The organism is Sorangium sp. So ce385, assembly GCF_051474135.1.
Taxonomy (GTDB): domain Bacteria; phylum Myxococcota_A; class Polyangia; order Polyangiales; family Polyangiaceae; genus Sorangium; species Sorangium cellulosum_D.
In genome coordinates, this window is sequence record NZ_CP150337.1 from 10,151,264 (window position 1) to 10,612,636 (window position 461,373).

The 461,373-nt window shown below is 72.3% G+C and carries 344 protein-coding genes, 2 tRNA genes, 1 other RNA gene and 5 pseudogenes (1 of these 352 running past the window's edge); 179 read left to right on the forward strand and 173 right to left on the reverse strand.

Annotated elements, in window-relative coordinates:
- The first annotated feature begins 61 nt into the window (after positions 1 to 61).
- From WME83_RS37055 to WME83_RS37080, 6 genes are all read left to right on the forward strand, one after another.
- A complete protein-coding gene (locus tag WME83_RS37055) occupies positions 62 to 400 on the forward strand; it encodes a response regulator transcription factor (protein ID WP_437314423.1) in 339 nt (112 codons plus the stop codon).
- An 84-nt stretch (positions 401 to 484) separates the two neighbouring features.
- Positions 485 to 1,984 (forward strand): sigma 54-interacting transcriptional regulator, encoded by a 1,500-nt coding sequence (locus WME83_RS37060; protein WP_437314424.1) that lies wholly within the window; start codon positions 485 to 487, stop codon positions 1,982 to 1,984.
- 122 nt (positions 1,985 to 2,106) lie between these two features.
- Entirely contained in the window at positions 2,107 to 3,711 is a 1,605-nt protein-coding gene (locus WME83_RS37065; protein WP_437314425.1) for an adenylosuccinate synthetase, read from the forward strand.
- Complete coding sequence (locus tag WME83_RS37070) at positions 3,711 to 4,388, forward strand: DUF7002 family protein (protein ID WP_437314426.1); 678 nt, start codon at positions 3,711 to 3,713, stop codon at positions 4,386 to 4,388. The genes WME83_RS37065 and WME83_RS37070 overlap by 1 nt, the downstream gene beginning before the upstream one ends.
- A gap of 237 nt (positions 4,389 to 4,625) precedes the next feature.
- Positions 4,626 to 6,203 (forward strand): DUF6119 family protein, encoded by a 1,578-nt coding sequence (locus WME83_RS37075; RefSeq protein WP_437314427.1) that lies wholly within the window; start codon positions 4,626 to 4,628, stop codon positions 6,201 to 6,203.
- A gap of 275 nt (positions 6,204 to 6,478) precedes the next feature.
- Positions 6,479 to 7,336, forward strand: a complete 858-nt coding sequence (locus WME83_RS37080) for an ATP-dependent Clp protease adaptor ClpS (protein WP_437314428.1) — start codon at positions 6,479 to 6,481, stop codon at positions 7,334 to 7,336.
- 570 nt (positions 7,337 to 7,906) lie between these two features.
- Here the strand turns inward: WME83_RS37080 and istB (WME83_RS37085) are convergent.
- Together istB (WME83_RS37085) and istA (WME83_RS37090) are read right to left on the reverse strand one after the other, a co-directional pair.
- Positions 7,907 to 8,683, reverse strand: coding sequence for an IS21-like element helper ATPase IstB (gene istB, locus WME83_RS37085; protein WP_437313106.1), 777 nt, complete (start codon positions 8,681 to 8,683; stop codon positions 7,907 to 7,909).
- Complete coding sequence (gene istA, locus WME83_RS37090; protein ID WP_437313105.1) at positions 8,670 to 10,277, reverse strand: IS21 family transposase; 1,608 nt, start codon at positions 10,275 to 10,277, stop codon at positions 8,670 to 8,672. Before istA (WME83_RS37090) ends, istB (WME83_RS37085) begins: the two co-directional genes overlap by 14 nt.
- A 1,925-nt stretch (positions 10,278 to 12,202) precedes the next feature.
- Here istA (WME83_RS37090) and WME83_RS37095 point away from each other — a divergent pair.
- The 3 genes from WME83_RS37095 (at position 12,203) to WME83_RS37105 (ending at position 16,986) form a co-directional block, all read left to right on the forward strand.
- Positions 12,203 to 12,811, forward strand: a complete 609-nt coding sequence (locus tag WME83_RS37095; protein WP_437314429.1) for a hypothetical protein — start codon at positions 12,203 to 12,205, stop codon at positions 12,809 to 12,811.
- Between the two features lie 452 nt (positions 12,812 to 13,263).
- Entirely contained in the window at positions 13,264 to 14,775 is a 1,512-nt protein-coding gene (locus tag WME83_RS37100; protein WP_437314430.1) for a hypothetical protein, read from the forward strand.
- Between the two features lie 336 nt (positions 14,776 to 15,111).
- Positions 15,112 to 16,986, forward strand: coding sequence for a hypothetical protein (locus WME83_RS37105; protein WP_437314431.1), 1,875 nt, complete (start codon positions 15,112 to 15,114; stop codon positions 16,984 to 16,986).
- A 118-nt stretch (positions 16,987 to 17,104) separates the two neighbouring features.
- Here the strand turns inward: WME83_RS37105 and WME83_RS37110 are convergent, their stop codons facing one another.
- A complete protein-coding gene (locus tag WME83_RS37110) occupies positions 17,105 to 19,567 on the reverse strand; it encodes a PAS domain-containing protein (RefSeq protein ID WP_437314432.1) in 2,463 nt (820 codons plus the stop codon).
- A 318-nt stretch (positions 19,568 to 19,885) separates the two neighbouring features.
- Positions 19,886 to 20,692 (reverse strand): DUF899 domain-containing protein, encoded by an 807-nt coding sequence (locus tag WME83_RS37115; RefSeq protein WP_437314433.1) that lies wholly within the window; start codon positions 20,690 to 20,692, stop codon positions 19,886 to 19,888.
- Between the two features lie 82 nt (positions 20,693 to 20,774).
- Here WME83_RS37115 and WME83_RS37120 point away from each other — a divergent pair, with 82 nt between their 5' ends.
- The 4 genes from WME83_RS37120 (at position 20,775) to WME83_RS37135 (ending at position 25,302) form a co-directional block, all read left to right on the forward strand.
- The gene (locus tag WME83_RS37120) at positions 20,775 to 21,995 is read left to right on the forward strand and encodes a helix-turn-helix domain-containing protein (RefSeq protein WP_437314434.1); all 1,221 of its coding nucleotides are present in this window, start codon (positions 20,775 to 20,777) and stop codon (positions 21,993 to 21,995) included.
- A gap of 9 nt (positions 21,996 to 22,004) precedes the next feature.
- Positions 22,005 to 22,691, forward strand: a complete 687-nt coding sequence (locus tag WME83_RS37125) for a Vgb family protein (protein ID WP_437314435.1) — start codon at positions 22,005 to 22,007, stop codon at positions 22,689 to 22,691.
- Between the two features lie 268 nt (positions 22,692 to 22,959).
- Complete coding sequence (locus WME83_RS37130; RefSeq protein ID WP_437314436.1) at positions 22,960 to 24,012, forward strand: M20/M25/M40 family metallo-hydrolase; 1,053 nt, start codon at positions 22,960 to 22,962, stop codon at positions 24,010 to 24,012.
- A gap of 36 nt (positions 24,013 to 24,048) precedes the next feature.
- A complete protein-coding gene (locus WME83_RS37135) occupies positions 24,049 to 25,302 on the forward strand; it encodes a PAS domain-containing protein (protein WP_437314437.1) in 1,254 nt (417 codons plus the stop codon).
- Between the two features lie 71 nt (positions 25,303 to 25,373).
- Here WME83_RS37135 and WME83_RS37140 read toward each other — a convergent pair whose 3' ends face one another.
- Together WME83_RS37140 and WME83_RS37145 are read right to left on the reverse strand one after the other, a co-directional pair.
- On the reverse strand, positions 25,374 to 25,901 hold the full coding sequence (locus tag WME83_RS37140; protein ID WP_437314438.1) for a hypothetical protein: 528 nt from the start codon (positions 25,899 to 25,901) through the stop codon (positions 25,374 to 25,376).
- Between the two features lie 108 nt (positions 25,902 to 26,009).
- On the reverse strand, positions 26,010 to 26,912 hold the full coding sequence (locus WME83_RS37145; RefSeq protein ID WP_437314439.1) for a hypothetical protein: 903 nt from the start codon (positions 26,910 to 26,912) through the stop codon (positions 26,010 to 26,012).
- A gap of 221 nt (positions 26,913 to 27,133) precedes the next feature.
- Between WME83_RS37145 and WME83_RS37150 the strand changes: the two genes are divergently transcribed.
- Complete coding sequence (locus WME83_RS37150) at positions 27,134 to 28,405, forward strand: DUF418 domain-containing protein (RefSeq protein ID WP_437314440.1); 1,272 nt, start codon at positions 27,134 to 27,136, stop codon at positions 28,403 to 28,405.
- An 84-nt stretch (positions 28,406 to 28,489) separates the two neighbouring features.
- Here WME83_RS37150 and WME83_RS37155 read toward each other — a convergent pair whose 3' ends face one another.
- The 4 genes from WME83_RS37155 to WME83_RS37170 all read right to left on the reverse strand — a co-directional run bounded on the left by WME83_RS37155 (position 28,490) and on the right by WME83_RS37170 (position 34,266).
- Positions 28,490 to 29,188 (reverse strand): DUF4230 domain-containing protein, encoded by a 699-nt coding sequence (locus tag WME83_RS37155; RefSeq protein WP_437314441.1) that lies wholly within the window; start codon positions 29,186 to 29,188, stop codon positions 28,490 to 28,492.
- A 194-nt stretch (positions 29,189 to 29,382) separates the two neighbouring features.
- Positions 29,383 to 30,726, reverse strand: coding sequence for a hypothetical protein (locus WME83_RS37160; protein ID WP_437314442.1), 1,344 nt, complete (start codon positions 30,724 to 30,726; stop codon positions 29,383 to 29,385).
- Positions 30,727 to 30,827: 101 nt separating this feature from the next.
- Positions 30,828 to 33,161 carry a transglycosylase SLT domain-containing protein gene (locus tag WME83_RS37165; protein WP_437314443.1) on the reverse strand — a complete coding sequence of 778 codons (2,334 nt, stop codon included), beginning with the start codon at positions 33,159 to 33,161 and terminating at the stop codon, positions 30,828 to 30,830.
- Between the two features lie 121 nt (positions 33,162 to 33,282).
- The gene (locus tag WME83_RS37170) at positions 33,283 to 34,266 is read right to left on the reverse strand and encodes a hypothetical protein (protein ID WP_437314444.1); all 984 of its coding nucleotides are present in this window, start codon (positions 34,264 to 34,266) and stop codon (positions 33,283 to 33,285) included.
- A 316-nt stretch (positions 34,267 to 34,582) separates the two neighbouring features.
- Here WME83_RS37170 and WME83_RS37175 point away from each other — a divergent pair, with 316 nt between their 5' ends.
- A complete protein-coding gene (locus WME83_RS37175) occupies positions 34,583 to 35,671 on the forward strand; it encodes a hypothetical protein (RefSeq protein ID WP_437314445.1) in 1,089 nt (362 codons plus the stop codon).
- Between the two features lie 45 nt (positions 35,672 to 35,716).
- Here the strand turns inward: WME83_RS37175 and WME83_RS37180 are convergent, their stop codons facing one another.
- The gene (locus WME83_RS37180; RefSeq protein ID WP_437314446.1) at positions 35,717 to 37,165 is read right to left on the reverse strand and encodes an MXAN_5187 C-terminal domain-containing protein; all 1,449 of its coding nucleotides are present in this window, start codon (positions 37,163 to 37,165) and stop codon (positions 35,717 to 35,719) included.
- Between the two features lie 81 nt (positions 37,166 to 37,246).
- Here WME83_RS37180 and WME83_RS37185 point away from each other — a divergent pair, with 81 nt between their 5' ends.
- From WME83_RS37185 to WME83_RS37195, 3 genes are all read left to right on the forward strand, one after another.
- Positions 37,247 to 38,338, forward strand: a complete 1,092-nt coding sequence (locus WME83_RS37185; protein ID WP_437314447.1) for a histone deacetylase family protein — start codon at positions 37,247 to 37,249, stop codon at positions 38,336 to 38,338.
- Positions 38,339 to 38,526: 188 nt separating this feature from the next.
- Positions 38,527 to 38,602: transfer RNA gene (locus tag WME83_RS37190), tRNA-His, on the forward strand.
- A gap of 689 nt (positions 38,603 to 39,291) precedes the next feature.
- Positions 39,292 to 40,674, forward strand: a complete 1,383-nt coding sequence (locus WME83_RS37195; protein WP_437314448.1) for a hypothetical protein — start codon at positions 39,292 to 39,294, stop codon at positions 40,672 to 40,674.
- A gap of 82 nt (positions 40,675 to 40,756) precedes the next feature.
- Here the strand turns inward: WME83_RS37195 and WME83_RS37200 are convergent, their stop codons facing one another.
- Positions 40,757 to 41,026, reverse strand: a complete 270-nt coding sequence (locus WME83_RS37200; RefSeq protein ID WP_020739319.1) for a hypothetical protein — start codon at positions 41,024 to 41,026, stop codon at positions 40,757 to 40,759.
- A gap of 425 nt (positions 41,027 to 41,451) precedes the next feature.
- On the opposite strand from WME83_RS37200, the gene WME83_RS37205 reads away from it, so the two are divergent.
- Both WME83_RS37205 and WME83_RS37210 read left to right on the forward strand, forming a co-directional pair.
- Positions 41,452 to 41,955: a response regulator gene (locus WME83_RS37205; RefSeq protein WP_020739320.1), complete on the forward strand. Its 504-nt coding sequence runs from the start codon at positions 41,452 to 41,454 to the stop codon at positions 41,953 to 41,955.
- A gap of 68 nt (positions 41,956 to 42,023) precedes the next feature.
- Positions 42,024 to 42,545 carry a YqaA family protein gene (locus WME83_RS37210; protein ID WP_437314449.1) on the forward strand — a complete coding sequence of 174 codons (522 nt, stop codon included), beginning with the start codon at positions 42,024 to 42,026 and terminating at the stop codon, positions 42,543 to 42,545.
- Between the two features lie 18 nt (positions 42,546 to 42,563).
- On the opposite strand, the gene WME83_RS37215 is transcribed toward WME83_RS37210, so the two are convergent.
- The gene (locus WME83_RS37215; RefSeq protein WP_437314450.1) at positions 42,564 to 43,202 is read right to left on the reverse strand and encodes a hypothetical protein; all 639 of its coding nucleotides are present in this window, start codon (positions 43,200 to 43,202) and stop codon (positions 42,564 to 42,566) included.
- Between the two features lie 323 nt (positions 43,203 to 43,525).
- Between WME83_RS37215 and WME83_RS37220 the strand changes: the two genes are divergently transcribed.
- From WME83_RS37220 to WME83_RS37235, 4 genes are all read left to right on the forward strand, one after another.
- On the forward strand, positions 43,526 to 44,437 hold the full coding sequence (locus tag WME83_RS37220) for a hypothetical protein (protein ID WP_437314451.1): 912 nt from the start codon (positions 43,526 to 43,528) through the stop codon (positions 44,435 to 44,437).
- Between the two features lie 6 nt (positions 44,438 to 44,443).
- On the forward strand, positions 44,444 to 45,322 hold the full coding sequence (locus WME83_RS37225; RefSeq protein WP_437314452.1) for a protein kinase domain-containing protein: 879 nt from the start codon (positions 44,444 to 44,446) through the stop codon (positions 45,320 to 45,322).
- 144 nt (positions 45,323 to 45,466) lie between these two features.
- Entirely contained in the window at positions 45,467 to 46,657 is a 1,191-nt protein-coding gene (locus tag WME83_RS37230) for a cystathionine gamma-synthase (RefSeq protein ID WP_437314453.1), read from the forward strand.
- 143 nt (positions 46,658 to 46,800) lie between these two features.
- Positions 46,801 to 47,373 (forward strand): hypothetical protein, encoded by a 573-nt coding sequence (locus WME83_RS37235; protein ID WP_437314454.1) that lies wholly within the window; start codon positions 46,801 to 46,803, stop codon positions 47,371 to 47,373.
- Between the two features lie 103 nt (positions 47,374 to 47,476).
- Here the strand turns inward: WME83_RS37235 and WME83_RS37240 are convergent, their stop codons facing one another.
- Positions 47,477 to 48,340, reverse strand: coding sequence for a Stp1/IreP family PP2C-type Ser/Thr phosphatase (locus tag WME83_RS37240; protein ID WP_236644138.1), 864 nt, complete (start codon positions 48,338 to 48,340; stop codon positions 47,477 to 47,479).
- A 490-nt stretch (positions 48,341 to 48,830) separates the two neighbouring features.
- Positions 48,831 to 49,388, reverse strand: coding sequence for a ribosome recycling factor (gene frr / locus WME83_RS37245; protein WP_437314455.1), 558 nt, complete (start codon positions 49,386 to 49,388; stop codon positions 48,831 to 48,833).
- A 347-nt stretch (positions 49,389 to 49,735) separates the two neighbouring features.
- Here frr and WME83_RS37250 point away from each other — a divergent pair, with 347 nt between their 5' ends.
- The 5 genes from WME83_RS37250 to WME83_RS37270 all read left to right on the forward strand — a co-directional run bounded on the left by WME83_RS37250 (position 49,736) and on the right by WME83_RS37270 (position 55,685).
- Complete coding sequence (locus tag WME83_RS37250; protein WP_437314456.1) at positions 49,736 to 51,211, forward strand: sigma-54-dependent transcriptional regulator; 1,476 nt, start codon at positions 49,736 to 49,738, stop codon at positions 51,209 to 51,211.
- Positions 51,212 to 51,298: 87 nt separating this feature from the next.
- Positions 51,299 to 51,775 carry a peroxiredoxin gene (locus tag WME83_RS37255; RefSeq protein WP_437314457.1) on the forward strand — a complete coding sequence of 159 codons (477 nt, stop codon included), beginning with the start codon at positions 51,299 to 51,301 and terminating at the stop codon, positions 51,773 to 51,775.
- 42 nt (positions 51,776 to 51,817) lie between these two features.
- Positions 51,818 to 52,480, forward strand: a complete 663-nt coding sequence (locus WME83_RS37260; protein ID WP_437314458.1) for a DNA-3-methyladenine glycosylase — start codon at positions 51,818 to 51,820, stop codon at positions 52,478 to 52,480.
- A gap of 68 nt (positions 52,481 to 52,548) precedes the next feature.
- Entirely contained in the window at positions 52,549 to 53,748 is a 1,200-nt protein-coding gene (locus WME83_RS37265; protein WP_437314459.1) for a hypothetical protein, read from the forward strand.
- Between the two features lie 86 nt (positions 53,749 to 53,834).
- A complete protein-coding gene (locus tag WME83_RS37270; RefSeq protein ID WP_437314460.1) occupies positions 53,835 to 55,685 on the forward strand; it encodes a DUF885 domain-containing protein in 1,851 nt (616 codons plus the stop codon).
- Positions 55,686 to 55,840: 155 nt separating this feature from the next.
- Here WME83_RS37270 and WME83_RS37275 read toward each other — a convergent pair whose 3' ends face one another.
- The 4 genes from WME83_RS37275 to WME83_RS37290 all read right to left on the reverse strand — a co-directional run bounded on the left by WME83_RS37275 (position 55,841) and on the right by WME83_RS37290 (position 61,698).
- Positions 55,841 to 57,433 carry a peptide chain release factor 3 gene (locus WME83_RS37275; protein ID WP_437322088.1) on the reverse strand — a complete coding sequence of 531 codons (1,593 nt, stop codon included), beginning with the start codon at positions 57,431 to 57,433 and terminating at the stop codon, positions 55,841 to 55,843.
- 294 nt (positions 57,434 to 57,727) lie between these two features.
- Complete coding sequence (locus WME83_RS37280; protein ID WP_437314461.1) at positions 57,728 to 58,201, reverse strand: hypothetical protein; 474 nt, start codon at positions 58,199 to 58,201, stop codon at positions 57,728 to 57,730.
- Between the two features lie 282 nt (positions 58,202 to 58,483).
- Entirely contained in the window at positions 58,484 to 60,349 is a 1,866-nt protein-coding gene (locus WME83_RS37285; RefSeq protein ID WP_437314462.1) for an NAD(P)/FAD-dependent oxidoreductase, read from the reverse strand.
- A gap of 11 nt (positions 60,350 to 60,360) precedes the next feature.
- Positions 60,361 to 61,698: a wax ester/triacylglycerol synthase domain-containing protein gene (locus tag WME83_RS37290; RefSeq protein ID WP_437314463.1), complete on the reverse strand. Its 1,338-nt coding sequence runs from the start codon at positions 61,696 to 61,698 to the stop codon at positions 60,361 to 60,363.
- 188 nt (positions 61,699 to 61,886) lie between these two features.
- Here WME83_RS37290 and WME83_RS37295 point away from each other — a divergent pair, with 188 nt between their 5' ends.
- Positions 61,887 to 62,825 carry a LysR family transcriptional regulator gene (locus tag WME83_RS37295; RefSeq protein WP_437314464.1) on the forward strand — a complete coding sequence of 313 codons (939 nt, stop codon included), beginning with the start codon at positions 61,887 to 61,889 and terminating at the stop codon, positions 62,823 to 62,825.
- Positions 62,826 to 62,863: 38 nt separating this feature from the next.
- On the opposite strand, the gene WME83_RS37300 is transcribed toward WME83_RS37295, so the two are convergent.
- The 5 genes from WME83_RS37300 to pilM form a co-directional block, all read right to left on the reverse strand.
- Positions 62,864 to 65,122: a type IV pilus secretin PilQ gene (locus WME83_RS37300; protein ID WP_437314465.1), complete on the reverse strand. Its 2,259-nt coding sequence runs from the start codon at positions 65,120 to 65,122 to the stop codon at positions 62,864 to 62,866.
- Positions 65,123 to 65,273: 151 nt separating this feature from the next.
- The gene (locus WME83_RS37305; RefSeq protein WP_437314466.1) at positions 65,274 to 65,918 is read right to left on the reverse strand and encodes a pilus assembly protein PilP; all 645 of its coding nucleotides are present in this window, start codon (positions 65,916 to 65,918) and stop codon (positions 65,274 to 65,276) included.
- The gene (locus WME83_RS37310; RefSeq protein ID WP_437314467.1) at positions 65,915 to 66,553 is read right to left on the reverse strand and encodes a type 4a pilus biogenesis protein PilO; all 639 of its coding nucleotides are present in this window, start codon (positions 66,551 to 66,553) and stop codon (positions 65,915 to 65,917) included. Before WME83_RS37310 ends, WME83_RS37305 begins: the two co-directional genes overlap by 4 nt.
- Positions 66,553 to 67,197 (reverse strand): PilN domain-containing protein, encoded by a 645-nt coding sequence (locus WME83_RS37315; protein WP_437314468.1) that lies wholly within the window; start codon positions 67,195 to 67,197, stop codon positions 66,553 to 66,555. The genes WME83_RS37310 and WME83_RS37315 overlap by 1 nt, the downstream gene beginning before the upstream one ends.
- Positions 67,194 to 68,255, reverse strand: a complete 1,062-nt coding sequence (gene pilM, locus WME83_RS37320) for a type IV pilus assembly protein PilM (RefSeq protein WP_061628342.1) — start codon at positions 68,253 to 68,255, stop codon at positions 67,194 to 67,196. Before pilM ends, WME83_RS37315 begins: the two co-directional genes overlap by 4 nt.
- Positions 68,256 to 68,548: 293 nt before the next feature.
- Here pilM and WME83_RS37325 point away from each other — a divergent pair, with 293 nt between their 5' ends.
- Together WME83_RS37325 and WME83_RS37330 are read left to right on the forward strand one after the other, a co-directional pair.
- Complete coding sequence (locus WME83_RS37325; protein WP_437314469.1) at positions 68,549 to 69,718, forward strand: DUF882 domain-containing protein; 1,170 nt, start codon at positions 68,549 to 68,551, stop codon at positions 69,716 to 69,718.
- Between the two features lie 107 nt (positions 69,719 to 69,825).
- Positions 69,826 to 70,821 (forward strand): sigma-70 family RNA polymerase sigma factor, encoded by a 996-nt coding sequence (locus WME83_RS37330; RefSeq protein ID WP_437314470.1) that lies wholly within the window; start codon positions 69,826 to 69,828, stop codon positions 70,819 to 70,821.
- Positions 70,822 to 70,883: 62 nt separating this feature from the next.
- Here the strand turns inward: WME83_RS37330 and WME83_RS37335 are convergent, their stop codons facing one another.
- Positions 70,884 to 73,730, reverse strand: coding sequence for a hypothetical protein (locus tag WME83_RS37335; protein WP_437314471.1), 2,847 nt, complete (start codon positions 73,728 to 73,730; stop codon positions 70,884 to 70,886).
- Positions 73,727 to 75,109 (reverse strand): 3-keto-5-aminohexanoate cleavage protein, encoded by a 1,383-nt coding sequence (locus tag WME83_RS37340; RefSeq protein WP_437314472.1) that lies wholly within the window; start codon positions 75,107 to 75,109, stop codon positions 73,727 to 73,729. The genes WME83_RS37335 and WME83_RS37340 overlap by 4 nt, the downstream gene beginning before the upstream one ends.
- A gap of 58 nt (positions 75,110 to 75,167) precedes the next feature.
- Here WME83_RS37340 and uppS point away from each other — a divergent pair, with 58 nt between their 5' ends.
- The 3 genes from uppS to WME83_RS37355 all read left to right on the forward strand — a co-directional run bounded on the left by uppS (position 75,168) and on the right by WME83_RS37355 (position 78,342).
- Positions 75,168 to 76,001 (forward strand): polyprenyl diphosphate synthase, encoded by an 834-nt coding sequence (gene uppS / locus WME83_RS37345; protein ID WP_437314473.1) that lies wholly within the window; start codon positions 75,168 to 75,170, stop codon positions 75,999 to 76,001.
- A 3-nt stretch (positions 76,002 to 76,004) separates the two neighbouring features.
- A complete protein-coding gene (locus WME83_RS37350) occupies positions 76,005 to 76,826 on the forward strand; it encodes a phosphatidate cytidylyltransferase (protein WP_437314474.1) in 822 nt (273 codons plus the stop codon).
- Between the two features lie 190 nt (positions 76,827 to 77,016).
- Positions 77,017 to 78,342: a Glu/Leu/Phe/Val family dehydrogenase gene (locus WME83_RS37355; protein WP_437314475.1), complete on the forward strand. Its 1,326-nt coding sequence runs from the start codon at positions 77,017 to 77,019 to the stop codon at positions 78,340 to 78,342.
- A 185-nt stretch (positions 78,343 to 78,527) separates the two neighbouring features.
- On the opposite strand, the gene trpS is transcribed toward WME83_RS37355, so the two are convergent.
- Positions 78,528 to 79,622, reverse strand: coding sequence for a tryptophan--tRNA ligase (trpS, locus tag WME83_RS37360; RefSeq protein ID WP_437314476.1), 1,095 nt, complete (start codon positions 79,620 to 79,622; stop codon positions 78,528 to 78,530).
- 35 nt (positions 79,623 to 79,657) lie between these two features.
- On the opposite strand from trpS, the gene WME83_RS37365 reads away from it, so the two are divergent.
- Genes WME83_RS37365 through WME83_RS37375 form a run of 3 tightly spaced genes read left to right on the forward strand, consistent with a single transcriptional unit; the run spans position 79,658 to position 83,516 of the window.
- The gene (locus tag WME83_RS37365; protein WP_437314477.1) at positions 79,658 to 79,780 is read left to right on the forward strand and encodes a hypothetical protein; all 123 of its coding nucleotides are present in this window, start codon (positions 79,658 to 79,660) and stop codon (positions 79,778 to 79,780) included.
- Positions 79,774 to 81,507 (forward strand): ABC transporter ATP-binding protein, encoded by a 1,734-nt coding sequence (locus tag WME83_RS37370; protein WP_437314478.1) that lies wholly within the window; start codon positions 79,774 to 79,776, stop codon positions 81,505 to 81,507. Before WME83_RS37365 ends, WME83_RS37370 begins: the two co-directional genes overlap by 7 nt.
- Positions 81,504 to 83,516, forward strand: coding sequence for an ABC transporter ATP-binding protein (locus tag WME83_RS37375; protein ID WP_437314479.1), 2,013 nt, complete (start codon positions 81,504 to 81,506; stop codon positions 83,514 to 83,516). The genes WME83_RS37370 and WME83_RS37375 overlap by 4 nt, the downstream gene beginning before the upstream one ends.
- A gap of 73 nt (positions 83,517 to 83,589) precedes the next feature.
- Here the strand turns inward: WME83_RS37375 and ygfZ are convergent, their stop codons facing one another.
- The 3 genes from ygfZ to WME83_RS37390 all read right to left on the reverse strand — a co-directional run bounded on the left by ygfZ (position 83,590) and on the right by WME83_RS37390 (position 85,911).
- Entirely contained in the window at positions 83,590 to 84,594 is a 1,005-nt protein-coding gene (ygfZ, locus tag WME83_RS37380) for a CAF17-like 4Fe-4S cluster assembly/insertion protein YgfZ (protein ID WP_437314480.1), read from the reverse strand.
- A 76-nt stretch (positions 84,595 to 84,670) separates the two neighbouring features.
- Entirely contained in the window at positions 84,671 to 85,222 is a 552-nt protein-coding gene (locus WME83_RS37385; RefSeq protein ID WP_437314481.1) for a hypothetical protein, read from the reverse strand.
- A 110-nt stretch (positions 85,223 to 85,332) separates the two neighbouring features.
- A complete protein-coding gene (locus WME83_RS37390; RefSeq protein WP_020739354.1) occupies positions 85,333 to 85,911 on the reverse strand; it encodes a hypothetical protein in 579 nt (192 codons plus the stop codon).
- Positions 85,912 to 86,118: 207 nt separating this feature from the next.
- On the opposite strand from WME83_RS37390, the gene egtD reads away from it, so the two are divergent.
- The 4 genes from egtD (at position 86,119) to WME83_RS37410 (ending at position 89,983) form a co-directional block, all read left to right on the forward strand.
- Complete coding sequence (egtD, locus tag WME83_RS37395; protein WP_437314482.1) at positions 86,119 to 87,108, forward strand: L-histidine N(alpha)-methyltransferase; 990 nt, start codon at positions 86,119 to 86,121, stop codon at positions 87,106 to 87,108.
- Positions 87,109 to 87,244: 136 nt separating this feature from the next.
- Positions 87,245 to 88,579 carry a vitamin K epoxide reductase family protein gene (locus WME83_RS37400; protein WP_437314483.1) on the forward strand — a complete coding sequence of 445 codons (1,335 nt, stop codon included), beginning with the start codon at positions 87,245 to 87,247 and terminating at the stop codon, positions 88,577 to 88,579.
- A gap of 7 nt (positions 88,580 to 88,586) precedes the next feature.
- Entirely contained in the window at positions 88,587 to 89,285 is a 699-nt protein-coding gene (locus WME83_RS37405; RefSeq protein ID WP_437314484.1) for a hypothetical protein, read from the forward strand.
- Between the two features lie 26 nt (positions 89,286 to 89,311).
- Positions 89,312 to 89,983, forward strand: a complete 672-nt coding sequence (locus WME83_RS37410) for a TlpA family protein disulfide reductase (protein ID WP_437314485.1) — start codon at positions 89,312 to 89,314, stop codon at positions 89,981 to 89,983.
- A gap of 98 nt (positions 89,984 to 90,081) precedes the next feature.
- Here the strand turns inward: WME83_RS37410 and WME83_RS37415 are convergent, their stop codons facing one another.
- Together WME83_RS37415 and WME83_RS37420 are read right to left on the reverse strand one after the other, a co-directional pair.
- Positions 90,082 to 90,651 (reverse strand): methylated-DNA--[protein]-cysteine S-methyltransferase, encoded by a 570-nt coding sequence (locus WME83_RS37415; protein ID WP_437314486.1) that lies wholly within the window; start codon positions 90,649 to 90,651, stop codon positions 90,082 to 90,084.
- Positions 90,632 to 92,146 (reverse strand): AlkA N-terminal domain-containing protein, encoded by a 1,515-nt coding sequence (locus WME83_RS37420; RefSeq protein ID WP_437314487.1) that lies wholly within the window; start codon positions 92,144 to 92,146, stop codon positions 90,632 to 90,634. Before WME83_RS37420 ends, WME83_RS37415 begins: the two co-directional genes overlap by 20 nt.
- 111 nt (positions 92,147 to 92,257) lie before the next feature.
- Between WME83_RS37420 and WME83_RS37425 the strand changes: the two genes are divergently transcribed.
- Positions 92,258 to 93,304 carry a Leu/Phe/Val dehydrogenase gene (locus tag WME83_RS37425; protein WP_437314488.1) on the forward strand — a complete coding sequence of 349 codons (1,047 nt, stop codon included), beginning with the start codon at positions 92,258 to 92,260 and terminating at the stop codon, positions 93,302 to 93,304.
- 55 nt (positions 93,305 to 93,359) lie between these two features.
- Here WME83_RS37425 and WME83_RS37430 read toward each other — a convergent pair whose 3' ends face one another.
- Positions 93,360 to 95,099 carry a carbon starvation CstA family protein gene (locus tag WME83_RS37430; RefSeq protein WP_437314489.1) on the reverse strand — a complete coding sequence of 580 codons (1,740 nt, stop codon included), beginning with the start codon at positions 95,097 to 95,099 and terminating at the stop codon, positions 93,360 to 93,362.
- 123 nt (positions 95,100 to 95,222) lie between these two features.
- Complete coding sequence (locus WME83_RS37435) at positions 95,223 to 96,179, reverse strand: zinc-dependent alcohol dehydrogenase family protein (protein ID WP_437314490.1); 957 nt, start codon at positions 96,177 to 96,179, stop codon at positions 95,223 to 95,225.
- A gap of 478 nt (positions 96,180 to 96,657) precedes the next feature.
- On the opposite strand from WME83_RS37435, the gene WME83_RS37440 reads away from it, so the two are divergent.
- Complete coding sequence (locus WME83_RS37440) at positions 96,658 to 97,227, forward strand: manganese efflux pump MntP (protein WP_437314491.1); 570 nt, start codon at positions 96,658 to 96,660, stop codon at positions 97,225 to 97,227.
- 57 nt (positions 97,228 to 97,284) lie between these two features.
- Here the strand turns inward: WME83_RS37440 and WME83_RS37445 are convergent, their stop codons facing one another.
- Entirely contained in the window at positions 97,285 to 97,842 is a 558-nt protein-coding gene (locus WME83_RS37445) for a DJ-1 family glyoxalase III (RefSeq protein ID WP_437314492.1), read from the reverse strand.
- A 244-nt stretch (positions 97,843 to 98,086) separates the two neighbouring features.
- Between WME83_RS37445 and WME83_RS37450 the strand changes: the two genes are divergently transcribed.
- Entirely contained in the window at positions 98,087 to 100,630 is a 2,544-nt protein-coding gene (locus WME83_RS37450) for an SUMF1/EgtB/PvdO family nonheme iron enzyme (RefSeq protein WP_437314493.1), read from the forward strand.
- Between the two features lie 24 nt (positions 100,631 to 100,654).
- Here WME83_RS37450 and WME83_RS37455 read toward each other — a convergent pair whose 3' ends face one another.
- On the reverse strand, positions 100,655 to 101,080 hold the full coding sequence (locus WME83_RS37455; RefSeq protein WP_437314494.1) for a tetratricopeptide repeat protein: 426 nt from the start codon (positions 101,078 to 101,080) through the stop codon (positions 100,655 to 100,657).
- 532 nt (positions 101,081 to 101,612) lie between these two features.
- Here WME83_RS37455 and WME83_RS37460 point away from each other — a divergent pair.
- Together WME83_RS37460 and WME83_RS37465 are read left to right on the forward strand one after the other, a co-directional pair.
- The gene (locus WME83_RS37460; RefSeq protein ID WP_437314495.1) at positions 101,613 to 101,759 is read left to right on the forward strand and encodes a hypothetical protein; all 147 of its coding nucleotides are present in this window, start codon (positions 101,613 to 101,615) and stop codon (positions 101,757 to 101,759) included.
- 141 nt (positions 101,760 to 101,900) lie between these two features.
- Positions 101,901 to 103,517 (forward strand): hypothetical protein, encoded by a 1,617-nt coding sequence (locus tag WME83_RS37465; RefSeq protein WP_437314496.1) that lies wholly within the window; start codon positions 101,901 to 101,903, stop codon positions 103,515 to 103,517.
- A 25-nt stretch (positions 103,518 to 103,542) separates the two neighbouring features.
- Here WME83_RS37465 and WME83_RS37470 read toward each other — a convergent pair whose 3' ends face one another.
- On the reverse strand, positions 103,543 to 104,823 hold the full coding sequence (locus tag WME83_RS37470) for an MFS transporter (protein WP_437314497.1): 1,281 nt from the start codon (positions 104,821 to 104,823) through the stop codon (positions 103,543 to 103,545).
- A gap of 516 nt (positions 104,824 to 105,339) precedes the next feature.
- On the opposite strand from WME83_RS37470, the gene WME83_RS37475 reads away from it, so the two are divergent.
- Complete coding sequence (locus tag WME83_RS37475; RefSeq protein WP_437314498.1) at positions 105,340 to 106,236, forward strand: hypothetical protein; 897 nt, start codon at positions 105,340 to 105,342, stop codon at positions 106,234 to 106,236.
- A 12-nt stretch (positions 106,237 to 106,248) separates the two neighbouring features.
- Here WME83_RS37475 and WME83_RS37480 read toward each other — a convergent pair whose 3' ends face one another.
- The gene (locus WME83_RS37480) at positions 106,249 to 106,893 is read right to left on the reverse strand and encodes a YkgJ family cysteine cluster protein (RefSeq protein ID WP_437314499.1); all 645 of its coding nucleotides are present in this window, start codon (positions 106,891 to 106,893) and stop codon (positions 106,249 to 106,251) included.
- Positions 106,894 to 106,972: 79 nt separating this feature from the next.
- Here WME83_RS37480 and WME83_RS37485 point away from each other — a divergent pair, with 79 nt between their 5' ends.
- Complete coding sequence (locus WME83_RS37485) at positions 106,973 to 107,737, forward strand: glutamine amidotransferase (RefSeq protein ID WP_437314500.1); 765 nt, start codon at positions 106,973 to 106,975, stop codon at positions 107,735 to 107,737.
- 24 nt (positions 107,738 to 107,761) lie between these two features.
- Here the strand turns inward: WME83_RS37485 and WME83_RS37490 are convergent, their stop codons facing one another.
- On the reverse strand, positions 107,762 to 108,523 hold the full coding sequence (locus WME83_RS37490) for a TetR/AcrR family transcriptional regulator (RefSeq protein ID WP_437314501.1): 762 nt from the start codon (positions 108,521 to 108,523) through the stop codon (positions 107,762 to 107,764).
- Between the two features lie 320 nt (positions 108,524 to 108,843).
- On the opposite strand from WME83_RS37490, the gene WME83_RS37495 reads away from it, so the two are divergent.
- Positions 108,844 to 112,452: a BadF/BadG/BcrA/BcrD ATPase family protein gene (locus WME83_RS37495; protein ID WP_437314502.1), complete on the forward strand. Its 3,609-nt coding sequence runs from the start codon at positions 108,844 to 108,846 to the stop codon at positions 112,450 to 112,452.
- Between the two features lie 74 nt (positions 112,453 to 112,526).
- On the forward strand, positions 112,527 to 114,455 hold the full coding sequence (locus tag WME83_RS37500; protein WP_437314503.1) for a 2-hydroxyglutaryl-CoA dehydratase: 1,929 nt from the start codon (positions 112,527 to 112,529) through the stop codon (positions 114,453 to 114,455).
- A gap of 207 nt (positions 114,456 to 114,662) precedes the next feature.
- Here WME83_RS37500 and WME83_RS37505 read toward each other — a convergent pair whose 3' ends face one another.
- A complete protein-coding gene (locus tag WME83_RS37505; protein ID WP_437314504.1) occupies positions 114,663 to 115,370 on the reverse strand; it encodes an alpha/beta hydrolase in 708 nt (235 codons plus the stop codon).
- 145 nt (positions 115,371 to 115,515) lie between these two features.
- Complete coding sequence (locus WME83_RS37510) at positions 115,516 to 115,902, reverse strand: hypothetical protein (protein WP_437314505.1); 387 nt, start codon at positions 115,900 to 115,902, stop codon at positions 115,516 to 115,518.
- 330 nt (positions 115,903 to 116,232) lie between these two features.
- Here WME83_RS37510 and WME83_RS37515 point away from each other — a divergent pair, with 330 nt between their 5' ends.
- Positions 116,233 to 117,510, forward strand: coding sequence for an aminotransferase class I/II-fold pyridoxal phosphate-dependent enzyme (locus tag WME83_RS37515; RefSeq protein WP_437314506.1), 1,278 nt, complete (start codon positions 116,233 to 116,235; stop codon positions 117,508 to 117,510).
- Positions 117,511 to 117,602: 92 nt separating this feature from the next.
- A complete protein-coding gene (locus tag WME83_RS37520; protein ID WP_437314507.1) occupies positions 117,603 to 118,424 on the forward strand; it encodes an SHOCT domain-containing protein in 822 nt (273 codons plus the stop codon).
- A gap of 429 nt (positions 118,425 to 118,853) precedes the next feature.
- Here the strand turns inward: WME83_RS37520 and WME83_RS37525 are convergent, their stop codons facing one another.
- From WME83_RS37525 to WME83_RS37550, 6 genes are all read right to left on the reverse strand, one after another.
- On the reverse strand, positions 118,854 to 119,240 hold the full coding sequence (locus tag WME83_RS37525) for a VOC family protein (protein WP_437314508.1): 387 nt from the start codon (positions 119,238 to 119,240) through the stop codon (positions 118,854 to 118,856).
- A gap of 44 nt (positions 119,241 to 119,284) precedes the next feature.
- Positions 119,285 to 119,854, reverse strand: a complete 570-nt coding sequence (locus WME83_RS37530) for a TlpA family protein disulfide reductase (protein ID WP_437314509.1) — start codon at positions 119,852 to 119,854, stop codon at positions 119,285 to 119,287.
- Positions 119,851 to 120,573 (reverse strand): hypothetical protein, encoded by a 723-nt coding sequence (locus WME83_RS37535; protein WP_437314510.1) that lies wholly within the window; start codon positions 120,571 to 120,573, stop codon positions 119,851 to 119,853. The genes WME83_RS37530 and WME83_RS37535 overlap by 4 nt, the downstream gene beginning before the upstream one ends.
- 7 nt (positions 120,574 to 120,580) lie before the next feature.
- The gene (locus WME83_RS37540; RefSeq protein ID WP_437314511.1) at positions 120,581 to 120,790 is read right to left on the reverse strand and encodes a hypothetical protein; all 210 of its coding nucleotides are present in this window, start codon (positions 120,788 to 120,790) and stop codon (positions 120,581 to 120,583) included.
- Positions 120,791 to 121,000: 210 nt separating this feature from the next.
- Positions 121,001 to 122,029: a PAS domain-containing protein gene (locus WME83_RS37545; RefSeq protein ID WP_437314512.1), complete on the reverse strand. Its 1,029-nt coding sequence runs from the start codon at positions 122,027 to 122,029 to the stop codon at positions 121,001 to 121,003.
- Positions 122,026 to 122,985: a DUF4388 domain-containing protein gene (locus WME83_RS37550; RefSeq protein ID WP_437314513.1), complete on the reverse strand. Its 960-nt coding sequence runs from the start codon at positions 122,983 to 122,985 to the stop codon at positions 122,026 to 122,028. The genes WME83_RS37545 and WME83_RS37550 overlap by 4 nt, the downstream gene beginning before the upstream one ends.
- A gap of 439 nt (positions 122,986 to 123,424) precedes the next feature.
- On the opposite strand from WME83_RS37550, the gene WME83_RS37555 reads away from it, so the two are divergent.
- Complete coding sequence (locus WME83_RS37555; protein WP_437314514.1) at positions 123,425 to 125,128, forward strand: hypothetical protein; 1,704 nt, start codon at positions 123,425 to 123,427, stop codon at positions 125,126 to 125,128.
- A 191-nt stretch (positions 125,129 to 125,319) separates the two neighbouring features.
- On the opposite strand, the gene WME83_RS37560 is transcribed toward WME83_RS37555, so the two are convergent.
- The 5 genes from WME83_RS37560 to WME83_RS37580 all read right to left on the reverse strand — a co-directional run bounded on the left by WME83_RS37560 (position 125,320) and on the right by WME83_RS37580 (position 133,363).
- On the reverse strand, positions 125,320 to 126,609 hold the full coding sequence (locus WME83_RS37560) for an aspartate kinase (protein WP_437314515.1): 1,290 nt from the start codon (positions 126,607 to 126,609) through the stop codon (positions 125,320 to 125,322).
- A 106-nt stretch (positions 126,610 to 126,715) separates the two neighbouring features.
- Positions 126,716 to 129,361, reverse strand: a complete 2,646-nt coding sequence (locus tag WME83_RS37565; protein ID WP_437314516.1) for a tetratricopeptide repeat protein — start codon at positions 129,359 to 129,361, stop codon at positions 126,716 to 126,718.
- Between the two features lie 353 nt (positions 129,362 to 129,714).
- Complete coding sequence (locus tag WME83_RS37570) at positions 129,715 to 130,320, reverse strand: MlaC/ttg2D family ABC transporter substrate-binding protein (RefSeq protein WP_437314517.1); 606 nt, start codon at positions 130,318 to 130,320, stop codon at positions 129,715 to 129,717.
- Positions 130,321 to 130,679: 359 nt separating this feature from the next.
- A complete protein-coding gene (locus WME83_RS37575) occupies positions 130,680 to 132,146 on the reverse strand; it encodes a sensor histidine kinase (protein ID WP_437314518.1) in 1,467 nt (488 codons plus the stop codon).
- Positions 132,146 to 133,363 (reverse strand): type II secretion system F family protein, encoded by a 1,218-nt coding sequence (locus WME83_RS37580; RefSeq protein ID WP_437314519.1) that lies wholly within the window; start codon positions 133,361 to 133,363, stop codon positions 132,146 to 132,148. The genes WME83_RS37575 and WME83_RS37580 overlap by 1 nt, the downstream gene beginning before the upstream one ends.
- A gap of 734 nt (positions 133,364 to 134,097) precedes the next feature.
- Here WME83_RS37580 and WME83_RS37585 point away from each other — a divergent pair.
- On the forward strand, positions 134,098 to 134,304 hold the full coding sequence (locus WME83_RS37585) for a hypothetical protein (protein WP_437314520.1): 207 nt from the start codon (positions 134,098 to 134,100) through the stop codon (positions 134,302 to 134,304).
- Here the strand turns inward: WME83_RS37585 and WME83_RS37590 are convergent.
- A complete protein-coding gene (locus tag WME83_RS37590; protein WP_437314521.1) occupies positions 134,277 to 135,152 on the reverse strand; it encodes a protein-L-isoaspartate O-methyltransferase family protein in 876 nt (291 codons plus the stop codon). The genes WME83_RS37585 and WME83_RS37590 overlap by 28 nt on opposite strands.
- A gap of 131 nt (positions 135,153 to 135,283) precedes the next feature.
- Here WME83_RS37590 and WME83_RS37595 point away from each other — a divergent pair, with 131 nt between their 5' ends.
- The 3 genes from WME83_RS37595 to WME83_RS37605 all read left to right on the forward strand — a co-directional run bounded on the left by WME83_RS37595 (position 135,284) and on the right by WME83_RS37605 (position 139,013).
- Positions 135,284 to 136,423 (forward strand): serine hydrolase domain-containing protein, encoded by a 1,140-nt coding sequence (locus tag WME83_RS37595; RefSeq protein WP_437314522.1) that lies wholly within the window; start codon positions 135,284 to 135,286, stop codon positions 136,421 to 136,423.
- Between the two features lie 75 nt (positions 136,424 to 136,498).
- On the forward strand, positions 136,499 to 138,481 hold the full coding sequence (locus WME83_RS37600) for an AarF/UbiB family protein (RefSeq protein ID WP_437314523.1): 1,983 nt from the start codon (positions 136,499 to 136,501) through the stop codon (positions 138,479 to 138,481).
- A gap of 10 nt (positions 138,482 to 138,491) precedes the next feature.
- Positions 138,492 to 139,013: a hypothetical protein gene (locus tag WME83_RS37605; protein ID WP_437314524.1), complete on the forward strand. Its 522-nt coding sequence runs from the start codon at positions 138,492 to 138,494 to the stop codon at positions 139,011 to 139,013.
- Between the two features lie 51 nt (positions 139,014 to 139,064).
- Here WME83_RS37605 and WME83_RS37610 read toward each other — a convergent pair whose 3' ends face one another.
- Positions 139,065 to 141,683, reverse strand: coding sequence for a protein kinase domain-containing protein (locus WME83_RS37610; protein ID WP_437314525.1), 2,619 nt, complete (start codon positions 141,681 to 141,683; stop codon positions 139,065 to 139,067).
- Positions 141,684 to 141,841: 158 nt separating this feature from the next.
- On the opposite strand from WME83_RS37610, the gene WME83_RS37615 reads away from it, so the two are divergent.
- The 5 genes from WME83_RS37615 (at position 141,842) to WME83_RS37635 (ending at position 147,522) form a co-directional block, all read left to right on the forward strand.
- Positions 141,842 to 142,537 (forward strand): TIGR00266 family protein, encoded by a 696-nt coding sequence (locus tag WME83_RS37615; protein WP_437314526.1) that lies wholly within the window; start codon positions 141,842 to 141,844, stop codon positions 142,535 to 142,537.
- Between the two features lie 19 nt (positions 142,538 to 142,556).
- Entirely contained in the window at positions 142,557 to 143,225 is a 669-nt protein-coding gene (locus WME83_RS37620) for a TIGR00266 family protein (RefSeq protein WP_437314527.1), read from the forward strand.
- Between the two features lie 16 nt (positions 143,226 to 143,241).
- Complete coding sequence (locus tag WME83_RS37625) at positions 143,242 to 143,928, forward strand: TIGR00266 family protein (RefSeq protein ID WP_437314528.1); 687 nt, start codon at positions 143,242 to 143,244, stop codon at positions 143,926 to 143,928.
- 452 nt (positions 143,929 to 144,380) lie between these two features.
- Positions 144,381 to 145,898: an FHA domain-containing protein gene (locus WME83_RS37630; protein WP_437314529.1), complete on the forward strand. Its 1,518-nt coding sequence runs from the start codon at positions 144,381 to 144,383 to the stop codon at positions 145,896 to 145,898.
- A 49-nt stretch (positions 145,899 to 145,947) separates the two neighbouring features.
- Positions 145,948 to 147,522 carry a GDSL-type esterase/lipase family protein gene (locus tag WME83_RS37635; RefSeq protein ID WP_437314530.1) on the forward strand — a complete coding sequence of 525 codons (1,575 nt, stop codon included), beginning with the start codon at positions 145,948 to 145,950 and terminating at the stop codon, positions 147,520 to 147,522.
- A gap of 3 nt (positions 147,523 to 147,525) precedes the next feature.
- Here the strand turns inward: WME83_RS37635 and WME83_RS37640 are convergent, their stop codons facing one another.
- Positions 147,526 to 149,214 (reverse strand): NTP/NDP exchange transporter, encoded by a 1,689-nt coding sequence (locus WME83_RS37640; protein WP_437314531.1) that lies wholly within the window; start codon positions 149,212 to 149,214, stop codon positions 147,526 to 147,528.
- A gap of 230 nt (positions 149,215 to 149,444) precedes the next feature.
- Here WME83_RS37640 and WME83_RS37645 point away from each other — a divergent pair, with 230 nt between their 5' ends.
- On the forward strand, positions 149,445 to 151,019 hold the full coding sequence (locus WME83_RS37645; RefSeq protein WP_437314532.1) for a hypothetical protein: 1,575 nt from the start codon (positions 149,445 to 149,447) through the stop codon (positions 151,017 to 151,019).
- Positions 151,020 to 151,041: 22 nt separating this feature from the next.
- Here the strand turns inward: WME83_RS37645 and WME83_RS37650 are convergent, their stop codons facing one another.
- Together WME83_RS37650 and WME83_RS37655 are read right to left on the reverse strand one after the other, a co-directional pair.
- The gene (locus WME83_RS37650; protein WP_437314533.1) at positions 151,042 to 152,817 is read right to left on the reverse strand and encodes a hypothetical protein; all 1,776 of its coding nucleotides are present in this window, start codon (positions 152,815 to 152,817) and stop codon (positions 151,042 to 151,044) included.
- 167 nt (positions 152,818 to 152,984) lie between these two features.
- Positions 152,985 to 154,067: an esterase/lipase family protein gene (locus WME83_RS37655; protein WP_437314534.1), complete on the reverse strand. Its 1,083-nt coding sequence runs from the start codon at positions 154,065 to 154,067 to the stop codon at positions 152,985 to 152,987.
- Between the two features lie 342 nt (positions 154,068 to 154,409).
- Between WME83_RS37655 and WME83_RS37660 the strand changes: the two genes are divergently transcribed.
- Positions 154,410 to 155,186 (forward strand): hypothetical protein, encoded by a 777-nt coding sequence (locus tag WME83_RS37660; protein WP_437314535.1) that lies wholly within the window; start codon positions 154,410 to 154,412, stop codon positions 155,184 to 155,186.
- Positions 155,187 to 155,386: 200 nt separating this feature from the next.
- Here WME83_RS37660 and WME83_RS37665 read toward each other — a convergent pair whose 3' ends face one another.
- Positions 155,387 to 155,677 carry an oxidative damage protection protein gene (locus WME83_RS37665; protein ID WP_020739407.1) on the reverse strand — a complete coding sequence of 97 codons (291 nt, stop codon included), beginning with the start codon at positions 155,675 to 155,677 and terminating at the stop codon, positions 155,387 to 155,389.
- A 518-nt stretch (positions 155,678 to 156,195) separates the two neighbouring features.
- On the opposite strand from WME83_RS37665, the gene ssrA reads away from it, so the two are divergent.
- The 5 genes from ssrA (at position 156,196) to WME83_RS37690 (ending at position 160,975) form a co-directional block, all read left to right on the forward strand.
- Positions 156,196 to 156,540, forward strand: a transfer-messenger RNA (tmRNA) gene (ssrA, locus tag WME83_RS37670).
- A 472-nt stretch (positions 156,541 to 157,012) separates the two neighbouring features.
- Entirely contained in the window at positions 157,013 to 157,606 is a 594-nt protein-coding gene (locus WME83_RS37675; RefSeq protein WP_437314536.1) for a macro domain-containing protein, read from the forward strand.
- 674 nt (positions 157,607 to 158,280) lie between these two features.
- Positions 158,281 to 158,688 (forward strand): hypothetical protein, encoded by a 408-nt coding sequence (locus WME83_RS37680; RefSeq protein WP_437314537.1) that lies wholly within the window; start codon positions 158,281 to 158,283, stop codon positions 158,686 to 158,688.
- Between the two features lie 119 nt (positions 158,689 to 158,807).
- A complete protein-coding gene (locus tag WME83_RS37685; RefSeq protein ID WP_437314538.1) occupies positions 158,808 to 160,163 on the forward strand; it encodes a DDE-type integrase/transposase/recombinase in 1,356 nt (451 codons plus the stop codon).
- The gene (locus WME83_RS37690) at positions 160,160 to 160,975 is read left to right on the forward strand and encodes an ExeA family protein (RefSeq protein WP_437314539.1); all 816 of its coding nucleotides are present in this window, start codon (positions 160,160 to 160,162) and stop codon (positions 160,973 to 160,975) included. The genes WME83_RS37685 and WME83_RS37690 overlap by 4 nt, the downstream gene beginning before the upstream one ends.
- Before the next feature lie 346 nt (positions 160,976 to 161,321).
- Here the strand turns inward: WME83_RS37690 and WME83_RS37695 are convergent, their stop codons facing one another.
- Both WME83_RS37695 and istA (WME83_RS37700) read right to left on the reverse strand, forming a co-directional pair.
- Complete coding sequence (locus tag WME83_RS37695) at positions 161,322 to 162,083, reverse strand: ATP-binding protein (protein ID WP_437314540.1); 762 nt, start codon at positions 162,081 to 162,083, stop codon at positions 161,322 to 161,324.
- Positions 162,080 to 163,567, reverse strand: coding sequence for an IS21 family transposase (istA, locus tag WME83_RS37700; RefSeq protein WP_437314541.1), 1,488 nt, complete (start codon positions 163,565 to 163,567; stop codon positions 162,080 to 162,082). The genes WME83_RS37695 and istA (WME83_RS37700) overlap by 4 nt, the downstream gene beginning before the upstream one ends.
- 774 nt (positions 163,568 to 164,341) lie before the next feature.
- On the opposite strand from istA (WME83_RS37700), the gene WME83_RS37705 reads away from it, so the two are divergent.
- Complete coding sequence (locus tag WME83_RS37705; protein ID WP_437314542.1) at positions 164,342 to 164,596, forward strand: hypothetical protein; 255 nt, start codon at positions 164,342 to 164,344, stop codon at positions 164,594 to 164,596.
- A 242-nt stretch (positions 164,597 to 164,838) separates the two neighbouring features.
- Here the strand turns inward: WME83_RS37705 and WME83_RS37710 are convergent, their stop codons facing one another.
- Positions 164,839 to 165,543, reverse strand: a complete 705-nt coding sequence (locus WME83_RS37710; protein WP_437314543.1) for a hypothetical protein — start codon at positions 165,541 to 165,543, stop codon at positions 164,839 to 164,841.
- Positions 165,544 to 166,045: 502 nt separating this feature from the next.
- Between WME83_RS37710 and WME83_RS37715 the strand changes: the two genes are divergently transcribed.
- Both WME83_RS37715 and WME83_RS37720 read left to right on the forward strand, forming a co-directional pair.
- Positions 166,046 to 166,642, forward strand: a complete 597-nt coding sequence (locus WME83_RS37715) for an RNA polymerase sigma factor (protein ID WP_437314544.1) — start codon at positions 166,046 to 166,048, stop codon at positions 166,640 to 166,642.
- Positions 166,643 to 168,172: 1,530 nt separating this feature from the next.
- Complete coding sequence (locus WME83_RS37720) at positions 168,173 to 168,904, forward strand: toll/interleukin-1 receptor domain-containing protein (protein ID WP_437314545.1); 732 nt, start codon at positions 168,173 to 168,175, stop codon at positions 168,902 to 168,904.
- A gap of 492 nt (positions 168,905 to 169,396) precedes the next feature.
- Here WME83_RS37720 and tnpC read toward each other — a convergent pair whose 3' ends face one another.
- From tnpC to WME83_RS37765, 9 genes and pseudogenes are all read right to left on the reverse strand, one after another.
- On the reverse strand, positions 169,397 to 171,049 hold the full coding sequence (gene tnpC, locus WME83_RS37725) for an IS66 family transposase (RefSeq protein WP_437314546.1): 1,653 nt from the start codon (positions 171,047 to 171,049) through the stop codon (positions 169,397 to 169,399).
- Entirely contained in the window at positions 171,046 to 171,468 is a 423-nt protein-coding gene (tnpB, locus tag WME83_RS37730; RefSeq protein WP_437314547.1) for an IS66 family insertion sequence element accessory protein TnpB, read from the reverse strand. Before tnpB ends, tnpC begins: the two co-directional genes overlap by 4 nt.
- Positions 171,462 to 171,800, reverse strand: a complete 339-nt coding sequence (gene tnpA, locus WME83_RS37735; RefSeq protein WP_437314548.1) for an IS66 family insertion sequence element accessory protein TnpA — start codon at positions 171,798 to 171,800, stop codon at positions 171,462 to 171,464. Before tnpA ends, tnpB begins: the two co-directional genes overlap by 7 nt.
- Before the next feature lie 302 nt (positions 171,801 to 172,102).
- Positions 172,103 to 172,861, reverse strand: coding sequence for an IS21-like element helper ATPase IstB (gene istB, locus WME83_RS37740; RefSeq protein WP_437314549.1), 759 nt, complete (start codon positions 172,859 to 172,861; stop codon positions 172,103 to 172,105).
- Between the two features lie 13 nt (positions 172,862 to 172,874).
- Positions 172,875 to 174,407 (reverse strand): annotated as a pseudogene (gene istA / locus WME83_RS37745) (IS21 family transposase); the annotation flags it as partial.
- A 251-nt stretch (positions 174,408 to 174,658) separates the two neighbouring features.
- Positions 174,659 to 174,817, reverse strand: a pseudogene (locus WME83_RS37750) (IS21 family transposase); the annotation flags it as partial.
- Positions 174,818 to 176,696: 1,879 nt separating this feature from the next.
- Complete coding sequence (locus WME83_RS37755) at positions 176,697 to 178,109, reverse strand: hypothetical protein (protein ID WP_437314550.1); 1,413 nt, start codon at positions 178,107 to 178,109, stop codon at positions 176,697 to 176,699.
- Positions 178,110 to 178,323: 214 nt separating this feature from the next.
- Positions 178,324 to 178,938, reverse strand: coding sequence for a TetR/AcrR family transcriptional regulator (locus WME83_RS37760; protein ID WP_437314551.1), 615 nt, complete (start codon positions 178,936 to 178,938; stop codon positions 178,324 to 178,326).
- A 286-nt stretch (positions 178,939 to 179,224) separates the two neighbouring features.
- Positions 179,225 to 179,890 (reverse strand): hypothetical protein, encoded by a 666-nt coding sequence (locus WME83_RS37765; protein ID WP_437314552.1) that lies wholly within the window; start codon positions 179,888 to 179,890, stop codon positions 179,225 to 179,227.
- Between the two features lie 352 nt (positions 179,891 to 180,242).
- Here WME83_RS37765 and WME83_RS37770 point away from each other — a divergent pair, with 352 nt between their 5' ends.
- The 3 genes from WME83_RS37770 to WME83_RS37780 all read left to right on the forward strand — a co-directional run bounded on the left by WME83_RS37770 (position 180,243) and on the right by WME83_RS37780 (position 183,800).
- Positions 180,243 to 181,061 (forward strand): GNAT family N-acetyltransferase, encoded by an 819-nt coding sequence (locus tag WME83_RS37770; protein WP_437314553.1) that lies wholly within the window; start codon positions 180,243 to 180,245, stop codon positions 181,059 to 181,061.
- Positions 181,062 to 181,328: 267 nt separating this feature from the next.
- On the forward strand, positions 181,329 to 182,627 hold the full coding sequence (locus WME83_RS37775) for a hypothetical protein (protein ID WP_437314554.1): 1,299 nt from the start codon (positions 181,329 to 181,331) through the stop codon (positions 182,625 to 182,627).
- A 129-nt stretch (positions 182,628 to 182,756) separates the two neighbouring features.
- Positions 182,757 to 183,800: an AraC family transcriptional regulator gene (locus tag WME83_RS37780; protein WP_437314555.1), complete on the forward strand. Its 1,044-nt coding sequence runs from the start codon at positions 182,757 to 182,759 to the stop codon at positions 183,798 to 183,800.
- Positions 183,801 to 183,815: 15 nt separating this feature from the next.
- Here WME83_RS37780 and WME83_RS37785 read toward each other — a convergent pair whose 3' ends face one another.
- From WME83_RS37785 to WME83_RS37815, 7 genes and pseudogenes are all read right to left on the reverse strand, one after another.
- Positions 183,816 to 184,376, reverse strand: coding sequence for a DUF6817 domain-containing protein (locus WME83_RS37785; protein WP_437314556.1), 561 nt, complete (start codon positions 184,374 to 184,376; stop codon positions 183,816 to 183,818).
- Positions 184,377 to 184,427: 51 nt separating this feature from the next.
- Positions 184,428 to 185,633, reverse strand: a complete 1,206-nt coding sequence (locus WME83_RS37790) for a cytochrome P450 (RefSeq protein WP_437314557.1) — start codon at positions 185,631 to 185,633, stop codon at positions 184,428 to 184,430.
- Positions 185,634 to 185,668: 35 nt separating this feature from the next.
- Complete coding sequence (locus WME83_RS37795) at positions 185,669 to 186,946, reverse strand: MFS transporter (RefSeq protein ID WP_437314558.1); 1,278 nt, start codon at positions 186,944 to 186,946, stop codon at positions 185,669 to 185,671.
- On the reverse strand, positions 186,943 to 188,004 hold the full coding sequence (locus tag WME83_RS37800) for an aspartyl/asparaginyl beta-hydroxylase domain-containing protein (protein WP_437314559.1): 1,062 nt from the start codon (positions 188,002 to 188,004) through the stop codon (positions 186,943 to 186,945). Before WME83_RS37800 ends, WME83_RS37795 begins: the two co-directional genes overlap by 4 nt.
- Complete coding sequence (locus tag WME83_RS37805; protein ID WP_437314560.1) at positions 188,001 to 189,173, reverse strand: cytochrome P450; 1,173 nt, start codon at positions 189,171 to 189,173, stop codon at positions 188,001 to 188,003. The genes WME83_RS37800 and WME83_RS37805 overlap by 4 nt, the downstream gene beginning before the upstream one ends.
- Positions 189,174 to 189,980: 807 nt before the next feature.
- Positions 189,981 to 190,085, reverse strand: coding sequence for an FAD-linked oxidase C-terminal domain-containing protein (locus WME83_RS37810; RefSeq protein WP_437322089.1), 105 nt, complete (start codon positions 190,083 to 190,085; stop codon positions 189,981 to 189,983).
- 56 nt (positions 190,086 to 190,141) lie between these two features.
- A pseudogene (locus tag WME83_RS37815) lies at positions 190,142 to 190,258 on the reverse strand (FAD-linked oxidase C-terminal domain-containing protein); the annotation flags it as partial.
- A gap of 385 nt (positions 190,259 to 190,643) precedes the next feature.
- Between WME83_RS37815 and WME83_RS37820 the strand changes: the two are divergent.
- Positions 190,644 to 190,718: transfer RNA gene (locus tag WME83_RS37820), tRNA-Gly, on the forward strand.
- Positions 190,719 to 190,782: 64 nt separating this feature from the next.
- Here the strand turns inward: WME83_RS37820 and WME83_RS37825 are convergent.
- The 3 genes from WME83_RS37825 to WME83_RS37835 are packed head-to-tail and all read right to left on the reverse strand — an operon-like array spanning position 190,783 to position 193,458.
- Positions 190,783 to 191,802: a DUF2891 domain-containing protein gene (locus WME83_RS37825; protein ID WP_437314561.1), complete on the reverse strand. Its 1,020-nt coding sequence runs from the start codon at positions 191,800 to 191,802 to the stop codon at positions 190,783 to 190,785.
- Positions 191,803 to 191,812: 10 nt separating this feature from the next.
- Entirely contained in the window at positions 191,813 to 192,769 is a 957-nt protein-coding gene (locus WME83_RS37830; protein WP_437314562.1) for a DUF979 domain-containing protein, read from the reverse strand.
- Complete coding sequence (locus tag WME83_RS37835; RefSeq protein WP_437314563.1) at positions 192,766 to 193,458, reverse strand: DUF969 domain-containing protein; 693 nt, start codon at positions 193,456 to 193,458, stop codon at positions 192,766 to 192,768. Before WME83_RS37835 ends, WME83_RS37830 begins: the two co-directional genes overlap by 4 nt.
- Before the next feature lie 207 nt (positions 193,459 to 193,665).
- Here WME83_RS37835 and WME83_RS37840 point away from each other — a divergent pair, with 207 nt between their 5' ends.
- Positions 193,666 to 194,121 carry a GNAT family N-acetyltransferase gene (locus WME83_RS37840; RefSeq protein WP_437314564.1) on the forward strand — a complete coding sequence of 152 codons (456 nt, stop codon included), beginning with the start codon at positions 193,666 to 193,668 and terminating at the stop codon, positions 194,119 to 194,121.
- 66 nt (positions 194,122 to 194,187) lie between these two features.
- Here WME83_RS37840 and WME83_RS37845 read toward each other — a convergent pair whose 3' ends face one another.
- The 3 genes from WME83_RS37845 to WME83_RS37855 are packed head-to-tail and all read right to left on the reverse strand — an operon-like array spanning position 194,188 to position 197,554.
- Positions 194,188 to 196,449: a molybdopterin cofactor-binding domain-containing protein gene (locus tag WME83_RS37845; RefSeq protein WP_437314565.1), complete on the reverse strand. Its 2,262-nt coding sequence runs from the start codon at positions 196,447 to 196,449 to the stop codon at positions 194,188 to 194,190.
- Positions 196,450 to 196,451: 2 nt separating this feature from the next.
- Positions 196,452 to 196,910: a (2Fe-2S)-binding protein gene (locus tag WME83_RS37850; protein WP_129578666.1), complete on the reverse strand. Its 459-nt coding sequence runs from the start codon at positions 196,908 to 196,910 to the stop codon at positions 196,452 to 196,454.
- On the reverse strand, positions 196,907 to 197,554 hold the full coding sequence (locus tag WME83_RS37855) for an Isoquinoline 1-oxidoreductase subunit (RefSeq protein ID WP_437314566.1): 648 nt from the start codon (positions 197,552 to 197,554) through the stop codon (positions 196,907 to 196,909). Before WME83_RS37855 ends, WME83_RS37850 begins: the two co-directional genes overlap by 4 nt.
- 973 nt (positions 197,555 to 198,527) lie before the next feature.
- On the opposite strand from WME83_RS37855, the gene WME83_RS37860 reads away from it, so the two are divergent.
- The 7 genes from WME83_RS37860 (at position 198,528) to WME83_RS37890 (ending at position 209,302) form a co-directional block, all read left to right on the forward strand.
- The gene (locus WME83_RS37860; protein WP_437314567.1) at positions 198,528 to 199,886 is read left to right on the forward strand and encodes a serine/threonine-protein kinase; all 1,359 of its coding nucleotides are present in this window, start codon (positions 198,528 to 198,530) and stop codon (positions 199,884 to 199,886) included.
- A 12-nt stretch (positions 199,887 to 199,898) separates the two neighbouring features.
- A complete protein-coding gene (locus WME83_RS37865; protein WP_437314568.1) occupies positions 199,899 to 200,834 on the forward strand; it encodes a PEGA domain-containing protein in 936 nt (311 codons plus the stop codon).
- Positions 200,831 to 201,550: a hypothetical protein gene (locus WME83_RS37870; RefSeq protein ID WP_437314569.1), complete on the forward strand. Its 720-nt coding sequence runs from the start codon at positions 200,831 to 200,833 to the stop codon at positions 201,548 to 201,550. Before WME83_RS37865 ends, WME83_RS37870 begins: the two co-directional genes overlap by 4 nt.
- Before the next feature lie 136 nt (positions 201,551 to 201,686).
- Complete coding sequence (hrpA, locus tag WME83_RS37875) at positions 201,687 to 205,457, forward strand: ATP-dependent RNA helicase HrpA (RefSeq protein ID WP_437314570.1); 3,771 nt, start codon at positions 201,687 to 201,689, stop codon at positions 205,455 to 205,457.
- 126 nt (positions 205,458 to 205,583) lie between these two features.
- Entirely contained in the window at positions 205,584 to 206,615 is a 1,032-nt protein-coding gene (locus WME83_RS37880; protein WP_437314571.1) for a hypothetical protein, read from the forward strand.
- On the forward strand, positions 206,609 to 208,060 hold the full coding sequence (locus WME83_RS37885; RefSeq protein WP_437314572.1) for a serine/threonine-protein kinase: 1,452 nt from the start codon (positions 206,609 to 206,611) through the stop codon (positions 208,058 to 208,060). Before WME83_RS37880 ends, WME83_RS37885 begins: the two co-directional genes overlap by 7 nt.
- Before the next feature lie 558 nt (positions 208,061 to 208,618).
- Positions 208,619 to 209,302 carry a hypothetical protein gene (locus tag WME83_RS37890; protein WP_437314573.1) on the forward strand — a complete coding sequence of 228 codons (684 nt, stop codon included), beginning with the start codon at positions 208,619 to 208,621 and terminating at the stop codon, positions 209,300 to 209,302.
- A 247-nt stretch (positions 209,303 to 209,549) separates the two neighbouring features.
- Here the strand turns inward: WME83_RS37890 and WME83_RS37895 are convergent, their stop codons facing one another.
- Complete coding sequence (locus WME83_RS37895; protein ID WP_437314574.1) at positions 209,550 to 210,416, reverse strand: LysR family transcriptional regulator; 867 nt, start codon at positions 210,414 to 210,416, stop codon at positions 209,550 to 209,552.
- Between the two features lie 97 nt (positions 210,417 to 210,513).
- On the opposite strand from WME83_RS37895, the gene WME83_RS37900 reads away from it, so the two are divergent.
- Together WME83_RS37900 and WME83_RS37905 are read left to right on the forward strand one after the other, a co-directional pair.
- Positions 210,514 to 211,428, forward strand: coding sequence for an MBL fold metallo-hydrolase (locus WME83_RS37900; RefSeq protein WP_437314575.1), 915 nt, complete (start codon positions 210,514 to 210,516; stop codon positions 211,426 to 211,428).
- A 391-nt stretch (positions 211,429 to 211,819) separates the two neighbouring features.
- Positions 211,820 to 212,839, forward strand: a complete 1,020-nt coding sequence (locus WME83_RS37905) for a saccharopine dehydrogenase NADP-binding domain-containing protein (RefSeq protein WP_437314576.1) — start codon at positions 211,820 to 211,822, stop codon at positions 212,837 to 212,839.
- Between the two features lie 366 nt (positions 212,840 to 213,205).
- On the opposite strand, the pseudogene WME83_RS37910 reads toward WME83_RS37905, so the two are convergent.
- Positions 213,206 to 213,508 (reverse strand): annotated as a pseudogene (locus tag WME83_RS37910) (hypothetical protein); the annotation flags it as partial.
- A 27-nt stretch (positions 213,509 to 213,535) separates the two neighbouring features.
- Between WME83_RS37910 and WME83_RS37915 the strand changes: the two are divergent.
- Positions 213,536 to 214,582 (forward strand): Vgb family protein, encoded by a 1,047-nt coding sequence (locus tag WME83_RS37915; protein WP_437314577.1) that lies wholly within the window; start codon positions 213,536 to 213,538, stop codon positions 214,580 to 214,582.
- A gap of 98 nt (positions 214,583 to 214,680) precedes the next feature.
- Here the strand turns inward: WME83_RS37915 and WME83_RS37920 are convergent, their stop codons facing one another.
- Entirely contained in the window at positions 214,681 to 215,418 is a 738-nt protein-coding gene (locus tag WME83_RS37920; RefSeq protein WP_437314578.1) for an enoyl-CoA hydratase/isomerase family protein, read from the reverse strand.
- A gap of 127 nt (positions 215,419 to 215,545) precedes the next feature.
- Positions 215,546 to 216,157 carry a Dps family protein gene (locus WME83_RS37925; protein ID WP_437314579.1) on the reverse strand — a complete coding sequence of 204 codons (612 nt, stop codon included), beginning with the start codon at positions 216,155 to 216,157 and terminating at the stop codon, positions 215,546 to 215,548.
- 357 nt (positions 216,158 to 216,514) lie between these two features.
- On the opposite strand from WME83_RS37925, the gene WME83_RS37930 reads away from it, so the two are divergent.
- Positions 216,515 to 220,369, forward strand: coding sequence for a serine/threonine-protein kinase (locus WME83_RS37930; RefSeq protein ID WP_437314580.1), 3,855 nt, complete (start codon positions 216,515 to 216,517; stop codon positions 220,367 to 220,369).
- Positions 220,370 to 220,572: 203 nt separating this feature from the next.
- Positions 220,573 to 222,084: a formylglycine-generating enzyme family protein gene (locus WME83_RS37935; RefSeq protein WP_437314581.1), complete on the forward strand. Its 1,512-nt coding sequence runs from the start codon at positions 220,573 to 220,575 to the stop codon at positions 222,082 to 222,084.
- 86 nt (positions 222,085 to 222,170) lie between these two features.
- Here the strand turns inward: WME83_RS37935 and WME83_RS37940 are convergent, their stop codons facing one another.
- The gene (locus WME83_RS37940) at positions 222,171 to 223,466 is read right to left on the reverse strand and encodes a hypothetical protein (RefSeq protein WP_437314582.1); all 1,296 of its coding nucleotides are present in this window, start codon (positions 223,464 to 223,466) and stop codon (positions 222,171 to 222,173) included.
- Positions 223,467 to 224,024: 558 nt separating this feature from the next.
- Between WME83_RS37940 and WME83_RS37945 the strand changes: the two genes are divergently transcribed.
- Positions 224,025 to 225,248, forward strand: coding sequence for a hydroxymethylglutaryl-CoA synthase family protein (locus tag WME83_RS37945; protein WP_437314583.1), 1,224 nt, complete (start codon positions 224,025 to 224,027; stop codon positions 225,246 to 225,248).
- A 67-nt stretch (positions 225,249 to 225,315) separates the two neighbouring features.
- Here the strand turns inward: WME83_RS37945 and WME83_RS37950 are convergent, their stop codons facing one another.
- Complete coding sequence (locus WME83_RS37950) at positions 225,316 to 225,738, reverse strand: hypothetical protein (protein WP_437314584.1); 423 nt, start codon at positions 225,736 to 225,738, stop codon at positions 225,316 to 225,318.
- A 500-nt stretch (positions 225,739 to 226,238) separates the two neighbouring features.
- Between WME83_RS37950 and WME83_RS37955 the strand changes: the two genes are divergently transcribed.
- Positions 226,239 to 229,883, forward strand: coding sequence for a DNRLRE domain-containing protein (locus WME83_RS37955; protein WP_437314585.1), 3,645 nt, complete (start codon positions 226,239 to 226,241; stop codon positions 229,881 to 229,883).
- Positions 229,884 to 229,911: 28 nt separating this feature from the next.
- On the opposite strand, the gene WME83_RS37960 is transcribed toward WME83_RS37955, so the two are convergent.
- From WME83_RS37960 to WME83_RS37985, 6 genes are all read right to left on the reverse strand, one after another.
- Entirely contained in the window at positions 229,912 to 231,381 is a 1,470-nt protein-coding gene (locus WME83_RS37960; RefSeq protein WP_437314586.1) for an NCS1 family nucleobase:cation symporter-1, read from the reverse strand.
- 84 nt (positions 231,382 to 231,465) lie between these two features.
- Positions 231,466 to 232,854: an NAD-dependent dihydropyrimidine dehydrogenase subunit PreA gene (preA, locus tag WME83_RS37965; protein ID WP_437314587.1), complete on the reverse strand. Its 1,389-nt coding sequence runs from the start codon at positions 232,852 to 232,854 to the stop codon at positions 231,466 to 231,468.
- A gap of 3 nt (positions 232,855 to 232,857) precedes the next feature.
- Positions 232,858 to 234,267: an FAD-dependent oxidoreductase gene (locus WME83_RS37970; protein WP_437314588.1), complete on the reverse strand. Its 1,410-nt coding sequence runs from the start codon at positions 234,265 to 234,267 to the stop codon at positions 232,858 to 232,860.
- 31 nt (positions 234,268 to 234,298) lie between these two features.
- The gene (gene hydA, locus WME83_RS37975; RefSeq protein ID WP_437314589.1) at positions 234,299 to 235,702 is read right to left on the reverse strand and encodes a dihydropyrimidinase; all 1,404 of its coding nucleotides are present in this window, start codon (positions 235,700 to 235,702) and stop codon (positions 234,299 to 234,301) included.
- A gap of 184 nt (positions 235,703 to 235,886) precedes the next feature.
- The gene (locus WME83_RS37980; RefSeq protein WP_437314590.1) at positions 235,887 to 236,759 is read right to left on the reverse strand and encodes a nitrilase-related carbon-nitrogen hydrolase; all 873 of its coding nucleotides are present in this window, start codon (positions 236,757 to 236,759) and stop codon (positions 235,887 to 235,889) included.
- Complete coding sequence (locus WME83_RS37985; protein WP_437314591.1) at positions 236,759 to 238,207, reverse strand: CoA-acylating methylmalonate-semialdehyde dehydrogenase; 1,449 nt, start codon at positions 238,205 to 238,207, stop codon at positions 236,759 to 236,761. The genes WME83_RS37980 and WME83_RS37985 overlap by 1 nt, the downstream gene beginning before the upstream one ends.
- Before the next feature lie 599 nt (positions 238,208 to 238,806).
- Here WME83_RS37985 and WME83_RS37990 point away from each other — a divergent pair.
- Positions 238,807 to 239,235: a hypothetical protein gene (locus WME83_RS37990; protein WP_148314236.1), complete on the forward strand. Its 429-nt coding sequence runs from the start codon at positions 238,807 to 238,809 to the stop codon at positions 239,233 to 239,235.
- Between the two features lie 89 nt (positions 239,236 to 239,324).
- On the forward strand, positions 239,325 to 241,646 hold the full coding sequence (locus WME83_RS37995; protein WP_437314592.1) for an Rv1355c family protein: 2,322 nt from the start codon (positions 239,325 to 239,327) through the stop codon (positions 241,644 to 241,646).
- 27 nt (positions 241,647 to 241,673) lie between these two features.
- Here WME83_RS37995 and WME83_RS38000 read toward each other — a convergent pair whose 3' ends face one another.
- Both WME83_RS38000 and WME83_RS38005 read right to left on the reverse strand, forming a co-directional pair.
- Positions 241,674 to 242,054, reverse strand: a complete 381-nt coding sequence (locus WME83_RS38000; protein ID WP_020739469.1) for an STAS/SEC14 domain-containing protein — start codon at positions 242,052 to 242,054, stop codon at positions 241,674 to 241,676.
- Between the two features lie 120 nt (positions 242,055 to 242,174).
- On the reverse strand, positions 242,175 to 244,322 hold the full coding sequence (locus WME83_RS38005) for a hypothetical protein (RefSeq protein WP_437314593.1): 2,148 nt from the start codon (positions 244,320 to 244,322) through the stop codon (positions 242,175 to 242,177).
- Between the two features lie 390 nt (positions 244,323 to 244,712).
- On the opposite strand from WME83_RS38005, the gene WME83_RS38010 reads away from it, so the two are divergent.
- Complete coding sequence (locus WME83_RS38010) at positions 244,713 to 245,498, forward strand: TerC family protein (protein ID WP_437314594.1); 786 nt, start codon at positions 244,713 to 244,715, stop codon at positions 245,496 to 245,498.
- Between the two features lie 214 nt (positions 245,499 to 245,712).
- Complete coding sequence (locus WME83_RS38015; protein WP_437314595.1) at positions 245,713 to 246,126, forward strand: response regulator; 414 nt, start codon at positions 245,713 to 245,715, stop codon at positions 246,124 to 246,126.
- 75 nt (positions 246,127 to 246,201) lie between these two features.
- Here WME83_RS38015 and WME83_RS38020 read toward each other — a convergent pair whose 3' ends face one another.
- The 3 genes from WME83_RS38020 to WME83_RS38030 form a co-directional block, all read right to left on the reverse strand.
- Positions 246,202 to 248,316 carry an alpha/beta fold hydrolase gene (locus WME83_RS38020; RefSeq protein ID WP_437314596.1) on the reverse strand — a complete coding sequence of 705 codons (2,115 nt, stop codon included), beginning with the start codon at positions 248,314 to 248,316 and terminating at the stop codon, positions 246,202 to 246,204.
- A 189-nt stretch (positions 248,317 to 248,505) separates the two neighbouring features.
- Positions 248,506 to 249,264 (reverse strand): ferritin-like domain-containing protein, encoded by a 759-nt coding sequence (locus WME83_RS38025; protein ID WP_437314597.1) that lies wholly within the window; start codon positions 249,262 to 249,264, stop codon positions 248,506 to 248,508.
- Positions 249,261 to 250,460, reverse strand: a complete 1,200-nt coding sequence (locus WME83_RS38030; protein WP_437314598.1) for a hypothetical protein — start codon at positions 250,458 to 250,460, stop codon at positions 249,261 to 249,263. The genes WME83_RS38025 and WME83_RS38030 overlap by 4 nt, the downstream gene beginning before the upstream one ends.
- Before the next feature lie 179 nt (positions 250,461 to 250,639).
- Between WME83_RS38030 and WME83_RS38035 the strand changes: the two genes are divergently transcribed.
- The 6 genes from WME83_RS38035 (at position 250,640) to WME83_RS38060 (ending at position 257,904) form a co-directional block, all read left to right on the forward strand.
- Positions 250,640 to 252,166 (forward strand): deoxyribodipyrimidine photolyase, encoded by a 1,527-nt coding sequence (locus WME83_RS38035; RefSeq protein ID WP_437314599.1) that lies wholly within the window; start codon positions 250,640 to 250,642, stop codon positions 252,164 to 252,166.
- A 306-nt stretch (positions 252,167 to 252,472) separates the two neighbouring features.
- Positions 252,473 to 253,147, forward strand: coding sequence for a VTT domain-containing protein (locus WME83_RS38040; RefSeq protein ID WP_437314600.1), 675 nt, complete (start codon positions 252,473 to 252,475; stop codon positions 253,145 to 253,147).
- A 105-nt stretch (positions 253,148 to 253,252) separates the two neighbouring features.
- Positions 253,253 to 254,857: a serine/threonine-protein kinase gene (locus WME83_RS38045; protein ID WP_437314601.1), complete on the forward strand. Its 1,605-nt coding sequence runs from the start codon at positions 253,253 to 253,255 to the stop codon at positions 254,855 to 254,857.
- Positions 254,848 to 255,858 (forward strand): tetratricopeptide repeat protein, encoded by a 1,011-nt coding sequence (locus WME83_RS38050; protein WP_437314602.1) that lies wholly within the window; start codon positions 254,848 to 254,850, stop codon positions 255,856 to 255,858. Before WME83_RS38045 ends, WME83_RS38050 begins: the two co-directional genes overlap by 10 nt.
- A gap of 250 nt (positions 255,859 to 256,108) precedes the next feature.
- Positions 256,109 to 256,534 (forward strand): YciI family protein, encoded by a 426-nt coding sequence (locus WME83_RS38055; protein ID WP_437314603.1) that lies wholly within the window; start codon positions 256,109 to 256,111, stop codon positions 256,532 to 256,534.
- Between the two features lie 74 nt (positions 256,535 to 256,608).
- On the forward strand, positions 256,609 to 257,904 hold the full coding sequence (locus WME83_RS38060) for an RNA polymerase sigma factor (RefSeq protein WP_437314604.1): 1,296 nt from the start codon (positions 256,609 to 256,611) through the stop codon (positions 257,902 to 257,904).
- 13 nt (positions 257,905 to 257,917) lie between these two features.
- Here the strand turns inward: WME83_RS38060 and WME83_RS38065 are convergent, their stop codons facing one another.
- Entirely contained in the window at positions 257,918 to 258,745 is an 828-nt protein-coding gene (locus WME83_RS38065; RefSeq protein ID WP_437314605.1) for a Uma2 family endonuclease, read from the reverse strand.
- Between the two features lie 103 nt (positions 258,746 to 258,848).
- Positions 258,849 to 260,180 (reverse strand): aminotransferase family protein, encoded by a 1,332-nt coding sequence (locus WME83_RS38070; RefSeq protein WP_437314606.1) that lies wholly within the window; start codon positions 260,178 to 260,180, stop codon positions 258,849 to 258,851.
- A 198-nt stretch (positions 260,181 to 260,378) separates the two neighbouring features.
- On the opposite strand from WME83_RS38070, the gene WME83_RS38075 reads away from it, so the two are divergent.
- Entirely contained in the window at positions 260,379 to 261,164 is a 786-nt protein-coding gene (locus WME83_RS38075; protein ID WP_437314607.1) for a DUF481 domain-containing protein, read from the forward strand.
- 113 nt (positions 261,165 to 261,277) lie between these two features.
- On the opposite strand, the gene WME83_RS38080 is transcribed toward WME83_RS38075, so the two are convergent.
- A complete protein-coding gene (locus tag WME83_RS38080; RefSeq protein ID WP_437314608.1) occupies positions 261,278 to 261,598 on the reverse strand; it encodes a hypothetical protein in 321 nt (106 codons plus the stop codon).
- 153 nt (positions 261,599 to 261,751) lie between these two features.
- Here WME83_RS38080 and WME83_RS38085 point away from each other — a divergent pair, with 153 nt between their 5' ends.
- Both WME83_RS38085 and WME83_RS38090 read left to right on the forward strand, forming a co-directional pair.
- Entirely contained in the window at positions 261,752 to 262,240 is a 489-nt protein-coding gene (locus tag WME83_RS38085; protein ID WP_437314609.1) for a VOC family protein, read from the forward strand.
- A 10-nt stretch (positions 262,241 to 262,250) separates the two neighbouring features.
- Positions 262,251 to 262,601 carry an ArsR/SmtB family transcription factor gene (locus WME83_RS38090; RefSeq protein ID WP_437314610.1) on the forward strand — a complete coding sequence of 117 codons (351 nt, stop codon included), beginning with the start codon at positions 262,251 to 262,253 and terminating at the stop codon, positions 262,599 to 262,601.
- 16 nt (positions 262,602 to 262,617) lie between these two features.
- Here the strand turns inward: WME83_RS38090 and WME83_RS38095 are convergent, their stop codons facing one another.
- Positions 262,618 to 263,091 carry a MarR family winged helix-turn-helix transcriptional regulator gene (locus WME83_RS38095; RefSeq protein ID WP_437314611.1) on the reverse strand — a complete coding sequence of 158 codons (474 nt, stop codon included), beginning with the start codon at positions 263,089 to 263,091 and terminating at the stop codon, positions 262,618 to 262,620.
- Positions 263,092 to 263,481: 390 nt separating this feature from the next.
- On the opposite strand from WME83_RS38095, the gene WME83_RS38100 reads away from it, so the two are divergent.
- Positions 263,482 to 263,892: a Nif11-like leader peptide family RiPP precursor gene (locus tag WME83_RS38100; RefSeq protein WP_437314612.1), complete on the forward strand. Its 411-nt coding sequence runs from the start codon at positions 263,482 to 263,484 to the stop codon at positions 263,890 to 263,892.
- Positions 263,893 to 263,923: 31 nt separating this feature from the next.
- The gene (locus WME83_RS38105; protein ID WP_437314613.1) at positions 263,924 to 265,240 is read left to right on the forward strand and encodes a cytochrome P450; all 1,317 of its coding nucleotides are present in this window, start codon (positions 263,924 to 263,926) and stop codon (positions 265,238 to 265,240) included.
- A 56-nt stretch (positions 265,241 to 265,296) separates the two neighbouring features.
- On the opposite strand, the gene WME83_RS38110 is transcribed toward WME83_RS38105, so the two are convergent.
- The 3 genes from WME83_RS38110 to WME83_RS38120 all read right to left on the reverse strand — a co-directional run bounded on the left by WME83_RS38110 (position 265,297) and on the right by WME83_RS38120 (position 268,964).
- Positions 265,297 to 266,730 carry a cytochrome P450 gene (locus WME83_RS38110; protein ID WP_437314614.1) on the reverse strand — a complete coding sequence of 478 codons (1,434 nt, stop codon included), beginning with the start codon at positions 266,728 to 266,730 and terminating at the stop codon, positions 265,297 to 265,299.
- A gap of 116 nt (positions 266,731 to 266,846) precedes the next feature.
- Positions 266,847 to 268,046 (reverse strand): threonine--tRNA ligase, encoded by a 1,200-nt coding sequence (gene thrS, locus WME83_RS38115; RefSeq protein ID WP_437314615.1) that lies wholly within the window; start codon positions 268,044 to 268,046, stop codon positions 266,847 to 266,849.
- Positions 268,047 to 268,358: 312 nt separating this feature from the next.
- On the reverse strand, positions 268,359 to 268,964 hold the full coding sequence (locus tag WME83_RS38120) for a hypothetical protein (protein WP_437314616.1): 606 nt from the start codon (positions 268,962 to 268,964) through the stop codon (positions 268,359 to 268,361).
- Between the two features lie 320 nt (positions 268,965 to 269,284).
- Between WME83_RS38120 and WME83_RS38125 the strand changes: the two genes are divergently transcribed.
- Positions 269,285 to 270,250, forward strand: a complete 966-nt coding sequence (locus tag WME83_RS38125; protein ID WP_437314617.1) for a tetratricopeptide repeat protein — start codon at positions 269,285 to 269,287, stop codon at positions 270,248 to 270,250.
- 16 nt (positions 270,251 to 270,266) lie between these two features.
- On the opposite strand, the gene WME83_RS38130 is transcribed toward WME83_RS38125, so the two are convergent.
- Entirely contained in the window at positions 270,267 to 270,599 is a 333-nt protein-coding gene (locus WME83_RS38130; protein WP_020739491.1) for a transcriptional regulator, read from the reverse strand.
- Between the two features lie 334 nt (positions 270,600 to 270,933).
- On the opposite strand from WME83_RS38130, the gene WME83_RS38135 reads away from it, so the two are divergent.
- Together WME83_RS38135 and WME83_RS38140 are read left to right on the forward strand one after the other, a co-directional pair.
- Positions 270,934 to 273,492 carry an alpha/beta fold hydrolase gene (locus WME83_RS38135; protein WP_437314618.1) on the forward strand — a complete coding sequence of 853 codons (2,559 nt, stop codon included), beginning with the start codon at positions 270,934 to 270,936 and terminating at the stop codon, positions 273,490 to 273,492.
- Positions 273,493 to 273,830: 338 nt separating this feature from the next.
- Entirely contained in the window at positions 273,831 to 275,690 is a 1,860-nt protein-coding gene (locus WME83_RS38140; RefSeq protein WP_437314619.1) for a hypothetical protein, read from the forward strand.
- A gap of 60 nt (positions 275,691 to 275,750) precedes the next feature.
- Here WME83_RS38140 and WME83_RS38145 read toward each other — a convergent pair whose 3' ends face one another.
- Positions 275,751 to 276,533, reverse strand: coding sequence for a class I SAM-dependent methyltransferase (locus tag WME83_RS38145; protein ID WP_437314620.1), 783 nt, complete (start codon positions 276,531 to 276,533; stop codon positions 275,751 to 275,753).
- Between the two features lie 91 nt (positions 276,534 to 276,624).
- Here WME83_RS38145 and WME83_RS38150 point away from each other — a divergent pair, with 91 nt between their 5' ends.
- Complete coding sequence (locus tag WME83_RS38150; RefSeq protein ID WP_437314621.1) at positions 276,625 to 277,464, forward strand: AraC family transcriptional regulator; 840 nt, start codon at positions 276,625 to 276,627, stop codon at positions 277,462 to 277,464.
- A gap of 85 nt (positions 277,465 to 277,549) precedes the next feature.
- Here the strand turns inward: WME83_RS38150 and WME83_RS38155 are convergent, their stop codons facing one another.
- Positions 277,550 to 278,431, reverse strand: a complete 882-nt coding sequence (locus WME83_RS38155; RefSeq protein ID WP_437314622.1) for an OmpA family protein — start codon at positions 278,429 to 278,431, stop codon at positions 277,550 to 277,552.
- Positions 278,432 to 278,721: 290 nt separating this feature from the next.
- Between WME83_RS38155 and WME83_RS38160 the strand changes: the two genes are divergently transcribed.
- Positions 278,722 to 279,738: an isocitrate/isopropylmalate dehydrogenase family protein gene (locus WME83_RS38160; protein WP_437314623.1), complete on the forward strand. Its 1,017-nt coding sequence runs from the start codon at positions 278,722 to 278,724 to the stop codon at positions 279,736 to 279,738.
- 25 nt (positions 279,739 to 279,763) lie between these two features.
- Positions 279,764 to 280,600 carry a hypothetical protein gene (locus WME83_RS38165; protein ID WP_437314624.1) on the forward strand — a complete coding sequence of 279 codons (837 nt, stop codon included), beginning with the start codon at positions 279,764 to 279,766 and terminating at the stop codon, positions 280,598 to 280,600.
- 28 nt (positions 280,601 to 280,628) lie between these two features.
- On the opposite strand, the gene WME83_RS38170 is transcribed toward WME83_RS38165, so the two are convergent.
- The 4 genes from WME83_RS38170 to WME83_RS38185 all read right to left on the reverse strand — a co-directional run bounded on the left by WME83_RS38170 (position 280,629) and on the right by WME83_RS38185 (position 283,200).
- Positions 280,629 to 281,372 carry a hypothetical protein gene (locus WME83_RS38170; protein WP_437314625.1) on the reverse strand — a complete coding sequence of 248 codons (744 nt, stop codon included), beginning with the start codon at positions 281,370 to 281,372 and terminating at the stop codon, positions 280,629 to 280,631.
- The gene (locus tag WME83_RS38175; protein ID WP_437314626.1) at positions 281,369 to 282,229 is read right to left on the reverse strand and encodes a Smr/MutS family protein; all 861 of its coding nucleotides are present in this window, start codon (positions 282,227 to 282,229) and stop codon (positions 281,369 to 281,371) included. The genes WME83_RS38170 and WME83_RS38175 overlap by 4 nt, the downstream gene beginning before the upstream one ends.
- Complete coding sequence (locus WME83_RS38180; RefSeq protein WP_437314627.1) at positions 282,141 to 282,518, reverse strand: hypothetical protein; 378 nt, start codon at positions 282,516 to 282,518, stop codon at positions 282,141 to 282,143. The genes WME83_RS38175 and WME83_RS38180 overlap by 89 nt, the downstream gene beginning before the upstream one ends.
- A gap of 292 nt (positions 282,519 to 282,810) precedes the next feature.
- A complete protein-coding gene (locus WME83_RS38185; RefSeq protein WP_437314628.1) occupies positions 282,811 to 283,200 on the reverse strand; it encodes a hypothetical protein in 390 nt (129 codons plus the stop codon).
- Between the two features lie 302 nt (positions 283,201 to 283,502).
- On the opposite strand from WME83_RS38185, the gene WME83_RS38190 reads away from it, so the two are divergent.
- Both WME83_RS38190 and WME83_RS38195 read left to right on the forward strand, forming a co-directional pair.
- Positions 283,503 to 283,769 carry a hypothetical protein gene (locus WME83_RS38190; protein ID WP_437314629.1) on the forward strand — a complete coding sequence of 89 codons (267 nt, stop codon included), beginning with the start codon at positions 283,503 to 283,505 and terminating at the stop codon, positions 283,767 to 283,769.
- Between the two features lie 126 nt (positions 283,770 to 283,895).
- Positions 283,896 to 284,876 (forward strand): hypothetical protein, encoded by a 981-nt coding sequence (locus tag WME83_RS38195; protein ID WP_437314630.1) that lies wholly within the window; start codon positions 283,896 to 283,898, stop codon positions 284,874 to 284,876.
- Between the two features lie 519 nt (positions 284,877 to 285,395).
- On the opposite strand, the gene WME83_RS38200 is transcribed toward WME83_RS38195, so the two are convergent.
- On the reverse strand, positions 285,396 to 285,944 hold the full coding sequence (locus WME83_RS38200) for an NUDIX hydrolase (RefSeq protein WP_437314631.1): 549 nt from the start codon (positions 285,942 to 285,944) through the stop codon (positions 285,396 to 285,398).
- 12 nt (positions 285,945 to 285,956) lie between these two features.
- Complete coding sequence (locus WME83_RS38205; protein WP_437322090.1) at positions 285,957 to 287,369, reverse strand: YcbK family protein; 1,413 nt, start codon at positions 287,367 to 287,369, stop codon at positions 285,957 to 285,959.
- 833 nt (positions 287,370 to 288,202) lie between these two features.
- On the opposite strand from WME83_RS38205, the gene WME83_RS38210 reads away from it, so the two are divergent.
- From WME83_RS38210 to WME83_RS38225, 4 genes are all read left to right on the forward strand, one after another.
- Positions 288,203 to 288,958, forward strand: coding sequence for a hypothetical protein (locus WME83_RS38210; RefSeq protein WP_437314632.1), 756 nt, complete (start codon positions 288,203 to 288,205; stop codon positions 288,956 to 288,958).
- The gene (locus WME83_RS38215; RefSeq protein ID WP_437314633.1) at positions 288,955 to 289,425 is read left to right on the forward strand and encodes a hypothetical protein; all 471 of its coding nucleotides are present in this window, start codon (positions 288,955 to 288,957) and stop codon (positions 289,423 to 289,425) included. Before WME83_RS38210 ends, WME83_RS38215 begins: the two co-directional genes overlap by 4 nt.
- Before the next feature lie 2 nt (positions 289,426 to 289,427).
- Positions 289,428 to 289,877 carry a D-aminoacyl-tRNA deacylase gene (gene dtd, locus WME83_RS38220; RefSeq protein WP_437314634.1) on the forward strand — a complete coding sequence of 150 codons (450 nt, stop codon included), beginning with the start codon at positions 289,428 to 289,430 and terminating at the stop codon, positions 289,875 to 289,877.
- Between the two features lie 71 nt (positions 289,878 to 289,948).
- The gene (locus tag WME83_RS38225; RefSeq protein ID WP_437314635.1) at positions 289,949 to 290,929 is read left to right on the forward strand and encodes a ketopantoate reductase family protein; all 981 of its coding nucleotides are present in this window, start codon (positions 289,949 to 289,951) and stop codon (positions 290,927 to 290,929) included.
- Positions 290,930 to 290,986: 57 nt separating this feature from the next.
- Here the strand turns inward: WME83_RS38225 and pdxA are convergent, their stop codons facing one another.
- The 3 genes from pdxA to WME83_RS38240 all read right to left on the reverse strand — a co-directional run bounded on the left by pdxA (position 290,987) and on the right by WME83_RS38240 (position 294,588).
- Positions 290,987 to 292,093 carry a 4-hydroxythreonine-4-phosphate dehydrogenase PdxA gene (pdxA, locus tag WME83_RS38230; RefSeq protein WP_437314636.1) on the reverse strand — a complete coding sequence of 369 codons (1,107 nt, stop codon included), beginning with the start codon at positions 292,091 to 292,093 and terminating at the stop codon, positions 290,987 to 290,989.
- Positions 292,090 to 293,034 (reverse strand): winged helix-turn-helix domain-containing protein, encoded by a 945-nt coding sequence (locus WME83_RS38235; protein ID WP_437314637.1) that lies wholly within the window; start codon positions 293,032 to 293,034, stop codon positions 292,090 to 292,092. The genes pdxA and WME83_RS38235 overlap by 4 nt, the downstream gene beginning before the upstream one ends.
- Positions 293,035 to 293,142: 108 nt before the next feature.
- A complete protein-coding gene (locus WME83_RS38240; RefSeq protein WP_437314638.1) occupies positions 293,143 to 294,588 on the reverse strand; it encodes a TldD/PmbA family protein in 1,446 nt (481 codons plus the stop codon).
- 559 nt (positions 294,589 to 295,147) lie between these two features.
- On the opposite strand from WME83_RS38240, the gene WME83_RS38245 reads away from it, so the two are divergent.
- Together WME83_RS38245 and WME83_RS38250 are read left to right on the forward strand one after the other, a co-directional pair.
- Positions 295,148 to 297,913, forward strand: a complete 2,766-nt coding sequence (locus tag WME83_RS38245) for a tetratricopeptide repeat protein (protein ID WP_437314639.1) — start codon at positions 295,148 to 295,150, stop codon at positions 297,911 to 297,913.
- A gap of 89 nt (positions 297,914 to 298,002) precedes the next feature.
- Positions 298,003 to 298,827, forward strand: a complete 825-nt coding sequence (locus tag WME83_RS38250; protein ID WP_437314640.1) for a hypothetical protein — start codon at positions 298,003 to 298,005, stop codon at positions 298,825 to 298,827.
- Here WME83_RS38250 and WME83_RS38255 read toward each other — a convergent pair.
- The gene (locus WME83_RS38255; RefSeq protein WP_437314641.1) at positions 298,815 to 299,780 is read right to left on the reverse strand and encodes a uroporphyrinogen-III synthase; all 966 of its coding nucleotides are present in this window, start codon (positions 299,778 to 299,780) and stop codon (positions 298,815 to 298,817) included. The two genes, WME83_RS38250 and WME83_RS38255, sit on opposite strands and share 13 nt — an antisense overlap.
- An 82-nt stretch (positions 299,781 to 299,862) precedes the next feature.
- On the opposite strand from WME83_RS38255, the gene WME83_RS38260 reads away from it, so the two are divergent.
- Positions 299,863 to 300,156 (forward strand): hypothetical protein, encoded by a 294-nt coding sequence (locus tag WME83_RS38260; protein WP_437314642.1) that lies wholly within the window; start codon positions 299,863 to 299,865, stop codon positions 300,154 to 300,156.
- 66 nt (positions 300,157 to 300,222) lie between these two features.
- On the opposite strand, the gene WME83_RS38265 is transcribed toward WME83_RS38260, so the two are convergent.
- The 3 genes from WME83_RS38265 to WME83_RS38275 form a co-directional block, all read right to left on the reverse strand.
- Complete coding sequence (locus WME83_RS38265) at positions 300,223 to 300,777, reverse strand: TerB family tellurite resistance protein (RefSeq protein ID WP_437314643.1); 555 nt, start codon at positions 300,775 to 300,777, stop codon at positions 300,223 to 300,225.
- 82 nt (positions 300,778 to 300,859) lie between these two features.
- The gene (locus WME83_RS38270; protein WP_437314644.1) at positions 300,860 to 304,021 is read right to left on the reverse strand and encodes an MXAN_5808 family serine peptidase; all 3,162 of its coding nucleotides are present in this window, start codon (positions 304,019 to 304,021) and stop codon (positions 300,860 to 300,862) included.
- Positions 304,022 to 304,106: 85 nt separating this feature from the next.
- Complete coding sequence (locus tag WME83_RS38275; protein ID WP_129578729.1) at positions 304,107 to 304,319, reverse strand: twin-arginine translocase TatA/TatE family subunit; 213 nt, start codon at positions 304,317 to 304,319, stop codon at positions 304,107 to 304,109.
- Positions 304,320 to 304,669: 350 nt separating this feature from the next.
- Between WME83_RS38275 and WME83_RS38280 the strand changes: the two genes are divergently transcribed.
- The 3 genes from WME83_RS38280 to WME83_RS38290 all read left to right on the forward strand — a co-directional run bounded on the left by WME83_RS38280 (position 304,670) and on the right by WME83_RS38290 (position 307,970).
- Entirely contained in the window at positions 304,670 to 305,314 is a 645-nt protein-coding gene (locus WME83_RS38280) for a hypothetical protein (protein WP_437314645.1), read from the forward strand.
- A gap of 137 nt (positions 305,315 to 305,451) precedes the next feature.
- Positions 305,452 to 306,096, forward strand: coding sequence for a DUF2760 domain-containing protein (locus WME83_RS38285; protein ID WP_437314646.1), 645 nt, complete (start codon positions 305,452 to 305,454; stop codon positions 306,094 to 306,096).
- A complete protein-coding gene (locus WME83_RS38290) occupies positions 306,093 to 307,970 on the forward strand; it encodes an Hsp70 family protein (RefSeq protein WP_437314647.1) in 1,878 nt (625 codons plus the stop codon). Before WME83_RS38285 ends, WME83_RS38290 begins: the two co-directional genes overlap by 4 nt.
- Positions 307,971 to 308,029: 59 nt before the next feature.
- Here WME83_RS38290 and WME83_RS38295 read toward each other — a convergent pair whose 3' ends face one another.
- Positions 308,030 to 308,494, reverse strand: coding sequence for a hypothetical protein (locus tag WME83_RS38295; protein ID WP_437314648.1), 465 nt, complete (start codon positions 308,492 to 308,494; stop codon positions 308,030 to 308,032).
- An 801-nt stretch (positions 308,495 to 309,295) separates the two neighbouring features.
- Here WME83_RS38295 and WME83_RS38300 point away from each other — a divergent pair.
- Positions 309,296 to 310,627 carry an amidohydrolase family protein gene (locus tag WME83_RS38300; protein WP_437314649.1) on the forward strand — a complete coding sequence of 444 codons (1,332 nt, stop codon included), beginning with the start codon at positions 309,296 to 309,298 and terminating at the stop codon, positions 310,625 to 310,627.
- 91 nt (positions 310,628 to 310,718) lie between these two features.
- Here WME83_RS38300 and WME83_RS38305 read toward each other — a convergent pair whose 3' ends face one another.
- From WME83_RS38305 to WME83_RS38315, 3 genes are all read right to left on the reverse strand, one after another.
- Entirely contained in the window at positions 310,719 to 313,160 is a 2,442-nt protein-coding gene (locus WME83_RS38305; RefSeq protein WP_437314650.1) for a GH36-type glycosyl hydrolase domain-containing protein, read from the reverse strand.
- Between the two features lie 373 nt (positions 313,161 to 313,533).
- A complete protein-coding gene (locus tag WME83_RS38310; protein ID WP_437314651.1) occupies positions 313,534 to 314,268 on the reverse strand; it encodes a hypothetical protein in 735 nt (244 codons plus the stop codon).
- Positions 314,269 to 314,741: 473 nt separating this feature from the next.
- A complete protein-coding gene (locus WME83_RS38315; RefSeq protein ID WP_437314652.1) occupies positions 314,742 to 315,254 on the reverse strand; it encodes an OmpA family protein in 513 nt (170 codons plus the stop codon).
- 194 nt (positions 315,255 to 315,448) lie between these two features.
- Here WME83_RS38315 and WME83_RS38320 point away from each other — a divergent pair, with 194 nt between their 5' ends.
- From WME83_RS38320 to WME83_RS38330, 3 genes are all read left to right on the forward strand, one after another.
- Positions 315,449 to 318,403 (forward strand): Hsp70 family protein, encoded by a 2,955-nt coding sequence (locus WME83_RS38320; RefSeq protein WP_437314653.1) that lies wholly within the window; start codon positions 315,449 to 315,451, stop codon positions 318,401 to 318,403.
- A gap of 272 nt (positions 318,404 to 318,675) precedes the next feature.
- The gene (locus WME83_RS38325) at positions 318,676 to 320,679 is read left to right on the forward strand and encodes a DUF4365 domain-containing protein (RefSeq protein WP_437314654.1); all 2,004 of its coding nucleotides are present in this window, start codon (positions 318,676 to 318,678) and stop codon (positions 320,677 to 320,679) included.
- Positions 320,676 to 321,578 carry a nucleotidyl transferase AbiEii/AbiGii toxin family protein gene (locus WME83_RS38330; protein ID WP_437314655.1) on the forward strand — a complete coding sequence of 301 codons (903 nt, stop codon included), beginning with the start codon at positions 320,676 to 320,678 and terminating at the stop codon, positions 321,576 to 321,578. Before WME83_RS38325 ends, WME83_RS38330 begins: the two co-directional genes overlap by 4 nt.
- Positions 321,579 to 321,913: 335 nt before the next feature.
- On the opposite strand, the gene WME83_RS38335 is transcribed toward WME83_RS38330, so the two are convergent.
- Entirely contained in the window at positions 321,914 to 322,630 is a 717-nt protein-coding gene (locus WME83_RS38335; RefSeq protein WP_437314656.1) for a hypothetical protein, read from the reverse strand.
- Positions 322,631 to 323,060: 430 nt separating this feature from the next.
- On the opposite strand from WME83_RS38335, the gene WME83_RS38340 reads away from it, so the two are divergent.
- The 6 genes from WME83_RS38340 to WME83_RS38365 all read left to right on the forward strand — a co-directional run bounded on the left by WME83_RS38340 (position 323,061) and on the right by WME83_RS38365 (position 330,510).
- The gene (locus WME83_RS38340) at positions 323,061 to 326,120 is read left to right on the forward strand and encodes a beta-propeller domain-containing protein (protein ID WP_437314657.1); all 3,060 of its coding nucleotides are present in this window, start codon (positions 323,061 to 323,063) and stop codon (positions 326,118 to 326,120) included.
- Between the two features lie 302 nt (positions 326,121 to 326,422).
- On the forward strand, positions 326,423 to 326,938 hold the full coding sequence (locus WME83_RS38345) for a hypothetical protein (RefSeq protein WP_437314658.1): 516 nt from the start codon (positions 326,423 to 326,425) through the stop codon (positions 326,936 to 326,938).
- A gap of 186 nt (positions 326,939 to 327,124) precedes the next feature.
- A complete protein-coding gene (gene grxD / locus WME83_RS38350; protein ID WP_437314659.1) occupies positions 327,125 to 328,051 on the forward strand; it encodes a Grx4 family monothiol glutaredoxin in 927 nt (308 codons plus the stop codon).
- A 129-nt stretch (positions 328,052 to 328,180) separates the two neighbouring features.
- Positions 328,181 to 329,548: a sigma 54-interacting transcriptional regulator gene (locus WME83_RS38355; RefSeq protein WP_437314660.1), complete on the forward strand. Its 1,368-nt coding sequence runs from the start codon at positions 328,181 to 328,183 to the stop codon at positions 329,546 to 329,548.
- A complete protein-coding gene (gene rraA / locus WME83_RS38360) occupies positions 329,545 to 330,036 on the forward strand; it encodes a ribonuclease E activity regulator RraA (RefSeq protein ID WP_437314661.1) in 492 nt (163 codons plus the stop codon). Before WME83_RS38355 ends, rraA begins: the two co-directional genes overlap by 4 nt.
- Before the next feature lie 225 nt (positions 330,037 to 330,261).
- A complete protein-coding gene (locus tag WME83_RS38365) occupies positions 330,262 to 330,510 on the forward strand; it encodes a hypothetical protein (RefSeq protein ID WP_437314662.1) in 249 nt (82 codons plus the stop codon).
- A gap of 138 nt (positions 330,511 to 330,648) precedes the next feature.
- Here the strand turns inward: WME83_RS38365 and WME83_RS38370 are convergent, their stop codons facing one another.
- Positions 330,649 to 332,505, reverse strand: a complete 1,857-nt coding sequence (locus WME83_RS38370) for a hypothetical protein (RefSeq protein ID WP_437314663.1) — start codon at positions 332,503 to 332,505, stop codon at positions 330,649 to 330,651.
- 102 nt (positions 332,506 to 332,607) lie between these two features.
- On the opposite strand from WME83_RS38370, the gene WME83_RS38375 reads away from it, so the two are divergent.
- Together WME83_RS38375 and WME83_RS38380 are read left to right on the forward strand one after the other, a co-directional pair.
- Positions 332,608 to 333,675, forward strand: a complete 1,068-nt coding sequence (locus WME83_RS38375) for a hypothetical protein (protein ID WP_437314664.1) — start codon at positions 332,608 to 332,610, stop codon at positions 333,673 to 333,675.
- A gap of 127 nt (positions 333,676 to 333,802) precedes the next feature.
- Positions 333,803 to 335,773: a hypothetical protein gene (locus tag WME83_RS38380; protein ID WP_437314665.1), complete on the forward strand. Its 1,971-nt coding sequence runs from the start codon at positions 333,803 to 333,805 to the stop codon at positions 335,771 to 335,773.
- A 57-nt stretch (positions 335,774 to 335,830) separates the two neighbouring features.
- Here WME83_RS38380 and WME83_RS38385 read toward each other — a convergent pair whose 3' ends face one another.
- Entirely contained in the window at positions 335,831 to 338,083 is a 2,253-nt protein-coding gene (locus tag WME83_RS38385; protein ID WP_437314666.1) for a hypothetical protein, read from the reverse strand.
- Between the two features lie 665 nt (positions 338,084 to 338,748).
- Between WME83_RS38385 and WME83_RS38390 the strand changes: the two genes are divergently transcribed.
- Positions 338,749 to 341,049 (forward strand): CapA family protein, encoded by a 2,301-nt coding sequence (locus WME83_RS38390; protein WP_437314667.1) that lies wholly within the window; start codon positions 338,749 to 338,751, stop codon positions 341,047 to 341,049.
- A 164-nt stretch (positions 341,050 to 341,213) separates the two neighbouring features.
- Positions 341,214 to 342,134 carry a M23 family metallopeptidase gene (locus WME83_RS38395; RefSeq protein ID WP_437314668.1) on the forward strand — a complete coding sequence of 307 codons (921 nt, stop codon included), beginning with the start codon at positions 341,214 to 341,216 and terminating at the stop codon, positions 342,132 to 342,134.
- 18 nt (positions 342,135 to 342,152) lie between these two features.
- Here the strand turns inward: WME83_RS38395 and WME83_RS38400 are convergent, their stop codons facing one another.
- From WME83_RS38400 to WME83_RS38415, 4 genes are all read right to left on the reverse strand, one after another.
- Positions 342,153 to 343,097, reverse strand: coding sequence for an RluA family pseudouridine synthase (locus WME83_RS38400; protein ID WP_020739540.1), 945 nt, complete (start codon positions 343,095 to 343,097; stop codon positions 342,153 to 342,155).
- A 5-nt stretch (positions 343,098 to 343,102) separates the two neighbouring features.
- A complete protein-coding gene (locus tag WME83_RS38405; protein ID WP_437314669.1) occupies positions 343,103 to 344,554 on the reverse strand; it encodes a hypothetical protein in 1,452 nt (483 codons plus the stop codon).
- Positions 344,555 to 344,615: 61 nt separating this feature from the next.
- Positions 344,616 to 346,190 (reverse strand): hypothetical protein, encoded by a 1,575-nt coding sequence (locus WME83_RS38410; protein ID WP_437314670.1) that lies wholly within the window; start codon positions 346,188 to 346,190, stop codon positions 344,616 to 344,618.
- Positions 346,191 to 346,453: 263 nt separating this feature from the next.
- The gene (locus tag WME83_RS38415; protein WP_437314671.1) at positions 346,454 to 347,791 is read right to left on the reverse strand and encodes a Stp1/IreP family PP2C-type Ser/Thr phosphatase; all 1,338 of its coding nucleotides are present in this window, start codon (positions 347,789 to 347,791) and stop codon (positions 346,454 to 346,456) included.
- 249 nt (positions 347,792 to 348,040) lie between these two features.
- Between WME83_RS38415 and WME83_RS38420 the strand changes: the two genes are divergently transcribed.
- From WME83_RS38420 to WME83_RS38435, 4 genes are all read left to right on the forward strand, one after another.
- Entirely contained in the window at positions 348,041 to 348,793 is a 753-nt protein-coding gene (locus tag WME83_RS38420; protein ID WP_437314672.1) for a hypothetical protein, read from the forward strand.
- Between the two features lie 97 nt (positions 348,794 to 348,890).
- A complete protein-coding gene (locus WME83_RS38425; RefSeq protein ID WP_437314673.1) occupies positions 348,891 to 350,081 on the forward strand; it encodes a tetratricopeptide repeat protein in 1,191 nt (396 codons plus the stop codon).
- Positions 350,082 to 350,349: 268 nt separating this feature from the next.
- Entirely contained in the window at positions 350,350 to 350,553 is a 204-nt protein-coding gene (locus WME83_RS38430; RefSeq protein ID WP_437314674.1) for a mersacidin/lichenicidin family type 2 lantibiotic, read from the forward strand.
- A gap of 105 nt (positions 350,554 to 350,658) precedes the next feature.
- On the forward strand, positions 350,659 to 353,919 hold the full coding sequence (locus tag WME83_RS38435) for a type 2 lanthipeptide synthetase LanM family protein (RefSeq protein ID WP_437314675.1): 3,261 nt from the start codon (positions 350,659 to 350,661) through the stop codon (positions 353,917 to 353,919).
- Between the two features lie 76 nt (positions 353,920 to 353,995).
- Here WME83_RS38435 and WME83_RS38440 read toward each other — a convergent pair whose 3' ends face one another.
- The 6 genes from WME83_RS38440 to WME83_RS38465 form a co-directional block, all read right to left on the reverse strand.
- Positions 353,996 to 354,496: a hypothetical protein gene (locus tag WME83_RS38440; protein ID WP_437314676.1), complete on the reverse strand. Its 501-nt coding sequence runs from the start codon at positions 354,494 to 354,496 to the stop codon at positions 353,996 to 353,998.
- A 79-nt stretch (positions 354,497 to 354,575) separates the two neighbouring features.
- The gene (locus tag WME83_RS38445; protein ID WP_437314677.1) at positions 354,576 to 355,709 is read right to left on the reverse strand and encodes a hypothetical protein; all 1,134 of its coding nucleotides are present in this window, start codon (positions 355,707 to 355,709) and stop codon (positions 354,576 to 354,578) included.
- The gene (locus tag WME83_RS38450; RefSeq protein WP_437314678.1) at positions 355,710 to 357,005 is read right to left on the reverse strand and encodes a tetratricopeptide repeat protein; all 1,296 of its coding nucleotides are present in this window, start codon (positions 357,003 to 357,005) and stop codon (positions 355,710 to 355,712) included. It abuts the gene before it with no gap.
- Positions 357,002 to 357,607: an RNA polymerase sigma factor gene (locus WME83_RS38455; protein WP_437314679.1), complete on the reverse strand. Its 606-nt coding sequence runs from the start codon at positions 357,605 to 357,607 to the stop codon at positions 357,002 to 357,004. Before WME83_RS38455 ends, WME83_RS38450 begins: the two co-directional genes overlap by 4 nt.
- 120 nt (positions 357,608 to 357,727) lie before the next feature.
- Complete coding sequence (locus WME83_RS38460; RefSeq protein ID WP_437314680.1) at positions 357,728 to 358,567, reverse strand: JAB domain-containing protein; 840 nt, start codon at positions 358,565 to 358,567, stop codon at positions 357,728 to 357,730.
- A 674-nt stretch (positions 358,568 to 359,241) separates the two neighbouring features.
- On the reverse strand, positions 359,242 to 359,448 hold the full coding sequence (locus WME83_RS38465) for a hypothetical protein (RefSeq protein ID WP_437322151.1): 207 nt from the start codon (positions 359,446 to 359,448) through the stop codon (positions 359,242 to 359,244).
- Positions 359,449 to 360,236: 788 nt separating this feature from the next.
- On the opposite strand from WME83_RS38465, the gene WME83_RS38470 reads away from it, so the two are divergent.
- From WME83_RS38470 to WME83_RS38505, 8 genes are read left to right on the forward strand one after another with little or no spacing between them, the layout of a single operon-like run.
- Entirely contained in the window at positions 360,237 to 361,841 is a 1,605-nt protein-coding gene (locus WME83_RS38470; protein ID WP_437322091.1) for an asparagine synthetase B family protein, read from the forward strand.
- A gap of 26 nt (positions 361,842 to 361,867) precedes the next feature.
- Complete coding sequence (locus tag WME83_RS38475) at positions 361,868 to 363,442, forward strand: amino acid adenylation domain-containing protein (protein ID WP_437314681.1); 1,575 nt, start codon at positions 361,868 to 361,870, stop codon at positions 363,440 to 363,442.
- Positions 363,439 to 365,229 (forward strand): acyl-CoA dehydrogenase family protein, encoded by a 1,791-nt coding sequence (locus tag WME83_RS38480; protein WP_437314682.1) that lies wholly within the window; start codon positions 363,439 to 363,441, stop codon positions 365,227 to 365,229. Before WME83_RS38475 ends, WME83_RS38480 begins: the two co-directional genes overlap by 4 nt.
- Positions 365,226 to 374,456, forward strand: coding sequence for an amino acid adenylation domain-containing protein (locus WME83_RS38485; protein WP_437314683.1), 9,231 nt, complete (start codon positions 365,226 to 365,228; stop codon positions 374,454 to 374,456). The genes WME83_RS38480 and WME83_RS38485 overlap by 4 nt, the downstream gene beginning before the upstream one ends.
- A 10-nt stretch (positions 374,457 to 374,466) precedes the next feature.
- Complete coding sequence (locus WME83_RS38490; RefSeq protein WP_437314684.1) at positions 374,467 to 375,684, forward strand: MFS transporter; 1,218 nt, start codon at positions 374,467 to 374,469, stop codon at positions 375,682 to 375,684.
- Positions 375,685 to 375,686: 2 nt separating this feature from the next.
- A complete protein-coding gene (locus WME83_RS38495) occupies positions 375,687 to 375,857 on the forward strand; it encodes a hypothetical protein (protein WP_437314685.1) in 171 nt (56 codons plus the stop codon).
- Entirely contained in the window at positions 375,854 to 378,841 is a 2,988-nt protein-coding gene (locus tag WME83_RS38500; protein WP_437314686.1) for a type I polyketide synthase, read from the forward strand. The genes WME83_RS38495 and WME83_RS38500 overlap by 4 nt, the downstream gene beginning before the upstream one ends.
- Positions 378,838 to 379,665 carry a thioesterase II family protein gene (locus WME83_RS38505; RefSeq protein WP_437314687.1) on the forward strand — a complete coding sequence of 276 codons (828 nt, stop codon included), beginning with the start codon at positions 378,838 to 378,840 and terminating at the stop codon, positions 379,663 to 379,665. Before WME83_RS38500 ends, WME83_RS38505 begins: the two co-directional genes overlap by 4 nt.
- 157 nt (positions 379,666 to 379,822) lie before the next feature.
- Here WME83_RS38505 and WME83_RS38510 read toward each other — a convergent pair whose 3' ends face one another.
- The 13 genes and pseudogenes from WME83_RS38510 to WME83_RS38570 all read right to left on the reverse strand — a co-directional run bounded on the left by WME83_RS38510 (position 379,823) and on the right by WME83_RS38570 (position 393,812).
- Positions 379,823 to 380,059 carry a hypothetical protein gene (locus tag WME83_RS38510; protein WP_437314688.1) on the reverse strand — a complete coding sequence of 79 codons (237 nt, stop codon included), beginning with the start codon at positions 380,057 to 380,059 and terminating at the stop codon, positions 379,823 to 379,825.
- A 280-nt stretch (positions 380,060 to 380,339) separates the two neighbouring features.
- On the reverse strand, positions 380,340 to 380,636 hold the full coding sequence (locus WME83_RS38515) for a hypothetical protein (protein ID WP_437313608.1): 297 nt from the start codon (positions 380,634 to 380,636) through the stop codon (positions 380,340 to 380,342).
- Between the two features lie 16 nt (positions 380,637 to 380,652).
- Positions 380,653 to 381,750 (reverse strand): IS630 family transposase, encoded by a 1,098-nt coding sequence (locus WME83_RS38520; protein ID WP_437313607.1) that lies wholly within the window; start codon positions 381,748 to 381,750, stop codon positions 380,653 to 380,655.
- A 184-nt stretch (positions 381,751 to 381,934) separates the two neighbouring features.
- Positions 381,935 to 382,369, reverse strand: coding sequence for a JAB domain-containing protein (locus WME83_RS38525; RefSeq protein ID WP_437314689.1), 435 nt, complete (start codon positions 382,367 to 382,369; stop codon positions 381,935 to 381,937).
- 155 nt (positions 382,370 to 382,524) lie between these two features.
- A pseudogene (locus tag WME83_RS38530) lies at positions 382,525 to 382,764 on the reverse strand (UPF0758 domain-containing protein); the annotation flags it as partial.
- Positions 382,765 to 383,129: 365 nt separating this feature from the next.
- A complete protein-coding gene (locus tag WME83_RS38535) occupies positions 383,130 to 383,651 on the reverse strand; it encodes a hypothetical protein (protein ID WP_437314690.1) in 522 nt (173 codons plus the stop codon).
- 1 nt (position 383,652) lies between these two features.
- On the reverse strand, positions 383,653 to 384,693 hold the full coding sequence (locus tag WME83_RS38540; RefSeq protein ID WP_437314691.1) for a hypothetical protein: 1,041 nt from the start codon (positions 384,691 to 384,693) through the stop codon (positions 383,653 to 383,655).
- Positions 384,690 to 386,909, reverse strand: a complete 2,220-nt coding sequence (locus tag WME83_RS38545; RefSeq protein WP_437314692.1) for a hypothetical protein — start codon at positions 386,907 to 386,909, stop codon at positions 384,690 to 384,692. The genes WME83_RS38540 and WME83_RS38545 overlap by 4 nt, the downstream gene beginning before the upstream one ends.
- Complete coding sequence (locus tag WME83_RS38550) at positions 386,906 to 388,312, reverse strand: hypothetical protein (RefSeq protein WP_437314693.1); 1,407 nt, start codon at positions 388,310 to 388,312, stop codon at positions 386,906 to 386,908. The genes WME83_RS38545 and WME83_RS38550 overlap by 4 nt, the downstream gene beginning before the upstream one ends.
- A gap of 562 nt (positions 388,313 to 388,874) precedes the next feature.
- A complete protein-coding gene (locus WME83_RS38555; RefSeq protein WP_437314694.1) occupies positions 388,875 to 389,849 on the reverse strand; it encodes a hypothetical protein in 975 nt (324 codons plus the stop codon).
- 639 nt (positions 389,850 to 390,488) lie between these two features.
- Positions 390,489 to 391,217: a competence/damage-inducible protein A gene (locus WME83_RS38560; protein WP_437314695.1), complete on the reverse strand. Its 729-nt coding sequence runs from the start codon at positions 391,215 to 391,217 to the stop codon at positions 390,489 to 390,491.
- A 16-nt stretch (positions 391,218 to 391,233) separates the two neighbouring features.
- Positions 391,234 to 391,629: an exodeoxyribonuclease VII small subunit gene (gene xseB, locus WME83_RS38565; RefSeq protein WP_437314696.1), complete on the reverse strand. Its 396-nt coding sequence runs from the start codon at positions 391,627 to 391,629 to the stop codon at positions 391,234 to 391,236.
- Positions 391,626 to 393,812 (reverse strand): HEAT repeat domain-containing protein, encoded by a 2,187-nt coding sequence (locus tag WME83_RS38570; protein WP_437314697.1) that lies wholly within the window; start codon positions 393,810 to 393,812, stop codon positions 391,626 to 391,628. The genes xseB and WME83_RS38570 overlap by 4 nt, the downstream gene beginning before the upstream one ends.
- Before the next feature lie 228 nt (positions 393,813 to 394,040).
- On the opposite strand from WME83_RS38570, the gene WME83_RS38575 reads away from it, so the two are divergent.
- The 3 genes from WME83_RS38575 to WME83_RS38585 all read left to right on the forward strand — a co-directional run bounded on the left by WME83_RS38575 (position 394,041) and on the right by WME83_RS38585 (position 398,860).
- Positions 394,041 to 395,867, forward strand: a complete 1,827-nt coding sequence (locus WME83_RS38575; protein WP_437314698.1) for a radical SAM protein — start codon at positions 394,041 to 394,043, stop codon at positions 395,865 to 395,867.
- Positions 395,868 to 396,143: 276 nt separating this feature from the next.
- The gene (locus WME83_RS38580) at positions 396,144 to 398,012 is read left to right on the forward strand and encodes a protein kinase domain-containing protein (protein WP_437314699.1); all 1,869 of its coding nucleotides are present in this window, start codon (positions 396,144 to 396,146) and stop codon (positions 398,010 to 398,012) included.
- Positions 398,013 to 398,539: 527 nt separating this feature from the next.
- The gene (locus WME83_RS38585) at positions 398,540 to 398,860 is read left to right on the forward strand and encodes a hypothetical protein (protein ID WP_437314700.1); all 321 of its coding nucleotides are present in this window, start codon (positions 398,540 to 398,542) and stop codon (positions 398,858 to 398,860) included.
- On the opposite strand, the gene WME83_RS38590 is transcribed toward WME83_RS38585, so the two are convergent.
- A complete protein-coding gene (locus WME83_RS38590; RefSeq protein ID WP_437314701.1) occupies positions 398,827 to 399,297 on the reverse strand; it encodes a GNAT family N-acetyltransferase in 471 nt (156 codons plus the stop codon). The genes WME83_RS38585 and WME83_RS38590 overlap by 34 nt on opposite strands.
- Before the next feature lie 378 nt (positions 399,298 to 399,675).
- On the opposite strand from WME83_RS38590, the gene WME83_RS38595 reads away from it, so the two are divergent.
- The 3 genes from WME83_RS38595 to WME83_RS38605 are packed head-to-tail and all read left to right on the forward strand — an operon-like array spanning position 399,676 to position 403,078.
- A complete protein-coding gene (locus WME83_RS38595) occupies positions 399,676 to 400,539 on the forward strand; it encodes a lysophospholipid acyltransferase family protein (protein WP_437314702.1) in 864 nt (287 codons plus the stop codon).
- On the forward strand, positions 400,536 to 401,471 hold the full coding sequence (locus WME83_RS38600; RefSeq protein ID WP_437314703.1) for an SDR family oxidoreductase: 936 nt from the start codon (positions 400,536 to 400,538) through the stop codon (positions 401,469 to 401,471). Before WME83_RS38595 ends, WME83_RS38600 begins: the two co-directional genes overlap by 4 nt.
- 41 nt (positions 401,472 to 401,512) lie before the next feature.
- Positions 401,513 to 403,078 (forward strand): dipeptidyl-peptidase 3 family protein, encoded by a 1,566-nt coding sequence (locus WME83_RS38605; RefSeq protein ID WP_437314704.1) that lies wholly within the window; start codon positions 401,513 to 401,515, stop codon positions 403,076 to 403,078.
- A gap of 18 nt (positions 403,079 to 403,096) precedes the next feature.
- Here the strand turns inward: WME83_RS38605 and WME83_RS38610 are convergent, their stop codons facing one another.
- The gene (locus tag WME83_RS38610; RefSeq protein WP_437314705.1) at positions 403,097 to 404,809 is read right to left on the reverse strand and encodes a hypothetical protein; all 1,713 of its coding nucleotides are present in this window, start codon (positions 404,807 to 404,809) and stop codon (positions 403,097 to 403,099) included.
- Complete coding sequence (locus tag WME83_RS38615; protein WP_437314706.1) at positions 404,806 to 406,059, reverse strand: hypothetical protein; 1,254 nt, start codon at positions 406,057 to 406,059, stop codon at positions 404,806 to 404,808. Before WME83_RS38615 ends, WME83_RS38610 begins: the two co-directional genes overlap by 4 nt.
- Positions 406,060 to 406,306: 247 nt before the next feature.
- On the opposite strand from WME83_RS38615, the gene WME83_RS38620 reads away from it, so the two are divergent.
- The 10 genes from WME83_RS38620 to WME83_RS38665 all read left to right on the forward strand — a co-directional run bounded on the left by WME83_RS38620 (position 406,307) and on the right by WME83_RS38665 (position 417,719).
- Entirely contained in the window at positions 406,307 to 407,659 is a 1,353-nt protein-coding gene (locus WME83_RS38620) for a serine/threonine-protein kinase (RefSeq protein ID WP_437314707.1), read from the forward strand.
- Between the two features lie 96 nt (positions 407,660 to 407,755).
- The gene (locus WME83_RS38625; protein WP_437314708.1) at positions 407,756 to 408,742 is read left to right on the forward strand and encodes an AAA family ATPase; all 987 of its coding nucleotides are present in this window, start codon (positions 407,756 to 407,758) and stop codon (positions 408,740 to 408,742) included.
- Entirely contained in the window at positions 408,739 to 409,647 is a 909-nt protein-coding gene (locus WME83_RS38630) for a DUF58 domain-containing protein (protein WP_020739577.1), read from the forward strand. Before WME83_RS38625 ends, WME83_RS38630 begins: the two co-directional genes overlap by 4 nt.
- On the forward strand, positions 409,644 to 410,909 hold the full coding sequence (locus WME83_RS38635) for a hypothetical protein (protein WP_437314709.1): 1,266 nt from the start codon (positions 409,644 to 409,646) through the stop codon (positions 410,907 to 410,909). Before WME83_RS38630 ends, WME83_RS38635 begins: the two co-directional genes overlap by 4 nt.
- Positions 410,906 to 412,051: a vWA domain-containing protein gene (locus tag WME83_RS38640; protein ID WP_437314710.1), complete on the forward strand. Its 1,146-nt coding sequence runs from the start codon at positions 410,906 to 410,908 to the stop codon at positions 412,049 to 412,051. The genes WME83_RS38635 and WME83_RS38640 overlap by 4 nt, the downstream gene beginning before the upstream one ends.
- Entirely contained in the window at positions 412,048 to 413,196 is a 1,149-nt protein-coding gene (locus WME83_RS38645) for a vWA domain-containing protein (protein ID WP_437314711.1), read from the forward strand. Before WME83_RS38640 ends, WME83_RS38645 begins: the two co-directional genes overlap by 4 nt.
- Entirely contained in the window at positions 413,183 to 414,241 is a 1,059-nt protein-coding gene (locus WME83_RS38650) for a tetratricopeptide repeat protein (RefSeq protein WP_437314712.1), read from the forward strand. Before WME83_RS38645 ends, WME83_RS38650 begins: the two co-directional genes overlap by 14 nt.
- Entirely contained in the window at positions 414,238 to 416,232 is a 1,995-nt protein-coding gene (locus tag WME83_RS38655) for a BatD family protein (RefSeq protein ID WP_437314713.1), read from the forward strand. The genes WME83_RS38650 and WME83_RS38655 overlap by 4 nt, the downstream gene beginning before the upstream one ends.
- A 48-nt stretch (positions 416,233 to 416,280) precedes the next feature.
- Positions 416,281 to 417,108, forward strand: coding sequence for a hypothetical protein (locus tag WME83_RS38660; protein ID WP_437314714.1), 828 nt, complete (start codon positions 416,281 to 416,283; stop codon positions 417,106 to 417,108).
- Between the two features lie 77 nt (positions 417,109 to 417,185).
- Positions 417,186 to 417,719 carry a hypothetical protein gene (locus tag WME83_RS38665; RefSeq protein ID WP_020739589.1) on the forward strand — a complete coding sequence of 178 codons (534 nt, stop codon included), beginning with the start codon at positions 417,186 to 417,188 and terminating at the stop codon, positions 417,717 to 417,719.
- Positions 417,720 to 417,903: 184 nt separating this feature from the next.
- Here the strand turns inward: WME83_RS38665 and WME83_RS38670 are convergent, their stop codons facing one another.
- On the reverse strand, positions 417,904 to 418,467 hold the full coding sequence (locus WME83_RS38670; RefSeq protein ID WP_437314715.1) for an ExbD/TolR family protein: 564 nt from the start codon (positions 418,465 to 418,467) through the stop codon (positions 417,904 to 417,906).
- A gap of 576 nt (positions 418,468 to 419,043) precedes the next feature.
- Here WME83_RS38670 and WME83_RS38675 point away from each other — a divergent pair.
- Together WME83_RS38675 and WME83_RS38680 are read left to right on the forward strand one after the other, a co-directional pair.
- A complete protein-coding gene (locus WME83_RS38675; RefSeq protein WP_165374388.1) occupies positions 419,044 to 419,202 on the forward strand; it encodes a hypothetical protein in 159 nt (52 codons plus the stop codon).
- On the forward strand, positions 419,199 to 420,068 hold the full coding sequence (locus WME83_RS38680; protein ID WP_437314716.1) for a helix-turn-helix domain-containing protein: 870 nt from the start codon (positions 419,199 to 419,201) through the stop codon (positions 420,066 to 420,068). The genes WME83_RS38675 and WME83_RS38680 overlap by 4 nt, the downstream gene beginning before the upstream one ends.
- A 122-nt stretch (positions 420,069 to 420,190) precedes the next feature.
- Here the strand turns inward: WME83_RS38680 and WME83_RS38685 are convergent, their stop codons facing one another.
- The 5 genes from WME83_RS38685 to WME83_RS38705 all read right to left on the reverse strand — a co-directional run bounded on the left by WME83_RS38685 (position 420,191) and on the right by WME83_RS38705 (position 427,737).
- Complete coding sequence (locus tag WME83_RS38685) at positions 420,191 to 420,676, reverse strand: hypothetical protein (protein ID WP_437314717.1); 486 nt, start codon at positions 420,674 to 420,676, stop codon at positions 420,191 to 420,193.
- 422 nt (positions 420,677 to 421,098) lie between these two features.
- Positions 421,099 to 423,321 carry an SDR family oxidoreductase gene (locus WME83_RS38690; protein ID WP_437314718.1) on the reverse strand — a complete coding sequence of 741 codons (2,223 nt, stop codon included), beginning with the start codon at positions 423,319 to 423,321 and terminating at the stop codon, positions 421,099 to 421,101.
- Positions 423,318 to 424,439 carry a UDP-galactopyranose mutase gene (gene glf / locus WME83_RS38695; RefSeq protein ID WP_437314719.1) on the reverse strand — a complete coding sequence of 374 codons (1,122 nt, stop codon included), beginning with the start codon at positions 424,437 to 424,439 and terminating at the stop codon, positions 423,318 to 423,320. The genes WME83_RS38690 and glf overlap by 4 nt, the downstream gene beginning before the upstream one ends.
- 3 nt (positions 424,440 to 424,442) lie before the next feature.
- Complete coding sequence (locus WME83_RS38700; RefSeq protein WP_437314720.1) at positions 424,443 to 425,582, reverse strand: glycosyltransferase; 1,140 nt, start codon at positions 425,580 to 425,582, stop codon at positions 424,443 to 424,445.
- Between the two features lie 241 nt (positions 425,583 to 425,823).
- Positions 425,824 to 427,737, reverse strand: a complete 1,914-nt coding sequence (locus tag WME83_RS38705) for a glycoside hydrolase family 2 protein (protein WP_437314721.1) — start codon at positions 427,735 to 427,737, stop codon at positions 425,824 to 425,826.
- Positions 427,738 to 428,196: 459 nt separating this feature from the next.
- Here WME83_RS38705 and clsB point away from each other — a divergent pair, with 459 nt between their 5' ends.
- The 3 genes from clsB (at position 428,197) to WME83_RS38720 (ending at position 431,499) form a co-directional block, all read left to right on the forward strand.
- Complete coding sequence (gene clsB, locus WME83_RS38710; RefSeq protein ID WP_437314722.1) at positions 428,197 to 429,345, forward strand: cardiolipin synthase ClsB; 1,149 nt, start codon at positions 428,197 to 428,199, stop codon at positions 429,343 to 429,345.
- 118 nt (positions 429,346 to 429,463) lie between these two features.
- A complete protein-coding gene (locus tag WME83_RS38715) occupies positions 429,464 to 430,303 on the forward strand; it encodes an AAA family ATPase (RefSeq protein WP_020739599.1) in 840 nt (279 codons plus the stop codon).
- A 2-nt stretch (positions 430,304 to 430,305) separates the two neighbouring features.
- Positions 430,306 to 431,499 (forward strand): vWA domain-containing protein, encoded by a 1,194-nt coding sequence (locus WME83_RS38720; protein ID WP_437314723.1) that lies wholly within the window; start codon positions 430,306 to 430,308, stop codon positions 431,497 to 431,499.
- 65 nt (positions 431,500 to 431,564) lie between these two features.
- Here the strand turns inward: WME83_RS38720 and WME83_RS38725 are convergent, their stop codons facing one another.
- The 3 genes from WME83_RS38725 to WME83_RS38735 form a co-directional block, all read right to left on the reverse strand.
- Positions 431,565 to 432,440 (reverse strand): Uma2 family endonuclease, encoded by an 876-nt coding sequence (locus WME83_RS38725; RefSeq protein ID WP_437322092.1) that lies wholly within the window; start codon positions 432,438 to 432,440, stop codon positions 431,565 to 431,567.
- 91 nt (positions 432,441 to 432,531) lie between these two features.
- Entirely contained in the window at positions 432,532 to 433,221 is a 690-nt protein-coding gene (locus tag WME83_RS38730; RefSeq protein ID WP_437314724.1) for a sensor histidine kinase, read from the reverse strand.
- A 108-nt stretch (positions 433,222 to 433,329) separates the two neighbouring features.
- A complete protein-coding gene (locus tag WME83_RS38735; protein ID WP_437314725.1) occupies positions 433,330 to 436,320 on the reverse strand; it encodes a TIGR03960 family B12-binding radical SAM protein in 2,991 nt (996 codons plus the stop codon).
- A gap of 148 nt (positions 436,321 to 436,468) precedes the next feature.
- On the opposite strand from WME83_RS38735, the gene WME83_RS38740 reads away from it, so the two are divergent.
- The 5 genes from WME83_RS38740 (at position 436,469) to WME83_RS38760 (ending at position 444,014) form a co-directional block, all read left to right on the forward strand.
- The gene (locus WME83_RS38740; protein WP_020739604.1) at positions 436,469 to 436,810 is read left to right on the forward strand and encodes a hypothetical protein; all 342 of its coding nucleotides are present in this window, start codon (positions 436,469 to 436,471) and stop codon (positions 436,808 to 436,810) included.
- Between the two features lie 280 nt (positions 436,811 to 437,090).
- Complete coding sequence (locus WME83_RS38745) at positions 437,091 to 438,149, forward strand: YihY/virulence factor BrkB family protein (RefSeq protein WP_437314726.1); 1,059 nt, start codon at positions 437,091 to 437,093, stop codon at positions 438,147 to 438,149.
- A 220-nt stretch (positions 438,150 to 438,369) separates the two neighbouring features.
- Positions 438,370 to 440,319, forward strand: a complete 1,950-nt coding sequence (locus tag WME83_RS38750; RefSeq protein WP_437314727.1) for an ATP-binding protein — start codon at positions 438,370 to 438,372, stop codon at positions 440,317 to 440,319.
- A complete protein-coding gene (locus tag WME83_RS38755; RefSeq protein ID WP_437314728.1) occupies positions 440,316 to 442,547 on the forward strand; it encodes an ATP-binding protein in 2,232 nt (743 codons plus the stop codon). Before WME83_RS38750 ends, WME83_RS38755 begins: the two co-directional genes overlap by 4 nt.
- Positions 442,548 to 443,069: 522 nt before the next feature.
- Complete coding sequence (locus WME83_RS38760) at positions 443,070 to 444,014, forward strand: IS1 family transposase (protein WP_437314729.1); 945 nt, start codon at positions 443,070 to 443,072, stop codon at positions 444,012 to 444,014.
- Between the two features lie 193 nt (positions 444,015 to 444,207).
- On the opposite strand, the gene WME83_RS38765 is transcribed toward WME83_RS38760, so the two are convergent.
- Entirely contained in the window at positions 444,208 to 444,648 is a 441-nt protein-coding gene (locus WME83_RS38765) for a hypothetical protein (RefSeq protein ID WP_437314730.1), read from the reverse strand.
- A gap of 255 nt (positions 444,649 to 444,903) precedes the next feature.
- Positions 444,904 to 445,077, reverse strand: coding sequence for a hypothetical protein (locus tag WME83_RS38770; RefSeq protein WP_437314731.1), 174 nt, complete (start codon positions 445,075 to 445,077; stop codon positions 444,904 to 444,906).
- Between the two features lie 181 nt (positions 445,078 to 445,258).
- On the opposite strand from WME83_RS38770, the gene WME83_RS38775 reads away from it, so the two are divergent.
- Together WME83_RS38775 and WME83_RS38780 are read left to right on the forward strand one after the other, a co-directional pair.
- A complete protein-coding gene (locus WME83_RS38775; protein WP_437314732.1) occupies positions 445,259 to 446,296 on the forward strand; it encodes an RNA polymerase subunit sigma-70 in 1,038 nt (345 codons plus the stop codon).
- Between the two features lie 173 nt (positions 446,297 to 446,469).
- Positions 446,470 to 447,096 carry a glutathione S-transferase family protein gene (locus WME83_RS38780; RefSeq protein ID WP_437314733.1) on the forward strand — a complete coding sequence of 209 codons (627 nt, stop codon included), beginning with the start codon at positions 446,470 to 446,472 and terminating at the stop codon, positions 447,094 to 447,096.
- Between the two features lie 93 nt (positions 447,097 to 447,189).
- Here the strand turns inward: WME83_RS38780 and WME83_RS38785 are convergent, their stop codons facing one another.
- The 6 genes from WME83_RS38785 to WME83_RS38810 form a co-directional block, all read right to left on the reverse strand.
- Positions 447,190 to 447,561, reverse strand: a complete 372-nt coding sequence (locus tag WME83_RS38785) for a hypothetical protein (protein ID WP_437314734.1) — start codon at positions 447,559 to 447,561, stop codon at positions 447,190 to 447,192.
- A gap of 628 nt (positions 447,562 to 448,189) precedes the next feature.
- A complete protein-coding gene (locus WME83_RS38790) occupies positions 448,190 to 450,451 on the reverse strand; it encodes a DUF3160 domain-containing protein (RefSeq protein ID WP_437314735.1) in 2,262 nt (753 codons plus the stop codon).
- 100 nt (positions 450,452 to 450,551) lie between these two features.
- On the reverse strand, positions 450,552 to 451,679 hold the full coding sequence (locus WME83_RS38795; protein ID WP_437314736.1) for a PAS domain S-box protein: 1,128 nt from the start codon (positions 451,677 to 451,679) through the stop codon (positions 450,552 to 450,554).
- Positions 451,655 to 452,062, reverse strand: a complete 408-nt coding sequence (locus tag WME83_RS38800) for a DUF7793 family protein (protein ID WP_437314737.1) — start codon at positions 452,060 to 452,062, stop codon at positions 451,655 to 451,657. The genes WME83_RS38795 and WME83_RS38800 overlap by 25 nt, the downstream gene beginning before the upstream one ends.
- Positions 452,063 to 452,305: 243 nt before the next feature.
- Complete coding sequence (locus WME83_RS38805) at positions 452,306 to 456,295, reverse strand: type I polyketide synthase (RefSeq protein WP_437314738.1); 3,990 nt, start codon at positions 456,293 to 456,295, stop codon at positions 452,306 to 452,308.
- Positions 456,292 to 461,373, reverse strand: partial view of an SDR family NAD(P)-dependent oxidoreductase gene (locus WME83_RS38810; protein WP_437314739.1) — the 3' portion only. 10,434 nt of this gene lie beyond the right edge of the window; 5,082 of the gene's 15,516 nt are visible here — the last part of the coding sequence; its start codon lies off the right edge, out of view — the gene reads right to left on this strand; its stop codon occupies positions 456,292 to 456,294. The genes WME83_RS38805 and WME83_RS38810 overlap by 4 nt, the downstream gene beginning before the upstream one ends.

A 461,373-nucleotide genomic window follows, 5' to 3' on the forward strand; every position in this document is an offset into this window, starting at 1 on the left:
CAGTAGCGCCGTGAGAGCGGCACCGGCGGGTCGAGCGTCCGGTGTCGGGGAGCGACCAGCCATGCGATCGATGAAGTCCCAGCGGACCCTCCTCACCGAGCGTCACGGCGACCTCGGTGACCTCCGGGCGCGCAGCGTCGAGCTATGCGCCTCCCAGCACGCGCCCGCGGAACGACGGACGAGCCCGGTGCTCACCCCTCGCCAGCGCGACGTGGCCGCGTTGCTCGTCGGAACAGGCCTGTCGTACAAGCAGATCGCCGCCCGGCTCGAGCTGAGCGAGGGGACCGTCCGGACGCATACGGAGCGAATTTATCGGGCTCTCGGCGTTCACTCGCGCCCTGAGCTTACCGTCGCCCTCCTGGCGCCGGGCCGGGGCTATCCGCCGGCACCGCTAGCCTGACCGAAACCGTCGTACAGTCGGCTCGGCAGGGCAGTTCAGCTCCTCTCCGATACGGTAGGCTCGCTCTCGATCCGCAGGAGGAACATGGCGCACACGATCAGCCTCGACCTCGAGCCAGAGGTCGAGCAGCGAATCAAGCAGTTGGCCAATGTGGACGAAGATGTGCTCATCACCGGCCCTAGCGGCTCGGGCAAAAGCGCAGTGGCCCGGCGGATTCACGAGCTCAGCGCCCGCCGGCGCGGGCAGTTCATCGCCCAGAACTGCGGCGCGATCCCCGGGGAGCTGGCAGAGAGCACCCTCTTCGGCCACGAGCGCGGGGCGTTCACGACCGCGCACACGGCCGCAGCCGGCATCGTCGACGCGGCGAACCAGGGGACGCTCTTCCTCGACGAGATCGGGGAGCTCCCGCTCGCCGTCCAGGCCAAGCTGCTCACCCTGCTCCAGGATCGCGTGTATCGCCCACTGGGCAGCGTCAAGGATCGGTCCGCGAACTTCCGGCTCATCGCCGCGACGAACCGGGATCTGCTCGAGCGGTGCAACCAGGGGCTCTTTCGCGATGATCTCTATCACCGGATCAATGTCCTCCCGCTCACGCTGCGCCCCTTGCGCGACGCTCCTGAGCGGGTGCAGCGGATCGCGGCCGAGGAGGTGAAGCGCTTGAACATGCCCGAGGCGCTCGGGGCCCAGGTGCTGCCCGCGGTGAAGCGCCTCACCCTCCACCCGGCTGCGTGGCCGGGCAACATCCGCGAGCTCCTCACCTTCGTGCGGCGCTGCGTCCTCGGCGTGGAGGCGGAGGAGCACCGGATCCGCGGGGAGTGGGCGCGCTGGCGGAGGTCCGATAGCGCGGAGCGCCTCACCGCGCTCGCGCCGAGCGTCAGCCCGTCGCTGGCCGACCGAGAGCGCTACGCGGGGATGATTCACGAGCTCGCAGGGCGCGGGGCTCGCCCGAAGGCAGCGGTCTCCCGGAAAGGCTCCCTTGAGCTCGCGTCCCGCCTCCTCGACGTCTTCCCCGAGCCGCTCCCCATGGACGATGTCCAGGCCGTGCTTGGGGCCCGTGACCGGCGCACGCTCACCGCCAACGTGGATCTGCTCGTGAAGCACGGGCTGGTCCAGGTCTCCGCTGGCGGTGTCGTGGCGTCGTGGCCGCCGGCGACGTCGGCGATCATCGGGCTCCGTCAGGGCGAGTGGATCCCCGCCGGGCCTGGGGAGATCCTCTCCCTTGCCCGTGGCGATCGGATCCGCATCGAGATCACCTCGAAGCTCGCCGGGACGCTCGGCGTCATGCTCGTCACCCACGGGCCGGGAGGCTCGTCGGTGGCGGAGGTGATCGTCGAAGGGAAGAAGCTGCCCGCGTCGAAGACGACGGCAATTGAGATCGAGCTCGACGGCGCAGGGGGACTCGAGCAGATCCTGCTGCACGTCGGGCCACCCGGGCACCGCGGCGGGCGCCTGGTCGAACCTACGCTCACCGCGGGCATCATGCCCGATTCCGCGGCGCTGGAGCGAGGCCGCCGGATGGCGCTCGAACGGTGGCACGAAGGATGGCTAGCTGAGCATCTCGTATTCCACACGCAGGGCAAGTGAGCCGCAAGTGGAGACTTGGCATCCAGCGCCCTGGCGGCGATCACCAGCAGCTCTTGTTCTTACCTTCCCCAGCAGCGGCATCAGATGAGACTCGCATACAACCTGTCTTTCGGAGGCGCGCGATGGTAAATCGAGTGATCCTTCTCTCGGGCCCTGTAGCGTCCGGCAAAACGACGCTCAGCGACGCACTGGTAAACCGCTATCAGTTCAAGCGGCTAAAAACTCGCGATCTCATCCAAACGATGGCGAGAACAGCGGCGGAACGAGGGGCTCTGCAAGAGGCGGGAGAGCGGCTGGACCGGGAGACTGGCGGGCATTGGGTTGCCGAGGCGCTGACCAGGGCGGTTTCGCAGTTTGAGGAGAACGTCACGGTAATCGTGGACGCGGTGCGCACTGATGCTCAAGTCGACGCGATCCGAAGAGCGTTCGGCCTCCGTACCACTCACGTGCACCTCACGGCTTCCGACGGAATTCTCGCACAGCGCTACAAGGAACGGGATTGTGCCGTGAAAGAGTTCGCGTCATACGACGATGTACGCGCCAATGCGACAGAGATCGGGGTTGATAATCTCAAAGAGATCGCGGATATTGTGATCAATACTGCGCGGAGCTCTTCTGACGACGTCTTCGTTCGCGTCGCGAGCCACCTTGGACTCTACGGCCGAGGCGTCGAGCAGGTCGTCGACGTTCTCGTGGGCGGCCAGTACGGGAGCGAGGGCAAGGGACACATTGCGTCGTACCTCGCGCCTGAGTACGATCTTCTCGTCCGGGTAGGCGGGCCGAATGCGGGGCACACCGTGTACGAGGAGCCAGAGCCCTATACTTTTCACCTCCTCCCTTCGGGCACCCGGCGCTGCGAGGCGAAGCTCGTGCTCGGTCCTGGCGCTACGCTCGACCTGGACACGCTGCACAAGGAGATCGCGGACTGCAAGGTATCACAGGGCCGGCTCTTCATCGATCCGCAGGCCATGATCATCGAGGCAGCAGACATCGCGTTCGAGGCGGAGAAGTTAGCAGGTTCGATTGGCTCGACGGGACGAGGTGTAGGAGCGGCGACATCGCGCAAGATTCTGCGGACGGCGGCTGCCCCCCCGGTTCGACGCGCTCTCGATGTGCCGGAGCTTGCACCTTATGTTCGGCCGACGCGAGAGATCCTGGACGACGCGTTCTCTTCGGCCAGTCGAATTTTGCTCGAAGGAACCCAGGGAACGGGCCTGAGCCTACATCACGGCCAGTATCCATTCGTCACCTCGCGTGATACAACGGTGAGCGGATGCCTCGCCGAGGCCGGCATTGCCCCGAGCCGGGTACGCAGGACGATCATGGTGTGCCGAACCTATCCCATCCGGGTACAGAACCCGAACGGCGGGACATCCGGGACGCTGACAGGCGAGCTCGAATGGGACGAGATCGCGAGACGCTCTGGGATCAACGCCGAGGAACTGCGCAAGGCAGAGAAGACCTCGACGACGAAGCGTAACCGACGCGTGGGCGAGTTCGACTGGGCTCTTTTGCGACGCGCGGCGAGCCTTAACGGGCCGACCGACGTCGCGCTCACCTTCGTCGATTACATCAACATCAAAAACAAGGACGCCCGCCGCTTCGAGCAACTCACACCGGAGACCATCCGCTTCATCGACGAAGTCGAGCACGTGACATCAGCCCCCGTCTCGCTGATCACGACCAGATTCCACTTGCGCAGTATCATCGACCGGAGGAGGTGGTGATGGGAATAACCTGCGAGGTCCTTGCGATACATTACCCTCGCCTCTATCACATGGCTGAGGCAGGAAGCTGGCCTGGGATCATGCGCCACGGGCTGCTGAGCACAAGTGCGCTCCTGGACCTCTTCGAGGTTCGTGGACCGGACCGAGACGCCATCGAGTCCACACACCGGCCCGAGTCGCTCACGATCACACACCCGTTACACGGGACGGCGGTCATACGAGACCAGAAGCCCATGAGCGACAAAGCGCTCCGGCGCGCCCTTGGGGGTAGCCTCTCACCCGCCGAGTGGTACCGGCTTCTGAATGGAATGGTTTTTTTCTGGCTGACCGAGGAGAGGCTTAGGCGCCTGCTCGAAGCCGTAGAATATCGTGACAAACGACAGACAGTTCTCACGATCGATACGGCGCGGCTCCTCGAGCGTCACGGGCATCGCGTGCGGCTCTCGCCGATGAACAGCGGAAATACGAGGCCCTATCCCCACCCTCGCGGACGCGACACCTTTCTGCCGCTCTCGGAGTACCCCTTCGAATCAAGAAGGAAGCGCGGCCGCGAGCCTGCCGTCGAGCTCACCGTGGAATACTCGGTCCCGGACATTCGCGACGTCGTCTTGCACGTCGAGGAGACTGGCGGCGGACGCCCCCCGTCGGTGTTGTCGATGGCTGCGGTTAAGAAGTAGCTCGCGGGCAAGCCGCTGGGAACGTCCGTCGTGCCGGAGCTGCACGAGTGGGATGCGATGCACCCCTCTTTGTCCCGGGATGCGATCGTCACCGTCCCCGGATCGCTAAACACCTTCATCAACACCCACGTGAAGCACAAACATGAAAATAATCTACTTTGGCACACGCTGCCCACCACCACCAATGCAGCGGACGAAGCACGTGGCTCCCGAGGCCGGACGGCAAGGATCAGCGCCATGAAAACGAAGGTCCGCCCATTGAACATCAGACTTCTCAAGCCGAGCGTCGCCACCGCCAAAGACGCATTTCGGAACCCGACGTCGCTGACCAAACACCCCCTCAAGAAGAACATCGGCTTCAAAGGATCCCTATTCGTCCCCGCCGTTCCTTCACACAAGCCGCCCGCCTGGGTCGACCTGCTCAACGAAGGCGTCGTGTCACCCCTCTCCCTCGTCAACGCATTCTCGTCGGCGGTGCTGATCGTGGAGACCAGCGGCAGGTTCTTCGCGATAAGCTTCGGATATGGGAGCAACCTGCTGCGCCAGGAGCTCATCGAGCGAGATTTCGGTCTAAAGGTGGCCCTCAACGCAGTCGCCCCCGACGCGCTTCGCAGTGTCGACATGCACACCATGGAAGACTTGACGTTGCACACGAGACGTCAAGCGAGCACGGGCTCCCGTTTGTCGACCTTCGGACTGGACGTCACGCGGGATCTCATGCGATCCGTCACCGGTCTGCCGAGAGACCCGACGATCGGCAGGCAGGTCACAGGCGGCGACGCCATCGCTCTCAACGCCGAGATCGAGTTCACCGGCCTCGGCGCCAAGTGCGACCGGCTGCTTCATGAGTATGGCAAGAAGGACTACCTCAAAGAGTTCGCATTCGTCGACCACGTTCGGAAGATTCGCGACTCCAACCTAGGAGACGAGCTCGACCAGCTATTGATCCAGGATTTACGCGCTGGCACCTCGAAGAGCGCTTACCTCGCCGCTCCGAAGCCCATCGAATGGGATCGGTTCGCCGCCTTCAATTACTCCACCGAGGGCCACGCGGACGATCACCCCGACTTGGAGCTCGCGCACTACCTCGACACGATAGACATAGGCGCGCTCTCCATCAACAAACTGCGGAAAGATCGCATAGGAATAAAGTATGCCGACGCCGATGTCACCCGAGAGAAATGGTCCGTGTATGACGCGCTGGTGTACGAGACGACACACAAGGGGAATCTTTACGCGCTATCGGCCGGAGAGTGGTACGTCATCGAGCAAAGCTACGCGCGCCAGATAGAGAGCGATATCAAGCAAATTCCCGCTTCCGGGCTGAAGCTTCCCCCAGCGAATCCGAACGAGGTGGAGAATGACTACAACAAGCGCGTCTCCGCCACGATGAAGGACATCGCGCTCCTCGATCGGGGGAACAAGAGAGTGACTGGCGCCAACGCTCCGATTGAATGCTGCGACCTTCTCACGCTCAGTGGACAGCTCGTGCACGTGAAGAGGAAGACCCGGTCCTCGACGCTCAGTCACCTGTTCTCGCAAGGCGTCGCCTCGGCCGAGGCGCTCTTCTGGGACGATAGGTACCGCAAGGAGATCGTCTCGCTGCTGATAGGCCACCCCGCCCATGCCGCCCTGCTCGCAGCTCCCACGTTCAACGCCGCGTCGTTCGAGGTCGTATACGCCGTGATCACCAAGCGCACGGCCACCTGGCCCGCATCTCTCCCGTTCCTGAGCCAGCTCAACCTCGCAAACGCAGCAAGGATCTTGCGGCGGATGAGCTACAAGGTTTCGTTACTAAGAATTGACGTACCGTGACCCTAGAGCGGTTTTCAGTCGATTCTGCTACAGCCCGAGCTCGGCCGCACGAGATCGTGTCACAGGACCTGCCCAAGGTCTGCCCCATAGGCCCGTACAGCCTCGACCTGCGCCAGCGAATCGTCGATGCCTGCGCCAACGGCGAAAGGAGCATCCGGGAACTATAGCGCGCGGCCGAGTTGGCCGACCTCGGGCCGTGTGACGGATCGCGGACCCCGTTCCTCACGACGCGAACTGGAGGCAACCCTGCTCTCGGCGTAGGATGCGCAGCACGCATGCGCACCCTCCTCGTGGGGCTCTTGGTCCTCGCCCTGGCGACCGGGCTCGCCATCCTCCACCACCGGCGGAAGCGGCGCTCACGCGCGCTTCCGCGCGGCGCTCGCCTGGATACCACGGTGGTCATGCACACGGCCGGCGCCGACGCCATGCGGCGCGGGCAGCGGGTCGTGCTGCCGGAGCACGTCGTGCTCGCTGCCCTCTGCGATCGCCGGGTGGCAGCGCTGGTCGAGTCTGCCGGCGCGATCGCCGCGTTCCTGCGGCACGAGCTGGATCAACACCTCCCGGCGCCGAGCGAGACGCCCGCAGACAGCGCCGCGATCGCGCTCTCGCCAGCGGCGGCTGCGATCGTGGAGCGCGCCAGAGCGAGGGCGGCGGGGTGGCGGGCCCCGTCGCCGATCGATCTGGTGGTCGCGGCACAGTCGGCGGGGGAGGGCTGCTTCGCCGCCGCGTTGCTCACGAGGGCGTGTCGCGACCTCGACCAAGCGAGCCGCGAGCCGCCCCGCTTCCCGAAGCGCAGCGGCCCCGCAGGAGAGAGGGTCGAGGTCCTGCTCTGGAACGACGATTCGACCAAGATGGAAGCCGTGCAGCGCTTGCTCGTCGACTGCTTCGGAAAGGACGAGGTGGAGGCGACGCACTTTATGCTGACCGTGCACTTCGCGGGCTCCGCCGCCGCGGGCGCGTATCCGCCGGACGCCGCAGCCGCGCTCGTGGCGCGCGCCACGGAGGTTGCGCGCGAGCGCGGCATGCCGATCCGCATCACGCTCGGGCCGGCGGCAGAGGAGATGGGCTTCACATGGGCGACCGAGCCCGCCGTGGCGGAGGAGGCGCGCGGCGGCGAGCCGCGCGCGCCGTAGAGGATGGCCGGCACCGTCGCCGGCTGAGCCGCCGACATGAGCCCGTGCGCGAAGGCCTCAGCGTCGGCGCGCGCAACGAGCTCACACGACGAATGTTGCGTGGCACGAGTCGACACGGCCGCTCCGCGCTCACCCAGACGGACATTGACATTCCCGAGTTCGCTGGCGTCCATCTCGACACCACGGCGGTGCGGTCTGCTAGGGTGCCATGTAGCGCGACGCTGTCACCAGGAACCCTACGGCTCGCGCCCGTACAGGTATCACGCGGCTAGGATCAGCGTCCGGTCATCCTCGTACATCGCCAGCTCGGGCGTGCGCGCCTTGTCGCCAGCACAGTCGGTCCCGCAGGTGTCCACGCCCCCGCAAGCCGCGGCACCGTCGCGACGAGGACGCTGAGGGCTGCATGCGCCTGCTCGGCGTCTCGAAGGCTGTCATAGCTCGGCCTCATGGATCGCGCCTGGGTCGGCCAAGCGGATCCTGTGATCGCGAGCGCCGCCAGCACCGCGATCAGGACCCGGGCGATCGACGCTTGGGGTCGGCCAAGCGGATCCTGCCACCCGCTCGACGTGCTCATGTCTTGCTCTCCTTCGATGCCTCCGCCGCCCGGCGTCGCCGGCCCGGGGGAGGGTTGCGGTACGAATCGCCCTCGAGGACGAGGACGTGGGCGTCGTGGAGCAGCCGGTCCATGGCAGCGCTGGCGAGCAGCGGGTCGCCGAACAGTCCACCGAACTCCTCCACGGCGCGATTGGACGTCAGGATCATCGCCCCGCGCTGGTAACGCAGCCGGATGACCTCGTAGACATCGGCCGCCTCTTCGACCGTCAGCGAGCGGAGACCGAGGTCGTCGACGATGAGCAGGTCGACCCCCACGAGTCGCGCTAGCCGGCGGTCGTGGCTGCCGTCGGCGCGGCCGGCGCGCAGCTGCTTGAGCATGTCGCCGGCGCCCGCGTACAGCACCTGGTAGCCCGCGCGACAGGCGCGGTGACCGAGCGCCTGAGCGATGTGCGACTTGCCGACCCCCGCCTGGCCGACCAGCAGCACGTTCTGCCGGCGTTCGACGAAGGAGCAGGTCGCCAGGTCGATCACCTTCGCCTTCGGCACCCTCGGATTGAACTGGAAGTCGAAGTCCTCCAGCGTCTTGAGGCTGTCGAAGCCCGCTCGGCGGATGCGCTGATCGAACTGCCGCCCGTCACGGCGATCGACCTCGTCGCACAGCAGCCGCACGAGGAACTCCTCGTGCGAGAGCTGCTCGTCGACGGCTTGCCGCACGCGTACCTCCAGCGACTGCAGTACGCCCGACAGCCGCAGCTTCTTGAGCACCGGCACGAGCTCGTCAGTGAGGCCCATGGTCCCCTCCTGTCGACGACAGCCGCGAGGCCGCGAGCAGCCGGAGGTCGCGCGCGAACCGCGGAGGCGCCTCCGCCCACGCCGCCGGCGCAGCGCTCTGCGGGCTCGGCTCGAAGTCGAGACCGCGCCGGAGGATGTCGCGAACACCCTGGTAGCTGAGGTTGCCGTAATGGCTCGCTCGGCGACACGCGGCCTGCGCGCGCTCCTTGGGGAACTTCTCCAGGTGCGTGACGATCGCCTGCACCTTGCGCAGCTGCGAGAGCACGTCGTCGGCGTCGAACACCTCGCGGACGAACCTGCCCACGTCCTGGCCCATCTGGTCGGCGCGCTGCTCCCAGTAGGCGCGGCTCCGGTGCCGCAGCGCCGCGCGCTCCTCGGGCAGGTGCCGATCGAGCGTGCTGCGCAGGCCGGCGCCGCGCCGATCGTGCCGTGCCACGGCCTCGTCGTCGGCATACACCACCACGCTCGACGGCGTCGCGCGCAGCCACACCTCGCGTTCCACCAGCCGCCAGGGCACCGAGTACAGCCTTCCTCCGAGCTCGACGTGGCAGTCGCGATGCACCCGCGCCCGCTTCCAGGTCACCAGCTCGTACGGGCGCAGCGGCAGCGGCTGAAGCCGGCTCTTCTCCTCGGCCTCGAACACCTCGAGCGGCCTTCGCTTCGTGGTGCCGTGCTGCCGTGTGCCCGCGATCTCGACGATCCATCGACCGAGCGCCGCGCGTACCTCGCCCACGTCCTGCCCCTCGCGACCCGCCAGGGCGTTGCGCTTGACGTACTTCACACTCGCCTCGACCTTGCCCTTCTTCTGCGGCGCTCGCGGCGGCGTCGGGTCCACGGTGAAGCCGTAGTGCCTCGCGAGCTCGCGGTAGCTGCGGCTCAACCCCGAGTCCTCGTCCACGCCGAACGCGGCCCGCACCACCGCCGCCTTGAGGTTATCCGGTACCATCGTCGACGGCACCCCGCCGAAGGCGCGGAACGCTTCCTCGTGCAGCCGCAGCCATGTCTCGGTCTTCTGGTCGAACACGATCTGCGCGAACAGATGCCGGCTGTAGCCGAGCACCATCACGAACACCCACGCCCTGCGCAGGCTCTTGGTCTCAGGGTCCCACAGCCGCCCCGCGTACCCGAAGTCGACCTGCGCGACGTGCCCGGGATCGGTCTCCACAACGATGGCGATGTCCTGGGGCCTGATCCCTTGCTCCCTCTGGAGCGTCGCGACCATGCGCTTGACCGCGGAGCGGCTGCCGCTGAAGTCGCGCTCTTCGAGCCGCAGCCGGTCGTAGATCGCTGCCGGCTTGAGCCCTTCCTCGACGCGCGCCGCGATGTACGCTCGCCACCGCTCCACGCTCGACTGCTGCTGCGGCGCCACCTTCGGCGGCACGTGCTTCTTTACCGCTTCCTTCAGCTCCTCGAGCGCGGGGATCTCCTCCGCGCTGCCTTCGAGCAGGCCAGCCTGCGACAGCGCCGTGCGATACCGCCTCTCGGTGTTGGGCCCCATCCCCAGCAGCCGCGCTACTTCCCGGCAGTCCTCGCCCCTGCGGTGCAGGCGCACGAGCTCCTGCAGCCTGTGCATCTCCGTCCTCCTCGCGCTCATCCCGGCCTCCTCGAAGCCGGGAGCCATGCCCGGCCCTATCAGGCTCGGGTGTACATGCCTCATCGCTGTCTGACGCCCGAGAACCGGCACTTCCGCCGTCTCAGCCGTGATCCACTTGGCCGACCCGGTCGCGATCCGCTTGGCCGACCCGGTCGCGATCCGCTTGGCCGACCCGGCTACGATCCACTTCGCCGATCCCGCTCCTACGATCGCCGTCTCCGACAGTGCGTGTGACGCATTCCGGAAACTCGACCCAATTTCTCTCCCTCCGAGGGCCCTCCCTGCGGTCAGGCGCCTACCTATCGCGATCCGCTTGGCCGACCCGACACCGATCCACTTGGCCGGCCCGAGGCCGATCCGTTTCGCCATCCCGGTCGCGATCCAATAGGCCGGTCCCTGACACGAAGGCCGCGCGTGGCGGCGCCGGATCTTATCGCCCCCTCCGCTCACGCTCGCGTGCGAGGTCGAGGACCCCGGCCGCAGCCTCGCCCAGCGGTGACGTCGGCCCTCCGAGCAGCCGCCCGATCGCCTCGTGCGCTACGCGCGCCGTCTCTACATCGCCAGCCACAATAGCCGCCCGCAGCCCCTCCCCGAGCTGCACAAGCAGCGTCGCCCTCACCGACGCCCCCCTCGCCCCCTCCCCAACCCGCTCTCCCCCCGCCCCACTCCCCCCGATCGAATCGCCACGCGCCCCCTCCGAATCGTCACAGCCCCCATCCACCCGCGTCGATCCGTCGCCACCCCCCTCCGATTTCCCCAACAATTTCCCCGCTTCGCCCCCATTCCCCCGCCCCAGACCGCCTTTTAAATCCACCGCGTCTGCCATTTCGCCACGGGGCCAAGTGTTTGATTTTACTGCATATTATCGCTTCGTCATGCTCCGCGCCACCCCCTTCGCTGGCTACTCCGCTGGCTTTTCCCCCGAGCTCAGGGATCGCCTCGGCGAGGGAAGCTAGCTCGCCAAGCCCCAGCTCTGCAAACGTCCTGGCCGCCTGGCGACACCTCTGGCCCATGATGGAGCCCCGGCGCCCGGTCCGGTCGGCAACCCGGGGTCTCGCTCCGGCCGCTCGCGAGGGCGACGGTGATGAAGGCAGAGCGCGTGTCGTGGGCGCGCACCAGCTGGCGCTCGTCGGAGTCCTCGAAGAGCTCCGGGCGACCGATGCCGGCGAGCTGGAGGTGAGCGCGGAACCGCTCGGCCGCGCGCTCGACGCTGAAGCGCTCGCCGTCTTCGTCGACGAACAGCGGCGCGGAGGGGCGCCGGGGTGCCGCGGAGGGCGAGCCGGGCGCGCAGCGCCTGCGGCACGCCGGGCGACAGCGCTCACGCGCGGGGTCGGTTGTCTTGCTCTTCTCGAGGCGCAGCGCGCCGCGCTCGAGGTCGGCGTCCTGCACCTGCAAACGACCTCGACCGCCGTGACGACGTCGCAGAGCGCCCTCCCCTCGCCCACCGCAGCACGCTCCAGCAGCGCGACAGTCGCGTCGCGCGTGACGTTGCGCGAGGCGCGCAGGCGCACAGGCAGGTCGGCGACGAGCTCCTTGCGCTGCTCGGCTTCCTTCGCGGGCAGCTTGGGACGGAGAGGGAAGCTCTCGCGGTCCTTGTCGCCGACGAGGACGCGTACGTAGAGCCGACCAGCGTCGTTGCGGAAGAGCGAGCCCGTGGGCCTGCGGGGCAAGACGACCTCTTCCACGCGGACGATCCGGTCTGTCACGCGTATCTTCGCGCGCCCGCGGTCGAGAGCCCAAACGTCACCGCCAAGGAGCGTGACGCGGTCGCGAATGCAGCTGACGGCCCCTGGAACCAGCACGAAAAGGTTGTCGCATAGGGAAGCGCGCGCCGGCCTTGGGAGGACGCGTCGGAGCGAGGTCCCGCGCCAAAACACGGACACTTGCAGCCGCCTGCGGGCCCCAACCCCTGCTACGCTGCCGGCGTGCCCAGGCGCACGACCGCTGAGATCGCCTCTATCAACATCGCTGCCCTTGCCAGTGCCGCACGACGCGGCGAGGTCGACACCGATGTCGAGATCGACATCACCGACGCGCGCCTCGTGCTGGCCGGAACGGTCGCCCTACCGCTTGAGACGACCCGCCTGGCCGCGGGCCGCCTCCGACTCTGGGTGCGTTGCCCCGGGTGCTCCGCACGGGCTGCCGTGCTTTATCTCGACGCGCCAGGCCTGCGCTGCCGCCGCTGCGCCGGGCTCGTCTACCGTTCGCCACGACATCGTCCCGAGGAGCGTGTCCTCGAGCAGGCGCTCGCACGCCGGACGCGGGCGCGGGCCGCGCTCGGCGCCGGGCCGGACCCGCGGGAGCCGATCCCGCAACCACCGCCGGGCGTGAGCTTCTCGACATGGGTGCGCCGTCTCGACAGGCTCCATGAAGCCGATGCCGCGGTACAAGCCGCGATCGGCGCGCTCGTCGATCGGATCGGCGCCCGCGCGGGAACGCTCGCTCAGGAGGCCGGCCTCGGTGCGCCGCCGGTAGCGCCTGCACCTGAAGTGCCTTTGAAGAAGGGCCGGCGACCTCGCGAAACCACGCCCTGAGGGGCCCAAGACCGCTTCTCCATTTCGCTAATCATCGAGGCCCGCGATACAAGTCGGCCGGACGTGCACGGCTCGCTCATCATTGAAGCATAGGACCGGGGGCTCATTTCTGATCCTGTGATGCAGATCCGCGTTTCCGACGAACCGCGCGTGTGCCCTGGGCCGGCGAGCCGACGCTGACCGTCCCACTCACGGACGTGCCAGCTGGCGCTGCCGCTACCCACCAAGCTTCGTTTTTCCAGCAGATCTGCGCTGATGACAGCATGCTCAGCAAGACACGTGCCTCGCTGCCCGCGGCTGAAGGTCGGCCGGCGACTGCGCTCTGCACGGCGGGCGAGAAATCGTCCGCAGGGTCTAAAGGAACACGGGACGGCGCGGAATAGGCCTGGAGACGAGCCGGCGCATGACGTGCCGGCCCGACGGAAGACGCCTCTTTCCTGGAGACACCCAACATGAAAAAAGCCATTCTCTTCGCCTTTGCCCCGCTGCTCGCGGCGTGTGACGCGGAACCGACGACGAGCGCTGAGCTCGATCTCCGAGATCGCGAGGAGGCAACGCTCCAGTCGGCGGCCCTCGTCGATCCGATCGTCGCGCGCGGAGCGTTCGCCACGGAGGCCGATCGCGAGCGCTTCGAGGCCGACGTGCTGCCCTCGGCGCGGGCGTTCCTCGCGTACTGGGCGGAGGCAGGGCTGAGCGTACCACACGCGCCAGCGCGGCTCTTCGTCTCTCCGCCGCGCGGGACGAGCGCGACGGAGGCCCTGCCGCAGCTCTACGGCGAGAGCATCTTCGACGACCTGCGCGCGCTCGAGGCGGAGGTCGCGAGCGCGCCCTCGAACCGGGCAGCGATCGAGCGGATCGATGCGTTCACGTGCGAGCGGCCCCCCTTGCATCGCAACTTCCTCGAAAACGTGGAGGAGCACGCGGACAACCCCGACGTCGGCCCGGCAGACATCGCGCGGGCGCTGCGCCAGGACCACGAAGAGCTCCTGGGACCCGATGGAACCTTCTCGTTTAGCACCGACAACGGCGAGTTCGAGCTGCCGCTGCGCAGGAACTGCTCCTACGTCCTGCTCGGACACGCCACGCAGCCCACGCGCGCACACCCTTACCTGGAGAAGGACCTCGTGAATCACGAGCTGGGCCATGCGCTGCACTACGGCCTCTGGCTCGCCTCCGGTCCGCTCGGCGAGCGCCTCAGCACCGCCGCGAATGAGGCCATCGCCGACATCCTCGCGCACGTGTTCGACGGTGATCCCTGCCATGGCAAGGTGCTGGACGAAGGGGGCACGCCCGTCGACTGCCGCCGGAGGATGGACGTCTACGAGCAGTCCGTCTCCGACGCGTTCTGGGGCTTCGGTCGCGCCGATCACGAGACGGGCCAGTCGCTCCGACAGCTGATCTGGACCCTGCGGGAAGAGGTGCCGGCGGACGTGCTCCGCGTTGCCATCGTCGATGGGATCGCCGCGGTGCAGGTCGCGCTGAATCGGATCGACGCGGAGCCGCTCGCCAACGTTCCCCTGTTCGACGACGAGATCCTGGCCACGCGCTACCGCTTCGTGCGCGAGTATGAGGCGGCGAGCGCGTTCTTCCACGCCGTGTGCGCGCGCCTCGGGGATTCGCCGTCGGTCTGCGGCGAGCACGCCCAGCGCATCGGCGATCCGCGCGTCGCGATGCGCGAAGCGTGGCTGGCGAACGCGCCGACATCGATCGGTCGTAGCGGCGTCACCCTGGCGGATGGCCGCCGCGTGACGTTCGAGCTGGAGGGCGCGCTCATCCGGCAGATGACGGTCACGCTGGCGGACGGCGAGCAGCGGAGCTACCCGGGCGATCCCGATCTCGGGCTTCCTCAAGCGGAGCGTGAGCCTACGAGCGGTCGCATCACGCTGTGGTTCTCGGAGCCGGGCTCCACGGCGCCCGGCGCGCAGGTGGGGTGGACCTCCGACGGGGAGCTGATCGCCCGCTGAAGCACGACGAGGCCGCACGCGGAGGCGTCACCGATCGCTCATGCAGCGGAAGCGGTGATGGACGAGCTCACAGCAGAACGCGTCCGAAGGTTGTGGTGCGATAGTAAATGTCGCGCTTCGATGGATCGAAACTCCGCGACGACACCCCTCCGATGTCCAGGCGAGCGAGTCGAGGACGCCTCGGCAAATCATCTGAAGGATCGCGCCCCATGGCGGCATCAACGATGTAGTCGCACATGAGTGAAAACACTGTCGTGTATTGGGGTTTGAATATTTCATCCGCAGCGCCAGTGCTTCCTCCCGTGGTACCACCCACTCGCAATGGTTGAATATTCTATGAACCAAGCGCGCTTGATTTCCCTTGCGGCCCTGCTCTTGCCTGGGCTCGCGTTGAGCGGGGCATGCTCCAGTGAGCCGCCCAACAACCCGAAGGAATCCGTGTTGGATCCCGGTGGCGATGAGACGCCCGCCGACCCTGGCGATGAGACGCCCGCCGACCCTGGCGATGAGACGCCCGCCGACACGTCGCCGGACTGGCAGATGTTCACCTGTCAGGCTTCAAAGTCGCCCATGTTCAAGAGCCGCGACGTGTTGAACATGCGGATCTCGGCGGATTTTACGAAGCTGAACAGTGCCCCCACAAAAGAGGAATCGGGCTCACAGGCCGTGATCGAGCTGAGCGACCAGAGCGGCGCGGCGCCGATCACCGCGAACATCATCGCCCGGGGAGTTTCGCGCTTCCATTGCGGCTTTCGCCCGTTCTCGCTCAAATTCGAGGAGAAGCAGAAAGACAACATTTTCGCGCACCTCGGCAAGTCGGTGAAGTTCGTCACGCACTGCGGAGACAGGGAAGGCTTGTCGCCCACGCTCAAGGCAGATTCCATCGAGACCTACGAACAGCGCCTGCTGATGGAGGACACTGTATATCAAGTGCTCGATCAGCTGCAGGTGCCCTCGCTCAAGACGCGGCTCGTACGGCTCACCTACCACGACGCGCCGACCGGCAAGGAGGAGACGCACCTCGCGTTCGTGCGCGAGCCCGAGGACGAGATGGCCGAGCGCTGCGGCATGGTGGAAGAGGAAGACCTGTCCGGGGTCGATGCCTCGCAGCTCAAGGTGGACCAGCATGGTCTAGTGCTGTTGAACCTGCTGAACGATTTCGTGATCCAGTACGACGGGATCGACGGGAAGAACCTGGTCAGAATGGTCGACGTCGATCGCAAGGCGATCTTTCACGCTCCCTACGACTTCGACCTGGTCGGCGTGTCCCGGCCAGATTACGTGGCCAACGAGGGGCGCACGCTCGAACAGAACCGAGACGCGTTCGCGGACTGGCTGCGGCGCAACCAGAGCCCCACGATGTTCGACCAGATCGAGTTGATGCTGGCTCGAGCCGACCAGATGCAACGCGCCGTCGATCAGTCGACCATGAACGAGGAGAACCGTGAGGTCTTCTCCCGCTGGCTCTCGCTATACCTGGGTCTCCTCCGGGACTTTCTCGCGTGCGAGGGCCACACGGGCGACCCGTCGCGGCCCCTGTGCCACGTGGAAGACGATCACGGCAATGGCCCCGATTCGGCCAGCGTGGTCGATCCCGGCGAATGGAGCGCGCGCATCGAGCCGCCCGGCGACGTGGACATGTTCGCCGTCGAGCTGCAGGCGAACACGCTCTACTCCCTCGGTGGCCGCGCGCCTCTCGAGCTCTTCGATGCCGAGCAGAACCTCGTGGCATCGGCCTCGGGCCGGGCCGTCTCGTTCAAGCCGAGCCAGACGGGCACCTACTACCTCCGCGCTTCGCTGGGGGAACAGTTGGTCTCGTCGCCGCTGCTCCCGAGGCCCGATGAGCTCGATCGTTACATCTCCCTCTACGCGGACGATCACGGGGCGTCCCTGGAGACGGCGACCACGCTGGAGGCCGGCGAGGCCGTCGAGGGCAAGTGGGAGCTGGCCAAGGGAGAAGACGAGGATTGGTTCCTGCTGACCGCAGGCGCATCGACCAACCTCCACGTCGTGCTGCGGGATACGGACACTGGCCGCATCGAAGTGAGCCGGCGCGATGCGCCGGCCGAAGAGCTCCCCCTCGAGGAGTATCTCCTGGAAGGTGACAATGACGTGTCGAGGCTCTTCGAGCAGCCTGGCGAGTACGTCGTCCGGGTCATCCAGATGCTCGGCCTCCGAGCCAATGGTTCCTACACCCTGACGCAGCAATAGCCCGGAGCTCCTGGCGTCGGCACGCCGGAACCCGTGCCGGCGCAGTGGCCGTGGAAGGGTTCCCAGCCCTGGGGGCACGCGTCCGGTGCCCCACATGCTGTCCTGGGGCTCCTCCGCGCTATGTAGGCCAGGTGAACCGGAACGTGGCGCCCTGGCCGGGCGTGGACTCGACCCACACCCGACCGCCCCGCGTCTCGATGATCTTCTTGACCACCGAGAGGCCGATGCCGGCCCCCTCGACCTTGTCGCGGGCCTCCAGCGTCTGAAAGATGCCCCAGATGCGCTCGTGGTACTCGGGCGCGATGCCCGGGCCGTTGTCGGTGACGAAGAACTCGAACGCATCGCCCGCCGGCTGAAAGCCGAGCCGGACGAGCGGATCGGGGCGCGCCAGCGCCGAGAACTTGATGGCGTTGCCGAGCAGGTTCATGAACACCTGCTGGAGCGGCACCCGCTCGGCCATCAGCGTGGGCAGCCCCGGCTGCACCGCGATCTGGACGTGCTCCGGCGGCGCGAGGAGATCCAGCACCTCCCTGACCATCGCCGCCGTGTCCACCGGCGCGGCCGCCTCGCGCACCCGCCCCGCGCGGGAGTAGGCCAGGATCCCGTCAATCAGCGCCTCCATGCGGTGGACGCGCCCGAGCAGCAAGTTGATGTGCTCCTGCGAGCCGGGCGAGAGGTGCTCGCCCACGTCCTCCTGGAGCCACTGCGCCAGGCTCGCGATGCCTCGGAGCGGCGCCTTCAGGTCGTGCGACGTGACGTACGCGAAGCGGTCGAGCTCGCGGTTCGACTGCTCCAGCGCCTGCGTGAGGCGCGTGAGCTCCACGGCCCGCTGCTCCGCCTGCTGGCGCGCGCGCACCATGTCGGTGACCTCGATCGCGTGGGTCATCACGCCGAAGGCGCTGCCGTCCTCCCCGATCAGCGGCTGATAGACGAAGTTGAAGTACGCCTCCTCCGTGCGCCCGAAGCGCTCGACCCGCACGAGGGCCTCGTTGCCGACGTACGGCTCGCGCGTGGCGAGCACCTGATCGTACAGCGCGGGAAAGCCCTGGTCGACGAGATCCGGGAACGCCTCCCGCACCGTCCTGCCGAGCAGCGGGCGCTCCCCGGTCACGTGCGCGTAAAGGGGGTTGGCGGCCTCGATGACGTGCGTCGGCCCGCGTGTCACCATGATCGCCGCGGGCGCCTGCTGGAACACGTCGTTCAGCCGGTTGCGCTCGTGCTCGAGCTGCTGCTGGAGCCGGTGCTGCTCGGTGATGTCGCGCGCGGTGAGCACCACGCCGATCTGCCGCCCTCCCTCGCCGTAGACCGGCACCGCGCTGCCCTGCATGCGGCGCGGCGGCGCGCCGGGGCTGCGCGCGATCCACGTCTCGTCGATCACCCGCTCGCCCCGCCGCGCCCGCGCCGCGGGGAGCTGCTCGGCCGGGTACGGCGCGCCGTCCAGCCGCTCCAGCGGGAGCCGCTCCTGCTGCTCGGCGAACGTCGCCCCGGCGCGGAGCTCGGGATAGAGGGCGCGCGCCATGTCGTTGAGGAAGCTGACCCGACCCTCGCTGTCGAAGGTCACCACCGCGTCTGCGATCTGCCCCAGCATGGCCGCCCGCTCCGCCGCGAGCTCCTCGACGCGCTTGCGGGCGAGCACCTGCTCCGTGGTCTCCACCGCGTGGGCCATGATGCCGAAGACGCTCCCGCTCGCGTCCTTCAGCGGCTGGTACACGAAGTCGAGGTAGACCTCGTCCAGCATGCCGTCGCCGCGGCGATCGAGCTTCACGAGCGCTTCGTGGGCCACGAACGGCTTGCCGCTGCGCCGCACCGAGTCGACGAGCGCCAAGAACCCTTGGTCGACGACCTCGGGCAGCGCCTCCCGCAGCGGCTTGCCCATCAGGTCGCGCCGGCCCACGAGCTCGAGGTAGCGCGGGTTGGCCACGGTGAACGTGTGCTCCGGCCCCTCGATCACGGCGATCATCGCCGGGACCTGCATGAACACCTCATAGAGGCGCTCCCGCTCCGCCTTGGCCTCCGCCAGCGCGCGGTCGCGCTCGATCCGCGTCCGCACCTCCTGGGTGACGTCGAAGACCGTCACGAAGACGCCGCCCACCGCGCCCGACTCGTCGCGGACAGGGTTGTAGCAGAGCGTGAGGTAATGCTCCTCGACTCGGCCATGGGGGGCGAGCGGGTACATCGTCTCCTCGAAGGAGATCGTCTCCCCCTGGAAGACGCGCGGGTAGATGCCCTCGTTGATGTGCCAGACCTCGGGCCAGCACTCCCGGTTCGCCTGTCCGAGCCCCGCCGGGTGCTTGGCGCCCATGAGCAGCCGGTACGCGTCGTTATAGATTTGCACGAGCTCCGGCCCCCAGAGCACGATCATCGGAAAGCTCGAGCTGAGGACGATGCTCACCGTGGTCTTCAGGCTCTGCGGCCAGCGCTCGACAGGGCCGAGCGGCGTCGCGCCCCAGTCCTTCGCCCGGCAAAGCACGCTGAGCTCGCTCGCGCCGGGAAAGACATCGTCGATGACGGGGCGGCGGCCTCCGCCGACGGCCACGGAGCTCTCGACGGGAGCGAAATGCGTGCAAGAGGTTGGCTTCATCCCTGGACGTCCGTCCGGCCAGACGAGCAAACGCCTCCGACGGCGTCAAGTCCATCAGACCGCGGGACCCCGCGCGCGGCGGGCTCATCAGACATAGCGCCCGACCGCGTCGAGCAGCGCGCCTAGGTCGATGGCCCTCTTCCGTCTCGCGGCTTTACCGGAGGCTCGCGCGATGCTTCGGAATGAGCAACCACGATCGCCAGAACCGCGTGCGCGAATAACGCTCCTCGCCGTCCATTCAGCGCGTCGCGGAGGGAAGAGCGCGCCAGCCTCCAGGCCTCACGCCCTCCCGTTGCACCGTCGACGGCGACGCCCGATTCACCCGCAGCACGGCGCGCCGACGCTCTTCGCCGGCATGTCGTACTCGTCGTGGCGGCGCCACCAGACGCCCGTCTCGTTGCGCCCCTTGGGGGCGCGGTCGAGCCACTGGTACGCGCCCCACAGCCCGTCCAGGCCGCGCGCATACGCGGAATAGGTGTGGTAAATGGCGCCGTCCTCCAGCACGAACGCGCTCATGCCGGGCCTGTCGCGATGGAACGTGGCCGTGTCGGTCCCGCACATGGCCGCGATCTTGGACTCCGCCGCGTCGCCGCCGCCCTCCTGGCCCGGGCGCCACACAAACGCAGTCTCGCGCCGGTAGTTGTAGTCGACGCCCCCTTTGCGCTGTTGCTCCTCGGTGAACCAGACATTGAAGTCGGCGTTGAAGTCGCTCGCAGACGACGATGCCCAGGGAAAGGTCCAGCCCATTCGTCGCTTGTACGCCTGCAGCTTCGCGAGCGGCGCCCGCGAGACCGCCCAGAGCATCACGTCGTGGTTGGCCAGGTGAACCGCGAACCCGTTGAACCCGTCCGCGATCATCGAGCAGGAAGGGCAGCCCGCCGCGTAGTCGGGCCCGAACATGAAGTGGTACACGAGGAGCTGCGAGCGCCCTCGGAAGAGGTCCGCCAGCGAGGCCGCCCCCTCGTCGGTCTCGAGCCGGTAATCCTTGTCCACCCGGACCCATGGCAGCGCCTGGCGCCGCCGCGACAGCTCGTCGCTCCGCCGCGTCAGCTCCTTCTCCGCCTCCAGCAGCTCGAGCCGCGCCGCCAGCCAGTCTTCGCGTGTCCCGATCGTGTGTGCCGTCATCGTCTTCACTCCTTGAATCGGTCGTGAGGTAGTTTAGGATCGGGCGCCGGACGGCGGGAGTTACAAGTGTGGCGGGATTCGGATGGACTCACTGATCACGGCCGCAGCGCGCGCGCTCGCGGCGGGAGATCCCCTCGGCGCGCTGAACCGGGTCGCCTTGCGCGACGACGCGCCCGCGCTCGCGCTGCGCGGCATCGCGATGGCGCAGCTCGGCGATTTCGCGCGCGCGAAGGCTCTCCTGCGGAGGGCGGCGCGCGCCTTCGGCGCGAAGGAGGCCGTGGCCCGCGCGCGGTGCGCGGTCGCCGAGGCCGAGATCGCGCTCGCGTCGCGCGACCTGGACTGGCCCGCGAAGCTGCTCGACGCGGCGCGGATGACGCTCGACGCGCACGGCGACCGGGTGAACGCCGCGCACGCGCGGGTCCTCGAGATCCGGCGCCTGCTGCTGATCGGACGCCTCGACGAGGCCGAGGGCAGGCTCGCCGAGCTCGACCCGGCGCCCCTGCCGCCCGCGCTCAAGGCCGCCCACGAGCTGGTCGTCGCCGGCATCGCGATGCGGCGCCTCCGGACGAAGCCGGCGCGCGCTGCGCTCGCCCGGGCCGCGCGCGCCGCGCGCCAGGCGGACGTCCCCGCGCTGACGGCGGAGGTCGAGAGCGCGTCCCTCACCCTGACCACGCCGGCAGCACGCCTGATCGCGCGCGGCGAGGCGCGCCCCCTGCTGCTCGAGGAGGTGGAGGCATTGCTGGCGTCGGAGGCGCTGGTCGTGGATGCCTGTCGCCACGTCGTGCGCGACGCGCGCACGGCGGTCTCGCTCGCGCGACGCCCGGTCCTGTTCGCGCTCGCACGCGCGCTGGCGGAGGCGTGGCCCGGAGATGTGCCGAGGGACACGCTGGTGGCGACGGCCTTCGAGGCGAAGCGCGCCGACGACTCGCATCGTGCGCGGCTCCGGGTCGAGATCGGGCGGCTCCGCGCGACGCTGCGGACGATGGCCAGCGTGAGCGCGACGCGGCGGGGCTTCGCGCTGGCGCCGCGCCTCGCCCGCGAGGTCGTCGTGCTGGCGCGGCCCGTCGAGGAGCAGCACGCGGCGGTGCTCGCCTTCCTCGCCGACGGCGAGTCCTGGTCGAGCTCGGCCCTGGCGCTCGCCCTCGGCACGAGCCAGCGCACGGTGCAGCGGGCCCTCGACGCCCTCGCGGCAGCGGGCAAGGTACAGTCCTTCGGTCACGGGCGGGCACGGCGGTGGATGACCCCGCTGGGGCCGGGGTTCACGGCGATCTTGTTGCTCCCCGCCCCGCTGCCGAACGACTAGCGTGAACGCATGACTCGATCGGCAGCCAAGGTCCTCCGAGAATACGGCCCTTTTCCGGGTGGCGACCACGTGCACGGCGTCACCTTCGACGGCCAGCATGTCTGGTTTGCGTCCGGCGACAAGCTGAACGCCGTCGATCCCGAGAGCGGAGAGGCGGTGCGTTCGATCGATGTCGCCGCGCACGCCGGAACTGCCTTCGACGGCCGGCACCTGTTTCAGATCGCCGAGGGCCGCATCCAGAAGATCGACCCGAAGACCGGCCGTGTGCTCGCGACGATCCCGGCGCCTGGCGGCGGCGGTGACTCGGGGCTCGCCTGGGCGGAAGGGACGCTCTGGGTGGGTCAGCATCGCGGCCGCAAGATCCATCAGATCGACCCCGAGACAGGCGCGGTCCTCCGCACCATCGAGTCGAACCGCGTGGTCACCGGGGTCACGTGGATCGACGGCGAGCTCTGGCACGGCACCTGGGAAGGGGATGAGAGCGAATTGCGGCACATCGATCCCCGGACCGGAGAGGTGCTGGAGCGGCTCGAGATGCCGCCCGGCATGGGCGTCACGGGCCTCGAATGCGACGGCGGCGACCGGTTCTTCTGCGGCGGCGGCAAGAGCGGCACGATCAGAGCCGTCCGCCGGCCCAGGCGCGCTTCCGCGACAGGCAGCAGCGCCAAGACCTCCGTCAAGCCCACGGGCAAGTAGCCGAAACGGCGCGCGCCTCCTGGCCGGGGCTCAGGCTCGGACAGCCCGGGCAGCGTACGCTCACCGTTGATTTTTTTCGCGCGGAACACCTCCGTCGCGCGCCGCCATGGCGATGAGCCAGCGCGCGCACGCGACTCTTGCGTGCGCGCGACGTGTGCTGCACGGTCTGCGGCCAGCGGGTCGATGCTGAGGGGCTCGGTCGCTGGCGCGCACGTCGCGCCTCCGCCGAGGCGCCAGCCCGCATCGTTGCTTCGGATCGGAGGTCGACGTGGAGCTACTCGAGAATTTGCTGTGGCTGTGCAAGATCCCCTCGCCGACGGGTGAGGAACGCTTGCTGGCCGACGAGCTGGGTCAACGTCTCGCAGCGCTATCCCTGGCCTCACCGCTGCGCCGCTACGGGAACTCTCTGGTAGCACCGCTCACGCGCGGGTCGGGGGGCCCCAAGGTGCTCCTCGTCGGGCAGCTCGACGTGGCGAACGCGGGGAATCGAGGCGAGGCGCGGACAGAGAACGGCCGCGTGCTCGGCGCTGGAGCCGCCGAGAAGAGCGGCCTCTGCCTGATGATCGATCTGGCCGAGCGCAGGCCGCCGGTGCGCGCCGATATCACCCTCGTCGTTCACGCTGGCGGAGGGCGCGGCTTCGACGGGAGCGAGCTCAGGCTGGTGATGGCGAAGGACGCCGAGCTGCGGAGCGCCGACTTCGCCCTGGTGCTCAAGCCGACGGACAACAAGCTTCAGCTCGGCGCGGGAGGCTCCACGCACGCGACGCTGGCATTCGCGGGCCGCACGGGGCACAGCGGGTTGCCCGGGGCCGGCGTGAATGCGATTCACAAGCTCGCGCGCGTGCTCTCTCGCCTGGCCGCGTTCGAGCCGGTACCCGACGTCGTGGACGGCCTCACGTGGTACGAAATGATGAACGCCACCTCCGCGCACGGAGGCGGAGCCGGCAGCGTCGTGCCGGATCACCTGGAAGTGAATGTGCACCACACGTTCGGTCCGAGCACGGACTCCCATGCCTCGCAAGATCGGCTGATCGCGCTCGTGGACCGGGTGGGGGCCGTCCGGTTCGAGGAGCTCTCCGAGCCGGCGCCGCCGAACCGGAGCCACGCGCTCATCGCCGCCCTCGAACAGAGCGGCGTTCAAGGCGTCGAGGCCCGTCAAACGTGGACCGAGGTGGCGAGCTTCACGGCGCTCCAGATCCCGGCGGCGAATTTCGGACCGGGCATGGAGCGGACGATGCACGCTCAGAACGAAGTGACCGAGCTCTCGGAGCTCGGGCGGGCGCAAACCATCCTTGACCGCTGGTTCGCCACCATGGCGTGACGCGCCGTAAGCGCGAAGTGGAAGAATCGAATGAGCATGGATCTCCATGGGCCCGGCCCGCACGTCAGCGTCGACCCTCTGCCGCTCCTCTGCGCGCTCCCGGTAGGCGCCGCCGTTTTCGATGCCAAGGGCGCGCTCCGGTGCGTCAATCCCCGCCTGGAGCAGATCCTCGCGGACGGCGCGCTCCCTGCCTGGCCGGTGCCCCTCGCGCACGCGATGGCCGTCTTGCCCGCGTCGTCCGAGGGGCTCGCCGGTGAGGCGCAGGAGGTGCTCGCCGGCATCCGCGCGGTCCTCGGAGGCGAGCGCGAGCAGGCCGGCATCGAGCTCCGGGGCGGCGCGCCGGGCGCGCCGTCCTGCGAGATCTCGGTCACGCCCCTGCGCGTCGATGGCGCGCGCGGCGCGCTCGTCTGCGTCCGCAACCCGACCGCGCCGAGCAGCAAAGCAGAGCCCGTGCCCCTCGAGAGCTTCCTCGACACCGTGATCGACCACGTGCCGGTCTCGGTCTTCGTCAAGGAGGTGGCAGAATTCCGACTCATCCGGATGAACCGCCACTACGAAAAGGTCCTCGGCGTGCCCCGGAGCGAGGCGCTCGGCAAGAACGTCTTCGAGCTCTTCCCGCATCGCCTCGAGGAGGCCGAGCGGCTCGATCGCATGGATCGGACCGTGCTCGACAAGGGCGAGATCGTGGACATCCCCGAGGCGCACATCGTCGTGCCGGGCGTGGAGGACCGGTGGCTTCACATGGTGAAGGTGCCCCTCAAGGACGAGGACGGCGTGTGTCGCTATCTCCTGGCCATGGTCGCCGACATCACCGAGAGGAAGCGCGCCGAGGAGGCGATGCAGAAAGAGCTCGAGTGGATCGCGACGCAGCGGGAGCTCCTCGCCGTCATCCAGGAGCTGTCCACGCCGGTCATCCCGGTCCACGAGGGCGTCCTCGTGGTGCCCCTCGTGGGCACCATCGATTCCACGCGCGGGGCCCAGCTCCTGGAGACGCTCCTCCAGGGGATCGAGCGCCACCGGGCCGAGACGGTGCTCATCGACATCACGGGCGTGCCGGTCCTCGACGCCGACGTGGCTGCCCGCCTCCTCCAGGCCACGCGGGCCGCAGCGCTCCTGGGCGCCACATGCGTCCTCGTCGGGGCTTCACCCGACGTCGCCCGCACGCTGGTCGCGCAGGGGATCGATCTGGGCGACCTCCTGACGCGGCGCGATCTCCAGGCCGGCATTCGTTACGCCCTCGCGCGCCAGGGCAAGGCCATCGTCGCGCGGGGGCGCGAGCCGCGCGGATGAAGCGACGCGATAACGACCCTTCATCCATGCATTGCCCGCTGGCTCGCGCCGCGCAGAGCCGCCGCGGCGCGCTACTTCACGTTCAGCGTGGCGCTGGCCGAGCGACAGACGGGCTCGCAGCCAGGGCCGTTGGGGCGCGACTCGACGTAGGATGGGGAGAAGTCTGCCTCGGCCAGGGACGCGCCGTCGCGCGAGATCTCGACGGTGACCTGCCCGGGAGCGGAGCTCATCTGGATCTCGGAGAACCCGTGCGCGCTCGGCGGCAACGCGCAGCCGGACTCGCCGATGAGCAGGCTCGGGCCGCTGCACGCGAGCGCCCGGCCCGCCGCGCAGTCCGGCAGCGGCAGCTTTCCTTCGCAGGTGGTGGTCTCGCCGTCGGCGGTGATCACGAAGCGATACGCACCGGCAGGCCAGGGCGCTTCGGACGCGAGCCGGATGGTAAAGCCGTTGACGCACCCGATCTGGGTGCAGTCCCGGGCCGGGGGCGGCTCGCCGGCGGCGGAGGGAGCGTCGGGAGACGGGGTCTCTGCTGCACACGCAGCGATGATCCCCAGAACGATCAAGACCAGGGGCGATGCGCTGGCGCTCCTCATCCTCATGGTCCGAGCAACGCGCTCGTCGCCCAGCAGCTTACACCCGGAAGGCGATCGCCACGAGCCCTGCGCGCATGCAGCGGTCGCGCGCGAGCGCTCCGACGGGCGGACGGGCTAATGGGGCACGTCGGTCGGCGCGCACGTCGAGACGCCCGCGCCGATGACCGGGGTCAGGAGCACGGGCATCACGAGCTCCGGCGGGGCCTGGGAGTCAGGGTCCAGGCGATAAACGAAGGACGAGAGCGCGTCCTCGTCGTTGGTCACGAAGAACCAGAAGTCGCCCCCCCACGTCGCGAACGCCCAGCTGGAGCCGATGGTCACGCCGGGCAGCGCTCTCTCCGAGAGCGTGGCGCCGGTGAGCTTGTCGAACTCGCTGACGGACGACACCCCCGCCGGCTGCTTGACGAACCCGAAGAGACGGCCGTCGCCCGTGCCCGTCAGGTCCGCGTTGGCGCCCGCGCCCTGGCCGAGCGGGAGGACCGCGTGCGACCGCCTGTCGAAGACGCCGAGCGTCCGGGCGGGGTTCTCCCCGTCCGTGTCATTGAAGAAGACCGCGTCTCGCACATAAAGGGTCTCCTGGTCGGGGCCGTCGTCGGCGGCGAACGCCATGCCGAAATTGCGGAACGGTGCCCCGTCTTCCACCTTGTAGGGCGTGACTTCGCAGCGACCCGTGGCGATGTCGACCCGGCTCACCGACCCGTTCCAGTCGACGATCCAGGCGACGCCGTTCCGGTCGACGGCCATCGAGAACGGGCCGCCATCGCCGCACCCCAGCCTGCCGATGCGATGGAGCTCCAGGTTGGCGGGATGGAACGAAAAGAGCTCCTGGTAGGGCGAGACGAGATAGATGTGGTGCGTCACATCCGAGCACGGGCCGGCGGAGCTTCCCGGCGGCGGATCCCAGCCGCTCTCGTCGCGAGCGCTCCCCCCGTCGCCGACATGCCCGATTGCGCCGAACGGGCCAGCTTCCCCCGCGCTCCCGTCCTCCCCGTGGCTCCCATCGACGGGGTGGTCCAAGGTGGTGCCTTGCGCACACGCGGCGAGCGAGACGACGAGGGTGCCTACGGAAATCAGAGGCCGGACGGTACGCAGCATGGTCGCCCCCTGGGACGAGGTTCGCGGGTGCGAATGGGTGGCGACACGCGCGGGGCGCCATTTAGAAAAATGAACCTTCGAAGCCATCCGCTACGGCTGCAATCGCGGAGTTCTGTCCACCTCGGCCTGATCATCCGGCGACGATGACGGCGACCAGGCGGGCCGACGCCGAGCCGGCGAGGGCGAAGGCGACAGGGGCGGCGCCGACAGCCGCTGCCGAGCGCATTCCGGCGCTCGACGTGCTGCGTGGCTTCGCGCTCTACGGAGTGCTCCTCGCCAACGCGGTGCCATGGTTCAGCGGGCGCGCCTTCATGACGCGCGACCAGCTCATCGCGCAGCGGGGCCCGGCCGACGAGGTGTTCCTCGTCCTGCTCAACGTCTTCGTCGACGGAAAGGCGATGACGCTGCTGACCTTCCTGTTCGGTCTCGGGTTCGCGCTGCAGCTCCAGCGCGCCGAGGCAGACGGGCGCAGCGTGCTCCCGACACACTTCCGGAGGCTCGCGGCGCTGGCGCTCATCGGTGTCTGCCATGTGCTGCTGCTCTGGTGGGGGGATATCCTGTGGGGGTACGCGATCGCAGGCGTGGGCCTCGCGCTCTTCCGACGCGTGCGGGGCGCGAAGCTCCTCGCGTGGGCGGCGGCGCTCACGCTCGTGCCGCAGCTCGTCGCCTCGATCCCTGCCGTCTCGGCGATCATCGCGCACGTCACGCCAGAGCCGCCCGACCTCGCGGCGTTCAAGGCGCAGGTGTTCGCGGCGATCACCGGGCATGACCGCGGCGCGCTCGTCGAGATCCACGTGAAGCAGGCTTACTACCACGTGGGGCGGATCTGGCTGTGGTACGTCGCGTGGGTCCTCGGGCGGTACCTCGTCGGCTATTGGGCCGGAACGACCAGGCTGCTCCAGGACGCCGGCGAGCGCCTCCCCTTCTTCCGCAAGCTCCTCGCCTGGGGCCTCGCGCTGGGCATCGCGGGCTCCTCGCTCATGGCCGGGCGCCGCGTCCTCCAGCGCCACGGCGTCGCCGTCCCGGAGTCCGTCGGGGTCGCGCTCGTCATCCCCTCCGAGCTCGGGGCGATGGCGCTCGCGAGCGCGTACGCGGCCGCCGTCGTCCTGCTGATGCAGAAGCCCGCCTGGCGCCGCGCCTTGATGCGCATCGCCCCGGTCGGGCAGATGGCCCTGACGAGCTACCTCCTTCAGAGCCTCATCTGCACATTCCTCTTCTATGGCTGGGGTCTCGGGCTGGCCGGACGGCTCCGCCCGGTCCACATCGCCCCGATCACGGTCGCCGTCTTCGTGCTGGAGGTGCTGCTCGCGCGCGCATGGCTGTCGCGCTTCCGCTTCGGGCCGGCGGAGTGGCTCTGGCGGTCGTTGACGTACGGTCGCCTTCAGCCGCTCCGCATCACCGCAGCTTCGAGGTGAAGGTGGTTCACGCTCGCTGCGTGGGCTCCGCCCGCTGCCGTCGGGCCGAAGCTCCGGTCCAGCCCGAACGCCCGCCGCGCCGCGTCAGTCTCCGCCGACGCCGACCTCGCGCCAGCGGATCTCCACCCGCTTCGCGCCGAGCTGGGTCGCGAGCGCCGTGATCTGCCGCTCGGCCTGCGCCCTCGCGCGCGCCATCACGTTCCCCTCGAGCGCGGCCTTCTCGATCGCCTCGGTCGCCTCCTTGCGCGCCCGCGACTCGAGCTGCTCGTTCCGCCGCGCGAGCAGGCTCGTCTTGCGCGTGTAGACGTACGTCGCATCCTCGTCGAGCCGCGTCGAGAAGACCTCGGGCGCCGGCAGCGTGAGCCGCGCGACCCCGGTCTCCGCATCCATCGCGATGTCGCCCTCGCCGAGCCGCGCGAGATCGACGCCGATGGTGACGTGCCCCACCGCGACGAGCAGGAGGGCGTCGGTGGCCTGCACCAGGCCGAACAGGCGGCTCTGCCGGTCGGCCAGATCCACGACCTTCTCGACGTGGACCTCGGTGGTCTCGAGCCGCGAAAGGTCGCGGATCGCGATGAGGAGCGCGGGGGTCGGCCGCGCGACGATGGTGCTCGCGGGCGCGGGCGCGCGGAGGCGCGGCGCCACGACGAGCGCGCCGAACCCGACCGACGCGAGCAGCCCGACCGCGAGCAGCGCGATCCGCGCGGCGCGGCCGGCCTGCGCGCGGGGGCGCGGCGCGTGCGCTGCGACCGAAGCGTAGGGGTCCTGGAGCGGGCCTTCCATCGGGGGTACCTCGGAGGACCGCAGGCGCGCAGGCGCCCGCGGCAGCTCGGCTGGGCACAGCCTAGAAGAGCCGCGCGTCCTTCGGGAGAGAGTTCTGAGAACCGGAAGGCCGGAAGGCGAGAAGAATCGACCCGGCCCGCTGGCCCGACGAGCGGCGCGCCCCTCCGGAGCAGCCGCGCGCGGCCGGCGTCACGTCACGCGGCCGGCGTCGCGCACCGCGGCGCGTCCAGGCGCGGCCGCGCCGCCGAGGACGACAGCGCCTGCTCGAGCATCCCGTCGTCCACGTCGCCCTCGGCCGCCTGCTCGATGGCGAGCCGCACGTCGCGGTTCGCGCAGCCCTCGGCCGCGATCCGCAGCCGCTCCACCGTCTGGGTATCGCGCGACGACGAGAGCGCGAGCGCGGCGCCGATGCGGAGCTCGGCCGGCGCGCCGCCGTCCTCGAGCACCGCGAACGCCTGCTCCCGCGTGAGCTTCGCCGTGCGGTAATCGGCGCCGGCCTCGCTCACGAGCCGGCGCAGCGCCGCCCGCCAGGCCGGCGCGGTCAGGCCTCGGCGCTCGAGGAGCGCGCCCGCCCGCCCCACCTCGCGCGCGCCGCGCCCGCTCCGCTCGCGCAACAGCTCGAGCAGGTGCTCGCGGCGCCGCTCGGCGAGCACCATGCTGAGCCCCGTCTCGCTGGGATCGCGCAGCAGCTGCGGCGGCACGAGCGTCAGCGGCAGCCCCTCGCCCCCCGTGAGCACGAGCTCGACCCCGAGCGCGGTCTCGTCGACCCGCTCGATGGATCCGAACGAGACGAAGCGCTCGCCGGCCTCGTCCCGGAGCGAGAGCCCGTCGCTGCCCGCCACGAGCACGCGGCGCGCCGAGCCCTCCCGGAGCAGCGCCGCGAGCACCCACGCCGCGGCGCCCGTGATGACGCCCAGCGAGAGCGCCAGGTCGAAATCGAGCACCGACCAGCAGATCAGCGACACGAGCGTCGCCACGCCGACGAACAGCCGGCGCCGGAGCGGCCGCGGCGCGTCGTCGTAGAGCCGGGCGCTCCACGTGCCCCGCGCCCGCCCGGCGGCGATCGCGCCGAGCAGCCGCTCCGCGTCGACCGGGTCGTCGACGCGCACGCGGATGACGTCGCCGTCGTCGGTCCTCAGGGCGACCTCGCCGCCGGAGCTCGAGAGCCCCGCGCGCGTGAGCGAGAGCAGCGGGAACGACCGGCGATCGCCGGGGCGCTCGATCCACAGCGCGTTGCTCACCCGGACGACCGCCGCGCCGGACGAGCCCACCGCCGCGCAGAGCCACGCGATCGGCGTGTACAGGAGGCACGCGAGGCAGAGCAGCGCGAGCAGCGACCCGAGCAGCACGAACGGCATCAGGAGCACCATCGCGAGCCGGCCGGCGATGGGCTCGACGAGCGAGGCCACCGAGAAGACGACCAGCAGCCACGCGAGCGCCGAGGTGAGCAGCCGGCCGACGAAGCGCGCGTCCGCGTAGGGCTGGATGAGCACCCCGCAGCGCTTGAACACGCCGTCGCTGCCAGCGGTTCCTGCCACCCCATCACGGTGAGCGCACCCGGCCTCGAGTTCAAGCGCACAGCGCAATTTCAGCGCAGGAAGAACTCCGACGCCGCCGCGGCGCGGCCGCCCTCACGCCCTCAGTACGCGTCGGCCGGGGCGCGCGCGTCCGCGGGGAGCGTCAGCGGGAGCATCTCCACGGCCGCGTCCCCGCCGTCCAGCCACTGATACCGCGCCAGGTTCGCGAGGACGCGCCCCACATAGGTGCGCGTCTCGTCGTAGGGGATCCGCGCCACCCACACGTCGGTGTCCCGGTCGATCTTCCCCTCGAGCCAGTGCGACACGGCCTTGGGGCCGGCGTTGTACGCCGCGGTCGCGAGCGGCAGGCTCCCGTCGAACGTCCGCAGCAGCTTGCCGATGTAGAAGCCGCCGAGGCGCAGGTTGAGCGGCGCGCTCTTGAGCTGCCCGAGCTCGAACCCGAGCGAGAGCTCGCTCGCCGCCTTCCGCGCGGTCGCCGGCATGAGCTGCATCAGCCCGACCGCGCTCGCGGGGCTCACCACGACGGGATCGAACGCGCTCTCCTGCCGCATGAGCGCGTGGACCAGGCCCTTCGGCAGCCCGTGCTGCGCCTCGAGCGCGCGCACCTCGCCGGCGTACGGCTCCGGATAGACGCACTCCCACGTCCAGCGATCGGCCTCCGACGGCGCGCGCTGGAGCGCCGCGGCGGAAACCGCCTGCGTGCCCACGCGGTAACGGCGCTTCGCCGGCGAGAGCATGCCGTACATCCTGCAGAGCGCCTCGCTCTCCTGCCCCTCGTAGGCCGCCGTCGCCTCGCGCTCGTTCTCGGCGAGGTAGCTCTCCGCGTCGCCGTCGAGCCCCATCGACGCGAGCAGCGCCGCGGCCGGCGGCAGCTTCACCTCCACCGGCCGCGCGTCCCGGAGCGACGCCGGGACGAGCAGCGGCGGCATGGGCGCGCCCACCGCCGCGAGGCGCGAGCGCGCGAGCAGCGCGCCCCACGAGAGCGGCTGCTCCTTCATCACCTCCGTCCAGAGCCGCACCGCGCCGTCGCGATCGCCGCCGCGCAGCGCCGCGAGCCCCGCGAGCTCGCGCAGCCGCGCCGCGTCGGCCGGGCGCGCGCCGCGCGCGAGCTGCTCCAGCGGCTTCCGCGCGCGGGCCGCGCCGCTCGTCGAGAGCATCGCGAGCGACCGCTCGTAGAGCGCGTCGTCGCGCCGCTCGCTCCGCGGGTAGGCGTCGATGAACCGGCCGTACTGCGCGACCGCCTCCGCGTAGCGGCCGACCTGCATGAGGAGCCGCGCCGCGAGCAGGCTCGAGAGCTCGCCCCAGCGGGTCCTCCGGAACTTGCGCGCGACCGCGAGGTGCCGCTCGATCGCCTCGGCCTCGCGGTGGAGCCGGGAGAGCGAGCGCGCGGCGAGGTGCAGCTGCTCCGCCTGGCGCGCCGACGGCGAGGCCGCGACCTTGAGGAACGCCTCGGCCGCGCCCGCGTAGTCGCGCGCCTGGTACAGCGCCGTGGCCCTGCGGTGGTGGAGCTCCGACGCGGGCACGCCCGAGAGCTTGTCGAGCTCGGCGATCGCCTCGGCCGCGCTGCCCCCGGCGACCATGGCGTCGACCTTCTGGAGCCGGTCCTCCGGCGAGAGCGGCCCCGGCATCTCGGCGAGGAGCGCCGCGGCCTCGCGCCCGTCGGGCGACGACGGCGCGCTCTTCACGATCCACCGGAGGTCGGCGAGCGCGAGCGCCGCCGCCGCGGCCTTAACGCCGCCCTTGTCCCCCGATCGCTCGGCGGCGTCGCGCACGCCGAGCTGGACCCTCGCCCGCGCGAGCCGCGCCGCGGCCTCGTCGCGCGACCGCCGCGCGCGCTGCGCCGCGACCACCGCCCGATCGGCGAGCGCGCGGGCCTTCTGGAGATCGCCGCCCTTCATCGAGGCGATCGCCGCGCGCGCGAGGCCGGGCGCGCTGCCCGTGCCCTCGAAGTACGCCGCCGCCGCGAGGAACGGCCCCACCTCGAACGCCGCCTCCGCGCGGTAGCGCGAGACCTCGCGGGCGAGCAGCGGCAGCTCCTGCTCGAGGCCGTGGAGCAGCTCCACGGCCTTGCCGTGATCGCCGAGCTCGAACGCGACGCGCGCCCGCGCGTACTTCATCGCCGGCATCGCCCGCTGCTCCGTCGGCAGGGCGTCGAGCCGCTCCGCCGCCTCGGCCCAGCGCTCGAGCCGCACGGCCTCGACCCACGCGCCGAGGGCCAGGGGCGGCGCGAGCGGCGGGACGGCGGCGGCGGCCGCGGCCGCCGCGGCGAGCGGCGCGTCCAAGGGCGCGGCGCGCGCGGTGCTCTGCGACGGCGGCGGCCCGGACGCGTGGGGCTCGGCGCACGCGGCGAGCGAGGCGCCGAGGAGGCACGCGGCGGCCAGCCCGCGGCGCGCTCCCCGCGCAGACGGCTTCGGTGGCGACGGAGCCCGTTTCATAGCCGACCCGGCGCGGTGGACGACCCGAACGCAGCGCGCCGTGAGGACCGGGCTCCGCGGGCCGAAGGCCCCCGCGCGCAGGCCGCTCGAACCGCAGCGCTCGCGCTGCCGACCCCTTTAGCTAGCAAGCTTCCGCGCCAGGTCGCAAACAAAGTGTCGGGGCCGACGCGATCCACCGCTTTCCGATCTCGACGTCCTCCTCGAACAGGAAGGCCGCGACCTCGTCGAGCGAGCCGGCGCGGTTCGGCGGCGCACCGAGGCGGAGCGCCGCGGCCTTGCCGAACGCGGCGACCACCGGGTGCGGCGAGCTCGCGAGCCGCAGGAGCTCGGGAACGAGCTCCGTGGCCCCGAGCACAGCCGCGAGGATCGCCGCGAGCGGCCGCGGGTCGGCGGGGCAGTCGTAGCTCCACGACAGCGCCGAGCGCAGCACCGCGACCGTCTCGGGCGCGGCCGCGCGCGCCGCCGCGGTGCGGTAGCCGCCGCCCGGGAGCGCGAGCTGCGCGGCGCCGTGGCTGGTCGCGCAGACGCCGTCCGCCGCCTGCAGCAGCGCCGCGGCGATCGGCTCGGTCACGCCGTCGCCGAGCACGGTCTGACCCTCGATGTCGCCGGCGACGGGCCGCGCCGCCTCCTGCGCGTAGCCCTCGAGGTTGGCGAGGAGCCGCTCGAGGTCCACCGCGCCCGCGGCGCGGCCGGCGAGCACGTCGCGCGCGGTGTGCACCGTCACGAGGCTCGACACGACGGCCGGCGTCCCGCCGCGCATCGTGTGCGAGACGTCGACGCTCACCCGCTTCACGGCGGGCCACCGCAGCACGCGCGGCTCGGTGTCCGGGTCGACGAGGACGCCCCAGGGCACGACGGCCATCGTCACCTCGCGCGCGCCGCGCTGGGCGCGGAGGCGGTGCTCGGCGCGGGCCAGCGCGAGCACGCCGAGCGCGCTCCCCATCGCCATGAGCCCCAGCGAGAGCGTGTGGCTCCCGGCGCTCCACATCGCCGCGGAGGCCCCCGCGAGCCCCGCCGTCCCCGCCGCGGCGAGCGCGCCGGTCGAGCCGGGCTCCGGGTGGAGCCACACGTAGCGGAAATCCGGCGGAGGCAGCTTGCGCAGCACGGTACGACCCCGGACAACGACTCTAGGCCGCCGCGCCACCGCGCGCCACCGGATGCGCGGGCGGCGCCGCGCGCATCCGGCGGCGCGGAGGCGCCGGCGCGCGCGGGATTGCTGGACGAGCGAAGGAATCCGCGCGTGGCGCATGCCACGGCGCGTCGAAGGCGCGCGTCGCGCCGATCGCAGCCCTGCGCCGACCTCCGCGCGCCGACCTCCGCGCGGCCCGCGCCGCCGCGCGTGCGGCGGACGGCCGGCGCGGGCGGCGCAGGTGGGCGCTGCGGCGTTCCGCGCGCGCGGCGCGGTGGTAGCTTCGCGGGCGGTGCTGCTCTCCCGCGTCCGCCTCGCCCACGTCGGTCCGTTCGATGATCTCTCGCTCTCCTTCGAGGACGCCGACGGCGCGCCGCGCCGGCTCGTGGTCCTCTTCGGCGGCGACGGCGTGGGCAAGACCTCGATCCTGTCGGCGATCGCGTCGACGCGGCCCGGGTACGCGGTCGCACAGCTGAAATCGCGCGGCGACGACGGCTCGCCCCCGCTCGTGGTCACCGACTGGATGCTCGGGACGGATGATCCGGCGCGCGCGCACCCGCTGCGCGTCGCGAGCCCGAACGCGCGCCTCGACGAGCCCGAGGACGCGGCGCTGCTGCGGCGGCGGGAGCAGGCGCTCTTCGAGCGGCGCGCGGCCGAGGGGGGCTTCGTCCTCGTGGCGCTCTCGGGCGCGCGCTGGTTCTCCCGCACCGCGATCGTGCTGACGACGCCCGAGCGCAGCATCCTCCGCTACGACGTGCGCGCCGCCGCGAGCTTCGACGACGCGACGCGCACCGATCTCGCGCGCGAGACGAAGCAGGTGCTCTCGTTCGTGCCGGTCGCGGCCGCGATCGCGCGCGACCGCGCGAAGAACAAGCCCGAGGCGCGGCCGGACGCGCGCGCGGACGCGCAGGCAGCGCGGCTCGGCGCGCTCGAGCGCGCGCTCGGGGAGGTGCTCGAGGCGCTGCTCGAGGGCCACGACGCGACGTACGTGGGCGTCGATCCGCTGCGGCTCGAGCCGATCTTCGAGCGCGCGGACGGCCAGCGCGTCGACTTCGACGATCTCGGGCGGAGCGCGCGGCACACCATCGCGTTCGGCGCGCTGGCGCTCCGCGCGCTCGCGTCCGCCCACCCGACCGGCGATCCGCGGCTCGCCGAGGGGGTGGTCCTGATCGACGACATCGAGGCGCAGCAGCCGGCGCACCGGCAGCGCTCGCTCGCCGCTCGCCTGCGCGCGGCGCTCCCCAACGTGCAGTGGATCGTCACGACGTCGTCGCCGGCGTTCGCGCTCGGCTGCGACCTCTCCGACGTGATCGCCCTCCGCCGCGAGCCCTCGTCGGGGCGCGTCGAGCCGCACGAGGGCCCGGACGCCGTGCTGCACTGAGGGGCCGCGGCGCGCCGCTCGGCCCCCGGGCGCGCGCGCCGCGCGTCAGGCGAGCGGCACGGCGAGGAGCACGACCTCCTTGCCGCGCACCTCGATCTTGTAGCGCATCGGCTTGCCGTGCTTCCGCCCGAGCTCCTGCTCGCTCGCCTTGAGGCGGGCGACGAACGCGTCGCGGGTGATGTGATCCACCGGGTCGCCGAGCGACCGCTTCGCCGCGATGTACTCGGCGAAGATGCGCGCGTAGTAGGCGTCCTCCGGCTCCTCGAGGAGCGCCTTGGCGTCGGCCGGGATCTCGCCGGGGGACAGCGCGGCCATCCGCTCGTCGACCTCGAGGGCGTCCCGGAACGACGCCGACGTGGGCGCGCGCGACGGGCGCCCCTCGGCGTCGGTCTCGTCCTCCTGCACGCCGAGCAGCTGGTTCAGGAGCGAGTTCAGCCGGAACACGAGCCCGCCGAGCTCGGCGTGCTCGATCCCGAACCGGAGGTCGGTCCGGCCGTTCATGATCGCGAGCAGGCCGTCCTCGATCTCGGACACCGGCTGCGAGATGTACGCGTCCAGGAAGTAGGCGGCGATCACGACGAGCACGAGCCCGAGCGCGGTGACGCCGAGCATCGGCCAGAGCAGCGAGCTCGCGAGCCCCGGCGTCCGGATCTGCGCGATGCTGAGGAGCACCGCCCGCCGCCCGTCGCCGTAGCCTTCGAGCGCGTGCCCGACGGCGCCGTACTCGCCGGACAGCCCGCCGATGTCGACCGCCCTCCCGGAGCTCAGCGCGTGGAGCGCGCTGTCCTTCGCCGGCGACGCCGTGAGCGCCGCGACGAGCTGCGGGGGGGTGTCGCGCGACTTCGCGACGACGTCGAGCCCGTCGCCCGACTGCATCGCGACCACGAGGAGCCGCCCGCTCGTGCGCTCGCTCGCGTTGGTCAGCCGCTCGTCGTTCAGCGCGGTGCCCACCGCGACGGCGCCGATGATCTGCCCGGCGTCGCTGCGGATCGGCGCGTAGGACGCGAGCAGCTGCTCGTTGCGCGCCCGGCTCACCCACACGTCCGAGCCGGTCACCCCCTGCTCGATGGCGCGCTTCAGCGACGGGTAGACGGCGCCGAGGTTGTCCCCGCGCATGAGCGCGGAGCCGTTCCGTCCGAGCACCACGCCCTTCGTGTCCACCAGGACCACGAGGGAGGGCGGGGTCCTGCCGAGCTCGGGCGAGGCGGCGACCGCCTCCCGGATCGCGTTGGCGGCGCTGGTGGCCGCCTCGGCGCGGGCCGGGGCGGTGCCGGCGTTGAACGGCTCGCGCAGCTTCGGGTCGCTCGCGTGGGAGGCGAGCCACCGCTCCAGCACGAGGCCGTCCACCTGGAGCTGCGCCATGGCGGCCGCGAGCGCGCGCGACGCCTCGCCGGGCCGCCCCATCTCCGCGAGGGAGGCGCGCGTGAGGGCGTACGAGAGCCCTCCGACCATGAGGACAATCACGGCGAAGACTGCGATGATCTTTCCGCGCATCCTGCGTCTCCACTCCTTCTTTCGGGGGCTCAGGGCAAGCTACCATCCGCTGCGGCGCTGCTACAACTCTCCACCCAGCTCATGGTGCACTTGAATCACCCGCACTCCGAAGCCCCGCGCCTCTACGTCGTCGACGACGCGCTGTTCGAGCAACACCGCGCGCGCGGCGCGCACCCCGAGCGCCCGGAGCGGCTCGAGGCCGCCCGCCGCGCGATCGAGCGCTGCGCCGCGGCGGGCCTCTCGATCGAGCGCGTCGCGGCGCGCGACGCCACCGAGGACGAGCTCGCCCGGGTCCACGCGCCCCGGTACCTCGAGTCGCTGGATCGGGTCAGCGGGCACTACGCGGCGCTCGATCCCGACACGTACGTCGTCCCGCGCTCGGTCGACGCGGCGAGGCGGGGCGCCGGCGCCGCGGTGGCGCTGGTCGAGGCGGTGCTCGCCGGCCCCGGTCGGCTCGGCGTCGCGCTGCTGCGCCCGCCCGGCCACCACGCGACGCGCGAGGCGGGCATGGGCTTCTGCCTCCTGAACAACGTCGCCGTGGCGGCGAGGGCCGCGCTGAGCAGCGGGCTGTCGCGGGTGGCGGTGATCGACTTCGACGTGCACCACGGCAACGGCACGCAGGACATCTTCTGGGACGACCCGCGGGTGCTGTTCTGCTCGCTGCACCAGTGGCCGTTCTACCCGGGCACCGGCTCCGCCGAGGAGATCGGCGGCGGCGAGGGCGCCGGCTACACGGTGAACGTGCCGCTCTCCGACGGGGCGACGGACCCGGTCTACGAGGCGGCGTTCGACGAGCTCGTCCTGCCGGTGCTCGACGAGTACGCGCCCGAGCTCATCCTGGTCTCGGCGGGGTTCGACGCCCACGAGCGCGATCCGCTCGCGGCGATGAAGCTGTCGCGCTCGGCCTACGCGGCGATGGGCCGCCGGCTCGCGGCGATGGCGGCCGCGAAGGCGGGGGGGCGGCTCGCCGTCTTCCTGGAGGGCGGCTACGACCTGGCCGCGATCGAGAGCTCGCTCGCCGCCGCGCTGATCGCCGCCTCCGGCCGCGAGGCGGACGAGCCGGCGGGCGCGTCGGGGCCGCCGCCCGCGCAGCGCGCGCCGATCTCGACGCGCCACCGCGCGGACCTCGACCGCGCCCGCCGGGTGGCGCTGCGCCGGTGGGCGACGCTCTGAGGGCGGCGGCCCGCGGGACCGCCCGGCACGGGCGGCGCGGGCCGCCGGCGCGCCGGGGGGAGGCCGGGAGTAAGCCCGGAGCAGCCCGAAACAAAAAAAGAGCGACGCGCCGTGCGTTTACCCGATTGCACTCTGCGCGGAGCTGAGTATTCTGCCAGGCCTTCGCAGCCCCCGGGCCGCGAAGAACGGTGGGTATAGCTCAGTTGGTAGAGCACTGGATTGTGGCTCCAGTTGTCGCGGGTTCGAATCCCGTTACTCACCCCAGGTAGGACAAGCCCGAGGCCGCCCAGCAAGCGACGGGCGCCCCGGAGGCCGATCGCCCCACGACGGAGCAGCAGACCGCCGAGGCGGGCCTGCCGGGCTCCTCGCCCGAGCGCCGCGGCATCGTTCGCGGCGCCTCCCGAACGACGAGGCGCGGCGCCCGGCGAGCGACCGCCGGACGAGCGCGGCGCCTCCAGCAAAGCCCGCGCAGCGGCTCGCCCGGCGACCCGCCGGCCCCCGACGCGGCATGCCCGCGGGAACGACACGCGCGATCTCCGCGCGCTGCCTTCTTCCTCCTACCCGGAGCCGCGGCCCACCCTCTCTCGGCTGCCCCACGCGAGCGCGATGCGCGCCCCGGTCCGAGCGCGCGACGCGCTCCACGCCGTCGCCCTCGATGAGCGCGTTCGCGCATCCCCTCATGAGCGCGCTCGCACGTCGTCTCATCGGCGCGTCGAGCGCCACCTCATGAGCGCGCTCGCACGTCACGTCACGAGCGCGTCGTGCGGCATTTCATGAGCGCGTCGCGCGGGGCTCCGCACATCGCTCGATTCAATAAGTGCTCTTCGCGAGCCCCGGAGACATCGATTCATGGATATCCATCCATCGCGGTGAGCCTTTATCCCAGCTCCCGGAGACAGCAAGTCTCGCCGCTGTAACCGGTTCGCCACAGTGCCCGCATAGCGTCCGCGCGCATGAAAACAACGCTCCCTCGGAGCCGCGCGCTGGCCGCGCGGCTCATCTCCGCCGTTTTTCTCGCGATCGGCGCGTCCGGGCTCGCGGCGTGCGCCGCCCCGGCGGACGACGTCGCGGATCCTGCCGAGCTGCCGGCCCCCGGCGCCGTCGATGTCGTCCAGCCCCTCAAGATGTCCGAGCGCGCCCGCGTGCCCGAGAAGGAGCCGGGGTTCGTCGCCGCGGAGCTCGGGGAGCGCGAGCTCGTCATCACCCACGACGGCAGCCTGCCGCCGTTCGCCGCGGGCGACGTGCTCGGCGGCACGCAGGGAGGCGGCTACCTCGCCCGCGTCGTGCGCGTCCGCGCGCTCGACGCGGCGCGGGTCGCGCTCGAGACGACGCCCGCCGACCTCACGGAGTTCATCACCGAAGGGCACGTCCACGTCCACTACGACGCGCGCGAGTACGCGCAGGCCATCGACGATCACCTCGCGCGCGCCCGCGAGCTCGGCCTGGAGGGCGACGAGCCGATCGCGCGCCAGGCGGAGGCCCTGAAGATCGCGTCCGGCGCCTCCTTGAAGCTCTTCGAGCTCTCCTCGGCCTCTCTCCCGGCCTCGTGCGGGGTCACCGCGCACGGGACGGCGGCGCTCGACGTCACGGCCGAGCTCTCGCCGGTGCTCGACCTCGAGGTCCACGTCGGCCCGCGCGGCGGGATCAACCCGGTCCCGGAGCTGAAGCAGCTCCGCTTCGTCGCCTCGGGCAGGCTCGACGTGAGCGCCACGCTCCAGGGCGCCGGCACGGTCACGGGGAGCTGCTCGGTCGATCTCCTCGAGCTCGCCGGGGGCGTCCCGAGCATACCGCTGCCGACGCTGACGTTCTGGGTGGGGCCCGTGCCCATCGTCGTCACGACGAACGTCGTGCCGAGGGCGACGGCCGACGTGGGGCTGTCGTTCACGGCCGCCGAGGTGACGGCCGAGGCGCAGACGACCGCCGAGATCGAGGCCGGGGTCGACTACAAGAACGGGAAGTGGCGCACGATCTGGGAGCCCTCGTGCTCGGCCTCGGGGACGGCCTCGATCGGGGCGCCCGGCGCGATCACGGCGTCCGGCAAGGTGAGCGCCGGCGCGGAGCTCCGGTCGCGCCTGTACGGCATCCTCGGCCCGAACGTGGGAGTCCAGGCGTACGCGCGCGTCAGCGCGGAGACCGGGCCGCCCTACTGCTCGTACGACGCGCGGGTCGACGGCGGCGTGCGCGCCTACGCCGAGGCGGAAGCCGGCGTGTCGGTCGGCCCGCTGAACCTGACGTTCAAGCGCCTCGATCTCGTCGATCTCGATCTCCTGCGCTTCGACGCGCCGCTCGCCTCGGGCAAGCTCCGCGACGCGCCCGAGTGCGACGCGGAGCCGTGATCGCGCCGGCCGTCATCGCGCCGGCCTCCCGGCCGGGAGGCGCGGCGCGCCCCGCCTCCCGCGGCCCGCGCGCCCGCCGGGCTCAGGGGTCCGCGCACGCCACGTAATCGCACGACGCCTCGTTCACGCACTCCTCGGTTCGCTCCACGAGGCCCTCTCCCTCGATGCCGAGGCACGCGGTCTCACAGCTCGTCTTGCTCGGCGGCGGGTCCCCTTGCTCTTCCGCGCAGAGGATGCGGTGCTTGCAGAGCTCACTGCACGCGTGCAAGTTGTCTTCGTCCTTGCACCCCGCGGCAAAGAGGCCGAGAGCGGCGATGACGAGGGGGATCGATCGGAGTCCTGCGTTCTTCATGGGCAGCTCATCTCGGTTGTGGGGCTCTCCCCGGCGAGCGACCCGCTGCCGACCGGCAGACCGGGTCAGCGCACGAGAAGGCGAGCGCGCGATCCGGCCGGATCGCGGCGCGTTGCAAACGGCCTGCAGGCCTCACCATGAGGCCGCGCCTCGGCGCCCAGCATAGACGAATCCCAGGCCGCCGCCCACGGCGCGGCCGCCCGCGGCACGACCCCGCGCGCCGGAGCCACGCCCGCGGCGCGCTGTCTCCCGCTGCGCGGCGCGCTGTCTCCCGCTGCGCGCCGCTGTCTCCTGCGCGCCGCGCGCCGAGCTCGACGCGCAGGAGACGACGCGCCGGCCGAGCGCGCCGCCGCGCTGGCTCGATGCGCAGGGCGTGGTACATTGTGTCATGGGCGTCCCGACGCGCCCTCCACGATCCACGCCGAATGCCCTCCAAGGAATCCGATACCCTGCTCGGGGCCGATCCAGCCCAGCGGCCGGATCGTGAGAAGCCCGAGTCCACGCGGCTTCCTCTCGTGCTCGTCGTCGACGAGGACAGGGGCCTCTGGCAGCCGCTCGGCGCCCTCCTCTCGGAGCGATATCGCCTCGTCGTGTGCGCCTCGGCCCTGGACGGGGTCGCCGCGTTCACCGAGGACACCTGCGCCGTGATCATCGATGTGCGGATGTCGGGGCAGGACGGCTTCTGGGTCTGCGACCAGATCCGCAAGGTGCAGCCCGAAGTGCCCGTGATCTTCTATTCGGCGGTTCAGGACGAGCAGGACTCGTTCGAGGTCATCAACGCGCACCGGCCGTTCGCGTACGTCGACAAGCACGGCGACGCGCAGCGGCTCCTCGACGCCCTCGAGAAGGCGACGCGGATCTTCCAGAGCACGCTCCGCAGCAGGCGGATCATCGAGCGGCTCCAGCGCCGCCGGCAGGAGGCGGTCTGAGCCAGCAAGCGAGCGAGGCGCGCCCGCGCGAGGACCGGCGAGATCTGTGGCGCACGCTGGTCCAGCTGGTGCTCAGCCTGGCCGCGCTCTTCGGCCTCATCGCGCTGGCGGCGCACCTCGCGCGCGACCAGCTCGACGCGCTCGGCCGCGGGTTCGTGGAGCGCTTCGGCCTCGCCGGCATGTTCGTCGGGACCTACCTCGCCGACGCGTTCTCGTTCCCGATCCCGCCGCAGTTCTACATGCTGACGGCGATCACCTCGGGCGGCTCGCAGGTCGCGCCCATGATCGCGATCTCGGCGGCCTCGCTCCTCGCCGGCTGCACGGGATACCGGCTCGCAGCCCACCTCGCGCGCTTCCGCATCTTCGCGGCGCGCCTCGAGCGGACGCGGCCCAAGATCGATCGGCTGTTCGACCGTTACGGGTACTGGGCCATCGCCATCGGGAGCGTCTCGCCGGTCCCCTTCTCGATGCTCTGCTACCTGTCGGGGCTGTACCGGATCCCGCCGCGGTACTTCTTCACCATGGTGCTGTTCCGGGTGCCTCGCCTCCTCATCTTCTACGCGCTCATCCGGATGGGATGGAGCCAGTGAAGCCGGAGGCGTGAGCCCCTACCTGGGGCTGTCCGCCTCCTCGGACGGGTTCACCCGGACGCGCTCCAGGATCTGGTCGACCATGCCGAGATCGATCCCGGAGCGCTCCACGACGTTCCTGGAGAACAGCCGAGTCGCCTCCTTCGCGAGCTCCTCGTCCGGGAGGAACGGCCGCGCGGGCGACCGCGGCGCCGGCAGGCCGATCTCCTTCTCGAGCTCGGAGATCGCCCGGATCATCTCCTGGTAGCAGGCGGAGGCGATCTGCACGGAGAACGGGAACACCTGGACATTGCCGCGGCCGGCGCGCACGGCGTGCAGCGTCGCGGCGGCCTGCTCGGCGAACTGCCGACTCCCGAACGCGTTGGCCATCTGCGCGTACATCGCGATGGACTCCTGGTCCGCCGCGAGGTCCTCCTCCCGCGTGCGCGGCGCCCCGGACGCGGGCGCCGACGACCACCGGACGATCATCCGCGCGTAGTCGTCGAGCGCGCGCCGCTGGAGGGCCAGCCGCTCCAGGAGCGCCTCCCGCCGCTGTCGCTGGAGCTCCGCCTTCTCCTCGTGCTCGGCCCGGCGCCCCGCGCTGAGATCTGCCGATCTGCGCGCGACGTAAGCGCCGATAAAGAGGGCGACGCCGTTGCTAACAGCGATGAAGAGCATCTCCAAAATCTTGGGATCCATGCCGTTCTCAAGACTTCTATCACGTTCGCGATGAGCGCAGAGATATGCCGCATGACGCGGAGAAAAGTTGGCCGCCGCCCTCCCCCCGTGCAGGTGCGTGGCCATCCCACAGGCCGCCGCACGCGCGGCGTCGGCGACGCCCGCCGGCGAGCTCGCCGCGCGATCGCGCCCCGCTCCGCCGCGGCGCGCTCCGCGGGCACGCGCCGCGCGTCGTCGGCGCCGCGCCGCGCGGATCGCCGACGACGCGCGGCGCGGCGCGACGCCGGCGGCGATGCGCGCGACCGGCGTGATACGATGTTCGCATGACCGGCTCACTCGACGCAGGCGCGGGCCCGCACCTCGCCGGGCTGGAGGGCCCGCTGCGCGAGGCGCTGGAGAGGAGCCTCGCCGACCGGCTCGCTCGCTGCCCCGGGGCGGAGCTCAACCTGGACAACGCGTTCTGGGGCGCCCCCGAGCCCCGCGACCTCGGCGAGGCGCTCACCCGGTTCGGGCCGTCGTGCGTCAACGTGGTGGCGCGCATCTTCGAGCGCATCCGCGATATCGACCCTACGCTCGGGCTGTGGGCGCAGATCAGGTATCTGCGCAACGTGTGGGTCGGCGGGAGCGCGGGATTCAAAGCGGTCTACGCCGAGCCGGCGGCGATGCGCGAGCGCCTCGACGGCCAGCTCGCCGGGGCGGGCGGCCGCCGCATGGCGCGCGACACGATCCTCGGCGGGATCGAGCACCAGCGAGGCCCGCTGCTCGGCGCCCTCGCCGCGAGCATGGGCTCGCTGCTCCGGGGCGGCGAGCCGCTCGACGCGGACAGCTGGCGCGAGGTGCACCGGCCCGATGAGGAGGCGGTGCACATCTGCGTGGGCAAGCGCGAGCCGCGGCTGCCGGAGCTCGACGACATCCACCTCGACTGGAGGTCGCCGGTCGTGGGCGTCGACGAGGCGACCCGCCGCTGCCGGTACGGCCTCTTCATCAGCGTGGTCCACTGGGCGCAGGCGCGGTTCGGGCTGGGCAACCCGGTGTTCCCCTTCCAGCGCATCGACGATCGGGTCGCCGCCCTCTCCGGCCGGGGCGACGCGCCTGCGCGCTGGGCCGATTTCGTGGCGCGCTGGCGCGAGGCGCGGTGGGCGCTCGCGGTGCGCGGCAAGGGCGGCGCGGAGGAGGCGCTGCGGTGGCTCCGCGAGTGCGACGAGGCGGCCCCGGCGCCGGGAGGGGGCGGCTGAGGGCCCATGCCCTACCCCGCTCCCGACGGCACCGAGCTGGTCGAGCACCTCGGCGCGGGCGCCACCTTCGACGTGGCGCTGGTCCGGCTCGGAGTCCCCTCGCGCGGGCCTACGCTCGGCCCCTCGCTCGTATTCGTATGCAAGCGCCTCGCCCCCGGCGCCCTCCACGCGCACGCCGGGCGCGCCGCCATCGTCCGCGAGGCGAAGGCGCTCTCCCTCGCCCGGCACCCGGCCCTGCCCGCGCTCGCGCGCGTCGGCGCCGATCGCCATGGCCCCTTCCTCCTCGAGAGCCGGCGCGAGGGCGCCTCGCTCCGCGACGTGCTCGACGGATGGCGCGGCCGCGGCCGTCCGCCGCCCGCGTCGCTCGTCGCCCACGTCGTCCGCACCGCCATCGAGACCCTCGCCGAGCTCCAGGAGCTCGAGGACGCCGCGGGCCCGATCGGCTTCGTCCACGGCGATCTCGGCCCCGATCACGTGCTGCTCGGTCCGCTCGGCGACATCGGCCTCGTCGACCTCGGCGCCGCGCGGTTCCGCGGCATGGATCCCGATCTCGAGACCGCCGACCGTGGCACCCTCCCGTTCGTCGCCCCCGAGATCGCCCGCGGCGAATCGCCGCCGACCGCGCGCGGCGACGTCTATGCCATGACCGCGACCCTCGTCGCCTTCGCCACCGGCGCGCCGCTCACGCGCGCGCGCGAGCAGGCCGCGATGCTGGTCGAGATCGGCGAGTCGGGCCTCCGCCTCGACGCGCTCGCCGCCGCGGGCGCGCTCTCGCCGGGGCAGCGCCGGGCGCTCGCCCGCGCCCTCGACCGCGATCCGGAGCGGCGCGTCGAGAGCGCGCGGGCGCTGCTCGACGCCTTCGACGCGGCCTCCCCGCGCGGCTAGCGACGCGGCCTCTCCGCGCGCCGGCGACGCGGTTTCCCCGCGCGGATGGCGCAGGCCGAGGAGCGCGGGCGGCTCGCGCGCGCCCGGCCCTCGCGGGCGCCAAAACCGTGGACGCACGCGGCCCGTGGGATAAGTCTCGACCGCATGAAGCCCCACCTAGGTCACGACAGGCTCGCCCTCGACACGCTCGCCATCCACGCCGGCCAGCCGCCGGATCCGACGAGCGGCGCGGTGATGACGCCGATCGTCCTCGCGAGCACCTTCGCCCAGGAGCGGCCGGGCCAGCACAAGGGGTTCGAGTACTCGCGCAGCGGCAACCCCACCCGCAAGGCGCTCGAGGCGTGCGTCGCCGCGCTCGAGGGCGGTCGCCACGGCTTCGCCTTCGGCAGCGGCTCCGCGGCGACCGCCACGCTGCTCCACACGCTCCGGCCCGGAGATCACGTGCTCTCGGGCGACGACGTCTACGGCGGCACCTTCCGGCTCTTCGACAAGGTCATGCGGCCGATGGGGATCGCCTCGACCTCGGTCGACATGAGCGACCTCGACGTCGTCCGCAAGGCCCTCACCCCGGCCACGCGGATGATCTGGATCGAGACCCCGACGAACCCGATGCTCAAGATCTTCGACATCGCCGGGATCGCGGAGATCGCGCGCGCGCACGGGGCGCTGCTCGTCGTCGACAACACGTTCGCCACGCCGGCGCTCCAGCGGCCGCTCGACCTCGGCGCCCACGTCGTGGCGCACTCGACCACGAAGTACCTGAACGGGCACTCGGACGTGGTCGGCGGCGCGCTCATCACCTCGGAGGACGCGCTCGCCGAGCGGGTCGCGTTCCTGCAGAACGCGATCGGCGCCGTGCCGAGCCCGTTCGATTGCTACCTCGTGCTCCGCGGGATCAAGACCCTCGGCGTGCGCATGCGCCAGCAGTGCGCGTCGGCCGCGCTCATCGCCGGCAAGCTCGCCGAGCACCCCGCCGTCCAGGCCGTGAACTACCCCGGCCTGCCCACGCACGCCGGCCACGCGCTCGCCGCGCGGCAGATGCGCGCGCCCGGCGCGATGATCTCGTTCGTCGTGCGCGGCGGCCTCCCCGTCGCCTCGCGGTTCCTCGAGCGGCTCGCGATCTTCTCCTGCGCCGAGAGCCTCGGCGGCGTCGAGTCGCTCGCCGAGCACCCCGCCATCATGACCCACGCCTCCGTGCCCGCGGCGGCGCGGGAGGCGCTCGGCATCGCCGACGGCCTCCTCCGGCTCTCGGTGGGCCTGGAGGGCAGCGACGACCTCTGGAACGACGTCGCGCAGGCGCTGGAGGACGCGCAGGCGCTGGCGCCCCGCGGGTGATCGCGCGCGCGGGGCGCGGGGGCGCGGCCGCCCGCGCTCGCCGCGCCGTCACGCAGGGCGCGGCCGCCGTTTGATCGAGGGCCCTCGAGTACGATAGAAGCGAGGAGCGGCCTCGGGGCCGCCACCCACCACCGGAGCTTGCCATGAGTCTCGCCCGCCTCGGCTTCGTGCCCGTGCTCGGCCTTCTACCCCTGCTCGGCTTCGGCTGCAGCGACCCGGCGCCGCCCACCCCGCGCGGCGCCTACTCCCTGAACTTCGTCAAACCGGGCGCCAGCTGCAACGTGGGGAACCACCTGGAGGTCCTCGGCGAGGTGAGCGCGGCCCGGCGGCTCCGCATGGTCGCCGACGGCGAGGAGGGCGCCACGGTCGACTGCACCGTGACCGGCTCGGGCTCCTTCGACGTCTCGGCGACGCTGGAGCTCAAGAACAGCACCGCCGCCACGTCGGTCCGCATCAAGATCGTGGACATCAGCCCCACGGCGACGAAGGAGATGCCCGCCAGCGGCAGCATCATCTTCTCGTCGGCGAAGACGAGCGGCACCGCCTTCGTCTCCACGTCCGACGAACAGTGTCAGTTCTGGTTCGACGCGGACAGCGAGCAGGGGGTCGACGCGGGCAAGATCTGGGTCGTCTTCGAGTGCCCGTCCGTGACCGACGGCCAGTACACCTGCGAGATCACGCGGGGCGCCCTCGCCCTCGACAGCTGCGGGAGCTGAGCCGACCGCAGGCGCGGGGGGCTGAGCGCGCGCCCCCCGCGCGTCGGCGCTCCTCGGAGCGCGAGGCCGGGACCGCGCGGGCGCAGGCCGCGCCCCTCGCGCGTCAGCTCTTCTCGGAGCGCGAGGCCGACGCCGCCGGGACCGTCGACCGCTCGCCCATGTTGACCTGCTGCGAGTCGGCGGGCGGGCCGATCGTCGCGCTGTTCGGGAGCTCGGCCTCGTCCTGCTCGTCGATCCGGATCACGAGCGCCGTGATGTTGTCCTCGCCGCCGTTCTCGTTGGCCTTGGCGATGAGGCGGCGGCACATCTCCGGCACCTCCTCGGTCGAGCTCACGATCTGGAGGATCTGATCGTCCGAGAGCATCCCGCTCAGGCCGTCCGAGCAGAGCAGGTAGACGTCGCCGGGCTGCGGCTCGTCGCTGATCAGGTCCACGGCGACGCTGTCGTTCATCCCGAGCGCGCGGGTGATGACGTTGCGCGGGAGCTCGGCCCGCTGCTCCTCGGTGAGCTCGGGCATCGCCATGATGTAGTCGTTGAAGAGCGAGTGATCGCGTGTGAGCTGGCTGATCGAGCCCTTGCGGACGCGGTAGGCGCGGCTGTCGCCGACGTGCCCGACGTAGATGCGGTTCTTCTTCTTCGAGAAGAGCGCCCCCACGACCGTCGTGCCCATCCCGGCGCAGTCGCGCGACCGGATGCTGCGCTCGAAGATCTGGCGGTTGGCGACCCGGATGCCCGCCTGGAGCCGGTTCTCCTCCTCCGACAGGCTGGTGTCGAAGTGGAATGGCCAGGTGGCGTCCTCCCGCGACGTGGACCGGAAGAAGTCCGCGATGGACTCGGTCGCCAGCCTGCTCGCTACGTCCCCCGCGCGGTGGCCCCCCATGCCGTCCGCGACGATGAACAGGTCATACTCCGACAGGACGGCGTAGCTGTCCTCGTTGTGGTCGCGTTGGAGACCAACGTCCGTCATTCCTGAAGCGATCGCTCGCATAACCTCGGGAATCCTTGAGACGGCTCCGGGCCTTTGGCTTCGAGCACCAACCGTTTCATGCTACCGAAAACCTGTCAAGCAGGGCCTCTCGCACCGTAATGGGCGTCTTCAGACGTCCACTCGCCGACCTTCCTGATCCTACCGACTCGGACCGGGGGGACCGCAAGCCTCTTTTTCATTGAACGCTTCATTGTCGGCCCGGGCGTCGGCCCGGCGCCGGCGCGGGCTCACCCCGGGCCCCGCGCCGGCAGGACTGCGACGCACCTCCCGGCCGTCCTCCACGAGGCGCACGAGGCGCACGAGGCGCACGAGGCGCGCGCGGCGCCACCGCTCACGCCGGGCGGCGCCAGGCGACCGCAGACCACGCGCCCCCTCGCCCCCCGCCCCGGGCCCATCCCGCGCTGGCCAGGGACGCCGGATCGCGCGGCCCGACCTTCGCGCTCGGCCGCCGGCGCCGCGGCGGCCCCGCTCACACGTCCAGGATGTCTTTTTCCTTGGTCGCGATCACCGTGTCGACCTGCCTCGTCCCCTCGGCCACCACGTCCTCGACCTTCTTCTTCGACCGGTCGGCCTCGTCGCCGCTGACCTCGCCGTCCTTCTCGAGGGTGTCGATCATCTCGTTGGCGTCTCGACGATGCTTCCGGATGGCAACTTTACAGTCCTCTCCGTTCTTCTTGGTGAGCTTCACCATCTCGCGGCGCCGCTCCTCGGTCAGCGGCGGGATCGGGAGCCGGATGAGATCCGCGTCCACCTGGGGGTTCAAGCCGAGATCGCTCTCCCGGATCGCCTTCTCGATCGCCTTCACCTGGTTCTTCTCCCAGGGCTTGATGGTGATGAGCCGGGGCTCCGGCACGGACACCGTGGCCATCTGCGCGATCGGCGTCGGCACGCCGTAGTAATCGACGCGGATGCCGTCGAGCATGGCCGCGTTGGCGCGCCCGGTGCGCACCTTCGCCAGGTCTCGCCGGAGAGCTTCGATGGCCTTGTCGATCCCTTCGCGCAGCTCCTTGATGATGTCCTCGAGCATGATCCGGCTTCCTCCGTGTGGGGCTCGCACAGCCCGCCCTCTTCGCGGGCGGGCGCGGAGCTTACCGCGTATTTCTGGGCCGGCGGAGAAATCGATCCGCCCCGGCGCCGCCGGCGTCGCGGCCGGACGAACGCTCGCCTCCGTCGGGGCGTGGGCGCCGCGACAGCGGGCGGCAGGACGCCCCCTCTCGGGACGGCGGACGGCAGGACGCCGCCGGCGGGCCGCGGAACGCCGCCGGCGGATCGCGGCAGTCCGCGCGGCAAGGGCCGCGCCGGCGGCCGGGCGGCGCCACCTCCACTGTCACGGTCGCGCCGAGCTGTAGTAACTCTGGGAGGCAGGGCGACCCGATGCGCGATCTGGACTGGAACAGCTTCGACGTCCTCGTCGTCGACGACGAGCAGGACAACCTCGATGCGTTCCGGTTCGCCTTCCGGAAGTCGTTCAAGCTCCATTACGCGCTGGGCGGCGCCGAGGCCCTCTCGCTCCTCGAGCGGCTCGATCCTGCGGTGATCGTCGCGGACCAGCGGATGCCGGGGATGAGCGGTATCGAGTTCCTCAAGCAGGCGAAGGAGCGGCGGCCGGACGCCGCGGGCGTGCTGCTCACCGCGTACGCGGACATGACCGTGCTCATCGACGCGGTCAACTCGGGGGCGGTCGACCGCTACGTCCAGAAGCCGTGGAACTCGAAGGAGCTCGCCGTCGTCCTCCGGCAGGCGATCGCCGGCGTCGCGACCGTCCGGGAGAACCGGCGGCTGCGGGAGCAGCTCGCCCACTACGCCGGCTACCTCGAGCGCGAGCAGCGCGACCCGATCGATTTCGGGGAGATCGCCGGCGAGAGCGAGGCCATGCGCGAGGTCGCCGCCCGGATCGGCGAGGTGGCGAAGGCGGCGACGCACGTGCTGATCGAGGGCGAGGAGGGGGCGGAGAAGGAGGTCGTCGCCCGGGCGATCCACGTGGGCTCCCCGCGCGAGGAGCAGCCGTTCGTCAAGGTGACGTGCGCCGCGTTCCGGGGCGAGGCGCTCGAGCGCGAGCTGTTCGGCTGGCGGCGGGGCGCCTTCGACGGCGCGTTCACCGAGCGAGCCGGCCGGCTCGAGCTCGCCCACCGGGGGACGATCTACCTCGACGAGCCGGCGCCGCTCACGCCCTCGCTCCAGGCGCGGCTGCTCCGCGTGCTCACCGACGGCGAGGTCGAGCGGCTCGGGTCGACCGAGACCACCCGCGTCGACGTGCGCGTCGCGCTGTCGCTCACGCCCGGCATCGAGGAGGCGTGGGCGCGCGCGGGCGTCTTGCCCGAGCTCGTCTCCCGGCTCTCGGTGTTCCCGCTGCGGCTGCCGCCGCTCCGGGAGCGGCGCGAGGACATCCGCGCCCTCGCCGAGCACTTCCTGCGCAAATACGCGCGCCGCAACGCGCGCGCGGCCACGTCGCTCTCGGACGAGGCGATCGCGAAGCTCACGGCCTACGCGTGGCCGGGGAACACGCGCGAGCTGGAGAACGTGGTCGAGCGCGCCGCCATCCTCTCCCGCGGCGACGTGATCCTGCCCGAGCACCTCGCGTTCACCGCGCGCCCCCAGCCGGCCGAGCCGCCCGCCCGGCCGCCGAAGGCCGCGGAGCCGGAGGCGGACGCGGCCGCAAAGCCGCTCGCCGCGCCGGCGTCGTCGCGGCCGAAGCTCGACCTGAGCTCGCAGCTCGACGACATCGAGCGGCGGGAGCTCCTCGCCGCCCTCGAGCGCTGCGGCGGGAACAAGGCCGAGGTCGCGCGCCAGTTCGGCATGCAGCGCACGACCCTCTATTACAGGCTGAAGCGGCTCGGCATCGACACGTGACGTCCTCCTGAAGCTCGCGCGGCTCGCGGCCGGCGCCGCCCCCTCGCCTGTCGACGCGGGCGGCGACTTGCGGCAGATTGCGGCGGCATGCTGAAGGTCGGTGAGCTCGCGCCGGAGATCGACAAGCTGGCCACGGACGGCCAGCGCTTCGTGCTGTCCCGGCAGGGCGGGCTCTGCACGGTCGTGTTCTTCTTCCCGAAGGCGTTCACGCCCGGATGCACCGTGGAGACCCGGCAGTTCCGCGACAACCACGCCGAGCTCGCGCTCGCCGGGGCGAGCCTCGTCGGCATCAGCACCGATGATCACCGGACCCAGTGCCGGTTCGCCGAGTCGCACAAGGTCCCTTTCCCGATGATCGCCGACGACGACCGCAGCGTGTGCCGCGCCTACGGCGTCCTCTGGCCGCTCATCGGCGTCGCCCGGCGGGTCACCTACGTCATCGCGCCCGACCTGCGCGTCGCGGCGGTGTTCCATCACGAGCTCCAGGCCACGAAGCACCGCGACGACGTGCTCGCGTTCGTCGACGAGCGCTTCCGGGCGGCGCGCCCGGGCAACCCTTCCTGACGGCGCGCTCGCCCGCGCGTCGGACGTCCGCCGGAGAGCCGAGTGCCCACCACGCGCCCCACGCCCGAGCCGCCCGCCCCCCGCGACCGAGCCGCCGCGCTCCTCGAAGGAGCGTCGCCGCTGCCCCGCGACTTCTACGCGCGACCCCCGCTCGTCGTCGCGCGGGCGTGCATCGGCAAGGTGCTCGTCCACAGGACGCCGGAGGGCATCGCCGCCGGCCGCATCGTCGAGACCGAGGCCTACCGCGGTCCGGAAGATCTCGCCGCGCACAGCGCCGGAGGGCGGCGGACAGTGCGGACGGAGGTCATGTTCGGCCCGGCGGGCTACGCGTACCTGTTCATGCTCTACGGCATGCACTGGGCGTTCAACATCGTCGTGGCCTCGGAGGGGGAGCCGCACGTGGTGCTCGTCCGCGCCCTCGAGCCCGTGCTCGGGCTCCCGCTCATGAGCCGCCGGCGGGGCGTCGCGCCCGGGCGGGTCGAGCTGACCAACGGCCCGGGGAAGCTCTGCAAGGCGCTGGGGCTCGATCGCTCCGCCTACGGGATGGATGTGTGCGGCGCCCAGCTCTCGCTGCTCCCCGGCGCGGCTGGGCCCATCGGTAGGTCAGCTCGCATCAACGTGGACTACGCAGGTGCGTGGGCCAAGAAACCGTGGCGCTTCTACGAGCGCGGGAATCGCTATGTGTCGGTTCCGCCTCGGCATTGAGCGGGCGTGAGGGCGCGAGCCGCTCGAAGCGCTCGCCCCCGGGCCCAGGATCGCGCGAGAATGGCGGCATGGGATTCTGGCCTTTCGGGAGCCGCGAGCCTGCCAACGTCGAGAGCGCTTCGCAGGTCGTCACGGCGACCACGCGCCGCGAGACCCTCCGGGGAAAGTTAACGCTCTATTTCAAGGACCCGCAGACGCAGAGCGCCGCGAGCAAGGCCGCGGAGCGATGCGCCCAGACCGCCGGAGACCTGCTGCGCGAGATCGGCGAGCAGGAGCCGCTCCTCGGCAGGGAGGCCGAGCTCGCCGCGTCGATCGCCGCCCGCGCGCCGCGCGGCGTCCCGGCGCTGCGCGCGATCGAGCTCGCGTCGCTGCACGTCGTGACCGACCGCACCACGCAGTCGCGGCGCAACCGGCTGACCCCGGTGCCGCCGCTCGCCGCGGATCCGCTGCGGAGCGCCGGCACGCGCGCGCCGTCGAGCCGGCCGCCGCCGGGCGGCCTGCACGCCGGCGCGCCGCCGCCGCCGCCGAGCAGCCGCGGCGTCGGGCAGCTGCCGAGCCCGCCGCCGGCCCTCGGCCACGGCTCGCCGTCGAGCATCCCCCCGTCCAGCGTGCGCTCGCCGCCGAGCTCGGGCGCTTACCGCCTCCGCGGCGCGGGCGTCGGCAACGGGCGCGGGTCGAGCCCGGGGCTCGTCGGCTCGCCGCCCACGGTCATCGCCGCCGCGCTCGCGCCGCTCCTGCGCGACGCGTCGACGCGGCTGCTCCTCGGGTGCCTGCGCGCGCACGAACTCATCATCGTGCGCCGCGTCGCGATCGATCCGGGCGCGGCGGAGCAGATGGCGGCGCTCCTGCCGGTCTCGGAGGCGCCGCCGGGCGAGCTCGAGGCGAGCCGGGCCGCCGAGCTCTCCCGGTGGCACGCGGTGCTCGGCTCGCCCGTGATCAGCCAGCTGCGCACCGAGTCGTGCACGATCAGCGCGCAGAAGGCCCGGATGGCGCTGAGCACCGCGGCCATCCCGCCGGGCCTGGTCGGCGAGCTCGTCGACGCGCTCTGCCGCACCGCCTTCCCGGGCCTCGCGCTGTCGAGCGCGCACATCGATCGCTATGTGGAGCACGACCTGAGCGAGCTGGCGGCCGAGAGCGTGGCGCGCATCCTCCGGCACCCGAACTCGAAGCAGCTGCGGCTCGCGCTCGGCCTGCTGCTCGACGCGGTGCAGACCGACATGGAGGCCATCTCCAGCCTCGCGAAGGCGTCGCTCGGCAGCGCGCCGTGAGGCCGGCGCTCCTCCCCCCCGGCGCGCGTTCCCTTCGCCGCCAGCTTTCGCTAGTTTCTTCGCGGGCTTTCGCTAAGAAGGCCGAGGTGCGACCCCATGCTCCGTCCGATGCTCCCTCCGCCGCCCGTCGGCCGCTCCGCGGCGGCCTCCTGCTGCTCGTCGCGCTGCTCTGCGCGTGCGGGTCGGCCGAGCCCGCGGCGCCCGCGCAGCCCGGGGCGAAGGAGCCGGTCGTGAGCGCGGCCGACGCGCGGCCCGGCGCCGGCGACGCGGCGGCCGAGCAGGCGCTCGCGGCGCTGTCGGCGCGCGTGCTCGAGGAGTACCTCCGCGACGAGCCGGTCCGCGCCACCGAGGCGGGGGACCACCGGTACGACGGCGCGTGGCCCGACATCACCGAGCAGGGCGAGGCGGCGCGCCGGCGCACGATCGAGCGCGCGCTGACGGAGCTCACGGCGCTGCCGCTCGATCGGCTCGGCCTCCAGAGCCGCGTCGACGCGGCGATGATCGACAACCAGCTGCGCTCCTGGCTGTTCGCGATCGACGAGCTCCGCGAGGCGACGTGGAACCCGATGATCGCCACCGGCCTCATCGGCGACGGGCTCGACCCGCTGATCACGCGGAGCTTCGCGCCGCTCGAGGAGCGCATGCGGAGCCTCCGGGGCCGCCTCTCGGGCATCCCCGCGCTCGTCCGGAGCGCGCAGCAGCGCCTCACGGGGGCGCCGCCGCGCATCCACACCGAGACGGCGATCGCCCAGAACCAGGGGCTCATCGCGCTCTGCAAGGCCGAGCTCCCGGCGCTGTCCGCGTCCGTCCCCGCCCAGAAGGCCGAGCTCGAGGCGGCGGCGAAGGCCGCGGCGGCGGCGCTCGAGGGCTTCCAGGCGTTCCTCGAGAAGGACCTGCTCCCGCGGAGCAACGGCGACTTCCGGCTGGGCCGCGCGCGCTTCGAGAAGAAGCTCCGCTTCGCGCTGGACGACGCGTCCGTCGACATCGACGGCGTGGTGACGAGCGCCCGCGCGCTGCTCGCGGCGACGCACGCCGAGATGCTCGAGACCTCGCGGGAGCTCTGGCCGGAGCTCTTCGGGAAGCAGCCGTTCCCGAGGGTCGAGGCGCCGGACGAGAAGATGGCGGCGATCCGGAAGGTCCTCGACGCGATCGCGGCCGATCGCCCCACGAACGCCACCATCGTGAAGGCGTCGGAGAAGCTGCTCGCCGAGGCGACCGACTTCGTCCGCAAGCGCGACCTCGTGCGCGTCCCGGAGGAGCCCTGCCGGGTGATCGAGATGCCGGAGTACCGCCGCGGGGTCGCGATCGCCTACTGCGACGCGTCCGGGCCGCTCGAGGCGAAGCAGGAGACGGTCTTCGCGATCGCGCCGACGCCGAAGGACTGGCCGAAGGCGCGGGTCGACTCGTTCTACCGCGAGTACAACATGAGCATGCTCGCCGACCTCACCATCCACGAGGCGATGCCGGGCCACTTCCTGCAGCTCATGCACAACAACGCGTTCCCCTCGAAGTTCCGCGCGGTCTTCTCGAGCGGCCCGTTCGTCGAGGGGTGGGCGGTCTACACCGAGTGGCTGATGGCCCACCACGGCTTCGGCGGCCCGAAGGTGCGGATGCAGCGCCAGAAGATGGTGCTGCGCATGGCGGCGAACGCCGTCATCGACCACGGGGTGCACGCGGGCGCGATGGACGAGAAGGAGGCGATCGCGCTCATGACGCGGGACGCGTTCCAGGAGGAGGGCGAGGCCGTCGGCAAGTGGCGGCGCGCCCGGCTCACGAGCGCGCAGCTCACGACGTACTTCCACGGCTTCACCGAGATGATGCGCCTGCGCGCCGAGCACCAGGGCAAGCCGGGCTTCACCGAGCGCGCCTACCACGACCGGCTGCTCAGCCACGGCTCGCCCTCGGTGCGTCACCTCCGCGCGTTGCTCGCGGAGTAGGTCAGCCGTAGGTCAGCCGGCGCGGCGCAGCAGAGCGGCGCGCCCGCACAGGAGACGGGCCCAGATCGGCGTTTTCGGCGCGCAGGCGCACTCCAGTGCGCTGAGCACCGAAAACGTCGAGGTGGGCCCGTATCCGAAGCGGGCGCGTCGCTCTGCTACACCGGGTTGATCGAGCCGCCGAGCTCGACGAAGCGCGTCTTGGGGAACGCCTTCGCGCAGGCCTCGAGCTGCCAGTCGCCCTTGAAGAGCACGACCGCGTTGCCGTGCACGTCGAGGGCGCCGTAGCCGTAGAGGTTCGACTCGAGCTCGGCGAGGGGCACCGGCTCGCCCTCGACCCAGCGCGCCAGGCTGAACGAGAGCCGCTCGATCCGGGCGTCGACGCCGTACTCGGCCGCGAGCCGGTGCTTCACGACGTCGAACTGGAGCTCGCCCACGACCCCGAGGATCGCCTCGCCCTCGCGCCCCTCGGGCGGCCGGAAGAGCTGCACCGAGCCCTCCTGCGCGAGTTGCTCGAGCCCCTTCTTGAGCTGCTTGCGCTTCATCGGATCGATCATGACGACGCGGGCGAACTGCTCCGGCGGGAACTGCGGCAGCGCGGCGTACTTCACGGGCGAGCCGCTGCAGAGGGTGTCGCCGATGAGGAACAAGCCCGGGTCGAAGACGCCGATGATGTCGCCCGCGAAGCCGTCCTCCACGAGCGTGCGCTCCTGGGCCATGAACTGCACCGGGTTGGTGAGCCGGATGTCGCGGTCGAGGCGCACGTGGTGCACCTTCATCCCGCGCTCGTAGCGGCCGGAGCAGACGCGGAGGAACGCGATCCGGTCGCGGTGGGCCCGGTCCATGTTCGCCTGGATCTTGAAGACGAAGGCGGTGAAGCGCTCGTCGTCGGGGGCGATGGGGCCCTTGTCGCTGCCGCGCGGCGCGGGCGGGGGCATGAGCTCGATGAAGGCGTCGAGGAACTGCGGCAGGCCGAAGTTGGTGATGGCGCTGCCGAAGAACATCGGCGTGACCTCGCCGCGGGCGAGCTTGTCGCGGTCGAGCGCGTCGCCGGCGGCGTCGATGAGCTCGATGTCCTCGCGCAGCTGGCGCGCGCCCTCCTCGTCGAGCGCCTCGATGAGCTCGGGCGCGTCGAGCGAGACGACCTCCATGGGGGCGATCTCGGCGCCGTGGGCGACGAGCTCGAAGAGGAACACCTGCTTGCGCTCGCGGTGATAGACGCCGCGGAACTTGCCGCCGGCCGAGATCGGCCAGGTGACCGGGTAGACGCCGATGCCGAGGACCTCCTCGACCTCGCCGATGAGCTCGAACGGGTCGCGGCCGGGGCGGTCGAGCTTGTTGACGAAGGTGAAGATCGGCATCTGCCGGAGCTTGCAGACGCGGAAGAGCTTCTTCGTCTGCGCCTCGACGCCCTTGGCGCAGTCGAGGATCATGATGGCCGCGTCGGTCGCCATGAGCGCGCGGTAGGTGTCCTCGCTGAAGTCGGCGTGGCCGGGGGTGTCGACAAGGCTGAGGAGGCGGCCCTTGTACGGGAACTGGAGGACGCTGGTCGAGATGGAGATGCCGCGCTCGCGCTCCATCTCCATCCAGTCGCTGACCGCGTGGGCCCGCGCTTTCTTCGCCTTCACGGCGCCGGCGAGCTGGATCGCGCCTCCGTACAGCAGGAGCTTCTCGGTGAGCGTGGTCTTGCCAGCGTCGGGGTGGGAGATGATCGCGAACGTCTTTCGACGGGCGATCTCGCGGGTGAGCATTGGGTCGGGCACGGCGGCGCGGCAGGATAGGAGCGGCGGGGGCGGCGTCAACCCACGGCGGCCACGGAGCCAGGGCGGGCTGGGGGGCTCGCGGGCGGGCGGGCGGGGGTCCCCCCACGAACTCGGGCCTTTTGGGAGGCTATGGCCGGATGGACGGAGGGACGCGGTCCGGGAGGTGGGCGCTGCGATGCGGGCCGGCCCTCGGATTCGTGGGGCCCACCCCCGCCCGCCCGCCCGCGAGCCCCCCAGCCCGCCCCGGCTCTTCCAAGGGGGGGTGGGGGGTCCTTATTTTTCTTATTTCGAGGCGCGGAGGGAGAGGGTGACGGTGACGCCCACGGGGTCGGCGCTGGGGGTGCCGATGGGGCGGTTCTTGAGGAACTGACGGATGCAGCGCTGAGCATCGGGGGTCACGCCGCGAGCGTCGAGGATCTCCACACCCTCGGCACGGCCACGCACGCGGACCAGGAACTGGAGCTTGATGGTGCCCGTCACGCCGGAGAGACCGCCGTTGTCGGCAACACACTTCGCGAGGTCGGAGGAGACCTTCTCGAGACGCTTGGCCACGTTCGGGACGTCGCCGTTCATGAACTCGGGCTCCTTGATCTCCACGAGCGGAGGAGGGGCCGAGACGACAGAGGCGTCGGGGGCGCCGCCGTCGACGGGGCCGCCGTCGGGCGGCGGGGCGCCGGCGTCGTCCGGAGGAGGCTCGGGCTGCGGGGGCGGCGGGAGCCAGCCGGCATCCGCCTCGCCAGGCTCGAGACACCGCACGAAACCATGGTGCGGATCCTCCAGCGCGCCGTGCGGACACCGCGGACCGGCATCCGCCTCAGACGCCGCGGTGACCCACCCCTGCGACGGAGCCTGCGGCGACGCGGGCTGCGCGCCGCCCTCGGTAGCCGCGCCGACACACGCGCCGATGGCGCTGATCGAGAGCGCCACCGAGACCGTCCACTGACCCAAACGCCCACCTGCCGCTCGCCACCGCATCGGCCGCTGTGATACTGCGGAACGGGCGCCTGTACATCGGAAACGGCGCTTTTTTGTCCCCCGTCAGAGGGCGACGTGCGCGAGCGAGCCCGCCGAGGCGTCCCAGAGCGACCGCGCCCGGGAGAGGACCGCCGCGTGCACCTCGGTCCCCACCGCAGGGCCGGTCACCGAGACCTCGCCGCCCGAGCCGAGATCCACCCGCTCGACCCCGGCGTCCGGAAACTCGGCGCGCAAATCCTTCGTCATCCGCTCGCCGATGCGCTCGAGCACACGCGCGAGCCGGTCGGGCGTGATGTCCCGGAACGTGAGCACCTGCGGGAGCTTGAGCTCCGACACGAGGCGCGCACGATCGGAGAGGCCCCGCTCGGCGAGCCGCCGCTCCACGAGCGCCGCGAAGACGCTCCCGTAAGCCCGATCGACCTGCTCGCGCCGGAACCGCTCGTCGATCGACGGCCCGAGCCGCGTCTCCAGCTGCACGACGCCGTTCAGCCCGTTGGCGAAGCGCCCCTCGTTCTGCGCGAAGTACTCGCCGCGCGCGCGCAGGTCGGAGGCCAGCGACGCGAAATGATCGCCCATCGTCGAGAGGGCCCGCAGCACGAGATCGGTGAACCGGAGCTCCTCCCGGATCCAGCCGACGTCCGTCACGCGGTCGGCCATGAACGGCCAGACGACCAGGTTGTAGTAGTTGTTGAAATCGAGCAGGTACTTCAGCCGGTAGAGCTCGAAGGAGCCGAACACCGGGTACATGCGCTCATAGAGCCGCAGCGTGCTGTCGTACTTGAACCGGTAGTACGCGTCGTACGCCGCGACCCGCTCCTCGAACCCGGCACGGTCGCCGCCCACGTCGGCGAGGATCATCTGCGTGATGAACTCGTTCGCCGTCGCGATGAAATCAGAGCCGGGGCTGTAGAACGGATCGGTGAACGCGCCCGCCTCGCCGGTGACCGCGTAGCGGTCGGTCGAGAAGTACCGGTCCGCGTGGTACGGCAGGTGGGCGTAGGCCTGGAAATCCTCGAGCTCCGCCCCCTCGAGCAGCTCGCGCACGGCGCGGTGCGCGCCGAGGAAGCGCTCGAAGTCCGCCCGCGTGCGCGGCCCGGGCAGCGCGCCGGCCGGCGCGTTCCCCTCGCCGATGCGGTCCTTGTCGAAGACCACGCCCACGCTCATGAGCGCGGGTCGGGGATCCGCGTTCGCGGTCCCCTCCAGGTCGCCGGCGAGCGGGATGAACCAGATCCAGTACCCGTCGTACATGAAGTGGTTCGTCGACAGGTGGCGCGACGTGTACCGCGCGCGCGACCGCCACGCCGCGTCGGTGACCGCGTCGAGCCCCGCGACGCCGCGGTAACGCCCCCACGCGGCCGCGGTGTTGAGCCGCGTCTCCTTGTGCACCTTCACGCCGAGCTTGCGGAGGAGCACGTGCCGCCGGCCCGAGGCGTCGCACACCCAGCGGCAGGCGACCTCGCGCCGCTCGCCGCCCTGCTCGTAAACCACCTTGTGCCGCCCGCCCCCGTCGATCGCGAGGTCGACCACCTTGGCGCCGAGCTCGACCTCGGCGCCCGCCGCGCGGTTCATCGCGACGAGGTCGCGCTCCAGCCGCGCGCGCTCGAGCTGGAAGCTCGGGTGGAACGGCATGTGGTCCGAGCCGATCTCGCTCATCCGCGGGAGCGGGAGATCCTTGCCCGGCCCGTCGAAGAAGAAGCGGAGCCCGTTCTTCGGCAGCTGGTGCTGGTAGAGGTAGGTGCCGAGGTTCAGCCGGCGAACCATGTAGTTCGCCGCGACCTCGACCGTGCTCTCCCCGACCTTGTAGTCCTCCATCGCGCCCGCGGCCTCGAGCACGAGGACCCCGAGATCCGGGCGCGCGAGGCGGAGCTGCCGCGCGAGGAAGCCGCCGGCGATGCCGCTGCCGATGATGACGATGTCGAAGGTGCGCATGACGCCGGCCCTTATACCCCGCCGCCGGCCGGCGGCGCGGGCTCTCCGAGCAGCTCGGCGCGGAGCGCGCCCGGCATCGCCGCCGCCTCGTCCGGGCGGAGCAGCCCGTCGCCGTAGACGATCGACGCCGAGAGGCGCCCGCCGAAGCGGCTGAAGATGACCTGGAAGCCCGGCGGCGTGACCACCGCAGGCAGCGGGTACGCCGAGCGCACGGGCAGCCCCGCGAACCGGTCCACCGTCACGGCGCCGGGGTTCGAGACGATCAGCGAGGCGAGCTCGCCCTCGAACGGCTGGTCGCCGAGCCAGCGGTAGACCGGCCCGGGGAGCCACCGGGCCAGATCGAGCGCGGCGATCATCGCGAGATCGAGCCGGTCGCGCACCATCGCGCGCTGCTGCTCGGCGACGCGCGCCACCGCGCGGGCGTCGTCATAGAGCTCGTCGCGGCCGAGCGAGAGCAGGACCATCGTGAGGTGATTGCCGAAGAGCCGCCGCGAGCCCCCCTTGGGATCGAGCGAGAGCGGCAGCGGGACCACGTGGTGCGTCGGGGCGAAGCCGCGGGCCACGAGCGCGCGGTCGGCGAGCCGCGCCGCCGCGATCAGCATCAGGCTCGTCTCGGCGAGCCGCGCGCGCTGCCGCACCCGGAGGTCGAAGGCACGGGTCTCCTCCGCCGAGAGCGCGAGCCGCGCGACGCGGGAGGTCGCGGCCCGCACCCCCGGACAGGCGCGCGCGAGCGACAGGATGGGCGCGCGGCCGAGCGCCAGCACGTGGGCCTTGTAGGCGCGCGCCAGGGCGAGCCGCTCGTCGCGGCCCATCGCCGCGAGGAGGCGCTCGGGCGCGTCGTGCCGCTCCTGCCGCAGCGGCGGGTCGTCCAGCGCGTCGCCGCTGCCGGAGCCGAGCCACGCGGCGAGCCGGTCCGCGCCCCTGCCGTCCGTGAGCGCGTGGTGGTGGCGGAGCACGACCGTGTCGCCCTCCCCCGCCCCGCGCACGACGTCGAGCGCCCACGGCCGCTCCCCGGAGATCCGCTCCGCGAGCAGCGCCTCGATGCGCGCCGCGCGCTCGCGCTCGCCGGCGACCTCGTGGAGGCGCGGCTCGGGGGCGCGCCGGTGGTGATCGACCACCCAGCGGGGCCGCCCCACCCGCCCGAGCACGCTGTTGTCGAGCCGGAAGCGGAGCTCCGGCAGCGCCCGCGTCGCGCGCTCGAGGCGCGCCGCGAGCCGGCCGAGGTCGAGGCGGCCGTCGAGCTCGAGCACGTACAGGCAGTGATTGCCCGCCTGGCCGCGCGCGCGCATGGCGCGATCGTTCATGAGGTGGAAGTGGTCGATCCCCCCGAGCAGAACGGTCGATGTCATGGTCTCCGCAGGGCGCCGCCGGTCGGGCGGAGCCGCGGGCGACCCTAGCAGCCGCGCTGGCCGCACGACAGCGCCAGAGGCGCCCCGCCGCCCACGCTCCAGCGCGCTCGCTCGCCCCGCGGGCGCCCGCGCGCAAGAAAACGTAAGTATCCATCGCATGGATGCGCGGTTCGTTTACCATTCCGCGGGTGAATCTATCGGCGATCGACGTCAACCTCGTGATCGCGCTCGACGCCTTGCTCCAGGAGCGCAGCGTGACCCACGCGGCCCGCCGGGTGGGGCTCAGCCAGCCCGCGATGAGCCACGCGCTGACGCGGCTGCGCGAGCTGTTCTCCGACCCGCTGCTCGTCCGGGTCGGGCGGCAGATGGCGCTCACCTCGCGCGCCGAGGCGATGACCCCGCAGGTCGCGGCGATCATGCACGACCTCGCGAGCCTCTTCGGCGGGGCGAGGCCGCCCTTCGAGCCGCGGGCGAGCGAGCGCACGTTCCGGATCGCCACGACGGCGTACGTGGAGCTCCTCCTGCTGCCGCAGCTCAACGAGGTGCTCGCGGAGAGCGGACCGAAGCTCGCGCTCCACCTGCTCCCCCTCGACGCCCGCGCCGTCGACGCGCTCCGCAACGGCGAGATCGATCTCGCGATCGGCGTCTTCCCGGAGGGCGCGCTCCCGTCCGACGTGCGCCGCGCGGCGCTCTTCGACGATCACTTCGCCGGGCTCGCGCGCGCGAGCCACCCGAGGGCGCGCGGGCGCGTCGACCTCCAGACCTACGCCGCCCTCGGGCACGCCGTCGTCCCCCGGCAGGGCCCCCACGACGGGGTCGCGGACGACCTCATCGCCGCGCGCGGCGTCGCGCGCCGCGAGGTCATCGCGGTGCCGCACGTGTTCCTCCTGCCGCACGCGGTCACGTCGTCGGACCTCGTGGCGACCGTGGCCACGCGCCTCGGCCGCGCGTTCTCGAGCCTGATGCCGCTCCGCACCTTCGACCTGCCGTTCGAGCTGCCGCCCATCGAGGTCGCGATGGCCTGGAACGGCCGGACCGAGGACGATCCCGCGCGGGCGTGGCTGCGCGGCGTCGTGACGGCCGCCGTCCCGCAGATGCGGGAGGCGACCCGACGGAAGCGCGTCTGAGAGGGAATCAGGCGCGCGGCGGGCGCGCCCCGGCGCGGCTAGCGGCCGAGCGCCTCGGCGCGGTTCACGATGCGCGGCGTGAGGAAGATGACGAGCTCGCTCCGGGTGTCGCTCGCGCGGCGCCGCTGGAAGAGCAGGCCGAGGACGGGGATGTCCCCGAAGAACGGCACCTGATCGAGGTTCCGGCCGGTGTTGCGGGTGAAGATCCCGCCGATCACCGCCGTGTGCCCGTCCATGATCAGGAGGTCGGTCTCCGCCTCGCGCTTCAGGATGGTGGGGTCGCCCCGGGCCGAGGTCTGGTTGAAGTCGGGCTCGTCGCGGTTGATCTTCACGTGCATCGCGACGCTGCCGTCCGACGTGACGTGCGGCTTGACGAGCAGCTGGAGCTTCGCCTCCTGGAAGGTCGTCTGCACGCCCTGGGCGCTGATCTGCGAGAACGGGATGAGCGTGCCCTGGCTGATCCGCGCCTCCCGGTTGTCGAGCGTGAGGATGCGCGGGCTCGAGATGATCCGCAGCATGCCGCTGGCCTCGGCCGCGGAGAGCCGGACGCCGAGGTTGACGGTGTTGTTGATCGAGCCGAGCGTGAAGCCGAGCGCGCCGCCCTGCCCGGCGCCGACGATGGCCGGCAGGTTCACCGCGAAGTTCGGGTTCGAGACCGAGTTCGAGAACGGCGAGAGGCCGCCGGTCGGGGTGTTCGTGTCGGTCGCGCCGCCGGCGACGCCGATCGCCGAGGGGAACACGAGCCCCGTCGGGTTGCCGGTCGCCGCGCTGAACGTCCCGTCGCCGCCCCACTGGATGCCGATGTCGCGCACGTAGCGGCTCGTCGCCTCCACCACCCGCGCCTCGATCAGCACCTGCGGCGTCTGCGTGTCGAGCGACCGGACGAGCTCCTCGATCTGGTTCAGGTTGCCCGCGACGTCGCGCGCGATGAGCACGTTGGTCCGCTCGTCGACCGCGAGCGAGCCGCGCGGCGAGAGCATGTCCTTCGCGCGATCCTGGAGGTCACTCGCGTCCGCGTAGTTGATCGGGATGAGCCGCGTCTCGATCGGCGCGAGCTGGAGCTCGCTCTTGCGCCGCGCGATCGCGAGCTCCCGCTCCTTGTTGAGATCGGCGATCGGCGCGACGCGGATCATGTTGCCCTGCCGGACCACGCCGAGGCCCTTGGCCTGGAGCACCGTCTCGAGCGCCTGGTCCCAGGGGACGTTGCGCATCCGGATGGTGACCGTCCCGCTCACGTTGTCGGCGGTCACGATGTTCACCCGCCCCACGTCCGAGATCAGCCGGAGGACGTTGTGGATGTCGGCGTCCTTCAGGTCGAGGTCGATCCGCCGCCCCGTGAACCGCCGCTGCTGCCCCGCGAGCGCGGGCGTGAAGGCGCCGGCCTGGTCGGGCTCGACGAGCGACTCCTGGCTGCTCGCCGCGCCCTCGAACGAGGTCTCGACCTTGGGCGCCGCGTCCCCGAGGAGCTCCTCGCGCGCCACCGTGCGGGTCCGCCGCGCCGCGCGCCCGTCGAGGCCGACCCCCGAGAGCGTCGAGGGCAGCGCCCCCTTCGCGACGCTGAGCACGAGCGCGTTGCCCTCGCGCGCGAGCGCGCCCGCGGCGCCCTCGGCCTGCTCGACCTCGACGACGACCTTGGAGCCGTCGCTGTTGCGCCGGAACGCCGAGATCGCCCGCACCGGGCCGCCGAAGGCGCCGACGTCGAGCTTGCGCTGGAGGGCGTCGGGGAGCCGCGCGCCGCTGAGCTCGATCACCCGGCGGCCGGCCCTCCCGGTCGACTCGCGGTAGCTCGGGATCGACGAGAGCTCGATGATGACCCGGTCGACCGTCGCCTGGTGCTCGAAGCGCACGTCGGTGATCGTCGCCGGCTCGCGGGCCGGCGCCGCCGCCTCGGGGCCGGCCGGGGCCCGCGCCGCCATCGGCGCGGTCGCGTCGGCGGCGGCGAGCTCGATCACGAGCGCGCCCTGCTCGGCGCGGATCCGGTAGGCCGCCGGGCGCGCCAGCTGCACGAGCACCCGCGTCGTGCGCTGCGCCGCCGCGCCGAACCCCTGGGTCATCACCCCCGCCACGATCGCGTTGCCGTCCGTGATCGCCCCGGGCGCCCCGGCCGCCTCGGCGCCCTCGAGGTCGACGAGGATCCGCTTGCCGCCGTCCGCCACGCGCGCCGAGAAGCGCGGCGCGCCGCTGGTCGCGACCACGATCTCGGCCCTGTCCTCCGAGGGCGCCGTGAGCCTGACGTCGCTCACCCGGATCGGGGCGGCGGCGTCCGCGTCTCCCGCAGGAGCGAGGATCAACATCATCCCGAGTGCCGCAGCACGGCGAAGCGCGCCCCGCCTCGGGCGATAGTCTCGATTGCTCTTCATTGCACTCCCGCTTCGCGGTGACGCGAGATCTGCGTCACGCTGCCGGGAGGCTACTTCGGGTGCCCGGATCGGGCCCAATTCGTGGCGGTCAGGGCGAGCCGAAGTCCGACTCTTCGGCGTCGCCGAGCGGCCTCAGCGCGATCACCCGCGTGGTCGGCGGGATCTCCGGGTGCGACGGGTCCTCGCGGATGAAGACGACGTCCGAGTCGCGGATCCGGTCGACGCGCCAGTTCACGGCCACGTCGACGCCCGTCGGGCCGCCGGCGTGCACGATCTCGGCCTTGCCGACGAAGTCGCCCACCTTCACCACCCACCCGAGCCCGGTCGGGTCGGTGAGCAGCGCGCGGGCGGGGGCGCGCGAGACGACGCCGACCAGCTTGAGCTCGTCGAGCGCGAAGCGATCCACGAGCACCTGGCGCTGGATCGTCACCCGCCCCCGGGCCTGCGTGGCGAAGAGCGACTCGAAGCTCCGGAACGGGTCGCGGCTCCGGTCGCTCTCGGAGAAGTCGGCCTCCTGGAACTCGCGGAGCGGCAGCGGCGGCAGCTCGGGCGCGGCCGCGTCCGCGGACGCGGAGGCGGAGGCGGCGGCGCGCGCCGGCGAGGCGCTGGACGGCGGCTTGGCCTTGGGCGCGCTGGGCGCGATGACGTCCGGCTCGTCCTCGCACCCCGCGAGCGAGACGGCCGCGAGGGCGGTCGCCCCGAGCGCGAGCAGCATCATCCGGCCGGCGTTCACCGCACACCTCCGCCGCTCCGACGCTTCACGCCGCTCGTCGGCGTCTCCCCCGCGCGCACCGCGCGGAAGGCGGTCGCGAGGCACTCCACCTCGACCTCCACGTCGGTCCCCACGACCTTCGGCTCCTTGATCTTGACCTCCTCGAGGTTGATGATGCGATCGAGCTGCCCCACGCCGTGGAAGAACTTCGCCACCTGGTGGAACTTCCCCGAGAGCGTCAGCTTCATCGGCACCTTGGAGAAGAACTCCTGCGGGATCTCCTCGGTGGGGCTCCAGGACGTCAGGTTGACGCCGGAGACGGTCGCGACGCCCTGGATCGCGGAGAGGAAGGCCGGCGTCTCGGACTCGTCGGGGAGGATCTTCTTCTGCTCGCGGCTCAGCTGCTCGCGGCGGGTCTTCTCGTCGAGGTCCTTCTGGTAGGCGGCCTTCGACGCCTGCGCCTTCGTGAGCTCCGACTGGAGCGACTGCTGCCGCTGGACGGCGCCCTCGATCTGCGAGTCGACCTCGGCGTAGAAGCCGACGAAGTACAGGATGCCGACGAGCGCCGCGAAGAGCGCGCCGACGCCGACCTTGGCGAGCGGCGGCAGCCGGTCGAGCGCCGAGCCGGTCTGCACGGGCTGGGGCTTCGTGGCCATCAGTACCTCACCTTCAGCTGCAGCGCGAACGAGACGAGCTCGAGCCGCGACGCCTTCTCGTTCTCCTTCTTCCCCGGGAGCAGCTGCACGTCGTAGAAGTACGAGGACAGCTTGAGCCGCTGGGCGAGCTCGTACACGTCGGTGCCGTCGCGCGCGAGCCCCTCGATGCGCACGGTCCGCTCGGACTCGACGTAGCTCGTGAGCCACAGCCGCCGGCTGTCCCAGGACGGGTTGTAGACGGCGAGCGGGTTCTCCTTGCGGAGCTGCGCGAGCTTGTCCGGGTCGGCGGTCGGCCCCTTGCCGTTCGTGAGCAGCTGCGCGAGCTCGAGCAGCACCGCCGTCGGCCCGCTGCGCGCCGCCTGGAGCTTCGCGATCGCGTCCTCGCGCGCGCGGAGGACCTCGAGCGCCTTCTTGATCTCCTCGTGGTTCGCGACGAGCGTGCGGATCTCCTGGATCTGGCTCTGGAGCACCGTGTTCTTCCGCGTCTGCTCGTCGAGCTCCTCGACCTTCGTCTGGTGGAAGAGGAAGAGGGCGACGATCTCGAGGATCACGACGCCGAGCGTGACGAGCAGCCACCGCTGGCTCGCCTGGGGCGCGGCCCCGCGCGTGCCGCGGCGCTGCGGGAGCAGGTTGACGCGGATCACGAGCGCTTCTCCCGGTCCTTGCGCATCGCGAGCCCGAGCGAGACGCAGAACTGCGCCGCCCGGAGCCGGAGCAGCTCCTGGTTGACTTCCTTCGCTTCCACGGTGATGCGCTCCATCGGCTGGATCAGCTCGACGGCCACCCGGGCGCGCCGCCCGATCGCCGCGGGCAGCGCCGGCAGGTTGGACGAGCCTCCGGTCAGGTAAATGCGGTGCATGTCGCCCTCACCGCTCGTGGCCAGGAAGAAGTCGAGCGAGCGCTGGATCTCCCCGGCGATGGAGTCGCACACCTGCTCGATCGTCTCGATGACCTGGGCGGGCACGCCGCCCGGGCCCGAGGTCACGCTGGCGCACTTGAACTCCTCGGCCTGCTCGAAGCTGATGCCGAGCTTCCGCTGGATCTGCTCGGTGATGTAGTTGCCGCCGTTGCCGATGTCGCGGGTGAACGCGCTCGCGCCGCGCGACACGATGTTGATCGACGCGAGGCTCGCGCCGACGTTGATGATCGCGAACGTCTGGTCCGGCGGGATGCCGCGGTTCACCTCGAACAGGTTCTGGACGGTGAACGCGTCGATGTCGACCACCATGGGCTTGAGCTTCGCGTTCCTGGCGATCTGGGTGTAGTCGTTGATCTCGTCGCGCTTGGCCGCGACGAGCAGGAGGTCCATCTGCCCGGCCTCGGGGCGGCGGCGCAGCACCTCGTAGTCGACGTGCACGTCCTTGATGTCGAAGGGGATGTGCTGCTCGGCCTCCCACTGGATCTGCTCGTCGAGCTCCGCGGCGGTCATGAGCGGCACCGTGATCTTGCGGATGATGACCGCCTGGCCGCTGATGCTGAGCGCGATCTCGCGCTGGCGTATCTTGGCCTCGGAGAAGGCGCGGCCGAGCGCCTCGACGATGGCCTGCGCGTTCATCACGTGGCCGTCGACGATGGCCTGCGGCGCGAGCGGCGCGTAGCCGAGCCGCACGAGGCCATAGCCCTTACGGCCCTCCTTGATCTGAGCGATCTTGATCGCGCTCGATCCGATGTCGACCCCGACCAAGTTCTTGCCTTCCGACATCCCGTCCGTCCCGATCCGCGCCCGCCTCGATGAAGAAAGGGAGGGCCGGGCCGCGTTGCCCGGCTCCCGGGCGCCCGATCCTCTCTGATCCCTTGTGGCCGCTTCTGGCGAAGCTTCGCACCACCGCCGATCGCGGGGCAAAAAACCGCTTTACGCTTGCCTCTCGCCCGCCTATCGAAGCTCGATACGCGGCACGGCGCCGCCGGTCGGGCCGGCAGGCGCGCGCCAGCCCAGGGTAGCACTGTCCGGGGCTCGGTCGTCGGGCACGGATGACGTCAGGTCAGAGTCCCCTCATGCATCCGGAGATCTCCCGTTTCTGCGGCACGCTCGGCCTCCGCGCCGGCGCCGCGATGGAGCCCCGCCCGCGGTCCTCGCGGCTGCGCTCCGCGCTCGCCGCCCTCGCGGCGGCCCTTCTCCTGAGCGCCGCGCCCGGCGAGGCGCTCGCCGAGGACGGCCAGCACACGGTCTACGCCGGCCAGACGCTCGGCAAGATCGCGAAGCGGTATCGGATCACGGTCGACGCGCTCCGCGAGGCGAACGGGCTCAAGCCCGGCCAGCGGATCCACCCGGGCCTCGTCCTCGTGATCCCCGAGCGGGGCAAGCCCGGCGCGCGCCCGCCGCGGGGGGCGCCCGGCCGGGCGGCCGCGCTGCGCGACGAGCCGGAGCGGAGCCGCGGCGCGAGCGCGAAGGAGCGGGCCGCCGAGGCCCGGGGCAAGGGGCCGGCGAAGCGCGACGTCAAGGCCGACCCCCGGTCGCTGCCGCCGAGCAAGCGCTATGCGCAGCGGCCCAAGCGCCCCGGATGGGTCCGCCTGGTGCGCGGCGCCGAGCGGCTCGAGCTCCGGCTGCTCACGCCGAAGGGGCGCCTCGTCCCCACGTCCCTCCCCAAGCTCAGCCGGCTGATGCGCGCGTCCCCCACCGCCTCGATCCCGATCGACCCGCGCCTGGCCACGCTGATCGGCATGGTGAGCGACCACTTCGGCGGCAGGACCATCCGCGTCGTGAGCGGTTATCGGCCCTACTCTCCGACCCAGTACACCCCGCACTCCAACCACAATTTCGGTCGCGCGATCGATTTCATGGTCGAGGGCGTGCCCAACACCGTGGTCCGCGATTTCTGCCGCGGTTTTCGCAACGCGGGTGTGGGATACTACCCCAACTCGACCTTTGTTCACCTGGATGTTCGATCAGATAAGGTCTACTGGGTGGATTACTCAGGTCCTGGGGAGGCGCCGCGCTACGAGGGCGCGAGGGGCGCTGTCGCGGCCGACGAGGCGGCGCGCGATGTCCCCGTCTCGGCCGAAGAAGAGGTGTATGGGTCAGGGGAACCCCGCCCCACCCAGCCGCAAGGGTCGAATACTACAGGGACAAACTCGGATGCGGGGCGCGGCGGCAGCGAACCGCAGAAGGGCATGGGTGCAGGTGCACCCACCTCGGCTGCGGCCGCATCAGCGGCGGGGAAGTGAACCGTCGAGGCCGCTGGCTACTCTCCACACACTGAACATCCGCACCAGACACAATTGCACGGCTCTACCTTGCACGCTGCGAGAGTTGTGGCACCAATCCACCTCACGTGCAGCAATCGACCCGACTGCAGCGGGAGGAGTTCGCTCCTCCCAGGCCACTCCTTCCGTGCTGTGACACGGAGGAGTTTGTCCAGCCGGTCATCCTGGGCGAGACCTGCCCGGTCGTCACGTGTGACCGAGCGCTGATCGAAGCGCCAGGCGCGCTCGGCCTCGACGCGCTCGACGATGCGCCGGGCGCCCCCGAGCAGGAGCCCGTCGCGGCGCTCGCGCACGATGCATGGGAGCCCGCCGAGGTCACGTCAAGCTGCGCGCACGACGCCTGGGGCTCCGGGGAGGCCCCGTCCCCCTGCACGTACGAGGACGGGTGGCAGGCCGCGGAGCCGGACGCCCACGCGAGCTGTCCGCCGTGCTGTACCGACGCGGCCTGCGCGAGCGGGCCGCAGCGCCGCGAGCTTCCGTGCGCGCCGCTCCGCCCGGAGGTGCTGAAGGGGTACTTCCCGCTCGTCCGGAAGCTGGTGCGCCAGGTGTCGCGCCACCTGCCGCCCAACGTGCAGCGCGACGATCTGCTCAGCGCGGGGATGCTCGGGCTCGTCGACTCGCTCCGCAAGAACGGCGGGAGCGACGGCGAGACGTTCGCCGGCTACGCGAAGCTCCGGATCCGCGGGGCGATCGTCGACGAGCTCCGCGCGCAGGACTGGCTCTCGCGGCGGGCGCGCGAGGCGGTCGAGGCCGGGGCCGCCGGCAAGGTCGGCGGCACGACCGTCTTCGTGAGCCTGAGCGAGGTGACCCCCGCCGAGGAGTCGGTGCACATGGCCGGCGGAGACGACCCGATCGAGGCGATCTCGGCGCAGGCGACCCGGCGCGCCCTGTCCTTCGCCATCGCGCAGCTCCCCGAGCGGGAGCGGCGCGTGATCGGCATGTACTACTTCGAAGGGGCGAAGCTGAAGGACATCGGCGCGGAGCTCGGGGTCGGCGAGCCGCGCGTGTCGCAGCTGCACACGCGCGCGCTCGGGATGCTGCGCGGCATGCTGTCCCACGCCTGACCGCGGCCCCGGCCGCGGCGTGACCGAGGCCCCGGTCGCGGCCCCGCCGGAGCCGCGGCCGCTCAGGGGCGCGCCGCCTCGGTGAGCCGCCGCGCCCGGCCGGGCATCGCGAGGCCGACCGCGAAGAGCGCGGTCTCCTCGTAGGCCTGCTGCAGCGCCGGGTCGCCGGCGGCGCGGTGCACGAAGGCGTTGCGGTGCGCGCCGCGATCGAGCGCGACCACGCGCGCGCAGCCGAGGTCGAGCAGCGCCTCGGTCGTCGCCTCGTCGCTGTCGAACGTCGTCGTGGCCACGAGGAGCGTCCCGTCGTCGAGCGCGCACGCGGCGCTGCGCCGGCGCATCGTGCCGATCTCGCGCGCCTCGGGCCGCAGCCTGCCGTCGTCGGCGGTGAGCGGCAGCTCGGTCGCGTCCACGCCCGGCCCGATCTCGACGCCGCCGGCCGGGCGGATCTCGACGCGGCCGCCGCGGACCAGCAGGAGGCCGCCCTCGCCCCGGAAGCGGAGCCCGACGGTGCCGCCGACGGCGAGCCCACGCGGGCCGCGCCGCCGGCCGGTGCCGACGCCGATCGCCGCCATGACGCGCGCCCGCTCGTCGGCCGGCACCTCGGCGTCGAGCTTCGGCGCGGTGCGCGGCGAGATCTCGCGCGAGCCGGCGCGGAGGCGGAAGAGGAACCGATCCGGCGCGAAGGCGTGGAGGCGGACCTGCGCGCCGAGGTGCACGGCGCTCGCGGCGTACGCGGCCGGGCTCCACGCCGGCGGCGGCTGCGCGCCGCCGTCCGCGGCCCAGCCGACGCGCTCGCCCGGGAGCGACAGATCGGGCGCCGGCGGGCCGTCCGTCGAGCGCGACTCGAAGTAGAGGAACGGGCCCGGGGACGCCGCCGCGACGTGCGCCGGCGGCGCGAGCGACATCTCCGGCGCGAGGCGCTCCGCGACGAGGCCGCCGTCGGCCTGGCGGCTCAGGAAGGCGACCCCGAGCGGATCCGGCGCCCGCCCCAGCGAGACGCCGGCGAGGCACCGGGCGCGCTCGAGGGCCGCCCGCATCGCGGCGGCGTCGGCGGCGCCGCTCCACGCGTGGATCACGAAGCCGCGATCGGTCATGCACAGCGCCGAGCGCTCGACGACGAGGTCGTCGCCGTCGCCGGGCGAGAGCGCCGCGCCGGCCGGGGCGCGCTCGGCGGGGGGGCCGGCCAGCGCCGGGAGCGCCGGCGCGGGGCTCGCGGGGCTCACCGCCTCGAAGAGCGACGGCCCCTGCCAGAGCGCCCAGGGGAAGCGCCGGCCGCCGCCGTCGCGGAGATCGCGGGGGCTCGCGGCCGGCGGGCCCTGCCAGAGCGCCCAGGGCACGCGAGCGACGTCGCCGCCGGAGGGCCACGCGCCGAAGTACGGCCGCCCCGAGAGATCGACCCCGATCGTCGCCGCGCCGTCGCGCGGCGGCACGAGCGCGCGCCCGCCGACGACCATGCCGAGCGCCCCGACGCCCGCGGGGGGCGCGGCCGGGCCGCGCGCGCCGACGCCGAGGCCGATGGCCCCGCGGAGCGCCGCCGCGTCGGGGAGCTGCCCCGTGCCGTGCGGGCCGACGGTCGGCCTGGGCGCCTCGAAGCCGGCCTGCAAGGTGAACTTGACGTGCCGCGTGTCGATCGCGAGCAGGTGGACGCGCACGTGCTCCCGCTGCGGATCGGGGCGGACGGTGGTCGCGGCGAAGGGGCTCGCCGGGCGCTGCGGGTCGCCCTCGACGCCGGGGAGCACGCGCGGGAGCGAGGGCGCCACGAGGACCCAGTCCCCCTCCCCCGGGAGCGGGGGCTGGATCGCGGGCTCGACCTGGGACGGCGGCCAGAGCGACGGCCACCCCTCCGGCGCGGGCTCCGGCGCGGCGGGGCCGTGGGTCAGGTACGCGGCGGCCGGCGCGGCGCGGACGCCCGCCGCGGCGCGGCCCGCGGCGAGCGCGAGCCGCTCGACCGCGGCGGCCGCCCCCGGGCCGAGCAGGCGTCCGGCGGACGGCCCGGCGAGCTCCAGGAACGACGGCGCGCGGCGCGGGAGGTGGTGCGCGCGGGCGCCGAACGGATCGCGGCCGCCCGTGTCGACCTCGCCGGTGCCGGCGTTGAGCGCCGCCGGCACCGCCTCCGGGCCGAGGGCCATCACCAGGCCCTCGTCGACGAGGTCGAGCCGCGCCGACGCGGGCGGGGTGTCGAAGACGATCTCGGTGCGCGACGCGCCGTCGGCGCTCCCGGTCTCGAGCCAGCCGTCGATCGCCGCGCGGAGCCGCTCGCCGAGGGGCCGGGGCCCAGGCGCGCCGCCGCCGAGATCGAGCAGCGTGACCCCCTGGACGACGCCGAAGGCGGAGGTGGTCACCGCGACGCGGCTGCCGCGGGCGACCAGGTTGCGGTCGTCGCCGAGGGGTGTGCCGGTCAGGTTGCGGAGGCCGCCCAGGCTCACCGGCCGGCCGGAGCGGGTGAGCCGCACGCGCGCGCGGTACAGGTCGGCGGCGCCGCGCCCGTCCGGCGCAGGCCCGGCGCCCGCGGCAGGCTCGACGCCCGCGGCAGGCTCGGCGCCCGCGGCAGGCCCGGCGCCCGCGGCAGGCCCGGCGCCGCGCTCGTCGGGCGCGGGCCCGGCGCCCGCGGCGGGCTCGGCGCCCGCGGCGGGCTCGCCGTCCGGCGGCCGCGGGACGCCCAGGAACAGCACCCGGCGGCCGAGCAGCGCGTCGGAGAGGAACCCGCCGCGCTCCTCCCAGACGAAATCGTCCGGGCTGACGGCGCCGCCGATCGCGTCGCCGAGCATCCCGGCGATGGCATCGGCGGTCCGCGCCGGCGGGGGCGGCGTCGCGAGCCGCGCGACGGCCCCGAGCAGGGCGACGCCGAGCGCGACCGGGAGCCGGCCCCGGAGGTGATCGATCCAGGTGGAGAGCGGCCGTTCGGTCATCCCTGCGCGAGCGCGCTCCCTCCTCCAGCAGCGCCGGCCTGGGCCGCCGCGGCGCGCGGGCGGATCCCGAGGAGCTGGCGCGCGCGGTCCGGATCGACCACCTCTCGGCCGACGCTCCGCGCGAAGGCGGCGGCGCGCGCGACGAGCGGCGCGCTCCCCTCCGCCAGCACCCCCTTCTCCAGGTAGATGTTGTCCTCCAGCCCGACCCGCGCGTGCCCGCCGAGCTGCATGGCCAGCTCGGTCATCGGGCGCTGGTGCCGGCCGACGGCGGCGACCCCCCAGCTCGAGCCTCGCGGGATCTGGCTGATCATGAACCGGAGCACGTCCTCGCGCGCGGCGATGCCGCCGGGCACGCCGAGCACGAACTGGAAGTGGAGCGGCTCGGCGAGGAGCCCCTCGGCGAGCAAGCTGAGCGCCTCATGGATATGGCCGACCTCATAGCACTCGAGCTCGGGAATGCTCCCCGCCTCGCGGATCCGGGCCGCCATGTCCCGGATGAGCGGCCGGGCGTTGTCGAAGATCCCGTCGCCGAAGTTGAGCGTGCCGCAGTTCAGGGTGGCCATCTCGGGGCGGCAGAGCAGCGGCTGGGCGCGCTCGTCGACGCCCATCCCGACGGCGCCGCCGGTCGACGTCTGCACGATGACGTCGGTCTTCTCCTGGATGGCGGCGATCGCCTCGGCGAAGAGGGCGCGCGACTGGCTCGGCGTCCCGTCCGGGTTCCGGACGTGCAGGTGGACCACCGCGGCGCCCGCGTCCCGGCAGCGCGCCGCCTCCTCGGCGAGCTCGCGCGCCGTGACCGGCAGGTGCGGCGTCTGCGCCCGCGTCGTCTCGGCGCCGACGATCGCCGCGGTCAGGATCAGCGCGCTCTCGGGCGGCGTGACGATGATCCGCGGGGGCGGCGTGATGATCGGCCGCGGCTCCGGGAGCTGCGCGTGGTCCGGGGGAGGCGCCGACAGCGCCGGCAGGACGAGGCGCGGCCGTCGCTGGAGCTCCTTCGGGACGACACAGGTGCCGAGGGCCCGGCAGACGATGATCGGCTCGGCCAGCGCGTCCGCCGCCGAGGGCGCCACCCCGGGTTCGCGGACGCTGGCGACGACCTTGCGCGCCTCGAAGGCCATGGTGCGCGACGTGGCGCCGACCTTCGTGACCACCCCGGTCGCCTCGATGAAGTCGCCTGCTCGGACCGGGGCGAGGAACTCGACCGCCTCGTACGCACGGAAGAGCCCCTCGTCGCCGTCCAGACGGATGAGGAGCTCGGTGGCGACGTCGCCGAAGAGCGCGAGAATACGCGCGCCATCGCACAGCTCCCCCGCGTAATGTGCGTCGTGCGCGCCCATCCTGACGCGCAGCGTGACCGTGAGACCAACCCCAGTGCTCATGGGCGTGAAGACTCAACAGTCGACAGTCGTTAGTCAACAAGGGAAACTCCCCCAGCCGATGAACCTCGTAGAAGCCAGAAATCTCCCGCGCCACGTCGGAATCATCATGGATGGCAACGGCCGCTGGGCGGAGCTGCGCGGCGAGCCGCGCGAGGCCGGGCACAAGGCCGGCAGCGCCGCCGTGCGGCGCATCGTGCGCGTCTGCCGGAGGCTCGGCGTCGAGGCGCTGACGCTGTACGCGTTCAGCGAGCAGAACTGGGCGCGGCCCCGGAACGAGGTCGACGCGCTCATGGGCCTCCTGCGCGAGTTCCTGATGAGCGAGCGCTGCGAGATCCTCGAGAACGACATCCGCCTGGTCGCGATCGGCGACATCAGCCGGCTCCCGGAGCCCGTGCGCGACGTGCTCGATCCGCTCCGGAAGGCGTCCGCCACGAACCGGCAGATGACGCTCGCGCTGGCGCTGTCCTACGGGGCGCGCGAGGAGATCGCCGCCGCGGCGCGCGAGCTCGCGATGGAGGCGGTCGCCGGCAGGCTCGATCCGGAGGCGATCGACGGGGCGCTGCTCGCCGCGCGGCTGCCGAGCCTGAGCGTGGGCGAGCCGGACCTCATCATCCGCACCGGCGGCGAGCAGCGGCTCTCCAACTTCCTGCTCTACGGGGCCGCGTACGCCGAGCTGTCGTTCACGGAGCGGCTGTGGCCGGACTTCACCGAGGACGACCTCTTCGACGCGATCGCGGCCTACCAGCAGCGCGTCCGCGCCGCCGAGCCCGCGGCCGAGGCCGAGGGCGGCGGCGCGGACGAGCCGGCCCGCGCGAACGGCGCGCTCGGCGCGGCGAGGCCGTGGCGCGCGCGCGAGATCGCCTCTCACAACGGCTCACGGACGGGAGTCTGACGCTTGGCTGCTTCCAACCTCACGATGCGGGTCCTCACCGCGATCGTGGCTGCTCCGATCCTCCTCTCGCTGCTCTACCTCGGCCCGAGCTGGGGGTGGGCCGCGCTCGTCGCGGTCGCCTCCGCCATCGGCGCGCTCGAGTTCTTCGCGATGACCCACGCGGACGACCGCGCGTCGCGCGTCGCCGGCGTGGCGCTCACCCTCGGCGTGCTCGGCGTGCTCTGGCGCTTCGGGGGCTCGCCGGCCGCGCTGCTCGCGCTGATCTTCCTCTTGCCGTTCGTCGCGATGCTCGTCACGCTGGTGCGCCTCGGCGACATGCGCACCGCGGCGCTGCGCGTGCTGGCGATGACCTTCGGCCCGCTCTACGTGGGCGGCGGGCTCGGCGCGCTGGCGCTGCTCCGGCGCGACGCCGGCGCCGACGGCCCCTCGTTCGTGGTCCTGGCGCTGCTGCTCTCCTGGTTCTCCGACACCGGCGCCTACTTCGCCGGCCGCTTCCTCGGCCGGCGCAAGCTCTACGAGGCGGTGAGCCCGAAGAAGACCGTCGAGGGCGCCCTCGGCGGCCTGCTCTTCGCGGTGCTGGGCGCGCTGCTCGCCCACTTCTGGTTCCTCCGGTCGCTGCCGCTCGTCGACGGGCTCGCGCTCGCGATCGTCGCGGGCGGCCTCGGTCAGGCGGGGGACCTCGGGGAGTCCCTGTTCAAGCGCTCCTTCGGGATCAAGGACTCGGGCGGGATCGTGCCCGGCCACGGCGGCATCCTCGACCGGGTCGACGCCCTGCTCGTCACCGGGACCATCACGTATCTCTACGTCCTCTGGTCGCGCTCGTGAACGGCGTCGCGCTGCGCCCGCGCCGGCGCAGCGCCCGCGCGGCGCCGCCCCTCCGCCGCGGGCGCGGCGCCGCGCCGCGTACTGCCGAGCTGACGCAATGCCCCGGCCGTCTGCAACCGCGTGACGCGTCGCATGATTGCGCCCGACACATTGAACTGGGCCGCGCCGCGCACTAGAAAGTTACAGAGCCATGGAAGATCAAGTCAGTACCAAGAACACGACTCCGCCGGTGAGCGGCGCTGCTGCTCCGGGCCATAAGCACAAATACGAGTTCTTCAAAGTCGTCCAGGGTTATCTCGATGAGGCCGCCCGCCTGATCGAGCTGCCGGGTTACATCACCACGATCCTGAGCCAGCCCAAGAACGAGATCATCGTCAATTTCCCTGTACGGATGGATGACGGCAGCATCCGGCTCTTCAAGGGTTACCGGATCCAGCACAACAACCTCCTCGGGCCGTTCAAGGGGGGCATTCGCTATCACGAGACGGTGTCGCTCGACGACCTCAAGGCGCTCGCCGCGATGATGACGTGGAAGTGCGCGCTCATGAACCTGCCGCTCGGCGGCGGCAAGGGGGGCATCAAGTTCAACCCGAACGAGGTGTCGCGCGCCGAGCTCCAGCGCATCACGCGCCGCTTCTTCCATGCGCTCGGCTCGAACATCGGCCCGGAGACGGACATCCCTGCGCCCGACGTCGGCACCGACGCGAAGACCATGGCGTGGGCCATGGACACGTACATGAACACCGTCGGACAGCTCTTCAAGCAGGCGGTGAAGGGCGTCGTGACCGGCAAGCCGGTGGCGTCGGGCGGCACGTACGGGCGCGAGAAGGCGACCGGGCAGGGCGTCGTCCACTGCATCACCGAGTGGGCCGAGGACAACGACGTGAACCTCGGCGGCGCGACGCTGCTCGTGCAGGGGTTCGGCAACGTCGGCTCGCACACGGCCGTGCTCCTGTCGAAGCTGGGCGCCTCGACCGTCGCGGTCGGCGACCACACCGGGTACCTCTACAATCCGGAGGGGTTCAACCCGCACAAGCTGCAGGACTACGTGAAGAAGCACCGCTCGATCGCGGGCTACCCGGCGGGCAAGCCGATCAGCCGCGAGGAGTTCTTCCGGCTCAAGGCGGACATCTTCATCCCGGCGGCCCTGGAGAACCAGGTCGGGGTGGAGGAGGCGAGCTGGCTGCAGGTCCGGCTCGTGGCCGAGGGCGCGAACGGGCCGTGCACGCCCGAGGGGGAGAAGGTCCTCCTGGAGCGCGGGATCGACATCCTGCCGGACGTCCTCGCCAACTCGGGCGGCGTCACGGTGAGCTACTACGAGTGGGTGCAGAACAAGCGCTCCGAGACGTGGACGCTCGAGGAGGTCGACGCCCGGCTCGAGAAGGCGATGAAGCGGGCCTACCGCGAGGTGACCGAGATGGCGCGGCAGAAGAAGTGCACGCTGCGCCTCGCCGCCTACGCCGTGGCGCTGCAGCGGCTCGCGGCCGTGTACGGCGAGCGCGAAATCTTCCCGTGAGGCGGGGCGCGGCCCTCGCGGCGCCCCCACGCCGCGCGGTGGTGGCCGAATTTGAACATGAAGGCGGGAAGACGGGAAGAAAAGATCAATGATCTTCCTACCTTCCCGCCTTCATGGGAATCACTCCGGGGCAAACTGGGCCACCACCGGCCGCGCGCGGCCGAGCCACCGGTGGCGCGGGTGAATCAGAGACCGAGCGTGCGCCGGCCGATATCCATCTTCATCTTCTGCTTGGCGAGGTAGAGCGTCTCCTCGGCCACCGCGTTGGCGCGCGCCGCGTGCTCCCGCAGGATGTCCAGGACCAGATCGTCGCCGCCGGGTTTGTCGTACTCGGCGCGGCGGGCGCGCATCGGGCCGAGGAGCTCGTCGATCGCGGCCGTGATCTCGGCCTTGATGTGGCCGTCCCCGATGTTGTCTCCCCGGCTGTAGCGCTCCTCGAGCACCTGGACCCGCGCCGGATCCTTGATGAACGCGCGCACGTACTGGAACAGGGAGCTCGTGATGTCGCCCGGGTCGGTCATGCTCTGCCGGCCGGTGTAGAGCGCGCCCACCTTCTTCTTGATCTCCTTGGTGCTGTCCGAGAGGAAGATGGCGTTGTTGAGGCTCTTCGACATCTTGTGGACGCCGTCGGTGCCGACCAGCCTGCCGACGCGGCCCACGAGCGGCGCTGGGATCGGGAACAGGCCTCCTGCGGTGACGTGCGCCTCGTCGTCGAGCGCCGGATCGACGTCGCAGTAGACGTGGTTGAAGCGCCGCGCGACCTCGCGGCACATCTCGAGGTGGGCGACCTGATCCTCGCCGACCGGGACCAGCGCGGGGCGGAACGCGAGGATGTCGGCGCATTGCCCGACCGCGTACAGAGGAAACCCGAAGCTGTATTTGTCGCCGAGCCCCTTGGTCTCGATCTCGTGCTTGAGCGTCGGGTTCCGCATCACCCGGTTGAAGGGGAGCTGCATCGCGAAGAACCATGTGAGCTCGGCGATCGCGGGGACCTCGCTTTGCAGGACGAGCGTGGAGCGCCCGGGATCGATGCCCGCAGCCAACCAGTCTTTGACGATCTCCAGCACATCGCGGCGGATGTCGGCCGGCTGGTCCGCGCGCGTCGTGAAGGCATGGACGTTGGCGATGAGGAAGTAGCACTCGTAGCTGTCCTGGAGGCGGACGCGGTTCTCGATGGATCCGACCCAGTGGCCGACGTGGAGGCGCCCGGTGGGCGTATCTCCGGTGAGGATGCGGGGGCGAAGGGGCTGGGCGGAAGGGCTGGAGGTCGAGGAGCTCATGGCCGAGATCGCCGCCCTCATAGCACCGCTCGCGCATGATGTCTTTCGCGGACACGCACCCGCGGATCGCCGGCGGCGCGCCCTTGACCGCCGCGGACGGCGTGGCGATCCTGCTCGACGCTTTCCGCCGCCGCTCCGAAGAGGAGGAGTCTTGCTGAGGCAGCTGTTGCGCCGTTTCTTGCGCCCGCAGGCGCGCTTGCTCGCCATCGTCGTCGCGCTCCAGCTCGTGGCGACGCTCGCTTCGCTGTACCTGCCGAGCCTGAACGCGGACATCATCGATCATGGGGTCGCCGTCGGCGACACGTCGCGGATCCTGGAGCTCGGCGCGATCATGCTCGCCATCACCGGCGTCCAGATCGTGTGCTCGGTCGCCGCGAACTACGCCGGCGCGCGCGCCGCGATGAGCTTCGGCCGCGACCTGCGCGCGGCGGTGTTCCGCCGCGTCGGCGAGTTCTCCGCGCGCGAGCTGTCGCGGTTCGGCGCGCCGTCGCTCATCACGCGCACGACCAACGACGTCCAGCAGGTGCAGATGGTGGTGATGATGGGCTGTACGATGCTCGTCCTCTCGCCGATCATGTGCGTCGGCGGCATCGTCATGGCGCTGCGCGAGGACAGGTCGCTCGCCTGGCTGCTCGCGATCGCGGTGCCGCTGCTCGCGGGCGCCGTCGTCGCGATCATGTCGCGGATGGTGCCGCAGTTCCGGCGGATGCAGCCCCTCATCGACGCGGTGAACCGCGTGCTGCGCGAGCAGATCACCGGCGTGCGCGTGGTCCGCGCCTTCGTGCGCGAGCGCGCCGAGGCGGCGCGCTTCGATCGCGCGAACGGCGACCTCACCGAGGCCGCGCTGCACATCGGGCGCCTGCAAGCGATGATGTTCCCGACCGTGATGTTCGTGTTCAACGCTTCGAGCGTCGCCGTCCTGTGGTTCGGCGCACACCAGATCGCGGACGGCAGGCTCGCGATCGGCTCGATGACGGCGTTCCTCGCCTACCTGGTGCAGATCCTCATGGCGGTGATGATGGTGACGTTCATGGCCGTCATGCTGCCGCGCGCGGCCGCGTGCTCGGAGCGCATCGTCGAGGTGCTGAGCACCGAGCCGTCCGTGCGCGCCCCCGACCAGCCCGTGACGCTCGTCGAGCCGGCCGGCGTCGTCGAGCTGCGAGACGTCGAGGTTCGATATCCGGGCGCCGAGCTGCCGGTCCTGCGCGGCATCTCGTTCGTCGCGCGCCCCGGGCAGGTCACCGCGATCATCGGCAGCACCGGCTCGGGCAAGACCACGCTGCTCGACCTGATCGCGCGGCTCATCGATCCGACGAGGGGCGAGGTCCGGCTCGACGGCGTCGACGCGCGGATGCTCGCCCTCGAGGCGGTGTGGTCGAGCGTCGGGCTCGTGCCGCAGCGACCCTTCCTGTTCTCCGGCACGGTGGCCTCGAACCTGCGCTACGGCGACCCCGCGGCGACCGACGAGCAGCTCTGGGCAGCGCTCGCCGCCGCGCAAGCGCGCGACTTCGTCGAGTCGATGCCGCAAAAGCTCGACACGCCGATCGGGCAGGGCGGCACGAACGTCTCCGGCGGCCAGCGCCAGCGGCTCTCGATCGCCCGCGCCCTGCTGCGCCGGCCGCGCGTGTTCCTGTTCGACGACGCCTTCTCCGCGCTCGACGTCGCGACCGAGGCCCGGCTGCGGGCGGCGCTCGCCGAGCGCACGCGCGCCGCCACGGTGATCGTCGTCGCGCAGCGCGTGTCGAGCATCGTCGACGCGGACCAGATCCTCGTGCTCGACGGCGGCGAGCTCGTCGGCCGGGGCAAGCACGGCGAGCTGCTCGCGTCGTGCCCGACGTACGCGGAGATCGTCGCCTCGCAGCGCGAGGCAGCGGCGGCCGCATGAGCGCGCGTCACGCTGGTCCCCCGCGCGCCGCCCCCGAGGGGGCGCGCTCCCCGGTGCTGCCGCGCGGCCCCTTCGGCATGGGGGCTGCCCCGCCGCAGAAGGCGAAGCGGTTCGCGCCCTCCGCGCGGCGCCTCCTCGGCCGCCTCGCCCCCGAGCGCGCGCGCCTCGGGGTCGCGATCGCGTGCTCGCTGCTCAGCGTGGGCCTCGGCCTGACCGGTCCAAAGCTCCTCGGCCGCGCGACCGACATCATCTTCTCCGGCGTGATCGGCGCCCGCCTCCCGGCGGCCGCCACGAAGGCCGAGGCCGTCGCGGAGCTCCAGCGCTCCGGCCAGGCGCGGCTCGCCGAGCTCGTGGGCCACATGGATGTCGTCCCCGGCCGCGGCATCCAGCTCGGCGAGCTCGCCGAGCTGCTCCTGCTCGTGATGGCGCTGTACGCCGGCGCGTCGCTGTTCGCCTGGCTGCAGGGCTACCTGCTCAACGAGGTCGTGCAGCGCGCCGCGCGGCAGCTCCGCGCCGACGCGCAGGACAAGCTCGCCCGCTTGCCGCTCGCCTACTTCGACGGCCGCCCGCACGGCGAGCTCCTGAGCCGCGTCACCAACGACATCGACAACATCGCGCAGGGCCTGCAGCAGACGCTGACGCAGATCATGAACGGCGCGCTGACGCTCGTCGGCATCGTCGTCATGCTCGTCGTGATCTCGCCGGTGCTCGCGGTGATCACGCTCGTCACCGTGCCGCTCTCGGTGCTCACGACCGCGGCGGTCGCGAAGCGCGCGCAGGCGAAATTCGCCGCGCAGTGGGCGCAGGTCGGCACGCTCAACGGCCAGATCGAGGAGGCGTTCACCGGCCACGCGCTCGTCAACGTGCTCGGGCGGCGCCGCGACGTCGAGGCGCGCTTCCAGTCCACGAATCAGGAGCTGTTCGAGACCAGCTTCCGCGCGCAGTTCATGTCCAGCACCATCATGCCGGCGGTCAATTTCGTCGGGAACCTGACCTACGTCGCCATCGCCGTCATCGGCGGCCTGCGCGTCGCGTCGGGCGCGATGCTGCTCGGCAGCGTGCAAGCGTTCATCCAGTACTCGCGCCAGTTCTCTCAGCAGCTCGGCCAGCTCGCGTCCGTCACGAACGTCCTCCAATCGGGCGTTGCCTCCGCAGAGCGGGTGTTCGAGCTGCTCGACGAACAGGGCCAGTCGCCCGAAGCCGCCCCGCCCGCGGCCCTGCCGAAGGTCACCGGCGAGGTCCGGTTCGAGCACGTCACGTTCCGCTACAAGCCCGATGAGCCCCTGATCGAGGACCTCGATCTCACGATCATGCCAGGCCAGACGGTCGCGATCGTCGGCCCGACCGGCGCCGGCAAGACCACGCTCGTGAACCTCTTGATGCGGTTTTACGAGCTCGACGGCGGTCGGATCCTGATCGACGGTGTCGACATCGCGCGCTTGCCTCGCCACGAGCTGCGCGCGAAGCTCGGTATGGTGCTGCAGGATACATGGCTGTTCTCAGGCACGATCCGCGACAATATCGCGTTCGGCAACGCGGCCGCGACCGAGGCCGACATCCAGGAGGCGGCGCGCGCGGCGCACGTCGACCGCTTCGTGCGCGCCCTGCCCGCCGGTTACGATACGGTCATCGACGAGGAGTCGGGCAACCTGAGCGCCGGCGAGAAGCAGCTCATCACGATCGCGCGCGCGTTCCTCGCGAACCCGGCGATCCTGATCCTCGACGAGGCGACCTCCTCGGTCGACACCCGGACCGAGGTGCTCGTCCAGCGCGCGATGGCCGCCCTGCGCGCCCAGCGCACGAGCTTCGTGATCGCGCATCGCCTCTCGACGATCCGCGACGCCGACATGATCCTGGTGATGAACGCGGGCCGCGTCGTCGAGCGCGGCACGCACGCCGAGCTCCTCGCCGCAGGCGGCGCCTACCACGCGTTGTACAAGACCCAGCTCACCGGCAACGGCGGAAGCGGCGCGACGCTCGCGGGCCAGAGCGCCGCTCCGTCAGCTTGAAACGACCGAGAACGAAGAGATTGGAACCACGGAGGCACAGAGGGCACAGAGTTGTTTTGCCGTTCCTCTGGACCTACCGCCCCGGCGCCGCGCCGCTCGCCGCCGCCGCCGCCCCTGGCGCGCGCGTGATCTCGGCCGCCCGGCCGGCGACCCGGAGCGCCGTGCCTTGGGCGGCGTGCTTGTACTTGACGTAGCCGAGCGCCAGCACCCGCGGCCCGCCCGGATCCTTCACCTGGCTCGTCACCGCGCCGACGGCGGCGCCGTCGGGCAGCGCGATCTCCGCGCCCGCGGGCACGGCGTCCTCCCCCTCGACGGCGAGCTGCACGAGCCGCTTCTTCGCGTGGCCGCGCATCTGGAGCATGAACACCGTCTCCTGCCCCAGGTAGCAGCCCTTGTTGAACGAGACGGCGCGCTCCTCGAGCGACGCCTCCTGCGGGAAGTTCTGGTCGTCGAAGTCGACGCCGAAGCGCGGGACGTTGTTCTCGACCCGGAGCACCTCCCACGCCGCCGCCGTCGTGGGCAGCACGGGGCCGGCCCCGCCCGCGGCGCGCAGCGCCTCGAGCACGGCGCCCTCGGCCTGCCGCGGCGCGACGAAGAGCGCGCCCCCGAGGCCGGTCCAGTCGACGATCGCGGCGTCCGCGCCGGCCGCGCGCCCGGCCGCCGCGAGCTCGGCGGCCCGCGGGCCGTGGGCGAAGACCCAGGCGTGCTCGCCCGTGGCGTCCGCGAGCTCGGCGTCCTCCATGATGAGGTAGCGATCGAAGCTCTCGCGCAGCGCCTCGATGCGATCCCGGAGCGCGCCGACGTAGATGCGGTCCTCCGCGATCACGATCCACACCTCGGCGAAGATCTTCCCGGTCTTCACCACGTTGAGCCCGTACGCCCCGCCCGCGGGGGGCGCGGCCTTGGCCCCGGCGGGCAGCGGCTTCTGCGGGGCGAGATCGCAGGTGACCAGGCCGTTGAGCCAGGTCTGCCGGTCCGAGCCGGTGACGATCAGGGTCCCGAGCTCGGGCATGGGCTGCACCAGCGCCCCTTCGCGGAGCGCGCGCCGCTGCTCGTCCAGTCCGTGGGCGTCGTTCATCGAGGTCCGATCGTGGAGGCGGGAGGCCGGGCCGTCGAGGGGCGGCCCGACATTTCGGCGGCCGCCCCCCCCGGGCTCAGGGATCGACCTCGGCGACGAGCGCCGGGAACTGGGGCGACGTGTGGACGGAGGGCGGGACGATCGCCGCGTCGACGTGGCCCACGAGGCGGCGGAGCGCGTCGGCGTCGGCCGAGAGCACCTCGGCGACGACGGTGAGCGACTTCGGGAGCGACGCGACCGACGCGATCACCGCGTCGGCCGAGGCGCCCCGGACCAGGACGGCGCGCGCGCCGACCTTCGCGGCGGCCTCGGCCCCCTCCGGGCTCTCGGCCAGGGCGAGCGGCAGCATGCGCATCGTCCTCGCCCCCTTCGCGAGGCGGTCCCAGTCGTCGAGCGGCAGGAGCGCGTCGATGCAGACCCCGTCCGCCCCGTGGTAGCGCGCCGCGAGCGCGCCGTCGCGATCGCCCACCCGGGACAGGCAGAGCGACGGCACGGTCTTCGTCGCGCGCGCGGCCCCCTGCATAGCGGGCCCCGCCTCGGCGAACGCGAGCGCAGAGATGTTGAGCTCCTGCAGCCGCGCCGCATCCTCCGCTGGCGACTCCGAGCCGACGAGCCCGACCAGAGCCATGTTCTTTCTACGGGTGGAGAGCACCTGGAGAAGATCGCGTGTGGACGGGACGATCGATCCCGCATCGAAATCCGGCATGGGAGGGCCGGTAGACGAGCCGAACGCGCGGGTCAAGCGAGGGATCGCTCGAGCTCCTCGAGCGCGGGTCGGGAATCCATGGCTGGGACGTCTTGCACGCGCATCCACACGGCGGTCTGATCGCCCTCGTAGCAGACGCTGCCTTCGTGCCGGAACTCGAACGAATAGCGGATCATGTGCCGCTTTTGGCCGAGCCGGGAGCGCGTCGCCACGCACGTCGCCTCGATGGGCGCGCCCGGCTGGACGAGCTTGCGAAAGACCACCCGGTGGATGTTGGTGCCATAACCGATCCAGCCCTCGCGGTGCCGCAGCCCGAGCAGGTGGTAGGCGTGCACGAAGCCGAGCATCCCCGTCGCGTGCACCATGATCGCGCCGGCGACGTGGCGCGGGTGCAGCAGCGGGTGCGCCCGCTGCGCGTCGACGAGCGGCATCGGGCGGTCGGTCGGCATGCGGCAGCGCACCAGGCTCCTCTCGGCGTCCACCTCGAGGAGCTCGTCGAAGAAGAGGACCGACGGGTCGTAGGGCAGGTCCGCGAGGAACTCGGCGTCGAACGGACCAAGCTTCACAGGAAGGGGCGCGCCGCTCGCCGCGCCGGGTGCTGAGGTCGTCATCGGAATGGGCTCTGGGATCCTGGATCCCCGAGGGCAGCTCCCTAGCAGCGGCCGATCGCGTGGGCAACGGCCGTGACGAGCCCGAGAAAATGGGGCGGCTCGCGGGAATGCGCGCGGGAATGGACGAGCGGGTGGTGGCTTTGCAAATCGTTGGACCTCCACGGATTTCGAGGAGCTCTCTCGGAGGTCCGCGGGTAAGGTTCTGTGATGCACACGACAGAATCGCTCGACCGTTTCATGGCGGATGTCCGGTCGGGCCTGAAGGCGTCGCCGAAGCACCTCTCGCCGGAGTATTTTTACGATGCGCTCGGCTCGCACCTCTTCGAGGCGATCTGTCAGCTCCCCTGGTATCCGCTGACGCGCGCGGAGCGGGCGCTGCTCGAGGGGCACGCCGAGGAGATGGTCGCGCCGTTCGGGGCCGGCGCCTCGATCGTCGAGCTCGGCTGCGGCAGCGGGGAGAAGCTCGCCCTGCTGGCGGCGCCGCTCTGCAAGCGGGTGCCTCGCCTCTGCGTGCACCTCGTGGACGTCTCGGAGACGGCGCTCGACCTCTCGCGCCGGACCCTGGGCCGCCTGCCGCGCGTGGAGACGTCGGCCCACCGGGCGAGGTACGAGGAGGGCCTGGCCCGCGCGGCGGCGCGGCGCGCGGTCGACGCCCGGGGCGGCGGGGGCGCGGTGCTCGTGCTGTTCCTCGGCTCGAACATCGGCAACCTGGCCCCGGCGGCCGCGGCGGCGTTCCTCGCGGGGGTGCGCGGCGCGCTGCGCGCCGGGGACGGGCTGCTGCTCGGCGCCGACCTCGTGAAGCCCGCGGCGGATCTGCTGCTCGCGTACGACGATCCGCTCGGCGTCACCGCGGCCTTCAACAAGAACCTGCTCGCGCGCATCAACCGGGAGCTCGGCGCGACGTTCGACCTCCGCTCGTTCGAGCACCGCGCGGCGTGGAACGCGGAGGCCTCGCGCGTCGAGATGCACCTCGTCAGCCGCAGGCGGCAGTCGATCCGCGTGGGCGCGCTCGATCTCGAGGTCGCCTTCGACGAGGGCGAATCGATCTGGACAGAGAGCTCGTACAAGTACACCCCGGACGAGGTGGTGCGCATGGGGGAGCGCGCGGGGTTCCGCTGTCATCAGCAGTGGATCGAGCCGGTCGGGCGGTTCTCGACGACGCTCTTCCTCGCCGAGGAGCGCGCGGCGGGCCGCTGATCCGGCGGGCTCAGCGCGGCGCGGGTCCCGGCGGGCTCGCGCCGCGCGTCATGCGCTTCGCGCCATCGGGGAACGCCCGTACGCGCGGGCGTCCTCAATTTGACGCGTTGCCCGACGTCGCGTAATCCACTCGACCATGTCAGGCAGTCGTGGTCCTCGCGGTCCTGCGGCGCTCGCGCTCGGCGGGTCGATCCTGGGACTGGCGTTCAGCGCCTCGTCGACGTTCGACTACATCCGGCACCTCGACCGGCAGGTCCACGACCTGCACTGCAGCTTCATCCCCGGCCTCGGCGCCCAGGCGGGGGCCGACACGGCGTGCCGCGTGGCGATGTACAGCCCCTACTCCGCGCTGTTCCGCGAGAGCTTCTGGGGCGGTATCCCGATCTCGCTGTTCGCGCTGGGCGCGTTCGCGTTCTTCGCGGCGTTCGCGCTCTACGTGCTGCTCTCGGGCCAGCACGCGCCGCGGCGCGCGGCGCACTTCCTGTTCGTCGCGGGCCTCACGCCGCTCGCGGTGTCGATCCTGATGGCGCTCATCTCGGCGCTGCGGCTCGGGGTGTTCTGCAAGACGTGCGTCGGCATGTACGTCTCGTCGGCGCTGCTCGCGGCCGGCGGGATCTGGGCGTTCGTCGAGGACCGCAGGGCGGCGCGGGCCGCGGCCTGGTCCAGCGCGACGCCGCGGCCGGCCGGGGCGGCCGGGGTGGGGCCCACGGTGCCGATGGCGCCGCTCGGCGTGGACGCGCCGGCCGGGGCGCCCGCCGCGCCCGCGCCCGCGCGCCGCATGGGCTCGAAGCTGCTCTTGCCGGGGTGGCTCGTCGCGCTCGGGGTGTGCACGGTGACGCCGGCGCTGCTCTACGCGAGCGCGCTGCCGAGCTACGCGAGCTACCTGAGCGGCTGCGGCAAGCTGGAGAAGCCGACCGAGCCGAACGGCGCGCTGCTCCAGGTGAAGCACCCGGGCGCGGTGCAGCCGGCGACGATCTTCGTCGATCCGCTCTGCCCGACGTGCAAGGCGTTCCACCAGCGGCTCGTGTCCGAGGGGGTGTTCGACAAGCTCGACGTGACGCTGGTGCTGTTCCCGCTCGACAGCGAGTGCAACTGGATGCTCGACCGGCCGGTGCACCCGGGCGCGTGCCTCCTCTCCAAGGCGATCCTCTGCAGCGATCACCGGGCGATGGATGTGCTCGAGTGGGCCTACGACCACCAGGAGGAGCTCCTGGAGGGGGCGAAGGCGGGGGCCGGCACCGCCAACGTGCAGGCGGCGATCCGGCAGCGCTGGCCGGGGCTCGACGCGTGCATGGACTCGAAGGAGACGTCGCTGCGGCTGAACCGGATGCTCCGGTTCATCGTGGACAACAAGCTTCCCGTGTCGACGCCGCAGATGTTCCTGGGCACGACGCGGCTCTGCGACGAGGACACGGACATCGGGCTGTCGTATGCCATCCGGCAGCTCGCGCCGGCCCTCCGGACGAGGTGAGGTGGTCATGAAGGGCGCAGGGGTCATCGGGATCGTGGCCGGGTGCGCGATGCTCGTCGCGTCGGGCGTGACGGTGCACGGAGAGGTGCAGGCCGCGTCGCAGCGCCTGAAGACGGGGGTGGCCGCGGCGGTGAGGCCGGCGGTGGCCATCGCCAACGACGCCGAGGCGCCGTACTGCACGCCGGCGTTCAAGACGGTGCTGCAGCGCGTGCTCAACGCGTGCGGCCTCGTCGGGGCCGAGGCGCGGCGCGGGTGCCAGCCGGCCGACGTGAAGACGCTCGCGTCGATCAGCGACGACGACTTCAACGCGCTCTTCACGCCGCTGAAGCAGCGCGGCGGGGTCGTGATGTTCGACGACGCGTCGGAGAAGCTCGACGACGGGGCGAAGAAGATGATCGAGGAGATGTGGCTCGATCGGCGCGGGGCGCGCTACTTCTTCATCGTCGCCCGGGCGTCGAAGACGGGGACGCCGGAGTTCAACCGGACGCTCTCGCACAAGCGCGCGAACAGCGTGCTCTTCGACATCTCCGACAAGTTCAAGGAGCAGGATCTGGACAAGAAGGTCGGGATGCTGTGGCTCGGGAACGAGTTCGCCCAGCTCGGCGCGGAATACTGCCAATGGAACGTCTCGCGCAAGGACAAGGCATGTACGGCAGAGGCCATCAACCGGAGCGCGTTCGTCTCCTGGGTGGACTGCCAGCTGTGAGCGCCGCGAGGAGGATCGGCGCGCTCGTGGCCCTCGCCGTGGCCGCGGGGCTCGCGGGCGGGTGCGAGGGGGACAAGGCGGATCTGCCGACGCCGCCGACGCCGGGCCAGGGGCGGAGCAACGCGGTGACGGCGCCGGGCGGCGCCGCGACGGCGAGCGCGACGGCCCCCGCGAGCGCGGCGGCGCCGGCCGCGCCGGCCGCGCCGCGGCTCCTGTGCGCGGGGCAGTCGCCGCGGCCGGCGCCCTCGGTGGGGGGGCTCACGGCGGTCGCGGCCCAGGGGGCGGAGGCGCCGCCGGCGAACATCGGGTTCGGCGTCGGCAAGTGGGTGTGGGTGAACTTCTGGGCGGCGTGGTGCAAGCCGTGCCTGGAGGAGATGCCGCGGCTGCTCGGGTGGCAGCAGAAGCTGCGGGCGGCCGGCGTGCTCATCGATCTGGCGTTCATTTCGATCGACGACGACGAGCGGCAGCTGTCGCGGTTCCTGGAGGCGCAGCCGGGCAATGGGGTGCGCGCCTCCTACTGGCTGCCGGACGGGCCCCAGCGGGCCGGGTGGATGAGGGCGCTCGGCGTCAAGGAGGCGAACGAGCTGCCGATCCACGCGCTCGCGGCGCCGAGCGGGCAGGTGACGTGCGTGATCCAGGGGGCGGTGGAAGACAGCGACTATCCGACGATCGCGGCGCTGCTCGGGGCGAAGAAGTAGAGCCTACCCCAGACATACGACGAACGCGGCAACTCCCCGTCTCATGAGGTCTCGTATTCAGGGAAGCACCTGAGTTACGCCAATGACCTTATCTCGTTTCACAATCGTCCAGCCGCCGGGCGCTCCCCCGCGTCCGCGCGCGCTGCGCCGTCGACGCGGCCGAGGCGCGCAGGCGCGGCGGCCTCGTGCGCCAGCAGCCACCGCTTTCGTTCGAGGCCGCCCGCGTAGCCGGTGAGGTCGCCGCGGGCGCCCACGACGCGGTGGCAGGGGATGATCAGGCAGACCGGGTTCCTGCCGTTCGCCAGGCCCACCGCGCGCGACGCCGACGGCTGGCCGAGCAGCGCCGCGACCTCGCCGTAGGAGCGCGTCGCGCCGGGGGGAATGCGCTGCACCTCCGCCCAGACGCGGCGCTGAAACGGCGTGCCGCCGGGCTCGACCGGCATGCCCGAGAGCGCGCCGAGGTCGCCGCGCCAGTAGGCCCTCAGCCGGCCGGAGAAGCCGTACGGATCCGCGGCGCTGCGCAGCGTGACCGCGCCGTAGCGCGCCTCCAGCGAGGCGCGGAGGCGCGGCGCGCAATCCGCGAACTCGAGCGCGTGGACCGCGCCGCCGCCGGCCGCGAGGAGCATGGCCCCGAGCGGCGACTCGACCTCATCCAGCAAGAGATCCATCCGACACCTCCCTCTCCGCGGGCCGCGCTCCCTGCGCGTCCGCCGTCCACAAGAGCATCGCCGCGTAGGCGCGCCACGGCCGCCACGCCTCCGCCATCGCCAGGAGATCCGCGCCGGAGACGCCGCCGAGCGCGCGCCGCAGGCCGAGATCCGTGGCCGGGAACGCGTCCGGCTCGCGCAGCGCCCGCATCGCGATGTAGTGCGCGGTCCACGCGCCGATGCCCGGCACCGCGCAGAGCGCGCGCACGGTCTCGTCCAGGCCGCGCGAGGCGTCGAGCGCGACCTCGCCGCGGGCCACGCGCGCCGCCAGCGCGGTGATCGTCGCGGCGCGCGCGCGCGGCAGGCCGAGATCCGTCAGATCGGCCGCGGCCAGCGCCTCGGGCGACGGAAAGACGAAGCGGAGCCCCTCGGCGCCCTCGGGCAGGCCGCCGCGCACCGCGAGCGGCTCGCCGTGCCGCGCGACCAGGCGGCCCGCGAGCTGCGTCGCGGCCCGGACGCTCACCTGCTGGCCCAGGATCGCCCGCACCGCGAGCTCGAAGCCGTCCCACGCGCCCGGCACCCGCACGCCCGGCGTCGCCGCGACCAGGGGGGCGAGCCGCGGGTCGGCCCGGAGGTGCGCGGCGATCGCGTCGGGATCGGCGCCGAGGTCGAAGAGCCGCCGCAGGCGCTCCGCGCAGTGGATGAGCCCCTCGGTGCCGGGCAGCCGCAGCCGCGCGAGGAGGTGAGGCTCGCCGGGCGCCGGGCGCACCTCGACGACGCCGTGCCCGCCGGCCACGCGCACGGCGCGGCGGTACGCGCCGGGGTCCGCCGACTCCACGCCGGGGATCGCGCGCGCCGCGAGGAAGCCCGCGAGCGCGCCCCAGTCGAGCGGCGGGCGGAACGGGAGGCGGAGCGCGATGTCCGGCGCGCCGCCCGCCGCGCCCCCGCCCCGCTTCGAGGCGGCCGTCCGCAGCTCGCGCGGCGTGCGCGCGTAGGTGGCGCGGATCGCGTCGTTGAAGCGGCGGACGCTCGAGAACCCCGACGAGAGCGCCACCTCGGTCATCGAGAGCGCCGTCTCGTCGAGGAGCTTCTTCGCGAAGAGCAGGCGCCGCGTCTGCGCCACGGCGAGCGGGGAGGCGCCGACGTGCCGCAGGAAGAGCCGCCGGAGGTGGCGCTCGCCCACGCCGAGCCGCGCCGCGAGCGCCGGGGCGTCCGCGTCGTCGAGCGCGCCCTCGGCGATGAGCCGGAGCGCCCGCGAGACGAGCGCCGAGGTGCCCAGCCACGCGGGCGTCCCGGGCGACGCCTCGGGGCGGCAGCGCAGGCACGGGCGGTAGCCGGCCTCCTGCGCCGCCGCCGCCGAGGGGAAGAAGACGCAGCGCTCCCGCTTCGGCGTCCGCGCCGGGCAGATCGGGCGGCAGTAGATGCCCGTCGACAGCACGCCCGTGAAGAAGCGACCGTCGAAGCGACGGTCGCGGGTCTCGAGCGCGCGATAGCAAGCCTCCTCGTCGAGCCGCATGCGGAGCGTCGTAGCGCGGGCGCCGCCGCGCCACTGGCGCTTTTCGGACCTGGAGGGCGGGCGGCGCCCGAGCGCCCCCGGCGCGCCCCGCGGTGGTACGCTCGGCGCGCCATGAAGAGCGTGTTCGACACCCTCGCCGCCATGGGCCACGAGCAGGTGGTGTTCTGCGCGGACGAGCCCGCGGGCTACCGCGCGATCATCGCGATCCACAGCACCGCGCTGGGCCCGGCGCTCGGCGGCACCCGGCTGCTCGCCTACGCGAGCGACGAGGAAGCCCTGGTGGACGCGCTGCGCCTGTCGCGCGGCATGACGTACAAGAACGCCCTCGCCGGGATGGACGTCGGCGGCGGCAAGGCGGTCATCCTCCGCGGCGCGGGGCCGCTCGACCGGGAGCGGCTCTTCCGCGCGCACGGGCGCTTCATCGAGCGCCTCGGCGGCAGGTTCGTCACCGGCGAGGACGTGGGCACCACCCCCGCGGACATGGAGCTCATCCGGCGCGAGACGCGCCACGTCAAGGGCCTCGCCAGCGAGGGGGGCGACCCGTCGCCGTGGACCGCGCGCGGCGTGCTCCGCGCGATCCAGGCCGCGGCACGCCACCGCTGGGGCAGCGACGACCTCGCGGGCCGGACCGTCGCGCTCCAGGGCTGCGGCAGCGTCGGCGGCCGGCTCGCGGCGGAGCTCCACCGGGCCGGCGCGCGGCTCCTCGTCGCGGACGTCGCGCCGGATCGCGCCCGCCACGTCGCCGCCGAGCTCGGGGCCACGGTCGTGCCGCCGGACGCGATCGCCTCGGCCCAGGCCGACATCTTCGCCCCCTGCGCGCTCGGCGGCGTCCTCGACGACCGCGCCGTCCGGGAGCTCAGGGCGGAGATCGTCGCCGGCGCCGCCAACAACCAGCTCCTCGACCCGCGCCACGGCGAGGCGCTCGCGGCGCGCGGCGTCCTCTACGTGCCCGACGTCGTGGCCAACGCGGGCGGCGTGCTGAGCGGCGGCGCGGACCTCTTCGGCTGGCCCCGCGCCGAGGTCGAGCGGCGCGTCCACGCGATCTACGACACGGTCCTCCGCGTGCTCGAGATGGCGGCGGCCGACGGCGCGCCGCCGGCGCTCGCCGCCGAGCGGCTGGCCGAGCAGCGCCTGCGCGGTCGCGCCGCGGCGAGCTGACGCGCGGCGCGCCCGGCGGAGCGCGCCCCGCCCGGCGCCCGGCGGAGCCGCCCCCTCAGCGCGCCGGGCCGGGCACCGGCTCGGCGGCCGGGCCGTTCTTCATCGCCTTCACCGCCTCGACCATCAGCGACAGCGCGAGCCCGATCAGCGCGAGCCCCACGAGGCCGTTCATCGTCGTCGCGTTCAGCGCGAACCCCTCGTTCTTCACGGCGACGAGCGCGGTCCGCACCTGCAGGACGAGGGCCCACACCGTGATCGCCATGACGAACACCATCGGGATCGCCGTGTACCAGATGCGCCGCTTCTCGCGGTGCAGCCAGACCGTGACCGCGAGGAGGGTTAGCGCCGCGAGCAGCTGGTTGCTCGTGCCGAACAGCGTCCAGAAGTCGAGGTACGCGGGCCGCACGCCGGGCGCGGGCGGGCGCGCGGTCATGATGAACAGCGTCGGCGGCGCCAGCGAGAGCGCGGTCGCCGCCGCGGACAGCACCCTCCCCTTCCAGTTGAACAGCTCCTCGAGGATGTAGCGGCTGAGGCGCGTCGAGACGTCCAGCGTGTCGAACACGAAGGTGGAGAACGCCATCGCGCCGAACGTCGCGGCGAAGAGGAAGTGCTCCTTGCCGATGATCACCGTGAGGAACCTGCCGATCCCGTCGCCGTAGATCTTGCCCGGCCCGGGCAGCTTCGTGCCCTGCGCCACGATGACCAGCGTCGCGAGCGCGATCAGCGCGACGAACGCCTCGGCCAGCATCGCGCCGTAGCCCACCGGGTGGGTGTGCGTCTCCTTCGAGATCTGCTTCGACGTCGTCCCCGAGCAGACGAGCCCGTGGAAGCCGGAGCAGGCGCCGCAGGCGATGGTGACGAACAGGAACGGGAAGAGCATGCCGGTCGCGCCGCCGGCGTTCCACGAGGTGAACGCGGGCTGCCGCAGCTCGAACTCCCCCGGGTACCGGAGGTTCCCGAAGAAGATCCCGATCACGCCGACCGCGAGCGCCACGTAGAGGATGAACCCGCCCAGGTAGCCGCGCGGCTGGAGGAGCAGCCAGACCGGCAGGAGCGAGGCCACGAAGCAGTAGACGAGGATGATGAGGCCGAACGCGCGCTGCGGGTTGTCGACCGGCAGCACGAACACGGTCGAGATCTTCGTGCCGAGCCAGACGACGCCGAGCGTCGCGGGGACGAAGATCAGCGTGGTGAGCCAGAGCGGCGGCTTGAGGTACCGCTCGACCACGCCCATGACGAGGGAGAGGCCGAGGTAGGCGGCGCTCGCCGCCGCGACGGCGCCGCCGGGGTTGAACTGGAACGTGCCGCCCTCGAACTCCTCGGTCTTGCCGACGAAGGTGCTCGCCGTGATGTCCGTGAAAGCGACGATCACGTAGGAGAGCGCGAGCCAGATGAAGATCATCATCGACAGCCAGGCGCGCCGGCCGATGTGCCGCTTCGCGATCTCGGCGACGCTCTCGGCCCCGTGGCGGACGCTCGCGATGAGCGCGGAGAAGTCGTGCACCGCGCCGATGAACACGACGCCGAGCGCGATCCAGAGCACGCACGGGAGCCACCCGAACGCCTGGCCGGCGAGGATCGGGCCGGCGATCGGCCCCGCGGCGGCGATGGCGCTGAAGTGCTGGCCGAAGAGGTAGAACGGCTTCGTGGGCACGTAGTCCTCGCCGTCGTTCACCTTGACCGCGGGCGTCACCGCGGCGTCGTCGAGCGCGTAGTTGCGCGCGACAAGCCTCCCGTAGAAGCGGTAGCCAAGGCACAGCACGACGACGACGGTCAGGGCGAGCAGCGGCAGCACGCGGCGCAGTATAAGGCCATCTGTGCGCGCTTGTGGTCCTGCAAACGACCCGACCGATGGGGACGACCCGGGATGCCGGGCGGGCGGCTCGGTCGTCGGCGCGGGCGGCTCGGCGCGGGCGGCTCAGCCCTTGGCGATCGAGAGGATCAGCTTGCCGGCGCCGTGGCCCGAGTCGAGGCGCCGGTGCGCCTCGGCGACCTGCTCGAGCGGCAGCACCCCGGAGACGACGGGGAACGCGAGCCCTCGCTCGAAGAGCGGCGTCATCTCGCGGAGGCGCGCGGCCTCCCGGGTGAGGAAGATGCCGTGGAGCGTCTGGTTCTTGACGTAGAGCGCGGAGAGGTCGCCCTGCGGCGCGAGGACGCAGGCGAGCCGGCCGCCCGGGCGCGTCGCGCGCAGGCTCTTCGCGACGAGGTCTCCGCCCACGGTGTCGAAGACCGCATCGACGCCGGCGCCGCCGGTCTCCTGCAGGGCGACCTCGGCCGGGTCCTCGGACGTGTAGTCGATGGGGCGATCGACGCCGAGCCCGCGCAGGGTCTCCTGGTTCGCCGCGCCCGCGGAGGCGAGCACGCGGGCGCCCGAGGCGCGGGCGAACTGCACGGCGAACGAGCCGACGCCGCCCGCGCCGCCGTGGACGAGCACCGTCTCGCCGGGCTTCACCGCGAGCCGGCGCACGATCGCCTCCCACGCGGTGCCGCCCGCGAGCGGGATGGCGGCCGCCTCGACGTGCGACATGCCGCGCGGCTTCCTGGCGACGATCGACGCGGGCGCCACGTTGTACTCGGCGTAGCTCCCCGACGGGTTGCCGAAGATCTCCGGCGTGTAGAAGACCTCGTCGCCGGGGGCGAAGCCGCGGACGCCCGGGCCGACCGCCTCGACGACCCCGGAGACGTCGTAGCCGAGGACCACCGGCGGCGCGATCTGCGCCCAGCTCCCGGCGGCCCGGATCTTCGCGTCGACCGGGTTCGTGCCCGACGCGACGACGCGCACCAGGACCTCGCCCGGTCCGGGCGAGGGCCGCTCTACCTCACGCAGCTCGAACAGCTCGGGCCCGCCGAAGGCGGGGATGACCATCGCTCGCATCGCATTCTTCCTCCCCGGCGCCGCCGCTGGCGCACGATCTGAAGCGCCGGCTGGCCGCCATTCTAGTTCAACCGGGCGGCGGTCCGGCCAGCGAAGGGCATGGCCAGGCGCCGGGAGGGATCGAAGCGGGTGGAGGTGAGCGCTGGCGTGGCCACGGCGGATAGCACACGTGAGCCGCCCTTCACGGCTCAGGAATCTGCATGAGCCGCGCGGACGCCCCGAGCCGAGCAGGCCCCTGCCCGCTTGTGACACGTGGCACGGTCCCCTACGCTCTCCGGGTGCACACGATCGAGAACACGAAGAGGCTCATGGCTCGCGCGCGGCGCACGCGCGATGGGCTGGGGGCCGTGGGGCGGGCGCCCGATGGCGACCTCGGCTGTGCAGAGGTTCTCCGGACGGTGACCGCGGCGCGAGGTGCCCTCGACGGACGCATGCGCGAATCCTCGAGATTCCTCTCCGGAGGGCCGGCGGTGGCGTCGTGAGCTTCGGCGCGATTCTGATGCTCGCTATCGGCCTGGCCATGGATGCAACGGCGGTCTCGGCCGCGCGGGGGCTGGCGGTCCCCGCGATTCGCGCCCGGCACGTCGCGCTCGTCGCCGGTTTCTTCGGCGGGTTTCAGGCGCTCATGCCCTTGATCGGGTGGCTCCTCGGTTCACGTGTCGGGCCCCTGGTCCAGGCGTGGGATCACTGGATCGCCTTCGGGCTCCTCGGGGCCATCGGCGGCAAGATGCTGTGGGAGGCGCGGTCCAGCGCTGACGAAGACGACGAGGCGCCGAAGGACCTGTTCGCCTTAAAGGTGATGTTCGTGCTCGCCATCGCGACGAGCATCGATGCGCTCGCGATCGGCATCACGCTTCCGATGTTGAATGCGCCGCTCGCGCTCTCCCTGGTCACCATCGGGATCACGACGGCGGTCCTCAGCGCGATAGGCCTCTTCGCCGGCAGGCGGTTCGGAGCGATGCTCGGCAAGCGGCTCGACGTCGCGGGGGGCGTCGTGCTCATCGGCCTTGGCGTGAAGATCCTGATCGAGCACTTGCAGGCGGCCTAGTCGCCGCCTCCTGACTTCGTCGTGGCCGGCTTTGCCTCCTCGGAGGGCCGCGCGCGCTCAGGACGGCAGCATCATCGGCGCCCGCACCTTGGCCGCGACCTCCCGGCCGCGGAGGCGCTCGACGAGCGCGAGCGCGAACGCCATCGCGGTGCCGGGCCCCTGGCTGGTCACGAGCTGCCCGTCCTCGACCACCGGGCTCGCGACGAGCGCGCCGTGCGCCGACACCACGTCGTTCACGGACGGGTGGCACGTCATCGTCCTGCCCTGGAAGAGCCCGTGCGCCGCGAGCGCGATCGGCGCCGCGCAGATCGCCGCGACGATGCGGCCCGCGTGCGCCTGCGCGTGCAGGCGCTCCCCCACGGCCGGCGAGGAGGCCAGCCGGTCGGCCCCGCCCTTGCCGCCCGGGAGGACCACGACGTCGAAGTCGCCCGCCACCGCCGAGAGATCCGCGTCCGGCACGAGGCGCACCCCGCGGCTGCAGCGCACCGGCCCCGGCCCGTCGAGCCCGGCGAGGACGACCTCGACCTCGGCGCGCCGGAGGACATCGACGATGATGGTGGTTTCCATCTCCTCAGCTCCCTCGGCCAGGATCACGAGCGCGCGCGGTGCCTTCATGAAGACCGCCATGGCCCCGCCGGCCGCCGGATGCAAGCAGCACCAACGAACCGGAGCGGACGCAAACACGCAAAAACACGCAAACGAGCACGAGAGGGCGCCCACGGGCGCAGGCGGGCGCAAGCGGGCGCAAACCGACGCCAGCGGGCGCAAACGGGCGTCAACCAGCGCCAACCGACGCGGGCGGGCGTGCGCGGCGCTGAAGCCCCTTTGCCTGCGAGCGGCTCCGCGCTAGGAGCGGGGCATGGCGGAGCCCTCCGACGATCCTTTCGGCCTCGCGGGCCAGACCATCGAGGGGAAGTACCGCGTCGCCGCCGTCATCGGCGACGGCGGGTTCGGGGTGGTCTACCGCGGGATCCACGAGGGTTTCGGCGAGCTCATCGCCATCAAGTGCCTGAAGCTGCCGACCTCGCTCGACGCCGCGCAGCGCGACGCCCTGCTCGAGACGCTGCGGGGCGAGGGGCGGATCCTGCACCGGCTGTCGCGGGCCACCTCGGGCATCGTGCAGGCGCTCGACGTCGGCGCGTTCACGACCCCGGCCGGCGTGTGGGTGCCCTACCTCGTGCTGGAGTGGCTGGAGGGCCAGACGCTCGGGCAATACCTCCGGGACCGGCGCGACCGGGGCGAGCTCGGCATGTCGATCGCCGAGGCGATCCAGCTGCTCTCGCCGGCCGCGCGCGCGCTCGCCGTCGCGCACGCGCACAAGGTCGCGCACCGGGACGTGAAGCCGGCCAACCTGTTTCTCACGGACGTCGGCGGGGTGCGGACGCTGAAGGTGCTCGACTTCGGCATCGCCAAGGTGCTGGCCGACCACCCCACGTTCACCGAGGCGCTCGCGGCGACCCGGCAGGGGCCGAGCGCGTTCACGCCGCGCTACGGGGCGCCCGAGCAGTTCAACAAGGCCCGCGGCGCGACCGGCCCCTGGACCGACGTGTTCGCGCTCGCGCTCATCTTCGTCGAGCTCGTGAGCGGCAGGCGCGCGCTCGAGGGGGACGACCCCACGCAGCTCTACATCGCCTCGGCCGACCCGGCGGTGCGCCCGACGCTGCGCGCGCGCGGCCTGTCGGACGCGCCGGAGGCGATCGAGCGCGTGCTCGACAAGGCGCTCTCCATCGAGCCGAAGCACCGCTTCACGAGCGCGGGCGAGTTCTGGGACGCGCTCTCCGCCGCGGCCCTCGGCGAGCGCGCCGGGTCGGGCCCGAGGCTCGACGTCCCCGGCGCGGAGCACGCGGGCGGCCTGTCGACCGCGGAGTACGCGGCCGCGCGCGGGCTCGGCGCGGCGGCGGGGCACGCCGGCCTGCCGGTCGAGCCGACGATGCTCGCCGACGCGCGCGCGCCCGCCCCGGCGCGGCCCGCCGTGGTCAAGGTGAGCCACGGCGCGGGCGGGCCGCCGACGGGCGGCGCGGGCGGCGCCACGGGCGGTGCGGCCGGCGCCACGGGCGGCGCGGCAGCGGCGTCCGGCGCGGCTTACGCCGCCGGCGCGCTGGCGACGGGCGGCAACCGGACCGCGCAGGTCGACGACTCCATGATCGAGACGGTCGCGCCCGCCGGATACCCCGGGGCTCGCCCGCCGCCCCCGCCGCCCGGCGCCGGCCCGCACCCCGCCGGCGGTTCGCACCCGACCGGCGGCCCGCCGCACGCCGCCCCGCCCGGCGCCGGCCCGCACCCGGCTGGCGGCCCCCCGCACGCCGCGCCGCCCGTCGCCCCGCCGCAGCGCGGCCGCAGCCCCGTGCGCGCGGCGCTTCCCTGGTTCCTCGCGACGCTCCTGCTCGGCGGCGCCGGCGCGGCGGCGTACTTCCTGACGCAGTCGCCCGGCAGCAAGAAGCCGGCGCAGTCCCCGGCCGCGCGCGCCACCGCGAAGGCGCCGTCCACCGGGCGCGCCGTGGCGACGGCCCCCGCGGGCGCGGCGACGGCGGTCGCCACCGCCGCGCCGGCGGAGAGCGCCGCGACCGAGGCGTCGGCCGCCGCGCCCGCCGCGCCGCCGGCGCCGCCGGCCGACATGGTCTTCATCGGGCCGCTCACGACCACGATCGGCGCCGCGGGCGAAGCGCGCCAGGTGACGCTCACCCGCGGGTTCTACATCGATCGCAACGAGGTGACCGTCCGCGCCTACCGCGCCTGCATGCAGCAGCGCATGTGCGGGGCCGCGGATCACGTCTCGCTGACGCCCGAGCTCCTGCCGGGCGCGCAGGCGCCGGCGGCGTCCGAGGACCAGAAGGAGGCCGAGCTGTGGTCGCGGCGCTGCAACGAGCCGCGCAACGCGACCGGGCACCCGATCAACTGCGTCGACTACTCCCAGGCCGAGAGCTACTGCCGCTTCCGGGGCCGCCGGCTGCCCACGGAGGCGGAGTGGGAGGTCGCGGCGCGCGGCGCGGCGGGGCGGGCCTACGTCTGGGGCGACGACGCGCCGACGTGCGAGCGCGCCTGCTACGACCGCAACGAGGGCTGCCTCGCGCGTGGCACCGAGGTCGCGACCTGCGCGTCGGGCGCCCACCCGAGCGATCGCACCCCGGAGGGCGTCTACGATCTCGCCGGCAACGTGTCCGAGTGGGTGTCGGACGGGCTCGTCTTTCCGCCGCCCGGCGGCGAGAACCCGCAGGGAGACCCGTCGTTCCCGCTCAAGGTGGTGCGGGGCGGGAGCTTCCTGGACGGGCCGGAGAAGCTCTCGGCCACGCACCGCACGGCCGCGGCGCCGGTGACCGCGCACGCGTGGATCGGCTTCCGCTGCGCGATGGATGCGCCGGCGCCGGAGGGCGCACCGACCCAGGAGAGCGCCCCGGCGCCGTGAGCGCACGGGGCGGAAGGGCGCGGGCTACTCGACCCGCCCGCGGGCGCGCTTCACGGCGCTCCTGACCATGTCGCCGTACGGCCCCGCGGGGAGCTCGTGGAGCAGCGCCACCGCGCGCTCGTAGCAGGCGCGCGCCTCGGCCGTGTCGCCGAGCACCTCGTGCGAGTGCCCCAGGTTGAGGAGGAGCGACGGATAGAAGCCGCGCACCCGGTCGCCGCCCACGGCGTCGGCCCGGCGCAAGGCTTCCTGGTTCCACGCGAGCGTTTCCTGCTCGCTCCCCTGGTGGCGGGCGACATAGTGGGCGGCGATGCACGCCTCGTAATCGTCGGTGCGCGCGGCCCATGCTTGCTCGAACAGGGCCCGGGCGTCCTCGTTCCGTCCCTCGGCTTCGGCCTGCATGCCCTCGGCGCAGAGCCGCACCACGGGGTTGTTCGGGTCGATGCCGTCCACGCTGCGAGTCTCGCGATCCGGCGGAACTACCGCAAGCCAGTCCAGGCGACGGCGTCACGACCCTGGAGCGCGCTGGGAGGACGGACTTGGACGATACGACGTGCGGTTCGGAGGGGGTCCCGACCCCGCGCCGGCGCTGTGCAGTGCGGTCCCGGAGGGGTCTCGACCGCACGCCAGCGCTGTGCATTGCGGTCTGGAGGGGTCCGGACCCCCCTTCTGGCACAAAATCAGACGCTTTCCGGAGGCAAATGGCGCACAACCGCACAATGCAGAGTGTTTTTTGGCACAATCTTGCCTAAAATGACGCTAGGCGGAGCGTTCTGGGGGGGTCCGGACCCCGGTGTGTCGCAATGCATTGCGGTTGAGCCAGTGCCGGACCCCCCTCGATTGGCACAGACCAAGGTCGTCTTGGCACACCTTCCTCGCCTGCGAGACGGCAACGTGCTGCAAATTGATGCCGCGCGTGGCCGCCGGCGCCCCTCGTCCCATGGCGCGCACGGCTCCGGTTCCGAACATCCCGGCCATCCCTGGCATGAACCCCGGGACGTGGATCCTCGGCGGCGGGGGCAGCGGAGGAGGCGGCGGGGAGCGCGGAGGCCGCGGCGGCGGGGGCGGGCAAGGAGCCGACGGCAAGGGCGGCGGCCAGGGCTCGACCCCAACGATCCCGAACATGGCCTGATCAAGAAAATGCCGAAAATGCCGGCCGGGGGCACCTCAGCAGTCTCTCCTTCCGAGTGGGGGAAGCCTTCAGGGAAGATTACAGAGATCCATCGAAGCATCCAACCGACGCTCTAGAGAAGTGGCACTACCACGAGGGCAGATGGCAAACGCTCTGACGACACCTTGGTCCGACCGCGCGCTCGATGCACTTCGCGCAGCTCCCGTGGTGCCGCGCACGCCGCTGGCGGACCTGTCACCCACGCGTGAGCTCGACGACGAGCTCTACGAGCTGACGGGTCGGCGAGGCATGCCTGTCCTCGATGGCACCACGCTGGGATATCCGGCCACGATCGACGCTCCGACGGACGAGTGCCAGCGCGGCTATTGCCTCTGGGGCAGAGGACATACAAGGGTCCGCTTGAACGAACGTTCTGACGGTGCATGGGAGACAGCGGATCTGGGCTCGACCATCTCGTGGCGGGCCTGTGTCGAGCTGCTCGTGCTACGACAGCAGTATCGTTCGTGGATTCCGGTGCTCGTGTGCAAGGACGCGCTCCCGGCGCTCCCGAGGCGCTGGGGCCGAGATCTCGCGCTGGCGCTCGGTCTGGGCGCGGTCGACGCCGTGAACAATGCTTTTGGCGACGGTGAGATCCTGTGCTGGGATTCTCATTTCCTCGCGCGATCCGTCGACGGTGCAGCACGGCTCCTGGAGCGATGCAACGCGCTGGGCTTCTGCGCGAGCATGCCGGCACCGGATGCGCGCCCCATCTTCGTCAGCGATATAGAGCAACAGTCCAACCAAGGGCGATTGGAGCAACTGCATCGCGGTACCGGCGACGATGAGGTGGTCGTCTCGATCGCTGGGCGGGCTCTGATCCGACAGCAGCGAATGTTCCGCGGTCTCATGATGGAGACGGTCGAAGCGACGCCGACGCGCCTCGAGCGGATTCGTCGTCATCCACCGGCGCTCGGCAGTGTCCGCCTGCGGGAATACTTCCGCCGTCATGCGATAGCTCTCCCCGCTGCACCGCCTCCCGCGGCGATGGCCGGCGCTCCGGAAGAGCTGCTCCTCCTCGGGCGGACGCTGCTCCTGCGACCTGGCGAGGGGAACATGTGGCTGGGGCTCTGGCGCATCGAGGACCTCCCTGATGCCGCGCGGAGAGCAGCGCCGACAGCCGTCGCGGTCGCCCGTGGCGCCCCGAAGCTCGCCCGAGGCGAGTGGCCCTTCTACCGGTGGGGAGATCTCGACATGATCTGCCTCGGAGGAGGACCGGAGTTCGAGTCGTACCTGTGCGATGCGACCGGCGCGATGTGGTCCTGCGACGCGGCCTACGGGCATTTCGAGTTCGTGGGTGGGAGCGTGATCTCGTGGCTGGAGCGGCTCGCGTTCAACGCCGATCTGGACGCGATGGGGCATGCCAGCGCGCTCCTGACGATCCCGCTCAAAGCGTGGGGCGAGCTCCCCGAGCACTTGAATGTGCCACTCGTCCCCGAGTGCAGCGATGCTCGGTCGAGGTTGTATGTCTCTGCATCGTACGCCATCTGGGAGTCAAGTCCGACATGCGGCATTCCTGTCGTCGATGTCCGGGCTCGAGGCTCCAGCGAGCTGATCCCCGTCGTGACATGGGCACGAGAACGCTGGGGCACGATGAAAGTCGCCGTCTCCGGCGACGACGGGACCACCGAGGAGCTCGTTCACGCGATCGAGGCCGAGGGCATCCGGAACCTCGATGGAGAGACAGGCGGATGGACGACGGCAAGCTTCTGGGATGGTTGAAAACCGTCTCCTCCCCCACCGCCGCTCACGTCTCCACGCCCTCGCCCGCCACGCTCTCCTCCCCCTGCGCCGCCTTCGCCGGACCGCCCGCGGCCCCGGCGAGCACCACGATCGCGATCGCCCCGACCACGATGAGCGACAGCGCGAACGGCAGGCTCGTGGCCGCGGCGATGTGGCCGACCACCGGCGGCCCACCGAGGAACGCCAGGTAGCCGAACGTCGCGACAGCCGCGATCGAGGTCCCCGTGGGCCCGGAGCGCGCCGCCGCGCTGAAGACCGTGGGGATGACGCACGACAGCCCGAGCCCCACGCACGCGAACCCGAACAGGCCGGCGATCGGTCGGCCGATCACCAGCGCCGCGGCGAGCCCCACCGTCACGAGGACGGCCCCGCCGCGCACCACCGCGACCGGGCCCAGCCGGCTGCTCACCCCGTCGCCGAGGAAGCGGCCCGCCGCCATCGCCACCGAGAAGGCCGCGAACCCCGTCGCCGCGAAGGCCGCCGTCGTGCCGAGCGTCTCGCGGAGGTACACCGCGCTCCAGTCGGCCATCGCGCCCTCGCCGAACATGCACAGGAACGCGATCGCGCAGAGCGGCCACATCGCGCGGGGCGGCAGCGCGAACGGGTTCTTCGGCGGCTCCGGCGCGGGGACGCCGGGCCGCACCCAGGGCGAGAGCAGCCCGACGAGGAGCAGCGCCGCCACCGCGGCGAGGGAGAGGTGCGCGGCGGGCGCCACCCCGACGTGCGCCAGCGCCCCGCCGGCCGCCGCGCCCGCGAGCCCCCCGGCGCTGTACAGCGCGTGGAACGACGACATGATCGGCCGCCCCCACGCCTCCTCCACCTCGGCGGCGTTGGCGTTCATCGACACGTCCATCACGCCGTTCGACACGCCGAAGAACGTGAGCACGAGGAACAGCTCGACCGGCGTCCGCGCGAGCCCCGGCCCGAACAGGCTGATCGCGAACGCCGCGCCGGCGGACACCGCCACGACCCGGCTCCCCAGGTGCGCGACGAGCCACCCGGCGAGCGGCATTCCGACAAACGCGCCGAGCGCCGGCGCGAGCAGCACGTTGCCGAGCGTCGCCTCGCTCAGCGAGAGCGCGCGCTTGAAGTCGGGGATGCGCGTCACCCAGGTGCCCATGCAGAAGCCGTTGGCGAGGAAGATCAGGAGACAGGCGGCGCGCTGCGCCCGGACCCGCGCGGCGGCGGTCCGCCCCCTCGCCCCCTCGACGACGTCGCGCGCTGCACCGGGGGCGACCCCCGCCTCCTCCGGCCCTCGCGCGAGCTCACCCTCGGTCTTCTGCATCGTCTGGCGCCTCTCGACGCCTACGTACCAGAGAGCGCGCCCCCTCGCCGCCGCGCGCGCATCGCGCCACCCGCCCGCGATCCTCCCACCACGTGGGACGCGGAGCGCGGCGGGACGTCGCGCTCGGAGAGCACCCGCCCGCGAAGGCCGGCAACCCACGGCTTGCCCCATCCCGCGCGCGAGCCCGCGATCGCGCGCGCGAGCCCGCGACAAATCGCCCCATGTGGCCAGCTGCACCATCCAGCGCCCTCCCCCGGGATCGTCGCGCGGACGCGCGACGGCCGAGCCTGCCCGGAGGATCGCGGTCCGTGCGAGATCGCCCTCACGGCCTGGACGTTGCAGTGCCCGACATCGGCAGAATCGCCGTGCCTCGGGGCAGCTTCCGGGTCTCACACACCCGCGCAGCTCCCGGGCGGCTCGGGGTGAGCCACGAGCGATCGTCCGCTGGTCGAGACGCCTCGCCGTGATCCCCTGAGACCCCCGTCAGCTCGCGGCATTCGGCCCCAGGAGCGATCGATGTCACGCACGCATGACCTGCTCATCCTCATCGCCGCGATCGCCGCGGGTGTCGCGCAGACCGGCTGCCTCGCGGAGGCGCTCGAGGGCGAGCCCGCCGAGGCGCATCCGGGGTCGACGGGAGAGGCGCTCACCTCGATGAACCGCCTCTCGATGAACCGCCTCTCGATGAACCGCCTCTCCATGAACGGCCTGTCCGCGGGCGGGCTCTCGCCGAGCGGCGCGGCTCTCTCCTCCACGGAGCTCATCGAGACCCCCGAGGGCCGCGAGCTGCTCACCTACGTGATCCGGTGCGCCCTGCCCGAGGGCGAGAGCCTCAGCGGCGCGCACGGCGGCGTGACCTACACCTTCCCCGGCGCCATCGGCGTCGCGCCGGACTGGCGCTCGGAGCCGCTCGACCCCGTCGGCCAGCGCTGGGTGAGCGCGTGCCTGCTCGCCCACGTCAACGGCTACGGTATCGAGGTGCCCATCTCGCTGCGCGGCGAGCACGCGGCGCTCGGGACGACCACGACCGAGCGGGCGCAGTACAGCGCGCAGGAGGCGGCGTTCTACGGCAACCTGTTCGGCAGCGGCCCGGATCACGGCATGTACGCGTGCGCGGGCGCCGCGGTCGAGGCGCAGTGCGGCGGGAACCCGAGCGCCGAGGTGCCCTGGCGGTCCTGCGGCGCGAGCGAGGGCTGCGCGCTCTCCTTCGCCGGCCCCTGCCGCGACCTGGCGCAGCCCGAGCTGCAGACGTGCGAGAACACCTCGGCGGATTTCGTCGAGGACTGCTACACCGAGGCGAGCGGTCCGGACGGCTGGTCCGGTGGCCTGTTCAAGTACCCCGAGGTCATCACGGTGTACCTCACGAGGGACGACTTCAACGCCCTCTACCCCGGCTGCGCGCCGCTCCCGTGAGGGGCCGCGCGCCTAGCCCAGCGCCGCCCCGTCCCGGATCCCGAGCGTCTCCTCGCGCGCCGACAGGCACGCCTCGCTCCCCACGACGAAGGCGCGGCAGTTGTCCGGCCGGATCTCGTAGATCGCGCAGCGCCTGTCGTCGCAGAGGTGCTGGCAGCGGCCGCTCGCGGCGAAGCGCAGCGTGATCTTCCCGTCCCGCGCCCGCCGCACGTACGCGCGCCCCGTGAGGTCGCCCCGCCCGGCCTCCCGCCACCGCGAGAGGTCCACGTCGTCGAGCACCACGTTCGCGTCGTGGCAGCAGGCGCCGCACGCCAGGCAGTCGAGCGCCACCTCGCGGATCGCCCCGGCGTGCACGCTGTCGCGCTCGCACCAGTCGAGCACCGAGCCCTCGTACTGCCGCTTCACCCGCGCCGTCGCGAGCCCCTGCGCCGGGCCCTCGGCCACCCGCCGGAAGCGCTGCTGCTCGATCGACAGGAGCGACCACAGCCCGAGCTCCGTGAGCTTGCCCTGCGCGTCGACCGAGAGGAGGAGATCGATCCGCTCGTCCGGCAGCACGATGGCCGCGTGCCCGCCGGCCCGCACGTGCGCAGCAGCGCGAGCCAGGAAACGCGGGCGAAACCGCCGCCACACAGGGCGCGACACGACATAGGCCGACATGCGGGAGCATCTTCGCGCCCCCGCCCCGCGCTGCCAAGTCCCGCCCTTGCCGAGGCGGTCGCTCTGCTATGTTCACCGGGTGGGACAGGACGAAAAGGACAAGAAGATCGTCATCGTGAAGACCGGTGAGCCCGTGCCCCCGGTCCTCGAGCGGCGCGGCGAGTTCGCGGCCCTGATCGAGCAGACGATCGGCGCCGCCTGGCGGGGCGGATACGCCGTCTTCGACGCCCGAACCGGCGAGCTCCCCGCGCCCGACGCCCCCGGGATCGCCGCCTTCATCATCACCGGCTCCTCGGCCAACGTCCCCCACCGCGATCCCTGGATGCTCCGCTGCGAGGCGTGGCTGCGCGACGTCGTCCGCGCCGGCACCCCCACGTTCGGCATCTGCTTCGGCCACCAGATCCTCGCCCAGGCGCTCGGCGGCGAGGTCATCCGCAACCCGCGCGGCCGCGAGATCGGCCGGATCCGCGTCCAGCGCCGCGCCGACGACGTCCTCTTCGACGGGCTCCCGTCGAGCTTCGAGACCCACGCGACCCACGTCGACACGGTCGGCACGCTGCCCGAGGGCGCGCGGAGCCTCGCGTTCACCGAGCTCGACGACCACCAGGTCATCCGCTTCACGGGCACCTGCTACGGCGTGCAGTTCCACCCCGAGATGGATCACGACGTCATCGCCGGCTACATCGCCTTTCGCCGCGAGGTCCTCCAGGCCGAGGGCCTCGACGTCCCGGCGCTCCTCGACCGCATCTCCCCGGACCAGCTCGGCACCCGGACCCTGCACAATTTCATCGCGCACATCGTGATGCCGCGCCTCGGCCGTACGCCGTCCGCTGGACCTGCATAGTCACCGCCCTGACTGACGCGCCGGTCAGTTCCCTCGGGGCCTGGCGCGGCGGGCGCGCGGCGGGCTCGTCCGCTCCGCGCGCCCCGCCCGCGCGGGCGCGGCGTCCTCCGGCGCGGGCGGCGCGGGCGGCGCGGTCGCGTCGAGCTCGCCCTCGGCGCGCGGCGCCGGCTGGCGGGGCTCCGCGCGCAGCGCCGGCTGGCCGGGCGCCGGGTCCATCCGGAGGTAGCCGCGCCGCAGGAGATCGTAGAGCGCCGTGACGATCCGCTCGCGCGGGCGGGCCTGGTCCTCGAGGGCGTTCTCGAACAGCACCTCCTTCAGCGCGCCGATCGTGAACGTCGCGTAGAGCTCGGTGTCGCCCGGCTCGATGACGCCGAGCCGCTGCCCCTCGGCGAGGCTCCGCTCCAGGAGCAGCTTCACCTCCTGCCGGAAGGCGCGCAGCTCCTTGACGAACGCCGGATCGAGCCCCGCCGCGTGCGACAGGAGGATGCTCGTCAGCGCCGGATCGTCGAGCAAGACCGCCACGATCGCGCGGATGTTGTGCTTGACCTGCGCCTCCACGTCCGCCGACGGATCCACGCGCAGGATGGCGCCGCCGAGGCGCGAGAAGAGCCCGCGCACGAGCTCGCCGAACACCGAGCGCTTGTCGGGGAAGTACAGGTAAAACGTCCCCTTCGCGACCTTCGCGAGCGCGACGATGTCGTCGACCTTCGCCTCGTGATAGCCCTTCTCGGAAAACACGGTGCGCGCCGCGCGGAGGAGGGCTTGGCGGCGCTCGGACTTGTCCATGGGTCGGTCGCTTTACCATCACCGGCCCGTCACCTGGGGCGCGATGTCTCCCCCGCGGCGTCGCCCCGGCCTCCCGCCCGAAAAGCGCCGGAAAGATCGGAGGCCGTTGTACGACCCCCGGGCCGGCACGCAGGCCGCGCCGCGCCGAGCCCAGCGGCGGAACCTTGCGCCCCGGACGCAGATCCCCGGAAACCGGCGATCGCCGCCGGCCGAGACGCACCGAATCATTTGATTTTCGGGTCATCCCGTTGTAGCCATCACGACTGACCAGCCAGTCAGTCGGGCGCTGGTGACCGGCGACGGCGGTGGGAGGAGCCCCGATGGGAAGGCAGATCCAGGATCCGGTCGTGGTCGGCATCGACGTCGGCTCGACGACCGTGAAGGCCGTCGTGCTCGATCCGCAGACGCTCGAGATTCTCTGGAGCGACTACCAGCGGCATCAGACGAAGCAGCCGGAGAAGGTGCTGGAGCTCCTCGAGGAGATCGAGGCGTCGTTCCCCGCGTCCCCGCGCGAGAGCTGGCGGGTGTTCATGACGGGCTCCGGCGCGGCGCCGCTCTGCGCCGGCCTCGGCGCCAAGTTCGTCCAGGAGGTCAACGCGGTCACGCTCGCGGTCGAGAACCTGCACCCGGACGTGGGCAGCGTCATCGAGCTCGGCGGGCAGGACGCGAAGATCATCATCTTCCAGCGGGACGAGAAGACGGGCGACAAGACCGCCGCGCCGTCGATGAACGACAAGTGCGCCTCGGGCACGGGCGCCACCATCGACAAGTGCATGATCAAGGTGGGCCTGCCGTCGAGCGAGGTGGTCAAGATCCACTTCGACGACTCCAAGCTCCACCACGTCGCGGCGAAATGCGGCGTCTTCGCCGAGACGGACATCGTGAACCTGGTGAAGAGCGGTATCCCCTCGACGGAGATCCTCTGCTCGCTCGCCGACGCGATCGTCCTCCAGAACCTGTCGGTGCTCACGCGCGGCTCGACCTTGAAGCACAAGGTCATCCTGCTCGGCGGCCCCAACACCTACCTCCCCTTCCTCCAGGAGTGCTGGCGCAAGCGGATCCCCGAGACCTGGGACGAGCGCGGCTACAACTGGCCGAAGGACCGGCCGATCGAGGAGACGATCTTCGTCCCGGAGAACTCGCAGTACTACGCGGCGTTCGGCGCCTGCGTGTACGGGCTCAAGGAGGCGCCGGAGGTCGGGCTTTACGCCGGCAAGGCCGGGCTCATCGAGTACATGACGAACGGCCGGAAGGCCCGGCTCGGCGAGAGCGCGGGCCCGCCGCTCGTGAAGACGCGGGACGAGGTCGAGGAGTTCCGCAAGCTCTACAGCATCCCGAGGTTCACGCCGATGAAGCTCGCGCCCGGCCAGGTGGTGCGCGGGGTCATCGGCCTCGACGGCGGCTCCACCTCGTCGAAGGCGGTGCTCATCGACGAGGACAGCAACATCGTTTGCAAGGCCTACCAGCTCTCGAAGGGCAACCCGATCCAGGACGCGAAGGAGCTGCTCGCCCAGCTCCGGCAGTACGTGATCGACCAGGGCGCGCAGCTCGAGGTGCTCGGGTTCGGCGGCACCGGGTACGCGGCCGACGTGCTCCAGGAGTGCATGCGGGCCGACGTCAACATCGTCGAGACCGTCGCCCACATGATGAGCGCCGTGAAGTTCTTCGGCGACGTCGACGTCATCTGCGACATCGGCGGACAGGACATCAAGGTCCTGTTCATGAAGAACGGCGATATCGCGAACTTCCGCCTCTCCAACTCGTGCTCTGCGGGCAACGGCATGCTGCTCCAGGCGATGGCCGACCAGTTCGGCCTGAAGGTGACCGAGTACGCCGACACGGCCTTCGGCGCCGAGCTCGCGCCGAAGTTCAGCTACGGCTGCGCCGTCTTCCTCGACACCGACCGGGTGAACTTCCAGAAGGAGGGCTTCTCGAAGGAGGAGCTGCTCGCCGGCCTCGCGCAGGTGCTGCCGAAGAACGTGTGGCAGTACGTCGTGCAGATCCCGCGGCTCGCGGCGCTCGGCACGCGCTACGTGCTCCAGGGCGGCACGCAGTACAACCTCGCGGCGGTCAAGGCGCAGGTCGACTACATCAAGGAGCGCGTCCCCGGCGCGGAGGTGTTCGTCCACCCGCACACCGGCGAGGCCGGCGCGCTCGGCGCCGCGTTCGAGACGCTCCGGGTCGTGAAGCGCAGGGGCCGCTCGACGTTCATCGGGATCGACGCGGCGATCGCGCTCGAATACACGACGAAGAACGACGAGGAGACGGTCTGCCACTTCTGCCCGAACGAGTGCAAGCGGACGTTCATCGACGCGAAGCGGCCCGACGGGACGACGAGCCGCTACATCTCGGGCTTCTCGTGCGAGAAGGGCACGGTCGAGAGCGAGCAGGCGATGCTCGCGCTCGTCGCCGAGCGGAAGAAGATCGCGAAGCAGTTCCCGAACCTCGTCGACTACGAGTCGAAGCTCGCCTTCCGGCACTTCTACGACACGGCCCCGCTGCCGGAGGACGGCGCGCCGGTGAAGGACGTGGTCGTCAAGAAGGGCTTCCTCGGCATCCGCCGGGTGGAGACGACGCGCCCGTTCCGGCGGAGCGGGCCCGAGGTGCGCGAGCGCCTGCGCCGCGTCCGCATCGGCATCCCGCGCGTCCTCAACATCTACTCGACGGGCCCGTACTACCGGGCCTACTTCGAGGCGCTCGGCGTCCCGAAGCAGAACGTCGTCTTCAGCGACGCCACGAGCGAGGAGATGTGGGTCGAGGGCGGCAAGTACGGCTCCATCGATCCGTGCTTCCCCTCCAAGGTGGCGCAGGCCCACATCCACAACCTCCTCTTCCACCACCACTCGGACGAGAAGAAGCTCAATTACATCTTCTTCCCGATCCTCACCCACGTGCCGAGCTTCGGCGAGGGGGTGATGGACAAGACGAGCTGCCCCATCGTCGCGGGCGTGCCGGACGTCATGAAGGCGGCGTTCACGAAGGAGATCGACTTCTTCAAGACGCGCGGCATCGAGTACCTCGATCCTCCGCTCACGTTCTCCGAGATGACGCTGACGGCGCGCCGGATGTTCGAGACGTGGGGCCCGCGGCTCGGCGTCACCGAGGACGAGAGCGACCACGCGCACCGCGAGGGGATGCGGGCGCTCTCGCAGTTCGAGCGCGACCTCCAGGACAAGGGGCGGGCGATCCTCGAGACGGTCGAGGCCGAGAACCGCGTCGCCATCCTGATGGTCGGGCGGCCGTACCACTCCGATCCGGGCCTGAACCACGGCATCCCGGAGGAGTTCCAGGTGCTCGGCTATCCGATCCTCTCGGTGCGGTCGGTCCCGCGCGACATGGAGTACCTCGCGCGGTACTTCAAGGACGAGATCGCGAACGGCCAGCACCCGCTCGACATCAACGACGTCTGGCCCGAGAACTACTCGGCGAACAGCGCGCAGAAGGTCTGGGCGGTCAAGTTCGCCGCCCGCCACCCGAACGTCGTGCTGCTCGACCTCTCGAGCTTCAAGTGCGGCCACGACGCGCCGACCTACGGCATCATCGACAGCATCGTGAGCTCGAGCGCCACCCCGTACGCCGCGCTGCACGACATCGACGCCAACAAGCCGGGCGGCTCGATCAAGATCCGCGTGAAGACGTACGCGCACAGCCTCAAGCTGCACGAGGAGGCGCTCGAGGACGCGGCGAAGAAGAAGGCGGAGCTCGTCCACCGCATCGACGAGAAGCGGCTCGAGCTGCTCGAGCTGAAGCGGGAGCAGCAGGCGGCGCGCAAGATCACCGATCCCGCGCTCGAGCGGGAGATCGCGGCGCTCGCCGAGAAGTTGCGGAGCTACGTCGCGCCGGCGTCTCCGCCCGAGGCGCCGAAGACGGGCCTCGTCCAGCTCAAGAAGAAGCAGTCCGACGGGACCGTCGTCCCCTTGGAAGCCTGAAGACACGGCCAAGGTCGAGGGGGGGACGGCGCGTCCGGCCCCCTTCCAGCATCCGAGCGAAGGGAAGCCACGCCATGGAACAGACGATCACGCAGAAGACGCGCCTTCCTCTGGTCGGCGAGAAGAAATCGATCAAGGCGGACATCGACATCGAGGCGGAGCTCAGGGCGTTCGAGGAGGCCGAGCGGGAGCGGCTCGGCCTGAAGGCCGAGCGTCGGCAGTGGGTCGACAACATGCTCAAGCCGAAGATGACGAAGAAGGAGCGCGACAACGTGACGCTCCTCATCAGCGGCCTCACCGCGGCGCAGGACTTCCTGTGCGAGGGCGCGCTGAAGGGCCTCGGCTACAACGTCCATTACTTCGGGATGAGCGACAACGCCGGCCTCCAGACGGGCAAGGAGTTCGGCAACCGCGGGCAGTGCAACCCGACGTACTTCACGGTCGGCGGCCTGGTGAAGTACCTCATCGACCTGCGCGACAAGCAGGGGATGAAGACCGAGGACATCATCAAGAACTACGTGTTCCTGACCGCGGGCGCCTGCGGGCCGTGTCGGTTCGGCATGTACGTGACCGAGTACCGGAAGGCGCTGCGCGACGCCGGCTTCGACGGCTTCCGGGTGATGCTCTTCCAGCAGACGGGCGGCCTGTCGCAGGCGACGGGCGACGACGTCGGCCTCGAGATGAACCCCGCCTTCTTCATCGCGATCATCAAGGCGATCGTCTGCGGCGACACGCTGAACGCGCTCGGCTACCGCGTCCGGCCTTACGAGGTCGAGCCCGGCGCGACGAACCGCGCGATGGAGAGCGCGAAGCGCATCCTCTACAAGGCGCTTTACGAGCAGACGAACGTGTTCCGCGCGCTCTACGAGGCGCGCAAGGAGTTCGAGGCCGTCCGGGTGGACAAGCTCCGGCCCAAGGCGAAGACGTCGATCATCGGCGAGTTCTGGGCGATGACGACGGAGGGCGACGGCAACTACGCCCTTCAGAAGTTCCTCGAGAGCGAGGGCGGCGAGAACGACATCCAGCTCACGACCGCGTGGCTGCTCTACAACATCTGGGAGTGCGCCCGCGACACCCGCGAGCGGCGCGATCTGCGCGGCGCGGACGAGGGCAACTACGGCCTGGCCGGCCTCGACGAGTTCGGCGTGGCGAAGCGGCTCGCGACGATGCGCCTCGCCGAGTCGGCGCTGCGCGTCGGCTTCCAGGCGTTCGCGCTGCCGCTCGGCCTGTTCGACTACCACCTCCCGGACATGGAGCTCGTCGCGGACGTGGCGAAGGACTACTACTCGAACGACCTCCGCGGCGGCGAGGGGCACATGGAGGTCGGCAAGCTCATCGTGAACGCGGTGAAGTCGAAGGCGCACCTCACGGTGAGCGTGAAGCCGTTCGGCTGCATGCCGTCCTCGGGCGTCTCCGACGGCGTGCAGTCGCTGATCACGGCGCGTTACCCGGGGACGATCTTCTGCGCGGTCGAGACGAGCGGCGACGGCGCGACGAACTTCTACTCGCGCATCCAGATGTACATGTTCAAGGCGCGCATCCTGGCCGAGCAGGAGCTCGCCCGCGCCTACGAGGAGGCGGGCGTCACGGAGGCCGAGGTGCGCGCGTTCCTCGAGCAGCACCCGAAGTACGCGAGCCCGCTGCACCACGCGCCGCACCGGGTCGCCGGGTCGGCCGCGAACCTGGTCTACGAGGTGGCGCCGCTCATCAAGCAGACGGCCGCCGAGCGCGCCGCGGTGAAGGTCCGCGCGGCGGCGGCGGCGGTCCGCGAGGCGGTGAAGGCGGCGCCGGCCAAGGCGGTGGCCGCAAAGGCGTTCCTGACCGACCCGGAGACGCTCTCCCGGGCGCGCGAGGACGTCGCGCTCGTCCGCGACATCCTCCGCGGCAAGGCGGCCGAGCGGTTCAGCCCGCTCGTGAAGCGCCTGGCCGGCAAGGCGTACTTCGAGAACAACCCCGAGGTGCGCCACACGACCTACAGCGAGGAAGCCATCGCGGCGGAGTGAGGTGGACGCCGCCGGGCTCGTCCCGGCGGCCCACGGCTCGGATGCCGCTCCGAGACGGCGAGCTGGGCTGAGAGACGCAGAGAGAGAAAAACCGCCAAGGACGCCACGACGCCAAGAAGGGGCGGGAAAAGATCATCTTTTCTCCCTCCCTCTCTTGGCGTCCTTGGCGTCCTTGGCGGTTTTCTCTTTCTCTCTGGCACGTTGAGCTCAGCCGTCCGCGGGCAGGAACCAGCGGAGGGCGTCGCGCGCGATCTCCGCAGGAACCGCGTGCGGGCCCTCGAACTCCTGGTAGCGCAGGTCGTATCCGGCGACCTGGATCAGCGGCGCGAGGCGGCGGCTGCAGGGGTCGATCCGCAGCACCTGGTCCTGCGTGCCGTGCGAGATGAAGATGCGCGGCCGGCCGCGCTGCTCCGCGGGGGCCATGAAGCCCGGCGAGAACGCGATCACATGGGTGAACAGGTCGCCGTTGGTCAGCCCGAGCGACAGCGCGTACGACGCGCCGTCCGAGAAGCCGCCGATCGCGATCCGCGCCGGATCGACCGCGGCGCTGCGGAACAGCTGGTCGAGCGCGCCGTCCAGAAAGTCGACGTCGGGCCCGTACGCGTCGTCCGAGATGATGTCCCAGCTCGAATGGCGAGAGTCGGGCGCCAGCAGCAGGAGCCCCGCCGCGTCCGCCAGCTCTCGCAGCAGCGCGATCCCGTGGTGCGCGCTGCCCCCGGCCCCGTGCAGCAGGACCACGAGCGGCGCCGGGCGGTCCGGGCGGTAGCCCGCCGGGACGTAGAGCAGCCCGTCGCGCCGCGGGGACAGCCCGAGCGGCCTCAGCCCCGTCGAGAGCTCGCCCCCGGGCTTGGCGTTCGGCCGCGCCCGGAGGCGCGAGGGATCGTTCGTGGTGACGCCGGCGCTCCTTGCCTGCATTGCCTGCTCCTCCTCCGGAGGCCTGGACGGGCCCGTGGTCGCCTGACCTCGCCCGCATCCCAGCAGCCCGACCAGGGCCCCAGCACTCCCCATGCCGAGCAGGCGCCGCCGCGCGAGCTCGGATCCCGGCCCTGCGGGACCGCCGTCAGCTCGCCGCCTTCTGCTCGTAGTACTCATTGATATGTTGATAGACCTCCTCGGGGAACTCGAGGTCCTTGTAGACATTGCCCTCGTCGGGATCGTCGGCGTTCGGGATGATGGGGAACTCCTGCTGTCGCTGCCATTCCAGGATCCGCTCGCGCCGCGGCGGGCTGTAGCCGCGCCGCTCGACCTGCATCGCGAGCGAGCGGGCCTCCTCGGCGCCGCCCTCCGGGTCGCGGCCGAGCCAGTCGACGAGCTCGTCGCGATCGAGGAAGTGGTGGGCGATCATCGCGAATACCAGGCGACCGTAGCGCCCGATCGACTCGCCGCGCTCGAGCGCGCCGAGCAGGTGAGCCATCATGTGATTCTTGCGCAGGGCCTCGACAGCCATGGATCCTCCTCTGAACATGAGATCACCCGGCCCGATGCATCGGCCGTACCAGAGGCCGCCGACGCGGCCTCTGGGCCTGACGGGGCGTGGCGGCACAGGGCTCGTGGCAAAACGCATCACGGCGGAGGGCGGCTGTCACAGCGGGCCCAGGCGCGGGCGAGGCGCCGGCCGCCAAGGCGGCGGCGTACGGCGGGCGGCGGCGGGCGTAAGGCGGCGACCGGCGGCCCGGCTGCGGCGTTTCCGCGGCCGACCGCGGCATTTCCGGCGCGGGGCGCGCGGGCCCACGCGGGTCGCGACGCGGCCGCGAAATTCTGCTAGACATCGCCCGCCATGACCGAACTGCGCTCGTTGTCCCCCGATGCTCTTGCCTCGCTCACCCGGGAGCTCGAGGCACGTTATGCTGCCTTCGAAGCCCGCGGCCTCAAGCTCGACATGACGCGCGGCAAGCCGTCGTCCGATCAGCTCGACCTCGCGAACGGCCTGCTCGCCCTGCCCACCGCGAACGACCTCGTCGCCTCGGACGGGTCGGACACGCGCAACTACGGGGGCCTCGACGGGCTCCCCGAGATGAAGGCCATCTTCGCCGAGCTGCTCGAGGTGCCCCCGGCGCAGGTCATCGTCGGCGGCACCAGCAGCCTGACCATGATGCACGACGCGGTGGTCCGCGCGCTCGTCCACGGCGTGCCCGACGGCAACGGCGCCTGGGCGAAGCAGCCGAAGGTCAAGTTCCTGTGCCCGAGCCCCGGCTACGATCGCCACTTCGCGATCTGCGAGCACCACGGCATCGAGATGATCGCGGTCGATCTGAACGACGCCGGCCCGGACCTGGATCAGGTCGAGCGGCTGGTCGCCCAGGACGCGGCCATCAAGGGGATGTGGTGCGTCCCCAAGTACAGCAACCCGACCGGCACCACGTACTCCCCCGAGGTCGTCCGCCGGCTCGCCAGCATGAAGGCGGCGGCCCCGGATTTCCGCCTGTTCTGGGACAACGCCTACGCGGTCCACGACCTCTATGCCGAGGGCGATCGGCTCGCGGACATCGTGTCGGCGTGTCAGTCGGCGGGCAACCCCAACCGGCCGATCGTCTTCGCTTCGACGTCGAAGATCTCGTTCGCGGGCAGCGGCGTCGCGGCCATGGCGTCGAGCCCCGCGAACGTGGCGGACGCGAAGAAGCACCTCGGCATCCAGACCATCGGCCCGGACAAGGTGAACCAGCTGCGCCACGTGCGCTTCTTCAAGGATTACAAGGGCTTGCTGGGCCACATGCAGAAGCACGCCGAGCTCCTGCGGCCCAAGTTCGAGGCGGTGACGAGCATCTTCGAGCGCGAGCTCGGGGGCAAGGGCATCGCCAGCTGGACCTCGCCGCGCGGCGGTTACTTCATCAGCCTCGACACCCTCGACGGCTGCGCGAAGGAGGTCGTGCGCCTGGCCGACAAGGCGGGCGTGAAGCTCACCGGCGCCGGGGCGACGTACCCGTACGGCCGCGATCCTCGCGACCGGAACATCCGGATCGCGCCGTCGATGCCGCCGCTCGAGCAGATTCGCGTCGCCATGGACGTCGTCGCGGTCTGTGTCCAGCTCGCGAGCGTGCGCAAGCTCGCGGGCTGAGCGGTCGTCTCCCTCCTCATCGCCGCTCGCCCGCATTGCGAGCGGCGGACCGCCGTGCAAGGCTCGGCGCTTCCCTCCTGGAGCGCCTCCTCATGCAGCCACTCACCCCCGAAGGTCAGCGGAGAGTTTCCGATCTGTCACAGCGCTATTTCGTCAGCACCGACGCGGTGATGACGCTCTTGCAGGCGCTCGTGAACGGGAACGGAACGATGGCGCAGTTCTATCACCCCGAGCTGGGCGGCGCTGGGCAGTGGATGCAGGGCGGGATGACCATGATCGGGGACATGTTCAACAGCGCGCTGAAGGCCAAGGTGGAGGGCCTGTGCGCCGAGCTGTCGAATCTGCTGGCGAGCCAGCCGTTCGCTCAGGCGCCGGCGAGCTATCCGGCGCAGGGCGGGCAGCAGCAGCAGCAGCAAGGCGGCAGCGGAGGGCTGGGGGGCTCGCCGGTCAGCCTGTTCGTGCCGGCGTCCGGGGGCGGCTCGGGGAGCTGGTGGCCCGGGGAGCTCGGGGTGCCGAGCTCCAGCGGGTCGCAGAACAACATCCGCTATGCGGTTTTCCCCGGCGCGCGGCGGCTGGCCGTCGACGTCGACGGGCGCGTCAGCGTCTATGACACGCTCGATCACCAGATCGGCGGTGTGTCGCAGCAGCAGGGGTCGGGGTCGTCGGTCACGTTCACGAGCCAGTACGGCGTCGTGAGCGTGCAGAGCTTGCCGCTCGTCTCGGGCGACGCGGCCGCGCAGCCGGGGCCTGGAGCTGCTCCGGCGCAGGCCGCGGCCGCCGTGCCCCGCGCTTCTTCGGGTGCGGAGGCGGATATCTTTTCTGCCATCGAGCGGCTCGCGGACCTGCGGCAGAAGGGGATCATCACCGAGCAGGAGTTTGCGGCGAAGAAGACCGATCTCCTGAGCAGGCTCTGAGCCGAGGTCGCGAGACGGGCGCCGAGGGCAAAGAATGCCTCGGTTGGCGCGGAGACGCGTATTCCGTTCCCCGTCTTTCGTCCCCCTCCCCCTCCCCCGTCTTCCGTCTTCCGTCTTCCGTCTTCCGTCTTCCGTCTTCCGTCTTCCGTCTTCCGTCTTCCGTCTTCCGTCTTCGTGCGCGTGCGCGTGCGCGTGCGCGTTTCCTTCTTTCTCCTTCCCTCTTTCCTCTTTCGTGCGCGTGCGTGTACTCGAATCGTATCAATCGAGCACGCGCACGGATCACGCGCACGCGCACGCGCACGCGCACGAATGATGGGAGACGGGAGACGGGAGACGGGAGACGGGAGACGGAAGACGGGGGACGAAAGACGGAAGCGACTTACGCCGACGAGGGACGGAGGGACTCTCCCTCCCCAACCGCATCAGCCCTCAGGGCCCATGGCACACGGCCTCGATGTTGTGCCCATCCGGATCGAGCACGAACGCCCCGTAATACCCCGGGTGGTACTGCGGCCGGAGCCCCGGCGGGCCGTTGTCGGCGCCTCCAGCCGCCAGCGCCGCCTTGTAAAAGGCATCGACGTCGGCGCGCGTCTTCGCGACGAAGGCGACATGCATGCGGCCCTGCAGCGCGCCGCCCGTGCCGATCCAGAACTGCGGATTACCATCGGCCCCCAGACCGGCGTGTTTATCCGCACCCCCGGTCATCTCGGGCGTGATCTCCATCACGAGCCCGTAACCAAGGGGCGCCAGGGCCGCCAGATAGAAGGCCTTGCTCCGTTCATAGTCCGAAACGGGGAAACCGATGTGGTCGAGCATGCGCGCCATCATCGCCCAGACCGGCGCCCGGCAGCGGACAAAACCTACCTCGCGGGCCGCGCGCCCTCGCGCTCCAGGCCGCGAAGGACCTCCTCGAGCGCTTCCTGGGTGATGAGCCCCACGTGCCGGAACGCCTCCCTCCCCTCGGCGTCGAGGATCACCACGCTCGGCACGTGGTGCAGCCCGGCGAACGGGCCCTCCCCGGCGATCGTCGGGGCGTCCGCGAGCGCCACCGGATACGGGAGCTTGAGCGTGGCGGCAAAGGCCTCGACGAGCGGCCGGTTCTCGCTCGCCTCCAGGACGAGGAGCGCCGCGTTGATGCGCGGCGTGTGATCGCGGAGCAACCCAGCGAGGAACCGCGCCTCCGCCTGCGACGCCACGTCGTAGGTCGCCACGAAACCGATCACGCTGAACCTGCCCGCGAGCGACGCGGTGGAGAGCTCGCGCCCGTCGAGCGTCTCGTACGAGAAGCTCAGCGCCGGGCCCCGCGCCGGCGCCGCCTCCGCCGCGGCCGCGGGCGTCGCCGCCGCGGGCTCACGGACCGCGTCGCCGCTGCCAGCGCACCCGAGCGCAAAGAGCACGAGCGGCAAGCCAGCCGGCGCGAGCGACCTCATGGCAGCGGATCCCCCTCCAGGTGCGCGTCGAACAGATCGGCGCAGAGCTGCAGCGACGGCGGGAGCTCGGCGCCCTTGCGCTGCTGCGCGAGGATCGCGTGGCACAGCTCCTCGATGACCAGCTTGATCGGCGTCGCCTCGAGCTGCGCGCCGTCGAGCACCATGCCAGGGCCGGGCGCCTCCTCCGCGCGCACGATCGGGTCGTGCCGCGCCCAGGCGATGCCGTCCTCCGGGAGATAACGACACCAGAGCACCCGCACGAAGCGCAGGTAGAGCGGCGTCACCAGCGCCACCACGCGATCGCCCCCCGCGGCGATGCCGCGCAGCGCGAAGCCCCCCGGCGGGCGCGGGGCGCGCTCCCCCTCCCCCATCGCGACCTCGATCCGCTCGCGGCGCGCCGCGTCGCTCTCGACCGACAGGAGCGGCGCGTAGATCGCGACCGCGGGGACCTGCAGCTTGGGCGCGTCCTCGGCGAGCACGTCGAGCCACGCCTCGCGCGCCTCGGGGCCGAGCTCGCCGTACACGTGCGCCGCGGCGATGGCGGCCTCGGCGTCGGTGGCGAGCGCGGCCAACCACTCGCGCCAGGCGGCGAGGATGCGCGGATCGAGCAGCGCGCCCGAGGCGGCGGGCAGGCCCTGCGCCGCGCCCTCGTGGACAGCGGCGTCCAGCGAGGCATCCTGGACGAGATCGACCGAGCTCGGATCGCGGCGCTCCGTCATGCCCCCCTCAGCGTGGCGCGCCGCGGCGCCGCGCCCCGACGTCCCGCTCCAGATCGAGCAAGAGCTCGGCGAACTCCTCGCCCCGACCGAGCGGCGAAGCGAGCGTGAGCTCACCGCCGCGATCCGCGAGCAGGAGCGCGACGCCGTCGCTCGCCTCGACGATGCCCTTCACGAACACGACGTCCGCCGGATGAACGACGATGTCCTGGACCAGCATCCCGGCGCTCGCCTCCGCGACCGAGAGCGGGCCGCGAGCGGGCCCGAGCTGCCCCGCGTCCCCCGCCGAAGGCTGCCCATCGGCCGGAGACGTGGCGGCGATTCGCCTTGAATTGCTGTCGCGCCGGCCCATCGACGGCGGAGCTAAGCACCGCTCGCCGGAGGGATCCAGCGGGCACACCGGGCGGGGATGACCAGGGCCCTCGCCGCGTCAAGAGGCCGCGGTCGGCCCTCGATCCGCGGCCCCCGAGCCGCTCTCGAGGAGACCGAAGCGCTTCGCGAGATCGTCGGGCCGCTCACCTTCGAGGGCGCGGAGCTCGTGGGCGCGCTCGATCGGCACGACCACGAAGCGCCACGGCATGGCCGCGAGCTCGGTCCCCTCGATGCACCGGGCGACGTGCGCCGCGTTGAGCGCCGCGCCGATCGTCGTCTCGAGCAGGCCCTCGTAGAAGGCGGACAGCTCGACCGACCCCGACTCGACCGGCGGCCGCACGAAGCAGGCGACGCGCGGGGGGTTGGCGCAGAAATCCGCGGCGAGCCGGCCCATCCCGAGCTCGGCGAGCGCCTGATCGAGCGCGCCGACCGCGAGCAGCACCGGCGCCTTGTCGAGCGCGGCCGCGCCCGCACGGGCCACCGTGCTCTCCGCGACGCCCGCGATCCTGCGGCCGACGCCCCGGCCGAGCTCCCGCGCGGCGCCCTGTCCGACCCGCGCGAGCAGCGCGGCGACCTGATCCCACGCGAGCGGGAACATGGCGCCGAGCGGGCCGTTGAGCCGGCCGCGGTCGCGCTCGTGGCGGATCGTCGCCGGGCGCTCGTGCTCGTCGCGCTGCACCGGCATCCGGTGCACGGTCATGAACACGCGATCGACCGGCGCGCGCGCGAGCTGGACGAAGACGTCCTGCGCCCCGTGGAGGAAGTGGAAGCGGAACGCGAACCGATCGGTCGCGCCCGGCGGCTGCTGCGCGAGGGCGCGGAACCGGCCGAGGAACGCCTCGACCCGGGTGCAGGGGGCGATCTCCTGGAAGAAGTTCCTGCCGACGACCCGCGCCGACGGGAGGCGGCTCATGCGCTGCTCGTAGCGGTTGTAGAGGAGCACGACGCCCTCTTCGTCCAGCATGATGAAGCCGTACGGGAGGTCGTCGACCTCCTGCGAGGTCATCTCGGCGAGGCGCTCCACGCTGAGGGGGAGGGCGTCCTGCGGGCTCTCGGGCCCCTCATTCATCGTCGACGTCTGGGTCATCGCTCGGCTCCTTCGAACAAGACGCTCGCCCACCCGACCTGCTCGACCAGGCGCGTGAGCCCGCCGAGGACCTCCCGGATGCGATGGCGCTGGAAGCGCGACGGGACCTTCTCCGCGGCGGCGTCGAAGAAGGCGACGATCCAGGCGGCGACCGCCTGCGGGATCGCCGAGCGGGCGCGGTCGATCTGGGCGACCGAGACGAGCGCGTCGCCGCTGATGGCGAAGGCGTCGAGCGCGCTGTGGTGCTCGCGCGCCGTCGTCCACGAGGACGCGAGCAGCCGCGACGTCATCGGCGGCCCGAGCCAGGCGCGCGCGTAGGCGGTGCAGGCGTTCACCACGGCGGCGGCCAGCGCCACGTCGGCCGCGTCGTCGGCGGGGAACGCCGGAGGGTAGTGGCTCTCGCGCTCGCCGCGGTGCGGCCCGCTCGAGTCGCTCGCGACGACCTCGAAGGTTGCGCCTCGCCACATGGAGAGCGAGTCGAGGGCGTCGGTCCAGCGCTCCGAGGGCCGCACGCCGTCGGCGCGGGCGTGGATGGGGCGCCCGGCGTCGACCGTCACCTCGGCGCGGAGCGCGCCGGCGCGCACGCGGATGAAGCAGCTCCGGCTGCGCGAGGCGAGCGACGCGAGGAGCCCGTCGAGCCCCACGTCGTCGAGCTCGCCGCGCAGGATGACGCGGCTCCGCTGCCGCTCGGCCTGCGCCGCGAGCCGCTGGACCTGCGCGGCGAGCACCGAGCCCGGGACGTCGTCCGCGAGCACCCCCGCGAGCTCCGCCATCGAGACGATGGTGCGCGAGGAGCTGACGCCGATCACGGGCGGCGGTCCGTCGAGCACCGCGCGGAGCGAGCGGGCCATGTCGAGGAGGGCCGCCGGGCTCTGCGCGCAAGCCACGGCCGCGTCGACCCGCAGCGCGTCCGGCGGCGGCCGGTTGGGCGCGACCTCGCACGTGACTACCCGCATGCGGGCCTCGCGAAGCGCAGAGGCGACCCGATGGGCGAAGGGCGTTGCCGGCGCCGAGGTGACGACGATGTCGAACATATCGAAGCGGACTCTAGGATCATGCACACCCTCCGTCAAATTGTATCAACAAACATTGTATAAACCATTCGCTCCGGAAGGACATGAAATTGTCCGTGAATTACCGTACGACGCCTGGATATTGAGTGATTTTTACTACAATTGCTGCGGCGTACCGACACATGAGACAATCTTTGTACAAAGATGATCTCCGGTGCGGTGCACCAGCGGAGTCGCCGGGGCGCGGCGGGCGACGGCCGGGGCCGCGGGGAGGCCGACGCCGCCGCGCGGCGAGGCAGCCGGGCTCTGGAGGGCGGCGGAGCGCGGGGGCGGAGGCGCGGCGCGGGGCGAAAGCGCCTCGAGGGGCGCTACACTCCCGCCGATGTCAGCCTCACGAGCCTGCAGCGAGCGAACGGCGGACCCACGCGAGACGTGCCCGGCGCCGCAGCCGAAGACCGCCGTCGATGATGACGAGCTCGAGCGCGAGCACGACGAGCATGACGAGCACGACAACAAGCTGCTCGACCTGCCGCCGCTCGGGCACGACGAGGACGAGGCGGGCGAGGAGACCTTCGAGGAGCTCCTGCAGACGCTGGACGACGCGGAGCACGGGCTCGACGACGCGAACGCGAGCGACCTGGAGGTCGGCGTCGAGCTCGCCGTGGACGAGGGCGCGGCCGGGGAGGACGAGCCCGCGGAAGAGGGCATCGACGTGGGGGCGCTCCACGAGGGGATCGACGACGCCGACGCGGGCTCGTGGGTGTCCGACGAGGCCGCCGAGCACGACGACGCCGAGCACGACGACCTCGACGATCAAGGCGAGGGGCACGACGACGGCGGCGCGGAAGGGACCGGGGAGGATCCGTCGGACGACGTCGACGAGCGCGAGCTGCCGGCGCTCGACGCGGATCAAGAAGGCACCTACGAGGGCGAGGATCTGCTCGCGGAGCTGCCCGACCTGGCGGACGACCAGGCGCCGGTCTGGGACGCGCAGCCGTGGACGGTGGTCGAGGGCGCCGGGGCGGCGGTCCCGTGCAGCACGCTCGCGGTGGCCGGCGGCTGTGTGGTCGCCGGCGGCGCCGGCGAAGGGCCCGCGCTGGCGAGCGAGCCGGCCGCGCGCGCGGGGGGCCGCGCCCGCCGCGCGGACCGGACGGGCGGCGATCGCGGGACCGTGCTCGTGGTCGACGCGGGAGCGCTGTCGGCGCGCCGCGCGGGCGTCGACGCGTCGGCGTCCTCGATCGCGCTGTCGGACAGCGCGCTGCTCATCGCCACGCGCCGCGGCAACCTGCTGCTGAGCGACGACCGGGGGAAGACGGCGAGCGCGCTCGGTGCGTGGGGCTCGGGCGGGGCGCCGGTGACGCTCGCGACGACGCCGGGGCGGCTCTGGGTGCTGGCCGGCAAGACGCTGTGGTCGCCCGCGGCCGGCGCGGTCGCGGTCCCGCCGGACGACGGCTCCGCCGTGACCGCGGGCTCGCCCCGCCGCGACGCCGCGGTCGCGCCGCCGCGCGGCGCGCTGTCGCTGTCGCCCGGGCCCGCGCTGCGGGACGGCGTGCTCCGGATGAGCGCGAGCGAGGGGGTGATCGTGGCGCTCACGAGCGCGGCCGCGGGCCCGCAGCTCGAGCGGCTGCGCGGCGACGACGAGGGCTCGCCGGTCGTGCCGCTGTCCGGGGCGGCGCGGCGCGCGGCGGAGGCCGACGACGGTCGGCTCGCGGCGGCGGCGGGCGGTCGCTCGATCGCGCTGTCCGGCGCGGGGCTCCTGTGCGTGTCGCGCGACGGGGGCGAGACCTTCCGCGTGATCGAGGGGCTCCCCGCGGTGGTGGCGCTCGCGTTCGCGGGCGACCACAAGGCCTCGCCGCTGCTCGCGCTCGTCGCGCGCGAGGGCGAGCGCCGGGCGCAGCTCGTCCACGTGCCGTCGAACGCGGCGCCCACGCTGGTCGCCGAGATCGGGGCGACGGGGCACGGCGGGGGCGAGGAGGAGGCAGCGTCCGTGGGGGCGGCGGCCATCGCGTGGGATCCGTCGCGCGAGGTGGTGTGGGTCGCGTGCTGGGCGGGGCTCGTGGCGCTCACGCGGCAACGGAAGCACTAGCCGGGTTGATCGGCCCCCGTGGAGGGTGTTCTCGGCGCGGGGCAGGGGGTGGGGCCCCGCCGAACTCGCCCGAGATGTGAGCCATCCGGCAAGCCGGATGACTCACATCTCGGGCTCAGACATCGGCCCATCCCCACCCCCTGCCCCGCGCCGAGAACACCCTCCACGGGGGCCTACGGTCTGCTCGAGGATCAGGGCGCGACGAACGTCGCGTGGAGCAGGCGCTGCGCGGGGGCGGCGTCGGCGGCGTCGACGAGGGCGCCGAGGCGCAGGGGGGACGCGACCGTGAAGCGGGGGGCAATGCCGGCGCCGCCGAGGACCTCGATGAAGCGAGACAGCGGCGACGCCGTCGCGGTGAGGCCGTCGCCGACGACGCTGACAGAGGCCAGGCCCTCGTCGAGCTCGAGCGACGGCTGCAGCGCGACCAGCTGGCGCTTGGCCCCCTGCCAGTCGGGCACGTTGAGGAGCGGGATCACGAACGCCCCGCCGCCAGGGCCGAAGGACAGATCCCGGAAGCCCAGCCCGAGCTCGCCGGCGGCGCGGAGGAGCGCGTCGAGCCGGAGACCGCCGGGCGCCCGCGCGAGGACGACGTTGCCCTCGGCGACGATCGCGCGCGCCGCGTGCGTCGACGACGTCGAGCCGGGGGCGAACCGGCGCACCACCGTCTCGCGCGCGCCGGGGGCGGCGTCGAACGTCGAGCGCGCATAGAGCGCCACGCCGGAGCGACGCGCCCACTCGACCGCCTGGGCGCAGACGACCTTCGCGCCGCACTCGGCCATCTCCTGGAGCACCGCGGCGTCGAGCTCCGGCAGGTGACGCGCGTCCGGGACGACCCGGGGGTCGGCCGAGTACACGCCGTCGACGTCGCTGTAGATCTCGCAGCGCTCGGCGCTCAGCGCCGCCGCGAGCGCCACCGCCGTCGTGTCGGAGCCGCCGCGGCCGAGCGTCGTGATCTCGCGGCGGTAGCTCATCCCCTGGTAGCCGGCGACGATCACGATGCGGCCGCGCGCGAGCTCGTCCTCGATCCGGAACGGACGGACCTCGATGATGCGCGCGTCGAAATGGCGATCGTTCGTGAGGATGCCGGACTGGGAGCCCGTGAACGAGATCGCCTCGAAACCCCGGGCCTGGATGGCGATCGACAGGAGCGCCATCGAGACGCGCTCGCCGGTCGAGAGCAGCATGTCGAGCTCGCGCCGGGGAGGATCCGCGGCCGCGCCGCCGGCGCTCGCCGCCTGCCGGGCGAGCGCGAGCAGGCCGTCGGTCGTCTTGCCCATCGCGCTGACCACGACGACGACGTCGTTGCCGGCGCGCTTCGCGGCGACGACGCGGTCGGCGACCTTGCCGATCTTGTCGACGTCGGCGACCGACGATCCGCCGTACTTCTGCACGATGATCGGACGGCCCGGCCTCGCGGGCGAGGCGCCCGGCTCGCGCGGCGAGCCCTCCTGCTGGACGCGGTTCGTCGGCTGCTCGGCCATGCTGCACCTCCAAGCGCTGCGCGCGCTGCGCAGGAGATCCGGCTATCACGGCCGCGGCGATCGGGCCAAGCGCGCGGCGCGCCGGGAGCGCGGCGCGCCGTCGCGATCAGGTCAGCTCGGCGTGCAGCAGCATCTCGTAGAGCTCCGCCTCGGCGGCGCGCCCCTCGGCCCGCGCCCTCCCGGCGAGCCGCACGAGCACGTCGCGCCGCCGCGGCGCGACCTCCTGGCGGGCGGCCTCATCCCCCTCCTCCAGGCGCGCCGAGAGCAGGGCGAGGAGATCGAGATCGCGGCCGAGCCGCTCCAGCACGTCGGCGAGCGCCATCGCCACCCCGTGGTCGGTGGGATCGGCGCGGAGACGATCCGCGAGCCGCTCGGCCAGGAGCTCGTCGTCGACGCCGAGCGCGCGGGCGAAAGGCGCCTGCCCCTCCGCCAGCGTGACGCTGTTCGGGACGGGCGGCATGTCGGGCAGGTCGGTCGACGTGTCGCTGCTGTCGAACGTGGGCATCTCGTCGAGGCGCCCGGGATCGCGCGGCGCGATCGGCGGGGCCGGCGGCGGCGCGATCCGCGGCGCGGGGGCCGGCGCGATCGGCGCGGTCACGGCCGGCGTCCGGGCGATCGCGGCCGGCGCGATCGGCGGCGAGGGGGCCGGCGGCGGCGCGACGACCACGGGCTCGGGCGGGATCGAGCGCCGGCGCGGCGGCGCAGGGACGTGGACCTCGATCCGCTGCTCGGTCGCGCGAGGGCGAGGCGCGGGGCTCGGCTCCGCCCCGCGGCTCGGCCCCGCCCCGCGCGGGGGCGCCACCGCGGGCGCGAGCTCGCCCGAGACGCGGCGGAACGCGGCGGCGATCTCCGGATCGCGCGGGCGCAGGCGCAGCGCGAGGCCGAGGTGGCGCTGCGCGGCGAGGAGATCCCCGCGGGATCGCTCCTCGATCTCGGCGGCCTCGGCGAGCAGGGCGGCGACGGCGGCCGGGCCGCCGACGAAGGGCGAGCCCGCCGCGCGGGCGGAGCCGGGGTCGGCGGCGCGGTCCTGGAGCGCGAGCTCCACCGCGTCGCGCAGCCGCCCGAGCGCGACCGACGCTCCCCCGAGATCGCCCAGCTCGGCGCACCAGCGGCCCTCGAGCAGCCGCGCCTCCAGCGACTCCGGCGCGCCGGGGGGGATCGCCCGCACGCGCGCGACCGCCGCGGGCAGATCGCCGGCGATCTCCGCGAGGCCGCGGCCGAGCTCGAGATCGAGCGCGCGCGCGTCCTCGTCGCCGCGCGCGCCGCTGCGCGCGACGAGGACGCGCGCGCGGGCGAGCAGGTCGAGCGCGCGCCTCCCCTCCCCCGCCGCCCGCAGCGAGCGCGCGAGGCCCGCGACGCCGTCGGGGCTCTCCGGCGCGTACCGGAGCGCCCGCTCGAAGAGCGCCCGCGCGTCGGCCGCGTGCCCCCGCGCGAGGAACGCCTCCGCGGCCCTGCGGGAGACGGCGTGGCGCGCCTCGGCCCCGCGCGCGGCGGCCTCGAGGTGCTCGGCGTCCGCGAGCGCGCCGCGCACGTCGGCGACGTCGAGCCGCGCCTCGAGCCGCGCCCAGCGCAGCGCCTCGATCCCGGGCGCGCGCGCGACGCCGAGGTTCAGCGCGTCGAGGCGCACGTCGACGGCGTCCGCGAGCCTCGCCGCGCGCAGCCAGGCGAGCGCGGCGAGGGGGCCGTACGGCTCCGCGTGCGCGGCGCGCGCGAGCGCCGAGAAGGCGCCGTCGCGGTCGCCGACCGCCTCGAGGAGCGCGCCGCCGAGCAGGCCGGCGTCGACGGCGGGCATGGCGTCCACGACGGTCGAGAGCGCCCCCTCGGCGCGCTCGCCGGCCAGGAGGTCGATCCACGCGAGGCGCGAGGAGATCTCCGGGTGCCGCGGGGCGCGCTCCAGCGCGGCGAGGTAGACGCGGCGCGCGTCGTCGAGGCCGCCCGCGAGCGCGAGCTCGTCGCCGGCGCCCGCGAGCTCGGCCGCCTCGAGCGCCCGGAGCGCGCGGTCGCCCAGCGCCGGAGGCGCCGCGTCGAGCGCGCCCTCGGCGCGGAAGCGGCCCGCCTCCGCGACGACCGACGCCCACTGCACCCCGGCCACCGCGGGCGCCCTCGCGCCGGCGGCGGGCAGGAGCAGGCGGACGACCCGCTCGATCGCGGCGTCCAGCACGATCGCGCCCTCGACGATGCGGCCGTGCGGGCCCGCCATCATCGAGAGCGCCTGGAGCGCGAGCGCATGCGGCGGGGCCGCGAGGCCGACGCCGCGGGCGCGCTCCGGCAGAAGCCTGAGCGCGCGTTCGCTCGGCGCGACGGCGACGTCGAACGCGAGCGCCGACTCGCCGGACCGCAGCGCGACGAGCGCGCCGTCCTCGATGGGCGCGATGATCAGCTGCGGCGCGCCGTCGCCGAGGAAGCCGCGGAGCCGCGGCGCGGCCCAGCCGGCGAGCTCGGTCCCCTGCGCCTCGACGACGAGCCGGACGAGCTGGCCGCGCCGGTGCCGGAAGCGCGCGACCCCGCCGGAGAGGTCGACGGGAAACCGGATCCCGGCGAGCCGCACGACGAGCTCGGTGACGCGGAGCGGGCCGATCGCGAACGGCTCGCCGAGCTCGATCGCGAGCGCCCCCTTGCTGACCGCGAGCCGGAGGACGGGGCGATCGTCGGGCGGGCGCGAGGCCGCTCCGCCGCCGGGCGCGAGCGCGCGCAGCGACGGCGAAAGGCCCAGCGCGCGCGCCGACCGGCCGCGCCTCTGTCCAGCAGCCATACCCGCCAAGGGTATCAACCCCGCGGCAATTGAGGCGAGTTCACGGCAATCACGCCGGATGAACGGTAACGCGTCGGACCGGGCGCGAGGCGCGTCCGGGCGCTCGGGGAGGGGCCGCTAGGGCGACAAACAGGTCGAAACCGCTCGAAAGCGAAGAAGTTCGAGCCGCCGAGACGCCGAGGACGCCAAGATCTCGTCCTCTTCCTGGTGTTCTTGGCGCCCTTGGCGGTTCATTGCTCGGTCGATCGACGCGATCGGTGCCCCAGCTGCCGAGACGGCCGGGTGGCGCGGGCGCCTCGCCCGGCGCGGCGAGGCCGGGGACGGCTCCGCGCCGGGCGGTCGGCGGTCGCGCGTCAGACGTCGCCCTTGGCGAGCTTGTCCTTCATCTTCTGGACGAGCGCCGGGAACCCGTCCTTCTTGATGATCTTCGTGAACTGCGCCCGGTAGCTCCCCACCAAGCTGACGCCCTCGGTGACGATGTCCCGCACGAGCCAGGTGCCCCCCTTCTCGGAGAGCTTGAAGGCGATCTCGACCGGCTCCTCGCGCGCGTCGCTCTTGGAGACGGCCCTCGTCTTGACCGTCATGACGCCGGCGCTCTCGGTCTCGCTCGTGTACTCGATGTTGAAGTTGAGCGTCTTCTTCAGGTTGCGCTCGTAGGCCTTGCGCACGAGCTGCTTGAGCAGCTCGGTGAACTGCTTCTTCTCGGCGTCGGTCCGGGCGGCCCACTCGCTGCCGAGCGAGCTCTCCGCCAGCGCCGAGTAGTCGAGCATCTCGTCGAAGATCGCGCCGACCTTCTTCTGGTTCTCGGCCCCTCCCTTCTTCAGGAGGTCGAACAGGACCGTCTGCTTGGCCTTGACCACGTCCGTCGCCGGCCCGGCGTTCGCGAGGCCCACCTGGCCGAGCGTGAGCGCGAGCAGCGAGAACGTCGCCGCGAAGAGGTGGTTCATCCTGCGTGTCACGTATGGTTCTCCTTCTGTACCTGCGAGCTGCGCGCGAGCCTCGGTCGCTTGCGCTGCTCGCCCTCGTTCTAGTCGTTCTACGCACGAGGCAAGCGGCCTGCCACGTCGGACGAGGCCCGCGCCGGCGCGGTCACGTCCGGTCCGTGCTCTCCATGAACACCGCGAAACCACAGGGCAATCCGCCGGCGCTGGGCCGCTGTCCAGGGGCAGACGACGGTCTCCGCGGGCTATTCACGCGCGGGGGCGGGCTCCGCCGCAATCTCCCGCGGAGCCCCCGGGCGCGGCGCGCGGGGGAGCGTGAACGGAGCGCCACGCGCCCGGTGTGACGCGCGGCGAGCGCGGCGGCGGGGCCCCCCGGGTCAGCCCGCCGCGCGGGATCGCGGGGCGAGCTGCGCGCCGGCCGCGGCGTCCGCGCCGCGCTCCGGCTCGCCGGCCGCGAGCGGACCGACCGGCACCCGCACCCGGAACGCGGTGCCCTCGCCCTCGCGGCTGTCGACCTCGATCCCGAAGCCGTGATCGTCGAGGATCCGCTTCACCACCGCCAGGCCGATGCCCATGCCGTGCGTGCGGGTCGTGAAGAACGCGTCGAAGAGGCGATCGCGGGCGCCCGCCGGGATGCCCCGCCCCTGGTCGCGGATCTCCAGCAGCCAGGCGCCCGCGTCGCGCCAGAGGCGCACGGTCACGACGGCGCCCGCCGAGCTCGCCTGGATCGCGTTCCGCACGAGGTTCCAGACGACCTGGCGCATCTGGGCGGCGTCGGCGGTCACGGGCGCGGACGGCGGCCCCTCGAAGCGGACCTCGACGTCGCCGCCGCGACCCGAGCGCCCCGCGAGCACGACGACGTCGCGGGCCGTCGCCGAAAGATCCACGGCCTCGAGCGCCGGCACCCGCGGGCGCGACAGATCGAGCATGTCGCCCACGAGGTCGTTCAGGCGCGCCGTCTCGCGCTCGATGATCTCGCAGAGCTTCCGGTCCTCGTCGGAGAGCGTCCCGCCCGTGCGCAGGAGCTCGATGGAGCCCGCGATCGAGCCGAGCGGGTTCCGGATCTCGTGGGCCAGCCCCGCGGCGAGGCGGCCCAGCGCCGCGAGCCGCTCGGCCTGCTCCGCCCGCGCCGTCGCCTGCACGAGCCGGCCGCCGGTCGCGCGCAGCCGCTCCGCCAGGTAGCTCGCGAGCAGCGTGACCACCACGATCGCGAGCAGGTTGACGAACATGGGGTACCGGAGCTCGTCCCACTGCGTCACGTACGCGCCGGAGGGCTGGTCGGGCGGCACGCCGAGCAGGTGCAGCCCGAGCGCGGCGCACAGGAGCAGGTACGCCGCCGCCCCGGACGCGGCGGCGACGATCGCGCCGGGGACGCCGAGGAGGATCGCCCCCGTCAGGCAGGTGAGGCCGTAGAGCGACGTGGCGCCGCTCGTGGCCCCGCCGGTGATGTACACGAGCGCGGTCCAGGTGATCTGGTCGGTCACGAGCTGCGCCCGGGCGATCTGGCGGAGGGCGCGCTGCATGCGCAGGAACACCGCGTAGATGCCGGAGACGCCGTACGCCGCGGCGACCGTCACGAGCGCGACGATGCTGGAGAAGCCCCCGGGGGTGAAGCCGCGGAGGTACACCGCCGCGGTCACGACGAGGAAGACCGTGAGCACCGCGAGGCGCAGCGCGATGAGCCAGGTGAGCCGGCTCGCGAGCGGCGCCTCGGCGCCGCCGGGAGCGCCGGGCGGGAGCGGCGTCGCGATCGGCGGCGGCGCCGGCGGTGGCCCGGCCCCGACCTCGTCCGGCCGCGCCACGGCCTCGCCGCCGGGGTCCGCCGGGGAGGCCGCGGGCGACATCACTCCGCCTTGATCTTGCCGGCGAGATCGAAGATCGGCAGGTACATCGAGATGAGCACGATGCCGACCATGGTGCCGACGACGACCATGAGGAGCGGCTCGAGCAGCGACGTCAGCGCGGAGACGGCGACGTCGACCTCCTCCTCGTAGAAATCGGCGATCTTGTTCAGCATCGTGTCGAGCGCGCCGGTCTGCTCGCCGACCGCGACCATCTGCACGACCATGCCGGGGAAGACCTGCATCTCGCCGAGCGGCTCGGCCATGTTCTTCCCCTCGGAGATCTTCTGGCGCGAGTACATGAGGCCCTCCTCGACGACGACGTTGCCCGCCGTCTTCGCGACGATGTCGAGCGCGTCGAGGATGGGCACGCCCGAGCCGAGGAGCGTGCCGAGCGTGCGCGAGAACCGCGCCACGGCGATCTTCTGCATGACGGGGCCGAGGATCGGGAGCCGGAGCACGAGGCGGTGCACCATCCGCTTGCCGGCCGGCGAGCGGTAGAAGTAGGTCCCGCCGACGATGGCGGCGACGGTCAGCACGGCGATGAGCGGGAGGTAGGTGACGAACGCCTTCGAGGTCGCGATGACGATCTTCGTGAGCTGCGGGAGCGCGTCCTTCGCCCCGAACTCCGCGAACATCGTCTCGAAGGACGGGATGACGAACGACATCAGCACGACCATGACGACGATCATGATCACGATGACGGCGATCGGGTACGCGAGCGCGCCGCGCACCTGGCGCGCGAGCTTCACGCGCTTCTCGATGTAGATCGCGAGCCGGTTCAGGATGCTGTCGAGGATGCCGCCCACCTCGCCGGCCTGGACGAGGTTGACGAACAGGTCGTCGAAGATCTTCGGGTGGCGCCGGAGGGCGTCGCTGAACGTGGCGCCCTGCTCGACGGTGTTCTTGATGTCGCGCAGCGCGGCCTGGAAGATCTTGTTCGGCTCCTGGTTCGACAGGATCTCGAGGCACTGGACCAGCGGGAGGCCGGCGTCGATCATCGTCGCGAACTGGCGGATGAACTTGACGAGGTCCTTGGGCTCGACGCCCGAGCCGAAGCTCAGGCTGATGTTGAGCGCGGCGCCCTTCTTCTTGACGCGGGTCGGGCTCAGCTGCTGAGCGCGGAGCCGGTTCTGCACCGCCGCCTCGTTCTCGGCCTCCATCGTGCCCTTCCGGATCTCTCCGGTGCGGCCGCGCGCCTCCCAAACGAACTCCGCCATAGTGCTTCCGGTCTTCTCCCTGGGCCCACGGCGGGCCGAGCCGACGCGCCGGGGCGGCCCCGCCTCCGGGGACGCCAGGATAAAGTTCGGCGAGGCCGGGGGTCAAAGACGGTGGGGCTTTCTCTAATCCGGGGGGCGGGGTGGTGGTGCGACGTGGGACGCGGGGCGCGGACGCGGACACGGACACGGACACGGACGGAGCGCGATCCCGAGACGCACGCGCCGGCGGGGGCCTCCGCGCGGCGGGGGCGGGTGGGCGCTCGGCCATCCGCCAAGACGGGGGCGGGGGCGCTTGCGCTGAGAACACCGCCCGGCATGTCTCACTTCGGGCCATGCCTCCTGGGACGTTTCGTCGCGCGCCACACAAGGCGCGCCTGAAACGCAGAGCCCCCGGAAACCTTATGGCACCTCGTTCGGTGCTCGCCGCGCCCACCCGCCCCCGCCGCGCGGAGACCCCCGCCGGCGCTCACCGCAAGGCCGGAAGACGGCGGCTTCGATGAGCCACGAGGCGCCGGGCACTGGCACGGACCGTCACAGCTCGCACCCGGACACGGAAGTGCGTCACCCGGACGCAGAGGTGTGTCACCCGGACGCGGAGGTGCGCCATCCGGACAGGGGAGTGTGTCATCTGGACAGGGGAGTGTGTCATCTGGACAGGGAGGTGTGTCATCTGGACATGCTGCGGGTCGAACCGGACGACACAGCCCTCGGGGCGAAGCCGTGCGACGGCTCCCGTGGTCGAGGCGACGGAGCATCGGGTCCGGAAGCGCAACGAGCGCCCCGCGGCCGAGGACAAGGGCAACTCAGCCGCGTTCCACGATCGGCACGAGATGCTCCTGCGCGCGATGCGCCGGCGGACGCGGGCCGGCCCGCCGCCGGTGGCGGCGCTCACCGGCTTCGCCCAGCGAGCCGCCTACCCGCGCCCGCGCTCCGCCACGTAGCGGACCGCGCCGTGCACCTCGCGGAGGAGCGCGCCCTGCCGGCGCTCGACCCGCATGAGCTCCTGGTGGCCCTCCCACGCGCCGACCGGCGCGACCAGGACGCCGCCGTCGGCCAGCCGCTCCTCGAGCGCGGCGGGCGGCTCGATCAGCGCGTAGGTCACCGCGACCTTCCAGGGGCGCTCCGACGGCATCGCCCGCCCGGACGCGAGCACGCGCTCGGCGAGCGAACGCCCGTCGCCGCACAGCAGCGTGAGGCTCGCGCCCTCGTCGGAAGGCCCGGCGCCGCTGATCGCGAGCGTCGCGTCGTCGCCATGGCGATCCGGCCGCGCGCCGAGGAGCCGCGCCGCGCGCGCGTGCAACGCAGGATCGATCTCGATCGACGTGACGTGCCCGGACGGGCCGACGATGCGCCGCGCGAGCGCCGCCCCGTAGCCGGTGCCGGTGCCCAGCTCGAGCACGCGATCGCCCGGCACGAGGCCGAGCAGGCTGAACGTGAGCAGGTACGCGTGCGGCGCGCTCACGGTCGCGTGCCCGGCCCGGTCGAGCGGCAGCGGCGTGTCGTCCGCGGAGGCCGCGAGGTCCTCCGGGAGGACGAAGCGCTCGCGCGGCACGAGCAGGATCGCATCGAGGTAATGCGCAGGGAACTCGAAGCGGCGCGCGAGCTCGGCCACGAGCGGCGCGCGCGCGACGCGCCCAGCCTCGGCGAGCTCGACGTCGAACGCGATCGCGGCGTCGAGCTGCTCGGGGACCGGCGCCCAGCGATCGGGCCGGCGATCGTCGTACCTCGCCGCGAGCGCGGCGAGCGACGCAACGGCGGCGCGTGATTCGGTGCTCGAGGGAGAGTTCACCGCGAGATCCTGAAGCAGGACCGGCCGCGCCGCTCGATCTTTCGAGGAACGTTCCGCGTTTCCCCGAGCCCGGTCCAGCCCGCCGCCAGAGCGCGTTTGACAGGGGCGCAAGCCCCTCCTCATCCTCGGCCATGGCCCCCGCCGACCTCACGCCGATCGCTGCGCTCGCGGTCGAAGAACACCGCGCCGCACCCTGCGCCTGCGTCGCCGCCGCCGTGCGCACACGGAACAACGTCCAGTACGGATCGGGAGCCGCCGGGCGGCTGTGGTTCGAGGACAGCCCGCCGGCGGGCGCGGGCGGCGCGCCGATCGCGGCGACGATGGACGCGATCTTCGACCTCGCGTCGGTGACGAAGCCGTTCACCGCGCTCGCGTTCGCCCGGCTCGTTCGCGCCGGCAAGGCGAGGTACGACGAGCCGCTCGGAGACGTGCTGCCCGAGCTCGCCGGCACGCGATCGGCGCGCGTGCCGCTCGAGCTCCTCGCCGCGCACCGCGCCGGGCTCGAGGCGCACCGCACGCTCCACCCGCCGGACGACAGCGCGCCGATCGATCCCCTCGAGGCGCTGCGCGCCTGCGCGGACGGGCGCCGCGACGGGTGCGCGGGCGATCCGCCCGAGGGCGGGTTCCCGCCGGTGTACAGCGACCTCGGGTACCTGCTCCTCGGCGCCGCGGTCGCGCGGCGCGGCGAGGCCGAGCTCGACGAGGTCGTCGCGCGCGAGGTGACCGGACCCCTCGGGCTCGCGGTCGCGCCGGCACGCGCGCTGCGGCGCCGCGATCCGCGGTTCGACGAGCGCGTCGTGCCCACCGAGGACGTGGCGTTCCGCGGGGGCGTGATCCGCGGCGCGGTGCACGACGACAACGCCTGGACGATCGCGCAGGAAGGAATGGCCGGGCACGCGGGCCTCTTCGGCGACGCGATGTCCGTGGCGCGGCTCGGGGTGGCGCTGCTCGAGGCGCTCGCGGGCGAGCGGCCGGAGTGGCTCTCGCGCGACGAGGTCCGGCGGCTGATCGAGCCGCGGCCGGGCGGGTCGCTGCGCGCCGGGTTCGACGGCAAGAGCGGCGAGAGGCCGAGCGCCGGCGCCCGCTTCGGCCCGCGGACCTTCGGCCACCTCGGCTTCACCGGGACGAGCCTCTGGATCGACCCGGACGCCGAGCTCGTCGGCGTGCTGCTCACGAACCGCGTCCACCCGACGCGCGCGTCCGACGCGATCCGCCGCGCGCGACCCGCGGTCTACGACGCGATCGCGGAGGCCATGGCGGCCGCGCGATGACGCGACGAAGGCATGGCGCGCCGCATCGAGCCCGCGTTTTCGCGGGCTGACGCCGAGCGATGCTAGGCTGCCGCGGTGTCACACGGCGCCGCCCCGGAACAGCAGGGCCCGTCCCACGGGTTGCTTCGCTCGCCCACCGAGCCCGCGCGCGCGCCCGGCGAGCTGCGCCCCGGCGCGATCCAGCGGGAGCCCGACGGCGCCACGCCGAGGCCGCCCGACGGCGCCGCCACCACCACGCCGAGGCCGACCGACGGCGCGACCACCGCGTCGAGTCCGCCCGACGGCGCCGCCACCGCGTCGAGGCCGACCGACGGCGCCGCCACCGCGTCGAGGCCGACCGACGGCGCCGCGCCCGCGGCCCTCGAGCCGGCGCAGCGCCCCGCGGCGGCGCCCCGCTCGTTCCGGCAGAACGCCGCGCAGAGCGGCCGCTTCATCCGCGCCTACCTGACGACGTTCACCGTCATCGCGAGCTACCTCTGGTTCTTCTTCCTGCGCCGCCTCTTCGGCGACGCGTGGGCGCAGGGCCGCGTCGACGAGGTCCACGCGAAGAACGCCCGCCGCATCGAGCGCACGATCGTCGAGCTCCAGGGCCTCTTCATCAAGGTCGGCCAGATGCTCAGCATCATGGCGAACTTCCTCCCCGCGACGCTGCGCGCGGGGCTCGAGGGGCTCCAGGACCAGGTGCCGCCGCGCCCCTACGAGGAGATCGAGGCGCGCATCGCCGAGGAGCTCGGGCGCCCCATCGACCAGGTCTTCGCCCGCTTCCACCGCGAGCCGCTCGCGAGCGCGTCGCTCGGCCAGGTCCACGAGGCGTGGCTCATGGACGGCACCCGCGTCGCCGTGAAGGTGCAGCACCGCGACATCGACGAGATCGTCCGCCTCGACCTGCTCACCATCCGCCGCATCATGGCGATCGTCGCGAAGTTCGTCCCCGTGCAGGGGCTCGACGCCTACTACCACCAGATCCGCTCGATGATCCTGGAGGAGCTCGACTTCGTGCGCGAGGCCAGGAACATCGTGCGCATCGCCGACAACTTCGCGAAGCAGCCGCAGGTCCGGTTCCCCCGGCCCATCGAGCCCTACTGCACCCGGCGCGTGATGACGACGACGTTCGTCGAGGGGATCAAGGTCGGCGACGTCGCGGCCCTCGAGGCGCACGGCGTCGACCGCAAGGCGCTCGCCCGGCAGATCGTGCAGGTCTTCTGCCAGCAGATCTTCATCGACGGCGTCTACCACGCGGATCCGCACCCGGGGAACATGCTGGTCGGGCCGAGCGGGGAGCTCATCCTGCTCGACTTCGGCGCGGTCGCCGAGCTCTCCCAGGAGATGCGCGAGGGCATCCCCGAGTTCCTCGAGGCCGTGATCCGCCGCGACACCGAGGGGATCATCAAGGCGCTGCGCAAGATGCGCTTCTTCTCGCGGCGCGACACCGTCGACGTCAGCGAGAAGGTCGTCGAGTTCTTCCACCAGCGCTTCCAGGACGAGGTGAAGCTCGAGTCCTTCAACCTGAAGGACATCAAGCTCGACCCGCAGAAGGGCATCGAGAGCCTCATCGACCTCAGGCGCATGAACATCGGCCTGAAGGAGCTCTCCGGCGCGTTCCACGTGCCGCGCGACTTCGTGCTGCTCGAGCGCACCCTCCTCCTGCTCACCGGCGTCTGCACGCAGCTCGATCCGGACCTCAACCCCATGGATGTCGTGCGCCCCTACCTCCAGGACTTCGTCCTCGGCAGCCGCGACTGGGCGCAGATCGCCCTCGAGGCGGCGAAGGACATGGGGATCAAGGCGCTGACGATCCCGGACGACCTGCGCAAGTACCTCACGCGCGCCAACCGCGGCGAGGCCGAGGTGAAGATCCGCGGCCTCGCCCAGGCCGCGTCGCTCGTCTACACCGGGGTGCGTCAGCTCATCTACGCGGCGCTCGCGATCGCCGCGGGCTTCGCGGGGCTACAGCTCTACCTCGCTGGCCACGCGGCGCTCGCGCGCTATTGCCTCTACGGCGCCGCGGCGGCCGGCGCGCTGCTCGCGGGGAGCATCCTGTTCACGAACCGAGGTTGACGACATCGCCATGAGCACGATCGATCTGTCGCAGTACGAGGCCGAGGTCGCGGCCGCCGAGGCCGAGATCACGCGGATCAGGGAGGCGAACGCGGAGCTCGCCGAGGCGTACCGCGGCGACCCGGGGGAGGACGCGCGCGAGATCCTCCGCCGCGGCGCGGCGTCGCTCGCCGCCGCGCGCGACCGCCTGGAGGCGGCGCGCGTGGCGCTGACGCTCGCGCGGACGACCGGCTCGCCGCACGGGCTGCTCGCGCGCGAGGGGGTCGTCTCGGGCTCGGTGGCCGTCGCGATCCCCGCCGGGTCGCCAAGCGGCGAGCGGGCCCGGCTCATCGACGCGGCGCTGTCGGCCGAGCTCACGAGCGCGGCGCGCGAGCTCGGGGTCGTGCTCGCCGCCCCGGCGGAGCGCTACACGCGGGAGCGGCCCGGGCGCGACGCGGAGGGCCGCACCGTCCTCGACGTCTCCGGGCACGTCGAGGGCGACGTGCTGATGCCCGCCGTCTCCCGCGGCGCCAAGAGCGCGCGCAGGGGCTGAGCGGCGATCTCAGCGGCGATCTGGGCGCCGCTCGCGCGCGGCCCGCGGCGCTCAGGCCCTGAACGCGGCGACGACCGCCGCGGCGCGCTCCTCGACGCGCGCGCGGAGCGGGGCGAAGCGCGCGGAAGGCCGCGCGCGATCGAGCACCGCGCAGCGCTGCATCCAGAGGGCGTCGAAGAGCCCCGCCTCCACCGCGCTCGCGAGCGTGCGGAAGAGCGCGTCGTCCTCGCCGAGGAAGGCCAGGATCTCCGCCTCCATCTGCAGGAAGAGCGGGCGCAGGCGGCTGCCCGGCTCCGAGCCGTCCGACTTCGCGCGCAAGAACGCCCGCTGCTCGTCCGAGAGCCGCGACGTCGCGAGCACGTCGCGGTAGATGCGCGCGTACTGGACCGGGACGTTCTCCGTCGACGGCGGCAAGAGGTCGTCGATGGGGAACGGGGCGCCGCGCCACAGCCCGAACCGGGCGCGCATGATCGCCTTGTGGAAGCGGCTCGACGGGTCCTCCGCGGGCGTGTCGAGCAGCACGCCCGCCCCCGCCCAGTCGCCGAGCAGCGCCCGGCTGCGCGCGAGCTCCCAGCGCGGGAACAGCTCGCCCGGATCCAGCGACAGCGCCGTGTCGAGCCGGAAGACCGCCTCGTCGACGAGCCCCGCCTCGAGGAGGATGCGGCCGAGCAGCTCGTGCGCCTTGGCCAGGCTCGGCGCGCGCTGGAGCGCCTTGCGCAGCGCCGGCACGGCGCCGATGGGGTCGCACGCGCTGAAGCGCACCGTCGCGAGCGCCACCCACGGCTCGCCGAGCGAGGGGGCGAGCGCGATCGACCGCTCGGCCGCCTGCTGCGCCTTCGCGAGCTGCGCCCTGCCGTCGCCCTGCGCGGCCATCAGCCGCGCCGAGGCGATGGCGTAGCCGGAGAGGATGCTCGGGTCGTTCGGCGAGAAGGACAGCGCCTCCTCGAAGAGCGACACCGCCGGCGCGGCGTCGCCGTACCAGAGGTGCCGCAGCTGGTGGCGGGCGCGCAGGTAGAGGTCGATCGCGCGCGGGTCGCTCGGCGCCTCGCGCTCGCGGCTGGCGGCGTCGACGGTGAGCGCGCCGGCGATGGCGCTCGCCGCGTCGTCGCTCACCGCGAGCAGCGCCTCGGGCGAGCTGTCGAACCGCTTCGCCCAGAGCTGGAACCCGTCCTCGACGCTGATGACGCGCGCGGTCACGCGCACGCCCGCCGGCTGCAGGCGCGACCCCGGCCGCGAGTACGGCGCCTGAGACTGCGAGCGCGGCGCCGGCGGCTGCGAGCGCGGCGCGTCGTGCCCGTAGCCGCCGCCGGTGCGGCGGATCGACCCCTCGACGACGACCTGCACGCCGAGCTCGCGGCCGATGTCGCGCGGGTCGCGGCCGTCGAGCCGCACCCGGGACACCGCGGCGCGCGGCCGCACCTTGAGGCCGGCCGTCATCGAGAGGGTGTCGGTGAGATCCTCGGTGAAGCCGTCGGCGAGGTACTCGTCGTCCGGGGCGCCGACGTTGCGGAACGGGAGCACGGCGACCGTCTTCAGCGCAGACGAGGACACGGACGAGGGCGGGGACGTGGGCGTCGGCGTGGGCGCGGGCGCCGACAGCGTCGGCGACATGAGCCGCGGCTGCGGCGCGGTGACCGCCTCGACCGACGCGGCGACGCGGGTCGGGTTCTGCTCGATCGGCTGCGGCGCGGTCGGCGCGGCCGTGGCCGCGGACGCGGCGATCATCGAGGCGAGCGACTGCGCCGGCTGCGGGGCGATCGACACCCGCGAGCGCGCGAGCAGGAGCGCGCGGTGCGCCTCGGCCGCGCTCGCGTAGCGATCCTCGCGGCGCGTCGCCATGCACCTCAGGACGACGTCCGCGACGGCGAGGGGCACGTCCGGACGGACGGAGCGCGGGTCCGGCGGCGGGGACCGCAGCCGGGCCATGGCGGCCGCGATCGCGCCGGCGCCCGGCCAGGCGCGCCGGTGGGTCAGGCACTCGAAGAGGATCATGCCGAGCGCGTAGATGTCGGTGCGCGCGTCGATGTCGGGCTCGCCGGTCAGCTGCTCCGGCGACATGTACGCGGGGGAGCCGAGCACGAAGCCGGACGACTCGCCGGCGCTCGGCCCGGACGAGGTGCGGGCGATGCCGAAGTCGGTGATGACGACCCGCCCGCCCCTGTCGAGGAGCACGTTCTCGGGCTTGAGGTCGCGGTGCACGATGCCGGCCGCGTGCGCGGCGCCGAGCCCGTCGCAGAGGGCGCAGCCGATGCCGATGACCTGCTGCGCCGGCATCGGGCCCGTCCGCGCGAGCACGCTGTGCAGCGACTCGCCGTCGACGCACTCCATCGTGAGGAACTTCTCGCCCTCGTGGTCGCCGAAGTCGAACGTCCGCGCGACGTTCCGGTGCGTCACGCGGCGCGCGAGCTTCACCTCCTGCCGGAAGCGCTCGAGCATCCCGGCCGCGTCGGCGAGATCGCGCCGCAGCATCTTGAGGGCGACCACCTCGTCGAGCTCCACGTCGCGGACGCGATAGACGCTGCCCATGCCGCCGGTGCCGAGCAGGCCGAGGATCTCGTAGCGCCCCGCGATGCGCTGGGGCGCGGCGACGAAGCCGGACCCCTGGCCCTGCTCGCTGCGCGGCTCGGTGCGGGGCGTCGGCTCGGAGGCCGTAAGTCGCCTGTCGCTCACGCGCTCAGTCTACCCACGCCGAAGGGTAGAAGTCAGCGCGAGCGAGCCGCTGGACAGAAAACACGAAATAACCCGCGCGGGCTCACCTCGACACACCTTCTTCCCGCTTCCGCTCCCGCCGTGGGTCCGTTATATGTACGTGCCCCGCGGGTAGACGAATGCAGCATCGCACCAAGCATGAGCCGTCGTCCTCGCTGCTGGAGGTCAGCCTCGATCCGGGCGAGGCGCTGCTCGCGGAGGCGGGCGCGATGGTCGCGCGCTCGCCGAGCCTGCGGACGGTCGTCCGGCTCAACGCGGGCCGCGGCGCCGGGCTCTTCGGGCGGCTCAAGGCGCTAGTCGTGGCGCTGCTCCGGAAGCTCGCGGGCGGCGAGACGTTCTTCGTGAACCACATCGAGGCGCCGGAGGGCGGGTGGGTGTGGCTCGCCCCGCCGCTCAGCGGCCGCGTCAAGCACGTCCCCCTCCGCGGGGAGACGATGCTCTTCAGCGCCGGCTCCTACCTCGCGAGCGCGGGCGACATCGACGTGAAGGTGCGCTGGGGTGGGCTGCGCGCCGTCCTCGCGCGGGAGGGCGTCTTCTTCATCGAGGCCTCCGGCGTCGGCGATCTCTGGATCACGAGCTACGGCGCGATCGAGGAGCTCCCCTGCGACGGGTCGCTCATCGTCGACGGCGGGCACCTCGTCGGGTTCGACGCGTCGCTCGCGCTCAAGATCAGGAGCCCTGGCGGTGGGCTCATGGGCCTCATGGTCTCCGGCGAAGGCGTGGTGTGCGAGTTCACCGGCCGCGGCCGCGTGCTGATCCAGTCGCGCAGCGCCGGCGCGCTCGTGGGGTGGCTCGCGCCGCTGCTCCCGCCCTGAGGAGCGACGGAGGCGTCCGATGCAGGTGAATCTCCTCTACCGTCCCTCCCAGGCCCTCGCGCAGTGCTGGCTCGCGCCGGGCGAGCACGTGATCGCCGAGAGCGGCGCGCTCGTGGGCATGTCGACCAACGTGCGGGTGGAGACGCAGTCGGGCGGCATCATGTCGGGCCTGAAGCGGATGCTGGCCGGAGAGTCGTTCTACCGGAACTCGTTCATCGCGGAGGGCGGCCACGCAGAGGTGCTGTTCGCGACGCCGCTGTCCGGCGACATGGCGGTGCTCGAGGTGGGCGACAGGCAATGGTGCGTCCAGAGCAGCGCCTATGTCGCGTCCAGCCCGGAGGTCGAGGTGAAGACGCGCTCGGGCGGCCTGCGCGGCTTCTTCTCGGGAGCGGGGCTCTTCGCCCTCGAGACGGCCGGGCAAGGTCAGATGATCATCGGCGCCTTCGGCGCGCTCGAGGAGCTCCCGGTGAGAGGCCACGTCGTCATCGACACGGGCCACCTCGCAGCGTGGGAGTCGACGCTCTCGTGCCGGATCGGCAAGAACACGTCGACGTGGCTCGGCACGTGGCTCTCGGGCGAGGGGCTCGTCTGCCACGTCGAGGGCAGCGGCAGCCTGTGGGTCCAGTCGCGCAACGCCGGCAGGTACGGCGCGGCGATCGGCGCGCGGCTCGCCCCGCGGCAACCCTAGAGACCGAGGGGACGGCGTGCGCGACGAGATCCGAGACAACCCCGAGTTCGGCGTCCTCCACGTGACCTTCGAGCACGCCGGCGAGCAGATCATCGCCGAGAGCGGCGCGATGGTCGCGCGCGACGCGGCCATCGACATGAAGACGAGCCTGCAAGGCGGGCTCGCCAGCGCGCTCAAACGCAGACTGACGGCCGGAGAGAGCCTCTTCCAGAACACGTTCACGGCGACCGCGCCCATGCAGTCCATGCGGCTCGCGCCGGCGCCCGAGGGGTCGATCGAGCGCATCGTCCTGCGCTCGGGGATGGAGGTCTTCCTCCAGTCGGGCGCCTATCTCGCCTCCACGCCCGGCATCACGCTCGACACGAAGTGGCAGGGGGCCAAGGGCTTCTTCGCCGGCGGCCTGTCGCTGCTGCGGGCCTACGGCGAGGGGCTGATCTGGTTCTCGAGCTACGGCGGTATCCACGCGATCGACGTCGGCCGCGAGCACCAGGGATATATCTGCGACAACACACACCTGCTCGCGTTCACCGAGGGCCTGCGGTATCAGGTGCGCAAGCTGGCCGGCCTGAAGGGCCTGTTCCTGTCCGGCGAGGGGCTCGTCTGCGAGCTCCAGGGCCACGGGCGGCTCTGGCTGCAGACCCGGAACCCGGGGGCGCTCTCGGCGTTCCTCCACCCGTTTCGGCCCGTGGGAGGCGGCCATTAGCCCGCTGCGCGCCGCGCCGAGCGCGGACCCGGGGCGGAACGCCGCGCGGCCGCGACGTTCCGCCGCGGCTGTGCGCGGGCGCGGCGACGCCGGGTGCGGGCGCGGCGACGCCGGGTGCGGGCGCGGCGACGCCGCGTGCGGGCGCGGCGACGCGCGGCGCGCGGCGCGCGGCGGCTCTCGGCGCCTGCGAGCGCGCCCTTGCCCGCGCTCCCGCCGGCTGGCCCGCCGGGTTCTCGCCCGGCGCCGTCGGCCGGTGGCCGCCGGAGGCCGGCGAAACGCCGCGGTCCCGGCCGCCCGCCATCGGCCGACGCGCCGTCGTTGCCTTCCCGGACGCGGACTCGCTAAAGTAGTCCGGCCTCGAAGAGGAGGCTCGCACGGCGAGCGGCGGATGCCACCGATCCACAGCGGCTCGCGGGGCGAGCCTGGCGTCGCCTGAATGCCCCGAACCCGCTATGTGGAAGCTGACGATCGAGGATGACGAGGGGAAACAGACGGGGCTCCCCCTCGCCCATGAGGAGTATGCGCTCGGGCGCGGAGAGTCGAACTCGATCCGGCTGACCGACCGCAACGTCTCGCGGCGCCACGCGACGCTGGTCAAGAACGGCCAGGGCTGGATCATCCGCGATCTCGACAGCTACAACGGCACGTTCGTCAACGGCGGCCGCGTCACCGGCGAGCAGCACCTGCGCCACGGCGACCTCGTGCAGCTCGGCGACTACCGCATCGAGATCGTCGATGAGGCGCTCTCGTCCGCGGTGACGAGCCCGACGCCGCCGCCCGGCAGCCGCAGCACGTCGCACCTGCCGCTCCACACCCGCCCGAACCGGCTCGTCATGGTCGTCGGCCCGACGCCCGGCGCGGAGTTCCCGCTCGACGGGGAGCGCTTCACCATCGGGCGCTCCGAGGACGCGACGATCTCGATCAACCACAGCTCCGTGAGCCGCCTGCACGCGGAGCTCATCAGCCTGGGCAACGGCCGCTACGAGGTCGTCGACAAGCAGAGCGCCAACGGCGTGCGCATCAACGGCGTCGAGCTGAAGCGCGGGCTGCTCGAGGCGGGCGACGCGCTCGAGCTCGGCGACGTGCGGCTCCGCTTCGTCGCCGCGGGCAAGATCTTTCGCGCCGGACCGGACGGCGGCGCCGCCTCGGCGGGCGTGTACGGGAGCGTGGCGCCCGCGGTGCAGTCGTCCCGCTCGCTCGGCGGGGCGAGCAAGGCGATGGGGATCCTCCTCGCCGTGGCGGTGATCCTCGCCATCGCCGTGGTCGCGGTCACCCGCGCGCGCTCGCAGGGGCCGACGGCGCCCGAGCCGGACGCGCGGCCCGCGACGCCGGAGGTCGGGGGGAACGACGCGCAGATCCTCGACGCGGCGCACGAGCACCTCCGCGCGGGGAACATCGACGCCGCGCACCGGAAGCTGCAGGAGATCGCCGAGACGGCGCCGGCCCGGGAGACGCAGCGCTTCCGGGAGATCGAGGAGCGCTGGGCGGAGGGGATGTTCCAGCAGGTCGAGCGGGCCGCGACGAAGAGCGAGAAGCTCTCGCTGCTCAACGAGATCGCGAAGACCCCGGGCGTCCCGACGGCGCTCCGCGAGCGGGTGGCCGAGATGCGGCGGCAGGTCGACCCCGAGGCGCCGCCCGAGCCGGAGCCCGCGCCGCAGGGCGCGCCGCAGATGTCCTGGTCCCCGCAGCAGCACGCGCACACGCCCACGCCCGCGCCGCCGGCCTCCTCGACGCCCAGCGCCGCGGGCACCGGGGCCCCGCAGGCGAGCGCTCCGCTCGACTCGAGCTCGTACCCGGCGCAGCGAAAGGCGCTCGAGCCGAAGGTCTGGGGCGGGCGCGCGTCGGCCAGCGAGATCAAGCTGCTGCGCGCGATCTGCATCCACCAGGGCGACATGAGCTGCCGCGACAGGGCGACCGCGGCGCTGGACAAGCTGGAGAAGCGCAACGCTCCTCCGGACGCCGGCCTCTGAGCGGGCACGCCGTCGCAGAGCGCCCTTCTCCTCTCCCGTCCGCGCATCGATGACCTCCACGAGCAGCACCAGCGCCCACGAGCCGGCCGTCCACGGGCCTTCCGATCGCGAGCCGGCCGACCACGGCGCTCCCCCGCCCGGCGGTGCGCCGCCCGCGGGAGGCGCGCCGGCGGGCTCGCCGCCGCGGAACGGGCTCGTCTCGTCGGCGGCCGGCGCGCTGGCCACGCTCGGGCTGCTCGTGCTCTTGCCCTACGCGCACCCGAGCCTCTCGCGGCTGCGGCTGCTCACGCCGCTCCCCGAGGGCGAGGGGCTCGTCGTGGTCCCGGCGCCGGCGCCCGTCGCGTCGGTCGGGGAGACGACGCTCGTCACGGAGACCACCGAGCAGGCCGAGCTGCGCCAGCCCGAGGAGGTCGCGCTGCCGGCCGCGGCCGCCGAGCTCGTGCCGGCCGCGGTCGCCTCCGAGGGGAAGCCGCCGCGCCCGATCGAGGATCCGAGCGGCAAGGCGATGACGCCGTTCTTCCGCGCGCTCGCCGCGGTGGAGCGCAAGGCGCCGGGGTCGATCGCGCGCGTCACCTACTTCGGCGACTCCATCGTGGCGAGCGACTTCGTGACCGCGACGCTGCGGCGCAAGCTGCAGAAGCGGTTCGGCGACGCGGGCCACGGGTTCATGCTGATGGCCAACGCGTGGCCTGGATATTTCCACAACGACGTGGTGCGCTCCGCCGGCCCGGGCTGGCAGGTGAGCCGCGTCGTCGGCCCGTTCGCCAAGGACGGGCTGTACGGGCTCGGGGGCGTGTCGTTCCGCTCGCAGGGCGCGGGGGTGTTCTCGCGCTTCGCGACCGCGGAGACCGGGAGCTACGGGCGCGCGGTCTCGCGGTTCGCCGTCGATTACCTGAAGCACCCCGAGGGCGGGCGGATGGAGATCAAGATCGACGGCGAGAGCCGCGAGACGATCGACACGCGGGCCGACGCGGTCAGCTCGGCGATCGCGACCTACGAGGTGCCCGACGGGCCGCACGCGCTCGAGGTGTGGGCGCGCGGGCCGGGGGTGCGCGCGTTCGGGGTGTGGATGGAGCGGGACACGCCGGGGGTGGTGCTCGACGCGATCGGCATCCAGGGCTGCCGCATCCGCTTCCTCGACAAGAGCGACGACGCCCACTTCGCCGAGCAGCTGCGCGCGCGGAACCCGTCGCTGACGGTGTTCCAGTACGGCATGAACGAGAGCGAGGACGGCGAGCTGTTCCCGCTCGATCAGGTCGAGTCGACGATGAAGGCGGTGCTCGATCAGGTGAAGGCGGCGCTGCCCGAGTCGTCGTGCCTGCTCGTGGGCCCGATGGACCGCGCCGACAAGAAGGGCGAGGTCTACCGGAGCCGGCCGGTGATCCCGAAGCTCGCGGCGATCCAGCGCCGGGTGGCCGGGCAGGTCGGGTGCGGCTACTTCGACACGTTCGGCGCGATGGGCGGCTCCGGCTCGATGGGGGTGTGGGTCCAGCGGGGGCTCGGCGGCGCCGATCTCGCGCACCCGTCGGGCGCGGGGGCCGAGGTGATCGGCCGCTGGGTGTACCTGGCCCTGATGGAGGCCTACGAGGCCTGGAAGGCGGAGGCGGCCGCGGGCCGGCCCTGAGGCCTACGCGGCCTTCAGGTCCTCGGCGCCCGGCTCGTCCGCGGCGCGCCGCTTGTGCTCGCGGGCGATGCCGACCACGACGCCGAGCCACGCGAGCGCGAGCGCGATGTTGACCATCGCGAAGTGCCGGACGGAGAGCGCGAGCACCTGGCCGACGATCACCCCGACGGCGGCGAGCACGTCGCCCGCGCGGACGACGAAGGTGTCGATGGCGGCCTTGGCGCTGTACTTCGCGTCGCGGCCGACCGGCAGGAAGAGCGCCTGGCGCGCCGTGTTCTGGACCGAGTAGTCGGTGCTGTTCTCGGCGATCTTGGCGACGCGCACGACGGCGAGCGCCGGCAGGACCGCGAGGGACGCGTTGCCGAGGAGGGCGATGGTCGGGAGGATGAACAGGGCGAACCGCACGCCGAGGTACTTGAAGATGCGGGAGACCAGGAAGAGCTGCAGGACGACGCCGAGGGTGTTCACCCAGTAGAAGAAATCGCCCTTGAAGGTGCCGATGATCGCGCCGAGCGCCGCTTTCTTCCCCTTCTCGGTGCGCGGGTGGACGAGCCCCTTCTCGGCGCCCTCGACGACCTTGCCGCCGGCCTCGACGTCGAACGCGCCGCCCTTGACCGCGGCGATCTTCCCCTCGAGCAGGCGCGACGCCTCCGGATCGACGAGGTAGACCGGGGCGCCCGCGGCGAGCGGCGCGCCCGGGTCCGCGCCCGCCGCGGCGGCCGGCGCCTTCTCGCCGGCGGCGGCCGGCGCCTTCTCGCCGGCGGCGGCCGGCGCCTTCTCGCCGGCGGCGGCCGGCGCCTCCTCGCCTGCGGCGGCCGGCGCGCTCTCCTGGCCGAGCGCGCTCGTGGCGGACTCGATCAGGGTGCGATCGAGGATGTACTCGCCGGTCGAGTTCACCCAGTTGAGGACGAGCGTCAGGGCGGCGATGAGGAGGAGATAGCGGTCGCCGGCGATGATCTTGAAGCCGCCGGCCGCGCCGCCGGGCGGCGCGTCGGCCTTCTTCTCCCCGCCGCCCGGGCCCGCGAGGTCGTCGCGGTGGACGAGGTAGGTGAGCCACAGGCAGGCGAGCAGCACGCCCGCCGCGACGAGCATCATGTTGTAGGGGCCGATTGGCACGTAGACGCGCTTCGCGATCTGCGCGCCGAACATGGCGCCGAGCGAGCTCCCGATACCGACGATCGCGAAGAGCCGCTTGCCCTGCTCGGGGGAGTAGACGTCGTTGGCGAACGACCAGAACTGCGCGATCACCGTGAGGTTGAAGCAGCCCACCCACAGGTAGAACGGCACCCCGAGGGGGACGCCGAGGCGCGCGAGGAAGAAGAAGAGGACCAGGTTCGCGGCGAAGAAGAGCGTCAGCGCGGTGGTGAGCTGCATGCGCCCGAAGCGCCGGGCCATGGCGCCGTAGGCGCGGACGACGCCGACGAGGAGCAGCGCCTGGCCCGCCGCCGCGTAGGCCTTCACCTCGGGGCCGTCGAGGTCGAGCTTCTGTCCGCCGATCTCGAGCCCGCCGCCCGCGAGGATCAGCGGCTCGCGGACCACCTTGAGGAGATAGTAGCCCGTGAGCAGGAGGAAGACGTTCAGCGTCAGGACGAGGACGCTGAAGACCTCGCGCGGCTTCACCTCGGCAAAGATCGACAGGAGCCGGTGAAGGACCCCTCGGGCCGGTGTCTCGTTCTCGCCAGTGCTCGCCACGCGCCGCTCCATCCCGGGACAACCGCCGTTCAGGCGGCACCGGAACAGGACCGATGCCCGAGCGCGGGAGGCTATCGAGCCTGGTCCCGGCCGGCAACCTCCGTCGCGGCGCCGCGTGTGTGAAGCGCCGTACAGGGCGTTGGGCGGGGGGCGCGCCGCGCGGACAAACGTCCCGCCGGTCGGGAACTCCGCTAGGCTCCCGCGCGGCGACGTGCGAGAGACGAGGCCGATTGGGACCTGACGAGAAGGGATGGACGCGCGCGCTCGGCACGGGCTTTCGGCGGCGCACGGCCGCGCTCGCGAGCTGCGCGGTGCTGTCGCTGTGCGCCGAGGCGCAGGCTGCGCCGCAGGCGGGGGCCGCTGAGCCGCGGCCGGGGACGGCCGCGCCGCAGGTGGGGGCCGCGACGCCGCAGACGGGGACGGCCGCGCCGCAGGCGGGAGCCGCAGCGCCCGCGGCGGCGGCGCCACCTCCGGCCCCGGGATCTCCGCCGGCGCCCCGCGCGGCGGCTGCGCCGGCGCGGCCTCCCGCTGCGGCGCCGCAGGCGCCCAGCGCGAGGCGCCCCCTGCCCGACTACGATGGTCGCCCGGACGAGGGGGCGAGCGTCGGCGACGCGCTCCTCTGGGTGCCGCGCGTCCTGTTCTTCCCCGCCTACCTCGCCAGCGAGTACCTGGTCCGGCGGCCGCTCGGCTACCTCACGGTCGCGGCGGAGCAGGGCGAGTGGATCGAGGAGCTCAAGGACATCTTCACCTTCGGGCCCAACGACACGATTGGCATCGTCCCGACGGCGCTCTTCGACTTCGGCTTTCGCGAGAGCGTCGGCGTCTACTTCTTCTACGACGACCTGTTCTTCCCGGGCAACGAGCTCCGCGTGCACGCGGCGACGGGCGGCGTCGACTGGCTGCGGCTCACGATCGCCGACCGCATCCCGCTCGACGGGCGCGCGCACCTGAAGCTCCGCGGCGAGGCGGACACCCGGCCAGACTGGCTGTTCGCGGGGATCGGCCCGAGGTCCCTCGGGCGCGACTGGGCCCGCTACGCCGCCGACAGCATCCAGGGGAGCGCGACGGTCCACGTCGATTTCGACGCGTTCAGCTTCGTCGAGGCGTACACCGGCGCGGAGACCGTCGATTTCGACGACATCTGCTGCGAGCCGACGGTCGGCTGGCGGGTCGCGAACGGCCGTTATCCGCTGCCTCCCGCGTTCGACACGGGGTACACGGCGTACCGCATCGGGGCCCGGGCCGCCCTCGACTCGCGGCGGCCGCGCCCCGAGCGGGGCCACGGCGTCCGGCTGGAGCTCTCCGGCGAGCACGCCGCCGACCTGGAGCGGCCGCTGCAGAGCCGGTGGATCCGCTACGGCGGCTCGCTGGGCGGGTTCGTCGATCTCACCGGGCACGACCGCATCGTGAGCCTGGTCCTCTCGGCGGCCTTCGCCGACCCGCTCGGCCCCGCCGAGGTCCCCTTCACCGAGCTCGCCGAGCTCGGCGGCGGCGCGCCGATGCACGGGTTCCGCGAAGGGCGCCTCCGCGGGCGGAGCGCCGCCGCGGCGACGCTCGAGTACCGTTACCCGATCTGGGCGTTCCTCGACGGCACGGTGCAGGTCGCCGCGGGCAACGTGTTCAGCGAGCACCTCCGCGACTTCGAGCTCGATCTGCTGCGCATGTCGTTCGTGCTCGGCCTGCGCACGAGCGGCTCGCGCGACCACTCCTTCGACTTCCTGATCGGCTCGGCGACCGAGACCTTCGCGCAGGGGGCCGGCCTGCAAGACCTGCGACTGATGGTCGGCGCCAGCAGCGGTTTTTAAGCGAGCGGCGACGCTGAGAGGGTCAGTCGGGCGCGGCCGAATCGTCGGGTCGCTCGATGCCGACGAGCTTGTAGCCGCGGCGCGGGCCGAGGTCGTAGAGGTGGGCGCGCAGCGGGCCGGGCGCCTGCCCGTTGAGGATGTCGACGATCGCGTAGCGCGAGGGCGCGTCGTCGGGCACGCCGCCCTGATCGGCGATGTGCGGGAGCGAGAGGCACACGCGGCCGTCCGGCGACGGGCGCACGACCGGCCGCGCGCGCAGGGCGAGCGCCTCGCCGGCGTACATCGCGGCCTCGTAGCGGAGATCTTGCGCGCGCGCGACGCCGGTGCGCCGCGCCAGGTCCACGCCGCACAGCTCCGCCGGCGAGGCCACGGCGACGTCGGCGAGCGGCGACAGGCGCGTGAGGTACCGCGCCATGATCGCCTGCTTTCGCTGGAGGAGCTTGTCGATCAGCCACGTGGTGTGCCGCGGGGCGGTGAAATCGCCGGCCCGCACCGCGGCCTCGACGAGCTCCGGCGTGAAGCGCGCGAGCGTCCGCGCGGCCCAGGCGCCGTCGAGCTCGGTCATGCGCCCGAAGGCCGGGTTGGGGTAGCCGCCCCGCCAGCGCTCCGGCCGGAAGTCGCGGGCGTTGAAGAAGCCGAAGATGTCGCCCTGCGGATCGCGGGTCGCCCGGTCCCACGGCCGCTCGGGGACGCCGAGCGTGATGAAGTCGAGGAGGACGTACTCGGCGTCGAAGTAGTAGGCGTGGCCGAGGCGCTTCGAGATGCCCTCCCAGTCCCACTCGCTGCCGAAGCAGTCGCCGAGATCGATGTAGTAGTGCCGCACGTGGCCGGGCGATGCGTCCTTGTCGTCCTCGTCCTCGGAGAGCCAGACATCCATCGAGTTCTGCTCGCGCGAGTCGAAGTGGTTGAGCCACGCCGCGAGCAGGCGCCCGCCGCGCAGGTCGCGCCGGTCCTCGTGCGGGATGACGTCGTTCGGGTCGTCCTCCCGGGTCCCCTCGTACTTGAACGGCCCGAGGGCGCGGCCCGGCAGCCAGCGCGAGGCGACCATGCGGACCCGGTCGCCCCGCCTCGCGGCCTTGGCGAGCACGCCGTCGAGCGCCGCCTGATCGAACGGCCTGGAGGTGCCGCTGTTGTCGGTCACGGTGAGCCCGGGCGAGAGCTTCAGGATCGACGGCTTCAGGTAGACCACGGAGTCGCACGGCGCCCAGTAGCCGGCCGCGTGGTAGAGGCGCGCCGCGATCGCGGTGGCGCCGGTCGCCCGCTCGGGCTGCTCCGCGGGATCGGCCTTGAGCATGAACTTGCCGACCCCCTCGACCTTGATCCGGAAGCCGGGGTTCGCGCCGTTCGGCTTGCCCATGTCGATGACCCAGGACCCGTCCGGCGCCTCGGGGTCGAGCGTCTTGTCGCCGCACGGCCCGCTCACGAGCTCCTCGACGGAGAGCGGCCGCTTCCCGATCCGGTTCGTGAACCAGCTCGAGTCCGGCACCTCGTCGACGCTGTTGACGTTGACCGCCTCCCCGCCCGGGTCCACGGCGAGGAACCGCGTCACCGGCCGGAAGACGAGGTTGTCGGCGGCGTCCCACGCGAACGACGACTCGTACGGCTCCGGCGTGCAGAGGCGGTGCCGCGGATCGTCCTTGGGCGCCTCGGGATCGGGCCGGCAGGGCAACGAGACGGGGTTCAGATCGGCGTCGCGCCAGACCGGATCGCGCAGGGGGAACCGGCGCACGTCGCCGCTGCAGGCCGCGCTGAGCAGGGCGAGCAGCGGGAGCGACGAGGTGAGCAGCGCCTTGAGCATCGGCCGGGCATGGTACTGGACCGGGCGCCGCTCGGGGCGGTTTTCGACGGCGGGGCGCGGTGGATCCGCGGGGTGCGGCGGGCCCGCGGAGGGTTGGTTGGAGGGAGCGGCGGCCGCGCGGGGCCCGCGCGGCGCGGGGGGCGCGGCGCTGGGTCGCCGCGGGCTCGTCAGAAGCCTTCTTGCCGGAGCCGCTCGATCACGGCGCGGTAGAAGTCGATATAGAGCCAGGTGTTCCCCTCGCCCGGGCTCTGCCCGAAGAGCTGGCCGATCTCGTCGAAATGGTCGGCGGGGAGACAGCCCCAGAAGCTGCCCCAGCGCGCGTCCCGCGCGCGCACCAGGCCGTCGTTCGGGATCGACTCGCCGAAGCCGCCGTCGAGGATGGTCTCTGTCAGCGAGAGCAGCGGGTGCACCGGATCGAGGCCTTCGTCGAACTGCGCGACGAAGGGCGCCGGGGCGAGCGTCGTGCAGTCGCGGCCGCCGAGCGCGCGGTCGGTCCTGCCGCCGAAGGAGGCGTAGAACACCCCGGGCGAATCGGTGTATCTCGCGTTGAACTCCTCGATGCCTGGTGTCGAGAACTGCTCGAGCGACGCGAACACGCTCGTCTCCTCGCCGATCTGGTCGTAGAGCGGCGCCCCGATCGCGTTGAGCAGGTCGTCGAGGACGTCCTGCAGGCGCTCGTGGGCGACGAGCTGGAGCGCGATGTCGGCGATCTTGGACCCGAGGTGCGGCGTGGCGACGGTCACGACGGAGGCGACGAGATCGGGCCGATCGTGCGCGACCACGCGGGCGTCGAGGCCGCCTTGCGAGTGGGCGATGATATTCACCTTCTCGTGGCCCGTCTCGGCGAGGATCTGCTCGATCCGCGCGGTCAGCTGGGCGCCGCGGTATTCGGAGCTGTTGAACGGATCGACGGAGGGCGTGAACACCGCCTCGCCGCCCTCGGCGAGGGTGTGCTTGAGGTTGTAGAAGTAGCTGACGTATCCGGCGCCCGCGAAGTCCTCGAATCCGAAGAAGCCGTGGGCGAGCACGATGGGATACGGCGGCCCGAGCTTCGCGGACGACGGCCAGCCGCCCCCGGTCCCGCCCGAGCCGTCCGCCGCGCCCTCCCAGCCGCCCGAGGCAGAGCCGCCGCCTGCCCCCGTGATCACCTCGCCGGTGTCCCACGGATCGAGCTGCTCCTCCGCCGCGCCGCAGCCGGCGAGGAGCGCCCAGGAGGCGAGTATCGCACACCCGGCGAGACCGGCGGACACCCGTCGTCCCCTGGAACGAGCGTCCGTGTGAGACTTCCACTTACGCAAACCGCCAACACGCGATGACGACGATGCGGACGAAGAAAGATCCAGCATGACCACCTCCTGCCGGAACCGGCTCAGACTCTGCTGATGGGCAGCTGATGTCAAGCGCTGTCGGAAAACTGAACCATCACGGCTGTCGCGACGAGCGTCGAGACGGGTAGCGCATTGCGTTGTGAACGGTGGGGTGGATTTCCTGCATTGCGCAACGGGGTTGCGGCCGTGCTGGCGCATTGCGTCGCGGGTTGTGGTCGTTTTTCCATGCGGAGGGGCGCGCCGGCTCCGGTAGGTTCGTGGGCCATGCGATCTGTCCAGAGCTCTTTTGTGCTTGTTCTGATCGGTTCCCTGGTCGGTTGTGGCGGCGCGGCGCCTCCTCCGTCGGCGCCGGAGCCTGCGGAGGCCGAGGCGGCGCCGGCGGCGGCGGCGGGCGGCGAGGCGGCGGAGGACGGGGACGGGAAGAAGGAGGAGGACGCGGCGGCGGATGCGTCGAGGCAGATCCCGACGACGTGCGAGCAGAAGGGGGATGTGTGTGTGCCGCCGGCGGCGTTCGTGAAGCGGCTCTGCAGCGGGTTCTATCCGGACGTGGCGCTCAGCCTGTTCGCCAAGGGATCGCCGTTCACGCGCGGGTACCTCACGCGCGACACCGAGGCGTGGAACGCCTCCGGCGGGTCCTCCTCGAACGACAAGCTGCTGTTCGATGAGGAGGTGCTGATCCTCTATCACCGGGCGCCGGACACGGGGGGCATGGTCGTGAGCGGCGCCGGGGGCGGCTACGACGTGCTGCGCTGGGACGGGACGTGCGCGTCGCTGATGACGGAGGAGGTCCGACAGCACGTGCCGCCGAAGCCGAAGTTCGCGCCGATCCCGTGGAAGAGCCTGGATGAGAAGACGCGCGAGGCGTTCCAGGCCGACGAGAAGGTGGGCAAGATCGTCGCCGAGCGGCGGAGGGAGTGCAAGGGCGCGACGATGGGGGCGGTCAGCGCGAAGTGCGAGAAGGTCGACAAGCAGATGGGCGCGGCGCTGATCGAGTACGTGCGCGGCGGGGGAGCGCTGCCGGCGCCGGGGCCGCTGAAGTGAGGGGGTGAGCCGGGGGGGGCCGGGGGCCGGGGGTGCCTCGGATGGCGGGCGCATCCGCAGGGGCGGGGCGCATGCCGCAGGGGTGGAGGACGCCGGCGGGCGCAGCTGGGTGGGAGGAGCGAAGCCGGACAGGTGGGCGGCAGGACCGCAGCCGGCAGGTGGACGGGAGCGCCGCCGGCGGCAGAGCCGACGGGGAGCGGCTACTCCTGCTTGTCCTTGGGCGCCACGAAGTCGGGCGGCGGCTGCGCGGCCTCGTTCCCGCCGCTGAAGAAGTACTTGTCGAGCTCGGTCATCCAGATCCGCTGGCCGGCCTCGGAGATGAGATCGAGGCGGTACTCGTTGATCAGCATCTTCGAGTGCTCCAGCCACATCCGCCACGCCTCCTTCGAGACGTTGTCGTAAATCCGCTTGCCCACCTCGCCCTTGAGCGGCGGCTTCTCCAGCCCCTCAGCCTCGCGGCCGAGCTTCACGCAGTGGACCATCCTCGTCATAAGCTGCCGGTCTCCTTTTCCTTTTCGCGGGCTTCTTAGCCGACCCAGGGGGAGCCGTCGAGAGCGGCTGGCGAGCAGGCGGGGGCGGCTGAAGGCGGGGGCGGCTGAAGGCGGGGAGCGGCGGGGGCGGAGGGAGGCGGCGGGGGCGGAGGGAGGCGGCGGGGGCGGTGCGCGCGGGGGAAGCGGGGCGAGCGGCGGAAGCGACGCGCGCGGAGGAAGCGGCGCACGCGCCCGCGGGCAGGCGCGAGCGCGAGCAGGTGCAAGCGCGGGAGCGGACGCGACCGGGCGCAGCGGAGCGTGCGCAGGGGAGGCGCGGCGGAGCCGCCGAAGCGGACGGGTGCGTGAGGGACGGCGCCGGGCGGCAGAGAGCGCCCGGAAGAGGCGGGCCGACCCGGGCAACCCGAGACCGCGGACCGACGGCCGCCGGACGGCGCGCTCAGCGGCAGAGCGATCTGACGCGGAGGGGTTGACGGCAGCGCAATTCCTAGCAATATTCGGTCCGTCTGAACGAACCACGAGGGGGCGATCGGCTTCGACGTGGGGACTGAAGGTCTGTCTGCGTGCTGGCGGCTCCTGCTCCGCCTATCAAGCGGGACGTTACAAGTGCGAACGACAACGCATACGCTGTTGCGGCCTAATAACCGCTAAGCCATCCGAGGAGAAGGTCGTCCTAGTACTCTAAGGGTGTCAACCACAGGGCTGGGTCGCGTGAGGGTGCCCTCGATAACGCGGCCGAGATTCAGTGAGGGATAGGTCGTAGCCGAATCTACGAACGCCGTCGCCGGCGCATGGCGACTACGCACGTGAACGAAGGTAGACTGGATGCCTTGCGGACCCGGGTTCGATTCCCGGCGCCTCCACCACGAAGACACGGCGAGAGCCGTGTCTTCTTGCTTTTGTGTGCCCTGCGTGTGACCTGACAGATTTTGGCGACGCTGAATTTGGGGCGGGTCCAACGTGAGCGGGACCACCGGGAGTGGGCGCGGCGGGTGACGCGAGGGTACGGGGCTCCACGGAGTTCCACGGCGGGCACCAGGCCGACGGGACGGATCCCGGGTCCGAGTCCGCTACGCCGGATCTGGCCAGCGAGACCCGGACGAGCGGGCCCGCCTGGACGGCGGTTGCAGGCGTCGGGCGAGGTTCCTACTCTGCGGGACCGGCCCCCGGACCGTGACGGCGCCCCCCTGCCGAGCGCATGCCCCGTCTTGACACGGGATGGCATCTCCGCTGGCCTCGCAAAGCGGCGTGGCGATCGAGATAGCTGGAGCGATGCGGACGCCCCAGAGCTGCGCTTGGGCCGCCGCCCGTTCGAATGTTGGGTAGAAAGGAGCCGCGGTGCTGCCGGAGAGGACCTATCTCGTCGATCAATGGGAGCCGCTCACTGCGGCATGGGGCCAGGCATTCGCGACGCACGATGCAGTCGAGGTCGCCAGAGATGATTTCTTCGCACGGGACGCCGACGCGCTGGTGAGCCCCGCGAACAGCTTCGGCATCATGGACGGCGGACTCGATCGCGCAATCCGAGACACGATCGGCGGGGCCATCCAGGCGCATGTGCAGGACGTCATCCTACAAAGGCATCACGGCGAGCTCCCGGTCGGAGCGGCCGAGGTCGTGGAGACCGGGCATGCCCGGTGGCCATTCCTGATCGTGGCTCCCACGATGCGGGTGCCCGAGAGCGTCGCCAACACGCTGAACGCCTACCTGGCCTTCCGCGCCGTCCTGCTCGCCGTGCGGCACTTCAACTCTGAAGGCCAGCGGATCCGCACGCTCGTCGTTCCGGGCCTCGGCACGGGCATCGGGGCCATGGACGCTCGGCGCTGCGCGGCCCAGATGCGCATTGCGTACGACCAGGCGGCCGGTCCGGCGCGGATTCCCAGCTTCGACACAATCCACAAGATCCACCAAAAGCTAAGATCGTCGCTGTAACTGAGGCCCACGAACTGCACGCCCCCTGGCGGGCAGGCGTGCCTCGCGGTGCCTGCGGCAGGCAGGACGGGCGGCCTGCTATTACCGCCCGGTCTCGTTGCTGCTCAAGCCCCTCGCATCGAGCAGGCTACGTGATGGTGAGGAGCTCTACGCAGCGAAGATGGCCATCATGGTTGGCGCTCGCTCCGCGTACGCAACGAGGGAGGACGACGCCCATGGAGCCGCGGCACCTGCCTTCCGGATATCTGCCACGAATTCTCATCGAAAAAGCTATCGGCGCGTGGTTGCGTCCATTCCGGCCACCGCTCGAAAATTCCCACCGTTCGTTGCTCCCACGTCCGCCTCACGACGGGGTAGGTCCACCAGCGGAGCGGAGCAGCGGCGCGGTGCCGGCCACAAAATAGGCGACGAGGAGACCTGATCTTGGCGGACAGCCTCCTCGTCGTGCTCCGGTTCTTGTGCCCAGGAATCGAAGCGATCGCAGTGTTATCCAGAGTGCCATCGACATCAAGCGCTGGCAGCAGCAACCCCCCTCGGTCGTCGAAGCGCGCCCTGCTCGCTGCCCCGCCTGCGGCGCCGCGAGTTGTCCGCTCGGAGGCGCCGTCCGGCTCCAAGGTCACGGCAGGCGCGAGCGGCAGATCTGGGGCCCTGCCAGCCCGGACCGACCCCCCGAAGTGATCTCGGTCACCGCCCGTCGCTACCGCTGCCTCGGCTGCGGCGCCGTGCTCCTCGTCGTTCCTCGCGGTGTGCTCGGCCGGCGCGCGTACAGCGCCGGCGCGATCGGCTTCGCCCTCGCGCTCTGGGGCGTCGCGCTCGCGACGGCAGCTGAGGTCCGGCGGCGCGTAGGCCCGGCGAGGATCCTGGGCGACAGCGCCGTCACCGGCTGGGCGACGCTGCGCCGGTGGGCGCGCGATGTCGCGCAGCGACGTCTCTTTGCGGAGGCCCCCAGCCCAGGCCCGCCCGCATCTCTTCGCCAGAGCGCGGCCAGCGCCGCGGCAGCGCTCGCGGCGAGCGCTGCCCCAACGACCCGGGCGCTGCCGCTCGAGCACCGCGCCTTCCTCGGCGCCGCGCACGCGGCGTGAGGGCCTCTGCCCTTTCGGAGTCCCAATCGTACAGCCCACCTGAGAGGATCTCTGCCGAAAACGCCGTTGATCCCGGACAAGGACCGCGCGCCAGCAAGGCGCAGAAAGGACCTGTTCGAATGGCTCTCGGCCCCGCCGACCACGCCGAGACCGTGGCGATCTACCGCGCCACGGTCATCGGCCCTCTGATGCACCGCGTGCTCACCCACGGCCAGCTCGCCGCCGAGCTGCGCACGCTCAGCGAGCAGCGGTTTCGCCCGCCGGGCGCGCACAGCACGCGCACCTACTCGGTGCCCACGCTCCAGCGCTGGCTGTACGCCTATCGCGCAGCTGGCCTCGACGGCCTGCGTCCGCAGCCACGCAGCGATCGAGGCTTCGCGCAGCAGCTCCCTGAAGAGCTGCGCACATTGCTGCTCGATATCCGGCGCGAGCATCCCTACGCCTCGGTGCCGCTCATCCTCAAGACGCTCGTCGACGACGGACGCCTCGAAGCGGGCAAGGTCTCCGAGCCCACCGTGCGGCGCCTGTACGCGGCGCACGGACTTCGCCGCCGCGCTCCGCGCGCCGAGGGCGAGCCGAAGACGCGGCTGCGCTGGCAAGCCGAGCGCCCCGGCGCGCTCTGGCACGGTGACGTCTGTCACGTGACCGGCTGCACCGTCGGCGGCAAAGCGATGCCGATCCGCATCCACGGGCTGCTCGACGACGCCTCGCGCTACGTCGTCGCGCTCGAGGCGCACACCACCGAAAAAGAGGTCGACATGCTCGGCATGACCGTCGACGCCCTGCGCCGTCACGGCAAGCCCGACGCGCTCTATCTCGACAACGGCTCGACCTACCGCGGCGACATCCTCAAGACCGCGTGCGCGCGGCTCGGCATCACGCTCCTGCACGCAAAGCCCTACGACCCCGAGGCGCGCGGCAAGATGGAGCGCTTCTGGCGCACGCTGCGCGAAGGGTGCCTCAACTACCTCGGCGCCGTGGCCTCGCTCGTCGACATCAACACGACGCTCCGCGCCTTCCTCGACAGGCGCTACCACCCGGCGCCACACGCGGGCCTGCTCGGCAAGAGCCCGGCGCAGCTCTACGCAGCCCGCCCCGCCGGAGACAGCGCCGTCGACGAGAAGGCGCTACGCAGCGCGCTCACCGAGCGTACCCGGCGCCGCGTCTCGGGCGACAACATCGTCTCGGTCGACGGCATCGCCTGGCAGCTCGACCAGGGCTACCTCGCTGGCCAGATCGTCTCTGTCGCCCGGTGCTTCATCGCGCCGGACGAGCCGCCGTGGGTCGAGCACGAGGGCAAGCGCCTCATGCTGCATCCGGTCGACCCGCAGCGCAACGCGCGGCGCAAGCGGCCTCCGTGCGGCGGCCCAGCGGCGGATAAGCCGACGCGCCCGGTGGACTTCAGCCCCGCGCGGACGCTCGGCTGCCGGGCGGGCGGAGGCGAGGACACCGGCGAGGCCGGAGGTGCAGCGTGAGCGAATCGTACGTCCGCTTCTTCACCCTGTCGGCCGCACCCTTCTCCAAGGAGATCCAGGACGGCGAGCTGTGGCTGCCGCCGTCCAAGGAGCAGCTCGTCGAGGAGGTGTGCGAGGCCGTGCACGAGCACGCCCAGGTGCTGCTGGTCGGCGAGCCCGGCGCCGGTAAGACGTGTGTGCTGCGGGCGGTGCGTCATCGGTTGCCGCAGGCAGGCTTCCGGTTGACCTACTGCCACAATGCCACACTGGGCCGTCGCGACTTCTATCGTCAGCTCTGCCATGCGCTCGGCCTCAACCCCGCTGCAACCGCGGCGGCCGTCTTCTACGCCGTCAGCGCGCATGTCGAGACACTCGGGCGCGAGCGCATCCATCCCGTCTTCCAACTGGACGAAGCGCACCTGCTCCACCAGGACACGCTCGATCATCTCCACATCCTGCTCAACTACGAATGGGACAGTCGTGCCCTGCTGTCGCTGATCCTGGTAGGGCTCCCTGACCTCCAAGATCGGCTCGAGCTGCGCAAGAATCGCTCGCTGTACTCGCGGATCGAGCGGCGTCTGTCGATTGGTCCAATGGTCCCCGACGATACCGGCCAGTACGTGCGGCTACGGATGAGCCGCGCCGGCGCCGACCGCGAGGTCTTCACCGCCGACGCCCTCCTCCTGCTGCACGAGGCGGCCGGATCGAGCCTGCGCGAGATCGACCGCATGGCCACCGCCGCGCTGCGCGAGGCGGCGCGGCGCAAGAAGAAGCTCGTCGAGCGCGAGGTGATGTCCCACATCGTCGGCGACCTGGGGACGGACGGCAGCTGACGCTGGCCGTGATGACGGGTCCTCCGCGCCGGCACAGGAGCTCCTCGCCGGCGCCGACGCCGGCGGTCAAGCGATGATGGCCATCCCCAGGCCCCCAGCGGCGAAAGCCTGAGGGATGGCCATCGCCCTCCTTGACCTCTGTAGATGATCGCGGCAACCCGCGGCATTTTGGTGAAGTTCACCGGTGAAATCCGCGCCCGATGCCGTTGAAGAGCACGCCGGGTGCCGGTGAAGTTCACCGGTGAAATCCGCGCCCGATGCCGTTGAAGAGCACGCCGGGTGCCGGTGAAGTTCACCGGTGAGGTCCGCGCCCGATGCCGGTGAAGTTCACCGGTGAAGAGGCCGCTCAGTGCTTCTTGCTGCGGCGCTGCTTGGTGCGTATGGCGTTCAGCTCCTTGGCTTCCTTGAGCCGGTAGCTCTCGGCCTCGATCTCGATCACCTCGGCGCGGTGCACGAGCCGGTCGACGAGCGTGACGACGCACGCGGCGTGCGGGAAGACCTGGCCCCAGTCAGCGAAGGCCTTGTTCGTGCTGAGCAGGAGCGGCTTCTGCGCGTCGTAGCGACGGGTGACGACCTCGAAGAGCAGGTCGGCGTAGCGGCTATCGTAGGAGAGGTAGCCGACTTCATCGATGCAGAGAAGCGCGGGGACCGTGTAGCGGCGGAGCCTTCGCGCGAGTGCTACCGAGGACTCTTGCGCCGCGAGGTCGGCGAGCATGTCGCTCGCGGTCGAGAAGCGGACCGTGTGGCCGCGGACGACGGCCTGGTGGGCGAGATTCTTGAGGATCATGGTCTTGCCGACGCCGTTGGGGCCGACGAGCACGGCGTTATGGCCGGTGGTGAGGAAGCCGAGGCTGAAGAGCTCGTCGACGGCCTCGCGGTCAATCTTCTTGGGCCACGACCAGTCGAAGTCGGTCATGGGCTTGAAGGCGGCGACGCGGGAGTTCTTCAGGCGGCGTTCGAGGCTGCGCTTGTGGCGCTCACGCTCCTCGATGGCGAGCACCTCGCGAAGCCAGGGCTTGTCGGCGAGCTGCTCCCAGCAGGCGAGCAGGCCAAAGAGGCCGAGGCTCTTGAGGCGGTCTTTGGTCTCAGTGGGCGTGAGATCGGTCATGGCGTGGGGTCCATCTTCAGGGCGTCGTAGGTAGCGAGCGAATGCGGCGTGACGACGAGAGCGGCGTGCTGGCTGCGGGTGACGGGGATCGAGACGGGAGGCGGCAGGCACCGCTCGGAGCGGCGGCGGTCGAGCACCTGGCGGATGGCACCGACGTGGATGGTGTCGCGCTCGAGCACCTCGACGAGGGCCTCTTCGAGCTCGGCGCCGCCGACGGCATCGAGCAGCTGCAGAAGCCGGACGATCGTGCTGCCGATGTTGTCGCCGCGCTCGGCGACGATGCGCAGGAAGGCCTGGCTGCTGCGGGCGGCGCGAGCGAGCCGATCGAGGCCGCGGTGCTCGCGGGCGCGGCGCTTCTCCTCGACGAGGCGCTGGAGGTGCTCGGGCTGCTCGATCTGCTGGCCGCGGTCCCACGAGCGGACATGGGTCGCGACGATCACGTTGCCGTCGGCGATGCGCACCTGGTCGAGGTCAGCGAGGACGACGAGCGTGCGGCGTGTCCGGTCATGGGGGACCGAGTAGTCGTTGAGATCGAAGCGCGCGTAGGGGGTCTTTCCGACCTCGACCTCGACGCGCTCGTGGGCGGGAAACGGCGTGTCGGGGTGCCGCAAGAGCACGCCGCGCTCGTCGTCGAAGGCCTGACGCACGGTACGCGCGCGATCCTCGACCCAGGAGCGGTCGAGCGCCGCGGCGCTGGTCCACTCGGTCGCTTGTCGGTTGAGATCGCCCAGGTCGGCGTACGTCCGGGCCTCGAAGAAGGCTTCGCGGATATAGCGGATGGCGCGCTCGACGCGGCCCTTCTCGTTGCCGCGGGCGACGGCGACGGGGCGCGGCTCGAAGCGGTAGTGCGCCGAGAGGTCCAGCAGCGTGGGGTGGAACCGGATCGCGTCGCCGTGGCGCTCGACGACCGCGCTCTTGAGGTTGTCGTAGAGCAGCACGCGCGGGACGCCGCCGAAGTCGGCAAACGCCTCGACGTGCCCACGCACGAAGAAGGGCATCGCCGCGCCCGGGAAGAAGCGCAGGAAGATGCGCCGCGAGTAACTGAGCACCATGACAAAGGCCCAGAGCGGGCGCCGAGCCCGGCCGACAGCCAGCTTGCCGAAGTGCGCCCAGTCGACCTGCGCTTGCTCGCCGGGCAGCGTGCGCAGCCGCTGGAATGCTTCCGCCGGCTTCTTGGGGCGGAGACGGCCGATCACCCGGCGCAGATGATCGGGACCGCCCGGGTAGCCGCGCTCCTTCAGCATAACGAAGAGGCGACTGGAGCGTAGCGAGGGATACTTGCCGAGCTGCTCGACGATGAAGGGCACGAAGGGGTCGACCATGGACGGGCGCGGCGCGACGACCTTCGGATCGACGCCCGCTTGTCCGAGCACGCGCTGCACGGTGGTGTGGTGCAGCCCGAGCTGGCCGGCGATGGTGCCGACGGGCCACTTCTCGCCATGGTAGAGGCGCAGGATCTCCGCCTCCTTCTCCTTGGCGATCACCGCCGCCTCCGGTCACCGCGGAGGCCCTCGTGGGACGCGGGGAGCGCGTCGGTGAAGCGCTGGCCGCGCGCGTCGCTCGCGCAGGGCCCAGGGCGGAAGCCGCGCCCCGCAGAGCGAGCAGCGGCCGACATCTCGGATTCGATTGTCATCGTTGTCCTTTCGGCCGGAGGTGATCTCCGGCGCGAGCTGGGACGTCGACGCGGCCGCGGCTTGCGTCACCCCGTGATGCGTCACTTTCTGCGCGGAGAACTTGTTGCGCTGCCGGTCGCGGTAGCGGGCCTGGCGAGCGGCCTGGAGGCGCCGAGCCCGAGGCCGGGTCCGGTAGGCGGCGCCGGCGCGGCGGAGCGACTCACGACGCCGCAGCGGGCGGCAGTCGAGGCACAGGCGCTGGCCGCGATCGCAGCGACGGCAGAGGCGAAGCTGGACACGGCAGCCGGTGCACTGGGCGAGGCGGTAGGCGGACGAGAGCAAGGGGCTCCATGCCGCCGTTTTCTGGACCTGGAGCCCGGCTTGTGATGAAGGAGGGGGACTCCGGTAGGCGGAGCTCCAGAAGGCCCGAGGGTGGCAGCCCTTGGGCCTTCGACTTTTCGGCGGGCGCTACGTCTACGACGCGCAGGCGAGCGCGGCCCAGATCGGCGCGTGGGCCGGCGGTGAACGGTGAACGCGGGCGATCACGTGGCCGCGGTCTTCACCGATCGGCCGCGGGACGCGATGATCACCGACAACCTCGACCGCGCAGGCTCGCGATAGCCATCAAGGAACCTGCTCGACGAGTTGTCAGCCAGCCTGAGCGTCAACAACACGGCCCGGCCATGGGAGTTCGTGCGGGTGAACGCGCACGACCCGGTGACCGTGAGGCTGCCGTCCGCCGCGGGGAACGCCGGCGCCGAGGTCGTGGTCAAGGAGGTCGCGGGGGAAGAGGAGGCGCTCGAGGTCATCGCGAGCACCGGCCAGCAGATCGCGCGGGTGGGTGGCTCCTACGTCACCATCCGGCTGATCTGCGACGGCGCGACGTGGATCGTGATCTGAAGGGTGGGCGACGTGGGACGACTTTTATTGACCTCTCCACATCAACGAGAAGGTGCTCGGTAACAGCGCTTCGCGGCCTTCGCCTCGCCGACACGCCGTGCCCACCCGATGGCCTCCGGCCCAGACGGGGTCGGTTCAGCGGTTACAAGAGGACAGCAAGCACGACCAGGCTCGCCCGAACACGGCTACCCAGCGGAGGAGAGAAGAGGCTAGACGGGAAGATCAGCTCCCTGCATCAGGATTCACAAACTGCAGCAGTGGAGCCTCATGCCGTTCATGGCGGTATCGTCGCCACGGCCCTGGGACCCTTCGAACCGGATAGATATGCCGCAGACCGCCGTACCGACGGGACAATAACCCCAGTCTTTCCACACACCCCAGCCACTGCCGTTGGTCGTATGAATGGATCCGCCGAGGCGGCATCCAAACTCAACATCGTTCGCCGCCGTGTCGTCGCCGCGGCCCTGCCCATCTTCTATGCGCATCCTCGCCGACGTAAGGAAGTTGGCCGCACCTGAGCAGGCGGTAGCGCTACCCCAGCTACCCCACCAACCATCGTAAGACGAGATCCATTCCGAAGTCGATCCCGTCGCGCTTTGGCAAAGGAGCTGAACCGAGTTCAACGCGGTATCGTCGCCGCGACCTTGACCACCTTCAACACGGAGCTTGTAGCCAATAGCCCACATACCGGGAGCACAATAAATATTTTGGCGCCAATCTCCCCAGTGTCCCTCCGAAGGAGTTACCGTATACTGGTAATCGGAACGCGAGTAAGTGAATGCCCCATCGGCCTCCCCGAGCTGCTCGCTCTCCACAGCATCAACGGAATAATCATCGCTTTCAGAGTAGAAGTCATCTCCTGCCTCGGTCGTCACCATGCATCCGGCAAGGAGAAACGTCGTCCACGCGATCGAGCCATGAACCATAACCACTCGCATTTCACCCATACTACCTCCACAGCGCCATAGTGGCGAACACGTGTCCATCCAACAGCACGAGACAAAGCAAACAAATTCATCGTTGTCACACGGAACACGGCATTAGCCTCTGCGTCTGAGGTGCGGCGCGACATGCGCGGTGCACGCACTCCCAGAATCTCAGGCTACGCTCCCAAGTCGAAACACAACGCTCTCGTATTGCGAGGGCGGCACGCTGTGCCGAGCAGGCGCAAAGCGCGTGCATGTCCGCGGCACACTCTCTGTGCGCGAGTCGTCCTCGCCATACCTATTGCGCGTGGCCTCACGTCGGCTTCACGAAATCGACAGGCGCCTCGGTTTCCTTCTCCGGAACGTCTAGCGCATACACCGGTCGGGTAAGGATACGTCCGCTCGTTCGCCCATGGTGGAATTTTTCACTTCATCGGGATCTGTCGCTCCCGGGGCCGGGGCTGTCGATTTTCTGAAGATTCGGTTAGAGTGCGCGCAATAGGAGGCCGAGGGTTGAGGCGGCATGGCTATGCTGATCGAGCTGACGCGCCTGCTTCCGTGGGCGAGGGGGGCCCGCGCTTCGGCGGCGGAAACGCTGAGCGTTGTAGCCGTGCACGACGAGTACGTCGGCGTCGTCTGGCGCTGGCTGCAGCGGCTCGGCGTTCGCGAGCCGGATCTAGAGGACCTGCTGCAGGAGGTGTTCGAGGTGGTTCACCACCAGCTCAGCACCTTCGACACTAGCCGCCCGATCAGGCCCTGGCTCTTCGGCATCTGCAAGAACGTCGTCCGCCGTCATCGCCGCCGAGCCTACGTGCGCCTGGAGACGACGGAGATCGAGACGCAGGAGATAAGCTCCGAGGGGGTGATCCCCGACCCCGAGGAAGTCGCTACCGCGCACCAGGAGAGCGAGGAGCTCAACGCGCTGCTGGAGGAGATCGACCCCGCGAAGAGGGTCGTCTTCGTGATGTTCGAGCTCGACGATCTCTCTTGTCAGCAGATCGCCGAGGAGCTCGGCATCCCGGAGGGCACGGTGCACTCGCGGTTGCATGCCGCCCGCAAAGCTTTCCAGAGCGCAGTGTCGCGGAGGAAAGTCCGCACTGCGCGAGGAGGCGGGACATGAACGATCCGGTGCGGTTGCGTGAGTCGCGAGAGGCAGCCTCGCCGGAGGTGCGCGAGTTGCTTCGGCGCGCTGTTGGCTCGCGGGCGATTCCAGGGGACGTGCGGTCGCGATCCGCCTCGCGGGTCGCGCGCTTGGCCGCACTGCCGGCAGAACGACGTACATTTGGCTGGATGACGAACGCGCTTCTTGTTGGCGTCTGGAGCATGGCCGCCCTAGTCGGGATAGCGATCGGGGCGACACAGCTCGTGCGGCAGGCGCCATCTGGGGACGTTCCAAATGGCGTCGCCTCAGCGGCCGTATCGGCTGTAGGCGAGGTGCCTATGGTCCCTCAGGCGGTTCCTGTCCCTGACCCGCCGGTGGTTCAGGAGGAGAAAGGAATCAAGGCGGCGGCCGCAGCGGCCGGGGTGATGGGCACGACCGCTGGCAAAACCCAGCCCCCCTCGGACCCGTCCGGCGTCAAAGCCGAGCTCCCCCCGGCTCCGTCCGGGTCATCGGAGTCCGTATTTGATATATTGAACCGCCGCGCTACAGAAAGCCAGGGGCCACCAGCCGCGTCCCAGAAACCGCCGCCTCGACCGCCGCCCGCCTCGAGCCGCGGCAGGCGCGATTTGGGCCTCTAAACAACATCCTGCGGGCGAGCAAACCGGCCTCTCAGCGCGCCGTGTGACCTCCGTGTGCCCCGACGTCAGGGCACGGGGCTCCACGAGAGGGATCGGGAGGGTACGAGAGGAATCGAGCCCTCGATCGTCTCTGACACCGCTCCGACGCGTCCGACGCGGCGTCTGCCGTATCTCTCGCGCATGCGGCCCGCAGATTCAGCTCCGGGTTCGATTCCCGGCGCCTCCACCAAGAAGACACGGCGAGAGCCGTGTCTTTTTTCTTTTGTGTGACCTGCGTGTGACCTGATAAATTTCGGCGCCGCTGGATTTGGGGTGGGTCCGGCGTGAGCGAGACGCCGGGAGCAGGCGCGGCAGGTGACGCGAGGGTACGGGGCTCCACAGAGCTCCGCGACGGGCACCAGGCCTGCGGGACCGACCCCGGGTCCGAGGTCTGCGACGCCGTCCCCTCCAGCGCGGCCGAGCGAACTGACGATGCTGCTCCGGACAGCTGGTGGAGGTGCGGTCCCTCACCGTGGCTGACCAGCCCGCGATCCTATCGCCCTGGCTGACCCGCCCCCAATCCTAGCTGTGGCTCCCCAGCCGGACGGACCGCTCTTGACAAGGGACGGCATCTCCGCTGGCCTCGCAGATCGGGGTAGCCATGGGGGGCAGCTGGACAGGCGCTGATGACCAGACAGATGCCGCCGGATGCTCGCATAACCGACGGATGTTTGTCAGTAAAAGGACGCCCCCCAAAGCCGCCTTTCCCGAAACAAAAGGGATACTTTACGACGAGGGTCGCCAAGAGCAACAAATCGAAGCCTGAAACCTCCAAGGACGGAAGTCATAGGAGTCAAATTATGCAAGAGGCGACCGCAGCGAGCTCGAATCAGAGCACGGGACTCTCCCACACACCTTGACACGCCGCCTCATGAATACCACATCAGCACCGCTTGATGTCTTCATCTCATATGCCGCCGCTGACGAGACGCACAAGGATGTACTCAGAAAGCACCTTGCGCTCCTCAAGCGCGAAGGAATGGTTCGCACTTGGCACGCAGGGCGAATAGGTCCAGGAGACGAGCGGAGCGCTAAGCTCGCCGCCCACCTCGAGGCAGCGCACATTATAATACTGCTAATCAGCGCCGACTACCTTGCAACAGACACACTATGGAGCGAAATGGAGCGCGCCTTGACACGACACCACACGAAGCAAGCCCGAATGGTACCTATCCTCCTCGATGCGTGCGACTGGGAAAGCGCGCCCTTTGCTCAGCTCATGACATTACCACACAACCACAAACCAGTCAAACTGTGGAAGCACCAAAGCGAAGCATGGAGATCGATAGTACAGGACATCAGAATCTCCATCACCAAACAACAAACACTATACGCAACCACGACCGCTCCCACGCAATCGCCCAGCAACCAGCCACCACCAGCCCCAAAGGCACACAACTCAAAAGCACAACACAACAAAGAAGACAACCCCAACCCAACCAGCTTATCCATCACCACGACCATGCAGAGATTTGTCGAAAAACTGAACGCCAAAGGACCATTAAGCCGCGGGCAAATTGCGCTTATAATATTCATCGCGCTGGGCACACAACTAGCGTTTACATTATTGATGAAACATTTATTATTACCAACCTCGCGATAGAATCATGTGCGTGTCACGGCACGCAGTGGACTTATCCCGCGTCGCCTCCCTCGGCCGAACATTCTGACGACCTTGCCGTCCTGTACCACGCCGCTCTCACTGAGCCCGCTGCTCCGGCCTCGTCCTTGAGTTCGCGTGCCTGCGGCAGGCATGCCTGGCGGCAGGCGGATCCCTGGGGCTCCACGTACGCGCTGTCGCGCGTCGTTCATGCGCTCGGAGGCTCGCGATGATCCCGGGCCGCGTCTCGATCTACGTCGCAACCGAACCGCTGGACCTACGGTGGTCGTTTGATGGCCTCGCCGCCGTCGTGCGCGAGGTGCTGCGGCAGGGTAACCGGCCGACCATCGCCATGGGCGCGGCCCATTGCGGCGCTCGTCAGGGTCGACGAGACTGGACGCGGGGCCGCGTCGGCCCACGGCCCCGGGCGGGCCTGGAACGGTGCCCGCCAAGGCGGCCACCGCCCGCGTCGCCACGAGGTACGCGTTGTTCTGTTCAGGTCGCGTCGGGGTCGCCAGCGGTCGGAGCAGTGCGCGCCGAGCTCGCCCACGCGTCGGGCAGCAGTTCGTCGAGCCGTTTGCGCGGCCAGCCCGCCTGCAACCTGCCGATCACGTCCGTCGCCCAGGCGAGTGGGTTGGCTCCGTGCATCCGACACGAGCCGAAGATCGTATAGCCGATGGCCAGGCGCTGAGCACCCTTGTCGGAGCCCGCGAATAAGTAGTTCTTTCTTCCGAGCGCGACACGCCTCAGCTGCCGCTCGACCTCACCGTTATCAATCTCGAAACGGCCTTCGGTGAAGCAGCGCCGCCACGCGGCCTCCTGGTTGATGGCGTACTGAGTTGCGACGTACAGCGGCGTGCCGGGCACGAGCCCGAGATGCAGCTCGTGAACCCACTGGTAGAGCTCGTCGACGAGGGCGAGCGACAGCTCTTGCCTGCGCGTCCAACGCGCCTCAGCGGACAATGCCTCGTCTTTGCAGGCCGCCTCGATGCGGTAGATAGCCTTGAAGTACGAGAGCGCCACCGCGGCTCGCGCGTCGCCTCCCTTCGCTGCCTTCTCGAACTTCGCGCGGATGTGCATCCCGCAGCCGAGCCGGCGCTCTTCGGGCACGATGGCCTCGCCGCGGTCGTCTCCACGGAGCATCGCGCCGTAGCCCGCGTAGCCGTCGCCCTGGAGGTAGCCGGTGAAGCTCTGCAGCAGCTCTGCTGGATGCTTCGCCCTCCAGTCCGGCGCATACAGGAATGCTACGAGGTCCGCTCCGACGAAGGCCCAGATATGACCTCGCTTGACCCCCGCCGGATGATCCCGATCCAGCACGCGCATCCCCGTATCGTCGGCGCGCAGGTAGCACGAGCCCAGCACACGCTCCTCGATCCTCTCGGCCACGGGAGCGAGCACGTCGAGCGCGAAGGCCGACCAGTCTCCCAGTGTCGACGGGGAGAGCGACACGCCGAAGCGAGCGTACTGCTGCGCCTGCCGGTACAGCGGCATCGAGTCCTCGAACTTCTCGACGATGATGCTGGCGAGCAGCCCTGGCCCCGGGCGTCCGCGATCCATCACCTTCTCGCTGTCCGCCGTCGTCACGCCCTGCTCGGGGCAGCGCGGACACGCGAGCTTCTCCCTCTGCTCCTCGATGACCCGGAACTGTGCTGGGACAAACTCGAGCACCTCGCTCGTCCGATGACCGATGCACTTCTTTTCCGCGCCGCACTGCGGGCACGTCCGCTCCTCTTCGGGGACGGGCACAACGCGCGTTTCGCGCGGCAGGTGTGCGGGCAGCGGAGCGCGCCCGCCCCGTCCTCGCGGCGGCTTCGGCGGCTCAGAAGGTTGCGGCACAACCCCCTGTCCTGGTTGTGGCGAGGGCGAAGGATCAGCTGTCCCCTGCGGCGCCTCGGCCCCGAGCTCGCCGAACAGCAGCATCAGCTGCTCGGTGGAGAGCTTCTGGCTCTTGCGGCCGTACAGCTCGCGCAGCGCGCTCGCGAGCTTCGCCGACAGCGCCGTGTTCTTGTCGCGCAGCTGGATGAGAAGACCGAGCACCAGCTCGATGAGCTCAGGGACGCGCTGCTCAGCCGCGAGCTGCTCGAGCTTACGTCGCACATCCGCCAGATCGGCGGGGAGCGCTGCCTGGGACTGCCGAGGAAGGGTCACGGGGCGCGCTGGATATCGAGCCCGCGCGCATCCCTCAAGCTTTGCTTCGACGCGTCGATCTTTCTCACGCCGGGTCTCCAGCGCTTGCGCCGTACGGCCTGGGACAGGTCGAGCCCCTCGAGCATCAGTGCCAGCTCGGCCGCCTCGACCTCGACGTGGGTCGCGCCCTTGGGCAGGTCGCGGGCGAGGTGGAACCGGCCGCGGGCGAGTTTCTTGGCAAAGATGGCGTACCCAGTGCGGTCCCAGAACAGCACGCGCACCTGGTCACCTCGTCGATTCCTGAACACGAACAGGTGCCCGCAAAGCGGATCAGCTCCGAAGCGCTGAGCGACCAGGACCGACAGCCCATCAAAGCTCTTCCGCAAGTCGGTCGGCTCAGCCGCCACGTAGACCCGCACCGACGGCGGCAGCGTCAGCACGACGTCTCCTCGGCGGCGAGCGCCAGGACGCGCTCGAGCGTGGCGGGGTCGAAGCCCGGCCGGACCCGCACCACCCGCCCATTGGGCAGCGCGATCTCGATCGGCTCCGGCGCGACGGGCGATGCGTCGGTCACAACGTGGACCGGCAGGAAGCTCGGTGCTTCGGTCAACGACGACGGCGAGGGCTGCGGAGGCCCATCAGTCCGTAGCTTCCAGCGCCACCAGTACAGCTGCTTCGGCTTGTATCCCTCACGCCGCGCGAACTTCTCGGCGCTCAGCCCGCTCCGCTCCCATCGCTCCACCCGCTCGGCCCACTCCGCCCTCGTCGCCATCGCTTCCTCCTTCGCGATGGGGACAGCTAACCGGCGCCGCTCGGACCGTCACGATGCCCTTGGCCGGGCGCTTACGCGGCAGGATCCGCTCTCCGGAGCGCTGTTCCTGTTCTTTAGAACAGCCGCTTGGCCTCAGCGCGGCCATCCTCGTCCAAGCAGCGACGAGCAGGGCGCACCTGCGCCTCGGCGGCGGCTCCGCCGCGCAACTAACTGCGTATTCCGACGGACGTGACGGCTCGTTCCGGAGCAACGCGACGGCCCAGTCCGGCGTAACGTGGACCGGAGCGCAGCGACGAGCGCGGTCAGGTCTTCGTCTCGGTCACCTCGGGAGCCACCGCCTTCTTCTTCCGCATCGACCCGCCGCGGAGCGTCACCAGGTGCGCGTTGTGGACGACACGGTCACAGATCGCGTCGGCGATACTCGCCTCTCCGATGGCTTGATGCCAACTTTTCGTCGGGATCTGCGAAGTGATCACCGTTGACGACCTGTCATATCTATCCTCGAGGACCTCGAGCAGATCGCGCCTCTCGACATCGGTCATGGGCGCGAGCAGGAAGTCGTCGAGGACCAGCACGGCGACCTTGGCGAGGCGCGCGAGGGCGTTCGCGTAGGTGCCGTCGGCACGCGCGACCGCGAGCTGCTGGAGCAGGCGCGGGGTGCGGATAACGAGGGCGCGGAAGCCCTGCCTGCAGGCGGCCTGCGCCAGCGCGCCGCCGAGAAAGCTCTTCCCGGCTCCGGTCGCTCCCAGCACGATCACGTTCTGCTTCGCGCGGACCCACTGGCAGGAGCCCAGCACCCGGGCGAAGGGCCTGTCCACGCCGCGCCCCGCCTCGCAGGAGAAGTCCTCCATGCACGCGCCCCCCGGCACCCGCGCATCCTTCAGCAGGCGATGGAGTCGCTTGTTCTCACGCTCCGTCCACTCGCGGTCGACGAGCAGCCCGATCACCTCCTCAGTGGAGAGCGGCTCCGTCGACGGCGCAGCCGCCCTCTCTCTCAACATCGCCGCCATCGCGTTCAGCTTCATCTCGACCAGCTTCTGAATCGTCTCTTCCAAGATCACTCCTCTCCTCCTTGTCGAAGTACTCAGCACCGCGGATGTTCTCGTGCGCCAGCGCCCCCCGGGGCGGCGGCTCGACCAGCGGCGCGCGGTCGAGGCCGTTCCTCAGGATCGCGGTCACGCTCTTGGCGGTGGGGCTGCCGATGCGGAGCGCACGCGCGCACGCAGCGTCGACGCGCTCGCGACCGTACTTGTCCGCGAGCCGGATCACGCCCAGGCACGTCCGGTAGCCCGTCTCCGGGTGGGTGCGGTGGCGCATGACAGCACGCGCGAGCTCGCCAACGTTTGCGCCGATCGTCTCGGCCCACGCCACCACGCGCTCCGGCGGCCACTTGCCGTAGTCGCGATGGGCTCTGGGGCGATGCTCGTCGACGATCACGGCCGACCCCTTCCGGCCGTAGCTGCGCGCGTGCGACGCGACGCGCACGCCGTCGTGGAACAGCTCCACGACCGAGGCCGTCGCTCGGATCTCGACGCGCGCACCGACCAGCGTGTACGGCACGCTGTAGAGCCGGTCGTCGTAGCAGACGCAGTAGTCGATGTTGACCTTGGCGTGCTTCCAGTCGGCGAGCTCGTACCGCCGCGCCGGCAGCGGCCGCATCACGGGCTTGTCGATGGTCTCGAACGCCGTGCGCCGGCAGCCGTCGAGCCGCTGAAATGGCCGCGCGTTGAGCCGCTCCAGCAGCGACGCGATCGCGTCGTTGAGCTCGGCGAGGCTGAAGAAGGTCCGGTGCCGGAGCGAGGCGAGGATCCAGCGCTGCGCGATGAGCACGCCGCCCTCGACCTTCGCCTTGTCGCGCGGCTTCCGGGGCCGAGCCGGGATGACCGTCACGCCGTAGTGCCGCGCCATCTCAAGGTAGGTCGGGTTGATGTCCGGCTCGTACCGATCCGGCCCGGAGACCGCGCTGCGGAGCTGGTCCGGGACGAGCACCTCGGGCACGCCACCGAAGTACTCGAACATCCGCACCGTCGCCCCGACGAAGTCGGCGAGCTTCTGCGAGCGCGTCGCCTCGGCGTACGTGTAGTTGCTCGCGCCGAGCACCGCGACGAACAGCTCGACCTCGATCAGCTCGCCGGTTGTCCGATCAACGAGGTGCGGCTTCCTTCCCGAGTAGTCGATGAAGACCTTCTCGCCGGCGCGGTGAACCTGACGCATCACGACGCCGAGCTTCTTCTTCCAGCCTGCGTACAGGTCGCAGAACCGGCTGTACTCGTAGGGCTTCAGCGGAGCCTGTGCCGCGCTCGCTTCGCGGTACTCGAGCCAGAGCGTCTGCAGCGTGACGCACGGCTTCGACAGCTCGCGGTGCACCCAGGAGAAGTCGATCGGCACGCGCGCGGGCGGCTCGTTGCGGCCGACGTCGCGGAACAGCCGCGACTCGATCTCAGCCTCGGTCATCTCTCGGGCGACCTCCCACGTCAGCCCCGCCCTCTCCGCGCGCGCCAGGTAGCCGCTGACCGTGCTCTCGCCGACGCAGGCCGCCGCCGCAATCTCCGCTCGGCTGCGCTTGCACTCGAACTTGAGCCTCAAAATCTCTCGAACTTTCCGCATCGATAGCCGCTCCGACATCGCGCCCATGTACGCGATGAGGCTGCGACCGCGAGCGCCGCCTGTGGGCCGTCACCCCCGTCGGAACGGTCCGTCACGTCCCTCGGAACGGCCCGTCACGTGCGTCGGAACGAGCCGTCGGGTGTGTCGGAACCGCCCGTCGGGTGGCCCGGAACGCCCCGTCACGTCCCGTCGGAACGGGCCGTCACGTGCGGTCGGAATCGGCCGTCACGTCGGCCCGGAATACGCAACTAACGGCGGACCGTGTTGCGAGCCACGCCGAGCTCCGCGGCGATCCGTTTGGACCCCCATCCTCGGGCCGTAAGCTCGCGAATCTGCCGGATAACGTTCGACTCGATCATCTCTCGCACCTCCGAACCGAGAGGTGCCACGTCTACATCCCTGATTTCCATGCCGTTTCCTCCGCTCTGGCGCGAACGAGGGGAATCAGTTTTACGGTCGCGCGGGGGTCAGTTTTCCTGACGCTCTACACTTCCTGGCCTGGTGACCGGCGATGCCGATCAGCCAGCTCGGACGGGTAGGAGGCGACGCAAGGCAGCGGGAGACGGCGTGCGCTCAGCGGGACACCGCTTCCCGCACGGCGCCCGCGTCGTTTAGGTCGGGTCGGCGTCGCCCCGCGTCCAGCAGGGTCGACTCCGGCGAGAACCGCAAGCGGTGACGACCACTGCGAGGGGAGGGCGGTTACGTTCCATCGACTAGCTGGCACGGACACTGCACACATTTCACTACAGTTCGCTGTGGAATACGCGAACGGTCGTTCCAGGAGGAATATATGAGAAAGTCGATGTTGCTGCTGATCGGTGGATTCGCATCTCTGTCCGTACTGAACGGCTGCGCCAACGGAACCAGCTCACGATCGGAGTCGAAGCGAGACCCGCTTCCCGCATCGACTTCAAACGACGACGATGCCCAGACCAGGGAAGCTCGGGCCGAGGCCGACAACTCGGAAAGGTCCGCCTACGTACGCGCAGCTTGGGTCAAGTGCGGGGACGAGAATGGGTGGTGCGCCTTCGATGGAACGCGCAGAATAGCATACGGCCATGGCGACAGGTGGTCTTACCGAGTGGCGACCAATGGCGTGAGTTGTAACAATGCCACCTTCGGCGACCCTGCCCCCGGCATCGTAAAGGCTTGCTACGTGACGGACGGCTGAAGCGCCGCGCGTACCCACCTCTCGATCTTGTCCCGCGCCAGCTGCCGCCCCCGGGCCTTCTGGAGCTCCGCCTACCGGAGTCCCTCTCCTTCATCACAAGCCGGGCTCCAGGTCCAGAGAACGGCGGCATGGAGCCCGTTGCTTTCCGCCTACCGCCTCGCTCTCTGCGCCTGCTGCCGCCAGCTTCGCCTCTGCCGTCGCTGCGATCGCGGCCAGCGCCTCAGCCTCGACTGCCGCCCGCTGCGGCGTCGTGAGTCGCTCCAACGAGATCGTCGTCGTCGCCCAAGAAGATCGACCGCGAGGCCGTCGACGATCTCTTCAGCCTCGGCTTCTTCACACCGTATCCGCCCGACCAACGGCATCGTGACCACCCCGGCAGCGCCGGTTACCTGTCCCCCTCGCGACGCAGGAGGAAGCGATGGCGACGAGGGCGGATACACTTAGACGTATTTACCGGCCCGCAGAGTACGGCGTCCTGCTGAGGCGAGCGGCCAGAGAGAACACCAGCAGATGTATGATCTCGTACATGGCGCCCGACCATATACACACCACTCCGAACGGGGGGCGTCTTCCGCAGCCGCTGAGGGCTCGCGAACTCCAGCGGGAGGAACTGAGGTGCCTCGGCCGACGGTGTGGATTACCGCAGGCGACGCCACCGCTTGAGCACGTGCGCGAGGCGTTGGCGTCCCCGGCGGAGCTGCGAGAACGCGGGCCCGAGAGGCAGCCCGGGCTCCCGGTGACGTGGCTCACATGCTCGCCCTCGCCCACGAGGATCGGCACCTTCCGCTCCCTGGGTTCGACCAGGAGTCGGTGGCGTGCTCGCCTCCAGCAACGGTGCCCACTCTGGGAACACGGTTTCTACGTCAGCCGCCCCCTCATCGTGTACCACTCGATGTACTTGGAGAGCGCGAAGGTGCCGAGGATTGTCGATGTGTTCGCATGTGCGCTGCCAAAGCGAGTCGCAGGCCACCACGGAGCGATCACCGAGGGTGCGATCTCGGCCCTCGTGATCCGTCCGCCGACCGCTTACGTCTGAAGCGGCTCGATCGGCGACTCCGGCCGAGCTTGCGGGCAGCCCGGCGGGTTCGCTGCTTCTCAGCAAGTCGTGCGGCGCGCCGTCAGTTCTTCACGAACCCGTTGAACAGCCCGATGCACATCTCGTCGAGCGAGCTCTCGCCGAGGACGATATCCCTCGGCGCGGTGAGGTTCTCCTCCTGGAGCGCCCTCCGCACGAACGGGTTGTCCATCGTGTTGTCGTAGAGGCAACGCAAGCTCATGACATCGCCGGTCTTCAGGACGGGGAGCTCCTCGATCGGCGCGTCGATCGTGTACGTCTGCTGCCAGTTGAAGTCCCACTTCGGCGTCTGGACCACGCACTCCTCGGCCGGATCGCCGCCCTGCGGGCTCGGGCGCTCGACGTCGACCTTCATGTCGGTCCCGACATAGTGCATGTGGGTCATCGCGCTGTAGAGCCGGATGCCATCCACCAGCGACTCCCCCATGAACGTCTCGGGGAGCGTCATCTTCATGACCTCGGTGTGATCCTTGGCCCCCGCCGGGACGAAGAACTCGACCCCTTCCCTGTCGTTGGGCCCCGGCTGGAGGCCGTCGCCGCTCGGGAATTGCGAGGGGAAGTTGCCGAACGCCACGAAGACGACCCGGTACTCCGGCGGCTCCGGGAGGAACCGCAGCTGGATCTTCGTCGCGTCAGGCTCGGCGGTCGCGCCCGCCGGGTGATAATGGACCTGCATCACCAGCCGCGAGCCCGCGCGGACGAGGAAGCCGGCGTTGGAGGGGAACTCGGTCGGCCGCCCGCCGGGCACCCACACGCCGAGGACCTGGGTGTCCTGGACACCAGCGCTGCCAAAACACTCGTAGCCGCCGTCGGCGTCGGCCATGGCGTCGCTCTCCGCGTGCGGGTCGGTGAAGACCACCACATGGTGCACCACCTTCGAGTTCCCCGGAACCACGTTCATGCCGTTCACGAACGTGTCCTCCGTGAGCTTCGGATCCATCACGAAGCAGCGGAACTGGTCCTCGTCGCCGCCCGTCACGTACGCCTTCGCGGGCTCGATGGTGGCGCTGACGCCCTCCAGGCCATGGATCCCCGACGCGTCGATCGGCGGGGGCGCGTCCGCGGGGTCGCCCTCGGGGGCGCCGGCGTCGTGCCAGGCCTCGAGCGTCGCGAGCTCCGCGTCGGAGAGCCTGCTGTCGTCCTTCCAGCCGAAGCGCGGCGTGCACTCGTCCGTCTCGATCGCACCCCAGGGCGGCATCGTCCGGTCCTGCGTCACCGCCACGATCCGGCTCGAGACCTGCTTCGCGTCCGCGTACTCGGTCAGGCTGAAGGGCGCGATCTCGCCGGGCGAGTGGCAGCCCTGGCAGCGCTTCTGCAGGATGGGCGCCACGTCCTTGTGGAACGTCGGCCCCGCCGTGGGGCCCTCGACGAGAGGATTCGTGCCCTCAGGCTCGCTGCTGCAGCCCAGGATAGGGACGAGCGAGGCGAGAACGATACTCCAAGGCCTGTTGATCATGGTCATTGTCTCCTCTTCTTCCACGCGTGATGAAGACGCGAAGGAATGCTGCTTGCCTGGACGCCGCTCGCCCCCGCCGCTCCGCGAGCCCCCGCCGCTCCGCGAGCCCCTCGCCGCGGCCAGGGGCCCGCGGCGCGACACAACCCCGCTGCCGGCGCGCGACACCCCCCGCTGAGCAGAGGAGCGGCCGATCGGCCCGCGGGGCGCGGGCGGCCTACCTGCTTGTCGAGGCGCCGGTCAGAAAGAGCGCAGCGGTCCGCTGGAGCGCCGTGCTGAGCGGCAAGGCCGGCTCGGCGAGCCACGCGATCGTCGTCGTGAACAGCTGACCGAGCAGGATGCTGCAGAGCCACTCCATCGGGAGCGCGCGGCCGAGCTCGCCGCGATCGGCCGCCAGGCGAAACCGCTCGGTCAACAGGCGCCCAACCGGGCTCATCTCCGCGGGGGGCGTGCGCACCATACCCTTGCGGATCATCGCCGCGGCGAGATCCGGGACGAGCGAGCTGTCCCGCTCCCACTCCAGGCTGAAGGCGGCGCACAGCGTGTCCAGCAACACACGCAACGGCGCGTCCTCGGGGAGCGCCGAGAGCGCGGCGACGACGCGCTGATCGAGCTCCCGGTGGTGCTGGAAGAGCACGTCGTCCTTGGTCGGGAAATGAAAGTAAAAGGAGCCGTGGCTGACGCCCGCCGACCGGGCGATGTCCTCGATGCGGGCGGTCGCGAAGCCGTCGCGCCGGAAGACGGCGATCGCCGCCTCGTAGATGCGCTGCCGGGTGTCCTCGCGCTGGCGATCCCGAACCGTGGAGCCAGCCTTCACCGGACGAGGAGTCATGAACCGATGCCGCCTTCGCGGGAGATCTATCGGAGAACCCGGGTCCGCTCCAGCGCAGATCGTCCGTTCCCAGCAGACCGATCTGCACATTGACATTCGTCATTGACGTCTGTCAATGACTGGGCTCGGGCCCGGCGTCAACAAGGAAGGCCTTGCTCGAGCGGTCCGGTCCCGCCCGAGGCGCGCCGCGCTCGCCGACAAACCGAGGCGGGGCGCCGTCGCCCGTCACCGCCCGGCCACCGCGCCGCGAGCGCATGCGGGCGGAGGAGCCCCGGGGCGAGCCTCGTCAGTACTTGTAGTAACCCAGGTAGTTGTCGTGCCAGGTGTGTGGATCCTGGGGCTCGTAGAAGCGGACCGACCGGAGGTTCACGTCGGCGAACGCGCCCGCGGTGGACCAGAACAGGGACAGGCGCGCCTCGCTCGGGACGCAGAGGTAGTTGTCGCCCCAGTGGGTCGTCCACGGCTCGGCAGACTCGTTGATCCGATAGCACCGCATCCCGGCGATGGGGTCGGCATAGCTCCACCGAAATCCGATGTAGTCGGTCGAGCAAAGATAGTTGTCGCCCCAGCCCCCTCCCACGTCCGCGGGCTCGATGATCTGCGTGCAATACTTGCCATAGATCGGCCCGTTGCTGGAGAAGACGATCCCGGCGTCGAGCGAGGGAGGAACTGGCTCCCCCTCCTCGCCCCCCGTTCCGGGCCCGCCCTCCTCGCCGCCGCCGGGGGGCTCGGCCTCTCCGGGGCCGGGAGGATCCCAGTCGCCGCCGCCCTCCCAGCAGTCGAACTCGATCCATTGCCCAGACTCGAAGTAAGAGCACGTCTGATCCAGGCGCTGCTCGGCACGGCCGACCTGCGCGTCCTGCCCCGCCGGATCCGCGGCGTCGACGGCGCAGCCGGAGAGGAGAGCGCTCGCGGCAAACAGCGGGACGATGGCGAGATGTGTCTTCATCATTGGCGTAATCCTTTCGACAGGTCTTGCTGTCGGGCATCAGTACGCGCGTCGTCAGGACCGGTTTCACGATCCGCGAGAGGATCGTTTCCGGGTAGAGCCGAACTCCCCACGACCGAGCTCGCCGCACCTCGGTACGTCAGCTCACCCAGCCTCGACCTCGCGCTCGGCGGCTGCGTCCAGGGCATGGCGCACCGGCTCGTCGGCGCAGCGCCCGCCACCGTCCGCGCGCGGCTGCGCTGGACCAGCTCGTCGCTCGCGGCGAGCGCGATCGCCGCGGCGAAGCACCATGCTATTCTCGCCTCGTGCCGGGGTGGAGCCAGTCGAGGTGTTCGTCTTCCATGGGCCAGCCGAAATGACGCGAGCGTCGGATGCGAGCACCGCCGAGCTCCTCGCGCGCTTCGACGCCCAGATGCGCCGGGATCTCCCGCCTCCCAGCCCGGCATGGCGCGTCGAGCGCGACCGCCGCGTGGTGCGGTGGGTCTCGCCGCCGGAGCTGCCATGGGGCTGCGGCGTGCCATGGAGCGAGCTGGACGAGGACACGGCGGACGGCGCCATCGCCGAGCAGGTGTCGTATTTCGCCGGGCTGGCGCGGCGCTTCGAGTGGAAGACGTTCGGCCACGACCGCCCCGCGGATCTCGAGGCGCGGCTGCGCGCCGCCGGGCTCGAGGCTGGAGACGAAGAGGCGCTGCTCATCGGGGCCGTCGACGAAGTCGCCGCGACGACCGCCGGCGCGGCGCCGCCCCCGGGGATCACCGTGCGCTGTCTCGACGACGGCGAGCCGCTCGACGGGATCGCCGCGTTGCAGTCCGCTGTCTGGGGCGGGGACTGGGGCTGGCTCATCGCCGAGCTGCGGGAGGAGCAAGAAGCCGATCCAGGGGCGCTATCCATCCACGTCGCGGAGGCAGAGGGTCGGATCGTCTGCGCCGCTTGGGCGCGCTTCCATCGAGGCACCGAGTTCGCGAGCCTGTGGGGCGGCAGCACGCTGCAGGCGTGGCGCGGGCGCGGTATCTATCGAAGCCTCGTCGCGCGGCGCGCCGCGCAGGCCCGAGAGCGCGGGCTGCGCTACCTGCAAGTCGACGCCTCGCCGGACAGCCGTCCGATCCTGGAACGGATGGGGTTGCGCGTCGTCTCCACCACCAGGCCTTACGTGTGGAGCCCGCCGTCTCCCTGAGCCCCAGCGGCTGACACCGCCGCTCGCGCGGCCGGCTCTCCGCGGCTCAGCGGGATGAGCCTCGGCGTCGACGCCGCGCTGGACGCCGCTTCACGCCGCGCTCCCTGCGGCGCTCCACCCGGACGCGGGGTGGCCGCTTCGACCAACTTCATGGCCGGCGCGACCAAGCCGATCCGCCGCGGCGCGCCTACATCCTTCAACGCGTCCACCACGGAGCGCGGCGACGCGCTTCGTCACGAGGCTTGGAGGTCACTCATGATCCATCGAATGCGAATCTCGCACAACCCGAGCAACCGTCGGCTCGCCGTGGCCGTCGCCGCGGCCATCGCCGCCGCGGGGTGCTGCGCGAACCCGAGCGACGACGACGACAGCCACGAGGGGAACGGCGGCTCGCCGGCCAGCGCGGGCTCGGGCGGCAGCGGAGGCTCGGAGGGCACCGGCGCCTCGGGCGGCAGCGGAGGCTCGGGAGGCGCCGGCGGCGACGGCGGCGACGGCAGCCTCGCCCCGACGCACGCGGGCATCATCTCCATCCAGGATGTCTCCATCCTCGGCGCGCCGCAGGCGGGCCACGGCCTCACCGTGCAGATCCTGTTCACCGCAGCAAAGTCCCCCAGCTACGAGGAAGCGCCCGGTCAGCTCACCGGGTGCAAGGCATGGATGTACGACGTGCAGGACGATCCGCCGCCGCCGCTCACCGATCAGGGCGCCGTCACGATCTCCGGGCTCACGGGCGGCGCGCTCGATTGCCGCTTCCAGGGCAATGGCTACGTCTGCCCGGTGCACAGCGGAACGGGCGAGGCGAGCGTGACCCCCGGGACGATGGGCACCGCAGCCTACGCGCTCCGCGGCGCGGCGCTCTCCGCGGACGACGTCGGCCGCTACCTGCGCGTGAACGGCGCTGCGACGGCCGGCAACAACGGGGCATTCCCCATCGTGGCCGTCGCGTCGAGCGAGACCGCGATCGTGGCCAATCCGCGCGCGGCCGAGGAAGCGTTCGTGGCCGACCATGTCGTGCTCGCCGGCGCAGGGCCCGTCCCGAACAACCCGATCGATCCCATCGCGAGCGGCGATGAGGTCGTCGTGGGCATCGAGCCCGGCGGCGTGATGGCCTTCGAGTTTCCCGATCTGGGGCCCATCGCGGCAGGGGGAGAGTTCCAGCTCGACGGCGCGTCGCAATCCATCCTCGGCGCGGTGCCGCTCGACGGCGCGCCGATGACCCTGGGCTGCGCCGGCGAGGGCGGGAGCTGCGGGGCCGCGCAAGGCACGCTCGTGCGCATCACCAGCACCGACGGCGACATCGAGGGAGCGCCGCCGTTCGCGATGCCGCCGCCCAAAGGCAAGCAGGTGGAGATCCAGTGCGTCACCCTGGGAGGCGACGGATCCATCACGATACCCACCGAAGCGATGAAGCTGCTCCAGGAGGCGCACCAGGCGTCGTCCATCACGCGCATCCGGACCGCGTTCATGCGCGAGGGCGTGGCGAGCGCCACGAACCCCGAGCCGCAGCCCCGGAACACCGTCCACGTCTTGGCCGGGCACGGGATCCTCGGCTTCACGAGCCCCTGAGCCCGCAGGAAAAGCGCACTCCCGTGACCCGAGCGTCATGCCCGACGCGCCCACGATGCCGCTCGTCGCGCGGATCGCCGCCCGCGAGCGGCTCCGGTCTCTGGCATGCAGCATGCTGGCGCGGGGCGCATGGTACGACCCCAACCGACCGTCGTAGCGCGGGTGGTCCAGCGAATCGTCGACCACGCGCTGCGGGACGGCGTCCGGCTCGACGCCATGCGCCGCGCTGCGCGCCTGCCGCCGTCGCTCGCCGAGGACCCCGCAGGACGCATCGGGCTCGACGGCGTCATCGACCTGTGGACCTATCTGGGTCGGACGCTCGACGATCCTTCCTTGCCCATCCGGGTAGCGCAGGCGGCCGCCATCGAGGATCTGCACGTGCTCGGCTTCGCGATGCTGACCGCGCCGTCGGTGCGCGACGCGGTCGACACCGTCGCTCGCTACGGCCCGCTGCTCACCGACTCGGGCCGATGGGAGGTGACGGAGACCGCGAGGCGCGTCCACCTCCGGTGGTACCGCGCGCGGCCCCTCACCCTGGGACACCGCCTCTCCAACGAGACGGCCGTCGCCCAGGGCCTCGGTTGCCTGCGGCGGATCGCCGGCGCGGAGCTGACGCCCGTCGAGGTGACCTTCCGGCATTCCGCGCCGCCCCGCCGGGCCGGACACGGCGCGTTCTTCGACTGCCCCGTGACCTTCGACGCTCCCCACGACGGGCTCTCCTTCCGTCGCGAGCTCCTCGACGCGGTGCCGCCGTCGGCCAACCGGACGCTCTGGGAGTACCTGTGCAGGTCCGCGGAAGCGCTCTCGCGAGACCTCGCCCCGCGCTCGCGCGAGGACGCCGTCCGGCTCGCGATCGTCCGCGAGCTCTCGAGCGCCGACGGCGGTGTCCCGTCGCTCCCGCGCGTGGCCCGCGCCCTCGGCACGACGGAGCGGACCTTGCGCCGGCACCTGGAAGCCGAGGGGACCAGCTTCCGACGCCTCGTCGACGACGTTCGCCGCGAGCGCGCCGGCAGCCTGCTCCAAAGGGAGACGATCAGCGTGACCGAGGTCGCGCTCCAGCTCGGCTTCGCGGACACGACCGCGTTCAGCCACGCTTGCCAGCGATGGTTCGGTCGCGCGCCGCGCGACCTGCGGGGCATCCTCCGGGCCGCGTCCGGCCCTGCGCCGCCCTGACCGCCGTCCCAGGGGTCACGCGTGCTGATGCGCGCTCGCCGGCTCGCCGAGGACGGCCTTGCAGTGCGCCCAGGCGCCATCGCTGAGCAGCGGCCGCGTGCGGGTGAACAGCTCGAGCAGGTCGGCGCCGTACATGGCGCGAAACGAGGGATTGTGGCTGGCGATGTCGACCTCGTTGGCGGCGGTGATCTCCATGAGATTGCGGAGCCGCTCCTCGCTCGGCGTCTTGATCTCGTTCGTGAAGCGATCACGCCACTGGTCGGACGGCTCCATGAGCCGAGGATAGGTGTACTCGCGATCGCAGGCGCCATAGAAGTAGACGAGCTCCTCCGCGTACGCGCCGATCATCGCGGCCACCCGCGGCCGCTCGGTGAGCGAGAGCATGGTGTAGAAAGGATCGGGCGAGCCGTCCGGCGCGAAGAGCGCATGCAGGATCCCCGCCTCGCGGACCTCGTCGCTCGCCCCCCATTTCCGCAGCATCGTCTCGACCCGGAGGAGGTGCGCCAGCAGCGTGCCCCCCGGATGCTTGACGTTTCCTGCCCCGAGGGACACCAGCAGTTCGACGCACTGTTCCATGATGTTGTTCCTCCAAGAGTTCGATGCTTCTCGACGATGGGACCCGCCCCGTCACCACGCGACGGGCAGCCGGTACAGTCCAAAGGTGCGGCGGTCGTACTTGAACGGCAGCTCCTCGACGTCGCCGACGACGCGGAGCCCCGGCAGCCGCTCGAACAACGTGCGGTAGCCGATCTCGAGCTCGGCGCGCGCCAGGTTCTGCCCGAGGCAGCGGTGAATGCCGTAACCGAACGCGAGGTGGTGGCGCGCGTCGCGGTGGATGTCGAGCGCGTCGGGATCCGCGAACGCCCGCTCGTCGCGGTTGGCCGACGCGCCGAGCACGAAGAGCCCCTCGCCGGCGCGCACGCGCTGGCCGCCGATCTCGATGTCCTCGAGCGCTACCCGATCGAACGCCACCCAGTCGACGATGGAGTGGTACCGCAGGAGCTCCTCGACGGCGTCGGGCCACAGCTCGGGCCGGGCGCGCAGCTCGGCGAGGAGCCCGGGGTTCTGCAGGAGCGTGAACACCCCGAGCGAGAGCATGTTCGCGGTGGTCTCATGCCCGGCCACGAGCAGGAGGAACACCATGCCGACCAGCGCGTCGTGCGACAGCTCGCCGGCCGAGCGCCGCTCCAGGGCCAGGCGGCCGATCAGGTCGTCGCCCGGGCTGGACTCGGCCGCCGTCACCAGCCCATCGAGGTAGTCCCAGAGCTCCTTGCGCGCGCGGGTAGCCTCCTCCGTGCTGAAGAAGCCGGCGATCATCCGGCTCGTGCGCGACTGGAAGTACGCGCGATCCTCATAAGGCACGCCGAGCAGCTGGCAGATGACCAGGGTCGCGACCGGGAACGAGAACGACTCCACGAGATCCGCCTCGCCGCCCTTCGACATCTCGTCGATCCGCTCGTTCACCACCCGCGCGATGAACGAGCCCAGCTCGCGGATGCGCCGCGCGCTGAACTCGCCCGCGAGCATCCGCCGATAGACGTCGTGCTCGGGCGGATCCATGTCGATGAACTGCCCCGCCTGCTCCTGCGGCGTGCCCGCCATCGCCGCGAACGGGTGCCCCGGCCGCGTCGGATCGGTGCTGATGCGGCGATCGGTGAGCACGCGCTGCGCCTCGGCGTGCCGCGTCACGAGCCAGATCGGCGGACCGTCGCGGAACGACACGCGCACGAGCGGCGCCTGCCGGCGCATGGACTCGTATTCCGGCGGCGGCGCGTACGGGCAGCGCCGCGGCATGGGGAAAGCCGGGAGGTTCTCGTCGTGGACATCGACCATGGCGTGGCTCCGTGGAGAGTTCGATCGAGCGCTCATCAGGCGGGCTCCATGCCCGCGTCGGGCAGGTCGCGCATGCGGACCAGCGGGGACAAGAGCAGCGGCAAGAGCGAGAGCAGCAGGCCGGCGATGCCCATCCACAGCGCCGCGCGGACGCCGTACCGCTCGCCGAGCGCGCCGCCGAGGAGCGACCCGAGCGGCATGGTGCCCCAGACCAGGAAACGCATGGTCGCGTTCATCCGGCCGAGCAGGCGCTCCGGCGTGATCGCCTGGCGAAAGCTGATCTGCGAGACGTTGTAGACGACGATGCCGATCGCCTCCACGAACGTGCCGGCCACGAAGAAGGCGAGCCGTATCCCGGGCTGCGTGAACGGGACGAGCAGCACGAACGGCTGAAACAGGAGCGGGCCGAGCCAGATGATCCGCGCCGAGCCGATGCGCCGGGTCATCGGCCCGACCACGGCCCCGCCGACGAGCCCGCCGACCGCGCCCGCGGCCAGGAGCGTCCCGTAGACCTCGGGCGAGAGCCCGAGCTCCCGGAGCAGGAACAGCGCCTGCACCGCCAGCGCGGCCGAGAAGGCCAGGTTGGCGAGCGCGGAGCGCAGCGCGATCATGCGCAGGATCGGGTGGCCGATCACGAAGCGCACGCCCTCGCGGATCTCACCCCAAAGGCCGCGGGGGCGGGCGCGCGGCGGCGCCGGCTCGGCGGCGTCGATGCGGCCGAGCAGCAGCGCCGAGCACACGAAGCTCACCGCGTCGGCGACGATCGCGACGGGCGCCGAGAGCAGGTTGACCAGCCAGCCTCCGACGCTCGGCCCCGCGACCTGCGCGCCGGAATTGACGATCTCCAGCTTGCCATTGCCGTCCACGAGCCGATCCCGGTTGACCAGCGTGGGGACGTAGCTCTGGTAGGCCACGTCGAAGAACACCCGGGCGACGCTCACCCCGAGCGCCACGACGTAGAGCTGCAGCAAGCTGAGCTTGCCGAGCCACCAGGCGACGGGGATCGAGCCGAGCAGCGCGGCGCGGATCAGATCGGTGCGAATCAGGATCGAGCGCCGGCGCATCCGGTCCACCCACACCCCCGCCGGCAGCCCGATCAGCGCGAAGGCCGAGGTCTGTGCGGCGAACAGGAGGCCGACCTGGAACGGCCCGGCGTCGAGCGCCAGGATCGCCACGAGCGGCAGCGCGACCAGCGTGACCTGGGTGCCTATCTGGCTGATCGTATCGGCGCCGAAGAGCAGCATGAAGTTGCGGTGGCGGAACAGGCTCGGCCCCGCGGGCGCCCCGGGCCGCGTCACGACGGCCCGCGTCACGACGGCCTCACGCGCTCCGCGGGCAGCTCGAGCGCCCGGGTCTGGTCCCCCACGCGCGAGCGCAGCGTCACGGTCGGCGCGCGGCGCGCGTCCAGGGTGACCTGCACGGTCCGCTCCAGGGTCCAGCCGGCGAAGCGGAATTCGCCGCCTCCGACGTGCACGAGCGAGAACGCAGGCTCGCCGTCGAGCAGCAGCACGAGCCGATCGCCGCGGACGTCGATCGTGGCCCGCCGCGCGCGCGGCGCCGTGAGGAAGGCGCCGTCCGGCTCCTCGAACGAGGGGAAGGAGCTGGGCATCTGGAAGCTGCACCGGCACGCGTCGCGCTCGGCGAGAGTGAGCGGCACGACGGGCGCCGCGAAGAGCGTGTTGGCCAGAGCGGCGGGTGTCTGGAACGCCGCGGGGAAAAGCGCCAGGAGCTCGCGCGTGGGCTGGCAGTCGATCACGAGGTGAATCCGCGTCACCGGGTCGCTGTTGCGCACCACGTGCGGACGGGTGAAATCGGCGTACCAGAGCTCACCCGGCGGCCAGCGGTGGGTCTCCTCCTGGATGGTGAGGATCGCGCCGGGCGTCGTGATGATCGGGACGTGCAGCCGGACGATCCCCCACGGCAGGCTGTGCTTCGTGTCGTTGTGCACCGGGCTGGCCGCGCCCGGGCCCAGCGACTGCAGCCGCACGCAGCGCAGCGGCGCCGGAATGCTGGCCAAGAGCTCGGCCAGGTAGGGCGCCTCGCGCAGCCATGGCGTGTCGGCGAACTCCTCCAGCGAGGGGCCGCCTGGATCCGTCCGATCGGGGTCGCCCCCGATGCTGCGCAGCGGCAGCTTGCGCCAGTCGACGTCGGCGCCGCGGCTCACCCCTTCTCCGGTGAGGATGGTCGGCTTGGACCACTCCTTCGCGCGCAGCGCGCTCACGTCGGCGAGCATCCGCTCGACGTCGAAGCCGAGCGAGAGGCGCGCGGTCGCGGGCAGCACGGAAAGGATGGGCGAGAGCGGCCAGGGATCGAGGTCGCTCGCGCTCTCGTCGCGCGCCGGCGTGGTCATGGGTGCAGCGGTCGTGATCATGAGGCCTGCAAGGTGAGGGGTAGACGATCTGGATATCGAACCGTGGCGCGGCGCTGCCGGTGCACGGGGCCCGCGAGGCGCAGCGGCGCGGGCAGCCGGAGCATGCTGCCGACGAGCGCCTGCAGGACGATCCGCGCCAGCTGGGTCCCGGTACAGGCGTGGGGTCCCCGGCCGAAGGCCAGGTGTCGATTCGGCCGGCGATCCAGCACGAGGTCGTCGGGCGCGGCGAACTGCTCGGGATCGCGGTTGGCCGCGCCGAACAGGAGGAGCACGACCTGGCCACGCTCGATCCGGGTCTCGTCGATCGTGGTCGCCTCGAGACAGATGCGGCTCGTGCCCTGGATGGGCCCGTCATAGCGCATGAGCTCGTCGACGCCGGTCTCGAGCAGGCGGAGGTCGCGCAGGCGCTCGAGCGCGTCGGGGTGCCGGAACATGGCCAGCACCATGTTGGCGGCCGCCGACACGGTGGTGCTGAAGCCGGCGAGGAACATCACCCGCACCGTGCTCCACACCGCGGCCTCCGGGACACCGGCGCTGTGCCGCTCGTCCAGGACCTGCGCGAGCAATCCGGGCCTGAGCCCGCCGCCGGCCCACGATCTCATGAGATCGTTCATCTGCCCTCGGGCCGCCACCGCCGGCCCGATCGCCTCGGGGACGAGCGCGGCGTCCATGGCGCGCTCGACCGCGTCGGACAGCGCCACGATCGACGCGATCGCGGGCGGCTCGATGCCGAGCAGCCGGGACATCGCGGAGAGCGCGAGCGGGCGCGCGACATCCGCGGTGAAGTCGAACGAGGGCGCGTCGGCGAGGCGCGCGAACGCCGAGGCCGCTTCCTCGGCGACGAGCTCGCCGAGCCCGGACATCGCCTGATCGCGCAGCGCGCCGGCGAACAGGTCGCGGACCGGCGTGTGCTCGGGAGGATCGAGCCCCTGCAAGCTGGGGTGCTCCGCGCCGGGAGGCGCTTCTTGACCGGCGCGCCGCGCGTCGCTGGCGAACCTGGCCGGATCGCGCAGCACGCCGATACAGTCCTTATAACGAGTCAGGACCCAGGAGTCGAGCCGCTCGTGCCACAGCACCGGGCACGACGAGCGCAGCCGTGCGTAGATCGGGTATGGGTCTGCGACGGCTTCGGGAGACAGCGGATCATAGTCGCTCGGGCTGCGGGGCATCGGGTCCTCTCGCGTCTTTCGCTCTCATGAAAAGCAAGAGGGGCCAGGCCGCTTCTCGGCCCGGCCCCCTCACCGTGGGGATCACCAGCAGTACTTCACGGGAGCCTCCTTTTGGAGAGATGTTGTAGCCGCGAACTCAATCGAAGTTATGCGACGACATGACAGCCGTCAAGACAGCCTCATGCCGATTTGCTGCCATCGCAATGTACCGGTAAGCGAGCACGAGCAGCGGAATCAGCCTATGACAACGTCGCCATGGACGCACCGAATCCAGCTATTTTCACCGCCACGCACACCTAGTTAATTTAGGTTATGCACTGTTAAGTTGTGTTACGCGTATGCCCGAGCCGTAAGATTCCTCAGCTCAGCGGAGATGCGATCCACCGTGTAGGACTCCGGCGGCGATCATCGCCAATCGTCACGAACACAGCTCGCACATGTGGCCCTGGAGCGGCGATCGAACGAGAGAACATGAGCCGCCAAGGCGACGAGAGCGCCAAGCGAGGAGATGCTCAGACGAGCTGAGGTGGAATCACCAAGACGTCAACGAGAGGAGATGCGCCCGGACGATGAGAAGAGGAGACGCGAAGACGCCAAGGACGCCGAGAGGACAGGAGGACTCCCGCTCCTGGCGTCCATGGCGTCCATGGCGTCCATGGCGTCTCGGCGGCTTCTGCTCTGGGAGTCGGATCGGACGCTGACGAGCACTGCTATGGAACGCGCGCTCCTCGCCACGGACTCATCGCAGCGAGGAAGGCGCTGAGGGAGAGACTCGCACGGTCAAGGCGCGGGCCCAGCCGTGAGTCATCACGCTCGATCGCCACCCGGCTTCGCTCCTGCGCGCGGCCCGAGCACCTTCCCGGGGTTGAGGATGCCGTCCGGATCGAAGGCGTCCTTGATGGGGTGGTGCAGATGGGGTGGTGCAGCGCGAGCGACGCCGCGCCGAGCTGGCGCGTGAGGAGGCCGCGCTTGAGCGTGCCGACGCCGTGCTCGCCGGTGATCGTGCCGCCGAGCTCGAGCGCCTGATCCAGCGGGCGGTAGCGCTCGACCGCGCGGATCGCCGTGCGGTCCATGATCTCGAGCATCGACGCATCCACCGACCGGACGAGCGCCGCGACCGCCCGCCCCCGAGGCCTGCGTGCAGGAGCATCGCGCGCCGAGCCCCTCGGCGCAGGCGCGGCGGCGCGCCGCGGGACCGCGGAACGCGGGGCGCTGCGCCCGTGCGCCGCGCCTCACGCGCAGGGGGGCTCGCCGGGGACGGACGCGGACCGGCCGGGCGAGCTCGTGCCGTCCGACGCGCACGATCGCTCCACGATCGCGCACCTCGGCGCTTGACTACGGCGACGCCGGTTGATACTCCTCCGCGCCTCGACGGAGCAGCCCTCCGACGAGGGCTCGGCTCACTCGGCCGTCTCCTCCGGGAGACGCCGGGGAGGGTGCTCTCCAGCGCCCTTGCCGTGTCCGACGTTTGCGGGAGTAACTCAGTGGTAGAGTGCAACCTTGCCAAGGTTGACGTCGCGGGTTCAAATCCCGTCTCCCGCTCCACGATCTAGACGCCCTGGACGCTGCGGCGCCAAGCAGGCGCCGCGCAGCGCAGCCCCGTAGCGCGTCACTCCGCCCCGGCGCCCAGCGCGAGGAGGGCGAAGCTCGCGAGCCAGTGCTCGCCCATGGTATCGCCGGCCACGTGCGGCAGGCTGGCGTCGAGGTGCCGCTCGGCCGCGTCGAGGGCGAGGGCGCGGACCGGATCGCCTTCGGGCAGGGCCGCGGCGAGCGAGCGCCAGCAGAAGGCGCGGCTCAGGTTCAGCCCGTCGAGGTGGGCGATCTTGCCGTCGCTGCGGTCGCTGACCGTCGCCGGCGCGAACAGGGTCGTGGGCTCGCCCTCCGCCGCGCGCGGGAGGAACCGCGCGAACCAGCCGCGGAACTCCGGTCCGGGCAGGACCCGGCGCATGCACTCGGCCTCCATGAGGGCGGGCGAGAGGAAATCGTCCTGCGAGGGCTCCCACGCCTGGCAGTCCGCGTCGCGGCCGTACCACGCCAGTGCGGACTCGGCGCAGCGCCGCGCGAGCCGCTCATCGCCCTTCACGGCGGCGTACTCCAGCGCGAGCGCGAGGGCGAAGGCGCTGTTCGTGTGCGCGCCGGCGCGGACCGGGTACGTGGCCCGGGGCAGGTACTCGAGGAGCCGCTCGGCGAACGCGTCGCCGAGCGGGGCCAGCGCGGCCGACCACCGCCGGCCCTCGTCGGTGCCGCAGCGCGCGAGCTCGGCCGCGAGCAGGAGCAGCCACGCCCACCCGTACGGCCGCTCGAAGCCGCGGCTCGCCGGCCGCCGGAGATAGTCGAGCTCGGCGGCGACCTTGCCGGGCGTGAGCTGGGCTTCCAGGAGCGCGCGGATCGCCGCCGCGCCGGGCGCGCCGGGGAAGAGGCGGTACACCCGCGCGAGGAGCCAGTGGCCGTGCACGCACGAGTGCCAGTCGAAGCTGCCGTAGAAGATGGGGTGCAGGTCGCGCGGGCCCTTCACGTCCTCGGGGCCGGACATGACGTGATCGAGCTTGTTCGGATACTCCCGCGTCACGTGCCCGAGCGCGATGGAGGCGAGACGCGAGGCGATGTCCGGTGTGAGCACGTGTGCCATGGATAGAACCTCAGCGCCGGAAGGCGAGCAGGTACATGAGGAGCGTGTTCCCGACCAGGAGGAGCAGCGCGGTGGGGAGCTGGGCCTTGATCACGCCGTCGCGGTCGGGCAGCTCGAGCAGGGCCGCGGGCACGATGTTGAAGTTGGCGGCCATGGGGGTCATCAGCGTCCCGCAGAAGCCGGACAGCATGCCGATGGCGCTCACCACCGCCGGATCGCCGCCGAGCCGGCGCACGATCAGGGGCAATCCCACGGCCGCGGTCATGACCGGAAAGGCCGCGAACGCGTTCCCCATGACCACCGTGAACACCGCCATGCCCACGGTGTAGGCCGCCACCGCGGCGAGGCGGCCGCCGAGGGGGAGCGCGCTCCCGGCGAGCCCCCCGACCACGTCGCCGACGCCCGCGGCCGCGAACACGACCCCGAGCGCGGCCAGCATCTGGGGCAAGATCGCCGCCCAGCCCACGGTGTCGAGCAGGCGCCGGCCCTCCTGCAGCGGGGCGAGCAGCGGCGGGCGCAGCCACGCCACCGTGATCGCGAGCGCCAGCACCACGCCGAGCGCCAGCGAGATCAGCGTGGCCTGGCCAGGATGGAGCAAGGGAGATCCGTGGATCTCGACCCGCCGGAGGACCAGCGCGCCGAGGAGGGCGGTCGCCGGGATGATCAGCGCCGGGACGAACAGGCGATCCCCGCGCCGCTCGGCGCTCGCGCGCCGCTCCGCGGGCGTCGTCGTGGCGGGGCGGCCCTGGCCCAGGCCCCCGACGCCGGCCAGGAGGACGAGCGCGATCGCGAGGACGCCGTTCGCGAGATCCCCGAGGCGCGCGCCGAAGAGGAAGCTCGTCGCGAGGAGGCCCCAGAAGAGGGCGTTCTTCCAGCGCTTCGGGCTCTCGCGGTCGGCCGCGCTCAGGGCGGACGCCGCCGCGAAGAACAGGCCTGCCGCGACATAGCCGACGTCGAGGGTGATCATTCGCGCGCCTCGCCGCCGTCCGCGCGGGGGAGCTCGCGCCGGAGCCGCCGGTCGAGCAGGAGGAGCCGTGTCCCGTGGACCAAGAGCGCCAGGATCGCCGTGGGGATCGCCCAGACCGACAGCTGGAGCGGCTCGACGAGGATCCCGTTCTGCTCGAGGAACCCCTTGATCAGCAGGATCGACGCGATGGCGAGGAAGATGTCCTCGCCGAAGAACAGCGCCACGTTGTCGGCCGCCGCCGCCGCGGCGCGGATCCGGAAGCGCGCCGCGTCCGGCAGCGGCCCGTGCCGGTTCTCGGCGGCGGCCTCGGCCATGGGCGCGATCAGCGGCCGGACCATCTGCGCGTGGCCGCCCAGCGAGGTCAGGCCGAGGGCCGCGCTGAGCTGCCGGATCATGAAATACGCGAGCAGGAGGCGGCCGGTCGTGGCGGTCTTCACCCGCGAGACCAGCGCGCGCGCCCGCTCCTGGAGCCCGGAGCGCTCCAGGAGGCCGATGACCGGCAAGACCAGCCAGACGAGGCTGACATAGCGGTTGTCGTTGAAGGCCTTGCCCAGGGCGGAGATCCCCTGGACAAGGCTCATCCCGGCCGAGAGGCTGGTCACGACGGCGGCCGCGGCGACGACCAGCAGCGGATGGATCCGGACGACAAAGCCGACGACCACGACCGCGACCCCGAGGAGCGTGAGCATGCTTCTTCCCCCGTGTTCGCGGGCAACGTCGCACGCGGGCGGCGGCATCGTCCATGAGCGCGCGCAGCGCAGCCCGCTCGGCGGGCCCGTCCTTGACGCCGGCCGGCGCCTCGGATTGCCTGCCGCGAGGCGACGGCTTCAGAGATCGCGGACGAGGCCGCGAGGGTGAGGCCCCGCAGCTCGCACGCACAACGGAGGATCGACGGAGTGGACCACCAGGCAAGCGAAGAGCTCGTCATCTCGTCGGACAAGTCGCGCCTCGACCGCGCGCTCATCCACGCCGTCCTCGCCGCTGCGTACTGGAGCAAGGGCATCCCCCGGGACGTGGTCGAGAGGGCGATCGAGGGCTCGCTCTGCTTCGGCGCTTACAAGGGCGGCGCGCAGATCGGCTTCGCCCGGGTGATCACCGACCAGGCGACGTTCGCGTACCTGGCCGACGTGTTCATCGTCGAGGCGGAGCAACGAAAAGGGTACGGCAAAGCGCTGATGGCCCACGTCAGCGAGGCCCTAGGCCAGCTCCGGCTGCGGCGGACGTTGCTCGCCACCGCGGACGCGCACGGGCTCTACCGGCAGTTCGGCTTCACGCCGCTCGAGAAGCCGGAGAGGTTCATGGAGATCAACGTCAAGGACATCTATCAGCAGGGCAAGACGGGGACGTCGTAGCCGCGGCGCGCTGCGCTGCCGCGGGATAGGACCGTTCCAGGAGAAGGGCGGCCACGGCCGCCCCCGTCACAGCCCCAAACGCCGCAGCGGGAGCTCCCGCGCGCGCGTCTTGGTCAGGGCGAACACCGCGTTCGCGATCGCGGGCGCCACCGGCGGCACCCCGGGCTCCCCGACGCCGCCGGGCGGCGCGTCGCTCTTCACGATCTCCACGTGGACGCGCTTCGGCACCTCCGTGCTCCGCACCACGGGGTAGTCGCGGAAGTTCGTCTGCTCGACCGCCCCGCCCTTCACCGTGATGGCGCCGTGGAGCGCGATGCTCATCCCGAAGACGACCGCGCCCTCCATCTGCGAGCGCACGCGATCCAGGTTGACGACCGTGCCGGGGTCGGCGACGAGCCACACCTCGTCGACCTGCACCTTGCCGAGCGCGTCCTTCGACACCGCGGCGACCACCGCCACGTAGGTGAGGAAGCTCCGGTGCGCGGCGAGGCCCACCGCGCGGCCCGCCTTGCGCGCGGCGGCCCACCCCGAGATCTCCGTCACGCGCTCGATGACGTGCCGCAGCCGGCCCACATCGACCGGGTGCTGCTCGATCGGCGCCCCGTAGTTCGGGACCTTCTCGACCCCCAGCTCGGCCGGCGACGCCTGCCGGGCCGGGCCGAGCACCTCGAGCAGCACCTCGCGCGGATCGGCCTGCCGCGCGTGGGCGATCTCGTCGATGAAGCTCTGCACCGCGAAGGCGTGGAAGATGTTGCAGACCGACCGGAGCCAGCCGATCCGGACGTGCGCCGGCGCGTCGCACGCCTCGGCGCGGACGTTCGGGGACGCGAGCGCGAGGTCGAGCACGCCGAGGCCGAGCTCGCCCTCGCTCGGGGTCTTCACCTTCCCGTCGAACGTCGACGGGATCGGCGGAAACGCCGTCCGGTGCAGCCAGGCGCTCACCTTGCCGTCCGCGTCGAGCCCCGCCTTGAGGTACTGCGCGCTCACGCTGTGGAAATACCCGCTCTGCACGTCGTCCTCGCGGGTCCACTGCACCCGCACCGGCGCGCCCACGGCGCGCGCGAGCAGCGCCGCCTCGGCGCAGTAGTCCGGCTTCGACTTCCGGCCGAAGCCGCCGCCGAGGAACGTCACGTGCACCGCGACCTTGTCCTCGCCGACGCCGAGCGCCCGCGCCACCTCGGTCCGCGCCGCCTGCGGGTTCTGCGTCGGCGCCCACACCTCGCAGCCGTTCGCGTCGACCCGCGCCACCGCGGACGGCGGCTCCATGGCCGCGTGCGCCAGGTGCGGCACGTAGTACTCGGCCTCGATCGTGCGCGCCGCCTTCGCGAACGCCCCGTCCACGTCGCCGACCTTGCGCACCACCTTGCCCGGCGCCCGCACCGCCGCCGAGAGCGCCTGGCGGTAGCTCGCCGAGTCGTACGCCGCGTTCGCGCCGTGATCCCACTCGATTTGCAGCGCCGCGCGGCCGCGCATCGCGGCCCACGTCGAGTCCGCCACGACCGCGACCCCGCCGAGCGGCTGAAACCCCACCGCGCCGCCCGTCGGGCCCGGCAGATCCACGAGCTTCTTCACGCCCGGCACGGCCAGCGCCCGCGCCCCGTCGTACCGCGCCACCTTGCCCCCCACGACCGGCGGGCGCGCGATGACCGCGGTGAGCATGCCCGGCAGGCGTACGTCCGCGCCGAACTGCGCGGCGCCCGTCACGATGGCCGGCCCGTCGAGCAGCGGGAGCGGGCCGCCGACGCGCTTCAGCTCGGCGACCGGGCGGAGCGCGACGGTCTTCGCGTCGGGCACCGGGAGCTTCGCCGCGTCGGCCACGAGCTCGCGGAAGTCGAGCGAGCGCTTCGACTTCGCGTGGTGGACGGCGTGCTGCTCGGCCACGCACTCGGCGGCGGGCACGCGCCACTTCTTCGCCGCGGCCGCGACCAGCATGGCGCGCGCCGTCGCGCCCACGCGCCGCATCGGCTCGTAACCGTTGCGCACGCTGCGCGAGCCGTCGGTGTTCTGATCGCCGTAGGCCTTGTCGCCGTCGCCCTGCACGATCTTCACCCGCGCCATGTCGGCGCCTAGCTCGTCGGCGACGAGGACCGGCAGCGAGCTGCGGATCCCCTGCCCCATCTCCGACCGGTGGCAGACGATCGACACCGTGCCGTCGGTCGCGATGTGGAGGAACACCCCGGTCCGGAGCCCCGGCTCTTGCGGCAGCGTGGAAGACGGCGGCGCGGCCTCGGCGTCGCCCTCGGCGAGCCCGAGCGCGAGCCCGCCCATCGCGAGCCCGAGCCCCGCGAGGAAGGAGCGGCGGAGGAGGACGACGCGTTGCTGTTCCATCTTCACTCCGTGGGCAGGCCGGCGGCCTTGCGGACCGCGGCGCGGATGCGCGTGTACGTGCCGCACCGGCAGATGTTGCCGGCGAGCGACTTGTCGATGTCGTCGTTCGAGGGGCGCGGGTTCTTCCGCAAGAGCGCGGCCGCGCTCATGATCTGCCCCGCCTGGCAGAAGCCGCACTGCGGGACGCCGAGCTCCACCCACGCGCGCTGCAGCGGGTGATCGCCGGCCGGGCTGAGCCCCTCGATGGTCGTCACCGAGCCGCCGGCGGCGCGCTTCACCGGCGTCACGCAGGCGCGCACGGTCTCGCCGTCGAGGTGCACCACGCACGCCCCGCAGAGCGCCTGGCCGCAGCCGTACTTGGTCCCCGTGAGGCCGAGCACGTCGCGCAGCACCCAGAGCAGCGGCATCTCCGGATCCACGTCGAGCTTCTGCTCGGCGCCGTTCACCTTCAGGATGATCATGGTCGGGACTCCTCGGGCGGGCACGCGGCGCCCGCCTTCACCCACGCATCGATGAGCGCGCCGAAGGCCGCCTGCGAGCCGGGCGCCTTCGTGCGGCCGTGCCCGGGCGCCCACCCCCACGCGACCAGCTCGTCGTGCGCGGAGTGCTCGACGATCTGCGCGAGCGTCTTCTTGCCGTTGCGCGCCGGATCCTTGATCTGGGCGCAGATCGCCGCGGGCGAGCGGCCGAGCCAGGCCATCTCGGCCGGCGCGAGGTGCCAGCCCGGCGCCCCGGGCACGCGGGCGAAATCGAGGTTCTGCACCTGGTGGCACGACGTGCACTCCAGCGCCGCGAGCCCGCGATCCGCCGGGCCGCGCTCGACGGGCGGGCTGTGGCGCTCGCCGGCGTCGCCCTGGCGCGGGACGCCGTCGTGCGGGTGGCAGTTCACGCAGCGCGGGTGGAGCAGCACCTTGCTCGCCTCGAGGAAGAGCGAGGCCGCGCGCGCGTCGTCGTCCCGGATCGACGCGAACGCCTCCGGGCTGCGGAGCTCGCCCGGGGGCACGGGCGGGAGTTGGACCGGCTTGGGCGCCTCCGCGGGAGGGGCATCGCACGCCGCGGCGAGGAGGCCGACGCCCGCCAGGAAGCAGAGGAAGAGAGGCTGCATCGCTGCGCGTAGACTGCTGGCTTCGCGCGCACAACACAAGCCCTGATCGACGGCCGCGCCCGCGGGATCGCGCAAGCTCTGCCGGCGGTGGTCCGCTTGCCCGCTCGCCCGCTCGACCCGCGCCGCGCTCGCGACGCGGGCGCGTCACCGCCGCTCGACAGATCGCCGTCGATCCGGGCGCGCCGCCCGCGCGTGACCTCGTGTCCGGCGCGGGGGAGCGCCGCGCGAGCGCGGTTGTCTCGACACTCCCCGGCTCCGGGGTGCGCGCCCCGGCGCGGCCTCGGTGTCGGCGACGGCACAAATACGTTGCTCGCCATCATCCATCCGGCGACGCCGAGCTCGGACAGGCGCCCGATCGCCTCGCCCTCGACATCGCACCTCGGGCGATCCCGCCCGCGCCAGAGCGCCGCGCCCGCTCCCCGGAGCGCCGGCAGCGCGCGTGGAAACCTCTCCGCCGCTCTGGCGATCTCGCGGGGAAACGCCGCTCGTTCTCATCCGTTCGGCGCCGCGATCCATGGACGGAACCCTGCTGGCGCCGACACCCGGCGCCGGCCGCGACGGCGCGCGGTCGCCCGGAGCGCACGGCAGGCGACATCGCGAGTCCGGGCGACGTGACGGTCCGAGCGGCGTCGCGGTTCCCGGCGATGTGGCGCTGCCCGCAAGACGCGATGCGCGCGACCGTATTGAAGTGAGCGCCGCGAGGCGCGCCCGCTTCGGTAACCTCGCCTGTAGCGAACTGTCACGAGGGCTCTGTGCGGCGCGGCCTCGCGCCACGATGCGCCACGCCGACTCCAGGCCATGTCCTTGTAACCGTTCAATCGAGACGCTGGCTCGCCGCATGCAAGCCGCCTCCGGCATGAGCAAGACGGTAGGAATGGGTGAGGCCACACAGCCATCGCCGTGCCTGATCGCCCCAGCTGAGGCAAGGTGCCACACCGCGCCGTCGAGCTCGGACCGCGCGCCTCTGCCGGGGATGCAGGTGGGCCCGCAGCTGCGGCTCCTCCGCGCGCTCGGACAAGGCGGGATGGGGAGCGTCTGGCTCGCCGAGCACGTCGGGCTCAAGACGCAGGTCGCGGTCAAATTCCTCCGCGACATCTACGCCGATCACCCGCTCGCCGTCACCCGGCTCCGGCGCGAGGCGGAGGCCGCCGCCCGGATCCAGAGCCCGCACGTGGTGCGGGTGTTCGACCTGGGGTTCACCGATCAGGGAGTCCCCTACATCGTGATGGAGCACCTCGAGGGCGAGACGCTCCACGACCTCGTCGAGCGCCGCAAGCGGCTCTCGCTCGACGAGACGGCGACCATCCTGCGCCAGACGTGCGCCGCGCTGGCCAAGGCGCACGAGGCCGGCATCGTCCACCGCGACGTCAAGCCCGAGAACATCTTCCTCGTGGCGGGCGAGAGCGAGCCGTTCGTGAAGGTGCTCGACTTCGGCATCGCCAAGAACACCGCCGAGGAGGCCGAGCGGCTCACGGTCACGGGCGCCATCATGGGGACGCCGCACTTCATGTCGCCGGAGCAGATGGCGGGCGGCGCGAAGGTCGGGCCGCACAGCGACCTCTGGGCGCTCGGCGTCGTGGCCTACTTCTGCCTGACCGGACAGACCCCGTTCGGCGGGGCCACCATCGCCGCGGTGGCGGTCGCGATCGACCGCGGGCCGCCCCCGCCGCCGTCCCGGCTCGTCCCGGGCCTGCCGCCCGCGATCGACGCCTGGGTCCTCTCGCTGCTCGAGCCGGACCCGGCGCGCCGCGTCCAGAGCGCCCGCGCCGTCCTCGAGGCGCTGGACGCCGCCGTCGCCGCGCCGCGCGACATGCGGCCCGCCCCGACCGAGATCATGCCCCCGCGCGACTCCCTCGCCTCGGGCGAAGGCTTCTCGTCCCTCGTGACCACGCTGATGCCGTTCGGCACGCTCGGCGCCACCTCGCCGCGGCAGCGGTCGCGGGCGCGCACCTGGGCCGTGGCGGCGGCCGCCGTGATGGGGGTGAGCACCCTGGCGTGGGCCGGCGTCACCCGGACGGCGCCGGCGTCGGCGGCGCACCTCGCGTCGCTCGCGACGCTCGGCGCCGGGCCGGCGGCGCACGCCGCCCCCGCCGCCGAGCCCGCGGCCCAGTGCGCGACCAGCGCGCCGCAGCCCGAGGCCCCGGCCAGCGCGCCGCGCCCCGCGGCCAGCGCGCCGCAGCCCGACGTCCAGCCCGCGGCCGAGGCCCCGGCCGCGGCGCCGGCCGCGCGCAAGGCGCCGGTCGCCGCGCAGGCGGCGCGCGCGGCCTCCGGCGAGCCGCCGGCCAAGAAGGTCGCGACGCGCAACCGCGCGCGGCGCGATCTCGGATTCTGACGGGGGAAATCCATGCACTCCCGCCCCACGACCCTGATGATGATCGCCGGCCTGCTGATCGCGGCCTCCCCCGCGCTCGCCGGCGAGGGCGCGGGCCCCGCCGGCGGCGAGGGCGACGACAAGGCGCGGAGCGAGGCCCGGGAGCTCGTGTACTCGGGCGACGAGCTCTTCGCCCAGAAGCGCTACGCGGAGGCGCTCCGCGCCTACCAGCGCGCCGAGCGCCTGGTCTGCGTGCCCACGACCTCCATCGAGGTGGCCAAGACGCTCGCCGCGATCGGGCGGCTCAGCGAGGCGCGCGAGCTCGCGTCGACGATCGCCTCGTCGCGCGCGACCCCGGGCGAGCCCTGGCCGTTCACGCAGGCGCGGCGCCGCGCCGAGGCCCTGCGCGGCGAGCTCGACGGGCGCATCCCCCGGCTGAAGGTGAGGATCACGCCGAGCCCCGCCGGCGCCAGGCTCAAGGTCGACGGGCAGGAGGTGAAGGTCTCCGCGGAAGGGTCGCCGATCGATCCGGGCAACCACTGGGTCGAGGTCGAGGCCGACGGCTATGTCGGCGCCCGGCAGCGGGTCTACGTCCCGGAGCGGGAGGTCACGACGCTGGACGTCGCCCTCACCCCGGAGCGCTCCTCGGGCAAGGCCTCGGCGTGGGTCCTCGGCGGGTTCATCGCCTCGGGCGCCGGGCTCGCGGTGGGGCTCGGCGCGGGCGCGGCTTACCTGGGCGCGCGGAGCGACCTCGAGGACGCGTGCCGGCAGGGCACCGCGAGCTGCTCCGACGGCGCGCGAGGCAGCGCGAACGCGCTGGGCTGGGTCTCGAACGTGGGGTTCGGCCTCGCCATCGCCGGCGCGGCCGTCGGGGGCGTCGCCCTCGGGCTGGAGAGCGCGCGGGCGCCGGCCTCGAACGTCACCTGGGCGGTCGGCCCGGGCTACATCGGCGTGCGGGGGACGTTGTGAAGGCGCGCTCCGCGATCGCCTGCACGCTCGCCGCGTGGCTCGCCGGCTGCCAGGTCATCGCCCCGCTGCCCGGCGATGGCGGCGAGGGCGGCACCCTCGCGACCGACGGCGGCAGCGTGGAGACCGACGCCGGCGACGCCGGCCAGGACAGCGAGCCCCCGCCGGCGGCCACGCCGCCGCCGACCACGCCGCCGCCGCCGCAGCAGCAGATCGGCCCCTGCGAGATCGACGAATGTTCGACGCACTGCGTTACCTCGATGGATCGGTGCGAGCTCACGCCGCAGTATCCGTCGGTCGAGGCGTGCTGCACCGTGTGCGAGGCGATGCCGTCGCCCGCGGGCTACGCCGCGTGCCGGCCGGCGGAGGCGGGCGATCCCGCCGGCTGCACCGACGCCGGGCCGCTCGGCCCGGACGGCGGCGCCGGGTGCGTCGGGCGGTGCGAGACGCTCTGCACGCTCTACGCGGCCCTCTGCCCGCTGCGGGTGCCGGATCGCGAGACCTGCACGGTCATGTGCGCGCTCTGGGCGGCGCCGGACGTGTTCAACGCGTGCACCTCCCTGCGCGCCGAGGGCACGCTCGAGTGCCGCATGCAGCTGATCTTCGGCGCGCTCGGCGACGACCTGGACGAGAAGAAGCGCGACGAGCTGTGCCGCGACATCGTCCAAGGCCGCTGCCGCGACCCGAAGTGCGAGGACGGCGGCGACGACGACGATTGAAAGGGCGCGCGCGCGCCGGCGGAGGGGCGGCGCGCCGTCGGAGCCGTGCGCTCCCGAGGGCGGCGCGGCGCCGCGCTCCGCGGGCGCACGGCTTCGACGGCGCGCCGCGGCGGGAGGTGCTACCCCCTCGCGCACCGTGAGCTCCCGCGTTCCGCACGAATCCTCCCCTGCGCCGGCCGCCCCTTTCGTCCAGACGTCACCGCCGCCCGCGCCCGCGAGCCCGGTCCGCTTTCCCGAGGAGCTGCCCATCTCGGCGCGGGTGCTCGACATCGCCCGGGCCATCGAGGCGCACCCGGTGGTGATCGTCGCGGGCGAGACCGGCTCGGGCAAGACCACGCAGCTCCCCAAGATCTGCCTGGCCATGGGCCGCGGGCTCAACGCGCGGATCGGCGTGACGCAGCCGCGCCGCATCGCCGCCACCAGCGTCGCGGCCCGCGTCGCCAAGGAGCTCGGCGTCGAGCTGGGCAAGGAGGTCGGCTACAAGATCCGCTTCTCGGACAGGACGAGCCCGGCGACGTACGTCAAGTACATGACCGACGGCATCGTCCTCGCCGAGATCCAGGGCGATCCGCGGCTCTCGGACTACGACACGCTCATCATCGACGAGGCCCACGAGCGCAGCCTCAACATCGATTTCTTGCTCGGGTACCTCAAACGCCTCTTGCCGAGGCGGCCGGATCTCCGCGTCATCATCAGCTCTGCCACGCTCGAGACCGACCGGTTCGCGGCCTATTTCGACGGCGCGCCCGTCATCGAGGTCTCCGGCCGCACGTATCCCGTGGAGGTCATCCACCGTCCCCCCGAGAGCGGCGAGCCGGAGATCGCCGACGCGGTGGCGAGCACGGTCGAGGAGATCACCGAGATCGACCCGCGCGGGGATATCCTCGTCTTCCTCCCCGGCGAGCGGGAGATCCATGACACGATCGCTGAACTAGAGCGTCACGGCCTGCCGCACACGACGCTCCTGCCGCTCTACGGGCGGCTCCCGCAGGGCGACCAGCAGCGCGTGTTCCAGTCGATCCCGGGACGGCGGATCGTGCTCGCCACCAACGTGGCGGAGACCTCGCTCACCATTCCAGGCATCGTGTATGTGGTCGACGCGGGGCTCGCCCGGGTCAACCGGTACAGCCCCCGCACGGGCGTCACCCAGCTCCAGATCGAGCCCATCTCGCGCGCGAGCGCCGATCAGCGCAAGGGGCGCGCGGGCCGCGTGCAGAGCGGCGTCTGCTTCCGGCTCTACGCCGAGCAGGACTATCAGGCGAGGCCTGCTTATACCGATCCGGAGATCCTGCGCGTCGGCCTCTCGGGCGTGATCCTGCAGATGAAGGCGCTCGGGCTCGGCGCCATCGAGGATTTCCCGTTCCTCGACCCGCCGTCGAAGCGCGCCGTGGACGAGGGCTATCGGGTCCTCGAGGAGATCGGCGCGCTCGACGAGTCGGGCGCGCTCACGGACATCGGCCGGAAGCTCGCGCGGCTGCCGCTCGACCCGCGGATCGGCCGGATGGTCCTGGGGGGCGAGCGCGAGGGGGCGCTCGCCGAGGTGCTGATCATCGCCGCCGCGCTCGGGGTGCAGGATCCGCGGGAGCGGCCGCTCTCCGCGCAGAAGCAGGCCGACGACGCGCACCGGAAGTTCAAGGACGAGACGTCGGACTTCGTGGGGCTCCTGAAGCTGTGGAGCTTTTACCAGGACGCGCAGGGCCGGCTGACGCAGAACCAGCTCCGGAAGGCGTGCCGCGATCATTTCGTGTCGTACCTCCGCATGCGCGAGTGGGCCGACGTGCACCGGCAGCTCAGCCGCATCACGAAGGAGATGGGCTTCTCGCCGAACGGCGCGCCCGCGAAGGGCGACGCCATCCACCGCGCGCTCCTGCCCGGACTGCTCAGCCGTATCGGCATGTGGAACCAGGAGCACCGGGTGTACCTCGGCGCGAGGCAGACGCGCTTTCAGCTCCACCCGTCCTCGGGTCTCGCGAAGAAGCCGCCCGCGTGGATCATGGCCGCCGAGCTGGTCGAGACATCGCAGCTCTTCGCCCGGATGGCGGCGGCCCTCGATCCCGCGTGGATCGAGGCCGCGGCCGGGCCGCTCTGCAAGCGCAGCTACGGCGATCCTCACTGGGCCGCGAAGCCGGCGGCGGTGATGGCCAAGGAGCAGGTGACGCTCTACGGGCTGCCGATCGCGCGGGATCGCAGGGTCGATTACGGGACGATCGATCCGAAGGCCGCGCGCCCGATCTTCCTCCTCCACGCGCTGGTCCGGCAGGAATACACGACGCGCGGGGCGTTCATGGACGCGAACCGCCGGCTGTTCGAGGAGGTGAGCCGGCTGCGCGACAAGGCGCGGAGGAGCGAGATGCTGGCGGACGAGCACGCGCTCGAGCTCTTCTTCGACCGCCGCGTGCCCGAGGGGGTGTACAGCGGAAAGACGTTCGAGGCGTGGCGGAAGGAGGCCGAGGAGCAGGACCCGCGGGTGCTTTTCCTGTCGCTCGCCGACGTCCTGCTCGACGAGGCCGCGGAGCTCACGCCCGAGCGGTTCCCCGACGCGCTCGAGCTCTACGGCGCGACCGTGCCGCTCGCGTACCGCTTCGATCCTGGCGAGGACGACGACGGCATCTCGCTGTCGCTGCCGCTGGTGCTCCTGCCGCAGGCCGTTCCGGACGAGCTCGAGTGGATGATCCCCGGGTGGCACGCCGAGAAGATCGCCCTGCTGCTCGAGACGCTGCCGAAGGCGCTCCGCAAGGCGCTGGTACCGCTCCGGGAGGTCGCCCGGGAGATCGCGGCGGATCTCCGGCCGTTCCAGGGCCCGATGCGGCCGGCGCTCGCGGCCGCCGTCGAGGATCGCACCGGCGAGCGCGTGCCGGCAGACGCGTTCCGACCCGAGGATCTCCCGCCGTACCTGCGCTTCTATTTCCGCGTGATCGGCGAGGATGGCCGGGTGATCGGGGAGGGGCGCGACCTGCGGGAGCTCAAGGAGCGGCTGTCCGGCCGGGCGCGCGAGGCCTGGGCGAAGGTCGGCAAGGCGGGTCTGGAGCGGGACGGGCTGACGTCGTTCGCGATCGACGCGCTGCCCGATCGCGTGCAGGTCGACGCCGGGGGGCAGAAGGTGTTCGGGTATCCGGCGCTGATCGACAACGAGACGTCGGTCTCGGTGCGCGTGCTCGCGTCGAGGGCGGCGGCCGCCGAGGCGACGCGCGCCGGGCTGCGGCGGCTCGTGCTGCTGCAGATCGGGGGCAAGATGAGCCAGCTCGAGCAACCGCTGCGCAGCGCCGTGGCCGTGAGCGGGCTCGGCGCCAAGGTGGCCCCGGGCGAGCCCGGCCTCGCCCGGCAGATCGCGCTGCGCGCGCTCGACGAGGCGTTCCAGCTCGGCGATCCCGCGGCGTTTCCGAGGACGCGGGCCGCGTTCCAGGCGCGCCTGGACGAGGGCCGGCGGTCGCTGCAGGGCGTGCTGGGGAGGCTCTCGGGGATGGCGCGCGAGATCGGCGTCGAGCTCGATCGCGTGCAGTCGATGCTCCGATCGATGGCGGGGAAGCCGGGCTCGCCGAGGCAGGCGCTCGACGACGTGCGCACGCAGGTCGACTTCCTGCTGCCGGTCGGGATGTTCGCGCGCGCCCCGCTCGACCGGCTCGCGCACCTGCCGCGCTACCTGCGCGCCATCCAGATCCGGCTCGAGCGGCTGCCGAACGGGCCGCAGAAGGACCAAGCCAAGGCCGCGCAGGTGCTGCCGTTCTGGCAGGACTACCTCAAGCATCAGCAGGCGCTCCTCAACAAGGGGGTTCCCGCGGAAGAGCTGGAGTCGTTCCGCTGGCTGATCGAGGAGCTGCGGGTGTCGCTGTTCGCGCCCGAGCTGAAGGCGGCTGTCCCGGTATCGACGCAGCGGCTGTCGGAGCAGTGGAAGCGGCTGCTGGGGTAGCGAGAGGGCGGGGCTGCGAATCAAAGCATTGCGTCAAAGCGATCCAAATTGCCACTCACCCAATGTTTTTGGGGATCCCCCTGCAAGCTCCCCTCGGCGTGATCTGTTTTTGGTATGTAGCTGCTGGTGAACATCACGCCCTCGCGAGCGCTCGTTCGATCGCTGCTCTCCTTGGCGCTGGTCCTCGTGCCTTTGGCCGCTCGCGCGGACGCCCCCCCGAGCGGACCCAAGGCTCGACTCCAGCGCTCGGCCGACCGGGCCGTCGCGGAGGGCCAGCTCGCGGAGGCGCGCGACCTGTGGTTGCAGCTGTGGCAACTCGAACCGTCGGAGAAGGCGGCGTGCAACGTCGGGCAGCTCTCGTTCCGGATCGGGGACATGCCCAGCGCGGCCGAGTTTCTCACGGCGTGTCTGGAGAGGGCGCCGGCGCCGGCGGACGCCGGCGCACGTGAGCGGTACCAGAGCCGGGCGCTCGATCTCGCGCGGGCGAAGCAGGCGGTCGGCGCGTTGACCTTCGCCGTGCCCCGGGGCGCGGAGCTGTCGGTCGACGGCCGGCCCGTGGGGCGGGCGCCGCTCGGCCGCGCGGTGTTCGTCGCGCCCGGCGCGCACCGCGTCCGGGCGGCGCTCGGCGAGGCGGCGACGGAGGCTACCGTGGAGGTGCGCGCGGGCGACGCGCGCCAGGTCGTCCTCGATCCCGCCGCGACGGCGGACACCGGAGCGGCAGCGGCGCGGGTCGAGCCGGGCGCGGCGGCGCCTCGTCCACCGGCGCCGCGCGCACCGGCGCGGGCCGAGCCGGGCGCGCCGCCGGGCGCGGGGCCCGCGCCGGGGCTCGTCCTGCTGGGCACCGTCGCGTCCGCCGGGTGCGTCACGCTCGGCGCGGTACTGCTCGCGAGGTCGGGCGAGCACGAGCGCAGGTTCGACGACCTGCTCGAGCGCAACCACGGAGGCTACCGGATCGCCGGCCTGGAGCTCCAGCGCGCGCAGCGCGCCTACAGCGCGATGGAGCTCGCCCAGGAGCGCGCCGCGGTCGCGCTGACGGCCGGCGCGCTCCTGGCCACGGCGACGCTGATCTACGCCTTTTACCCGCGGAGCACCCCGAAGAGCGGCGGCCCGAGGTTGACCGCGGTGGGGACGCGGCTCCACCTGGAGGCGGCGTGGTAGATGGGTCTGGGCTGGGCTACCGGATCGTCGAGCGGCTGGAGGGCCTCGGCCGTGTGGACGTCTATGCCGCCGTCGATCGCGACGGCCGGGAGGCGCTGCTCTACCTGAGCGAGGCGGTGCCCGGCGGGTTCCGCGACGGTCTCGAGCGGCTGCGCGCCGTGAGCCGGCGCATCGAGGAGGTCCCGCTGGTCCTCGACGGCGGCCTCGGGGGCTCGTTCTGCTGGGCGGCGACGGAGCGGTGCGACGGCGGGTCGCTGCGCGCCCTCCTCGAGGAGCGCCCCGGGAGCATCACGCCGCCGTGGGCGCTCTCCCAGGTCGCCGAGGTCGCCGAGGTCCTGAAGATCGCGCACGCCGCGGGGATCTTCCATGGGGATCTCCGCCCCGAGAGCGTGATCCTGCTCGACGACGGCTCGTTCAAGCTCACCGGCCTGGGTCTCGCGCAGCTCTTCGTTCTGAGCGCGGCGGACGCGGCGACGGCGCCCGCGTACCGAGCGCCCGAGCAGCTCGCGGAGCCCGCGGTCCTGGACGAGCGGACCGATGTCCACGCGTTGGGCCTCGTGCTCTACGAGCTCATCGGGCTGCGCCGGCCGTTCGCGGAGCGAGCGCCGGAGGAGCTCGTCCGCTGCATCCTGAACACGACGCCGCTGCCGCTCGAGACCTTCGTCCCCTTGCCGCCGCTGGTCGCGGGCGTCGTGAGGCGCGCGACCGAGAGGGCCCCGGAGGCCCGGTACCGCGACATGGCGGAGCTCATCGCGGCGCTGCACGGCGCGCTCGAGGGCTGGTGTCGCTGGCAAGGCGAGGTCGACCAGGGGGCCGGCCTCGGGGTGCGCCGCGCGTCGATGGCATCGCGCGGCGGGGGGTCGCAGCGTCCGGCGCCGCTGTCCGACGGGTTGGCGCGGCTTTCGGGCGCGGCAGGCCCGAGGTCTGGGGGCGCGACGCCGCACGAACGGCGGCCCGAGCCGGCGATCGAGGAGGTGACGGAGCGGCCGCGCGACGATTTCACCTCGACCGAGACCGAGACTGCGTCTGCGCCCGGCGCGCAGGCGAACAGCCCACCCTCACCGCCCGGGAACAGGCGGACTCGGGTCGCGCTCACCGTGGGAGCAGGCGGCCTGGTCCTCGCGGCGGCGGCAGCGCTTCTCGGGTGGCTCCATCTCGGCTCGCCGTCTGCGGCCCGCCCGCCGGTTGTCGCACGGCTTCCGCGCGTCGTCGTGCTGGCCGCACGCGCTGCGCCGGATCCCGGGGAGCTGGACGCTGTCCCGAGGAAACGCCCCCTCCGCCCGAGGCCCGCGCTCCGCGCGAGTCCGGAGCCCACGGCCCCCGCGACTGCGGCGGCGCCGGTGCCGGCTCCACCGGAGCCGGAGGAGCCGGTGCCGCCGTGCAACGCGGACTGGTACGAGTGCGGAGCAAGCTGGCCCGACGCGCATTCCAGCACGTTCCGTTGACGCCCTCGACATTTCCAGCCTTTAGCAGGGCTTTCTGTCGATTTCTTACGCGCTTCTGCGACTCCGGTGCTGTATAGGAGGAGCCGTGTAGAGGGCAGTCCGCGACCCTCGCTGGTCTCTTTTTCCGGCGAGCGAAGGGTCGTGCCCGGAGGCTCTGTTCGCATGAATACGCTATTTCGCCGCGTGGTGCTCGCCGCGCCGGTGCTCGCTGGCGCCGCGTGGTTCGTGGGCTCTTGTGCTGGGGATTCTCCTTCTCTGGGAGGCTACTGCGAGGACGACGCCGATTGTCACACAGAGCACCAGGACATCCCCGGAGCGACCTGCGTCGGCGATCGTTGCCAGTGCGTCGACGCGGAAGAGCATATCTGTTGCACGCCCAGCGAGGCGGCGGATCCGGATTGCCCTCTGTCATGCAGGCCGTGCGCGGAGTGCGCTCCGGGGACGGCGGCATGCGAGCCTGATGGCGGCGTCGACGCTGGCTGCAAGAGCGACGCTGAGTGCCCTGGGCCGCCGAGCGGCGCGTGCGGGGCCGGACGGTGCGTGGAGGGCGCGTGCACCGTGGAGATCCGCCCCGGGCCGGTCGCCTCGCAGCGAAAGGGAGATTGCCGGCGGGTGGAGTGCACGGTCACGGGCGAGGTTATCGAGCTCGAGGACCCGTCCGACGTCTACAACGACGGCGAGCAGTGTACGTACGATAGCTGCGGCGAGGGCGGGCCGGTCAACAAGCCCCTGACCGAAGGCGCGGAGTGTCCGGACGAGCAACAGAGGATGTGCCATGTGGGCACGTGCGTGGCGTGCTTTGATGGCGACGTGACCATGAACGACTGCCCCAATAACCTAGCGTGCGACGGCTTGGTCTGTGTGCCGTCCCATTGCACGAACAACATTGTCGATGTCGCGCTCGGGGAGACCGCGAGGGACTGCGGCGGTCCGTGCCGCCCATGCGCTGCCGGTGAAGCCTGCGGGACGAGAGCAGATTGCGAGAGCAAGGTCTGCGGCGGGGGTCTCTGCGCGGCGCCGACATGCGAGGACGGCGCGCAGAACGGGGATGAGACGGGGGTCGACTGCGGGGTGTTCCCCTGCCAGCCCTGCGCGGCGGGTCAAGGCTGCAGGACGGGCGCGAGCTGCGAGAGCGGCGTCTGCTGGGCGGGCGAGTGCCAGGAGCCCTCGTGTACCGACGGGGTGATGAACGCCGGCGAGACCGGCGTGGATTGCGGCGGAGGCTGCGCGCCCTGCGGGTGAGCCGGCGGCCTGGGGACGCGGCGTGCGCGCCGTGAGCCCGGGCGGAGCGCGGCCGCTGCCGTTCCGCATGCAGCGCGAGCCGCTGGACGACGGCCTCGCTCCGTAGGCTCCGTAGGATGCGAGCGCCCTCTCGCGGATGGCTGGCCTGCTCCTTCACCGGCTGATCCGGGGCGTGGAGTACGCCGATCTCGCCGCGCTCATCCACGGCGCGACCATCAGGGGCTGAGCCTCGCGGAGTAGGGGCGACTCAAAGGAGGGAGCCCACATTCCCTGGGTCAGTGATGAAATCAACCAGCGCCCGCACCCGAGCGGGCACATGGGCTCTCGAAGGCATCACCAGATAGAGCGGCAGCGCAGGGACTCGATGGCTGGAGGACAGCCTCGCCAGGGCGCCGGATCTCACCTCCTCGGCGCACAGGCTCTCCGGCAGCAGGGCGATCCCGCGCCCTTGCAGCGCAAAGGTCTTTGCGAGCTCGAAATTGCGCGTGGAGAGCGGGGCCGGCTGCACGCTTGAACGAGCGCGCTTCCGCAGGCGCTGCGCAGGGTCGTAGATCGCATGCTCGTGCAGGTGGACGAGCGTCTTCCCGACGCGCCGCGTCTTGATGTACTCGGGGCTGGCATGAAAGGCGAGTCCGCCCTCGCCGAGCTTGCGCGCCACGACGCCCAGGGTGCCGGGGGAGCCGCCACGCAGGGCGAGGTCGATGTTGTGGGCCACCAGGTTCAGGAGCTCGTCGCTGACCACGGTCTCGACGCGAATCCCGGGATGCCGCTCGATGAACGCGCCGAGCAAACGTGCCAATGCCGGCTTGGGCATGTCGAGCGGCACCGTGAGCCGTATCGTGCCGGCGAGCTCGTTCGACCGCGTGAGCTGGCTCTCGGCTCTCGTGAGCACGTCGATGGCTGCTTCGCACTGCTCCATGTAGGAGCGGCCCTCGTCCGTCAGCGTGACGCGGCGGGTGGTTCGATGTAGCAGGCGGACATTCAAGCGCTCTTCCAGGGCACGCACCCGCGCGCTCACCGTGGATCGCGGCAAAGATAGGTGCTGGCTTGCCGCGGCGAAGCTGCCCGATCGTGCGACCTCGATGAATGCCTGGATCTGCGGGAGGCTGATCATTGAACAAGTTTTTTAGTCAGTCTCGGCGAGATTGTCCATCTCGTCTGCCCCAACTGAAGGCGCTACGCTTTGCCCGTCATCACCACGGAGCAGACGAATGGCTTCTACTCGGCGCAACTTTCTCTGGGCTCTTTCGCTGCTGACGCTGCAAGGCTGCGCGCTGCCGCCTGACCGCACCTCCGCGGCCCGGTCGAGCGAGCCTGCGCAAGAGCCCGTGGTCCACGTCACGTGGGTCGGGGGGCCGACGATGGCGATCTCGTTCGGCGATCTGACCATCCTGACGGATCCGGTGCTGGGAGAGAGCTTCTCGATGGGCGACCCCAACGAGCCCGTGGACTACCGGAAGGTCGTGCAGCACCATCGGTCGACGCCGTTCAGCGGCATCGACCCCGAGGTCGCGGACCTCGTGCTGCTCAGCCATGCCCATGAAGACCACTTCGATCAGCAGGCGTGGGCTGATCTTGATCGTTCGCTGCCCATCCTGCTGCCGATGGCCGACGTGAGGACGGTGACCGCCAAAGGGTTCAGGCGCGTGGACGGTATGCAGTGGGGAGACACGCGGCGGCTGGCTGCTGGCGCAGGGCGCGCAGTGATCATCACCGCCATGCCCGCGCACCATTCGACCGAGCCGGAGGTCGCCGAGGCTCTCGGCAAGGGAAACGGATACTGGGTCGAGCTGACCGAAGGCAGCTGGCGGCGAACGATCTACTGGACGGGCGATTCGATGCCGACCGAGGAGGTGATCGCCGCAGCCCGGTCGCGGGGTAGGCCGGATCTGCTGGTACCCCATGTCGGTGGGGTGGGCGCGACCGGGCCTTTCGGGCTGATCAGCATGCGGGCGTCGGACGTGGTCGCGCTCGCCCGGGCCGTTCAGCCGCGACACGTGCTGCCCATTCACCATTCGACCTACGCGTTCTACCGCGAGCCGATCAGCGAGCTCGCCGCGCGCAGCGAAGGCGAGGCGTACCGGCTGGATTTGATCGCCGCCGGGTCGACGGTCGTGTACCGGTAGGCGGCCTCCGGAAGCGGGCGGGCTCGGGCCGCCTCTGCAGCTCGCCCGCGATCGGCTCGGCGCCGGCGCGCTCCGCCACGCGCCCGAGCGGCAGGGCGTCAGTCCCCTCCCCCCGGACGATCTCGAGCGCCGTCGCGAGGAGCTGCTCGCGTCGCTCGGCCTTGGAGAGCCGCCTGTTCGATGTCCCCGCCATGCAGCCCTCATCCCAGCACCGGCGCCCCCGGTTCGTACCGGCGCCCCCGGTTCGTACCGGCGCCCCCGGGCGCGCACGGCGAAGAAAACGCCGCGGGCGCGCTTGACAGGGCGGGCCCCCGTGAACATTACCATTGGTAACTTACTAACGGTAGTTTGTTCACGCCCGGCGGATCGGGCGGAGAGGAGCTCATCCATCATGACGAACATGGCGAAGGGCACGAGGGAATCCGTTCTCATCGTCGGAGGGTCCGGCGTCGTCGGCTCTCGGACCGCGAGGACGCTGCGCGCGCTGTACCCCGACCTGCCGATCGCGATCGGCGGGAGAGATCTCGCGAAGGCCGCGGCGGTCGCGGAGCAGGTCGGCCGCGCGCGCCCCGTCCGCGTGGACCTCGAGCGGCCCGATCTCGGGCAGACGGCGGGCGAGGCGTACGGCGCGGTGCTCATGTTCTTGAAGGACGAACGGATGAACGCGCTCCGCTTCGCGCAGGAGACCGGCGCGGCCTACGTCGACATCTCGACGGTGGCGTTCGAGATCGCGCCCGAGATCGCGCTCCACGCGCAGCGCCCGAGGAGCGCGCCCGTCCTGCTCGCCAGCCACTGGCTCGCCGGCGCCGCGACGTTACCGACCCTCCATTTCGCGAGGGGCTACGCGCGCGTCGAGAGCGTCGCGATCGGCGTGGTCCTCGACGAGCAGGACGTGGGCGGCCCCGCCGCGTACGCCGATTTCGAGCGCCAGACCAGGGCCGGGATGAACGCGCTCCTCCTGAAGGACGGCCGGTGGATCTGGGTGGGTGGAGAGGAGGCCTCACGGTCGTTCGTGACCGTCGACGGCACCGAGGTAAAGGGCCAGATCTACCCGGTGCTCGATCCCATGAGCATCGCCGCGGCGACGGACGCGCGCTCGATCCGGTTCGATCTCGTGCTCGGGGAGACGGCCAGCCGCCGGCGAGGCGAGCCGTTCTCGACCGAGATCGTGATCGAGCTCGAGGGGGTGAAGAAGGACGGCGCGCGAGGGCGTTCGCGTCACGAGCTCGTGCACCCGGAGGGCCAGGCGCCGATGACCGCCGTCGGCGTCGCCGTGGCCGTGGAGCGGCTGCTCGGGCTCGCCGGCGGCGAGCGCGTGGCCCCAGGGCTCTACCATCCGAACGCGCTGATCGACCCCGAGCACATGCTCGACCGCCTCGCCGCGTTCGGCACGCGAATCCGCAGCGCGTGACCCGGCGCGCCCGCCGGTCGCCCTCTCGGGCGAAGGCCAACAGGCCACCTCCACCGCCCGGGGGCGCATCCGGATCGCGCTCACGGTGGCAGCAGGCAGCCTGGTCCTCGCGGCGGCGGCAGCGCTCCTCGGCTGGCTCCATCTCGGCTCGCTGGCTGCGGCCCGCCCACCGGCCGTTGCGCGGCTTCCGCACGTGCTCGTGCTGGTCTCCATGCGGTGCACACTGGCACGGGTGCGGGACAATCTGGCGTGATGCGCGCTCCAGCACATTCCGTTGACGTTCTCAAGCTTGCCAGCCTTCGGCGTCGCTTCCTGTCGCTCTCTTGCGCGCTTCGGATCCGCTCGCGGTATGCCGAGATACGCGACGATCGCGCCCGACTCGCGCAGGACGAGCGCGCCGTCGACGAGCACAGGCACCTTGCGGTGCGGGTTGAGGGCGGCACAGGGTGTGCGCGTGACATCATCGGGCCATGCATCGTCGGCACGGTGCTGCAGAGTCACGTCGACTTTGATGGAGCGCTCGATCGGCTTGAGGGGTCGAAGTCGCCAAGGGGTGGGTGACTCAGCCCCGACGACGTCGCTGAGCCCATCACGCGAGCGCCGAGCGCTCGACTGATTTTTGTACCCTTCAGAGCGGCGCTCCTGCAATATAAATCTCCTCAACCGCATCCATGTCAATCACCGAAAGGCGGATCCATGCGTCGTTCCAGGAACATATACGGAGCCTTTGTAATCCTGGCCGCGCTGCTCTCGGGTTGCGGCGACGGTGACGGTGGTGGTGGTGGTAAGTCTGCGCCGAGCCTGCTGATCGCGAACACACGCGGCGACAACGTTGTCCGCATCGATCAAGAGACGGGCGCCTTCCTCGGCGAGGTGATCGCGAAAGGCTCCGGCGGGCTCCTCGCCCCGGATACGATGGTCATCGGCCTCGACGCCGATCTCTACATCTCGAGCGGCGACAGCGAGCAAAACTCGGCGGTGCTCCGCTATGACGGCAAGACATTTGCTTTCAAGGGCAAATTCGCCTCGGGCGGAGGCCTGGTGCGCCCTTACGGCATCGCGTTCGGCCCCGACGGGAAGCTCTATGTGTCGAGCTTCCTCAGCGATCAGCTCCTGCGCTATGACGGGACGACCGGCGCCTTCATCGACGTATTCAAGACGGGCGACGGCCAGCCGGGCGGGCTGAACGGGCCCAACGCCCTCACCTTCGGCCCCGACGGAAAGCTCTATGTGACCACCGAGGGCTCGGTGGCGGTCGACGGTAAGCCCACCTTCCCGGGCTTGCCGAGCCAGGTGCTGCGCGTCGATATCGAGACGGGCGACATGGCCGTGTTCATCGACCAGCCGGAGCTCTCCCCGGCGGGCCTCGGCTTTATTAGCCTCGTCGGCGTGGTCTTCGGGCCTGACTGCGAGGGCGGCGCGTGCGACGTGTTCGTGAGCGATTTCGCGAACGACATCCGGCGCTACGATCGCGCGACCGGGGCGCTCATGAGCACGATGTCCACGAATTACTCCGGCAAGACGCCGAGCGAAAACAACCTCGGATCGCTCGCGTTCGGAGCCGGAGGTCGGCTCTTCACCGTGGGCTTCAACGCCGACGAGGCGACGGGCCACCCGGGGGCTGTGCTGCGGTTCGACGGCGCGACGGGCTCGCCGCTCCCCGCGTCGGGCCAGATGGGTGCCCTGCTCGTGCCGGAGGACGAGCGCCTGGTCCGCCCCATCGGGGTCCTTGCCCTGCCGTAAACCCTCGCCTCCGAGGTGAGGCGGCAGGCGCACGGACCCATGGAGAGAGGCGACGCGCGCTCAACGGCCGTGGCGGCGACGGCGACGCGTGCTGGACCTCACCCCGCCAGCGGCGCCGCCAACGCTTCCTTGGCGGAGAGCAGCGCCTCGACGAAGGCCTCCCGCTCCTCCGGCGCCGGCGCCGCGATCCGCGCCCACGCCTCCTTGCGCTGGCTCGCCTTGACGAAGCGGAACGCCGCCGCGGGGCGGCTGCACGCCGTGGCGAGCCAGCGGCGCGCGTCCTCGAGCGGCTCCTTGGAGAGCGCGTCGCCGACGCCCATCTCGAACACCTCCGCCGGAGAGTGGCTGTCCGCCCCGAAGACGAGCCTCCGAAACGCGCGGGTGGGACAGGCGGCGCGCACGATCTCGAAGGCGACACGCGGAAACGGGATCCCCACGACGAGCTCGGGGAGCCCGAACTTAGAATCGCCGTCGCCGAGCGCGATGTAGTCGGCGCACATCGCGAGCACGGCGCCGCCCGCGAGCGCGTGGCCGTGCACGGCGGCGGCGAACGGCTTCGGGAAGCGGAACGCGGCGCCGAACGCAGCGTCGAAATCGTCGAGGAAGCCCGCGAGCCGCTCTCGATCGAGCGACGCGACCTCGCGCAGATCGAGCCCCGCGGACAGGCACTTGCCGGCGCCGCGGACGAGGACGCCGCGCACGGCGCCGTCCTCCGCGAGCCGCCGGAAGACGTCGGCCATCTCGCGGAGCACCGCCTGGCTCATCGCATTGACCTTGGGTCGATTCAACACGACCTCGGCGATACCGCCGCTCTCGAGCACCTCGATGAATTGCATGGGGAGAGCATCGCGCACCGCGGATCACGGCGCAAGACCGCGCGTCCGGCGGCGATCCGACGGCCTCATCCACCCCGGTTATCCCGGCCACCCCCGGCCGCGCTCAGCGCGGGATCGCCCCCGCCGCCTACCGCGCCCGGACGAGCGGCGTGTCCACGAGGTGCTCGGACAGGAACCACACCTGCATCTCGTTGACGCGCACAATCTGGCTCACGAGCAGGTCGTTCGTCCCGTCGTCGCCGCCCTGCGCCGCCTTGCCCGCCGCCTCGCGCGCCTCGATCAAGATCTGCTCGTGCGCCTCGAGCAGCCGCGAGATCTGCACCGGCACCTCCTCGCGCCCCCGCGGCGGCCGCTCGATCTTCGACATCTCCGCGACGTCGTGCGGCATCGCGATGGCGATCCCCCCGAGCGTCTGCACCCGCTCGGCCAGGTCGTCGACCAGCTTGGCCTGCTCCTCGTAGTGCTTGTCGAGCAGCAGGTGCAGCGAATAGAAGGTCGCCCCGGATACCTGCCAGTGGTGCTTCTTGTACATGTCGCGCAGCACCATCGTGTCGCTCAGGATCTGATTGAGCGCCTTGATGCTGGCCGCGCGCACGTCGTCGCCGAGCCCCAGCGGATAGCGCGCCAGCGCCCCGTACGGCTGAATCTCCTCCCCGCGCTGGCGCAGGATGGGTTGCGCCTCGGGCCCTGGCCTGCCGTCCCCGGTCGTCTGCTCACGCAACTGAGTCATGGTCGCCATGATCGCTCCTCTCGCCACCACGCCTTCTTCGCGTTCGAGGCGCCGCGTGGCAACCCCTCCACCAGCGCCGCGAGGCCGCCCCTGCACGCCTGCCGCGCTCACCCCGCCTGCCGCGCTCACCCGCCTGCCGCGCTCACCCCACCTGTCTCGCGGCTCCCTCGCCCTGCCTCTGTTTCGATCAGATTTCCAGATCGCGCCCCGCACATACGCGCTCGTCCGCCCCGGCCGGCTCTTCGCCCCGAGACGTACGCGGACCGGGCGCGAGGCCGCGCGACGCGGAATGAGCACTGGACGCAGAGCTTGCCTCGCTGGCAGTCTGGCCGCCGGTGAGCACCCTCCCGGGGCGCTCGGTGAGCGATGCAGGCAGGAGACATCATCGACGGCCGCTTCTGCATCGAGCACCTGGCGGCCTCCGGCGGAATGGGCGCCGTCTACCGGGCGCACGATCGAGAGACCGGCGAGGCCGTCGCGATGAAGCTCCTGACCACCGAGGGCACCCAGCACCTCGGCCGCTTCGCGCGCGAGGCGCAGGCGCTCGCGGCGGCCCGCGTGCCCGGCGTCGTGCGCTACGTCGCGCACGGCACCACCGCGTGGGGGCAGCCGTACCTCGCCATGGAGTGGCTCGACGGCGAGACGCTCTCCGACCGCCTCACGCGCCAGGGCCTCACCCTCGAAGAGACCCTGGAGCTCGGCCTGCGCGTCGCGACGACCCTCGGCGAGATCCACAGGCTCGGCCTCGTCCACCGCGACCTGAAGCCGAGCAACCTGCTGCTCCAGGGCGGCGCGCTCGACCGCGTGAGCCTCATCGACTTCGGCCTCGCGCGCACCGCCGCCGACGAGCCGCTCACGGCCGCCGGCCTCGTCCTCGGCACGCCCGGGTACATGGCCCCCGAGCAGGCCCGCGGCGAGCTCAGCGCCGACGCCCGCGTCGACGTGTTCGCCCTCGGGTGCATCCTCTACCGCTGCCTCACCGGCCGCCCCGCCTTCCAGGGGAACGCCGGCCTCGCCGTGCTGATGAAGGTCCTCCTCGAGGACCCGCCCCGCGTGCGCGAGCTCCGGCCCGGCACCCCGGCCGCGCTCGACGACCTCGTCGCCCGCATGCTCGCGAAATCGCCGCAGGATCGACCGGCCGACGGCGACGCCGTCGCGGCCGAGCTCGCCAGGATCGACGCGCCCGAGGGCGGCCTCGGCGGGCCGCGCTCCTTCCCGCCGCGGGCCGTGGAGCTCACGACCGGCGAGCGGCGCGTGATGTGCCTCGTGGTCACCCGCGAGCACCCCGCCGAGGGCGACGGCGCCGAGGAGCCGCGCCGCGCACAGCTCTGGCAGCTGCACGACGTGGCCGAGCAGTACCGCGGCGAGCTCGAGCTCGTCGAGGGCCGCTCGCCGCTCATCGTGCTGTCGGGCGCGGGCACCCCGACCGACCTCGCGGCGCGCGCCGCCCGCTGCGCCCTCGCGCTGAAGGAGCTGCTCGGCGGCGCGCCCGTCGCCCTCGCCACCGGCCGGGCGGAGCTCTCCGCCCGCGTGCCCGTCGGCGAGCTCATCGACCGCGCCTTCCAGATGCTCGCGGCCGACGACGGCCGCTTCCCCCTCGCGGGCGTCCGCATCGACGAGGTGACCGCGGGCCTCATCGGCGCCCGCTTCGACGTCACCGAGGACGCCGCCGGCCGCGTCCTCCACGGCGCGCGCGACGAGCGCACCGCGCAGCTGCTCGGCAGGCCGACCACGTACGTCGGCCGCGAGCGCGAGCTCGCGATGCTCCTCGGGGAGGTCGATCGCTGCATCGACGAGGGCGCCGCCGGCGCCGTGCTCGTGACCGCCGAGGCAGGCATGGGCAAGTCGCGCCTGCGCCAGGAGCTCATCCGCAAGCTCCGCGAGCGCGGCGACCGCATCGAGGTCTGGATCGGCCAGGGCGACCCCATGGGCGCGGGCTCCGCCTTCGGCCTGCTCGCGAGCGCCCTCCGCCACGCCCTCGGCATCGCCGACGGCGAGCCGCTCGAGGCGCGGCAGCGCAAGGTCCGGAGCCGCGCGGAGCAGCACGGCCTCGACGCCGCCCGCGTCGCGCCGTTCCTCGGCGAGCTCGTCGGCGCGCCGTTCCCCGACGAGCACGACGTGCAGCTCAGGCTCGCGCGGCGCGACGCCGTGCTCATGGGCGACCAGCTCCGCCTCGCCTGGGAGGCGTTCCTCGGGGCGGCGTGCCGCGCAGGGCCCGTGCTCCTCGTGCTCGAGGACCTGCAGTGGGGCGATCTCCCCACCGTCACGATGGTGGAAGAGGCGCTGCGGAAGCTCAAGGACGCGCCGCTGCTCGTGCTGGCGCTCGGGCGGCCCGACGTGCGCCGGCTCTTCCCGGGGCTCTGGGAGGGCCGGCTCGCGCACGAGCTGCACCTCTTGCCGCTCCCGCGCCGGGCGAGCGAGCGGCTCGTCCGCGAGGCGCTCGGCGCGCACGCGCGGCACGACCTCGTGGCGCGCCTCGTCGAGCGCGCGGACGGCAACGCGTTCTTCCTCGAGGAGCAGATCCGCGCCGCCGCGGAGGGCAAGAGCGAGGGCCAGCCGGAGACGGTGGTGGCCATGGTGCAGGCGCGGCTGGAGACGCTCGACGCCGAGGCGCGGCGGCTCCTCAGGGCGGCGAGCATCTTCGGCGAGACGTTCCGGGCGAGCGCGGTCGCCGCGCTGCTCGGGAGCATCGACATCGCGCCGCTCCTCTCGGAGCTCCTGCGGCGCGAGGTGATCGTGCGGCGCGGCGAGGGGCGGCAGCGCGACGACGCGGAGTACTGCTTCCGCCACGCGCTCGTGCGCGAGGCCGCCTACGGCATGCTGACCGCGCGCGACCTCCGCATCGGCCACGCGCTCGCCGGCGGCTTCCTCGAGGCGGCCGGCGAGGGCGATCCGCGGGTCCTCGCCGAGCACTTCGAGCGCGGCGAGGAGCCCGAGAAGGCCGCCGAGTGGTACCTGCGCGCGGCGGACAAGGCGCTGCGGGGCAACGACCTCGCCGCGGCGATCGCTTGCGCCGAGCGCGGCATCGCCTGCGGGCCGGGGGAGGCCGCGGTGGGCGCGCTCCGCCTCGTCGAGGCCGAGGCGCTGCTCTGGCGCGGGGAGCCCGCCCTCGCCGAGCAGCGCGGGATCGAGGCGACGCAGCACCTCGCGCCCGGCTCCGTGGCGTGGTTCTCGGCGTTCACGCAGCTCGCCGGCGCGGGGCACAAGCAGGGCCAGTACGAGCGCGTCGAGCGCTGGATGATGGTCGTCCTCGGCACAGAGCCCCTCGAGGGCGCGCGCGTCGCGAAGAACGCCTGCCTGCTCGAGGGGGCGATCGTGCTCCTGCTCGGCGGCCGCTACGCGTGCGTCGACGCGCTGATCGACGCGGTCGAGCAGGCGACGGAGGACGCGTCGGCCGCGGATCTGCTGATCGAGGCGAAGCTCCTCTACCTGCACGGGCTGCTCCGGCAGCACAACGGCGATCCGAGCGCCTGCATCGCGAGCATGAGCGCGGCGCTCGCCGCCTTCGAGGACATCGGCGATCGCCGCGAGGCGTGCCGGGCGCGGCTCAACATGGGCCTCTGCTACGTGCAGTTCGGGTACTTCGAGGCGGCGGCGGAGGTGCTCCGCGCCGGGCTCGCGGAGGCGGAGCGGATGGCGCTCGACGATCGGGTGCCGAACGCGCTGCAGAACCTCGGCCTCGCGCTGGCCCACTCGGGCCAGGTCGACGCCGCCAAGGCGGCCCTGCGGAGCTCGATCGAGGCGCTGGAGCGCCGCGGCGACCGGCGCCGGGAGTGCGAGAGCCGGCTCCAGCTCGCGCGCGTGCTGCTCCTCGCGGGCGAGCCCGCGCTCGCCGAGGTGGAGTCGCGGGCGGCCGAGGCGCTCGCGCGGGGCGTGCCGGAGCGGCTCCCCGCGGCGATCGCGACGCGCGCGCGCGCCCTGCTCGAGCTCGGGCGCGCCGGGGAGGCGCTCGCGGCCACGACCGAGGCGCTGTCGCTGCTCGAGTCGGACCGCCGCGAGGAGGAGGGCTTCCTGGTGCGCCTGGTCCACGCCGAGGCGCTCTCGGCGACGGGCCAGGCGGCCGAGGCCAAGGGCGCCATCGCGCTGGCCCGCAACGGGCTGCTCGTGCGGGCCGGGAGGATCGGCGATCCGGTCTGGCGCGAGCGCTTCCTGAGCGACGTGCCCGATCACGCGCGGATCCTCGCGCTGGCGCGCGAGTGGCTGGACGAGATCGCTCGCTGAGGAGCCGGCGACCGCGGAGCGCCTGGGGCCTCGTGGAGCGCCTGCGGCCTCGCGGAGAAATGCCTGCGCGGCGCACGTGGAAGCACGTATCTGGCGGTGGTTTCGTCTCGCCGGCCGGTGTTTTGTCGCGCTGAACAGCCGATATCACAAGTAAGCTGAGCGTCTTCCTCTGACCTCGTGATTGAACGCTGGGAGGCAGCTCCATGATCCGGTCGTCTGTCGTTCTGATTCCTCTCGCGGCCCTCGCCGTGGCCGTCTCGTGCAGCAGCAGCGACGGGAAGGGCCGGCCTCCGACCCAAGGAAACCTCCCCACGGGCAGCGTCACGACGGGCACCGGCGGACACGGCGGCGGCCCCGGCGGGCAAGGCGGACAGGGCGCGGGCGGCGGTGAGCCCTCGCCGGGCTGTACCAACGGCGTGAAGGACGGCGAGGAGACGGACCGCGACTGCGGCGGCGACTGCGATCCCTGCGGCGCGGGCCAGGCGTGCGCCGAGCCGACGGATTGCCTCTCACGGCGTTGTGAGGAGAGCGCCGGCGGCGGCACCACGTGCGCGGAGGCGCAGTGCGACAACGGCGTGAAGGACGGCGACGAGACCAGCATCGACTGCGGCGGCGCCGCGGCGGCGCAGCGCAACGACAACCCGGAGTGTCCTCCCTGCCCGGACCTCCTGGAGTGCGTGGCGAGCTCGGATTGCGAGTCGCTGAGCTGCGTGGGCGGCAAGTGCCTGACGGCGAGCTGCAGCGACACGGTGAAGAACGGCGACGAGACCGCCGTCGATTGCGGCGGGCGCTGCGCCGGCTGCGACGCCGGCGAGGCATGCCGCCTGTCGACCGACTGCAGCGAGCTCGTCTGCATCAATCAGATCTGCCAGGAGGCGAGCTGCAGCGACGGGGTGAAGAACGGCAAGGAGACCGACGTCGACTGCGGCGGGAATGGCTGCCGCACCAAGTGCCCTCCGGGGCAGCAGTGCACGAGCGGCGAAGACTGCGCGTCGAACCTCTGCAACAGCACGACCCATCTCTGCGCCTGCCCCAACGGGATGGTGATCGCGCCCGTGGCGGGCGGAGGGAACTACTGCATCGATCAGTACGAGGTGACCAAGGAGGAGTACGACGCCTTCCTGGGGGCGAGCCTGCCGCCCGCCGGCCTGCCGGCCGAGTGCTCCGGAAACATCTACCAACCCTCGGACGGGTGGCCCTACGCCGAGGCGAGAGCGCCCGTCAACTACATCGACTGGTGCGACGCGTACGCATACTGCATGTGGCGGAGCAAGCACCTCTGCGGCAGGATCGGCGGTGGAGCGAGCTCGCCCGCCGAGCTCGCGAACCGCGCGCAGAACGAGTGGTACAACGCGTGCTCCGGCCAGGGCGTGAACGAATATCCTTATGGCCACGCGTATGAGCCGAAGTGCAAGGTCAACGATCCCGACGGCGAGTTCGCCCTGAAGTCCGTGGGTCCCTCCCCGGTTCCGCCGCTGACGATGTGCGAGGGCAGCGTGACGGACCTCTATCACATGAGCGGGAACGTGGCCGAGTGGGAGAACTCCTGCGACGCGGAGGGCAACTGCCTCGTCCGCGGCGGCTCGAGGGCGTCCGTGCCGGACGCGGACGATGTCGCGAACGGCACGCTCAAGGCGGCCAGGTGCGATGCGGGCTCGTACGCGCGCCGGCGCGACGACACCAACCCGAACATCGGCTTCCGCTGCTGTTTTTGAGGGTGCGGTGCGCGCCTGACGGCGCGCAGGGCAGCGCGCCCGACCCGGCGGCGGCGCTGGCGAGCGCCGCCGCCGCTCGCGCGAGCTCAATCCGCCGCTTCGGGATCGCAGCCGTAGAGGACGTCGATCGCCGCGCCGGCGTCGGCCTGGACCGCCTGGCACGCGTCGGGGCAGAGCTTGATCATGTCGTCCTCGATGAAGAACGAGCCCGCGGCGCACGCCGCCGCGTTCGGCACCTGACCGAACGACTGCGCCTCGCCCCCGTCGCCCGGCGTGTACTGGACGACCACGGTCGAGAGATCGATGACCTCCCCCGGCGGCGAGTCCGGCACGGCGAACTCGCACTCGACCACCGCTCCGGTGATGACGCCCTCCGCGATCGCCTGGAACACCACGTCATAGGAGCTCGTCTCGCAGAGCGGGAACCTGAGGCCGCCGGTCCTCTTGCTGAGCGTCTGGTAGCCCGTGCCCGGCGCCACGGCGGTGCCGCACGTCTCCTCGACCACGTCGCCGTCGGGCTCGTAAGCGTCCGTGGCGGGCGTGTTCTCGCGGAGCCCGACGATGCTGTGGAAGACGTAGTTCGGCGCGGTGACGTCGCCGAAGACCACCGGATCCAGGCCGAACAAGAGGCCCTCGAAGTCATCGGCGACGTCTTCCAGCGGCTGCCGCGTGTCGTCGATATAGATGTTGCGCGGGAGGTGCGTCGACTGGCAACCCACGTGATCGTCGGTGATGACCGTGATCACCTTGAGCGAGTCCTCGCGCACCCACTCGGACCAGCCGGACGGCGCGACGCCGTGCTGGTCGGGCAGGCCGCCGTTGTAGCTGCCGAGAAGGACGCAGAGCGCGTCGTTGCTCCTGATCTCGTGGCTGTAATGGTAGAAGACGGGCGGGTTGTTCCCGGGCGCCTCCGGCACCGGGTCGCAGCTCGCCGCGCTGAGCGGGGCGCCGATGCAGATCGAGTCGTCGACCTGCGCGGTGCCGTGCGCGGAGATCATGATGACGCGGTAGTCGATGCCGCTCGCGCCGATGATCGCGGCGAAGCTCTCGTTGATGTTGTTCTGTACGCTGATGATCTCGTTCGCCATGCTGGGCGAGTTGTCGATGACGAACACGATATCGACCGGCCGCTTCGTGAGCGTGGCCTCGGCGACCGTGGCGACACACGCCGTGTCCGGCGTGACGGGCGGCGCGCCTCCCGTGTTGTGGCCGGACCCCGCGCCGATCTGGTCGTCGCCGCCGTCGCCGCCGCCCCCAGCGGTCCCCCCGTCGCCCCCGGCGCCGCCGGCGCCGCCGCCTCCGCCGACGTTCGCTCCAGCCGTCTCGCCTGCCTCGCCCTCCGCTCCGGAGCTGCAGGAGCACCCCGCGGCGCCGGTGATCATCAGAACACCCAACCCAAGAAGCGGAACCACCATGGTAGACCGGGAGAGCTTCACATGAACCTCGACCGCTAAGGCGCAAGAACGCGCCATATCAGATTGCACAACTGCAACGAGATGTGGTGATGAATTTGACCCGAACGCGATTTTTTCTCGCTGGCTGCTCGCTCGCTGGGCCGTGTGAGGGTCGTTGTGCGCAGTAGGCGGCGCGCCGCGCTCTTCCAGACCCGATGTGCTGCGGTCCGGGTCGAGGCTCCGCTTCATGCGCGTTGGCGCAAAGCACGCACGTCCGGGCGCGCGCGCGCACATCGGTCCACGGACCGCAGCACGCCCCATCGGCCCACGGACCGCCGCACGCCCCATCGGCCCACGGACCGCAGCACGCCCCATCGGCCCACGGACCGCAGCACGCGAGGCGCGCGCGGCGAGGGCGCGGTGCCGCGGCGCCGGGTCGCGGCGCCCCGCTGGCGCCATAATGCAACGCGCCATAACCTACGCCGCTCCTCCGAGCTTCCGCGCGGGCTCGATGGTCTCTGCACAATGCGCCCCTAGGATGCAGGCATGAGCCTACGTCATGACTTTCCTCCCATCGGCATCGATGCGATCGCCCTCGCCGTCCCTCGCCGCTACGTCGAGCTCAGCGAGCTCGCCGAGGCCCGGGGCGTCGCGCCGTCCAAGTACCTGACCGGCCTGGGCACCCGCCGGATGGCGATCGCGGCGCCGGAGGAGGATCCGATCACCCTCGGGGCCAACGCGGCCCGCCGCCTGTTCCAGCGCTCGGGCGCGAGCCCCGCGGACATCGGGCTCTGCGTCGTGGGCACCGAGACCGCCGTGGACCACTCGAAGCCGGCGGCCTCCTTCCTCCACGGCCTGCTCGGGCTGCCCAGCGCGTGCCGGGTCTTCGAGGCCAAGCACGCCTGCTTCGGGGGTACCGCCGGCCTGCTCAACGCGGTGGACTGGATCGCGTCCGGCTCGGCCCGCGGCCGCGCCGCCCTCGTCGTCTGCTCGGACGTGGCGCGCTACGCGCTCGGCTCGGCGGGCGAGCCGACCCAGGGCGCCGGCGCCGTGGCGCTGCTCGTGCGCGAGCGCCCGCGCCTCGTCGAGATCGAGGTCGGCCGGACCGGCACCTACGCGCGCGACGTCTACGACTTCTGGCGGCCGCTCCACCACAAGGAGGCGCTCGTCGACGGCCACTTCTCGGTGCAGTGCTACCTCGACGCCCTCGCCGGGGCGTACGCCGAGTGGCGCCGCGTCGCGGGCGACGGCGAGCCGCTCGCGCGCACCTGCTACCACGTCCCCTACGGCAAGATGGCCCGCAAGGCCCACCGCCACCGGCGGATGATGGACGGCCTGACCGAGCAGGCCGCCGACGAGAGCTTCGCCGTCGAGGTGGAGCCGTCGCTCGATCTGCCGGCGCGCATCGGCAACATCTACACGGGCTCGCTGTACCTGGCGCTCGCGTCCCTGCTCAACGCGGAGGCCCGCGCCCTGCAGGGGCGGCGCATCGGGCTGTTCAGCTACGGGTCGGGCTGCTGCGCCGAGTTCTTCGCGGGCAGGGTCCGGCCGGAGGCCGCCGCGCTCGTGGCCGACCTCGCGATCGACGCCCCGCTCGACGGGTGCCGCCACGCCTCGGTCGCCGAGTACGAGGCGCTGCGCCAGAGCGACGAGGCCGCCGACCGGCGGCCGGCACCGGAGGACGCGGAGCGCGGGGGCGCGAGCCTGGACCGCCGGGTCGTGTACCTGGGGCTCGATTCGAGCGAGCGGCGCGTCTACGCGAACGAGTGAGCGCCGGGCGCGCGGGCGCCGAGGGCCGCCCGGCGCGCCGGGGCCGGGCGGGGACGGCTGGGGCGGCTCAGCCGGCCGGCAGGTCCGACGCCTTCACGGTGAAGAGCTCCGCCCCGCCGGCGGCCGCGACGACGACCCGCAGCGTGCCGGCGGGGACCGCCTTCTTCATGTCCGCGGCGACCGCCTGCGTGACGGGCGAGAGCGGGGCGATGATCTCGGCCAGCGCCGAGCGCGACATCAGGCCGGCCAGGACCGGCGCGCGCACGCCGGAGGCCAGGGCCGAGCGGAGCGTGCGCTCGGGCTCGAGATCCGGGTCGCGCTCCTGCAGGCCGATCGCGATGAGATAGCCTGTCGGCTCCCGCAAGGAGAGGAGATAGCCCGAGAGCGACGCCACGGCGCCGCGGCGCGAGGGAATGCGCCGCAGCAGGCGCCCGAGCTCCGGGCGGTGCTCGTCCAGCAGCTCGGCGCGCTCGTCGTGATCAGACGTCATGCGCCACCTGCCCTTTCGCCCCGAGGGCGGTCGTGGGGAGATCGCGATTCAACCGGATTTCCGTCGCTGCGAGTTTCATGACCCTGTGCCTCCAGCGAGGGCTCGTGCCCTCGCTGTTGTTTGTTCCGGTCACCCCGCCGCGCGTGCCACGGAATCAGACACGGCGCCGCGGCGCCGCAGCTCCGGCGCGAGGCGCCGCCCCGCAGCGAGGCGCCCGTCCGCGGCCCCGCCGGCGGCCGGCCCACGGGGCCATGGCCGGCCAGTGGCCAGGAGCGCGCGGCGAAGGGGCCATCGACTCGGCCCGGATCGACCGAGCGCGCGAGGCGTCGACGGCTTGCGAGCGTCCACGGCCGTGGGGCGCGGTCCTTGCGAGCGTGCGCCGCGGCTCGCTGCCCTGCCGCGCGGAGCGCTCCGGCGCCCGGTGCGCGCGCGCGAGGGAGCGCCAGCCAGATGGGGAGATCCAGCGTATGGGATATCGAATGGGGCGGGTGGGACGGGTGATGGCTGCAGCCGCCATGGTGGGGGGCTGCGCCTCCACCGAGGCGCCGCAAGGCCCTTCATCGTCCGTCGACGGCGCGGCGGCGGCGCCCGCGGCGCCCGACGCGGCGGCGCCCGCGGCGCTCGACGCGGCGGCGCGCGCGCGCCTGCGGGCGGCGTACATCGCTGCCGTGCAGTCGAGCGCGCCCGAGAGCTACAGGGTCGTCGAGGCGCCCTCGAAGGGGAAGGCGCCCGGGCTGCGCGCGCCGAACCCGGCGCACCGGCTCACGGCCGACTTCAGCGCGTCGGGCGTGCGGATCGCGCCCGAGGAGGGCGAGGGGCGGTGGAGCTTCTCGATGGCCCCGGCGCGCTACGGGTGCGCGGGCGATCTGCGCGCGGTGGCGAGCGCCGCGCCGCGCGCCGCGAACAACCGCGTGGAGCTCCGCCGGCAGGGCGCGTCGCCGGGCGAGGAGCTCGTGGAGTGGTACGTGAACGGGCCGCTCGGGCTGGAGCAGGGCTTCACCGTGGCGGCGGCGCCGCCCTGCCGCGCGCCGGGGGATCACGACCTCGTGATCGAGCTCGCCCTGGGCGGCGACCTCCGCGCGGCGCCGCTCGGCGGCGGCGAGGGGGTCGCGCTGCGCGACGCCTCGGGCGCGGTGGCGCTCCGGTACACGGATCTCCACGCCACCGACGCCGCGGGGCGGGCGCTGCCCGCGTGGATGGAGCTCGGCGCCGACGAGCGCGCGCTGTCGCTGCGCGTGGACACCGCCGGGGCCGCGTACCCGATCACGGTCGATCCCCTCGCCGCCTCGCAGCGGACGGCGCTCATCGCGGTCGACGGCGCGAGCCAGATCCACCTCGGCGGCGAGGCGATCGCCATGTCCGGCGACACCGCGGTCGTCGGGGCGCCCGGGAGCGCGTACGTGTTCGTGAAGAGCGGCGGCGGCGCCTGGGCGCAGCAGGCCAAGCTGGTCCCGAGCGACGGGGGCGCCGGCGGCTCCTTCGGGCGCTCCGTCGCGGTCTCGGCGGACACGATCGTGGTCGGCGCGCCCTGGGGCACCGGAGGCGCCGGCGCCGCCTACGTCTTCGTGCGGAGCGGGGGCGCGTGGTCCGAGCAGGCCAAGCTCGTGGCGAGCGGCGGGACGGCGAACCCCATCGGCGAGGCCGTCGCGGTCGACGGCGACCGGGCCGCGCTCTCGGCCGAGAGCTCGGTCTACGTGTTCTCGCGGAGCGGCGGCGCCTGGAGCGAGGAGATCGAGCTCGCCCCCCCGGCCGGCGAGAACGCCTGGGAGACGCCGCCCGTCGCGATCGAGGGCGGCACGGTGGTCGTGGGCTCGCCGGGGAACGCGTGGTGGCTGGAGCACGACGGCTTGGGCGCCGCGTTCGTGTTCGACGCGAGCGACTGGAGCGCCCCGCACAAGCTCGTGGCGGACCCGCCGGAGGCGCTGTACGACCGCTTCGGCAGCTCGGTCGCGATCTCGGGCGCGCGCATCCTCGTGGGCGCGCCGGGCGTCCTCAGCCCGCCGATGCCCTGGTACCAGCTCGGGCGGGGCCTGGCCTACGTGTTCGACCGCGCGGGGGGCGGCTGGCGCCGGGATTCCCGGCTGATCGCGACCGACGGCAGGACCGGCGACGGCCTGGGCGAAGCGGTGGCGATCTCCGGCGACATGGCGGTGGCCGGCGCGCTGCTGGCCGACCGCCTCGATCAGCCGGACGCGGGGGCCGCGTACGTGTTCTCGCCGGCGGCCGGCGAGTGGATCGAGATCGAGCGGGCCAAGCTCACCGGCAGCGGCCCGATCGGCGGCGGCTTCGGCAAGGCCGTCGCCGTGTCGGGGAGCTCGGTCCTGGTCGGCTCCCCCGCCTATGCGATCGAGGTCGCGCAGGACGGCGACGGGGACGGGGTGGTCGACGCGCAGGACAACTGCCCTGCCGCCGCGAACCCGTCGCAGGTGGACGGCGACGCCGACGGCCTCGGCGACGCGTGCGACCCGCGGTGCGTGACGATCCGCCGCGGCCTCGGCGGCGCGGTGGCCGACGCGACGATCTGGCAGGTCTCGCCCGGCTGGAACGACGGCGCGAGCACCACGCTCACGACGGGCACCGGCACGGGCGGCGTCCGGCGGAGCCTGCTCCGGTTCGACCTCGCCGGCATCCCCGCGAGCGCGGAGATCGCCTCGGCGACGCTGTCCCTCTATCAGACCTACAAGATCGAGAGCAGCGCCGTGCGCGTCCACCGGGCCACCGCGCCCTGGTCGGAGTCGACCGTCACGTGGGGCAATTTCGGCGGCGGCGGCCACTTCGATCCGGCGGTCGAGGCCTCCTTCGTCACCGGCGGTGCCGGCGGCACCACCGGCTTCCGCAACGTCGACGTGACCGCGCTCGCGCAGGCCTGGGTGAGCGGCGCGCAGGGCAACCACGGCGTGCTGCTCGAGGAGGACGCGGTCACCCGGAGCACCCTGCGGAGCAGCGAGAGCGCGAGCGCCGCGGAGCGGCCGGCGCTCACGGTCTGCTACCACGACACGTGCGAGGACGGGATCCGCAACGGCGCCGAGTCCGGCGTGGACTGCGGGGGCCCGAGCTGCGCGCCGTGCGCGCCCGGCGCCGTCCTCTGGAGCAGGCTCTTCGTCAACGGCTGGAACGAGGGGATGCGGGCGTACACGGTCACGGTCGGCGGCGGGGACAGCGTGATCTTCGGCGGCTACGGCTACGGCCCGATCGACTTCGCCGGGCAGGGCGAGCCGACGTCGTTCGAGCTGTTCACCACGAGCTTCCTCGTGAAGCTCGACGCCGCGGGGAGCTACGTGTGGGACCGGCGCCCGGCCGGTGACAGCATCTTTTTGGGCGTCGCCGAGTCGGGGTCCGGCCAGGTGCTCGCGGTCTCGAACGTCGGGCTGCGGCGGTTTAGCGCGTCGGGCGACCTCCTCGCGCAGATCGACGGCCTCGACCAGATCGAGGTCGCCCGCGCCGGCTCGGGCGCCGCGCTCGCGGCCGTCGTCTGGGACACGGTGGATCTCGGCACTGGCACCCTCGGCGGCGGGCCGGGCAGCGAGCTCTTGATCGCGCGTCTCGACGCGGCGGGCGCGCCGATCTGGGCCAAGACCTTCCCGACGAACGCCTACGAGAGCGGCCCCAGGAGCGTCGCCGTCGACGGCGCCGGCAACGTCGTCGTCCTCGGCAAGTACTTCGGCATCCTCGACCTCGGCGGCGGGCCGCTCACGAGCTCGCCGGTGGACGACGGCATGTACCTCGCGAAGTTCGACGCGGCCGGCCATCACGTATGGAGCCAGATCATCTCGGGCACGCCGCAGACGGGCGACGTCGCCGTGGCCCCCTCCGGCGACGTGGTCGTCGCCTTCCGCGGCGCCGTGACGCGGTTCTCCGCCGCGGGCGCGCCGCAGTGGAGCGTCGACACGACCGGCTTCGGCTCCGGAAACGACATCTACAGCGACAGCGCCGTCGCCGTCGATGCCGCCGGCAACGCGGTCATCACCCCGAACGGCACGATCGTGAAGCTCTCGCCGTCGGGCGACGTGCTGTGGTCGGCCGATCCGCTCGGCGCGGCGAGCTACGGCGGGATCGTCGATGTGGCCGTGGACAGCGGCGGCAACGTGATCGGCGCGGGCTCGTACGACAACGGGAGCGCGTACATCGTGAAGCTCGCCCCCTGACGGGCGCTCGGCCGGCGCCCTCCCCGCGTCAGCGCGCCGGCGACGCCCCGCGCGCGGCCGCAGACTCCGCCCGGCCGGCCAGCGAGAACAGCAGGTAGAGCCCTCCCGAGATGAAGAACCCCACGAACCACGCATACGTGTAGATCGAGCGCATCACCTCCGGGACGGCGTCCTTCATCGACGGGATCGCCTCGGCCAGGAAGCCGGGCAGGTTGATGAGCACGCCGATCGCGAGGGCGGCCATCGCCCGCCAGTTCACCCCGCCCTGGTACTCGTAGGCCCCGCCGCGCCGGTACAGGTCGTCCACCTCGAGCTGCGTCCTCCGGAGGAGGAAGTAATCGGCGATCAGGATCCCGCCGATCGGCCCGAGGAGCGCCGAGTAGCCGACGAGCCACGTGAAGATGTACCCCTGCGACGACTCGATGAGCTTCCACGGCAGGATCACCGCCCCGAGGACGGCGGTGATCACGCCGCCCGCACGCGCCGAGATGCGGTGGGGCGCGAGGTTGGAGAAGTCGTTGGCCGGCGAGACGACGTTGGCGGCGAGGTTCGTCGACAGCGTGGCGACCGACAGGCCCACCATCGCGAGGACCATGATGAACGCGCCGCCGATGCGGGCGAGCAGCTTCACCGGGTCCCAGATGAGCTCCCCGAAGATCACCGGCGTCGCCGAGGTGACCGCGACCCCGATGAACGAGAACAGCACCATCGTCGCCGGCAGCCCGAGCGCCTGGCCGATCGCCTGATCGCGCTGGCTGCGCGCGTACCGCGTGAAATCCGGGATGTTCAGCGAGAGCGTGGCCCAGAACCCGACCATCGCGGTGAGGCCCGGCGCGAACACGCTGAGGAGCTGCCCCTCGGGGATCTTCGACGGCTGCGACAGCATCGGGCCGAACCCGCCCGCGCGGACGTACGCCCAGCCGAGCATCGCGAGGCCCATCACGATGAGGAACGGCGCCGCCCACGTCTCGAGGAACTTGATCGACTCCGTCCCCTTCAGGATGAAATGGAGGTTGATCGCCCAGAAGACGGCGAACCCGAGGAGCTCGCCGGGGTGGATGCCGATCGCCCCCTTGAACGCCGCCGAGGTGAGCGGCGCCTCCGCCGAGGGCACGAGCGCGACGAGGAGCTGCCAGAGCGCCTGCCCGCCGAGCCACGTCTGGATGCCGAACCACCCGCAGGCGACCAGCGCGCGCAGCACCGCGGGCACGTTCGCGCCCGTCACGCCGAACGACGCGCGGGCGAACACCGGAAACGGGATGCCGTACCGGGTGCCCGCGTGGGCGTTCAGGATCATCGGCACGAGCACGATGACGTTGCCGAGCGCCACGCACGCGAGCGCCTGCTGCCAGCTCATCCCCTGATCGATGAGCCCGGAGGCCATCGTATACGTCGGGATGCAGACGGCCATCCCGATCCACAGCGCCGCGAAATGCCCGAGCTTCCAGGTGCGCGCCGCCTCCGGCGTGGGCGCGAGATCTTCGTTCGTCAGCGACATCGAGGCTCCTCCCAGCGAGCTCCGCCGGCGCGTGCGCGTTCGCGATCGTCGCGGGCTCCAGGCCGGCGGGTCGGGAGCCCGGGATCAGGAGCTCCGCGCGCGGGCGGTCGCTTCCAGCCCGCCAGGCACGAAGTCCGTCCCCTTCTGGACACGGTCGTTCCACGTCTCAGGCGGCCTGCCTGAAGGCACCTCCCTCATCGTGATGCACCCCGACACCGGGCACACCAGCGCGCACAGGTTGCAGCCGATGCACTCCTCCTCGTCCACGAACGGGACGCGCGACGGCGCGGCGGCGCCGCTCGGATCCGCCGTCACGGGGCGGTCCGGGATGACCTTCGGGATGTGGGTATGACCCGCCGCGCGCGCCTCCGCCTCGGTCCTGCCCGGCAGGTGGATGCACTGGTGCGCCCCGTCCATGCAGGCGACGTAACAGAGCTGGCAGCCGATGCACTTCTCGGCGCTGATCTCCGCGACGACGCGGTACGAGAGATCGAGCTCGCCCCACTCCTGCACCTGCGGGACCGCCCTGCCCCGGAGCTCGCTCACCGAGCTCATCCCGTGATCGTCGAGCCAGTCGCTGAGGCCCTCGATCATCTCCTCGACGATGCGGTAGCCGTAGTGCATCACCGCGGTGCACACCTGCACGCTCGTCGCGCCGAGCGCGATGAACTCGGCGGCGTCGCGGGAATTCGAGATGCCGCCGATGCCCGAGATGGGCAGCCGGCCGATCTGGGGGTGGCGCGCCAGCTGACTCAGGAGGTGGAGCGCGATCGGCTTGACCGCGGGCCCGCAGTAGCCGCCGTTCGTCGACGCGCCGCCGACCCGCGGCAGCGGGACCATCCGCTCCAGATCGACGCCCATCAGCGACTTGATCGTGTTGATCAGCGAGATCCCGTGCGCCCCGGACCGGAGCACCGCCTCGCCCGGCTCGAGGATGTCGCCGACGTTGGGCGTGAGCTTCACGATGACCGGCGTCGTCGCGAACTCGACGGCCCACCGCGCGATCTCCTGGAGGACCGCCGGCTCGTTGCCGACGGCCGAGCCCATGCCGCGCTCGCACATCCCGTGCGGGCAGCCGAAGTTGAGCTCGAGCCCGTCGGCGCCCGTGTCCTCGGCCTTGCGGATGATCTCGCGCCACTCGTCCTTCGTCTCGACCATGAGCGAGGCGATGAGCGCGTGGCCCGGGTAGCGCCGCTTGACCTCGCGCATCTCCCTGAGGTTCACGTCGAGCGGGCGGTCGGTGATGAGCTCGACGTTGTTGAGCCCCATGAGCCGCATCGTGCCGTAATCGATGCCTCCGAAGCGGCTCGACACGTTGACGATCGGGTTTCCGAGCGTTTTCCAGACGGCGCCGCCCCAGCCGGCGTCGAAGGCGCGCCGGACCTGATCGCCGGTGTTCGTCGGCGGCGCCGAGGCGAGCCAGAACGGGTTCGGGCTCTTGATCCCGGCGAAGTCGATAGAGAGGTCGGCCATCGCTCAGCTCCCTTGCGGTGCGGGCCCGGGCGCCGCGCCGCCCGCCCGCGTCATCATCGCTTCGTGCATCGCGCGCGCGGCGATCTTGGCCTCGGCGACCGCGTTGACGACCTCCTTGCCGCCGTTCACGCAGTCGCCGCCGCTGTAGACCTTCGGGTTGCCCGTGCGGTGCGTCGCCGGGTCGACCACCACGCGCCCCCGCGCGTCGAGCGAGACGCCCTCGAACGCGAGCGCCACCCGCGTCGCCCGGCTCTGCCCGATCGCGACCGCGACCAGGTCGGCCGGCACGAGTTGCCCCTCGACCGGCGCGGGCGCGGGCCCCTGCGCCTCCCGCCGCGCGTCGCTGTCCGCGCGCGCGACCCGCAGCGCGACGACCCGCCCGCCCTCGCGCACCACCTCGACCGGCACCCGGTTCTCGACGAGCCGCGCCCCGGCGACCCGCGCGCCCTCGAGCTCGTGCGCGTAGCCCGACATCTCGGCCTCGGAGCGGCGGTACACGATCGCCACGTCGACCCCGAGCAGCGCGAGCTCGTGCGCGACGTCGAGCGCCGTGTTGCCGCCGCCGACGACGGCCGCCCGCCGCACGCCCGCGAGATCGAGGCGCGGATCGGCCTTGAGCCGCTCGATGAACGCGGTCGCGCCCACCACGCCCTCGCCGTCCTCCCCGGGGATGCCGAGGCGCGCGTCGGCGCCGAGGCCGAGCCCCAGGAAGACCGCGTCGTAGCCCGCGATCAGGTCGCCTGCCGACACCTCGCCCGGCGCGGCCGCCCGCTCGACGACCGACACGCCCGTGCGGAGCTCGACGTCCCCGAGCGACAGCACCCACTCGAGCTCGCGGAGCGCCTCGTGCCCCTTCATCTTGTAGGGCGCGATCCCGAGCGTGTTCAGGCCGCCGGGGATCGACTTCTGCTCGAAGATCACGGCGCGGTGCCCCTCGAGGGCGAGGTAGCCCGCCGCGGCGATCGACGCGGGCCCCGCGCCCACGAGCGCGACGCGCTTGCCCGTGGGCGGCTTCGCCCGGAAGAGCCGCGGATCGCGCGCGAGCGCCGACTCGACCGCGTAGCGCTGGAGTCGGCCGATCGCGATCGGCTCGCGCCCCCAAGCGTTGTAGACGCAGTCGCCCGCGCAGAGCACCTCGACCGGGCACGCCTGCCCGCACGACTGGCCGAGCAGGTTGGCCGTGAGGATGGTGCGGGCGGCGCCCTTCACCTGGCCCGTCGCGATCTTCCGGATGAAGCTCGGGATATCGATGGCGGTCGGGCACGCCCTGACGCAGGGCGCGTCGACGCAGTAAAGACACCGGTTCGCCTCGGCGATCGCCTCGGCCTCGGTGTAGCGCGGGCTCTTGTCCTCGAATCGCTCTTCGATCCGGCCGGACGGGAGGGGAGAGGGGCGGCTTGGGTCTTGGCTCATGCTCGTGCTCGCGCGCTCCGGCGGCCTCGGCTCACGCGGCCCGTGAGCCCTGGGTCGGGCCGAGCCGCCGCGGCAGGTAGCGCCCGGCGCCGCGCTCCACGTCGAGCTTACCGTCCGCGTACTGAACCCGGCCGTTCACGATGACATGCGTCGGCCTCCCCTTCACCTCGAACCCCTCGAAGATGCTCCGGTCGCACCGGTGGTGGTGGGTCTTCGCGGAGATCGTGCTCGTCCCCTTCGGGTCGAAGACCACGAGATCCGCGTCGCCGCCGGGCACGATCGAGCCCTTGCGCGGGTACAGCCCGAAGATCTTGGCCGGCTGCGTGGAGACGAGATCGACGAAGCGGTGGACGTCGATCCGCCCCTCGAGCACCCCGTAGGTCCAGAGGAGGGCGAGCCGGTTCTCGATGCCGGCGGCGCCGTTCGGGATCTTCGAGAAATCGTCCTTGCCCATGTCCTTCTGGCCGACCTGGTTGAAGGGGCAGTGGTCGGTCGCCACGGTCTGGATGAGCCCCGTCGAGAGCGCGGCCCACAGCGCGTCCTGGTGCCCTTTCGGCCGGATCGGCGGGCTCATCACGTACGCCGCGCCCTCGAAGTTCGGCTTGTCGTAGACCGAGTCGTCGAGCAGGAGGTACTGGGGGCACGTCTCGGCCATGACCACCTGGCCCCGGCTGCGCGCCTCGGCGACCGCGGCGAGCGCCTCCTTGCAGGTGAGGTGGACGATGTAGATCGGCTCGCCGATCATCCGGGCGAGCATGATCGCGCGCCCCGTCGCCTCGCCCTCGATCGGCGCGGGGCGGCTCTCCGCGTGGTGCCGCGGGTGGGTCTTGCCCTCCCTGAGCAGCCGCTTCTGGAGCGCGACGACCGCGTCGCCGTGCTCGGCGTGGACGGTGACGAGCGCGCCGAGGCCCTTGGCCGCCTCCATCACGTGGATGAGCTCCGGATCGTCGACGCCGATGGCCCCGCGGTAGGCCATGAAGGTCTTGAACGACGGGATGCCGTGCTCGCGCGTGCAGACCGCCATCTCCTTGAGCGTCTCGTCGCCGAACCAGGTGACGGCCATGTGAAAGGCGTAATCGGCCACCGCCTTCTTCGCCTTCTCGTGCCACATCGCGAGCCCGTCGAGCAGCGATTGCCCGCGGCTCGGGATCACGAAATCGATGATCGACGTCGTGCCCCCGGCGACGCCCGCCGCGGTGCCGGTCTCGAAGTCGTCCGAGCTCTCCGTCCCCATGAACGGCAGCTCCATGTGCACGTGGGCGTCGACCCCGCCCGGGAAGACGAGCTGCCCCGAGGCGTCGATCACCGTGTCTCCCGCGCGCTCCTTCGCGAGCCCCGCGCCGACCGCGGCGATCTTCCCGTCCTCGCAGTAGACGTCGCCGACGAACCGGTCGCTCGCTGTGATGATCTCGCCGTTCTTGATCAGGATGCCCATGTTGCTTCTCCGCGGGTGCGCGCCGGGCGGCGGGTCCCCTCCGGGGGGCGGCGCCGCCGTGGCGAGGGAAACGCCGGGGGAGCGTGCCGTCCGCGACCAGCGCCCCGGCGCTGCTGGTGGCGTCGCGGTGGACTTCGCACGGCCCGGCTAGCGATCTCCGTCGCCTCGCCGGCGCCCATGCGCCTCAAGGCAGCTGCTTCGTGAGCTCACCGTAGCTCTCGGGCCGGCGATCGCGGTAGAACTGCCATGTCCTCCGGACCTCCTCGATCATGTCGAGGTTCATCTCGGCGACCACGAGCTCGTCCTGGTCCTCGCTCCCGGTCGCGAGGAAGGCGCCCCTCGGGTCGCAGAAGTAGCTCGTGCCGTAGAACTTGCCGATGTTCCACGGCGCCTCGGTGCCGACGCGGTTCGAGGCGGCGATGAAGTAGCCGTTGGCCACCGCGTGCGCGGGCTGCTCCAGCTTCCAGAGGTACTGGGAGAGCCCGGCGACCGTCGCCGACGGGTTCCACACGATCTCGGCGCCGTTCAGGCCGAGCAGCCGCGCCCCCTCCGGGAAGTGGCGATCGTAGCAGATGTACACGCCGATCCGCGCATACCGCGTCTGGAACGTGGGATAGCCGAGGTTTCCCGGCTTGAAGAAGAACTTCTCCCAGAACCCGTTCGTGTGCGGGATATGGGTCTTCCGGTACTTGCCGAGGTACGTCCCGTCGGCGTCCACCACGGCCGCGGTGTTGTAGTAGACGCCCGCCATCTCCCGCTCGTAGATGGGGATGATCATCACCATCTTGTACTTCTTGGCGTAGGCGGCGAGCCGCTCGACCGTCGGGCCCGGGACGGGCTCGGCCACGTCGCACCATTTCGCGTCCTGCGAAGGGCAGAAATAAGGCGTGTTGAAGACCTCCTGCAAACAGAGGATCTGCACCCCCTTCTTCCCCGCCTCGTCGATGAGCGGGAGGTGCTTCTCGAACATCGCGTCCCGGATCGAGAGCACCGAGGCGCCCTCGTCCAGGGCCGGGGTCGAGCACTGGATCAGCCCGCCAAGTACGTTTCGTGCCATCAGAACCACCTCGTGATGACGACCTTGCGCTCGGTGTAGAAGTCGATGGCGGTCGGGCCGTGCGCCTTCAGGTCGCCGAAGAAGCTGCCCTTCTGGCCGCCGAAGGGGAAGAAGGCCATCGGCGCCGCGACGCCGATGTTCACGCCGACCATCCCGGCCGTGACGCGGTGCTGGAACTCGCGCGCGGCGCCGCCGCTCGACGTGAAGATCGACGCCGCATTGCCGTACTCGCTCCGGTTCGCGATCGCGATCGCCTCGTCGAGGTCGCGCGCGCGCATCAGGCAGGCGACCGGGCCGAAGATCTCCTCGGTCGCGATCACCATCCCCGGCTTCACGTCGTCGAAGACCGTGGGCCCGACCCAGTTGCCGTTCGGATACCCCTCGACCCGCGCGTCCCGGCCGTCCAGGAGGAGCGTCGCCCCCTCCGACACGCCCTTGTCGATGTACGAGATCACCCGGTCGCGGTGCGCCGCCGAGATCACCGGGCCCATGGTCACGCCCTGCTTCGACCCGTCGCCCAGCACGATCGCCCTCGCGTAGCGGACGAGCCCCTCGCGCACGGCCTCGTAGGTGTCGCCGACGCACACCACCACGCTGCCGGCCAGGCAGCGCTGGCCCGAGCAGCCGAAGATCGACTCGGCCACGTTGCCGATCGTCTTCAGCCGCTCGGCGTCCGGCATCACCACGAGGAAGTTCTTCGCCCCGCCGAGCGCCTGGACCCGCTTGCCCGCCTCCGCCGCGCTCTTGTACACGTGGCGCGCGACCGTCGACGAGCCGACGAACGACACGCCCGCGATGTCCCGGTGCGCGCAGAGGGCGTTCACGACGTCGCGGCCGCCGTGGACCAGGTTCACGACCCCGGGCGGCAGCCCGACCTCCTGCATCAGCTCGAAGATGCGCTGCTGCGAGAGCGGGACCTGCTCCGAGGGCTTGAGGACGAAGGTGTTCCCCGTGGCGATCGCGTAGGGCAGAAACCAGAGCGGGACCATCGGAGGGAAGTTGAACGGCGTGATCGCCGCGAACACGCCGAGCGGCTGGCGGACCGTGTGGCAGTCGATCCCGGACGCCACGTCCCCGAGGCCCTGCCCCATCATCAGCGACGGGATGCCGGCCGCGTGCTCGACGTTCTCGATGCCGCGGCCGAAATCGTTCCTCGCCTCGGCCAGCGTCTTGCCGTGCTCGGAGGTGCAGATCGCCGCGATCTCGTCGCGGTGGGCGTCGAAGACCTCGCGCAGCTTGAAGAGGTAGCGCGCCCGCTGCACCGGCGGCGTCGCGCTCCAGCCGGGGAACGCCGCCTGCGCCGCCTTCACCGCCGCGTCGACGTCCGCCGCGGTCCCGAGCGGGACCTTTGCTAGAGATTCCCCGGTGGCCGGGTTCTTCACCTCGAGGTGCTTCGTCCCCGAAGAGCGAGACCAGGCGCCGCCCACGAAGTTTTCCAGCACGCGCATCGCGAAACACCTTTCCCCCGGCGAGGTGGTCACATTGACATCCGCAGCAGGCCGGGCGCCGGCCCTGTCCGCTGGACAATACAACCCACCGATCGAGCGCTACATGCGGTGGGGGTCCTCCGTCAAGCCTCGCTGCGACGCCGCATGCGCCGGAGCCGCTGAGAGAAAGACCGTCCACGCACATTCCGTAGTATAGACCACAGCGTGGCTGACAGGCCCCCGGTGCAACTGCCCAGCAGCACGTCATGAAATCCTTTGGAAACAACTCGGGTACGCCCTGGTCATGCCGCGCGTCACGCCGCGCGATGGCGGGCGGTCGCCCCGCTCGGGCGGCGTCATCGACCGCGTTCCCGAGGCCGAGCCGGCCCGACGCCGCGGGCGCGGCGCGCGGCCCGGCCCCCCGCGCCGCATGGCGCCACCACCGCGTCGAAAGTCGCCGCCGAGCGTTGCTGCGTCGATCGAACCGTCCTAGGTGCAACGCCATGGATCTCGCGACCCCTCGCCCCATCGCCGGCCGCGCGGCGGCCCCAGCGGACGCTGCCGCGATCTGGCGGCTCGGCGACGCGACGACGTAAGCTCTGCGAGCGCTCGGTGAGACGATGACCCTACCCACCATGCTGTTCGACACGACGGAGCACGTGCTCATCGCCGTCCACGGCAGGGAACCGCCGAGCGACGAGGACTGGGAGCTCTACATGCAGACGGTGCTGGCGCTCCCGCCCACCTGCTCCAAAACGCTGGTGGTGACCGCGGGGGGCGGCCCCAATGCAAAGCAGCGCGCGTCGGTCAACGATTTCGTAAGCAATCACACACTCACTGTGGCGATCTGCACCGATGCGCTGCTCGTCCGGCAGATCACGACAGCGCTCAGCTGGTTCAACCCGCGGGTGAGGTCGTTCCGGGGCAACGACATCGCGGGCGCCCTGCGCTACCTCGAGGTCAGCGGGCCCGAGGCCGCCACGGTGCACCACAAGGTCGCCCGGATGCGGCTCGAGATCGAGGGCCGGGCGCCCCGCACGCCGCGCTGATCGGGGGCCGCCGCGGGCCGCCGCGGGCCGCGGCGGCGGCGCGGGCCGGCGCCGCGACGCGCCGGGAGAGACCTGGTACCACGGTGGCCATGACCAGCTGGCAAGCGCTCCTCTCCTCCCCGCAGCGACGAGACGCAGAATCGACCGAGTGGCGGCCGCGCCTCTTCCGGCCGGCGCGCGAGGCGGACGCCGAGGCGCTCGGGCGCCTGCTCCGCGACGACGCGCGCGTCCGCGTCTTCGACGCGATCGACCGGCAGCTCGCGGATCTGGTCAAGACGCGGCACCCGAGCCGCACCCTCGGTGAGCGCGAGATCGCGCGGCTCGTCGAGGAGCACCTCGGCGGCGCCCCGCGGGAGGCGTACGGCGTCTGGGTCCACTACCCGTGGTCGCACCGCCTCGTGCACCTGCTCGATGAGGCCGAGTTCGTCGAGCTCCGGACCAACCGCAACAAGTACAAGATCAGCGCCGAAGAGCAGGAGACGCTCGCGCGCCGGCGGATCGGCGTCGTCGGGCTCTCCGTCGGCCAGTCCGTGGCGCTCACCATCGCGCTCGAGCGGAGCGCCGGCGAGCTGCGCATCGCCGACTTCGACCACCTCGAGCTCTCGAACATGAACCGGATCCGGACCGGCGTGCACAACCTCGACGTGCCCAAGGCGGTCGCCACCGCGCGCGACATCGCCGAGCTCGACCCGTTCTTCAAAGTAACGTGCCTTTCCGAAGGGGTCACTCCGGACAACATGGATCGCTTCCTCCTCGGAGGGGGCGAGGGCGAGGGCAAGCTCGATATCGTCGTGGAGGAGTGCGACAGCCTCGATATCAAGCTGGAGATCCGCTACCGGGCGCGCGCCCACCGCATACCGGTCGTGATGGACACGAGCGACCGGGGGCTCATCGACGTCGAGCGCTTCGACCTGGAGCCGGACCGGCCGATCCTCCACGGGCTCGTCGGCGACCTCCGGCCCGAGCGCATCCGCGGCCTGTCGACCGAGGACAAGGTGCCTTATGTGATGCAGATCATCGGGCAGGACACGCTCTCCGCGCGGTTCGGCGCCACGCTCATCGAGGTGCAGCAGACGGTGAGCACGTGGCCGCAGCTCGGCTCGGCGGTCGTCCACGGCGGGGCCGCGGCCGCGGACACGGCGCGCCGGATCGCCCTGGGGGAGCCGGTGCGGTCGGGCCGGTACTTCGTCGACCTGGAGCAGCTCATCGGCGGCCCCGAGGGCGACCCGGCCGCGCCGCCCGCGCCCGCGCCGCCCACGCCGCGCCGCCCGGCGCAGGCCCCCGCGGCGCTCGAGCTCCCGCGCGGCGGGGAGGCCGGCGCCGTCGCGCTCGACCCCGAGCGGCTCCGGCGGCTCGTCGGGGCGGGGATCGCGGCGCCCTCGGGCGGCAACTGCCAGCCCTGGCTCTGGGTCTACGAGGCGCGCCGCCTCGGGCTGTTCCACGACCGGGCCCGCTCCGAGTCGCTCGCCGATTTCCGAGGGGCGGGCGGCGTGGTCGCGCTCGGCGCGGCCGCCGAGAACGTCGTCCTCGCCGCCCACCGCGAGGGGCTCTCGGTGCGCCTCTCGCCGTTCCCGCTGGGCGGCGAGGACCTCGCGGCGACGTTCGACTTCTTCGACGCGCCGGTGAGCGGCGCGGAGGACCACGCGATGGATCCCCTCGCGGACGCCATCGGGCTCCGGCACACGAACCGGCGCCCCGGCGCGCGGGCGCCGCTCGCGGACGAGCACCGGGCCGCCCTCGCCGCGGCGGTCCGGTCCGTCCCGGGGGCGCACCTCCAGCTGCTCGAGTCGGCGGCGGCGCTCGACGAGATCGCCGCGCTCATCGGCGCGGGCGATCGCGTCCGGCTGCTCGCGCGGGGCACGCACGCCGACCTGATGAAGGAGATCCGCTGGACCGAGGCGGAGGCGGCGGCGCGCCGCGACGGCATCTTCGTCGGCTCGTTCGAGCTCTCGCCCTCCGATCTCGCGGGGTTCACGATGTGCCGGGACTTCCGCAAGATGGAGCTCGTGCGGCGCTGGGGCGGCGGCCGGGCGCTGGAGAAGACGGCGCGCAAGGCGATCGCCGGCGCGATGGCCGTCGCGCTGATCACGATGCCGCGCGCCGGGCTCGCGGACTACTTCCAGGGCGGCCGGGCGGTCGAGCGGGCGTGGCTCACCGCCGCGCAGCGGGGGATCGCCGTCTACCCGATGGCGACGCTGCCGTACCTGTTCGCGCGCCTGATCCGAGGCGGCGGCGAGGGGCTGGACGCGGAGACCGCGGCGGTCGCGCGGGAGCTCCGGGAGCGGTACGTCCGGCTGTTCGACGTCACCGACGCGACGGCGGAGATCCTGCTGTTCCGCCTCTCGCTCGCGGGCCCGCCGTCGACGCGCGCGCTCCGCCGCCCCCTCGAGGACGTGCTCGTCGCGCGCTGACCCGGGCCGCCCCGGCGGCCGCGCGCCTCACGGCGCGGCGCGGTCGCCGAGGAGCCAGGCGCGCGCGGCGCCCTCGTCCTTGAAGACCCGCACGAGGTCCGCGGTGCCCGCCTCCCGGGCGATGCGGGCCGCCTGCAGCGCGGCGAGGTCGCTCTGGACGAGCTCGGCGGTCCGGATCACCCCCAGCGCGGCCGAGGTCGCGCCGATGTCGCGGAGGAGCTCCGTCGCCTCCTCGGAGGCGATGGAGAACCCCCGGAAATCCACGAGGACGCGGATCCTCCGGCCGCAGAGCGAGCCGAGCGCCCTCCTGTACTCGGCGGCGTACGCGTGCGCCTCCTCCGCGCGCACGACACCTTGCAACGTGACCTCGATGAGGGCGTTGATCCTGTCGATCTTGATACGGTACATGCCGCCTCGTGGGGGAGCTACGACCGTAGCGCGGTGTCGCGGCGGAGCCAGCTCGCCGGCGCAGCGCTCGCCTCGCGCCAGCCTCGCGCTCGCCTCGCCTGGCCCTGAGTCCGGCCGCGGCTAGCGCTGCACCTGCTTCGGCTCGGTGAGCTGGTAGACATGCTCGGCGAACGCCGGGACGAGCTCCCGGGCGACGATCCACAGCCGCCCTTCGCCGAGGTCGTTCAGGGCGGCGGGCCCGTCGTAGCTGAGCCTGCCGCGCTCGCCGAAGTAGATGAACGACGGCCGATCGTGGCTCCGGAACCAGCCGCACGCGGCGTCGATCAGCGGGGCGAAGGCGGCGTCCCCGCCGGGGCGCATGGGGACGAGGCGGACCGAGTCGAGCAGCCGGAAGAGGTTCGTGCCGAGCTCGCCGAGCTCGAGGACGGCGGCCGCCACCGCCTCGCCGCGCTCGCGCGCGATGAAGACCGCGCGCTCCCGCTGGAGGCCGGCGCTGCGCCAGCGCTCGACGCAGGGGCCCATCGCGAGCCTGCCCGGCACGAGATCGAGCGCCTCCGCGTACGGGCGCGGCGACGTCGCGCACAGGTGGCCGAGCAGCGCCGCCTGCTCCGACGGGGTCGCCTCGCCGACCTCGATCGGCGCGCCGTCCGCCCCGGAGGGCCCTCGGGGCAGCGCCGGGACGTCGACGCCCATCAGGCGGAACGGGAGCGAGAGCGCGAGCCCCGTCGCCTCGTGCCTGCGGGCGAAGTCGAAGAACGACCGCTCGTTCCACGAGACGTGCGCCTCGGCGTAGACGATGACCCACCGGCACTCCGGGTCGGCCAGCGCGTACTCGCAGCAGCGCGTGAAGATGTCGCGGAGCACCTGCCGGGAGCTCAGGTTGGAGGCGCTCTTGGGCCTCTTCGCGAGCTGATGAAACATCCACGTGCCGTGGTAAGGCTTCATCACCGAGAAATTGCCCTCGATGCCGTGCTCGGAGAGGCAGGTGACGTTGTGCAGGAGGTGCGGCACCGCCGCGGCCCGCTGCGCCATCCGCATGAAGCTCGGCCGCATGGCCTCGAAGTTCTCCGGCCGCCGCCCGGAGAGGTTGAAGTAGCCCGACGAGGCGAAGAGGTCCCAGAACTCCGCCTGCCAGGCCGTCCCCCCGTAGGTGGTCGCGTGCAGGATGCGGGACACGAGCCGCAGCCAGCGCCGCTCGTCCTCGCGCTTCGCGGCGACGACCCGCACGGCGCAGAGCTGCCCGGCGCCGCCCTCGGCCGCGGACACCGACCGCACCTCGCCCTTCAGGTGGATCACCCCGTCGTCGCCGTCCGGGAGCTCCAGCGCGAGCTTGAGCCGCGGATCGAGCGGCGGCTGGCCTTCGCGGACCGCGAGCCGCAGGCTCGAGAACGACACGTCGACCACCTCGGCCACGACCGGCGGCAGGTGGAGCCAGTCCGGGTGCAGGAAGCGCGCGGCGAGCTCGACCTCGACGCCCCGCTCGTGGAGGCTCTGCCGGAGGCGCTCCACGCGCGCCGGCAGCGCGGACACGATCTCGCCCGGGCGCACCTGCTCCGCCCGGATGTTGAACCGGAAGACGGAGCTGTGCCCGGCGATCTCGACCGCGGAGGCCTCGCTCCAGCCCTCGATGCCGAACCAGCGGACCGTCCCGACCCCCACCTCGCTGAGCATCACGCACAGGGACGGCGCGCTCCCGGCGGCGCGGCGGACGATGCCCTTCTTGCGCAGGAGGACGCTCAGGATGTCGCGCACCCGCCGCGGGTCGTCGATCACCTCGCGCACCTGCCCGGCCTCGGCGGCCGAGGACCGGAAGAGGCTCGAGGCCGCGGCCTTCGCCGCGCCGTCCTCGACGAGGGCGCGCAGCGCCTCGCGGATCTGGCCGGCCGCGCGCGCCGAGACCTCCTGGAACGAGAGCCCGATGAGCGGGCCCCGGAGGCCCATCGACTGCAGCACCAGGAGGGCGGGGATCGGGCCGATCTCGTCGCCGCGGAAGGACAGGCGCACGAAGACCACGCTGCCGAAGGGGAACGACGTCTGATAATCCGGCTCGATCCAGGCGCCCATCGCGCCGAGCAGGACGACCGGGTAGCTCGGCTCGAGCCCGTCGATGCGCAGCCGGACCTCGTCGCCGTCGAGCCAGCACGCCTCCGGCGCCTCGAGCGGCGGCTCGCCCTGCAAGAGCGCTCGCCCGAGCGACAGCCCGTCAGCGCCGCCGCGGGCAGCCCAGCCCCCCTCCTGCCCGAATCCGATCTTCGGAACCAGCGTCACGAGGTCTTCCCCCCCTCCATGAGACTACCTGTTGCAGGTGGAGAACAGACGACCACGCCGCTTCGCCGGTGTGGCGAAAAGACACAGCGCCCCGCGGAGAGCTCGCCAACACCCCTCAGGAGCTCGCCTGGAAGCCGGGAAGGAGGCAGATCCACTTGATCGTACTTCCATATCATCTGTACCGGATCGCAACATCCTGCGTCAAGCGCCGGCCCTTTCACGTCACGTCATGCCATGCCGCGCACGCGCGAGCGCCACGCCGCGCGCCGCCCCGCGCCCTGAACGCGAGGGCAAGCTCGCCCTGGATCCAGCCGGGGAGCGGCCATCGAGGGACGACGTCGCGGGCGTTCGCGCCGCGTCATGCTACAAAGGGCCACCCCGATGCCCGACATGAGCGCCTTTCTGCACGCCGACGGCTGGATCACGCTCGCGACGCTCAGCGCGCTGGAAATCGTTCTCGGAATCGACAACATCGTCTTCCTTTCCATCATGACGGCGAAGCTGCCGCCCGAGCAGCAGCCGCTCGCGCGCCGCATCGGCCTCCTGCTCGCCCTCGGGATGCGGCTGCTCCTCCTGCTCGCGATCTCGTGGGTCATGGGGCTCAAGGCGACCCTGTTCACCCTGTTCGGACACGGCTTCAGCGGTCGTGACCTGATCCTGCTCGGCGGCGGCGTGTTCCTGATCGGCAAGGCGACCCACGAGATGTTCGACAAGCTCGAGGTCGAAGAGTCCAAGGACGCGCCGTCGAAGGGCAAGTCGTCGTTCCCTTCCGTCATCGCGCAGATCGTGGTGCTCGACATCGTCTTTTCGCTCGACTCGGTCATCACCGCCGTCGGCATGGCGCAGCACATCTCGATCATGATGGTGGCCATGTTCATCGCGGTGGGCGTGATGCTCGTCTTCGCCGGCAAGATCGGCGCGTTCATCCACCGCCACCCGAGCATGAAGATCCTCGCGCTGAGCTTCCTGCTCCTCATCGGCGTCGTGCTGGTGGCCGACGGCATGGGTCAGCACATCAGCAAGGGCTACATCTACTTCGCCATGGCGTTCTCGCTCGGCGTCGAGCTCATCAACATGCGCCTCCGGCTGCGCCAGAAGCCCGTCCAGCTGCACACGCGGAGGGGGAGCTCTCCGGACCTCTTGCAGGCGCCCGGGCAGGCTCCTCCTGGCGGCTGAGGCCGCGCGGGGTCGTCGGCGGGGGCGCCGGCGCGAGGGCGGAGATCGGGGTCGCCGGAGCGAGCTCCGGGAGAGCCTGTAAACAATTCGCACAGATGCCGTGTCCGAGGGTAGACGGCGAGAGCGGCCGGTCCCAGAAGTGACACCGGAGTTCTCCACCGAGGTGAGCGTGAGCGACGAGCAGGGAGACGCAGGACGGGGAAGGCGGCGGCGCGTGGTCGTCGTCGACGACGACGACGCGATCGTCGAGACGCTGGAAGAGGTGCTGCTGGCGGAGGGCTATGACGTCGAGGGGTACACCGACCCCCTGGAGGCCCTGGAGCGGCTGCGCTCCCAGGCGCTGCCGGACGTCATCATCCTCGACTGCGTGATGCCGTTTTTGGACGGGCCGCGCCTCCTGGAGACGCTCGCGGCCGAGGGGAGATTGGTGCCGGTCGTGCTCGTGACCGCGCTCAGCGATCCCGGCTTCTGCATCGACCCGGACCACCCGGACGCGACGAGGATCATCAACAAGCCGTTCGACCTGGAGCAGCTGCTGGAGACGCTCGACGACCTCTCGAGCGCGCCGCCGGTGAGCGGGCCCGGGTCGCGGCGGCGGCCGCGGGCCTCGTCGACGCAGCAGACGTAGCGGCGCGGCGGCGCTCGCCGGCGCGGCGGCGTCCCCCGCGGCGCGCGGCGCCGACGCGCCTCGGCAGGCGGGGGATCAGGGCCGGGGGAGCGCCGCGGCGAGGCCGTGGACGACCTCGGCGCCGACGGGGACGGTGAGGCTGGCCCCCTGGAAGTCGCCGCCGATCGGCTCGTAGGAGCCGCCGAGGCACTGGGCGAGGAAGGTCTCCGCGATCGCGTTGAACGACATGGAGTTCTCCGGGCGGGCGAAGCCGTGGCCCTCGTCGGGGTACAGCACGTAGGTCACCGGGATACCCTTGCTCGTCATCGCCTTGACGATCTGATCGCTCTCGGCCTGCTTCACGCGCGGGTCGTTGGCGCCCTGGCCGATGAGCAGCGGCCGCTTGATCTGGTCGGCGCGGTAGAGCGGCGAGCGCAGGCGCAGGAGCTCGCGGCCCGCCTCGGTGCGGGGGTCGCCGACCCGCTTGGCGAAGAGCTCGAGCATCGGCGCCCAGTAGGGCGGGATCGACTCGAGCAGGGTCACGAGGTTCGACGGGCCGACGATGTCGACGCCGCAGGCGAAGGCCTCGGGCGTGAAGGTGAGGCCGACGAGCGTCGCGTAGCCGCCGTAGCTGCCGCCCATGATCGCCACGCGCTCCTTGTCGGCGATGCCCTGCGCGACCGACCAGGCCACCGCGTCGAGCAGGTCGTCGTGCATCTTGCCCGCCCACTCCAGGTCGCCCGCGTTGACGAACCTCTTGCCGAAGCCCGTCGAGCCGCGGAAGTTGGGGCTCAGCACGGCGTAGCCGCGGTTCGCGAGCCACTGGTGCATCGGATCGAGGCGGAAGGAGCTGCGCGCCCAGGGGCCGCCGTGGACGAGGAGCACCGTCGAGAGCGGCTTGTCCGGCTTGCCGTCCCCGTCGGGGTCGGCGGCGCGCGGCAGCGACAGGTAGCTCACGAGCTCGAGGCCGTCGCGCGCCTTGATGACGACGGGCCGCATCTTCACGAGCGGCTGCGCCTCGAGCGCCGTCCGGTTCGTGAAGAGGAACGTCGCCTTCTTCGAGGGGCGATCGTAGAGGTAGTACCGGACCGGGCCGTCGGAGACGACGTAACCGACGGTCCACCGCTTGTCGTCGAGCGAGCGGCTCAGCACCTCGAGGTCGCCGTCGGCGACCGCGCGGAGGGCGTCGAGGTCCGCCTGGAGGCTCTTGTCGATCACGTGCCAGCGCTTGCGCTCGTGCTCGGAGGAGGCCGCCTGCACCTTGCCGGTCGCCGGGTGGACGATCACCCCGCTGACGTCGGCCTTCGCGTCCTCGGCGAGCACCGCCGGCTTCGCGGTCCTCGGGTCGAGGGTGACGAGCGCGGCGGTGTCGCGGCCGCGGCTGTCCCGGAAATAGAGCGTCTTGCCGGTCGCGTCGAAGCCGATCGGCCCGCTGGTCGCGGCGTCCTCGTGCCCGAACGCGACGAACGGCTTCGGCTCCTTGCCGGTGATGTCGAGGAGCTCCTGGCCCCCGTCGGCCGTCATCCGCAGCGCCAGCCGCGCCTTGAAGTCGTCGTCGGCGACGAACCCCGCGAACCCGTCGTTCTGCCGCACGAGCTTGCGCTCGCCGGTGCGGACGGAGACGCGGTAGAGGTCGTGGTGCTTCTTGTCCCGATCGTTCATGCCGATCAGGATCTCGTCCGGGATCTTCTTGCTCACCGCCTCGAACGTCGCGGAGATGCCCTCGAACGGCGTGAGGTCCTTGATCTGCCCCGTCTTGAGCTCGACGGCGTAGATATGCCAGTTCTCGTCGCCGCCCTTGTCCTGGCGGTAGAGGACGTAATCGCTCGCGTACGGGAACAGGAAGGTGCGCACGCCGCGGGTCTTTTCCTTCGTGACCGGCTTGGCCGCCGATGGATCCGAGGCCGGGCCGACCCACAGGTTGAGCACGCCCTCGGAGGGGGCGAGGAACCCGAGCCGCTGGCCATCCGGGCTGATCTCGGGAGACGCGCGATCGGGGTTGCCGAAGAGGACGCGCCGGGGGAGGAGCGTCGCGTCGGCGCGCGGCGCGGCCTTCGCCGGCGCGGCAGGGGCCGCGGCGGCCGGGGCTGCCGGGGCCGGCGCGGCGGCCTGCTGGGGCGGCGCGGGCGCCGGCGCGGGAGCGCCGCCGCAGGCGAGCGGCGCGAGGAGGGGCAGCAGGAACAGCGATCGGAGCTTCTGGGGCAGGTCCATGGATTCACCCGAGGCGCGGAGCCATCGGCGGCATTCCGCATGCGCCGCGCCCGCGCCCGAGGGTCATAGCGAGATCGCCGGGGCAGGTCTATGGCCGCCGCGCGGGCTGCGCGCCTCGGGGCGGCGCCCGATCGCCCGGCCCGTGGGGCGCGCCGGGCGGCTCGCTGCGGCGCCGTGGTGGCCGGCGCGTCAGGCGGCTTGCTGCGGCGTCGTGGCGGCGGGCGCGCCGCGCGCGTCGAGCGCGAGCTTGCAGGACAGCCACCCGCGCACGAGCTCGAGGTGGCGCGCCTCGTGCTGCTCGGCCACGCGGAACTCGGCGGCCATGTCGTCCTGGCCGTACGCGGTCGCCAGATCGATGAGCATGCGCCAGCTGTCGTTGTCCGTGAGCTCGGCGACGAGCAGCGCCTGCAGGCTCTGTCCGAAGTCGATCCTCGGCTCGACGGCGACCGCGAGCACGCCGGCCGACGCCAGGCCGATCATGTCGGCGCTGGGCGTCATCGCGGTCGGATCGGCCCCGAGCCGCTCGATCGCGCGCTTCAGCAGCGCGAAGTGCCGGAGCTCGTCGTCGCGGATCGCCTCGAGGTCGGCGCGCGTCGGGCCCCCCTCGAAGCCCCCCTCCGCGTCGTACTTGGCGATCAGCGCCTCGTAGAGGCGCGTTCCCGAGCGCTCGAACTGGAGGCGCTCGCCGAGCTTGTCGATGAGGAGCGCCGGCGGCCTGCCCTGGATGAGCTCCCCGGCCGCCTTGACCACGCCCTTGAGGCTCACCGGCGGCGGCACGCTCCCGACCGTGCCCGACCCCCGCGCGTACTCGCTCCTGACCGCCGCGGCGTCGGCCTCGCTCCCGGGGGAGCTCGGCGGGATCGCCTGCGAGAGCTCGATGAGCTCCTTGCTGTCGATGGGCGAGGTCGCGATGCCCGTGGTGTTGGTCCCGATCGTGATCTGCTTCATGGCGTCGCCTCCTTCTGTCCGTCGATCGCCTCGGCGCGCCGCGAGAGCTCGGTGCCGGGCATGAACCGGTAGCCCGCGGCCACGATCTCGGAGGGCGAGCCGGCGGAGTTCATCTGCTGCCGATAAGCGAGCGTCGCGGCGCTCTCCGGGATGACGGTCGGGTCGACGATGTGCTCGCCGACGGCGCGGAGGTGCACCTCCCGGGAGAGCACGTCGCGCACGAACTGGCGGTGGCTCTTGTGGGAGACCGGGGCCGGCAGCGAGGCCGGGAGGATCTCGGCCGCGTCGCGCCCCTCGAGCCGGTTGAAATGGTCGATGGCCACGTGGAGCTGCCCGAGCTCGTAATCGAGGAACCGCTCCCAGATCCGCTTGAGGTGGGCGTTCTGCTCTTGCTGGAGGCAGCTCCAGTAGTTGTAGACCTCGTTGGCCTCGTGCAGGACCCACTTCTCGAGCCAGGTCTCCTCGGGGTTGATCATCGCCTCGTACTGGGTGACGTGCTGCTCCTCGATCGAGGCGATCTCGGCGTAGAGCAGCCGCGCCACCGGGTCGGCGAAGAACGGCCCGACGTTGACGTAATAGTTGTGGGTCTGCTGCTCGGCGGCCATGATCGTGAGCGCGTTGAGCTTCGTGATCGGGCTCGCGGTCTTGCGGTCGTACGGCGCGCGCACGTCGTCCTCGGGGGCGCGGTGCTCCACCGCGGTGGGGCGACCCACGGTCACGTCGGTGTACGATTGCAGGATGTTGTTCGCGTCCTTGCCTTCCAGGCGATCGAGGAGCGCCGAGTAGCGGTAGAGGTGGTCGTAGTCCTCGAGCATGCCGAAGCGGTAGACCTGCGCGAGGTACGGGTCGGGCTCCGACAGGGCGGCGTGCGCGGTGATCTCGATGGCGACCTGCTCGTATCCGATGGTGGTCTCGAGCGGCGACTGGTCCGGCGGGTTGAGCCAGTTCACCAGCGTGACCTGGTGGTGGTCGACGCGCCGCACCTCTGCGAGCACGCGGCGGAGATCCCGGTTCATGCGCGCGAAGCTGTGCAGGAACCGCACGCTCTCGAGCTCGATGCCGTTCATCAGGATGATGCGGACCCGGGTGAACGCGTCGTCGTCGAGCTTGCTGTACGGCACCTGGACGAGATCGCGCCAGTTGAACGACTGGCGGTCGAGCGGTATCCCCCGCTCTTTCAGGATATCGAGAGCCATGTTGCCCCTCCTCGCGCGTCGCGCGTCGCGCTCGTGCGCCGATGAGCGACGGCTGCGGCGGTACCTGAGGCCGCCCTCGCCGGAGCGCAAGGATGGGCGGACCCCGAGGGGCCGGGCCCCTCCGGGCGATCCTGCCCGGCGGAACTGCGCGCCCCTGCCGCGCCGTGCTAGGAGCTCTCGTGATCTCGAGCAGCGTCCCCGATCTCCGGCTCCGCACCCGCAACGCGATGCCCGTCCGCGAGGACGGCGATTACGTCCTTTACTGGATGATCGCGAGTCGCCGGACCCGGTACAATTTCGGTCTGGAGCGCGCGGTCGCCTGGTCGCAGGAGCTCGATCGGCCGCTCGTGGTGCTGGAGGCGCTCCGGTGCGGCTACCGCTGGGCGAGCGACAGGCACCATCGCTTCGTGATCGACGGCATGGCCGACAACGCGCGCCGCCTCGCCGCGGCGGGCGTCCTCGCGCACCCGTACGTCGAGCCCGCCGCGGGGGCCGGCAAGGGCCTGCTCGGCGCGCTCGCGGCGCGGGCGTGCGTGGTCGTGACGGACGACTACCCCTGCTTCTTCCTCCCCCGGATGGTCGCCTCGGCCGCGCGGCAGGTCCCCGTCCGCCTGGAGCAGGTGGACTCGAACGGCCTCTTGCCGATCCGCGCGGCCGAGCGGGTGTTCACGACCGCGCGCTCGTTCCGCATCTTCTGGCAGCGGGTCATCGGCGAGCACCTCGGCGCGCAGCCGGCGGCCGATCCGCTGAGGAAGGCGAGGCTCCGGCCGGCGGCGCCGCTCCCCCGCGCGATCGCGCGGCGGTGGCCGGCGGCCTCTCCGGCGCTGCTCGGGGGCGACCCTGCCGCGCTCGCCGCGCTCCCCATCGATCACACCGTCGCGCCGGTGCCGCGCCGGGGCGGCCCGGAGGCGGCCGGCGAGGAGCTCGCGCGCTTCGTCGCGGAGCGGCTCCCGGGCTACCTGGAGGGGCGCGATCATCCCGACGCCGGCGCGGCGAGCGGCCTGTCGCCGTACCTGCACTTCGGCCACCTCGGGGCGCACGAGGCCTTCGCCGCCGTCGCCCGGCGCGAGGGCTTCCGCGCCGAGCGGCTCGGCCGCCCCGAGGGCGGCGTCGCCAGGCCGAGCGGCAGCCGCGAGGGGTTCTGGGGGATGAGCGCCTCGGCCGAGGCGTTCCTCGAGCAGCTCGTCACGTGGCGGGAGCTCGGGTTCAACGCCTTCGCGCTCGGGGCGAGCGAGGGAGACGGGCCGCGCCTCTCGTGGAAGCGCGATCCGACCGATTACGAGTCTCTCCCGGACTGGGCGCTCGCGACGCTGGCGAAGCACGAGCGCGACCCGCGCCCCCGCCTCTACCCGCTCGAGGCGCTCGCGGCCGGGGCGACCTACGATCGCCTCTGGAACGCCTCGCAGGTCGAGCTCCTCCGCGAGGGTCGAATCCACAATTACCTGCGCATGCTCTGGGGCAAGAAGATCCTGGAGTGGTCGCGGACGCCGCGCGAGGCGCTCGAGGTGATGATCGAGCTCAACGATCGGTATGCGCTCGACGGCCGCGACCCGAACTCCACGTCGGGCATCTTCTGGGTGCTCGGCCGCTACGATCGGGCCTGGGGTCCGGAGCGGGAGATCTTCGGCACGATCCGTTACATGTCGTCCGAGAGCGCCGCGCGGAAGCTGCACCTCAAGGAGTACCTGGCGCGCTATGCGCGGTAGCGCGCGCGGCCACGCCGGCGCGGGCGGCCGGCGCGGCCGCGCGCTCGCCCGGGGTCTCCGGGAGGCGCCGCGGGGCAGCGCGTCTCCTGGGGCGCCTCCGGGCGCTGGACGCCTCCGGGGCGCGGGCGGAGGACCGGGCGCGGCGGCGCGGCGCGGCGGTGCGGCGGCGAGGCGGCGCGTGGCGCGGGCGCGGGTCGCGGGCGGCGGCGCGCGCGGGAACGACCGCGCTGGACGCCGGCGGCGGGGGCGCGGGCGGGGGTGCACGCGGGGTTCGACGCGGCCGCCGAGGTGAGCTATCGAGCGGGCGTGGAACTCCTCCGTGAATTTTTCAGCAGGCTGAGGGAGCTCGAGTCGCTCCTCGAGTGGGGCGGCTACCCCGTCCTGATGATCATCATCTTTGCCGAGACGGGGCTGCTCATCGGGTTCTTCCTTCCGGGGGACTCGCTGCTCGTCACGGCCGGGGTGCTCGTCAATGCGGGGCTCATCAACCCATTCAATCTGACGAACTTCCAGAACCTGCTCCTGATGAACGTCACGCTGATGACGATGGCGATCGTCGGCGACGCGGTGGGCTTCTCGATCGGGCGGCGCGCCGGGCCGAAGATCTTCACGCGCGAGCAGTCGCTCCTGTTCCGCAAAGATCACCTGATCGCGACGCAGAAGTTCTACGAGAAGCACGGCGGCAAGACGATCATCCTCGCGCGCTTCATGCCGTTCGCCCGGACGTTCGCCCCGGTGGTGGCGGGCGTGGGGCAGATGGCGTACCGGCGCTTCGTGATGTTCAATGTGGTGGGCGGCGTGCTCTGGGTCTTCTCGATGACCTTCCTCGGGTACTTCCTGGGCAAGGTCTTCGACGCGAAGCAGATCGAGCGGGTCGTCTACCTGATCATCTTCGTCTCGGTGGCGCCGGTCATCTTCGGGGCCGTCAAGCACCGTCTCCAGCAGAAGAAGGCTGCCGAGCGGCTCGGGACCGAGCCGTAGCCTGCGCCATCCTGCGCGCGCGGCCGGCGACGCCGCCGCGCGTGCTCCGAAGGCCGCCCGCCTCTTGTACTCCGCACCACCGCGCGGCTACGCTCTCCACCTACCATGCCGCAGCAGCCCGCCGTCCCCCCCGGCGTCCCCGTGCCCGGCGACGTCCTCGCGGGCAAATACCGCATCGAGCGCGTCCTCGGCGCGGGCGGCATGGGCGTGGTCCTCGCGGCGTGGCACCTCGTCTTGGAGCGCCGCGTCGCGGTCAAGTTCCTCCTCCCCGAGGCCGCGGCGCTCCCCGACGCCGGCGCCCGCTTCCTCCGCGAGGCCCGCGCCGCCGCTGCCCTCGACGGACAGCACATCGCGCGCGTCCTCGACGTGGGCACGCTGGACACGGGCGCGGCCTACATGGTGCTGGAGTACCTGACCGGCGACGATCTCGGCCACGTGCTCCAGACCCGCGGCCCCCTCCCGCTCGCCGAGGCGGCCGACTACCTCCTTCAGGCCTGCGAGGCCATCGCCGAGGCCCACGCGCGCGGCATCATCCACCGCGACCTCAAGCCGAAGAACCTCTTCCTCACCCGCCGCCCCGACGGCACTCCCCTTCTCAAGGTCCTCGACTTCGGTCTATCGAAGTTCATCGCCACCGGCGATTCCGTCAAGGAGGCGAGCCTGACCGCGACCGGCCTCATCATGGGCTCCATTCATTACATGTCGCCCGAGCAGATCCGCAGCCTGAAGTTCGCGGATGTGCGCACGGACATCTGGGCCCTCGGCGTGATCCTGTATCGCATGCTCACGGGGCGGCACCCGTTCGAGGGCGACAGCGTCACCGCGGTCACGGCGGCCATCATGATGGACACGCCCGTCTCCATCACGGCGCTGCGGCCGGACGTGCCCCCGGCCGTCGCGGCGCTCGTGAGCCGGTGTCTCGTGAAGGACCCGAACACCCGCGTCCAGAGCGTGACCGAGATCGCCCGCGTGCTCGCGCCCTTCGGGACGCACCGCGCCAGGCTCGCGTTCGAGAGCATCGACCGGCTCCTGCCGGAGCTCGCGCCCCGCGCCGGCTCCTCGCCGGACGTGGCCGCGCCCACCGGGACGGCCGGCGCGTTCAGCGCGTCGTCGCCCTCGTGGGTCCGAGCGCCCGAGCCCGCGACGACGGCCCCCATGCCGACGCCTCCTCCGGGCACGCCGTCGTCGCCCGGCAGCGAGGCGGCGGGGACGGCGCACGCGACGCTGCCCCACGCCTCCTGGGGCAACACCACGCGGACCCGCACGCCGCGGAGCCGCGTGGCGCTGCTCGCCGGCGCCGCCGGCGCGTGCCTGCTGGCCGGGTTCGTCCTTGCGTGGCGGCTGACGGCGAACGGGCCCGTGGTCGACGGCGCGCCCGTGACCTCGGCCGCAGCGCCGGAGCCACCTCCGGCGTCCGCCGTCGCCGGCGCGGCGACGGCCGCGCCCGGCGCGCCCACCGTGACGCCCGGCGCGGCGACGGCCGCGCCCGCCGCGGATGCCACGGAGACCGCGGCCCCTGGGCCTGCGGTCAGCTCGGAGCGCCCCGAGAGCGCCTTTGCCGGCCCCACGGCGAGGCCGGCGGCATCTCCGCCGGCGCCCGCCCCCAAGCCGAGCGCGAGCCTCGGGACCGCATCACCACGTAAGCCGACACCGCGACCGACGGCGGCCCCGCCGAAGAAGCCCGTGGATCCAGGAACGCTATGGAACTGACGAAGCAAGCAAGGGTTCGCGCGGCGGCGCGCGGCCTCCTGTCGTTCGCCCTCGTCTGCGCGATGAGCCGAACGGCGGCCGCGCAGCCCACGAGCTCCAAAGCGGCCGACGCGCAGGCGCTCTTCGAGCAGGGCCGCGCGGCCCTGGAGGCGCGAGACTGCGTCCGTGCGATTCCGCTCTTCCGCAAGAGCCAGGAGCTGTATCCGGCTCGCGGCACCCTGTTCAACCTCGCGCAGTGCGAGGCCGAGCTCGGGCGGTTCGTCAGCGCAATGCAGCACTACAAGGAGCTCCTCACGCAGCTGACGCCCGGCGACCCCCGCCTCCCGATCACCCAGCAGCGCATCGCGGATCTCGAGCCGCGCCTGCCCAAGCTGGTCGTGCAGGTCGCGGACGGCGCGCCGGCGCCCGCGGAGGTGGTCCTCGACCGGGTCGCGGTGCCGCAGGCCAGCCTCGGCAGCGAGCTCCCGGTCGATCCCGGCGACCACGTGATCGTCGCGCGGTGGGCGGACGGCCGGCAGGCCGAGGCGCGCGTGTCGGTCGCGGAGGGCGCGCGCAAGGACGTGCGCCTCGAGCCGCCGCCGGTCGCCGCCGCGCCGCCGCCCCCGGACCGCGTGTCCGAGGCGCCGCAGGCCCCCTCGCCTCCCCCGGACGCCCCGCCGCCCGCCTCCAGCGCGCGGCGGACGCTCGCCTTCGTGGTCGGCGGCGTCGGCGTCGCGGCCCTGGGCGGCAGCCTCATCACGGGCGGGCTCGCGATCGGCGCGAAGGGAGATCTCGAGCAGGAGTGCCCGGATCCTTCGCGGTGCAGCGACGAGGGCATGTCGCTGAGCTCCCGAGGCCAGACGCTCACCACCACGAGCACCGTGCTCGGCGCCATCGGCCTCGCCGGGCTCGGCGCCGGCCTGGTGCTCCTCCTGACCGCGCCCGAGCAGGGCACCTCGGTCGCCCTCACGCCCGCGATCTTGCCGGGCGGCGGCGGCGCGCTGCTGCACAGCCGCTTCTAGCGAAGCCCCGGCAGCGGCGGCCACGGCCCCCCGGAGGAAAGGCCGCCGAGGGCGGCCCTCGAGGTCCCGGTCAGGAGCGGCGGCCGGAACGCGCAAACTTCAATAAGTTCGCGTACTTATCATCATCCGCAAAAAAGATCGCCCCGCGTGTCGATCTTGCCCCCTCCGGTTCGTCGCGTCGGTAGAGCCAGGGACGCACCCCTGCCGGAGCACGGAAGCCCGGCTCCCCACGGAAGCAAGGAGAACGACCATGCGATTCATGATCCTGATCAAGGCCACCAAGGACAGCGAAGCGGGCGTCATGCCGAGCGAGCAGCTCCTCACCGAGATGGGGAAGTTCAACGAGGAGCTGGTGAAGGCCGGCGTGATGGTCGCGGGCGACGGGCTCCATCCGAGCGCGAAGGGCGCGCGCGTCAGGTTCTCGGGCGACAAGCGGACCGTGATCGACGGGCCCTTCGCCGAGACCAAGGAGCTGATCGCGGGCTACTGGATCTGGGAGGTGAAGTCGAAGGAAGAGGCCATCGCGTGGGTGAAGCGCTGCCCCAACCCCATGTACGAGGACTCCGAGGTCGAGATCCGCCAGGTGTTCACGGCGGACGACTTCGGCCCCGCGCTCACGCCCGAGCTCCGGGAGCAGGAGGATCGCCTGCGGGCGCAGGTCGAGGCGAAGAAATAGCCACGGCGCTCCCCGGGGATCGCGGCGGCCGAGGGGGCTTGCGCCGGCGGAGGAAGCTGCTCTGATCGGTCGCCGTGACGGCTCCCGAGGCGCATCGCGCGATCCACGCGGTCTTCCGGATCGAGTCCGCCAGGCTCATCGCCGGCCTCACGCGGATGGTGCGCGACGTCGGCCTCGCCGAGGAGCTCGCGCAGGACGCGCTCGTCGCCGCGATCGAGCGGTGGCCGGAGTCGGGCGTCCCGGACAACCCGGGCGCGTGGCTCATGGCCACCGCGAAGCGCCGCGCGATCGACGAGCTCCGCCGGAGCAAGCTGCTCGAGAGGAAGCACGAGGAGCTCGGCCACGAGATCGAGGCCCAGCGCGCGACGGCCGCGCCCGATCCGGACGCCGCGCTCGACGACGACGTGGGCGACGACCTCCTGCGCCTCGTGTTCACCGCCTGCCACCCGGTCCTTTCCACCGAGGCGCAGGTGGCGCTCACGCTCCGCCTGCTCGGAGGCCTGACGACCGAGGAGATCGCGCGCGCGTTCCTGGTCCCGGAGCCGACCGTCGCCCAGCGCATCGTCCGGGCCAAGCGGGCCCTCGCCGAGGCGCGCGTCCCCTTCGAGGTCCCCCGCGGGGCCGAGCTCGCGCCCCGGCTGTCCTCGGTGTTCCAGGTCGTCTACCTCATCTTCAACGAGGGCTACTCGGCGACCGCCGGCGACGACTGGATGCGCCCTGCCCTCTGCGAGGACGCGCTCCGCCTCGGCCGCATCCTGGCCGAGCTCGTCCCGAAGGAGCCGGAGGTCCACGGCTTGGTCGCGCTCATGGAGATCCAGGCGTCGCGCGCGAGGGCGCGGGTCGGCCCGTCGGGCGAGCCCATCCTGCTCCTGGATCAGAACCGCGCCCTCTGGGATCACCTCCTGATCCGCCGCGGCCTCGCGGCGCTCGAGCGCGCCGAGCAGCTCGGCGGCGCGCGGGGGCCCTACGCGCTCCAGGCCGCGATCGCCGCCTGCCACGCGCGGGCGCGCACCGCGGCGGAGACCGACTGGGCGCGCATCGCCGCGCTCTACGCGGCGCTCGCCCAGGTCACGCCGTCGCCCGTGGTCGAGCTCAACCGCGCCGTCGCGCTCTCGATGGCGTTCGGCCCGGCCGCGGGCCTCGCCGTGGTCGACGCGCTGACCTCGGAGCGCGCCCTCGAGAGCTACCACCTCCTGCCGAGCGTGCGCGGCGACCTCCTCGCGAAGCTCGGCCGCCTCGACGAGGCGCGCGTCGAGTTCGAGCGCGCGGCGTCGCTCACGCGCAACGCGCGCGAGCGCGAGCTGCTCCTCGGGCGCGCCGCCGCCTGCGCGCCCGGCTCGGCGCCGCCGCCGGCCCCCTCGGGCCGGTGACGGCCGCCGGGCGTCACCCGCGATCCACCGCCGCCGCGAACGCCGCGCCGCTGGCCGCCGTCGCCGCGCTGGTCAGCCAGCGCCCGAGCGCCGCCGGGTCCTCGCACGCGAGCACCCGGGCCCGCACCGCCTCGGGCACCGCGATCCCCCGCGCGGAGAGCACCGCGAGGATCGCGCGCGCGTGGGCCTGCGTCTGGGCGCGCGCCTGCACCCACTCGTCCGTGAACCGCGACGCTTCGCGCTCCTCGAACAGCGCCGCGACCGGCACGGCGCCGAGGCCGTGCTTGTCCAGCTCCGGCAGGAGCGGCACCTCGGCGCCCGGCCGGTAGGTGATCGACGCCGTCCCCGGCCGCACGACCTCGAGCTCCCGCCGCTCCGCGTGCGCGATCCAGACCCAGGGCCACTCGTGCTCCAGGTACAGCTTCACCTTCTCCTCGAGGTAGCGCTTCGACTGGGTGCCCCGGATCTCCACGGCCAGCACCGGCGTCCCGCGGTAGGCATCGTTCCGCGGCGACGAGAGGTCGCCCACGAGCACCACGTCCGGCGCCCGGAGCGAGGGCCCCGCCGGGTCGCTGAGGTCGCAGTACACGTCGGTCATCACCGTGAACCCCTCGCGCGCGTGCGTGCGGAAGAGGGCAGCGAGGAGGGCCATCACGATGCCGTGGATATCCTTGCTCCCCATCTGCTCGATCAGCTCCCCGCGGTGCAGCTCCCACGGGCTGCCGTCGAAACAGTCGTCGGGCGTACCCAGCCGGCGGCCGGTCGGCCCGAAGTCCCGCAGCTCGATCGGCCCCGTGTTCCGGGGCGGACGGGTCGGGATGCCGTTCCAACGTGCGGTCATGCCCGCAAGCATAGCACGCCAGTCCCCTGGCCCGCGGGGGGCCGCGCCGGCCCGGGCCAGGCCGGCCCGACCGCCCCGCGGGCCGCCTGGCCCTCGGGGCGCCTCAGGCCGAGAGCTTCTGATCGGCGACGTCGAGCGCCGCGTCGAGCGCCGCGATCCCCTCCTCGATCTCCGCCTCGCTGATGATGAGCGGCGGCGCCACGAGCAGGTGGCTCACCCACCCCATGAGCGACACCCCGCGCTTCGCCGCCTCGGCGACCACCGCGTCGACCACCAGGGGCCGCCGAGCCGCCTTGTCCTGCGGCACGTTGAACGGCTCCTTCGTCGCGCGGTCCTTCACGAGCTCCACCGCCCAGAACAGGCCGATCCCGCGCACATCGCCGATCGAGGGGTGCTTCTCCTTGAGGGCGCGGAGCTTCTCGCCCACGACCTCTCCCATCTTCGTCGCGCGGTTCAGGAGGTCGAGCCGCCGATACTCGTCGATCGCGGCGACCACCGGGGCCAGCGTGAGGGGGTGGGCCTCGTAGGTGTGGCCGTGGGCGAACATGTTGTCATCGAAGTAGTCCGCGATCGCGCGCGAGGTCGCCACCACCCCGAGCGGCGCGGCCGCGTTCGTCACGCCCTTCGCGGTCGTCAGGATGTCCGGCACCACCCCCCAGTGATCGACCGCAAACCACTTTCCGGTCCTTCCCCACCCGCTCATCACCTCGTCTGCGATGAGGAGCACGCCTCGCTTTCGCGCGACCTCGGCGATCCGCGGCAGGTACTCGGCCGGCGGGATGAGGACGCCGTTCGTGCCCACGATCGGCTCGACCAGCACCGCCGCCACGTTCTCCTCGTGGTCGATCATGTAAGCCAGGTAGTCGGCGCACGCGACGCCGCACTCGGGGTAGCTCCGGCCGAGCGGGCAGCGATAGCAGTTCACCTCCGGGCCGAACACCACGCCCGGGATCTTGCCGGCCGGCTCGATGAACCAGCGGCGGAAGTCGCCGGTCGCCGCGACCGAGCCCGCCGTCGAGCCGTGGTACGACGTGTAGCGCGCGATGATCTTGTGCTTGCCCGTGTAGAGCCGCGCCATCTTGAACGCCGCCTCGTTCGCCTCGGTGCCCGACGTCGCGAAGAAGAACTTGTCGAGCCCCTTCGGCATCACCTCCAGGAGCTTCTGCGCCGCCCGGACCCGCACCTCGCACGTGTGCGCCGGGCTGATGTAGGCGAGCTGCCTCGCCTGCGCGCAGATCGCCTCGATCACGGCCTCGTTCTGGTGTCCGAGGTTCGAGCAGATGAGCTGCGAGGACAGGTCCAGGTAGCGCTTTCCGGACGCATCCCAGAACGCGCAGCCCTCCGCGCGGGTGACGTGGATCGGCTTCCAGCCGCGCTGAGCGCGCCAGGTGCCGTACGTGTGCTTCGTGGTCAGCTCAACGATGTCATCGCTCATGGTAACCTTCGCGGTTCGAGGAGGTGCCCAGCGTAGTGGGTGATCCCACCCCCCCGCACGCGAATTTCCCGGCGCCGCTCGCCCGCTCCCGCGCGCCTCGCCTCGCGATTCCGCGCGGCGCCCGCCGCCTCTGCCGCGATGTCCAGACGGCACGAGCGCGCTCGCGGCGCCGCGCGAGATCGCGGTACAAGGACGTCCGTGATCCGTCCTTGTCGCCTCGCCTGCACGTCGGCTGTCCTCTCCATCGCGCTGCTCTCCTCCGGGGCGGGCGCCCAGATCGTCAATGTCCAGCCGGTGATCGCCGCGAACGGCGACAAGAACGGGCTCGCCGTCGCCGTCGAGGGCTCGGCCGACGTCCGGACCGGGAACACGCGCCTCGTCGCGCTGGCGGGCGGCGTCATCGCGGGTTACCGCGCCGGCCGGCACCAGGTCTTCGCCATGGCCCGCGCCGAGTTCTCCGAGGAGGCCGGCGATCCGATCGTGAACAAGGACCTCGAGCACCTCCGTTACCGGCTCACGATCGCGGGGCCGCTCGAGGCCGAGGCGTTCGTGCAGCACGACCGCGACGACTTCCGGCGGCTCGCGCTGCGGGCGCTCCTCGGCGCCGGGCCGCGGCTGCGCGTCACGCCCTTCGAGGGGTTCGAGGCCGCCGTCGGCGCGGCGCTCATGCTCGAGCACGAGCAGCTCGCGGCCGGCCCGGAGCCGGACGCGGGCGAGCAGGTGACGGACGCGCGGCTGTCGACGTACCTCCTCCTCGCGACGTCGGTCACGCCCCACCTCAAGCTCGGCAACACCTTCTACCTGCAGCCGCGGCTCGACCGCGGCGGGGACGTGCGCGTCCTCAGCGAGACGTCGCTCCTCGCGACCGCGACGAAGCACCTGTCGATCAAGATGGCCCTGAGCTCGGCCTACGACGCCGCGCCGCCGGAGGGCGTCGTCCCCCTCGACGCGACGCTGAAGAGCGCGCTCCAGGTCACCTTCTGAGCCGCGCCGCGGCGTCCTGAGCCGCGCCGCGGCGTCCTGAGCCGCGCCGCGGCGTCCTGAGCTGCGGCCGCGGCGTCGCGTGCGCCCGGGGCAGCGCTCGCCTCGGCGCGGCCTCAGCCAGCGGCCCCGCCCTCGGCGCGCGCCACGTCCCGCAGGCGCGCGACGCGGTACTCCAGCCGGGAGATGACCTCCTCCTTCGTCGCGCCCTCGCCCACATCCATCAGCACCTTCTGGCACATCGCGCACATCTGCAGGAGGTGGGAGCGGAGCTCCTCGGGGGTACACGCCCCTTTCCTCAGCTCGTCGAGCCGCCGCGCGAGGCCCTCCTTCTCGCGGCCCGCCTCCGATGGATCGCCGGCCGCCGCCGGATCGTTCCAGCGCGCCGCGCTGGCCTCGCACAGGAAACACGTACCTTCGATGGGCTTCTGCAGCATGGCTCTCCTCGTACAGTAGGTTTGTAAGGACAATCTGGAGCCGCTCGCCCGGATCACAAGCCGGCCCGGCATCTCCGGGCCGGGATCCCGCGCCGAATGCGGGCGAGCGCGCTGCCATGCCGGTCGGTTGACATATTAGAGGTCACTAATAGGATGCCGCCCATGACGACGAGCCACGAACCCCCCGCCCCTCCCCCTGTTTCGCCCTACCTGACGGTCGACGACGCCCGCGCGGCCATCGACTTCTACCGGCGCGCGTTCGGCGCGACGGTGACGGCCGAGCAGCCGACGCCGGACGGCAAGAAGCTCATCCACGCGGCCCTGATGGTGAACGGCGGCCTCGTGATGCTCAGCGACGATTTCCCGGAGATGTCCGGCGGGGTGAGCCGCACGCCGAAGGCGCTCGGTGGCTCCGCGGTGACGATCCACCTCGACCTGCCCGACGTCGACGCGACGTGGAAGCGCGCGGTCGAGGCGGGCGCCACCGTCGAGATGCCGCTCCAGGACGCGTTCTGGGGCGACCGCTATGGCGTCGTGACAGACCCGTTCGGCCACCGCTGGTCGCTCGCGACGCGGAAGCGGGCGGTCACGAAGCAGGAGCTGGACGCCGGCGCCGAGAAGCACTTCCCCGCGGGGACGTGAGGTGACGTGAGTGACGGGCGCGCGCTCCCCGGACGAGACCTTCCGCGCGATCGCGGACCCCACGCGGCGCGCGATCCTCGACGCGCTGGCCGGCGGGGAGCGCTCCGTCACCGAGCTGTGCGCGATGTTCGACGTGACCCAGTCGGCCATCTCGCAGCACCTCAAGGTGCTGCGAGACGCCGGGCTGGTCACACCCCGCCGGGAGGGGCGCTCGCGGCTCTACCGCGTCGAGGCCGAGCCGCTGCGCGCGGTCCACGACTGGGCCGCCCATTACCAGCGATTCTGGACCGAGAAGCTCGACGCGCTCGGCGCGCTGCTCGATCGCGAGGCGGCCATCGCGCGCCATGGAGGCAGATCCTGAGACGCGACCGCGAGCTTCATTTCTCTCTTCGCATCGGTGGAACGGGCGTGTCGTCGATCTCGAGATTGCCGATCATGTCGGCGAGGACACGCCTCGTCGTCTCCAGCTCCGCGGCCGGAATGCCCCGCGTCGCGCGGCGCTCCACCTCGACCACCACGCCCTGCACCCAGTCGTACTCCGCGATCTGAGGCGTGCAGCGCACGCGGAAGGCGCGCGCGTCGCTCTCGTCGGGGGTCCGCTCGACGAGCCCCTTCTTTTCGAGGCGGCCGACGAGGGCCGAGAGCGACGCGGCCGTGATCTGCAGCCGCTCGGCGAGCTCGCGCTGGGTGAGCCCCACGCGCTCTCCGAGCAGCGCGCCGATCAGGCGGAACTCCGCGAGCGTGACCCCCCGCGCGGCGAGGCGCTCCTGGATCAGCTGCAAGGCGGTGCGATCCACGCGAGCGATCCGCGCGAGCAGCAGCGTGGTGAAGACGGTCAGCGTGTCGGTCACCCCCAATAGTTCGTAAGACTAACTAACATTGTCAAGCGGGATCGCAGGGCTGGCGAGAGCCTCCCGCCGGGCCGGCGTGCGCGGCGAGGGGGGCGCCCAGTCCTCTCGCGCCCAGTCCTCTCGCCCGTCGGGCGACACTGGCGCCCCGTCGCGTCGGTGCGGTCCAGGGAGGAGCTGCTGCGCGAGTCGCGTGAGCGCTCGCGCAACTCGCGCAGGAGCGCGCGCAACAGGCCTGGTGGGGGCCGCCCTCCACGGCCATTTCGCGGGCCCGCGGCGCTGGCGCGGGACCTGCTCTGGGTGTGAGCGACGGGCGATGGGAGACGACGGACCGCGCGGCACGCCGCCACCGCGGCGTCGTGACCCCCAGAGGCCCGAAGGAGGTCTGCGCACATGGACGGACAACTCGCAGCAACCGGTTTTTCGAGCATGAACCAGGGGATGAGGGCAGGAGACGCGAAGAGGAGCGACGCGCGCGCGTTTCTGGCGCAGGTCGAGGCGGACGAGCGCCTCGCGGAGAAGATGGCCGAGGCCGACGGGGACATGGCGCGCATCCTCGCGATCGCCGCCGAGGCGGGCTGCTCGTGCACCGAGCAGGAGCTCGCGAGGGCCTATGAGGAGCACGTGCGCGCGGAGCCCGGCGCCTCGGCCTACGACTTCGGGTATCCGGTCGTCTATCTGAGCCTCCGCGCGCCGTCGGACCTGAGCCACGCGGCCGTGTACCTGAGCCTCCGCGCGCCGTCGGATCTGAGCCATGCAGCCGTGTACTTGAGCCTCCGCGCCGGCGCTCAGCTGTCTTCCTGAACGACGCTCCACGCCCTCAGGAGAACTGGCCATGATCCGATCCCCCGGTCCGAAAGGTCACCCTTTGCACGGCTCCTGGCCGGAGTTCCGTGCGGATCCCCTCGCCTTCCTGCTCGACGGCACGCTGGCGTACGGCGATTTCTTCCGGTTCCGGCTGGGGCTCAAGCAGTGCTTTGCGGTCGCCGATCCGGCCGCGATCCAGCGGGTGTTCTCCGACCGGGAAGGCTTCACGGACAAGGCGCCGCCGCACCGGATGCAGGACGCCTATCCGCGGAGCGTCGCCCGCCTCGAGGGGAGCGAGCACCTGGAGCGCCGGCGGGCGCTCGCGCCAGCGTTCCAGCGGGAGGCGCTGCTCGCGCGCGGAGGCGGCGCCCAGCGCGCGGTGCGCGAGGGGCTCGCGCAGCTGCGCACCGGCGAGGCGCGGCCGGTGCTGCCGGCGCTCGAGGACGTCGCCCTGCGGAGCGCGTCGATGCTGCTCCTCGGGGACGCGGGAGAGCGGGTCGTGGAGCACATCGCGGCCGAGCTGCCGCGGGTGGAGGCGTGGCTCGGGCACGCCGCCGACGACGAGGCGGCGTACGATCGGGCCCGGGAGGCGCTCGCGACAGCCATCCTGAAGGCGGCGGAGCACCGCAGGGCCGCAGGGAACCCGGGCGCGATCGATCTGCTCGATCCGCTCCTGCGCGCGGTGGACGCCGGCCAGATGGCCGATCAGGCCTTGATCGACGAGATCGTGATGATGCTGGTGACGCACGTGCCGACGGGCGCGGCGTGCGCGTGGGCGCTCCACGATCTCGCGCAGCGCCCGGAGGTCCGGCGGCGCCTCGAGGAGGAGCTCGACGCCGTCGGCGCGCGGGCAGCGGAGGTGGAGCGCGCCCCGCTCCTGTCCGCGGTGGTGCTGGAGGCGTTGCGGCTGCACCCGCCGGTCTGGGTGCTGGCGCGCGAGGCGCGGAGGGAGTTCCACCACGGACCCCACGCGGTGAACGCCGGAAACGAGGTGCTCGTGAGCCCCTATGTCATGCAGCGGCTCCCCCAGTACTGGAAGAGCCCGGAGTCGTTTCTCCCGGAGCGCTTCCTGCCGGGCTCCCCGTGGTACGTGGAGCGCCCGGCGCCGGCGTACATCCCCTTCGGGCTCGGGATGCGCAAGTGCATCGGCGAGCGGACGGCGATCCTGCAGATGAAGCTCATGCTGGCCGCGCTGGTGAGGGATTTCCGGTTCGAGCTGCCGGCAGGCTACGAGGCGGGCGTCGGCGGCCAGCGGCCGCTCGTGCCGCGGGACGGATTGCCGCTCCTCCTGGAGCGGCGCAAGCGCGCCGGCCGGTGCGACCGGGATCATGAGGTCGCTCGGTGAACGTCGCGGCGCGCGCGCAGCCCGCGACGCGCAAGGGACACACCGGCGAGCGGCGCTCAGGAGAAGCCCATCGGGCACCGCGCTGCGGGCCGCGGCGCGACGCCCTGAAGCGCCGGATCCGCCTGGCTGCCCTCCACCGCTGCGCCCCCGCCCGCCGCCCTGGGCCTCTCCCGCTCGCCCTCCAGGATCATCGCCATGGCCCCGCTCGGCCCCATGGTGAGCCCGCGGCGCACGTGCTGGATGGGCGCCTGGCTCTCGAGCCGGAGCCGGTATCTCCCGAGGATCGTGCCGAGGACGACCTTCATCTCGTACATCGCGAACGCCGCGCCCAGGCACCGGCGGGCGCCGCCGCCGAAGGCGATGAACTCGAACGGAGAGAACTTCCGATCGAGGAAGCGGGAGGGGCGAAACCGCTCGGGCGACGGGTAGAGATCCTCGCGGCCGTGCAGGAGCAGCGGTGAGGCGGCGACGGACTCGCCGGCCGGTATGGTGTAGCGCCCGAGCTGGAAAGGCCTCTTCGCGACGCGGCCGACGTCGACCACCGGCGGGTGGATGCGCAGCGCCTCCAGACACACCGCCTCCAGGTACGGCAGCGACGCGAGCGCGTCCGGCGCGGGCGACGGGCCGAGCGCGTCGATCTCGGCGACGAGGCGCGCGAGCACGGCGGGCTCGCGGTGCAGCCAGTACATCGCCCACCCGAGCGACATGGCCGTCGTCTCGTGGCCCGCGAACAGGAGCGCGCGGAGCTGATCCGCGATCTCGACGTCGCTCATGGCCCCGCCGTCGTCGTGCCGGGCGCTCATCATCAGGCCCAGGATGTCCTGCGAAGCGTCCCCCGCCGCGCGCCTCCGCTGGACCTCCTCGACCAGCAGCGCCTCGAGCGCCCTGGCCGCGCGCCGGTTGCGCGCATATGGGCCGCAGCCGCCGAACTCACGCCGGAGCGCGGGGAGGACGAAGAAGCTCGGGCTCAGCGAGTCGATGAGCGCGAGCACGGCCTCGCGGGTCCGCCCGACGCGCTCCTCGCCCCTCACGCCGAAGACCACGCGGACGATCACGTCGAGCGCGATCGCCTGCGTGGCCGCGAGCATCGAGAACGAGCGCCCCGGCCGCCACCGCGATGCCTCGCCCAGGCTGATGTCCGCGATCGCTTCGCCATGACCGCGCATCGCGCCGGCGCTGAACGGCGGCCCGAGCAGCTTCCGATCGCGCCGGTGCCGGGCGCCCGCCGTCACGACCACCGAGGTCGTCCCGAAGACCGGCTCGGCCAGCTCGGCGGCCCAGACCCCGAACGTATCGGGGTCGGCCGTGTAGATCGCGCGGATCGCCTCCGGATCGCCCGTGATGGTCAGCGTCCCGTTCGGAGATTTCACGCGGAACGTCGGGCCGTGCTCGGCGGCGTAGCGCTTGAAGATGGGCTCGGAGGAGATGAGTCCAGAGCGGATATAGTCCACGAGGCTGAACGACGTCGGGCCGGGCGGCAGAGATCCCATGTTGCTCCGTGGGTGAGGTGAGGGTCGTGCGGATCCCCGGGCCGGGAGAGCAGGGCTCCGGGGATCCGTACGACACGCGCGCCGGCGCCTGGTTCCGGGAGATCGCCGGCGCGCGCTCAGGCCTGCGGCTCACACCGCCGCACGACCTCGACGACAGCCTCGTCGAGCGGGAGCTCGCGCTGCTGTCCGCCCTCGCGCTCCCGGAGCGCCACGGAGCGGCGCTCGGCCTCGCGCTTGCCCACCACCGCGACCAGGGGGATCGAGGCGGCGTGCGCGAGGGCGATCTTCCGCGACAGCGTATCGTCGCCCGCGTCGAGGATCGCGCGCACCCCCTTTTGCCGGAGGCGCTCGAGAACCTCATCGGCATAGGCGCGCTGCGCGTCTGTCACCGGCACCACGACGACCTGCTCGGGAGATAGCCAGAGCGGCAGCGCGCCCCGGTAATGTTCGAGCAGGATGCCGAGGAAGCGCTCCACGCTGCCGAACAGCGCGCGGTGGAGGATCGCTGGTCGCCGGCGCGCGCCCGAGGCGTCGACATAGGTGATGTCGAAGCGCTCCGGCAGCACGAGATCGAGCTGGATCGTCCCGCATTGCCAGCTCCGGCCGAGCCGGTCGCGCAGCACGAACTCGAGCTTGGGCCCGTAGAAGGCCCCCTCCCCGGGCTGGAGGCGGTACTCGAGCCCCGCGCTCCGCGCCGCGGCGGACAGCGCCGCCTCCGCCCGGTCCCACACGGCGTCGCTCCCGTAGCGCTCGGCGGGGCGCGTCGAGAAGCCGACCGCCATGTCGTGGAAGCCGAAGCCGGCATAGAAGTCGCGCAGCGCGCTCGCGAAACGCACGACCTCGGCCTCGACCTGCTCCTCGACACAGAAGATGTGGCCGTCGTCCTGAGTGAACTGCCGCAGCCGGAACAGGCCGTGCAGCGTGCCGCTCGGCTCGTCCCTGTGCACCATGCCGAGCTCGCCGATCCGGAGCGGCAGATCCCGGTACGACGGCGCCATGCGCGCCACGATCTGCATGTGACCCGGGCAGTTCACGGGCTTGATGGCGGCGGCGTGATCCTCCTCGGACAGCCGAAACATGTTCGAGGAGAAGTTGTCCCAGTGGCCGCTCGCCTTCCAGATCGCCTGCCGCAGGATCACCGGCGTGCGGACCTCTCGATAGCTGTCGCGCATCATCTGGCGCCGGACCGCCTCCTCCAGGACGCGATAGAGCGTGAAGCCGCGCGCGTGCCAGAACACCATGCCAGGCGCCTCCTCCTGGAGGTGGAACAGATCGAGGCGCTGGCCCAGATAACGATGATCGTCTTCGTCGAGCATGTCAGTCTCCGTCGGCAGTGGCCGGGCCAGACGGAGCGCTGAAAAGCGACGTGCCCCGTCCGGAGTCCGGCGGGGCTTGGTGTCTCGTGGTTCGTCAGCTCATCGCATGCACACGAGAACCATCCCGCCGGTGCGGGTAGTGGTCGTCGTGGTCGCGGTGAGGCGGGAGCTCACGAGGGGAGTTTTATCGCGGTGACCTGGGCTCGTCAAGCGGGACGTCCGTGCGTGTTTCGTGCTCCGTGATCGCGCTGTGTCGCGTCGGGGCTGCTTCGGGGAGCCTGGAGAGGATCGCCCGCTCGCCGCCCGTGCCGCTCAGCGCGAGGGCGCGTCCCGCGCGGCCTCGGGGCCGGCCGGCCGGCCGGCGAGGGCGCGGGAGAGGAGCACCGCCCCGGTGAAGAGGTAACCCGAGCAGGACCGGAAGACGTCGTAGGAGCGGCCGATGAACGGGACGCTCCGCAGGATGTCCGTGACGCGCCAGATCTCCTCGTGACGCGTGATCCTGAAGCTCTCGCCTCCATCGATCAGGTCGAACTCGTACGTCAGGATCACCCGCATCGGGTACGCGCAGCGCGGGAACAGCCTCAGGTAGAGGGTGCCGTCGACGACGGCGCGGCCCGCGTCGCGCGGCGCGCAGAGCCGGACGCTCAGCTGCGAGACGTCGAGGTCGAAGCGGGTGCCGCCGCGCGCTCCGGAGAGGTCGACCTGGTACGTCTCGACGCCGCGCACGCGCCGCCACGGACTGACGAACTCGATGCCAGGGGCGAGGTAGGGATAAACCTCCTTCTCCAGCGTCGCGCCCGGAACGCTCGTGTCGTACATGAGGAGCGAGAGGCGCCTGAAGCGGTCCTCGAGGTCGTCGAGCCCGAGGCGCGGCATCGAGGGCATCGTGAACGGGAGGCAGTTCACCTTTGTCGCCATGTCGTGACTCTCCATCTCGGTGCGTTCCCCGCCCGGTGTGAAGCGACGGCGCGGACGGGGAAGATGAAGGCCGAGACGCAATGGACGGGCCGAGGCGGAGCGCGCTCCGGCGCGTGCGCGGCGGCGCGCCGCGTGTGGTCCGCCGCGCACGGCGCTCGAAAGGCCCAGATCTCCGCGCGTCAGCAGGGCGAGAATCGGCGCGCTCGCCGCCGATTGGCCTGGTCGCGGGGGCGTCCGCCGCTATCTTCCCGCGCCGTTCGGCTCGCGAGGGGCGCGGCGTTTCGCGTCACTCTGCAGCCGGTGAGTCACGAGGAGAGGGAGTGTCACGGGTGCTGGAGAGCGCAGCGAGGGCCGCCGGGAGGTTTACGGAGCCGCGCAGGGCGGCGGCGCGGCGGCTCGCCGCCCTCGCAGCCCTCGCCCTCGCCTCGGCGGGGTGCATCGCGCGGGCGGCGCCGGCGCGCGCCGGCCACGGAGACGCCGCCGCGGCGGCGCCGGCGCGCGCCGGTCACGGAGACACCGCCGCGGCGGCGGAACGGCTCTTCCGTGAGGCGGAGTCGCAGGCGAGCCGCCGCCGCGCGATCGGCGTGCAGCTCTTCGTGCTCGACGAGGCCGCGGAGGCCGGCGCCGCGGGCGAGCGCGCCGAGGCCCGGCGGGCGGCGCTCGAGGCGGAGGCCGCGCGGGCGCTCTCGAGGACCGTCGCGGCCTACGCCGCGCTCGTCGACGCGCCGGCGCTGCGCGCGGCGGAGCAGCGGCCCTCGGCGCTCCTCAAGCTCGCGCAGGCGCTCCAGGACAGCGGGGACCTGCGCGGCGCCGAGGCGCGGCTGCGCCAGCTCGCCCTCGAGCACCCGGCGTCGCGCGAGGCGCCCGAGGCCCACCTCGCGCTGGCCAACCTCGCGTTCGCGGCGGGGCGCCTCGACGAGGCCGTGAGCGCCTGCGACGCCGCCCTCCGCGGCGCCGCGGGCGCGGCGCTGCGGAAGCGCGCGCTCTACGTGAAGTCGTGGAGCCTGCGGGGGCTCGGCCGCGGGGGCGCCGTCGAGGAGGCGATGGAGGCGCTGCGCGCCATCGTGCAGCTCGGCCCCGCGCGCGCGGGCTCGCCGGAGGCGACGATCGACGAGGCCGCGGAGCGCGAGCTCGTCGAGCTCTACGCGGCGCACGGCGATCCCGCCCGCGCGCGCGCGTTCTTCGCGGGCGCGGGCGAGCGCGCGGGCGCGCGCCTGCTCGGCGAGGTGGAGGCCCGCGCCGCGCGGCGGCGGCGCCCCGGGACGCTCGATCGTACGACGCTGTGAGCGGCCGCGGCGAGGGTCACCCTTCGCCCGCGTCGACGCGGAACCGCGGCGCCTCGATGCGCTCCCCGCGGCAAGCCGGGCAGCGGCTCGGCTTCGCCAGCGAGCGCCGCTCGTCGAACGCGTAGCCGCACCGCAGGCAGCGCGCCGGCGCGATCGAGAGCCGCTCGCCGCGGGCGCGCAGCGAGCGCGCGAGGTGCTCGAGGTGCGGCGTCACGTCGCGCTCGCGCAGCCCGACGCGCGCGGAGAGCTCCCACGCGGTCGCGGCGCCCCTGCGCAGCTCCTCCAAGAGCGTCTGCCGCACCGTCTCCGACCGGGGCGCTGGGCTCGGCGGTGGCTTCGACTTGCTCATACAATTCCAGATCGTGACACCGCGGCTGCGCCGGTCCACCGCCGGCGATGCCCCCCGCGCGCGCCGCTCGCGCTCCTCGGCCGGTCCACCGCCGGCGACGTGCCCGCGCGCGCCGCCAGCACGCTCCTCGGCCGGTCCACCGCCGGCGACGTGCCCGCGCGCGCCGCCGGCACGCACCTCTGCCGGGCCCGCGCCGCGCGTCGACGCGGCGCGGCCGGGACAGACGGCCTCCGTCTCGCGACGGCAGCGGCGCAGCGCGGCGCGGCAGAGCCCGCGCCGCCATTGCGCGGAACACTCCTCGCACGGAGAATGCCGCTCCGGAGAACCGCAGCGCATGATCCCGTGCCCGTCCGAAGACGCCCTGGCCGCCTGGCTCGAGGGCCGCCTCCCGCACGAGGCCACGGCGACCCTGCGCGCGCACGTCGACGGCTGCGCCGACTGCCGCGCCGCGATCTCGGCGCGCCCGAGCGAGAGCGACGTGGGCGCGCCGCTCCTGCTCCCCTCGACGGAGCACGGCTCCGGCGAGGCCGAGCCGCCGCCGTCGTCCTCGGAGCCGTGGGCGCCGCCCTCGGCCTTCGACGACTACCGCGTGGTCAGGCCGCTCGGCCGCGGGGGCATGGGGCAGGTGTACCTCGCCCACGACGAGGTCCTCGACCGGCCCGTCGCGCTCAAGTTCGTCGCCGCGGACAACCCCGATCCGAGGACCATCGAGCGGCTGCGCGTCGAGGCCCGCGCGATCGCGCGCCTCCAGCACCCCAACGTCGTCGCCGTCTTCCGGATCGGCGAGGTGCGCGGGCGGCCCTACATCGCCTACGAGTTCGTCGAGGGCGAGCCGCTCGAGCTGCTCCCGAAGCCGGTCCCGTGGCAGGCCGCGCTGCGCATCGCGCTCGGCCTCGCGCGCGGGCTCGCCGCGGCGCACCGGCGGGGCGTCCTGCACCGCGACATCAAGCCGGCGAACGTGATGCTCGACGCGAGCGGCGAGGTGAAGCTGCTCGACTTCGGGCTCGCCAAGCTCGTCGACCGGTCCGCCGGCGGCGACGCGGGCCGGCGCGTCTCATCGAGGCCCCCCGGCGCGCCCGCGCGCCGGCCGCTCTCGGACGCGTCGGCGGTGACGACCGCGATCCTCACGCAGCCCGACGCGGCGCCCGCGCTCGACGCCGCCGGCCTGACCCACGGCGGCACGATGATGGGCACGCCGCTCTACCTCGCGCCGGAGCTCTGGACCGGGACCGCCGGCACGCTCCAGTCCGACGTCTACGCGCTCGGGCTGGTCCTCTATGAGCTGTGCGTGGGCCGGCTGCCCCACGCCGGGCTCGACCTGCACGCCATCGCCAGCTGGGTGACGGCGCGCGCGCTCCCGCCGCTCCGCTCGCTCTGCCCCGACGTCCCGGAGATGCTCGCCGCGGTCATCGACCGCTGCGTCCTGCGCGATCCCGGGGCGCGCTTCGCGTCGGCCGAGGAGGTGCAGGCCGCGCTCGAGGAGACCGAGGCGCTCTGCCGCGCGTTCCAGATCGTGCGCTCCGGGCCCGCGTCCGCGGGGTCGCCGGAGACGGACGCGGACGTCGTGGGCGCCTCCTTCGCGCGCCTCGCGCCGCGCGCCGAGGAGCTCGTCTCGCGCTTCTACGAGCGGCTCTTCGACCGGGAGCCGGCGCTCCGGGCGCTGTTCCCGCCCGACATGCGCGAGCAGCGGCTCAAGCTCGCCGCGGCGCTGCAGCTCGTGATCGACAACCTGCGCGCGCCGGACAAGCTGCTCGAGATGCTCGAGGCGCTCGGGCGCCGCCACGCGGCCTACGCCACGCTGCCCGAGCACTTCGACGCCGTGGGCCGGGCGCTGCTCGAGGCGCTCGAGGCGCTCGAAGGCGACGCGTGGACGCCCGCCACCGCGCGGGCGTGGGCGGGCGCGTACGCGCAGATCGCCGAGGCGATGCGGCGCGGGCTCGAGGGCGCGCGGGGGACGGCGGTCTCCTCCGCGCGGGCGCCGGCGCCGCTGCTCGCGGCGGAGACCCGCTTCGCCACGAGCGCGGACGCGAGCCTGGCCTACAGGGCCGCGGGCCACGGGCCGCTCGATCTGGTGCTCGTCCAGGGGTGGGTGACGCACGTGGAGGCCGCGTGGGAGGACGCGCTCATGTCCCGGTTCTTCGCCGAGCTCGGCGCGGGGGCGCGGCTCATCGTGCTCGATCAGCGCGGCACCGGCATGAGCGAGCGCGAGGGCGCCGGCGCCCCCGCCGAGCAGCAGGCCGAGGATCTGCTCGCCGTCCTGGACGCGGCCGGCGTGGAGCGGGCGGCGCTCCTCGGCGTGGGGGGCGGCTTCGCGCCGTGCGCGCTGCTCGCGGCGGCGCACCCGGCGCGGGCGCGCGCGCTGATCGCGCTCGGCAGCGCGGCGCAGATGGCGGCCTGGCCCGGGTGCCTCTTCGGCCTCGCCGGCGAGGACGCCGAGGAGGCCGAGCGCGCGCTGCGGAGCGGCTGGGGCGAGCCGCTCTTCCTCGATCGCCTCGCCCCCTCGGCCGCGGAGGACGCCGCGTTCCGGCGCTCCTGGGCCGCGTACCTGCGCCACGGCGCGAGCCCGAGCGGGGCGGCGCGCATGCTCCGGGCGCACGCGGCGGCCGACCTCCGGTCGGCGCTGGGCCGGGTGAGCGCCCCGTCGCTGGTGCTGCACCGGGCCGGCGATCGGGCCGTCCCCGCGGCGGCGGGGCGCGACCTGGCGAGCCGCATCCGCGGCGCGCGCTATGTCGAGCTGCCGGGCGACGATCACCTGCCCTTCGTCGGCGCGTCGCGGCCGCTGCTCGCCGAGCTGCGGGCCTTCCTCGACGCAGAGGCCGCCGGGGCGAGCACCGTCTCGAGCTTCGTGCCGCCCGCGGCGCTCGGCACCTCCGGCGCCGCTTCCGGCGATTGACGCGTGACGCGCTGCCCCGAGCACGTCGTGAGTCGATGAACGTCCTCCGGCGCCGCGACGGCGGACGTCCATCGACTCGCGCTGCGGGGCTCGTGTGGGGAATATGCCGCTCGCGCGGAGCGCCGCCGGACCGGCGCTCGCCCCTCGGGCGCTCGCGCTCGCTCAATGGGTGTTCGAGCCCATTCGAGCGCCGCGCGAAAGCGCTCGAATTCAGCGCGCAGCGCCGCTCTCTCCGGTTTTGCCCGATATCACTTGAGAGATCTCCTTATCTATCTAGCGTGTTGCGCAAAGACGGTATCCGCCTTGCCGGTGCATGATTCGACCGCTAACTTGAATTGATGAATATGTGGACACGCGCGCTCACCTGGGGCTGCGCCTTGATCGGCGCGCTCGCGAGCGCTTGCTCCGGGACGGAGCAGGGCGCTCCTGCCGCAGCGTCGAGCGCGACGACGGATGCGGACGGCGGGGGCGGCGAGGGCGGCGCCGGGGGCGCGGGCGAGGGCGGCGCCGGGGGCACGGGCGAGGGCGGCGCCGGGAGCGCGGGCGAAGGCGGCGCCGGGAGCGCGGGCGAGGGCGCTGGCGGCGGCGACGAGGGCGCGGGCGGCGAGGCGGGCGGCGGTGGCTGTCCTCCCGGAGAGGAGGGCTGTCCGTGCGGGTCTCTCGGCGAGTGCGCCGGCGAGCTCCGCTGCGCGGACGGCGTGTGTATCTCGGGCTGCGGCTGCACCGACGGATACGCCATCGTCGACGGCGAGTGCGTCTGGCAGGGAGGCCCGCAGGATCCCTCGTTCCAGAGCGCGGACGCCTGGAGCGCCACGGGCGCCGCGCTCATCGAACCCGAGGCCGAGGGCAACGGCAACCCGGGGGCCGGGGTCATCGGCCGGGGCGCGGTGTGCCAGATGGCGGGCTTCTCTCAGCGGCTCACGATGCCGGACCTCGCGTGCGCCGAGCCGCTGCTCCTCACGTTCGCCGCGCACGTCGCCTGCGACGCCGGCATGGACTGCATCGGTCCCCCGGGCGTCGGGGTCCGCATCAACGGCGGTTTCACGAACCTCGATCTCATGCCCTCTTCGTCCTTCGCCCCGCAGCGCGTCTGCCTGGGAGAGCGCGCCTATGGCGGGCAGATCGAGCTGCTCCTCGGGCCCTCCCGGAGATCCCCCCAGTGCGACGAGGAGGCCGGACAGGGGTATATCCTGGCCTTCGATGACGTCGCGATTCGACCGGATGAGATGAGCGACTGTCCCCTGCCGGGCCAGGTGCTGAACGGCGACTTCGAGGCAGGCGACGCGGGCTGGACGGCGAAGCCGGAGAACGGCGTCTCCGAGGTCACGAGCGGCCTCGGCCAGGGCGGCGGCAAGGGCGGGCACATCGGCACCACGCACTTCTGCCAGTATCCCTCGCTCGAGGGCACGGTCTCGGCCCCGTTGCCCTCCCCCGCGCTGCCGAACCCGGCGCTCCGCATCTGGAGCCAGGGCAGCCCAGGCGCGATCGTCAACGTCACGCTGAGCACGCACCAGCTGACGGCGCTGACGGGCACGGGCGAGGCGCAGGTCTCGCACATCTGCTTGCCCCGGTGGGCGCTCGGCATGGCGCACAGGCTCGCCTTCGCCTACCGGAACCGGAACAGCCAGCCGTGCACGGACGAGAACCAACGCGACTTCGCGGTGGATGAGCTCGCCTTTGTCTCCGACGATCGGTGCCCCGGGGACGCGCCGCTGTTCGACCCCGGCTTCGAGAACGCCGGCGCCGGCGCGAGCCTCTCGCCGGCGTGGGTCCTGAACGCGGAGGATCCGTCGCGCGGCAGCGCCAGGCTCGCCGTCGACGCCGCCGCCGCGCACTCCGGCGACGTCTCGCTCTCGCTGTCCGTGAAGAAGCCGTGCCGGGAGCCGTCGGCCTCCACCGTGTTCACGGTGCCCGAGCCCGAGGGGACGGCCGGCCCGGCGCTGAAGTTCTGGTACCGCACGAGCGACCTCCGCGCGGCGACCGCCTCCTCGACCCCGGGCGCCGCCCTCCCTGCGAGCGAGCGCTGGACGCAGCGGACGATCTGCCTGGATCCGCGCACGGCGGGCAGGCCGCAGCACCTCTCCTTCAAGCTGGGGGCCAGCGGCGTCTGCGACGAGCCGCTCGGCCAGGAGACGCTGCACGTCGACGACGTCGAGGCGACGACCGACCCTTCCTGCCCGGCCGCGCCGCCCCCCTGAGCTCCCGGCCCCCGGCGCGGTCGTCGCGCCGTCGTTGCGCCGTGCCGCGCGCCGCTCGGCTCAGCCGCGCTTGCGCCCTACCAGGATGACGATCGGATACGCGAAGCGCACCTCGTCCCCCCGGAGCTCTGCGCCGACGCCGAGCGCGTCGACGCCGACGTCGGCGCGGTAGAGGGCCCGGAGCCGGTCCGCCCCGCCGGGCTCCGGGAAGGAGGCCCGGAGCGCGGCCTCGAGCTCCACCTCGAGCCTGTACCGCGCGGTCGTCTCGATCTCGAGCCCCGCCGCGCCGAACAGGGCGCCGAGCTCGCGCTCGGTGTGCGCGCGCGCGTGCGACGGATCGCGGATCTTCTCGGCGGCGTCGTACGCGTCCCGCTTGTCCTCGGCGGGCGCGACGTCGATCACCGCGACCCGCCCGTTCCTCTGGCACACGCGGGCCATCTCGCGCAGCGTCACGAGCGGATCCAGCAGGTGGTGGAAGCTGTAGCGGGTCGTGACGACGCGAAAGCTCTCGTCCGGATAGGGCAGCCGGCTCGCGTCGCCGAGCTCCCAGGTGACGTTGGAGAGCCCGAGGCTCGCCTGTCGCTTCCGCGCCTCGTCCAGCATCGCCGGGACGATGTCGAGCCCCCGCACGCTCGCCACGCGCGGCGCGAGCGCGCAGGCGACGATGCCCGGCCCGCAGGCGACGTCGAGGGCCGTGTCGCTCGGCGCCGGCGCGAGCGCGTCGAGCAGCAGCGCCATGGCGGATTCGGCCGAGTGGGCGGGGACCTCGGCGAACGGCCTCGCCTGCCTTGTGAACTGTTCCTGGATCAGCGCATCATGCTTGGTGGGATCGGCTTGGCTCATGGGGCACGAGGGTGGACCACCTCCGTCTTTACGGCTGCCGGCGACAGGACAAAGATCGTCGCCGAGAGGCCACGCCGTGCAAGCCCGCGTCATGACCCCCACGGAGACCGCCGAGCACCTCGCCAGGCTCGGGCTCGACAAGGTCCCCGCGCGCGCGTTCTCCTATGAAGACGAGCTGCCGGGCGCCGCCTACGCCTGGCACACGCACGCGCGCCACCAGCTGCTCTGTCCCCTGGCCGGCACGGCGCGCCTCGACGTCGAGGACGCGTCCTTCCTGCTCCCCCCGCAGCGCGCCGCGCTCATCCCCGCGGGCGAGCCGCACGCGACCACCCGTCGCGACGCGTCGATCGTCTCGATCTATTTCGAGCCCGCGGCGTTCCCCTCCCCCCTCGCGGCCGTGAGGGTCTTCGAGGTGACCGCGCTCCTGCGCGAGATGGTGATCTACGCGCGCCGCTGGCCGGTCGCGCGGCGCCCGGACGACGCCGCGGCCGACACCTTCTTCGCGGCGATGGCGGATCTCATCGCGCCGCTCCTCGATCGCGGCGCCACGTACCGGCTGCCCCGCGGCAGGACGCCGCCGGTGCAGCGGGCGATCGCGTGCGCGCTCGGCGACGTCGCGGGCGCGGATCTCGCGCGGGCCGCGGCCTTCGCCGGGGCGACCGAGCGCACGCTCCGGCGGCGGTTCCGCGAGGAGACCGGCGTCACGTGGCGCGCCTTCGTCACGCGCGCGCGCGTGCTCCGGGCGCTCGACCTGCTCTCCGGCCCGAGCGCCAGCGTCACGCAGGTCGCGGTCGACGTCGGCTTCCAGAGCCTCGGCGCGTTCGCCGCCGCGTTCCGCGCCGTGACCGGCCAGACGCCGAGCGAGTTTCGCAGGACCGCGCCGCCCTGGCCGGGCGGCGATGGCCACAGCAGCTGGCCCGAGCCGACCTGACGGCGCAGGAGACGCGCCCGGCGAGCGTGGATCCGGACCGCGGCCGCGCGCGCCGCCCCAGCAGCGCGCGCCGCGCGATCCCGCGCTACTGCGTGATCGCCTTGAGGTCGAGCATCTCCTCGACGCTCGGCACCACGATGAGGTCGCACCGGCGGTTCTTCTGCCGCCCCTCGTCCGTGTCGTTCGTCGCGACCGGGTCGGTGTCCGCGAAGCCCGCCGCGCTCCATTTCGCGACCGGGAGCGCGCCCCCGCCGCCCTTCACGTCGGCCGGGCTGACCAGGTACAGCAGCACCTCGCGCGCGCGCATCAGCGACAGGCCCCAGTTGTCGCGGAACTGACCGCCCGCGAGCGGCTTGTTGTCGGTGTGGCCGGCGACCTGGTAGTAGCGGTTGAGCAGCGACGGGTCGTTCCGGACGACCGTCGCCACCTTGAGGAGGATCTCCTTGCCCTCCTTCTTCAGCGTCTCGCGCCCGGAGTCGAAGAGGACGTCCCCCGGCAGCGAGATGACCATCCGGTTGTTCCGGATGTTCACCGCGAGGCCGAGCTTCGTGAGCTCGTCCAGCTTCTTCCGGAGCGTCTCGAAGCGCGCCTTGATCTGCTCCAGCTGGCGGGCGCGGGCCTTGAACTCGGCGAGCGCCTTCTCGCGCTCCTCGAGCGTCGAGCTCAGCTGCGACACCTGCGTGCTCGTCGCCTGGAGGTTCTCGTTCAGCTTGCTGATGTCGACGCCGGCCGCCTCGAGCTGCTTCGTCAGCTCCGCGACCTTCGCCTGCTCCACCTCGAGCGCCTTCTGCGTCTCGGCGAGGCGTTGCTCCGTGCTCTGCTGCTGGCTCTGAAGGCGGCTGTACTTGTCGAGCTGGGCCTTCCACTCCTCCTCGGAGTAGCCGCACCCCAGCGAGAACGACGCGATCACGGCAGGCAGGAAGGCCGCGAAAGCGAGGCGGCGACCTTTCAAGACACGAGGGTGCATGAGCACGCTCCTTCACTCTAGTTGGTGAACATCGGCGGGGGCGGATGGCCCGGCCCGCGCCCGGTTCCAGGGGACAGCGGCCCGTCAGGCCGTGCGGGGGCGTACCCTAGCGAGGTCGGCCGCGGTTGTAAAAGGCGCATCGCACCACCTCCCCCGGTCGCCCCGCGCGCCTCCCCGGCGTGGCGCGCCCGTCGGCGTCGGCCGTTGCGCGGCGCGCGCCGCCAGGGAGGCGCCCGCTCGGGCTCGCTTGCCCATTGTTCCCGCCAGCACACCTGCTAAGGGGACGGACCATGGCCTATCGCATCACGTTGATCCCCGGCGACGGCATCGGCCCGGAGGTCGTGAAGGCGACTCAGGACGTGGTCTCCGCCGCCGGCGTCGCCGTCGACTGGGAGATCCACCACGCGGGCATCGAGGTGGCGAAGCTGACGGGCTCGCCGCTCCCCCTCCCCGTCATCGACGCCGTGCGGAAGAACCGGATCGCCCTCAAGGGCCCGGTGACCACGCCGATCGGCGGCGGGTTCCGGTCGGTCAACGTGACGCTCCGGCAGACGCTCGACCTCTACGCCAACGTGCGGCCGATCCGCAGCCTGCCGGGCGTCGAGCCGCGGTTCGACGTCGACATGGTCATCGTGCGCGAGAACACCGAGGGGCTCTACGCCGGGCTCGAGCTCATGATCCTGCCCGGCGTGGCCCAGAGCATCAAGCTCACGACCGAGCGCAGCTCGACGCGCATCGCCGAGTTCGCGTTCCGGTACGCGAAGCAGCACGGCCGGAGCAAGGTGACCATCGTCCACAAGGCCAACATCATGAAGCTCTCCGACGGCCTGGCGCTCGACTGCGCGCGGCGCGTCGCCGTCGGTCACCCCGAGGTCCAGCTCGGCGAGATGATCGTGGACGCGGCGGCCATGACCATGGTCCGCGAGCCCAACAAGCTCGGGGTGCTCGTGACGGAGAACCTGTACGGCGACATCCTCTCGGATCTCGGCGCCGGCCTGGTCGGCGGCCTCGGGATCGTGCCCGGCGCGAACATCGGCGACGAGGCCGCGGTCTTCGAGGCGGTGCACGGGTCGGCGCCGGACATCGCGGGCAAGGGCTACGCGAACCCGACGGCGCTCGTGCAGAGCGCCGTGATGATGCTGCGGCACCTCGGCGAGCACGAGGCCGGCGACCGGATCGAGCGCGCGCTCACCGCCGTCTACCGCGCCGGCCAGGTGCGCACCCGCGACCTCGGCGGCGCCGCGAGCACCGACGACTTCACCCGCGCGCTCTGCGCGGAGATCGAAAGGCCTCGCGCGGAGGCGTAGCGGCGGGCATCCTGATCCCGCGGACGTGGGATCTGCCTGGACGTGGCTGCTCGAGCGGTGCGCCGAGATCGTCGGCGTGACGGACGGGGCTGCCGGCTCGGCGGGCGACGCCGCGCGGCGCCGGCGTCGGCTGACGCTCGCCCTCCTGCTCTCGCTCCTCGTCGGGGCGAGCTGCCTCCTCGGCGAGCGCTGGGGCGCGAAGGGCCTGCTCCCCGCGGTCGCGCTCTTCCTGCTCGCGGTGCAGGCCACGCGCGCCGTCCTCGCCGCGCGCGCGTCGGTGTGGCGCGCCGCCGCTCTCGAGCTCGAGGACCCCGCGCAGCGGCCGAGCGAGCGCGCGGATCCGTGGTTCTCGCCGCCGACGGCGCGGGCCCTCTGCGCGCTGGCCGCCGTGATCGACGCCGCGCGCCGCGAGCGCTACGCGATCGCGCTGGAGCGGCTCCCGCACGTCGATCGGGCCGCGCTCCGGCCCGACGAGGCGCGGCTGCTCGACGCGGCGCGGGCGCTGCTCTCCCTCGGCCTCGGCGATCCGGCGCGCGCGGCGCAGCAGGCGATCGTCGCGCTGCCCACCGGGATCGACGCCATCGACGCGCGGCTCGGCCGCGTGGTGCTCGCCGACGCGTGGAAGAGCCCCGCGCGGCTCGAGGCGATCGAGCGCGCGTGGCGGAGCGAGCTCCGGAGCGGCGCGACGTCCGAGGCGCTGGAGCGCCTCCTGTCCCTGTCGCGGCTGCGCTTCGCGCCGCAGGCGCTCGAGGCGCTCAAGCCCGCCGAGGCGCGCGAGCTGTCGACCGAGGCGTGGTCGATCGGCGAGGAGGAGCTCGCCGCGGCGCTCGAGGCCCGCGCGCGGGGCGGCGTCTACCGCTGAGCCTCGGTCTCGGGCCGGCGGCTCGATTTCAGGGCAGCGGCTCGCGCGGCACGGCGGGCGCGGTCTCGCGCACGAGGCGGACGCCGCCGAGCGAGATCTCGACCACCGCGGCGAGCCGCTCGGCGACGAGCCGCTCGGCGGAGGGCCCCGCGGCGCGCGTCTCGGCGACGAAGGCGAAGCAGCGCCGGCCGGAGCCGCCGAAGGCGACCGCGAAGCCGTCGATCGGCGCGCCGGGCGGGGCGTCGGCGACGCCGATCGCCACGACGGTGTCGAAGCCCTCGGGCACGTCGATCCGGCGCTCCACGGCGGTGAGGCTCTGGTCGGGGCGCGGCAGGTCGCGCCAGAGCCGCGCGCGCGCCTCGCACGCGGCGCGGCTCGCGCGGCCGTCCTCGCGCCAGGTGCGGACGAGCAGCGACGTCGACGACGCGGCGTGGGTCGCGACGAGCCAGGGGCCTTCGCCGTCCTCGACGCGGAAGCCGCGCGCGTCGGGCAATGGGAGCAGGAGATCGAAGCGATCCGAGCGGTACTCGCCGAGCTCGCCGTCGCCGAGCGAAGGCGGGGGCGGTGGCGGCGCGGGCCTCGGCGGCGGCGTGGGCGGCGCGGCCGGGGCCGGCGCGCACGCGGGCAGCAGGGCGAGCAGCGCCGCGGCCAGCAGCAGGGCGCGGCGCGCCGCGCGCGCGGCCGGCAGCAGACCGCCGCGCGTGGCGCGCGCGTCCGGCCGCCGCGCGTGCCCCGGCGTCTTGGCAGGCTCCGCGCGCGCCTCCGGCCTCATCGCGCGAGCAGCACGAGCAAGGCGCCGGCGCCGCCCTCGGCGTCCGGCGCCGTCGCGAACGCGGCGACGTGGCGGGCGACGCGGCCGTTGCTGAGCCAGGCGGCGATCTCGCCGCGGAGCACGGCGTGGCCGCCGGGCGAGTGGTTGCCCTTGCCGTGGACGATGGCGACGACGCGATCGCCGTCGCGCTGGCGCTTGCAGACGAAGGCCTCGACGGCCTCGCGGGCCGCCTCGAGCCTCAGGCCGTGCAGGTCGAGGGTGCCGTCGACGGCGTAGCGGGCGCGCCGGAGCCGCCGGAGCTCGCGCGGATCGACGTCGAGACGCCTGCCCTCGATGCGCGCGCTGTCGTCCGTGGTCTCGAACTTGATGCCCTCGATGACGAGCGAGCGCATGCGCGAGCGCGCTTCCTCGTCCGGATCGGACGCGATCGTCGGCAGCGCGGCGCGCTCGACGCGGCTCGCGGTGACCGGGATCCGGTTCACGCGGTCCTCGAGCACGCGGACGCCTGCCATGTAGATGGCGAACGTCTCGGGGTCGACGGGCCGCGGGGCCGGCTCCACGCCTGCCTGCGCCGCCGCGCCGGCGGACGCCTTCGCCCTGGCCTTCGCCTCGGGCTCCGCCTTCGCCCTGGCCTTCGCTTCGGGCGCCGCGGCCGCCTTGGCCTTCGCTTCGGGCGCGGCGGCCTTGGCCTTCGCTTCGGGCGTCGCGGCCGGCTTGGGCTTCGGCTTCGTCAGCTGCCGGAGCGTGGAGAACGGCTGGTAAAACGCCTCATTCGCCTTGTGCGCCGCCGCCTTCGCGGCCCGCCCCGGGCTGGCCGTCGCTCTCGGGTCTCTCTCGCGCTTCGCGCCCTTCGCCATCCCCCAGAACATCGCGCGCGAGACCGCGGAGCGCAAACCGAACGGCCTCGATGCCGGCGAGCTGCCCGTCCTCGAAGTGCCAGTCGGGGTCGTCGAGGCCGGGGAAGTCGTGCGGGTTGCGGATGTCCTCGGCCGTGAGCGTGGGGATGAGGCGCCGCGCGAGCTCGACGACCTTGCTCCGCTGCGCCTCCTCCATGGCCGCGAGCAGCTCGAAGATGCGATGGAAGAGCTCGGCGGGCGGGAGGGCGGCTTGCCGGGCGCCGGGCCCGGCTGCATCGGGAGAGGGCATCGGGCGCAGGATACTTCATCGGACCGGAGCCGCCGCTCGGACCGCTCACGGCGCGCCGCCGCTCGGACCGCTCACGGCGCGCCGCCGCCGCTCGGACCGCTCACGGCGCGCCGCCGCTCGGACCGCTCACGGCGCGCCACCGCTCGGACCGCTCACGGCGCGCCGCCGCTCGGCCCGCTCGCGGCACACCGCCGCTCGGCCCGCGCACGGCGCGCCGCCGCTCAACCCGCGCACGGCGCGCCGCCGCTCTCCTGCGGGCGGGCGATGCTGGGGAGATGCGCCGTCGGCGGCGTCAGCGATGGTCCTGGAGGCTCACGGCGGGCATGGGGCAGCCCCAGGCCGGCGCCGCCTCGGATCGCCCGCGGTCACCGAGCCGCCCGTCGTAGGGATCGAACGGCCGGAAGGGCCGGAACGGCCTGTGCGGCACGAAGTGCCCATACGGCCGGAAGGGCCTGTACGGCACGAAGTGCCCATACGGCCGGAAGGGCCTGTACGGCCGGAGGTCCCCGCGATAGGGGATATCGTCCGGGGGGATCCGCGCGTCGGCGAGCGTCGGGCTCGCCGTCTCCTCCACGATCGCGAGCTCCTGGACGGGTACCGTGTCCTCCGCTGCCGCGAGCTGCGCGACGCCGAGCGCGATCCCGGGCAGCGCCAGCGCACCGAGCGCTTTCACCAGCTTCATCGGCGACTCCTTTTCACGATCCGAGCGGCTTGCCGGGTGTCGTCCCATGCAGGCTGCGTCCACGGCGATGCAAGCGCGAGGCCCGTCGCGGCGGATCGCCGGGTGCCGCGCGCCGAGGTGTGGATTCCCGAGAGCCTCGGCTCTGCGGCTGGGCGCCCGTCCGGCGAGGCGTCTCGTGTGCAAGGGATGGACAGCGGACAGCGCCCGACGTTGGCGTGCGCGCTGTCCGTACCGGGGTCGGGGCGCGACTCAAGGGGTCACGCGGGCGCCCGAGAGGTCATCGGCGATCGCGGAACGAGGACATGTTGCGGGCAGTCGCGAGCGCGGCGGAGGCGAGGAGAGCGGCGGAGAGGGCGCGGCGAGACAGCGAGGCGCAGCGCATGCTGGCCGAGCTGTTGCTCCGCGACCCGGTGGAGGACCGAGAGCGCGCCGAGGCCGAGGCCGAGCGCGCCCGCGTCGCGGCGATCGAGGCGCGGAAGGCCGAGGCCAACGCGAGGAAAGTGGAGGAGGAGGTGGAGCTGAAAGGGCACCCGCGGAGCGGATCCTATCCGATAACAACGGAACGGTAGACGGCGCTCGATCGATGTAGAAGTCTACAACGATGGCAGCATGGTGACGTGGGACGACGGAATCGCCGTCGGGACGCTGTGAGATGCGCTGAAGAGAGAGCACGATTCGGCCGGGCGAAGGCGGTTGTGTGCCGACGAAATGCGCAATTACCCTCACCACCACCGGAGGATCATCTCATGGCCAAACCCAAGTCCCCGAAGAAGGCATCCGCCCAATCCACACCTGCCGGCTCGTCCGAGGATGCGCCGCCGCCGCTCGTCCTCACTGCCGCGGAGCAGGATCTGCTCGAGCGCTCCCTCAAGCTGCTGGTCAACATCCAGACAACCCCCTTCAGCGCGCGCGCCCGGCGCGAGGGCTATACCGCCGACGAGCATCGCGAAGGCTGGCGGCTGCTCCGGCTCGCCTCGGGCGAGGCGAAGCCGCTCGAGCACCTCTTCGCCGAGGTCGCGGGCGGCGGGGCCGCGGAGGGTGCGGAGCGGCTCCGCCTGCTCCAGGACGTCGACGCCTTCGAGAACACCTGGTTCCCGCGCGCGCGGGCCGTCATTCGCCGCGTCGTCCCCCGCGCCCGCCGCGAGGCCTTCGAGGCCGCCTTCTTCAAGAACCTCGAGCAACAGCCCCTCGGGCCGGCCGTCATCGTGTCGGTTCGCACCTTCCTCTCCCGCCTCGACGGCCTCTCGCAGAGCGACGACGCCGACGCGAAGCAGGTCCGCAAGACGCTCGTGAAGCGCGGCCTGACCGACGAGAAGCTGAACGAGGTCCGCGGCATGCTCGGCAGGCTCGAGGTCGGCGGGGGCTCGCCGCCCGAGCGCAGGGTGTCCGCCGCCGAGCTCGCGAAGGCCTATCAGGAGCAGCGCGAAGGCCTCGACGATCTCCGCGATTGGTTCAACGACTGGGCCACGACCTTCCGGCAGGTGTTCAACGTCAAGGCCCAGCTCAAGCTCGGCCTCACCACGGCCAAACGCGCTTCGACCAGCGGTACAGAGGCCGTCGAGGAGGAAGACGACGGCGCGGAGACCGGCGACGAGGACGCGGGCGACGAGGCGGAGGACGGCGACGACGAGGTGGAGAGCGACGAGGAAGATTCGGAGCTCGACGAGGAGGAGTAGGCGACCGCTCCGTTCCCCGCTCGCCGGGCGCGTCGAACCAGCCACGGAGCTGGCGCGCCTGATCGCGCGCAGAATTCGGTCCGCTGAACGGCGCCTTCGGTCGAGCGAACGAAAGATCCGCTCGCCCGAACCTCGGGCGCGGGTCTCGAGAACGGAAAGCGGGGTCTCGAGGTCCGCCGAGGGGGGTCTCGAGAACGGAAAGCGGGGTCTCGAGATCCGCCGAGGGGGGTCTCGAGAACGAGAGGGTGGCTCTCGAGAACGAAATCCTGGCTCTCGAGAACCGCGCGCGGGGTCTGGAGATGTGCCCCTACCCCGCCGCGCGACCTCGAGACCTCCGATCCCGTGGAACGGAGGCATGTTTCTGCAGCCGCGACCCGAAATCTCGCTCCAGCGACCCGAGATCTCGCTCCGAAGAGCGCCGATCCCGTTCCGCCGCCTTGAAAGCTCGATCCCTCGACCTCGGGAGCGGTCCTCACCGCCGCCCGGCGGCCCCGGCCGACCGCCTTGCGGGCGCCGCGGTCAGCGCGGGGCCGAGTTCGCGACGGCGAGCGCCCGCAGCAGGGTGACCACCGCGATCACGTGGCTGATCCGGCCGTCCTGCATCGCTGCCGTCACCTCGTCGGCGCTCATCACGACCGCCTCGGTGCTCTCGTGCTCGTCGCCCTCGGGCTCGCCGACCCAGCGCGCGCCGCGCGCCAGGTAAAGGGAGCAGCGATTCGCCTGGAGCGCCGGATTCGGGTGCACCCACCCCAGCGGCTCGATCGACGCCGCGGCATATCCTGTCTCCTCGAGGAGCTCGCGCAGCGCCGCGGCCGCCGGCTCCTCCCCGGGATCGACGATGCCGCCCGCCGTCTCGACGGTCACCGCGTCGACCCCGTACCGGAACTGCCGCACCAGGACGAACTCCCCAGCATCGGTGACCGCGGCCACCGAGACCCAGTCGGCGAGCTCGAGCGTGAAGACAGGATATGGCGCGCCTTCGGCCACGACCTCATGGCGATGGACCGCCAGCGGACCGAACGTACCGGCGACCGCCGAGGCGTGCCGGCGAGGGATGGTGATGCCCATCGCGCCTCCCTACTACAGCGCGCCGCCCGCCGTCTTCTCCGGCGCGCCGCCGGCCGACTTCTCCGGCACAGCGCGCGCCGTCTTCTCCGGCGAGGTGCTCGTCGACTTTTCCGCCGCCTTCTCCGACCCTGCGCCCGCCGCCTTCTCCGGCCCTGCGCCCGCCGCCTTCTCCGGCCCTGCGCCCGCCGCCTTCTCCGACACCGCGCTCGCCGCCTTCTCCAGCACCGCGCTCGCCACCGCCGCCGGCGCGGCGCTCGCCGCCTTCTCCGCCACGGGCGCCGGCCTGTCGCGGCGCTCCCGCCGGAGCACCTCCTCCGCGTCGTCGCTGGACACCGCCTCCGTCGCCGACCGCGCCTCGTCCTGCGGCGGCGGCCACGCGGCGACGTAGCGGGGCACCTCGCCGGGCCCGGACGCGTCGATCCAGGACACGGTCCCCGTCCCGGGCGCGCGCACGTCGACGTGCACGAACGAGCTGTTCGGATAATACCCGCAGCCCGTGTCCGCGAGCGCACGGCACGCCGCCGCGAGCTCGTCGTTGCGCACCCCCGCGATGCGCAGATCGAGCGCCCGCCCCGTCTGGTGCAGGCTGCCCTGGCTCTGCGGCCGGTACCCGCTCACGAGCGACACGAGCCGGCCCGGATACCGCCGCGCGAGCGCGTCGATGCGCGTCAGCAGCCCGGGATCGAGCAGCCGCACGCCAGGCGCGACCTCCCCGGCGTGCACCGCGCTCGCCCCGCTCGCCTTGCCGGAAGCGGCTCCCCGCTTGTCGCCCGCCGGCCGCCGCTTGCGGCCCGCCGCTTCCGCCTTCGGCGCAGCCGCGCGCTCGCCGTCCAGGGTCGGCCGCGGCGTGCCCCACGGGCGCGCGAGCAAAGAGAGGGCGCGCCGCGCCTCCTCGCGCGGCTTGCCCTTGCAGTCGACGAGCTCGAGGCGCTCCGGCTCGATCCCGCTCCGATCCATCGAGAGCACCGGCCCATGGCACGGCTTCGGAGGCGCCTCCCTGTCGAGCCCCCTCTTCGCGCCGCGCCGCTTGCTCTCGACCGTCCGCGCCGCCCGCCGCTTCTCCTTCTTCTTCCCCCCGGCCACCTTGGCCGCACCGCCCTGCTTCGCGCCCGCGCCCTCGGCCGCCTGCGACGCCTGCGCGCGGCCGCGAGCCTTCCGACCGCTGGCGCCGCTCGCCGCCTCGTCACCCGCCGCGCCGCTCGCCGCGGACGCGGTCTTCCCGCGGCCACGGAGCGGCTTCTCCCGCGCCTCCGTCCGCTGCCCGTGCTCCGCGCCCGACGGAGACGCGGAAGAGCCCGGCGCACGATCGCCACGATCCCCGCGGCGGTCCCGCTTGCCAGCCTTCTCCTCGGCCTTCGCAGCGGCGTGCGCCCGGGGCAGCACCTCCCCGCGCGCCGGACCCGCCAGGACGGCCGGCACCGCCATGCTCACCAGCGCCGCCAGCGCGGCAGCGCGAGCACGAAAGAGACGCGCTCGCGGCTCCGCGCTGCGCACAGCCCCCCCTGCGTCCCGCGGCGCCGCGCCTGCACTGCTCACGGATCGAAGGCTGATCATGGAAAGCTCCAGTCGGGTCGGGTGCGAGTGGCATCCACCACGGATCGGATCTCCCGGACACGGCGTCCCCGCCCGTCCGCAGGATGTGGGATTGGAAAGGCCGTCGGCGGTCCGCTTCTTGAATCGACCTGGAACGAGGTCATCCGCGTCGAAACTGCGTCTCCGAGACGCCCCTCGTGGAAGGTCAGAAGGGGAGCCCGGAAGCTTGAGGAGCTCGAGAAGGTCGAGGAGCTCGGAAGCCGCGAAGCTCGGAACCTCCGAGCCCCCGAAGACCGAGCGCTCTGAGGACACGAATGTCATGAAGTGCGGAGGGCAGCCCAATTTTCTGCGGCGCTGACCAAAGGCTGTGGTAGGAACCAGCTGCCTCGCGACTGCGGTCGGGTCGTGAGCGCGGTTCCGGGGTGCACGGGGGCACAGCCCCTCACCACGCGGTACCGCGGCCGGGTATCGCCCGGCGCGCTACGCACTGCGGCGGGACCCTGCCTTCACGATCAGCGCGACCAGCGCGATCAGCCCGGAGGCAGGCATCGCGCCCCAGGTGCAACATCGTCCGGGCCATCGCGGATCGCGGGGGAAGCGCCCGGCCAACCACGCACCAGCCTCATTCACCACACCATCGATGCAAGCGGGGCGCCACACGCGGGATGCGGAAGCCGAACCCGGTGGCGCGTCCATGATCGCTCCGAGGTCAGCAGGGGCACGACATGCGGCGAATTCGTAGAGACGCAACCAAGGTCTGGCACAATCCCGAGCTCCACACGGCCTATGGCCGTGGCCAGCCCAACAGCGCGGGGCTGCCGCGCCCAACACAGAGCGGCGAGGACCGGCGGGCCGCGAAGCAACACCGCGCCGCGCTCGAGGCGCTCTTCTCCCCGCGCAAGGAGCCGGAGGCCGAGGACGGCAAGGGCGGGCGCGCCAAGTCCGGGCGCGACGCCGCCTCCAAGGCGCCGGGGCGCATCGTCCTCGCGCCGCCTCCGCAGAGCGACCCGAAGGCCGTCGAGCGCCAGCGGCTCCTGTCGAAGCTGCTCTGCGCGTCGGGCCGGCCCAACATCTCCAAGGCCGCGAACGAGTTCCTCCGCGCCGGCCACACCTTCCCCGCAGAGCAGGACGTGTACCTCCAGCTGCTCGAGCACAGCGACGAGCAGCGCATCCAGGAGGCGATCGACGAGCTCTCGGGCATCCTCGTCGCCGAGCTGCCGAAGCGCCGCGCCGTGCTCGAGTCGCGGCTCCGGCGCATCGAGGAGTTCGCGGAGGAGCCCGCGACGCGCGAGGCCGCCGAGCGCCTGCGCCGCCAGGTGAGCGGCAGGCCCGAGGCCCCGGGCGCGGGCGCCCCCTCGGCCGAGCCGGGCTCCCACGCGCGGCCGTCGAGCCGCGAGGCCGCCCTGCCCCACGCGGCGGCGGACGGCGCGGCCCAGCGCGAGGGCGGCGGCATCTCCGAAGCGAGCGTCGAGGCGGAATGACGCGCGCGGAATTCGAGGCCGAGCTCCGCAAGCTGATCCAGGCGTTCGAGACGGGCACGGGCAACGAGCGGTGCGTCGCGTGCGTCGGGTGCGAGCGCTGCGTCGACTGCACGTTCTGCCGCAACTCGAAGGCGCTCCAGCGGTGCCACTACTGCGTCGACTCGCAGCGCTGCTCCGACAGCACGCACTGCCGCGGCTGCCGCGATCTCATCGCCTGCAGCCACTGCGTCGCGTCCGAGCGGTGCACGCAGTCGTCGTACCTCGTGAAATCGGTCGACTGCACCGGCTGCACCTACTGCTTCGGCTGCGTGGGCCTCGTGCGCAAGGACTTCCACATCCTGAACCAGCCGTACGATCGCAGCTCCTACTTCAAGCTCACGGCGAAGCTGATGCGCGAGCTCGGGCTGAGCACGGGCAGCGGGGCCGAGCCCGCCCCGGCCCCCGCGGCGCGCGCGGCGCAGCGCTAGCGATGCGCGCGGTCGTGCAGCGCGCGCTCGCCGCGCGCGTCGAGGTCGACGGCCAGGTGGTCGGCGCGATCGAGCGCGGCCTCGTGGCCTTCGTCGGCGCCGCGAAGGACGACGACGAGGCCGACGCCGACCACGTCGCGAACAAGGTCGCGGGCCTCCGGGTGTTCAGCGACGAGGCCGGCAAGATGTCGCGCGCGCTCGCGGACGTGCGCGGCGGCGTGCTCGCGATCAGCCAGTTCACGCTCTTCGGCGACGTCCGGCGCGGCCTCAGGCCGAGCTTCGACGGCGCCATGGAGCCCGTGCGCGCCGAGGCGCTGTACGAGCGCTTCGTCGCCGCCCTGCGGGCGCGCGGCCTCGAGGTGGCCACGGGCCGCTTCCGCGCCGACATGCGCGTGTTCGTCGAGAACGACGGGCCGGTCACCATCCTCATCGATTCGAAGCGGACGTTCTGACGCCGCCCGCCGCTCCCCGGAGCGGCCGACGCCCCTTCCCTCCCGGCGTCGCGCGGGCTACGTGGGGCGCCATGCGGATCAGCATCGTGGGCGCGGGGGCGCTCGGGCGGGTCTACGGCGTGCGCCTCGCGGCCCAGGGAGACGACGTCACGTTCGTGGTCCGGCCCGAGCGCGCCGGAGACGCGCGGCCGTTCGTCATCGAGCAGGTGAACAGCGCCGATCGCCGCGACACGCTCGAGCGCCCGCGGCTCGCGGCCGACATCCCGGCCGACGCGGAGGTCGTGATCGTCACGGTGCGCTTCGATCAGCTCGCCCCCGGCGGCGCGGCGCCGCGCCCCGCGGAGGGCAGGACGGTCGCGGACCTCCTGCTCCGCGGGCCTTCGGTCCCCGTCGTCGTGCTCACGCCGCTCCTGCCGCCGCAGCGCGCGAGCCTCGAGGAGGCCGCCCGGCGCCGCATCACCCCCGCGATGCCGAGCGTCTCGGGCTACCTCGATGAGCGCGGCGTCGTCCGCTACTGGATCGTGGGGTTCGCGTCGACGCTCATCGACGACGAGGGAGGCGCCCCCGCGGAGCGGCCGCTGCTGGAGGAGCTCGCGCGCCGCCTCACGAGCGCGGATCTCCCGGCGAGGCTCGATCCGGACGTCGGCGCGCAGAACGCCGCCACCACGACCGCGTTCTTCCCGCTGATCGCCGCCATCGACGCGGGCGGCGGCACGAGCGCCCTCCTCGAGGACGAGGGCGTGCTCGGCACCGCGCTCGAGGCCACCCGGGAGTGCACGGCGCTCGCGGACCGCGTCGGCACGGTCGCCCCCTGGACGAAGCTGCTGACCAGGGCCATCGGACCGTTCACGCTGAAACCCGGCGTCGCGCTCGCGCGCCTCGTGGCCCCCGAGGCGCTGCGGTTCCTCGACGCCCACTTCGGCCCGAAGCTCCACGCGCAGCACCTCGCGATGGGCGCCGCCGTGCTCGCGATGGGGCGCGAGCACGGCGTGAGCCTGCCCGCGCTCGAGCGGCTGATGAGCCTGATCGAGGGCCGCACCGGCGCGCGCTGATCCCGGGCGCGCGTCGGCTCGCGTGCCGGCGCGCGTCAGCTCACATGCCGGCGCACCTCAGCGCGCGGCCGCGAGCTGCGCCGCGAGCGCGATCGCCTCGCGCATCCCGCGCGGGTCGGCCTTGCCCGTGCCCGCGAGATCGTACGCGGTCCCGTGGTCGACGCTCGTGCGCACGATCGGCAGGCCGAGCGTGACGTTCACCGCCTCGCCGAAGCCGAGGAGCTTGCTCGGGATCGTCGCCTGGTCGTGGTACATCGCGACGACCCCGTCGAGCGCGCCCCGCGCCGCCAGCCGGAACGCCGTCTCCGCGCCGACGGGCCCGCTCAGCTCCGCCGCCGGGCCCGAGCGCGCGAGCCGCCGCGCCGCGAGGCGGATGCCCGGCGCGATCCGCCGCTGCTCCTCGTCGCCGAGGAGCCCGCCCTCGCCGGCGTGCGGGTTCAGCGCGGCGACGGCCACGCGCGGCTTCTCGCGGCCGAGATCGGCGAGCAGCCGCGCGAGCCACACCGAGGCGCGCGCCACCTCGCGCGGGCTCACCGCCTCGGGCACCTCGCGCAGCGGCACGTGGGTCGTCACGAGCGCGGTCACGAGCTTGCCCGAGGCGAAGGCCATCGTGACCTCGCGCGCGCGGAGCCGCCGGCCGAGGTGCTCGGTGTGGCCGAGGAAGTCCGCGGATCCCGGCGCGCCGCTCGTCGCGATCGCGTGCTTCGACGCGGGCCCCGTGACCAGCGCCGCCGCGACGCCGTCGCGGACCAGGTCCGTCGCCTCGTCGATCCACGCGAGCTGCGCCGCGCCGTCCTCGGCCTCGGGCCGACCGAACGCGCTCGGCCGCGAGAGCCGCGCGCTGCCCGCCCAGAGGCCGATCGCGCCCGGATCGAGCCGCTCGATGGCGGCGCGCCCATCGACCGCGACCAGCCGGCGGGACGCGACCCGGACGAGCCGCGCGGCCCGCCGCAGGACCGCCTCGTCGCCGACGAGCACGCAGCGCACGCCCTCGACGGACGCCGCGCCGGCCACGGCCACCTCGGGGCCGACGCCGCTGGGACACCCGACGCTGATCGCGACGATCGGCGCCGCGGCGCGACGCGAGCTGCCGCCGCGCCCCGCGCCGCCGCGACCCTTGGCGGCGGTCGTCCGGGCAGCACCCCGGCGATCCGGCGACGTCATCGCGTGACGCGCCGCTCGCGGCCGGGCGTGGCGGCGTCGTGCGCCGACGACGCCGACCGCCGCTCCGCGTGCGCGGCCTCCTCGTCGTCGCCGTCCTCGTCCTCGTCGCCCTCGTCGCCCTCGTCGTCGGCGTCCTCGTCCTCGTCCTCGTCGCGCGGCTCCCCGCGCTCCTCGCCGTGAGCCTCCGCACCGGCGGCGCCGCGCGGCGCCGCGCGCGCCGCGTCGCCGCCCTCGGGACCCCCGGAGCCGGGCAACGGCGACTCGAGCCGGTAGCCGGCCCCGCGCAGCGTGACCAGCGGCAGCGCCGCGCCGAGCTTCGCCCGGAGGCGCCGCACGTGGATGTCGACGGTCCGCGCGCCGCCCTCGTACTGGCTGCCCCAGACGCGCCGGAGCAGCTCTGTCCGCGACACAACCTTCCCGCGGCGTTCGCACACGTACGAGAGCAGCGCGAACTCCTTCGCGGTGAGCGGCACGTGCATGCCGCCGACCGACACGTCGTGGGCCGCGCGGTCGATGACGATCGCGCCCACCTTCACCCGCTCCTCGGTCGCGAACTCGCTGCGGCGCCACTCGACGAGGCGCACGCGCGCGTAGAGCTCGGCCGGCACGTACGGCACGAGGAGGAAGTCGTCGAAGCCGCTCGACGGCTCGATCCGCGCGATCTGCGCGACGCTCACCGCGACGAGCGCGCCGACCTCCTCGAGGCGGGGCTCGCGGCGCAGCGCGCGCAGCGCCGCCGCGGCCAGGTCCGGCCGGTCGAGCGCCTCGACGACGATCGCCCGCGCCTTGCTCTCGTCGTCGTGGAAGAGCCGCGGTGGATCATCCCAGAGATCCAGGGTTCGAACGTCAGCGCCCAGCGAGCGCAAGACCGATGCGGCGCCCTCCTCCCGCTCCAGGTCAGGTCCGTGTCCGACGATGGCAATGAACGAACGACGCGCCATGTCCGCCCCGTATACGGGTGTCACGGCGCGCCGACAAGACGCACCGCGCTAAACCCACCAACACCGCTGCAGGGCTTACCTTCCCCCCGGGGCTCCAGCCTTGGAAAATCAGCCGATCCGCGTCCCGCCGACCGTGATGCGATCGATCTTGATTGTGGGGCAGCCCACACCCACCGGAACGCTCTGTCCGTCCTTGCCGCACGTCCAGATGCCGTCGGAGGTGGCGACGTCGTGGCCGAGCATGGTGACGCGCCGGAGCACCTCGGGGCCGTTGCCGATGAGGTTCACGCCCTTCAGCGGCGCGGTCAGCTTCCCGTCCTCGATGAGGTAGCTCTCGGTGAGCGAGAAGACGAAGTCGCCGTTCGAGATGTCGACCTGGCCGCCGCCGAACTTCTTCGCGAAGACGCCCCGCTTCACGGACTTCACGATCTCCTCGGGGTCGTGCGGGCCGGCGAGCAGGATGGTGTTCGTCATCCGGGGCATGGGCGCGGAGGCGAAGCTCTCGCGCCGCCCGTTGCCGGTCGGCGTGAGCCCGTAGTGCCGGGCCGAGAGCCGGTCGTGCATGTACCCGACGAGCTTGCCGTTCTCGATGAGCGTGCTGCGCTCGGGCTCGTTGCCCTCGTCGTCGACGTTGATCGTGCCGCGCGACTGGAGGAGGGTCGCGTCGTCGACCACCGTGCAGAGCGGGCTCGCGACGTCCTTGCCGACGCGCCCCGCGTAGTTGCTGGTCCCCTTGCGGTTGAAGTCCGCCTCCAGCCCGTGCCCGACGGCCTCGTGGAGCAGGATGCCGCTGTCGCCCGGGGCGAGCACGACGTTCGTCTCGCCGGCGGGCGCGTCGCGCGCGTCGAGCATCGCGACCGCCTGCCGCGCCGCCTCCTTGGCGTGCCACTCCGGCGACCTGTCCTCGAAGTACGCCGTCGTCATGCGCCCGCCGCCGCCGCTCGAGCCTTCCTGGCGCTTGCCGTCGCGCTCGGCGATCGCCCGCACGCCGAAGCGGATGAGCGGCTGGACGTCGTGCGCCATCCGCCCGTCGCTCGTGGCCACGAGCACCTCGCGCACCTCCTCGACGAAGCTGGCCTCGGCCTTGATGATGCTGGGGTCGTAGGCGAGCGCCGCGGCGCTCGCGCGCTCGAGCAGGGCGCGCTTCGCCAGCCCGGGGGCGTCGAGCGAGATGCTGGGCAGCTCGTAGCGGCTCGGCAGCTCGCGCCGCCGGAGCTCGATCCTCGCCGTCCCGCCGGAGCCGGTCGCGATCTGCGCCGCCGTCTCGGCCGCGCGCCGCATCGCGTCCCACGTGAGATCCTCGGTGTAGGCGTACCCGGTCGCGTCGCCCCGCTGGACGCGGACGCCGACCCCCATCGACACCCCGCGCGACGCCGCCTTGAGGATGCCCTCGTCGAAGGTGAACCCGCCCCCCGCCCGGTACTCGAAGAAGAGGTCGGCGTAGTCGCCCCCCTTCGACAGGGCGACCGACAGGAGCCGCTCGCAAAGCGCGGCGTCGACGGCATTTTCTTCTCCAGGAGCGAACGGGGCGCGGTAGGCCTGGCTGCGCGACATGGTGCCCAACTCTAGGTCCATTCGCCGGGGCGGTCGAGAAGCGGCAGCGCTCCGGGCGCCCCTGCCCGGGCGCCGGGCTGCGGAGATGTATGCAGAAATGTGCAAGAAGGCCGCTCGACTGCTATGCTTCGAGTCGTCCTCGCGTCGATGGCGGCGTTTGCCGCCTTCTCCGCGATCTTCGCGAATCCCCGGCCGCTCGGCGCGCTCCTACGACGTCACGATGTAGGGCGCGCTCGTCGACGCGCCTCGACCGGACCGCCCAGCGTCCGACCGGGGCGGGGGCTCGCGGCCACCGCGCCAGGCGGTCGCCGCGTCCCCGCGCGGGCTCGCCCTCCGCGGGCTCGCCCCCGCGGGTTCGCCCTCCGCGGGCTCGCCCCCGCGGGTTCGCGGAGAGCGCGCGCTGCAAACAAGCACCTTGGCGGTAGCTTCGGAACTTCCGAAGCCGCGCGCTTGTACGTGGTAGCGGGATTGGCTAGGTGTTTTTAGATGGCGAAGCGAGGGCTCCCGGCGGGGCGCCCGAGCGACGCCTCGCTGTCCTCAGTAGGAGATTCCCATCGCCGTGGCGGTCGATCGCGACAAGGTACTCCAGACCGCGCAGAAGCTTGTCGAGCGGAAGCGCTACGACAAGGCGATCGCCGAGTACCAGAAGCTGGTCGCGGAGGATCCGAAGGACGTCCGGACGCTGCTCAAGATCGGCGACCTCTACCTGAAGACGGAGGAGTACGTCGAGGCGATCACCACCTACGAGCGCGTCGGCCAGTTCTACTCGCTCCAGGGCTTCGCGCTCAAGGCGATCGCCGTTTACAAGCAGATCCGCGAGATCATCCACAAGCACGTCCCGCAGTACGAGGACCGCTTCGGCCACATCGTCCCGCGCCTCGCCGAGATCTACACGCAGCTCGGGCTCACGAGCGACGCGCTCGCCGCCTACGACGAGGTCGCGACGCGCCTCCTCCGCGCGGGGCGCGACCGCGACGCGATCGACATCTTCAAGCGGGTCGTCGACCTCGACCCGAACAACCCGCTCGCCTACCTCCGCCTCGCCGAGGCGCTCATCCGCGTCCGCGACTACGACGGCGCGATCCAGCGCTTCGGGACGGCGGCCGAGCTCCTGCTCAAGCTCGGCCGGCGCGACGACGCGCTGAAGGTGGTCGAGCGCCTGCTGCAGCACCGCCCGGACGCCCGCTTCGCCCGCATGGCCGCCGAGATCTACCTCGACCGCGGCGATCCGAGCGACGGGATGTCGGCCCTCACCAAGCTGCAGATCGCGTTCAAGGAGAACCCGCGGGACCTGGAGACGCTGGCGCTCCTCGCCCGGGCGTTCGACCTGCTCGGGCAGCCGGCCAAGGCGATCGAGGTGCAGAAGGAGTCGGCGCGCATCGCCAAGGAGGCGGGGCGGGCCGACCAGTTCGCCGCCCTCGTCTCCGCCCTGGTCGCGCGCGCCCCGAACGACGAGGGCGTGCGCCAGCTGGCGGCCCAGCTCGTGCCCTCCTCGCGGGGCACGCGCGCGTCGATCGACGTCGAGCTCGACGAGGACGACGAGGACGAGGCCGAGGAGCTCGAGGTCGAGGACGCCGAGCCCTCGTCCGCGGCGCCGATCCCGCTGCGCGCGGCGCAGCCGTCGACGGCCCCGGTCACGAGCCCGCGGCAGCTCGTCGCGCACGCCGAGAGCCTCCGGCGCGAACGCCAGTACGACAAGGCCGTCGCCCTCCTGAAGGGCGGCGTCGCCCGGCTGCCGTCCGCGCGCGAGCTGCGCGAGAAGCTCTGCGACATCCTCATCGAGGCGGGCGACCAGGACGGCGCCATCGAGCAGATGCTCGCGTTCGCGCAGCAGCTGTCCGGCGAGGGCGCCGTCGACGACGCCGCGCGGCTCCTCGACGAGGTGCTGCTCCTCGAGCCCGGCCACGCCCAGGCGACCGAGATGCTCAACCTCCTCGGCTACGCCGTGCCGCAGGAGGACGAGCTCTCCGACGAGGAGCACACCGGGGCGGAGGTCTCGCCGACGGCCAACGACGCGTACGCGTCCGAGGTGCCGAGCCAGGACCTCTACGATCCCGACGCGCCGCTGCCCGCGTACACCCTCGACGAGGACGGCGTCGTCGAGGCGCTCCCCAGGCGGCCCGAGCTCGTCACGCACCTCGACGATCCGTTCGCGAACGAGCCGCCGCTGCCGAGCTTCCCGATCGACGACGTCGAGGAGGTCGAGGACGTCGAGCCGCTCGAGGAGCTGGAGGACATCGACGACGAGGAGGAGACGGCGTCGGTCAACCCGAGCCGGTCGCCGGCGCACCCGCTGGCGGTCGCCGCGTCGCAGGCGCCGCCGGCGCCCTCGCCGATCTCGTCGATGCCGCCGCCCCCCGTGCTCGCCGCGCCGCCGGCCCTGTACAGCCCGGCGCCGCCGCGGCCGGCGTCGGTCCGGCCGGCGTCGGGGCGCTCCGTGCCGCCGGGGTCCGGGCGGCGCGCGGACGCGCTCGACGAGGACGCGCTCGAGGAGGTCGAGTTCTTCGCGCAGCACGGGATGTTCGAGGAGGCGCGCAACATCCTCGAGGAGCAGCTCGCGCGGCTGCCGAACCACCCGCTCTTGATGGAGCGGCTGCGCGAGGTCACCGAGCTCGCGTCGGAGACGCGCGGGGCGCGCGCGGCGACCGACAACGAGAGCGGCACGCGGGCCGTCCCGCGCGGCAGCGAGCGGCCGGACGAGGACCGCGCGTTCGACATCGCCGAGTCGCTCAAGATGATCGACGAGCTCGAGGTCGCGCCGGGCTCGGTGACGGGCGTCCAGGACGATCCTCGGCAGATCAGCGTCGAGAGCGTCTTCGAGCAGTTCAAGGCCGGCGTCGCGGCGCAGATCTCCGAGGGCGACGCGTCGACGCACTACGATCTCGGGGTCGCGTACAAGGAGATGGGCCTCTACGCGGACGCCATCGCCGAGTTCGAGCTCGCCGCCCGCGACCCCGGGCGAGAGTGCGTCTGCCAGTCGATGATCGGCGTCACCTACCTCCAGATGGGCAACATCGAGGCGGGCATCGACGCGCTCATCCGGGGGCTGCACGCCTCGCACAAGACGGTGGAGCAGGAGCTCGCGCTGACGTACGAGATCGCGGACGCCTACGAGATGCGCGGCGTCCCCGAGCAGGCGCTCTACTACTTCCAGCGCGTCGCCCGGATGAGCCCGAGCTACAGCGATCCGCGCGGCAGCGTCGCGGAGCGGCTGCGCCGCATCGACGTCCCGAAGCCGGCCGCGCGCGCGGTCGGCGCCGAGATGATCGCGGACGAGTTCGACGCCGCCTTCGACGACCTCCTCCCGAGCGGCAAGCTGCCCTGAGCGCGGCCCGCGCGCCGCGCGCGGGCCCGTCGCGCTCACGGAACGCCAGAAATTGGGCCCTGGCCGGCGTCCTCATGTACCGGAGGTGCATGAACCGACCGCTGCTCTTCGCCGCCCTCACCTCGCTCCTGGCCGCCGGCTGCGGCGCCGGGATCGGAACGAACGCTCGAGCTGGCCGCCCGCAGGACGCCGCCAAGGCAGCGGTCCAGGCTGAGCGCGAGGCCCCGGAGCGCGCGAAGGGCGAGGCCGACGCGAGCGCCCCGGCCGCGGAGGAGGCGCCGCCCGCGCGCGCGCCCGGCGATTACGTGGCCTACCGGTTCTCGGGCAGCTTCCGGAGGACGCCGCTGCTCCTCACGCAGCGGGTGGTCGCGCGCGAGGGGGACGTCCTCGTGGTCGACGTGACCCTCGAGGACGGCAAGGAGACCGAGGCGCTGCGCGTCCGGATGAGCGACGCGCCGAGCCGGCGCGGCGAGATCCTCGGCGCGGCGTGGATCGACGGCGGCGCCGAGCGGCCCGCGACCCTCGCGGCGTACGACGCGATGATGGCCAAGACCGCGCTCGCCGCCGACGAGAACGAGGAGGTGCTCGGCACCGAGGCGGTGAACGTCGAGGTCGGCGGCGGCGCCATCGCGTGCCAGAAGACCAGCTTCCGCGTGCGCATCGGCAGGACGAAGGCGACGATGCGCACGCTCCAGAGCGACGACTTCGCCTGGGGCGACGTGGGCGGCGAGATCACCGCCGAGGACGGGCGCGTGCTCTACCGCGCCGAGCTGGTCGACCGGGGCCACGCGGACGCGCGGCCGAGCGCGCCCGTGGCCGCCGCCGGCGCGGAGCCCGGCCTCGCGCCGCGGCCGGCGACGGTGGCGCGGTCCGAGGGCGAGGACGACGGCGAGGGCGACGACTACGAAGACTGAGCGGGCGGAGGCGCGTCGCCCTGGCTCTCCTTGCGGGCGAGGACCTCGCCCGAGCGCACGGCCGCCGCGCGGACCAGGTGGCCCATCTTCGGGTGCTCGGGCTCGACGTCGGGCTCGATGCCCTCGGCGCGCAGCGCCTCCGTGCAGACCGGCCCGATCGACGCCACCATGCCCCGCGCGAGCCCGGCGCGCAGTCGGTCGACGAGCCCCTCCTCGGCCGCCACGAGGAGCGCGTGCTCGACCTGCGCGCGGCTCGTGAAGAGCGTGATCGCCGCGCCGCCGTCGGCCAGGAGGCGGAGCGCCTGCCGGAGCGCCGAGGTGTCCTCCGGGAGCGCCCAGCGGTAGACCGGCACCGGGGTGACGCGGGCGCCGGCCGCCTCGAGCCCGGCGTAGAGCTCGTGGCTCGGCGCGCCGTGCTCCTGCACGGCGATGCGCTTGCCGCTCAGGTCGCCGAGCCCGCGGACGACCTCGAGGATCTCTCGCCAGGTGTTCGGCTCCGGGACGGTGACGAAGCGGGTCACGCCGAGCTCGCGCAGCGCCGCGGCCGGCTTGGGGCCGCGCACGACGAGCTGCACCGACGAGAGCGCCGCGGCCAGGAGGGATACGCCCTGGGCGCCTGCGTCGGCGTCGGGCGCGCCGTCGCCGCCGTGGGCCGGCTCGAGCGCGGGCGCCGCCTCGGCCACGAGCGCGCGGGTCCCGACGCCGGTCATCAGGATGACGAGGTCGAGCTCGGCGCCCGCGAGGCGCCGCGCGAAGTCGAGCGCGCGCTCGTTCCGCTCGATGGGCACCTCGCGGAGCGTCGGCGCCGTGACGGGTACACCGCCGTACCGCTGGATCAACGAGGCCATCTCGGCGGCGCGGCGGCTCTCGAAGGTGATGACGCGGCGCCCAGCGAAGTCAGGCGACGCGGGACGGGAGGGACGGTCGTTCGGGGGGTGCGTGGGCGTGCTCACCCGCGCAGCATAGCCCGGGTCCAGCGCAGGCGGGTTTCGGGCGGTTGACCAGTTTGCTAAGCTCCCTCCTGTGAGCCATCCGATGAGCAACGAGGCTGGCGGGGTCCAGGGGAGCGGGCTCTCGCGTGCGACTTCGGAGAACGACGTCGGCCCCGATCCCGCCATTGGCGCGGGCATCGCGCTGCTCGGCATCTTTCTGATGGGGGTGGGCGGCGCGCAGGGCGCGCACTACCTCTTCAACTTCGGCACGCTCGTGGCGGTGCTCGGGGCCGTCCTGTTCGTCCTCTTCGTGACGCTGACGGCGCTGAAGCAGCGCCGGGCGAGCCGCGCGTCGAGCCCCGACCCGAGCGCCGAGCAGCGAGACGCGCGCGACTGACCGCTCCGCCGGATGGCGCCGCCGATCACGCTGGGGCGCCGCCGATCGGGCGGGCGGCGCCGCTGATCACGCCGGGATGCCGCCGCCGGGCTCGCCGCGATCGTCCGGCGGGGCCGGGGAGCCGGCCTGACCGCCGGCCTGCACGGAGAGGTCCGGCTCGATGTCGGCGAGCGAGACGCCGAGCTCCTCGGCGATGCTCTCGATCTCGGCCCGCTCGGCCGGCGTGGGCGCGCCGTCCGCCGCCGCGAGCCGGATCAGGAGGCGCACGACCTCCACCCGCTCGCTCGCGTTGCAGAGCGCCTTGAGCTCGCGGTAGCAGCGGTCGACCTCGCCCTCCTGGAGCGCGGGCAGCTTGCCCTGGAGGGCGTTGAACACCGCGTCGACCCCGCTCGGCGCGAGGCCGTCGACGTGCGTGAGCAGCTCGCGGAGCAGCTCGTCTTCCTTGTCGGAGAACCGGCCGTCGACGCAGGCGACCTTGCCGAGCAGGACGATGACGGTCGCGATGTAGCGGAGGACCACCGCCTCGTCGTCCGGGAGCGCCGTACGGAGCTCCTTCAGGAGGGCGTCGAGGTTCGGGAACGAGCCCCCCTGCTTCAGGCCCAGCCAGGCGAGGAGTCCCACGGGATGAGGCTACCAGATCCTCGCCGGGCAGGGCAGCCCGGCGGCGCACCGCCCTCGACGACCATCATCCATGCCGGGCGCCTTAGTCCTCGCCCCCGCGGTCCGCAATCCAGTCGTCCACCGGGTTGTCGGACTTCGGGGTCTTCAAGATCGAGCCGTCGGGCCCGTCCTTGCGCACCACGAGCGTGCGCCGCGTCGTGGTGTCGGGCGTCTCGCGCGCGACCACGGTGATGACGTTCACCCCCGGCCGGAGCGGCGCCTCGAACGAGAAGTCGGCCTTCTTCGGGTCCGCGCCGTCGCGGTTCGACTTGTAGTAGAGCTTCCGCGACCCGACGAAGATGAAGGTGTCGAGGAGCCGCTCGCTGTCCGCGGCCGTCCCCGTGATCTTCACGGTGTCGGCGGTCGTCGCCAGCGCCGCGGCGGCGATGTCGAGCGTCGGCGGCGCGTGCGAGTAGACGTCCTCGAACGCGACCGCCGCGGGCGCCTGCCCGCCGCCCGGGCCCACCTCCCGCGACGCGACGAACGCGAAGCGGCCCGCGCCGAGATCGACCTTGAGGAACCCGCCGGGCGCCTCGCCGAGCACCTTGACCACGGCGCCCGCCGGGAGCCGACCGAAGCCGCGCGCGCTCGCCTCCGGCGACGGGAGCAGCGTCGCCCCCTGCGCGCCGGCCTTCACCGTGGAGCCGCCGCCCGTGAGCTGCACGCGCGGCGAGATCGGGATCTTCACCTTCTCGCTGGCGAACTCGCGGAGATCGCGATCGCCCACCGAGAGCGAGAGGGTCGCCTCGGGCTCGGACAGCTGCGGCTCGACGTCGAAGCTGAAGACCACCTTGCGCACGTCGCCCGGCTTGATGTTCGAGACGTCGAAGCGCCCGGCGTGCAGCAGGAGCCCGTCGCCGGAGAGGTTCGCGATGTTCGCCTGCGTCTCGTACGACGGCCCCTTGCCGACGTTCTTGACGGTCAGGTACATGCTGACCCGCTCGCCCTTCTGGATGAGCCCGTCGCCGTTGCCCTCGCGGTCGTCGACGATCTGGTAGGCGTACTGGAAGAGCGGCCGGTCGAGCGCGCGCACCGTGGGCCGGATCTCGACGGCGGGCGGCTCCGGCGCGCCGGCGACCTCGAACTTCACCTTGAGCCCGTCGCTCCGCGAGAGGGCGTCCATCGGGATCTTGCAGACGCGCTTCTCGTTCGCCTTCCGCGGCCTCGTCGAGCCGACCTTCCGCCCCTCGACCTCGCACCAGCCGAGCGGCGCCTTCGCCGTCTTCGTCTGGCCGGGGCCGATCTTGCCGAAGATGAGCTCCTTGCTGTCGAAGTACAGGTTGTCGCTCTCCGTCGTCCCGCGGAGGCGGTAGACCGGCTGCTTGCCGTTGTTCTTGACCGTGACCTTGAGCTCCATCGGCTGGCCGGCGACCACCTCGGCGTTCGGGCGATCGGTCTCGACCTTCACGTCGAGCTCGGACTTGGCCGCCGCCGTCGCGGCCGCCGTCGTCGCGGCCTCGGGCGCGTCGGACCAGTCGACGCCGAGCTTCCCCAGCTCGGCCGCGACCTTGCCGAGCTCCTCCTTGCCGACCTGCTCGATGTAGTCGTGCACGGCCCGGAGCTGCTGGATCCTCGGGGTGCTCGGCGGCATCCGCGTCGCGAGCTCCCGCGCGAAGCGGATGGGGAAGTCGAGGGCGAAGTCCTCGTCGATGTCGCCCCCGCGATCGCGCATCTCCTCGCGATCGGCGCTGGTGAGCTGGTAGCGGACGACCTCGGACGGCTTGCCCGCCGCCGCCGCCCGCGCGTTCGAGAGGTGCGCCGAGAGGTCGCGCTCCCGGATCCCGTCCTTCTGCACGGTGAGATCCATCTCGAGCTCGTCGACCGTCATCGGATCGAGCTCGATGTCCGGCGTGACCCCGACGCCCTGGATCGAGACGTCGCCCGGCGTCAGGTACTGCGCGATCGTCAGCTTGAGGGCCGCCTTCTCCGCCGTGACGTCGGGGAAGACGAGCTGCACGCTGCCCTTGCCGAACGTCTGCGAGCCCACGATGACGGCGCGGTCGTTGTTCTTCAGCGCGCCCGCCACGATCTCGCTCGCGCTCGCGCTGTTGCCGCTCACGAGCACCACGATCGGGTACGGCGGCTCGGTGCCGGGGCCCTTGGCGCGCTTCTCCTCGCGCCCCTCGGAGGCGCCGACCGTCGAGACGATGACCCCGTCGGCGAGGAACTTGTCGGCGATGCGCGCGGCCTGATCGAGCAGGCCGCCCGGGTTGCCGCGCAGGTCGAGCACGAGCCCCTTCAGCTGGCCCTTGGCGCGCAGCCCGTCGAGCGCCGCGTCGAGCTCCGCGGTCGACGTCGCCTGGAACGTCTTGAGCCGGACATAGGCGATGCCGCCGTCGAGCGCGCGCGACTCGACGGACCGGACCTTGATCACCTCGCGGGTCAGCTCGAACGCCTTCGGCCCCTGCCAGCCGCCCTCGCCGTCGCGGGTCACCCACACGGTGACCGCGGTGCCGGGATCGCCGCGGAGCCGCCGCACGGCGTCGTCGAGCGGCATGTTGAGCGTCGACTCGTTGTTGATCTTCACGATCCGATCGAGCCGCTTGAGCCCCGCCCGGCCCGCGGGCGTGTCGGGCATCGGGTTCAGGACGGTGAGCATCTGATCGCGGATCGAGATCACGACGCCGAGCCCGCCGAACGCGCCCGACGTGGAGAGGTTCATCTCCTTGTACGCCTCGGGGCTCAGGAACGACGAGTGCGGGTCGAGCGTGTGCAGCATGCCGTTGCACGCGGCGTACTCGACGTCGCGCAGATCGACCTCCGTGCCGCGGAGGTTCTTCTGCAGGAAGGCGAAGACCTCGCGGAGGCGCGCGGAGACGTCCCAGGGGCCCTGGATGTTGTCGATCCGGAACTTCTTCTCGCTGGTCTCGACGCGGACGGTGACCTCGTTGGGATCCTCGTTGAGGACGATCACCTGCGCGACGTCGCGCTGCACGGCGTTCAGCGCCGAGAGCAGCATCTCCTTCGGCTTGACGCGATCCGGCTCGACGTACTTGTCCCGGATCATCTTGAGCGTCTCGTTCACGGCCTCGAGGCGGGTGAGGTCGTACGGCGCCTTGGCCACCTGCCCGGTGACCGCGAGCGCCGGCTCGAACCCACGCCAGAGCCCCCCGGGGCCGAACTGAAGAACGAAGTACGCTGCCAGCGGGAACGCGGCGGAGACAACGAGCGCCTTGACGATGCGCTCCAGGAGTCGGTGGGGCATACGGCGCTCGAGTATAGACGCGCGCCGGCGAGCGTCGACCGACGTCGACCCGCCCCGCCCTCGAGCGCCGCGTCCGGCGCGGGCGCTACACGGGCTTGTGGGTGTCCTCTTCCTTCACGTCGGGCTTCGCGGGGAGCTGCTTGGCGGCGTCCTCCTCCTCGTCGTCGCGGATGCCCTTCTTGAAGTTCCGGATGCCCTCGCCGATCCCCTTGCCGATGTCAGCGATCCTCCCCGCGCCGAAGAGGAGCAAGGCGAGCCCGATGAGAAGGGCGATTTCCAGCGGTCCGATGCGGCCCATAGCGATCTTCCCTCGAAGGCTGCCGCGCGCGCGGCGACAGGTGGCGGGCCACCGCCCGACACCGGTGGACCCATACCACCCATCCTCCGCACGGGCAATGCAGCGCTCGGTGCCTCGAAACCCGTGCTAGGCTCGCTCAACCGGCTTCGCTGGCGGAGATGGGACGCGCGCGCGCACTCGCTCCGTCAGCGGTTCACAAATCGAGAACGGCGCGACGGCTCAGCCAGGGCCGCCGGCCAGCCGGCCGGACCGGGCGCGAGCGCGACGCGCGGCCGGCGGCGGTCCTGCGCGGGAGCCCTCGCGGGCCCCGCGACCATCGAGACGGGGAAAACACGATGCCGATCAACCGCATGAATCGAAAGGCAGCGCAGTATCTGGCAGGAGCGTCGGTGGCGGCGGCGGTGCTCGCCGGCGCTCCCGAGCGCGCGAGCGCCCAGCAGGCGAGCGACCCGGTGAGCGTCGACGGCAAGGGGATCGTCGGCGGCGCGCTGCTCGGCGGCGAGGTCGTGATGCTGACCATGGGGGCCATCGGGGTCGAGCGCGCCTGGCCGTACCTCGTCTTCGGCGGGCTCGGCGCGGTGGGCGGCGGCGTCGCCGGCTACTTCATCGAGGCCTCGGAGCCGCCCGCGGAGGTGCCGCTCTACATGCTCGCCGGCGGCATGGCGCTCGTCATCCCGACCCTCGTCGTCACGCTCAACGCCACCGCGTACAAGCCCCCGGGGAACGACCAGAGCGAGCCGATCCGCAACGAGCCGGCCGCCGAGCCTCCCCAGCCGGGCGTCAACGTCCAGATCACGACGGACGCGGCGCCGCTCCTCCGGGGCACCCGCTGGGAAGAGCCCCGGCTCGGCCTCGTCGACGTCTCGCCGCGCCGGGTCGCGCTCGGCATGCCCGCGCTCTCGCTCAGGCCGCTGTACTCGCAGGACGAGATGTTCAAGTTCGGCGTGGCGCAGGGGCACGAGCTCCGCGTTCCCGTCCTCCGGGCGTCCTTCTGACCGGGGCAGCGCCGGGCCGGACGGCGATCCTTCCGACCGGGGCAGCGCCGGGCCGGACGGCGATCCGGGCCCTCCGCCCCCCTGCCCGGCGCGCCGGTCTCTGTACCCAACGCGACGCTCGGCGTTAGGCTCTCGCCGTGGCCGATCTCCACGATCCCCCGCTCCCCTGGTCCACGCGGCTCTGGTTCGCCTTCGCATGCTTCTTCCGCGTGCTGTTCGATCCGCAGTTCGCCGCGCGGGCCTGGCAGGCGCGCGAGGCGGCCGCCCTGCCGCCGGCCGAGCGGGCCGAGCCGCGCCAGCTGGAGCGGCCTCGAGCCGCCGGAGCGCCGCCCGCCGCCGAAGCCGCGGAGACCGTGGCCGCGCCTGCGCCCGCGGCGCCCGCGCCCGCGCCCGCTGCCGCGCCCGGCGTGAGCTCGGCGATGCAGCTGCTCTCGCTGCTGCAGCGCGAAGGGCGGCTCGTCGACTTCCTCGAGCAGGACATCGCCTCCTTCGGCGACGCGGACGTCGGCGTGGCGGCGAGGATGGTCCATGAGGGCTGCCGCAAGGCGCTGCGCAGCCACGCGAAGCTCGCGCCCGTGCGGCGCGAGGAGGAGGGGGCGAAGGTGACGCTCGAGGCCGGCTACAACCCGTCCGAGGTCAAGCTCATCGGCAACGTGTCCGGGAGCGCGCCGTACCGAGGGGTGCTGCGCCACCGGGGCTGGCGCGCCGACGAGCTCTCGCTGCCCACGCCGGTCGCCGGCCACGACGCCAGCATCATCGCCCCCGCGGAGGTCGAGCTGTGAGCGCGCGTTACATCATCGGCATCGATCTGGGCACCACCCACTGCGCGCTCGCCTACGCGCGCCTCCCCGAGGACGGCGCCGACCCGCGGCTCACGCCGTCGCCCGAGGTGCTGGAAGTGCCGCAGCTCGTGGCGCAGGGCACGCTCGAGGCGCGGCCGCTCCTGCCCTCGTTCATGTACATCCCCCACGAGAGCGAGGGCGTCCAGGCGCTGCCGTGGGACGCCGAGCGGCGCTTCGCGGTCGGCGAGCACGCCCGCGCCCGCGGGGCCGACGCGCCGGCGCGCCTCATCTCGAGCGCGAAGAGCTGGCTGTGCCACCCGGGCATCGACCGGCGCGGGCCGACCCTGCCGGTCGGCGCGCCCGAGGACATCGAGAAGATCTCGCCGGTCGAGGCGTCGTGGCGGTACCTCGAGCACCTCACCGAGGCGTGGGACCACCTGTTCGCGAAGGACGACCCGGAGCTCGCCCTGGCGAAGCAGGAGATCGTGATCACCGTGCCCGCGTCGTTCGACGCCGCCGCGCGCGACCTCACCGTCGAGGCGGCGAGCGCCGCGGGGTTCGAGGACCTCACGCTGCTCGAGGAGCCGCAGGCGGCCGTGTACGCCTGGATCGACGCGTCCGGCGAGGCGTGGCGCAAGCACCTCCAGCCGGGCGACGTGCTGCTCGTGGTCGACGTCGGCGGCGGCACCACCGACTTCTCCGCGATCGCCGCGGTCCCGCGCGACGGCTCGCTCGAGCTCGTCCGCGTGGCGGTCGGCGACCACATCCTGCTCGGCGGCGACAACATGGACCTCGCGCTCGCGCACGTCGTGAAGGCCAAGCTGGCGGCCGAGGGCAAGGAGCTCGACCGCTGGCAGATGACGTCGCTCACCCACGCGGCGCGCGTCGCCAAGGAGCGGCTGCTCGGCGATCCGTCGATGACCGAGGCGCCGATCGTGATCGCCGGCCGCGGCTCGAAGCTGCTCGGGGCGTCGATCCGGACGGCGCTCACGCGCGACGAGATCACGCGGACGCTCGTGGACGGGTTCTTCCCGGAGGTCCCGTCCTCCGCCCGCCCGGCGACGCGCGCGCGCGCCGGCCTGACGCAGCTCGGCCTGCCGTACGCGCAGGACCCGGCGATCACCCGCCACCTCGCCGCGTTCCTGGGGCGGCAGGCCGGCGCGACGGGGAAGCTCGAGGGGTTCGTCCCGAGGGGCGCGGAGGCCGCCGAGGCCGGCCGCGCGCCGCTGCTCCTGCACCCGACGGCGGTGCTCTTCAACGGGGGCGTCATGAAGAGCGCGGCGCTGCGCGAGCGGCTGCTCGCGACGCTCGGCGCCTGGCTCGAGGAGGACGGCGCGCCCCGGCCGCGGGTGCTCCCGATCGACGACCTGGATCTCGCGGTCGCGCGCGGCGCCGCCGCCTACGGGCTCGCGCGGCGCGGCCGGGGGCTCAGGATCCGCGGCGGGACGGCGCGGGCCTACTACGTGGGCATCGAGGGGGCCGTGCCCGCGGTGCCCGGCCTGGAGCCGCCGATCACGGCGCTCTGCCTCGCGCCGTTCGGCATGGAGGAGGGCACGGAGGCGACGCTGCCGCCGCAGGAGTTCGGCGTCGTCGTCGGCGAGCCGGTGCGCTTCCGCTTCTTCAGCTCGTCGGTGCGCCGGGACGACCAGGCGGGGACCGAGCTCGAGGACTGGAAGCCCGGCGAGCTCGAGGAGCTCTCCCCCATCGAGGTCACCCTGCCCGCCGAGGGCCGCCGCGAGGGCGACATGGTGCCGGTGCAGCTGCGCGCCTCGGTCACCGAGGTGGGGACGCTGCTCCTCGAGGCGATCCCGCGCGAGGCGCAGAAGCCGAACGAGCGCTGGCGGATCGAGCTGTCGGTGCGCGCCGAGGCGTGACGGCCGGCGCGGAGCCGATCCGGGTTCGGACCGGCTCCGCGGGCCTCAGGGCGCGGGGCTCACTCGCCCTCGTCGGCGATGCACGCGTCGCCCTCTGTCTTGCAAGCGCCCCCGTCCTCGAGGGCCGCCTCGGAGCCGCAGGTCGTGCAGTCCTCGCTCGGCGTCGCGTCGCCAGTACAGGAGTCGTAGCAGGGATCGCCCTCGGCCGCGCCGCACTCCGTACAGATACACGTCGTGATGGCGTCGTACGCCTCCACCGAGGACTCGCACAGATCGTCCGGGTTGGCCCCGAGGAGCAGGGGCGCCGAGCAGCTCACGCACGCCGCGTCGGCCCCACCCTCGTTGCTGCCGCCCTCGTTGCTGCCGCCCTCGTTGCTGCCGCCCTCGTTGCTGCCGCCTTCGCCGCCCGCGCCCCCCGTGCCGGTCGTGCCGGACGTGGCGCTCGTGCTGCTCGTGGTGGTCCCGCCGGACTCGTCGTCCGCGCACCCCGCGGAGAAGGCGGCCGCGCCAAGGATGAGAGCCATCGAGCCAACGCTGATAAGTTTGATGTTCTTCATGATGTCCTCCAGCGCGCTTGAATGAGCGCCAGTCTTCAAGAGTCGCTTCGTCAGCCGGTCCCGACGGGACCTGCCGGTCGCGGCCTATCCCGCGCGCCAGCGGCGGCACACTACTCCACCCCGGCTGTGACGCTCAACTATCTCGACGCGGCCCGCCGAATCGACTGCCCGCGCTCCGGCCGAGCCAATGCGACCCAAACACCATCGCATGAGCACCGCGGACGAGCCCGGCAACGCCTGCACGATTCGGGAATCGCCTGACGCCGGCGCCGCGCCATCGCGCCCTCGAAGTCGCCCTCCTGCGGCGAGCGCCCATTTCCGCGACCACGGCGCCTGCGCTCACGCGCGCTGCGCACCTGCAAAGGTGTCGGGGCGCCGCGCCGAATCCAGCAAGTCGCGAGTTCCGAGCCTCCCTGTGCTCCACGAAACGCGGCGCGCCGCAGCCCGGACAGGCCCTGGTCATGCGCCGGCGGCGCCAGCGGCGTCGCCGCGACTCGATGCATCGAGCGAATCTGGAGACGGAGGCGGACGTCGACGGGAGCGCGCCTTCGAGTTGAAGGTGGAAGTTGGAAAGCGCTCGTGATCGCGGCCCTGCGGGCCGGAGATGCTATGATCAGCGGTGCGACGCGCGCAATCGCGCACGATCGCAGCATCCGGCCTCGCCCGCGGGCGCGCGCGCTGGGCGAGAGCGATACGGCACCACGCGCGTCGCGGGGCTCCGGCGATTCGCGTGGCCCGTCGCGGTCGGTGGACACGGGGGAGGGCACGATGAGCTTTCGGTTGCGCGTGTGTCTGTTGGCGGCGCTCGCGGGCCTGTGCGCCTGCGCGAGCGCGCCCGTGCAGTGGCCCTCGCCGGAAGGGCCGCCGAAGCTCCCGCCCGCGCGGGAGCTCAACCCCCCCGCGCGGCCGGACGCCGCGCACTCCGTCGCGATCGTCGGGGCCACGCTCGTGGACGGCCGCGGGGGGCCGCCCGTGCGGGACGCCACCGTCGTGGTCCGCGGCGACCGCATCGTGGCCGCGGGCGCGCGCGCCGCCACGGACGTCCCGGCGGGCGCGGAGATCGTCCGCGGCGCGGGGGTCTGGGTCCTGCCTGGCCTCATCGACGCGCATTTCCACCTCGGCGGCGACGACGGGCTGCCCGGCCTCGTCCTCCAGCGCGGCGTCACCTCGCTGCGCGAGCCGGGGAACTGGATCGAGGCGTACGACGCCGCGCGCCGGCGCGGCCCGGTGCCGCGGCTCTTCTTGACGGGTCCGATGCTCGACGCGCCGGCCCCCGCCTACCCGGAGAGCGCGATGCTGGTGCGCGACGCGGCGGAGGCGCGCTGGGCGGTCGAGCAGCTGGTCGAGCGCGGGGCGTCGGGGATCAAGGTCTATTTCCGGCTGCCGCTCGGGCTCGTCGAGGCCGTCGCGCAGACCGCGCACGCCCGCGGCGTGGTCGCCGTCGGCCACCTGGAGACGGTGGACGCGGCGGCGGCGGCCCGGGCGGGGCTGGACGGCATCGAGCACATCACCTCGCTGGGGACGGCGCTCGTGCCGCCGCGCGAGGCGGAGCGGTACCGGCAATCGGTGATCGCCGAGAACGAGGCGCGCTTTCCTGGCCGTTACGAGATCTTCCGCGGCATCTCGCTCGGAGCGCCCCGGACCGCCCAGCTGCTCCGGCTGCTCGCGGCCCGCGGCACCTTCGTCACCCCCACGCTCGCCATCTTCGAGCGCCGCGCTGGCGGCCAGGGGGTGATCGAGGCCGAGGTGCGCGGCTTCGAGACCATGATGAAGCTCACCGCCGCCGCGCGCCGCGCCGGCGTGCGGGTGGTCGTCGGCTCTCACGGCGCGGTGCCGGGCGCCGCGCGCGGGTGGGCGTATCAGCGCGAGATGGAGCTGCTCGTCGAGAGCGGCCTATCGCCCATGGAGGTCCTCGTCGCCGCCACGCTGGAGAACGCCAGGTATCTCCGCATCGACGATCGGCTCGGCAGCGTCGAGCCGGGCAAGCTCGCCGACCTCGTCCTGATCGAGGGCGACCCGCTCGCGGATATCCGCGCGATGCGCCGCGTGAATCGGGTCATGTTGAACGGGAGGTGGGTCGCTTCACCGCAGGGCGATTGACCCCCCTCTCTCCCAAGCTCGTCTCGGATTGTCCACGCACGGCAGGCCCCGGGGAGGTCGGCAAGACCTCCCCTGGAACCAGAGACGCGCGTCAGCCCATCTCGACTTCGACGCGCACCGTCGCGCCGGCCTGGGCCAGCGGGATGACGTTGCCCGCGACCGTCTTGCCGTCGACGGTCAGCTTCTTCACGCCCTTGCACACCCCCGAGTTCTTGACGCTGATCTCGTAGGTGGCGCCGCGGAAGCGGCGGGAGATGGAGAAGCTCTTCCAGGCCTTGGGCACGCAGGGATCCAGCTTCAGCCCGTCATACTGGGGCTGCACGCCGAGGATCCCCTGGCTGACGGACACGAAGGTCCACGCCGCGGTGCCGGTGAGCCAGGCGTTCTTCGCTTCACCGAAGACCGGAGCGTCCTTGCCCGCGATCATCTGCGCGTAGACGTAAGGCTCGGCCCGGTAGGTCTCGATCTGGCTCTCCTTGGCCGAAGGACAGATGGAGAGATAGTACTCCAGCGCGCGCTCCCCCTCGCCGAGCAGACACCAGCCCAGGTGGATCCAGGTGTTGTTGTGGCAGAAGATGCCGGCGTTCTCCTTCACGCCCGGCGGGTACGAGGTGACCTCCCCGAGCTCGAGGTGGTAGGTCGAGTACGCGGGCTGCTGCAGCACGATGCCGTTCTTCGTGTAGAGGTGCTTGTGCACGCTCTCCATCGCCTGCTTGGCGCGGCCGTTGTCCGCGCCGGCGCCGCCCAGCACGCACCACCCCTGGCTCTCGATGAAGATCTTGCCCTCCTCGTTCTCCTTGCTCCCGACCGGCCGGCTCTCGGCGTCGTAGGCGCGGCGGTACCACTCGCCGTCCCAGGCCTCCTTCTCGACCACGGCCAGCATCTCCGCGTAGTGACCGCGCATGCGCTCCGCGTCGGACTTCTGGCCCATCCAGTCGTACAGGGCGGCCATCTCGCGGCTGGCGTAGAGGAAGAGGCCGGCGATCATCACGGACTCGGCCTTCGAGTCCTTCACGTCGCCCGCGGTCTGGAAGCTCTCGTTGGGCTCGGTGCTGAAGCAGTTCAGGTTGAGGCAGTCGTTCCAGTCCGCGTGGCCGATCAGCGGCAGGCCGTGCGGGCCGCGCTTCTTCATCGTGTACGCGATGGACGTCTCCAGGTGGTGCAGGAGGTCCTCCTTGGAGCCCTGCTTGTCGGCGTAGCCCACCGCCGCCTTGAGGATGCCCTTGTCGCCGGTCTCCTTGATGTACGCGCACGTGGAGAGGATGAGCCACAGGTGATCGTCGTAGAAGTCGCCGCCGATGTCGGCGTTCCCCTTCTTCGTCAGCGGCTGGTACTGGTGGTAGCAGGTGCCGTCGCTCAGCTGCGTGGCGGCGATGTCGAGGATGCGCTGTCGGGCGCGCTCGGGGACGAGGTGCACGAAGCCCAGGAGATCCTGGTTCGAGTCGCGGAAGCCCATGCCCCGGCCGATGCCCGTCTCGTACATGCTGGCCGACCGCGAGAGGTTGAAGGTCGCCATGCACTGGTACTGATTCCACGTGTTGAGCATGCGCCGCGCGTGCTCGTCCGGGCAGTCGGCCTGGAAGTTCGCGAGCAGCCCCGCCCAGTCCTCCTTCAGCTGGGCGAACGCCCCGTCCACGACGCCGGGCGCCGAGTACTTGGCCAGGATCTCCTTGCCCTTCTGCTTGTTCAGGACGAAGGGCGCCTTGAACTTGGGCAGATCCCCCTGGTCCACGTACGAGAGCACGAAGCTCAGGGTCTCGCTCGCGCCGGGGGCGAGCGAGAGGCTCACCTGGTGGCTGCCGATCGGGTTCCAGCCGAACGCCTTGGAGTTCGTGGCCTTGCCCCGGAGCGGGACCTGGGCCTCGTGCAGGCCGTGGTGGACGCTGCCGCAGAAGGCGTCGCGGCTCGTGTCGAACCCGTCGATGGCCCGCGTGCAGGCGAAGAGCGTGTAATGGGAGCGGCGCTCGCGGAACTCGGTCTTGTGGTAGATGGCGCTCCCCTCGATCTCGACCTCGCCGATCGAGTAGGTGCGCTGGTAGTTCGTCATGTCGTTGAGCGCCTCGAAGAAGCAGAACTCCTGGAAGGAGAAGAGCTGGATGTCCTTCTTCGCGCCGCTCTTGTTGGTGACCCGGGTGCGCCAGATCTCGACGTTCTCGCCGGGGACGATGAAGTAGAGGACCTCCACCTCGACGCCGTTCTTCTCGCCCGTGATCTTCGTGTATCCCAGGCCGTGGCGGCACTCGTAGCGATCGAGGGCCGTCTTGAGCGGCTTCCACATGGGGTTCCACACCACCCCGCCGTCGTTGACGTAGAGGTAGCGCCCGCCGATATCCATGGGTACGTTGTTGTAACGATACCGGGTGAGCCGGCGCAGCTTGGCGTCCTTCCAGAACGTGTAGCCGCCCGCGGTGTTGGTGCAGAGGCCGAACATCTCGTCCGAACCCAGGTAGTTGAGCCAGGGCAGCGGCGTGTCGGGCCGGGTGATGACGTACTCGCGGCTCTCGTCGTCGAAGTGGCCGTACTGATTGCTCATGGACGCGCGGTCTCCGTGGATTCGGTGGAGTCGAAAGCAGGGTCGAAAGCGGAGGGCTTCTTCCCCATCAGCGACAGAAAAAAACCCGGCGGCAGAGCTGCCCCCGGGTTGGTTAAGCCGATGATTGTTGGGCTTGGGGCCTCCGAGCAAGCTCAGAGGGCCGCCACTCTAGACCCCAGCGGCTCCGGTTGTCAACGGGGCCTGCGGGAGCGTCCGAGGGCGGTTTTCCGGCGGGAACGCGGCCCTCCGGCGCACTCCGGCGCACCGCGCGTGTGCGGCAGACAACCCGAGATTACAGCGTGGAGAGAATTTTACATAGCACTTCTCGCGGGCGAGCTGGAGGCGGGCGCCGGGCGCCTGCTGGCCCGGACCATCAGTCGTCGTCCGACCGAGCCTCGTCGGGGAGCACCAGCCTGCCAATGGCCACCTGGCGCACCGCCGCCGGGTAGTAGGCCGTGACGGCGGCCGTGCTCCACGTGTGCCCGACGACGGTGGCGGCCGCGTTCGTGTAGAGGCGCATCACGCCGTAGCCCGCGCCGGCAGCCCAGCGGCCGCCCGAGGAGTACCTGGAGTCGGACGAGCCGTGTTGGAAGTTCGTCGAGTCGACGACGCTCACCTCGTACTGGAACGTGCCCACGACGAGAGGGCTCGCCGGGAGCTTCACCCTCGGCGCCCGGCGGAGGATCGCGACGTGCCCCGTCGCCGACTCGCCCTCTGGATAACGGATGGCCATGACGTCGCCGGCGCGCGCGTCCCGGAGGTCGCGGATCCTCTCGAACCCGTTCTCGTCGACGATGGCGTCGTAATAGGTGGCCGCGCTCGGGCTCCGGCTGCCCAGCCAGTCGTCGAACGACGACTCGGTCCAGCCGTAGCTCCGCTTGAGCAGCTGCGTCAGGAAGGTGGCGCACTGGGTGCGGTTCGCGTAGCGCCGCGCGCCGGCGACGCCTGCCCAGGAGATGAAGCTGGGCGTCGAGTTGTACTCGTTGTTCTCAGGATCGATGTTGTCGACGAGGCGCTCCGCCCAGTCGAGGTGCTCGACGCGGTGCGCAGCCGCAGCGCGCGGCGAGAGCCACGCGAAACACGAGAGGACGAGACAAGCGATCCCCACAGGACGACGACGAACGCTCGCCATGACCCACCATGCAATGCAATGAGTTGTTCGGACCGGCGCGTCGCACTCAGCGCGCGTATTCCCGTGATGTATTAACCACCATCGCGAGACATCGTTCAATATAAATTTGCAGCACAAGCGATTTTGGGAGTCGCTTGTCCCACAGGCGCACAGAGAGACAGGCGCCCTCTCGCGCCGTGCGCCTCACGAGGCGACGACGCGACAAGACATCGCACCGCTCGGCCGACGGGCCGACGCGACCAACGCGACCGACGCAACCCACATGGCCGGCGCGACCAGGCGGCGCGCGGCGAACGTGGCGAGCGTGGCAAACGTGGCGAGCCTCGCAATCCCGACGCGAGGCGGCGGAAAGCAGTCGATTTCGAGGGGGGATCCGGGTTAACCTGGCCTGTTGTCGAGACGCACGGGGGGCTCAACCAGCAGGCACGATCGACGGTGTGGACCGGAGGTCACTTCGTCTTGATACGGAACTCCACGCGCCGGTTCATGGCGCGGCAGCCCTCGTCGTTCGTGAAGCAGACCGGCGAAGCGGCGCCGTACCCCGGCGCCGTCATCGGCGTCGCGACGCCGCGCTGGACCAGGTAGCGGACCACGGCGTTCGCGCGGCGCTCGGACAGCTTGATGTTGTGCTCCACCGTCCCCTGGTTGTCCGTATGCCCCTCGACCGTCAGCGCGGTGATCTCCGGGTGCGTCCTCAGGATGTTCGCCACCGCGTCGAGGACCGAGAACGACTCGGGCCGGATCTCGTCCTTGTCGAGGTCGTAGAAGATGGGCCGGGCGATCTTGATGCGATCCCCCTCGATGACCGCCTCGGCAGGCGCCGCCGGCTGGACGGGCGCCGGCGGGGGCGGCGGTGGCGGCGGCGTCGCGCTCGCCGCCAGCGACATCTCGGCGTTCGCCGACCCGCACCCCGCCGCAAGGACACCCATGACCACCAGCCAGATCGCTCGGTTCGCTCGCATTTCGCGCCTCTAGCACGGGGCATCGCCCGGAAGAAGCGCCGGCGACGGCCGGGACGAGCGCCGCCGTCGCCGGGAGACGCGCCGGCGTCGCCCGCCGGCGGGGCGGCCCCGCCCTGGCGCGCGCCCGCGGCGGGGACGCGCGCCGGACCTGCGCAAGGCGCCGCGGCGATCCAGTATCGTTGCTGCGCGCACGCATGTCCGCCCCCGCGAAGACCCCGAGCCTGATCGTCGGAATCGACCTCGGCACCACCCACACCGTCGTGGCCTGGGCCGAGCGCGACGCCGCGCCCGGCGCGATCCGCGTCTTCCCCATCCCGCAGCTCGTGACCGCCACCGAGGTCGAGGCGCGCCCGCTGCTGCCCTCCCTGCTCTACGCGCCCCTGCCCGGCGAGGCGCCGGCCGACCCGTTCGGCGACGCGCCCTTCGCCATCGGCGAGCACGCCCGCCGGCGCGGCGGCGAGGTCCCCGGCCGGCTCATCGCCTCGGCGAAGAGCTGGCTCTGCCACCCCGCCATCGACCGGACGGCGCCCGTCTTGCCCTGGGGCGCGGCCGAGGACGCGGCCTCCCTGCCCCGCGCCTCGCCGCTCGACGCGAGCGCCCGCATCCTCGCCCACGTGCGCCGCACCTGGGACGACGCCTTCCCGGATCGCCCGCTCGCGGCGCAGGAGGTCGTGCTCACGGTGCCGGCCTCGTTCGATCAGGTCGCGCGCGAGCTCACCGTCGAGGCGGCCCGCCGCGCCGGCCTCTCGGCGCGGCTCCTCGAGGAGCCGCAGGCCGCGTTCTACGACTTCATGCGGCTCGCCGGCGCGGAGGGCCTCGACGCGCTGCTCGCCCGCTCGGGCGGCGACGCGACGGTCCTCGTCTGCGACGTCGGCGGCGGCACCACCGATCTGTCGCTCATCCGGGTCGCCCGGGGCGCGGAGGGCCGCCCGGTCGAGGTCTCGCGCGTCGCCGTCGGCCACCACCTCCTGCTCGGCGGCGACAACATGGACCTCGCGCTCGCCCACCTCTGCGAGCCGCGCCTCGTCGGCGGCGCGGGCGAGAAGCTCGACCCGGCGCGGTTCGGTCAGCTCGTGCTCGCCTGCCGCGCCGCGAAGGAGCGCCTGCTCGGCGGCGACGCCGTGGCCGGCGGCGCTCCGGCCGGCGGAGGCGCCGCGTCTCGCGGCAACGATCCGGCCGGCGGCGGCGCCTCGTCCGGCGGCACCGCGCCCGCCCCGCCCGACGAGGCGCCGGTCGCCGTGCTCTCGCACGGCGCGCGGCTCGTGGGCGGGGCGCTGACGACGCGCCTCCGCCGCGAGGAGGTCGAGGCGATCGTGCTCGACGGCTTCTTCCCGGAGGCGCCGCGCGACGCCCGGCCGCAGCGCGGCCGGAGCGGGCTCGTCGCGTTCGGCCTGCCGTACGAGCGCGACGTGGCGATCACCCGGCACGTCGCCTGGTTCTTCGCGCGCCACGCCCCCGAGGCGCGAGGGCCGGCCGCGCTGCTCCTGAACGGCGGCGTCTTCCGCGCGCGCCGCGTCGCGGAGCGCCTCGCGCAGGTCATCGAGCGCTGGGGCGGACCGCGGCTCGACGTGCTCCCGCACGCGGACCCCGACCTCGCGGTGGCGCGGGGCGCGGTCGCGTACGGCCTCGCGCTCGCCGGCCGCGGCGTGCGCATCGAGGGCGGCGCGGCACGCGGCTACTACGTCGGCCTGGAGCCGCCCGCCGGCGGGGGGCCGCGGCCCGCGGTGTGCGTGGTTCCGCGCGGCGCGAAGGAGGGCAGCGTGCACGCGGCGGCCGGGCGGACGTTCGCGCTCGTCGTGGGCCGCCCGGTCCGGTTCGACCTGTTCGCGTCGGACGACGCGCGCGCCGATCGCGCCGGCGACCTCGTCCCGCTCGAGGACGATCGATTCGAGGCCCTGCCGCCGGTCGCCGTGGCGTTCGACGCGGGGGACACCGCGCGCGCCGCGGCCGGCAAGCAGGCGGAGGTGCGCGTCCAGATCGAGGGGGAGCTCACCGCGATCGGCACCCTGGATCTCGCCTGCGTCGAGGTGGGGGTCCCGGCGCCGCGCCGCTTCCGGCTGGCGTTCCAGCTGCGCGAGGACGGCCGCGGCGCGCGCGCGGCCGCAGCCGAGGGGGGCGCGCCGGGCGGCGGCCCGCCCGAGGGGGCGCAGGGCGGGCTGCCGGAGCGGGCGCAGGCGAGGCCTCCCGCCGGGGCGGCGCCGGGCGGGAGGCGCCTCGACGAGGCGCGGGAGGCGATCGAGCGGGTGTTCGGCAAGGGGCGGCCCGACGTCGCGCCGCGGGAGGTGAAGAACCTCGTCCGCGAGCTCGAGCGCGTGCTCGGGGAGCGCGGCGCGTGGACGACGGAGACGGCGCGGGCGCTGTTCGACACGCTCGCCCCGAGCGCGCGCTCGCGGCGGCGCTCGGCCGATCACGAGCGTCTGTTCTGGTCGCTCGCCGGCTATTGCCTGCGCCCCGGCTTCGGCGACGCGGGCGATCCGGCGCGCGTCGCCGCGATCGCGCCGCTCTTCGCCGAGCGGCTCGCGTTCCCGCAGGAGGCGCGCTCGTGGCAGCAGTTCTGGATCGCGTGGCGCCGCATCGCGGGCGGCCTCGACGAGCCGCTCCAGGTCGCGATCCGGGATCTCGCGGATCCGTTCCTGGCCCCGTCCGAGCAGCGGCTGAAGAAGCCGAAGGGGGTGAAGCCGGAGGCGCTCGACGATCTGCTCGAGCTCTGCGCGTCGCTCGAGCGCGTGCCGGCCGGCCGGCGGAGCGAGCTCGGCGCATGGATCCTGGAGCGCACCTGGACCGACCGCGACGCGCGGCTCTGGGCGGCGATCGGCCGCATCGGGGCGCGCGTGCCGGCCTACGCGAGCGTACACCACGTGGTGTCGCCGGCGGCGGCCGAGCGGTGGCTCGATCACCTGCTGCGCGAGAAGTGGCAGGAGCTGCCGTCGGCCGCGCCGGCCGCGGTGCAGCTCGCGCGCAGGACCGGCGACCGGGCGCGCGACGTCTCGGACCGGATCCGCGGCGAGGTGGAGCGGCGGCTCGCGCAGGCGGGCGCGCCCGAGGCGTGGGTGAGGGCCGTGCGCGAGGTGGTGGCCGTCGAGGAGGCCGAGCGCGCGGCGTTCTTCGGAGAGGGGCTGCCGGTGGGCCTGCGGCTCGTGGGGGAGTAGGGAGCAGGAACCAGTCCTGCGCGCTTCAGGCAGCGGAGCGCGGCGCCGGTGCCCGTCCAACCTGGATGACCAGCCGGGGGTGCCCTGCGGAGCGGCTCGTAGGGCGAGCCCGGCGGGCACGCTCGGCGCCCAGTGGGACCTCTGTGGTAGAATTCGGGCGTGAACGAGGGCGGACATCGGCTCGACAACACGACCGGCGCTGGAGCCGGCCGGAGGCGGCGTTGGCCATGAGCGCGTCCGGGAAACCACGCCGTCGGCGGTACGGTAGGGAAGTGCAGCAGGAGGATCGGAGCGCGGCGCAGCTCCGGGCTCGGCTGGCCGAGCCCGAGGTGGGCTGGCTCGTAGATCGACGCGAACGGGACGTGGGGGAAGACTTCCTCGTCCATATATACGACCAGGGAATATCAACAGGATTGATGTTCCATGTGCAGCTCAAGAGTGTGGTGGATGCCGAGAAGCGCAAGCGCAAACGCGGACCGGATGAGCTGCGTTATCGGCTGGATGTGAAGGATCTCGAGCACTGGGAGGTGCAGACATCTCTCGTGGTGCTCCTTGTCTGGGATGTCGAGCAGCGGACAGGCTACTGGCAGACGATCCCAGCGATCATCGAGGCCCTCGACGCTCGCGACGCAGCATGGCGCCAGCGGAAGACCGTGACCGTGCCGGTGCCGACAGAGCAAGGCACCGACGATCGAGGGCTGAAGCAGCTCCGCTGGCTCGTTGCTGACTGGAGCCTTCCGCTCGTCGCCAAGCGCTCACCGCTCACGCTGAGGTGTGCTGAAAACAGTGGAGGGAAAGAGACCTGGAGTGCGTTCCAGGAGGCGCTCGATCGTGGGACCCACATCGTCTTTCAAGGAGCGGCGGCGCCACAGATCGAGATGCCCTCCTGGTATCGCAGGCTCTACGGTGGTCGAGGACGTGTAGAGCGTGTAGAGATCACGTCTAGACCACCTGATGGAAGCATTCCTGTACGCGTCGAGGTCTCCTCCGCCGAGGGTGCTGCAGCGCTGCCGTACGTGGACCTCCGCGTCACAAGACAGGGACGCAAGGAACGCGTGCTGAGCAACGAACACCAATCCCTGCCTTATGCGCTCGAAGTGACCCTGATCGAAGGCGGCGAGTCCACCCTGAGGCTCTGGCCGCGCCGCTTCGGAAACACGGTCCAGGAAGCGCGCGAGGTCGCAGCTTTCAGTCTCGCGCTGACAGGTCCAGGCAGCCGGATCCGCGTCTACGCCATCGACCGAGGTCGGCTCCTCTCCGACTCCCCGGTTCCCGAAGAATTTCATGACCATGCCGAACAAGCTCGCGTCCGCCTGGAGGCACTCGACAAGCTCGCGTTCATCGAGCCTCGCATCGCGGTATTCGGTTCCGTGTCGCTCGATCGAGGCATCGGCGAGGAGGACATCGCAAAGATCGATCTGCTTCACCGTGCGTGCCGGGATGGAATGTGTGAAACGATCCTAGATCAGGATTTCGAATTCGATGTTCCTGCCGATAAGCCAGGATACTGGCCAGGTCCAGAGGACAACATCGAGCTTCAAATGGACGGGGAGAAGATCGCGCTGCTCGGGGTGGAGATCCCGCTCGGCAGGGTCAAGGTGAAGTTCGTCGAGCACGAGCGCATTGCGGCGATGGTTCGTCAGGCCGTCGAGCGGGCCAGGGAGACCGGCGAGCCTGCCAAGGTACGCATCGAGAACGCGCGTATCATCGAGGAGTTCCTCGACTGGCCTAGGCCGGCCGATCGGCTCCACGACATCGCCGCCGCCCAGGCTGGTTACTTCACGCTCTCCCAGGCGATCGCGGCCGGCTTCGCCGCCGCCACCCAGGTCGAGACCGAGCTGCGCGTCGAGCGCTGCGGCGGTGACGTCTTCCGCCTCGTCCAGTTCCCCTCGTCGGAGCACGAGGACCTCGTCATCCTCTGGCTCCAGACCGAGCAGCACGGCGTCTTCTCGCACGACACCGCACTCGCGCTGCACCAGCTATCCGACATCCTGCCGAGCCGGCGTCACATCACCATCCCGCCGGGATGGGAGCCTCCGCCGAACGCGCGTCTGGACCGAGGCACGGTGCTCCACAACGCGGAGATCAGCCCGTCCGAGATCACCTGGCTGAGCCCGATCCCGCTCACGAAGGCGCTGCGAACAATCCGGGATTGTATCGAGAAGGGCGTCTCGCCGGAGATCATCGAGCAAGCCATCGCCGAGGCGTTCGTGCGCGGAATGGTAACCCAGGCCGAGGTCCAGGACCTCCGGCTGGCGAGCGCACGTTCGGCATGACGCCGCCCAGGTATCCATCGCCAGAGCGGTTCAAGCAGGCGCTCGAGGCGAGGATCCGGAGCGCGGCCACGGCCGCATCGGTGGATGTTGCCCGTTATCGCCAACGATGCGTCTTCGACCGCTTCCTGGCCCGCATCGCCGCGCATTTCGGCGACCGGGCGATCCTCAAAGGCGGCGTCGCGATGACGCTCTGGCTGCCGCGCGCCCGGATGACCCGCGATATCGACCTCGCCTTACGCGGCCGCGTCGACGACCTCCTCGTCGAGCTACGTGCCGCAGGGCAGCGCGATCTCGGCGACTTCCTCACCTTCGATATCACCTCCAATCCGAGGCATCCGACCATGGAGGGCGAGGGGATCGTCTATGAGGGCTTGCGCTTCCGCGCGCAGGCCCGGCTGGCTGGCAAGGTCTACGGGGATCCCTTCGGCCTCGACATCGCGGTCGGCGACCGCATGCTGGTGCCGCCCGAGCCCCGGACTGGCGACGACTTCTTCGCCTTCGCTGCGCTGCCGCCCACCACGCTCCGCGTCTATGCGCGCGAGGTGCACGTCGCCGAGAAGCTGCACGCGTTCACTCTGCCGCGATCACGCGAGAACTCACGCGTAAAGGACCTCCCTGATCTGGCGCTGCTCGCCACCACGGGAACGTTCCAGAGCGTGCAGCTTCGCGAGACCATCCACGCGACTTTCACCCATCGAGGGTCGCACGCGGTTCCGGCCTCGATGCCGACGCCTCCCGCAAGCTGGGCCCGTCCTTACGCGGACATGGCCCAGGAGAACGACCTGCCCTGGCCGACGCTCGGTGAGGTCTACGCCAGGGCGAGCGGGTTCCTGGATCCGGTCCTCCGCGGGGAAGACGGGATCTGGGATCCGACCAGCTGGTCGTGGCGCCGAGCCTGACGCGGCGCCGGCAACTGCATGGCTGGAAGCTGGAAAGCGCGGCGGGGGCGCCCGGAGGCAGATGAAGTGACCGCGCCCCCGGGTTGCGACCCCGTCGAGGTCGACCTCTGCCGAGGGCGCCGCGAGCTCTCCCGGCGGCGGCCTCAGTTCCAGAAGGAGCAGCCGCCGTCCACGCACCCGCAGGCCAGCCCCGGGCTGGAGCAGTCGCACGTCGAGGCCCCGTCGCTCACGGCGGGGTTGTGGCAGAGCTCCCCGCCGCAGCCGCCGACGGCGCAGTCCGCGTCCGTCGTGCACGTGTCACCGCTGTTCCGGATGCAGCGCCCGCCGACCGGCGTTCAGTCGCCGGCCGCCGCCTCGACGCACGCCTCGAGCTCCGGCGTCTCTCGCCAGCCGCACTCCCCCGACGCGCCCCGCTCGCACACGCCGTGCTTGTCGTAACACGCGTACTCCTCGAGCCACTGGCAGTCCGTGGCCACGTCCTCGCTCGCGCAGATCTGACCGCTGCAGCCGGTCACCACGCACGGGGGCCCGCCGCCCTCGAGGCACGCCGCGAGCTCCGGCGTCTCGCGCCAGCCGCACTCGCCCGATTCGCCCCGCTCGCACACGCCGTGCTCCTGGTAACACGCGTACTCCTCGCGCCACTCACAGGTGGTGCCCAGGTCGTTATCGGCCTCGACGCAGAGCTGCCCGCTGCAGCCGCCCACCACGCACGGGGCAGGCTCGCCGCCCCCGAGGCACGCCTCGAGCTCCGGCGTCTCTCGCCATCCGCACTCGCCCGACGCGCCCCGCTCACACACGCCGAACTTGTCGAAACACGCGTACTCCTCGCGCCACTCGCACGTGGTGACCACCTCGTCGTCAGCATCGGCGCAGATCTGCCCGCTGCAGCCGGTCGGCCTGCAGTCCCCAGGCTCGCCGCCCGCAGACCCGCCGTTCCCAGGTCCGCCGTCGCCCGGGCTCTGACAGCCCTTGCCCTTGGCGCCGGTGAGCAGGGGGACGAAGAGCAGGAGCATCCCAACCACGAGCCGATGACGCTTGCTGAACAGATCCATCGTTAAGCCTCCTATCAAGGTTCGACCGTGCCATCCGGCAGCCGCAGGCGCCACGGTTCGCCGGCCGCATCACGGGCCCGCGCCGGCGTGTCCCCGAAGCGTGGACGCGACCTCCCGCCGTGACGAGCCGCTTTCTCGATTTCTGCTTCTGCCTTCTGCAAGCGGCGAGCCGCCCGCCGGGTCCTGAGCGCTCCGCCGGGAGGAGGCGCTCCGGCAGCGGCGAGGCGCACGCCTTGCGGGCGGGCGCCTGCCGCGGCCGCCGCGGGGCTGCACACTCTGGCACAGACCGAGCGTACCCCGTCGAAACCCGGGCAGTTCTGCGGCCTCCTGCCTGGCCTGCCGCTTGCCTGTGCGCCAGCACGGGACGCGGACAGCGCAGCACGCGCCGGCGCAGCCATGACGCCCTGTGTCTTCGTGAACGAGGTGAACTATGACCTTCCTGTCTAGAACTTACGCCGGCTGGCTCGTCGTCGCGGCGACCGCGGCATCGGCCGGACTCGCCGGCTGCGTGGTGGTGGGAGGCTCGCCGGGGAATCCGCCCGATGACGACGCTCCGACCGACTTCATCTCTGGCAATCCGAACGGCAACGACGGCCGAGGGGAGGACGACGGCGGCAGCGCCAGCACCGGAAGCACCGGCGCCGGCGGCGGCGCCGGGGCGCCGGACGAGGGAGCGGGCGACGACGACCCGGAGCGCGCGATCACCGAGGCCGACATCATCCAGGTCCACGGCGGCAAGCTGTACGCGCTCTCGCAGTACGCGGGGCTCAGCGTCATCGACATCTCGCGGCGCGACCGGCTGAAGCTCCTCGGGCGCTACCAGGCGAGCGGGATGCCCTTCGAGATGTACCTGCGCGACGGCATCGTCTACGCGATGTTCTCGTCGTGGACGCAGTACCTCTACGACGAGGACACCGGCGAGTACACCTATTCGGAGTCGAGCCGCATCGAGGCGCTCGACGTCTCCGACCCGGCGGATATCCGCCTGATCGGCTCGTTCAACCTGCCGGGCACCATCTCCGACTCGCGCATCGTCGGCGACGTGCTCTATGCCGTCACCCTGGAGAACAACTATTGCTGGGGGTGCGGGAGCTCGCCGAACACCACCGTCACCTCCCTCGCCGTCGGCGCCCCCGAGGAGATCCGGGTGGTCGACAAACTGAGCTTCAGCGACAACGACCCCTACGGCTACGGGTGGCGCCGCAGCGTGACCGTCACCCAGGACCGCATGTATGTCGCCGGCATCGAGTGGGACGGCACCGACGAGGGGCACTCCACCATCGATGTCATCGACATCTCCGACCCGAGCGGCGATCTCGTCAAAGGCGCGAGCGTCGAGGCCGTCGGCCAGATCCAGAGCCGCTGGCAGATGGATGAGCACGAGGGCGTCCTCCGCGTCGTCAGCCAGCCCGGCCTCTGGTGGAACAACGCGGCGCAGCCCGGCGTCCAGACCTTCGCCGTCGCGTCCTCGCAGGAGCTCACCCCCCTCGGCTACACCGAGCTCCGCCTCCCCAAGCCCGAGTCGCTGCGCTCCGTCCGCTTCGACGGCGACCGCGCCTACGCCATCACGGCGGAGCAGACCGACCCGCTGTTCACCATCGACCTCAGCGACCCGGAGCACCCCGCCCAGCTCGGCGAGCTCGAGATGCCCGGCTGGGTCTACCACATGGAGCCGCGCGGCGACCGCATGCTCGCCCTCGGGTTCGACAACGCCTCCACCGAGGGCTCGCTCCACGTCTCGCTCTTCGACGTCTCGGATCTCACGGCCCCCACGATGCTGGAGCGCATCCACTTCGGCGGCTCGTGGGGGAGCTTCGGCGAGGACCAGGACCGGATCCACAAGGCCTTCACCATCCTGGACGACCTCGGCACGATCCTCGTGCCCTACAGCGGCTGGGAGCAGAACGGCGACTTTGGCTGCGGCACGTACAAGAGCGGCATCCAGCTCATCGACTTCACGGCCGACACGCTGACGAAGCGCGGCTCCGCCCCCGCGCGCGGCCAGGCGCGGCGCGCCTTCGTCCACGACGAGCGGCTCTTCGCCGTCTCCGATCAGGAGGTCGGGACGTTCAACATCGACAACCGCGACGCCCCGGTCGAGGTCACCGACCTCACCCTCACGACCGTCGTCAGCAACGCGGTCGTCACCGGCGATCTCGTGGTCCGCCTGAGCGCGGACTGGTGGACCAGCAGCCCGCAGCTCGAGATCGCGCCGGCCGCGGATCCGGGCCGCACCGAGCCGATCGGGAAGCTCGACCTCGCGGCGCTGGCCACCGACGCGGAGGGGAGCTGCTACGGATACGGCATCGCCGACGCGCGCCTCTTCGCGCACGGGCAACACGCCTACCTGCTCTGGCCCTCGCACACGGGCGAGGAGCCCAAGGCGCACGTCGCCGTCATCGATCTCAGGAACCCCGAGTCTCCCCGGATCGCGAGCCAGCGCGAGCTGCCGTTCAGCGGCATCGCGCTCTACGGCTACGGGTACTCCTACGGCGCCGTCGTCCCGACGGGCGACCCGGTGGTGCAGGCAGGGAGCACCCTCGTGGTCCGCAACACCAACTACGACCCCTACTACTATTACTACGACGGCGTCGACGTCGGCGTCGGCGGCGGCGAGCAGCCGGCATCCAACGAGCCGTCGCTCGAGGTCATCGACCTCTCCGATCCGTCGAACCCGGCGCACCGCTCGGTGGCGCTGCCCGCCGGCGCCGGCTACACGGGCCTTCAGCTCGACGGCACCACCGTGCTGACCTCGCACTGGGTGCCGCTGCCCGACGACGCCTCCAAGGCGCGCTTCTACCTCGACCGCATCGACGTGTCCGACCCGTCCTCGCCGGTCGTGCGGACGCCGGTCAACGTGCCCGGGTCGCTGCTCGCCTTCGACGGCGCGCGCGGCCGCGCGCTCACGGTCGACTACGAGCCGTTCGCGTTCGAGGTGCCGAGCCCCGAGGCCTGCTACCGGGAGTTCGCGCAGAACGTCGACTATAAGCCGATCAACTCGAACGACTGGTCAGGCCCCGGCATCTGCAAAGGGATGAGCCGCACGATCAAGCTCCTCGACGTCGGCAGCGAGACCGCGCGCCTCCGCGACGAGCAGCCGATCGACGACGACGCCGGCATCTGGCAGGTGTCTGTGGGCGACGACCGCGTGTTCATGCACACCTACCTGAACTACGTGGTGGAGAACGGCGAGGTGCCGTACGGGATGCTCGTGGCCAGCGGGCTCGAGGAAGGCAGCATCGAGCTCGTGAGGAAGCCGTTCGCGGAGCTCAGCTACAGCTCGCCGCTCTTCGCCGACGGGACGCGCCTCCTCCTCTCCAGCTACAGCCCGCCCTCGCTCTCCGTCATCGACGCCTCCGACCTCGACGCGCTGACCTTCGAGACCAAGGGCGAGCTCTCGTCGTACATCAACCGGGTGACGCTCGACGGCGACCGCGCCCTCTGCTCGCTCGGGCACCACGGGCTCGAGGTCGTCGACCTCGGGGACTGAGCCGCGCGCCGCGCCCTCGCCGCCGCCGCCCCGCGCGGGCGGCGCGGCGAAGGCACAGGCCGCCTCCGCGCGCTCCCCCGCCCCACCCTCCCCCGCAGATCTGCCCGAGCTTCTGCACGCACTCCCCACGTACACGGCGCCGGAGCTCAGCAGGAGCCCCGGCAGGACCACCGCCGACCCGGCGAGCGGGCGGCGGCGCGCCCCGCGGCGAGGGGCGCGACGCGCACGGGTGAGGGCCGCGCGGCCGGCTCTGTCCGCCGCGGGCGCTTGGCGCCGGGGCCCGGCTGCGGCACACAGGGGTCATGGGCAGAGCCGAGCTCGGGCAGCTGATCGATCGCGAAGAGCTCGACGCCTCGGACGGCGCGCGGGGCCGCCTCGCGATCGCCGTCCCGGGGGCGTGGGCGCGCGACCGCGCGGACATCGAGATCACCGTGCCCGCCCGCGTCACCTGCGCCCGCTGCGACGGCGGCGGCTGCGACAGCTGCGCCCGGAGCGGCGCCCACCGCGCCCCGGCCGAGGCCGCCGCGAGGACGCTGCGGCTCCGGCTCCCGCCCGATCTCACCGCCGGCGCGACGCTCCGCCTGGTGCGCCCCTTCGGCGAGCACGCCCCGCTCGACCAGCTCCTCGTCGAGCTCCGCGAGGGCAGCGCGTCGCCCGGCGTGCACCGCGTCGGGCCGCCCCCGCAGGACGCGCTCGCGCGCGCCGCGGCGCCGGGCGGCGGCGGCCTGCGCGCGCTCGGCGCGCAGATCGGCACGCCGGCCGTCCTCGCGGCCCTCGCCGCGATCGCGGCGGTCGTGGGGCTGCTGCTCGGCCGCTGAGCGCGCGGCCGGCGCGTCGTCCGCCGGGCGCGGCCGCGCCGCGGAGCGCGCGAAGCTGCCCGCAGCAAACGCGGGCGACGCCGCCGGCTGGGCCTCGCTGCCGTGCAGGGCCCATGCTAGCGAGAGGCCCGCGGACGCGCGCGGGGATCGACCACCCCGCCACGGCCGCGGACGGAGAGCAAGCACATGAGCCTCAGCGAGCCCATGCGGGCCAGGATCGCCACCATCATCCGCGAGAACGACGTCGTCCTGTTCATGAAGGGGACGCGGACCACGCCCCAGTGCGGCTTCTCCGCCCAGGTGGTGAGCATCCTCGACGAGCACCTGCCCACGTACCAGACGGTGGACGTCCTCTCGGACCCCGCGCTGCGCGACGGCATCAAGGAGTTCTCGAGCTGGCCCACGATCCCGCAGCTCTACATCCGCGGCGAGTTCATCGGCGGCTGCGACATCGTGAAGGAGCTGCACGCGACCGGGGAGCTCGTGAAGGCGCTCGGGCTCGCGCAGGGCGCGCCGCAGGCGCCGCCCGCCATCCGCGTGACCCCGGCGGCCGTCGCCGCGTTCGCGGCCGCGCGGGAGTCCGACGCCGACTTCGTTCACATCGAGATCGACCCCTCCTTCAACTACGGCCTTTACTTCGGCCCGCGGCAGGCCGGCGACGTCGAGGTCGAGGCCGGCGGGGTGGTGTTCCTGCTCGACCGCGCGAGCGCGCGGCGCGCCGAGGGGCTGTCGATCGACTTCGTCGAGGGCCCCTCCGGCGGCGGCTTCAAGCTGGAGAGCCCGAGCGAGCCGCCGAAGGTCAAGCAGCTCTCGCCCGCCGCGCTCAAGGCGATGCTCGACGGCGGCGAGGCGCTCGAGCTCTTCGACGTCCGCACCGATCAGGAGCGCACGATCGCGAAGATCGAGGGCGCGCGCCGCCTCGACCAGGAAGGGCAGCAGCGCCTGGAGACGCTCGCCAAGGACGCGCGTATCGTCTTCCACTGCCACCACGGCGGGCGCAGCCAGGCCGCCGCCGAGCACTACGTCGCGAAGGGCTTCAGGAACGTCTACAACCTCCAGGGCGGCATCGACGCGTGGTCGCGCGAGATCGACCCGTCGGTGCCGCGGTACTGACCGCCCCACCCGCGACGCGCTCGCGGCGAGGTCCGGACAGGCATCCGCCAAAGCCAGATTTTTCCATCCATACTGCGCACTGATCCTCGGGTCCTTCAGGGCCGCCCTTGGATCAGGTATGCGTACCGTGTGGGAGCGGCCGATCAGTCCACGATCAGGGCGTCCGACGCGCAGGCGGCGTCCGCGGTGTCGGCGACGCCGGGCCTCGTGGTCATCTTCACCCGCGGGCAGCCTGCGTGCGCGCCGATCCCGCTCGGGGGCGGCGCGGTCGTGCTCGGTCGTGCGCCGGCGGACGACACGGTGGTCGTCGACGACGATCAGGTGTCGCGCCGGCACGCCCGCGTCGCGCTCTCGGGTCAGGGCCTGCAGATCACCGATCTCGGCAGCAGGAACGGCACCTTCGTCGACGGCAAGCAGGTCGAGGATCGGGTCTTCCCGTCGCTCCCGCGGCTGATCCGGATCGGGGGCACGCTGCTGCGCTTCGCCGCGGACGTGGCGCCGTTCCAGCGGGGCGGCGTCCTGGAGCACGAGGACGGGGTGATCGGCCCCACGCTGAGGCAGACGCGCGAGCTGATCGCCCGCGCGGGGACGCGCGGCGAGACGCTGCTGCTCACCGGGCCGAGCGGCTCGGGCAAGGAGCTCGCGGCGCGCGCCTTCCACGCGGCGACGGGGCGGGGCGGCCCCTTCGTCGCCGTGAACTGCGCCGCGATCCCGGAGGGCCTCGCGGAGCGGCTGCTCTTCGGGGCGCGGCGCGGGGCGTACTCGGACGCGACCGCCGACGCGGAGGGCTACGTCCAGGCCGCGCACGGCGGCACGCTGTTCCTCGATGAGATCGCGGAGCTCGACGCGTCGGTCCAACCCAAGCTGCTCCGCGTCCTGGAGACGCGCGAGGTGATCGCGCTCGGCGACACGCGCCCGCGCAAGGTGGAGTTCCGGCTCTGCGCGGCCACCCTGAGGGATCTCCAGGCCGAGGTCGCGGCGCGCCGCTTCCGGGAGGACCTCTATTACCGGATCGGCCGGCCCGAGGTGCGGATCCCGGCGCTGACGGAGCGGCTCGAGGAGCTGCCCTGGCTGATCGCGGCGGAGCTCGGGCGCGGCGGCGCGCGGCTCGCGCCGAGCCTCGGGCTCGTGGAGTCGTGCGCGCTGCGCGCGTGGCCGGGCAACGTGCGGGAGCTGCTGCGCGAGGTGCGGCAGGCGGGCCTCGCGGCGCACGCCGCCGGGCGCGCCGTGGTGGAGGCGTCGGACCTCGCGCCCTCCGCGGGCCTCGACATCACGGAGGTCGCGAGGCGCACGCCGCCGGCGGCGGAGCTGCAGCGGATCGCCATCGAGGTGGCGCTGCGGCGCGAGCAGGGGAACGTCACGCGCGCGGCCCGCTCGCTCGGGATGCACCGGAACCAGCTGCGCCGCTGGCTCGCCCGCCACGGGGTCGACGCGGCGGCGTTCGCCGGCGCGGGGGTGGGCAAGGACGACGGCGCTGCTGCTAAGGAGTCGACATGAGCTCGGACACCACGGTTCGCACCACGGATCTCTGCGACGACCACCCGGACGCCGTCGCCGTCGCCGATCCGATCTTCCGGGATTACGGCGGAGCTCGCCTGTTCCACGGGCCCATCGTCACGGTGAAGGTCCACGAGGACAACGTGCTCGTCCGCAAGGCGCTCGAAGAGCCGGGCCAGGGGCGGGTGCTCGTCGTGGACGGCGGCGGATCGCTCCGCTGCGCGCTCCTCGGGGACAACCTCGCCGCGATCGGCCACCAGAACGGCTGGGCCGGGCTGGTCGTGTACGGCTGCGTCCGCGACGCGGAGGCGCTCGGCCGCATCCCCATCGGCGTGAAGGCCCTCGCGACGCACCCGCGGAAGAGCAACAAGAAGGGCGCGGGGGACCGCGACGTGCCCGTGACGTTCGCCGGGATTACCTATGTTCCCGGCGGATTCGTCTATGCCGATCACGACGGGATTGTCTTCGCCCACAAGGCGCTCGTCTGAGGAGCTCGCTCGCGCGTTCGCTCGTCAGCGAGGCAAAAACGCACGTCGACGCGCAATTTCGCCACAGACGAGGAGGGGGCCGCGCGGCGGTTGCTCGCGGGATGGATGGGCTCGGCTCCGGTCTGGACGCGCGGGTGTCGCGCGCCGCGTCGAAGCGCGCCGCCTGGCGCGGCCGATGCATTGACGCGGACGCTGCCAACACCTCGTAGATACGGGAGGACAAGAATGAGCAACATCACGTCCGAGCTGAAGAGCGATCTCACCAAGAGCCTGGAGTCGCTCCAGACCCTGCGCGACGAGATCCGGGTCAGGCTGCACCTTGCCGGCATGGAGGCGAAGGACGCCTGGAGCAAGCTGGAGCCGACGCTCCTCGACGCGGAGAAGCTGGCCGAGGACGTCTCGGAGACCTCGCGGAACGCGCTGCGCGACATCCTGGATAAGGTGAAGGAGTTCCGCTCGTCGCTGCCGTCCTGATCGCGGCGCCTTCGGGATGATGTGACGAGAGCGCCCCCCGGGGGCGCGGCGGGCGGCGCCCACCGGGAGCTCGGCAGGAGCGCGGTGGGCGCCGCTGCTTTGTCCGCCCGCGCGCTGGCCGAGCGCCGGCCCCGCGGCTCACCCGCGCAGCGCGGCCGCCGCGACGCGCGCGACGTTGCCCCACCGCGGGTCGGCTGCGCAGGCCGCGAGCCGCTCGCCCACGACGTGGGCGCGGCGGTGATCGCAGGAGCTGGGCGGCCGCGCGAAGGTCGTGAGCGGCGCGCGCACGATGGTCTTCTCGACCTGGGCGAGCATCGCCGTGTTGTGCACGAAGCCGAGCCCGCTCTGGATGTCGGCGAGCGTGGCGCTCGGGTGGCCGCCCCAGGGCGGGACGACGAGCGCGTGCGCGGCGGCGGGCGCCTGGTTCACCGCGATCACGCCGTACCGGAGCTCGAGGAGGGCGCGGTCGAGGGCGGCGCCGACGGCGGGATCTTCCTCGCTGATCGGGTGCGCGACGATCGACGCGCCCAGGGTGCCCTGGAGCCGGTCGTTGCAGAAGCGAACCGCCGCCTCCAGGAACTCCACCGGATCGCTCGAGCCGACCTCGACGATGGAGAGGACGCCAGAGAGCGGCTCGATCGAGAAGAGCGGCTCGGCGGGATCCGACGCGGAGAGCCCGGCGATCAGCGTCCACGGGGGCGCGCCCGGCCCGGGCTCGCCGATGCGCACGACCCCGGACGGGAGCGGCACGTCGGCGGAGCCCTCGAGGCGCTCGCGCTCGAGCGGCGGGCGCCCGGCCGTGAGCGCGGCGTGCCGCGCCTCGGCCTCCGGATGGACGGCGCGCCGCGGGGGCACGGCGGCGAGCGCGCGGTGGAGCATCCGGAAGAGCAGCGGCCGCTGCACGAAGCCCCGGGGCAGCACGAGGACGTGCGCCGCGGGGTCGCCGAGCGAGGCGCCGCTCACGACGCGGCTCGCGAGGATCCTCACCTGGAACCAGAGCTCGTCCCTGCCGTAGAGCCACGGCATCACGACGACGGGGCGGACGCCGCCGAGCACGGAGGTGATGGGCTTGTGGAGCAGCCGCTCCCCCGACGCCCGCCGGCCCGCCTGCTGCGGGCCCGGCGGGCCCCAGACGAGCGCGTCGTGCGCCGCCGCCGCGCCGGTGACGTGGACCTCCGCGACGGCGGGGTGCGCCGCGAGGTAGGCGGCCGCCTCGGCGCCGCCGTGGACGAAGCGGAGGAGCCCGCGCGAGACGAGCGGCGCGAGGGCGCGCTCGAGCAGCGCGCCGAGGGGCGCGCTCTCGGGGCTCGCGGCGAGCGCGACGACGCGCCCGTCGACGAAGAGCTTGTGGAGCGCGTCGCGGAGGGGGACGCCCGCGGCGCCGCCCGCGCCGAGCACCAGCGCGACGCCGCCCTCGGGGTCGCGCTGCCGGTAGAAGGGCGCCTGCGCCTCCAGGACGCCGGCGCGCGTCGCGCCGGGCTGCATCAGGGCGCGCGCGCGGAGGGGCCCGTGGAGCGCGGCGTCCTTCAGGCCCGCGGGGAACACGTCGACCTCGACGCGGCCGTCCGGCCGGGCGCGCACCGCCCCGCGGCGGAGCCGCGGGCGCCCTTGCGCGGCGATGTCCTCGAGCGCCTCGGCCAGGAGGCGCACCTGCGCGAGCGCCGCGCACGGCCCCGCGAGCCACGCCTCGCCGGCCGCCGCCGAGCCGGGGTCGAGCCCCGCGGCGGCGCACGACGCCTCGACCTGCGGGCGCGCGGCGGCGAGCAGGCCCGGGAGCAGCGCGCGGAGCAGCGAGGCCTTCTCGCGGGGCGGCATGCGCGCGAAGCCGAGGGCCGCGTCGCCCAGCTCGGACAGCGCGCGATCGAGCTCTGCCGGGGGTGTCTCGGCGCCGCGCGACGCGCCCGGATCGGCCGCCGGCGCGGCCGCGGGTCCGCCGGAGAAGAGGCTTCCGGGCGCGGGGGCGGCGGTGGTGACGAGATCGGGGACCGGCGGCATCGGGACGGAGACTACAGGCAGGCGATCGCGCGCGCGAGCGCAGCGACGGTTCGCGGCGCGCGTGTAGCCGGCCTGCTCGGGATTCGGTAGAGTCCAGCGCCTATGGATTGCGCTTTCACCACGGGTCGGGGCCCGGCGCGCGCGCCCTCCCCCGCGAGGGCTCCCCGCTCGGCCGCCTGCGGCGTCCTGCTCGGCCTCGGCGCGCTCCTCCTCGCCCCCGCGACGGCAGCGCAAGAGCCCGCTCCGCCGCTCCCGCCGGGCCAGGGACAGCCCGGCGGGGCTGCCCAGCCGCAGGCCGGGTATCCTCAGCAGCAAGGCTATCCCCAGCAGCAGGGTTATCCTCAGCAACAAGGGTATCCGCAGCAGGGTTACCCGCAGCAGGGTTACCCGCAGCAGGGCTATCCCCAGCAGGGTTACCCGCAGCAGCAAGGGTATCCTCAACAGGGATATCCGCAGCAACAAGGGTATCCGCAGCAGGGCTATCCCCAGCAGGGATACCCGCAACAGCAAGGGTATCCGCAGCAGCAAGGGTATCCGCAGCAGGGCTATCCCCAGCAGGGATACCCGCAGCAAGGCTATCCTCAGCAGCCGCCCGGCTACGGTCAGGGATACGCCTTGCCGGCCGGACCGCCGCCGCCCCCGATGCCGCCCGAGGCGACCTGCTGCCGCTGGTCGGTCCGCTACAACGCCCTGGACCTCCTGTTCGGGCGGATGACCTTCGAGGGCGAGGTCGCCATCCTCGGACCGCTCACCATCGGCCTCGCGCCGTCCTGGATCTGGGGCTCGCTCGACGACGCGACGCTGGACACGACCGGGTTCGCGCTCGGGGCCGACATCGGCGTCTACGTGGAGGGCAAGCCGCTGAAGGGGTTCTGGGTGAAAGGGCGCCTCGGCTACGAGTCGTTCGAGGCGGTCTACACCCCTTCTCCCAGGGTGAGCCCCGGCAAGCGCGACGTGAGCAGCGCCATCCTCGGCCTCAGCATCGGGAGCACGAACGTCTTCGGCCGCGACGGCGGGTTCGCCATGTCGGGGGGGTTCGGGCTCGGCGTCGCGCTCGCCCCTCCGGCGACGGTCGCCGCAGGCGCCGCGGGCAACTACCAGTACGTCTTCTACGAGAAGACGGGGAAGATCAAGCTCCTCGGCTCGCTCTCGCTCGGCGTCGCGTTCTGATCGCGCCCGCCGCCGCCTGCGGATCGCCGGCCCCGCAGGGCGGCGCGGCGGGAGGTGGCGCCGGCGGGCGGGCGGGCGCCGCCCCCAGAACTTGGCCCCGCGCGCGGCGCCGTGGGACGTCTGCACCATGCCCTCTCGCATCGCCCGCCGCCCCGGGCCGGCGCTGCTGCTGCCGCTCCTCGCCGCGCTCGTGTCGATCGCGTTCGCGCTCCCGGCGCGGGCGTGGGTCGAGGTGCACGTCGCCGGCGACGACGTGCGGCTCGCGATCGACCGGGCCGGCGCCGCCACGGTCGAGCACAAGGTCACCTTGAAGATCTCGGGCGGGCCGCTCCGCGCGCTCGACATCCAGGGCGTCGACCCGGACGCCGAGCTCGATCCGGGCAGCTACGCCGCGCCCCTCAAGGCCGCGGAGGCGGGCTCCCTCGCGTCCGCGACGCCGGTCGCGCTCGAGCTCCTGCCGCCCGACCTCCGCCCGCGCGAGGACGGCTCGCGCCGCCCGGCGGCGCTGCGGGCCCGCTTCGACGGCAGGGGCCTGAGCCGCGGGGTGTTCGTGCTCTTCTTCCGCTACCGCACGGACCTCATGAAGCGGGGGCTCATCCAGCTGGACGGCCCGAGCGCCCGCATCGCGTGGACCGGGCCCCTCTGGGACGACGGCTACGACTCGGCGCGGCTCACCGTCGCGGTCCCGGCCGCGCCCGACGAGCCGCGCGTCGACGAGGCGCCCGCCGACGCGGCGGGCGAGCCCTCGGCCGACGGCGCGCTCGCGGCGCCGTCGACGCTCTCGACGCTCCGCCGCTCGGTCGACAAGGACGAGCTCGAGCTGCTCCGCCCGTACACCCCGAAGGCCGAGCCGATCCGGTGGGCGATCCGCGCCGACGCGCGCGCCTTCCAGCCCGAGCCCACCGCGGCGCGGCCCGGCGCCGACGCCCTCGGGCGGCTCTCGGACGCCGCGGCCTCGAGCCCCGACCCGAGCCGCACCCTCTACCTCGCCGCCGGCGCGGCCCTCTTCGCGCTCTACAGCGCCCTCGTCGCGCTCAAGGCGCGCGAGCACGAGCGCCTCGCGCGCGCCGCGGGCGCGATGCCGCGGCCCCTGGTCCCGATCCCGCTCGCGCCGCGGGCCGCCCTCGCCGGGCTCGCGCTCGTCGCGGGCGTCGCCCTGGAGCTCCTGCTCCGCGACGGCACCGCCGGCGCCGCGCTCGTGGCCGCGGCGACCGCCCTCGCCGCGCACCGCACCCCCCGCCCGGAGCGCGCCGCCGCGGCCCTGCGCCGCCCCGGCAAGTGGCTCCCGGTCGCGGAGACCGAGGCCTTTCGCGAGCCGCCGCGGGTGCGCGGCGTCTACCTCGACGTCTCGACGCGCGCCGGCAAGGCGCTGCTCGCCGCGCTGCTCGCGGCGCTCGGCGGGGGGGTCTACGCGGTGGCCGGCGCCTCGCCGTACCACGCCCACCTGCTCGCGCTCGACGCGACGGCGCTGCTCGCGATCTTCTGCACCGGCCGCCTCGCCGAGCTCCCCGCCGACCCGGCGGCGCGGCCGGTCGCGTTCCTGCGCGACGTCGCGCGGCGCGTGCGGCGGTCGCACAAGGCGCCCCGCCCGGCGGCCAAGGCGCCCGCGAGCACGGCGGCCAAGGGGTCGGCGCGCGCCGCGGCCAAGGCGGCCACGGCGTCGGAGCTCCGCGTGGTCGGCCGCCTCCGCATCCCGGACGGCAGCCCCGACGCCGACGAGCTGCGGCTCGGCCTCTCGCCGCGCGCTGCGCTCCCCGGCTTCGTGGCGATCGAGGTCGGCGTCGTCTACGCGCCCGGCGCCGGCGGCGCCATCGGGCTGCCCGAGGTCCTGCTGCGCGTCGCCCCGGGCTCGCCGTGCGAGCGCGCCGTGGAGCGGCTCGCGAAGAGCGGCCGGTCCTCGCGCGGGCGGCGCCCCGGCGAGCGGGTGCTCGCGTTCACGCCGCGGCTGCCGACCGCGCAGATGACCGCGGCCATCGCCGCCGCGCTCGTCCGCGCCGTCTCCACCCCGCCCGCGGGCGCCACGCCGACCAGGCCGCAGGGCGCCGGGGCGCCCGGCGCGCCACGCACCCGGCGCAAGGCGGTCTCCGCTGCAGCCTAGCTCCACCCACCAGGAGTCCGGCCAGGGATCGGGAGAGAGTTCAAGGATCAGCGTGGCTCAGAAGCTGACCTTGGCGAGGAGGGTGTCCTGCGCTGTCGCGGCGACGAGCGTGCTGTCCCCGAGGGTGATCGAGCCCGCGAACTGGCCGGCGATGACGGCCGCGCCGTCCGCGGAGACGGCGAGGTGATCCAGGCCCTGGCCGCCCGCGTCGCCGTAGCTCTCGCTGAAGACGACGTCGCCGTCGGGGTCCAGCCTGGCGAGGTACATGTCCGTGCCGCCGGAGCTCGTGAGCCCGCTGCCGCCGAGGTCGAGCGTACCGGTGAACGAGCCCGCGAGGACGACGTTCCCGAGCCCGTCGGCCGAAAGCCGCAGGCGCTGCACCGGCGAGACGTCCCGGCTCCAGAGGGGGGTCGCCGCGCCGTCGAGCTGGCTGACGCGGCCCTGGCCAGGATGGACGGTGCTGCCGAGCACGGCGTTCCCCGACACGTCGAGGGCGAGCTGCCAGGTCTCCTCGCCAGTGCCAACGCAGGTCCGGTCGAGCTCCTCGCCGGCGGGGCTCAGCGTCATCAGCTCCGCGCAGCCCTCGCGGATGTCACCCTCGGGGAGGTACTGGATGAAGATCGCTCGCCCGACGGTCACGATCTCGCCGTTCTCACGCGTGGCCACGTCGTCGAAGCGGACCTCGTCGACGCGGCGGTCGCCGACGGTCTTCTGCCATGTGAGGGTCCCTGTCGCGCCGTCCAGCTTGCGGACGAAGCCGTCGCCCGCCCCCACAAAACTGTGCCGGCTCGAGCCCGCCACGAACACGTCTCCTGCGGCGTTCATCGCGACCGCGTCGTTGAACTCGTCGTACTCGGCTCCGCGGGAGTCGCGGAACTCCGTGATGAAGTCGGTGTTCCACAGGAATCCGCCTGACGGGTCGAGCTTCACGATGCGGTGATAGTGCTCCAGGTAATATCCGCCCAGGCCCCCGACGTCCACGGCCTTGGTGAACCACCCGAGCAGGGCGATGTTCCCCGACGCGTCCGTGGCGATATCGCGGGCCGCGTTATCCTGGCCCTCGAAGGTGCTCGCGAAGACGACCTCTCCGCTCGGATCGAACTTCGCGACGAACGCCTCGGGGCCGCCGCCACGGGGCAGGAGCGGGCCGGCGCCGAAGTCCACGGGGCTCGAGAACGAGCCGGCGATGATGGTGTTGTCGAAGGCGTCCACGGCGACGGCCGTGATCGAGACGCCGGAGAACTGCTTGACCCACTGCGCGGTGATCCCGGACACGCAGTCCCAGCCGCCCTCGTTCACCTCGCCGTCGCAGTCGTCGTCGACCGGGGTGGCGCACGACTCCGGCTGCGGGAGCGCGTCGCCCTCGCACGGCCCGACGCTCGTGCCCTGCGCGTCGCAGAGCGCGGTGCCGGAGGCGCACCCCCCGACGTCCGCGGTGCCCGGCGGGCCGGAGTAGCACGAGACGCGCTGGTTGGGCGGGCAGACGCAGCTCGCCCCATCCTCGTTCACCTCGCCGTCGCAGTCGTCGTCGATCGGGGTGGCGCACGTCTCCGGCCCGGGCAGCACCTCGCCCTCGCAGGGGCCGATCTGGATGCCATCCGCCAGGCAGCGCGCCGCGCCGCCGGCGCAGCGGCCGATGCCCTCGGTGCCGGGAGGGCCGGAGTAGCAGGGGACGAGCTCGCCGGGGACGCAGGCGCAGCCGGCACCCTCCTCGTTCGTCTCGCCGTCGCAGTCGTCGTCGACCGGCGTGAGGCAGGTCTCCGCGGCCGGCAGGACCTCGCCGACGCAGGGGCCAAAGCCGCTGCCGTCGTCCCTGCACCGCGCCGTGCCGGCCTCGCAGGGGCCGACGCCGAGCGCATCGCGGTCGCCGGAGTAGCAGATCACCTCGGTTCCCGGGACGCAGACGCAGTCGGCGTCGTCTCCGTCCGCCACGCCGTCGCAGTCCTCGTCATCTGCCACCGAGCAGTCCTCCGGCGCCGGCAGCACCTCGCCCTCACAAGGGCCGTGAGCGGTCCCGGACTCGTTGCACGTCCGAAGTCCGGCCGTGCAGCGTCCGACGCCCTGCGTGCCCGCCGGTCCCGAGTACGGGCAGGCGACCTGGGAGCCGGGAGTACAGACGGTTCCGCCGCCCCCCTGGCCGCCGTCACCGCCGTCACCGCCGTCACCGCCGTCGCCGCCGTCGCCGCCCGCTCCGCCGGAGCCCGAGCTGCTCACGCCGGTGTCGCCGCCCGCTCCGCCGGAGCCGCCGCCGCCCCCGTGGCCATCGTTGTTCGGTGCACACCCGGCCACCACGCCGAGCAGGACCGCCACCCACCGCCCCCGTCCGGGCGAAGCAATACCTTTGTCGAAGACCGTCGATCGAGCCTCACCTTTCGGCATACGCTCTGTGATGCGCGCGTGCGCGGAGCCATTCACGGCCCACCCGTACCAACCGTGGCCCCTCCGCCGGAGCCCGCGACGACGCCGCCGCCGCCGCCGCCGCCGCCCGTGCCCGCCACCGCCGGCTCCCCCGCGGCGCCGCTCCGTGCTCTGCGCGTGCGCGCAGCCAGCCCGAGGCAGTACGCCCCCATGCGACACATGCGCGCACCGCCACAGCACGCCTTCCATGCGCACGCCTTGCGCGCAGGAACACCTTGCCAGACCGACAAGACAATAAATCGCAGGCCGCTCCACTCGTTCCCATAGCGAACGCCGACCCGAGCATGATAGTCTCGCGATAATCGTCTTTATCTCCAACGCCGGCGCTGATACGGATCGAATCATGCATGGGTCGGCGCTCTCGCCGTCTCTGCAGCGAGAGCCGAGCGGCCAGTCGACGCTCGCGACCTTTTGAGCCCGGGAGAGAAACGCTGGTGTCCGGTCGCACGGCATCTTTGCGCGTGGTCGACCGGTCCGGCGGAGCTCTGCTCTGGCATCGTCGTCCTCTTTTGATGTCGGCTGTCCTCGGACAGGACCCGCGCAGACCGGGAGCGATCATGGCAAGAAGACGCGTTATTCCCACATTCACTCTCCCATCGCTGTCCGCGTGCGCCGCGCTCTGCGCCTCTCTCCCCGCGGGCGAGGCGGCGGCGGCGTACCGCTTCGACGCGACCGAGGCGGCGTTCGACGCGACCTACGCGGCCGCGCCCATCGACGTGACCGGCGTCGTCGTCGACGAGGCGGGGTCGCCGATCGCGGGGGCGGAGGTGACGGCCGTCGGCTGGGGGAGCGGCGCGGTCAACGACGGCGAGCTCGCCTTCACCGACGCGGCGGGCGCGTTCACGCTGGCGGCGCTCGCGCGGCGCTCGGTGCTGCTGCGCGTCGAGGTGGACGGGTACTACACCGAGCTCGTCCCCGCCGACCTGCACCGGCCGCTCGCCGCGGCCTCCGCCGGGGTCGGCCGCGTCGTGCTGACCGAGCAGCGCGCGGGCCGCGCGCGGATCCTCGTGGGGGGCGACACGATGTTCGGGCGGCGCTTCATCGACAGCGACGCCGATGGGGTCGAGGGGGAGGCCGGCGACCTGATCCGCCCGGACACCCGGGAGGCGGACGCGCTCGGCGTCCTCTCCTTCCTGCGCGACGTCCTCTCGTCGGCCGACTACACGCAGGTGAACCTGGAGTCCCCGGTCACGGCCAACCCGGCGACGCCCCACCCGTACAAGTCGTTCACGTTCTTCTCCTACCCCGAGGCGGCCCGGGCGCTCGCGCTCTCCGGCGTGGACGCCGTGAGCCTCGGCAACAACCACATGTTCGATTACATGGAAGGGGGCGTCGCCGACACGCTCATCCACGTGCCGAACGCAGGCCTCGACTGGTTCGGCGCCGGACCAGACGAGACGACCGCGAAGGGCACCGTGCTCTACCGGACGATCCGCGGCGTCGACGTGGCCTTCCAGGGGTTCAACCAGATCGTCAACGACGGGTCGACCGACGCGGCGTACACGCTCACCGCCTCCGACGGGCCCCCGCCCAAGGCCGGCGCCCTCGAGCTCGGCCTCGCGGAGATCAGCGACTTCATGGAGGAGGACGCGGTCGGGCGCTTCGGCATCCCGGTGCTGCACGGGGGCATCGAGTACAGCGATTATCCGTCGTCCGGCATGCGGCGGCGGTTCGTCCAGCTCGTCCAGAAGGGCGCCGGCATGGTCGTGGCGCACCACCCGCACACGATCCACGGCGTCGGGCTGTACGACGCCGGCGCCGGGCCCCGCTTCGTCTTCATGTCGCTCGGCAACATGGTCTTCGATCAGGACGTCTTCGAGACGTACCAGTCGTACCTCGCCGCGGTCGACATCGACGAGGACTCGAGCGGCAACCGCGCGGTGCACCGCGTCCAGCTCATCCCGTTCCAGAACGAGGACTACGTCCCGAAGCTCGTGGGCGGCGCGTGGCTCGGCCGGGCGATCCGCCACATCGGCCACCTCTCCACGACGCTGCCGGCGGCGCCGTCGTCCGGCGAGGCGGCGGACGGCCTGACCGGGGCGGTCGTGTTCGCGAGCGGCCCGCGGGCCGCCGCGGTGAGCGATCCGTCGCAGTACACGACGAGCGAGCGCGCCGAGACGCGGAGCGTGCCGCTCAAGAGCCGCGCCACGGGGCCCGTCGAGCACCTGCGGTCGGACGAAGCGGACTCGCTCGCCGCCCTCCGGACGAGCGCCGCCGCGAGCTGCGATTACGGCCGTGAGATCATGCTCTACGGCGACTTCGAGGACGGCGACGTCGACGACGTCTTCCACGAAGGCTCGATGTGGTCGATGAGCGAATTCCGCTACATCCAGAACAGCGTGGTCCACGGCGGGACCGGCGCGATGGTGTTCCTGCGCAAGTCGACGAGCACCACCGAGGCCTCGACGTACATGAACAACCGCGTCAAGTTCGATCCCGGCCGCAAGCTGACCTTGACCGGGTTCCTGAAAGGCGACAACGCGGGGCAGATGCGCGTTCAGGTCTACTGGTACACGACCGGCGGGGCGAGCGTGTCGAACAGCATCGTGCTCACGCGCGCGGCCGGCACCTACGACTGGCAGCGGTTCACGGTCGATCTCACCCCGCCGTCGAACGCGGGCTCCGTGCGGTTCTATTTCCGGGCGGCAGCGCCGGCGAGCGGCGAGGCCGCCGCGTTCCTCGACGACGTGTCGCTCATCGAGTGGGAGGGCACGGTCGCCGACGCGTCGCTCGGGTTCACGTTCCCCACGCCGAACAGCTGGAGCTTCGCGCGCTGCACCGCCGTGGATCCGGCGCTCACGAGCCTCGGCGTGACGATGACGCACCGGTCGTACGCGCTGGCCGCGGCGACGCCCTGAGGCCGCCGCCGCGGCGCGGGGCGGGAGCTCGGGGCCGCGCTCGGCCCAGGCAGGCGCGCGGGGGTCACCTCGACTTCCGTGCTCTGCTTGGATAGCATGAGCGCGCGGCGCTGCGCCGTGGACTCGACACCTGCCCTGCGCTCGCGCGCCACGGACTCGGCCTCATGAAGCCATCGCGGAAATCATCGGTCCTCGCTCCTGTGCTGGCCCTCGCCGCGGCCCTGGCCGGCTGCGGCTCGGACCCGGAGGGCCCAGAGCTCGTGTGGCCGATCGGGGGGACGGACGAGCTCCAGCCGATGTCGTCGAGCTTCGGGCCCCGCCTCCAGACCTCGCGCGACGGCGTCTACGACTTTCACCGAGGCATCGATATCCCCGCCCCGATGGGCACCCCGGTGTACGCGGTCGCCGACGGGAAGGTGACGCGCGCGGGCCGCTACGACGATTTCGAGGACGTCGTGGTGCAGATCGAGCACTGCGACGCGCCGGGCGCGTGCTTCTACAGCACCTACATCCACCTGACGATGCCGCTCGTCGAGGCCGGCGATCGGGTCGGGCGCGGAGAGCACATCGGCTACACCGGCCTCGCCGCCAGCAGCCTGTTCCCCCACCTGCACTTCGAGATCCGCGACGGAGGGACCGAGAAGGTGTATTGCGTGCACCCGCTCCGCTTCCTCCCGACGCCGGCCGGCCTGCCGCCGGCGCTCGCCGTGCGCCGCACCGACGAGGACTCCACCGAGAGCGTCACGGCCGAGGTCGAGGTCACCCTGCCCGGCATCGCGCCGGGCCTCATCGAGGTCGCCGCCGCGACGGAGCGCCGCTCGACCGGAGAGGTCATCGAGGAGCGGATGTTCAACTACGACGAGTGGAACCGCCAGTACACCGCGGAGGGAGACGCCGCGATCATCGACGAGCAGAGCCTCGGGGGCATCCGCATCGAGCCGGCGAAGTTCAACGCGCAGTCCTCGGCGTACGTCATCGCGTTCCGCTTCAGCAACCTCGACGGGACGACGTCGGCGGACGATCTCCGGATCAGGGCGCGGGCGCGCGACGTGAACGGCCACGTCGTCGAGGCGAGCGCGCCCTGAGCCGGCGCGGCGACCGGCTCAGCCCTCGCCGACCAGCGCCGCCATGTCCGCGGGCAGCGGCGACGTCACCACGAACGCGGGCACCGCGTCGCTGCCGCCCCAGCCGATGTGGTGCGCGTGCAGCGCGTGGCGGCTCAGCCCCTCCACCGCGGGCCCGCCGTAGAGCGCGTCGCCGGCAAGGGGGTGCCCCACCGACGCGAAGTGCGCCCGGATCTGGTGCCGCAGCGCCCGCGGGGCGCGCGCCTCGACGAGCTCCCAGAGCCCCACCTGGCGCACGCGCTTGTACATCGTCGCCGCCGGCCGCGGCGCGTAGCGCGCCACGTCGCGCGGGTGGATGCACGGGTAGACCCGCTTCTTGTCCTTCGGGTGCGGCGCGAGCGGCACCTCGATCGAGCCCATCTCGGGGAGATCGCCGATCTGGCAGATCAGCAGGTAGCGCTTGTCGAGCCGCCCCTCCTTCAGCCCGGCGACGAGCGCCGCGAACGCCGCGGGCGTGCGCGCCGCGAGCACGAGGCCGCTCGTGTCCGTGTCCAGCCGGTGGCACAGCCCAGGCTCCCGCGGCGAGAAGCCGATCGCCGCCATCTCGGGGTACCGCGCCACGAGGGCGTTCGCGAGCGTCCCGCGCTCGCCCGGATCGAGCGGCGCCGTCGGCACGCCGGCGGGCTTGTTCACCACCACGAGGTCGTCGCGCTCGAGCACCACGTCGAGCGGCGCGCCAGGATCCGGCGTCGCCGCCCCGGAGGCCTCGGTCGGCTCGACGTCGACCTCCAGCACCTCGCCCGCCGCCGCCACGTCGCCCTTCGACGCGCGCCGGCCGGCGCCGCTCTTCCCCACGCCGAGCACGCGCACGCGCCCCTCGGAGAACAGCCGCTTCGCGCCCGCCCGTCCCAGCCCGGGCAACAGCTGCACGAGCAGCTTGTCGAGGCGCGTCCCTGCATCCAGCTCGGTGATCGTGATCTTCATAGCTCCTACGGAATCGCCCCCTGCCACCCGAGGCCGAGCGCGGGCGCTCGCCGGCTCCCGACCACGCTCTCTCCTATCACTCCCAGCATGGGCAGGCCGAACCGGTTCCACGAGGGGCCCGCGCTGCGAGCGCCCGCCGCGGCCGGGCGCGTCACGCACCACGCGACCCCCGCCCCCAGCAGAAACCCGCCGGCGGTGGCGCCGACCCACGCCCGCTGCTGCGCCTCGGTCGGCGCGTCGAAGACGAGCGGGCTGGCGAGCGCGGCGGCGCCCAGGCCGCCGAGGAGCGCGCCGACGTCGACCGTCAGGACCTCCGACGCCGTGACGTCGAGCTGCGTCGCCGCCGCGGCCGCCGCGAGCCAGCCGAGCGCCGCGCCGTAGCCCATCCCCGCGATCGGCGTGCGCTGCACGTCGCCCCGCGCCGCCCACTCGACGAGCCCGCCCAGCATGAGCCCGAGCCCGCCGCCCGACTGCGCGAGCAGCGCGCCGCCGTCGGACATGCGGCCCAGCGAGAGCCCCATGGCGGCGAGCGTGATCCCGGCGGTCCCCCCGACGAGCCCGGCGGCCCAGCGCTCCTCGCTCGGATCCTCGGCGTGCTCGGCGAAGCGGCCCTGGTAGATGAGGTGGCCCGCGATCGTCGGCCACCAGGTGCCGGACCCGAGGTACCACGCGTCGGCCACGCCGACGTCCCACTCCTCGGCGATGATGATCGCCCCGCCGAGGCCGATGCCGGCCCCGACCGCGAGCAGCGGGTAGAGCAGGCGCGGATCGTCCGAGCCGCTCGATCGCTGGATCGAGAAGCCGACGAGGCCTCCGTAGAGGGTCGCGTTGGCCGCGAGCGTCGCCTTCCCCAGGCTGCGCGCCGGCGTGGCGAGGCGCCCGCGGCACCGCTCGGCGCACGGCGCGTCCTCTCCCGGCCGGGGCGACGACGCGGCGGCGCCGCCGTCGAGCTCGGCCACGAGATCGCGGAGCATCACCGCGGCGCGCACCGCGACGTCGTCGCGCGCGACGCGCTCCACGCGCACCCGCAGCGAACGCGCGCCGCCGGACGCGAGCGCCAGCCGGAGCTCCACCTCGTCGCCGCGCAGGTCGAGGCTCGGCGCGATGAAGAGCCGGTCGCTCGAGCGCGCGCGCTCCAGGAGCTCGGCCTCGTCGAGCGGCGATCGCGAGGCGGCGCGGCCTTCGAGATCGACCGACAGGCCGAGGTCCTGCGCCGTGTCCGAGAGGAGCCCGTCGAGCGCGCTGGCGAGCGGCGCGGCGCGCTCGGCGGCGTCGGGCGCGAGCGCCGTCGGGAGCACCACGGCCGCCCGCGCGGGCCGCGCAGGCCGCCCGGAGCCCGCGCGCTCGACGGGCGGCGCGGCGCGCGCAGGCTCGGCCGGCGCCGGCAGCGCCGCGGTGAACGCCGCCGCGAGCGCCAGCGCGCTCGCCAGGCCGCGGAGGTGCCGGGGGTCGATCATGGCGTCGATGCTCCGGCCCCGGCGGCGCGCGCCGCGGTGCCACCGCCGCACGGGGCGTCGATCAGAACATGAACGTGCCGCTCGCGAAGAGGTCGAACGTGTTGCTGTCGTTGACGTAGAAGCGGCGGCCGACCGCGTTGATGGTCGGGCGGTAGTTCGGGTTCGGGCTGCCCGTGACGGTGAAGGTGCCGTCGTTGTTCTGGCGGCGGCAGGGCCCGGCCGCGCCGATGCTGTCCTTGTACTGCGAGTTGCACGGCTGGTCGCCGCCGATGCCGTGCCCCTGATCGTGGCGGAAGCCCGCGCCGAGCTGGAACTTCACGAGCTCGGCCGCCCTCCACGTCACGCTCGCCGACGCGCGGTACGAGCCGTACGGCTGGATGTCGCTGAGCCCCGTGAAGTACGTCCGCTGCGAGCCCTGATCGATGACCGACGGCGCGCACGCGCGCGGGTCGCCGCTCCGGCAGGCGGCCACGCTGTACGCGTCGTTCTCGCGGAACGCCGCCCACTGCGGCTGCCGCAGCGTGGGCACGTCGCTCGAGCCGAGCGCGTCGAACAGCTCCGAGTAGTCGCGCCCCTCGGAGTGGTACTCGCCGGTGAAGCGCAGGTCGAACGTGAGCCCGGTGAACTTCTCGCGGTTCTCCCAGGGGATGATCATCACGCCGAGCATCACGTTGCCGACGAGCGGCGGGTGGTTGACCAGCGACGTCTTCAGGTCGGTGAGGCCGTAGTCGCTCGACTCCTGCTGGAACTCGAACAGCGCCTTGAACCCGCCGTACGGCTCGACGTACTTGATCCGCTTCGACAGGTACGTGTGCACCTCGAGGCCGATCGTGCCGCGCGAGATGCCGGGCTCGCGCTGGGCGATCCGCCCCCCCTCGAAGCCGCCGTCGGCCTGGCCGTTCCGGTTGATGTCCGTCGGATCGGCGCACTTGACCTGGCCGCTCTTCGGCGACTCGGTGCAGGCGTGCATCGGCTCGCTCACCGGGAAGCGCCCCTCGACGCCGAACAGCCAGGTCGGCTTCGTCCGATCGCGCGCCTGGTTCATGATGTTCACGTCGAGGCCGACGGCGAGGTACTCGATGCCGCTCCGGTTCGGCGACTTGAAGGGCAGCGAGAACAGCTGCTCCCCGGGCGCCCCCGCGAGCACGACGCTCTGGTGGTCGGCGCTCCCGTCGAGCCCCGTGAGCTCGCGCGAGTGGTTCAGGATGAGCGGCATCCGGAGGTAGAGCGCCAGGTCGCGGTAGAGGCCGACGTCGAGGCGCATGTTGAACTTCGAGGTCGCCTCGCTGTAGCTCGCGACGTTGAGCAGGTTCGACGTGTAGCCGCCCGTCGACAGGCCCGGCTGGGCGATGTGCGTCTCGCGGCGGATCTTGGCGCTCTTCGACGCGTGCTCGAAGCCGAAGCTGAAATTCAGATCGAAGGTGTCGCCCTCGTCGAACGCGTCGACGACGCTCGTGATCTCGCCGGTCTCCATCATGAGCCGCGGCTCGGTGGCGCTCCGCGGCTCGTCCGCGGCCGCGGGGGACGCCGCGAGGACCGCCGCCGCGGCGACGGCGAGCGACGCGAACGCCGAGCCCCCAGCCATGCCGATGGCGACGCGAGCGAGATGGCCTTCGCAGTACCTTCTGCCGTGCATGCTCATGGTTATCCGTCGGACGGACGCTACCGGCCGGGGTAGGAGGGTGTCAATCTGCGAATCGCTCGCCCGGCATGCGCGGCGCCGCGGCGCCCCGCCGGTCGCAACGATCGGCGCAGCCGCGGGCCCATCGCCGGCGGCCGCGGGCCCATCGCCGGCGGCCGCGGGCCCATCGCCGGCGGCCGCCGACAGCCGCGGCGAGCGCGCTCCGTCCGGCGTGTCGGGCCGCGGCCAGCCGCGGGGCGGCGCCGCGGGCGCGCGGATCAGCGGGCGGACGAGCGCTCCTCGGCGGCGAACGGGCTCTTCCCCTCCTCGCTGTCGGGGAAGATCTCGTTCGTGATGTCCTCCGCGGCGAGCTCCTCGCGGGCGGTGGTCAGGTCGCGCGACGTCTGGTCGAGCCGGTCGGCGAGCACGCCGAGGAACTGCCAGAGCAGCTTGACCGCGAGCTCGTGCTCCTTGCGGAGGATCTCGAAGAAGTCGGCGCGCCGGACGGCGATGAGCTCGCTCTGCTCGACGGCCGAGACGGTGGCCGAGCGCGGCGCGCTGCGGATGAGCGCCATCTCGCCGAAGTGCTCGCCCGGGCCGACCTCGCTCAGCACGGCGTCGCCGCGGACGATCCGGACGAGGCCCGAGAGCACGATGAACAGCTCGTCGCCGCGATCGCCCTCGCGCACCACGACCTGGCCGGGCTCGAACGAGAGCACCTCGGCGACCTGCATGACCCGGAGCATCTCGCGCTCGTGGAGGCGCGCGAAGAGCGGCATCTTCGCGAGCACGTCGCGCTTCAGCGCGAGCAGCCGCGCGCGGACGCTGTCGCGGTGATCGCCCGCGCCGAGCCGCACGAGGACGGCGGTGATGTTGTCCTTGCCGCCCTTCCTGTTCGCGAGATCGATGAGGCCGTTCGTGGCGACCTCGCCGTTCTCCTCCTCGAAGAACGGCTCGAGCTCGGCGGTGTGCGCGATGTACCCGTGGAGCCCGTCGGACGCGAGGAGGAACTGATCGCCCGGGAGCACCTCGATCGTGAGCGTGTCGACCTCGACGCGCTCGTACACGCCGACGGCGCGCGTGATCGCGTTCTTCTGCGCGACCTTCTCGATCTGATCGCGCGTGAGCTTCCCGCGCTTGATGAGCTCGTTGTAGACGGTGTGGTCCTCGGTGACCTGCTGGATGCGGCCCTCGCGGAGGAGGTAGATGCGGCTGTCGCCGACGTGGGCGATGTAGCCGTGCGAGCCGGCGATGAGGAGCGCGGAGAGCGTCGTGCCCATGCCGCGCTTCGTCGCGTCGGCCTTCGCCTCCTCGTGGATCCGCGCGCACGCGCGCTGGACGGCGTGCTCGAGCAGGCTGAGGACCTCCTTCATCGCGGCGCGCCGCACGTTGCTGCGCGCCTGGTTCTCGATGAGGTCCCGCTCCTTCTTGAGCTCCTCGTGGATGATGCGGACGGCGAGCGCGCTCGCGACCTCGCCCGCGGCGTGTCCGCCCATTCCGTCGGCAACCACAAAGAGCGCGAGCTTCTTGTCGACGAGGTAGTTGTCCTCGTTGTGGTCCCGCATGCGGCCGACGTCGGTGGCCGCATAAAACCTGATGTTTTCGGACAGGCCCATCGGTTCGGGCAGGCTACCCGAGGGCGCGGGAGGAAATCACTAGCGATTGCGCCCGCCGCGAACGGGACGACCGCCTCCCGTGGATCTCGCGCTCGCCGCGCCGGGCGTCGCGCTCGCCGGGCCTCGCGCTCGCCGCGCCCGGGGCGTGCCTGCGCCGTCGGGAGGCGCTCGGGGTGCGGGTGGGGAATCGACCGCGTGGCCGCGGCTGCGAGCGGCGGTACATTCGGAACGCGTAGAATGGGAGGCTCGATGCGGCTGGTCCTCTTCGATAACACCGACGTCGGGTGGGGCCGCGCGCGGCGGGCGAGCGGCGCGCCCCGCCGGCGCGACGGCGCGGACCTCGCGCGTGGCGCGGCCGCCGAGGCCGCGGACCTCGCGCGCGGCGCGGCCGCCGAGCCCGCGGACCTCGCGGTCCTGGGCGAGGCGGTGGGCGCCACGATCGGGCTCTCGCCGATCTGGCGCGCCGGGGCGCTCCTCCACCGCATGCGGGGCGCGGCCGACGCGTGGCTCGCCGCCTCGAGCTGGGCCGAGGCGCTCGGGTGGGCGGCGCGGACGGCGCGCGAGCGCGGCCGGAAGATCGCGTCGCTGCAGGCCTGGGGCCACGGCGGCTGGGGGTACATGCGCCTGGGGGCGACCCGGCTCGACGAGGCCGCGCTCCGGCCGGGCTCGCCGCTCGACGCGGCGCTCGACGCCCTGCGGGCCGAGCTCGCGGGGCCCGACGCCCTCGTGTGGCTCCGCTGCTGCAGCGCGTTCGGCCACACCGGCCAGGCGTTCGCGCGGGCGCTCGCGGGCCGGCTCGGCTGCCGGGTCGCGGGGCACACGTACATCATCGCGTTCTATCAGAGCGGGGCGCACTCCCTGCGCCCGGGCGAGACGCCGTCGTGGGATCCGCGCGAAGGCGTGCGCTTCTCCGGCGGGGAGCCGGCGGGCGCCCTGTGGTCGTCGCGCGCGGCCCCGAACACCGTCTCGTGCCTGACGGCCGATCTCCCGCCGGGGTATTGACGTCCGCGCGCCCGCCGTGCGGGCTGGGCCGCGCCCGCGGCGCCGCGCGCCCCGCCGGCGCTCGACCCGCTTCGTCGCGCCGGCGTACCCTGCCGCCATGACGCCGCCCGACGCGCAGCGCGCCCGCGCGCTCGATCTGCTGAGCCGAGGAGACATGGCCGGCGGCATCGCCGGGCTCGAGGGGTACCTCGCGGGCGCGCCGGGCGACGCGGGGGCGTGGCTCGCGCTCGGGGCGGCGTACTCGGCGGAGGGCCGCTGGGCGGACGCGGCGACGGCGCTCGCGGCCGCGGTGGAGCGAGGCGGCGGCGACGCCGAGGCGCGCCTCGCCTACGCCCGCGCGCTGGTCCGCCTCGGCCGGCTCGACGACGCGGCCGCCGAGCTCCGGCGGGGCGCCGCGATCGAGCCGCCCGACCCGCGGGTGCTGCGCGAGCTCGGGGTCGTGCTCTACGACGAGCGCCTCTACGACGAGGCGGCGCGCTGGCTCGCGCGGGCGTGCGAGGCGGCGCCGGACGACGCGCGGGCGGCCTTCGCGCTCGGGCTCGCGCACGAGGCGCGGCGGGACATCGCGCCGGCGATCGCGGCGTACCGGGAGGCGGTGCGGCGCGCGCCCGCGTTCGCCGACGCGCGGCTCACGCTCGCCGACGCGCTCGCGTCGATCGGGGAGCACGAGCAGGCGCTCTCCGAGCTCGAGGCGCTGCTCGCAAGCGCGCCGGGTCACGAGCGCGCGGCGAGCAACCGCGAGGTGCTGAGGCGCGCGCTCGCCGAGATGCGCGCGCGCCGGCTGCTCGGCAAGACGGAGCGGGAGCTCGCGCGGTCGGCGCTCGTCGTCGAGGCGCAGCTCAGGCGCCGCGAGGCGCTGGCGCCGCCCGTCCCGGTGGAGGGCGGCGGGGCGCGGCGGATCGTCCGCTACACGGCGCCGCTCCTCGAGCTCCACGTGACGCTCGACGCGGGCGGGGGCCCGGGCGGCGGCGCGATCGAGGCGCTGCACCTCGCGCTGACCGATCCGGATCGCGCCGCGCGCGCCGAGGACGACGTCTTCAAGGTCACCGTGATCGGCGAGGGCGGCCGGCAGGCGCCCGTGAGCTACGCGACGGGCGCGTCGCTCACGTTCCTGCGCGAGGCGCTCGGCTGCCCGATGACGCAGGCGAGCGCGCTCTATGCGTCGCTGCTCAAGGGGAGCCCGTCGCTCGACTGGGGCGGCGCGACGCTGCGGTTCGCGAGCGTCCCGGGCACCGCGGGGAGGCCCGGCGGGGAGCGGCACGGCATCCTGGTCAGCCGGCGCAGCTAGGCGGCCGATCGCCGGCGGCCCTCGGACGAGGAGCACGTCGCGCCGCGTGTCCGCTGGCGCGGACGCGATCCTCTCCTGGAGACGGCCCCGCGTCCGCTCGGAGAGACTCGAGGCCGGCCCCGCGGCGCGCCGCGCTGCTCCGCGCGACCGGCACGTGGGTTGCTGCTCCAGGTGGCGCGTCGCGAAGGCGCTTCGCGACGGGGTGCGGCGGCGCTGCGGCCGGCCGCGCCGGTGTTTGCCTGAGCCATCGTCATCAAAGGAGAATCCCATGTCGAAGAGCCTGACCATCCGCGCCTGGAAAGACGCGAGCTTCCGCGCGAGCCTGAGCGAGTCCCAGCGGTCGGCGCTCCCGCAGAACCCCGCGGGGGATGCCGACCTCAAGGCGGCTTCGCTGGCGAGCCCGCCCGCGCCGGGCACGAACCAGCCGACGCTGACGATCCTCAGCACCATCTCGAGCTGGTGCTGCGGCTGATCCCTCACCCGCCGTTCCGCCACTGACACGCTGCTCCAGGGGGCCGGCGCGTGGTCATCCGCGCCGGCCTCCTGTTCGACACGCCTTTCCCTAGAGGAGAGTCCGATGCCATCGGCGCCCATCCCGACCGATCCATGGCCGCGCGCGGCGTTCTTCTCCGAGACGATCCCCGGCGGCGGGGATCCGCCGGCGGAGGATCGCGACGCCCCCGCGGCGCGCGCGCGGTGCGAGCGGTGGAGGGAGCGGTGCTGCCTCGATGAGGAGCGCTTTCTCCGGCGGCTCTCGGCCGAGGGCTTCGACGCGTCGTCCTTCGGCCGGCTGCTCGCCGTCCGAGAGGCGCTCCGGGAGGACGCCGGCCCCGCGGCGCAGCCGGGCGAAGGCGCGCCCGGCTGGCAGGCGCTCCTCGACGACGTCCTTCGAGGGTGGGACCGCCTCTGCGAGGAGGACCGCGATCTCGCGCGCGAGCCCGCCGCGCCCTTCGCCCCGGCCCTCCACCCGTTCATCGCTCACGGCCTCGGGCGGATCGAGCGCTCCCTCCCGCCGATCCCCGGCCTCGATCTCCGCGAGCGCTCGCTCCGTCGCGCCCTGTTCCAGGAGCTCGCGCGTCGCCTCGACCGCGCCTGCCGGCGGGTCCTCGTCCTCGAGCTCAACGTCGCGCGCCTCGAAGAGCGCCTCGACGGAGAGACGGCCGAGGCTCGGTTTCAGCATTATTGCAGCCTCCTCGGCCGCCGTGCGGAGTGGGAGAAGCTCCTGTCCGAATACCAGGTCATGGCGCGCGCGATCGCGACGATCACGGCGCAGTACATCGCCGCGGTGACCGAGCTCTTCACGAGGCTCGCGGCGGACTTTCGCGCGATCCAGGCCGCCTTGCTCCCGGACGCGCGGCCGGCGAGGCTCATCGACGCCCGCGGGGGCGTGTCCGATCCGCACCGGGGAGGGCGGAGCGTGTGGATCCTGGAGCTCGCGCTCGGAGAGGACGAGCGGCGGGCGCGGCTCGTCTACAAACCGCGATCGCTCGCCGTGGACGCCTGCTTTCAAGGGCTCCTCCGGTGGGTCAGCGATCGATCGACGCTCCCTCCCTTCCGGACCCTCCGCATGCTCGAGCGAGAGGGCTACGGGTGGGTCGAGTTCGTGGAGCACGAGGCGTGCGGATCCACGGAGGACGCCGCTCGGTTCTACGTGCGGCAGGGGGCGTTGCTCGCCCTCCTGCACGTGCTCCGGGCCGTCGACATCCACCAGGAGAACGTGATCGCGAGCGGCGAGCACCCCGTCATCGTCGATCTGGAGACGCTGCTCCACCGCGAGAACGAGGTGAAGGAGGAGGATACGGCCCGGTCCTCGGCCGTCCGCAGGCTCGCCGCGTCGGTGGTCCGCGTCGGGTTGCTGCCGCAGATGCTCTTCGGCGACGAGGGCGACGCGGGCGTGAACCTCGGCGGCCTCTCCGACGCAGGACCGCAGCAGACGCCGTTCCCGGTGCCGTCCTGGGATGGAGTCGCCACCGATGAGATGCGGCAGATCCGGAAGGTCGCCACGATCGCGCCGGCGCAGAGCCTCCCGCGCGTGGGGGGCGAGGCGATCCCGGCGACCGCGCACCTCGCGGAGCTCACCGCGGGCTTCGAGGCGATGTACCGCCTCCTGTGGGCCCGCCGAGAGGAGCTGCTCTCCCCGGAGGGGCCGCTCGCGCCCTTCGCCGCCGTGGAGACCCGGCACCTGCTCCGGCCGACGCTGTCGTACGCGCGGATCCTCGGGGACGCTGCCCACCCCGACCACCAGCGCGACGCCGTCGACATCGAGGCGCTGCTGGATGTCCTGTGGTTGATGGACAGGGAGGCGGCGCGCCTCGATCGGGCCATCGGCGCGGAGAAAGAGGATCTCCGGGGAGGCGACATCCCGCGCTTCACCGCGCGCCCCGGCTCCTGCGATCTGTGGGACGGCCGGGGCCGGCGGATACCGGCCTACTTCGCCACGGACGCCATGGCGGAGGTGAGGCGCGTCATCGAGGCGTTCTCCAGCGAGGAGCTCGCGTGGCAGACGTGGCTCATCCGCGCTTCGATCGAGACCCTGCGCCCGGCGCGCGGAGCGCGCGACGCGGCCGTCGCGGCGGCCTGCGAGCGCGACGAGGGCTCACGATCGGGCGCCGACGAGCGCCGCGGACGCCTCGCCGAGGCGCTCGTGGCGGAGGCGCGGCGCATCGGCGAGCGGCTGCTCGAGACCGCCATCGTGGGGCCGCGCGACGTGACCTGGCTCGGCGTCGGCGGGGAGAGCACGCGGCGGACGCTGGCCCCCGTGGGGTCGGACCTCTACGACGGGACCGCCGGGATCGCCTTGTTCCTGGGCTACCTGGGCCATTTCACCCAGGAGGCGCGGTTCTCGACGCTGGCGCGGCGCACCGCGGAGGGGATCGCGCGCGCGATGGAGCGAGAGGGGGCGCGATTCCCCGCCCGTCTGGGCGGCTTCGAGGGCGAGGCGTCGCAGCTCTACGCGCTCGCGTGCCTGTCGCGGCTCCTCCGCGACCCCGGGCTCCTCGAAGGCGCGCTCGATCATCTCCACGGCTTCTCGCGCCTGTGGCCGGGCGACCGGCGCCACGACATCGTCGGCGGCGCCGCGGGGACCCTCCTCGCGTTGCTCGCGGTCCACGAGGCGTCACGCCGCCCGGAGGCGCTCGACGCCGCCGTCGCGGGCGCGGAGGCGCTCTGCGACCGGGCGGGCGGCGACATCCTGTCTCTGGGGTCGCCTGGAGAGCCTCCGCTGCTCGGCTTCTCTCACGGAGCTGCCGGCATCGCGTACGCGCTCTTCGCGCTCCTCGGAGCGCTCCGGGCGCACGGCCACGACGCGCCCGTCCAGCGGATCCGCGCGCTCGCGGACCGGGCGCTCTCGTACGAGCGGGGGCACTTCGATCCCGAGCAGCGCAACTGGCCTGCTTTCCGCGCCGCGCGTGCGTCCTCCTTCAAGGTCGCGTGGTGTCACGGCGCGCCCGGCGTCGCGCTGGGGCGAACGCTCGCGCTTCCGCTCCTGGACGACGCCGAGGTTCGCAGGGAGATCGAGGTCGCGGTGGAGACCACGCTGTCGCGCGGCATGGGGGAGAGCCACGTCCTCTGCCACGGTGATCTCGGGAACCTGATGGTGGTCGCGCGCGCCGCCGACGCCCTGGATCGCGCCGACTGGACGGCCGAGGTCGCGCGGCACACAGCGCGAATCCTCGCCGAGATCCAGCGCGGGGGGACGATCCTTGGGCGCGGCCTGAAAGACGCTGTGCCGAACCTGCTCACCGGGCTCGCCGGCGTGGGGTACGGCCTCCTGTACCAGGCGCATCCGGAGGCGGTCCCGCTGGTCCTCGGGCTCGCGGGCGCCGCGTCGCCGGGGTGAGCGCCCGCCTGGTGGTGTATCCCCGGCGGTCGTCCAGACCCGCCCAGCGAGCTACCAGGCTCGCCGCGCTCGACCTTCAGTCACACTCGTACTTCCACATGCAGAAGCCCTGTTCGTCCACGAGGCCGGGCCCGTGGCGCAGGTGCCAGCACTCCATGCCGTTCGGGCACGTGGTGTCCTCGTCGCAGGGCAACGAGCAGACCGAGTTGCACACGGGCGTGGCGGTCCCGCTCTGCGGCTGCGGGCAGTCCGCCGCCGTTTCGCACTCGTACTGGCAGGCCGCCGCGAGATCGCACCACATCGATCCGTCTTCTAGTCTCTCGCCCACCTGCGCCACCGAGCATCTGCGTTCTTCACCGTCCGGTCCGCGATCCGGACAGACGAGGGGGAAGGAGAATGAGCCCTCGTCCCCGGAGAAGACGCAGGCCGCCCACGGCCCTTCGGTCGCCCCCACCACGGAGTTTGCCAGGTGATCTTCCACGATCGGATCGACGTGGCTGTCGAAGCACGCCGCCTGCGCGCACGCGAAAGCCGTCGACAGGCCAAGAGCCCAGAGCGTCTCCACCATGATCTTCATGTAGCCCTCCACGCCAGGCGCCGGAGCGCCCGGCGTCAAGATGGTCTGCCTTGAGGTCACGACAGCTGCCCTTTTCGGCTCACGGCAACACGACCTCCAGCCCGAGAGTTGCGCCCAGGATCGGGTGCCCCCACGTATCGGCCGCACGACCTGCGGCGTTGATCACGATGCGCGGCACCGCGACCCCGGCAAGCAAGTGCTCGCTGATTCGCAGGTACGGCGTCGGCGCGAACGAGAGACCCACGCGCACGTACGGCGCGAGCGCGAACGCGTCCTCCGACGCGCCGACGTACTTGGGCGGGCGGCCTTCACCCTCCACGCGCAGCCACGCGGCGGCGAGCCCCGCGCCGAGCGAGGGCTGCCACTCGGCGTCGCTGCGGTCGAACCGGACGCGCACCCCCAGGGCGGCGAGCGCCACCCGCGCGTGCCGCGTGCCCTCTTTGCCCTCGCGACTCACGCTGGCGAGCGGGATCTGAACGAAGGTGGAGAGCCCCAGTCGAGACCAGATCATCGCGTACCCCGACACGTCCAGCATCGGGGAGGCGGGCACGCCGCCTACGCTCCACAGCACCGCGGGCGCCGCCCCGACGCCGAACGTCATCGGTGCGCTCCGGGTCGCGCCCGGCGTGGACGCCGGAGAACGGGGCGCGCGGGAGACGCCGTCGACGCGCGGGGGCGCCGCGGCGACGGGCGCAGGCTCGGCCGGCGGCGGCCGCTGCGCCTCGACGACGGCGCGCGCCTCCGGAGCGGCTTCGACCTCGCCCCGCGACGGCTGGGGCGAGCGCACCTCCAGGAGGCTCGCGCGCAGAAACTCCACCGCGCGGATCGCGATCGTGGGGGGATCGTCGTCCATCACGGCGCGCTGGATCGACTCGCCCGTCGCGCCATGGGTGATCGAGACGTCGACTCCACCCTGCACCTCCGTCACGCGGACCACCGCCGCCGCTCCTTCCTCGCGCGCGCTCGCCTCGACGGGCCCGCGTAAAGGCGAAGCGTCGTCCCCCCGCACGACCACGACCGTGAACCCGAGCGTGGCGAGCTCGGCATAGACGCGGGCCATGATGGCGTCCGTCCGCCGATCGGCGATCAGGACGACCTTCGGGCGTGGCGGCTCCGGCGGCGCCGCGCGCGCCTCGGATGCGACGAGGAGGAGACAGAGGCCGATCGTCCAGGCTCCGCCGCGCGCCGCGCGAGCCGTCCTTCGAGATCGCACTCACTCCTCCTCGAGGAGGCTCTTCGCGTGAGCTGCATGGGGCCCCGCCGGATAGCGCTCCAGGTAGCGGCGCGCGGCCTCCCGGGCCCCGCTGGCCGAGCCCATCCGCGCTCGGCATTCGATGATCCTCCCGAGCGCTTCCTGCGCGAAGGATCCGCCCGGCTGCTCTCCGAGGTACACGTCGAACCAACGTTCGGCCTCGGCGTAGGATCGCCGCTGGTCGAACGCCATCCGGCCGAGGTGGAAGGCGGCCTTCGCCGCCTCGCCCGAGCCCGCGAACCGGCTCCTCGCCGCGGTGAGCGCCGCCGCCGCGCGCTCCGGCTTCCCCGAGAAGCGCGCGGCGTCGGCGAGCATCAGCAGATCCGCCGCGCTCGCGCGGGCGACGAGCCGGTCGAAGCCCTCGGCCTCGACCGCCGTCATGGCCTCGTCGTACTTGTTCTCGTCCACGAGGTCGCGCCAGCTCGGCCGGCGCGCGGGTGCGTCCACGGTCTTCGCGACCGTCGCGGTATCGCCCGTCGTCGCCGGGGCCGGCCCGGAGGCCGCCGGATCGATGGGCGCGGCCGGAGCGATGGGCGTGGACGACGGCGGAGGCGGGCCCTCGGCGCGCGGTTCTCGGCGCGTGAGCTCGAAGCGCTGCTCTTTGCAGAAGACCTCGAGCGTCTCTCCCGCAGCGACGGCGCGCCGCCCCCCCACGAGCGGCCCCGACACGGCGACCGATCCTTCCCGCAGCACCAGCTTGAGCTCCTCGTCCGCCGGGGACCAGCTCAGCTCGAAGCGCGTGCCGGTCACCAGCACGTCGAACGGGCCGACGTTGAAGTTCCAGGTGCTCGTCGCGGTGTGGGTCACCGTCGCCGTGAGCCGGCCGGCTTCCAGCAGCACGCGCGCCCCGCGGGCGTCGGCGGCCACCACGCGCGCCCGGGCGTTCGCGTCCAGCGCGAGCGACGTGCCGTCCGAAAAGCGGATCGGCAGAGGAGCGTCGGCGGCGGCGGCGATCCACGTCCCGACCTGCCCTTCTGCCGAGCCGACCGCGAACGAGAGCGACCTCGACGAGGGGAGCAGGACGAGGAGCAGGACCGCACAAGCCCCTGCCAGCGCGACGAACGCCGCGGGCGCGATCCACCGAGGGCGCGACGGTCCGAGGCGGGCAGCCCCCGGATGGGCGGCTCTGCCGGCCGCGCTCTCCAGGAATCGCGCGCGCGCGCCCTCGAGATCCTGCGCCGCGAGCTCCTCATCCTGGGCGCGGCTGAGCTCACGGAGACGGTCGAGCGAGGGGCGAGCGCCCTTGACGAGCCTCATTTCAGCCACTCCTCGAGCGCGGGTTGGTCCCGCGCCGCCTCGAGGAAGTTGGCCTCCGCGCGGGCCAGCCTCCGCTTGATGGTCGCGAGCGAGACGCCGCACGCGTCGGCGACCTCCTGGAGCTCCATCCCGTCGATGCGCCGCAACGCGAACGCGATGCGCTCGTCGGCCGGGAGCCGGTCCAGCGCTCGATACGTCGCGCGCAGCGCCTCGTGCGCTTCGCCCTCGTGCGGGCGCGCCACGAGGGGCGGGAGCTCCTCGGGGGCGAAGAAGAGGAGCCATTTCCGGCGCGCGCGCCGCTGGATGCAGGTCCGCGCCGTGAACACCGCGACCGACGTCATCCACGCCTTCAGCGCGGCCGGATCGCGCAGGGTGTCGAGGGAGGACAGCGCGCGGACGAAGGCGTCGTGGTGGGCGTCGGACAGGTCGTGGCCGCTGCCGAGCAGCCGGCCGAGGACGCGGAGCACGTGCCCGGAGAAGCGCTCGTGAAAGGCGGAGAGGGCGGCGGGGTGCCGCGCGCGGAGCCCCTCCACGAGCGCCTCGTCGCTCGCATAGGCGACCACGCCGAGCCTTCGAGGGGGGGCGAGAGCTCGGGCGCGCATCACCATGATCGTAGGGCTCCGCTGGACATGACCGAACGCCGAGTGCCGCCTCGTGAGCCGACCGGCCCCCTGGAGTCACGGCAGGGTGGCCAAACGGCTCACCGCCGTCGACGCGCGGAGCTAGCGCTGGCCGTGGCCCGCGCGGCCGGGACCAGCGCCGGCCGCCCCTGCCTGCGCGGGGCGCGCGCCGGCTCCGCCCTCCGCCGGCGCGTCGCCGGGCTTGATCATCCCGAGATCGTGCAGCGACGAGTAGTGGCCGTCCGGCGCGAGGATGACGTGGTCGACGAGCGGCACCCCGATCACCTCGCCGGCCGCGGCGACGGCGTCGGTCATGGCCACGTCCTCGGGGGACGGCGCGGAGTCGCCGCTCGGGTGGTTGTGCACGAGCACGAGCGCCGACGCCGCGTCCGAGAGCGCGGCGCGCAGGATGTCCTTCGCCGTGACCGAGCACCCGTGGAGCCCGCCCTGCGCGACCCGGCGCGCCCCCCGCATCCCGTTGCGGCCGTCGAGCGAGATCACCCACATCTGCTCGTGATCGAGCGGGCCGAGCTGCGCCGCGCACCACGCCGCGATCGAGGCCGACGTGCGCACCGGCGGCCGCGGTCGCACCGCGCGCTCGAACGCGCGCCGCCCGAGCTCGAGCGACGCGGCGATGCGGAGCGCCTTCGCGAGGCCGAGGCCTGGGTGCTCGGCGAGCGCGTGCGGGCCGAGCCGCGAGAGCCCCTCCAGCCCGGAGAAGCGCGAGAGGAGCGCGGCGGAGACGATCGTGACGGGCGTGCCGACCAGCCCGGTGCCGAGCACGATCGCGAGCAGGTCGGCGTCGCCGAGCGACCAGATCCCCTCCTCGAGCGCGCGCTCGCGCGGGCCGAGGAAGGCGGCGAGCGCCGCGGGGTCGTCGGTGTACGACTCGGAGACGGGGAGGTGATCGGGCAGCAGCGCGGCGCGCTTCCAGGAGCTCATGCGCGGGCCACAAGCACGCGGCGGGCCCGGCGGCCGCCGCGCGGCGCCGCGGCGATCGGCGCGCCTTTGGGGCGGCGGAGCGGCGGCGGAGGGTGGCGGCCGCCAGGCCCGCCCCCGGGAGCAGCGCGAGACGGGCCGCGGATGACTGGGTCGTCGAGGATGAGGGTTCTGAAACGGCGGAGGTCCTCTCGAGCGCGTCGTTCCACGGATCGTCCGGGTCCACCCCTCGGTGTTGGTCCTCGATGATGACGGATCGGCAAGGGCGGAGGACGGCACCGAGAGAGCGGATGCCCACCCCCGGCCCGTGCTCGGCGCTCCGCGCCTGCGCGCGGTCCGCCCCTCCCCAATCGCGCGCTCCGCGCGCTCAGGGAGGGGTGCGCCGACTGGTGTGTGCCACCCTGGTGCGACGCAGGCGAGCGCGCTCTACGCGTCGCTGCTCAAGGGGAGCCCGTCGATCGACTGAGGCGGCGCGACGCTGCGGTTCGCGAGCGTCCCGGGCACCGCTGGAGGCCCGGCGGGGAGCGGCACGGCATCCTGATCAGCCGGCGCGGCTAGGCAGCCGGACGAGGAGCGCCTGCGTCAAGGGCCCGCTCCCGGGCCCGTCGAGCCACTCCGCGGCGAGGCGATGACCGAGGGAGCGGTCCTTGTCGGTGAGGTATGCGAGATGCGCTCGATCACCTCGGGCGCGGCGCGAGCGCCGACATCGCCTGAGCGCCCGCGAAGGGCGGCCCTCCGGCGAGCCGCTCGAAGAGCACGCACCCGAGCGCGAAGACGTCGGCGCGCGCGTCGAGGTCGCTCGCGCCCCGCGCCTGCTCCGGCGTCATGTCCGACAGCAGCTCGGATGCGGTCTCGCGCAGGAACCGCGCGACGTCGCTGTCCACGCGCCCGCGATGCGCAGCGCCCGAGCGCTCCCGCTCACCTGATCTGCAATTTCTTGAGTGTCTGCACCGGGGAGACGACCTGAACGACGCGGCGCAGGCGACGAATACGCCGGTTCGCGCGCAATTGCGCAGCGGATTGCTCGATCGCGCACGTGCTTCGTCGACGTCCTGGCCCTACCCATCGGCTGCGCCGGGGGGATGGGCAACGCTGGAAACTCTACAGTTTGCGATCACCGTCGGCCGGCGTGGCGGAACTCGCCGGCAGAACTTGCGTTCCGGCAGCTCCTGCCGGCGTCGAAGTGACGACGATTGCCAGCGGGGTAAGGGTATCCTGGATGCTCCCAGGCCCATCCATGGCGCAAGCACCGCGTCTGGACGGGCCGCCCGCCAGAGAGACCACGTGGCATATTCGTTGCTCTGGGTTCCCTGCCGACGTGGTTAACATCCGAGCGATGTACTTGACTCGGCCAGCAGAACAATCCTGACCGCAAACCGACTTCCTGGACAGCTTGCTGAAATGGATGTTTGACCCGCAGCACGGAGCGAGTCTGTCCACAGCAGCCTGAATCATTGGAGAGAAAATGACCGGACTTGCCGGGTGGATAGATCGCGAGCGCGACCTGAGGTCTGAAGGGCCGACCGCGTCCCGCCTCATGGCGGCCGTCATGACGCGCGGGCGCTGCGGCGAGGGACTGTGGCTGAGCCCACGAGCCACCTTGGGGCAGTGGACGGATGGCGTCTGGGTAGGGTCTGTGCGACCCGCCGTGATCGAGGAGGAGGGTCGCGTGATGGCCGCGGCGGTCTGCGATGGATACCTCCACAATGCAGCCGACCTGTGGGCCGCGGCGGGCGCTGGTCGCTGTGCGGGAGGGCTACCGTCGGTGTCCGAGGTCGTGCTGCATGCGTACCTACGATGGGGGCATCAGGCGGCGGAGCGCCTGGAGGGCAACTTCGCCTTTGCGATCTGGGACGCCCGGACCGACGAGCTGCTCCTTGGGCGAGACCGGCTCGGCATCAAGCCGCTGAGCTATTTCCCGCTCCCCCATCGCGTCGTGTTCGCCTCGGAGGTCGCGGCCTTGGCGGCGCACCCCCTGGTGACTCCGGAGATCGACGAAACTGGCCTATGCGCCCTCCTCACGCAGCTGCGTAGCCCCGGGCGCGGGGCGCTGCGCGATGTGTACGAAGTACCAGCGGGTTGCACGGTCCAGTTTGCGCGCGAACGGGTGATCCTCCGCAGGTACTGGACGCTGGAGGCTCGACCGCACACCTTCGGCCTCGAAGAAACCTTGAAGCAGGTCCGTGAGCTGCTCGTCGACGCCATCAGCCGAGAGCTTCGCGGCGTCGCTCCTGCGGTCCTGCTCTCCGGCGGTCTGGACTCCAGCGCGCTGACCGGCCTCGTGGCCAGCAGCTCCAGCGCGCCGCCGCGCACGTTCACCGTGATGTTCGGCGACACGGCGGCTGCGGTTCCCGATCGGCCGTTTGCCAGAGAGGTCGTCCTGCGATGGGGCTGCGAGCACCACGAGGTCGCGGTTCGCCCGCAGGAGCTGTCGGCCCCGGTGATCCTGTCGGCGGTGCTCGCGGCGAAGGACCACCCGTCGCCGTTCGGGGACAAGAACATCACCCCGTTCCTCTTCAGCCGGCGCGTCGCGGAGCTCGTGCCAGCGATACTCAGCGGCGAGGCTGCTGATGTCATGTTTGGCGGCGTCGACGGCGCGGCCGAGGGGATGCGCGAGCCCACCATGTTTCCTTGGATCGCTCGATCCCGCCGGTTCGGTATGGAGTACGGGATCGGCACCGGCCTGTTCGATGACGCGCTGCTGCGATCGGTGGACATCGCCGGCTATCTGGACCGGCTGTACCGCGAGGCAAAGGCAGAGGTACCGCATCTCGCTGGCAGCGCAGCGATCGACCGCGCGGCGCGAGAGGTGGACTATCTCAACATGACGCGCCTCGCGGAGCAGACGGTCAACCACTCGGAGCGGCTCGGAGCGGCCGCGGGGCTTCAGATTCGGTTCCCGTTCGCCGACCACCGACTGTTCTCTTATCTGTACAACGTGCCGCGGCGGTTGAAGCGCTTCGACGGACGTGAGAAGAGCCTGTTACGGGCCATCGCCAAGGACCTGGTGCCCCCGTCGGTGCTCGCGAGGGCCAAGGTTCCCTACCCGATCACGTACGACGCGCGCTATAAAGCCTCACTCGTCGCACGGCTGCGGACGCTGCTCGACGACGCGACTGCCCCCGTACGTCCGCTCATTGACCTTCGTCGCGCGGCGAGCGTCGTCGAGGACAACCGTCTTCTTGACCGCGGCGGCTGGCTCGGCCGAGCCGACGTCGAGATGGTCCTCCAGCTCGACGACTGGCTTCGTTGGTTGCGCGTACGCGTCAACATCTAACCACTCCAAGCAACAAGGCGAGGAACATGTCGACGACATCATCGGGTGACCTGTACCAGCTATTCTCCCGTCATGCCGCCAGGGCCCCAGCCCGGGACGCGGTGCGCGACCAGCACGGCAGCCTCACCTACGCAGAGCTCGCCCGCCGCGCTGGTGCGCTTGCCGCGGCCATACGCGAGCTGTGTCCGGAGTCGGGTGCCCGCATCGGTCTACACCTGGGGCGCACGGCCGACCTCGTGGTGGCCGTGCTCGCGGTCACGGCGACCGGCGATACCTATGTGCCGCTCGATCCGGCGTACCCGTCCGAGCGGCTTGGGTTCATGACCGACGACAGTGGGCTGTCTGCCGTCATATCCGATCGCGAGCTGCCTGACAGGATCGGCGTCGCACGCGTGCTCCGCCTGGACCGGGTCGACTGGTCCCTGGACATGCCTGCTAAGCCCAAGGTCGAGGTCGACCCTGAGAGCGCCGCTTACGTCATTTACACCTCGGGCTCCACGGGTCGCCCGAAGGGCGTGGAGGTGCGCCGACGCAGCGTTGTGGCCATGGTCGACGCCGTATGCTCGCGGCACCGGTTCGATGAAAGCGACGTATGGACGCTGTTTCACTCCCATTGCTTCGATTTTTCGGTATGGGAGATGTGGGGGGCGCTGGCCACTGGGGCCACCCTCGTGGTGGTGCCAGCGGAGGTGGCCAGATCGCCGCGGGCCAGCGCCGAGCTGCTCGTACGACAAAGGGTCACGATCCTGAACATCGTGCCGTCGGTCTTCCGGTACTTGGCCGCGGCAGCGAGGCAGCTACCGGACCGACCAACGACCGTGCGCCGCATCATCTTCGGTGGCGAGTCGATCGACGTGGCCGACATCCGGTCCTGGAGGGAATCGGTCCGCGCCGATTGTGAGTTCATCAACACCTACGGCATCACGGAGACCACGGTCTTCGTCACCACGCGGCCACTGCTACCGGCCGAGCTCGACTCGACCGGGGATGAGCGTGAATTTGCCACCGATCTCGGCGAACCGCTGGATGGCTGGGAGCTTCAGGTCCTCGACGACAGCGGCGCCCCAGTCGGGCCGGGGATGACCGGCGAGATATGGGTTGCTGGAGATGGGGTCGCCATCGGCTACCTCAACGAGCCCGACATCACCGCCGAGCGATTCCGCCAGATGGCGATCCCTGGCCGTACCCCCAGGGTTTACTACCGCAGCGGGGATCTGGCCACGAGGACCGCGAACGACGTGCACTGCTACTCGGGTCGAGCCGACGATCAGGTGAAGATCAACGGTTTCCGGATCGAGCTGGGTGAGGTCGAGGCGGCGCTGCGCAGGGTCTCCGGGATTCGGGACCTGGTTGTGGTCTGTACCCGCAGCCGGGTAGGAGGCCGGATGCTGGTGGCCTTCTACGTCGCCGACGCCGACCCGACGCCGGGGTTCGCCGAGCTCGCCCGCGCGACGCTCCCCGCCCCTATGGTGCCCGGGCGGTTCGTCCGGCTGGCGGCGTTGCCGCGCAATGCGTCCGGCAAGACCGACCGGCGGACCCTGGCGGAGCACCCCGAGCCTCGCGTAGGCGCCTCCTGCCATCTGCCCCCGAGGACCCGATGACCAAGAGATCTCGTAACTTCTCCAGCGACCCGGACCGGCCCAGCTTCCTGGAGGAGCTGTACCAGGGCAGGTTTCGCTGGGATCTGCTCCGAGACTTTCCGGTCCAGGGTGCGCAGGACCGGGCTGACGGCGACGGCCTCGTCGAGCAGCTGTCCGCTCTGCTCCGCGAGCGAATCGACCCGACGGCCGTCGACCGCGACCGCGAGCTACCTGACGGACTGCTCGCGGAGCTGGCGACGCGCGGCTACTTTCGTCTGCAGGCAAGTCGAGGAGTCGGCGGGCGTGAGCTGTCCCACTACAATACATTCCGGGTAGTCGAGGCGGCTGCGAGCTGGTGCACGCCGGTCGCCCTGTCCATAGCGGTCGAGAACGCGCTCGGCGCCAGCGCCTTCCTCTCGGTTCTGCCCGAGGGACCGCTGCGTGAGCTGCTGCGCGCGCACGTTGCCCGCGGCGGCCTCTCGGCCAGCGCCGACAGCGAGCCCACGGGGGCGGCGAACCAGTCCCGGGCCACCACCGCCACGCGGGTCGAAACGGGAGACGCCTATCTGCTCAGCGGCCGGAAGGTCTTCGTGGGGCACGCGCCGGTCGCCGAGCTGGTCAGCGTATCGGCGACGGTCCGCGAAGACGGCCGAGAGCGGATCCGGATGTTCTTCGTGCGTACCGACAACCCTGGCGTGACCGCCGGACAGTGGCACGAGTACATGGGGCTCAAGGGTTTCCCCAACGGCTGGCTGAACTTCGACGACGTGCTCGTTCCAGCCGACCAGATGCTCGTGGAGCGCGCCGTCGACCACGAGGTCCGAGTAACCCCGGAAACCGCGAAGCTGGTCGCTCGGGGCCGGCTGCACCTCATCGCGGCGCCGTCGTTGGCTATCGCCAAGCTGTGCGTGCAATGGGCGCGGGACTTCGTGCTGCGGCGCGAGATCGACGGCCGGAAGCTGGCGGAGTACCAGGAGATTCAGCAGCAACTGGCGGAGTCGCTCGCACAGACCTTCGCGATCGAGACGATGTCGCAGTGGAGCCTGCTCCCGGATGACCAGGATCGGCGGACCAACCAGCGCTTCGAGCAGAACGCCGCGAAGAACGTCAGCTCGCTGCTCTGCTGGGACATCGTCGACCGGACGATGTCGCTGCTGGCAGCGGAGGGTTACGAGACCGCGCACAGCAAGCAACAGCGGGGGGTGCCGCCGGTCCCGGTCGAGCGGTTCATGCGCGACGCGCGCAACCTTCGGATCTCCGGGGGAGTGGACTTCCAGCTCGACAACTGGATCGCTCGGATGTCGATCCTATCGTACTACTATCCCGAGCCGGACAACGCGGCGGAGCTGGCCACGGAGCCCGCTCGATGGAACTTCGACGGTGCCAACCTCACCGATCGTAACCTGCGCCACCTTCGCTGGGTCGCCGACGAGGTCCATCGGTTCGGCTCCACCTGCCTGGAGCTGGCGCGCCGCTACCCCGACCGTACCGCGCTGCTGGAACAGGAGCGAACACTCGTCTTGCTTACCAGCGTCGCCCGAGAGCTGCTCGTCATGTCTCTCACCCTCGCCCGCGCCTCGACGATGGCCGCGACCGGCGATGCCAGCGGGCAGGACCTGACCGACGTGTATTGCGTGTCGGCCAGGCACCGCGTCGCCGACCTGCGCCGCCGGCTCTCCGCCGACGCTCCCGCCAATTTCGCCGCTGTCACCGCCGCCTGGCTGGGCGGCACCACCCTCGACTACCTCGCCGCCGACGTCCCCTCCGGCTTTCCGCGCGGCGACAGGCCGGAAAAGAGCAACTCATGAACACCGCATCGCAGCAGATTCCGCTCTCCGTTGGGCAAGAGGCCATGTGGATCGCCTGGAATCTGGATCCCACCCGATGGGCGCACATCATACCGACGCCATTCCTGGTGCGCGGCGCGCTCGACACGACGCTGCTCCGCGCGGCCGTCGCGGCCCTGGGGAAGGCCTATCCGCACCTTCGGGGACGGATCACGTCGGGGGCCGATGGGCTCGTGCTGGATTGGTCCGACGCGCCGGTTATCGAGGTACGGGAGTCTACCTTCATAGACGACCGCGACGAGGCCATACGCCGGACCTGGCAGCTCCCGTTCGACCTTCGTCGAGGGCCGTTGGCCCGGGTCGACGTGCTGCGTGGGCGAGACGACACCATCCTGCTGATCTCGGTACACCACATCGTGTACGATGGGGCTTCGATCCTGATCCTGCTCGATGCGCTGCGCCGGGCGTATGCAGGCGAGCCGCTGCCTCCCACGGACCATGCCGCGGTATTGACGGAGTACGCCCGCCGCTCGCGGGCGCTGGCCGATACAAGCGCCGGTGATCTACCCCGGGCGTATTGGCGCAGCGTCCTGGGCGCCACGGCCCCAGGGCTCGACCTGCCCGCCACGGTCGACCCGCCGCAGTACACGGTACGGAGTGAAACACTCGATCCGCAGCTCGTCGCCCGCGTGCGCGCCCGCGCCGCGGATCTGGGCGTCTCCTACGTCACCGTCTTGCTCGCTGGGTATTTCGCGCTGCTCCGCCGACACACGGGCGCCGAGGACGTGCTCGCGTTCCTCCCGTTTCACGGCCGGACCACCGAGTCGTTGCGGGACCTGATCGGGTACTTCGTGAACGCGTTGCCGATCCGTAGTGAGGTGCGCGGCTCGGACACCTATGCCGATCTGGCGCATCGCCTGCGCGGCCGGGTCAAGGACGCGATGCGGCACGGGGACCTGCCGTTGCCGGCGATCATGCGGGCGGCTGGACTGACCGGGCCGGCGGCTCGTGCCCGGACCCACCAGACGGTATTCCAATACTGGAACGCGGGATTGCGTGACGACGTCGATGTTCAGGAGCTGCCGCTGATCGCCCCCGCCGCGACCGCTACCCTGAGCCTGCTGGACATGGAAAGCAGCGCTGGGTTCACCCTCGCCGTCATGGTCCGCGAGGACCGCGCTGGAACCCATGTGCTGTGGAAGGACCCGATGGGGGCCGTGGGCCCGACCATGGTCGCCGCGCTGGCGGCGGATTATCACACGATCTTGCGCGAGCTGAGCGCGGACCCGCACGCCGCGCTGTCGCCGGTACTGGCCGCGTCGAGCCCGGCAACGCCTCCCACGCCCCTCGCGACCGGCGCCCGTGCCACGGCCGCGTACTCCGGCGTGGTCGCCGCGATGGTCGACGTGTGGCAGCAGGTCCTGGGTGTCGGCGGCATCACCCCCGAGGACTCGTTCTTCGAGCTGGGTGGGCATTCGCTGCTCGCGGAGAGCCTGGTCGTCGCGGCGTCGGATCGCTTCGGCACGGAGGTCTCGATCCGGACGTTGTTCGACTGTCCGCGCCTGGTCGACTTCGCGGAGCAGGTCCGGCGGTCGATGCCGAACGCGGGCGGAGAGAGGATTCCTTTGCCCGGTACGCCGGCCGAGGCGATCCCAGCCTCCAGCTTCCAGCAGCGCATCTGGCTCGCCGAGCGGGTGGAGTCCGGCCGCGCCGCCTACAACGTCCCGCTGGCCTGGCGGGTTCCCGGCGGCGGCCTCGAGGCGACGGATCTGTCCCATGCCCTGACCAGGATGGTGGCGCGACACGAGCTGCTACGCACCGAGTTCCATGAGCGAAATGGCAAGTTGTGGCAGGTCGTCGGCGAGCCGTGGTCGCCCCACGTCGACAGCGTGGACCTGCGGGACCGCGCGGACCCCGAGGCGGCGCTGCACGACTGGCTGAGCGACGCCTCCCACCATGAGTTCGATCCGGCGTCTGGACGCCTGCTGACCGCGGCCCTCGTCGAGATGGGCGACGCCGACCAGCTGCTGTTCTTGTGTCTGCACCACCTGGTGTGGGACGGCGAGTCGATGGGAGTCCTGCTGCGGGAGCTGGACTCCTGCTACAAGCCCGCGGCCGGCGGCAGAAAGGTGACCGTGTCGAGCCCGCCGGCGCCCGATGCGGGTCTGGCAGATACCGTTCACGCCGCGTCGGCCCACCAGGAACGCATGTGGTTCGTCGATCGGTTCGAGGCCAGTCACGTGTATCCGACGCCGCCGACATACCACAACCTTCCTCTTTTCCTAAGGGTCGACCGCCTGCCCGATCCCGACGCGCTGACCGTGGCGCTCACCGCCGTGGTGCGAGCCCACGAGGCCCTGCGCACAGTCCTGGACAGCGTCGATGGCCGGATCGTCCAGCGAGCGCGATCCGAGGTGGCGGTCAGCCCACAGTGGCTGCGCGGGCAACCCCGGCCGGCGGGCTCCGATGTGCCCGAGGCCCTGACGGACTGGGCGGCCGCGCCCTTCGATCTAGCGAGCGACTGCCTGCTGCGGGTCGCCGTGATGCCGGGGGAGCTCGGCGGCGGCTGGCTGGCGCTCGTCGGCCACCAGGCGGTGGTCGACCGGGCCTCGCTGCGGCTCCTCGCCGAGCAGCTCCTGGCCGGCGTGGTCGGCCACGCGCCCGCCCCGAGCAGCTACGCCGCGTGGCTGGAGGAGGTGTCGGCCGAGGTCAAGGCCAAGCACCTGGACGCCCGTGCCGCTCGGCTGCTACCCGCTGTCGACCCGCTGCGGTTGCCCGAGCGGCGGCCGCGCGAGGCCATCCACGTGTATGAGGAGCGGCGCGTCCAGTTCGCGCTGCCCGCCGCCCGTGTCGTCGACGCGGCAGAGCGACTCGGCCTCAGCGTCTCGAACCTGATGCTGAGTGCCTTCGCCGCGCTGCTCGGCTGGTATACCGGCCAAGAAGAGATGGTCGTGGGCGTTGACCACCCGAGACGGCAGGCGGCTGCCCGGCATGTGATCGGCCCTCTGGCCAACCTGTTGCCCGTGCGGCTCCGCGCAGCAGCGCACCTGCCTTTCGCTGCGCTCGCCGCGGAGACGGCTTCCGAGGTGGCCCACGCCCAAGCCCATGATCAGGCGTTCTTCGACGAGCTGGTCCGCCGGGTCGACCCGTCCAAGGACATGAGCCGTACGGCATTGTTCGACGTGCTGTTTACCTATGCAGACGATCCCGGGCGGATCCGCACCGCCGACGGCACCGCCGCCGAGGACGTTCAGACAGCCAGCGGATACGGCAAGTACGACCTGCACCTGTTCCTGCGGCCGGGCTCCGGCGTGATGGATGGCTGGCTCGTCTTCAATGGCCGGTACTTCGACCACGACCAGATGCAGGCCATGACCGAGCACTATCGCGCGCTGCTCGACCAGCTCGTCGCGGAGCCCGAGCGGGCGATCGGCGACGCCGATCCGTTGACCGAGGACGAGCGGCATACGCAGCTGTCGGTGTGGAACGCGACCGAAGCCCGCTACCCTGAGGCTGCGGTACACGACCTCATCCGGCGGCACGCGCTCGCCCGGCCGCAGGCGGTGGCCGTCACGGCGGGGGACACCTCGCTGACCTACCGCCATCTGCTGGACCGGGCGGAGGCGTTGGCCAGGGCGCTCGTGGCGCGCGGCGTCGGCGGCGGCGAGCTGGTGGCCCTGCTGTTGCCGCGCGGCACCGATCAGGTGCAGGCGATGCTGGCCGTCCTGCTGGCCGGCGCTGCGTACCTGCCGATCGACCCGGCACTGCCGCCTGACCGCGTGAAGTTCATGCTCGCTGACTCGGGCGCCCGGTGGGTCATCTCGCCCGACGATGCGATGCCGCATCCGGGTCTGGACGGCTTTCCCGGGCAGGTCGTGCGCCCGACGCTGTCCGACCACGTCGAATCGGAGCTGCCGCGCGTCGCGCCGGACGCACCGGCCTACTGCATCTACACGTCCGGAACCACGGGCCGGCCCAAGGGCGTCGTGATCACGCATCGCAACCTGGTCCGGCTGCTGCACAACGACCGCTCGCCGTTCACCTTCGGTGCGTCCGACGTCTGGACGATGTTTCACTCCTATGCCTTCGATTTCTCGGTATGGGAGTTGTTCGGCGGCCTGACCCACGGAGGTCGAGTGGTCCTCGTCTCCGAGCAGCAAGCGAAGGATCCCGAGCTGTTCTGGGAGCTCGTGCAGCGCCAGCGCGTCACGGTGCTCAACCAGACGCCCAGCGCGTTCCGGCGGTTGCTAGCGCTCGAGCCCCAGTCGCCGGGCAGCCTCAGCCGGTTGCGCTACGTCATCTTTGGCGGGGAGGCGCTGCGGCCGGCCATGCTCAGGTCGTGGATGGATCGGTACCCGCATGTTCGGCTGGTCAACATGTACGGTATCACCGAGACCACCGTACACGCGAGCATCCGGACGGTAACGCGCGCCGATGTGGACGCCGACGCCAGCGTCATTGGCACGCCCATCCCCACGACCACGCTGCTCCTTCTGGACCCGTCCACCCGAGGCAGACTGCTGCCCGTCGGCGCGGTGGGCGAGATCTTCGTGGGCGGCGCCGGCGTGGCTGGCGGCTACCTGAACCGGCCAGAGCTCACGGCGGAGCGCTTCGTCGCTTCACCCTTCAGCTCCGGCCCCCTGTTCCGCAGCGGGGATCTCGCCCGCTACGGCGCCGACGGCGCGCTGCATTTCATCGGCCGCGCCGATTCCCAGGTGCAGCTACGCGGCTACCGCGTCGAGCTCGGCGAGATCGAGTCGTGCCTGCGTGAGCACCCCGCTGTCGAAGAGGCGGTCGTGGTCCTCGAGGACGATCGCCTCGTCGCGGTCGTGCAGAGCCGGGGCGGGGTGGCCTTGGCCGAGCTGCGCGGGCGCCTGGCCCGCAAGCTACCCGAGTACATGCTCCCGTCGGTGTTCGAGCGCGTCGACAAGTTCGTCCTGACCTCGAATGGCAAGCTCGACGTCGCCGCCGTGCGCGCCCGCGCCGTCCCGATGGAGGGCGCCGCCGGGCCCGAGCCCCGCACCCCCACCGCCGCCGCGATCGCTGGCATCTGGTCCGAGCTGCTCGGCGTCGCCGCCGTGTCCGCCCATGACTCTTTCTTCTCCCTCGGCGGTCACTCCATGCTGGCGGTCCGGCTGATCAACCAGCTCCGCCAGCGGTTCCGGATCGACATGCCGCTCAAGACCCTATTCGAGCGCCCTCGGCTGCAGGATCTCGCGGATCTGATCGACCGGGAGATCGGCGGTCCGCGACCTGCCGTGCACCCCGAATCGGGCTCGGCGCACGCCGCGGCCGCGCTGGCGGCCACCGCCTTCCAACGACGCCTGTGGCTCGCAGAGGCCGTCGATGAGCAGGTCCGAAACAACGTAGCCCTGGCCTGGAGGGCGTCTGGTAGGCTCGATTGCGAGCTCCTGGGTCGCGCCCTGACCCAGCTCGTGGCCGGGCACGAGCTGCTACGGACGGCGTTCGTGGCCGAGGCTGACACTCTACGGCAAGTGGTGGTCGAGGGATGGCAGCCACGGCTGGAGATGCTGGACCTGCGCGGCTCGCGCGATCACGACGCGGAGCTGACGCGTTGGCTCGATGAGGCCGCCAGTGAGCGGTTCGACCTCACCTCAGGCCAGCTGCTGCGGGTGGCAGTTGCCGACCTCGGCGCGCAGGGGCACGCGCTCCTGCTGTGTCTGCACCATCTCGTCATCGATGGCGAGTCCGTCCCTGTGCTCCTGGCCGAGCTGGAGCGTTACTACCGTTCCGCCGTCACCGGAGAGACCGCGGCGCCGCCGGCCGTGCAGTACCGGGACTTCGTGGCCTCGCAGACGGCCCGCCAGGACACGGCGCGGCGCGAGGATGATCTGGCCTATTGGGAGCGGAAGCTCGCGGACGCACCGCCCAATCTGGACCTCCCCGCCCCGGCGCAGGCCGGTCCCAATGGTGCCGTTCGCGTGCCGCTCCCGGCGGACCTGCTCGACCGGCTGCGGTCGTTGCAGACCCAGCACGGTGTCACGTGGTTCATGGTCTTCGGCGCCGCGCTGGCCGTCGCGCTGCACCGGTGGACGGGGCAGCGTACCATCACCATGGGGGTGCCGGTCTCGACCCGGGATCCCGCCAGCTTCGCCGAGCTGCTCGGGCCGTGCCTGAACACGATCGTGCTCCGCTCGGACCTGAGCGCAGGCGCGCCCCTCGACGACGCGCTGCGCGCGATGCGCGCCGAGATCCTCGGCGCGCTCGAACACGCCGGCGCGCCGTTCGAGGAGGTCGTGAGCCGGCTCGCCCCGGCCCGCGACGCGGGGCGCGCCCCCTACATCGACGTGATGCTCAACATGAACTTGCGCAGCGCCCGCCGCGCGGCGCTGGACGGCGTCGAGCTGACCCCGCTGTTCTTTGACGCGCTGTGGTCGCGCGAGGCCAAATTCGGCCTGACGCTCACGGTCGCCGAGCAGGACGGCGAGCTCACCGCCGTGCTGTCTTATCAGGGGCGGCGGGTGGCGGCCGCGGACGCCGCAGCGCTGGCCGGCAGCCTCGCCCGGCTGTTCACCGAGCTCACCGACGCGATCCACGGCCGCTCGCCCGAGGTGACCGCGACGATCGTCGCCGATGACGGAGCGCAGTACCGGCACTTCGTCGCCGCGCAGGTTGCGCTGCGGGACACCGCGCAGCGCCGGTCCGAGCTGGCCTATTGGGAGAACAAGCTGGCGGGCGCCCCAGCCTACGTGGACTTCATCGCCCCGGCGGAGCCCGGGCCGCACGGCGCCGTGACGATCCCGCTCTGCGCCGACCTGCTGGAGCGGCTGCGACCGGTGCAGGCCCGGTCCGGCGTCACCCCGTTCATCATCGCGGCGACTGCCCTCGTCGCTCTGCTACACCGCTGGACAGGGCGATCCGACGTGGTGATCAGCAGCCCGATCGCGAACCGTGACGACCCGCGCTTCGCCGAGCTGCTCGGGCCGTGCCTGAACACGGTGGTGCTGCGCTCCAAGCTCGCCGCCGACGCTACCTTCCTGGATACCTTGCAGAGCATGCGTTCGGAGGTGCTGGGCGCCTTCGAGCACGCGGGCGCGCCGTTCGAGGACGTCGTGGAGCGGCTCAACCCGCAGCGTCGCCCCGGCCGGACGCCGTATGCAGACGTGTCGCTGTCCTTCAGCGCTGCGCCGGGCGAGCCCGCCTCGCTGGCCGGACGACCGTTGCGGGCCGCCAACATCAGCCGCGACGGCGCCGAGTACATCGGCAAGCTCGGCCTCACCGTGGCGCTCAACCAGAACGGTACGCATCTGTCCGGCGTCGTGGCGTACCGTGGTGATCGCTTTCGCCGCGACGACGTGGAGCGCTTCGCCGCCATGCTCGGCCGGCTCCTGGAGCTGATGCCGGACAACTTCGACCAGCCGGTGGCGGCGGTGGACGTCGGCGGGGGCGAGATAGCGCGGCTGCGCGGGTGGGAGCGCGGACCCGAGCCCGAACCGATGACGCCGGTGCCTGCGCTGGTGCTGCGGCACGGCCGTGACCGGCCCTCGGCGCCGGCCGTCGAGTCGCTCCGTGGGTCGCTGAGCTACCAGCGACTCGTCGGGCGTGCGCGGGCGCTGGCGGCCCGGATCCGGCCGCGGCTGAGCGGCACGGGCTCGGCGATAGCGCTGCTGCTGGAGCGCGGTGAGGACTTCACGGCGGCGATGCTGGGTGCCTGGCTGGCTGGCGCGGCGTTCTGCCCCATCGACCCGTCGTGGCCAGATGGTCGGGTGAGGTTCATTCTCGACGACCTTGGCGCGCCTGTCTTGCTGACCGACCACGCCGGGGCGGCACGGTCGGGCTCGACGCCGGTCCTGCGCGTCGACCAGACCGACGAGACCGACGGGAGCGCCGACGCTGGCGACCCGGAATGGAGCGCCGAATCCGCCGCGTACGTCATCTACACCTCAGGCACCACGGGTGACCCGAAGGGCGTGGTCGTCACGCACGGGGGATTGGCCCGGCTGATCCAGTGGACCGTGCGTAGCCGCGCCATCGGCCACAGCGACCGCTGCTCGCATCTGCTCAGCGTCGGGTTCGACGCCTCCCAGTGGGAGGTCTGGTATACCCTGGCCGCCGGCGCCTGCCTGGTGCCGCACGAGGCGCCGGTCGTCGCGTCGACGGTCGGAGACTGGCTGGACCGGCGCCGCGTCAGCGTCGCGTTTCTGGCAACGCCGCTCGCGGAGGCCGTATGGACGTCCGGGACCGGCCCGAAGCGGCTGCGGCAGATGCTCATCGGCGGCGCCCCGCTATCGACTTGGCCGCCGCACGGACTGCCCTACCCGGTATGCAACGCTTACGGCCCCACCGAGAATTCGGTGGTCGCCACGGTCCACGACCTCGAGGCGGCGGCGCGGCCTCCGCTCAACCGGATCGGTCGGCCCATCGCTGGGGTCCGCGTGCACGTGCTCGACCCGCAGGGGCGCCGGTGTCTCGTAGGCGCCACCGGTGAGATCTGCCTGGCCGGCGGCGGCCTGGCCGCCGGCTACCATCGGCGGCCCGAGCTGACCGCTGACAAGTTCCGCTCGGTGGAGCTCGATGGCGAGCTGCTACGGATCTACCGAACTGGCGATCTCGGACGCTGGCTCGCCGATGGCACCGTCGAGTACATGGGTCGGGCCGACCGGCAGCTCAAGATCCGCGGGCACCGGGTCGAGCCCGGCGAGATCGAGCAGCTGCTGATCCGCCAGCCGGAGGTGGCCCAGGCGGTCGTCCACGGCGATCCGCGACAGGTGCCAGCGCTGGTCGCCTACGTGACCCCCAGCAAACCAGGCCGAACCGACACCGCGCGGCTGCTGGCTCGGCTCCGGTCCAGCCTGCCCGCCTACATGGTCCCCGAGGCCGTGGTGTGGCTCGTGGAGCTACCCCTCGGCACCAACGGCAAGGTCGACGTGGCCAAGCTGCCCCGTCCGATCCGAGCGGACCTCGTCCGCGGGGACGGCTTCGCCATCCCTGCCAGCGAGCTCGAGCGCCGCATCGCCGCTGTGTGGTCGGACGTGCTGGGCACCACCAGCGTCGGCGCGCACGACAACTTCTTCGACCTCGGCGGCAACTCGCTGACCCTGGCCAAGCTGCATGGCCGGCTCGTCGCGGCTCTGGACCGCGACATCCCCATCGTCGACCTGTTCGAGCACCCCACCGTGGCATCGCTCGCGGCGGCTTTGGAGAACGGTGAGCGGCCCGTACAGGCCCGGCCACGCCGTGTCGCTCGGCCAGTCCGCCGCGGCCGGAGCACGACGGATGAAACCTGATAGGGTCGCCATGGAGCGAAACCAGCTTCGGATCGGGCGCCATCGCACGTTACGGGTTCTGCTCATCGCCGAGTTCACGTCGATGCTGGGTACCCAGCTCAGCGCCGTGGCCATACCGTGGCTGGTGCTTCAGCTCACTGGATCGTCGCGCGATATGGGCCTGGTGATGGCGGCGCAGATGGCGGGCATCGCCGGATGCGGCGTGTTCGGCGCCTCGCTCGCGGGCCGCGTGGGCCCGCGACGGGTGATGCTCATCGGCGACACCGTCCGTGGGGCGTTCGTCGCCCTCCTGCCGCTGCTGTACCACCTGGGCTGGCTGAATATCGGCGTGTTCATCGTCGTGATGTTCGCGGTCGGTGCGTTCTTCGCGCCCTACCTGGCCAGCCAGCAGTCGTTACTGCCCATCGTGGTGGGAGAGGACGAGGCGCTGTTGAGCAGAGCGACCGCGACGTTGCAGACCGCCACGCGGCTCAGCGTGCTGTTCGGCCCGCTGCTGTCCGGCGTGCTGATCGCGGGGCTGGGCGCCCCTGTGGTGCTGTTGCTGGACGCGGCCTCCTTCGCGACGTCGGCGGCGCTGCTGCGGCTGTGCCTGCCCCGGACGACGGAGCCGGTCAAGACGGGTCGTGGGTCCCTGGGCGCGGGGGCGCGCACGTTGCTGGCGGACCGGCTGCTTGGCACCTGGTCGCTCGGGCTCGCCCTGGGTGAGATGGCCTGGCAGGCCCTGTTCGCGCTGCTGCCCGTCATCGCCCTCACCCACCAGCACGGCTCCGCGATGGTGGCCGGCACGCTGCTCGCGATGTTCGGCGGCGGGGCCCTCGCCGGGACCCTGCTGGTGGGGCTCCTGCTGCGGCGGCTGCCCGCCAGTACGTTGGCGGTCACCGGCCGGGTAGCGCTCGGCCTGGCGTTCGTGCCCCTGCTGTTGCCGCTGAACGTCGCAGCCCTGGCCGGTTGCTTGATCCTGGTCGGCCTGCTGAACGGGGTCTCCAGCGCTCCGGTCGCGGCGGTGCGCGCCCTGCGCGTCCCGGCACGGCTACGCACCGAGAGCCTGACCGTCGCCACTTCGCTCGCGCTCGCCGCCGGTGCGCTGGGCTGGGCCCTGGCGGGCACTGCGGCGCAGAGCGCTGGACTCCCGACCGTCTTCCGTATCCTGGTCGCCCTCCAGGTCATGGCCGCGGCGCTGTTCGTGTTCGGCGCTGGAGCCCCCGCCCAGGAAACCTCGAAAGGCTGAACGTGGCACCTCCGTCACCCTTCGACACACTGCACCCCGACTGGACGCCCCAGGCCGTGGGCGCTCCCCTCGACGAGGCGCCGGACCTCGGCGACCGGCGCGCGCTCGACCGCATGGCGGCGGATCACCGCGCGGCGTCGTCGACATCTCCGCTCCAGGGAGGCACGACATGACGAGCACCCAGCACGACGACCAGAGCCGATACATCGCCGTCATTGGCATGGCGGGACGGTTCCCTGCAGCCGCCTCCGTGGAGCAGTTCTGGCAGAATCTGTGCCGAGGTATCGAGTCCATCTCGGTCCTGGACGATCGCCGCGACCCCGCGTACCCGGAGTATGTCCCGGCGTACGGTCTGCTGACGGGGGCGGACGAGTTCGACGCGGAGTTCTTCGGCTGCTCGCCCAACGATGCGTTGATTCTCGATCCCCAGCACCGCATGCTGCTGGAGTGTGCGCACGAGGCGCTGGAGCGCGCCGGGTACGGCGGCGCCGACCGTCCGGCGACCGGGGTCTTCGTCGGCGGCTCCGGCACCAACTACGCCGAGCACGTCCGGGCCCGGCTCGATCAGTTGCCGTTCGTCGACGAGTGGCAGGTCCGGCAGTCCACGGCCGTAGACTTCCTGAGCAGCCGGATCGCCTATCGACTCGGGCTGACCGGTCCGGCCATCACGGTGCAGACGGCCTGCTCCACGTCGCTGGTGGCCGTGCACGTCGCGATTCAGGCGCTCCTCGCCGGCGACTGCGATATGGCGCTCGCGGGCGGGGCGAGCGTGCTGGCGAGCCTGCCGAGAATGCGGTACACGCCCGGGGGCATCGTGGCGCCGGACGGACACTGCCGAGCGTTCGACGCGGCCAGCTCCGGGACGGTCAGCGCCAGCGCAGTGGGGCTGGTGGTGCTTCGGCCGCTGGCCGACGCCGTCGCCGACGGCGACCACGTGCATGCGGTGATCCGTGGTTCGGCCATCAACAACGACGGCAGACACAAGATCGGGTTCACTGCGCCCAGCGTCTCCGGTCAGGCTGAGGTCGTCCGCGCCGCGCACGCCGCGGCCGGGATCCACCCTGACGAGATCGGCTACGTGGAGGCGCATGGCACCGCCACCGCGCTGGGCGATCCCATCGAGATCGCGGCGCTAACGAAGGCGTTCCGCGCCGGCGGCGGCCAGCGCGGCCGCTGCTGGATCGGCTCCGTGAAGACGAACATCGGCCACGCCGACGCCGCCGCGGGCGTCGTGGGGCTCATCAAGACCGTGCTCGCCGTCGAGCACGGCGTGCTGCCCCCGAGCTTGCACTTCGAGCGGCCCAACCCGATGATCGATTTCGCCTCATCCCCGTTCGACGTCAACACCGAGCTGCGCCCATGGGGCACGCCGGGCCGCCCCCGCATCGGCTGCACCAGCTCGTTCGGGGTGGGCGGTACCAACGCGCACGCCGTGGTGGCCCAGGCGCCCACCGTCCCCGAGGGCTCGGCGGGTCGGTCGCATCAGCTGCTCGTGCTGTCGGGGCGCACCCGCAGCGGCGTCGAGGCGGCCGCGCGGCAGCTCGCCGACCACCTCGAGGCCCGCCCGGAGGTCGACCTCGCCGACGTGGCGTGGACCCTTCAGACCGGCCGCGCCGCGCACGCGCATCGCCGTTTCGTGGTCTGCACGGACCTGACCGAAGCGGTGACCGCGCTCCGCGGCGGACGCCGCGACGACGGCGCCGCCGCGGCGACGAGCCCTGCGCCGGTGTTCATGTTCCCCGGGCAGGGCAGCCAGCACGTCGGCATGGCCGCCGCGCTCTACGGTCAGGAACCGGGGTTTCGCCGCTGCCTCGACCAGGTCGCGGACCTGGCGGGCGCGTCACTGGGGCTGGATCTGCGCGACGTGCTGTTCCCCAAAGGGGACCGCGAGCGCGATCTTGCCAGGCGGCATCTGGACACCATCGCCGTCGGCCAGCCGGCCGTTTTTGCGGTCCAGTACGCGATGGCCCATCTGCTGGTATCCTGGGGGCTACGGCCGAAGGTCGTGGTCGGCCATAGTCTGGGCGCCTATGCGGCCGCCTGCGTGGCCGGCGTCCTGTCCCCGGAGGACGCCGTCAAGCTGGTGGTCGAGCGGGGACGGCTGCTCAGCCTGGTCCCAGCGGGTGGTATGGCCGCCGTACGGCTCCCCGAGGCCGAGCTCACGCCGCTGCTTCCTCCGGGACTGTCGATCGGCGCGGTGAACGGACCACGGCAGTGCACGGTCACCGGCCCCGTCGACCGGGTGGTCCGGTTCGCGCGGGAGCAGGCGGAGCGCTCGGTCGAGGCCCGCGTGCTACGGATCGCTACCGCGGGGCACTCCTCGCTCGTCGAGCCGATCCTCGACCGGTTTGCAGCGGTCGTCGCTGGCCTGAAGCTCCACCGGCCCGAACTGCCGATGATCTCCGACACCACGGGGACCTGGGCGGACCCGGACGCGCTGCGCACGGTGGACTACTGGGTAGCGCACCTGCGTCAGCCCATCCGCTTCGGGGATGCGCTGTCTATCTTGCTTGCGATGGAGAGCCGGGCCATGGTCGACGTCGGGCCGGGGCGCACGCTGCAGTCACTCGCCCGACAGCACCCGAATTTCGAAGACCGGCACGTCGTCGTGCATGCGTTGCCCCACCCTGTCGAGTCTGTTTCCGATCTGGGCACCGCCCTCACCGCCGTAGGCGAGCTCTGGGCTGGGGGCGTCCAGGTCGACTTCGCCGCATTGCACTCGGGCGAGCGCCGGCGACGAGCTCCACTACCCACCTACCCTTTCGAGCGGCGTCGTTATCTGGTGCCTCCGCCCGAAGTTGCCCATCCCACCGCCGCGGGCAGTACGCCGCTGTCCTGGGTGGGCGCGACGGACCGAGGGACACCCGATGCAGGGCAGACCCGCGATCACCGGCAGTATCCGCCGGTGCTGGCCGCGGTCCTCGCGGCTTTCGGCCAGGCGTTGGGGGTGCCGGACGTCGAGGCGCAGGACAGCTTTCTTGATCTCGGCGGCGACTCGCTGATCGCGACCAAGCTCGCCTCGTGGGTGCGGTCGGAGCTCGCCGTCGCGGTGACGGCTGCGGACATCCTACGCAGCCGCAACGCCGCGACGCTCGCCGCGATGATCGAGGAACGCCGGGGCGGCACCGCTCCCACATGGCCTGGGGTCGATCGATGATCGGCAAGAGCCCCTGGCTGGTGGGCAAGGCCATCCCTGGAGAGCCCAGCGCTCGTCTATGCTGTTTCCCACACTCGGGGGGCCTGCCCAGCGAATACGTTCGGTGGGGTCGCGAGCTGCCCGGCGTTCAGGTTTACGGGATCTGTCTGCCCGGGCGCGGAGCGCGCGTCGCGGAGGCGCCACCGGCGAGCATGCGCGAGCTGGTTGACCGGTTCCTCGCCGATACGGCCCTCACCCCGCCCTTCGTTCTCTTCGGCCATAGCCTTGGTGCGATCACGGCATTCGAGGTGGTCCGCGAGCTGGCCGCACAGGGCCGGCCGCCGCCCAGCCGACTCGTCGTGTCGGCGTGCGCCGCCCCGCACCTGCTCCAGACGGCGTCCGGTCTGCACACGTTGCCAGACGCCAGCCTGGCGAGGGCGATCGGCGATCGGTACGGAGCGATCCCGCAGCAGGTGATGGCCGACCCGGAGCTGCTCTCCTCGCTGCTACCCGCGTTCCGGACTGACTTCACCCTCCTGGAGACCTACCGCTACCGGCCGGGTCCGCCGCTGACGGTGCCGCTGGAGGTATTGGGCGGCGATCGGGATGCTGTGTCGCTGGAATCGCTCGAGGCCTGGCGTGGACACACCACATCGAGCTTCCGGATCCATCGCTTCGCCGGCGGCCACTTCTACTTCCGGGAGGATCTGCGGGCGCTCCTCGACGTACTGGGTGCCGTTCTGGGTGTGCAGCGGGGTGAGGACCTGGCGCGTGACGGCGCCAGGGGCGAATCCTGCGGCCAGCCCCTTCCAGAATCTACGTCGAGCCCGGGGAGCAGAGCTTGACGGGCATCGCAGGGAGCTCATTCGAAGGAGGGAGCGCTTACCAGGTGGCGTATCCGGCTCTCGTCCAAACCCGCGCGCCGAGCGTTCGGGCCGTGCGATCACTCGGGGTGGATGGGGAGGTCCCAATAGCGCCCCAGCTCGACCTCCGCGCCCGTCTTCACCGCGGCGTGAGGAACCCCGCCACGACCTCCAGCTGGTCGCGCAAGAGGGAGAGCTTCGGGCCATGACCCTCCGGGTCGGCCCAGGGATCGATCCAAGGCGAGAGCTCGGCCCGAGCTCGCTCCACCCACCCGGGGCGGATTTGGGCGAAGGGCCCGCGCACGATGCGCTCCAGCCCGCGCAGGGCCTCGTGGAGCCGCGTGGCGAGCTCCTTGGTCTGGTCGACGCACGCCACGGCGTACTCGTGTCCATGGACGTCGATCGCCCGCTCAAGGTCGGTATCGATCAGCTCGCGCGCGCGTGCCTCGTCCTCCCGCGGTGAACGACGGTGCCGCAGGATCGTTCGAGTCGAGGCGCGCGATGAGCTCGGCTAGTACAGCGTTCCCGAAGTTCGTCCCTGGATCGACGACATGCCGGCCCGTTCACGCTCCGGGCCAGCCGGGCTGGTGAACGGAGCGAGCTCCGTCACAGGACGCGGATGCAACGCCCGACGGCGTAACGCCACTGCGGGTGCGCTACTCGATGCGCGCAAGCGTCCAGGGGAAGTCCGCCATCAGCCGCTTGAGCAGGTCCTGCCACAGGCCGCGGAAGCCGGTCTTCTCCCACCGTCCGGTGTGGGTCGCGATCTCGAGCGTCCAGAAGTGGACCGTGTCGCGGCGCAGCCGGGCGTGGCCGCTCGGGTCGGCTTCAGGACCCGACTCGATGATCACCATCTGCCCGTACTTGCGCGCCCGCAGGTGAGAAAGCCCCTGGGCTGCGAGGAAGGAGCTGATCGCGGCGGCGTGCTCGGGGGCGGCGTGCTGCTTCGGCATGGGCCCGCACCGAAGCTCAGGCTGCGTACGATGGCAAGGTCGCCCTCCACTGGCCGCGGAACTTCCAGCGGAAGGGCCGGGCTTGGTGCTCGTTCCAGCGGCGCACGAAGCCGAGCACGCACCGGCTCAGCTCCTCGGCGGAGGCGAAGGAGGCGTGCTTGAGCACCCGACGGCTCAGGATGCTGAACCACAGCTCGATCTGATTGACCCACGAGGCGTGGATGGGCGTGTAGACGAAGTGGAAGCGCCCGCCGTGCCGCGCGTTGAACTCGTTCCACCTGGCGCCGTGGTGGATGTTGAGGTTGTCCCAGATGATGTAGACCTCGCCCGTGGGGTAGCGCTTCGCCACCTCGTCCATGAACGCGAGCAGATCGGCGGCGGTGCGTGTCGGTCCACAGCGCGACACTACCTCGCCCGTCTTGACGTTGAAGGCGCCGATCAGCGCGAGCGTGCCGTGGCGTTGGTACTCGAACTCCCGGCGCGCGGCTTTTCGGCTGCGGCACGGCTGCATGGGGAACCGATGCTCCAGCGCCTGCATGCCGGTCTTCTCATCGACGCACAGCACGGTCGCGCCTGTGGGAGGCTCCAGGTACAGCTTGCAGATCACCTCGACCTTAGACCGGAAGTCCGGGTCCGGGCTGTGCAGCCACGGCCGGACCCGATGCGGTCGGAGGCTGGCTCCCTGCAGCACGCGCCAGACCTCGGTGCGGCTCAGCTCCACCTTGGTCTCGAGCTTCAGGGCCTTGGCCAGCTGGTCCAGGGTCCAGACCTGCTCGAACGGAACCTTGTGCTCATCGGGGCGGCTGCAGGCCAGCTTGATGAGCTCGTAGTGCACCGTGGTCGCCACGCGCGGCGGTCGGCCCGTGCGCGGCTTGTCCTGCAGCACCGCCTCGTCGGCAATCGCTGCGACCCGGTTGCGCCACTTGCGCACCGTCTTGATGTCGCAGCCTACGGCGCGCTGGATCTGCTCGTTGCTCCATCCCTCGTCGGCCAGCAGCACGATCCGGACACGCTGCGCGTCGCGCTGCGAGGTCTTGGGCGAGCGCGCCGTCAGCTGCAGCTTGTGGCGCAGCGGCGCGGGCAGCAGGACGGGTTTTGCGCGAGCTCGGGGCACCTACGCGCGTGGGACCTGCCCCGAGCCGAGGGCTTCAAGAACGCACGCGATCGCAGATGACCCGGCAACCTCGCCTCGCAGACCTCAATGCGCTGCGCATGCTCGCCACGCTCAGGCTGCGCACGACCCCGATGGGCTCGGCTGGCTCACCTCGGATCCAGGGATGAACTTCGGGAACGCTGTACTAGCGCTGGCGGTGGCCCGCGCGGCCGGGACCAGCGCCGGCCGCCCTTGCCTGCGCGGGGCGCGCGCCGGCTCCGCCCTCCGCCGGCGCGTCGCCGGGCTTGATCATCCCGAGATCGTGCAGCGACGAGTAGTGGCCGTCCGGCGCGAGGATGACGTGGTCGACGAGCGGCACCCCGATCACCTCGCCGGCCGCGGCGACGGCGTCGGTCATGGCCACGTCCTCGGGGGACGGCGCGGAGTCGCCGCTCGGGTGGTTGTGCACGAGCACGAGCGCCGACGCCGCGTCCGAGAGCGCGGCGCGCAGGATGTCCTTCGCCGTGACCGAGCACCCGTGGAGCCCGCCCTGCGCGACCCCCTCATCCCGTTGCGACCGTCGAGCGAGATCACCCACATCTGCTCGTGATCGAGCGGGCCGAGCTGCGCCGCGCACCACGCCGCGATCGAGGCCGACGTGCGCACCGGCGGCCGCGGGCGCACCGCGCGCTCGAACGCGCGCCGCCCGAGCTCGAGCGACGCGGCGATGCGGAGCGCCTTCGCGAGGCCGAGGCCTGGGTGCTCGGCGAGCGCGTGCGGGCCGAGCCGCGAGAGCCCCTCCAGCCCGGAGAAGCGCGAGAGGAGCGCGGCGGAGACGATCGTGACGGGCGTGCCGACCAGCCCGGTGCCGAGCACGATCGCGAGCAGGTCGGCGTCGCCGAGCGACCAGATCCCCTCCTCGAGCGCGCGCTCCCGCGGGCCGAGGAAGGCGGCGAGCGCCGCGGGGTCGTCGGTGTACGACTCGGAGACGGGGAGGTGATCGGGCAGCAGCGCGGCGCGCTTCCAGGAGCTCATGCGCCGGCCACAAGCACGCGGCGGGCCCGGCGGCCGGCGCGCGGCGCCGCGGCGATCGGCGCGCCTTTGGGGCGGCGGAGCGGCAGCGGAGGGTGGCGGCCGCCAGGCCCGCCCCCGGGAGCAGCGCGAGACGGGCCGCGGATGATCGGGTCATCGAGGATGAGGGTTCTGAAACGGCGGAGGTCCTCCCGAGCGCGTAGTTCCACGGGTCGTCCTGGTTCCACCCCTCGGTGTTGGTCCTCGATGATGACGGATCGGCAAGGTCGGAGGACGGCACCGAGAGCGCGGATGCCCACCCCCGGCCCGTGCTCGGCGCTCCGCGCCTGCGCGCGGTCCGCCCCTCCCAAATCGCGCGCTCCGCGCGCTCAGGGAGGGGTGCGCCGTCCGAAGATAACGGAGGGTGCATGCTCGACCTCCGGTCTGTCGTAGACGATCTCCCCCGCGTCATTCTTGCGATAGATCTGGAACACTTGGACCGCTTCGCCCGAGGCGAGCTCCACGACGGCATGGATGGCGTCCACGTCCTCCGATGCCCCTCGTTCACGGACCCGTACGTCGCGATAGAGCGCGACCGCCCGGAGCTGCTCGGCCGCCGCGCGCTGCCGGAACGCGGTCGTGAGAAGCGTCCAGCCGTCAACACCGCCGTGCGGCGCCACACCGATGGCATACTTCCCGGCGGCGTCGACCGCGATCGAACCGGGGAGAAATGTTCCCTGTCCCTCCAGAGCACTCTTTGCGACGTCGAGTACCAGCCCAACGAGACGCGAGAGCTCGCCCATCCTTTCGCCATGGTCATTGCTCATAAACGATATATCCCGATTTTTATGGTTGACGGCGGCCTCGATGGAATATCGCTGGCCGCGACGCAGAGCGAATAGATCCTTCACGTCATGACGTGATATCGAGCAAGAAGAGGGCGTCGGCCCAGAGCGGCCAGAGCGTGCGGTACGGGTGCGTCGCCAGCACCACGCCGCCGCTCGGGAGGCGACGCACGTGGTAGGGAGCATGGCGCTCGATGAATTGGACGTGTTTGCGCGACGTCACGTCCACCTCGCACGTCGGCGTGCCCTCCTTCGTCGCTGCGATGGTCTCAAGGGCAGCCGATTCGACGGTGCGCCATTCCTCATCCGCCACCGCGGACGCTTCGAGTGCGTCGAGCAGCGCAGCCGGTGACTCCGTGAGCGCCTTGAGGACCGCTTCGCGCGAGAGCTCAGCGCCGTCCTCAACAGCGACGCGCGCTCCGCGCGGCGCGGCGTCGACGCGCGCGTGCAACACGTCCGTTGGCATTCCCGCGGAATGTGCGACCTTGTCACCATCCCGCAGGTTTACCCACGTAAGGGCGAGATCGTGTGCAACCAGCGCCGCGTTGGTGTGATAGGTCGCGCACGCCTTGGTGGGCGGCCCCCAATCCGCGAATTCCGTCCAGGCGCCGGCCGTCACGCGCGCACGCGCATCCGGCGCGCAGAGGCGGACCATAAGATCTTCGAGATCCTGCTGGACCTGCATCGCCAGGATCGCCGCCTCGACCTCGACGGAGCGGGTGCCGCCGAGGGCGATGCGAAGGCTCCAGGGAAGTAGATCGCTGCGATCGCCGGGGCGTGCGCATAGAGGACCGGAGGGATACCGGCGCTCCCACTCTTCGCCATTGCATTCGACAGCGAGTTCGATTGCGCTGCCGGAGTTCAGTTTCACGCCGAAGGATGCGAAGACATGCGTCCCTGCGGTGAATCCTGCGCGCACCGCCGCGACCGTCTCGCTGAGGGTGACCGTATCGCGCCATCGCCAGGTGCTATCTGGATTGTCGATGGACTCGATGTGGAAGCCGCACGTCCCCCCCGGGATGACGAGAGCAGACAGAGCCGCCGCGAGCGCGTCGCCCCTGTCCGTCTCGTCACACCATGCATAGAGCCAAGGACCTGATACACTCATAACTGGATCACCATGACCAGGTTCCTAAAGCCTTCAAGCTTGATGCGCTTACCCGTGAGCGCGTCGACTAGATAGCCGTCCTTGACGATCTTGTTCTCGTTCTTGAGCGGCGCACCCTTGGGGGTGATGAACTCGATCCGCTCTACGTCGCCGGCGAGTCCTTTGTCGCTCAGTTTCTTCATCGCATTCTCGAGCTGCGTGAGTGCGTGGTCGATGTCGACCTTCCCGGTGGCACTGTCAATATCCTTCACCTCGGTCAGGGCCAGCTTGTTTCCCTTGGTCACGGTGAGAAAGTCGGGAGCCCTTCCCAAGGTCGTACTTGGAGGAGACTCCTTCAGTATGTCCAGCACCCGGCGCACTCCGTCGTCGCCGACGCCGATCAGCGCCCGCCCGTCATCCAGCATGAGCTTGGCCGCCTTCTTCTCCATCGCGTCGAGTGGCTTGCTCGTGACTGCCCCGCGCAGCGTCTTGTACCAGGTGCGCCGCGGTGCGCGCAGGGCCGTGGCAAGTTCCTCGCCCATCTGCGCGATCTCCTCGGCGGCCCGGATCGCATCCGGCGTCAGCCCGCCGGCGCGGCCGACCGCGCGCCACATCGGCCCGACCGCCCCGAGCCCGAACCCCACCCCCGAGAAGATCCGCTCCTCGTCGCTCAGCGCCTGCCCCGCCGGCAGGCACCACGCCTTCCCGGTCACCGCCTCGCACAGGTCGAGCGCCGGCCCCACCACCGGCACGAATCCCACCCCGATGCGCGTCGTCGCGTGCACCAGCGTCTGCATCACCCCCGCGTACGCCTCGACGCCTTCCCCGACCGTCGACATCGCCCCCGCGAACGCGCTGATCGTCTGGTAGAGCTGCGTCTGCTCCAGGTCGAGCCCGTCCCCGGTCCACTGGTTCAGGCTGTCCTTCATCTGGTCCGCGAGCGCGTCGAACCTCGGCTTGAGCACCGTGTCCACCTGCGCCCGCAGGTCCGCCGGCACCGGCGAGTCCATGAACCAGTCCGACGCATCCATGAACCGCCGCACGTACGCCGTGATCCGGTTCTGCGCTTTCAGGAACGCGTTCGTCTCCGCCAGCGACACCCCCATCCGGTCGCGCAGCGCGCTCTCCAGCGCCGCGCTGTTCTCACGCCACGCCCGCACGTTCGCCACGAAGTCCGCCCGCGCGACCACCACGCCTCCGCTGACGTCCGCCTCCAGGGCCGCGATCACCGCGTCCGCGTATGCCGCGTACGGGTCCCTTCCCTCCTCGAACGCCCCGTCCACCTCCGCGATGTCCGGCACCTCCACCCACGGCACCTCGCTCTCCCCGAGCGCGTAGTTCCACGGGTCGTCCGGATCCCACCCCTCGGCACGCGCGTCCTGCGTCGCGAGGTCCGCCACCGCATCGGCCTGCGCGCCGAACTCGTCCATCAGCCGCGCGAGCTCGTCCTCCAGGTCGCCGACGCTCTTCTTCAGGTCGTCGACGAGCTGCTCCATCGCCGTCCGCGTCTCCGCGTCGACCACGTCCTTGTACCGGTCGAGGATCGCGTCGAGGTCGGTCCGCGAGATCTCGTCCAGCGGCCGGCTCACCAGGTCGTGCAGCTCCGTATCGAGCTGCCGCAGGAGGTCCATCCGCGCCCGGAGATCCGCGACCCTGGCGGCGTTGCGGAGGAGCTCCGTCATCAGCCGGGCGATCCTGACCTCCAGCTCCGCGATGTCGCGCGCCAGCGCCGGGTTGATCTCCGAAAGGCTCAGGTCGACCGCGGTGCTGCCCTCGAACCCGGTCCCGTCGCGGCGGATGTCGAAGAGCGGCTTGTTCAGCCCGAGCGGCTCCGAGACGAGGTGCACCACGTCGTGCACGTGGGTACACCAGTTGCCGCCGTTCGTGGTGTGGACCCCGAAGTGGAAGTCGTTCCTTCCCATGCGGAGCAGCACCGAGTCGAACTCCGCCTCGAGCGTGTTGCTCGCGGAGCCGTCGGCTTCGATCTGCAGCGCGCCCGGGATCCCGTAGGTGGGCAGTGGCGTCTGATTCACCTCGAAGATGGCAGCGCCTTCATGCTCCAGCTCGGGGCTCGCGCACGAGTCGACGTCCTGATGGCTCCTCCAGAGTATCGTGTACGGCGTGCCGGCCCGCGCGAACGACGGCGAGAGCAACGCCAGCATCGTGACCAGCGCGACGAGCTTCTGCAGCACCGCGGCGCCCGAGCGGCGCAGCGCGAACTCCTTCGAGCCTCTCATGTCCCCTCCGCCCCGCGCACCGCCGCGTCATACGCGATCGCCGCGCCCTTCACGTCGCCCGCGTCGAGCCTCGCCTGCACCGCGTCGAGCGCCGCCGCGGCCATCCCCTTCTCCCGCAGCGCCGCGAGGCCCGCCGCGATCTTCCGCGGCAGGCCCGTCCTGAGCTCCGCCTCCGCGGCGTCGAACCGCCCTCGAAGCGCGGCGCACCCGGCCTCGCGCCACGACGCCCCTGCCGCTTCGCAGAGCGGCCGCATCTGCACGAGCGCCACGAGCTCCCCGCACCGCTCGGCCAAGAGCGGCAGCCCGAGCTTCTCGCTGACCGGCGGCGCCGCCGACAGCGCCTCCACCCGCGCGCGCGCCCCCTCGCCGAACACCTCCGACGCCCTCTCGATCCGCGACCGCGCGATCGCCTCGCGCGCCCCTTCGTCCCCCTCCAGCACACCGAGCGCCTGCCGGCGCAGCGCGATGCCGCCGATCAGCGCCGTCGCCGCCGCGTCGCTCCGGGCGACGCGCCGCTGCGCGTAGCCCAGCATGGCGCTCAGCGAGCGCAGCGCGCCCGAGGTCATGTCTGGCACCACCGCCCCGTGCGTCGCGAGCACCTCCTCGTGCGGCGCGATCGCCTCGTCGAACGACACCGCGAGCGCCTGGAGCTCCGCCGCCAGCGTCATGATCTCCGCGGCGAGCTCGTTCGGCGCCCGGCTCGCCTCACGCGCCGCCGCGAGCACCGCCTGCTCCGCGCCATCGAGGCCGTCGATGCCCGACCGCGACGCCTGCTCCGAGAGCGCCGCGTACGCCGCGGTCTCCGCCGCCTCGGTCGCGCGGTACGTGGCGAACCGCGCCGCGACGCCCGCGTACCTGGATTGCAGCGGCGCGGCGTCGCTCCGGGCCTCGTCGAAGATCGCCTGCACGACCGCCATCGCCTGCTTGTCGGCCGCGAGCGGCTCCTCCTCGGCGCTCGCCTTGTCGGTCATGGCCTGCCGGAAGTTGTCGGCCGCGCGGACCGGCTCCTCCTCCAAAATCGCCTCCTGGCGCTGCCTGGACTTCAAGAGCAGCCCGAGGAGCCTGCCGTGCAAGGTCGCCCGGAGCGACTCGGCGTTCTTCTGCTCGTCACGCACGTAGGCCACCGCCCGATCGATGTTGTCGAACCAGGCCCGGAGCGCCGCCGCGTCCGCGGCGAAATCGTCGAGCATCGCGCCGCTCGGCTCGACCGCCCACATCTGGATCGGCAGCTCGCCGTTCGCCTCGGCCTCGCTCCACGCGCTGCCCGGGCCCTCGCTCGCGTCCACGCAATGCTCGAACACGCTGGTGTTCGATTGCGCGCAGAACCGGCCGGGCGCGTGCTCCTCGCGCTCCCACAGGCACCCGGCCCCCACAGCGCCAAGCGCCAGGGCGGCGACAGCCACAGCGAGAATCGTCCTCCGCCGGCTTGGTTTGAATCGCTCCCTCAACTTCATTGCCTCCACCCCGCGATTTTTCTCACCTGCGCACGCTCGCCTGCCCGTTCTCCAGGTGCAATCGTCCTCACGAAAGTCGGTAGGACATTGCTCGGCCGAGGAGCGCGTCCCCGATCCCCCTTCCTCCGCCCTCGGCATATCGGCCGTGGCCGTGTGCCTCGGCCGCACAGCAGGTCCTCACCGCCGTTTCCAGCGCGCGGCGCAGTCAGCCGGAAGAGCTCGTGACGTCCCGCACGCGAAGTCGATGCGCCTCGCGCCGGTGGCGTCCCCCACGCGCGCTGGTTGGCGAATCAGCGGTAGAAACCCACTCATGGTGCGCAGGTGTTCGTCCACTTCAGGTGGCCACGCAGATCCACGGGAAGCAGATCCATGGGAATCGGATGCGAGCTGGCCGCCGGCGAGGGTCCGCCCGTAAAGTCGCCGGCGAGGGCGCGACAAAACAAAGGAAGAGGGCCCAGGTTGCAGCCTGAGCCCTCCATCGACGCTCGGTTCCGAGGAGAGCGCTCTTGGCTCAGACCGGCGCGTCGTCGCCTTCGAGCGGATCCTCCTCGTCCGGCGGCGCGCCGCCGGCGCTGCCGCTTCCAGCGCTGCCGCTGCCAGCCGCGCCAGCCGCGCCGCCGGGCGTCTCGGTCGCCTTCTTCCTGGTGCTCCGGCTGAAGAGCCGCCGCGTCGCGATGGGCACGAGCCGCGGGATGGTCGGATCCTGCTCGTTGGCGCGCTCGAACACCCGCACGATCTGCTCGAGCAGGATCAGGTTGATGCCGTCGGCCCGGTCGAGATCGCCGCTCGTGACCTTCTGGCCCGCGGGGCGCGCGGCCGCGGTCTTCGCCGCCTGGGTCAGCTCCTTGGCGGTCTCTTCGAGGCGCTCGACGTAGTCCTGGTCGAGCCGCATCAGCTTGGCGCGCACGGCGAGGGGGCCCTTCTTCTGCGCGAGGTAGCGCTTGCCGAGCGCGGCGAGCTGCGTGAGGCCGCGCGCGAGCGCGCCCGGATCTTCCGCGGTGCCGACCGCCTGCGCGAGCTCTTCGCGCGCCTCCTTGCCCGAGCCGGCGACGCCGCGAAGGACCTCGTAGGCCTGGTCGCGCAGGAGCAGCGCGCGCGAGAGCCGCTCGCGCAGCGCCGCGTCCGTCGTGGCGCGCGCCGCGTCCTTCTTCTGCCCGGCGCTCTCGTGCGCCTCGAGCAGCCGCTCCAGCGCGAGCGCCTGGTCGACCGCGAGCGCGAGCAGCTCCGGCGAGAAGCCGCGCAGCTTCTCCCGCTTCTCCTTCGACGCGCCCGACCAGCACGCGTGCGCCGTCGCGTAGAGGCGGCGCAGATCGGTCAAGACGCGCGAGGAGGCGATCTGCCGCCCTCGCTCGACGAGCTGGGCTTCGGTCGTGCCGTCGAGCAACGCCTCGATGACGCCGGGCTCCGGCTTGCCGAGCCGCTCGGCGAGGGATTCGAGCGTGGGATCGTTGTCGGTCTCTTCGGGAGGAGAGATAGGTTTGGCCATCTGCGCAGGCTAAGGAGATGCGGAGCGGCACGTCGAGGGCGTGGCAAGTTTTGGCCATGGCGCCAGCGAGCGCCGGAGATGCCCGTGGATGGCGACAGCGCGATGCGCGACGCGCGAGCGCGCGGCGCGGAGCCGTCGGCATCGCGGCGGAGGGCGTCGTCATTCCGGGAGGAGACCATCGTCATCCGAGGTGGACGCCGTCGTCATCCGCCCGCGAGCCATCCGCATCCGACCCGGAGCCATCGGCATCGGGGCCGGGGCCCGCCGGCATGCGGCCGGAGCCCATCGGCATCCGGCCGGACCCCATCGGCATCGGGCGGCGAGCCATCGTCATCCGGCCCGGAGACGTCGTCATCCGGGCGGGTACCCGCCGTCATCCGACGGGGGGTTCATCGTCATCCGAGGTGGAACCCGTCCGCATCCGGCGGAGACCCGTCCGCATCCGGCGGAGACCCGTCCGCATCCGGCGGAGACCCGTCCGCATCCGGCGGAGACCCGTCCGCATCCGGCGGAGACCCGTCCGCATCCGCGCGCCGGAGAGGCGCGGCCACCGCTCTCGCCCGTCGGCCGCCGCGTCCCGAGTGATCCCGACGGCGCGGCGCCGGCCGGGCTCACGGGGAGGAGCGAGGGCGGCGCGCGTCACTCGACGCGGACGACCGTCCCCGCGGGCAGGCTCTCGGCGAAGGCGTCGCGCGCCGCGCGCACCTTCGCCTCGACGAGGCCGTCGAACGTGAGCTTCGTGCGGTACTCGACGCCCGACCACCGGGGGTAGGAGCCGATGTCGACGTCGCGGTGCGCGTCGACGACGCGGTCGAGCATCGGCTTGAGCTGCCCCTCGTCGAGCGTCGTGAACACCGCGAGCGAGACGAACGGCGTGCCGCCCGAGAGCTCGGCCTGGATGAGCGCCTGCTTGGCCCGGAAGATCTGCGGCACGCCGGGCAGCATCCACACGTTGCGCATCACCACGGCCGGCCACGCGGCGCTGCCGCCGGTCACGAGCCGCGCGCCCTCCGGGATGCGCGCCATGAGCAGGTGCCCCTCGGTGAGCCGGTCGCCGTAGTACTCGCGCAGCATGCTCTCCATGTCGGGCGCGCTGACCACCGGCACGCCGAAGGCGCGCGCGACGCCCGCGATCGTCAGATCGTCGTGCGTCGGGCCCACGCCGCCGCTCGTGAAGAGCCAGTCGTGCGACGCCGAGAGCGCCCGCACCTCGGCGGCGATCACCTCGAGCTCGTCGAGCACCATGACCGCGCGCTCCAGCTTGACGCCGAGCGCGCGCAGGGTGCCAGCCAGCACGAACAGGTTCTCGTCAGCGATCTTCCCGCTGAGCAGCTCGTTGCCGATGATCAGCGCCGCGGCCGTCCTCATCTCACCCTTGCTCCGCTCAGCCCTCGAACTCGCGCGTCACCGGGCGCCCGTCGGCGTCCATCCCGAGCAGCTCCTCCACGCGCTTCTCCGCGCGGTCGAGCCGCTCCTGCGCCGACCGCGACAGCCGGATGCCCTCCTCGAAGAGCGACAGCGCGCGCTCGAGCGGCAGATCGCCGCCCTCGAGCTCCGCCACGATCTTCGCGAGGCGGCGCGTCGACTCCTCGAACGACATCGCGCCCGCGGCCTTGTCGCCGCCGCTCGCGGGAGCGCGATCGCCCTCGGCCACAGACGCCGCGGCGCGGGGCTCCGCGCGCGATCCGACGCCGGATTCCACGCCGGCTTCCACGCCGGGTCCCTCGCCCGGCCCCTCGCCCGTGCGGCTCTCGTCCGTCGCGTTGCTCATCGTCGTCATGAGCCAGCGTCCCCCGGGGGTGCGGCCGGCGCAAGCAGGACGGAGCTCACCCCGGGCGGCACCGCCGGCACGAGGAGCACGCCGTCGGGATCGGCCACGACCGGGACCGCGAGCCCATCCGGGCGGACGAGCCGCGCCGGACGCGACGACGCGCTCGCGGCCGCGCTTCGGTCGTTCGGGACGATCGCGATCCACACCACCCCCGTGGCCAGCGCGGCGCGCGGCGGATCGAGCGCCGGCGCGCCGGCGCCGGAGAGCGCGGCCCGCGCGAGCGCGCGCACCCCCTCGTCGGGATCGAGATCCCGCGCCGCGAGCAGGACGCGCCGGCGCTGCACCTCGGCGCGCCGAGACAGCCCGCGGACGATCGCGCGGCGCACCGCGGGGTCGTCCTCGAAGCGGTAGGCGCGCGCGAGGAGCGACACGCTGTCGGGCAAGGGGTCGCTCCCGAGGCCGAGCGCGACGTGCGCGCGCACGACCGGATCGCTCCCCTCGAGCAGCCGCTTGAGCCTGCCGCGGATCACCTCGTCGTCGCGGGCCGCGAGCGCGCGCGCCGCGAGCGGCGACAGCGGGCCGCCCGCCTCCGCGAGCGCGGCGAGCCGCGAGGTCGCGAGCGCGCCGCCCCGAGGCTCCGCGAGCAGCGCGACGCCGGCGGAGATCGCCGCCGCGTCGGGCGCGGCGTCGTCGCCGCCCGGCGCGGCGCCGCCGCCGGGCGCGGCGAGCTCCGCGAAGAGCGGCGCGAGCGCGGCGAGGGCGCGATCGCCCCGCGCGAGCGCGCCGCGCGCCGCCGCGTGGACCGCCGCGCGGTCGCACGAGGCCGGAGCGCACCCGCCGACGAGCTCGAGCGCGTCGCGGAGGCCGAGCGCCACGGCCCCGAACACCCCGACGGCGCGATCGCTCGACCCCTTCGGCGCCGCGAGCGCGGCGAGGAGCCGCCCCTCGAGCGACCCGGGCGCGTCGCGCAGCGCGAGCCCGCGCACCACGCCCGCGCGCAGGCCCAGCCGGCGGAGCTCCGCGTCCTTCGCGGCGCGCGGCCCGTCGACGAGCTCCGCGACGGCGGCCCGCGCCTCGGCCCCGGGCATCGTCGCGAGCGCGAACGCCGCGGCCGTCGCGAGCTCGGGGCGCTCGAGCGTCAGCCGGCGCAGCTGCCGCGCCGCCTCCGCGCCGCCCGCGCGGCCGATCGCCGCGACGGCGCGCGGCCGCGCGTCCTCCGGGAGCAGCGGGAGCGCGCGCGCGAGCGCCGGCACGAGCCGCTCCGCCGGCGCGAGCTCGGCCAGCCTGAGCCCCTCGAGCCGGCCCAGCTCGGAGCCGAGCAGCGCGGCCACCGCGTCCGGCGCCTCCGGCGCGCCGAGGTGGACGAGGATCTCGACGGTCGCCTCGAAGAGCCCCGGCTCCGGCTTGCTCAGCCACGCGCGCGCCTTGGCCAGCGCCGCCTCGTCGCCGAGCCGCGCGAGGGCGCGCGCCGCGGCCACCTGCGCCGCCCGATCGCCGCCCTCGAGCATCGGCCGCAGCGCCGCGATCGCCCGGAGATCGCCGAGCTCGCCGAGGAAGCTCACGAGCGCGGGCTCGAGCCGCTTGCGGCTCCCGAGCAGGAGCTGGAGCGACTCGGGCGGGTACGCCTTGATGGCGAGCGCGGCGGCCTCCCCCGCGGCCCCGCCCTGCACGATCGCGTTCACGAGCGCGCCGAGCGCGCGCCGCTCGCCGGTGCGCGCGAGCGCGAGGGCGGCGGTGCCGCGCAGCACCTCGCCGAGCGGGGAGGCGGCGCCGCGCGCGGGGCCGCCTCCCTCCGAGAGCTCGCGCGAGAGGAGCTGGCGCACGCTGTCGCGCTGCGCGTGCGGGGCGAGCGCCCGCACCGCCGCGAGGCGCGCCCTCGGATCCCGCGCCGCCGGGCCCCCCTGATCGAGCGCGGCGAGCAGCGCGGTCACCGCCTCCTCGGTGCCGATGGCGCCGAGCCGCTCGATGCCGCGCAGCCGCGCCTCCGGGTCGCTCGACGCGAGCAGCCGCTCGGCGACGGGCACGCCCAGGCTGCCGCGCAGCGGCGCCGCGCCTGCCTCGGCCCGGCCGCCGTCCTCCGCGGGCCGGGGCGCACGCACGACCGGCTGCGCCACGGCCGGGCCCGCCGTCGCCGCGACCGCGAGCGCCGCGGCGAGGCCCAGGGCGCGGTGGGTTCCAGGGAGAAATCGCATACGCGCCCCGTACTATCCCGCGATCGACGGCCCGCTGTCACTCCCCGGGCTGAGCCGCGGAGGGCGCGCCAACGCAGCGTGACGAGCCTGGAATTTGATGGAAGCACGCGCTAGGTCGACCTACGGTGCGGCCGCGAAATGCGCCTGTGAGCGAGGTGACGCTTGATCGACCTGGTACGGACACTGGAAAAGGCCATCACGGTATCCGCCAACAAGGCGTGGCCAGTCTTGCAGCATCTGAGCCGGCTCGGCGGCGAGCCCAAGCCGTTCCACCCGAAGTGGAGCGACAAGCCGATCCCGCGGGGCGGCCAGCGCTCGAAGCCCCCGCTCGGCTGGCCTCGCGAGACGGACAGCCTGTGCCCGCGCTGCGTCAAGGAGGCGCGCGCCGAGATCCTGAGTGGCAGGGCGGACTGGACCAAGCTCATCCATGACAAGCCCGGGGAGATCCGCGCCCGCATCGTCGCCCGCGACGGCCGCGTCGTCATGGAGAAGACGTGCCCGAAGCACGGCTCCTTCTCGGACACGATCTCGATCGACCCGGAGTTCCTCGCCCGGATCGAGCGCCTGTTCGGCGGCCGCGACGTCGAGATGACGCCGGACAGGATCCACGACCACGGCTCGAGCACCATCCGGTACGGCCGCGGCGCGGTGCTCACGGTGGATCTGACGAACCGCTGCAACATGATGTGCGACCCGTGCTTCATGGATGCCAATCAGGTCGGCTACGTGCACGAGCTCTCGTGGGAGGAGATCACGCGCATCCTGGACGACGCGGCGGAGGTGCGCCCGCGCCGCCAGATGTCGATCCAGTTCTCCGGCGGCGAGCCGACGCTGAGCCCGCATTTCCTCGACGCGATCCGGTACGCGCGCAAGAAGGGGTACTTCGCGGTGCAGTGCGCGACGAACGGGATCCGCTTCGCGGAGGAGCCGGGCTTCGCCAGGAAGGCCAAGGAGGCGGGCCTCCGGATGGCGTACCTGCAGTTCGACGGGGTGACGAACGCCGCGAACAGCCACCGGAAGATCGCGAACCTCTATGACGTGAAGCTGCGGGCGATCGAGGAGCTCTCGGCCGCCGGGATCGACGTCATCCTGGTCGTGACGATCGTCAACGGCGTGAACAACGACCAGGTGGGCCCGATCATCGACTTCGCGGTCCAGAACGCCGACAAGATCACGGTCGTCAGCTTCCAGCCGGTCAGCTTCACCGGCCGCGACGAGGACATCTCCGACGAGCTGCGCGAGAAGCAGCGCTACACGCTGAGCCACCTCGCGCACGACGTCGCCCGGCAGACCGGCGTGACCGACCCGCTCCGCGACTGGTTCCCCCTGTCGGCGCTCAGCCCCTTCGGCAACGTGACCGATCTGCTCGACGGCCCCGACAAGGACTGGGGCCAGCTCAACTGCGGGTGCCACCCGAACTGCGGGATCGGGACCGCGCTGTTCGTCCACAAGAAGACGAAGCAGGTGGTCCCGCTGCTCGATTTCATCGACGTCGAGGGGCTGCTCTCCGACCTGCGCGCGATCTTCGACGCCGGGCGCGGCCGCGCGCTCACGAAGGCCCAGGTCGTCGCCGCGCTCCTGCGCCGCTACCGACCCGAGAAGGCGCCGCCGAACTTCCACCTCGCGACCCTGGTGAAGCAGTTCATGAGCCAGACGGGCGCCGCGCACGCCGGCGAAGGCGACGCCCGCGACTACGAGTGGCGCGTCCTGTTCGTGGCGGGCATGTGGTTCCAGGACCTGTTCAACTACGATTTCCGCCGCACCGAGATGTGCATCATTCCGTACGGAACGCAGCTCGGCGAGATCAGCTTCTGCGCATACAACACCGGCGCCGGGTGGCGGAACATCCTCGAGAAGATGAAGGCCAATGCCACGGTAGCCGAATGGTACAAGAAGCACGGCCGGCACCCCGTGTACGCGAAGAATAAGGATCTCCCTCTACCGACCTACGAGAATCCCCTAACGATCATCGAGCACGATCTCGCATTGCGCGAGCGCGAGCAGGGCGGCCCGCGCGCGCGACCGCCGGCCAGGCGGCTGCCGATCGTGAGCTGATCGCGCGGCCTCCGCCGCGCCCGCGCGCGATTCTCCCCCGCCGCATGCGCCATCGCCGCCGATCGCCGACCGAGGGATCACGTGAGCCCAGGCTGTCGGCGATCGGTCGTAGCGCGCCTCACATCGGAAGGAAATCGGGTTTTCGTCGTGGCCGTGTGGGACGCGCGCGCGCACGCGCGCGCACACACATGGAGATGCGGCGCATGACTCGTGGAGAACGCACCACGCATGGTGTAGCCTGGTCGTGTGACCTTGCACGCTGGCCGCTATGAGAGCTTGCGCGCCATTGCGTCGGGCGGCATGGCCACCGTGTACCTCGGGCGGGCGATCGGCGCCGGCGGGTTCGAGCGCCTCGTCGCCCTGAAGATGATGCACCCGCACATCGCGGCGGAGCCCGAGTTCGTCGCGATGTTCCTCGACGAGGCGCGCCTCGCGGCGCGGGTCCGCCACCCCAACGTCGTCGCCACGTTCGATCTCGTCGAGGACCCGCTGTTCCTCGTCATGGAGTACATCGAGGGCCCGTCGCTGCACCTCTTGCTCCGCACGTGCGCGCGGGCGAAGCGGCGGGTCCCCATCGGGATCGTGCTCCGCATCTTCCTCGACGTGCTCGCGGGCCTGCACGCGGCGCACGAGCTCACCGGCTCCGAGGGCGAGCCGCTCCACCTCGTGCACCGCGACGTCTCGCCGCAGAACGTGATCGTCGGCATCGACGGGGTCTCCCGCATCACCGACTTCGGCGTCGCCCGCGCCGAGACGCGGCTCATGTCGACGCAGGGGAACGCGCTCAAGGGCAAGCTCTCGTACATGGCGCCCGAGCAGATCCAGGGCGAGCAGGTCGACCGCCGCAGCGACGTGTACTCGGCCGGCGTGGTGCTCTGGGAGATGCTCACGGAGGAGCGCCTGTTCAAGGCCGACAACGACGGCGCGCTGATCGCGCAGATCCTGAAGGGCCCGCCCGCTGGTCCGCGCGCGGTGGTGCCGTCGGTCCCCGCCGCGCTCGACACGATCTGCATGCGCGCGCTGCGCGCCGACCCGGACGACCGGTTCCCGACCGCGGCGGCGTTCGCCGAGGCGCTGGAAGAGGCGGCCGCGCAGACGCCGGGCCTCGCCGTGTCGTCGCCCCGGGCGGTGGAGGCGCTCATCAAGGAGGTCGGCCTGCGCGACCTCACCGCGCCCATCAGCGTGCGCAACGGCCCCGCGTCGAGCCCGAGGTCCGGACCGATGTCGGGGCGCTCGCCGCTCAGCCAGCGCTCCCCGCTGAGCGAGCCCTTGCCCCTGAGCCAGCGCTCTCCGCGGAGCGAGCCGCTGAGCCAGCGCTCTCCGCGGAGCGAGCCGCTGAGCCAGCGCTCTCCGCGGAGCGAGCCGCTGAGCCAGCGCTCTCCGCGGAGCGAGCCGCTGAGCCAGCGCTCTCCCTTGAGCGACCGCTCTCCGCTCGGCCTGCAGAGCCTCGGGCCGGCGCCGGACCTCGCGGGCGCCGAGGGCAGCGCGCCGGGGCTCGGCGCCGTCGTCTCGGAGCCCGTGTTCCGCCGGCAGCACCTCGTGCGCCGCAGCGTGATCGCCAGCGCCTGCGCGGTCGCGCTCGCGGCCGGCGTGGGCGCCTTCTTCGCGTTCGGCGCGCGCGAGCCCGCCGCTCGAGAAGCGACGGAGAGCGCCCCGGTCCTCCCGAGCTCGCCGCACCTGCCCGCGACCGTCGCCGACGGCGCGACGGTCCACGCCACCGCGCCGGCGCAGCCCGCCGGGGCCGTCGAGGCGCTCGCCCCGGGCGGCGCCGGCCAGGTCCCCGCCGCCGGCCGAGCCGCGCACAGCCCTCCTCCCGTCGCTTCCGCCCATGCCCCCGCTCCCGGCCGATCCGTTCAGAGCTCCGCGCTCGGCAGATCCGCGCAGGGTCCTGCTCCCACCGCCAACCGCGCGGCGAACGCCGTCGCGCGGCCGGCGCCCAGAGCGACCCCGCCCGTGGCCGTCAAGCCCAGGACGGGCCGGCCGGACACGCGCACGACGGGTGGATCCACCGCCTCGACGGCAAAGCCTGCCGCCCGCTCGCCGGCCGTCCGCACCGCGGCGCCGAAGGCGCCGAAGGCGCCGGAGCCGAAGCGGAGCGTTCCGCGGGCGACTTCCCGGACACCCTTCAAACCCTCGGGGCTGTGACACGCCAAAGAGCGGGCGATGACGCGCCGACCAGCGCGACGGTGACGCGCAGCGAGGTGATAGCGCGCCAGCCAGCGAGGTGATCACGCGCCGGCCCGCGAGGAGGTAACGCGCGATGTCACGAGGCCTCGCGAGACGCCATCGGCGCACCTGCGTCCCCGGACGTCAACGCTGGACAGACGCGACGCGCTGCGCCTGCGCGCCGGCGCAGCGATCCTCACGCGCGCGACCGGCCAGGCGATGATCCTTTTTGCCGACCCGTCCAACACTCCGGCCATGGAGGCCCGTCCAATGCTCCGGCGACCACCATCGCCTCCGCCTCGCGCAGGCCGCGCGCCCCGAGGTCGCGCCGTCAGCCATGGAACGCGTCGCTGCCGCACCTACATCGCCGCGAAAGCCAGCAGAAGGTCAGTCGCCGTCTCACGAGCGCGACATAGGAGGTAGGCTATTCTTGTCGTGGGGCGGTATGTGCTCGCCCAAGTGAAAGACGCGCCGCGCGTCAGACGTTACCCCGGGGGAACCAGCTCATGCGCTCGCTTTTCGAGCAGGTGGTCGAGTGCTGCGGCCTCGCGCCCGCGTTCGCCAGGAAGATCATCCAGGAGGCCTGCGAGCGGAGCGGCGTGTCGCCGCCCGACGCGATGACGCCTGCCGATCTCATCCGTTCCCTCCCCCAGATCCGCCAGGCCCTCGGCGTCTTCCTCGAGCCCTCGGAGGTCGCGCTGAAGACGGCCGCGATGCGCGCCCTCGTCAAGGGCTCCTGGCCGTCGATGCCCGCGGTCGTCCCCCCCGCCCAGAACCAGGACGGCCGGACACCTCAGGACGAGCCGAAGTCCAAATCGAGCTCGTAGAGCTCGTAGTGCGACCGCTTCATTCCGAGCGCGACATAGGTCGACTGCGCACGCGCGTTCGCGGTCTCCACGTAGAGGCGGATGCCGCATACGTCCCCCGCGTCCGCCGCCATCTCGTGGACTCGCCCGTACAGCGCCCGGAAGACCCCGCTGCGCCGCGCCGCGGGCGACACGTAGACGGACTGGATCCACCAGAAAGTGCCGTTTCTCCAGTCGCTCCATTCGTAGGTCACCATCAGCTGCCCAGCCACCTCGGAGGCGCGCTCGGCGACCAGGTAGAACCCTTTGGTCTCATCCGCGATCAGCGCGGCGGCGCCGCGGAGGGTGGTGGCGGTGTCCAGCACCTTGCCCTCCGTCTCGAGCGCCATGGCCCGGTTGTTCGCCGCGATGATCTCCACGTCGGCGGGCGCCGCCCGGCGGATCACGAGCGCTGTCACAGGGCGGCCCCCCGGCGGGGTTCGCAGCGGCGCCCTCCCGGCGCGGGGGCGGGGGGCGGCCCGCCGGGGAGCTCGGGAACGCGGCGTCGGCTCGACATGGCCGACCCCATAGCGCGGACCGCGCGGCTGCTCAACCGCCGCGACCCGATCCCACGGCGAGCGCGAAGAACGCCGGGGAGACGGCGCCGCCGCGGCGCGTTATGTTTCGAGATGGGATCCTCCACGTAACGGCGCGCGCTCGGGCGCAAAGCTCGTGATCCGTGGGCGCCTCGCGCGGGCGCGGCGCAGCCCGGCCGCCTCCTGCGCCGGCCGGCGGAGTTGTGCTTCCCGCCCGATCGCGCGTACCCTCCGGGCGCCGCAGCCTCCGGAGGGTGCCCCTTGACACTGCTCGTCAGCGACTCGATTGCCCAGCGCGTCCAGCGGCTGGAGATCCCTTTCAACAGCTTCGGGGTCGATCCTTACGGCATCTCCCGGAAGCACCTGGGCCTCTTCTTCTCTCTCCTCGACTTCTTCTATCATCATTATTTCTCGGTGGGCGTGACGGGCATCGAGAACGTCCCTGCGCGCGGGCGCGCGATGCTCGTCGGCAACCACTCGGGCGGCGTCGCCATCGACGGGGCGATGGTGGTCGCGTCGATGTTCTTCGAGATGGATCCGCCGCGGCTGGCCGAGGGGATGGCGGAGAAATTCATCAATCGCCTCCCGTTCACCTCGCTCTGGTCGAGCCGCACAGGGCACTTCACCGGACTCCCCGAGCACGCGAGCCGCCTGCTCGAGGACGAGCGGCTGCTCATGGTGTTCCCCGAGGGGGCGCGCGGCACCGCCAAGCTCTACAGCGAGCGCAACTCGCTCGTGCACTTCGGGTCGGGCTTCGTCCGGCTCGCGATGAAGACGGGCACGCCCATCATCCCGTTCGGCTTCGTCGGCGGCGGCGAGGCGGTGCCCACCGTCGCCAACTCGTACACGATCGGCCGGCTGTTCGGGGTGCCGTATATCCCGATCACGCCGTACCTCGTGCCGGCCCCGCTGCCGGTCCAGCTGGAGATCACCTATGGCGAGCCGATGACGTTCGCCGGCACCGGCGCGGAGGAAGACGAGGTGATCGCCGGCCACGTGGAGCAGGTGAAGGCGAGGATCGCCGAGCTCATCGAGGCGGGGCGGCGGCGCCGCCGCAGCAAGCTCGCGCTGGATCAGCGCGGCGACGCGCCGCCCGCGCCGGCGTCGTCGAAGGAGCGCGCATGAGGGTCCTCATCCCTGGAATCACCGGCCAGCTCGGCCGCATGGTCGCGGCGCGCCTCCTCGAGGAGGGGCACGAGGTGATCGGCATCGACCGCCGGCCCTGGCCGGACGCCCCGGCCGGCGTCGAGATGCACAACGTGGATCTGCAGAAGCGCGCCGCCGAGGACGTGTTCCGCAAGAGCCGGCCCCAGGCCGTGATCCACATGGCGACCGTGACGCACCTCGTGGAGCAGACCGAGGAGCGGTATCGGATCAACCTCGGCGGCACGCGCGTCGTCTTCGACAACAGCCGCGCCTGCGGCGTCGAGCACGTGATCTTCGTCGGAAGACACACGTATTACGGCGCTGGCCCCGAGTCGCCGCTCTACCACAAGGAAGAGGATCCGCCGATGGCGGTGTCCACCTTTCCCGAGCTGGCCGACCTCGTGGCCGCCGATCTGTACGCCTGCACGGCGCTCTGGCGCGCCCCCGAGCTCTGCACGACCGTGCTCCGCATGTGCTACACGCTCGGCCCGACGGGCCACGGGACGCTGGCGAGCTTCATCCGCGGGCCCCACGTCCCGTACGTCCTCGGGTTCGACCCGCTGTTCCAGTTCATGCACGAGCAGGACGTCGTGACCGCCATCTGCCTCGCGCTCGAGAAGCGCATCCGCGGCGTCTACAACGTCTCGGGTCCCCAGCCCGTGCCCCTGTCGCTCATCATCCGGGCGGCGGGACGGGTGGCGGTCCCCCTCCCCGAGTTCGTGCTGCGCAACGCGCTCGGCCGCTTCGGCCTGCCGAAGCTCCCGCGCGCGGCGCTGACCCACATCAAGTACCCCGTCGTCGTGGACAGCGCCGCCTTCCGCGCCGCCACCGGGTTCAAGCACGCCATCGACGAGGCCCAGGCCGTCCGCGAGTACCGCGACGCGCACCCGGTCCCAGCGGGCCGACCCTGAACCGTCCGGAGATCGCCGGAGTTCGCCTGAAGGAGGTCCCGATGTTGTCCGACAAGGTCAAGCAGTTCGCGCCGGCCACGCTCACCGCGGACGTCAGCGCGCTTCCCGAGCCCGAGCGGAGGGCGCTCGACAAGCTCATCGAGGCCTCGCGACGGCTCGATCCCGTGTTCGATCGCCAGGCCTACGCCGGAAACCCCGAGCTCCGCGGGCGGCTCGCCTCGGACGCCACCCCGGAAGGCCGGGACAGGCTCGCCTATTTCGACATCATGCGGGGCCCGTGGGACAGGCAGGATCACCACCGCCCCTTCGCCATCGACATACCGCGTCCGCCCGGCGCCGGCTTCTACCCGGAAGATCTCTCGTCCGACGAGCTCCGCGCCTGGATCGAGCAGCACCCGGGCGACAAGGAGGCCTTCGAGGGGCTGTTCACGCTGATCCGCCGCGACCGGGGCGGGCTCGTCGCGGTGCCGTACAGCCAGGCCTACGCGGCGTGGCTCGGCCCCGCCGGCGCGCTCCTCGAGGAGGCCGCGGCGCTCACGGCGAACGAGAGCCTGCGCAGGTTCCTGAGGTCCCGGGCCGCTGCGTTCCGGTCGGACGACTACTACGCCTCCGACAAGGACTGGATGGACCTCGACAGCCCGGTCGAGGTGACCATCGGCCCGTACGAGACCTACGAGGACGAGCTCCTCGGCCTGAAGGCCTCGTTCGAGGCGTTCGTCACGGTGAGCGACCCGGAGGCCTCCCGGAGGCTCTCCAAGTACAAGGAGCTCCTCCCGGAGATGGAGCGCAACCTGCCCATCCCCGACGAGGTGAAGACCCAGCGCGGCGGAGAGAGCCCCATCCAGGTCGTGGACCTGGTCTTCAGCGCCGGCGACGCCCGCAAATCGGTCCAGACGATCGCGTTCAACCTGCCGAACGACGAGCGCGTCCGCGCCGAGAAGGGTGCCAAGAAGGTCCTGCTCCGCAACGTCATCGAGACGAAGTTCGAGCTGATCATGCGGCCCATCGCCGAGCGCATCCTCGACCCGGCGCAGCTCGAGCACCTGTCCGCCGACGCGTTCTTCAACGAGACGCTCTTCCACGAGCTCTCGCACAGCCTGGGCCCGGCGTTCACGCGGGCCTCCGGAGAGCGGGTCGAGGTGCGGCTCGCGCTCGGCGCGGCCTACTCGGCCATCGAGGAGGCCAAGGCCGACGTGATGGGCGCCTACAACGTCCTCTTCATGATCCAGCGAGGCCACTTCGCCGGAGACTTCCGGGAGAAGCTCCTCGTCTCCTACTTCGCGGGGCTCTTCCGGAGCACCCGCTTCGGCGTGGCCGAGGCGCACGGCAAGGGCGCCGCGCTCCAGATCAACCGCTTCCTCGAGGAGGGCGCCGCCCGCTTCGACCCGGCGACCCGGCGCTTCACGGTCGACGCCGCGGAGCTCGAGGCCGCCATCGCCCGCCTCGTCCGCGATCTCTGCCTCGTGCAGCACCGCGGCGACAAGCAGGCCGCCGGCGAGCTCCTCGCGCGGTACGGCGAGGTCTCGGAGCCCATGCGGCAGGCGCTCGGCGGCCTCGAGGGGATCCCGATCGACATCCGGCCGATCTACCCGCTCGCCGGCGAGTGAGCGGCCGGCGCGCGGCGCTCACGGCCCGAGCTGGACCAGGAACGCGTCGGCGGCGCCGCCGCTCGCGATCGCGCCGATCCCGAGATCGAGGACGCCGTCGAAGCGACCGGTCACCCAGCTGTGGCCGAGGCGATCGACGGCGACGGAGGCGCCCTGCTGCTCGCTCGAGTCGCCGAACGAGAGCAGCCACATCGGGTCGCTGGCCGGGGCGAGCTTCATCACGAACGCGTCGGAGGCGCCCCTGGCCGACCGCACCCGGTCGCCGAGCTCGATGCTCCCGCCGAAGTCGCCGGTCACGACGATGTTGCCGGCCAAATCGGTCGCGACCGAGGCGCCCTCCTGGTCGGCGTCGTCGCCGAAGTCCTCGCACCACTGGAGCACGCCGTTCTCGTCGAGCCGGATGACGAGGATGTCCTTGTCGCCCGCGCTCGTGCGCACCGACTCGCCGACGGTGACCGACGAGCGGAACGAGCCGGTCACGACGACGTTGCCCGCGCCGTCGACCGCGACGCCGAGCGCCTCGGCGGCGTTGGTCGCGTTGGCCGACTTGCTCCAGACGTGGTCGCCCGACGGGTCGAGCTTCGCGATGAACAGGTCGTTCTTGGCGTCGGTGGAGAGCCCGTTCCCGTACCCCCCGAAATCGACGCTGCCGGCGAAGCGGCCGACGAGGACGATGTTGCCATGGCCGTCGACGGCGACGCCGGTGCCCGCCTGATCCGCGGCGTCGCCGAACTGCCTGGCCCAGCAGACGTTGCCGGCGGCGTCGAGCTTGGCGAGGAACACGTCGCTCTTGCCCTGGCTCTTCAGGAGAAAGCGCTCGCCGTGGCTGTTCTCGCCGAAGTCGAGCGTGCTCCGGAACTCGCCGGTGACGTACGCGTTCCCCGCCTCGTCCACGGCGACCGCCGTCGCGCGCTGGGTGTCGTTGTCGCCGAAGCGCCGGCTGAACTGGTGCGCCCCGGAGGCGTCGAACCGCGCGACGACGACGTCGGGGCGGCGGCCGTGGCCTTCGCGCACGCCGCCGCCGAAGTTGACGTCGCCCGACGCGCTGCCCGCGAGCACCACGTCGCCGCCCGGGGCGAGCGCGACCCCCTGCGCGACGGTGTCCGCGAAGCGGCGGCCGAACCGGAAGCGCCCTTCGCGCGTGGAGACGTCGCGGGAGAACGAGACGAGGAAGGCGTCCGGCTCGGCGAGCGAGCCGAGCTCGTCCGAGGGGCCCGCGCCGAGATCGGTGCTGCCGGACGCCGACCCGACCACCACGACGGCGCGCTCGCCGACGGCGACGCCGAGGCCTTGCTGCGCGCCGGTGCCGCCCAGCGCGATGCTCTGCACCGGATCGCCGGTGCACGCCCGCCCGTCGCAGTTCTCGTCCGCGCCCGTGCAGCTCTCGAACGCGGGCAGCACCTGGCCGACGCAGGCGCCGACGTCCGTCCCGTCGTCGTTGCACGTGGCGACGCCGGCCGCGCAGGGGCCGACGCCCTCGGTGCCCCGCGGCCCCGCGTAGCAGGCCGCCTCGACGCCGGGGACGCAGAACCCCGCGCTCGATCCGCCCCCGCCGGTCCCGCTGGGGTCGACCTCGCCGCCGCCGACCCCGCCGGCGCCGCCTCCTCCGTCGCCGACCGGGTCCGCCGCGACGTCGGGGAACGGCGCGATGAAGGCGCACGCGCCCACCCCGGTGCAGGCCAGGGCGAGCGCCGCGACGGCGCCCCTTCCGAGCCGGCGCGCGCGGCTCACAGCGCTCCCTGCACGGCGACGCCGGCGCCGTCGGCGCCGACCCACGGCGAGAGCGCCGTCAGGCCGGGGGCGCGCGGCGCGGGCGAAGGCCGCGGGCTGGCGGCGTGCTCGGGCGCCGCGCGCGGCGACGGGGCGGTCCAGAAGAGGTACGCGGCGAAGCCGCCCGCGACGAGGGCCGCCCCGGTGAGCGCCGTGCTCGTGACGGCGAGCGCCTGCCCGCGATCGCGCAGCGCCTGCCGCTCGGCCATCGAGCCCGGGGCGGGGTCCTCGTTCTTCTTCACGAAGGTGTGCCGCACGTCGTAGGCCATCGCGCCCGTGACCACGGCGGCGGCGCCGAGCGCGGCCGCCGCCCCCAGGACGGCCACCGGCGGGACGCTCACGCCCGGCGCGGGCGCGCGGGGCGGCACGGGGCGAGCCGGCGCGATCGGCCGCAAGGCCGCGAGCGCCCGCTTGCGGCCGAGCTCGGCCCGCAGCTGGACGACGGCGCCCGTCTCAGCCTGCACCGTGGCCTCGAAGCGCCCGGCGTAATTTTCGGCGCTCACCGCGATCCGCCGCGCCCCGGGGCTCACGAGGATGGCCGCGCCGACGAGCGCCGGGTGGATCGGCTCGCCGTCGATCTCGACGCGCACGCCGGTCGCGTCCTCGGGCAGCTGCAGGACGATCTGCGACGTCTTCGCGCGGAGCTTCTCGATGCGTGACCGCGACTCCCTGGCGAGCGCGAGCTCCTTCCGCGCGGTCGCGCCGGACGTGGCGAGCTCAAACGCGTTGAGCGCCTCGACGACGTGGCCGAGCGCCTCGTGACAGACGCCGAGGTGGTACCAGAGCGGCGGTGACACGACGATCTTGCTGATGCGCTCGTAGATCTCGAGCGCTTCCGCCCATCGCCCTTGGTCCTCCGCGGCGAGGCCGAGCGAGAAGAGGTGCCGCGCGGACGCGAGCTCCGCGGCGCTCGGCTGCCGCGGCGCGGCGGAAGCCGCCGTGTCGCCCGCGACCGCGCCCGGCTGCCGCGGCGCGGCGGAAGCCGCCGTGTCGCCCGCGATCGCGCCCGGCTGCCGCGGCGCGGCGGGAGCCGCCGTGTCGCCCGCGACCGCGCCCGGCTGCCGCGGCGCGGCGGGAGCCGCCGTGTCGCCCGCGACCGCGCCGGGCGTAGCGCGCTCGGCGCCCTCCGGGGAAGGATCGGCGAACGCAGCCGGACCGACGCCGACCACGGCGAAGAATACCACTCCGCCGATGGTGATCCGATGCTCCACCCACGCCTCCTTCCTCAACGAAGCGATAGAGGCAATCTAACCGTACTCATGCTGGCCGATTCTCGACAACTGGAAAATTGTTTGAGATTGGTTCCCGATCCTGGAACGCTCTGGCATCGCCCGAGGCATCGCCCGAGGCATCGCCCGAGGCATCGCCCGAGGCATCGCCCGTGAGAGCTTCAGCGTGGTCGGATTCACGACGACACAGGAGTCGCAGGTACGAGCTGTGATAGCGCCCGTCGATCTTGTGCCAGGCCAACTCCTCGGCCGCTATGAGCTGCTGATCGCCATCGCGCAGGGCGGAATGGGCACGGTGTGGGCGGCCCGGGAGCGCGGCGGGGCGGCGGGCGACAAGATCGTGGCAGTCAAGACGATGCTGCCGGCGCTCTCCAGCGACCCGCGCTGCAAGCGCATGTTCCTCACGGAATCTCGCATCGCGGCCCGGATCAAGCACCCGAACGTGTGCGCGATCCTGGATCAAGGTGAGCAGAGTGGGGTGCTCTACTTCGTGATGGAGTGGATCGACGGCGACGCGCTCGTGGCGCTGCAGGGCGGCAGCACCCGCAAGCAGGGCCGGCCGCTCCCCCTGCCCGTCGCGGTGCGGATCGCGATCGAGGCGGCGCGCGGGCTGCACGCGGCCCACGAGCTCCGAGACGAGGACGGCGCGCTGGTCGGGCTCGTGCACCGGGACGTCTCTCCGCACAACATCCTCATCACGCGGGACGGCTCGGTCAAAATCGCCGATTTCGGCGTGGCCAAGGCCGTGGCGCAGGCCGACAACCCGACGACCAACACCGGGCACATGAAGGGCAAGATCCTCTTCATGGCCCCCGAGCAGGTCTACAGCGAGCAGCTGGACCGGCGGTCCGACATCTTCGCGCTCGGGATCGTGCTCTATCAGCTGACGACGGGCACGCACCCCTTCGCCGCCAGCCACGACCTCGCGACCATGGCGCGCATCGCGCGGCCCGAGCCGGTCGATCCGCCGAGCTCGCTCGTCCCCGGCTACCCGCCCGCGCTCGACGCCGCGGTGATGCGCGCGCTCGCCAAGGATCCCGCGGAGCGGTTCGCCACGATGGCCGAGCTCGCGGACGCGCTGGAGGCGGTGAACGCGACGCTCGGCGGCCGCCCCGAGGAGGTCACGGGGTACATCCGCGACGCGCTCGCCGCGCGCACGTCCCGGCGCGCGGCGGTGATCAAGGACGCGCTGCGCGCCGCGGAGGGCAGGTCGCGGGGGCGGTCGTCCTCCCGGCTCGATCCGCGCCGCCGCGCCCGCACGATCGCCACCGCGGCGGCGCTCGTCGCCTCGGGCGCGCTGCTCGGGGCGGCGACGCTCCTGTGGATCGGCCTCGGGGAGGGCCCCGCCGCGCAGCAGATCGTGGAGGTGCCCGCGGCGCCGCCCCTCGCGGTGGAGCCGGGTCCGCGGGCCGCGACCACCGAGCCGCGCGCGCCGGAGCCGCCGCCCGCGCCGGCGCCCTCGACCGCGCCCGCGACGCCGCCGTCCTCCGCCCCCGCCGCGACCGCGAGCCCGGGCCCTCCTCGCCCGCCGCGCGCGCCCGCCGAGGCCGGGCGCGCCAGGTTCCGCGAGCCCGGCTTCTAGCGCCGCGCGCCGCGCCGATGCCCCGCGCGCCGAGGAATATTCGGGCGGCGCCGGTTGTCCTCGGGCGGCCGGGCTTGCTATGAGCTCCCACCCGTTATGCACGACGTACGCGCCCTGAACGAGCTGGTCGCCAAAGAGAGCGCCTTCATCGACACCCTGCTGAGCGAGGTTGGCAAGGTCATCGTCGGCCAGACGTACATGATCGAGCGCATCCTCATCGGGCTGCTCACCGGAGGGCACGTGCTCCTCGAGGGCGTCCCGGGCCTCGCCAAGACGCTCACCGTGCGGACGCTCTGCGACGCGATCGACGCGAAGTTCTCCCGGATCCAGTTCACGCCGGATCTCCTGCCCGCCGACCTCATCGGCACCGTCATCTACAACCACCAGAAGGGCGACTTCACCTCGAAGCTCGGCCCGATCTTCGCGAACCTCGTGCTCGCCGACGAGATCAACCGCGCCCCCGCCAAGGTGCAGAGCGCGCTCCTCGAGGCGATGCAGGAGCGGCAGGTCACCATCGGGGACACGACCTACCCGCTGCCGAGCCCGTTCGTGGTCATGGCGACGCAGAACCCGATCGAGCAGGAGGGGACCTACCGGCTCCCGGAGGCGCAGGTCGACCGGTTCATGCTCATGGTCAAGGTCGGGTACCCCGCGCGCGCCGAGGAGCGGCAGATCATCGACCGCACGACCGCGGTGATCGAGGGCAAGGCCGCGAAGGTGACGACGCCCGACGAGCTGGTCTCCGCGCGCAAGGTCGTGCGCGACGTGTACATGGACGATCGCGTGAAGGACTACATCGTCGACGTGGTCTTCGCGACCCGCGAGCCCGGGCAGAAGGGGATGCGGGAGCTGAGCAGCCTCATCGAGTACGGGGCGAGCCCGCGCGCCTCGATCGCGCTGGCGCTCGCGGCCCGCGCGCACGCCTTCCTGCGCCACCGCGGCTACGTCACGCCGGAGGACGTGAAGGCGATCGGCCCGGACGTGCTCCGGCACCGCGTCGTCCTGACCTACGAGGCGGAGGCCGAGGAGGTGACGTCCGAGCAGATCGTCCGGCGCGTGTTCGAGGTGGTCGAGGTGCCGTGATCAAGGCCTCCGGCTCGAAGAACCCGCTGCCGCCGGAGCTCCTCAAGCAGCTCCGGCGCATCGAGATCCGGACGCAACGGCTCGCCAACGAGCAGCTCTCCGGGACGTACTCGTCCGTCTTCAAGGGGCAGGGCCTCTCGTTCCGCGAGGTCCGCGCCTACATGCCCGGCGACGACGTGCGCTGGATCGACTGGAACGTCTCGGCCCGCATGAGCGAGCCGTTCGTGAAGGTGTTCGTCGAGGAGCGCGAGATGACCGTCATGCTGGTCGTCGACGCCTCGCAGAGCGAGCAGTTCGGCACGCGGCGCGCGTCGAAGGCGCGCGTCGCCGCCGAGATCGCGGCGCTCTGCTCGTTCAGCGCCATCAAGAACAACGACCGCGTGGGCCTCGTGCTCGCGACCGAGGCCATCGAGAAGCTCGTGCCGCCCAAGAAGGGGGACAAGCACGTGATGCGCGTCATCCGGGAGATCCTCGGGCACGAGCCGAAGTACACGGGGACCAACCTGAAGCTCGCGCTCGAGACCCTGGTGAAGGTGGCGAAGCGGCGGAGCGTCGCCTTCGTGATCAGCGATTTCTTCGCCACGGGCTTCGAGCGCTCGCTCTCGCTCGCGAGCGCGAAGCACGACGTGATCCCGGTGATGCTGGTCGATCCGCGCGACGAGGAGCTGCCCGACGTGGGGCTCGCGACGTTCGAGGACCTGGAGACCGGCGAGGAGGTCGTGGTGGACACCGGCGACCGGGCGGTGCGCGACCACTACCGCACCGCCATGCGCAAGCTCCGGAGCGACCGGGACAAGCTCTTCAAGAAGCTCGCGCTCGACGCCGTGGTCGTGAAGACGGGGGAGAGCTTCGTGACGCCGCTGCGCGACCTGTTCGCCAAGCGGGCGCGGAGGCTCAGGCGATGAGGCCGCGCCCCCCCTCGGCCGTCGCCGCGGGCGCCGCGCGCCTGCCCGCGTGGTTCGCGCTGGCAGCGGCGCTCGCGTGCGCGGCGCCGGCGCTCGCGCAGCCGGACGCGGGCGCCGCCGGCGGGCCCGCCGGCGGGCCCGCCGCTCAGCACGACGACGCGCCGCCCGCGCCGCCGCCGCTGCCCGCGCCGGCGCCCGCCGCGACGGAGCGCGGCGGGAGCGTGTGGGCCTCGTGCGCCGAGCACGTGCCGCCCGGCGCGACGCGGCCGACGCTCCAGGAGACGTTCCCCAGGAACGGGTTCAGCGGGTACGCGGCGCACCTCGAGATCACGATCGCGCACGGCAAGGGCGAGACGGTGCTGCCGGAGGGCTTCAAGGTCCAGAGCGACAGCGACGCCGCGCGCGCGCTGGAGAAGGCGGGGTTCATCCTGCCCGAGGCCGACGCGGGCGCGGGGCCGACCAGCGAGACCACGGCGACCGAGGCCGGCGCGACGACCAAGCTGGTCATCCCGTTCGTCCCGCTGCCCAAGGAGCCCGGGAGGAGCGCGCTGCAGCTGCCGCCGGTGCCGATCGCCGTGTCCCGCGCGAGCGGGGAGCTCGTCACCGTCTGCACCCGGCCGCACGAGATCGTGGTCGAGGACCCGATCGCCAACGAGCGGGATCCCAAGGTCAAGCCGAACCCGCCGCCGCGGCCGCAGCGGGAGGAGTGGGTGCTCGCGAAGCAGCTCGCGGCGGGCATCCTCATCGGCACGGCGCTCGGGCTCGTCGCGGCCTGGCTGGTCCGGCGCTGGATGCGCCGGCCCCGCGTGGTGGCCGCCCCGCCGCCCAAGCTGCCGTGGGTCGCCGCGCTCGAGGAGCTCGAGGCGCTCCGGCGCTCGAGCCTGCTCAGCGAGGGCCGGACCGACGAGTACTTCGACCGCGTGAGCGACTGCGTGCGCAAGTACCTCGGCGCGCGCTACGGCTTCGACGGCCTCGAGACGACCAGCGACGAGATGCGCGCGCTGCTCGCGCGGGTGCGCCCGCCCGTGCCGGTGCTGCCGCAGATCGCGCGCTTCCTCGCCGACTGCGACCTCGTGAAGTTCGCGCGCCTCCAGCCGAGCGAGGCCGACTGCCTCGAGGCGATCGAGCGCGGCGAGGTCATCGTGCACCGCACGACCCCGCCCGCGGTGCGGCCCGAAGGGGGCGCCGGGTCCGGAGCCCCGCCCGCCGGCAAGCAGCCGCCGCCCACTCGCCCGTCCGGCGCGCCGGGGGAGGCGCCGTGAGCCGCGCGAAGCGCGCGGCGCTCGCGATCGGGGGGACGCTGGTCGTCGCCGCGCTCGCCTGCGTCTATCCCTACCTCGCCCGCCGCGACGCGTGGGTCGGCGCGAGCTGGCAGGCGCCGTGGTTCTTGCTCGCGCTCCTGGCGGTGCCGGTCGTCTGGTACTGGGGCATCTTCGCGGAGGACGCGCGCAGGCCCCGGCTCCGGCTCGGTACGGTCGCGCCGCTCGCGCGCGGGCCGCGCGGCCTGCGCAGCCACCTGCGCGACCTGCCGGGCGTGCTCCGCGCCGTGGCGCTCGCGCTCCTCGTCCTCTCGATGGGTCGGCCGGTCAGCGTGCTCCGCGAGCAGCGCACGGACGACAAGGGCATCGACATCGTCGTCGCGCTCGACCTGTCGGGCTCGATGCGCGCGATCCTCGACGCGAGGCCGAGCGATCTGCCCGGCCAGCCGAGGCTGCCGCGCGGCAAGCGGCTGACCCGGCTCGACACGGCGAAGCTCGTCCTCCAGGACTTCATCGGCCGCAGGAAGACCGATCGCCTCGGCGTCGTCGTCTTCGGCAAGGCCGCGTACGTGCTGTCGCCGCCGACGCTCGACTACCACCTGCTGACGCAGATGGTGTCGCAGATGACGCTCAACGTGATCGACGGCAGCGCGACGGCGATCGGCGACGCGCTGGGCACCGCGGTCGCCCGCCTGCGCAGGAGCGACGCGCAGTCGAAGGTCGTCATCCTCCTGACCGACGGCGACTCGAACGCGGGGGCGATCGCGCCCGAGTACGCGACCCACCTCGCGACGTCGCTCGGGGTGAAGGTCTACACGATCCAGATCGGCACCGACGACGAGGTCGAGGTCGAGGACGGCGTCGATCTCTTCGGGCAGCCGCGCTACGTGCGCCACCGCTTCCCGGTGAACCCCGCGCTGCTCCAGGAGATCGCGCAGAAGACCGGCGGCGAGTCGTACGTGGCGACCGACGCGAAGGCGCTGGCGGACAGCATGCACGACGTGCTCGACCGGCTGGAGAAGACCCGCTTCGAGGCGTCGAGCGCCGCGTACGAGGATCTCTTCCCGTTCCTGCTCCTGCCCGGCGTGTTCCTGATCGGGCTCGACGCGCTCCTGCGCGCCTGGCTGCTCCGGAGGTTCCCGTGAACTTTGCGGCCCCGTGGTTCCTGCTCGGGACGGCGTTCGCCGCGCTGATCGGCCTCCTGCTCATCCTCGGCGGCTTCGGCGTGGCGCGCGCGATCAAGCGCTTCGGCGACGAGGATCGCGTGAAGGCGCTCACCACCGCCGACCCGGCGAAGCGCCGCGCGTGGAAGGGCGTCCTCCTCGTGCTCGCGACGGCGCTCGCGTTCGTGGCCGCGGCGCGGCCCCAGTACGGCAAGGGCACGCGGCTCGTGCCGGCGACGAACGTCGACGTGGTGATCGCGCTCGACTACTCGAAGAGCATGTACGCGCGCGACGTCGAGCCGTCGCGCATCTTCCGGGCGAAGGTCGAGGTCGCCCGCCTCATCAAGGATCTCGAGGGCGCGCGCTTCGGCGCGGTGGCGTTCGCCGGCGAGCCGATGGGCTTCCCGCTCACGGCCGACGGCGCCGCGATCGCTCAGTTTTTCCGCCAGCTCGACCCGAACGACATGCCGATCGGCGGCACCGCGATCGCGCGCGCGCTCGACCAGGCGAACGACCTCCTGAAGCGGGATCCGAAGTCCGCCGAGCACAAGCGGATCATCCTGCTCGTCACCGACGGCGAGGACCTCGAGGGCTACCCGCTGAGCGTCGCCCAGGCGATCGGCGCCCAGGGCACGACGATCCACGTCGTGCAGATCGGCGGGCGCACGCCGGAGCCGATCCCGGAGATCGGCCCGGACGGCCGCATCGTCGGGTGGCGGACCGATCGCCAGGGCAAGCCGCTCACGACCGAGCTGTCGCTGTCGGGCGAGCAGCAGCTCGCGTCGATCGCGCAGGCGACGCCGGGCGGGCAGATCATCCGCGCGGAGAAGGGGACCACGGGCATCGAGACGATCGCCGCGGAGCTCAGGCGGCAGATGAAGAGCGAGTTCTCGGAGCGGGTCGAGACGGTCTATGCGGACGTCTACTTCTACCCCCTCGGCCTCGCGATCCTGCTCCTCATCGCCGAGGTGTTCCTCAAGGACGCTCCGCGCCGGCGCTTCGTCGCGACGAGGCCTGAAGTGGCGCCGAAGCGCGCCGCGCTGCTGAAGGCGCGCCCGGGTGGCGCGGACCTCGCGGCGGGGGCGGCGGCGGAGGGCAGCGCGGGAGGGCAGCATGCCGCGTCGTGATCGCAAGCGGGCCGATGCGCCGCGCCGGGATCGCCGGCGGGCGGATCTCTCCGGGTTCTTCGCGCGCCACGGGCGCCTCATCGCGATCGGGCTCGCCGCCGCGTGCCTCACCGGCGCCGCGTTCTCGGCGGCGACGGGCTGCGGCGGGTGGGATCCGACGTCCCCGTTCGAGCGGAACGCGCCCGCGGTCGATCAGGCGATCCGCGATCTCGACGCGGGCAACTTCGAGTCCGCCGAGCAGGCGCTCGCGAGCTACCTGGGGACGGGCCCGTGCACCGACGCCGGCATCGGGCTGCCCGACGCCGTCCGCCAAAAGCCGAACGGCTCGTTCGATCTCGGGCTGACGCTGTTCCACCTGGCCGAGCGCTACGGCCACCGGTTCGGCGACGAGGAGCTCGCGGACGGCGGCCCGGAGCAGGAGCAGAACGACGCGCTGCGCGGGATCGAGATCGACTGCGCGCTGATCCTGGTGAAGGCGATCGGCGCCGACCCGAGCGTGCCGGCCGACCTGCGGGCGCGCGCCCGCTACCTCGCGGGCAACCTCGAGTTCTTGCGGCGCAAGTACGAGGACGCCGTGACGTATTACGACCAGGCGCTGGCCATCATCCCCGGCATCTTCGAGGAGGCGGGGGGCGACGGCATCGGGCGGGACGCGGCCTGGAACCGGGCCATCGCCCTGCGGCGGATCCAGGAGCAGCAGGACGCCGCGCCGCCGGACGCCGAGCCCGACGCGCCGCCGGACGCCGAGCCCGACGCGCCGCCGGACGCCGAGCCCGACGCGGGCGACGACGGCGGCGACCAGGACGCGGGCGACGACGGCGGCGACCAGGACCAGAGCCCGGACGCCGGCCCGCAGGATCAGCCGCCCGACGCGGGCCCGCAGGATCAGCCCGAGCCGCCGCGCGAGCAGCCCCAGGAGCAGCCGCCCACCGGGCGGCAGGACGATCGCATCCTCGATCAGCTCGAGGAGGCGCCGACGTACCAGGAGCAGGAAGCGAAGAGCAAGGCCGGGATGCGGCGGGGCCGCGCGATGGAGGACAAGTGACGCGCCCGCCGCGCTCCCCTGCCCCGCTCGCGCTCGCCGCGCGCTTCCCCGCCCCGCTCGCGCTCGCCGCCCCGCGCCTCGCGCCGCTCGCGACGGCGCTGCTCTTCGCGCTGCTCGCGCTGCTCGCCCCGCTCCGCGCGCGCGCCCAGCAGCCGGAGCTCTCGTCGCGCGCGAGCTCCACCGAGGTCGAGGTCGGCGAGCCGTTCACGGTCGAGGTGAAGGCGCTCGTGGAGCGCGGCGGCGGCATGCCGTCCGATCCGGAGCTGCGCGTCCCGCCCGACCTCTCCATCGTCTCCGGCCCGAGCATCGGGACGCAGATGAAGACGCAGCTCAGCGGCGGCGTCATGACCACGCAGCTCGGGATCAGCGCGACGTGGCAGATCGTCGCGGACAAGCCCGGCCGCTACACGATCCCGGGGCCGACGATCGGTTGGAACGGCAAGCGCCTGACCGCGGCGCCGATCCTGATCAAGGTCGTGCCCGCGAGCGGGCGGCCGCGCCGGCCGAACAGCCCGTTCCTGATGCCCGGCGGCCCGATGCCGGGCTTTCCCTGGCCGTTCGGCGGTCCCGGCGGCCTCCTGGACGACGACGTGGTCGAGGACGAGCCCGAAGACCAGGCGCCGGAGCTCGCGATGCCGAGCGAGCCCGACCCGGTCGTGTTCATCCGCGCCATCCCGGACAAGACGAACGCCGTGGTCGGCGAGCAGGTCACCGTCTCGTTCTACCTCTACTTCCGCGAGAACGCGGAGATGAGCGAGCCCCGCGCCGCGCCCGCCGCGGACTTCCTCCGCCACCCGCTCCTCGAGGACCCGCGCCACGAGCGGCCGGTGTACACGCGGGTCGGCGGGCACCGCTACGCGGCCCGCCTCGTCGACAAGCTCGCGCTGTTCCCGCTGAAGGCGGGCGAGCTGCACACCGGCAGCATGCAGGCGCGCATCACGGGGCGGCGGATCGGCGCGCGCGTGCTGCGCGAGTCGAACGACGTGGTCGTCCGCGTCACGGAGCCGCCGCTCGCCGGCCGCCCGTCCGGCTACGTCCTCGGCGACGTCGGCCAGTTCACGCTCAAGGCGACGGTGCAGCCGCGCCAGATCGAGCAGGGCGGCTCGGTGGCCGTCACCGTGCAGGTCGCGGGCACCGGCAACTTCCCGCAGTCGCTCCGGGTGCCGGAGCGGACCGGCCTCGAGTGGCTCGATCCGGAGAAGCGCGAGTCGCTCGAGCCGCGCGGCGGCGCGATCGGCGGCTTCCGGTCGTTCGGCTACGTCGTCCGCGTCCAGGAGAGCGGCGCCGTGGACCTCGGGAAGATCGAGCTCCCCTACTGGGATCCGGCGCAGAAGCGCTACGTGGTCGAGAGCGCCGAGCTCGGCGTCGTCCAGGTGACCCCGGTCGCGCCGTCGGCGGCGTCCGCGCCGTCGTCCACGGCGCCGGGCGCCGCGGACGGCGCCGCGGGACGCGCCGAGCGGTTCGCCGGGATGCCCGGGCTCCGCACGTCGCTCGGCCCGTACGCCCCGCCCGCGACGCTGCCCCTCGATGGGGCGCCGTTCTGGCTGCTCCTGGCCGCGCCGCCGCTCGCCGTCACGCTGTTCGGCGCGGGCGCTCGCCTCGCGCGCCGGGCGCGCGAGCGCCGCGCGGCCGGCGCCACCTCGCCCGCCCGGCTCGCGGCGGTCGCGCTGGGCGAGGCGGAGGAGGCCGCCGCGCAGGGCGACGTCGGGGCGACGGCCGCGGCGATCGAGCGCGCCGTGCACCGGGCGATCGAGTCCGCGACGGGCCTCCGCTCCCGCGGCGTCCTGCTGGCGGCGCTGCCGGACGAGCTCGGCCAGCGCGGCGTCCCCGACGCGCTCTCGGCGCGCGCCTGCGAGGCGCTGGCCGCGTGCGAGGCGATCCGGTTCGAGCCGGCCGCGCGCGGCGGCAACGCCGGCGCGGCGGCCGCCGCGGCGCTCGTCGAGCAGGGCCGCGCCGTGCTCACCGAGCTCGCCCGATGGAAGCCGACGTGAAGCTCGCCCGATGGAAGCCGACGTGAAGCTCGCCCGATGGAAGCCGACGTGAACCTGCGAAAGAGGCGCCCCCTCGCGGCCGCGCTCGTCCTCGCCGCGTGCCTCGCGCCGGCGCTGCCGGCGCGCGCGCAGCCGGGGGAGCCGCCCGAGGCGCTGTTCCAGCAGGGCACCGCGGCGCTCGGCCGCGGGGAGTACGGCGCGGCGATCGACACGTTCGAGCTGCTCGCCGATCGCGGCTTCGTGCACCCGGACGCGAGCTACAACCGCGGCCTCGCGTACGTCACGCGCGTGCGCGAGGGCGCCGACCGCCCCGGCGATCTGGGCCGGGCGGCGGCCGCCTTCGAGGAGGCGCTGCGGCTCCGCCCGGGCGACGCGGACGCGGATCGCGCGCTCGACCTCGTGCGCGCCGAGATCACCCGCCGGCGCTCGCGTCGCGCCGCGGACGCGGTCGACGCGCGCCCCACGCTCGACCGGGTCGTCGTCGGCCTCGCCTCGGAGCGCACCTGGGCGGCGGCCGCGCTCCTCGCGTCGCTCTTGCTGTCGCTGGGCGTGGTCCTGCGGCGCCGCCCGGCCGGCCCCGCGCACGTCGCGGGCAGCGTCCTCGCGCCGACCGCGCTGGTCGCGCTGCTCGCGCTGGTGCCGCTCACCTATGCGGCGCGGCACCTCCGCCTCACGACCCGGGCGGGCGTCGTGGTCGCGCCCGAGGTGCGGCTCCTCGACGAGGGCGGGCGCGCGCTGGCCGCCGCGGCGCAGAGCCCGATCCCGGAGGGCGCGTCGGTCGAGGTCGGCAGGAGATCGGGCGGGCTGGCGGAGGTCCGCTGGGGCGCGGCGGAGGGGTGGGTTCCTGCGTCGAGCATCCGGCTCCTCGCTCCATGAGCCGCGCCATCGTGTGCTAGGTTGTCCGCGTGTGGGTACGCCGCGCAGCCATTCGCCCCGTCCCCTCGTACGCTCAGGTGCCTGCGCGCGTCCTGTCCGAGATCGAGGATCAGCTCGCCGAGGATGACGACGACTCGCGCAAGCAGCTCGACGACGCGTTCACGCGCTTCGAGCAGACGCAGCCCGCGCTGGCCGATCGGATCTCCTCGGTGCTCTCCGGCCCGCTCGACGAGACGGCGCTCGCCCTCGGCTACTTCCTGACGCTGGCGATCTGGCTCGCCTTCGACGAGCTGTTCGGGCAGGACCTCGAGGAGGTCACCGAGACGGCGCTCACCGGCGTCGAGGAGTCGCTGAACCTGGACGAGCAGATCCGCCTCCACGACCCCGCGGAGGCGGTCGACTCGGACGACGTGATCGCGATGGAGCAGCCGGACGTCCTCGCGTTCGTGCAGGAGCACCTCGACGCCGCCCTCGAGGCGAACGCGCACGAGGTCGACGTCGACGACGTCCACGCGATCTACCGGGTGGTGCTGATCGAGGTGCTGGCGCTGAGCTACGCGGTGCGGCCGCCCTCGAACTGGGTGGCGCTCACGACGGAGTTCACGGCGTAGCGCCATTTGCCCGGCCCCCGGCGAGGGTGTCCTCGGCGCGGCGCGGGGTGGGGGCCCCGCCGAACTCGCCTGAGAGTTGAGCCATCCGGCTTGCCGGATGGCTCAACTCTCAGGCTCAGACATCGGCCCATCCCCCACCCCGCGCCGCGCCGAGGACACCCTCGCCGGGGGCCTACGGTGGGGGTCAGCGCGCGGAGAAGGTGGCGAGGAACGCGGGCATCTCGATGCTGCGACCATCGTCGAGGAGGACCGTGCGGCGCGGGGCGTTGATGGCGTCGAGCACGGCGACGAGCTCGCGGAACGGCGTCTTGTCGTCGCTGTGGAGCACGGCCTGATCGGCGCGGCGGTCGCTCGGGGCGCGGTGCTCGCCGCTCCGCTCCCACTCGCGCTGGATGGCGTCGCTGAGCTCTCGATACCGGATCGCGCTGGCCCCCGCCGCGCCGATCTCGACAGGGTGCTTGGGGACGCTCACCTCGCTCAGGACGGTCGCGCCCTGCTTCCACACGAGGTTGAACCTATCCTCGCCGACGTGGACGTGCATCGTCTTGAGAGGCTCCTTCTGACACTCCTCGCCGCACCCGGCGGCGGCCGGGGCCTCTGCGCTGGTCTTGAGGCGCGAGCTCGAGACCCACACCGCGGTGATCAGGAGAAAGGCGATGGTCACCATCAGGAGGTCGATGAACGGAATCATGTTGATATCGCTGTTCCTCGCCCGCCTCTCGCCACCGCCCACGTCGACGCCCGCCATGGCTGCCTCCTTGTGTGTTCGTGCTGCCGCGATGTGCGCTCGTGCGCCGCGAAGCGCCCCGGCTCCGCAACCGCGCCGCGACGTGGGGGACTGAGGACGGCGCGCCCCGAATGTTCCTGGAGCGCACCGGGCCGAGCGGCGCATCCGTGCGGGGGCGGCAACGGACCCACGCGGAGAAGCACAGACACGCCAGGCCACCCCGCATCGCCCGCGACAGGTGCCCCCTCGGAGGGGACGGACGATCGCGGGCGCGCGCGCCCCGCGCCGTCCACTATTTCGGAGGCGCATCATTTTGCCGCCTCTGCAAAAACAGCGCATCGCGTCAAGCGTGGCGCATCGGCGCAGGTGGCACCTTGGAACAATTTTACAGCGACGACGCAATTACCTGCTGAATCCATGGGCATTTTGGTCGACACGGCGAGCCACGGCTGAGATTGCCCGATGGCGTCATCACGATGACGCATCGTGCCGTCGTCGGTGCGTCACGACCGAGCTGTCCCTTGACAAACAATCCGTTATAACGGATGATAGGTCTACGGGTTGGAGGTAAGTCGGATGCGCCCCCAGAGTGCTCAAGTGATCGACTTGGAAGAGTACCGGCAGCAGCGGCGGGTCGCTCGGAGCGAACGCGCGCTCGAGAACGACACGATGGCGTCGGGTAGCTCGTTGACCATGCCGGTCGCCCTCTGGTGGTTCCCCGTGTGGACGTGGATGCCGGTCTGGCAGCTGCGATGAAATCGGTCCGCCAGAACACGCCGCGCGCCCCCCTTGGGCTGATCGCCGGCGAGCGGTTCGAAGCCTCGTCGTCCGGGGTGGGCTTCAAGAACGGGGTGGAAGCGCCCGCCGGGCCTGCGGAGAGCTCCTTGCCGCTCGCCGGCCCGCGGTCGCATCGCCGGCCGGAAGGCGCCGCCGACCTCGCGAGCGCCAGCGCGAGCCGCGCGAAAGGGAACGGGGCGCCGAAGGAGCCGCCGCAGCGGGACGTGGACGAGACGTCCGACGAGGCCTGGGGCTACGAGATGGCCCCGCAGGACTCGTCCTCGGCGCTCACCGGCATCGTCGGCGCCAACCTGCGCCGCCTCCGGACCAAGCGCGGGCTCTCCCTCGAACGGCTGGCGAAGGCGTCGAGCGTGAGCCGGGCGATGCTCAGCCAGATCGAGCTCGGGCAAAGCACGCCGACGATCAACGTGCTCTGGAAGATCGCCCGGGCGCTGGGCGTGCCGTTCTCGGCGCTGATCAGCGACCAGTCGATCGGGGGCACGGCGCTCATCCCGGCCGCGCGCGCCAAGGTGCTCACGTCGCACGACGGCTCGTTCACCTCGCGCGCGCTGTTCCCGTTCGATGTGCCGAGGACCGTCGAGTTCTACGAGCTCAGGCTCGCTCCCCTCGCCACCGAGCAGGCGGATCCGCACCCGCCGGGCACGATCGAGAACCTCGTGGTGACGACGGGAACGCTGGAGATGATCGTCGGCGCCGAGCGCCACCTGCTCGCGACGGGCGACGCGATCCTGTTCGAGGCCGACGTGCCTCACCAGTACAGGAACCCCACCAGGCAGGAAGTCATCATGTACCTGGTGATGACGTACGTCGAAAAGACCGGCTGACCAGCGCGAGCCGCCAGGGCGCCTGGAGAAGGAGAATCTCCTGGCGCTCCAGGCGCCGTGTCCATCGGTTCGTGTTTGCCCGGCGCCGGCGAGCCATCAGGCGCTGCGCCAGGGGCGCGCGATCACCGGTTCATGCTGGCGACGTTCGAGCCGCCCATGTTGCTCGTGCCGCTCGCGCCAGAGCCCATGCCCATGCCGGTGCCCATGCACATCATCATCGGCATGCTGCCGCACATCACCATCATCGGCATGCCCATGCCCATCATCTTCATCATGGCATCACACCGCTGGCGCAGCATGTCCATGTTCATGCCCTCCATGGGCATCATCTTGCAAACCATCCCGTCTTTATCCATCTCACAGGTCATCCGCGCCATCATCGGCATCTGACCCATCATCTGAGGCATCATTCCCATCATCTGAGGCATCATCCCCATCATCTGAGGCATCATCCCCATCTGGGGCATCATCCCCATCTGAGGCATCATCCCCATCATCTGAGGCATCATTCCCATCTGAGGCATCATCCCCATCTGAGGCATCATCCCCATCATCTGAGGCATCATCCCCATCGAGCCCATCATCGGCATGCTCATCATCGGCATCATGGCATTCCCTCCGCAATCTCGTGGTTACGTCTGCGTTCCAGGCTAGGCGCCCGCGAAGGTGGGAGCAAGCAACGCCACCGGGCCGCTCCACTTTTCCTCCGGTCGAGCAGACGAGTCGACGCCCTCGACAGACGCCGCGCCAATGAAGCAGAGAGTCATCCGTCATCGCGAGACGCCCGGGCACATGAGCGCCACCCGAGCGCTGAAGGCGATCGTGGCGACAAAGCAGGCTCATCCGTGATGCCTCGCGTCGATCGATGGCTGTCGCGCGCTGGACACGCGCTCACCGCACGGGAAGACGGGGAAAGCCGTTACCGGCTCCGCACGATCCGCCCCAGGGTGTTCATGGACACGATTCCGCTTCCTCCCGACGACCGACGGCGCCTGTCACGGACGGCGGGATCCCGAACGTTTGTCCCGGCTCAAGCGGCCTGGCGGCCGAGCTGGGCCTCGGACACGGTCGACAGGTATCGCGCGAGCGCATCGTCGAGCGCGGGGAGCAGGAGCCCCCGCTGGCTGCCCAGCGCGCTGTACCGCGGGCGCGGCGCGACGAAGCCGAGCGCGCTGCCCGGGCAGCGGACGAGGAGCGCCGCGGGAAGGCGCGCCAGCGCGGCGCTCCGAGCTGCGAGCTCAGCCCAGGTCACCGCGTCGCGGTTGGCCAGATGCCAGAGGCCGCCCTCGCCGTCGATCAGGAGATCGAGGGTCGCGTCGACGAGGTCGGGTGTGTAGGTCGGCGTCACGATCAGGTCCTCGGCCGCGCTGAAGGGGCGGCCGTCGCGAAGCGCGCGCAGGGCGGCGGCGACGAAATGGGCCTCGTCCCACGGGTCGATGAAGGCCGCCGTGCGCACCACCAGCGCCGTCGGGAGGACCGAGAGCACCTGTCGCTCGGCAGCGGCCTTGCTCCGCCCGTACGCGCTCAGCGGCCGCGCCGGGTCGGTCTCCACATAGGGTGTCGTGCCCGTGCCGTCGAAGACCTGATCGGAAGAGAACGTGACGAGCCGGACGCCGCGCTCGCGGCACGCCGCCGCGAGCACCGCGGGCCCGGAGGCGTTCTCGCGCGCGCAGCGGTGAGGCTCGAGCTCGGCGTCGTCCACGCGCGCATAGCCCGCGGTGTTGACGACCGCCCACGGCGCGTGGCGCTCGAGGGCGCGCTCGACCGAGGCGGGATCGGCGATGTCCATCTCGGCGCGGCTCAGCATGCGGTGCGGCAGGCCGCGGCGGGCGCACAGGCGCGCAAACGCCCTGCCGAGCATGCCCGCGGCGCCGGCGATCACGATCGGCGGCCCCTCGGGCTGCGCCGTGAGGCCGCCGGACGGCTCGATGCGCCCCGCGACGTCGCGCCCCTCCACGCTGACCGCCGGATAGAGCAGCCGGTCCGGGCGGCTCCACCACCCCGACGTCGAGAGCACCGGGTGGAAGAAGGGCTCCCCGCGCGCGAGCGCCCGGACGAGCCCGGCGAGCGCGGTCGGACGCGGCGCCCCGCCGCGGACGTCGAAGACGCCCGGCTCGTAGCGCCCGCGCGCGCACACCACGAGGCTGTCCCAGTCGAACGAGCCGAGCAGCGCCCACGCGGTCATCGCCCGCACGTCCGCGCCCGCCGCGCGCGCGGCCACCGCCGCGCGGTACGCCTCGGCCAGCCAGCGGAGCTGCTCCTCGCGCGATCCGCCCAGGTGCGCCTCGGTGATCGCGACCGGCCGCCGGTAACGCTCCCAGACCTCCAGGAGGCGCGGGAGGTGCCCGCCCACGCCTTCGGCGACGACGCGCACGGCCTCGATATCGGCGTAGGCGTGCCGGCCGTTGCCGCCGCGCGCCCACGGCGGATAGCGCTCGAGGCGCTCGTCGATGAACCGCTCGCTCGTGATGTAGTAATTGACGCCGAGGATGTCCGGCGGACAGGGACATTCCACGAGCGCCTCGAGCTCGCCGGCGGACGCGCCCCACTCGAGGAGCCGGGGATACAGCGGGTGATCCCGGTCCACTCGCCCCATGAGCAGGTCGAAGCTCAACCACCTGCGGTGATTCTCGTGCTGCGCCTGGTACGCGAGCAGCGGCGTGCTGAACGTCCGCCCGAGATCCTCTGTCTGCACGAGGCGCGCGCGGGGGTTGATCTCGCGGATGGCGCGCATGGCCGCCGCGATCGCGCGGCACTGCGTGAGGAGCGCGCGGAGGAAGGCGCGGCCGTCCTGCCCGTGCGGGTACCAGTGGCCATAGAGGCCGGAGAAGCGCGCCGTGGTGAGCGGCTCGTTCACCGGCGTGTAGTCCTCGACCCACGGGTAGCGCGCGGCCACCGCGCGGGCGAAGCGCGCGAGCCCCTCGACGAAGCACGGGTCGAGGAGGCTCGTCCGGGGCGGCCCGCTGCCATGGTGGACGAGCCCCACGATCGGGCGCACGCCGAGGTCGCGCAGCCTCCCGAGGCGCGCGTCGGCCCACGCGAAGCGCGCGAGGCCGTCCGGCGCCGTGCGCTCCCAGAGCACGGGGTACCGCAGCGCCCGGATCCCGAGCGCGGCGAAGCGGTCGAGGTCGTCGAGCCGGTGCGCGTGGCCGTTCCGATCGAGCTGATCGTGGTACGCGTCGCCGACGCGGTTCACCGTGCACTCGACGCCGCCCCAGACCTCGATCGCCGGCGCGCCGCCCGGCCCGATCACGCCGCCTCCGCGAGGGGCCGAGTGCCAGGCGCGCCCGTCAGCTTCGCGTAGAGGGTGAGGGCCTGGGCGACGACCTGATCCATGTTGTAGTAGCGGTACGTGCCGAGCCGGCCGGCGAAGTGGACGCCGCACGTCGACCGAGCGAGCTCCTCGTACTTCCGGTAGAGCGCCGCGTTCTCCGGCCGCGGCACGGGGTAGTACGGGTCGCCGTCGCCCTTCGGGAACTCGTAGACGATCGTGGTCCTCGGGTGCGCCTGGCCGGTGAGGTACTTGAACTCGGTGACCCGGGTGTAGCTGTACTCGTTCGGATAGTTGATGACCGGCGCCGCCTGGTACACCTCCTGGTCCTTGGTCTCGAACTTGAACTCGAGCGAGCGATAGGGCAGCTTCCCGAAGCGATAATCGAAATAGGCGTCGACCGGGCCTGTATAGATGACCTCGCGGTGCGGGACGACAGCGCAGATCTCGCGGTAATCCGTGTTGAGCAGGATCTTGATGCCCGGGTGGTCGACCATCCGCTCGAACATCCGCGTGAACCCGTGGAGCGGCATCGCCTGGTAGGTGTCGGAGAAGTAGCGGTCGTCCCGGTTCGTTCGCACGGGGACGCGCGCCGTCACCGAGGCGTCGAGCTCCGACGGGTCGAGCCCCCATTGCTTGCGCGTGTAGCTGCGGAAGAATTTCTCGTAGAGCTCGCGCCCCACCTTGCTGACGATCACGTCCTCCGAGGTGCGGATGCGCTCGCGCCGCTCGGCCCTCGAGGCGAGGAATCCCTCGACCTCCAGCGCGTTGAGGCTCAGGCCGTAGAGGCCGTTGATCGTGTCGAGGTTGATCGGGATGGGCAGGAGCTGACCGTCGACCCAGGCGCGCACGCGGTGCTGGTAAGGGCGCCACTCGGTGAACCGCGACAGGTAATCGAAGACCTCCCGCGAGTTCGTGTGGAAGATGTGCGGTCCGTACCTGTGCACGAGGATGCCGGCGGCGTCGTAATGGTCGTACGCATTCCCGCCGATGTGCATGCGCACGTCGCAGAGCAGCACCTTCTTGCCCGCGCCGCGGGCGAGCCGCTCGGCGAGGACGCACCCGGCGAAGCCCGCGCCGACGATGAGGTAATCGAACATGGCTCACCTCGCCGCCACGGCCCGGCCGCGGCGCTCCAGGGCGCCCTCGAGGAGCCGCTCCATCCTGGCCCAGGTGGCGTCCCACGAGCGCTGCCCGAGGACGTCGTCCACGCGCGCGAGCATCGCGCCGCGCTCCTCGGCGAGGGCCGCCTCCACGGCGGCGACGAAATCGCGGGGCGCGTCCGCGATGCGCACCAGCCCGAGCTCGCCGTAGGGCTGCACCACGTCGCGGATCGACGTCGAGACGACGGGCCTGCCGCCGGCCAGGTACTCCGGCGTCTTCGTGGGGCTGATGAACCGCGTGGCCTCGTTCCGGGCGAAGGGCAGGAGCGCCACGTCCCAGCCCCCGAGATACGCGGGCAGGTCTTCATACCGCTTCTGCCCGAGGACATGGATGTTCGGCGCGCGGGGCAGCGTCGCCGGGTCGATCTTGACCACGGGCCCCACCAGCACGATCTGCCAGGCCGGCCGCAGCGCGGCCACGGCGGCGAGGAGATCGAGGTCCATGCGCTCGTCGAGGACGCCGAAGAAGCCCAGGCGCGGCCTCGGGATGGCGGCCTGGTCCTCGGGATCGGCGCGGGAGGCGGCCCGCGCGCGGGCGAAGTGCGCGACGTCGACGCTGCTCGGGAACGCGTGCACGCTCGGGTGCAGCGCGCGCTTCGCCTCGTAGAGGCTCGCGCCGCCGGCGAAGACCAGATCGGCGCGGCGCAGGAGCTCGGCCTCGCGCTCCTTGAGCCCCGGGGGCGCCCCGGCGAACGCCGAGAGCTCGTCCATGCAATCGTACACGGTCGCCGCGGGCGCGAGGTGCCGAGAGAACGAGAGCGCCACCGGCGTGTAATACCAGAGCACGCAGTCGCCGATCGCGTGGCGCTTCATCATGCCGTCGAGGAGCTCGCGTTGCATGGCAGAGGCCCGGGACGGCTCGGCGCCGGAGGGCAGGTGCGGAGTCGCGACGCAGAGGCCCTGGTGCTGTGTCGCCGTCTCCTCGAGGCGCGCGGGCCCGCCGTCGAACACCGGCTCCTCGAAGAAGAAGACCCGGCGCCGCCGCGCGCAGCGCGTGAGCAGGTGTTGCGGCCTCTGAAACACGAAGCTGAAACGCAGGTGCGAAAAGCAGATCACGTCCGGCTGCGGTCTCGCGCTCATCGATCCCTCCCGCTCGCATCTCGCTGTGCACCTGGGTCGCATCCCGGGCTTCCGACAAGCGCTATTCAAGGAGCATGCCCGGAATCGCGCCGCGGCGCGGCGTCAGCGCTCCTCGCGCGGAGCCGCCGCGCGAGGGCGTGTCCATGTCGAGGAACAGGCCCGGAAACCCGTGGCAGCTGGACGAGATCGGGGTCGGCTCACGCGCGGCGGCGCTCCAGGCCGGCCGGCGCCCCCGGCGCGGCTAACCGCCGTCCTCGACCAGGGGATCGACCACGCCCTCCTGCCGAGGTCCCTCGCGTCCTCGGAGCTCCAGGCAATCGGGCTGTAGGTGCCCGGCGACGCGGCCGCGCGTCGCGGCGGCGATCTCGTGAAGCGGGAACTTCGGGGTTCGATCCGCGTAGAGAAGCCCGTTCGCCTCCTGGTACGTGTCGGCGAACTGCGTGTAACAGAAGCCGCTGAGCAGCTCGACCGAGCGCACGGCCGCGAGCAAGCCCTCGTAGGCCCGGGCGAACGACCCCGGGTCGTTGCAGAGCGAATAGCCCCAGATCCCCGGGATGCCCCGCCGGAGCGCGATCCCGCCGAACTCCGACAGGATGATCGGGAGGTCGCTCGCGCCGCGGTGGCCGTCGAGCACGAGGAGGCGCCCGCCGGGGCGCTCGCGCTGGAACAGCCGGGGCCGGACCTCCTCGGCGTGGTAGCGCCGCGCGATCCGCTCCGCGTCGGCGTCGTAGTCGTGGATCCCGATGATGTCGGTCGCGACGCTCTCCCAGCCGTCGTTGCCGACCACGGGGCGGGTCGAGTCGAGCGTCTTGGTGAGGTGGTAGAGCGCCTCGACCCAGTGGCGCTCCCGGGCGTTGTCCGGCAGGTTCGGCACGCCCCAGGACTCATTGAACGGCACCCACGCCATGACGCAGGGGTGGCTGTAATCGCGCTCGATCACGTCGGTCCACTCCCGCGTGAGGCGCTCGACCGACTGCGCGGTGAAGCGGTAGGCGCTCGGCATCTCCTCCCAGACCAGGAGCCCGAGCGTATCCGCCCAGTAGAGATAGCGCGGGTCCTCGATCTTCTGGTGCTTGCGCACGCCGTTGAAGCCCATGGCACGCGCGAGCTCCACGTCGCGCCGGAGCGCGTGATCGTCCGGCGGCGTCATCCCGGTCCCGGGCCAGTAGCCCTGATCCAGCACCATCCGGAGCGGGAGCGGCCTCCCGTTGAGCACGACGCGATCGCCCTGGATCGCGATCGAGCGCAGCGCCGTGTAGCTCCGGACGCTGTCGAGGACCTCCCCGTCCCCGCCGAGGAGCTCGATCTCGGCCTGGATCAGGATGGGGCACTCGGGGCTCCACAGGAGGTGGTTCCGGAAGTCGTCGATCCCCGGATCGGAGAGCGCGATGCGCCGGTGCACCTCGCCGGCGACGACGGTGTACGTGTCGTCGGCGAGCAGCGCGTCGTCGCTGTGGAGCCGAACCCTGAGGCGCAGGTCGTCGCGCCGCTCCCCGGCGATCCTCACGTAGCAGTCGATCTCCCATCGCGTGAGGCTCGACGCCCAGCGCACGGCCCCGATCGACGTCCTCGGCACGCGCTCCATCCAGACGGTCTGCCAGATCCCGGTCGTGCGCGGATACCAGATCGAGTGCGGCTCGCGCTGCCAGTCCTGCTTGCCGCGCGGCTTCGCCAGGTCGGCGGGGTCGTCCTCGGCGCGGACGACGATCTCCTTTGCCCCTTTCGCGCCGAGGTAGTCGGTGATGTCGACGCTGAACGGCGTGTAGCCGCCCACGTGGCGCGCGACCACGCACCCTTCTACCCAGACGGTGGCCTCGTAGTCGACGGCGCCGAAGTGCAGGATCAGCCGCTCGCCGTGGCGGAGGTCGGGCGCCTCGAACGTCCGCCGGTAGAAACAGGCGCAATAAAACCCCATCTCCCCGACCCCGCTCTGCTCCGTCTCCGGCGAGAACGGGACGTCGATGACGCGATCCCACACGACCTCGGCGGGCTTGCTCCACCTCGCCTGCGGATCGAGCGCGAACGCCCATCGCCCGTTCAGGGAGGTCCACCCGGCGCGCCGGAGCTGCGGCCTCGGATATCCGTGCTCGCGGCCGCCCGCGCTCGACAGCTCGTCCTCCGCGGCGTGTCGCCCCTCCGCTCGCCTCGGTGCCATCGCGTGACGTCTCCTCCCTCCGCACGAGCCGCCGGACCGAACCGCGGAGTCGCAGCGCTCCTCGCCAGGCGCTGGATGATGCCCGTGCGCCCGGCGCAAGTCCAACCGCTCCCCTCAAATAGGCCCGTTGCACCGCCCGGCCTGTCCCCCCGTCGGCAGGATATCAAAGCAAACTCCACATTTCCTGTTCACGCCGACATCCCTTCTCTCGACACGCACACTCAGCCTGCTCGTCACCACGCCAGTTCCCCCCACCAGGCGTCCTGGCCAGGGATCTGGAGAGAGAGAGAGTTCAACGCAAAGGCGCAAAGGCGCAAAAAAGCAAATATTCACGTATTTTTGCGTCTTTGCGCTCTTTGTGCCTTTACGTTAAAATTCTCTTCGCTCGCGTGGCACATCCCTGGCCCGCCCGCGCTACCATCCCGCCGTCCCACCCCGAGCAGCCCGGCCCCTCGCTGCATGTCCTCGCCCCCTCCCGCGTCCACCGCGCCCGCCTTCGCCGAGATGACCGTCGGCGCCCACCGGCTCGCGCTCCTCAAGGACGGCGCCCAGACCTACCCGGCCATGCTCGAGGCCATCGCCCGGGCCCGGCGCACGATCTGCCTCGAGACGTACATCCTGCGGGACGATCGCACCGGCCGGCGCTTCGCCGAGGCGCTCATGGAGCGGGCGGCGGCGGGCGTCGAGGTGAGCGTGCTCTTCGATGCCTGGGGCTCGTCCGTCTCGTCGTCGTTCCTCGACGGGCTCCGCCGCGCCGGCGTCCGTCCCCTCGCCTTCCGCCCCCTCGAGCTCTCGGCCCCCTTCGGGAAGGTGGCCCGCCGCGACCACCGCAAGGCGCTCATCGTCGACGGCACCGTCGCCTTTACCGGCGGCCTCAACATCTCCGACGACTACGCCGCCCCGGAGGACGGCGGCGCCGGCTGGCGCGACACCCACCTCCGGATCGAGGGCCCCGCCGCCGCCGAGCTCCAGTACTTCTTCCTGCGCACCTGGCAGCGCGCCGGCGGCGCCCCCATCGACGATCGGCGCTACGGCTACGCCGAGCGCAGGCCCGACCCCGCCGTCCAGATCATCAGCAACGACCTCCCCCGGCGCAGGCACCGCCACGGCATCCGCGACGCCTACCGGCACGCCATCGAGCGCGCCCGGCGCCGGATCTTCATCACCAACGCCTACTTCCTGCCGCCGCTCCGGGTGATCCACGCGCTCTCCGCCGCCGCGCGCCGCGGCGTCGACGTCAGGATCATGGTCGCCGGCACCACCGACGTGCCCGCGGTCCTGCTCGCGTCGCGCACCATCTACGGCCACCTCCTCGACGCCGGCGCCCGCATGCTCGAGTGGCGCGGCCGCGTCCTGCACGCCAAGACCGCGGTCATCGACGGCGTCTGGTCCACCGTCGGCTCCACGAACCTCGACAGCCAGTCGCTCCGCATGAACCTCGAGGCGAACGCCGTCATCTCGCACCGCGGGTTCGCCGGCGCCCTGGAGCGGATGTTCGCCGACGACCTCGCCCACTGCCGCGAGATCACCGTCGCGCACTGGGCCCGGCGCCCGCTCTGGGAGCGGGCGGCCTCGTGGACAGCCTACCTCGCGCGCGACTGGCTCTGACCCCGGCGCGCTCGCTCGGCGTCGTTCGACGCCGTCGACGTCGTTCGACGTCGTTCGACGTTCTCACCCCCCCGCCCGCGCGCACCGCCGCGCTCGCCGGCGGGTGCTACCGTTCGGTATGTCCGACTTCCGCCGCTTCCGCGGCACCGAACGCTACCTCACCAACGAAGCGCTCGAGGCCGCCGTCAACTGCGCGCTGGTCCTGGAGCGGCCGCTCCTCGTCAAGGGAGAGCCCGGCACCGGCAAGACGCTGCTCGCCGAGGCCATCGCGCAGAGCCTGTCCGCAGAGCTCATCCCCTGGCACGTCAAGAGCACCACGCGGGCCCAGGACGGGCTCTACGTCTACGACACCGTCCAGCGGCTCTACGACGCGCGCTTCGGCGACGGCGACGTGCGCGACATCCGCCGGTACATCAAGCTCGGCCCCCTCGGGAGGGCGTTCAGCGCCGACAGGCGCGTCGTGCTCCTCATCGACGAGGTCGACAAGGCCGATCTCGAATTCCCGAACGACCTCCTCCACGAGCTCGATCGGATGCGCTTCCGCGTCGCCGAGACCGGGGACGAGATCGTCGCCCGGGAGCGGCCCGTCGTGATCATCACCAGCAACAACGAGAAGGAATTGCCGGACGCCTTCCTGCGCCGCTGCGTCTTCCACTTCATCGATTTCCCGGAGCCGGAGCTCATGCGGGACATCGTCCGCGTCCACCACCCCGAGCTCGATCGGACGCTGGCCGATCAAGCGATGCAGGTCTTCTACGAGATCCGGAAGAACACCCGGATCCGGAAGCGGCCCTCGACGAGCGAGCTCATCGACTGGATCGCCGTGCTGCGCAAGGCGGGCGTGGGCGAGGTGAAGCTCGACAAGACGCTGCCGTTCCTCGGCGCGCTGCTCAAGAAGGAGCAGGACCTCGCGGCCCTGGCCGATCAGCTGGCCGGCGGCAGGCGGTACCGGTCGTAGCGATGTTCGTCGCGTTCCTCTACGAGCTCCGGGCCCGCAAGGTCCCGGTCGGCGCCCAGGAGGCGATCGGCCTCGCGCGCGCGCTCGCCGCGGGCCTCCACGAGAGCTCGCTCGACGGCTTCTACCACGTCGCGCGGGCGCTCCTGGTCCACTCCGAGGCGCACCTCGACGACTTCGACCTCGCGTTCGCCCAGCACTTCCGCGGCGTGCACGTGGAGGCCAAGGCGATCGCCGAGGAGCTCCTCTCGTGGCTCCGGGATCCGGTGAAGATGCGCGCCCTCTCCGAGGAGGAGAAGGCGATGATCGAGGAGCTCGACCTCGAGGAGGTGCTCCGGCGGTTCGAGGAGCGCCTCCGCGAGCAGCGGGAGCGCCACGACGGGGGGAACCGGTGGATAGGGACCGGCGGCACGTCGCCGTTCGGCCGGGGCGGGTTCAACCCGAGCGGCATCCAGGTCGGCGGCTCCGCGGGCGGGCGGAGCGGCGCGATGCAGAACGCCGACGCGCGCCGGTACCGGCCTTATCGCAGCGACGTCACGCTCGACGTGCGCCAGATCGAGGTGGCGCTGCGCAAGCTGCGCGCCTTCGCGCGCGAGGGCGGCGAGCGCGAGCTCGACGTCGAGGCGACGATCGACGCGACGGCCAGGAACGCGGGCGAGATCGAGATCGTCACGCGGCCCCCGCGACGGCCGAACACGCGCGTGATCCTGATGATGGACGTGGGCGGCTCGATGGATCCCAACGCCGCGCTCGTGTCGCAGCTGTTCAGCGCGGCGAAGCGCGCGACGCACTGGAAGGAGCTGAGGAGCTACTACTTCCACAACTGCGTCTACGAGAAGGTCTACAAGACCGAGGGGCTGCAGGAGCCCGTGCCGGTGCGCGAGCTCCTCCGCGAGTGCGGCAAGCAGCACAAGCTCGTGATGGTCGGGGACGCGTCGATGGCGCCGTACGAGCTGCTCGGCTCGTCGGGCTACGGCGGCGCCTCGCTCGACGCCGACGCGCGGCTGCCCGGCGTCGCCTGGCTGATGATGCTCCGCGAGCATTTCGACCGCGCCGTGTGGCTGAACCCGGACGGGATCGGCCCGTACCCCCACCCGACCGTCGACGCGATCAAGGGCATCTTCCCGATGTTCGCGCTCACGCTCGAGGGCCTGGGAGAGGCCGTCTCCGAGCTCGTCCGCGGCCGCGGTCGCGGCTGAGCCGGCGCGGCGCGCGGATACGGCTGAGCCGGCGCGGCGCGCGGGCGCGGTGTCGACGGGGCGCGTCAGCCGGCCGCGCGCCTGAACACCTCGGCCGTGGTCGACGCGACGAGGGCGCGGTCGAGCCAGCCATCGAGCTCGCGCTCGCTCCTGCACGACGCGATCTTCGCCGCCGCCGACTTCGTGAGCCGCAGCCCTCGCCGATCGAGGACGCGCCGCAGCGCATCGCGCTTGCCCTCGAGGATCCCTTCCTCGCGGCCCTCTTCGCGGCCCTCTTCGCGGCCCTCTTCTCGGCCCTCTTCTCGGCCCTCTTCTCGGCCCTCTTCTCGGCCCTCCTCGCGCCCTGCAGCGAGCACGGCGTCGAGGTCCTCGTAGCCGCGCCGCTGGAGCAGGTTGGTCAGCGTGGCCTTCTCCGCCTCGCTGCGATCGTAGAGCGCCTCGACCGGGAACGCGTTCTTCAGGATGCCCGGCGCGCTCAGCAGCTGCCCGGGGAGCACGACCCGCACCTTCCGTCGGGGCTCGTGCACCTCGACCCGCCGTGGGCCGTTGAGGCGCACCACCCACACGAGCTTCGTGCCGGCCGCGAGCAGCTCGTCGATCTTCTCCGCGAGCTCCTTCTCGTCCTGCCCCACGTCGGCGTACTCGATGGCGAGCTCCGGTACCCCCTTCACCCAGCCGGGCCGGTCGGGCACGTTCCCCACCGCCACGTCCGGCGCCCGGAGGGTGCCCGGCCCCAGGGAATACCCCGTGTCCACGCCCGCCTCCTTGACCGCCGGATCCCACCCGACGACCGAGCTGCCCAGGTGGTTCGGCCCGGAGGCTCGCCCGCCCGTGGGGGCGCAGTACACGGGGTGGCCATTCGACAGCTCGTACGGAGCGCCCGAGCGGAGGTGCTCCGGTCGAAACGGGCCGCGTTCCGCCGGACGGCGCTTGGCCTGCATGGACATGAGAGGACGATAGCATGCGGGCGGCGCACCCCGGCGGGCGGCGCGCCCGGCATGAGCGCGGCTACGGCCCGGCCGGCGCCCCCGCCTACTGGCTCGGCAGCCACATGCGGAACGCCGTGCCCGCGCACCGGCCCGTCGTCGCCGTGATCTCGCCGCCGTGCGCCTCGATGATGACCCGGCTCAGCGCGAGCCCGAGGCCGGTCCCCTTCACCTTGGCGGTCACGAGCGGCTCGAAGAGGTGGTCGACCACGCAAGGGTGGACGCCGGGGCCGTTGTCCTCGACCTCGAGGTACGTGCGCTCGTCGCCTCGCCACGCGCGCGTGACGATCGAGCCGCCAGGGGCGTTGTCGAGCGCCTCGATGGCGTTGAGGTAGAGGTTCGAAAAGACGCGCTCGAGCAGGATGGGGTCGCACAGGAGCGTGAGGTCGGCCGGCGCGACGGCGACCTCGAAGCGGACCGCCGTGGGCAGGACCAACGCGTGCCGAGCGCTCTCGATGAGCTTGCCGACGTGCGCCGGCTCGCGCCGCAGCGGCTCGCCGCGCGCCAGCCCGAGGACGCTGCCGATGACCTCGTGCGCCTTGCGGATCTCGCACGTCACCCGGTCGAGGTGGCGCAGCAGGCGGGGCCGATCGTCGAGGTCGCGCTGCGCGAGGTAGAGCGACGACTCCGCGACCGCGAGGGCGTTGCGCAGCTCATGGGCGACGCTCGCACCAACCGCTCCCGCCGCGGCGAGGCGCGCGGCGCAGCATTCGGTCTCGTGACCCTCTTTTGCCATAAAGCGGACCGCAGCGTAGCCGATCCGCGGGCGATCGCCCGCGCGCTCCGAGGGCGACGCGATGACCTCACCCGGAGGATCTTTGCGGTGCGACCGTCCCGGGCTGGCTCACTCGGCGTCCGCGGCGAGCGCCGGGGACGGCGCCCGCTCCGGGGCCGACTTGACGCGACGCGCCCGCTCGAGGTCGAAGAGCGAGAAGCGCTCGCCCGCGGCGGAGCCCGACGGCGCGGCGCGGCCGAACAGCTGAAGCCGCACGGCGCGGTGCGGCGGGGGCGCGATCGCGCCCGGCGCCCCCCCGGGCTCGCCCGCGATCACCGCCGCGACCTCGGAGGATTTCACCGCGCCCGAGCCGCGGATGTCGACCTCGACCTCCAGGGCGACGAGATCGCCGACGAGCCCCGCGCGCGCGAGCGCCGAGAGCACGTCGGGCCCGCCCACCTCGGCCCGCACGAGGTACTGGCGCACGTCGACCATCTTCGCGATCCGCTCGATCTCCCGGCGGATCGGGAGCGACGCGGCCGAGAGGGCGGCGCTGCAGCGGGCCGCGAGGACCGCCTCGGCGTCGGCGCCGATCGACGAGCGCGCGAACGCGAGCGCGTAGCGCGCGCCGGCGATCAGCTTGCTCAGGGAAGGGTCCTCGGGGCCGAGCTTCACGGCGCCGCGGAACGCGAGCCCGCGGGGGCTCGCGGCCGACATCGAGGCGACGAGCGCCTCGAGCGCGGCCGGGTCGAGGTCGCGCTCGAGGCGGAGGTCGACGTACTCATCGAGGCTGATGACGCCGAGCGAGAGCGCCGGCGAGAACGTCATGTCGGGCTTCGGGTGGAAGCCCGCGGTGTAGGTCATCGGCGCGCCGACGCGCCGGAGCACGCGCGGCAGCTCGCGCACGACGTCCAGGTGGCCGAGCAGCGCCATCGGGCCGGTCTTCTCGAAGCAGAAGCGGTAACGGAAGCCGCCGCGCCCCTTCGGCGCGGGCGCGCGCGGGGGCGCCGCCGCCTCGGCGCGCGGGAGTGCTGCGGCCTCGGCGCGCGGGGGCGCCGCCACCTCGGCGCGCGGGGGCGCCGCCGCCTCGGCGCGGGCCGGATCCTCGGGCGACGGCGCGGCGTCTGCCGGCAGCGAGGCGGCCGCGTCGGTGAGCACCGGCAGCGACCGCTTGTGGGCGCCGAGCCGGTCGAGGAAGGTCAGCCGCTCCTCGCGCATCTGCGTCATGTCGCAGGCGACGCCGCAGTCGTAGCAGACGAGCCGCCGCGTATCGGCCCTGGCGTCCTCGAGGTTCGTGTGGTGCACGAACGTGCCGGCGACCTTGCCGCACGGCGGGCTGAGGCGGCTCTGGAGCGCCTTCCTGTACTCCTTCGCGAGGAAGCCCTCCTCGAGGCCGACGTCGATGTGATCCCAGGGCAGCCGCGCCGTCACCGGGAGGGTGCCGAGGTACTTCGCCCGGTCGACGCCGAAATGCGCGAACGCCTCCTCCCACACGGACAGCTTGAGCTGATCGTCCCACGAGTCGAAGCGAGCGCCGTTCCGCCACGCCCGCTCGAGGACGTCGGCGAGGGGGCGGTCGCCGCGGGCGAAGATGCCCTCGAGGACGCTGGCGTGGGCCTCGTGCGTCTTCAGCGTGACGGCGCGGTAGGGCCGCACCGTGTCCCGGAGCAGCTGCTGCTTGCGCCCGACCTCGGCGAGCGGGTCCATCGCCGCCCACTGGAACGGGGTGTGCGGCTTCGGCACGTGGGTCGAGACGCTGACGGTCACGTCGACCGGCTTGCCCTTGCCGGCCGCTCTCCGCCCGGCGCCGGCCGCGCGGGCGCCCGTCTCGACGATGCCGCGCACGTCCTCGTCGGTCTCGGTCGGGAGGCCGATCATGAAGTAGAGCTTCATCTTGCCCCAGCCGCGGCTGAACACGCGCTCGGCCGTCTCGAGGAGCTGCTCCTCCGTGACGTTCTTGTTCACGACGTCGCGCATCCTCTGGGTCCCCGCCTCGGGCGCGAACGTGAGGCCCGTGGCGCGCACGCGCTTGAGCTCGTCGAGGAGGTCGGGCTCGAGCCCGTAGGCGCGCAGCGACGAGACGCCGAGCGAGATGCGCTCCTTCGTGAGGCGGTCGGTGACCTTCTTGACGAGCGGCGAGATGCACGAGACGTCGGCCGTCGACAGCGCCGTGAGCGAGACCTCGTCCTGGCCGGACTTCTGCACCGCGCGCATCACGGTGTCGACGATCTGCTCGGGATCGCGCTCGCGGACCGGGCGGTAGATCATGCCGGCCTGGCAGAAGCGGCACCCCTCGGTGCAGCCGCGGGCGATCTCGATCGACATGCGGTCGAAGATGGCCTCGGGGCCGCCGGTGGGGCTCTCGTCCGGGAACGGGTACCGGTTCAGGTCGACCAGGGCGCGGTCGATGGGGAACGGGATGCCGTCGACGAGCGGGCGGTCGACGACCTCGAGGCCGGTGTCGGGGTCGAGCCGGGTCGCGTAGAGCGAGGGCACGTACACCGCGCCGAGGCGCGCGATCGCGGCGAGCCGCTCGCGCCGCGGCACGCCCTCCCGCTTGAGCCGGGTCCACGTGAGGGCGACCTCGGTCGCCTTCTCCTCGCCGTCGCCGATGACGAGGGCGTCGAGGAAGGGGGCGACCGGCTCGGGGTGGGTCGCCGTCGGGCCGCCCGCGATGACGATCGGGTCGTCCTCGCCGCGGTCCTCCGCGCGCAGGGGGACGCCGCCGAGGTGCAGCATCGTGAGGATGTTGGAGTAGGTGAGCTCGAACTGCAGGGAGAAGCCCACCACGTCGAAGTCCCGGAGCGGCCGCGCGGACTCGAGCGAGACGAGCGGCAGCCCGCGCTTCACGAGCTGCGCCTCCATGTCGACCCACGGCGCATAGCAGCGCTCGGCCAGCGTGCGCGGGTCGTCGTTCAGGAGCTTGTAGAGGATCTTGAAGCCGAGGTGGCTCATCCCGATGTCGTAGACGTCGGGGAAGGCGAGGCAGACGCGCGCCTCGACCGACGCCCAGTCCTTCACGACCGAGCCGACCTCGCCGCCCGCGTAGCGCGCGGGCTTCTCGACCTGATCGAGAAAGGAGGCGTACGGGTGGTCGGCGAGCAGGGGGAGGCTGTCCATGGCGCTCCGGCGCGTAGCATGGCCGGCGCGTGGCGGCATCCGCGGGCCCCGGGCTCCGGGCGCCCGCCCGCTGTCGCGGCCGGCAGCGGCCCGGGGGTCGCCGCGGGCCCGGAGCGGCGCGGCGGCCCGCTTGGGCTATGCTCACCCCGTGCGCGAGCGGGATGCCCACCACGTGGAGATCGATCGGCAGCGGCACGTCGAGTACCGCGATCCCAGCGAGTTCGACCGGATCGCCTTCGCCATGCGCGCGCTGGACCGCCTCCGGCCGAAGCGGATGACCGTCGCCGTCTACCCGGCCATCGCGGCGCTCCGCGTCGAGCGCGGGAGCAACCTGCAGCGCGGCGAGGGGGGCTCGTGGGCGATCGTCGGCATCCCGCCGCACGCGAGCCGCGAGCACATCGCCTACGCCCTCGCCGAGCTCGCGGGCGTCGAGTCGGTGCCCTACGCGGTGCAGAGCCTCCTCGCGGCCGACAGGAACGCCGACGCCTAGGCGCGCCGGCACGATCGCCGAGGCCTGAAGCGCGCCGCCCCGCCAGAGCGCCCATCGCGACCCGCGCGCGGCTCATCTCCGCGCTCGCGCCACGCGGTCGTCACGCGCCCGTCACGCGCTCCAGCGTGTGGGACTGCCCCGCACGGACGCCGCCGCCCTGCGTCCTCGGCGCGCGCCTCCGGCTGCGCCGCCGGAAGTTGCCGCTGTCCCGAGATCGCCGCGCCTCTCCCGCGCGGCGGATGGTATTGCGCCCCGCACCCGGGAGAGCGACGCTGCGCCCGTGCCATCTGCGATCCGGCGACACATCGAGCGCCACCGCGCCGCGAAGGCGGTGTGGAGCGTCATCGTCAGCCTGGACCGCCACAACGGGCCGCGGGCCGCGAGCGCGATGGCCTTCGACGCGTTCCTCAGCCTGATCCCCCTCGCCGCCTTCGCCGGCTACGTGCTCAGCCGGACCAAGGAGTGGTCGGACCTCGTGGTCCAGCCGCTCCTCAAGGCCGCGCCCCCGGAGGTCGCCAACCTCGTCTCAGAGGAGCTCTTCCGGCTCTCGCAGTCGTCGGCGGTCGCCCCCATCAGCATCACCGGCTTCCTCTGGATCACGTCCTCCGGGCTCTCGACCGCCATGGGCGTGTTCGACACCATCTACAACACGCGCGAGCGCCCCTGGTACGTCCGCAGGGCGATCGCGGCGGCGTGCGTGATGGCCAGCCTGGCCGTGGTGCCCGTGGTCGCCGGCGTCGGCGTGCTGATCGGCTCGCTCTCCGGCTCGATCGGCGCCCGCATCGTCGCCTTCGCCCTCCCGGCCGGGCTCGTCACCTGCATGGTGGCCGCGTTCTTCCGGCTCTCGATCCAGCGCCCGAACATCGAGCGGCGCCGGATCTTCCCGGGCGCGGTGCTCACCGTGGTGCTCTGGTCGGTCGTGTCGACCCTGTTCTCGCTCTACGTCGCCACGCTCGGCCGCTACGCCACGTTCTACGGGAGCCTCGCGACCGTCGCGATCTTCCTGTTCTGGCTGTGGCTCCTGGCCCTGGCGCTGCTCATCGGCGGCGAGCTGAACGCGCGCCTGGAGCGCGAGCGCGCCGGGGTGCTGTCGGTCCCGCCCCCCGGCAAGTGGAGCGCGCTGGAGCTCTCCGAGCTGGCCCAGCTCACCGACCCTGCCCTGAGCCCCACGCCGCTGCCCCAGAGCGCCACGCCGCTGCCCCAGAGCGCGACGCTGCCCCAGAGCGCGGCGCTCCCCCGCGGCGCCGCGGCGCAGCGCCGCGACGCCCAGGGCGAGGCGGACGAAGACGAAGAGCGCGGCTCCCCGAGCTCGCCGCCGCAGCGGCAAGCCGCGGGGTAGCAGGCCCCGCCGCCCCCGGCGGCCGCGCGCTCCCGCCGCCCCCGGCGGCCGCGCGCTGAAGGACGGACGGCCGCCGCCCGACGGATCGGCTCGGCACGGGCGGTGAAAGCTCCGCCGATCGTTCGCCGCTCGGCGCTCACTCGGCGCGCATTCGCACGGTGGGTGCGCGCACTTCGCGCAGGGGGATGTCGAGGGCGGGCGTGAGGGGGAGCAGTCGAGCGTGCACGCGCACTACGGAGCGGGGGGTGACGGGGGCGGCAGCCGGCGCGCCGCGCCTCCGAAAGGGGACGCCGGGCTGTACTTTCTGGGAGCGCTGCACGAGCTCGTCGCCATCGGCCTGCACCGACCGGCCCTCGACGCGCTCTGCGCAGGGCAGCGCGACATCGCCGAGCCCCCCATCGACCGCGCCTACCTGATCAAGATCCTCGACGAGGAGATCTCCCGCCAGTTCGGGCACCCGCTCCGGCCGCTCATCGAGCTCGTGCTCAACGCCGCCGACGCGGCCCGCGCGCCGCAGCCGCTCGTCGACGTCGCCGTCATCGACGGGCGCGTCGACGTCAGCGACACCGGCGCCGGCATGGGGCTCCGGGCAATCCTCTCACGGCTGCTCATCCCGTTCGCGACAGACAAGCGGCCCGGGATCGATCTCGGCCGGTTCGGGGTCGGGTTCTTCTCGGTGCTCGGCCTCGGGCTCTCGGACCCGGAGAGCTTCAGCCTGCACCTCACCACCGGCGACGGCATCGAGGGGTGGGCGATCCGCGTCGTGGCCTGGCCCAGCCTGGGCGACGCGCCCGAGCGCACCCCCGACGAGCCCGAGCGCGCCCGCGGCCGCGCGTCGCCCGAGCTCACCGCCGCGCTGATGTGCTCGGTGCGCCGGATCGCGCCGCTGCTCGGCACGCGCGTGCGCGTCACGTCGTCGCTGCTCGAGTCGAGCGCGGTCCGCGCTTACCTGCGCGACGCGCTCCACTTCTTCCCCGCGAGCCGCGCCCTCGTGCTGCTCGACGGCGCGGCCGTGAACGACGGCCGGCTGATCTCGGGCGGTCGGCTCGTCGAGGAGCGCATCGCGGCCGCGCCGGCCGCCGACGCGGACGACCCTCCCGCGGCGAGCGGCCCGCGCCCCACCGCGGCGAGCGGCCCGCCCCCCGCCGCGGCGAGCGGCCCGCCCGCGGAGGAGGCGCGCGCCCGCCTCGCGGAGGGGCGCGACGGCGCGCTCGTCGCGCGCTTCCACGTCGGCGGGCGGGCGCTGCTCCCGAGCATCTCGGCGGCCACCTTCCACGCCGGGGTCAAGGTCGAGGCGTGCCTCGCCGTGGCCGAGCTCGCGCTCATCGACTTTCCGGCCGCCGTGGAGCTGACCGAGGGGCGCGACGCGCTCAAGGTCGGGCCGGCGTTCACCGCGGCCGCGACGGCGTTCTACCGGCGGCTCATCCAGATCGCCGCGGAGGGCGGCGAGGGCCGGCGCGCGCGCGACCGGCTCGCCGAGATGGCCGCGCAGATCAGCGCGCTCATGCTGCAGTCCGCGGGCTGGGACGAGGTGGCCGTCGAGCTCGCGCGCGCCCTGCTCGGCCCGGGGCGCTGCATGGTGAACCCCGAGCGGCGCGAGGCGCTGCTCGGGTTCCTCGGGCCGAGCGTGGCCGATCGGCTCTTCGTGCCCGAGAGCTTCTGGGCCGAGCGCGAGTGGCAGCCCCACCTGCCCGGCGAGCGCGAGCTCCTCGAGGACGAGCTCGAGTTCGACCCGCCGGAGACGCTCGCGGCCCTGGCGCGGCGCCGCGGCGATCTCGCCGGGCTGCCGCTGCTCGTCGCGCGCGCGGTGAGCCCGCACACGACCATGGTCGCCCTCTGCCGCGGCCGGCCCCAGGCGGGCGGCGGCGCGGGCGCGGCGGCGCGCCGGGCGCCGGGCGCGCTCCCGTCCCCGGACGCGCCGGCGCGGCGCCCGGCGGGCCCGCTGCCGTGCCTCGGCACGCGCCGGCTGCTGCTCATCCGCGACGACAGCGCGGCGGTGCGGCGGCCCGCGGGCTGGTGCGACCGGTACGCGCTGCGGGCCGCCTTCGACCGGGCCTCCGGGGTGCGCGAGGCCGATCTCGAGCGCGATCTCATCGTCGGCGAACCCGTGGACGGGGCGGCGTGCGCCGCGCTCGGGCCCGGCGAAAGGACGTCCGGAGGCGATCCATGACCCAGATCTCGTACGGGCTTTTCTCGGAGCTGCTCCTCGTGCGGATCCACGGGCGCGCCGAGGCGTACCTCCAGGCGAGCAGCGCGGAGCGCCTCGCGCTCGTCGCCGCCTGCCGCGGCGAGGCCACGGTGCCCGACCTCGCGCAGCGCATCCTCTCGCGCACCATCTACGCGCAGGCGTCGTCGCGGATCGGCCCGCTCCGCGAGCTGCTCCAGAACGCGCTCGACGCCTCGCCCCCCGGCGCCCGCATCGACGTCCGCTCGACCGAGGACGGGCGCGAGATCTCGGTCGCCGACCAGGGCCGCGGCATGAGCCGGACCGAGCTCCTCGCCGACCTGCTCGTCCCCTTCCGGAGCGGCAAGGCGGGCGAGCCCGACGCGATCGGCGAGCACGGGATCGGCTTCTTCTCGGCGCTGGAGATCGCGCCGTGGATCGAGGTGGTCACGGCGACGCCCTCGGGCGGGCACCGGCTGCTCGTGGCGCCGCTCGGCGCGGGGCCGCCCTACGACGACTTCTCGTGGACGCTCCTGTCCCTGCCCCGCTCCTCGGCCGCGCCGCCGCCCGGCCTCGCGGGCGCCGCCGCGCCGCCGCGCCGGTCGACGACGGGCACCTCGGTGCGGCTCTCGCTCGCGCAGCCGATCTCGCGGCCGGCGCTCGCCGCCGAGGTGGCCGCGGCGGTGGGGCTCGTCGACCCGGCCGTCGCGCGGATCTACGTCGACGGCGCGCTCGTCAACACGGCGCGGGCGCGCCTCCGCCGCGCCGCCGAGGTGCCGCTCCGGCTGCCGCCGTCGGGCGAGCTCTGCGGCGCGGTCGAGCTCCTCGTGGGGCGGGGCGACGGCGTCGAGCCGCAGCTCACGATCACCCAGAAGGGGCTCACGGTGGCGACGCGGATCGACCCCTTCCCCGGCCCCGAGCTCGGGCTGCACCGGGAGCTCGCGCGCGCGATCACGGCGGCCGGCTTCGGCCTGGTCGCGGAGCTGCCGCTCGCGGTGCCGCTCAACAAGGGCCGCTCGGCGGTCGCGGCGAGCGCGTCCACGGCCGTCGAGGCGGCGCTCGTCGCCGCGTTCGAGCGCTTCATCCTGCGCGACGCCCTGTACGACCGCGAGCTCCTGCGCGCGGTGGATCACCGGCTCTCGTCGGTGCTCGACCGGCTCGTGCAGGCGGCGCTGCTCGGCGAGAGCATCACCATCGCCTCCGCCCAGGTGGTGGACGAGCTCGATCCGGGCGCGCGCACCCCCACGGTGGCGGCCCCCGAGCAGGTCATCCGCTTCGCGAGCGGGCTGCTCGACGCGCCGCTCTTCCGGTCGATCGTGGTCGACGCCGGCCCGCGGCCCCCGGGGGCGGCGCCGTCCGCGCTGCTCGGCCAGCTCCACGCCCGGAGCGCGCCGCTCACGCTGCGCGAGCTGCTCAAGGCGCACCGGGACGGCGTGCTCCGCCCGCTCGAGGCCTCCCTGCCGAGCGGCGCGCGGAGCGCCGCCCGCGCGCCGCTCGGCGGCACCGCGGCGCCCGAGGCTGCCGGGCGGGAGGCGCCGGGCGCGCGGGCGGGGGAGCTCGTGTACCTCGCGATCGACGAGCCGCTCGCGCAGGCGTTCTGGCGGCGGCTCGCGAGCGAGGGCGCGGCCTCGCCGCCGCTCGCCGAGGCCGCCGCGGCGGCGCCGCAGCGCCCGTCGAGCGCCGCGCCGTGCCCGATGCCGCGCACCTCGCGCGACGCGCTCCTCTCGATCGCGGCCGAGGTGCCCGGCGTCCGCGCCGTGGCCGCGGCCATGACGGTCATCGAGCGGCTCGACGCGGCGATCTCGGAGGCGGCGGATCTGCCGACGTCGCCGATCTGGGTGCACCAGGATCTCTACGGCCCCGACGAGATGGCGCACACCGACGGGAGCGGGATCAGCGTGAACATCGCCTCGTCGCGGGTGCGGACGCTGCTCACGGCGGTGCTCCTGCGGGACGACGCGGCTGCGTTCACGGCGCTCACGGATCTGCTGCTCCACGAGAAGACGCACGTCTCGCTGGCGAGCTACGTCCCGCGCCCCACGGCCGAGCACGGCACGAGCTTCTACCGCCGCAAGGACTGGATGCGCCGCCGCCTGCTCGCCGCGATCGCGAGCGGCGCGGTCGCCGACCCGATGCGCTGGCTCGCGGTGGCGCGGCGCGGCCTCGCGAGCGCGGCGCTCCCGGCGCCGGTGGAGCTGTCGCGGGCGTTCCAGTCGGCCGCGGCGGCGGCGTGAGGCGGTCGGGCGGGCCGGAGGAGCGGCGTGCGCGAGGGGGAGGCGTTCAGCGCGAGCCGAGGGGTGTCCGGCGGCGCCGGGGTGAATTGAAATTCAAACCGGAGGCTGTCCGGAGGTGGTGTCCGGAATGGTTCCGTGTCAGGCGTGGATCCGGACACTCGCGCGGCGCGTACCGGACACCCTGTCTACTGAGTAGACGCGGAATCTGTCGCGACGCCGCTTCCTGGCCGGCCAAACATGGATCACCGAAGCACCATGTTGACAACATCGCGCGAAGGTGCATTGTCGCCGCTCGACGCGCGGACGCAGCCGTCCATAGGGGCGCTCGGCTATGACATAGCCTGGCCACAGGCTTCCTGGAATGCCGGGAAACACAGCGGTTTCGTGTTACCTTCAGGGCACAAAGCAAAGCGCCCCGCCCTCGGCTGCAACCGGGAGCGGGGCTGCGAAACATCCGGCGGTGGGCCCGTCGGACGCGCGTCGCACCGCGATCATGGGCCAGCGCCGGGAGAAAGGCAAGCTGTGCCCGCACCTCTCCCGCTGGAGACGCGCGTTCGCGTCGTTTCTGCGCTCTGCGAAGGCAACTCGATCCGCGCGACCGCGCGCATGATCGGCGTCGACAAGGAAACCGTGATGGCGCTTGCCCTGCGCGTTGGCGAGGGCTGCGCCCGCCTCCACAACCGGATGATGCGCGACCTGGCCTGCCACGTCGTGCAGGTGGATGAGCAGTGGAGCTTCGTCCAGAAGAAGCAGTCTCGCGTGAAGCCTGACGAGCCGGAGGAGCGCGGAGACGCCTATCTGTACGTCGCTCTGGACGCGAACACGAAGCTGGCGATCTCGTTCCACGTCGGCAAGCGCGACGACGTGAACACGCACCTCTTCATCGAAGATCTGCGGTCGCGTCTGTCCGTCGTTCCGCACATCACGAGCGATGGGTGGCAGTCGTATCCAAACGCCGTCGGCTGGAACTTCAAGGGCGCCGTCGACTACGGCCAGTGCGTCAAGAACTTCAGCCGTGGCGGGTCTCAACGCCCTGATTACCGTTACGAGCCGCCGCGCGACCCGTTCATCACGAAGAAACCGATCTTCGGCGCGCCGCGCGATGAACTCCTGTCCACGTCCTACGTGGAGCGGTTTAATCTGACCACGCGCCACACGGTCGGCCGCACGCGCCGGCTCTGCCTGGCGTTCTCGAAGACCTTGCGCGGGCACTGCGCCGCGGTCGCGTTGGGGATCTGCTACTACAACTTCGTGAGACTCCACGGCTCCCTGGGCACCACGCCGGCCGTTGCGGCGAGGGTCGTCCCGAACCCGTGGACGCTCGCGGAGCTCGTGACCGCTGCGCTTGCCGAGGGCGAGACCGCACCGCCCGCGCCGCAGCCGCTCAAGCTTCAGGTGCGGCCCGGCGCAGAGGAGCGCCCTGCTCGCGAGCTGCCCGGTGGCCGTGGATTTCTCAGGTTGGTTTAGGCGATGACGGATCCGGCCATCGTCGCCGCAGCACGATCGGTGATATCGGCGTCTCCGTCGCTTCGCAACATGCAGGCGCAAGGCGAGTTGCCAACTTACCTACGAGACGGCACCATTGGACACACGATCGTGGTAAAAGATCCGCAGAACTGGCTTCATATCGTGGACGACTATGGAGCCACAATCCGTTGGATTAGCGACGGACACCAGCGGACTTGAGGTCTTTCTCGATGATGTTGCCAATAATGTCGACGGCTTCGTCTACATCAGTTGGCGAGTCAGATCGCATAACGAAGCGCTGATCTGAAAACGTAATCTCATGCCCGTCTCCATTGGGGTTTTTGCGCACGCGCAATGTGCCCGTAGTGCGAAGCTGAATCGGCTTATTGCCAGCAGAAACGTTTACAATCGCAACAACCTGCGAAACCGCAGCGCCATGCTTGTCAACGTACGTATACCTGTCTATTGTGTTGCACTTTTCTGGCGCCACGATTTCCGCCAACTGCGCCCCTTCGCCCAGGTGTTCCAGCAGTCTGGATACTAGACTCTTCTGCAGCGAAGATGTCTTCTTCTCATCCTGCGTAAGCTGATTGGATACGTTCAGCTCAAGCTGAATTCTCTGAAGTCTTCCCATGTGACACTCCCGCGCGTGATAAGCCGTGCGGACGACCCTTGACGAGCGGAGCGGAATAGGGCACCATGCCCTCAGTGCGGTGAGAGCCGTTCCCGGTCCGCCCGTCGGATCGGTCCAGAGAGGCCGGGTCTAGCCACCCGGCCTTTCGTCTATGGACGCGACCTTTGTTTCGACGAGCAGTCAAGCGCGATCTGTCGCCGGGCTGCTAAATCGGCCCGCGAAACGGGACAAAGTGAACAGGTGGTAGATCTTGCGTCAGCGACGCCGGAGGGCGCGAGCGAGGGCCGCGCGGGCGATGCGGAGCCGGCTCGCTGCGGTCCCCGGGCTCATGCCGCGCGCCTTCGCGTACTGGACGAGCGACGCCGGCAGGTCGACGGCTAGGAGCGCCTCGCGCTGCCAGGGCGGCAGGTCGGCCAGAGCTCCCAGCATCTCGCGCGCTTCAACCTGCGCGTGGACGCTCGCCTCGGGGGTGAATTGAAATTCAAACCGGTACCGCTCTCAGCCTCGATGCCCACCCTGACCCTGATGGTTCCCGTCATGATGGCCGTCCGGAGCCTCTGCGCTCGCCCCCGGCGCTGGCGCCCCCCGGGGCGGTCGCTATAGACAGCGCATGAGCGACCACGACCCCGCGCCGGCGCCGCTCGGCGGGGCCGAGAAGCCCGGCGCCGCGCCCGCCGACGACCGCGAGGCCTTCGAGCGCCTGGCCGCCGAGCTCGGCCCGCAGCTGCGCCTGCATTGCTATCGCATCCTGGGCTCGCTGCACGACGCCGAAGACGCGCTGCAAGAGGGGTTCGTGCGGGCGTGGCGGGCGTTCGACGGCTTCGAGGGGCGCGGCACGCGCAAGGCGTGGCTCTACAAGATCGTGACCAACGTCTGCCTCGACCTGGCCTCCCGGCGCAAGCCGCGGGCGCTCTTGCCCGAGGCGAGCGGGCCTTCCGACCCGACGGTGCCGCCTTTGCCGCCCTCGCCCGAGCCCTGGTGGCTCGAGCCCTGCCCTGAAGCCTGGTCGGTCGAAGAGGCGGTCGGGCCCGAGGCCCGCTTGAGCCGGCGCGAGGGCGTGGCGCTCGCGTTTCTCGCGGCCATTCAGCTCTTGCCGCCGCGGCAGCGCGCGGTGCTGCTCATGCGTGACGTGCTCGGCTGGTCGGCCGAGGAGACCGCGTCGCTGCTCGACGTGACGACCTCGGCGGCCAACAGCCTGCTTTCGCGCGCCCGGGCGACGCTCGAGGCCGAGGCCCCGCTCGCGCGCGAGGCGCCCTGGCAGCCGCCCGAGGGCGAGGCGGCCGAGCTGCTCGCGCGCTACGTGCGAGCCTGGGAGGCCAACGATCTGACGCTGCTCGCGGCCGTGTTGCGCGAGGACGCCTTCTTGACCATGCCGCCCACGCCGACCTGGTACGCGGGGCGCGACGCCATCGTGAGCTTCGCCGCGCACAAGTCTTGCGGCGCGGCGGGCCGGCTGCGCCTTCTGCCCGTGCGCGCCAACGGGGCGCCGGCCTTCGTGGCCTACCGGCGCGAAGACGACGGCGCCTTCCGCCCGTTGCTGCTCCAGGTGCCGTCGCTCTCGCCCGGGGCGGTGGCGGCCATCTACACCTTCTTGTTACCGGCGGGCGCGTTCGAGCGCTACGGCGCGCCGGCGCGGCTACCCGGCTGAGGGGCGGGCATCTCGAACACCCCCGCCTCGCCGGGGTCCTCGGCACAGGCCCTGGGGCGCGCGGAGGGCTCGAAAAAAGTCTCGGGCGACCGAACAGTTTTCGCCGCCGGCCCGGTCTCAAGGGGGAGCGTGCCTCGAAGGATGGGGCACCGACCTCGACAGGAGCGCCGACGATGAAATTTTACGAATTTGCGCCGACCCGATCGATCCGTGTCCGCTGGACGCTGCAGGAGCTGGGGGTCGACTTCGAAGCGATCAGCGTCGACCTCAGGGGGGGCGAGCACAATCGGCCCGAATTTCGCAAGATCAACCCCGCCGGCAAGGTGCCTGTGCTCGTCGACGGAGACCTCGTGGTCACCGAGTCGGTGGCGATCGTGCTTTATCTCGCAGAGAAGTACCCACAAAAGCACCTTTTGCCGACCGATCTACGGCAGCGGACCGAGCTCAACCGCTGGCTCTTGTTCACCGTGACCGAGCTCGAGCAGCCGCTCTGGCGCATCGCCCGGCACCGCTCGCTCTACCCCGAGGCGCTGCGCCTGCCCGCCGACATCGACCTCGCCAGCCGCGAGTTCAAAGCGATGGCCATGGTGCTCGAGGAGCACATGCGGGGCCGCCAGTTCGTCGTGGGCGACAGCGTCACCATCGCCGACTTCGTGCTCGCCTACACGCTCGACTGGGGCAACGAGGCCAAGCTGCTGGGCGATTGTCCCGGACTTCTCTCTTATATGGAGCGAATGTACGCCCGCCCCAACGCGCCGCCGCGCATCGCACAGGCCCTGGCGAGCATCGCGGCCAAGTAGCCGTTAGGCCGTAACCGCCCACCCCTCGCCATGGTCGTGGCCAGTTGCGGCTCTCGCCGGGGTCGACGATGCTGGGCGCGGGGCGGCGCCTGCCTAAGGCCCGGTCGGACCCGAGCGGGCACGAGAGGAGCCGGGCAGCTTCTGCCGGCCATGCGGGGTGACTCTTCGTTCCTTGCCGCCGCCTCCAGGAGAGCCCCCGACGCCATCGCCATCGCCTTCCGGCGCAGTCACGGCACCAGCGTCGGGTGGCGCTGCGCCCGCGAGCATCTGCACGATCGCGTCGAAGGCGAGCTGCATCTGCCCGGGGTCGACGTGCTCGGCCTTCTGGCCGAAGATGTGCCGACGAAGCCGCTCCAGCTCGATGCTGGCGAGTTCGTAGAGCTTGCGGTACTCGTCCCGCTCGTGCGCGGCGCGCGCCAGCTTGTCCTTCAGGTCATGAATCTGCTCTTCGAGCGGCTTGCTCACGAGGCGCTGAGCACTCGTGACTTCTTGCTTTTTGAAGAGGCTTGTTAAATGAAAAGAAGTGGCTCTCGCCGGAATGCAGCGCATGCGCTGCCCGGCAGCGCGCGAACGATAGGTGAGATCAGGGGGCTGGGGATGATGCAGCCTCGGCGAGGCGGACCTCTCGCCGCAGCTTCGAAGGCGCAAGCGCGATGCCCTCGAGGATCTTCGCAAGCTCGGCAGCTTATGTGTCGAGGCGTTCGCCCACGTTGCCGATGGGTGGGGCTGTGACCCCAGGTGGGGCGGCGCTGAGGTCCGAGCTCCAGGAACCTATGGATGTACAAGGCTGCAACCGGCCGACTGCTTGAAATTGAGCACACCCCCGGCGGCTGTCCGAAGCCTCAGATGAATTGAAGTTCAAACCCGAGCCTGTCGCGAGCGGACTCTGATGTAAAATTTCACTCCAGCCCGAGGTTCAACCGCGGAGCCCGCGCAGCACGCCGAGAGAGGCACGCCCTCGACGCGCGGCGCCTCGGCGAGGACATCCACGGCAGCCCGTGATCCCGCTGCCGCACCGGCGCCTCGGCCGGCACACCACGGCACACAGTCCCGGAAGGCCAGCTCTCGCCCGCGTGGCCCCGGGCCGCGCCGATCAGCGGGCGACGAGGTCCTTCATCCAGGCGACGTCGTCGGGGTTCGCCCCCCCGATCTCGCCGGCCCACTGCTCGTCGGTCATGCGCTCGAAATTCCCGGTGATCTTCTCGAAGTACGACGACGCGAGCCCCACGTACGCGCGCGGCGTGCCGCACGGATCCGCGGTGACGACCATGAGCCGCGGCAGGCCAGTGCCCACGTGCAGCACGCGGCCGACCATCGCCCCGAGCTCGTCGGTCGGCTGGGTGTGCACGTCGGCGATCGTCGGGTCCTGCTCGACGCTCTTGGCCACGTCGAAGAAGAGCTGCGCGTACCAGCCCTCGGCGCCGAAGGGAGATCCGCAGCCCCACTGGATCTTGACGGCCTGGTTGATGAAGTCGAGGTGCTCCTGCGTGAGGGGCACCCCGGCGCGCTCGTTCGCGGCCATCTCGCCGAGCGTCCGCGCGACGCCGTGCAGCTTCGCGAAATACGCGGGCAACGACGCCGCAAGCCGGGGATCGCTGGACAGATCGAGCGACTCGACGACCCTGCCGCCATGCTCGGCCAGCTCGGCGATGCGCGCGTAGAACGCCGGGTACGGGTCGACGTAGGCGTCCGGGAACTCGCACGTGGTGCCGCCCGTATACGACTGCTTGGCGTAAAGGATGGTGTCGTGCCGGAGCTCGGCCCAGGAAGCGAGCTGCGTGTTCAGCAGGCGCCGGCCCCACGCCTCGGTCTTCGCCACCCCGGGCAGCCCCTCGGCCTCGGCGAGCGCCCGCGACGGCGAGAGCTCGCGCAGCGCGCCGAGCCAGCGGTTGTAGAGGTTCTTGCCCCAGAAGTCGGCCGGGTGCGCGTCGACGAGCACGCGCATCATGTGCAGGTCGGGCGCGTAGGAGAACTGCCCGAGCTCGGGCGCGAGCAAGAGGCCCGCGTGGTCGTTGCCGAGCGCGGCGAAGCCCACGTCGAGCGGGCTCGGCATCATGCGCTTGACGGCGCCGCCCTGCACCCGGTCGTAGACCACGTTCGAGAAGACGTGCGAGTCGACGACATACCGCTGGCCCAGCAGCGCGAAGCTCGCCGACAGGGGCAGGGTGCCCTTGTCGAGGCCGTTGATCATGATGTGGCTCGAGATCCGCTGCGTCCCGTAGCCCTTCTTCCCGACGACCGCGACGATCGTGTCGTCCGGGACGTCGGCGAGGCCGGCGACATCGTCGAGGCCGAGGTCCGCGAGCAGGGCGTCGAGCTCGGGGAGCGTCATGTAGTCGCTCTCGCCGACGAAGGCCTGGATCGCGTCGTCGATGCGCGTGTAACGGTCGAGGGTCTTCCCCTCGGCGAGGGCGCGCAGCGCATACGCGCCCTCGAGCTGCCGCCGGTGAAAGACCTGCTCGCCGTTCTCCTGGGTCTCGAGGAAGCGGAAGTCCACGCGGCCGAGCCACATCATGCTGCGGAAGTAGCGCTCGAGCGCGGGCATGCCGGTGTAGTGGCCGCGCGGCTCGAACTGGGAGAAGTCCATGAGCCGGTCGACGCCGAAGAGGCGCACCTCGCCCGCGCCCTGGTGGGCCTTGGCGCCCGCCACGAGCTCGTCGATCTTCGCCGCGTCGGCGCCCGCGACGGGCGCGACGGGCGTGTCGTTCAGGAGCGCGAGCGCCACGGCCGTGAACAGGTCGGCGTCGGCGCGCGCCTCGGCGCCGAGCTCGCCGCCCGCGCCCGCGGCGAGCCGCGCGCGCATCTCCTCGAGCATCGTCCCGAGCTCGGAGGACAGCGAGGCGAGCTCCACGGCCTTCAGGATCGCGTCGTAGGAGCGGTGGACCGCGTACAGGATGGAGTCGGCGGACACGTAGAGCGGCAGGTCGAGCGCGTAGATGCTCTCGTAACCATAAACGAAGGTCGGGAAGGTCTTCTTCTCCGAGATGACGAAGCCGTTCGCGGACAGCTTCGCGAGCTCGTCCTCGTCGAGCCCGAGCGTGGAGCCCTGGATCAGGGACAGGTTGTCGGCGTCCGCGGGCGCATACGAGAGGCCCGACGCGAAGTCGACGCGGTACTTCGAGGCGAAGTCCGCGGCGGTCATGCGCGCCGAGGACTCCCGCTCCTCGAGCAGCGCGCCGAGCTCCGCCTGCTGCTCGGGCCCGAGCGGCGATGACGGCGACGGCGATGACGGCAACGGCGGCTGCTCCGACGGCGCACCGCCGGCGTCGGACCGGGGCGGGCCCTCGCTGGAGCAGCCGCCGGCGAGGGCCAGGAGGAGCGGGACGACGGAAATGTGAAGGGACGTCCTGGGCATCGTGTTCCCCTTTCGGAGCGCGCCTCCCCGGAGGCGCGGCGAGCCCGACGCGGGCAAGGACGATGCCGGGCTCGCCGGCGCGGACTCGTGGCCTCTCAGGTCAAGCCGGCTTCGGCTTCTGGAGCTGCTTCATGGCGTATCCGATGCCGGTCTGCAGCGAGCCGAACGTGTAAATGCCGCCGAGATTGAACTCGAGCTCCATGAGCGCCACCGCGACCTCCGGCCGGATGCCGGTCAGCACCACCTGGGCGCCGAGGAGCTTCACCGCCTTCACCGCGTTGACGATGCCCTGCACCGCCCGCGCGTCGATCTTCCGCACGCCGGTGATGTCGATGATGACGATCCGCGCCTCGCGCGCCACGACGCCGTTGAGCAGCGTCTCCATGATCTGGGTCGAGCGGCGATCGTCCACGGAGCCGATCACCGGCATGGCCAGGATCTGATCCGCGATCGGCATGAGCGGCGTCGAGAGCTCCTCGAGCAGGAGCGCCTGGGTCTGCACCACCTGCTCGAGGCGCTGGCGCTCCTCCTCCTCGAGGCGCTTGCGCTCGGTGAGATCGCGCGCGACACAGACGAGCCCCTGGCTCTCCCCGAGGCCGCCGGAGATGACGGAGGTCGAGAGGGAGACAGGGACGATCTCCCCCGTCTTCTTCTGGAACGCCGTCTCCTCCAGGAGGACGCTGCTCTCGTCGTCGCCCATGACGCAGGGGAACGCGCCCGGAAAGATGCTGCTGGCGGGCGCGCCGAGGAGCTCCTCGGCGGCGTAGGCCGACAGGCGGCACGCCGCGGCGTTCACGCTGGTGATGGAGCCCGCCTTGTCCACGACGACGAGCAGGTCGCTCATCGACTGGAGGATGTTGTCGACGTACTCCTTGGACACCACCCTGGAGGCGAGCTCCTCGGCCACCATGTTCAGGCCGAGCGCGAGCGCGTCCCAGGCGTCGCCTCGATCGCTGACCTCCGCCCGCTTCGTGAAGTCGAACGACACGATGGAGTTGAGCATCACCATGTTGTCGTTGAGCCGGCGCTCCAGCCGCTCCTCCCTCGCCCGCCGCTCGATCACCTCCTGCACCAGCGCCTCGGCGGCGCGCTTCGCCAGGTCGAAGCTGGCCTCGCCCGAGGCCTCGCCCAGCGCCGGAGTCGCCCCGAGGAGGATCGAGCAGAGCTCGGCAACGCGAGATTCGGTTGACGGCTCTCCCTCGCTCACGAGCGGAACCCCTTCAGCCACTCGAGCGCGGCCGCCTCGTCGGAGAAGATCTTGGACGGGTTGGCCCGCTTCCCGTTGATCGCGCTGTAGACGGCCAGCCAGATGTTCGCGATCGTCGTGCTCAAGGGCGAGTCGGTCAGCATCGCCAGCGCAGGCCAGCTCGCCATCGACTCTGGGCCTCCGTAGAAGGACCGGGCGTCGCGATCGATCGCCTTCACCTTGGTGAGATCGACGAGCGCCGGCCGGCGCGCGCCGCTGGTGATCGAGTTGATACCTGCGATGACCTCCCGGGCGATCTGGAGCGTTTGATGCGTCCCGGGCGCGAACTCGACCCGCACAATCCCGTTCGCGTCGTCAAGCCAGATTCTGCCCGACGAGAAGGTTACCGCCGTGCTGTTCTCCATCCCTGTCCTCCTCACGCCGGCTGACCGCTCGAACGAGACCAGCCGCGGCGCACCAGAGCGGCTGCTCCGCCCAGGTTGCCCCCTGATCTCCTATCGTAATTCGATCGGGGCGTGTAGCGTTTCATTGCAGACACACCAGGAACGGCGGCGCAGCTGCACACCCGAGCAGACGCCGGGCAAAGGCTCACAGCGGCGTCCAATGTGCTCCGATCTGCCCTCTGCAGGCCGAACTGCCCCGCTCGCCTAGCGGGGGCGGACGTCCGCGGCGAGCAAGCGCTCCCTGAGCCGCTCTGCCAGGACCCTGACGTGAGGCTCCCGAAGCATCGTGTGGTGAGATCCCGGGACTTCATGGATCTCGATGGGTTGTGACGAGATCCCGGCCATGGGCTGATAGAGAGTCCCGTAGGGCTCCGTCACGGGACCGAAGGGGCCGGGCGGCGGCTGCTGCGCCGCCCGGAAATAGACGACGCGACCCCCGTAACAGGGCATGACGTAGGAGCGGGCGGCTCGCCCGTGCGCCGCCCCGAGCCGCTGGACCGCCTCGGCGAAGCCCGGCGCCACGCCGCGCGCCGCGCCGAGGACGAGCGCCGTCAGCTCGCCCTCGTCGAGCCGGCGGAGCTCGTCGACCGCCATCTCGGGGCGGGCCATCCTCGCGGACTCGACGAGCTGCCACAGCCGGCGCTCGGGGGAGCTCGGGCTCGAGATGTAGCCGTCGATCATGGCCAGGAGCGCGACGCGCTCGCCGGACCTCGCGAGCTCGTGGGCCATCGCGAACGCGACGAGCCCGCCGAGCGACCAGCCGCCGAGCAGGTAGGGGCCCGCCGGCCTCACGGTCCGGATGGCCTCGAGGTAGCGCGCGGCCATGTCCTCGATGCGGTCGTCGGGCGCGGCGCCGTCGTCCAGCCCGACCGCCTGGAGGCCGTAGAAGGGCCGCTCCGTCCCGAGGTGGCGAGCGAGCTCCGTGTAGCAGAGCACCGGCCCGCCGAACGGGTGGACACAGAAGAACGGCGATCCCTCGCCGCCGGGCTGGATCGCGACGAGCGGCGACCGCCGCGGCGCTCCTCCGCCCTCGCGCGCGCGCTCGCGGCGCCCGCCGTGCTCGCCGTTGGGGCGCGCGGGCAAGCGCAGCGCGTCGAGCGCGCGCTCGGCGAGCGCCGCGACCGTCGGATGCTCGAGCAGCAGGTTGAGCGGCAGCTTGACCTTGAGGCCCTGCTCCAGCCGATCCCGGAGCTCCAGGCTCATCAGCGAGTCGAGCCCGAGGTCGAGCAGGCTCACGCCCGGCGCGACCGGATCGGGGCCGTCCAGGCCCAGCGTCTGCGCCACGGCGGTCTGCAGCCACGCCTCCAGCAGCCGCCGGCGCTCGTCGGCCGTGGCCGCCCGGAGGCGCTCGATCAGCGCGTCCGGCGCCGGCCCGCTCGCCGGCTCGGGCGCGGACGCGGGCGCGTCGCCCGACGGGCGCGGCGCTGCCGGGGCGGCCGGCGCCTCCGGCCGCTCGCGCGCGATCCAGTGCCGCGTCCGCTGCCAGGCGTACGTCGGCAGCGGGACGCAGCGCCCTCCCGCCGGATAGAGGCGATGCCACGCGACGGCGTGGCCGTGCGCGTGGAGCGCCCCGAGGGACACCAGCAGGCACCGCCGCGCCGGGAGCCCTCGCCGGAGCGAGGAGGCGGCGCGCGCGTCCGCGCCCCGCGCGGAGAAGCACTGCTGGAGGTGACCGGCGAGGACGGGGTGCGGGCCGACCTCGAGGAAGATCCGGTACCCCGCGGCCAGCGCCGCGTCGACGGCGCCCGCGAACCGCACCGGCTCCCTCATGTTCCTCGCCCAGTACGCCGGGTCGAGCTCGCCCCCGGCGGCGGGCGCGCCGGTCACCGTGCTGAACAGGGGCAGCGCCGCCCTCCGCGGCGCGAGCCCGGAGAGCGCGAGCTCGAGCTCGCGGTCGAGCGGCGCCATCTGCGCGCTGTGGAACGCGTGGCTCACCGGGAGCAGGCGGCAGTCCACCCCCTCCCCGCGCAGGCGGCGCAGGACGTCCGAGAGCGCCTCCTCGTCGCCCGCCAGCACGGCCGAGCGCGGATCGTTGATGGCCGCGATGGTGAGGCGATCGCCCGCGCCCTCGAGGAGGCGCGCCGCCTCGTCGGCGGGCACGCCGACGAGGGCCATCTTTCCGAGGCCCTTCGTCCGCTGCATCAGGCGCCCGCGCAGCACCACCAGCCGGACGGCCTCCTCCAGGCTCAGGACGCCCGCGGCGTGCGCGGCCGCGATCTCGCCGACGCTGTGCCCGATGACCGCGCCGGGCCGGACGTCCAGCGATCGCCAGAGCTCGGCCATCGCCACCTGGACGGCGAGGAGCGCCGGCTGCGCCACCTCGGTCTCCTGGAGGCGCGAGGTCGCCTCGGGCGCCTCGAGCTCGTCGAGGAGCGACCAGCCGGCGTGGCGCCGCACGAGCGCGTCGCAGGCCTCGAGCGCGGCGCGGTAGCTCGGCTCCTCCGCGAACAGCTCCCGGTGCATGCCGGCCCACTGCGATCCCTGCCCCGGGAATACGAAGACCACGCTGGCCCGCGCGCCCGGCTCCGCGACGCCCCGGGTCGCCCCGGGGGGCGCCTGCCCCTCGGCGCAGGCGTCGAGCGACGCCGCGAGCTCCTCCCGGGAGCTCCCCACCACGGCCAGGCGGTGGCTGTGGTGGCTCCGCCGGACGCTCGCCGTGTAGGCGATGTCCGCGAGGCGCGGGGACGCGTCGGTGACGGGCTCGCGCAGGAGATCGCGCATCGCCCGCGCCGCCGCGACGAGCGCCTCCGGGGACCTCGCCGAGAGGGGCAAGAGCACGACCTTCGCCTCGCCCGCGGAGGCGGCGGTGCTCGGCGGCGCCTCCTCCAGGATCACGTGCGCGTTGGTCCCGCTCAGGCCGAACGCGCTCACGCCGGCGAGGCGGGCGGCGCCGCCCCGCTTCCACGCGAGCTTGCGCGTGGGGATGGAGAGCGACGTGCCCTCCAGCCGGATGCGCGGGTTGAGGGCCCGGAAGTGGAGGTTCGCCGGGATGGCGCCGTGCTGGAGGGCGAGCACGGCCTTGATCAGCCCCGCCACGCCGGCGGCCGCCTCGAGGTGGCCGATGTTGGTCTTCACCGCCCCGAGGACGCACCCGGCGCCCGCGCGCGGCCTGCCCACGACCTGCGCGAGCGCCTCGATCTCGATCGGATCGCCGAGCGACGTGCCGGTGCCGTGCGTCTCCACGTAGCCGATCTCCGAGGGCTGCACGCCGGCGCTCTCCAGGGCCTTCTTCAGCATCGATTGCTGCGAGAGGACGTTCGGGGCCGTCATCCCCGTGGAGCGGCCGTCCTGGTTGACCGCCGATCCGCGGATGACGGCGCAGATGGGATCGCCGTCGGCCTGCGCGTCGGAGAGCCGCTTCAGGAGCACGAGCCCGCACCCCTCGCCGCGGACGAAGCCGCTCGCCTCCGCGTCGAAGACCTTGCACCGGCCGTCCGGCGAGAGCGCCCCGGTCGTCGCGATGAGCCGCATCATCACCGGCGACAGGAGGAGGTTGACGCCGCCCGCGAGGGCGAGCGAGCAGTCGCCGCTCCGCAGGCTCTGGCAAGCGAGGTGGATCGCCACGAGCGACGACGAGCACGCGGTGTCGACGGTCAGGCTCGGCCCCTGGAGGCCGAGCGTGTACGAGAGCCTGCCCGCGGGGAACGAGAAGAAGTTGCCCGTCATGGCGTGGATGTCCTGCGCGCCGGGCTCGAACGCGCCGCACAGGTGGGCGTAGTCGTTGGTGCTCATGCCCAGGAAGACGCCCGCGCTCGTCCCGGCGAGCCGCTCCGGGACCTGCCCGCCGCGCTCCAGGGCCTCCCAGGCCACCTCGAGCAGCAGGCGCTGCTGCGGATCCATGGCCGTCGCCTCCCGGGGCGAGATGCCGAAGAAGCGCGCGTCGAACTGGTCCACGTCCCGGAGGAAGGCGCCCCAGCGGGTCGCGCGCGCCCGCGGATCCGGGGCCTCGTCCGGGATGGGCTCGAGGCGCCACCGCTCGGCGGGGATCTCGGTGACCGCGTCCACGCCGTCCTCGAGCAGCCGCCAGTAGGCCTCCGGCGTGGACGCGCCGCCCGGGAACCGGCACGCCATGCCGATGACGGCGATCGGCTCGGACCTGGCGCGCGCGAGGGCGTCCCGCTCGGCCCGGAGCTCCCGGATGGTGGCGATCGCTTGCCGCAAACGAGCCTCGTAATCCGTCACCGGCGCGCTCATAGCGATTTCCTCCCGCTGGCCAGCGTGAGCTCCTCGTCGAGGAGGCTCAGCAACGCAGCTCCGTCGAGATCGCCGAGCGAGCCGGCGAAGGTCCGCTGGGTCACCTCCTCCGCCGGGGCGTCGGCCTCCTCGATCTCGGCGAGCAGGTGGTCGGCGAGCGACGCGATGGTCGGGTACGTGAACAGCAGCGTCGCCGAGAGGCTGAGGCCGAGGCTGGACTCGAGGCGGTTGCGGAACTCGAGGCTCGTCAGCGAGTCCATGCCGAGGCTGGCGAACACCTCGAGCGGGCCGATCGCGGCCGGCTCCACGCGGAGCACGCGGCCGAGCTGCTCCCGGAGGTGCCCTTGCAGGCGGAACCGGCGCTCCTCGGGCAGCTCCCGCTCCAGCGCCTCGCGGACCCGGACGATGTCCGACGACCTCGGCGCGGCGCGGGGGCGCTCGCGCGTGAGCCGGTCCCAGTAGCGCCACCGCGCGGCGCTCGGGTAGGACTCGAGCCACCGGTGCACGTTGAACCGGACGACCCCGATCTGGGGCACGTCCGCCGCGAGCAGGCGCTCGAGCATCCGCAGCCCGTCCGCCTCGGTGAGGGTGTCCATGCCGCGGTCGCCGACGCGGCCCATGACGTCGGCCTGCCGGACCGCGATGCCCACGTCGGAGAAGAGCCCCCAGTCGATGCTCAGCGCGGGCAGCCCGAGCGCGCGCCGGTGGTGCGCGAGGGCGTCGAGGAACACGCTCGCCGCGGTGTAGTTCCCGTTGCCCGGCGCGCCGAGCAGCGAGGCCACCGACGAGTACATCACGAAGAAGTCGAGCGGCCTGCCCGCGGTCAGCTCGTGGAGGTTCCACGCGCCGTGCATCTTCGGGGCCATGGTCCTCCAGAAGCGCTCGGCGCTCTGCTCCATCACGGTGCTGTCGGCGATGACCATGGCCGCGTGCACGACCCCGCGGAGCGGCGGCCCGCGGCGGTCGATCGCCGCGAGGAGCTCGGCGACCTGCTCGCGGCGCGACGCGTCCGCCTGGGCCGCGATCACGCGCGCGCCCCGCGCCTCGAGCGCGCCGATCGCGCGCCGCGCCTCGTCGGACGCGCCGCTGCGGCCCGCGAGCACGAGGTGGCGCGCGCCCCGGTCCACCATCCAGCGCGCGAGCGAGAGCCCGAGCCCCCCGAGCCCGCCGACGATGAGGTAGGCGCCGTCCGGCCGCAGCGCGACGCCGCCGGCGCGCCGCTCCCGTAGACCGGCGCGCGCCATCCGCGCGACGTAGCGCTCGCCCGCCCGGAGCGCGATGTGATCCTCGTCGTCCGTGGCGTCGAGCTCCCGCGCGAGCGAGGCGACGTCCTCCGGCGCGCGCGCCGGGGCGAGATCCACGCGCGTGCACCGGAGCTCCGGGTGCTCCGAGGCGAGCACGCGGCCGAAGCCGAGGAGCGGCGCCTGCGACACAGACACCGGTGCGGCCTCCGCCACGGCCTGCGCGCCGCGGGTCACGAGCCACAGCCGCGGCGCGTCGCGCCACGCCCTGCGCACGAGCGCCTGCGCGAGGAACATCGCGCTCAGCGTCCCGAGGCGCTGGTCCCGCTCCAGCGTCTCCAGGGTGACGCCGTCCGCGGCCTGCGCGTCCAGGCTCCACAGGTGCACGACGCCCCGGCACGCCGGGCCGCCGCCGAACGCGTCCTCGAGCAGGAACCGGAACGCCATCGGGTCTCGCGGGTCGAGCTCGTAGAGCCCGGCCCCGTGGCGCGCCGTGACCTCGCCCGCCACGGCGACGACGCAGGCGTCGCCCCGCTCGCGCAGGAGCTCGGCGAGCTCGGCGCCGGTCCCGGTCCGGTCCGCGAGCACGAGCCAGGCGCCACGGCGGGAGCGGCGGCCGTCGCCGTGCGCGGGCATGGGCGCGCGGCGCTCCCACGCGACGGCGTACAGCAGCTCGTCGTCGTCGTCCGGCGCCGCGGGGCGCCCCTCGGGCAACGGCGCCCGCGGGGCCTCGTCGATCCAGTAGCGCTCCCGCTGGAAGGGGTACGCCGGCAAGGAGACGCAGCGGCCCCCGGACGGGTGCTGGCGCGTCCAGTCCACCGGGTAGCCGCGGGCGTAGAGCGCCCCGAGCGCCTCGAGCAGGCATCGCTTCTCGTCCCGCTCCCGCCGCATCGACGGGAGCGCCGCGCCCCCGGGCGCCTTCGCGCGCAGCCCTTCCTCGACGGCGGGCGCGAGGATCGGGTGCGGGCTCATCTCGAGGAAGAGCGCGGGCCCCTCGTCCGCGAGCCGCTGCACGGCGCCCGAGAACAGCACCGGATCCCGCAGGTTCCGCGCCCAGTACTCCGGCCCGAGCTCGTCGCCGCGGCAGATCTCGCCGCTCACGGTCGAGCGCATGGGCACCCGCGCCGCCCCCGGCGCGAGCCCCTCGAGCGCCGCCCGCAGCTCGTCGAGGAGCGGCTCCACCTGCGGGCTGTGCGACGCGACGTCGACCTTGACGCGGCGGCAGAACACGCCGCGTTGCGCGAGATCTGCGAGGATCTCGTCGAGCGCGAGGGGCTCGCCGGACAGCACCGTCGACCGCTCGCTGTTGCTCACCGCCACGGACACGCGGCCCGCGTACCCGGACGTCAGCTGCCGCGCCTGCTCCATGGGCAGCTCCACGAGCGCCATCGCCCCCGCGCCGCTGATCCGCCGCAGGAGCTTGCTCCGGCGGCAGATGACGCGCGCGGCGTCGTCCAGCGTCAGCGCGCCCGCGACGTGCGCCGCCGCCACCTCGCCCATGCTGTGCCCGACCACGGCGTCGGGCTCCACGCCCCACGAGCGGAAGAGCGCGGACAGGGCCACGCCGATCGCGAAGAGCGCCGGCTGGACGACGTCGATCTCCGCGAGGCGCGAGCGCTCCTCGTCCGCGTGGAGCTCCTCGAGCAGCGACCACCCCGCCTCCCGCGCGATCGCCGCGTCGCACGCGGCCAGGGCCTCGCGGAAGATCGGCTCCTCGGCGAGGAGCTGCCGCCCCATCCCTGTCCACTGCGAGCCCTGGCCCGGGAACACGAACACGACCCGGGGCCGCGCCCCCGCGCGCGCCTCGCCGCGGGCGACGCCGGCGGCCTCCTCGCCCCGCCCGCAGGCCGCGAGCAGCGCGGCGAGCTCCTGCCGCGAGCCGCCGGCGACGGCCAGCCGGTGCTCGTGATGGACGCGCCGAACGCTCGCGGTGTACGCGACGTCGGCGAGGTCCGCGGGGGCTCCGGAGGGGTCCTCCAGGAAGCGCCGGTACGCCTCGGCCAGGGCCGAGAGCGCGGCCGGGCTCCGCGCGGAGAGGGAGAGCAGCACGACGGACGCGCGGCCTTCCGGCGCGGGCGCGGGCGCGGCGGGCGGCTCTTGCAGCACGACGTGCGCGTTGGTGCCGCTGATCCCGAAGGAGCTCACCCCCGCGATCCGCGGCGCGCCGCCGGACGGCCACGGCAGCGGCGCCGCCGGGACGGCGAACGGCGTTCCCTCGAGCGAGATCCGCGGGTTCAGCGTCTGGAAGTGCAGGTGCCTCGGGATCAGCTCGTGGCGCAGCGAGAGCACGACCTTGATGAACCCCGCCACCCCCGCCGCCGCCTCCAGGTGGCCGATGTTCGTCTTCACCGAGCCGATCCAGCAGGGCAGCCCGTCGGGCCGCGGCCCGCCCAGCACCTCTTTCAGGGCCGTGAGCTCGATCGGATCGCCGAGCGAGGTGCCGGTGCCGTGCGCCTCGACGTAGCCCACCTGGGACGGCGAGACGCGGGCGCTCGCCAGCGCCTGCCGCAGCAGCGCCTGCTGCGAGAGCACGTTCGGCGCCGTCATCCCCGACGAGCGCCCGTCCTGGTTGACGGCCGAGCCCCGGACCAGCGCCCAGATCCGGTCGCCGTCCCGCTGCGCGTCCGAGAGCCGCTTGAGCACGACCATGCCGCAGCCCTCGGCCCGCACGTACCCGTTCGCGGCGGCGTCGAACGTCTTGCACCGGCCGTCGGGCGAGAGCGCGTTGGTCTGGCCCATCAGGCACATCGTCAGCGGGGAGAGGATGAGGCTGACGCCCCCCGCGAGCGCCATGTCGCTCTCGCCGCTCCGGAGGCTCTGGCAGGCGAGGTGGATCGCGACCAGCGAGGAGGAGCACGCCGTGTCCACGGTCATGCTCGGCCCCTCGAGCCCGAACACGTAGGACAGGCGCCCGGCGGCGGTGCTCGCCCAGGTGCCGGTCGCGCAGTAGACGTCGAGCTGCCGGGGGTCGAGCGCGACGACGCGGTGGTGGTAGTCCTGGGCCGCCATGCCGACGAACACGCCGGTGCGGCTGCGGAGGAGCCGATCGGCCGGCTGCCCCGCGTCCTCGAACGCCTCCCAGGCCACCTCGAGGAGGAGGCGCTGCTGCGGATCGAGGCTCATGGCCTCGCGCGGCGAGATCCCGAAGAAGCGGGCGTCGAACCCGTCGACGCTGTCCAGCAGCCCGGCCCAGCGCGTCCCCGGCGGGCCGTCGGGGATCGCGTCGTCGGGCCACCGGGCCGCGGGGATCCGCTGGATGGCGTCGACGCCGTCCTCCAGCGCGCGCCAGAACGCCTCGGGATCGTCGCCGCCGCCGGGCAGCCGGCAGGCGAGGCCGACGACGGCGATCGGCTCGTCCTCCGGCGCCGCCGCGGGCTGCGAAGGCGCGGGCTGCGCCGGCGCTGGCGCGGGCGGCGCGGGCTGGGCGCCGGCGCCGAGCTGCTCGACGAGGTACGCCGAGAGCCCGGCGACGTGGGGGTAGGTCCAGAGCAAGGTCGACGGCAGCGAGAGCCCCAGGCCGGCCTCCAGGCCGTTGCGCAGCTCCAGGCTCATCAGCGAGTTGATGCCGAGATCGTTCAGCGGGACGTGCCGGTCGATGGAGCCCGGATCGAGCCGCAGGACGCGGGCCGCGACCTCCCGGACGAAGCCCTCGACCAGCGCGGGCCGCTCCTCGGGCGCCGCGCCGTCGAGCGCCGCCCGCAGGCGCGAGACCTCGGGGGCGCGCGGCTTCGCGCGATCGCCCTCGCGGCGCAGCTGCTCCCAGAAGGGCGACGCGGCGGCGGTCGGGTAGAACTCGAGCCACCGGCGCAGGTCGAACCGCAGCGCGCCGGCCTGAGC

Bases quoted from the DNA above. Each gene is read 5' to 3' on its own strand.
- WME83_RS37935 (WP_437314581.1), top strand. From the start codon at position 220,573: ATGATCCGGTCGTCTGTCGTTCTGATTCCTCTCGCGGCCCTCGCCGTG.
- WME83_RS38190 (WP_437314629.1), top strand. From the start codon at position 283,503: ATGTTGCGGGCAGTCGCGAGCGCGGCGGAGGCGAGGAGAGCGGCGGAG.
- WME83_RS38065 (WP_437314605.1), bottom strand. From the start codon at position 258,745: ATGACCGCACGTTGGAACGGCATCCCGACCCGTCCGCCCCGGAACACG.
- WME83_RS37495 (WP_437314502.1), top strand. From the start codon at position 108,844: ATGGGAAGGCAGATCCAGGATCCGGTCGTGGTCGGCATCGACGTCGGC.
- WME83_RS38450 (WP_437314678.1), bottom strand. From the start codon at position 357,005: ATGAGGCTCGTCAAGGGCGCTCGCCCCTCGCTCGACCGTCTCCGTGAG.
- WME83_RS38605 (WP_437314704.1), top strand. From the start codon at position 401,513: ATGTTGTCCGACAAGGTCAAGCAGTTCGCGCCGGCCACGCTCACCGCG.
- dtd (WP_437314634.1), top strand. From the start codon at position 289,428: ATGCGCGCGGTCGTGCAGCGCGCGCTCGCCGCGCGCGTCGAGGTCGAC.
- WME83_RS38435 (WP_437314675.1), top strand. From the start codon at position 350,659: ATGCCATCGGCGCCCATCCCGACCGATCCATGGCCGCGCGCGGCGTTC.
- WME83_RS37230 (WP_437314453.1), top strand. From the start codon at position 45,467: ATGAAGCCCCACCTAGGTCACGACAGGCTCGCCCTCGACACGCTCGCC.
- WME83_RS38405 (WP_437314669.1), bottom strand. From the start codon at position 344,554: ATGATCGACCCCCGGCACCTCCGCGGCCTGGCGAGCGCGCTGGCGCTC.
- WME83_RS38210 (WP_437314632.1), top strand. From the start codon at position 288,203: ATGCGGCGAATTCGTAGAGACGCAACCAAGGTCTGGCACAATCCCGAG.
- WME83_RS37950 (WP_437314584.1), bottom strand. From the start codon at position 225,738: ATGACGTCTGATCACGACGAGCGCGCCGAGCTGCTGGACGAGCACCGC.
- egtD (WP_437314482.1), top strand. From the start codon at position 86,119: ATGCACACGACAGAATCGCTCGACCGTTTCATGGCGGATGTCCGGTCG.
- WME83_RS38100 (WP_437314612.1), top strand. From the start codon at position 263,482: ATGGACGGACAACTCGCAGCAACCGGTTTTTCGAGCATGAACCAGGGG.
- WME83_RS38395 (WP_437314668.1), top strand. From the start codon at position 341,214: ATGAAGCCATCGCGGAAATCATCGGTCCTCGCTCCTGTGCTGGCCCTC.
- WME83_RS38270 (WP_437314644.1), bottom strand. From the start codon at position 304,021: ATGCCCCACCGACTCCTGGAGCGCATCGTCAAGGCGCTCGTTGTCTCC.
- WME83_RS37300 (WP_437314465.1), bottom strand. From the start codon at position 65,122: ATGATGTTGATCCTCGCTCCTGCGGGAGACGCGGACGCCGCCGCCCCG.
- WME83_RS38120 (WP_437314616.1), bottom strand. From the start codon at position 268,964: ATGGCGACAAAGGTGAACTGCCTCCCGTTCACGATGCCCTCGATGCCG.
- WME83_RS38055 (WP_437314603.1), top strand. From the start codon at position 256,109: ATGCGATTCATGATCCTGATCAAGGCCACCAAGGACAGCGAAGCGGGC.
- grxD (WP_437314659.1), top strand. From the start codon at position 327,125: ATGAGCCTCAGCGAGCCCATGCGGGCCAGGATCGCCACCATCATCCGC.
- WME83_RS38725 (WP_437322092.1), bottom strand. From the start codon at position 432,440: ATGCAGGCCAAGCGCCGTCCGGCGGAACGCGGCCCGTTTCGACCGGAG.
- xseB (WP_437314696.1), bottom strand. From the start codon at position 391,629: ATGACGACGATGAGCAACGCGACGGACGAGAGCCGCACGGGCGAGGGG.
- WME83_RS37560 (WP_437314515.1), bottom strand. From the start codon at position 126,609: ATGGCCGAGCAGCCGACGAACCGCGTCCAGCAGGAGGGCTCGCCGCGC.
- WME83_RS37715 (WP_437314544.1), top strand. From the start codon at position 166,046: ATGGCTATGCTGATCGAGCTGACGCGCCTGCTTCCGTGGGCGAGGGGG.
- WME83_RS38455 (WP_437314679.1), bottom strand. From the start codon at position 357,607: ATGCGCGCCCGAGCTCTCGCCCCCCCTCGAAGGCTCGGCGTGGTCGCC.
- WME83_RS37620 (WP_437314527.1), top strand. From the start codon at position 142,557: ATGCAGGTGAATCTCCTCTACCGTCCCTCCCAGGCCCTCGCGCAGTGC.
- WME83_RS38175 (WP_437314626.1), bottom strand. From the start codon at position 282,229: ATGGCGAAGGGCGCGAAGCGCGAGAGAGACCCGAGAGCGACGGCCAGC.
- WME83_RS38340 (WP_437314657.1), top strand. From the start codon at position 323,061: ATGACCTTCCTGTCTAGAACTTACGCCGGCTGGCTCGTCGTCGCGGCG.
- WME83_RS37660 (WP_437314535.1), top strand. From the start codon at position 154,410: ATGCGATCTGTCCAGAGCTCTTTTGTGCTTGTTCTGATCGGTTCCCTG.
- WME83_RS38470 (WP_437322091.1), top strand. From the start codon at position 360,237: ATGGCCGCGGCGGTCTGCGATGGATACCTCCACAATGCAGCCGACCTG.
- WME83_RS38775 (WP_437314732.1), top strand. From the start codon at position 445,259: ATGAGCGACCACGACCCCGCGCCGGCGCCGCTCGGCGGGGCCGAGAAG.
- WME83_RS38670 (WP_437314715.1), bottom strand. From the start codon at position 418,467: ATGGCGGGCGTCGACGTGGGCGGTGGCGAGAGGCGGGCGAGGAACAGC.
- WME83_RS37970 (WP_437314588.1), bottom strand. From the start codon at position 234,267: ATGAGCCAAGACCCAAGCCGCCCCTCTCCCCTCCCGTCCGGCCGGATC.
- WME83_RS38365 (WP_437314662.1), top strand. From the start codon at position 330,262: ATGAGCAACATCACGTCCGAGCTGAAGAGCGATCTCACCAAGAGCCTG.
- WME83_RS37420 (WP_437314487.1), bottom strand. From the start codon at position 92,146: ATGCGGCTCGACGAGGAGGCTTGCTATCGCGCGCTCGAGACCCGCGAC.
- WME83_RS38700 (WP_437314720.1), bottom strand. From the start codon at position 425,582: ATGAGCGCGAGACCGCAGCCGGACGTGATCTGCTTTTCGCACCTGCGT.
- WME83_RS38085 (WP_437314609.1), top strand. From the start codon at position 261,752: ATGCCGCCCATGACGACGAGCCACGAACCCCCCGCCCCTCCCCCTGTT.
- WME83_RS37940 (WP_437314582.1), bottom strand. From the start codon at position 223,466: ATGATCACCGGCGCCGCGGGGTGCTCCTGCAGCTCCGGAGCGGAGGGC.
- WME83_RS37165 (WP_437314443.1), bottom strand. From the start codon at position 33,161: ATGAAACGGGCTCCGTCGCCACCGAAGCCGTCTGCGCGGGGAGCGCGC.
- WME83_RS38150 (WP_437314621.1), top strand. From the start codon at position 276,625: ATGACCCCCACGGAGACCGCCGAGCACCTCGCCAGGCTCGGGCTCGAC.
- WME83_RS38680 (WP_437314716.1), top strand. From the start codon at position 419,199: ATGAAATCGGTCCGCCAGAACACGCCGCGCGCCCCCCTTGGGCTGATC.
- WME83_RS37225 (WP_437314452.1), top strand. From the start codon at position 44,444: ATGCCCTACCCCGCTCCCGACGGCACCGAGCTGGTCGAGCACCTCGGC.
- WME83_RS38400 (WP_020739540.1), bottom strand. From the start codon at position 343,097: ATGAAGATCACGATCACCGAGCTGGATGCAGGGACGCGCCTCGACAAG.
- WME83_RS37375 (WP_437314479.1), top strand. From the start codon at position 81,504: ATGAGCGCGCGTCACGCTGGTCCCCCGCGCGCCGCCCCCGAGGGGGCG.
- WME83_RS38080 (WP_437314608.1), bottom strand. From the start codon at position 261,598: ATGCTGCAGAAGCCCATCGAAGGTACGTGTTTCCTGTGCGAGGCCAGC.
- WME83_RS37405 (WP_437314484.1), top strand. From the start codon at position 88,587: ATGAAGGGCGCAGGGGTCATCGGGATCGTGGCCGGGTGCGCGATGCTC.
- WME83_RS38780 (WP_437314733.1), top strand. From the start codon at position 446,470: ATGAAATTTTACGAATTTGCGCCGACCCGATCGATCCGTGTCCGCTGG.
- WME83_RS37755 (WP_437314550.1), bottom strand. From the start codon at position 178,109: ATGATCAACAGGCCTTGGAGTATCGTTCTCGCCTCGCTCGTCCCTATC.
- WME83_RS37480 (WP_437314499.1), bottom strand. From the start codon at position 106,893: ATGTCGGCCTATGTCGTGTCGCGCCCTGTGTGGCGGCGGTTTCGCCCG.
- pilM (WP_061628342.1), bottom strand. From the start codon at position 68,255: ATGTCGGAAGGCAAGAACTTGGTCGGGGTCGACATCGGATCGAGCGCG.
- WME83_RS38770 (WP_437314731.1), bottom strand. From the start codon at position 445,077: ATGCTGGGAGCTCTGGCCGACCTGCCGCCCTGGCAGCGCGAGGCGCTC.
- WME83_RS37945 (WP_437314583.1), top strand. From the start codon at position 224,025: ATGAGCCTACGTCATGACTTTCCTCCCATCGGCATCGATGCGATCGCC.
- WME83_RS38070 (WP_437314606.1), bottom strand. From the start codon at position 260,180: ATGAGCGATGACATCGTTGAGCTGACCACGAAGCACACGTACGGCACC.
- pdxA (WP_437314636.1), bottom strand. From the start codon at position 292,093: ATGACGTCGCCGGATCGCCGGGGTGCTGCCCGGACGACCGCCGCCAAG.
- thrS (WP_437314615.1), bottom strand. From the start codon at position 268,046: ATGCTCGACGAAGACGATCATCGTTATCTGGGCCAGCGCCTCGATCTG.
- WME83_RS37235 (WP_437314454.1), top strand. From the start codon at position 46,801: ATGAGTCTCGCCCGCCTCGGCTTCGTGCCCGTGCTCGGCCTTCTACCC.
- WME83_RS38135 (WP_437314618.1), top strand. From the start codon at position 270,934: ATGATCCCGTGCCCGTCCGAAGACGCCCTGGCCGCCTGGCTCGAGGGC.
- WME83_RS37920 (WP_437314578.1), bottom strand. From the start codon at position 215,418: ATGCAATTCATCGAGGTGCTCGAGAGCGGCGGTATCGCCGAGGTCGTG.
- WME83_RS38800 (WP_437314737.1), bottom strand. From the start codon at position 452,062: ATGGAGAACAGCACGGCGGTAACCTTCTCGTCGGGCAGAATCTGGCTT.
- WME83_RS37710 (WP_437314543.1), bottom strand. From the start codon at position 165,543: ATGGGTGAAATGCGAGTGGTTATGGTTCATGGCTCGATCGCGTGGACG.
- WME83_RS38155 (WP_437314622.1), bottom strand. From the start codon at position 278,431: ATGCACCCTCGTGTCTTGAAAGGTCGCCGCCTCGCTTTCGCGGCCTTC.
- WME83_RS37995 (WP_437314592.1), top strand. From the start codon at position 239,325: ATGACCAGCTGGCAAGCGCTCCTCTCCTCCCCGCAGCGACGAGACGCA.
- preA (WP_437314587.1), bottom strand. From the start codon at position 232,854: ATGGCCGACCTCTCTATCGACTTCGCCGGGATCAAGAGCCCGAACCCG.
- WME83_RS38380 (WP_437314665.1), top strand. From the start codon at position 333,803: ATGCCCTCTCGCATCGCCCGCCGCCCCGGGCCGGCGCTGCTGCTGCCG.
- WME83_RS37385 (WP_437314481.1), bottom strand. From the start codon at position 85,222: ATGGCTCTGGTCGGGCTCGTCGGCTCGGAGTCGCCAGCGGAGGATGCG.
- WME83_RS37150 (WP_437314440.1), top strand. From the start codon at position 27,134: ATGACGGCGACCAGGCGGGCCGACGCCGAGCCGGCGAGGGCGAAGGCG.
- WME83_RS37545 (WP_437314512.1), bottom strand. From the start codon at position 122,029: ATGACCCAGACGTCGACGATGAATGAGGGGCCCGAGAGCCCGCAGGAC.
- WME83_RS38315 (WP_437314652.1), bottom strand. From the start codon at position 315,254: ATGCGAGCGAACCGAGCGATCTGGCTGGTGGTCATGGGTGTCCTTGCG.
- WME83_RS37800 (WP_437314559.1), bottom strand. From the start codon at position 188,004: ATGATCACGACCGCTGCACCCATGACCACGCCGGCGCGCGACGAGAGC.
- WME83_RS37460 (WP_437314495.1), top strand. From the start codon at position 101,613: ATGAACCCCGGGACGTGGATCCTCGGCGGCGGGGGCAGCGGAGGAGGC.
- WME83_RS38020 (WP_437314596.1), bottom strand. From the start codon at position 248,316: ATGGACCTGCCCCAGAAGCTCCGATCGCTGTTCCTGCTGCCCCTCCTC.
- WME83_RS37960 (WP_437314586.1), bottom strand. From the start codon at position 231,381: ATGTCGCTGACGAACGAAGATCTCGCGCCCACGCCGGAGGCGGCGCGC.
- WME83_RS37865 (WP_437314568.1), top strand. From the start codon at position 199,899: ATGCACTCCCGCCCCACGACCCTGATGATGATCGCCGGCCTGCTGATC.
- WME83_RS38460 (WP_437314680.1), bottom strand. From the start codon at position 358,567: ATGAGCTCCTGGAAGCGCGCCGCGCTGCTGCCCGATCACCTCCCCGTC.
- frr (WP_437314455.1), bottom strand. From the start codon at position 49,388: ATGCTCGAGGACATCATCAAGGAGCTGCGCGAAGGGATCGACAAGGCC.
- WME83_RS38545 (WP_437314692.1), bottom strand. From the start codon at position 386,909: ATGAGAGGCTCGAAGGAGTTCGCGCTGCGCCGCTCGGGCGCCGCGGTG.
- WME83_RS37155 (WP_437314441.1), bottom strand. From the start codon at position 29,188: ATGGAAGGCCCGCTCCAGGACCCCTACGCTTCGGTCGCAGCGCACGCG.
- WME83_RS37435 (WP_437314490.1), bottom strand. From the start codon at position 96,179: ATGCGAGCGATGGTCATCCCCGCCTTCGGCGGGCCCGAGCTGTTCGAG.
- WME83_RS38570 (WP_437314697.1), bottom strand. From the start codon at position 393,812: ATGCGATTTCTCCCTGGAACCCACCGCGCCCTGGGCCTCGCCGCGGCG.
- WME83_RS38430 (WP_437314674.1), top strand. From the start codon at position 350,350: ATGTCGAAGAGCCTGACCATCCGCGCCTGGAAAGACGCGAGCTTCCGC.
- WME83_RS37215 (WP_437314450.1), bottom strand. From the start codon at position 43,202: ATGCTCTTCATCGCTGTTAGCAACGGCGTCGCCCTCTTTATCGGCGCT.
- WME83_RS37110 (WP_437314432.1), bottom strand. From the start codon at position 19,567: ATGAAGCCAACCTCTTGCACGCATTTCGCTCCCGTCGAGAGCTCCGTG.
- WME83_RS37915 (WP_437314577.1), top strand. From the start codon at position 213,536: ATGCGTCGTTCCAGGAACATATACGGAGCCTTTGTAATCCTGGCCGCG.
- hydA (WP_437314589.1), bottom strand. From the start codon at position 235,702: ATGGGCATCCTGATCAAGAACGGCGAGATCATCACAGCGAGCGACCGG.
- WME83_RS37845 (WP_437314565.1), bottom strand. From the start codon at position 196,449: ATGGAACAGCAACGCGTCGTCCTCCTCCGCCGCTCCTTCCTCGCGGGG.
- WME83_RS37775 (WP_437314554.1), top strand. From the start codon at position 181,329: ATGCGAATCTCGCACAACCCGAGCAACCGTCGGCTCGCCGTGGCCGTC.
- WME83_RS38250 (WP_437314640.1), top strand. From the start codon at position 298,003: ATGAACCGACCGCTGCTCTTCGCCGCCCTCACCTCGCTCCTGGCCGCC.
- WME83_RS37205 (WP_020739320.1), top strand. From the start codon at position 41,452: ATGCCCTCCAAGGAATCCGATACCCTGCTCGGGGCCGATCCAGCCCAG.
- WME83_RS37055 (WP_437314423.1), top strand. From the start codon at position 62: ATGCGATCGATGAAGTCCCAGCGGACCCTCCTCACCGAGCGTCACGGC.
- WME83_RS37290 (WP_437314463.1), bottom strand. From the start codon at position 61,698: ATGACATCGACCGTTCTGCTCGGGGGGATCGACCACTTCCACCTCATG.
- WME83_RS38280 (WP_437314645.1), top strand. From the start codon at position 304,670: ATGAATCGAAAGGCAGCGCAGTATCTGGCAGGAGCGTCGGTGGCGGCG.
- WME83_RS38560 (WP_437314695.1), bottom strand. From the start codon at position 391,217: ATGAGGACGGCCGCGGCGCTGATCATCGGCAACGAGCTGCTCAGCGGG.
- WME83_RS37400 (WP_437314483.1), top strand. From the start codon at position 87,245: ATGTCAGGCAGTCGTGGTCCTCGCGGTCCTGCGGCGCTCGCGCTCGGC.
- WME83_RS37615 (WP_437314526.1), top strand. From the start codon at position 141,842: ATGCAGCATCGCACCAAGCATGAGCCGTCGTCCTCGCTGCTGGAGGTC.
- WME83_RS37630 (WP_437314529.1), top strand. From the start codon at position 144,381: ATGTGGAAGCTGACGATCGAGGATGACGAGGGGAAACAGACGGGGCTC.
- WME83_RS38145 (WP_437314620.1), bottom strand. From the start codon at position 276,533: ATGAGCCAAGCCGATCCCACCAAGCATGATGCGCTGATCCAGGAACAG.
- WME83_RS38375 (WP_437314664.1), top strand. From the start codon at position 332,608: ATGGATTGCGCTTTCACCACGGGTCGGGGCCCGGCGCGCGCGCCCTCC.
- WME83_RS37900 (WP_437314575.1), top strand. From the start codon at position 210,514: ATGGCTTCTACTCGGCGCAACTTTCTCTGGGCTCTTTCGCTGCTGACG.
- WME83_RS37535 (WP_437314510.1), bottom strand. From the start codon at position 120,573: ATGACGGAGCGCCGCGATCCGAGCTCGGTCGATCTCGTCCAGGATGCC.
- WME83_RS37445 (WP_437314492.1), bottom strand. From the start codon at position 97,842: ATGAAGGCACCGCGCGCGCTCGTGATCCTGGCCGAGGGAGCTGAGGAG.
- WME83_RS37635 (WP_437314530.1), top strand. From the start codon at position 145,948: ATGACCTCCACGAGCAGCACCAGCGCCCACGAGCCGGCCGTCCACGGG.
- WME83_RS37790 (WP_437314557.1), bottom strand. From the start codon at position 185,633: ATGGTCGATGTCCACGACGAGAACCTCCCGGCTTTCCCCATGCCGCGG.
- WME83_RS37665 (WP_020739407.1), bottom strand. From the start codon at position 155,677: ATGACGAGGATGGTCCACTGCGTGAAGCTCGGCCGCGAGGCTGAGGGG.
- WME83_RS38485 (WP_437314683.1), top strand. From the start codon at position 365,226: ATGAACACCGCATCGCAGCAGATTCCGCTCTCCGTTGGGCAAGAGGCC.
- WME83_RS37125 (WP_437314435.1), top strand. From the start codon at position 22,005: ATGACTCGATCGGCAGCCAAGGTCCTCCGAGAATACGGCCCTTTTCCG.
- WME83_RS37335 (WP_437314471.1), bottom strand. From the start codon at position 73,730: ATGACCGAACGGCCGCTCTCCACCTGGATCGATCACCTCCGGGGCCGG.
- WME83_RS38415 (WP_437314671.1), bottom strand. From the start codon at position 347,791: ATGGGCCTGTCCGAAAACATCAGGTTTTATGCGGCCACCGACGTCGGC.
- WME83_RS38705 (WP_437314721.1), bottom strand. From the start codon at position 427,737: ATGGCACCGAGGCGAGCGGAGGGGCGACACGCCGCGGAGGACGAGCTG.
- WME83_RS37685 (WP_437314538.1), top strand. From the start codon at position 158,808: ATGGCTCTCGGCCCCGCCGACCACGCCGAGACCGTGGCGATCTACCGC.
- WME83_RS38140 (WP_437314619.1), top strand. From the start codon at position 273,831: ATGAATATGTGGACACGCGCGCTCACCTGGGGCTGCGCCTTGATCGGC.
- WME83_RS38050 (WP_437314602.1), top strand. From the start codon at position 254,848: ATGGAACTGACGAAGCAAGCAAGGGTTCGCGCGGCGGCGCGCGGCCTC.
- WME83_RS37140 (WP_437314438.1), bottom strand. From the start codon at position 25,901: ATGAGGATGAGGAGCGCCAGCGCATCGCCCCTGGTCTTGATCGTTCTG.
- WME83_RS37770 (WP_437314553.1), top strand. From the start codon at position 180,243: ATGACGCGAGCGTCGGATGCGAGCACCGCCGAGCTCCTCGCGCGCTTC.
- WME83_RS38635 (WP_437314709.1), top strand. From the start codon at position 409,644: ATGAGGCCGCGCCCCCCCTCGGCCGTCGCCGCGGGCGCCGCGCGCCTG.
- trpS (WP_437314476.1), bottom strand. From the start codon at position 79,622: ATGAGCTCCTCGACCTCCAGCCCTTCCGCCCAGCCCCTTCGCCCCCGC.
- clsB (WP_437314722.1), top strand. From the start codon at position 428,197: ATGTCCTCGCCCCCTCCCGCGTCCACCGCGCCCGCCTTCGCCGAGATG.
- WME83_RS37285 (WP_437314462.1), bottom strand. From the start codon at position 60,349: ATGCGCACCTTCGACATCGTCATCATCGGCAGCGGCATCGCCGGCGGC.
- WME83_RS37540 (WP_437314511.1), bottom strand. From the start codon at position 120,790: ATGCTGGTCCAGGACATCGTCGTTCATCCGGCGGACGTCGTGTTCGTG.
- WME83_RS37475 (WP_437314498.1), top strand. From the start codon at position 105,340: ATGTCACGCACGCATGACCTGCTCATCCTCATCGCCGCGATCGCCGCG.
- WME83_RS38025 (WP_437314597.1), bottom strand. From the start codon at position 249,264: ATGAAGCAGATCACGATCGGGACCAACACCACGGGCATCGCGACCTCG.
- WME83_RS38390 (WP_437314667.1), top strand. From the start codon at position 338,749: ATGGCAAGAAGACGCGTTATTCCCACATTCACTCTCCCATCGCTGTCC.
- WME83_RS38295 (WP_437314648.1), bottom strand. From the start codon at position 308,494: ATGGCTCTCATCCTTGGCGCGGCCGCCTTCTCCGCGGGGTGCGCGGAC.
- WME83_RS38235 (WP_437314637.1), bottom strand. From the start codon at position 293,034: ATGGCGCGTCGTTCGTTCATTGCCATCGTCGGACACGGACCTGACCTG.
- WME83_RS37575 (WP_437314518.1), bottom strand. From the start codon at position 132,146: ATGTCGCCCGCGGCCTCCCCGGCGGACCCCGGCGGCGAGGCCGTGGCG.
- WME83_RS37530 (WP_437314509.1), bottom strand. From the start codon at position 119,854: ATGAGGTCGCTCGCGCCGGCTGGCTTGCCGCTCGTGCTCTTTGCGCTC.
- WME83_RS37080 (WP_437314428.1), top strand. From the start codon at position 6,479: ATGCGCACCCTCCTCGTGGGGCTCTTGGTCCTCGCCCTGGCGACCGGG.
- WME83_RS38260 (WP_437314642.1), top strand. From the start codon at position 299,863: ATGAGCAACGAGGCTGGCGGGGTCCAGGGGAGCGGGCTCTCGCGTGCG.
- tnpA (WP_437314548.1), bottom strand. From the start codon at position 171,800: ATGGCGACGAGGGCGGAGTGGGCCGAGCGGGTGGAGCGATGGGAGCGG.
- WME83_RS37765 (WP_437314552.1), bottom strand. From the start codon at position 179,890: ATGATGAAGACACATCTCGCCATCGTCCCGCTGTTTGCCGCGAGCGCT.
- WME83_RS37220 (WP_437314451.1), top strand. From the start codon at position 43,526: ATGACCGGCTCACTCGACGCAGGCGCGGGCCCGCACCTCGCCGGGCTG.
- WME83_RS38370 (WP_437314663.1), bottom strand. From the start codon at position 332,505: ATGCCGCCGGTCCCCGATCTCGTCACCACCGCCGCCCCCGCGCCCGGA.
- WME83_RS37115 (WP_437314433.1), bottom strand. From the start codon at position 20,692: ATGACGGCACACACGATCGGGACACGCGAAGACTGGCTGGCGGCGCGG.
- WME83_RS38755 (WP_437314728.1), top strand. From the start codon at position 440,316: ATGACCCAGATCTCGTACGGGCTTTTCTCGGAGCTGCTCCTCGTGCGG.
- glf (WP_437314719.1), bottom strand. From the start codon at position 424,439: ATGTTCGATTACCTCATCGTCGGCGCGGGCTTCGCCGGGTGCGTCCTC.
- WME83_RS37275 (WP_437322088.1), bottom strand. From the start codon at position 57,433: ATGCTCACCCGCGAGATCGCCCGTCGAAAGACGTTCGCGATCATCTCC.
- WME83_RS38240 (WP_437314638.1), bottom strand. From the start codon at position 294,588: ATGTCGCGCAGCCAGGCCTACCGCGCCCCGTTCGCTCCTGGAGAAGAA.
- WME83_RS37525 (WP_437314508.1), bottom strand. From the start codon at position 119,240: ATGCTCGACCACATCGGTTTCCCCGTTTCGGACTATGAACGGAGCAAG.
- WME83_RS37830 (WP_437314562.1), bottom strand. From the start codon at position 192,769: ATGATCACCCTCGACGTCGGCTATGTCGCGGCAGGCCTGTTCTTCGCG.
- WME83_RS37895 (WP_437314574.1), bottom strand. From the start codon at position 210,416: ATGATCAGCCTCCCGCAGATCCAGGCATTCATCGAGGTCGCACGATCG.
- WME83_RS37855 (WP_437314566.1), bottom strand. From the start codon at position 197,554: ATGCAGCCTCTCTTCCTCTGCTTCCTGGCGGGCGTCGGCCTCCTCGCC.
- WME83_RS38335 (WP_437314656.1), bottom strand. From the start codon at position 322,630: ATGGATCTGTTCAGCAAGCGTCATCGGCTCGTGGTTGGGATGCTCCTG.
- WME83_RS37450 (WP_437314493.1), top strand. From the start codon at position 98,087: ATGGCGGAGCCCTCCGACGATCCTTTCGGCCTCGCGGGCCAGACCATC.
- WME83_RS38765 (WP_437314730.1), bottom strand. From the start codon at position 444,648: ATGGGAAGACTTCAGAGAATTCAGCTTGAGCTGAACGTATCCAATCAG.
- WME83_RS38730 (WP_437314724.1), bottom strand. From the start codon at position 433,221: ATGGCAAAAGAGGGTCACGAGACCGAATGCTGCGCCGCGCGCCTCGCC.
- WME83_RS37310 (WP_437314467.1), bottom strand. From the start codon at position 66,553: ATGGCCACGAAGCCCCAGCCCGTGCAGACCGGCTCGGCGCTCGACCGG.
- WME83_RS37835 (WP_437314563.1), bottom strand. From the start codon at position 193,458: ATGCTCACGCTCCTCGGGGTCGCGGTCGTGGTCGTCGGCTTTGTCGTC.
- WME83_RS38425 (WP_437314673.1), top strand. From the start codon at position 348,891: ATGACGCCGCCCGACGCGCAGCGCGCCCGCGCGCTCGATCTGCTGAGC.
- WME83_RS37955 (WP_437314585.1), top strand. From the start codon at position 226,239: ATGGCTGCAGCCGCCATGGTGGGGGGCTGCGCCTCCACCGAGGCGCCG.
- WME83_RS38650 (WP_437314712.1), top strand. From the start codon at position 413,183: ATGCCGCGTCGTGATCGCAAGCGGGCCGATGCGCCGCGCCGGGATCGC.
- WME83_RS38010 (WP_437314594.1), top strand. From the start codon at position 244,713: ATGAGCGCCTTTCTGCACGCCGACGGCTGGATCACGCTCGCGACGCTC.
- WME83_RS37780 (WP_437314555.1), top strand. From the start codon at position 182,757: ATGGTACGACCCCAACCGACCGTCGTAGCGCGGGTGGTCCAGCGAATC.
- WME83_RS37760 (WP_437314551.1), bottom strand. From the start codon at position 178,938: ATGACTCCTCGTCCGGTGAAGGCTGGCTCCACGGTTCGGGATCGCCAG.
- WME83_RS38805 (WP_437314738.1), bottom strand. From the start codon at position 456,295: ATGAGCGCGCCGGTGACGGATTACGAGGCTCGTTTGCGGCAAGCGATC.
- WME83_RS38625 (WP_437314708.1), top strand. From the start codon at position 407,756: ATGCACGACGTACGCGCCCTGAACGAGCTGGTCGCCAAAGAGAGCGCC.
- WME83_RS37805 (WP_437314560.1), bottom strand. From the start codon at position 189,173: ATGCCCCGCAGCCCGAGCGACTATGATCCGCTGTCTCCCGAAGCCGTC.
- WME83_RS38205 (WP_437322090.1), bottom strand. From the start codon at position 287,369: ATGGCGGTGCCGGCCGTCCTGGCGGGTCCGGCGCGCGGGGAGGTGCTG.
- WME83_RS37550 (WP_437314513.1), bottom strand. From the start codon at position 122,985: ATGCGGGTAGTCACGTGCGAGGTCGCGCCCAACCGGCCGCCGCCGGAC.
- WME83_RS38720 (WP_437314723.1), top strand. From the start codon at position 430,306: ATGTTCGTCGCGTTCCTCTACGAGCTCCGGGCCCGCAAGGTCCCGGTC.
- WME83_RS37340 (WP_437314472.1), bottom strand. From the start codon at position 75,109: ATGAGCACTGGGGTTGGTCTCACGGTCACGCTGCGCGTCAGGATGGGC.
- WME83_RS38160 (WP_437314623.1), top strand. From the start codon at position 278,722: ATGGCCTATCGCATCACGTTGATCCCCGGCGACGGCATCGGCCCGGAG.
- WME83_RS38540 (WP_437314691.1), bottom strand. From the start codon at position 384,693: ATGAGTGTATCAGGTCCTTGGCTCTATGCATGGTGTGACGAGACGGAC.
- WME83_RS38475 (WP_437314681.1), top strand. From the start codon at position 361,868: ATGTCGACGACATCATCGGGTGACCTGTACCAGCTATTCTCCCGTCAT.
- WME83_RS37990 (WP_148314236.1), top strand. From the start codon at position 238,807: ATGACCCTACCCACCATGCTGTTCGACACGACGGAGCACGTGCTCATC.
- WME83_RS38320 (WP_437314653.1), top strand. From the start codon at position 315,449: ATGTCCGCCCCCGCGAAGACCCCGAGCCTGATCGTCGGAATCGACCTC.
- istA (WP_437313105.1), bottom strand. From the start codon at position 10,277: ATGAGCGCGAGGAGGACGGAGATGCACAGGCTGCAGGAGCTCGTGCGC.
- WME83_RS38130 (WP_020739491.1), bottom strand. From the start codon at position 270,599: ATGAGCAAGTCGAAGCCACCGCCGAGCCCAGCGCCCCGGTCGGAGACG.
- WME83_RS37100 (WP_437314430.1), top strand. From the start codon at position 13,264: ATGAAAAAAGCCATTCTCTTCGCCTTTGCCCCGCTGCTCGCGGCGTGT.
- WME83_RS37325 (WP_437314469.1), top strand. From the start codon at position 68,549: ATGCATCCGGAGATCTCCCGTTTCTGCGGCACGCTCGGCCTCCGCGCC.
- WME83_RS37985 (WP_437314591.1), bottom strand. From the start codon at position 238,207: ATGCGCGTGCTGGAAAACTTCGTGGGCGGCGCCTGGTCTCGCTCTTCG.
- WME83_RS37390 (WP_020739354.1), bottom strand. From the start codon at position 85,911: ATGACGACCTCAGCACCCGGCGCGGCGAGCGGCGCGCCCCTTCCTGTG.
- uppS (WP_437314473.1), top strand. From the start codon at position 75,168: ATGAACCTCGTAGAAGCCAGAAATCTCCCGCGCCACGTCGGAATCATC.
- rraA (WP_437314661.1), top strand. From the start codon at position 329,545: ATGAGCTCGGACACCACGGTTCGCACCACGGATCTCTGCGACGACCAC.
- WME83_RS37785 (WP_437314556.1), bottom strand. From the start codon at position 184,376: ATGGAACAGTGCGTCGAACTGCTGGTGTCCCTCGGGGCAGGAAACGTC.
- WME83_RS38735 (WP_437314725.1), bottom strand. From the start codon at position 436,320: ATGGACAGCCTCCCCCTGCTCGCCGACCACCCGTACGCCTCCTTTCTC.
- WME83_RS38305 (WP_437314650.1), bottom strand. From the start codon at position 313,160: ATGAGCAATCAGTACGGCCACTTCGACGACGAGAGCCGCGAGTACGTC.
- WME83_RS37415 (WP_437314486.1), bottom strand. From the start codon at position 90,651: ATGGATCTCTTGCTGGATGAGGTCGAGTCGCCGCTCGGGGCCATGCTC.
- WME83_RS38790 (WP_437314735.1), bottom strand. From the start codon at position 450,451: ATGCCCAGGACGTCCCTTCACATTTCCGTCGTCCCGCTCCTCCTGGCC.
- WME83_RS38685 (WP_437314717.1), bottom strand. From the start codon at position 420,676: ATGATGCCGATGATGAGCATGCCGATGATGGGCTCGATGGGGATGATG.
- WME83_RS38420 (WP_437314672.1), top strand. From the start codon at position 348,041: ATGCGGCTGGTCCTCTTCGATAACACCGACGTCGGGTGGGGCCGCGCG.
- WME83_RS37065 (WP_437314425.1), top strand. From the start codon at position 2,107: ATGGTAAATCGAGTGATCCTTCTCTCGGGCCCTGTAGCGTCCGGCAAA.
- WME83_RS37355 (WP_437314475.1), top strand. From the start codon at position 77,017: ATGGAAGATCAAGTCAGTACCAAGAACACGACTCCGCCGGTGAGCGGC.
- WME83_RS38200 (WP_437314631.1), bottom strand. From the start codon at position 285,944: ATGGGCATCACCATCCCTCGCCGGCACGCCTCGGCGGTCGCCGGTACG.
- WME83_RS37465 (WP_437314496.1), top strand. From the start codon at position 101,901: ATGGCAAACGCTCTGACGACACCTTGGTCCGACCGCGCGCTCGATGCA.
- WME83_RS37265 (WP_437314459.1), top strand. From the start codon at position 52,549: ATGGGATTCTGGCCTTTCGGGAGCCGCGAGCCTGCCAACGTCGAGAGC.
- WME83_RS37120 (WP_437314434.1), top strand. From the start codon at position 20,775: ATGGACTCACTGATCACGGCCGCAGCGCGCGCGCTCGCGGCGGGAGAT.
- WME83_RS38505 (WP_437314687.1), top strand. From the start codon at position 378,838: ATGATCGGCAAGAGCCCCTGGCTGGTGGGCAAGGCCATCCCTGGAGAG.
- WME83_RS37555 (WP_437314514.1), top strand. From the start codon at position 123,425: ATGTCAGCCTCACGAGCCTGCAGCGAGCGAACGGCGGACCCACGCGAG.
- WME83_RS38330 (WP_437314655.1), top strand. From the start codon at position 320,676: ATGACGCCGCCCAGGTATCCATCGCCAGAGCGGTTCAAGCAGGCGCTC.
- WME83_RS38215 (WP_437314633.1), top strand. From the start codon at position 288,955: ATGACGCGCGCGGAATTCGAGGCCGAGCTCCGCAAGCTGATCCAGGCG.
- WME83_RS37425 (WP_437314488.1), top strand. From the start codon at position 92,258: ATGAAGAGCGTGTTCGACACCCTCGCCGCCATGGGCCACGAGCAGGTG.
- WME83_RS37250 (WP_437314456.1), top strand. From the start codon at position 49,736: ATGCGCGATCTGGACTGGAACAGCTTCGACGTCCTCGTCGTCGACGAC.
- WME83_RS37070 (WP_437314426.1), top strand. From the start codon at position 3,711: ATGGGAATAACCTGCGAGGTCCTTGCGATACATTACCCTCGCCTCTAT.
- istB (WP_437313106.1), bottom strand. From the start codon at position 8,683: ATGGGCCTCACTGACGAGCTCGTGCCGGTGCTCAAGAAGCTGCGGCTG.
- WME83_RS37980 (WP_437314590.1), bottom strand. From the start codon at position 236,759: ATGGCACGAAACGTACTTGGCGGGCTGATCCAGTGCTCGACCCCGGCC.
- WME83_RS37060 (WP_437314424.1), top strand. From the start codon at position 485: ATGGCGCACACGATCAGCCTCGACCTCGAGCCAGAGGTCGAGCAGCGA.
- WME83_RS37695 (WP_437314540.1), bottom strand. From the start codon at position 162,083: ATGACCGATCTCACGCCCACTGAGACCAAAGACCGCCTCAAGAGCCTC.
- WME83_RS38490 (WP_437314684.1), top strand. From the start codon at position 374,467: ATGGAGCGAAACCAGCTTCGGATCGGGCGCCATCGCACGTTACGGGTT.
- WME83_RS37565 (WP_437314516.1), bottom strand. From the start codon at position 129,361: ATGGCTGCTGGACAGAGGCGCGGCCGGTCGGCGCGCGCGCTGGGCCTT.
- WME83_RS38300 (WP_437314649.1), top strand. From the start codon at position 309,296: ATGAGCTTTCGGTTGCGCGTGTGTCTGTTGGCGGCGCTCGCGGGCCTG.
- WME83_RS37185 (WP_437314447.1), top strand. From the start codon at position 37,247: ATGGTGCACTTGAATCACCCGCACTCCGAAGCCCCGCGCCTCTACGTC.
- WME83_RS38180 (WP_437314627.1), bottom strand. From the start codon at position 282,518: ATGCCCTCTCCCGATGCAGCCGGGCCCGGCGCCCGGCAAGCCGCCCTC.
- WME83_RS37075 (WP_437314427.1), top strand. From the start codon at position 4,626: ATGAAAACGAAGGTCCGCCCATTGAACATCAGACTTCTCAAGCCGAGC.
- WME83_RS37195 (WP_437314448.1), top strand. From the start codon at position 39,292: ATGAAAACAACGCTCCCTCGGAGCCGCGCGCTGGCCGCGCGGCTCATC.
- WME83_RS37470 (WP_437314497.1), bottom strand. From the start codon at position 104,823: ATGCAGAAGACCGAGGGTGAGCTCGCGCGAGGGCCGGAGGAGGCGGGG.
- WME83_RS37490 (WP_437314501.1), bottom strand. From the start codon at position 108,523: ATGGACAAGTCCGAGCGCCGCCAAGCCCTCCTCCGCGCGGCGCGCACC.
- WME83_RS38500 (WP_437314686.1), top strand. From the start codon at position 375,854: ATGACGAGCACCCAGCACGACGACCAGAGCCGATACATCGCCGTCATT.
- WME83_RS37850 (WP_129578666.1), bottom strand. From the start codon at position 196,910: ATGATCATCCTGAAGGTGAACGGCGCCGAGCAGAAGCTCGACGTGGAT.
- WME83_RS37240 (WP_236644138.1), bottom strand. From the start codon at position 48,340: ATGACGGACGTTGGTCTCCAACGCGACCACAACGAGGACAGCTACGCC.
- WME83_RS38275 (WP_129578729.1), bottom strand. From the start codon at position 304,319: ATGGGCCGCATCGGACCGCTGGAAATCGCCCTTCTCATCGGGCTCGCC.
- WME83_RS38030 (WP_437314598.1), bottom strand. From the start codon at position 250,460: ATGGCTCTCGATATCCTGAAAGAGCGGGGGATACCGCTCGACCGCCAG.
- WME83_RS37825 (WP_437314561.1), bottom strand. From the start codon at position 191,802: ATGGCACACGTGCTCACACCGGACATCGCCTCGCGTCTCGCCTCCATC.
- WME83_RS37595 (WP_437314522.1), top strand. From the start codon at position 135,284: ATGGCCCCCGCCGACCTCACGCCGATCGCTGCGCTCGCGGTCGAAGAA.
- WME83_RS37905 (WP_437314576.1), top strand. From the start codon at position 211,820: ATGACGAACATGGCGAAGGGCACGAGGGAATCCGTTCTCATCGTCGGA.
- WME83_RS37505 (WP_437314504.1), bottom strand. From the start codon at position 115,370: ATGCAGGCAAGGAGCGCCGGCGTCACCACGAACGATCCCTCGCGCCTC.
- WME83_RS38715 (WP_020739599.1), top strand. From the start codon at position 429,464: ATGTCCGACTTCCGCCGCTTCCGCGGCACCGAACGCTACCTCACCAAC.
- WME83_RS37925 (WP_437314579.1), bottom strand. From the start codon at position 216,157: ATGGCGACCATGACTCAGTTGCGTGAGCAGACGACCGGGGACGGCAGG.
- WME83_RS37500 (WP_437314503.1), top strand. From the start codon at position 112,527: ATGGAACAGACGATCACGCAGAAGACGCGCCTTCCTCTGGTCGGCGAG.
- WME83_RS37860 (WP_437314567.1), top strand. From the start codon at position 198,528: ATGCAGGTGGGCCCGCAGCTGCGGCTCCTCCGCGCGCTCGGACAAGGC.
- WME83_RS37510 (WP_437314505.1), bottom strand. From the start codon at position 115,902: ATGGCTGTCGAGGCCCTGCGCAAGAATCACATGATGGCTCACCTGCTC.
- ygfZ (WP_437314480.1), bottom strand. From the start codon at position 84,594: ATGAACGACGCCCACGGACTGGACGAGCAGCGGCGCGCGCTCCGCGAA.
- WME83_RS38170 (WP_437314625.1), bottom strand. From the start codon at position 281,372: ATGAGGCCGGAGGCGCGCGCGGAGCCTGCCAAGACGCCGGGGCACGCG.
- WME83_RS37365 (WP_437314477.1), top strand. From the start codon at position 79,658: ATGATGTCTTTCGCGGACACGCACCCGCGGATCGCCGGCGGCGCGCCC.
- WME83_RS38185 (WP_437314628.1), bottom strand. From the start codon at position 283,200: ATGAAGCTGGTGAAAGCGCTCGGTGCGCTGGCGCTGCCCGGGATCGCG.
- WME83_RS37180 (WP_437314446.1), bottom strand. From the start codon at position 37,165: ATGCGCGGAAAGATCATCGCAGTCTTCGCCGTGATTGTCCTCATGGTC.
- WME83_RS37930 (WP_437314580.1), top strand. From the start codon at position 216,515: ATGCAGGCAGGAGACATCATCGACGGCCGCTTCTGCATCGAGCACCTG.
- WME83_RS38440 (WP_437314676.1), bottom strand. From the start codon at position 354,496: ATGAAGATCATGGTGGAGACGCTCTGGGCTCTTGGCCTGTCGACGGCT.
- WME83_RS37605 (WP_437314524.1), top strand. From the start codon at position 138,492: ATGAGCACGATCGATCTGTCGCAGTACGAGGCCGAGGTCGCGGCCGCC.
- WME83_RS38110 (WP_437314614.1), bottom strand. From the start codon at position 266,730: ATGGGATCTCTGCCGCCCGGCCCGACGTCGTTCAGCCTCGTGGACTAT.
- WME83_RS37720 (WP_437314545.1), top strand. From the start codon at position 168,173: ATGAATACCACATCAGCACCGCTTGATGTCTTCATCTCATATGCCGCC.
- WME83_RS37135 (WP_437314437.1), top strand. From the start codon at position 24,049: ATGGATCTCCATGGGCCCGGCCCGCACGTCAGCGTCGACCCTCTGCCG.
- WME83_RS37580 (WP_437314519.1), bottom strand. From the start codon at position 133,363: ATGGCGGAGTTCGTTTGGGAGGCGCGCGGCCGCACCGGAGAGATCCGG.
- WME83_RS38105 (WP_437314613.1), top strand. From the start codon at position 263,924: ATGATCCGATCCCCCGGTCCGAAAGGTCACCCTTTGCACGGCTCCTGG.
- WME83_RS38585 (WP_437314700.1), top strand. From the start codon at position 398,540: ATGCGCTCGCTTTTCGAGCAGGTGGTCGAGTGCTGCGGCCTCGCGCCC.
- WME83_RS38515 (WP_437313608.1), bottom strand. From the start codon at position 380,636: ATGCCGAAGCAGCACGCCGCCCCCGAGCACGCCGCCGCGATCAGCTCC.
- WME83_RS37515 (WP_437314506.1), top strand. From the start codon at position 116,233: ATGACCGAACTGCGCTCGTTGTCCCCCGATGCTCTTGCCTCGCTCACC.
- WME83_RS37200 (WP_020739319.1), bottom strand. From the start codon at position 41,026: ATGAAGAACGCAGGACTCCGATCGATCCCCCTCGTCATCGCCGCTCTC.
- WME83_RS37650 (WP_437314533.1), bottom strand. From the start codon at position 152,817: ATGCTCAAGGCGCTGCTCACCTCGTCGCTCCCGCTGCTCGCCCTGCTC.
- WME83_RS37255 (WP_437314457.1), top strand. From the start codon at position 51,299: ATGCTGAAGGTCGGTGAGCTCGCGCCGGAGATCGACAAGCTGGCCACG.
- WME83_RS38555 (WP_437314694.1), bottom strand. From the start codon at position 389,849: ATGGCCAAACCTATCTCTCCTCCCGAAGAGACCGACAACGATCCCACG.
- WME83_RS38225 (WP_437314635.1), top strand. From the start codon at position 289,949: ATGCGGATCAGCATCGTGGGCGCGGGGGCGCTCGGGCGGGTCTACGGC.
- WME83_RS38045 (WP_437314601.1), top strand. From the start codon at position 253,253: ATGCCGCAGCAGCCCGCCGTCCCCCCCGGCGTCCCCGTGCCCGGCGAC.
- WME83_RS37105 (WP_437314431.1), top strand. From the start codon at position 15,112: ATGAACCAAGCGCGCTTGATTTCCCTTGCGGCCCTGCTCTTGCCTGGG.
- WME83_RS38410 (WP_437314670.1), bottom strand. From the start codon at position 346,190: ATGCACGGCAGAAGGTACTGCGAAGGCCATCTCGCTCGCGTCGCCATC.
- WME83_RS38345 (WP_437314658.1), top strand. From the start codon at position 326,423: ATGGGCAGAGCCGAGCTCGGGCAGCTGATCGATCGCGAAGAGCTCGAC.
- WME83_RS38000 (WP_020739469.1), bottom strand. From the start codon at position 242,054: ATGTACCGTATCAAGATCGACAGGATCAACGCCCTCATCGAGGTCACG.
- WME83_RS37520 (WP_437314507.1), top strand. From the start codon at position 117,603: ATGCAGCCACTCACCCCCGAAGGTCAGCGGAGAGTTTCCGATCTGTCA.
- WME83_RS38600 (WP_437314703.1), top strand. From the start codon at position 400,536: ATGAGGGTCCTCATCCCTGGAATCACCGGCCAGCTCGGCCGCATGGTC.
- WME83_RS38480 (WP_437314682.1), top strand. From the start codon at position 363,439: ATGACCAAGAGATCTCGTAACTTCTCCAGCGACCCGGACCGGCCCAGC.